The sequence below is a fragment of the Amycolatopsis thermalba genome, from assembly GCF_023376025.1.
Classification (GTDB): domain Bacteria; phylum Actinomycetota; class Actinomycetes; order Mycobacteriales; family Pseudonocardiaceae; genus Amycolatopsis_E; species Amycolatopsis_E thermalba.
Genome location: NZ_CP091196.1, coordinates 4,928,643 through 5,376,504 on the forward strand (window position 1 = coordinate 4,928,643; position 447,862 = coordinate 5,376,504).

Genomic DNA, 447,862 nt, shown 5'->3' on the forward strand with positions numbered 1-447,862 from the left:
TCAGCGCGGGTGGGAGCGGGAGCCGCTCGTGGCCGGGCGGCAACCGGGTCAGCCAGGCGAAAACCTGTTCGCCCTCCCGGATCGGCAGGCGTGGGTAGTCGTTGCGGCGCAAGGAAGTCCGGAAGGACGCGAGCGGTGGTGTGCCCGCTTCCGCGAGTGCGGGCGTGATCTCCTGCCGGAAGACGTCCGGAAACTCCGCCGGATCGTCCGGGTAGGCCACGACGATCTCGAACAGCCCGGATGCCGCCGCCACGGGCGCCGCACCTCCGACACCGGAACCCGCCACCACGCCAGGCGGCCCCGCACCTCCCCCACCAGAACCCACCACCACGCCACGCGGCCCCGCATCTCCCGCGCCAGAACCCACCACCACCCCAGGCGGCCCCGCACCTCCCCCACCGGAACCCACCACCCTGGGCGGCCCCGCACCTCCCGCACCGAAACCCGCCACGCCAGGCGGCCCCGCACCCGCCGCATCCAGGCTTCCCGTCACCGGCTCCAGCAGCAGCACGTCGCCCGAATCCACCATCGTCGCGTTGGCGGTGTGCCGGTGTGTCCGCCAGGCGGGATGCCGCTCGTAGAACGCCGCCAGTGCCTCGGCTCTCCGGGCGGCGTCCGGGAAGCCCCGGATCCACACGAAGCGGTCCGGGTCGTCCAGGTCGCGGAACTGGCCGTACACCCGCATCCCCGCCTCGGCCTGCGACTCCACGAAATGCCGGTCGAACAACGCCACCAGCTCCTCGCGCCGCCCCGGGTGCAGCGTGTACTGCCGGAGCTCGAACAGCTCGCACATCTCGGTCATCGGGTCCCCCCTCGTCGTGGTCCATCAACGCGCCCGAGGCTAGCGGCCACCACCGACAATTCCGGAGCCACCGGTTGCCGCGATCCGGTTTACTTCACCTGTCCGAAAAACTCCGACATCCCGCCGACATCGTCGGCTGCCATCCTGACCCGGCACGATCAAGGAGGCAGCGGTTGAGCACCACCCCAGCACAGGCGAAACAGTCCCCCGCCGAGCGGGTCCTCGGCTTCGTCGAACGGGTCGGCAACCGCCTGCCGGACCCGTTCTTCCTGTTCGTGTACCTGTTCGCGGCACTCGCGGTGATCACCACCGCGGTCGCCGCCTGCCACGTCACCGTCACGGTGCCCGGCACGACGCAACCGGTGGCCGTCAAGGGCCTGTTCACCGGCGAGGGTGTGCGGTTCCTGCTGAGCAAGCTGGTCGACAACTTCGTCACCTTCCCGCCGCTGGGCAACGTCCTGGTGATGCTGCTGGCCGTCGGCCTGGCCGAACGCGCCGGGCTGCTCGAGGCGGCCGTGCGCGCGGTCTTCTCGCGCGCCCCGCGCTGGCTGCTGCCGTTCGCGGTGTCGCTGGTGTCGTTCCAGGCGCACGTCATGGCCGACGCGGGCATCATCGTCATCCCGCCGCTGGCCGCGCTGGTGTTCCGCGCCGCCGGGCGGCACCCGGTGGCCGGCGCGGTGGGCAGTTTCGCCTGCGTCACCGGCGGTTACGGCGCCGGCACGCTGCTCGGCAGCTACGACGCCCTGCTGTCGGGGCTCACGCAGAAGGCGGTGACCGTCGTCCCGGTCGCGGTGCAGCCGCAGGTCACCATGGCGATGAACTGGTTCTTCACCGCGGCGGCCGGGCTGCTCCTGCCGTTCCTCGGCGCGTGGCTGACCGCGCGCGTGCTGGAGCCGCGGCTGGGCCCCTACACCCCGCCCGAAGGCGCCGCGGCGGACGAGAGCGCGGCGCTGACCCCGGTGCAGCGCAAGGGTTTGCGCCGCGCCGCGATCGTGCTCGTGGCCTACGTGGTGGTAGTCGCCGGGGCGTGGCTGCTGCCGGGCAGCCCGCTGCGCGGCGACAACGGCTCGCTGATCAGCTCACCGCTGCTGACCGGGCTGGTGCTGGTGCTGTTCCTGGCGTTCGTGCTCGCCGGGATCACCTACGGCGTCACGACCGGCACCATCACCGGACCGGGCGACGTGCCGTCCATGATGGCCGAGGCCGTCAAGGACATGGCCGGCTACATCGTGCTGATCCTGGCGATCTCGCAGTTCATCGCCGTGTTCACGTGGAGCAACCTGGGCACGCTGCTGGCCGTGCGCGGCGCCGAGTTCCTGCAGTCGGTGCACCTGACCGGGTTCGCCGGCATCCTCGCGTTCGTCGTGCTGGTGTCGGTGCTGAACCTGTTCATCACGTCCGGCTCGGCGCTGTGGTCGCTGGTGGCGCCGGTGTTCGTGCCCGCGTTCATGCTGCTGGGCTACGACCCCGGGTTCGTGCAGGCCGCCTACCGCATCGGTGACTCGGCCACGCAGATCATCACCCCGCTCAGCCCCTACCTGTTCGTGCTGCTGACCGTGCTGCGCCGCTACGAACCGGACGTCCGCCTGGGCACGCTGATCGCCCGCATGTCGATCTTCGTGATCCCGTTCTGGGTGGTGTGGGTGGGGTTGCTCGCCGTGTTCTACTTCGGGGACATCCCGTTCGGCCCGGGGGTGCACGTGCACCTGCCGCGATGAGAGGAGCCCGATGGATCTGGTCGCCCTGCGCCGGGACGTGCACGCGCACCCCGAGCCCGCCTTCTGCGAGGTGCGGACGGCGGCGACGGTGCTGGCGCACCTGCGGGAACTCCCGGTCGAGGTGCGCACCGGCGTCGCGGCCATGCGGCGCGAGGGCGTGCCCGCCTACCCGGACGAGGCCACGCTGCGGCGCTTCGCGGACCGGGCCGTCGAGACCGGCGCGGACGCCGGGGACGTGCGGCGGTTCGCCACCGAGGGCACGGCGATCATCGCCGACCTCGCCGGCCGCCGGCCCGGTCCGGCGTGGGCGTTGCGGTTCGACATGGACGCGCTGCCGGTGACCGAGGCCGACGACCCGGCGCACGCGCCCGCGGCGAACGGGTTCCGCTCCCGCTACGAGGGGTTCATGCACGCGTGCGGGCACGACGGGCACGTGGCCATCGGGCTGGCGCTGGCGCGGCGCCTGGCCGACCGCGACTTCCCCGGGACCGTGCGGTTCCTGTTCCAGCCCGCCGAGGAGGGCGGCCGGGGTGCCCGCGCGATGCTCGCCGCGGACGCCGTCGCCGGGGTCGACCGGTTCCTGGCCGTGCACCTGGGCCTGGACCTGCCGGCGACGGCCGTCGCGGCGGGGATCACCGGCATCTTCGCCACGACCAAGATGCGCGCCCGCTTCACCGGGGTGGCTTCGCACGCGGCGGCGGCGCCCGAGGACGGCCGCAACGCGCTGCTCGCGGCCGCGACGGCCGTGCTCGGCATCCACGGCCTGCCGCGGTTCTCCGCGGCCGACACGCGGGTCAACGTCGGCACCCTGCACGCCGGGGGCAACGTCAACATCGTGCCCGCGGTGGCCGAGCTGACCTGCGAGGCGCGGTCGAAGGACGGGGCGGTGAACGCCGACCTCACCGAGCGGGTCAAGCAGGTGCTGTGCGGGGCCGCGCAGGCACAGGGCGTGGCGGTGGAGATCGAGGAGACCGGCGGTTCGACGTCGCTCACCTGCGACGACGAGCTGTTGGACGCGGTGCTCGCGGCCGCCGACGCGTGCGGTCACGGTGAGCGGGCGGTGCGGCTGCACGAGATGGGCGGCAGCGACGACGCCAGCCTCTTCGCCGAAGCCGTGCAGCGCGCGGGCGGCCTGGCCACGTACACGGTCGTCGGGGGCGGCAACCCGGCGCCGCACCACAACCCGTACTTCGACGTGGACGAGGCGGCGCTGCCCGTCGCGGTCGACGTGCTGGAGGCACTGGTGCGCCAGGCCACACGTACGGATGACAATACGTAGCCGACTCGGTGGTTCGGCGGATGTGTGCTCGTCTTCCCCGCGGGCACCCTTTGTGGTATGACCGCGCAAGAACTGCAGGCCCTGGCCGACACGGCCGCCGGGCTCATCCTGTTCCACAACGGCCTGTGGGGCGCGCCCACCTGCTACATGTGGGCCGGCCCCGACGGCGCCGCGGCCGGGCGCGTCCCGCCCTGGGAGTGCGAGGCGCTCGACCGGCTCAGCTGGCGCAAGCTGATCTCCGCCGCGCCCGGCCCGGGAACCGAGGACGTGCCCGTCGTGCCCACCGAGGCCGGGCTCGCCGAGCTCCGGGCGCAGCGGGCGCACGCAGCCTGAGGATCGCCGCCACCGCACCAGCGCGGTGAACTCCGGCGAACGCCTAGACCTCCAGCTCCGCGTGCACCTCCCGCAGCAGGGCCGCCGCCGCGGGGGACAGTGGTCGCGCCGCCGAGTGGATCACCGAGACCGACCAGCGCAGCGGTTCGGCCAGCGGCACCTCGACCACGCCCGTCATCTCCCCCGCCGCGCCCGCGGGCAGGAAACCCACCCCGAGCCCCTGGCAGATGAGTGCCCGCGCGGTGACGTAGTCCGGCACCTCCAGCGGCACCTGCCGGCTCAGTCCCGCCCCGGCGAAGGCGCGGTCCACCAGCGTCCGGTTCCCCCATCCGGCCGGGAAGTCCACGAAGGACTCCTCCGCCAGCTCGGCGAGCGTCACCGCGCTCCGGCGCGCCATCGGGTGGTCCGGCGCGGCCAGCAGGCTCAGGTCCTCTTCCGCGACGATCTCGTGCGCCAGCCCCGCCGGTGCCCGCCCCGGCAGGGACGCCAGCGCCAGGTCCATCCGCCCGTCCAGCACCGCCCGCACGTGTCCCGCCGAGCCGGAGGGCGAGTACTGCAACCGCACGGCGGCGCGCGGGTGCCGCCGCGAGAACCGCCCCAGCAGCCGCGGCACGTTCACCCGCCCGGTCGACAGGAGCGTGCCCATGGTGACCACGCCGCGCACCTCACCGCTCGCGCCCGCCGCGGCCTGCGCCGCCGCGCGCGCCGCGGCCAGTGCGGTGCGCGCCTCGGGCAGCATGGCCGCGCCGGCGGCGGTCAGGGCGACCCGGCGGCTGTCCCGGTCGAACAGCTCGGCGCCGACCTCCCGCTCCAGCGCGCGGATCGCCGTCGACACCGCCGACTGCACGACCCGGAGCCGCTGGGACGCGCGCGTGAAGCTCAGCTCCTCGGCGACCGCGACGAAGTACGACAGCTGGCGCAGTTCCACACCGGCTATCTAACACCGCGATAGCTGCGAGCGAAAACATTCGTTGGACGAGATGGCCGATCGGGCGCACCCTGGGCTCGTGATCACTGAGACCACCGCCCCGCGCACCGCGTCCCGCCGTCACGGCGCGGGCTTCTGGCTCGTCGCCTACACCTTCGCGGTGACCATGGGCTTTTCCGCGGCCCCGGCGCCGCTGTACGTGCTGTACCAGGCCAAGGACGGGTTCGGCCCGTTCACGGTCACCCTCGTCTTCGCCGCCTACGCGCTCGGTGTGATCGCCAGCCTGTTCGTGGCCGGCCACGTGTCCGACTGGGTGGGCCGCCGCCGCGTGCTAATGCCCGCGGTGCTGGTGAACGTGCTCGCCGGGGTCGTGTTCCTGGCCTGGTCGTCGGTGCCCGCGCTGCTCGCGGCGCGGTTCCTGTCCGGTATCAGCATCGGCATGCTCACCGCGACCGCCACCGCGCACCTGACCGAGCTGCACCTGGCCGCCCGGCCGGGCGCGGCGCGGACCCGGGCCGACGTCGTCGCGACGGCGGCCAACCTCGGCGGCATCGGGCTGGGCCCGCTCGTGACCGGGCTGCTGGCCGAGTACGCAGGCGACCCGCTGCACGTGCCCTACCTGGTGTTCCAGGCGCTGATGCTGCTCGGCGCGCTCGCGGTGACGCTGACGCCGGAAACCGTGACCGCCACGCGCGTGCGCTACCGCCCGCAGCGGGTTTCGGTGCCGCCGCACGCCCGCTCGCGCTACCTCGCCGCGGGGGCGGCCGCGCTCGCCGAGTTCGCCGTGTTCGGCCTGTTCACCTCGCTCGCGCCGGGGTTCCTGGCGAACACCCTGCACCAGCACTCGCACGCGCTGGCCGGGGTGAGCGTGTTCGCCGTGTTCGGGGCCGCCGCGGTCGCGCAGATCGTGCTGGCGCGCACGGGGTTGCGGCGGTTGCTCGCCACCGGGCTCGGGCTGCTGACCGTGGGGCTCGTGCTGGTGACGGTCGCGGTGTGGCTGCCCAGCCTCGCGCTGTTCCTGCTCGGCGCGGTGCTCGCCGGTGCCGGGGCGGGCGCCGGGTTCAAGGGCAGCATCGGGATCGTGCTCGGCCTGGCCCCGGCGGAAAGCCGGGGTGAGGCGCTGGCCGGGCTGTTCCTCGCCGCCTACACCGGGCTCGCGGTGCCGGTGCTCGCGCTCGGGGTGGCCACGCAGGCGGTGGACATCCGGGTCGCGCTGCTCGGGTTCACCGTGGCGCTGCTGGCGATCCTGGCGGCGGTGGTGCGGCGGCTGTTCCGGGCGAGCTGAGCGCCTGCACGTCCGCGTAGGCCGGGACGGGCGGGATCTCGCCGCCGGTGGCGACCGCGCCGGCCGTGCGGGCCACGGCCTCCAGCGCCGCCCGGAACAGCAGCGATCCGCAACTGATCCGCCGCACGCCGAGTTCGCCGAGCCGGTCCAGTGGCGGACCGGACGGCGAGAACAGGACGTTCACCGGGACGTCGGCCGCCGCGACCACCGCGGCGATCGACGTCTCGTCCGGCAGTCCCGGCACGAACACCCCGTCGGCCCCGGCCTCCTGGTAGGCGCGGACGCGGGCGACGGGGTCCTCCCCGGTCGCGAGCCAGTGCGTGTCGGTGCGGGCGTTGACGAACAGGCCGGGCGCGGCGGCCTTGAGCGCGGCGATCAGCTCCTGCTGGTGGGCGGGGTCGGCGAGGCGCCCGTTGTCGCGGCCGTCCTCGATGTTCACCCCGGCCACGCCCAGCGCGGCCAGTTCCGCGCCGAGGGCGGCGACCTCGGCGGGGTCGTCGGCGAAGCCGCCTTCGATGTCGACGGTGAGGTAGCAGGGCAGGCGGGTCAGGCGCCGGGCGAGCGCGACGGTCTCGTCGCGGGTCGCGCCGGTCCCGTCGGGCAGGCCGGCCGCGGCGGCGACACCCAGGCTGGTGGTGCCGATCGCCGGGAAGCCCTCCGCCACCAGGACCGCGGCGGAGGCGTGGTCCCAGGCGTTGGGCAGCAGCAGGGGTTTGCCGGTGTGGTGCAGCTCGGCGAAGCTCATGCCGGCACGCTAGCGCCCGGAATCGTCGGTGCCGGCCGATACGATCGCGTCCGTGAGCAACCCGCACCTGGAACCGGCCCCGGTCTTCACGGGCGCGCCCCTGGCCCGGGCCCGGCGCGCCGCGCTCGTCGTGCACGGGCGGGGTCAGACGCCGGACTACATGCTCGCGATCCTCGACCGGGTCGCGGTGCCGGAGGTCGCGTACGTGCTGCCGCGGGCGGCGGGGCAGACCTGGTACCCGGCCGGGTTCATGCAGCCGCTCGCGGTGAACCAGCCGTGGGCGGACTACGCGCTGGAGGCGATGGCGGCGCACCTGGCGCGCATCGCGGAGGCCGGGATCGCGGCGGAGGAGGTGGTCCTGATCGGGTTCTCGCAGGGGGCGTGCCTGGTGTCGGAACTGCTGGTCCGCTCACCGCGGCGGTATGCCGGGGCCGCCCTGCTGACCGGCGGTTACCTGGGGCCGGACGAGCGCGCGCCGTCGGGCTCGCTGGCCGGCACGCCGGTTTTCGCCGGCACGAGCCGCTACGACGAGTGGGTGCCGCTGGAGCGAGCGGAGGCGACGGCGAGGCTGCTGGAGCGGATGGACGCGGCGGTGACGCTGCGCGTGTACGAGGACCGGGAGCACCTGGTGAACGACGACGAGGTGGGGGAGGTGCGGAAGCTGCTGACTGCCTGACGGGGTGCGCGGACCGGCTGAGGAGGCGGGCACGGGCGAGCCTGCCGGGCTCCCCGGGAGCGCGAGCTTCAGAACCGCCGGGTACAACCCGCAGGCAGCCCAGTTGCGTCCCGCAAGCGCGAGGCGCCGTGCCCGCTCGGCCGCGCGCTTGCCCGGCACGGATCACCGCGCGATCGGCTCCCGGGGGAAGACCCTGGCCCCGCCGGGGGAGCCGCACGCCCGGCCGATTCCGCGCGCCGCCGCTTGGACCAGTGGGGCCAGCGTCGCCGGGTGGGCGCCGCTCGCGTGGACCACCAGGGAGACTGCCGCGATCACCGTGCCCTCGCCGTCCCGCACGGGGGCCGCCACCGAGACCGCGTCGGTCGTCACCTGGCCGTCGCTCACCGCGTAGCCGGTCCGGCGCACCGCCGCGAGCATCTCCCGCAGCCGGGCCGGGTTCGTCACCGTCTTCTCCGTGTACGCCTGCAACGGCGAGCCCAGCACCTCCTCCTGCACCTCCACCGGCGCGTGCGCCAGCAACGCCAGCCCGACACCCGTGGCGTGCAGGGCGAACCGGCCGCCCACCCGCGTCCACACCGGAACCGCCTTGCGGCCCGCGATCCGTTCCACGAACACCAGCTCCAGGCCCTCGCGCACGGCGAGCTGCACGTTCTCGTGCGTGACCTCGTACAGGTCCTCCAGGAACGGCATCGCCGCCTCGCGCAGCCCGAGCCCGCGCGGCGCCAGCGAAGCGACCTCCCACAACCGCAACCCGACCCGGTACCGGCCGTCGGCCCCGCGCTCCAGCGCGCCCCACGCCACCAGCTCCGCCACCCGCCGGTGCGCGGTCGCCAGCGACAGCCCGGCCCGCCGCGCCAGCTCCGACAGCGTCAGCTCCGGGCAGGCCGGCGTGAACGCGCCCAGCAGCGCCAGAACCTTGCCGGTGACACTCCGGACTTCGCCGTCCATCCGATCATCCTGCCCCGCCGCGGTCTACAGATCCAGCACCAGCCGCGGCCCGCACGAACGCGACACGCAGATCATCATCGTGTCGTTCGCCGCCCGCTCCGCGTCGGTCAGCAGCGAGTCCCGGTGGTCCGGCACCCCGTCCAGCACCGGTGTCTCGCACGTACCGCACGTGCCCTCCTGGCACGACGACAGCACGCTCACCCCGGCCTCCTCGACCGCCTGGAGGATCGACTTGCCCGCGGGCACGGTCACCGTCCGGCCGGAGGCCGCCAGCTCCACCTCGAACGCCGTCCGCTCCCCCACGTCCGCGCCCGCCTTCGGGGAGAACCGTTCGACGTGCAGCGAACCCGGCGGCCACGCCGCACAGCGCTGCTCGACCGCCGCCAGCAACGGCTCCGGCCCGCAGCAGTACACCGCCACCCCCGGACGCGGCTCGCCGAGCAGCGCGTCCAGGTCGAGCAGCCCGGTCTCGTCCTGCGGCCGGATCTCGACCCGGTCGCCGTAACGCTCGACCAGCTCCGCGCGGAACGCCATCGACGCCCGCGACCGCCCGCCGTACACCAGCCGCCAGTCCGCGCCGGCGGCGTCGGCCCGCGCGATCATCGGCACGATCGGCGTGATCCCGATCCCGCCGGCGACGAACAGGTACCGCGGCGCGTCGACGAGCCGGAAGTGGTTGCGCGGACCACGGATCCGGACGGTGTCCCCAGTGGACAGACGATCGTGCACGTGGGCCGAACCACCGCGCCCGTCCGGCTCGCGCAGCACCGCGACCTGCAGCGCCGAGGAGTCCGCCGGGTCGCCGCACAGCGAGTACTGGCGCACCAGCCCCTCGCCGAGCACGAGGTCCAGGTGCGCCCCCGGCTCCCACTTCGGCAGCGGCTCGCCGGCGGGGTGCCGCAGGGTCAGCCGCACCACTCCGTCGGCGAGTTCTTCCTTGCGCTCCAGAAGAACGTCGAGTTCCACTTCGGTCAGCACCGCCGTCATCGCGCGCTCCCCGCTCCGGCGAGCACCGGGTCACCGGTGGGCGCCGGGTCGTCGTGGCCGCCGGGATGGGCCAGCAGCCACTCCCACAGCTCGACCGGATCCTCCGACTCGTGCTCGGCGCCGCAGTAGCAGACCCCGACGAGCAGATCGGTGCCGAGCTTCCAGTGGATGCGGTACACGGTGTCGCCGTGCAGCATCGCGGTCCGTTCCGTCATCGCGTGGCGGCCTTCTGCTGTTCCCCGGCCATCTTCTTCAGGATGCGCCGCGCGGCGAGCCCGCCGGTGTCGATGTTCACCGACAGCTCCTGGTACCCCTCGGGCTCGGACTGGATCACCTTCTCCAGGATGTCGAGCGCGACGACGTCCTGGAGCACGACCGTGCGGTTGTTCTCCGCGAGGAAGTCCGAGACCTCCTGGTCATCGAGCGCGAAGTCCCGTGCCACGGCCCAGAAGTCGTGCGTCGAGTGCTCGGTCTCCGGCGTGATCGCGTAGACGACCTCGACGTGGAACCCGTCCGGGTCGGTGCCGTCGGCGTTGGGCAGCACGCCGACCGGCGCGATGCGGCTGTGCAGCAGGTACAGGCACGGCGGGTGGTATTCGATGTCCTGCCAGCGGGTGATGCGGCCGTCGATGCCGGTGGACTCGGCGTAGAACGGCGGGCAGGCCGCGTCGTCCATGTGGCGGCTGACGTAGATGATCCGGCGGTCCTCGTCGACCTCGGTGGTGATCGGGGTGTTCGCGACCTCCGGCGTGCCGATGTAGCCGCCGTGCAGGTAGGTCTCGTGGGACAGGTCCATCAGGTTGTCCACGAGCAGGTCGTAGCGCGCGGCCAGCGGCTCCATGCCGCACACGGTGGTGTAGGCGGGGTCGGCGAGCCACGGCGCGCGCGGGATCAGGGCGGTGTCGGCGCGGGCGGGGTCGCCGATCCACACCCACACGAAGGAATCCTGCTCGGCGACCGGGTAGGACGGCACGCGCGCGGTGCGCGGGATGCGCGCCTGACCGGGGACGAACACGCAGGTGCCGGACGGTTCGTAGGTGAAGCCGTGGTAGCCGCAGACGATCCGGTCGCCGTCCAGGCGGCTTTCGGACAGCGGGTAGCGGCGGTGCACGCAGCGGTCGGCGAGGGCGACGACGTCGCCGGACTCGGTGCGGTAGAAGACGATGGGCTCGCCCAGGATCGTCCTGGCCAGCAGTTCCCGCCCGACCTCGCTCCCGTAGGCGGCGACGTACCACTGGTCGCGCACGAACGCAGTCATCTGCAGCTCCTCTGGTGTAGATGCGACGACCACACTGTGGCCGGGGCACGGCGCCGGGACCAGCCGTGTTTTCAGCAGGTGAAAGATCACCGGCGCGACTCACTCCTTGCGCTTCGATTATCGAAGCGCCACACTGGTTCGGAAATCGAAGCAGTCCCGGAGGAGGCCCCATGACCCGGATCGCGCCGCTGACCCCGCCCTATCCGCCCGGCATCGAGGACGCCCTGCGCCGCTGGATGGCGCCGCAGGTGTCGCACGATCCGCTGGTGCTCTTCCGCGTGCTGCACCGGCACCCGGAGCTCGCGTCGCGGATGCGGGTGCTCGGCGCCGGCCTGCTCGCCCACGGGGAGCTGCCCGCCGCCGACCGGGAGCTGGTCATCGCGCGGGCGTGCGCGCGCTCGGGATGCGAGTACGAGTGGGGCGTGCACGCGGTGGTGTTCCCCGAGCTCACGGCGGATGAGCTGGCCGCGACGGTGCACGGCGGCGCCGACGCGCCGGTCTGGTCCCGGCGACAGCGGGCACTCGTGGGGGCGGTGGACGAGCTGCACGACACCGCGACGGTTTCGCCCGGCCGGTGGACCGGGCTGGCCGCGCACCTGACCGACACCCAGCTGCTGGAGTTCCTGGTGCTGGCCGGCTGGTACCGGACGATCAGCGGGCTCGCCAACGCCCTCGCCCTGCCACCCGAACCGTGGGCGGCGCGCTTCGGGGAAGATGGTGATCATGCTGGATGAAGAGAGCTTCCTGTTCTTCACCGACCGCGCGCTCGACGGGATGGCGGCGATCCTCACCGCCCTGGGCGACGATCTGGCGAACACGCGGCCGGACCTGCCGGGCGCGAACACGCCCTACGCGATCGTGAACCACTGCGTCGGGGTGATCGCGGCCTGGGCCGGCCAGGTGGTGGCGGGCCGCACCGTGGACCGCGACCGCGAGGCCGAGTTCACGGCCTCCGGCCCGGTCGCCCCGCTCCTCGACCGGCTCGCCCGGGCGCGCGAGCAGCTGCGCGCGGACGCCGCGGCCGCCGACTTCGACGCCCCGCCGCGCGGCGAGGTCCCGGACAAGTACGCGGGCACCCCGGTCGGGCGGCGGCAGGGCACCGCCCTCGTGCACGTCTACGAGGAGCTGGCCCAGCACCACGGACAGCTCGAACTGACCCGCGACATCCTGCTCGCTGCCAGGTCCTAGGAGTCAGGTCCGGAGCAGCCGCCGGAGGATCTTGCCCGTCGGGGACTTGGGGATCCGCTCGACGAACTCGACCTCGCGCACCTTCTTGTACGGCGCGACCCGCCCGGCCACGAACGCCATCAGCTCGTCACCGCCGACGGGCTCCGCGGTGACCACGAACGCCTTCGGTGCCTCGCCGCCCTCGGGGTGCGGCACGCCGACCACCGCGGCGTCCAGCACGGCCGGGTGGGTCAGCAGCACCGCTTCCAGCTCGGCGGGCGCGACCTGGTAGCCCTTGTACTTGATCAGCTCCTTGAGCCGGTCCACGATCCAGAACACGCCGTCTTCGTCGACGCGCACCAGGTCACCGGTGTGCAGCCAGCCGCCGGTGATCGTCGCCGCCGTGGCGTCCGGGTCGTCCAGGTAGCCGTCCATCACCTGCGGGCCGCGGATCAGCAGCTCGCCGGTCTCGCCCGGGGCGACGTCGTCATCCGTCCCCGGCACCACGATCCGCGCCTGCGTGTTCGGCGACAGCCGCCCCACGCTGCCCGGCGGCGTCCGCTCGAAATCCTCGTCGAACACCTGGTGCGTGCCGGGACTGGCCTCGGTCATGCCGTAGCCCTGCCGGATCAGGCAGCCCAGCCGCCGCTGCGCGCGCTCGGTCACCGCCACGTCCAGCGGCGCCGCCCCGCACAGCGCGAACCGCAGGCTGGACAGGTCGTGGTCCTCGACGTGCGGCGCGGTCGCCAGCGCCAGCACCATCGGCGGCGCGAAGTAGGCGCGCGTGACCCGGTGCCGCGCCAGCGTCCGCAGGTACTCGTCCAGCTCGAACCGCGGCAGCGTCACCACCTTCGCCCCGCCGAGCAGGCCCGAGTTGAGGATGATCGTGAAGCCGTAGATGTGGAAGAACGGCAGCACCGCGGCCTGCACGTCGTCCGGCCCGATCCGCCACCCGGCGCGCGTCTGCGCCAGGTTCGCGACCAGGTTGCGGTGCGTCAGCCGCACCCCCTTGGGGATCCCGGTGGTGCCGCTGGAGAACGGCAGCACCGCGACCGTCGTGGCCGGGTCCAGGCCGAGCCGCGGCGCGGGCCCGTCGGTGAACAGCGACGTGAACGACCGGGCACGCGGGCGCTCGCCCAGCACGAACACCTCGCCGGCCACCTCGAGTGCCTTGTCCGCCACCGGTTCCGCCGCGATCACCACCCGCGCCCCGGACAGCCGCAGCTGCTTGGCGATCTCCCCGGGGGTCAGCGCCGGGTTGACCGGGGTGACCGCCGCCCCGGCCGCGATCGCCGCGTGCAGGGCGACCACGAACGACGGCTGGTTGTGGCTCATCAGCGCGACGACGTCACCGGGCCCGACGCCGTGCGCGGCGAGGCCCGCCGCCCCGGCCGTCACCGCCGCACGCAATCCGGCGTACGTCAGGGTTTCGCCGGTGCGGCCGTCGACGAGCGCGGTCGCGTCGCCGAAGCGGGCCGCGCCGCCGATCACGTACTCGGTGAGCGTGACGTCCGGGATCTCGACGTCCGGGAGCGGGCTGCGGTGGATCATCTCCGGCTCCTAACCCAGGCCGAGCACGCGGACGGCGTTGTCCTTGAGGATCTTCGGGCGCACGTGGTCCTTGATGTCCAGGCGCGCGAAGTCGGCCATCCACCGGTCCGGCGTGATGAGCGGGTAGTCCGAGCCGAACAGCACCTTGTCCTGCAGCAGGCTGTTGGCGTAGCGGACCAGCTGCGGCGGGAAGTACTTGGGCGACCAGCCGGACAGGTCGATGTGGACGTTCGGTTTGTGCGTGGCCACCGCGAGCGCCTCGTCCTGCCACGGGAACGACGGGTGGGCCATGATGATCGTCAGGTCCGGGAAGTCGATCGCCACGTCGTCGAGCAGCATCGGGTTGGACAGGCCCAGGCGCACTCCCCCGCCGCCGCGCATGTTCGCGCCGATGCCGGTCTGCCCGGTGTGGAACAGCGCGGGCAGGCCGTGCTCCTGCGCGATCTCCAGCAGCGGGTAGGCGCTGCGGTCGTTGGGCGCGAAGTTCTGCAGGCTCGGGTGGAACTTCAGGCCGCGCACCCGGTGATCGGCGATCAGCCGCTCCAGCTGCCGCGCGCCGGCCCGGCCCTTGGCGGGATCGATGCTGGCGAACGGGATGAGCACGTCCGGGTGCCTGGCCGCCGCCTCGGCGATCTCCTCGTTGGACAGCGCGGGGTGCCCGGTGAACGCCTCGATGTCGACGGTGAACAGCACCGCGCCGATGCGGCGTTCGCGGTAGTAGGCGGCGATCTCGTCGATGGTCGGCCGCCGGGCGCCGGCGCCGAAGTAGGCCGAGGACGCCTCGACGAAGTCGTCGGGCAGGGACAGGTGCCCGTGGTCGTCGGTCTCGACGTGGACGTGCACGTCGATCGCCTCGAGCTGACTGAGATCCATGGTTATCAGGTCTACTGATACTCGTGCGGCGCTGTCAACGCCGCTTCTGCTCGCCGGAAGTGTCCGCTTGGATGCACATTCTCCGGAAATGCGCCAGATTCCTGCGAGCCGGATCACGCGCGAGCCGCATCACCCGCACGGCGAAACCAGTTAGCATAGGTCAACTAATTTTCGCTGGTGGGAGTGATGGAAGTGCACCCTGCGCTCGGTCCCCGCTACAAGTGGATCGCGCTGTCCAACACCACGCTGGGCATGCTGATGGCCACGATCAACTCCTCGATCGTGCTCATCGCGCTGCCGGACATCTTCCGCGGCATCGGCATCAACCCGCTGGAGCCGTCGAACACCAGCTACCTGCTGTGGATGATGATGGGCTTCCTCGTCGTCACCGCGGTGCTGGTGGTCGGGTTCGGGCGGCTGGGCGACATGTACGGCCGCGTCCGGATGTACAACCTGGGGTTCGCCGTCTTCGCCGTGTCGTCCGTCTTCCTGGCGATCACCTGGACGACCGGGGACGCGGCGGCGATCTGGATGATCGCCTGGCGCATCGTCCAGGGCATCGGCGGCGCGTTCCTGATGGCGAACTCCAGCGCGATCCTCACCGACGCCTTCCCCCAGCGCCAGCGCGGCCTGGCGCTGGGCATCAACGGCGTCGCCGCGATCGCGGGTTCCTTCCTCGGCCTGGTGATCGGCGGCCTGCTCGGCCCGGTCGAGTGGCGGCTGGTCTTCCTCGTGTCCGTCCCGTTCGGCGTGTTCGGCACGATCTGGGCCTACCTCAAGCTCAAGGACACCAGCGAGCGCCACCGCGCGAAGATGGACTGGTGGGGCAACCTGACCTTCGCGGCCGGCCTCATCGCCGTGCTGGTCGGTATCACCTACGGTATCCAGCCCTACGGCGGCCACACGATGGGCTGGACGAGCCCGTTCGTGTTGTCCTGCCTCATCGGCGGCGCCGCCGTGCTCGTCGTCTTCTGCGTGATCGAGACCAAGGTCGCGAACCCGCTGTTCAACCTCGGGCTGTTCACGATCCGCGCGTTCACCTTCGGCAACCTGGCGAACCTGCTCGCCTCGCTCGGCCGCGGCGGCCTGCAGTTCGTGCTGATCATCTGGCTGCAGGGCATCTGGCTGCCGCAGCACGGTTACAGCTTCGAGCAGACCCCGCTGTGGGCCGGCATCTACATGCTGCCGCTGACCATCGGATTCCTGGTCTCCGCACCGGTTTCCGGCGTCATCTCCGACCGGATCGGCGGCCGGTTCCTGTCCACCGGCGGCATGCTGATCACCGCGGTCAGCTTCGTCCTGCTGGAAGTCCTGCCCGTCGATTTCGGCTACTGGGCCTTCGCCGCCATCCTGCTCCTCAACGGACTCGGCATGGGCCTGTTCACCTCGCCCAACCGGGCCGAGGTGATGAACAGCCTGCCGAACAACGCCCGCGGCGCCGGCGCGGGCATGACCGCGACCTTCCAGAACTCGGCGATGGTGCTGTCCATCGGCTTCTTCTTCAGCCTGATGATCGCCGGACTGGCCGACCACCTGCCGACCGCGATGGCGCAGGGCCTGACCGCTCACGGCGTGCCGGCCGCGGACGCGAACCAGATCGCGTCGCTGCCGCCGGTCGGGGTGCTGTTCGCCGCGTTCCTCGGCTACAACCCGATCGAACAGCTCCTCGGCGGCGTGCTGCACACCCTGCCGCCGGACCAGGCCGCCTACCTGACCGGGCGCAGCTTCTTCCCGCAGCTGATCTCCGGCCCGTTCGCCGACGGTCTCACCGCCGCGTTCTGGTTCGCGATCATCGCCTCGGTGATCGCCGCGCTCGCGTCCTGGTTCACCGGGCCCTCGCGCCGGGCCGCGCCCGGGCAGCCGCACGAGACCGCGGGCTCCGAACTGGCCGCCGCCGCGGGCGAGATCGTCGACGTGAGCGAGCACGACGCCGTGACCGCGGGCCCGGGACGGATCGCCGGTCGGCTCCGCACGGCCGGGGGCACCGCGCTCGCCGGCGGGGTGGTGACCGTGACCGGCGCCGACGGCAGGCAGGCCGCCCGCACCCGGGCCGGCGCGGACGGCGGCTACGCGGTGCCCGGCCTGCGCCCGGGCACCTACACGCTCATCGTCACCGCACCCGGTTTCCAGCCGGAGGCCGCCGCGGTCACGCTCAACGGCTCGGGCGCGGTGCGGGACTTCGTGGTGTCCGGCGGCGGGACCGTGACCGGCATCGTGCGCCGCTCCCCCGGCGGCTCCGGCGCCGGGGACACCGCGGTGGTCGCCACGGACGGCGACGGCCAGGTGCTCGCGCGGACCCGCACCCGCGCCGACGGCACCTTCCAGCTCGCCGGCCTGCCCGCCGGGGAGATCACGGTGACCGCCCACCTGGACGGCCACCGCCCGGCCGCCGCCACCGTCGCGGTGTCCGGCACCGAACCCGCCGTGGCGGACCTGCTGGTCCAGGCCGCCGGCACGCTGCGCGGCACGGTCACCGGGCCGGACGAGCGCCCGGTGCCCGGCGCCCGCGTCACCGTCAGCACCGCCGCCGGGGAACTCGCCGCGACCGCGGTGACCGACGAGCACGGCGACTACCTGGTGGCCGGCCTGGCGCCCGGCGACTACACCGTGGTGACCAGCCTGTTCGAACCCGTGGTGCGGCAGGTCGACCTGGGCGGCGGCGAAACCGCGACCGTCGACGCCGACCTGCGCGCCGGCCGTCCCGAGCAGGCGCGCTCATGACCGAGGTGACCGGGCGGGTGCGCGACGTGGCGGGGATCCCGGTGCCGGGTGCCGTGGTCACGCTCGTCGACTCCAGCGGGCAGCAGATCGCGCGCGGCACCACCGGCGGCGACGGCGGCTACCGGCTGCCCGCGCCCGGCCGGGGCGTCCACGTCCTGATCGCGTCGGCGCCGGCGTACCGGCCGGAGGCGGCCACCGTGACCGTCGGCGGCACCGCGGCCGGTCCGGACCTCGTGCTGGAGAGCGCGACCGGACTCGGCGGCGTGGTGCGCTCGGCCACCACCGGCGTGCCGGTCGCGGACGCGACGGTGACGCTGGCCGACGCGCGCGGCGAGGTCGTCGGCTCCTACCTGTCCGGGCAGGGTGGCGAATACTCCTTCGGCGCGCTGCCCGCCGGGGCGTACACGCTCGCCGTGAACGCCCCGGGGTACCGGCCGGTGGCGGTCGCGGTGCCCATGACCGACGCGTCCGTGCGGCAGGACGTCGAACTGGCCGAGGCGGCGGTGATCCGCGGCTCGGTCACCGTGGGCGACCTGCCGCGCCCGTGGCCGCGGATCACGGTGAGCCTGCTCGACGAAGCGGGCAACGTCACGCGGAGCACGTACGCGGGCGAGGACGGGCGCTACGCCTTCCACGACCTCGAACCCGGGACCTACACCGTCGTCGCTACCAGTTACGCGCCGGTCCGGCAGGCGACGCACGTGGGCGGCGGGCCCGCGCGGCTGGACGTCCGGCTCACCTGAGCGTTTCCGTGCCGCGCAAGGCAAAACACCATCCGTTGATCACCCGGGCACGGTGCGTCAAGATCGCGGAGAGTGGTGGACACGGCCGGGGTCGCAATGGTTGCATAGCGTGCACCGGCGCGGGTTCGGCCACACGCGGGGAAAGGTGTCCCCGCGACGGTTGGGGCCCCGGCACGTGACGAACCCAGGCAGTTAGGACGACATGGCGACGCGGGCTCGAGAACTGCTCAACCGCTCACGCGCGCTGCTGGACCGCTCGAAGGAAGCGGCCTCGCAGCTCTTCGGTCCGCCACCCGCGCAACCGCCGCCGCCGGTGATCGTGCGGTCCCCGGCCCGGGCGGAGGGCGAACGGGTCAACGAGGAAGCACTGGCCGCGCTCTGCGCGAACGTCGCGCTGCGCGACCTCAACCTGGTCGACTCCCTGCTCTCGCAGCTGGAGGAGATGGAGGCCAAGGAGGAGGACACCGACCGGCTCGGCGAGCTGTACCGGCTCGACCACCTGGCCACCCGGCTGCGCCGCAACGCCGAGAACCTGCGCGTGCTGGCCGGCCGTGACGCCAGCGACACCGCGGCCGAGACCACCTCGCTGGTCGACGTGGTGCGCGGCGCGATGTCGTCGATCGACCAGTACGCCCGGGTCACCCTCGGCCGGATCGTGTCGCTGGGCGTGGTCGGGTTCGCGAGCGAGGACCTCAGCCGGCTGCTCGCCGAGCTGCTGGACAACGCGACGAAGTCCTCGCCGCCCAACACCCCGGTGCGGGTCAGCGCGCACCTGACCGAGCAGGGCAGCGTGCTGCTGCGCATCGAGGACGAGGGCATCGGCCTGCCGCCGGACCGGCTGCGGGAGCTCAACGACCGCCTCTCCGGCGAGCCGGTGCTGGACGACTCCGCGGTGCGGCACATGGGCCTGGCGGTGGTGCGGCGGCTGTCCGCCCGCCACGACCTGCGCACCCGGCTCGACCGCCGCGTCCCGCACGGCACCACGGCCACGGTGCTGCTGCCCGCCGGACTCGTCGCCGACCTGCCCGAGGCCAGCTGGTCGGGCACCCAGATGGTGGTGTTCCCGCAGGCCGCGCGTGGCGCCGCGGCGGCGGAAGCGCCGGCCCGCCCGCGCTCCGGGCTGCCGAAGCGGGAACCGGCGCCGCCGAAGCCCGCGCCCGCGCGCCGTCCCCAGCCCGGCTCGATGGTCGGCGGCACCACCGCCAGCGGCCTGCCCCGCCGGGTCTCGCACAGCCTCAAGAACCCCCAGGGCCAGGCACCCGCGGCGGCCGAACCCGCCCCCGCCGAGGACCAGGCGGCCGGGCACGAGAAACTGCTCGCCGACCTCGGCGCCTTCACCGACGGCGAGCGCGAGGCGCGGGAGAAGCAGGGCACCGACGAATCCGGGGAGCAGCAGCAGTGACCGCCGACACCGGCCAGGACTTCACCTGGCTGATCAACGACTTCGTCCGCAAGGTCCACGGCGTGTCGCACGCGTTGATCATGTCCTCGGACGGCTTCCCGCTCACCGCCTCCGACGACATGTCGACCGAGGAGCGCGAGCAGCTCGCCGCGATCTCCAGCGGCCTGCTCAGCCTGGCGCGCAACAGCGCGGCGCTGTTCGACAAGGGCACCTGCGAGCAGATCATCATCCGGCTCACCCACGGGTACTTCCTGTTCATGGGCATCGACGCCCACGCCGGACTGGCCGTGCTGACCACCTCCGACTGCGACATGAAGGTCGTCGCGTACGAGATGACGCAGTTCGTCTCCAGCGCCGGCCACGCGCTGACCCCCGAGACGCGCGCGGACCTGCGCCGCGTGCTCACCGGCCGCCGGCCCCAGGCCTGAGCGCTCCCGACAGGATGTGATTCGCGATGTCCCAGGACACCGGGCCGGACGAGCGGGCGGTCAAGCCGCGCAGCAAGCGGATCCGCCCGTACACGCTGACCGGCGGCCGCACCCGGGCCCGCCACCAGCTGCTGGTCGAGACGCTGATCTCGGTGCCGCAGTACGACCCGGCGCTGGCGGAGAAGCTCATGCCGGAGTCGCGGGCCCTCTACGAGCGAGCCCGCTCCCAGGTCTCGATCGCCGAGCTGTCCTCGCTGCTGACCATCCCGCTGGGGGTGGTGCGGGTGCTGGTCAGCGACCTGGCCGCGCAGGGGGCGGTGTTCATCCACCCGACCGCCCACGCCTACTCCCACGACCGGAACATGCTCGAGAGGATCCTCAATGGACTCAAGCAGCTCCCCGTCTGATCCGGGCGCGCTGACGATCTCGGCGAAGATCGTCGTCGCGGGCGGGTTCGGCGTGGGCAAGACGACGCTGGTCGGGTCCGTGTCCGAGGTGCCCCCGCTGAACACCGAGGCGTGGATGACCGAGGCGAGCGAGGGCGTGGACGACCTGCCGCCGGACGGCGGCAAGACCACCACCACGGTCGCGATGGACTTCGGCCGGATCTCGCTGTACGACGACCTGATGCTGTACCTGTTCGGCACGCCGGGACAGGCCCGGTTCTGGTTCCTGTGGGACGACCTCTCGCGTGGCGCGCTCGGCGCCATCGTGCTGGTCGACACCCGGCGGCTGGACCAGTCGTTCGCCGCGATCAACTACTTCGAGAACGACTCGGACCTGCCGTTCATCGTCGCCATCAACCGGTTCGACGGGCAGCTCGCGCACGACGTGGGCGAGGTCCGGGAAGCGCTGGCGCTGAGCCCGGACGTCCCGCTGGTCACCTGCGACGCGCGGGACAAGGCGTCGGTGCTGGAAACCCTGCAGGAACTGGTGTCCTACACGCTGTCACTGGCCGAAGTCTCGGAGGGGGGCCGGATCCGCGCCCATGCGTAAGATCCTGATCGTCGGTTCTGGGCAGTCGGGCCTGCAGCTCGCGCTGAGCCTGCAGGAGCACGGCTACGACGTCACCGTGATGTCGGCGCGCACGCCGGACGAGATCCGCGGCGGCTGGGTCACCTCGACCCAGTGCATGTTCGCCGACGCGCTCGCGATCGAGCGCAAGCACGGGCTGAACCTGTGGGACGACGTTGCGCCCCGCGTTGCGGGACAAGGGTTTTCCATGGCCGGCCCGGACGGGCAGCGGGCGCTGAACTGGATCGCGTCGTGGGACGGCGGCCCGGCGCAGTCGATCGACCAGCGGGTCAAGATGTCGGCGTGGCTGGAGCTGTTCGAGGAGCGCGGCGGCAACGTCGTCATCCACGGCGTCACCACGGCCGACCTCAACGGCCTGGCCCACCTCTACGATCTGGTGATCGTCGCGGCCGGCAAGGGCGAGCTGGTGCAGCTGTTCGACCGCGACCCGTCGCGATCGCCCTACACCAAGCCGCAGCGGAGGCTGTCGGTGTCCTATGTGCACGGTCAGCGGTCGCGGCCGGAACGCCCGGGCACCACCGACGTGTGGATGAACATCATCCCCGGCGTCGGCGAGCTGATCAACATCCCGGGCTACACGCTGTCCGGGCCGTGCGACATCTTCTACGTGTCCGGTGTCCCGGGCGGGCCGTTCGACGCGTTCGCCGACCGGCCGCCTGCCCAGGAGCAGCTGCGGCGGCACCTGGAGCTGTTCCGGCAGTACATCCCGTGGGAGTACGAGCGGGCCAAGGACGCGGAGCTGACCGACGGCAAGGCCGTGCTGGTCGGCGGGTACGCGCCGGTGGTGCGGCACCCGGTGGGCGAGCTGCCCTCCGGCGCGTTCGTGCTCGGCATGGCCGACGTGGTGGTGGCCAACGACCCGATCACCGGCCAGGGCGCGAACAACGCGGCCAAGTGCGCCGAGTCGTACCTGGGCAGCATCCTGGAGAACGAGGACCGGCCGTTCGACCGGGACTGGATGCAGCGGGCGTTCGACCGGTACTGGGAGCACGCCCAGTGGGTCACCACGTTCACCAACGCGATGCTGCAGCCGCCACCGCCGCACGTGCAGCAGATCCTCGGCACGGCGCAGACGAACCCGGCGGTGGCGAAGCGGTTCGTGAACGGCTTCAACAACCCGGCCGACTTCCAGCACTGGCTGCTGGACCCGGCCAAGACCGAGGAGTACCTGGCTTCGGTGTGAGCCCGGGCGGCGCGCGGTGCGGCCGCCCGGCCCGGTTCTCAGTGACCGACGTCGATGACGACGCGGGTCGGTGCGGTCAGCGTGAACACCCGCACCCAGGACTGGTTCCGGGTACCCAGGCCGATCGACACGTACCCCTCGTAGTCCCCGGTCACGGCCACGGCCATGACGTTGCGGAGGTTGCGGGTGCGGAACTTGTCCGGCCCGGGGTAGGTGCGGTTGCCGTTGTCGTCGTGCGCGCGGGCCGGGGTGGTGGTGACGGCGAGGAAGTGCTCGCCGGTGAGCCACACGATCTCCCCGGAACCGTCGGCACGCAGCTCGTCGGTCCACCGGTGGGTGACCTGGGGCGGCGGGCCGGTCATGTCCAGCACGATCCGGTCGAAACCGGTGTTGAGGCCGGTGCGGATGCTCGTCATGGTGGCGACACCCGGTTGGGCGCCGGCCGGCGCCGCGGCGACGACGGCGCCCGAAATCGCGAACAGAGTGGCGGCGCAGGCTGCGAGCAGGCGCCGTGGGGTGAGGGTCATCGGTGACCTCCTGCCGGGAGAGAGAGGGAATCCCAGCGCTGGTCCTCTCCAGACGCGCCGGCGGGCCGGAGGTTGCGTCGCTTTCGTCCCGTTCGTCAGCGGGTCCAGCGGACCTGCGACCACGGGATCTCCCGCGTTCCCCGGTGCAGGACCTTCGCCAGCCACGCCAGCAGCACCGGGCCGCGCTGGCTGGTCCGCTCGTACCCGAGCAACCGGCCCCGCCGCCGGGGCGTCACCAGCACCGCCACCGTCCGCTCCCGGCCGAGCGGGTCGAGCCGGGTGATCAGGTCGGTCACCTTCCCCAGCGGACGGCCCCGGACGTCGTAGACCCGCCGCCCCAGCAGCCGACTCGCCCGCACCACCTCATCCGCCATGACCGGACCCCGGGATCCGCGCGATCAGCTTGTCCCGCAACCACTTCTCCAGCGGCGGCACCTCCAGCACCTCGGCCCGCAGCGACAGGGTCACGTCGCTGCTGACCTGTTTGACGTGGTCGTAGGTGATCCGCAGCGGCTCGGCCCGCCCGCCCCCGAGCCGGGCGGCCAGCGTGCACAGCACCTTCCCGAGGAGGCCGCCGATCCGCTCCCCCAGCACGTGCTGCCCGACCAGCAGCGCGGTGATCCGGTAGGTGCCGTCGGGGTTGCGGGCCAGCTCGACGTCGTCGACCTTGCCGACGGGGTGGCCGTCGACGTCGACGATCTGGCGGTCCAGCAGGTGGAACTCGACGCGCAGCGGGTCCGGCCGTCCGAGGATCACGACTGCCCCATCCCGGTGATGATCATGAGCGGGATCGCGGCGGCCGCGGCGATCACGATGATGATCAGGAAGGTCACGCCGAGGAAGTTCTGCACCCGCCCGTTGGCGTGGTCGCCGAGGTAGTCCCGGTCGTTGGCGACGACCAGGATCGGCAGGTAGGTCAGCGGCAGCACCACCGCGCTGAACAGCAGCGACAACTCGGTGATCTGCACCGGGTCGATCGTGGTCAGCAGCGCGGCGGTGCCCAGCAGGACGCTGATCAGCATCACGGTGTGGAAGCGGGCCGCCTCACGCGGTTTCACCAGCTTGCCCCACTGCCAGCCGAAGTACTGCGCGATCGAGTACCCGGTGGACAGCCCGGTCTCCAGCGCGGCGCCGAAGGTGGCCGCGAAGAACCCGATCATCACCACGACCAGGCCCAGCTTGCCCAGCGCCAGCGCGACCGGCAGCGCGGTCTGGCTGAGCTGGTCGACCTGGACGCCGGCGGGGAAGAACACCGTCGCGGCGCAACCCATGATCGCCAGGCCGAGCAGCCCGCCGAGCGGGAAGCCGACGAAGGTGTTGCTGCGCTCGGTGGACAGGTCCTTCGTCGTCCACTTCTCCTCCACGCCACCGGAGGAGAAGAAGAACACCTCGTAGGGGGTGAGCGCCGAGGCGAACAGCGACACCGCGAGATAGCCCCAGGTGCCCCAGTTCTCCCCTGCGGCGGGCCGGCGTGGGTGAGCTGCTGGGCGAAGGTGCCCCACGGCGGGTCGAGCGCGATCAACGCGACCACGAACACCACCAGCGCCAGCCCGAGCACACCGAAGACCTGTTCCATCACCGAGAACTTCACGCGCCACAGCACGATCCACACGGCGAACGCGGCCAGCGGCACCCACAGCACGTGCGGCAGGCCGCTGGCGAGCTGGATGGTGAGCGCGATGCCGCCGATCTCCGCGGTCAGGGTCAGCAGCGTGACCAGGTAGGACCCGGCGAGGTTGGTCATCGCGGCGCGCGGGCCGAGGCGCTCGCGGACCAGGTCGAACACCGCGCGGCCGCTGACCGCGGCGACCCGGCCGGCCATCTCGGCGAACACGCAGATGCCGAGGACGCCGACGACCACGATCCACGCCTGCCGCATGCCGAAGCGGGCGCCGGACTGGGCGTTGGCGACCAGGTCGCCGATGTCGACGAACCCGCCGATGGCGGTGAGGACGCCCAGGGTGACGGCGATGACCTTCTTCATCCGTGGCTCTCCACGAACGCGGTCAGCTCGTCGCTGACGCGCACCAGCTCGGCGTCGGCGTCGGCGATCCGTCCGGTGTCGCCCGCCTCCAGCGCTTCCTGGGCCTCGGTGGCGCGGGCGACGGCGTCCTGCAGGCGCGGGTGCAGCTCGTCGTAGAGCCGCTGGGTCTCGGGGCTGGTGGGCGGCTGGCTGTCGAGCTCGTCGAGCGCCTTGGTGGCGGTGGCGAGCGTGTCGTCCACGGCGGCGGTGGCGAACGTGGGGAACAGGCGGCCTTCGGTGTGGGCCACGATGATCTGGTGCAGGGTGCCGACGGCGGAGAGGCCCTCCTGCGCGCGGACCACCGCGCTGTCCGCAAAGCTCGCTGCTGAGCCGGAACAGGCGGTGAGCGTGACCGCGAGCGCGAGGCCCGCGAAGACCGTCCTCCGCATCAGGCCGGCGTACCCCAAGGTCAACTGGGCAAACGGGAGGGCCTCTCAGGTGTTTCACGGTCCGGCCGCAGGCGAATCTCAGGGATGAGGGGTTCACTGGACGGCGGAGGAGGGGCAGTCATGACCTACTACCCACCGCACTACGACCCCTGGGCGCCGCCACCACCGCCGCGCCGGAAGCGGGGGCTGGGCACGCTGCTGAGCGTGCTGGGCCTGGTGGTGCTGCTCGCGCTGGGTTTCGTGGCGTGGGACCTGGGCCGCGGGTCCCTGTCGCCGGGCAGCACCTCGTCGCCGCTGGAGCGCGGCCTGCGCGGGGAGCAGACCAGCAGCTCCACCCTGGACGTGGCCGGGGTCGCGGAGAAGGTCGAGCCCGGGCTGGTCGACGTCTACGCCACGCTGGGCTACTCCGGGCAGCAGGCGGCAGGCACCGGGATGGTGCTCACCGGGGACGGCCAGGTCCTGACGAACAACCACGTGGTCGCGGGCGCCACCAGCATCAAGGTGACCGACGTGGACACCGGACGCACCTACCGCGCCGAGGTCATGGGGTACAGCCGGTCACGGGACGTGGCGCTGCTGCGGCTGCGGAACGCCTCCGGGCTGGGCACCGTCACCACGGGCGACTCCTCGGCGGTGTCCGTGGGTGATCCGGTGGTCGGGCTCGGCAACGCGGGCGGCGACGGCGGCGAACCGAGCGTCTCACCCGGGAAGGTGACCGCGCTGAACCAGTCGATCACCGCGACGGACGAGTCGACGGGCAGCAGCGAGCAGCTGACCGGCCTCATCCAGGTGGACGCGAACATCCAGTCGGGCGATTCCGGCGGCGCGCTGGCCGATGCCGACGGCAAGGTGATCGGGATGAACACGGCGGCCTCGACCGGTTACCAGTTCGGGCAGAGCGGGCGCACCGCCGGGGTGAGCGGGTTCGCCATCCCGATCGACGACGCGCTGACGCTGGCCCGGCAGATCGCGGCCGGGCAGGGTTCCGACACCATCCACATCGGACCGTCGGCGTTCCTCGGGGTGTCGGTGAGCGACGCGGGCGGCTCGGGTGCGCTGGTGCGGCAGGTGGTCTCCGGCGGCCCGGCGGACAACGTGGGCCTGCGGGCCGGGGACGTCATCACCGGCCTGGACGGCCGCGCGGTGGGCTCGGCGACCGAGCTGACCGCGGTGATGGACACGCTGCACCCGGGCGACCACGTCACGGTCACCTGGCTGGACCAGGCCGGGCAGCAGCACGGCGCGACCGCCGCGCTGGTCGAGGGGCCGGTGGGTTAAGCACCGGGGCGGCGGGTAGCTGGTCGGGTATGACGCACACAGCTCCCCTTCCCGCAGAGCAGGCCGGACGGCCGCGGACCGCGATCGTGACCGGGTCCGACTCCGGCATCGGGCGCGCGATCGCCGTCGCGCTCGGTGGTGGCGGCGTGGACGTCGGCATCACCTGGCACCGTGACGAGGACGGCGCGAACGCGACCGCCGAGCAGGTGCGCGAGGCCGGGGCCCGCGCCGAGGTGCGGCGGCTCGACCTGGCCGACCTGCCCACCGCGGCCGCCGCGATCGACGAGCTGGCCGACGTGCTCGGCGGTGTCGACGTGCTGGTCAACTGCGCCGGCACGGGCACCGGTCAGCGGGTCATGGACATGGACTTCGACACCTGGCGGCACGTGCTCAGCGTCGACCTGGACGGCGCGTTCCTGTGCGCGCAGCGGGCGGCGCGGCGGATGATCGACGCCGGCACCGGCGGGCGGATCGTCAACATCACCAGCGTGCACGAGCACGCCCCGAAGGTCGGCGCGGCGCCCTACTGCGCGGCGAAGGCCGGGATGGGCATGCTGACCAAGGTGCTGGCGCTGGAGCTGGCCGAGCACGGGATCACGGTGAACTCGGTGGCGCCGGGCGAGATCTCCACGCCGATGACCGGCCAGACCGACGTGAACCCGCACGACCAGGAGCGCCCCGGGGTGCCGCTGGGGCGGACCGGGCACGCGGAGGAGGTCGCCGCCGTGGTGGCGTTCCTGACCACCCCCGCGGCCGGCTACGTGACCGGCTCGTCGTACGTGGTGGACGGCGGGATGCTGCTGATGGGCCCGCAGGGCGCCTCCGGCCTCGGCGACAACAGCTGGCGCAAGATCTGACGCCCGCGAGTCCCACACTCAGGCCGGCGAGTCCCGCATTCAGGCCCGCGAGTCCCGCATTCAGGCCCGCGAGTCCCGCATTCAGGCCCGCGAGTCCCGCATTCAGGCCCGCGAGTTCCGCATTCGGTGGCCCCGCCCGGGCCGCCGCGTTCAGGGCCCCGGCCACGAACGTGGATCTCGCGCGCACGAACGTGGGACTCGCGCGCGGGAGCGTGGGACTCGCGCGTCAGGTCAGTTCGGTCAGCAGCGCTTCGATGCGGCGTGCCAGCCACAGGTCCGGCTCGGTCACCCGTCCGGGGAAACCCGTGGTGACCGTGAACGTCAGCTCGCCGCGGCGGCGCTCGAACTGGGCGTGGTCGGCCAGCTCCGCGGCGTCCCGCTGCACGCGGCCGATCAGCGTGCCGTGCGCCTGCTCCGGCAGCCGCACGGTGCGCGACAGGCGGCCGGCGTTGCCGCGCCAGTTCGCGAGCCCGCCCAGGGCACGGGCGATTTCGGTGTCCGACAGCGCCTGCGGCATGGCCTGCTCCTTCCGATGCGCTTCCCGGGCGGGTACCCGGGGCCCCGCCCGCAAACCGCAAGATTGGAGAAGACGCGGCGCCCCGCCGCTCCCTACGGTCTAACCACACACGTGGGAAGGAGCGGCGATGAGCGGGGTTCGCGTGCTGGTCGGCACACGCAAGGGTGCGTTCGTCCTGACATCCGACGAACGGCGCGCCGACTGGGAGGTCAGCGGACCGCACTTCCCGGGCTGGGAGATCTACCACGTCAAGGGCTCCCCCGCCGACCCGGACCGGATCTTCGCCGCGCAGTCCACCAGCTGGTTCGGCCAGCTGATCCAGCGCTCCGACGACGGCGGGAAGACGTGGCGGCCGGTGGGCAACGAGTTCGCCTACGAGGGCGTCCCGGGCACCCACCAGTGGTACGACGGCACCCCGCACCCGTGGGAGTTCGCGCGCGTGTGGCACCTCGAACCGTCGCTGACCGATCCGGACCTGATCTACGCCGGGGTCGAGGACGCGGCGCTGTTCCGCTCGAACGACGCGGGCGCGACCTGGCAGGAGCTGCCGGGCCTGCGCGGGCACGGCTCCGGCCCGAACTGGCAGCCGGGCGCGGGCGGGCTGTGCCTGCACACGATCATCCAGGACCCGCGTGACGCCAACCGCCTGGTCATCGCCATCTCCGCGGCCGGGGCGTTCCGCACCGAGGACGGCGGCAAGACCTGGCAGGCGATCAACCACGGCCTGCAGTCGGGCCAGATCCCCGATCCGGACGCCGAGGTCGGGCACTGCGTGCACCACATCGCGCGCCACCCGCAGCGCCCGGACGTGCTGTTCATGCAGAAGCACTGGGACGTGATGCGCAGCGACGACGGCGGCGACAACTGGTACGAGATCAGCGGGGACCTGCCGACGGACTTCGGGTTCGTCATCGACGTGCACGCCCACGAGCCGGACACGGTGTACGTGGTGCCGATCAAGAGCGACGAGCACCACTTCCCGCCGGACGGGCGGCTGCGCGTGTACCGCAGCCGCGGCGGCGGCAACGAGTGGGAGCCGCTGACCGCGGGGCTGCCGCAGGAGAACTGCTACGTGAACGTGCTGCGCGACGCGATGGCCGTGGATTCGCTGGAGTCGTGCGGGATCTACTTCGGCACGACCGGCGGCCAGGTCTACGCGTCGGCCGACTCCGGGGACACCTGGGCGCCGATCGTGCGTGACCTGCCCGCGGTCCTCTCGGTGGAGGTCCAGACGCTGCCATGATCCGCGTTCACCTGCCCGCGCACCTGCGCACGATCGCCCACATCGACGGCGAGGTCGAGCTCGACCTGGACGGCACCGTCACCCAGCGCGCGGTGCTGGACGCGCTCGAGGAGCGGTACCCGATGCTGCGCGGCACGATCCGCGAGCACGGCACCGGCAAGCGGCGGGCGTTCGTCCGGTTCTTCGCCTGCGAGCAGGACCTGTCGCACGAGGAGCCGGACGCCCCGCTGCCCGCACCGGTGGTCGCGGGAACCGAACCGTTCCTGGTGATGGGCGCGATGGCCGGGGGTTGATTTCTAGGTGGCTGGGGCACACACCCGGCCACCGGGGCCCTCGCCGCGCGGGCGGAGCCTCCTCCGGAGGAGGCAACGCGCGCCGCCACGGGCCACCGCCACCGGCCGCAGGCCGAACCTCCCTCCTGAGGTCGCGACACCCGGCCTCCGCCTGCCATCGCCGTCGAGTGCCGCGGCCGCTCGCCCTCGCTCCCGAGGCGAACGCGCCCCGGAATCAGCGCCGCATCCTCCCCAGCAAACCGCCCGGATCTCCTTCCTGAGGAGGAGACGCCCGGCGCCGGGGGTCGATTACTGTCGTCGTGTGGTACTGGCGTGGGTGGGGCGGGCGGTGGGTGACCGGTTCGGGCCCGCGCGCCTGGTGCCGCTGGTGGTCGGCCCGGGGTATCTGCTGCTGGTGCAGGGGCCCGAGCCGACGGCCGCGGACTGGGCGGTCGTGTTCGCCGCGGCGGGGGTGTTCCTCGCGGGCGGGGTGTGGCCGCTGGCGGTCACCGTCGCGGAGGCGCTGCTCATCCTGGCCGCGCACCAGTGGGCGGACGCGACCCCGGTCGCGGTGAAGGTGCTGGCCGGCGTGGCGCTGTTCGAGCTGGCCATCCGCCGCCCGATGCGCACCGCCCTGCTCGGCGCGGGCGCGGTCACCGCCGTGTACTTCGTGCTCGGCACCTACGACCACGTGCTCACCGGCGTGCTCGCCGTCGGCTACCGCGTGCTCACCGTCGTCGGCGGGCCGCTGCTGCTCGGCGCCTACCTGCGGGCCGGGGTGCGCGCGGTGGCGCAGGCGAGCGCGCGGGCCACCGAGGCCGAAGCGCGCCGCGAACTGGCCGCGCGCGGCGCCCGGCTGACCGAGCGCACCGAGATCGCTCGCGAACTGCACGACCTGGTCGCCCACCACGTCGCGTCGATGGCGCTGCGGGTGGGGGTGGCGCGGGCCGTGGTGCCGGACCTGGACCCGCGGGTCGGCGAGGTGCTCGACGACGTGCACGCCTCGGCCACCCGGACGCTGTCCGACCTGCGGGAGCTGGTGTCCGCGCTGCGCGATCCGGCGAGCGTGCGCGACCACGGGGTGCTCATCGAGACGGCGTCGCTGCCGGCCGCGGTCGAGTCGGTGATCGAGCGCAGCAGGCGGGCCGGGCTGGCGATCGACTGCCGCGTCGACCCGGGCATCGCGGCGCTGGACTCGCTGCGCGGCCTGGCGGTGCTGCGGCTGGTGCAGGAGAGCCTGACGAACGTGGCCAAGCACGCCGGGCCGGGCGCGCGGGCGTGCGTGCGGGTGGACTCGGGCGGCGGGCAGGTGCTGGTCGAGGTCACCGACACCGGCGGCACGCGGGACGGCGGTGGTGAGCCCGGCTTCGGCCTGGTCGGCCTGCGGGAGCGCGTCGACCTGGTCGGCGGTTCCCTGGAGGCCGGCCCGCACGGCGACGGCTGGCGGGTGCGGGCGTCGATCCCGGCGGAGACGTCCGCCCAGGCATCCCCGGAGGGCCCGTGATCCGCACCCTGCTCGTCGACGACCAGCAGCTCGTCCGCGCCGGTCTGCGCATGCTGTGCGAGTCCACTCCCGACATCGAGGTCGTCGGGGAGGCGCCGCACGGCGGTGAGGCGGTGCGGCTGGCCGGCCGGGTGAAGCCCGACGTGGTGCTGATGGACCTGCGGATGCCGGGCGTGGACGGGATCGCCGCGACGAAGACGATCCTCGGCGAGCGGCCGGCGACGCGGATCGTGGTGCTGACGACCTTCGACGACGACGAGCACCTGTACCCGGCGCTGGCGGCGGGCGCGTGCGGGTTCCTCGCGAAGGACGCCACGCCCGCCGAGCTGCTCGACGGGATCCGCCGGGCGGCGGCGGGCGGCAGCCCGTTCAGCGACGACGTCCTGCGGCGGCTGGTCGGGCAGGCGGTGCGGTCCCGGGCGCCGCGCCCGGAACTGCCGCTGACCCCGCGCGAACGGGAAGTCCTGGGGCTGGTCGGGATGGGACTGTCCAATGCGGACATCGCGGCGCGGATGCACGTCGGGGTCACGACGGTCAAGACGCACGTCGCGAACCTGATGGACAAGACCGGCAGCCCGAGCCGCGTGCACCTGGCGATCCTGGCGGTGCGCCACGACCTGACACCGGACACCGGGAAACGATGACCCCAGCCGACGGGGCACGCCGGAGCCCGGCCACAAAAAACGCCCCAGCCGGAAGACGCCACTGGCCGGGGTGCCCAACAGCCGCAACCCCGGCACCGGGAAACGGTGACCCCCGGCCGGAGCTGGGGGTCACCGTCAGGGAGAGAGGCGGCCGGCGTCAGTCGTCGTAGCCCTCGTCCTCGTCCTCTTCATCGTCCCAGTCGTGGCCGTGGTGGTCGTGCCCCGCGACCGCGTGGGTCTCACTCGCGTGCGCACCATTCGGGCCCGCCCAGAAGCAGCCATCGGCGTACCAGGCGTGGTGGCCGTTGGTGCCGGCGACGGTGTACTCGCCGCCCGCGCCGTCCGGGCCGGCCGACAGACTGGAGTCGTGGTAGGCGGCGTAGCCGTGGTGGCCGTGGCCCCAGCCGTCGTGGTCGTAGCCGTCATCGTGGCCCGCGACCGCGCCGGTGTTGCTGATCGCGGCGCCGTGCGCCCCGGCGGACGCGCTGGACTCACCGTAGGCCCCGTAGCTGTCAGCCGACGCGATGCCCGCGGCACCGAACGACAGCGGGATGGCCAGCAGGCTGGCGATCGCGAAGCGACGAACGTTCATTGTTCTGAATTCCCTTCGTATCAACGGATTCCGGACCGGAACCTGACCGGCTCCGCGGACCGGGTGCCCGGGACCGCCGGGGCAAATCCGGCAGGTAGATGTGACGCAGGACACGTTGCGATCACGGCGTGTCGGCGCGACAGCCGAACTCCCGCTGGTCGGCCCCGCGAAACCGATCCGTCACGGCGGGCGCGGTGAAATTCGTTGTGGCGCAGGGCATCCATCGTTGGTGCGTCACTCACGGGTGTGGACTGGACCAGGTTCCGGAGGTTGACAACACCTCCCCGGCCGCCGATGCTCATCGCAGTAACTGTTACTTCGGGTAATGGCTTCAGGGAGGAGGCGGCGTGGTCCGGCGAGTGGTGTCCCGGGACGGCACCCGGATCGCGGTCGCGGAGGCCGGCGATCCGGCGGCGCCGACAGTGGTGTGCGTGCACGGCTACCCCGACGACCGTTCCGTGTGGGACGGCGTGGTGGCCCGGCTCGAACCGCGGTTCCACGTGGTCACCTACGACGTCCGGGGCGCGGGCGAGTCGGATCGCCCGTCGCGGCGCGCGGCCTACGCGCTCGACCGGCTGGCCGAGGACCTGGCCGCCGTGCTCGACGAGGTCAGCCCGGACCGCCCGGCGCACCTCGTCGCGCACGACTGGGGGTCGATCCAAAGCTGGCACGCGGTGACCGGGGAGCGGCTGCGCGGGCGGATCGCGTCGTTCACCTCGATCTCCGGGCCCTCGCTGGACCACGTCGGGCACTGGGTCCGCGCCCGGTTGCGGCGGCCGTCGGGGTGGGGGCCCGCGCTGCGGCAGCTGGTGCACTCGGCCTACATCGTGTTCTTCCGGATCCCGCTGGTTCCCGAGCTGAGCTGGCGGTCCGGGGTGGGCCGCTGGGTGTTGCGGCGGCTTTCGGGCAGTGCGGCGGGCCGTCCGGCGGTGGCGGACGCCGTGCACGGGCTGGAGCTGTACCGGGCCAACGTCGGCGTCCGGTTGTCGCGCCCGCGGCCGCGGCCCGCCGAGGTGCCGGTGCAGGTGCTCGCGCCGCTGGGTGATCCGTACGTGACGCCCGCGCTGCAGACCGACGTGGCGCGGTGGGCGCCGCGGCTGTGGGTGCGGCGGTTGCCCGGCGGGCACTGGATCCCGCGGGAGCGGCCGGACGTGATCGCGCGGTGCGCGGCCGAGCTGGTCGAGTTCGCCGAGGGCGCGCCGGAGAGCCGGTCGCTGCGGCGGGCGCGGTCCGCCGGATTCGAGGGGTATTCGGTGCTGGTCACCGGGGCGAGCCGCTTCGCCGGGGCCGTCTCGGCGGCGTTCGCGGCCGCCGGGGCGGAGGTGCGCCGCGACGGGGCCGAGGTGCCCGACGTGGTCGTCGACAGCCAGGGGTCCGCCGCCGAGTACGCGCGGCGGATGGCTGAGCGGGGCGAGGGCGGCTGCCTGGTGCTGCACGACCCCGCCGAGGCCGCCCGCCTGCGGAAGAAGTTCCCGGGGCTGGGAGTGGTCCTGGCCGGGGACGGCTCACCCGAGCGGGCCGCCCAGCGGGTCCTCCGCGCGGTGGCGCGGAACCGCCACGCGGGAGTCTGACGGGCGCCCGGGCCGGAACCCGGGCGCCCCCGAACAAGGCCGCCGGGGCGGAGGTGCGCCGCGACGGGGCCGAGGTGCCCGACGTGGCCGTCGACAGCCAGGGGTCCGCCGCCGAGTACGCCCGGCGGATGGCTGACCGGGGCGAGGGCGGCTGCCTGGTGCTGCACGACCCCGCCGAGGCCGCCCGCCTGCGGAAGAAGTTCCCGGGGCTGGGAGTGGTCCTGGCCGGGGACGGCTCCCCGGACCGGGCCGCCCGGCGGGTCCTCCGCGCGGTGGCGCGGAACCGCCACGCGGGAGTCTGACGGGCGCCCGGGCCGGAACCCGGGCGCCCCTCGCGCCGGCCCCAACGGCCAGTAGTCCGGGGCACATCAGGGCCTGGCGAGCGGGCCGCTGCCCCGCGAGGCAGCGGCCCGTCGCCGTCAGCTCCGCGCCAGTCCGCGCTCCACGGCGGCGATGATCTGCGGCCGCAGCTCCTCCGGGCGGATGATGGCGTCCACCGAGCCCACCCGCTGCGCCCGCTGGATCGAGTGCACCCCGTCGAACTCGGCGGCCACCTCGCCCAGCTTCTCGGCCCGCACCGACGCCCGGACGTCCGCCAGCTGGGTCACCAGCGCGGCCCGCGAGGCGCTGTCCGCCGCCGCGATCCGCGCCTCCAGCTCCGTCACCCGCGGGTCGTTCGCCGTGCGGGCGTTGACCTCCTGCGCGAACACCACCGCCGCCGCGGGGGCGCCGCCCAGCACCGAGGCGTACGAACCGTCCACGGCCAGCACCGTCATGTTCGGGTTCAGCGTCTTCGAGAACACCACGAACGCCCCACCGTGGTAGCGGGAGATCACGCAGAACACGATCGGCCCGCGGAAGTTCACGATCGCCCGCCCGATCTCCGCGCCGTACTCCAGCTGGAGCTTGCGCATCGACTCCGGGGAACCGTCGAAACCGGACAGGTTCGCCAGCACCACCAGCGGCCGGTTCCCGCTCGCCGCGTTGATCGCGCGCGCCGCCTTCTTCGACGAGCGCGGGAACAACGTGCCGGCGGTGTAGGTGTCCGGTCCGTCGGTGGGCGGGAACCCGCGCCGCGGCACCGACCGCGACTCGATGCCCAGCAGGCACACCGGATAGCCGCCGAGGTGCACGTCCTGCACCACCGCGGTCTCCGCGTCCGCCATGCCGGCCCAGCGTTCCAGGATCGCGTGGTCCTGGTCGGCCAGGGCGCGCATCACGGTGCGGATGTCGAACGGCTTCTTGCGGTCCGGGTTGGTCTCCCGCGAGAAGATCTGGCCCACCGTGGTGAAGTCGGACCCGACGATCGCGTGCGGGTAGTCGGAGATGTCCCGGTCCACCGGGTCGGTGGTGACCGCCCGGCGCGGGCCGGTCTCCCCCGGCAGCACGTACGTGTGGTCGTAGTGGGACATCAGCACGCCGTGCGCGGCGCCGAGGTTCGGCGCCCAGTACTGCGCCTGCCCGTTCGGGCCCATCACCCGGTCGTAGCCGCCGATGCCGAAGTTGTCCTCGGCCGACACGCCCCCGGAGAAGTCCAGCGACTGCTTGCCGGTGAGCACCATCGCCGAGTCCGGCGTCATCACCAGGACACCCTTGGTGTGCATGAGCATCGTGGCCTCGGCGTTCCAGTACGGCTGGGCGCCCACGTTGATGCCGGCCACCACGATGTTGATCTCGCCACCGTCCTGGGTGAACTGGACGATCCGGCGCAGGGCCGCGGCGATCCAGTCCATGTTCTCGGTGCCGGAGTCCATCGCGATCCGCGCCCCGGCCGACAGCGCGTACCACTCGACCGGAACGCCCAGCCGGTCCGCCAGGTCCAGCGCCGCGATGACCCGCGCGCACTCCGGTTCGGACAGCGCGCCGAGCGCCTTCGTCGGGTCGCCGAGCAGCACCACGCGGGTCACGCCCTCCGGGTACCGCTCGGTCGGCGTGGTCGCCACCCCGGCCACGATCCCGGCCTTGTTGAGCCCCTTCTCGCGCTCGACCGGCACCAGCGCGCCGGAGTCGTCGAGGTCGTACTCGGTGAACGAGCCGCCCTCGCCGGCCAGCATGCCGGTCAGCTCGTACGGGTAGACCGTGCCGCGGCGCCGCGCCCGCAGCACCTTCTGGCCGTAGTCGTCCAGCGGCTGGATCAGCTCGGTCGGCGGATCGGTGATGGTCAGCCGCACCCCGGTGGCGACGTCGTAGGTCACCCGCACCGCGATCGGCCGCAGCTCACCGGTCTCCTTGTCCCGCTGGCGGCCGAGGAACAGCACCTCCTCGACACCGGCGCCCGCGGTCGACGGCACCACCCGCTGCGCGACCGTGTTCAGGTCGTCGGCCGTGAGGTCGCTCGGCGGCCACACGTAGAGGAAGATCCGGTTGGTGTCGAGCCGCTTCTTGGCCGGGCGCTGGGCCTGCACCTTGCGGATCGCGTCCAGGCACGCGCCGAGCGCGCCCTCGACGGCGGGCAGGGCGAGGATGCGGCCCTCGTCGTCGCGCAGCGGGGTCAGGTCGCGGACCTGCGCCATCGCGACGAGCCGCTCGTCGGACGGGTTCTTCGGCGCGACGCAGCGCAGCAGGTAGACGTCCTCGTCGGCCGACGGCAGCCGGGTGAGGTCGAAGTTCTGCAGGCGCCGCAGCTGCAGCCGCTGCCCGATCAGCGGGTGCAGGCCGCGGATCAGCCGCTCCTCGGTCAGGCCCGCCGACGACGGCCGGAACGTGAAGTGGTGGTGCATCGCCGAGCCGCTGCGCCCGGCGACCGTGGTGGTGATGCGGCGCAGGTCGGCCGGCAGCGCGACCCGGGACAGCACCTCGCGCAGCTCGGCGGCCATGAGGTCGGCCTCGGCCGGCTGGCCGGTCCAGGTCAGGTAGACGTCGGCGACCAACGCGCCCGGCTCGGCCTTCGCCGCGACCTCGGCGACCGTGCGCACCGCGTCGGCCAGGCCGGTGAAGTCGGCGACGGTGGCGATGAGCCGCTGCCGCTGGCCGTCCAGGTCGTACCCGGCGGTGACGAACGCGTGCCCGCCCGCGGTGCCGGTCTCCACGCCCTCCAGGCCGTGCTCGCGGTAGTAGCGGCGGCTCAGCACCTCCAGCAGCGGGCCCGGGTCCAGGCCGGGCCGCCCGATGCGCTGGCCGAGCAGCCGCACCAGCGGTTCGGGGCTGGCGACCATCTCGGCGATGCGCTGCTCGCGGTCGGGCGCCTCCGGGTTGGCGTCCAGGTAGCCGAGGTGCCGGCGCACCTTCGTGTAGACCTCGGCGCGGGTGCGGCGCAGCAGCGGCTGGGCGAACCAGCGGAACACCACGCTGCGGGCGAGGTCGCCGACCACCGGGAACCGCAGCTGCGTGGCGCGGATCAGGTGCTCCAGCGCCTGGCCGACGGTCTGCCGCGAGCCGTTGTCCGGCGGGGCCTCGGTGAGCCACTGCTGCAGCAGCGCGGTGATCACCGCGACGTCGGAGGCGGCGCGCTGCTGGGCGAGGAAGATGCGGAAGACCGCTTCCTCCAGCTCGGGCGTGCGGTCCAGCCCCTCGACCCCGTAGTGGCTCAGCACGCGGGTCAGCCGGCCCTGGAAGGTCTCCGACAGCCCGGCGCGCTCGGCGTCCAGGCTCTGCAGGTAGGTGTGGAAGTGCTCGCGCGGGCTGTGCACCCGCGTCTCGGCCTTGGTCTCCTCGCCGTCGGGCTTGTTGCGGGACAGCTCGGACAGGTCGGCGAAGATCTCCAGCAGCCCGGCCTCGGCGGCCAGGCCCCGGTACCGCAGCTCGGACCGCGCGGCGAGGTACCCGGCCAGGGTGCGGCCGCCGTCGCGCGGGTCGACGTCGAACCCGAGCAGCATGCTGCGCAGGTCGTTCATCCCGCGCTCGGCGCGCTGCATCGCGGTCAGACCGTCCGGCTCGGACGGCAGGTCCAGGTCCACCCCGGCGGTTTCCGGCGCGGCGTCGGCGTCCTCGGCCAGCGGTTCCAGGCGCAGCAGGGCGGCGCCGGTCTCGACCTGGCTGCCGACGGAGACCATCGACTCCTTGAGCAGCGCCTTGAACGGCGCGCGCAGGACGGTCTCCATCTTCATGGACTCCAGCACCAGCACCGGGGCGCCGGCCTCGACCTCGTCGCCGACGGCGAGCGGCGTGGCGACCACCAGGGCCGGGGCGGGCGAGCGGACCACGCCGCCCTCGTCGCGGCTGATCCGGTGCGTCACGCCGTCGACCTCGACCAGGTGGATCGGCCCGTGCGTGCCGGTCACCAGCCGGAAGCGGCGGCCGTTGACGTGGATCTGGCCGGTGTGCTCGTCGTACCGCTCCAGCTCGGCGTCGACGGTCTCCACGTCGTCGCCGGTGACGAACCCGATGCGGTAGCGGCCGGGACCGGTCTCGGCGACGGTCAGCCGGTAGGTCGCGCCACGCAGCTTGAGGTCGATCGGGCGGCCCACCTCGTGCTGCACCTGCGGGCGCCCGCCGTGCGCGGTGGACAGCAGGCGCTGCAGCTCCACCTGCTTCTCGTCCTGGTAGGCCTCGATCGCGGCGGCGGCCAGCGCGATGCCGGAGTGGGCGTGCGAGACCAGGCGGCCCTGGGCGCGGACCCGGTCGATCCAGCCGGTGTCGGCGCTGGCGTCGATCACCTCGGGCTGGTCGAGCAGGTCGAGGACGAAGCTCTTGTTGGTGGTGCCGCCCTCGATGAGCACGGTGGTCTCGCGCATCGCGCGGCGCAGCCGGGACAGCGCCTCATCGCGGTCGCGGCCGTAGGCGATGATCTTGGCGATCATCGAGTCGAAGTCGGCGGGGATGGTGTCGCCCTCGCTGACGCCGGTGTCGACCCGGATGCCGGGGCCGGCCGGGAGGTCGAGCAGCGCGATGCGGCCCGGGGCGGGCGCGAAGTCGCGGTCGGGGTCCTCGGCGTTGAGCCGGGCCTCGATGGCGTGGCCCAGCTCGGCGGGCGGGGTGCCCTCGAGCTTGCCGCCGGAGGCGACGTGCAGCTGGGCCTTGACCAGGTCCATGCCGGTGGTGGCCTCGGTGATGGGGTGCTCGACCTGCAGGCGGGTGTTGACCTCGAGGAAGGCGAACAGCTTCTCCACCGGGTGGTACAGGAACTCGACGGTGGCGGCGCCGCGGTAGCCGACCGCGACGGCCAGCCGCTCGGCGGAGGCCTTCAGCTCGGCCACCTGGTCCGGCGCGAGCAGCGGCGAGGAGGACTCCTCGATGATCTTCTGGTTGCGGCGCTGCACGGAGCAGTCGCGCACGCCCAGCGCCCACGCGGTGCCCTGGCCGTCGGCGATGACCTGGACCTCGACGTGCCGGGCGCCGGTGACCAGGCGCTCCAGGAACACCACGCCGCTGCCGAAGGCGCGCGCGGCCTCCTGGCTGGTGCGCTCGTAGGCATCGCGCAGCTCGTCGGCGTTGTTGATCACCCGGATGCCGCGGCCGCCGCCGCCCGCGGTGGCCTTGAGCATCAGCGGGTAGCCGATCCGCTCGGCCGAGCGCAGGGCGGCGTCCAGGTCCTCGACCGGGCCGCGGCTCCACGGCGCGACCGGTACGCCGACCTCTTCGGCGATCAGCTTGGCGCCGATCTTGTCCCCCAGTTTGCGCATGGCGTCCGGGTTCGGGCCGATGAAGGTGACGCCGATCTTCTCGCAGAGTTCGGCGAAGGCCGGGTCCTCGGCGACGAAGCCCCAGCCGACCCACGCGGCGTCGGCCTTCGTCTCGATCAGGGCGCGTTCGAGGACGGCGAGGTCGAGGTAGGGGCGGTTGGCCGCGGGCCCCAGGTTGTAGGCGATGTCGGCTTCCCGCACGAACGTGGCGTTGCGGTCCGCGTCGGTGTAGAGGGCCACCGTCTCGATGCGTGGCCCGCCCTCCGCGTTGAGCTCACCGACGGCGTGGATGAGCCGCATCGCGGCTTCTCCCCGGTTGACGATCGCGACACGACTGAACACCGAATCGAGCCTCACAGGTTGTGGTGGTTGGACGGCGCGGCCTCCCCTGGCCGCTGGTCCAGCATCGCGCGTACCCATCGGTAGTGTGATCGTCGCACCCGCACCGTGCCGTGGGCGGATTTTTGTCGGAACCCTCCAAAGCAGCGCGCTGACCCGGGACAATGCCGGCGGCTCGCGCGCACGCGGGACCGCGCGGATCGTGAGAGCCTGATCACTCGCCCTTGTAGAGGACGGCCAACAGCCGGTGGGGCCGTCAGCGACGGACCGGGAAGCGCATCGCCGACGGGACACCCCGCACCCGGCGGGGCGCCCCCGGCACCGCGTCACGGGCCGGTGGATCCAGGCCGCCGACGGGGCACCCCGCCCGGCGAGGTGCCCCGGCACCGGCTCACGGCCGGTAGAGCCAGTCCGTCCAGCGGTAGCCGTCCAGACGGCGTTCACTCACGTACTCGTTGCGCAACAGCCGCACAAAGCCATCACACGCAAGCCACCAACGGGACACCCCGCACCCGGCGGGGCGTCCCGGCACCGGCTCACGGCTGGTAGAGCCAGTCGGTCCAGCGGTAGTCGTCCAGGCGGCGTTCGCTCAGGTACTGGTTGCGCAGCAGCCGGGCGAGGCCGTCGCAGTGCCACAGCTCGCCCCACACCCGGGCGCTCGACTGCACCCGCGCCGTCCGCGCCGTGCGGGCCTGTTCGTAGGCCGCGAGCGCGGACGGCCAGTCCAGCGCCGCCGCGGCCTGCTGCTTCGCGACCTCCCCGGCGAGGCTGTGCGCGTCCTCCAGGGCCTGGCACGCCCCCTGCGCGAGGTACTGCAACATCGGGTGCGCCGCGTCGCCGGTCAGGGCCAGCCGCCCGTCGACCCAGCGGTCCACCGGCAGCCGGTCGTACATCGGCCACCGCCGGTCCCGCCACAGCCACGCCAGGCCACGCCGCACCGCGTCGCACGTGCCCTCGAACGCCGTGTCCAGCTCCTCCGGGCCGCCCCACTCCGCCTCGCCGCGCGCGTACGCGGGCGAGGCGAACACCGCGACCGTGTTGAGCAGTTCCCCGCCCCGCAGCGGGTACTGCACGAGGTGACACCGTGGTCCGAAGTGGACGACCACGTCGGTGAGCACGTCGGAGTCCAGCCCGGTCACCTCGGCCACCGGGCGGGTGCCGCGGTAGGCGACGTAACCCGAGCACACCGGCTGGTCGCCGGACAGCCGCGGCCGCAGCGACGACCACAACCCGTCGGCCGCCAGCGCCGCGCCCGCCGCGAACTCCCGCTCCCCCGCCCGCACGCGCACGCCCTCGGACAGCACCTCGACGTCGTCCACCTTGTGGTCGGCCAGCAGCTCGACCCCGGCGCGGGCGCACGCGTCGTGCAGGATCGTCAGCAGGTCGCTGCGGTGGATCACCACGTACGGCGCGCCGTAGCGCTCGACGAACCCCGGACCGAGGTCCATCGAGGTCAGCTCGGCGCCGTCGAGCGCGTCCTTGAGCACGAGCCGCCGCGGCAGCACCCCGCGCGCGACGACCTCGTCGAGCAGGCCCCACTCGCGCAGGATCCGGGTGGCGTTGGGCGCCAGCTGCAGCCCGGCGCCCACCTCGGCGAACGCGGGCGCGCGCTCCAGCACGCGGACGCGCTGCCCGGCCGCGGCGAGGGCGAGGGCGTTGGCCAGCCCGCCGATCCCGCCGCCCACCACCACGACATCGGTGTCGGTCATGTCCTCTCCTCCTACAACCACGGGCCGAGTTCGGGGGCCTGGCCGGTGCGTCCGGTGAGCCAGCGCGCGAGCGCGGGCCCGTGCCCCTGCGCGATCCGGCGCTTGAGCGCGTCGCCGATCAGGGCCTCGACCAGGTCCGCGGGCAGATCGCCGAACCCCACGCCGCGGTCGAGATCGGCCGCGTGCACGGCGACCTCGCGGGTGCGCATCCAGACGATCTCGGTGGCCGGCACGGTCCGGCCCTGCGCGGTGACCACCTGGCTGGCCCACGCCGCATCCGGGAGTCCGTCCAGGTCCGCGGCCAGCGCGTCCGCCGATTCCCGCACCAGGCGGCGCAGTTCGGCCACGGGCAGCCGCGCGCCCGTCTCGATCTCGGCGTTGCGCTGCTCGGTGCTCGCGTACATGCGTGATTCGACCCCGGTGCGGGCCCAGCTGACCAGGCGCCGCAGCGCTTCGGCGTTGTAGTGCAGGTGCGCGACGAGGTGGCGGCGGGTCCAGCCGGGCAGCAGCGTCGGCGCGTCGAACTCCGCGTCGGACAGCTCGCCGATCACCCCGAGGACCAGCCGGGTGCCCTCGTCCATCCAGTCACGCGTGCTCATCACGCGCCACGTTCTCCAGCCGGCCCAGGCCGCTGATCTCGGTGACCAGCCGGGCGCCGCCGGACAGGTAGCGCGGCGGCTTGCGGGCGTGGCCCACTCCGCCGGGCGTGCCGGTGGCGATCACGTCGCCGGGCCGCAGCGTCAGGATCGTGGACGCGTACCGGACCAGGTCGACCGGGCCGAACACCAGGTCGCCGGTGTTCGCCTTCTGCACCTGCTCGCCGTCGACCGAGCAGCTCAGGTCCAGGGCGGGTGTGGTGCCGCCGGGCAGCTCGTCCGGGGTCACCAGGTACGGGCCGAACGGGGTGGTTCCCTCGAACGTCTTGCCCTGCAACCACATCGGCGACCGGTACTGCCAGTCGCGGGTGGTGACGTCGTTGAGGACGCTGAACCCGGCGATCGCGGCGGCCGCCTCGGTCTCGCTCGCGCGGCGCACGGTCGCGCCGATGACCAGCGCCAGCTCGGCCTCCCAGTCCACGGCGTCCGATTCGGGCGGCAGCGCGATCGGGTCGGCCGGGCCGACGAGCGCCTCCGGGTACTTGGCGAACAGCGTCGGGTACCGCGGCAGCTCGCGGCCCATCTCCAGGATGTGGTTGCGGTAGTTCAGGCCGACGCACAGGATCTTGCCCGGCCGCGGCACGACCGGGGCGAGGCCGGCACCCGCCAGCGGCCGCTCCGGCGTGACCGCTCCGGCCTGGGCGCGCCAGTCCTCCTGGGCGAGGAAGGCGCCGACATCCGGCGCGCCGAGTTCGGCGTACCGCTCGCCCTCGACGCGGATCGCGCGGGTGCCCTCGGCGGTGCGCAGGGTCGCGAGTTTCACTGCTGTCCTCCCACCCGCACGCGGTCGGCGTGCAGTCGCTCGAAGATCGGGGTGTCGCTGAACCGGAACAGGTCCAGCTGCGTGTCGGCGGCCAGGGTCACCTCGGCCCAGGACGGCACGACGAACAGGTCACCGTGGTCGACGGTCCACTCCTGATCGGCGACGCGGACCGTGCCGGAGCCGTCGAACACCTGCCACACGGCGGAGCCGACCTCCTGCCGCGGCGCGGTTTCCGCGCCGGGACGCAGCCGGTGGAACTCGGCGCGGATGGTCGGCATGACGTCGCCGCCGGTGGTCGGGTTGGTGAAGCGGATCGCGGCGTGACCCGGCTCGACCACGCCCGGGTAGCCCTCGTCCTCCAGGGCGAGCTGGTCGGTCAGCGCGGCGTCGGTGTGCTCCCACCGGTAGGCGGCGATCGGCGAGTGCACCGCGGGCGCGGTCTGCGACACCGGGCGCAGGCCGGGGTGGGCCCACAGCCGCTCGGCGCGGGAGCGCTCCGGGGTGTCGGTGCTGGACACCCGCTCCGGGCCGAACTCGAAGAACGCCGAGCCGGTGTAGTGCACGAACGGGATGTCCAGGCCGTCGATCCAGGCCATCGGCTCGCTGGAGGTGTTGTGGTGGCCGTGGAAGTGCCAGCCGGGGGTGAGCAGGAAGTCGCCGCGGCGCATGGCGACCGGGTCGCCGTCGACGACCGTCCACACGCCTTCGCCCTCGACGACGAACCGGAACGCGTTCTGCGTGTGCCGGTGCTCGGGCGCGTTCTCGCCCGGGCCGAGGTACTGGATCGCCGCCCACAGGGTCGGCGTCGCGTACGGCGCGCCGCCGAGCCCCGGGTTGGCGAGCGCGATGGCGCGCCGCTCGCCGCCGCGGCCGACCGGCACCAGCTCGCCGGCCTTTTCCGCGAGCGGCAGCAGGGTCTTCCAGCGCCAGGCGTGCGGGCGCATCGCCGGGGACGGGCTCATCGGCATCAGGTCGCCGATCTCGGTCCACAGTGGAACGAGGAGTTCCTCGGCGAACCCCCGGTACAGCTCGTCGAGTTCGGGGGACGGCTCGGGCTGGTTGCTGGTCATCGGGTGACCACTCCTTCCTTACGGATGACGGGACGGGGGCAGGCCCAGACGAAGCCGCTGGCGACGGCCGCGCCGATGGCGAACACGAGGAAGTTGGCGGTGACGCCGAACCCGGCGGCCAGCAGCCAGCCGCCGGCCTGCGGGGCGAGCACGGCGCCGATGCGGCCGATGCCCAGCGCCGAGCCGAGCGCGGAGCCGCGCAGCGGGGCCGGGTAGTGGTCGGCGACCGCGGCGATGATCAGGCACTGCGTGCCGTGGGTGCCGACGCCGGCCAGGACCAGCGCGAGGTAGGCGCCCGCCTGCGACGGGCGCAGCACCAGCACGAGCAGGCCGGCGGCGGCGACGGCCGCGGCGAGCACGGCGGCCCGGCGCGGGCCGAGGCGGGCGCCGGCCCACGCGGTGACCAGCGAGCCGCCGACGGCGCCGAGGTTGAGCGCGAGCAGGAACGTCAGCGCGGAGCCGAGGTCGAACCCGCTCTGCCGCATCAGCTGCGGCAGCCAGGTGCCCAGCCCGTACCAGGCGAACAGCGTCGCCAGCGTGGCGAGGGCGAACAGCACGGTGGCGCGGGTGCAGGGCGGCTTCAGCAGGGCGCGGAAACCCCGGTGCGGCACGGTTTCCGTCTCCGGTACGAGGGAGTACTTGCGTTCCAGTGCCTCGGCTTGCGCGATGCGGCCCTTGGCGCGCAGCCAGGCCGGGGATTCGGGCAGCAGCCACGCGCACAGCGGCAGCACGAGGACGAGCGCGAGCAGGGCGATCGCGAACATCGCCGGCCAGCCGTAGCGGGGCAGGACCGCGATGCCGATCAGCGCGGCGAGGCTGCCGCCGATCGGGACACCGGACATCATCAGCGTGGCGACCAGCGAGCGGCTGCGGGCGGGGACGAACTCGCTGCCCAGGGCGTTGGCCGAGGGCACGAGGCCGCCCAGGCCGAGCCCGGCGAGCAGGCGGAAGGCGCCGAAGACGACCGGGTCCGGGGCGATCGCGCAGAGCGCGGTGAACACCGAGAACCAGGCGGTGCAGGCCAGGATGGTCCGGCGGCGGCCGAGCGCGTCGGCCAGGCGGCCGGCGAGCAGGGCGCCGAGCAGCATGCCGAGGAAGGCGAGGCTGCCGAGCAGGCCGGCGGTGCTGCTGGTCAGGTTCCAGCCGGGTTCGGTGAGCAGCTGCGGCAGGACCGTGCCGTAGACGATGAGGTCGTATCCGTCGAACACGACGACCACCCAGCACAGGGCGGTCACCAGGGGCGCGACGTTGCGCGGTGGGGCGGGCATGCGAGGAACGTAAGCGAGGTTCTGTCAGCAGGGATCTACAATTCTGCTGTGAAGAACAAACCGCCGTACGCGATCGACTCGGTCGACCACGCGCTGCACCTCGCGACGATGCTGCAGGAGGGGCCGCTGGGGGTGTCGGAGGCGGCGGCGCGGCTGGGGGTGTCGCGGTCGACGGCGCACCGGCTGCTGGCGATGCTGGTGTACCGGGATTTCGCCGAGCAGGGGCCGGACCGCCGCTACCGGGCGGGGCCGGTGCTGCGGCCGGCCGATCCGGTCGGCGCGCCGGTGGCGTTGCTGCGCGAGGTGGCGATGCCCCACCTGCGGGCGCTGGTGGCGCGGGTGCGGGAGACGGTGAACCTGCAGGTGCTGGCCGGGACGGAGGCGCGGTTCCTGGCTTCGGTGGAGTGCGACCAGATCCTGCGCGTGGGCGACCGGGCCGGGCGGGTGCTGCCCGCGCACCTCGCGTCGGGCGGCAAGGCGCTGCTGGCCGCGCTGCCGGCGGCCGAGCTGACGCGCCGGTACGCCGGGACGGACGTGAACCTGACCCGGCTGCGGCGCGAGCTGGGCCTGATCCGGCGGCGCGGCTTCGCGATCAACGACCAGCTCACCGAGACCGGGCTGACGGCCGTCGGGGTGGCGATCCCGTGGCCCGGCGCCGACGAGCCCGCGGCGGCGGTCTCGGTGGCGCTCCCGTCGGCCCGCTTCGACCACGACGTGCTGCCCACCTGGGTGGGCGCCCTGTCCGCCACCGCGACGGCGATCGCCCGCGACCTGGGAGACGGCTGATCGGGGTGGCGGCCCCGCGCGGACGGGCGCGGGACCACCCGCGGGTCAGCCGATCTGCAGGTCGACGCAGGCGTAGAAGGCGTTGGCGGTGTCGGCGACGTTCCAGACCGCGAGCAGCTTCTGCCATCCGGTGAAGCCGGTGAGGTCGACCGGGTGGGAGACGGTCGCCGGCGGCTGGGCACCGTGGTCGTCGACGAAGCCGACGCGCCGGTCGCCGATGTAGTACTCCCACGTGCTGGTGCGGTGCTGGGCGGTCAGCCTCCAGGTGAAGGTCACGGTGCCGACGACCGGGGTGGCGCGCCAGCCCTTGCCGTCGTCGTCCAGCTCGGCGAAGCGGGTGTTGCCCCCGCTGCAGCTGCGCAGGCCCTTGGGACCCTCCACGCTCTGCGGTTCGTACTTGATGTCGCCGCAGGGCACGATCCCCTGGGCGCACTGGGCCTGCCTGCTGGGCGGCGAGTTCACGTAGCCGTGGGCGCTGGCGGTGCCCGGGAGGGCCACGAGGGCGAGGGGAGCGAGAGCCGCCCCGGCGGCGATGGTCGCGATGCGTCGTCTCATGGTCATGTCGGCTCCTTGGGGCGAACCTGGACTTCTTTGATCTAGACCATGTGGTATGGACCATAACGTGAAGTTCGTTCGCGGTCAACGGGCGGGCGGGACGAGCACGGCGTGCAGCAGCCGCGGCGAGGCCGCGAACCCGTGCCGCCGGTAGGCCGCCACCGCCCGGGACGACGAATGCACCGTCACCCGCTCCAGCCCCAGCTCGGCGGCCAGCTCGAGGAGCGCTTGGATGAGCTGCCCGCGGTCCGGCACGGACCACGTCAGGAACAACCAGACCACGCCCAGCAGGATCACGCCGGCGAGGAGGAGTTTCAGCCGGGCGCGTAGCCCGCGTGCCTATCCGTGGGCACTGCCCGTGGGCGATCCGGTAGCCGGCACCGGGCACGGCGGCGATGATCCACGGTTCGCCGAGCTACTTGCGGGTGATCGGGACGTAACGCCCGTCCCGGCACACCTCCCGCACGGCCTCCGCGATCCGTCCTACGGGTAGTAGCGCGTCAGGGATTCCGCCACGCAGGCCGGTTTCTCGGACCCCTCGATCTCGAACGTGAACTTCCGCGTCACCTGCACCCCGCCGCGGCCGACCTCCTCCACCGCGGCGATCTCGGCGTGCAGGCGCACCCGGCTGCCCACTGGGACGGGCGCCGGGAAGCGGACCTTGTTCACGCCGTAGTTCAGCGCCATCCCGACGCCGGTGACCTGCAGCAGCTCGGCGACCATCGGGATGCCCCAGCTCAGCGTCATGTACCCGTGGGCGATCGTGCGGCCGAACGGGCCCCGCGCGGCGCGCTCGGGGTCGGTGTGGATCCACTGGTGGTCCCCGGACACCTCGGCGTAGGCGTCGATCAGCTCCTGCGTCACCTCCCGCCACGCGGAGTACCCTAGGTCGCGCCCCTGCAAGGCCAGGATCTCCGGGATCCCGTTCGCCACCACCGGCATCGCAGCCACTCCCCTCAGGCCGCGACGGCCTGCGCGCCCGACGCCTCGCCGGCGCGCTCGTCGTAGTTGGGCTTGCGCAGCAACGCGAGCATGCAGCCCAGCGTCAGCAGCACCTGGAACACCGCGTACACGATCACGGCGACGATCGAGCCGGTCTGGCTCAGCAGGAACTGGCCCACGATCGGCGTGGTGCCGCCGAGCAGCGTGCCGCACAGCTGGTAGCACAGGGAAATTCCGGTGTAGCGCACGTTCGCCGGGAAGCGGCTGGCGAGCATCCCGGCCAGCGCCGCGTAGTACAGGCAGTGCGGGACGGTCGCGATCACCGTGCCGACCATCGCCAGCGCGTAGTTCTCCGTGCTGATGAACAGGAACATCAGCGGCATCAGCAGGATCTCCGGCACCAGCATCACGATCACCGCGCGGGACCAGCTGCGCATCTTCGTCGCGATCAGCGCGCCCCACGGCTGCACCAGGATCTGGGTGATGTTGGCGACCAGGATGATCGTCAGGAAGGAGCTCTTGTCGAAGCTGAGGTCCGAGGTGGCCCAGGACAGCGCGAACGTCGACTTGAAGTACGTGGCGGACAGCCCGATGGTGCACGCCCCGATGCCGAGGACGATCAGCAGCGGCTGGGTCCGCAGCACCTCGGTGAACGGCAGCTTGGCGACCGCCTTCTTCTCGATGAGGTTCGCCATCGCGGGCGATTCGGCCACCCGCAGCCGGATGAACAGGCCGACGATCACCAGCAGCGCGGAGAACAGGAACGGCACCCGCCAGCCCCACGAGGTGAACGCGTCGTCCGGCAGCTGGCTGATCGCCAGGAAGCTGACCGTGCTCAGGGTGTTGCCGACGGGCGAGCCCTGCTGGGCGAACGCGCCGTAGAGGATCGACTTGCCCTTGGGCGCGTGCTCGGAGGCGATGAGGACGGAGCCGCCCCACTCCCCGCCGAGGCCGATGCCCTGCACCATGCGGATCACGATGAGCAGAATCGGCGCGGCGACGCCGATCTGGGCGTAGGAGGGCAGGACGCCGATCAGCGTGGTCGAGATGCCCATCATGAGCAGCGTGATGACCAGCGTCTTCTTGCGGCCGAGCCGGTCACCGTAGTGGCCGAAGATGATCCCGCCCAGCGGCCGGGCGAGGAAACCCACCCAGAACGTGGCGAACGCGACGAGCGTGCCCAGCGCGCCGTCCAGCTCGGGGAAGAAGACCTTGTCGAAGACCAGCGCCGACGCGGTGCCGTAGATGTAGAAGTCGAACCATTCGATGGTCGAGCCGATGAACGACCCGATGCCCGCTCGCCTGGCCGCCGTGGCCGTGCTCATGCGTGTTTTTCTCTCTCCCTTGAGATCCCGTGTTGCTGGACACCGTGCCAAACAGGACCTAGAAGAGTCCAATACCGAATGAGCACCTCGGCAAGACGGTGATCGTCTCAATCGCGGACGGGCGTCGGCAGGGCTTGTTCCGCGATGGCCAGCACCGTCCGCAACGCCGCCGAGGGGTTGTCCGGCCGCCAGGCCAGCGCGGCCTGCAACCGCACCGGCTCGCCGGCCAGCCGCCGGTACGCCAGCCCCGTCTGCTGGATGTGCTGGCAGGACGACAGTGTCAGGGTCACCCCGACCCCGGCGGCCACCAGAGCCAGGATCGTGTACGAGTCCGGCGCCTCCTGCACCACCCGCGGGTTGAACCCGGCGGACACGCACACCCGCACCGTCGCGTCCCGCACGCTCGACCCCGCGTTGGCCGGGAAACTCACGAACGGCTCCTCCGCCAGCGCCTCCACCGGCACCTCGTCCAGGCGGGCCAGCGGATGATCCGACGGCAGCGCGCAGATCATCTCCTCCTCGTCGATCACCCGCGCCGCCACGCCGGGCTGGGTGATCGGCAACCGCACGAACCCCAGGTCCAGCGAACCGTCCGCGACCCGCGCCAGCGCGACGTTGGCGTAGGTCTGCCCGCGCATCACCAGCTCCAGCCCGGGGTGCGCGGCCCGCACCGCCCGGGTCAGCAGCGGCAGGCTCTCGTGGCTCGACGCCCCCGCGAACCCCACCGTCACGCGCCCGTACTCGCCCCGCCCGGCCGCCCGCGCCGCCTTCGTCGCGATGTCCAGGTCCTCCATCACCCGCCGCACCGGGCCCAGGAACGACTCGCCCGCGCTGGTCAGCCGCACCGACCGGGTGTTGCGTTCGAACAGCTGGACCCCGAGCTCCTTCTCCAGCTGCCGGATCTGCTGGGACAGCGGCGGCTGCGCCATCTGCAACCGCTTGGCGGCGCGCCCGAAGTGCAGCTCCTCCGCCACCGCCAGGAACGACGTCAGATAACGCAACTCCATTATTACCGTCTCCGTCTTGATCTGACCCGAATTCGGTATTGGACTCTAATCAATGTTCCTGGCACGGTGAAGACCGCCCCAACCCACGAGCCTTCGAGGAGCGCGACGATGCCCCGCCCGGGTCCGGACAAGACGATGAGCCTGCGCGACGCGGTCGCGGCCTTCGTGCACGACGGGGACACCGTCTCGCTGGAAGGGTTCACGCACCTCATCCCCACCGCGGCCGGGCACGAGATCATCCGGCAGGGCCGCCGCGACCTCACGGTGGTCCGGATGACCGCGGACATCGTCGTCGACCAGATGCTCGCCGGCGGCTGCGTGCGCAAGCTGGTGTCGTCGTTCGTCGGCAACTCCTCGGCCGGGTCGCTGGGCGAGCTGCGCCGCCGCGTCGAGCACGCCGACCCCGAACCGCTGGAGTTCGAGGAGTACAGCCACTACGGCATGATCTGCCGCTACCTCGCCGGGGCGCAGCGCCTGCCGTTCTACCCGCTGCGCTCCTACGCCGGCTCCGACCTGCCGCGGGTCAACCCGGACATCCGCAAGGTCGCCTCGCCCTACGGCGACGAGCAGATCTACGTCGTCCCGCCGGTCAACCCGGACGTCACGATCATCCACGCCCAGCGCGCCGACCGGGCCGGCAACACCCAGATCTGGGGCCTGACCGGCATCCAGGCCGAGGCGGTGTACGCCGCGGAGAAGGCGATCGTGGTGGTCGAGGAGATCGTCGCCGACGAGGTGATCCGCAGCGACCCCAACCGCACGGTCGTGCCCGCGCACGCCGTGGACGCGGTGGTCGAGGTCCCGCGCGGCGCGCACCCGTCGTTCGCGCAGGGCTACTACGACCGCGACAACGCCTTCTACCGCGCGTGGTCGGGCATCAGCAGGGACAAGGAAAAGCTGGCCGCGTGGATGGCGGAGTGGGTGCACGGCACCGCCGACCACGCCGAGTACGTCGCCAAGCTGGGCGCGGAGTCCTGGGCGGGCCTCGCCGTCGGCGAAGCCTGGAGCGAACCGGTGAACTACGGACGGAGGCTGCAGAAGTGACCACGTCGAGCGAAGTCCTGTCCGTCGTCGCCTCCCGCGAGCTGGCGGGCAAGCGCACGGTGTTCGCCGGGATCGGCCTGCCCACGCTGGCCGCGTCGCTGGCGCACCTGACCGTGGCACCCGATCTGGAGATCGTCTACGAATCCGGCGTGTGCGGGGCGCACCCCTCGCACCTGCCCGAGACGATCGCCGACGCGGTGCTGATCACCGGCGCCGAGGCCGTGCTGTCGATGCCCGCGTTGTTCGGGTACGTGCTGCAGGGCGGGCACATCGACGTCGGGTTCCTCGGCGCCGCGCAGATCGACCGCTGGGGCAACCTGAACTCGTCGGTGATCGGCGACTGGCACTCCCCGAAGGTGCGGCTGCCCGGCCCCGGGGGCGCGATGGAGGTCATGGCGAACTCCCGCGAGGTGTTCGTGGTGATGCGCCGCCACGACCCGCGGTCCTTTGTGGACGAGCTGGACTTCTGCACCTCCCCCGGCCCGGACCGCGCGCTCGCCGACGGCGTGCGGCCGTCCGGGCTCGGCGTCACGAAGGTGATCACCGAGCTGGGCATCCTCGCGCGCGGCGGCCCCGGCGAGGAGCTGGAACTGGTCGCGCTGCACCCCGGCGCCACCGTCGAGCAGGCGCGCGAAGCCACCGGCTGGCCGCTGAAGGTCGCCGGCGACGTGACGGTGATCGCACCGCCGAGCGAGGCCGAACTACGGTTGCTGCGCGAGGATGTCGACCCGGAGCGGGTGTATCTGCGATGAAGGAGAGAACCGTGCGCATCAGGATCGTCGGGACCGGGGTGATGGGCCGCGGGATCGCCCAGTGGGCGGCGACCGCCGGGCACACCGTGGAGCTGGCCGACGCCCGGCCGGAATCGGTCGGCGAGGCCGTGGAGTTCGTCCGCGGCATGCTCGACCGGGCCGTGCGGAAGGGCCGCAGCACCGCCGAGGAGGCCGCCGCGATCGGCGCACGGCTGGTGCCACTGGACTCCCCCGCCCAGCCGGGCGAGCCGGACCTGGTGATCGAGGCGATCCGGGAGGACCTGGACACCAAGGCCGCGTTGTTCACCGACCTGGAGAAGGCGCTGCCCGCCACGACGGTGTTCGCCACCAACACCTCGTCGCTGCCGGTCACGCAGATCGCCGCCCGGCTGTCCGATCCGTCCCGCCTGGTCGGCCTGCACTTCTTCAACCCGGCGCCGCTGATGAAGATCGTCGAGGTGATCCCCGGCGCCCGCACCCGGCCCGATGTCGTGGACAGCGTCTCCGCGCTCGTCCGCGAGACCGGGCACAGCGCGGTGGTCGTGTCGGACACGCCGGGCTTCCTGATCAACCACGCCGGGCGCGGCCTGGTCACCGAGGCGCTCGCGCTGCTGGAGCGCCAGGTCGCCGGACCGGCCGAGCTGGACCGCATCGCGCGGGACGTGCTGGGCCTGAAGATGGGCCCGTTCGAGCTGATGGACCTCACCGGGCTGGACGTCACCGCGACGGTGATCGAGTCGATCTGGGCCGGGTTCCGCTTCTCCGACCGGCTGCGCGCGTCGTTCCTCACGCCGAACCGCGTCGCGGCGGGCCTGCACGGCCGCAAGACGAAGCAGGGCTGGTTCGACTACACCGAGGGGGCGGAAAAGCCCGCGGAGAAGCCGATCACCGGCGATGCCGACCGTCCGGTGTGGACGGACGACGACGAGCTGCGCGCCGCCCTGACCGAGGCCGGGGCGAAGGTCACCGGCACGCTCACCGGCGACGCGGTCGCGCTCGTCACGACGTGGGGCACCACGGTCGCGACCGCGATCGCCGCGCAGGGCCTGCCGCCGGAGCGGACGTTCGGCGTCGACCCGCTGTCGATCCGGACCGGCCGCCGGGTGCTGGCGATCACCCCGGCCGCCGACCCGGCCGCGGCCCGCGACGCGCGCGCGGTGCTGGCTCGTGGCGAGAAGGCGGTCTCGGTGGTGCGGGACGTCGAGGGCGGGGTCGCGCAGCGGCTGGTGTCCTCGATCGTGTCGGTCGCCGCCTCGATCGCCGAACAGGGCATCGCCGCGCCGGACGACATCGACCTGGGCGTGCGGCTCGGGCTCGGCTACCCGCGCGGGCCGCTGGCCTGGGGCGACGTGGTGGGCCCGTCGCGGCTGCTCACGCTGCAGCGCGCGCTGCACGAGGCCACCGGCGACCCGCGTTACCGGCCGACGCGGTGGCTGACCGAGCGCGCCCAGCTCGGCCTGCCGCTGACCGCCGCCGGCACCGCGCCCGAAGACGTCTGAGAAGGAGAAGAGCCATGCTGGCACGGGATTTCGGGCTCACCGAGACCCAGCGCGACTTCCGCCGGATGGCGGCGGAGTTCGTCGACGCCGAGATCGCGCCCAACGCGCGCGAGTGGGACCGCACCGAGCACGTCGACCAGTCCGTGGTGCGGCGGCTCGGGGAACTGGGGTTCCTCGGGCTGACGCTGGACGAGCGCTACGGCGGGGTGGACGCCGACATGCTGTCCTACGTGCTGGTCACCGAGGAGCTGGGCCGCGGCGATTCGGCGGTGCGCGGGATCGTGTCGGTGTCGCTCGGCCTGGTGTCGAAGACGATCGCCGCGCACGGCACCGAGGAGCAGAAGCAGGAGTGGCTGCCGCGGCTGATCAGCGGTGAGGCGCTCGGCTGCTTCGGCCTCACCGAACCGGGCACCGGCTCCGACGCCGGGTCACTGAGCACCCGCGCCGAGCGCGACGGCGGCGACTGGGTGATCAACGGCAGCAAGATGTTCATCACCAACGGCACCTGGGCCAAGGTCGCGCTCACGTTCGCCCGCACCAGCGAGACCGGCATCACCGCGTTCCTGGTGCCCACCGGCTCCCCCGGGTTCACCGCCAGGGAGATCAAGGGCAAGCTCGGCCTGCGTGGCCAGGCGACCGCCGAGCTGACCTACGACAACGTGCGCGTGCCCGATTCGGCGCGGCTCGGGGAGGTCGGCAAGGGCCTGGGCATCGCGCTCGGCACGCTGTCCCGCGGCCGGATCTCGGTGGCCGCGGGCGCGGTCGGCGTGGCGCAGGCCGCCCTGGACGCGGCCACCCGCTACGCCACCGAGCGGGACCAGTTCGGCAAGCCGATCGCCTCGTTCCAGCTGGTGCAGGAGCTGCTCGCGGACGCCGCGGTGGACGTGCAGGCCTCCCGCCTGCTCACCCACCAGGTCGCGCGCATGGCCGACGCCGGGATGAAGCCGAAGGAGTACGCCACGGACGCCTCGGCCGCGAAGTACCACGCGAGCGAGACCGCGGTGCGCGTGACGAACAACTGCCTGCAGGTGTTCGGCGGCTACGGGTTCATCGACGAGTACCCGGTCGGCAAGTACGTGCGCGACGCCCGCGTGCTCACCCTCTACGAGGGCACCAGCCAGGTGCAGAAGCTGATCATCGGCCGGGACCTGACCGGCGTCAACGCGATGACGTGATGCCCAGCCGGGCCAGTTGCTGGTCGAAGGGGACGAACTCGTCCTCACCGGTGGGCGCGGCGGCGGGCCGCCCGCCCATCGCCGTGGCCAGCTCACCGGCGGCGCGCTCGATGCGGGCGGTGAGGTCGCCGTCCGGGCCGTCGGAGCTGCCCCAGTCCTCGGCGGCGGCGAAGACGGCGGTCGGCATCACGTCGGCGCGCAGGTAGGCGAACAGCGGCCGCAGGGCGAACTCCAGCGCGAGCGAGTGCCGGGCGGTGCCGGCGGTCGCGGCGATCAGGACCGGCTTGCCCCGCAGCGAACCGGCCTCGATGACGTCGAAGAACGACTTGAACAGGCCGCTGTAGGAGGCGTTGAAGATCGGCGTGACGACGATCAGGCCGTCGGCGCGGGTCACCGTCTCGATCGCGCCGGCCAGTTTGGGGCTGGGGAAGCCGGTGACCAGGTTGTTCGCGATGTCGCCGGCGAGGTCGCGCAGCTCCACGACCTCGACGCCGGCGCCGGTCTCGCGGGCCGCGGCCTGGGCCAGGCGGTCGCCCAGCAGCCGCGTCGAGGAGGGACTGCTCAGACCGGCCGAGACGACCACGAGTGTGCGGGACATGGACTCACCCTGCTCAGGTAGTTGTGCGTTCAACTAGCTGGCACAACGGCCCGGGCAGGGCGGGTATTCCGCGAGTCCCGCGTTCACACACGCGAGTCCCACGCTCACGCACGCGAGTCCTGCGTTCATGCGCGCGAGTCCCACGCTCACGCACGCGAGTCCTGCGTTGGCGTGACCTACTGCCGGTAGGACTCGACCTCGCCGACCGGGCGGGCCTGCGCCTTGTCGGGGTCCTCGCCGAACTCGCGCGCGGCCCGGCGCTGCCGGAGCAGGTCCCAGCACTGGTCCAGCTGCTCCTCGACCCGGCGCATCCGGGCCCGGTCCTCCTCGCTCAGGCCCCCGCCGACCGACCGCGACCGCAGCTCGTGCTCCTCGGCGATCAGCTTGTCGATGTTGGCGATGATGTCCTGGTCGGCCATGGTTCCCTCCTCGTTCCGGTCACCGCTTCAGACCGTACCCGCGATCACCCGTAGCTGCGCCCCTTCCAGGTCGCGCCGAGCCCGCGCCAGTGCCGCACCGCCGAGCCGACGGTCATCAGCAGGTACAGCGTCGCGGTGACGGGCAGCAGGGGCGCAGCGAGCCACGGCTGCCGGTAGTAGCGCAGCATCGGGACGAAGGTCGCCGTCATGAGCACCCACGCGGCGAGGGCCAGCACGCGGACAGCGCCGGTGGCCGCGAAGGTCAGCACCGGGGGCGCGAGGAAGACCACGGCCAGGCCCAGCACGGTGCCGGCGAGGAGCAGCGGGGAGTGCCGCAGCTGGGCGTAGGCGCTGCGCGCGATCATGTCCCACAGCGAGCGCAGCGTGGGGTAGGGACGGACGCTGCGCACGTCCCCGGCCAGTCCGAGCCAGATGCGGCCTCCGGCGCGCTTGATGGCGCGGCCGAGGGCGACGTCGTCGATCAGCGCGTCCCGGATCGCGGCCAGGCCCCCGGCCCGCTCGAGCGCGGTGCGCCGCACGAGGCAGCAGCCCCCGGCGGCCGCGGCGGTGCGGCCGGGGCCGTTGACCCACCGGAACGGGTAGAGCATCGCGAAGAAGTACACGAAAGCGGGAACGATCAGCCGTTCCCAGCGGGTGCGGGTGCGCAGGCGGGCCATCTGGGACACCAGATCGCGGCCGTCGGCGGAGGCGACCAGCGCGGCGACCGAGTACGGGCCGTGGGCGATGTCGGCGTCGGTGAACAGCAGGAAGTCGGGCTCGCCGGCCTGGGCGACGCCGTGCGCGAGCGCCCACAGCTTGCCGGTCCAGCCGGGCGGGCGTTCACCCGGTGCGGTGACGGTGAGCCGCTCACCGCCCAGGGCGCGGGCGACGTCCGCGGTGCCGTCGCCGCTGCCGTCGTCGACGAGGATCATCCGGAGTGGTCCCGGGTAGCGCTGGGCGAGCAGTGCCGGAAGTGTTTCCGGCAGGATCGCGGCCTCGTCGCGCGCGGGTACCACGACCGCCACCGACGGCCACGCGGCGGGCTCCCGGCGGGGCGGTAACCGCTGGTCAGTGCGCCAGAAGCCGGTCGCGGCCAGCCACAGCCAGGCCAGCAGCGCGACCGCCGCGACGATGATCATGAACGGCAGTTTCCCACGCGGTGACCGTGACGGACCGGATCCGATGGGGTAGAGTCGGTCTTGTCGGGAGATTCTCGCAGGCTGGCACAGGGCCGGTTTCGTTCCCTTCGGTTGGCCCATCGTGGTTGATCCTCCACGAGAGAAGTTCCTTCTTGACCTCTTCGGCTCCCGTTGTCCCGGACCGGAAGACCAAGCCCCTGCTGTCGGAACAAGCGTCGATGACCGAGATGGTGGTCATCCGGGCGTTCCTGATCATCCCCTTCGCCGCGCTGATCGCCGCCGTTCCCCTGCTCTGGGGCTGGGGACTGAGCTGGCTCGATCTCGCCGTCGCCGCCGCGTTCTACACGGTGTCCACTTTGGGCATCACCATCGGCTACCACCGCTACTTCACCCACGGCGCGTTCCGCGCGAACCGTCCACTTCGGATCGCGCTGGCGATCGCGGGGAGCATGGCGGCGCAGGGACCGGTGATCGGGTGGGTGGCCGACCACCGTCGTCACCACGCGTTCTCCGACCGCGCGGGCGATCCGCACTCGCCGTGGCTGTTCGGCACCTCGCCGGCCGCGCTGGCCAAGGGTTTCTGGCACGCCCACATGGGCTGGCTGTTCGGCCGCGACCGGACCAATGTGGACCGGTTCGCCCCGGATCTCGCCGCCGACCCGGACATCCGCGCGGTGGACCGGCTGTTCCCGCTGTGGGTCTCGTTGTCGGTGCTGCTGCCGGCGCTGATCGGCGGGCTGGCGACGATGTCCTGGTGGGGCGCGCTCACCGGGTTCCTGTGGGCCGGGCTGGCGCGGGTGGCGTTCCAGCACCACGTGACCTGGTCGGTGAACTCGATCTGCCACATGATCGGTGACCGCCCGTTCGCCAGCCGGGACCGCTCGGCCAACTTCTGGCCGCTGGCGATCCTGTCCATGGGCGAGTCGTGGCACAACTCCCACCACGCCGATCCGACTTGCGCCCGCCACGGCGTGCGACGCGGGCAGATCGACGTGTCCGCCCGGGTGATCTGGGCGTTCGAACGTCTCGGCTGGGCCTGGCAGGTGCGCTGGCCCACCGAGCAGCGGCTGGCGAGGCTGGCCGTGAAATCCGCACCACCGAAGGGATCGTCATGACCTGGGCTCGCCACGCTTCCCCGCCGCGACCCGAAAGCGGCCCGATCGCCGAGGCACGCGCCCGGATGGCCCAGGACGAGGCGATCGCCAACCACCGTGCGGCGCGCACGGTCGCCGACCACGCGCTGGACGTCCACGACTGCCGCGAGCTGCTCGCCATGCTCGGGCTGACCACGAAGGGCGCGGCTTCCGCGCTCTGATTGTTAGAGAAAATATCAAGGAGAAACGCATGACACAGGGCACCGTCAAATGGTTCAACGCCGAAAAGGGCTTCGGCTTCATCGCGCAGGAGAGCGGACCGGACGTCTTCGTCCACTACTCGGAGATCGACGGCAACGGCTTCCGCAGCCTTGAAGAGAACCAGCAGGTGACCTTCGAGATCACGCAGGGCGCCAAGGGCCCCCAGGCGAGCCGCGTCAGCATCGTCTGACACGCACGACTGCTCAACGGGCCGGTTCCCCATCCGGGGGACCGGCCCGTTGCCGTTGCAGCACACCGCTCGCCGGGCAAGTGCCGATCGCCACGGCCCCCGGCATTTCCGTCCGGCTCGAACCGGCCGGACGCAAAATCGCCGTCGCGATCACGCCGCCGTCAGGTCCGGCAACCCCGCCGGGGTGCCCGCGTCGATCCACCTCGCCAGGCGGTCGCGCGTGAACAGCTCGTCCAGCACCATGAACGCGGCGCCCACCACGCCCGCCTGGTCGCCCAGCGACGAGCGCGCGATGCGCAGGTCCCGCGTCGCCAGGGGCAGGGACCTGCCGTAGATCACCTCGCGGATCGTGGCGAGCAGGTGGTCGCCCGCGCCGGCCACGCCGCCGCCGATCAGCAGCAGCGACGGGTTGAAGAAGCTCACCAGCATCGCCAGCTGGTCGCCGATCAGCCGCCCGGCGCGCTGGATCAGTTCGAGCGCCGCCCGGTCGCCGTTCTGCGCCGCCCACGCCACGTCCTCCGCGGTGACCACACCGTTCCCGGCGAGCCGCTCGGCCAGGATCGGGCTGGTGCCGTCCTTCGCCGCCGTCTCGCCGTCCCGGGCCAGTGCCGCGCCGCCGGCAAGCGCTTCCAGGCAGCCGATGTTGCCGCACCGGCACACGACCGTCGTGTCGGTGCGGGCCGCCGTGTGCCCGACGTCGCCGGCGCACCCCTGGCTGCCGCGGTGCAGGTGACCGCCGGAGATGAGCCCGGCGCCGATCCCGGTGCCGATCTTGACGTAGAGGTAGTCCCGCACCCCGGCCGCCGCGCCCGCCCGGAACTCGCCGAGCGTCATCGCGTTGACCTCGTTGTCCACCCACACCGGCGCGCTGTGCCGCCGGGCGAAGTGGTCGCGCACCGGGTAGCCGTCCCAGCCCGGCATGATCGGCGGGGCGCTGGGCCGCCCGGTGGCGAACTCGACCGGGCCCGGCAGCCCGATGCCCACCCCCCACACCTCGGCGCCCGGCCGGGCGGCCAGCAGGTCGTCGAAGAGCGCGCCGACCTGGGCGAGCACGGGTTCCGGCCCGCGGGCGACGTCGGAGGCCTCGGTGCGCTGGGCGAGCAGGGTCCCGGCGAGGTCCGTGAGCCCGGCGCTGATGCTGGTGGCGCCCAGCTCGGCGGTGAGGATCACCCCGGCGCCGGAGCGGAACCGCAGCTCCCGCGGCGCGCGTCCGCCGCTGGAGGGCCCCAGCTCGCCGTCCTCCAGCAGCCCGGCGCGCATCAGGTGACCGACGCGCTGGCTGATGACGGTCCGCCCCAGCCCCGACCGCCTGCCCAGCTCCGGCCGGGTCCGCGCGGCGCCGGAGCGCACCAGATCGAGCACCAGGACCAGATCGTCGAGCTGGTCGGACGGGATGGTTGCGGTCACGCGCGTTCCCTTCGCTCGCACTAACCCGGAAATTCGTACCAGGCCCGGGGTCAGCCGGGCGTGACCTCCACCCAGTCGCGGCGCGTGGCGGAGCTCAGGACCGCCTCGGTGATCGCCGTGGCGCGGGCGCCGTCGGCCAGCGTCGGCAGGCCCTCGGGCTTCTCGCCGCGGATCGTGGCGTAGGTGTCGGCGATGAAGCCGGTGAAGGAGTCCAGGTAGCCCTGCGGGTGGCCGGCCGGGACGAGGTTGCGGGACGTCGCGTCGGGGCCGAGGGCGGGGTCGCCGCGGTGCAGGACCCGCGTCTCGTCGCGCCGGCCCATCCACAGGATCTCCGGCTCCTGCTGGTCGAACGCGTACTCGACCTCGGGGGTGTCGATCCGCAGCTGCAGCTGGTTGCGCCGCCCCGGCGAGATCTGGCTGATCACCGCCGACCCGAACACGCCCTGCTCGGTCTCGAACTGCAGCAGCGCCGCGTCCTCGGTGTCCACCTCGGCGCCCGCCCGCACCGGCACGACCCGCGGCAGCACCGCGTGCACCCGCGCGATCCGCTGTCCGGTGACGAACTCCGCCAGATCGCACCAGTGCACCCCGATGTCGCCGAACGCGCGCGACGGCCCGCCCAGCTCGGACCGCACCCGCCAGTTCGTGTCGCTGTCGCGGGAGAGCCAGTCCTGCAGGTAGACGCCGTGGATCAGCCGGATCCGCTCGCCGCGCACCCGCTCCCGCACCTCGCGCACCACCGGGTAGAAGCGGTAGGCGAACGGCACGGCGACCACGCGGTCGGTGTCGCGCCACCGCCGGACGAGGCCGGCGACCTCGGCGCCGCTCATGCCGACGGGCTTTTCCAGGACGACGTGCTTGCCCGCGTCCAGCGCGATGCGGGTCAGCGGCGCGTGCAGGGCGTTCGGGGTGCAGATGTGCACGACGTCGATGCCGGGGGCGGCGGCCAGCTCCTCCGCGCTGTCCACGGCCGACCGGGCGCCCAGCTCGGCCGCTGCCGCGCGGGAGCGGGCGGGCGTGGACGCGGCCACCGCGGCCAGGTCCTGGCCCAGCGTGCGCACCGCACGGGCGTGTACGGCTCCGATGAACCCGGCGCCGATGATCCCGGCCCGCAACGGCTCGCTCACTTCTCCCCCTGTCAGCAGGTCTTCTGCACTACTGAAATCATCTAATGCATACCATGAACATAAGTCAAGTCGCAAAAAGGGGCGTCGTCCTCGACCAGCCTGGGGGTCACTGGGAGAACGACGCCTCCACCATCATAGCCGCTTCGGGGCGGGGTGTGCAGGCTGAACGGATCTCGACACGAAAAAGGCCGGCGAGCCCCCAGGCCCCGCCGGCCGCGCATCCGCTGTAGCGGATGACCTGGGCCAGAATAGGTGCAGGACACCTCGGTTTGTCAACGGCCTGCGGCTGATTGACAATGACTGCCGTCCGCCGAAGCGGACGACCACCTTCGAGCACGAGGAACCGCATGGACCAGGGCGGGCAGGAGGGCGGCTCGCTCGCCGCCAAGATCACGCACCTGATCACCACCCTCTACCCCGAGGGCAGGCCCGGATACGCGAAGCTGGCGGCGCAGATCCGCGAGCGCACGGGGGCGACCCTGTCGAGCACGTACCTGTGGGAACTGGCCAGCGGCCGCAAGCGCAACCTGACGCAGGAGACGCTGGGCACGCTCGCCGCGTTCTTCGGCGTGCCGCCCGACTACTTCCTCGACGACGCGGTGACCTCCCGCGTGGACGCCCAGCTCGAGCTGGCGCAGGCGCTGCGCAACCACAAGGTCCGGTCGATCGCGCTGCGCGCGGACGGGCTGTCCGACGATACCCTGGACGCGCTGCTGGCCATGGTCACCGAGGCCCGCAAGATCGAGCGGCTCGGGCCGCCGGCCGAGCAGCCGGACGACGAGCCGGGCGCGTAGACCGGGGCAGGTGCCGCGCCCGCTCGCAGACCCGCCCGAGCGGAGGTGACGGCAGCGATGGTGACGCGACGCGACCTGCGGCGGTGCCAGGCCCTGGTGGCCGGCCTGCCGCTGCCCCGGCCGTTCTCGGTGCCGGCGCTGGTCGACGCCCTCGCCGCGCGGCGCGGCCGCCCGATCCACGTGCGCACGCTCCCGCCGGGGTCCGGCGCCGCCGCGTGCGGGGCGTGGATCCGGCTGGCGTCGGCGGACGTGATCTACGTCGAGGAGCAGACGAGCCGGGTGCACCGCGACCACATCGTGCTGCACGAGATCGGCCACCTGCTGTGCGACCACACCGGCGACGGCACGGGGCATCCGCTGTCGCGGGTGCTGCCGGACCTGTCGCCGGAGCTGATCGAGCGCCTGCTGACCCGCACCGGGTACACCACGGAGGAGGAGCAGGAGGCCGAGCTGGTCGCCAGCCTCATCCGGACCGCCGCGCAGGCCCGCGCGACCTGGACGACGACCGGGGCGCTCGGCGAGTTCGAAACCGCGCTCGGCCTGCGGGGAACGTGGGAGTGAGCGGCCAGCTGCGCCGGGGTGCGCGGTGAGCCCCGCGGCGCTGGAGAGCGGCGGCACGCACCTCCTGGCCGCCGGGACGCTCGTGCTGTGGGTGACGCTGGTGATCCGCGCGCCCGCCGCCCGGCGGGCACCCCCGCGGCGGCGCATGCTGATCGCGATCGCGAGCCTCGCCACCTCGATCACCCTCGTCCTCGAACCGGTCGCCGGCCTGGTCGACCGCGCCTTCGGGCCGGGCGGCGGCTGCGGCATCGTGGTGAGCGTCTGGGGCGTCGTCGGCTCCGCGCTCATCCTCGACTTCGTCCTGGCCGCCACCGCCAGCCGCCGCCCCCTGCTGGTCTACGGCGGTGCCGCCCTGGTCAGCGCCGCGCTGCTGCTGATCAACTCGGGCGCTCCCGCGCCGGCCTGCCTCACCTCCGCCGACGTCCCGTGGTTCGGCCTGTTCTGGTCGCTGCTGTGCCTCGCGCACGTGCTGGGCACCGGTCCCGCGGCGATCCTGTGCGCCCGCTACGGGCGGCGGGCCACCACCCGTCCGCTCCGGGCCGGCCTGTACGTGCTCGCCACCGGGTTCGCCTCCTCGACCGTCTTCTGGGGCCTGGTGGTGCCCGCCTACCTGGTCACCCGGTCGCCGTGGCTGGGGCGGCGGCCCCGCTCAACGTCGCGATCACGGCGTGGGTCATGGCGCTGGGCACGGCACTGCCGCAGCTGCTGCGGCTGCACCGGGCCGCGGGCGACCGCCGGACGCTGCGCCACCTGGAACCGTTGTGGCGCCGCCTGGTGACGGCGGTGCCACAGGTCCACCTGCCGGAGAGCGGCCGGTGGGCCAGCGACCTGCGGCTGTACCGCCGGGTGATCGAGATCCGTGACGCGGTCCTGGTCCTGCGCGACTACGTGGACCCGGGCACGATCGAGGCGGCCCGGGCCCACGCGGGCAGCGAAGCCCTCGCCACGGCCTGCTGGCTTCCCCTGGCGGAGGCGGCGAAGGAGCGCGGCGAACCCCCGCGCGCGGCGCCCCCGCCGGGCGCGGACTGCTCGGGCGAGGAGTGGGCCGACGAGGTCGGATTCGCCCTCACGCTCGCCGAGCACCGGGATTCCGCGCTGGTGCGCTCCTTCCAGCCCGCCAGCGGCTCCATTCCGGACGGTCAGCGGTAGTAGCCGTCCACCGGCACGCGCGCCTCGTCGAACAGGAACGGGCCCTCCTGCGGCACCGGCCGCACCACGACCGGCGCGGTCGGCTCCCTCAGGCTCTCCAGCTGCTCCCCCGACAGGGCGAAGACCACCCGCCCGAGACCGGACCGCGCCAGCGCGCCCGTGCACATCCCGCACGGCTGGCAGCTGGTGTACATCGTGGTGCCCGCCGCCGTCTCCGGGTCCAGCTCACGCGCCGCCCAGCGGGCCAGTTTCTGCTCGGGGTGCGCGGAGATGTCCCGGTCGGTGATCGTGGTGTTGCGGTCCTCGGCCAGGATCCGGCCGTCGGGGCCGACCAGCAGCGAGCCGAAGGGCGGGTTGCCCGCGGCCCGGGCTTCGGCGGCCAGCTCGATCGCGCGCCGCAGGTACTTCTCGTCGGACATCAATCCTCCATTTGGGCGCGGACCGTCGCCAGCGCCTGCCAGGCGGCCTGGGGCCGCAACGTTTCCGCCGGGTCGCCCCCGAACGGGTCGAGCACCACGGTTTCGGCGCCCAGTGCGCGCAGTTCCGCGAGGTCGGCGACGATCTGCTCGATCGTGCCCTCGCCTGCGAGCCGCTCGCCGGTGACCGGTTCCCGGGTCAGGCGCAACGCGATCCGCGGCGCCAGGGCGGGCACCGGCCGTCCGGCGTCGTCGGCGATCGCCTTGAGCCGTCCCAGCGCCTCGCGGAACCAGCCGAGGCCGAACCGCAGCGGGTGCCACGGCTCGCCCAGCCGCACGGCCCGGCGCAGGGCGGCCGCGCTGTTCCCGCCGATCCACAACGGGATCCGCCCCGCCCGGTAGCCCGGATCGGCCCACGCCTCGCGCAGCACGTCCAGGTACTCGTCGGTCAGCGCGCCGCGCCGTTCGAACGGCACCCCCAGCGCCTCGAACTCCTGACGCGCCCAGCCGACCCCGACGCCGAGCACCAGCCGGCCGCCGCTGAGGGCGTTCAGGTTGGCGGCCATGCGCGCGGTCAGCAGCGGGTGGCGGTACGGCAGCACGAGGATCGTCGTGCCGAGCCGGATCCGCTCGGTCACCCCCGCCAGCCAGGACAACGTCGTGAACGGCTCGTAGAACGGCGCCGGGTACTGGCCGGCCACGTCCGGCGTGATCGCCACGTGGTCGGACATCATCAGCAGGTCGAAACCAAGTCCCTCCACGGTCCGGCCCCAGTCGCGGAGCACGCCGGGATCCGTGCCGGGGCCGAAGTTCGGGATGTTCACACCGATTTTCACGACGTCCAGGTTAGGCAGAGATCACCGGGCGGCACAGGGATTCCTTGCGGACTTGTGCCCCGTCCGCCGTGGATCTGCCGGTATTTTCGGGTCATGACCGAGACTCTCGACGCGACCGACTGGGCGATCCTCACCGAACTGCAGGCGGACGGGCGGGTGCCGCTGACCGAGCTGGCCCGCCGCGTCAGCCTGAGCGCGTCCGCGACGACCGAACGGGTCAAGCGGCTGGAGGCGGCGGGGGTGATCACCGGGTACCGGGCGGAGGTCGATCTCGGCAAGGTCGGCTACCCGGTGCTCGCCGTGGTGCGGCTGAAGTACCCGGGCAGCAGGCACGAGCCGCTGCACCGGCTGCTCGGCGAGCGCCACGAGATCCTGGAGTGCCTGCGCACCACCGGCGACGACTGCTACACGCTGAAGGTCGCGGCCGCCTCGATGGACCACCTGGAGGAGGTCGCGGACCAGCTGGCGCAATTCGGCAGCACGACGACGAACGTGGTGTACCGGCGGACGCTCCCGGCACGCGGCCCGTCCGGACCACCGCGCCGCGGCTAGGACGGTGAAGCCACTTGGGGAACCCACGCGGCCTGCGCCGCCGCGGCTAGACCAGCGGCCGGCCCGTGCGCAGGCGGCGTCGCAGGTCCCACAGGTAGGCGTTGAACGGGAACTCACGCACCGGGCGCGGGGAGAGCCGCACCGCGAGGCCGATCGCCTTGAGCAGCCGGTCGAACCGGCGCTCGTCGCGCGGCGTCCAGCCGAGCTTCATCTGCTCCCGGAACACGCCGGGCAGGAAGCCGGTGGTGACGAACCGGTTGACCGGCCCCAGCGCGCGGCTGACGAACCCGGGCAGGAACTTCAGGTCGGCGACCCCCATCAGGTACTCGCGCACCGTGTCGTCGATCGAGATCTCCGCCAGCGCCCCGGTCCAGTACTCCTCGAACGCCTGCCGGTCGGCCGGCCACATGTCCTCCGTGACCTGCAGCGTGGTGCCGAGCACGGACGAATGCCGGTAGATCTCCTCGGCCCGCTCCGGGGCGAGCGGCCCGACGAACGCCTCGTAGACGTCCTCGAACCCGCGGTACAGGCAGGCCGCGACCCACAGCTGCAGCTTCGGATCGAAGGCGTTGTAGGACACCGGGCTGGACCCGGTGGAGCGGACCTGCGCGTGCGCGACGTTGACGGCCTTCCGGTACGCCGCGCGCTCCTCGTCGGTGCCCAGCGCCACGACAGCCAGGTAGGTCACCGTCGTCCGGCTCCGCTTGACCGGGTGCTTGAACAGGTTCCCGCTGTCCACCCGGCTTTCGTACACGCCGTAGCCCACGGACGGGTGCGCGAGCTGCATGATCACGTTCGCGCTGCCGGCCAGGAGACCGGCCCCGATCACCGCGTCGCCGAGGCGGGTGGGGGCGGCTGTGGCGGTCATCGCCGGTCTCCGATCTGCTCACGTCCGTTCGCAGATATTCCAGCGCGGCCCCACCACACCTGTCAAGATGGGGGCATGGAGACGTCAGCGCTGCGCACCTACGGCGGCGTCGCCGGCGAGGACCGGCAGGCCGAGCGCCGCGCCCAGCTCATCGAGGCCGGCCTGGAACTGCTCGGCGCGCGCGATGGCGACCGCAACCTGACCGTGCGCGGCGTGTGCCGGCAGGCCGGGCTGGCCGCGCGCTACTTCTACGAGAACTTCGCCGACCGGGACGCGCTGGCCGTCGCGGTGTACGACTCGGTGGTCGAGGGCATCGCGGCGACGACCCTGGAGGCCGTCGAGTCCGCACCCGGCGACGCCCGCGCGAAGACGCACGCCGGGCTGAGCCGCCTGGTCCGCGCGATCGCCGAAGACCCGCGCAAGGGCTTCCTGCTCTTCTCCCCCACCCTCGACAACACCGTCCTGGCACAGCGGCGCGCCGCGTCCGCGCGGTGGTTCGCCGGGCTGCTCGGCCTGCAGGCCCGCGAGTTCTACGGCATGCCCTCCACCCCGCGGCTGGACCTGCTCGCCGAGATGCTGGTCGGCGGGCTCTCCCAGGCGCTGACGTCGTGGCTGGACGGCTCGCTCGAACTGTCCGAAGAGGACCTGGTGGAGCACTGCACGGAGGTCTTCCTCGCCGTGTCGAAGATCGCCTGACGACCGTTACCTAACGATCGCTAATGAGCTATGGTCGGGGGAACCACGGGAGGTGCCGCCGATGACCGCTGTCCGGATCGCGAACTTCTCCGGCTATCTGGGGGATCGCTACACGGCGATCGACGAGGCGATGAGCGGCGATCCGGTGGACGTGCTGATCGGCGACTACCTCGCCGAGGTCACGCTGGCCGCACTGGCCACCGGCTACCGGCGGGACCCCGAACGCGGCTACGTCGAGTACTTCGTCGGCCAGATCCGCCCGCACCTGGCCGCGATCGCGCAGCGAGGCGTGAAGGTCGTGACCAACGCGGGCGGCTTCCACCCCGCCGCGCTCGCGGAGAAGCTGCGCAAGGTCGCCGCCGACGAGGGCGTCCCGCTGCGGATCGCGCACGTCGAGGGCGACAACGTGCTGTCCCGGCTGGGCGAGTACGCCGAGGCCGGGCACCGGCTGGAGAACCTGGACACCGGCGCGCCGCTGGCGTCCTGGGGGCACGAGCCGCTGGCCGCGAACGCCTACCTGGGCGGCTGGGGCATCGCGGCCGCGCTCGCCGAGGGCGCCGACATCGTGGTGTGCGGCCGGGTCGCCGACGCGTCACTGGTCACCGGACCGGCCGCGTGGTGGCACGGCTGGGCCACCGACGACTGGAACGCGCTCGCGGGGGCGGTCACCGCGGGCCACGTCATCGAATGCGGTCCGCAGGCCGTGGGCGGCAACTTCGCCGGCTTCACGCGCATCCCGGACATGCTGGTGCCGGGCTTCCCGATCGCCGAGGTCGCCGCGGACGGCAGCAGCGTGATCACCAAGCACACCGGGCACGGCGGCGCGGTCACCGTCGACACCGTGACCGCGCAACTGGTCTACGAGATCCAGGGCCCGCGCTACCTCAACCCGGACGTCACGGTGCACCTGGACACCGTGCGGCTGGCCGCGGCGGGACCGGATCGGGTCGAGGTCACCGGCGCGACCGGGTCCCCTCCCCCGCCGACCACGAAGGTCGCGGTGTTCGCCGCGATCGGTCACACGCTGGTCAACACCGTCTACGTCACCGCGCCGGACGTGGACGCGAAGGTCGCCCTGCTGCGCGCGCAGATCACCCGCGAGGTGCCCGAGGGTGTCGAGCTGGACATCACCAGACTGGGCACCGCGGCCACCGACCCCGAGACGCAGTGGGACGCCACCGTCGCGGTGCGCGTGATGGCCGTGGCCGCGACCCCGGAGCCGCTGGCGAAGCTGAACCTGGCCGGCCGGCTGGGATCGCTGTACCTGCAGAGCATCCCGGGCTTCTACCACGACGGCGGCGCCGGGCTGACCTCGCGCAGCAAACCGCGCATCGACTACTGGCCGGCGCTGCTGCCGATGTCGGAGGTGCCGCACCGGGTCGTCCTCGACGACGGCCGCACGCTGCCGATCGCCCCGCCGCCCACCGCGCCGGTCCAGCCGCAGCCGGTGCACCCCGAACCGGCCGGGCAGCCGCTGCCGGAGCGGGCGCGCAAGGCGCCGCTGGGCACCGTCGCCTACGCCCGCAGCGGTGACAAGGGAGGCAACAGCAACGTCGGGGTCTGGGTGCCGGACGAGCGGGCCTGGCCGTGGCTGCGGCAGGCACTGTCCACAGCGGAGCTTCGCAAGCTGTTGCCCGAGACCGGGGATCTCGACATCGTCCGGCACGAGTTCCCGCACCTGCGGGCCGTCCACTTCGTCCTGCGCGGCCTGCTGGGCACCGGAGGGTCCGCTAACCTGCGCACCGATCAGGTCGGCAAGGCCGTCGGCGAGTACCTGCGCGCCAAGCACGTCCTGATCCCCGAGGAGCTGCTCGACCATGTCGCTGACTGAGCGCATCACCGCGGCCGTGGCGAACCCCGCGACGAGCGACGAGTTCGACCCGCACGCCGAGCTGGCCGAGGTGCTGGCCGGGATCGGGATGAGCCCGGCCGACACCGGCGGCGCGATCACGTTCCGCGGTGCGGACCCGGTGGTGCCGAGCACGCTGCGGCTGGGCGGGTCGGCGGCGATCGCGCTGGCCGCGAAGTCCGCCGCGATCGCGAAGCTGTGGCGGCTGCGCGGCGGTGACGGGCAGGACATCGGCGTCGACCTGCGCGTGGCGCCGCACCGGCTGTGCCCGTTCTACGACCGGAAGTGGGAGCTGCTCAACGGGTATCCGGCGAGCACCCCGGCGAACCCGTCACAGGCGCTGGGGTTCCGCTTCTACCGCACGGCGGACGACGAGTGGGTGATGCCGCTCAACCCGTACCCGAAGATCAAGCTGGCGGCGCAGAAGCTGCTCGGCGTGCCCGACGACACCGAGGCGGTCGCCGCGGCGATCGCGAAGTGGCGGGGCCGGGACCTGGAGAACGCGGCGGTCACGGCGGGCGCGGTGCTGCCGATGCTGCGCACGCCCGCGGAGCTGATGGCCGAACCGCACTACCGCCAGGTGCTGGCGGACCTGCCGCTGGTGGAGATCACGAAGATCGGCGACAGCGCGCCGGAACCCCTTGGCGCGGCGGAGGATCCGCTGTCCGGGGTGCGGGCGCTGGGGATGGGGCACGTCATCGCCGGCGCGGGGGTGGGCCGGGCGCTGGCGTTGCACGGGGCGGACGTGCTGAACGTGTGGCGGCCCGGCGAACTGGAGCACGACGTCACCTACATCACGGCGAACGTGGGGGTGCGGTCGGCGACGATCAGCCCGTACGAGTCCGCGGGGGCCGGGCTGCTGCGGTCGTTGCTGCGGGACGCCGATGTCTTCTACGCCAACCGGCGACCGGGGTATCTGGACAAGATCGGGTTCTCGGCGGAGGAGGCCGCGGCGGTGCGGCCCGGAATCATCCACGCGACGGCGTCGCTGAACGGGCAGCAGGGCCGTGGGCGGACCGGGTGGGGTTCGACCAGAGCGCGGGCAGCCTGGTCGGGATGATGCACCTGGAGGGCGACGGGGTGCGGCCGGCGCTGCCGCCGATCCTGGTGGTCAACGACTACATCGTGTCGTGGCTGATGGCGGCGGGGATCGTGGAGGCGCTGGCGCGGCGGGCCCGGGACGGCGGGAGCTACCGGGTGCACGTGTCGCTGACGCGGGCGGCGCTGTGGATCCTGGGGCTGGGCGTGTTCGACAAGACGTACGCGACGGAGGTCGCGGGCCGTGGTGAGGAGCACGAGTACCTGGACCCGGAGACCTTCACCGCCGACACGCCCCTGGGGCGCTACCAGGGGGTCACGGACCAGGTGCGCATGTCGGCGACGCCGGGCCGCTACCGGACGGTGCTCGTGCCGCGGGGCTCGTCACGGCCGGAGTGGCTCTGAAGAGGCGGTTGCCGGAGCACCACTCGCCGGGAGGCACAGCCGGCACCCGGCGCACCCGCACCCGCGACGGCAGAACTCGCGCCCACGAACGCGGAACTCGCACCCACGAACGTGGAACTCGCGCCGACGAACGTGGGACTCGCGCCCAGGCCGAACCGGCGCGAGTCCCACACTCGGGCACGCGAGTCCTGCGCTCAGGCGCGTGAGTTCCGCGCCCGGGTGCGTGAGTTCCGCGCCCGGGCGCGAGGCCCGCTCAGAGGCCGTACGTCTTGCCGATGATGTCCCGCTGCACCTCGCTCGTGCCGCCGTACACGGTGCTCACCACGGTGGCCCGTAGGTGGCGCTCCATGTCGTACTCGGTCGCGTAGCCGTAGCCGCCCATCATCTGCATTCCCTCGAGCGCGATCTGCTTCGCGGTCTCGGTCACCTTCAGCTTCGCCATCGAGGCCTCCCGCGGCAGCTGCCGGTCCGGGTGCTCGTCCGCCATCGCCGCCACCCGGTACACCAGCAGCTCGCAGCACGCCAGCTCGGTCGCCAGGTCGGCGATCCGGTGCCGCAGCGCCTGGAACGTCCCGATCGGACGGCCGAACTGGGTGCGCTGCCGCACGTACTCCAGGGTGTCGTCGAGGATCCGCTTCGCCCGGCCGAGCATCGTCGCGGCGAGGATGAGCCGTTCGGCGTTCAGGCCCGCCGTCAGCTGGTGCCACGCCCGGTCGGCCTCGCCCACCACGGACTCGGCGGGCACCAGGCAGTCGGTGAAGTACAGGTCGTTGACCTCCCGCCCGCCCATCGTGTCGATGCCCTTGATCCGCAACCCCTCGGCGCCGGTGGGCACGCAGAACATGGTCAGCCCGTCGTGGCGCTTCCCGGACGTGCGGGCGACGAGCAGGATGTGGTCGGCGAGGTGCGCGTTGGAGCACCACGTCTTCTGGCCGTTGATCAAGTACCCGTCGTCGACCCGCTCGGCCTTGCAGGTCAGGGCGGCCACGTCGGAACCGGCGCCCGGCTCGGACATGGAGATCGCCTCGACCGCACCCGCGGCGACCCCGCCGATCACCTCGGTGCGCTGCTTCTCGGTGCCGAACTTCAGGTACGGGCCGGCCGCGATGATCGATGTCGTGTACCCGCCCACCGGCGCGAGACCGTAGGCACTGCGCTCGGCGAACACCGCGATCTCGGTCATCCCGCCGCCGGCGCCGCCGTACTCCTCGGGCAGGCCGGCCCCGAGCCAGCCCAGCTCGGCCATCCTCCGGTAGAGGCCGCCGTGGTGATTCTCCGTCCCGTTGCCGGTGAGCGCGTCGCGCTGCTCACGGGTGCCGCATTCGCGGCGGCAGAACTCGTCGATCGCCGCGGCGAACGCGCGCAGGTCGGGGTTGAGGTCGAGCATCGGAACCACCCATCTTCTTGTATCTGACCTCATACCAAATATATGATCGCGCCATCAGACTCAAGCCCGAGGAGACGACGATGACGTCGGTGCAGGAGACGCTGCGCTCGCTCGACCCGGCGACCGGGGAGGTCGTCGGTGAGTACCCGGTCGCGACCGCCGAGGACGTCCGCGCCGCGGTCGACCGCGCGCGGGAGGCCGCCCGGTGGTGGTCGGGCCTGGGCTGGTCCGGCCGGCGCTCGTGGCTGCGGCGCTGGAAGCGGGCGCTGGCCCAGGGCGCCGGCGAGCTGGCCGGGCTGATGAGCGCCGAGACCGGCAAGCCCCTCGACGACGCGCTCCTGGAGATCATGCTCGCGGTCGAGCACCTGGATTGGGCGGCCGGCCACGCCGAGCGCGTGCTCGGCCCGCGCCGGGTCCCCGCCGGCCTGCTCGCCGCACACCAGGCGGCCACGCTGGAGTACCAGCCGATGGGCGTGGTCGGCGTGATCGGCCCGTGGAACTACCCGGTCTACACCCCGATGGGTTCGATCTCCTACGCGCTGGCCGCGGGCAACGCCGTCGTGTTCAAGCCGAGCGAGTACACGCCGGGCACTGGGCGGTGGCTCGCCGACCGATGGGCCGAGCTGAGGCCTGAAGAGCCGCCGTTTCAGGTCGTCATCGGGGACGGCGCGACCGGCGCGAGCCTGTGCGCGTCCGGTGTGGACAAGGTCGCGTTCACCGGTTCCGGCGCCACCGCGCGGAATGTGCTCGCGTCGTGCGCGGAGTCGCTCACGCCGGTGGTGGCGGAGTGCGGCGGCAAGGACGCGCTGATCGTCGCGGCGGACGCGGACCTCGACGCCGCCGCGCAGGCGGCCGTGTTCGGCGCGTTCGGCAACGCGGGACAGACCTGCGCCGGGGTGGAACGGGCCTATGTGGACGAATCGGTGTTCGGCGAGTTCGTCCGGCGGGTCGAGGAGCTGGCGGGCCGCGTCCAGCCGGGCTCGTCGTACGGGCCGATCACCATGCCCGGGCAGCTGGACGTCATCGGCAGGCACATCGGCGACGCGCTGGACCGCGGCGGGAAGGCGGTCGTCGGCGGCCGGGAGTCGGTGCGGGCGCCGTTCGTGGCGCCGGTCGTGGTCACCGGCGTGCCGGAGGACAGCGCGGCGGTCACCGAGGAGACCTTCGGCCCGACGCTGGTGGTCAACCGCGCCCGCGACCTGGACCACGCCGTGGACCTGGCCAACGAGAGCCGGTACGGGCTGGCGGCGTCGATCTTCAGCCGGGACCGCCGGACGGCGGAGACGGCGGCCCGGCGGTTGCGCTGCGGTGGCGTGTCGATCAACTCGGTGCTGGGGTTCGCCGCGGTGCCGTCACTGCCCTTCGGCGGCGTGGGCGAATCCGGTTTCGGCCGCATCCACGGCGCGGACGGCCTGCGGGAGTTCGCCCGGGCGAAGTCCGTGACGCGGCAACGGTTCCGGCCGCTGCTGGACCTGATGTCGTTCGACCGCAAGCCGGCGCACGTGGCTCTGGCCCGCACCCTGCTGCGCCTGCGCCACGGCCGCTAGTGTCCTGAGTCGTTAATTCGAGTTCAGCTGTAGGGTGCGGCATGCCGAATCCGAAGCTGCCTGAGTTGGCCTTGTCCGTTGATGAGGCACAGACGTTGCGGAACTGGGTGCAGCGGCGGAAGACGGCTCAGGCGTTGGCGTTGCGGTCGCGGATCGTGCTGCGGTGCGCCGAGGGCGGCTCGAACAGCGAGATCGCCGCGGAGTTGGGCGTCGGGCGCGCGATGGTCGCGAAATGGCGTTCCCGGTTCGTGGCCCAACGACTGGACGGCCTGGTCGACGAGCCACGTCCGGGGCGCCCGCGCACGATCACCGACGAGCAGGTCGAGGCGGTGATCACCAAGACGCTGGAGTCCACGCCGGCGAATGCGACGCACTGGTCGACCCGGTCGATGGCTGCGGAGTCCGGGTTGACCCAGACCGCGGTGACCCGGATCTGGAATGCGTTCGGTCTGCAGCCGCATCGCCGTGAGGCGTGGAAGTTGTCCAAGGATCCGTTGTTCGTGGACAAGGTCAAGGACGTGGTCGGGCTTTACCTCGCGCCGCCGGAGCGGGCGGTGGTGCTGTGCGTGGACGAGAAGTCCCAGATCCAGGCGCTCAACCGCACCGCCCCGATCCTGCCGATGATGCCGGGAACGCCGCAGCGTGCCACGCACGACTACACCCGCCACGGCACCTCCAGTCTGTATGCCGCACTGGACATCGCCACCGGCAAGGTCATCGGCCGGCTGCACGCGCGGCATCGTGCGATCGAGTTCAAGAAGTTCTTGATCGCCATCGACAACGAAGTACCCGCGGACCTGGCAGTGCATCTGGTTATGGACAACGTCTCGACCCACAAGACCCCGGTGATCAAACGCTGGCTGGCAGCTCACCCGCGGTTCACCGTGCACTTCACTCCGACCTCGAGTTCCTGGCTCAACCTCGTCGAACGCTGGTTTTCCGAGCTGACGACCAAAAAACTCCAACACGGCAGCCACACCAGCGTCCACGCGCTCAATCGCGACATCCGCGCATGGATCGAGACCTGGAACAACGAACCACGGCCCTACGTCTGGACCAAGACCGCCGACCAGATCCTTGACTCCATCGCACGCTACTGCACGCGAATTAGGGACTCAGGACACTAGTCCTGCGACCACATCCCGATCTCCTCCAGGTGCGCGATGAGCCGGGCGCCGCTGTCCAGGACGTGCTTGCGGGTCTCGGCCATCGCGGCTTCGACGTCGCCCCGGTGCAGCGCCCGCAGGAGCTTCTTGTGCGAGCGGACGGCTCCGAAGCGCCACTCGGCATCCGTGGAGTAGAAGTGCTGCGGCAGGTACACCGAGACGTTGCGCAGCAGCCAGGACAGCTTGCGCGACTGGGCGACGAGGTTGATCGCGCGGTGGAACTCGTACTCCAGCCGCTCCAGCTCCGCGGCGTCGGCGGCCTCGGCGGCGCGGAGGAGGTCGTCGTTGATCGCCGTGAACCGCTGCACGTCCTCGGCCGTGAGCCGGAGCGTGGCGCGGCCGACCAGCGTGCACGCGAGATCGGACTGGACCGCGAACATGTCCTCGACGTCCTGTCGCGACAGTGGCTGCACCACGTACCCGCGGCGCGGTTCGAGCTCGACCATGTCCTCCCCGCGCAGCGCGGCCAGCGCCTCGCGCACCGGGGTCACGCTCACCCCGAGGTCCGCCGCGATCTGGTCCAGCCGCAGGAACTCCCCCGCGCGGACCTCACCCGACGTGATCATGTTGCGCAGGTGCGCGGCCACCTCGTCGGCCAGCTGGGGCCGGCGGGTGAGACCGGATCGCGGCATCTTGCCCTCCTTCTGTCAGATATAGGATATTGGATAACGAGGAGGCTGGCGATGACCGGATACTGGCTGCGCCGGATCGAGCGGTGCGACCCCGAGCGGGACCACCAGGAGATCTACCGCATCTCCATCGGCTTCGAGTTCCCGTGGGACTACCAGCGGGCCCTGGAGTTCGCGCTGTTCCGCACGTACTGCGTCCCGAGCATCTCACACCTGCTCGCGGCGACGGGCGAGTTCGAGAAACGGCCGCAGAAGCGCTATGACGACACGGCCGTGCTGATGGCGGAGCTGGCGGAGCACGGGTACGACTCGCCGCGCGGGCGGGAGGCGCTGAGCACGGTGAACCGGATGCACGGCCGGTACCGCATCAGCAACGACGACATGCTGTACGTGCTGTCGACGTTCGTCTACGACCCGATCGACTGGATCGACTCGTTCGGCTGGCGGCCGCTGCACGAGAACGAGCGCCAGGCGGCGTACTTCTACTTCCGGGAGGTCGGCAGGCGGATGGGGATCAAGGACATCCCCGGCGACTTCGACGCGTTCCGCAAGTTCAAGGACGCCTACGAGGAGGCGAACTTCGTATATTCGCCGGACAATCACCGGATCGGGCGGTACACGCTGGACCTGTTCTGCGTGTGGTTTCCGAAGCCCCTGCGCCCGGCGGTGGCGATGGGCGCCAAGAGCCTGCTCGACGACCGGATGCTCGCGGCGTTCGGGTTCCGCCCGAGCCCGGCGTGGGTGGGCCGCGCGGCGCGGGCGGGACTCCGCGCGCGGGCCGCGGTGGTGCGGCTGCTGCCGCCGCGCCGGAAGTCGAAGCTGCTGAACTCGAAGGTCCGCAGCTACCCCGGCTACCCGAAGGGGTACTCACCGTCGGACCTCGGAGCACCCGAACCACCGGCGGACATCGACCCAGCCCTGCTGCGGCGCCGTGCGCGCTGAGATTCGGTAGCCGCGCGCAGGCGGCCTGGCCGGTCACATGTGACCTGTATGCCGGAAGCGGCTCGCGGGACTGGGAGCCGCTTCCGGCATATATCAGGTACGAGTGGGCAGGCGTCCTCGACCTCGGGACGAGGTCGGGCAGTTCCGGGAGGCGCTTCCCGGATTCCTGAGTGACTCAACTCCACCAGCGGCCCTGCGAACCAGCGGCCACCCCACCGCATCCTCGGCCACCGCGCTCAGTCCCGGTACAGCGCCTCGATCTCGTGGGCGAACCGGTCGTGCAGTACGCGGCGCTTCAGCTTCAGCGTGGGCGTCAGCTCGCCCGACTCCGGGGACCACGCCTCGGGCAGGATGGAGTGCTTCTTGATCTGCTCGGCGCGCGCCAGTTGGCCGTTCACCGCCGCGACGAGCTTCGACATCTCCTCTCGCACCGTCGGGTGGCCGGCCAGGTAGGCGAGGCTCCCGCTGATCCCGCGCGCCTTCGCCCAGGCCGGGGCCGCCTCCTCGTCCAGGGCGATCAGCGCCGTCAGGTACGGCCGCCCCTCCCCGACCGCGACCGCGTGCCCCACCAGCGGGTGCGCCTTCAGCAGCCCCTCGATCTTGGTCGGCGCCACGTTCTTGCCGCTGGAGGTGATGATCAGCTCCTTCTTGCGGTCGGTGATCGTCAGGTAGCCGTCCTCGTCGAGGTTGCCGATGTCCCCCGTCGCGAGCCAGCCGTCCGCGTCGGTCACCTTCTCGACCGTGCCGTCGGCCCGCAGGTACCCGGAGAACACGATCGGGCCGCGCACGAAGATCTCGCCGTCCCCGGCGATCCGCAGCCCGACCCCGGGCAGCGGCCGCCCGACCGTCCCCGGCTTCGCCGCGCCCGGGATGTTCGCCGTGGCACATCCGGTGGTCTCGCTCATCCCCCACACCTCGTGCACGTCGATCCCCGCGCTCGCCAGGAACTCCCGCACCGGCGCGGGCAGCGGCGCCGAACCGCTGCCCGGCCACTGCAGCCCGTCGAGACCGAGCTGCGTCAGGATCGCGCCGCGCTGGTCCTCCGGCGTCGCCGCGAAAGCCGCCTGCAGCGCGGCCGCCAGCTTCTCCCACACCCGCGGCACTCCGAAGAACGACGGCGGCCGCACCCGGGCGAGCGTGGTCACCGCCTGCGCCGGCTCCGGGCAGATGTGCACGTGCGACGCCTTGTACAGCGCGCGATAGATCGCCAGTTCCCGCTCGGCGATGTGCGCGAGCGGCAGGTAGGCGATCGTCGGCGCGTGGTCGGCCATAGGCACCAGCCGGTCCAGCGCGACGGCCTCATATATGACGTTGTAGTGCGTCAGGACGACGCCCTTCGGATCGCCGGTGGTGCCCGAGGTGTACATCATGCCGACCGGCTCGTGCGGCTCGATCGCGTCGGTGAACCCCTCGAAGGCGGCCGGGTCCGCCCGGTGCGCCGCCGTGCCGCGCCGCAGCACGTCCGCCCAGTGCACGAACCGGCTGTCCCCAGGCAGCTCGACGTCCTCCAGCACCACGACGTGCCGCAGCGCCGGTAGATCACCGAGGACGGGGCGCCACCGATCCAGCTCGGCGGCACCCTCCAGGACGACGACCGTCGCGGCGGAATGCCGTGCCACATATCTGATCTGCTCGGTGCTCAACGTGTGGTAGGCGGTGCACGGCAGCGCTCGCAGGTGGGCGGCGGCGAGGTCGGTGACCCAGTGCTCGGGGCGGCTGGACATCATGATCAGCAGGCGCTCGCCCGGCGCGAGACCCAGCCGCGCCAGGCCGTGCGCAAACCCGGCAACCTGGTTCCGCAGGTTCGACCAGGTGACGGTGTCCGCGCCGGTGGTCAGCGCGGGCTCGCCGGCGAACCGTTCGGCATTCCGCCGCAGCAGCCCGGGGACGGTCAGCTTGGCGGCCTCCGCCGCACACTCCTGCGCAAGGTCCATGCTCGCTCCTCGTTGATTCGCATAACCGGCGTTACGTATCATGCGTTACGTAACAGTGGTTATGGAAGAGGGTGCGGGACGATGGCACGGCGAATTCGCGATCCGCAGTCGCGCGACCAGCTTGTCGACGCGGCGTGGCGGCTGGTCGCCGCCCACGGCCCCAACGACACCACCCTGCGCGCGGTGGCCGCCGAAGCCGGCGTGACGACCGGTTCGGTGACCCACTACTTCGCCGACAAGGCCGAGCTGATGGGCGCGGTGCTGCGGCACAACGCGGCGGTCGCCTCGGCGCGGGTGCTCGCCGCGATCGGCTCCAAGCGCGGGCTGGCCGCCGCCGAGGCCGCGACGCTCGCGCTGCTGCCGCTGGACGAGGTCCGGTTCCGCTGCTGGCAGATCTGGCTCGCGTTCTGGTCGCACGATCCCGGGCAGGTGCGGGAAGGCGGGTTCGGCGAGGGCTACCGCGACTGGGCCGAACGGGTGGAAGCGCACCTGGCCGAGGCCGTCGAGGACGGGGAGTTACCGCGCGGACTGGATCTGCGGTACGAGGTGCACGTGCTGGGGACGCTCGTCGCCGGGACCGGGCTGCTGGCGGGGTCCGATGAAATTGGGCGGGCTCGGTTGCGGAAGCGCGCGAAGCGGGTTTTTGGGGAGCATTTCGCTGGGTTGGCTGCTCGGGTTGGGGTGGACGTGTAGGCGCTACGCGCGTGTTTGCGCTGCGCGCGGCTGGAAGCGCCGGCTTCGCTTCGCTACGCCCGGATCTGCCCCTCCCGGACCCGATCTTTCAGTGTTCGGTTGCCGAGAAGCGGCGTCAAGGCTGGAAAGAGTACCTTGACCCCGCTGCTCGGCAACCGATGTGGGCTGGGGATCGGGTGCGGGAGGGGGAGTGGTTCGGGGGGTTGTTGCTTTGCGTTGCCGGGTGGCGGTTTGCCGGTGCGGCGGGCGGCTTGACGAGGTGCGGCGTTGTGTTGCCGGGCGGTGATTTGCCGGTGCGGCGGGCAGCTCGGCGAGGCGCGGCGTTGTGTTGCCGGGCAATGATCGCCAGCCAGCGATTCCCCACACGGCCTGGCCGGGCTCGCGGCATCGCAGGCAGCGGGACTGTGGCGGAGTGGTGCGGCCGCACCCCATGTGGCCGCACCACCCCGGGCTATTCGGTGGCGGCTTCGAAGAACCAGGCGACCGTCAGCGCGCCGGGATCCGTCACGCCGCGCGCGTGTTCCCCGACGTAGCTGGCCCGGCCGCGCTTCGCCAGCAGTTGCTCCGTCGAGCGGGCTCCCGCGTCCGCCGCGGCGGCCGCTTCCTTCAGCGCGGTTTCCACGTCGGCGTTGCGCTCCGCCGCCGCCGCCAGCGCCTGCGCCGCCGGCACCATCGCGTCCACCATCGTCTTGTGGCCCACCTCGGCTCCGCCCAGGCGGCGCACCGTCGCCTCCGCCTCGCCGGCCGCGGCCGCCAGGCTCCGCGGCGTCACCTCGTCGCCCAGGCCCTTGGCGAACTCCCGGAACCACATGCCGAACAAGGGACCGCTGGTGCCACCGGTGTTGAGGAACGCGTCCGACACCGCGGTGAACACCGCACCGGGCGTTCGCGGGTCGTCGGCGGCCAGGTTCGCCCGCACCTTCCCCAGGGCCGACCGGAGGTTGGTGCCGTAGTCGCCGTCACCGGCGCGGCGGTCCAGCTCCGTCAGCTCGGCGCCGCGCTCGTCGATGACGGCAGCGAACCGCTCGATCCACGCACGAGTGTCCACAATGGTCTCCTTCACCAGGTCAGGGCCGCGGTGCGGACGGGCGCGTCCCACAGGGCCAGCAGTTCGTCGTCGGCGCGCAGCAGCGTGATCGAGCAGCCCCGCATGTCCAGCGCGGTCACGTACGACCCGACCAGCGCACGGCCGATCCGCACACCCAAGCCGTCCAGGAACCCACCCAGCTCGCGGTGCACCACCGACAACTCCAGACCGTGCGTCGCGCCCAGGCCGTTGACGATCGCGATCACCTCGTCGCCCCGGTCCAGGCCCAGCGCGGCCACCAGCGGCTTGGTCAGATCGGCCACCAGTTCCCGCACCGGCGCGTACGGGCGCCGCCCCACACCGTGCTCGCCGTGGATGCCGACCCCGAACTCGATCTCGCCGTCCGGCAGGTCGAACGACGGCCGGTCCTGACCCGGCTGCGTGCACGCCGCCAGCGCCAGCGCCATCGTGCGCGCCGACGACACGATCCGCTCCCCCAGCGCGGCCAGCTCGTCCAGCGACGCGCCGTTCTCCGCCGCCGCGCCGCAGATCTTCTCCACCGCCACGACCGCCGCCGTGCCGCGACGGCCGGGCGCGCCGTCCTCCTGGCCGTCGGTGGCGAGGTCGTCGTCGACGAGGACGGTCCGCGTCTCGATGCCGTCGTCGGCGGCCAGCTCGGCGGCGATGCGGAAGTTCAGCACGTCACCGGTGTAGTTCTTGACGATCAGCAGCACCCCGCGGCCCCGGTCCGCGGCGGCGATGGCCGCGCGGATCTGGAACGCCGTCGGGCTGGCGAACACCGCGCCCGGCACGGCGGCGTCCAGCATGCCGGCGCCGACGAAACCGGTGTGCAGCGGCTCGTGCCCGGAGCCGCCGCCGGAGACCAGCGCGACCTTGTCCGCTTGCCGCGCGCGGACCACGTACGCCGGGTCCTCGTGGTAGCGGACCAGGTCCGGATGCGCCCGCTGGAGCCCCTCCAGCGCCTCCCGCACGAAATCGTCCGGATCGTTCACGAGCTGGCGAACCGCCATGCCACCCCTCCGTCATCGTCGACCATCATTCGACATTGTCGAATCGCGTACGAAGATAGAACGGCGGGCGGCTGTTGTAAAGTGCTGGCGGGCAGGAGGGTGCACCGATGATCCAGTCCGTCGACCGGGCGGTCCGCGTGCTCGCCGTGCTGCAGGCGGAACGGCGGCTGAGCCTGTCCGAGATCGCGGCCCGGCTGGGGCTGGCGCCGTCCACGGTGCACGGCATCATCAAAACGTTGCAGGCCCACGGCCTGGTGCTGCAGGACCGCGGCTCGGCCCGCTACCGGCTCGGGCCCGCCGTGCTCAAGCTCGGCAACGTCTACCTGGACACCCTCGAACTGCGGTCCCGCTCGCTGACCTGGGCGGCCGAGCTGGCGCGCACGACCGGGTTCGCGGTGCGGACCGGGGTGCTGCTGCCGGGCGAGGTGATGATCGTGCACCACGAGCCGCGCCCGGACGGCTCCCGCCAGATGCCGGAGGTCGGGATCGTCATCCCGGCGCACGCGAGCGCGCTCGGCAAGGCGATGCTGGCCTGGTCCCCGGACCTCGCGCCGGAACCGCTGCGCAGCATGACCCGGGACACCGTCACCGACCCGGCGGAGCTGGCCGCGCACCTGGCCCAGGTGCGCGGCGAGGCGCTGGCGACCGAGGTGGAGGAGGCGGTGATCGGCGAGTGCTGCGTGGCCGCGCCGATCTTCGACGCCGCCCACGACATCGCCGGGGCGATCGGCGTGGTGGTGCCGATGACCGACTGGCCGGCCGGCCCCGCGGTGCCGAGCGCGGTGCGGGAGGCGGCGCGGGCGATCTCCCGCGAGCTGGGCGCGCCGTCCTGGCCGCCGGCGCAGGCATGATCACGCGCCGGCCGGGTACCCGGCCGGCATGACGACCTCACCGTTCGAACCCGACCCGTACCTGGGCGAAGAGCGCATCGCCGCCGCGGACCCCGGTCCCGGAGCGCCGGAACCGGCACCGGGCTTCGGCCCCCGCGGCGGCAACGCGGAGGACGAGCACCGCGGCGAAACGGCGGACCAGGAGCGCGAAGACTCCTGATCCGCCGCCCCGGAGCATCAGTACGGGCAGGTCGACCGGTACTCCTCGATCGCCAGACCGCTCGGGTTCGGGCAGAGGAACTGGTCGTAGCGGGTGTCGTTGTCGATGAACCGCTTGAACCACGAGATCATGTATTTGGCCATCGTGGTGTTGGACGTGTTCGGGAAGAAGTGCGACGCGTTGTTCAGCTCCATGTACGCCTTGTCCAGGCTGCTGGGCAGCGACGTGTAGAACGGCTCGGAGTGCGAGGAGACCGGCGCGACCGAGTCCGACTCGCCGCCGATGATGAACGTCGGCACCTGCACGCTGGAGAAGTTCTTCCGCAGGTTCCACGGCGCGAGCGGCACGGCCGCCTGCAGCGCGGGCCGTTCGTCGGCGGCCTCCAGGGTGCCGCCACCGCCCATCGAGTGCCCGGCGACGCCGAGGCGGCTGCTGTCGATGCGGCCGCGCACCGAGCTGCGCTGCGTCAGGTAGTCCAGCGCCGCGAGCAGCTGGTCACCCCGGCTGGACGGCTGGTCGTAGCGGGTGATCGTGTCGATGGTGAACACGACGAACCCCTGCGAGGCCAGGCGCGGCCCGATCCAGGCGATGCTGGACTGGTCGGCGGTGTAGCCGGGCGAGATCGCGACCGCGCCGAAGGTGCCCTGACTGGTGTCGGCCGGGTAGTAGATGGTGCCGCCGCCGAAGCCGCTGACGGCCAGCGACGAAACCGTGGTCTGCGAGACGGCGAACGGGCCGCGGCTGGCCTCGATGCTCGACTCGGTCGGGTCGGGGCCGCGCTCGTACGGGTTGTCGGCGGCCTGGGCTGTGGCCGTCGCAGCGGCGGTGCCCGCGACCAGGGCCAGCGCCGTGACCAGCCGGGAGAGGTGTCTTGGTGAACGTCGCACTGTTCGAACTCCCTTTCCGTGAGAGGGGAACCAGGCGAGCGTGGCAAAAGCCCGCAACCACGCGCATCGGTGAAATCGCCAGTCACCGGTAGCGGGCGGCCAGCTCGACGCGGGACCGGATGCCCAGCCGCGCGAAGATGTTGCGCAGGTGGTGGTCGACCGTGCGGTGGCTGATGACCAGCTGGGCCGCGATCTCCCGGTTCGTCGCGCCCTCGGCGACCAGCCGCGCGATCTGCATCTGCTGCGGCGTCAGCCCGCCCGGCTTGGCGCACCCGGGCACCGACTCCCCCGCCGCCCGCAGCTCGGCCGTGGTGCGCTCGGCCCAGCGCGCCGCGTCGTAGCGCTGGAAGATCTTCAGCGCGTCCCGCAGCAGCTCGCGCGCGGCGCGGGCCTTGCGGTTGCGGCGCAGCCGGTGCGCGTAGAACAGCTCGGTCTTGGCCAGCTCCAGCGCGGTCTGGCTGGCGCGGTGCAGCTCGATCGCGGTCTCGAAGTGCTCGTCGGCGTCCGGCTCGCCGAGCAGCGCGCGGCAGCGGTGCGACAGCGCCATCCGCACGTCGCAGCCGGTGCTGCGGGCCCAGTCCTCGTACGGGGCCAGGGCCTTGGCGGCCTTGACGTGCTGCCCGCAGCGTGCCGCGGCCTCGACGAAGTGCGGGGTCGCCATCGCCCGGATGCCCGGGTGCACCCGCCCGGTGCCGGCCGCCATCAGCCGGAACCGGTCCAGCGCGTCCTCCGGCCGGTCCTCGGCGAGGTCGACGCACGCCGACGCCCACGTGCTCAGCGCGCCGGGCCGGCCGAGGCCGCGGGTGGCGACCTCGTGCGCGGCCGCGTCCAGCCTGGCCTGCGCGGTGTCCCGGTCGCCGCGCAGGGACGCCTCCAGGGCGAGGATCGTCAGGTGGTCGACCGCCGAGTTCGGCTGGCCGATGGTGCGGGCCATGCGCAGCCCCTCCAGCGCGCTGGACAGCGCCGCCGAGTGCCGGTCGAGCAGCAGCTCGGACACCGCCACGTACACCAGGGCCCACGGGACGACGGCCGTCGTGCCGCGGCTGCCGGCCGCGGTCACCGCGCCGACGGCCAGTTCGTGGGCGCGGGCGGCGTCGCCGAGCGTGTAGGCGGCCTGGCTCGCCCAGATCTTCGCCACCGGCTCGTCGAGCACCCCGCCGAGCCCGACGACCCGGCGCAGGGGCGCGGCCGCGCGGTCGTGCCGCCCGCGGAAGGCGTCGCTCATGCCGGCGAAGTGGTCCAGGATCAGCCGGGTGCGCGGGGAGTCGTCGGGGCGGCGCAGCTGCTGCGCCCGGTCGGCGATCGCGTAGTACCGCACGTAATCCCCCGCCACGCAGCTCGCCTCGCCGGCGAGCATCAGCGCGGTGAGCGCGTGGTCGCGCTGGGACCCGGCGAGCTGGTTCGCCGCGACGAGCAGCGTCTGGCTGGCGACCGCCGGCATGCCCTCGCGCATTTCCAGGCTGCCCTGCAGCAGGTCGGCGACGCCGCGCAGGGACGTGTCCCGCGCCAGCGGGCGGGCCTGCCGCAGCAGCGCCCGCGCCCGCCGGGGCCGCCCGGCCAGCCAGAACTCCGACGCCGACTCCAGCAGCTCACCGGCCAGCTTCGGATCCGCGCTCCCGGCGAGCGCGGCCCGGTGCCAGGTGCAGCGCAGCCGGTGCCGCCGCGGGTCCAGGACGGACAGCAGCAGGGTGTGCGTGGCGCGCCGGTCGGCCAGCGGCGCATCCTCGCGGACCAGCGCCTGCAGCAGCGGGCTGGTGGCGAGGACGTGGTCGCCGTCCAGCCGCACGAACCCGGCTTCGCGGGCCTCCTCCAGCGCGCGCAAGTCCACTCCGGACCGTTCGGTGGCGCGCACCAGGGTGTCCACGTCGAGCCAGTCGTCGAGCGCGGCCATCAGGGCGATCTCCCGGGCGCCGGGGCCGAGCGCGGCGAGCCGGTCCCGCACCGCGCGGCGCAGTCGGCTCTGCGGCGGGATCCGCGACGCGGCGGCCAGCTCGGTGAGGGCGAGCGGGTTGCCGGAGGCCAGGTCGAGCAGGTCGGGGGCGGGTTCGGCGACGCCGTGGTCGGCGAGCACCTGGGCGCTGGCCTCCGCACCCAGCGGTTCGAGCCACAGCCCGGGCATCCCGTCGAGCGGCGACCCGGCCGCGAACAGCACGAGCACCCCGCTGCCGGACAGCCGCCGGGCCGCGAACGCCAGCGCGTCGCGCGATCCGGGGTCGAGCAGGTCGGCGTCGTCGACCAGGCACAACAGCGGCGCCGCGGCGGCCAGTGCCGCGTGGACGGCGCGGCCGAGCGCGAGCGGGTCCGCGGGGAGATCGGCCGGTTCCGGCAGCAGCTGGAGCAGGCCGCTGTGGCGGAGGTGCCGTTCGGCGGCCACGCCCCGGGCCGAGCGGATGGCGAACCCGTCGGCTTCGGCCCGCGCCGCCGCGAGCAGCGCGGTCCGGCCCGACCCCGGCTCACCGAGCACGACGAGACCGCCGCCGCGGCCGTCCCGGGCGTCGGCGAGCGCGCGGCGCAGGACGGTCAGCTCACGATCGCGACCACGCAGGACCACCTGGTCATCGGAGCCCATGCGGTCATCGTGCCCAGCCGCCCCGGGCGCCGGGAAGAGACGATGGTGGGAAACTCACCGGGCCGCCGGTTCTTGCGCCGGTGACACGCACGCGCGTGACAAATTCCTCCGGCTTGCGACCCACCGGGGCGAAGCGCAACAGCCGCGGGCGGCAACACCCGGGTGCGCCCGGCTCATCGATCCTTCCTCAGCAGGCTCCGGTCGCGAAAGCTGCACGCGACCGCGGCCGGGTCCACTACGGCTCGCGGTGCACCGACCGGTCCCAGTCGACAGCGCCGGCCCCGGGCCACATCCCGGCACGTCCGCGCCCCGCTCGCGCGCCTTCCGCACCGCGCGGACCGCTGGACGGGGACGCGGAAGACTCCGCGTCCCCTACGGCTTGCGACCCACCGCGCCGGCGATGCACCGCGCGGCCAGGCTCAACGGCGCCAGCCGCGGGCCGTCCGGCCACCACTCGTCGCAGACGGACAGGCCCGGCTCGGACAGCGCGTTCGGCTTGATCAGTTCCAGGCCGTCCAGCATCGCGAGGATCTCCGCGCGCGTGCGGAACCGGCCGGCGCCCATCGGGCCGTTGACGAGGATGTTCTCGATCCGCTTCGCCACCTCGGTCAGCTCCGGCACCTCGGGGTCGAAGAAGTGCGAGAACACGACGTAGGAGCCCGAGGGCAGCGCGTCGATGTAGGCGCGCATGATGGCGGCCGCGCCGTCGCCCTCGTAGTGGTGCATCGTGCCGACGTGCAGCAGCACGAGCGGCTCGCTGAAGTCGAGGTGCCGCCGGACCACCTCGTCGCCGAGGACCTCGGACGGCTGGAAGATGTCCGCCTCCGTCATGTGCACGAAGTCGTTCTCCACGAGCAGCGCGCGGCCGTGCGCGAGGACCACCGGGTCGTTGTCGACGTAGACGACCGTCGTCTCCGGGTTGGCGCGCTGCACGATCTGGTGCGTGTTCTCCGCCGTCGGCAGACCGGAACCGCAGTCGAGGTACTGGGTCAGCTCGGTCTGGCCGGCCAGGAAACGGCAGGCGCGGTTGAGGAAGCCGCGGTTGCCGCGGGCGATGTCGACCGCCTCGGGGACCGCCTCGTTGATCTTGCGCATCACCGCGCGGTCGACCTCGTAGTGGTCCTTGCCGCCGAGGAAACCGTCGTAGACGCGGGCGATGCTGGGCCGGGTCGGGTCGACGCCGACGGGCACCTGGCTGGGCGAAGAAGCCATCACAACACCTTCTCGCGAGCGGGTGGGTGAGCACACAGTAGTGGTCCGCGTCCGCTAGGTGGAAGCGCCCTCACGCCGGCGACGTGGACGGGGCCAGCGCCTCGGACACGCTCGCGTACACCGGCAGCACCCGGTCCAGACCGGCGAGCTTCAGCGGCTGCAGCACGGTCCCGCTCGCCGCGACCACCCGCAGCGGCGTGTGGTTGCGGGTGCACCGATCGTCGGAGTTGACCAGCAGCGTCAGCCCGCACCAGCCGAAGAACCCGACCTCCTGCAGGTCGAGCACGACGGGCGCGGGCGGGGACGCGACGGTCACCGCGGTGTTGAGCTCGTCCTGGAGGTGCGCCAGCGAGCTGAAGTCCACCTCACCGGCGACGTGCACGACGACGGCCGCGCCGCGGGTCTCCCGGCGGATGGTGAGCAGACCGTCGGCGGAGGTGCTTCCGGACATGCCGTCGCCCTCCCCTCCGCACGAGGCCCGGTGCGGTTGTCCTACCACGCGACCTGGGGACTGTCCACCGATCTTCGGATCGCGCGGGTGCCGCTGCTGCCGGCGGTGCTCGCCCTCTTGCGGGACGCGGCGACCGGACTCAGGCTGAGGTCGGAAGATCACCTGAGGGAACTGGAGCGGATGCCGTGACCGAGGTCCGGGCGTTGCACGAGTGGGTGCGGGCACACCGCGCGGCGATGGTCGGCGACCTGGGCCGGTACGTCGGCCTGGAGACGCCGAGCACCGACCGGCCGCTGCTGGAGGGCGGCCTGTCCTGGCTGGACGGGTGGCTGCGGGCGCGGCTGGGCGAGCCGGCGTCGGTGCGGGTGACCGGGGGCGGCCAGTTCGGCGACGTCCGGGTGTACGACTACGCCGGGTCCGGTGTGGAGCCGGTGCTGGTGCTGTGCCACTACGACACGGTGTGGCCGCCGGGGACGCTGGCCGGGTGGCCGTTCACTGTGGACGGTGACCGGGCGACCGGTCCGGGGGTGTTCGACATGAAGGCCGGGCTGGTGCAGGTGGTGTGGGCGCTGCGGGCACTGGAGGCGGCGGGGTTGCCGCGGCCGCCGGTGCGGCTGGTGCTCAACGGCGACGAGGAGATCGGCAGCCCGGTGTCACGGCCGGTGATCGAGGCGGCGGCGGCCGGGGCGCAGGCGGCGCTGGTGTTCGAGGCGGCGGCCGACGGCGCGCTGAAGACGGCACGCAAGGGCGTGGGCATATATCGGATATCCGCCACGGGCGTGGAGGCGCACGCCGGGCTCGACCCGGGCAAGGGCGCGAGCGCGGTGGACGAGATCGCCCGGGTGGTGCTGGCGTTGCACGGTCTGACCGGCCTGGCGGCCGGGACGACGGTGAACGTCGGTGTGATCGGGGGCGGTTCGCGCGGGAACGTGATCGCGGGCGCGGCCTGGGGCGAGGTCGACGTGCGGGTGTCGAGCGCGGCGGAGGCGGCGCGGATCGAGGCCGCGCTGGCGGGGCTGACGGCGGCGGACCCACGCGCGACGGTGACCGTGGAGGGTGGCTGGAACCGGCCGGTGATGGAGCGGTCGGCCGGGATCGCGGCGTTGTTCGCGCGGGCGCGGGACCTGGCCGCGGAGATGGGGGTGACGCTGCGGGAGTGCGCGGTGGGCGGCGCCAGCGACGGCAATTTCGTGGCCGCCCTGGGCGTCCCGGTGCTCGACGGTTTCGGCGCCATCGGCGACGGGGCCCACGCGCGCCACGAGCACATCAGCGTGACCGGCATGCTGGAGCGAAGCGCCCTCGCCGCGGCGGTGCTCACGTCCCTGGCCTGAACCGCTCCGGCGGTTCGGTCACCGGGGCTCGCCGCCGTCCAGGAATGCCCGGCCTCGCGGGGAGAGGCGGTAGCCCACCTCCAGGCTCTCCGTCAGCCCCAGCTCCTTGAGGCGCCGGACGCGGCGCTTGAACACGTCCCGCGCCAGGCCGACCCGCGCTGCCAGGTCGACCGCCCGTACGGCCTCGTTCGCGGCGATCAGCCTCAGGAACGCGCCCGTCCACGGTACGTCCGCCACCCGGTCCATCCGCCACAGCGCGGCGCCGATCGCGGCCCGGTCGTCGTCGGTCAGATCGGCCGCCGCGCGGAGGGCCACGCGCGGGTCCGGGCCCGCCACGCGCAGCCCGATCCGGAACAGCCGCCCCGAGCCGCGGTCGGGCAGCTCCGCCGCGGACGGGTAGCCGGCGGCCCGGGCGTCCTCGTCGGTCACCGTGGTGACCTCGTCCACCGAGGTCACCTCGACCACCCCGGCCGCGGTGCGCATCCGCGAGCCGGGCCGCACGCGGGGCGCGTCCCACCTGCGGAAGGCCACCGTGACGCGGCCCTCCGCGAGTCCCTCGATCGCCGCGCGGTCGAAGAGCATGCCCCAGTCTCGCACGCAAGACCGCTTGCGCCGATGCCCGAAGATCACCCACATGAGCAACGAAATCCGCGCCCGGTACGACGACGACACGATCGTCGTGTACCAGGCCTACTCGCCGGAGATCGCCGATGGGCAGGTGCGGGTTCCTGTCCGGATGCCACTGCATTCGCACCGGGCTGGTGGCCGGTTGCGCCATCCAGATCGGTGTGGCGGGTGAGGCCGCGAGCCGCTACGTCGACGACAACCGAACGCCCTTACCCGGTGGACGCAGTACTCGCCTCCCGCATCGGCGTCGGCTAGCGGCCGCATCGGCATCGGTCTCTCTCAGGACCACCGTGCGCCCCCGGCGACGCGATCGCCGCCCGCCGAACCGGCCGGTCAGCGGGCCAGCACCCGCGCCACCGCCGACTCCAGCACCGCGTCCGCCTCCGGCACGGGCATCGGTGTGCGCCAGGCGACGAAACCGTCCGGGCGGACCAGCAGCGCCCCGCCGCCCGCGATGCCGACAGCCGAAAGCCACGCCGGGTCCGGCACCACCGCGGCACCCAGCGAAACTCCCAGGCGCGCGGCGGCCTTGTCCGTCGCCTCCGCCCAGTCCGGGGTGCCCGCGAACACCGTGAACCGGGAGCGCACCAGGTCCACACTGGACACCCCGGGCGACACCCACCGGTGCGGCAGGCGTGATCCCGGCGCGCCGTCCAGCGCCGCCGCCACATCCTCTGTGGACGGTGGCTCGGGCACCGCGTCGATCACCGCGGCCGAGTCGTAGCGGTAGCCCATCGTCACCATCGGCGCGTTCCACGCCCCTGCCGCCGCCCGCTCCGCCGCCGCGGCCGGATCCCAGTGCAGCCGCGGGTTCTCCCACCGCAGCACCGCCTGCCGGGTCACCAGCTCCGCCACCGCGTGCCGCTCGTCGTCGTAGGTGTCCAGCAGCCGGTCGCCGGCCTGTCCGGACAGCACCATCGCCAGTTTCCACGCCAGGTTGTGCGCGTCGGCCACGCCCGTGTTCAGCCCGAACGCCCCCAGCGGCGAGACGGCCCGCGCCGCGTCCCCCACCAGGAACGCCCGCCCGGCGCGGAACGCCTCCGCCATCCGCAGCGTCGGCCGCCACCACTTCGCCGCGATCACCGTCACCGGCACCTCCGCGCCCAGCGCGGTGCGGATCAGCTCCTCCGGCGTCCCGGGCGCGCCCGAGTGCAGCACCCACCGCCGCTCGCCGACGCTGAGCAGCATCCCCCGCACGTCCGGGTGCCGGATCTCCACCATCGTCGGCATCGTGCCGAAGAACCCGGTCAAATCGGCCTCGAACAGGATGTTCAGCACCGGCTCCCCCACCTCGCCGGGCCCCGTCGTGCCGATGCCCAGCGCCGGGCGCACGGCCGTGTTCACCCCGTCCGCGCCCACCAGGTACCGCGTCCGCAGGATCCGCCCGTCCGACAGCGTCACCGACACCCCGTCCGCGTCCTGCTCGACCCCGGTGACGGCCACACCGAACTCCACCGTCGCACCCCGCTCCCGCGCGGCGGGCAGCAGCGCGGCATCGAGCCGGTCCTGCGGGTAGTGCCCGCGGGGCGTCTCCGGCGAGACCTCCGACAGCGCCGGCAACGGGTGCCGCGGCGCGTCCGCCGGGTCGATCTCCGCCACCGTGCGCGCGTCCGCCTTCCACATCGCGGTCGACCGGACCGCGACGGCCTCGAGCGCCGGCCCCAGCCCGGCCTCGCGGAAGAACTCCAGCGTGCGCGGGCTGAGGCCGAGTGCCCGCGGGTGCTCCGACAGCCCCGCCCGCCGCTCCACCACGTGCGCACGCACCCCGTGGTGCCCCAGGAACACCGCGGCAGCCAGCCCGACCGAGCCGCCACCGGCGATCACCACATCCGACACGAGCCTTCTCCTCTCTTCCGGGAACAGCGTTCCCGATATGGGCACACTGTACCCGAGAAGTACGCTGTGCCCATGCCGCGCGCGAAGAACCCGCCGACGATGGTCTGGATGCGCGACCGGACCGCGAAGACGCGCCCGGTCGTCACCGAGGAGAAGATCGTCCGGACGGCCATCGCGATCGCCGACGCCGAAGGGCTGGACGCGCTGTCCATGCGGCGCCTCGCCGCGGAAATGGACTCCGGCACCACCTCGCTCTACCGGCACGTGGCGAGCAAGGACGAGCTGTTCGAGCTGATGGTCGACACGATCATCGGCGAGCAACCGCTCCCGGAACCCACCGACGACTGGCGCGCGGAGCTGGCCCAGCTCGCCCGCCGCCAGCGCGCCCTGCTGCTGCTGCACCCCTGGCTCGCCCAGCAGATCACCCGCCACCCGGCGCTCGGGCCGCACGTGATCGCGCACGCCGACCACCAGCTCGGCATCGTCTCCCGCGTGACCGGCGACCCGACGCTCGCGACGATGGTGGTGGACACGATCAACACCCACGTGCTGGGCGCGGTGTCCGCCGAGCTGGCCGAACTGGAGGCCCAGCGCCGCACCGGCATGACCGAGAACGAGTGGCGCGACTGGGTGGGCGCCTACGTCCGGCAGGTCATCGAGTCCGGCCGGTACCCGCACTTCACCCGGCGGGTGCTGGAGGCCGACGACACCGACCCCGCCACCCGCTTCGAGTTCGGGCTGGAATGCCTGCTCACCGGCATCGAGGCCGCCCTGCGCCGGTGAACGCTGCGCCGGTGAACGCGGGCGGCCGAGTCAGGCCGCGGCGAGCGCCTCCTCGACGCTGTCGTACACGTCGAGCACCTTGTCCAGCGCGGTGAGCGCGAAGATCCGGCCCAGCGAGCCCGGTGCGACGATCCGCAGCTCGACACCCGCGGTGAGCGCGGAGGCGATGGCCGCCAGCCCGGACGAACCGAGGAAGGCGACCCCGCTCAGGTCGACGACGACCACTCGCGGGCGGCGCGCGACGAGCCGCCGGAAGGCCGTCTCCAGCCGGTCCGCGGTGGCCAGGTCGAGTTCGCCCTCGACCGTCAGCACGGCGACGTCGCCGCCCGGCCACCGGGCCGAAACCCGCAGCGGTGTGGGCGTGGTGAGTCCGGCCGGTTCCTCCGGAACGCGCGGAACCCGAGACATGACGCGCTCGCCTACCCTTCGGCGACAGCCCTGCCCTTCGGCAACGCATGGTGCGGCTGCGCTCTGAACCGCGTCCAACCCAGCGTAGTCGACCCGCCGACGCCCGCACCACCGAACCCGGAGGCGACGACTTCTGTCCCGGGCGGCGCGGCGGAGTACTCTCCGGACCGATGAGACGGTCCGGAATCGTGGTGGACGCGCGCGGCCTCGGCTGCCACGACCACCTGTGCTGGGGCTACGAGGACCCGGCCGAGTTCCGGTCCCGGGTGCGCGAGTTCCTGGCCGAGGGCCTGGCCCTGGGGTACCGGGTCGGCTACGCCGGGACCGGGCCGGTGTCGCGCCTGGCCGAGGACCTCGACGGCATCGTCGACGGCGACGAGGCGCGGCGCCGCGGTGATCTGCGGGTGGTGTCGCTCGACGACCTCGGCGAGCTCGGCGACCCGCACGTGCGGCTGCGGCTCTACGCCCAGGCCACCGAGGCGGCGGTGGCCGACGGCTACCGCGGCCTGCGGGTGGCGGCCGATGTCACCGGGCTCCTGCGGCCACCCACCCGGCTGAATTCGCTGGCGCGGTTCGAGCACCTCACCGACGGATACTCCGCGCTGCACCCGTTCTCCGCGTTGTGCGGCTACGACCGCAGACAGCTGGACCGCCACACCCTGGCGCTGCTGTCCGCCCTGCACCCCAGCGCCAACGAGAACCGCGCGGGGTTCCGGCTGCACGCCTCGGCGCGCGGCGGCTGCTGCGCGAGCCTGGGCGGCGAACTCGACCTCGCGTCGGCCGAGGTGTTCCCCCGCGCGCTGCGGCACGCCGACCCCCGTCCCGTCCGCGGGCGGCTCGTGCTCGACGCCACGACCCTGGACTTCATCGACCACCGCAACCTGCTGACGCTGGCCGAACACGGCAGGCGGCACGCGGCCGAGGTCGTCCTGCGCGCCCCCCGCCCCGGGCCGGCGACCGTCGTGGCGGTCCTCGATCTCGCGGACCTCCGCGTGGAGGCGCCACGATGACCACCGGTTTCGTGCACGAGGCCCTCTTCTACGACTCCCCGGACGAGTACGTGGCCGGGCTGGTGCCGTTCCTGACCGAGGGCTTGGCGGCCGGACATCCGGTGGCGGCCGCCGTGCCGGAACCGAACCTGTCGCTGCTGCGCGACGCGCTCGGCGAGGACGCGAGCCGCGTGCACCTGCTCGACATGGGTGTGGCGGGCCGCAACCCGGGCCGGATCATCCCGCACGTGCTGCGGGACTTCGCCGACCGCCACCCCGACGCCGCCCGCGTGCGCATCATCGGCGAGCCCATCTGGGCGTGGCGCTCCGCGGTCGAGTACCCGGCGTGCGCCCAGCACGAGGCGTTGATCAACCCGGCGTTCGAGGGCCGGGACGTCACGATCGTGTGCCCGTACGACACGAACGCGCTCGACCCGGTCGCGATCGCGGACGCGCGCGTGACCCATCCGCTGGTGACCGAACGTGGCGTGCAGCGCGACAGCGACACCTACGCGTGGGAAGACCTCGTCGCCCGGTACAACGATGAGCTGAAACCGGCCGCGGACGCGGTGACGTTCCGCGTCGAGGTGCCGGACGAGCTGTCCACCGCGCGACGGACCTTCGCGGCGCACGCGCGGGAGCAGGGGCTGGACGAGGACCGCACCGAGGACCTCAAGCTGATCCTCACCGAACTGGCGACCAACAGCCTGCTGCACGCGGGCACTCCGTGCGAGCTGAGCCTGTGGCGCGAGGGCGGCGAACTGGTCTGCTCGGCCACCGACGGCGGGCGGCTGGCCGACCTGCTCGCCGGGCGGCGTCCGCCCCGGCGCGGCCAGCTGTCCGGGCGGGGCCTGCTGCTCGTCAACGACCTGGCCGATCTGGTCCGCACCCACCGCGCGCCGGACGGCACCACGATCCAGGTGCGGCTGCGGCTGGGCGAAAAGCCCTTGTGACAGAAGCAGGCCGGATGTCCACTTCGGAGCCGGTCCGGCTGCCGTGACGATCATCGAGCCGGTATGTTCGGCCGGGTCATGACGAAACCCGATCAACCGTTCCTCCTCGACACGCTGCGCGCCGAGATCCACGGGATCGGGGTCCTCGCCGCGCCGGCCGATCCGGACCTGCCCGTGCCCGCGTGTCCCGGGTGGACGGCCGGCACGCTGATCCGCCACCTGGGCGGCGTCGCGCACCGCGTCACCGATTGGGTGGACAGCCAGATCCTGCCGCTGGAGTGGGAACGCGAACCGCCGGCCGGGCAGGACGCGCTCGGCTGGTTCCGCGCCGCGGCCGACGGGCTGTTCCGCAGCCTCGCCAGCCGGCCGCCGAGCTTCCCGTGCCAGACCTGGTTCCCCGCCGACCGCACCTACGGGTTCTGGCGCCGCCGGATGGCGCACGAGTTCACCGTGCACCGGGTCGACCTGGAGCAGGCGCTCGGCCTGCCGCCGGTGGTCGATCCGGAGCTGGCCGCCGACGGGGTGGACGAGGTGCTGACCGTGTGGCTGGCGGAGGGCAACCGGCCCGCCCCCGAGGAGACGGTGTCCGTGGCCGCCGCGGGCGAGGTGTTCGAGGTGCGGTGCGCCGGTCGCGTGTGGACGGTGCGGATGCCGTCCGGGACCGGTGTTCCGGACGTGCGGCCGGACGCCGCGGACACCGCCGACGGGCGGGTGACCGGGGCGCCGGAGGACGTGTACCTGTGGCTGTGGGGGCGCGGGCCCGCCGATCCGCTCTCGGTGACCGGGGAGGTGGCCGGGTTGCGCGCGGCGCTGGCGGCCGTCACCCGGTACGCCGGCGAGTAGCGTGGTGAGATTGGGCACGACTCCCGCACCACCGCCCGCCGAGGGCCCAGAATGGGCAGGTTGCGCACCAACCTAGGGAGGGGCCGATGCAGGAGCCGTTGTTCGGCTCGGTTGACGAGGTCGTCGAGCGCCTGGCCGGGGCGGGCTACCTGGCCTCCACCGCCGTGGCCACCACCGTCTTCCTCGCCGACCGCCTCGGCAAGCCGCTGCTGGTCGAGGGCCCGGCCGGGGTGGGCAAGACCGAGCTGGCCCGCGCACTGGCGCAGGCCACGGGCAGCGAGCTGGTGCGGCTGCAGTGCTACGAGGGCATCGACGAGGCCCGCGCGCTGTACGAGTGGAACCACGCCAAGCAGCTGCTGCGCATCACCGCCGGCCGCGACGAGGGCTGGGAACAGGCCCGCGACGAGGTGTTCAGCGAGGAGTTCCTGCTCCCCCGCCCGCTGCTCAAGGCGATCCGCAACCCGGACCCGACGGTGCTGCTGATCGACGAGACGGACAAGGCCGACGTGGAGATGGAGGGCCTGCTGCTGGAGGTCCTCGGCGACTTCCAGGTGACCGTGCCGGAGCTGGGCACGATCACCGCGCGGCGCCGCCCGTTCGTGCTGCTCACCTCGAACGCGACGCGTGAGCTGTCGGAGGCGCTCAAGCGGCGCTGCCTGTTCCTGCACCTGGACTTCCCGTCGCCGGAGCTGGAACGCGACATCGTCACCCTCAAGGTCCCGGGCCTGGACGCGCGCCTGGCCGACTCGGTGGTGCGCGTGGTCGCCGCGCTGCGCACGATGGAGCTGCGCAAGGCGCCCTCGATCGCCGAGACCGTGGACTGGGCCCGCACGCTGCTCGCGCTGGGCGCCGACACGCTCGACGAGCAGGTGGTCGAGACCAGCCTCGGCGTCATCCTCAAGTACCAGAGCGACCACCGGAAGGCCGCGGCCGAGCTGCGGCTCGACTCGCTGCTGTCATGACCTCCCCGGCGCTGCCGCGACGGCTGGTCGAGTTCGTCGGCTCGCTGCGCGAGCACGGCATCCCGGTCGGCCCCGGCGAGACGGTCGACGCGGCCGCGGCCGTGGACGTGCTCGGGCTGACCGACCGCGAGCAGCTGCGGGCCGCGCTGGCCGCGACCGTGCTGCGCCGCTCCGGCCAGCGGGCCACCTTCGACGCGCTGTTCGACCTGTACTTCCCGGTCGCGGTCGGCGCCGCCGAGACGGCCGGGGACGCGCCACCGGACGCCGCCGACCTGCGGGAGGCCCTGGTCGCCGCGCTCGCCGAGGGCGACGAGGACCGCCTGCGGGCGCTGGCCGCGGCCGCGGTCGAGGCGTTCGGCCGCTACGGCTCGTTCGGCGAGGGCGGTTCCGGGGGCGGCGGGGCGACCGGGATGCGCGGGTGGTCGGCCTACCAGGCGCTGGACCGGGTCCGGCCGGACGCGCTGCTCAACCGGGTGCTCGCCGCGATCCGCACCGACGGCAGCGCGTTCGGCGACGCCGTGGCCCGCAGTGAGGCGCAGTCCCGCATCGCCACCTACCGGGAAGCCGTGCAGGCCGAAGCCCGCCGCCGCACCGCCGAGCTGCGCGGACGCGACCGGATCGCCCAGTACGCGGTGCCGCCGCAGACCGACCTGGTCAGCTTCACCAACGCCACCCGCGCCCAGCTGGCCGAGCTGCGCCGCACGATCCAGCCGCTGTCCCGCAAGCTCGCCACCCGGCTGGCGACCCGCCGTCGGCGCGCCCGGCGCGGGCAGATCGACCTGCGGCGCACGCTGCGCCGGTCGCTGGCCACCGGCGGGGTGCCGATGCGCCCGGCGATGCGCGACCGCCCTCCCGGACGGCCCGAACTGGTGCTGCTGTGCGACATGTCCGGCTCGGTGGCCGGGTTCGCGCAGTTCACGCTGCTGCTGGTGCAGGCGCTGTCCGACCAGTTCAGCAAGATCCGCACGTTCGCGTTCGTCGAGCTGACCGACGAGATCACCGGCCTGGTCACCGCGGGCGCGGCCGATCCGGAGGGGCTCGCGCGGCGCATCCTGACGCAGGCGAAGCTCACCCGCTGGGGCATGAGCAGCGACTACGGCGGGTCGCTGGCGAGCTTCGCCGACGGGTGGCCGGACGCGGTCGGCCCGCGCACGTCGGTGCTCATCCTCGGCGACGGCCGCACCAACGGCGGCGACCCCAACCTGGACGCGGTGCGCCGGATCGCCGACCGCGCCAAGCACGTCCACTGGCTCAACCCGGAAGCGCGATCCGCCTGGGGCACGGGCGATTCCGCCGCGCTGCAGTACGCCCGCGTGGTGCCGATGCACGAGTGCCGCAACCTGCGTCAGCTCACCCAGCTGGTGACCGAACTGCTGCCCGGGTGAGGGTAACGAAGACGTCTCGCGGGGAGTGATTTTCCCGCTGCGGCGTGTAAGTGGTCGAGACCAGGGCACCCCCTGGTCATGGCGGGCAGCAAGGTCGGCAGGCGGGCGTTCCTCACCGCGGCTCTGGCGGGCGCGGCGAGCGCGGCCTGCAGCAGTGGTGGAAATTTCTTTTCCGTGCCAACGCTTTCCGGGCCGCACAACCGGCTGGACGCCCCGGCCGCCGGGTTGCGCGGGTTCCCGGCGCAGGTCGCCACGCACAGCGTGGTCGACGACCACCTGCTGGTCGGCTACTGCGGCGCGCCGGGCAGCCCGGCGCTGGGCCGGATGACCGGTGACCTGCAGGCGGCTTCGGCGCAGCTGCGCGAGCTGATCGCCACGTACCCGAAGGACCGGCCGGTGGTCCCGGTGGTCGAGCTGATCGCCACCACGGTGAACCCGACACCCGGGCCGGACGGCATGTTCCGCAGCCGGGCGAACGACAGCACGATCCGGCGGTACCTGGACGCGGCGCGGGCGCTGGGCGGTCAGCTGCTGCTCGACATCCAGCCCGGCCGCGCGGACTTCCTGCCCGAGGTGAAGGCGTTCGAGCACTGGCTGGTCGAGCCGGACGTCGGTGTCGCGCTGGACCCGGAGTGGGCCGTGGAACCCGGTGTCGTGCCCGGTGAGGAGTTCGGCGTCACCACGGGCGAAGAGCTGGACGGGGTGGCCGCCTACCTCGCCTCGCTGGTGGCACGGCACCGGCTGCCGGAGAAGATCATGGTGTACCACCAGGTGGCGGTGTCGGTCGTGCGCGACATCGCCGGGCTGAAGCGGCACCACGGCGTCGCCGTGATCAACGTGGTGGACGGCATCGGCAGCCCCGAGGCGAAGAAGGCGACCTGGGACCTGGTGATGAAACGCCGCCCGCCGCACGTCAACACCGGGTTCAAGCTCTTCTACCAGGAGGACACCCGCAACGGGCAGGCGCTGATGACACCCGAGCAGGTGCTCGCGCTCAACCCGAAGCCGGTGTACGTGGTGTACGAATAGGGCCCCCGAGCGCGGGGCAGTTGGGAGTCCGCACTCGGGGGCCACTCGCCTGCCACAACGCTCCGAGGGGGAGTTCGAGCGCCGGGCAAGACGGCGGTGCCGGAGGTGTCGCGCCCACCCTCCGCGCGGGCCTTACCAGTGAATCGAGGCGAAAGCAGGGCGTGTTACTGGCGGGTCTTCAGCAATTTCCGGGGATCCACGAGATGTCGTCGAGTTCGGCGTGGCAGAGGGCCTGCCGGGTTTCCTGTGAGCTGGCTCGCATGCCCCACGACGCTAGCGATTGTTGAACGATCCGTCAACCCGGTTGCTCGATTGTTCAACGATCCCCTATTCTGTGGCGCACCACACCGTTCTCGGAAAGGTGCCAGCGATGACCGCGTCCACCCTCAGCCACCGCGACGTCGAGTTCCTGAAAGCGGTTGCCGACGGCCGCGTGGAACTGACCGCGAGCAGCGAGCCGCACGTGTACGTCGACGGTCTGTCCTGCTGCGACCAGTTCGGCGCGCGGCTGCTGATCCACGCCGGCCTGGTCCGCCGGGTCCCCGGCACGGGTGCCCGCATCCCCGCGAAGCTCACCGACGCCGGCCGCGACGCGATCCGCTAGCGGTTCGTCCTGAGTGGACGGCTGCGGTAGAGGACCGCGACGAACGCGGGCACGCCGATGATCGACGTGACCACGCCGACCGGCACCTCCCGCGGATCGAGCACCGTGCGGGCCAGCGTGTCCACCCACACCAGGAACACCGCCCCGGCCACGGCGGTCACCGGCAGCAGGCGGCCGTGGCCCGGGCCGACCAGCGCGCGTGCGGCGTGCGGCAGGACCAGCCCGACGAACCCGACCGCCCCGCAGGCGCTCACCAGCGCGGCGGTCAGCAACGCGGTGACGCACAGCAGCACGATCCGGGTCCGGGCCAGCGAAACGCCCAGCGCCGCGGCGAGGTCCTGGCCGTAGGCGAGCACGTCGAGCGTGCGGGCGTGACCGAAACACACGACCAGCGCGACGGCCAGCACACCGGCGCACACGCCGGCCTCGGACCAGGACGCGCTGCTGAACGACCCGAGCAGCCAGAACAGCACGCCCCGCGTGGTCTCCGCGTCCCCGGCCGTCAGCACGACGAACGAGGTCAGCGCGGAGAACAGCTGCATCGCGGCGACCCCGGACAGCACCACGCGTTCGGTCGTGCCACCCAGCGTCTGGCTGAGCAGCAGCACGAGCCCGAACGACAGCACCGCGCCGGCGAACGCGCCCGCGGACAGCGACACCACGCCCCCGCCGACGCCGAGCACCACCACCAGCACCGCGCCGGTCGACGCGCCCGAGGACACCCCGAGCACGAACGGGTCGGCCAGCGGGTTGCGCAGCAGCGACTGCATGACCGCGCCGCACACCGCCAGGCCCGCGCCGCACACGGCGGCGAGCAGGGCACGCGGGATCCGCAGGTGCCAGACGATGCCGTCGCGGACCGGGGTCAGCACCGGGTCGCCGAGACCGAGGTGGGCCAGCACGGTGGCGTAGACGTCGCCGACGCCGATCCCGGCCGGGCCGATCGTCACCGCGACGGCCAGCGACACCACGAGCAGCGCGAGTCCACCGGCGCACAGCGGCGCGGCGCGGGCGGTGCGCCTCACCCGGCCAGCCCGAACCCGCGCAGCGCCGCGGCGACCTGCTCGGTGCCGTCGACGGTGCGCAGCGTCGGGTTCATCGCCTGCCCGGACAGCAGCACGTAGCGTTTGTTCCGCACCGCGGCCAGGTCTCTCGTCACCGGGTGCGATTCCAGGAACGCGATCTTGGCCGCGGCGGACTCGGCGGTCTGCGAACGGCGGGTCAGGTCGCCGAGCACGATCACGTCCGGGTTCCGTTCGGCCACGGTCTCCCAGTTGATCTGGGGCCACTCGTCGCGGGTGTCGTCGAAGACGTTGTGCGCGCGCACGGTGGTCGCGATGATGCCGGGCGCGCCGCAGCAGCCGGCGAGGTAGGGGGCTTCGGAGTTGGCGAACCAGAACATCAGCCGCGCCTTCGACGCGTCGGTGCCCGCCGCGGCGCGCATCCGGTCCCGCAGGCTGCCGATCAGCTGTTCGCCGCGGTCCTCGACGCCGAAGATCCGCGCGAGGTCCCGGATCTCGGTGTAGACCGCGTCCATGGTCAGCGTCTCGGTGCGGGCGCCGTCGCCGCCGCCGCTGGTGTCCTTGGCGCACTCGGTGGGCGACACATAGGCGGGCACGCCGAGCTGCTCGAACTGCTCACGGGTGGCGACCCCGCCCTTGGCGAGGGTGGCGCCGAACGAGGCGGCGACGAAGTCCGGTTCGGCGGCCAGCACGCTTTCGAACGACGGGTAGTTCTCGGCCAGCCGGGGCACTTTCGCGTTGGCGGCGGCCAGGTGCGGCAGGACGGGGTCGGTCCAGGTCGCGGTGCCGGCCATGCGGTCGGCGAGGCCGAGGGACAGCATGATTTCCGCCGCGCCCTGGTTGAGCGCGACGGCCCGCTGCGGTGGTTGCGACACGCGGACCTGGTGCCCGCAGTTGTCGATCACCACGGCGGCGGTGGCCCCGGAGGTGGCGCTCGCGCACCCGGTCAGCACGAGCACGGCGGCGAGCAGCGGAACGGTGATCGATCGGCGCACAGCGGCCCCTTGCGTCGAGGGCTCATGCGCGGAGCCCGGTCCGGCGGTCTCCCCTGGCGGGGTGCCAGCAGGTCTTCGGACTCGGGGTCGTCCGGGCGGAACGCCTTCCCGGACCGCGTGGTCCAGTGGCCGTTGTCCCGCCCGTCGCCGCTCACCGCTGCGCGTCAGTTCCGGATTCGCACCGGATTCCCTGGCCCTTGGCGGGCACGACTGGCGCGCCCACGCTACCAGGCCTGCCAGGCCAGGGTCACGGCCAGGCCGATGCCCGCGAGGGCGATCGCGACGCGCAGCGGGGCCGGCGGCAGCCGCCGCACCACCGCCGGGCCCACGAAGGAACCGGCGATCAGGCCGACGCACAGGGCCGCCGCCGCGGGCCAGAGCACCGGGCCGGTGAACGCGAACACCAGGGCGGCCACCAGGTTCGCCGCGCCGGTCACGATGTTCTTCGCCGCGTTCGTGCGCGCCAGCGGCTGGGTCCACGCCGCGGACAGCAGGGCCAGCATGATCACGCCGGCCGCGGCGCCGAAGTACCCGCCGTAGATCGCGACCAGGAACGCGCCCGTCGCGGTGCCCGCGGTGAGCCCGCCGTCGCCGCGGCCGGCGCGCTCGGCCAGCCGCGGGGAGAACAGCAGCAGCACCGACGCGCCGCCGATGAGGAACGGGACGATGTAGGCGAACGTGCCCTCGGGCGTGAGCAGCAGCAGGGCGCTGCCCGCCGCGCCGCCGACCGCGGTGATCGCGCACAGCCGCAGCAACCGCGTCCGCTGGCCCCGCAGCTCGGGCCGGGAACCGGCCGCGGACCCGACCGTGTTGCCCATCAGCGCCACGGTGTTGGTCACGTTCGCGGCGACCGGCGGCATCCCGATCGCCAGCAGCGCCGGGTACGACACCAGCGACGCGAGCCCGGCGATCGACCCGGTCAGGCCCGCGCCGACCCCGGCCACCACGAGGAAAACCAGCTGCCACGGGCCGAGGGTGAGGATCGGGTCAGCGGGCACGTCGGGTCAATTTACCGCAGCGGCAACCGGTTTCCCGCCGCGCGAGACGAATCCCACTCCTCCACTGTGGATCCGGCGGACTACGGCTTGCGGGCGGTGACGAGCCAGGTGGCCGCGCCCAGCATCACCCCGTCGGGGGTCTGGTGCGGCTGGAGTGCTTCGGTGAGCGCGGCGACCGCCCGCTCGACGGTTTCCGCCGGATAGCGCTCGAAGATCGCCTTCACCATCGCGCCGCGGCTCAGGAAGCCGGCCGCCTCACGCGCGTCGGCGCCGATCCGGACGGGTTCCCGGACGGCGTCCACCGCGATGCCGGTCAGTCCCGCGCCGTTCAGCAGTTCGCGCAGGTAATCCGGCTGGGCGAAGGAGAACGGGCCGGGGCCGGGCGGGGCGGCGTCGCTGGTGTCGACGTACGGGGCGATGGCGTCCAGCGTCAGCGCCCGGTGCTCGTTCTCCCGCAGGTCCTGCCAGCACAGGAACGCCAGCCGGCCGCCGGGCCGCAGCATGCGGGTGACGTTGGTGAAGGCGGCGAGCGGGTTGTCGAAGAACATCACGCCGAACCGGCTGAGCGCGAGGTCGAAGGTGCCCGCGCCGAAGTCGTGGACCTGCACGTCGGCCTGCTCGAACCGCACCCCGTCGAGACCGGCGGCGCGCTCCCGGGCCACGGCGAGCATCGGGCCGGACAGGTCCGCGCCCAGCACCGTCGCGCCCTGCTCGGCGGCCAGCAGCGTGGTGGTGCCGCAGCCGCAGCCGATGTCGAGGACCCGCTCCCCCGGCTCGATGCGGGCCGCGCCGAGCAGGTGCGGCGTGAGCCGGGCCAGCATGGCGTCGTAGTGCTCGGCGTGGTCGGCCCAGTAGCGGCCGATGTCGCCGTTCCAGTCGCGTGCCTCGTCTTCGTTGGCCATGCGGTCACGTTAGCCGCGTCGCCGCGCCGGTGGCGTAACCTGCGGCCATGTCCCACTCGCGCCCCGCCGCGCCGGAGGAGCTGCGGCCGCTCGAGGTGTTCGGCAACTCGGCGCGGTTCCTCTACGACGAGGACCACTTCCGCGCGCCCGAGCCGGCCGCGAGCTGGCTGGCCGAGCACGAACTGGGCTCGTTCCCCCTGGACACGCGCGGGCTGGAGCGGCTGGTGCGCTTCCGCGAGACGCTGCGCGACCACCTGGACGGGGTGGACGTGTCGGCCGCGCTGAACGAGTTCGCGGCGTCGGCGGTGGCCGGTCCCCGCTGGCCGGGCCCCGCGCTGGCCGCGGCGGGCGAGGGTGTGGACGGCCTGATCGCGCGGCTGCTGGAGGTGCTGTTCCGCGCCGAGGTGACGGGCCAGGCGCGGCGGCTGAAGCCGTGCCGGGCGCCGGAGTGCCGCTGGCTGTTCTACGACCGCTCCCCGGCCGGGAACAGCGTGTGGTGCAGCATGGACCTCTGCGGGGCGCGGCACAAGATGCGGGCGTACCGCTCGCGCCGCTGAGCAGTGCCCCAGCCGGGTGGCCTCAGCCCAGCCGCAGGCGCTCCCCCAGCCTCGTGATGTAGCCGGCCACCTCGTCGGCGTCCCGGTCCGGCAGGCCGAACAGCACCTCGGTCACCCCGAGCGACCTCCAGTGCGCCAGCAGCTCCTCGTCCGGGCGTCCGGCGAGCGCGATCACCCTCGGCTGCCCCTCCCGGCCGGCGTCCTGCCAGATCTTGCGCAGCAGGCGCACCTTGTCGTCCAGGTGGTGGTCCCGCGGCGTGGTCAGCCAGCCGTCGGCGGAGCGCGCGATCCACGCGAACGTCCGCTCCGTGCCGCCCGCCCCGATCACCACCGGCACGTCCCCCACCGGCTTCGGCCACGCCCACGACGGGCCGAACCGCACGTGCGCACCCTCGTACGACGCCTCCTCGGCGGTCCACAGCGCCCGCATCGCCTCCAGGTACTCGCGCAGCACCGTCCGCCGCTGCCCGGCCGGGACGCCGTGGTCGGTCAGCTCGTCGGCGTTCCACCCGAACCCCGCCCCGAGCACGACCCGGCCGCCGGACAGGTGGTCGAGCGAGGCGATCGTCTTGGCCAGGGTGATCGGGTCGTGCTCGGCGGGCAGCGCGACCGCCGTCGACAGGGTGATCCGCCGCGTCACCGAGGCCGCCGTGGCCAGGGCGACCCACGGGTCGAGCGTGCGCAGGTACCGGTCGTCGGGCAGCTCGGCGGTGCCGGTGCCCGGATGCGCCGCCTCCCGGCGGACCGGGATGTGCGTGTGCTCCGGCACCGCGAACGAGTCGAACCCGGCGTCCTCCGCCACCCGCGCCGCGTCGGCGGGCGCGATCCCGCGGTCACTGGTGAACAGCACGACCCCACACCGCACGGCGGCCTCCCGTCTCCGACGACTAGAACGTGTTCTAGTAAATCACGCCGGCGGAAGCCGGTGCACGGCCCGAGGCGTGACCGTCACGCGGTGCGCAGCGAGCGGGCCCACTCGGCGAGGTCGGTGACCGTCCACTCCGGACTCGGGTGGGCCGGGAGCGGGCGGCGGCCGTCGCGGGTGACGAAGGCCGTGCGCAGCCCGGCGGCCTGGGCGCCGGCGATGTCCCAGTCGTGCGCGGCGACCATGACCGGCGGCTCGCCGTCGTGCTCGACCAGCGCGTAGGCGGCCGGTGACGGCTTGAGCGCGCCGGCCGCTTCGGCCGAGTAGAGCGCATCGAAGCCCAGGTCCGCCAGCTGCGCCTCGATCACCGCCTGCGGCGAGTTGCCGAGCGCCACCAGCCGGTGCCCCTGGTCGCGCAGCTCGTCCAGGGCCGGGACGACGTCCGGGTGCGGCGGCAGCGACCGCAGGGTCTCGGCGAGCTTCGGCACGTCCACCTCGGGCGTGATCGTGCGCGCACAGGCTCCGGCCAGCTGCGCGAAGTCCTGGTACCGGTCGCTCGCGGTGACCACCAGCGCGGTGTGGATGAGCAGGTCGAACCACCGTGTGCGGGCCTCGGTGCCACCGAGGACGTCGTCCAGCGGCGCGAGGTCGAGCAGCGTTTCGTTGATGTCGAAGACCAGCAGCATCCCGGCAAGGTACTATCACCTTCGTACCTAGGACAAGGGGACGCGATGGACCTCGATCTCGGCACCGTGCTGTCGGCCCTGGCCGATCGGCACCGGCGCGGGGTGGTCGTCGACCTGCTGGACCGGCCGGACGGCGAGCACGCGTGCGCCTCGTTCGAGCTGCCGGTCGCCAAATCGACCCGTACCCACCACTGGCGGGTGCTGCGGCAGGCCGGGCTGATCCACCAGCGCGACGCCGGCAACGGCAGCTTCGTGCGGCTGCGCCGGAACGAGATCAGCGCGCGCTTCCCGGGCCTGCTGGACTCGATCCGGCACGCCCACCACGACGAAAGGCGATCCGAGTGACCTTCTCCACCGCCGACCTGGTCGACGAGCACGGCGACGAGCTCCGGGTGTGCGACACGCAGTTCCGCCAGTTCGGCGGGCGGCGGGTGTTCTCCGGGCGGGTCCGGACCGTGTCGTGCCACCAGGACAACGGCCTGGTCAAGCAGCTGCTCGCCACGCCGGGCGAGGACGCGGTGCTGGTGGTCGACGGCCGCGGTTCGCTGCACACCGCGCTGACCGGTGATCTGATCGCGGGGTCGGCGGTGGAGAACGGCTGGGCCGGGCTGGTGATCAACGGAGCGGTGCGGGACAGCGCGGTGCTGGCCGGGCTGCCGATCGGGATCAAGGCGCTGGGGACGAACCCGCGCAAGAGCAGCAAGGCGGGCCACGGCGCGGTGGACGTCCCGGTCGGCTTCGGCGGGGTGACGTTCCACCCGGGAGACCTGCTCTACTCCGATGATGACGGCATCGTCCTGCTGACGAGCTAGCCGCGGCCCGCGGGCGGGTGGGCTGCGCAGCGGATGACCGCAGCGCGGACCGACCGCGACGCGGCGCCCCGCGAAGCGGGGGTTGGCCACGCAGCGGCAACCCGCGAAGCGGCGGTTGGCCGCCCAGCGGCAACCCGCGAAGCGGCGGTTGGCCGCGCAGCGGCAACCCGCGAAGCGGCGGTTGGCCGCGCAGCGGCAACCCGCGAAGCGGCGGTTGGCCGCGCAGCGGCAACCCGCGAAGCGGCGGTTGGCCGCGCAGCGGCAACCCGCGAAGCGGCGGTTGGCCGCGCAGCGGCAACCCGCGAAGCGGCGGTTGGCCGCGCAGCGGCAACCCGCGAAGCGGCGGTTGGCCGCGCAGCGGCAACCCGCGAAGCGGCGGTTGGCCGCGCAGCGGCAACCCGCGAAGCGGCGGTTGGCCGCGCAGCGGCAACCCGCGAAGCGGCGGTTGGCCGCGCAGCGGCAACCCGCGAAGCGGCGGTTGGCCGCGCAGCGGCAACCCGCGAAGCGGCGGTTGGCCGCGCAGCGGTTGGCCGCGCAGCGGCAACCCGCGAAGCGGGGTGGGTTGCGAAGCGGACGGCCGCAGCGAGCCGACTGCGGCACAGCGCCCCGCAGGGCGGGCGAACCGTCGCCCACGGGGCGGGCGGGCCTACCCCAGCTCACCGGCCGCGCAGCCTGCACCACCGCCACGGCGGCGGCACGGCGGTTCGACGGCGCAGCGACGAACCGCCACCCACCGGGCGAGCCGCCTGCGGCACAGCCGCCCGTGAAGCGGGCGAACCGCCACCGGGCGGCCCGCCCCCGGGGGCGGGCCGGCAGCACCGGCCCGCCCGGGCTCAGCGTCCCGCGGCGACCAGCGCCCGCTCGGTCAGCACGCGCGCCAGGTGCTGCCGGTACTCGGCCGTCGCGTGGGGCTCGTCGGCTGGGGAGGTGCCCTCCGCGGCCAGCGCGGCCGCCTCGGCGGCCGACGCGCCACCCGCCAAGGCCGCCTCGGTCGCCGTGGCGCGCAACGGCGTGCCGCCCATGTTGATCAGCGACACCGCGCCCCCGGCGACCACCACCCCGACGATCGCCCAGTCGATCGAGCGCCGCGTGAACTTCTCGAACGCCCAGCCGGCGCCGTCCTGCACCGGGATCCGCACCTCGGTCAGCAGCTCCTCCGGCGCGAGCGGCGTCTCGAACGGCCCCTGGAAGAACTCGGCCGCGGGAATCCGCCGCTCACCGTCCGGGCCGCGCGCCACCATCACCCCGTCCACGGCCAGGATCGCCGCGGGCAGGTCGGCCGCCGGGTCGGCGTGCACCAGCGAACCGCCGATCGTGCCGCGGTGGCGGACCTGCTGGTCCCCCACCTCGCCCGCGACGTGCGCGAGCAGCGGCGCGTGCTCGGCCAGCACCGGGTCGTGGTGCAGGTCGTGGTAGCGCGTCATGGCCCCGACCGCGATCTCGCCGCCCTCGGCGCGCACGTACCGCAGCTCGTCCAGCGGGCCGATGTCGATGACGACCTCCGGCGCGGCGAAGCGCAGTTTCATCAGCGGCAGCAGGGACTGCCCGCCGGCCAGCAGCTTGGCGTCGTCCCCGTGCTCGGCGACCGCGGCCAGCGCTTCGTCCACAGAGGACACCCGCCGGTAGGTGAACTGCACCGGGATCACCGCTGGACCTCCTGCCCGGACGCGTTCATCACGGCGTTGACGATGTTGTGGTAACCCGTGCAGCGGCACAGGTTCCCCTCCAGGCCCTCGCGCACCTCCTGGCGCGTGGGCTTCGGGTTGTGCTCCAGCAGCGACACCGACGCCATGATCATCCCCGGGGTGCAGAACCCGCACTGCAGGCCGTGCTCCTCGCGGAACGCGCGCTGCACCGGGTGCAGGTCGCCGCCCTCGCCGCCCAGACCCTCCAGCGTGGTGACCGAGTGCCCGTCGGCCTGCGCGGCCAGCACCGTGCACGACTTCACGGACTCGCCGTCGAGCAGGACCGTGCAGGCGCCGCAGGACGTGGTGTCGCACCCGATGTTCGTCGCCGTCAGCCCGGCCTGCTCCCGCACGAAGTGGACCAGCAGGGTGCGGTCCTCGACCTCCTCGGAGACCGTCGTGCCGTTGATCTCGATCGAGACCTTCACTTCAGTTCGCCTTCCTCGCGTCGGTGAGAGCCTGCCAGACCCGCAGCGGGGTGGTGGGCATGTCGAGATGACGCACGCCCAGGTGGGACAGCGCGTCGACGACCGCGTTGTGCACCGCGGGCGTCGCGCCGATCGTCGCCGCCTCGCCGATTCCCTTGACCCCCAGCAGGTTCCGGGTCGTCGGGGTCTCGGAGTCGACCAGCTCGAAGTCGGGCAGCTCGGTCGCGGTGATGAACGAGTAGTCGGCCAGGGTGGCGGTGGTCGGGTTGCCGTCGGCGTCGTAGTTCATGACCTCCAGCAGCGCCTGGGCGGCGCCCTGGCCGAGCCCGCCGTGCCGCTGGCCCTGGAAGGCGAGCGGGTTGACGATCGGGCCGGCGTCGTCGCACGCGATGATCCGCCTCAGCTCGACCTTCCCGGTGAGCGTGTCCACCTCGACGACCGCGAGGTGCGCGCCGAACGGGAACGTCGGCTGGCCGTCGCCGAACCACACGTCGGCGGTCAGGTCGGCCTGCTCGGCGACCTGCGCCCAGGTGACCGAACCGCTCGCGGGCGCGCCGCGCACCTGGAAGGCGCCGTCGGCGAGTTCGATGTCGTCGGGGCTGGCCTCCAGCCGGTCGGCGGCGAGCGCGCGGGCCTGCTCGATGACCTGGTCGGCGGCCTGGCGCAGCGCGGAACCGCCCAGCTGCAGCGATCGCGACCCGAAGGTGCCGATCGCCCTGGGCACCTCGTCGGTGTCGCCGTGCCGGATGCTGATCTTCTCGATCGACACGCCGAGCTGGTCGGACAGCAGCATCGCCAGCGTGGTGTCCAGGCCCTGGCCGTGCGGGGAGGCGCCGGTCCACGCGGTGACCGTGCCGTCCGGGTTGATGTGCACCTTGCCCGCCTCGCCGGCCCGGTCGTTGCCGGTCACCTCGACGTAGGCGGACAGGCCGAGGCCGAGCACCACCGGGTCGCCGGCCTCGCGGCGGCGGGCCTGCTCGGCGCGCAGCTGCTCGTACCCGCCGGCCTCCAGCACCTGGTCCAGGACCTTCGCGTACTCGCCGGTGTCGTAGTTCGCGCCGGTCGGCGACTGGTACGGGAACTCGTCCGGGCGGATGAAGTTCACCCGGCGCACCTGCGCCGGGTCCATGCCGATCTCCGCGGCGAACAGGTCCATCGCGCGCTCGATGGCGGCCGCCGCCTCGGGCCGCCCGGCGCCCCGGTACGCGGCGATCGGCGTGGTGTTGGTGACGACGGCTTTGCTGCTCGTCTCCACCTTCGGGAAGTGGTAGACGCCGGTGGCCATCAGCTCGGCCAGCGTCGGCAGGAACATCGTGCGCGGGTAGGCGCCGGCGTCCTGCACCACCTCCAGCCGGAACGCGAGCACGGTGCCGTCGCGGCGGCCGCCGATGGTCACGGTGTTCTGCTGCGCGCGGCCGTGCGTCATCGCGACCAGGTTCTCGCTGCGGGTCTCCACCCAGCGGATCGGCCTGCCGGACCGCTTGGACGCCCAGCCCAGCACCACCGACTCCGGATCGGTGCCGATCTTCGCGCCGAAGCCGCCGCCGACGTCCGGGGTGATGACGCGGACGTCGGCGGACTCGACCCCGAGCCCCTTCGCCACCACGGACCGGGAGATCTGCGCGTTCTGGGTGGACAGCCACAGCGTCAGCCGGCCGTCCTCGCCCCACGCGCAGGCCGCGCCGCGCACCTCCAGCGGCGCCGGGGCGACGCGCTGGTTGAGGATCGTCTCCGTGACCACGACCTCGCAGTCGTCGAACGCCTTGTCGTCGAACTCGCCGCCGGTGGTCTGCAGCAGGTTCGTGCCCTGGTCCGGAAACAGCACGGTCTCGTCGCTCAGCGCGCTGTCGATGCTCGCCACCACGTCGAGCGGGTCGTAGTCGACGTCCACCAGTTCGGCGGCGTCGGCGAGCTGGTAGCGCTCCTCGGTCAGCACGAGCGCGACGGGCTCCCCGACGTAGCGGACCACGCCGTCGGCGAGCCACGGTTCCACGACCGGCCCGGCCTTGTGCGGGGCGAGATCGAGGTCCGCGGCCGTGTAGACCGCGACGACCCCGGGCGCCTCCAGCGCGGCCGAGGTGTCGATCGAGGTGATGCGCGCGTGCGCGATCGGGCTGCGCACGAACACCGCGTGCACCGCGCCCGTCAGCGCCTCCACCCGCAGATCCTCGACGTAGGTCCCGCCCTGCGTGATCAGCTGCTGGTCCTCGATCCGGACCACCCTGGTGCCGACGATGCTCAAACTGGCCTCCCACTACGGATACGTCGCGATCATGCCCGCTGACGCGGCGGAAGTCACCCTCGGGTTCGCCCGGCGGAAGAAGTCGCTGGCAGGATCTTGGCGAACCTCTGCGGTTCTGCCACTCGTGCCGGCGGGCCTACCGGAGCACGCTCCAGGCATGCGGATGCTGAGCCGAATCCTCACCGGGCTCCGTGAGTTCGCCGCCACGCAGGCCGAGCTCGCCGAGCGCCGCAACCTGCTCGACCGGCCGTGGGAAGAGGAGTTCCTGCACTGGACCGCCGGCGGCGAGCTGCACGGAAAAGTCGTGCCACCGCGCGGACGCCACAGCACGACGCGGTCCGGCTGGTGCCCCGGGCACCAGCGCGCTAACGCAGATCCGCCAGGGATTCCGCGCGGAACTCGACGGGGGTGCGGCCCGTCGCGCGCTTGAAGACCTGGCCGAAGTGGGACGCGCCGCGGAACCCCCAGCGCGCGGCGATCGCGGCGACCGGCACCGTGGCCAGCCGCGGGTCGGCCAGGTCGCGCCGGCAGCCCTCGACGCGCCGGGCGCGGATCCACGACGAGACCGTGGAACCGGTTCCCGCGAACAGGTTGTGCAGGTGCCGGGGCGAGATGTAGTGCGCGGCGGCGACCGCGGCCGGGCCCAGGTCCGGATCCCCCAGGTGCTCCTCGATCCACTCGCGCACGTGCGCCAGCAACACCTCGCGACGGCCGGGCAGCGTGCGCGTGCCGTGCAGCATCACCGTCACCAGGTCCATCACCGTGCGCACCGCGCGGGGGCCGTGCGGGCCCAGTGATGCCACGTTCCGGTTGAGGCTGAGCAGCATGCCCCACACGGTGGACGGCAGCCCGGGTTCACACTCGAAGGCGGTCGCGGTGATCCCGGGCGGCGGCGCGGGCAGGTACCGCTTGGGGAACCGGATGCACGTGGAGCGGTAGTCGTCGCTGGAGACGATCGTCGCCGGTCGCGCCGAGTCGTAGAGGGCGAAGTGGCCCGGTTCCAGGACCGTGACGCGCCCGTCCTGCGCCAGCCACAGCTTCCCGGACAGCTGCAGGGTCATCACGTAGAAGTCCGGCTCGTCCGGGGAGATCGTGGCCGCGTCGCGGTAGGCGGCGTGCCGTCCGCTCTCCATGTCGACGAAGTTGACGTCGGCGAGCGGGCGGTTGCTGACGATCCCGGCGAACGCGCGCGGCCGCTCGCAGTCGAAGCGGAACCGCAGCACGCTGCGCTGCACGGCGTGCGTCCACGAGCCGAACTCGACCTTCGGCCCGGAGGCCGCGGGCGCCACGGCCACCACGTCCGCGAGTGACGTCATCGTCATCCCCACCGGTTGTGCGCGCATTCGACAGCGGCGTGCGCTCATCGCTCACGACGGGCGCCGTCCGCCGAATCTACCGTGCGGAGACCACCGCGGAAAACCTCAGTGTGGAGGCGTTTTCATGGCGTTCGTCGAAGGTTCCCACCACGTCACGCTGTCCGTCGCGGGCGCGCAGGAGGACGTGGACTTCCACGTCAAGGTGCTGGGCATGCGCCTGATCAAGCGCACGGTCCTGTTCGACGGCTCGCTGCCGATCTACCACCTGTACTACGCCAACGCGGCCGGTGATCCCTCCAGCGTCGTCACCACGTTCCCCTGGGCGCAGGCCGGTTTCCGCGGCAAACGCGGCACGAACCAGGCGCGCGAGGTGCTGCTGTCGGTGCCGCACGACTCGCTGGACTACTGGCACCGGCGCCTGACCGAGCACGACGTCGAGGTGAGCGACGTCGAGGTGTTCGGGCAGCGGCGGCTGGCGTTCCGGCACCCGTCGGGCATCGAGTACTTCTTCGTGGGCAACACCGGCGACGACCGGGTCGGGCACGCGGGGTACGGCGTGCCGCCGGAGTGCGCGATCCACGGCATCCACGGCGTCGGCGTCCACGTCGCGACGCCGGACCGCATGGTGGAGTTCGCCCAGGAGTCGTTCTTCGCCCAGGGCCGTCTCGCCGAGGAGGGCGACCGGGCCGCGCTGCGGATCGGCGACGCCAAGCACGGCAACCACCTCGAGCTGGTCGTGAACCGCACCGACGAGCAGGGCACCTGGGGCTACGGCGCGGGCACCTACCACCACTTCGCCTGGAACGTGGGCAACCTGCGCAACCAGGACGAGGTCAAGTTCGACATCGAGGGCCGCGGCTACACCGACATCTCCGAGCTGAAGGACCGCAAGTACTTCAAGAGCGTCTACGTCCGCACCCCGGGCGGCGCGTTGTTCGAGCTGGCGGTGACGCATCCGGAAGGCGGCTGGACGTGCGACGAGTCGCCGCGGGAACTCGGCACGCGCTTCCAGCTGCCGGAGCAGTTCGAGCACCGCCGCGAGGAGATCTTGGCCCGGCTCGAACCGATCGAGATCTGAGATGGCGGCACCACACGTGACGGGTGGCCACGAGGTCACCGTGCGGCGGGGGCAGTTCTGGGTTCCGGGCGAACGGGTGAACACGAGCGGCGGGACCGTGCAGCGGGCGCCGATGTTCGTGCAGTGGGAGGCGCCGCCGGAGGTGTCCCGGCCGTTCCCGCTGGTGCTGGTGCACGGCGGCGGCGGTCAGGGCACCGACTGGACCGGCACCCCGGACGGGCGGCCGGGCTGGGCGACGCGGTTCGTCGAGGCCGGGTTCGCGGTGTACGTGGTGGACCGGTGCGGGCACGGGCGTTCGCCGTACCACCCGGACGTCGTGGCGCCGATGGGCGCGCCGTTCCCGTACGAGGCGGCGCGGGCGTTGTTCCTGCCCGCGGACCGGCGCGGCGAGCAGGTCCAGTGGACCTACGGCGAGGCGGAGGTCGACCAGCTGCTGTGCCCGATGGGCCCGCTGCCGGCGGATCTCGCGGAGTCGCAGCGGATGGACGCCGACCGGCTGGGCCGGTTGCTGGACGTCACCGGCCCCGCGGTGCTGGTGACCCACTCCGCGGGCGGCCCGGTGGGGTGGCTCGCGGCGGACGCGCGGCCGGATCTGGTGGTGGCGATCGTGGCGGTCGAACCGGCCGGGCCGGCGTTCGCCTCGATTCCCGGGATGGGGTCGCTGGACTGGGGGCTGACCGCGGCGCCGATCACCTACGCGCCGCCGGTCACCGCGGCGGCCGAGGTGCGCGCCGGGATGCGGATCCCGGCGCTGGACGGTAAACCGGTCGTGGTCGTGACCGGCGGCGCGTCGGCGTTCGCGGATTTCGCGCCACAGGTGGTGGATTTCCTGCGCGGCGCGGGCGCCGATGCGGTGCGGCTGCACCTGCCCGACCACGGCGTCAAGGGCAACGGGCACGGGCTGATCTTCGAAGCCAACTCGGACGAGACGGTGCGGCCGGTCATCGACTGGATCCGCGGACTGGAGGGGACGGACGCATGAGCCTGCACGTCAGCGACGAGTTCGACGGGTTGATGGCGCGCCTGGACGAGGCCGCGCCGGTGCTCGCCGCGAACGCCGAGAAGGGCGAGGAACTGGGGCGGCTCACCGACGAGGTCGCGCAGGTGCTGCACGAGACGGGCGCGCTGAAGATCGGGATCCCGCGGGACCTGGGCGGGTACGAGTTCTCGCCGCGGCAGGTCATCGGGACGATCGCGAAGATCGCCTACTCGGACGCGTCGGCCGGGTGGTCGTTCATGGCGTTGCAGATGGTCACCGGCACCACGGCCGCCTACCTCGGCGAGGAGGCCGCGGCGGAGTTGTTCCCGGACGTGCGCGGCAACCGGTACGCGCTGATGGCGGGGCAGGGCACGCGGCTGGGCAAGGCGGTGCGGGCCGACGGCGGGTACGTGATCAACGGGCGGTGGAGCTTCGCGTCCGGGATCTCGATGGCCACGCACATCCACACGGCGGCGCTGTGCGAGGAGACCGGGCAGGCGCTGATCTTCACGTTCCCCAAGGAGCAGGCCACGCTCGCCGGCAACTGGGACGTGATGGGGCTGAAGGCGACCAGCAGCATCGACTACGTGTGCGAGGACGTGTTCGTGCCCTCGACGCACGTGTACGAGATCACCACGATGGCACCCCGCCACGGCGGCGCGATCTACCGGATGGGGCTGGCGAACATGGCCGGCGTGTGCCACACGGGGTGGGCGCTCGGGGTGGGGCGCCGGATGCTCGACGAGATGCGGGCGCTCGCCGTGCGGAAGTCCGGGACGCCGGGCGCGTCGGTGGACACCGGGCAGTTCCACGCGGAGTACGCGCAGGCGGAGGCGGCGGTGCGCGCGGCGCGGGCGTGGGCGATGGAGGTGTGGGAGGCCAACGAGGCGACCCTGGACGGTGGCTCGCTGCTGACCACGGAGCAGGAGACGCTGACCCGGCTGATGCTGAACCACACGACGTGGTCGGTGCACGCGGCGGGCCAGACGGTCTACAAGTGGGCGGCCACGGCGGCACTCCGGCGGGGCGACCTGCAGCGGTTCTTCCGGGACCTCCACGCGGGGACGCAGCACATCACGTCGGGGCCGGTGGTGCTGCAGAACTGCGGCCGCCTGCTGGCCGGCCTGGCGCCGGAGGCGCACTGGGAGTTCCTGGAGCTGACGGACTGACGGCGGCGAGCACGCCGCGCCGGTCGGCGCGACGTGACGAACGGCAAGACGGCGCCCCGGCCGCCGAGCGCGCTGCGCGCGCCCGCGCGCCGCAGGGCGGGCACGCGACGGACGGTGGGATGGCCGCTCCCCGCGGCGTGTCGGTCACGCCCGCCACCGCCAGCCCCTCCGGCAGCGGCGCTGGCCGGCGGCGCGTCAGCCACGCGGCGGATTTTCGCCGGGTCGGGGCAGCGCATCCGCCGCTCTGGCGGCGCATTCGCTGCCCCCGGCAGCGCGTCAGCCACTCCGCGAGTACCACGCCCCAGCAGCGCATCGCCACCCCAGCGGCGCATTCGCCACCCCAGCGGCGCGTTCGCCACCCCAGCGGCGCGTTCGCCACCCCAGCGGCGCGTTCGCCACCCCAGCAGCGCATTCGCCACCCCAGCGGCGCATTCGCCACCCCAGCGGCGCGTTCGCCACCCCAGCGGCGCATTCGCCACCCCAGCGGCGCATTCGCCACCCCAGCGGCGCGTTCGCCACCCCAGCAGCGCATTCGCCACCCCAGCAGCGCATTCGCCACCCCAGCAGCGCATTCGCCACCCCAGCGGCGCGTTCGCCACCCCAGCGGCGCGTTCGCCACCCCGGCGGCGCGTTCGCCGCCCTGGTGGCGAATGTTCCGCCCCAGCCGCGCGTCAGCCACTCCGCCGCAGTACTCGCCACGCCGGGCGGCGCGCTCGCCCCTTCCAGCGGCGTCTCCGCCACCCCCGCGATCGTGCCGGCCACCGCGCGGCGTGTCAGCCCCCAGCCGCTACGGGCAGAGCCGGAAGTGCGTCGTCAGGCGATGCTGGTCGTCGGTCACGTGGAAGGCCAGCGCGGGCGGCCGGTCGTAGTCGAGCGGTCCGCCCTCGGCCCAGCCCGCCTCCCCGCCCGTCTCCCACGGCAGCGTCAGCGAAGACACCACCCCGGGCGCCACCACCAGCGGCCGCCCGGCGAAGGTCGTCACCGCGGGCGTGTGCGCGTGCCCGCAGAACAGCCCCACCACGTCCGGGTGCCGCGCGACCACCTCCGCCAGCCGCGCCGCCTCGTGCTGCCGGATCTCGTCCAGCAGCGGGTGGTGCAGCACCGCCGGGGGATGGTGGAACGCCACGAACGCCGGCCGCCCCGCCGCCTCCGTCAGCACCTCGTCCAGCCACGCGATCGTCTCCTCGCCCATCAGGCCCGATCCGCGGCCCGGGACGCTCGTGTCGCACAGCGCGAACACCGCCCCGGCCGCCTCCCCGGCCTGGTTGACCGGCGCGTCCGACGGCGCCTCGCCGAGCAGCACCGACCGGTAGGCGGCCCGGTCGTCGTGGTTGCCGGGGCAGTGGAACACCGGGTACGGCAGGCTCTCCAGCAGCTCCGCGACCTCGGCGTACTCGGCCGGGTCGCCGTGGTCGGCGAGGTCGCCGGTCACCAGCACCGCGTCCACCGGCACCCGCAGGTCCCGCAGGTGCCGCACCACCCGCGCGGCGCGATCGGCGTTCCGCGGGCCGCCGTCGAGGTGCAGGTCGGACAGGTGCGCGAGGACGGTCATGGCACGACCGTAACGACCTGCGAGAATTTTTCCGACCGGAGTCAACAACCGGGCGGTCCCGTCGCGTTGAAGGTCCGTCATCCGACGAAAGGACCACCGGTGCGGGACCGCTTCGACGATTTCGTGGCACAGCGCCTCGACCGCCTCCTCCGCTACGCCACGGCCCTGACCTGCGATCCCCACCTCGCGCAGGACGTCGTGCAGGAGACCCTGCTGCGCGTCCAGCACCGCTGGTCCCGCATCGCCGGGCTACGGGCGCCCGAGAGCTACGTGCGCAAGATGATCACCAACGAGTACCTGTCGTGGCGGCGGCTGAAGGCCTCCCGCAACGTCACCGCCGCGCACAGCACGCTCGACGCCCTCGGCACGCCCACCGCCGACCCCGCCGAGCACTTCGCCGAACGGGACGCCATGCGCGCCCGCATCGCCGCGCTGCCCCGCAAGCAGCGCGCCGCGATCGTGCTCCGCTTCTACGAGGACTGCACCGACGCCGAGATCGCCGAGGCCCTCGGCTGCTCGGCAGGCACCGTCCGCAGCCACATCTCCCGCGCCCTGAGCACGCTGCGCGCCGCCGAAGGCGGCCGGCGCCGGGGCCTGCCCGTGACGGAGGCGCTGTCATGACCCCCGACCCCACCGAACAGCTGATCCGCGCGGCGCTGCACGCCGAGGCCGCCCGCCGTCCGGACCCGCGCGCCGTGCTCGCCGGGCTGGCGCACGCCGAGCCGCGTCGCAACCGGACGCCGATGCTCGTCGTGGCCGCCGCGGCGGTCGTCGCGGTGGCGGTCGCCGCGATCCTAGTGCCGCGGATGCTGCAACGCGCCGAACCCGTCGTCGGCACACCGCCGGCCGCCGACCAGAACGTCCTGCTGGCCGGCCTGGACGATTACGGCATCGCCGATTCGGTCGTGCTCGGCCAGTTCCGGCGGGACGGCACGGCCGCGCTCGCCTCGATCCCCCGCGACTCGCTCGTCGACATCCCCGGTTTCGGCCGGGGCAAGCTGAGCAGCGCCTACACCCGCGGCAAGGACGCCGCCGAGCGGCAGGGCCGGAACGGGGCCGCCGCGGCCGAAGCGGGGGCGCGCACGCTCGTCGAGGCCGTGCAGCAGCTCACCGGCACCCGCATCGACCACTACGCCCTGGTCGGCATGCCCGGATTCGGTCAGCTCGCCTCCGCGCTGCAGGGCGTTCCCGTGTGCCTGCGCGCGGCCACCCACGACCCGCGAACCGGCGTGTCGTTCCCCGCCGGCGAGCAGGTCTTGGACTACTCGAGGGCACTGGACTTCCTCCGGCAGCGGGCCGGGCTGCCCAACGGCGACCTCGACCGCGTGGTCCGGCTCCAGGCCTACCTGCGCTCGGCCGCGGAGCGGATGATGACCCCGGGCGTCCTGGGCAATGCCGAGTTCGTGGCCACGCTGATCGAGACGGCGCACCGCTACACGCTGATCGACCCCGGCTGGGACCTGTTCGGCTTCGCCGCGCTGCTGCGGGACATCAACCCGGCCAACCTGCGGATGGGGACCGTGCCGATCGCCGGTACGGACCTCGGCTCGCCGGAGGCGGGCGCGGCGATCGATCTCGCGCCGGACGAGGTTCGCACGTTCGTGGCGAACCTGCCGGGCTCGGGCACGTCGGCGCCGGATTCCTGCGTGAACTGAGCACGGGAAATCGTGCGCGAACCGTGTCACGGTCGTCCGCGCGGGGTTAGGCTGGCACCCGCCGACGGGAAGGGGACGGCCGATGACCGGGCGGCGAGCCGACGACGAGGACGCGGGGCCGGGCGGTCCCGCGTCCTTCGGCCTGTCGGACACCGTCCGGGTGGCCGCGGTGCTGCGCACCGAAGCCGGGGACGCACCGGATTTCACCGCCGCCGCGCGGGCGGTGGTCCGGCGGTTGCGGGACGGGTTCACCGCCGCGGCCGAGCTGTACACAGTGGACGAAGACGGTCCGCCGGTTCTCGTCGCGGCGGCCGGGGACGCGCGGACCGGCGGCGAGCTGGCCGCGGCGATCGCGGCGCGCCCCGCCGGTGAGCGCTTCCCGGTGATCCCGCTGCCCGGCGCGCTGGCGTTCGGCGGGCCGCTGTCGCCGGGGCGGGCGTTCTGGATCGTGCTCGCGGCCTCGGCCGGGCTGCCGGCGGCAATGGCCCGCTCGATCGCGGTGAGCGTCCGCGCCGGGCTGCTGACGCACGGTCCGGCGGCGGACCGCGCGGACGCGTTGCGGGACTACGCCGAGCTGCTGGAAGACACCGCGCGGGTGCGGGGCGCGGCGCTGGAGGACGCGGCCGACCGGGCCGGGGCCGAGGCCGCGCTCGGGGAAACGCTGCGGGCGATCGGGCAGCGGCTGACCGCGCAGCTCGACATCGACACGCTCGTGCAGGACGCGACCGACGCCGCCACGCGCGGGACCGGCGCGGGGTTCGGGGCGTTCTTCTACAACCTGATCGACCAGTTCGGCGAGTCCTACACGCTCTACACGCTGTCCGGCATCCCGAAGGAGACCTTCGACGGCTTCCCCATGCCACGCAACACCGGCGTGTTCGCGCCGACGTTCAACGGCACCGGGATCGTCCGCAGCGACGACATCACCCGGGACCCGCGGTACGGGCACAACGCGCCGCACCACGGGATGCCGGAGGGGCACCTGCCGGTGCGCAGCTACCTGGCGGTCCCGGTGATCACACCGACGACGCGCGAGGTGCTCGGCGGGTTCTTCTTCGGCCACCCCGAGCCGGGGCGGTTCACCGAGCGGCACGAGCAGGTGGCCGCGGGGATCGCCGGGTACACGGCGATCGCGCTGGACAACGCGCGGATGTTCGCGCGGCACCGGTCGATGGCGACCGAGCTGGCGCACAGCATGCTGCCCGCGGTGCCGGACATCCCGGGCCTGCGGATCGTGTCGCGGTACCTGCCCGCGGCGGCCGGGGCCGAGGTCGGCGGGGACTGGTTCGACGTGATCCGGCTGCCCGGCGGCCGGACCGCGTTCGTGATCGGGGACGTCGTGGGGCGCGGGGTGCCGGCGGCGGCGGTGATGGGTCAGATGCGGACCGCGATCCGGTCCTACGCGCTGCTGGACCTGCCGCCGTCCGACGTGCTGCACAACGTGTCGCAGCTGGCGCGGACCACGCCCGGCGCGACGTTCGTCACCTGCCTGTACGCGGTGCACGATCCGATCGACGACACCCTGACCTACGCCAACGCCGGGCACCTGCCCGCGGTGCTGATCGGCGCCGACGGCGCGATGCGGCAGGTCGCGGAGGCGCTGGGCATGCCGCTGGGGGTCGGCGAGCAGTACCCGCAGGAGCAGGCGCCGTTCCCGCCCGGGATGCGGCTCGTGCTGTACACGGACGGGCTGGTGGAGAGCCGGACGCGGGAGCTGGGCGCGGGCATCGACGCGCTGCTGGCGGAGCTGGAGGCGCTGCCCGCCGAGGGTGATCTGGGCGCCGCGTGCGACGAGCTGATCGAGCGGCTGACCGGCGGACGGCACGACGACGACGTCGCCCTGCTGTACGTGGATCACCGGGGCGCGCACCGGCGGGTCGCGTCGATGACGCTGACCAGTGACGTCTCGCTGGGGTCGGTGCGGGAGTTCGTCGCCGGGCGGATGGCCGAGTGGGGGCTGGCGGAGGTGGCCGAGAGCGCGGTGAAAGTGTCGTCCGAGCTGGTGACGAACGCCACGCGGCACGCGTCGGCGCCGTTGACGCTGCGGCTGTTCCACGACGGTTCGCGGCTGACGGTGGACGTCGCGGACCGGGCCGGGGCGTTGCCGCACATCCTCGCGACCGGCGGGATCGAGCACCAGGGGCTGCGGGTGGTCGACGCGGCCGCGGCGCGGTGGGGCACGCGCACCACGCCCGACGGCAAGGTGGTGTGGGCGGAGCTGACGACCGGGTGACCCGGATCCGGCCGACACGTGTGTAATCCGTGCACGGTGGGTAATCCCGGCGGGACGAAGAACACGCCGAGGGGACTTCGATGCACGCCGGAGATCATCGCCTGCACCGACTGGTGCCGGCGCGGTCGCGCAACGCGACGACTCTGAGACAGGCCCTCACCCAGTGGGCGAACGACGTGGACCTGCCCGAAGACACCACGGACGCGATGGCGCTGGCCGCGTACGAGGCGATGATCAACGTGGTGACCCACGCGTACCCCGCCCAGGCCGACGGCCCGCTGGAGCTGTCGGCGGAGCTGCGCGGGAGCGAGGTGGACGTGACCGTGGCCGACCGGGGGCGGTGGCAGCCGCCCGCGGCGGACCCGGGGCCGCTGCACGGCCGGGGGCTGCCGCTGATCCGGGCGCTGTCCGAGCGGGCGGAGATCGCGCCGGGCCCCCAGGGCACGACGGTGCGGATGCGCTGGCCCGTCCCCGCGGCGGCGCGCCGCTACCGCCGGGAAGCCGCAGCAGCACGCTAGCCACCAGCCCGCGCTTTGCGCGGGCAGCCACCGAGCCTGGCCGATCCCCCGCGCTGGCTGACCCAGCGGGAACTGCACCGGTCCCGGGGCACCGTTCGTGAACGCTCGCCGGTACCCGCGGCGGCGCGCCGCTACCACCGGGGAGCCGTGCGGGAGCACGCCAGCCACCAGCCCGCGCTTTGCGCGGGCAGCCACCGAGCCTGGCCGATCCCCCGCGCTGGCTGACCCGGCGGAAATCGCATCGGCCCCGGGGCACCGTTCATGAACGCGCTCCGGTACCCGCGGCGGCAGGCCGCTACCACCGGGGAGCCGTGCGGGAGCACGCCAGCCACCAGCCCGCGCTTTGCGCGGGCAGCCACCGAGCCTGGCCGATCCCCCGCGCTGGCTGACCCGGCGGGAACTGCACCGGTCCCGGGGCACCGTTGGTGAACGCTCGCCGGTACCCGCGGCGGCGCGCCGCTACCACCGGGAAGCCGCGCAGGAGCACGCCAGCCACCAGCCGGCGGTCGCCAGCCGTCGGCCGCGCGGCGCAGCCGCCGAGCCCCCATACTGACCGCCCCAGAGGAGACCGCACCGGCCCCGGCGGGGGACGACCGTTCGGGAACGCTGCCCGGTGTCGGCTGCGGGAACCGTGTGGACACGGCCCCCTCCCACAGGGCACGGCCGCGGCCCAGCGGTACGACAGCCCGCAGCGCCAGCGCACGCCCCGGCACTCGTCGGCGGCCTCGCGGCCGTCGGCCTCAGGTCATCGTCCCGGGGCCCGGATGCCGCTTAGCTTGGCGAGCCGGCGAAGCCACGAGCCGGCGAAGCGGCATCCTCGGGCAAGCGCGGCGTAGCCGTCACTCCGAGGCTTGCTCCGTGATCGGCAGATACACCCGGAACCGCGTGTTGCCCGGTTCGGACTCGACCCTCAGGTCGCCTCGGTGGCGGTCCACCACGATGCGCCACGAGATGTCCAGTCCGAGGCCCGTGCCCTCCCCCACGGGCTTCGTCGTGAAGAACGGCTCGAAGATCCGCTGCTTGGTCTCCGCCGAGATGCCCGGGCCGGTGTCGCCGATCTCGACCACCACCCGGTCGCCGTCGCGGGCGGTGCGCAGCGTCAGCGTTCCCGTTCCCTCCATGGCGCTCACCGCGTTGTCGATGATGTTCGTCCACACCTGGTTCAGCTCGCCCGCGTACGCCGGCACCGTCGGCAGGTCCCGGTCGTACTCCTTGACGACCTGCACCCCGGTGCCGATCTTGCCCGCGAGCATCACCAGCGTCGAATCCAGACCGTCGTGCACGTCGATCCACTGGTGCGGCGCCCGGTCCATCTGCGAGTACTGCTTGGCCGCGCCGACCAGCGCCGAGATGCGGGTGGTCGAGTCCTCGATCTCCCCCATCAGCATCTCGGTCTCCAGCGCGTACGCCAGCCACCGCAGGGCGCCGTCCAGCAGGGCGTCGCCGACGGACTCCAGCACGTGGTCGAGGCTTTCGGCGGTCAGCCCGGCCGCGACGAAGATCGGGGCCAGGTCCCAGCCCTGCTCGATGTCGCGCTCCTCGAGCCAGTCGCCGATCTCGTCCTCGCGGTCGGCCTGCTGCATCGCGGTCAGCGGGGGCGCGTCGGCCACCTGCTTGACCAGCCGCTCCTGCACGTCCAGCAACAGCTCCAGCAGATCGGGCTCGATGTCCCGCTTCGCCAGTATCGCCAGCTTGTGCCGCATGCCGGCGACCCGCTCCCGCAGCGCCGCGGTAGCGCGCACCGCCGCGGCCGCCGGGTTGTTCAGCTCGTGGGTCAGCCCCGCCGACATCTCGCCCAGCGCGAGCAGCCGCCGCCGCTGCCCGATCAGCGCGTCGGTGTTGCGCCAGCCCAGGTACGAACCCTCCAGCAGGTGGGTCGCCATCGGGAACCAGCTGCGGAACTGGTCGGCGAACTCCTTCGCGGGCAGCGTCAGGAACGTCAGATCGGTGACCGCGTACACCGAGGCGCCGTAGCGCTGCTGGTGTTGCCCGTAGAAGAACTGCGTCGCCCCGCAGTAGGCGCCGCGCTGGTCCGAGCGGACGGTCTCCACCTCGCTGCCGCCCACCAGCCGCGTCATCCGCAGCGCGCCGGACAGCAGCACGTAGAAGCACGTCGCCGGATCACCCTCGTTGATGATCGCGGTGTCCGCCGGATAGTGCTCCAGCTTGGCGTGGTCCAGGATCCAGTCGAGCTGGGCGTCGGACAGATCGGTGAACAGGAACAGCTCGCGCAGGAACTCGCGGGTCAGCTGCGGCTCGGTCATCGTGCCTCCAGGTAGCGGTGCACGAGCGAGACGGCCATCGCGCCCTCGCCCACGGCCGAGGCGACGCGCTTGACCGACTGCGAGCGGACGTCCCCGGCCACGAACACACCCGGAATGGACGACTCCAGGTGGTACGGGTCCCGGTCGAGGGTCCACCCCGGCGGGCGTCTGCCCTCCACCACCAGATCGGCGCCCGTGCAGACGAAACCGTGCTCGTCACGCAGCACGTCGTCGCCGAGCCACTCGGTGCGCGGCGCGGCGCCGATGAACACGAACAGGTGCCCGGTGGGCACGGTCTCGGTGATGCCCTGCTCCTCGTCGCACAGGGTCAGCGCTTCGAGGTGGTCACTGCCGTGCGCGCGCAGCACGGTGGTGCGGGTGCGGACGTGGATGTTGCCGATCGCCTCGATCTGCTCGATGAGGTAGTGCGACATCGACGCCCGCAGCGACGGCCCCCGCACCAGGATCGAGACTTCCTTGGCGTAGCGGGAGAAGAACACCGCGGCCTGCCCGGCGGAGTTCGCGCCGCCGACGATGTAGACGTGCTCGCCCTCGCAGTCCGGCGCCTCGGTGGCGGCCGAGCCGTAGAACACGCCGCGCCCGGTCAGCTCGGCGACGCCCTCGGCTTCCAGCGCCCGGTAAGAGACTCCGGTGGCGAGGACGACGGCGTGCGCGGCGATCTCGCTGCCGTCCCCGAACCGGACCACGCGCGCCGAACCGCGTGCCTCCAGACCGGTCACGTCCCGCGCGGTCAGCACCTCCGCGCCGAACTTCTGGGCCTGGCGGCGGGCCCGGTCGGTCAGCTGCGCCCCGGACACGCCGTCCGGGAAGCCGAGGTAGTTCTCGATCCGGGAACTCTGCCCGGCCTGCCCGCCGGTCGCTCGGCGCTCCACCAGGACCGTGCGCAGCCCTTCGGAAGCGCCGTAGACGGCCGCGCCGAGCCCCGCGGGACCGCCGCCGATCACGATCAGGTCGTAGAACTCCGCGGCCGGCCGGGTGGACAGCCCGACGGCGTCGGCGATCTGCTCGCCGTCCGGTTTGCGCAGCACGGTGCCGTCCGGGGTGATCAGCACCGGGATGTCCGCCGCCGCGCACTCGGCGGCTTCGAGCAGGCGGCACGCCTCCGGCTCGTCGACCGAGTACCACCGGTAGGGCACCGAGTTGCGGGCGAGGAAGTCCCGCACCTTGTAGGACGGCGCGGACCAGCGGTGCCCGATCACCTTGGTCTCCTCGACCGGACGGTCACCGGCCGCGCGCCACGCGTCGACGAGCGCGTCGACCACCGGGTACAGCTTCTCCTCCGGCGGGTCCCACGGTTTGAGGAGGTAGTGGTCGACGTCGACGACGTTGATCGCCTGGATCGCCGCGTCGGTGTCGGCGTAGGCGGTCAGCAGCGCGCGCCGCGCGTACGGGAACAGGTCCATCGCCTGCTCCAGGAAGGTGATGCCGTCCATCTGCGGCATGCGGTAGTCGGCGAGGATGGCGGCGACGGCGTCCCCGCGCAGCTTGATCTCGCGCAGCGCTTCGAGCGCGTCCGCCCCGGAGGCGGCGCGCACGACGCGGTAGTCCTGGCCGTAACGACGGCGGAGGTCACGGGCGACCGACCGGGACACGGCCGGGTCGTCGTCGACGGTCATGAGGATGGGCAGGCTCACGACGCAAACCCTACGGCCTGACACGGTCCCACGGTCAGATCCTGCCCGCACGAGATGACCACATACTGGACGTATCTTGCCGCCTCCGGTCACTCGCGGTGATCATCGAAGCCCGTCCGCGATCGTCCCGGGAGGTCCGCGAAATGCCCGTCGAGCTGCCCGAACGCGTCGACCGCCTGCGCCCGGCCGAGGTTCCGGCCGACGGCATCCTCGAGGGTCCGCGGCTCCTCTCGCGCCTGCACGAGAATGACCGGTCGCACGCCTACGAGATGTTCACCTTGTGCCCGCTGGGCCCCCTGATCGGCGCCGAGATCACCGGCGTGGACCTCCGCCGGCCGCTCACCGCGGAGCTGCGGGAGGAGCTGAACCGGGCGCTGCTGGAGTGGAAGGTGCTGTTCTTCCGCGACCAGGACATCACCGCGGCGCAGCAGCGGGCGTTCGCGCGCAACTGGGGCCCGCTGGAAACCAACCCGTTCCTGCCGTCCGGGGACTCCGACGAGGTCACCCGGTTCGCCCGCGGCGCCGGCATGCCCGGCTTCGAAAACATCTGGCACACCGACGTCACCTGGCGCCCCGAGCCCGCGCTCGGGTCGGTGCTGCGCCTGGTCGAGGTGCCCCCGCTCGGCGGTGACACGCTGTGGGCCGACATGGCCGCGGCCTACGACAACCTGCCCGCCGACGTGCGCGAGCGGATCGACGGGCTGCGCGCGGTGCACGACTTCGTGCCCGGTTTCGCCCGCTTCGCCGACCACGACCTGCTGGCCCGCTGGCAGGACCGCTTCCCGCCGGTCGAGCACCCGGTGGTGCGCACGCACCCGGAGACCGGGCGGAAGACGCTGTTCGTCAACCAGGCCTTCACCACGCACATCACCGGCCTGGACCGCGACGAGAGCGACCGCCTGCTGCGGCTGTTGTTCGCGCAGGCGCACGTGCCGGAGTACCAGGTGCGGTTCTCCTGGCGGCCGAACTCGGTGGCGTTCTGGGACAACCGCGCCACCCAGCACTACGCGGTCAACGACTACCACCCGCACGCCCGGGTCGCCGAACGCGTCGCGATCGCCGGTGATCGCCCGTTCTGACCGGTTAGCCTGGGGCCATGGCGGACCCGAAGAGCACGGTGACCTCGTTCCTGACGGCCCTGGAACGCGACGACGTCGAAGGCGCGCTGTCCCTCGCCGACCCGGACGTGGTGTACCAGAACGTCCCGCTGCCGCCGGCGCGCGGCATCGCGGCCGTGGAGAAGCAGCTGCGGATGCTCAGCCGCTACCGCATCGGGTTCGAGGCGCGGGTGCACCACATCGCCGCCGACGGCCCGATCGTGCTGACCGAGCGGACCGACGTCCTGCGCGCCGGGAGCTGGGACACGCGGTTCTGGGTGTGCGGCACGTTCGAGGTGCGCGACGGCCGGATCGTGCTGTGGCGGGACTACTTCGACTGGGCCACCGTGCTCGCCTCGAGCGTGCGCGGCGCCGGGCGGGCCGTCGTCACCGGCGCGTCGACGCTGCTCGCCCGCGCGCGCCTGCGGGACTGACGCCGGTACCACCGCAGGCAGATCACCAGCGCGAGCGCGATCCCGACCGCGTCGCCGCCGTAGTACATCAGCTGCGCCCCGGCCCGGAACTCGTCCCCGGCCGCGTACAGCGTCTTCGCCAGGACGCCGTGCGCCGCGCCGGCCAGCACCAGCGTCGCGCCGCGCAGCGCCAGGCCGTGGCGGTGCCGCACCGGCTCCACCTGGCAGATCGCGGTCGTGAACAGCAGCCCGGCGGCGAACACGTGCGCCAGCGCCCACGGCTGGTGCGCCTGGGCGATCAGCGGCGTCCGGTACAGCAGCCACAGCCCGCCCACGTCGAGCACCGCGGCGACCGGCGGGAACACCAGCACCGCCACCGGCCACGACCGCAGCACCCGCACCAGCGCGCGGCGGCCGCGGCATACCCGCAGCGCCAGCGTGACCGGGCGGCCGAGCACCAGCAGCAGCGGACCGGCCATGCCGACCACGAGGTGCTGGGCCATGTGGGCGGTGAACGTCCGCGCCGGGGTCGACAGCGCCACGACCACCGCCAGCGCCCCGGCGGTGAACGACACCGTGCGCCACCGGGGCCAGCGCCGCGCCGCGCTCAGGTAGCCGGCCAGGGCCACCAGGACCAGGAGCGAGACCGGCCAGGTCCCACCGGGTTCAGGCAGAGTGCCGACGTGGTCAGGCACGTGCCCGCTCCCGCACCAGCAGCACCACGCCCGTGACCAGCAGCAGCACCGCGATCGCGTTCCACGCCCAGTCGTAGGGCACCAGGTTCACGTGGTAGCGGATCTGGTGCAGGGTCAGCAGCTTGTGCTGGATCGTGCCGTCGTAGAGCTGGAACGCGCCCGCGCCGGTGAGGATCCCGCCCAGCAGCGCCCGGCCGGACAGCGCCGCGCGCCGCCGCAGGTCGGCCACCAGCACCAGGCCGAGAACGGTGGCGAACCAGCCGAACGCGTGGAACAGCCCGTCGGACACCAGCCCGGCGTCCGAAGTGGACTTGTCGTAGAAGTGGTGCCAGTGCAGCAGCTGGTGGAAGACCGTCTCGTCGGCGAACGCCGCGATCCCGATCCCGATCGCGGCACCCGCCCAGGCCGATCGCGCCCGTGCCACCATCCCCGTGCACCTCCGGGCAGCGGCCTACCCGGTGGCGCCCGGGTTATGCGTTCAGTGCCGCGTCGAGTTCGGCGAGCAACCGGGCCTTGGGCCGCGCGCCCACCCACTGCGCCACCGGCGCGCCGTCGCGGAACAGGACCAGCGTCGGCATCGACATGATCCGGAGGTCACGCGCGAAGCGCTGATTCTCGTCGCAGTCGATCTTGCGGATGGCCAGGGTGCCCGCGCGCTCGGCGGCGATCTCGGCGAGCACCGGCGCGATCATGTGGCACGGCGGGCACCACTGCGCCCAGAAGTCGACCAGCACGGGACCGTCGTGGCGCAGCACCTCCGCCTCGAAGGTCTCGTCGGTCACGGCGAGCACGGCGCCGGAGAGGTCGGTGGTGGCGGTCATCGGGACTCCTCGAACGAAGTGGTGACCCGGCACGGGCCGGGTTCTCGGTCCAGCGCTTCGGTGAGCTTGGCGCGCAGGTCGTCGCGCACGGCCTGCAACCGGTCCAGGCAGGCCTCGACCTCGGCGAGCTTGCGCTCGTAGACCTCGATCGAGTCGGCGCACGAGTCCCCGGTCTCGTGGCCGGCCCGGAGGCAGTCCACGAACGGCCGGGTGTCGTCGAGGCTGAACCCGACCGCCTGCAGCGTCTGGATCTCCTTGACGAGCCGGAAGTCCTCCTCGCCGTACTCGCGGTAGCCGTTGGCCGCCCGGCGCGCGGCCAGCAGCCCCTGGGACTCGTAGAACCGCAGGGCGCGGGTGGTGGTCCCGGCCCGCTGCGCCAGCTCCCCGATTCGCATGAGATCGAGCGTAAAGGTTGCCGCTGACGTCAAGGCAAGGATTCGCGCGCGACCCGCTCCAGCCGCTCCCGGTAGTCCGCCCACCAGCGGGGGCCGGCGTCGGGCAGGTTGCCGGTGTCGCGGCGCATGCCGGCGGCGCCGTCGACCAGCTCCCGGACGATGTCGGCGTGGCCGGCGTGGCGCTGGGTCTCGGCGATCATGTGCACCAGGACCCGGTGCAGGGTGACCGGCTCCCGTCCCGGGATGTGGCCGACCGCGTCCAGCGCCAGCGCGCCGATGGTGGCGTCGGCGTGCGCCCAGGCCTGGCGGTAGAGGGCGACGATCTCCGCGCTGGACTCGTCCGCGCGCGCCCACATGTCGGCGTTGGGTTCGGCGTCGGACAGCCAGGGCAGCTCGCGGCCGAACGGGCGTCCGAAGGAGGCCCCGAAGTACCCGAGCTCGCAGCCGACGAGGTGCTTGACCAGGCCGAGCAGGTTGGTGCCGGTCGGGGTCATCGGGCGGCGCATGTCGTATTCGGACAGGCCCTCGAGCTTCCAGAGCATCACTTCGCGCGCCGCCTGGAGGTACCGGTGCAGATCGTCCTTCGGATCGTTCTCGGTCATGCGGACAGCGTCCCACCGCGGACCGGAAAATGTCGGGGGTGGGTGCGAACATGTGTTCGTGACGAACGAGGGCCCGATCCTGCACGCCGACCTGGACGCGTTCTACGCGTCGGTCGAGCAGCGTGACGATCCGTCGTTGCGCGGGCGGCCGGTGATCGTCGGTGGCGGGGTGGTGCTGGCGGCGAGCTACGAGGCCAAGGCGCGCGGGGTGCGCACGGCGATGGGGTGCGCCCAGGCGCTGCGGCTGTGCCCGTCGGCGGTGGTGGTGCCGCCGCGGATGGCGGCCTACAGCGCGGCGAGCAAGGCGGTGTTCGCCGTGTTCGAGCAGATCACGCCGCTGGTGGAGGGGCTCTCGATCGACGAGGCGTTCCTCGACGTCGGCGGGCTGGCCAGGATCGCCGGCCCGCCCAGTGAGATTGCGGCCGGCCTGCGGCGCGCGGTGGCCGAGCAGGTCGGGCTGCCCATCACGGTCGGGGTGGCGCGCACGAAGTTCCTCGCGAAGGTCGCCAGCGGGGTGGCGAAACCGGACGGGCTGCTCGTCGTGCCGCACGATCGTGAGCTGGAGTTCCTGCACCCGCTGCCGGTGGAGCGGTTGTGGGGTGTGGGGCGGGTGACGGCCGGGAAGCTGCACGCGCGGGGCATCCGGACGGTGGGGCAGGTCGCCGAGCGGGGCGAGGCGGAGCTGGTGGCGCTGCTCGGCCGGGCCGGTGGGCGGCACCTGTTCGCGCTGGCGCACAACCGGGACCCGCGCCCGGTCGTGGCCGGGAGACGGCGGCGGTCGATCGGGGCGCAGCGGGCGCTGGGGCGGCGGGCGCGTTCGCCGGACGAGCTGGACGAGATCCTCGCCGCGCTGACCGACCGGCTGGCGCGGCGGTTGCGGGCCGCGCACCGCGTGTGCCGGACGGTGGTGCTGCGGATGCGCTTCGCCGACTACAGCCGCGCGACGCGGTCGCAGACGGTGCCGCGTCCGACGGCGCACACCGAGGACATCCTCGCCACCGCGCGGGGCCTGCTGGCCGCGGCGATGCCCCTGATCCGGGAGCGGGGGATCACGCTGATCGGCCTCGCGCTGTCCAACTTGGACAACGACACGCCGGTGCAACTGGAGCTGCCCTTCGACGAACACCCACCGGACGCCCTGGACGCCGCCCTGGACCGGGTCCGCGACCGCTACGGGGCGAAAGCGGTGACGCGAGCGATGCTCCTCGGCCGCGACGACGGCCCGACGGTGCCCCTGCTACCCGATTGAGCCGCGGGCGGTCGCCGCGCCGGCGTTGCCGGGTGCAGGGCAAGCGGGCGAATGGCGGTTCGAGGGGTGACGGTGAGTTTCCGGCGGCACGTGCCCAGCCGGGGTTCGCGGGAGCGCGAATGCGACCGCCGGGGGCACTGCTCTGCGCCGGAGGCGCCGGCCAGCGTGAGGCTCGTGGACCCGGTGCGACCGAGACATCTCACGAGTCCTCCGGGCCGGAAGGAACGGCACCACCACCGGGCGATGGTGGCGGTCAGGGCGCTACCTGCGCTCGGTGGCCGGGTGGGGCTGAGGGTGGGTTGCCCGCTCTTTCCGATCCGGCGCAGTGGGGCGGCCGCTGGACCCGTGGGGATTTGTCGACCAGCGTGCAAGCGTCAGCAACCAGCGGCTCGTCCTGGTCCTGCGCGTCGATTTCAACTCACAGTTGACGTCTTCAACACGCAGTTGTAGCGTCCCTGCTCATCGTTCGATCGGGTGAGGAGATGCCATGTCTGCGAGGTCACGGGTGACGCGCTGGGGCGCGCTGGTCGTCGGCTGCCTGATGGTCACGGCGGCCTGCGGCGGCGGGTCCGACGGCGCCGGAGGTGGCGGCACCGCCACCGGCTCGGACGTTCCGGACACCGCGGCCATCCTGCAGGGCGTCACGAAAGACCCGCAGCTCGCGGCGGCCCTCCCGGCTCCCGTCGCGCAGGCCGGCAAGCTCAACATCGGCTCGAACATGCAGTCCGCGCCGAACAACTTCTACTCCGCCGACGGCAAGACGCCAGTCGGGTTCGAGGTCGACATCGCCAAGGCCGTCGCCGCCAAGCTGGGCCTCACCGCCCAGCACACTGATATGCCGTTCGGCTCGCTGATCACCAGCCTGCAGTCCGGCCGCCTCGACCTGACGATGGCCGGCATGAACGACACGAAGGCCCGCCAGCAGCAGATCGACTTCGTGGACTACTTCACCTCCGGTATCACGATCATGGTCCGCAAGGGCAACCCGGACGGCATCACCGGCCCGGACTCGCTGTGCGGCAAGACCGTCGCGGTCGTGCAGGGCACCAGCCACCAGACCTTCGCCGCCGAGCAGAGCGCCAGGTGCGTCCAGGCCGGGAAGCCGGAGGTCACCACGACGGCCACCGACAGCGACTCGCAGAACCAGAACCAGCTGCGCACCGGCCGCGTCGCCGCCATCCTCAACGACCTGCCGACCGCCGCCTACGTCAGCCGGAACGCGGGCGGCGGCGAGTTCTTCGAGGTCGTGCCCGGCGAGCCGATCAACGGCGGCCCGTACGGCATCGGCGTCAACAAGACCAACCCGCAGCTGCGCGACGCCGTCGCGCAAGCCCTCACCGCGCTCGTCGACGACGGCACCTACGGCAAGATCCTCGACGCCTGGGGCGTGCGGCAGGGCGCGATCACGAAGGTGACGGTCAATGCCGGAAGCTGACCTGACCACCCGGCTGCCGCAGGCCGAACTGCCCATCGTGCGCCTGCGGCACTGGGGCCGCTGGGTGTCGGCGGTGGTCATCCTCGCCCTGCTGGCCGGGCTCGGCGTGGTGCTGGCGCAGGCGAAGATCCAGTACGACACGGTGCCGGAGTTCCTGTGGTACCACGTGATGGCCGTCGGCCTGCTCAACACCGTCCTGCTGGCGGTGATCGCGCAGGCCGCGGCGATCGTGATCGGCGTCGTGATCGCGCTGATGCGCCGCTCGGCCAACCCGGTGGCCCGCGTCGTCGCCGCCGTCTACATCTGGCTGTTCCGCGGCCTGCCGGTGCTGCTGCAGATCCTGATCTGGTTCAACCTGGCGCTGGTGTTCGAGTTCGTCTCGATCCCGCTGCCGTTCACCGGCGGCTACCTGGTCCACGAACCGACCAACGTCATCGTCAGCGCGTTCGTCGCCGCGCTGCTCGGCCTCGCCCTCAACGAGAGCGCCTACATGGCCGAGATCGTGCGGGCGGGCCTGAACAGCGTGGACCGCGGGCAGACCGAGGCGGCGAAGTCGATCGGCATGACCCCGGCCATGACGCTGCGCCGGATCGTGCTGCCGCAGGCGATGCGGGTCATCATCCCGCCGACCGGCAACGACTTCATCAACATGCTCAAGGGCACGTCGATGGCGTCGGTGATCGGCGTGACCGAGCTGATCCACGCGGCCAACAACATCTCGTCGCACAACCTGCTGGTCATGGAGACCCTGCTGGCCGCCGCGGTCTGGTACATGGTCGTGGTCACGGTCGCCAGCGTCGGCCAGCACTACCTGGAGCGCGCGTTCGCCGCCGAGGCGCACACCGCCCGGCCGTGGTCGCGCGTCGGCCGCGCCCTGACGACCCTGCGGAGGGCCTGACATGACCGAGCCGTTACTGCGTGCGGTCAACGTGCGCAAGCACTTCGCCGGCACCGAGGTGCTGCGCGGCATCGACCTGTCAGTCCACAAGGGACAGGTGGTGTGCCTGCTCGGCCCGTCCGGCGCGGGCAAGAGCACGTTCCTGCGGTGCGTCAACCACCTGGAAACGATCGACGGCGGCCAGGTGTGGGTCGACGGCGAGCCGATCGGCTTCCGGCTGCACAAGGGGAAGCTGCACGAGCTGCGCGAGCGCGAGGTCGCCCGTCAGCGGCGGGACATCGGCATGGTGTTCCAGCGGTTCAACCTGTTCGCCCACCGCACGGTGCTGCAGAACGTCACCGAGGGACCGGTCCGGGTGCGGGGCCTGTCCGCGGCCGAGGCCCGCCGCACCGCGCTGGAGCTGCTGGACCGGGTCGGCCTCGCGCACCGCGCCGAAGCCTACCCCGACCAGCTCTCCGGCGGCCAGCAGCAGCGCGTGGCGATCGCGCGGGCGCTGGCGATGAAACCGAAGCTGATGCTGTTCGACGAGCCGACCTCGGCGCTGGACCCGGAGCTGGTCGGCGAGGTCCTGGAGGTGATGACCTCGCTCGCGTCCGAAGGGATGACAATGGTGGTCGTGACACACGAGATGGGGTTCGCGCGGGAGGTGGCCGACGAGGTCGTCTTCATGGCCGACGGCGCGGTCGTGGAGACCGGGCCGCCCGCGCAGGTCCTCGGCGCGCCGGAGCACGAGCGCACCCGGCAGTTCCTGGCGCGCATCCTCTGATGGCCAGGATCTCGCCCAGCTACCTGCTCCAGTTCGACGAGCCCGCCGGCTACCTGGACTTCGCCCGCTACGGCCCGCCGTCGCACGCCGTCGTGGACACCACCGCACGGCTGCTGAACTCCTCCGCCAAGGCCGGCCCGTCCACAGTGGACGACCTGATGCGGCAGGAGGTCCGCGCGAAGGCGGCGGTGGCGCGGCTGTGCGGCACCGACACCGACCACGTCGTCCTGCTGCCCAACACCAGCCAGGGCCTGTTCCAGGCCGCGTTCCACGCCCCGCCCGGCGAGGTGCTGGTGTCGGCCGCCGAGTTCCCGGCCAACACCTACCCGTGGGCGCGCGCCGCGGAAGCCGGCCGGATCACGCTGCGCCGGATGCGGCCGCCGCGGGGGTACGTCACGCCGGAGGTGGTGGCGCGGGAGCTGACCGGGGACACCACGCTGGTGTCGGTCAGCGCCGTGGACTTCCGCACCGGCTACCGCGCCGACCTCGCCGCCCTGCGGGACACCGTCGGCGACCGGCTGCTCGTGGTCGACGGCATCCAGGGCTTCGGCGTCGTCGACGCGCCGTGGGAGGCGGCCGACGTGCTGGTCGTCGGCGGCCAGAAGTGGCTGCGCGCGGGCTGGGGCACCGGGTTCGCGGTGCTGTCGGACCGGGCGCTGGAGCGCATGCGGCCGCTGTTGTCGGGCTGGACCGGCGCGCACGACGCGGGCCTGTTCGACGACGAGATCCACCCGCCGGCGGAGTTCGCGGCGTCGTGGTCGGTCAGCAACCTAAGCCCGGTCACCTCGGGTGCGTTCGCGGCCGCGCTGGAACTGGTCGAGGAAGCCGGGGTCGCGGCCATCGAGTCGCGCATCGCCGAGCGGGTCGGCGAACTGGAGGAGATGCTGCGTACGGTGGGCGCGGAGATCGTGTCCGCGACCGGCCGGCGTGCCGGGATCCTCGCGTTCAGCCTGCCCGGGCACCCGGCGGAGCGGGTCGGGGCGGTGCTGGCCGCCGAGGGTATCGCCGCCACCGTGCGCACCGACCACGTGCGGCTGTCCCCGCACGCGTCCACGCCGGCGTCGGCGGTGGAGGCCGTCCGCACCGCGCTGGAGCACCTGTCCCGCCCGATGCCGGCCAGCCAGGTGCCAGCCGCGTCCGCCACCGACTCGGTGCTGTCCGCGCTGGTCCCGGCGGTGAGCGGGCTGGCCGCGATGCTCGGGCCCGGCAACGAGGTCGTGCTGCACGACCTGTCCAAGCTGCCGGATTCGATCGTCGCCATCGCGGGCGGCATCACCGGCCGCGAGCCCGGCGGGCCGATGACGGACCTGCTGCTCGGGCTGGTGCGCCGCGGCACGACGCACGACCTGACGAACTACGAGACCCACGGCCCGGACGGCAGGCCGATCCGCTCGTCGACCATCTTCCTGCGGGACGCCGACGGGGTGGCGATCGGCTGCCTGTGCGTGAACAGCGAGGTGACGCAGGGGCCGGCGAGCGAGGTGCGGGCGGAGAGCTTCCCGCCCGACGTGGACAGCCTGCAGCGGTTTCTGGTGGACCGGGCGGTCGCGCAGACGGGGATCCCGGTCGGGCTGATGAAGAAGAAGCACAAGGCCGCGGTGGTGCGCGAGCTGGACGAGGCCGGGTTCTTCCTCATCAAGGACGCGGTGGACTTCCTCGCCGGTGAGCTGGAGGTCACCCGGTACACGATCTACAACTACCTCAACGAGATCCGGGCATAATCCGGGGCCGCGCGGGGTAAGCCGGTTTCGAACACATCGGCGAACGGAGGTGTGGGGTGACCGGACCGCAGAACCCGGAGAAGGACCCGCGGGACTGGACCACGGGCGAGGAGGAGATGACCGGCCCGCAGCGCTCGTACCTGCAGACACTGGCCCGCGAGGCCGGTGAGGAGCTGCCGGAGAACCTCACCAAGGCCGAGGCGTCGCAGCTCATCGACCGGTTGCAGGAGAAGACCGGCCGCGGCACGGACATCTGAGCGCGGCACTCGCGCGCGGGAACGCGGGACTCGCGGGCGCAAGCGTGGGACTCGCGGGCGGGAGCGTGGGACTCGCGCGCCGGAACGTGGGACTCGCGGGCGGGAGCGCGGCACTCGCGCGCCGGAACGTGGGACTCGCGGGCGGGAGCGCGGCACTCGCGCGCGGGAACGCGGGACTCGCGGGCCCGAGCGTGGGACTCGCGGGCCCGAGCGTGGGACTCGCGCACCGGAACGTGGGACTCGCGGGCGGGAGCGTGGGACTCGCGGGTAGGGGGTGTGGGGCGTTCGGGCACGTGGGTGCCGTGGGCGCGGCAAGGTTCACCGGGCGGGCGGGGGCCGTTCCGCCGGGCGACATCGGGACGTCAGACGTGATCACCAGGCTGGGCGCGACTTTTCCCAGGAGGCGGTATGTCCGACAGTTCCCCATCCCCCGGTCTCGCTCGCCGGACGCTGCTGCAGGCGGCCGTCGGCACGCCCGTCGCGGCCGCGGCCGTGCTCGGCGCCCAGCCCGCTCAGGCCGAAGCCGGCGGCCAGGCCGACGCCGACAGCCCGCGGTTCACGCTCGCGGTCGTGCCCGACACGCAGTACCTGTTCGACGAAGGCGGCTCCGACCCGGAGCCGGTCCGCGCGACCTTCCGCCACGTCGTCCAGCGGCGCCGGGAGGACGGCATCGTCTTCCTGGCGCACCTGGGCGACGTGACCGAGCACGGTACGGCCACCGAGATGCGCCAGGCCGACGACGTCTTCCGCGCGATCGACGGCCGGATGCCCTACAGCGTCCTCGGCGGCAACCACGACGTCTCCGGCGACGACCAGCGCGGCGACACGCCCTACCTGCAGACCTTCGGCCCGCGCCGCTTCGCCCGCTCCGGCACCTACCAGGGCAGCTCCCCCGACGGGTACAACAGCGCCCACGCCTTCCGCGCCGCCGGGCGGCAGTGGCTGCTGCTCGCCCTGGACTGGCGGGTCTCCGACGCCGGGATCGCCTGGACGAAGAGCGTCCTGGACGCGCACCGGGGGCTGCCGACGATCCTCACCACCCACGACCTCGTCTACCCCACCGACGACGGCGGCGCGCAGCTGTCCGACCACGGGCAGCGGCTGTGGGACCAGGTCATCCGCCGCTACGACCAGATCTTCCTCGCCATGGGCGGCCACTACTGGCCCACCGGCCGCACCACGCTGACCAACGACCACGGCCACCCCGTGCACCTGCACATCACCAACTACCAGGACCGCTACTACGGCGGCGCGGGCATGCTGCGGTACTACGCGTTCGACCTGGCCCGCGGCGTGATCGACGTCAGTACCTTCTCCCCCTGGCTGCGGGCGCGGCGGAACCCGACCGCCCTGGAGGCCGAGACCCACGAGCTGACCGGCGACACCGACCGGTTCACCGTCGAACTCGACTTCGACACCCGGTTCCCGCCCGCGCCGCTGCCGGCCCGGCCCGCCGCGCAGGTCGTCATCCCCGGCACGGTCGCGTACTGGCGGTTCGACGGCGAGGGGCTCACCGGCGCCGACGGCCGCCCGGTCGCGGCGGGCGCGGTCGCGCGGGACCTGTCCGGCAACGGCAACGACCTCACGATCACCCGCCTGCACGACGGGCCCGCCGACGTGCTCACCTTCTCCGCCGACCACCACCGCGCCGCGCCCGGCCACGGGAGCCTGCGCTTCGACGGCGGCCAGAACCCGGACCGGGGCGCGGTGCTGCGGACCAGCGCGACCGCGCCGCTGACCCGCGCCCGCTTCGAGAACGGCTACACCATCGAGACGTTCCTCAAGCTGCCCGACCCGTTCACCGGCGACCACGCGTTCATGGGGATCCTGAGCTGGGAGGGCCGCAGCGGGGACGCGGGCAAGACCAGCGGGTGGTCGCCCGACGAGCCGACGTGCAGCCTCAACCTGTCCGGCGAACGCTTCCTGCAGTTCGTGGTGTACCCGGTGGACCGGGACGCCGACCCGACCTCGTGGAGCCACGCGCTGCCGGTGGGCCGGTGGACGCACGTCGCGGTGGTCAACGACGGCCGCCGCACGGTGGTGTACGTGGACGGTTCGCGCATCGCCCGCAACGCCGCCGAGGACTCGCGGGGCATCACCACGCTGGGCAAGCCGTTCGCGCTCGGCGGGACGCAGTTCGCGGAGAAGTACGGCCAGGGGTACTACGGCTGGCTGGGCGACACGCGCATCGTGGCGCGGGCGCTGCGGCCGGAGCAGTTCCTGACCCGCTGACCGGCGGCCGGGACCCGGCGCGGGTCCCGGCCGCTCAGGTGACCTTCGCCAGCAGCCGCAGTGGCAGGTGCCGCATCGCGAAGCTCAGCGGGGTCCACGGCCAGGCCGGTGTGTAGGCGTGCGGGCGTTCCCGCTCGATGGCCCGCACCATCGAGCGCACGCCGGGCTCGGTGTCCACCAGCAGCGGCGTCTTGCGGACCCGGGCGTTCATCTCGGAGCGGATGTAGCCCGGGAAGATCGTCGTCACCCGGATGTCCGTGCCGAGCACGTCGGCGCGGATGCCCTCGGCGAGCGCGGCCACGCCCGCCTTGGTCGCCGCGTAGGTGGTCAGGTTCCGCGGCATCCCGCGCATCGCGCTCATCGACGAGATCACCACCAGGTGCCCGGCGCCCTGCTCGCGGAAGATCTCCATCGCGGCTTCGCACTGGGCGAGCGCGGCGACGAAGTTCACCTCCGCCGTCTGCTTGTTCGCGGCGAAGTACCCGGTGCCCAGCGGCTGCCCCTTGCCCAGTCCCGCGTTGACCACGATCCGGTCCAGCCCGCCCAGTTCGTCGCGCAGCTCGCGGAACACCCGGAACACCGCCTCGTGGTCGGTGACGTCCAGGGCGCGAACCGCTACTGTGACACCGGGATGCGCCGGCGTCACTTCCGAACGCAGCGCTTCGAGCCGCGGAAGCCGCCGCGCGCACAGGGCCAGATCCCGGTCCAGGGCCCCGAACTGCCGCGCCATCTCCTCGCCGAGCCCGGCGCTGGCGCCGATGATCAGAATCCGCTTTCGCACGCGGGACAACCTATCCGGTGCCGGACTTCGTCGCAGCGTGACAAATATCGGGCCGGACAGACCGAATGACGTTCGGCTCCTTCCGCGACCGGTCGCCGGCCGTAACATGAACGACTGCCCGACGTCACGAGAGGGGGTCGTTCGTCCTGGTAGAGAACCGGAACGCGGCGCTGCTCGCCTCCGGCCCACGCTGGGTCGCGGTCGAACTGCGCCCGCACGCCGGGCGGCTCGCGGCGGCGATCATGCGGGAGGTCCAGCGGTCGGTGCCGGCCTATTCGCGCCCGCTGACCGGGACGTTCGGCCGGGTCTTCACCGAGGGCGTCGAGCAGGCGGTGCGGCACGTCATCGAAAGCATCGGCAACCCCGCGATCAAGCACCACGACTGGATCGAGCTGTTCCGCGAGCGCGGCAGGCGGGAGTTCGCCGACGGCCGCAGCCTCGACGCGCTGCAGGCCGCGGCCCGCATCGGCGCGCGCGTGGCGTGGCAGTACGTCGCGCCGGTGCTGCGCAAAGCGGGCGCGTCGCCGCAGGTGCTGGCCCACGCGGCGGAAATCATCTTCGCCTATGTGGAGGATCTGTCGGCCACCGCGCTCGACGGGTTCCACGAGGCGCAGTCCAGTTCCGGCGGCACCATCGAGCGGCGACGGCGGCAGCTGCTCGAGCTGATCCTGTCCGGCCGCCCCGCCGGGCCGGAAACACTTGCGAACATGTCCCGGGGCGCGGGCTGGGCCCTGCCGGACAAGGCCGCGATCGTCGCGCTGGAACGCGCCGAGGGCACCGCCGATTTCCCCGTGGAGCTGCTGGACGACGAGGTCCTGGTAGACCTGGAGAGCACACGGCCGTGCCTGCTGACCACCCGCCCCAAACGGCACCTGTTCCCGCTGACCGGGCGCTGGAACGGCTGGCGCGCCGCGGTTTCGCCGACCGTCGCGCTCGCCGACGCGCCGGCTGCGCACCGCACCGCCCGGCGCGCGCTCGCGCTGCTGCCCGCGAGCGCCGGTGACGAGCCGATCACCTGGTGCGTGGACCAGCTGTCCGCGTTGTGGTTGCTGGGTGAGGACTTCCTCGCCGCCGAGGTGGCGCGGCAGGCGTTGCGGCCGCTGGACGCCCTCGGCGGCAAGCAGCGCGAGCGGCTCGGCGACACCCTGCTCGCGTGGCTGGAAACCCGTGGCGGGGCGCCGGAAATCGCCAAGCGCCTGCAGGTGCACCCGCAGACCGTGCGGGCGCGGCTGCACCAGCTGCGGGAGCTGTTCGGCGACCGGCTGGACGACAGCGAGGACCGGTTCAGCATGCACCTGGCGTTGCGCGCGCAGCGCCTCGCCGCGCGGGGTGACCGGCCGTGAGCGCGCGGATTTGTCACGTGGGTGAGGGAAAACGAGGCGCCGGCACTCATCCGCGTGCGGTGCGCTGGGCCGATCGCTTCGCGCGGTTGCTCCGCGCACGCAAGAGATCCTTGCCAAGCACCGGACGTGGTGCGATGTTGGTCCTCCCGACGAAGAGGTAGTCATGACCACCGATGCCGGTTACCGGCACGGGAACACCGTGCGGCAGAACGTCTCCCGGAGACCGCCCCGCGCGCCGGGACTCCCCCCGCGGCAGCGCCAGAACGAGCCGGAGTTCACCGCGGGCATCGGACGCGCCAGCAGGCTGTGGGCCTCGCTGCCGCGTGAGCTGGCGAAGGCGTTCCGGCCGCACGCCGACGCGATGACGGCCGAGATCCTGCGCGAGATCCAGCTCGCCGTGCCGGAGTACGCGCGGCCGCTGGAGGGTCCCTTCGGCCGGACCATCGTGCGCAGCATCCAGCAGGCGGTCCGGCACTGCATGGACAACCTCGGCAACCCCGCCGCGCCGCAGGAGGCGTGGATGGGCGTGTTCCGGCACCTGGGCAAGGTCGAATTCAGCGAGGGCCGCACGCTGGACCAGCTGCAGACCGCCTACCGCGTCGGCGGCCGGGTGGCGTGGCGGTACGTGGCGTCGGTGAGCCAGTCGCTGGGCCTGTCGACGGACTTCCTGTGCGTCGGGGCGGAGGCGATCTTCGCCTACGTCGACGAGATCTCCGCCTTGTCGCTGCAGGGGTACGCGGCCGCGCGGAAACGGGCCGCCGGCACGCGGGCGCGGCAGCGGCGCCAGCTGCTGGAACTGATCCTGGCCGACCCGCCCGCGTCCCCGAAGGCGATCGCCCGCCTGGCCGCGACCGCCGGGTGGCGGCTGCCGGACCGGGTCGTCGCGGTCGCCCTGGAACCGCGCGCCGATCAGCACCACCGCGAGCCGCCGTCGCTGGACAGCGAGGTGCTGATGGATCTGGAGGGGCCGCAGCCGTGCCTGCTGGCCGACCCGGACCTGGTCACGGCGGGCTCGCTGGAACCGGCGCTGGCCGGGTGGCGCGCGGTGATCGGGCCCGAGGTGAAGCTGGGCGACGCGGCGATGTCGCTGCGCTGGGCGCGGCGCACGGTGGATCTGGCCCGGCGCGGGGTGATCGAGGCGCCGCCGCTGGCGCGCGCGACCGATCACCTGGCGACGTTGTGGCTGCTGTCGGACGAGTTCCTCGTCAAGGAGCTGATCCGGCGCTGTCTCGCGCCGCTGAACGGGCTGACCGACAAGCAACGGACCCGGCTGGGGCAGACGTTGCTGGCCTGGCTGCAGTCCAGCGGGACGGCGCCGGACATGGCGGACCGGCTGGGCGTGCACCCGCAGACCGTGCGGTACCGGATGCGGCAGCTGGAGGAGCTGTTCGGGGAGCGGTTGAACGATCCGGAGAGCCGGTCGGATCTGGAGATCGCGCTGCGGGCGGCTCGGTTGTTGGGGGTTTCGTAGGTGTGTAGGCGCTACGCGCGTATCTGCGCTGCGCGCGGCTGAAAGCGCCGGCTTCGCTTCGCTACGCCCCGGTTGGTGCCCTCCCGAACCCGATCTTTCAGTGTTCGGTTGCCGAGAAGTCGCGTCAAGGCGGGAAAGCGTGCCTTGACCCGACTGCTCGGCAACCGATGTGGGCTGGGGATCGGGTGCGGGAGGCGGAGTGGTTCGGGGGGTTGTTGCTTAGCGTTGCCGGGTGGCGGTTGTGTTGTTTTGTTATGCGCCGTCCAGGGCTTGGCAGGTTGGGGCCTTCTCGAATGCCTTGGCGAGTTCGGGGTTGTTCGTGAGGTCCTTGGTGGGGCCTTCCGTGGCGGTGCCGAGGTGGGCGAAGGCGTCGCCGGCGCCGCGGACCGCCTGCTCGAAACTCGCCTGGTCGGTGATCGGCGCCGACTCCAGGGCGGCGCGGGCGGCGTCCACCGAGGACTTCGTCGCGTTCAGGGTGTCCATCGCCCGGTCCACCGTGGCCTGGCCGTCCGTCACCGGGGGCGGGCCCTCCCTGGTGATGCCGTGGCCCAGGTCGGTCAGGGCCTGCGACAGCGACGCCAGGTAGGTGACCAGGCCCTCCCGCGCCTTGCCGGCGTCCGAGGCGTCCACTCCGGGCAGCTGCGACAGCTTCGCCCCGCCGTCGCGGACGGCCGCGCACACGTGCTCCGACCAGGTGATCGCGGCGGCGTTCTCCTCCGGCACGGCCCGCTCCGGCCCGCACCCGGCCAGCACCGCCATCCCGGCCAGCGCGCCGGCGATCAACACAGCTCTCACGGCAACCCTCTCCTCAGCGTCGGCACCCGGCCGCCGTGTTCAGCGGCGCGGGTGTGGTGTCCAGGCCGTTGCGGTACCGGGTGCCCTCGTACCCGGCGGTGCACGGCAGCGGATCGAAGAACGTCGTCGCCAGGCCGAACCCCGCCGAATCACCCGTGATGACCGTGCTCCCGGCCTCGATCGCCGCGGGCGCGGCCACCAGCAGCTCCTCCACTCCGTCGCGGTGGGCGAGCAGCACCTGCGACGTGGTCAGCAGGTTCGCCAGCAACGTGGTCAGGTTCGGGCCGGTTTCGCGCAGCAGGCCGCTGATCTGCTCCGCGGCCGGGGGCGCCGACGACAGGATCGCCGACAGGTCCGCGTCCGAGTTCCGCAGCGTCTCGGCGATGCGCTTGGCGTCCGCGCCGAACGCCGTGATCGCGGCGGAGTTCTCGATCTGCGTGGTCAGCACGGTGTCCGCGTCGGTGATCAGCTGGATGGTCTGAGGCAGGTGGTCCGACGCCGATCGGGTGAACGCGGCCGTCGCGTCGAGCAGGGCCTGCAGGCTCGGGCCGGTGCCGAGCGTCGCCTCGTACAGTTCGTCGACCACCGAGCGCAGGTCGTCCCGCGGCACCGACGCCACCAGGCGGTCCAGGTTCAGCACCAGCTGCTCGTTCGGCAGCGGCAGCCGGGTGCGCGGCCGCGCGATCGCCGAGCCGTCGGCCAGCACCGGGCCGCCCGAGCTGCGGGGCCGCAGGTCGACGTACTGCTCCCCCACCGCCGACCGGTTGGTCACCACCGCCTCGACGTCCGCGGGCACCGGCGGGGTGCCGTCGTCGATGCGCAGGTCGGCCTCCAGCCCGGTGTCGGTGAGCCGCAGCTCCCCGACCCGGCCGATCGGCACGCCGTTGTAGGTGACCTCGGCATTGGTGAAGATGCCGCCGGAGTCGGCCAGTTCCACGCGCACCACGTACCCGCCGCCGCCGAAGAGCCGGTCCAGCCCGGCGTAGCGGGCGCCGACGTAGGTGATCCCGGCCAGCGCGATCAAGGCGAACACGATGACCTGCACACGCACCTTGCGGGTCAGCATCTAGGAACCCCCACCCAGCGGCAGCGGCACGGACTGCGCACCCGAGGTCTGGGCGTCGAAGTCCAGGTACAGGTTGAGGTAGTCGCCCTTGATGGCGTCCAGCGCGGCATCCGGGAACGGGAAGGTCAGCAGCATCTCCATCGCCTCCGGCAGCTGCTGCCCGGCCACGGTGAGCTGGCGCAGCGTCGGTTCCAGCGCCCGCAGGTCGGCGATCAGGTCGTCCTTGCCGCGGTTGACGGTATCGACGGCGACGCCGGAGAGGTGGTCGAGCGAGGTCAGCATGGTGACCAGCTGCTCACGCTGCCGCGCCAGCACGTCGATGCCGGGCCCGAGGTCGTCCAGCACCCCGGTGATCTGGTCCCGGCGCGCGGACAGCGACGCGGACAGCGCCTCGATGCCGGTCAGCGCGCGGGTGATCTCGGCGCGGTGCTGGTCCAGCCCGCCGACGAAGGTGTTCACCTCGGTCAGCAGGTCGCGGATCTCCGCCTCGTTCCCACCCAGTGCGGCGTTCAGCTCGCGGCTGATCTGCTGCAGCTGGCCCACGCCGCCGCCGTTGAGCAGCATCGACAACGCGCCGAGCACCTCCTCGACCTGCGGGTTGCGGTTGGTCCGCTCGACCGGGATGCGGGCGCCGTCGGCGAGGCTGCCCTGCGGTTCACCGGCCGCGGGCGGCCCCAGCTCGACGAACTTCTCCCCCAGCAGGCTGCTCTGCCGCAACCACGCCTCCGCGTTCGCCGGCAGCCGCACCGTGCCGTTGACCAGCAGCGTGACCTGCGCGGTGCGGCCGTCGGCGGACAACTCGATCCGCTCGACCCGGCCGACCGGCACGTCACCGACCTGCACCGCGGACTGCGGCACGAGGTCGAGCACGTCGCGGAACCCGACGGTGACCCGGTACGGGTGGTCGCCGAGGTCCGCGCCGCCGGGCAACGGCGTGTCGTAGAGCCCGCCGAACGAGCAGCCGGCCAGCAGCGCCAGCACGGACAGCAACGCCAGGGACATCCGCTTCATCGGCTGCCTCCCAGCGGCAGGACCGGGCCCATGCTGAACTCGTTGAGGTCGGCGCGGCTGTAGATCGTCGAGTTGGCCGGGTCGTAGGCGGCGAGCAGCCGGTTCAGCGCCTCCGGCGCCGCGGTCAGCGCCTCGGACAGCGCGGCGCGCTGGTTCGCCAGCACCTGCGTGGTCCCCATCAGCTTGTCCACATTGGACTTCACGCGGCCGCGGTTGTCCCGCACGAACTGCTGGATCTGACCGAGCGCCGAGGCCAGTTCGTCCAGCGACGCGCCGAAGACGTCCCGTTCGGAGGCCAGGAACGCCGACACCTGCGCCAGCAGATCGGCCAGCCGGCCCACCTGGTCGTCGTTGTCCGCCAGCATCGTGGTGAACCGCTGCAGGTTGTCGACGGTGGCGAACAGGTCGTCGCGCGACCCGCTCAGCGTCGTGGCCGCCTGGCCGAGCTGCCGGATCATCTCGCCGAGCTGGGCGCCGTTGCCCGTGAGGTCCTCCGCCGCGCTGCTCAGCAGCTCCGACAGCGCGCCGCCACTGTTGGCGCCCTGCGGTCCCAGCGCGGTCGTCAGCCGGTCCAGGCTCGCGAACAGCTGGTCCAGCTCGACCGGCACCGCGGTGCGCGCCACCGGGATGACCGTCCCGTCGGCGATCTCCGGCCCGCCGCGGTAGACCGGCGCGAGCTGCACGTACCGGTCGCTGACCAGGCTCGGCGTCACGACCAGCGCGGCGGCGTCGGCGGGCACCCGGATGCCGCGGTCGACGGTGAAGACCACCTTGACCTGCTGCCCCTGTGGTTCGACGGTGTCCACGGTACCCACCGGGACGCCGAGGATCCGCACCTCCGAACCGGGGTAGATCCCGACGGCCGCGGTGAAGTACGCGGTGAGGTGCTTGCCGCGCGCGCTGTCCCGCACGACGATCACGATCGCGGTGGCCAGCGTCGCGAGGATCACGACGAGCACGCCCCAGCGCAGCCACCTGCCCAGACGGGACATCGCCATCAGCCGCCCCCTCCCGGTTTCGGTGGCATGCACGGGCTGCCGTCCGCGGGGACGATGAGCCCGCACAGGTAGGTGTCGATCCAGGCGCCGTTGCCGAGCGCGTCGCCCAGCAGCCGGTAGAACGGGCCGGACAGGCTCAGGCTGCGATCCAGCGTGGCCTGGTTGCGCTGCAGCACGTCGGTGACCCGGTCGAGCTGTTCCAGCGCGGGGCCGAGCTGCGCGGTGTTCTCGTCGATCAGGCCGCGCACCTGCTGGGACAGGTCCCGGGTGCCGCGCAGCAGCTGGTCGATCGCGGCCCGGCGCTGGTCGAACTCGGTCAGCAGCACGTTCCCGTCGGTGATCAGGCGGGCGAGCCGGTCGGTGCGTTCGGCGACCGTGCCGCTGAGTTGCGCGGTGCCGTCCAGCAGCTGCTTGAGCTGGGTGTCGCGCGAGGAAATGGTCTGCGACAACGCGGCCAGACCGTCCAAAGCGGACCGGACGTCCTGCGGGGTGGCGGCGTCGAAGGTCTGCGCGAGCGTGCGGAAGCTCGCCGCGAGCTGGCCGGTGTCGAGTTCACCGGTGGTGCGGGCCAGGTCGGCGAAGGCGTCGTTGACGTCGTACGGGATGACCGTGCGGCTGCGCGGGATGGGCTGGTCCGGGTCCTGGTCGCGCTCGCCGCGCGGGTCGAGCGCGAGGTTCTTGGCGCCCAGCAACGTCTTGATGCGCACCGAGACGGTGCTCTCGTCGCCGACCCACGTGTCGTCGACGCGGAAGGTGACCTTGACGTGGTCGCCGTCCAGCGAGACGCCGGTGACCTCGCCGACCTTCGCGCCCGCGACCCGCACCTCGTCGCCGCTCTTGAGCCCGGCGGCCTCGGTGAACTCCGCGGTGTAGGTGGTGCCGCCCAGCGCGGGCAGCCGGTCCCAGAACAGGGTGAGCGCGCCGAGCACGAGCATCAGGGCCAGCCCGGCGAGCCCGAGCCGGAAGGAGTTGCGCGACCGGAACGACTTCATCGACGGCACCTCGCCTCGGTCACCGGCACGCCGACCGGGCCGCCGCCGGGCGCGGGGGTGGCGTCGGAGCGCACCGAGCACAGGTAGAAGTTCAGCCACGAGCCGTAGGAGGCGATGCGGCCGATCGCCTCGTACTTGACGGGCAGGTTGTTCAGGAACCGCTCGAACTCGGGGGTGTTGTCGCCCAGGGTGCGCGCCAGTTTCTCCAGCGCGTCGATGTCGTTGCGGAGTGGTTCCCGCGCGTCCCGGACGAGCCCGGCGGTGGCGGTGGTGAGCTCGCCGATGCCGTCGATGGCGCCGCCGATCGCGCCGGAGTTCGCGGCGAGACCGGACACCAGCTGCTGGGTCGCGTCGAGCAGCTGCGCGAGCTGCCCGTCACGCGCGTTGACGCGGTCGAGCACCTGGTTGAGGTTCGTGATCACCTGGCCGATCACCTGGTCCTGGCCGGCGAGCGAGGACGTCAGCGACGCGGTGTGCCGCAACAGGTCCGCGACCGTGCCGCCCTCGCCCTGCAGCACCTGCACGATCTCGCCCGCGAGCTGGTTGACGTCCTGCGGGGACAGCGCCTGGAACAGCGGCTTGAACCCGTTGAACACCGCGGTCAGGTCCAGCGCGGGCCGGGTGCGGTCGAGCGGGATCAGTCCGCCCGGCTCCAGGCGCCCGGTACCGGTGCCCTGGTCGAGCGTGATGTACCGCTGGCCGATCAGGTTGCGGTACTTCACCGCCGCGGTGACCGTCGCGCTGAGCGTGCGGTCGCGGTCCACCGAGAACGACACCTCGGCGATGCGGCGGTCCACGATCTCGATGCCGGTGACCTGCCCGATGCGCACCCCGGCCATGCGCACGTCGTCGCCGGGGTTGAGCGAGGTGACGTCGCTGAACCAGGCGCGGTAAGTGACCGTGCCGCCGTCGCCGCGGTTGGCGATCGTGATCGCCAGGAGCCCGGTCGCCAGCACCGTGACGACCGCGAAGATCAGGCCCTTGACCAGCGGTCGGATCATTTCAGCGTCACCTCCGCGCCACGCAGCAGCGGGTTCATCAGCAGCCCGCTCCAGCCGGGGATCTCGGACGGCCGCTCCCCCAGCACCGGGGCGAGCAGCTCGGACAGGAACCGCTGCGCGGCCGGGGTGTCCGCCCCGGGCGCGGCCGACCCGGCCGCCGGGCACCGCGGTCCGTCCGCCGCGGGCGGCGGGGCGCCGCCCTGCCTCGGCGGCCGCACCGTCAGGTCCACGTGCAGGCCGGGTTCGGCCGTGCCCACCCCCAGGGCCCGCTCGACGACCGGTTTCAACCGGGCGGCCGCGTCGGCCACGCACGGGATCTCCGGGCTGTACTCGGCGAGCAGGTCGAGCACCGGCCTGCTGTCCGCGGACAGGTCGACCAGCGTGTCGTCGTTGGCGTCCAGGAAGCCCCGCGCGTCGGAGGCGGCGGCGGTGACCGTGCCGAACAGCGCGGCGAGGTCCTGCTGCTGCCGGGTCAGGGTGGCCGCGGTGGCGCGCAGATCGGCCATCGCGTCCACCAGGTCCGGCGCGGCGGTGGTGTAGGTCCGCACGGTGTCGGCGAGCTTGGTGATCGCGGTGCGCAGCGCCGGCACCTCCGGGTTGAGCCGGCCCAGGTAGTCGCCGAGCGCCACCAGCGTCGTGCCCAGCTCGGGGCCGCGGCCTTCCAGCGCCTGCGACACCGCGCCGAGCGTGCTCGCGAGCTTCTGCGGCTGCACGGCCTGCAGCACCGGCAGCAGATCACGCAGCGCCTGCTCCACCTCGACCGCCTGGGTGCTGCGGTCCTCCTGGATCACCGCACCGGCGGACAGCGCGCGCGGCGCGGGCTCCGGCGGGATCACCAGGGTGACGTAACGCTGACCGAACAACGTCTTCGGCAGCAGCCGGGCGGACACGTTGGACGGGATGCCGGAGATGCGGTCCGGGTCCATGGCCAGCTCGACGTCGACCCAGCCGGGCCGGACCTCGATCGAGCGCACCGATCCGACGAGGACCCCGCGCACCTTGACGTCGGCGTTCTCCTTCAGCTGGGTGCCGGCCCGCTCGGCCCGCAGCACCACCGGGACGGCGGAGCTGAAGGTCTTGCGGTAGACGGCGACCGCGAACCAGCCCATCGCGCCGAGCAGCGCGAGGAACACCAGCCCGAGCGCGCCGAACACCAGGCGTCTGCGTCGCTCGCTCATCCGGCCACCCGCACGGTCGTGGTGGCGCCCCAGATCGCCAGGCTGAGGAAGAAGTCGAGCACGCTGACCACGACGATCGAGGTGCGCACCGAGCGGCCCACCGCCACCCCCACCCCGGCCGGGCCGCCACCCGCGCGGTAGCCGTAGAAGCAGTGCGTGAGGATGATCGCGACGCTGAACACCATCACCTTGAGAAACGACCAGAGCACGTCCTCGGGCGGCAGGAACAGGCTGAAGTAGTGGTCGTAGGTGCCGCCGGACTGGCCGTAGACGGTGACGGTGATCGTGCGGGCCGCGAGGTAGGAGGTCAGCAGGCCGATCACGTACAGCGGGATGATCGCGACGAACCCGGCGACGATCCGGGTGGTCACCAGGTAGGGCATGCTGCGCACGGCCATCACCTCGAGCGCGTCGATCTCCTCGGCGATCCGCATCGCGCCGAGCTGGGCGGTGAACCCGGAGCCGACGGTGGACGACAGCGCGAGCGCGGCGACCAGCGGGGCGATCTCGCGGGTGTTGAAGTAGGCCGAGAGGAACCCGGCGAAGGCCGACGTGCCCAGCTGGTCGAGCGCGGAGAAGCCCTGCAGGCCGACGACCGTGCCGGTGAACACGCACATGCCGACCATCACGCCGATCGTGCCGCCGATGACGGCGAGCGCGCCGCTGCCGAACGCGACCTCGGCGAGCAGGCGGATCACCTCGCGGCCGTAGCGGGTGAGCGTGCGGGGCGTCCAGGCCAGGGCGCGCAGGTAGAAGGCGAGCTGATCGCCCAGGCGCACCAGGCCGTTCATCGGGCGCTCCGGGTTGAGCAACCGGTGGGTCACTGCCTCAGGCTCCCTTCGCCGGCACGACGCGCAGGTAGATCACGCTGATCACGAAGTTCACGAAGAACAGCAGCAGGAACGTGATGACGACGGACTGGTTGACCACGTCCCCCACGCCCTTGGCGCCGCCCTTGGGGTGGAGGCCGCGGTAGGAGGCGACGAGCCCGGCGAGGAACCCGAAGATCACCGCCTTGATCTCGCCCACCCACAGGTCGGGCAGCTGCGCCAGGGCGGAGAAGCTGGCGAGGAACGCGCCCGGGGTGCCGTCCTGCAGCAGGACGTTGAACACGTAGCCGCCGGTGACGCCGACGAAGCTGACCATGCCGTTGAGCAGCACGGCGACGGCCATGGCGGCGAGCACCCGCGGCACGACGAGCCGCTGGATCGGGGAGACGCCGAGGACCTCCATGGCGTCGATCTCCTCGCGGATGGTGCGTGAGCCGAGTTCGGCGCAGATCGCGCTGCCGCCCGCCCCGGCGACGACGAGGGTGGTGACGATCGGGCTGGCCTGCTGGATGACGGCGAGGACGCTGGCGGCGCCGTTGAACGACTCGGCGCCCAGCTGGCTGGTGAGGCCGCCGAGCTGGAGGGTGATGACGGCACCGAACGGGATGCTGACGAGCGCCGCGGGCAGGATCGACACGCTCGCGACGAACCAGAACTGCTGCACGAACTCCCGCACCTGGAAGGGCCGCTTGAACATGGCGACGACGATGTCCAGGGCGAGGCCGAAGAGCTTGCCGAACTCGCCGACGGCGTTCCGGGCGGCGGCGACGGGGGCGGTCACGTCAGCCCACCCCCTGCGCGGTCAGCGTCGTGGTCATCTTGTTGCCCGGGCCCGAAATCAGGCCGGTCAGCAGCGGGTCCAGGTCCTCGCTCACGCCGCAGCCGGAGAACGCGGGAATGTCGAAAGTGGACTCGATCGTCGACTTGCTGCCGGGCAGCAGCGAGGTCTGTCCCTTCATCGGGATCACCAGCGGCGAAACCGTCCGGCAGTTCGCGCCCACCGCGATCGGCACGCCGTCCTGCCGCACGTCGCTCACCACCAGGTTCACCCGCACCGTCAGGTCGATCGTGGGGGTGAACAGGCCACCGCTGATGTCCGCCGTGCCCGTCGCCTTGCCCTCCTGCGGCAGCTCCACGTCGCTGGTGACCGGCATGAACCGGAACGCCACGAAGTAGCCGGCCGACTTCGGCAGGTTCAGCTCGCCCTCGACGCGGATCGTGTCCGGCAGGTCGCCGGGGAACAGGCCGGCGTCGAACGTGCCCTGTTCCAGCACCAGGTCCGAACCCATCTTCGCGATGCGTGAGACGCCGTCGACGAGGAACTTCGCCGTCAGCAGCGGCGTGTCCGCCGTGACGCCGGGCACCGGTGGCGCGGCGGGCGCGGTCACCGCCACGCGTGCCAGCTCCCCGTTCGCCGCCGGGTCGGCGGTGCACGCCAGGTCGGCGGTCAGCGTCTCACCGCGCGCGACCAGCTTGGGAACCAGCGAAGTGAGGGAGACCGTCACCGGACCCGCACCGGCCGCGATCGGCGGAACGCGGCCGGGCAGCGTGATCCGCAGCTCGCCGTCGGCGGGGAGCGGGATCTCCGATGTGGACAGTCCGGTGACGGTCAGTTCCTGGGTGCCCGCCTGCTGGGTGACGCTCAGCTGCACCGCGGCGGACGCGTCCACCGACGTGGCGCCCGAATCGCGCAACGCGTCGACCGCCCCGGCCGGCACGACGAGGGTCACGGACGCCGCCGACACGGGCACGTTCGCGCCCTGCACAACGGTTTCGCCGAACGTGGCGCTGAAGGAGACCGGCACGTCCACCGGTCCCCCGGCCTGGCACGTGCTCGTGCCGCCGCGGGTGGCCGCGGTGGCGACGGCCGTCGTCGCGGGCGCCAGCGCGGCGGCCACGAGAGCCAGTCCCAGCGCGGCGACAGCGGCGCGACGTGACCGGGTTTGCGTCATCGAACCCTCCGGTAGCGGACCGCGAGGACGTTACCGACGAGTCAACGAGCGCCACAACGCTTCGCGTTCGTTCTCCGGCGGCACCGGTTTTTCTTGTCACGGAACGACGAAATACCGGTTCCGCGGGTGTCACCCGCCAGCGTCCTCCAGCAGCAGGCGCTTGAGCACCTTGCCGGTCGGCGTGCGCGGCAGCTCGTCGACGAACACCACCTCGCGCGGGATCGCGAACCGCGCGACCCGGCGGCGCAGGTACGCGCGCACCACGTCCTCGTCGAGCCGGGCCCCCGGCCGCACCGTCACGAACGCGACCAGCCGCTGCCCGAACTCGTCGTCGGGCACGCCGAGCACGGCCGCGTCGGCGACGCCGGGCAGCTCGGTCAGCGCCTCCTCCACCGGCCGCGGGAACACGTTCTCCCCGCCGGAGACGATCATGTCGTCGTCCCGGCCGGCGACGAACAACCGGCCGTCGGCGTCGAGGTAGCCGCGGTCGCCGGTGTCCATCAGCTCGCGGCGGACCGTGCGGCTGGTGCCGTCCGTGTAGCCGTCGAAGAGCAGGTCGTTGCCGACGAAGATGGCGCCGACCGTGCCCGGCGGCACCGGTTCGCCCGCCGGGCCGAGCACCGCCAGCCGCGTGCCCAGTGGCGGATATCCGGCGGTGGCGGGGGCGGCGCGCAGGTCGGCCGGGGTGGCGACGGAGGCCGCCGACACCTCGCTCGAGCCGTAGAAGTTGTAGAGCACGTCACCGAAGGCGTCCTGGAACGCCGTGACGAGCGAAGCGGGCAGGGCCGACCCGCTGCTCGCCACGATCCGCAGGCCGCTGGTGTCGTACCGCGCCCGCACGTCCGCCGGCAGCGCCATGATGCGCTGCAGCATCACCGGAACCGCGAACATCGCGGTGCACCGGTGGTCCTGGATCGCCCGCAGGCACGCCTCCGGGTCGAACCGGCGCTGCATCACCAGTGTCGCCCGCAGCGGCATGCCGACCTGCAGCGCGGACAGGCCCCAGGTGTGGAACAGCGGGGCGGCCATCAGGATGCGTTCCCCCGCCCGCAACGGAATCCGCGACAGCAGCGCCACCGCGGCGCCCAGGCCCTTCGGCGTCGGCCGCCGCGCGCCCTTGGGCGTGCCGGTGGTGCCCGAGGTGAGGACGACGATCGGCGCGGGCCGTTCGGGCGGGGTGAACTCGGCGTCCGGGGTGTCGGCGATGACCTCGGCCAGCGTCGGCTGCCCCGCCGGGCCCGCGTCGGCGCCGGTGAGCACGACCGCGGTGAGCGGCAGCCCGGCCACCAGCGGCGCGAACTCGCCGTCGGCCACCAGCACGCGCACGTCGTGCCGCGCCACCGCGTCGGCCACCTGCGGCCGGGCCAGGCCGGTGTTGAGCAGCACGGTGCCCGCGCCCAGCCGTCCGCACGCGAGCAGTGTCTTCACCATCGCGCTGTGGTTGCGCGCCATGATCGCCAGGGTGCCGTCCGGTCCGACGCCGACGGCCCGCAGTGCGGCGGCGAGCCGGTTCGCCTCGGCGCTCAGCCCGGCGAACGTGGTGGGGGCGCCGTCGTCGTCGATCACCGCGATGCCGCGGGGCGAGCGGGCCGCGGCCGCGGTGTACCCACCGGCCAGGGTGGCGCCCCACTGGACCAGCGCGCGCAGCTGCCGCACGAGGCGGTCCGGCCGGGCGGGCGCCAGGATGCCCGCCGCGATCAGGGTGTTGGCGATCTGCCGGGTCGACGGGGCGCGGCCGGGCGGCCACGGTTCCGCGATCTCCCGGAGGTGGCGCTCGATCCGATCGAGACCGTCCCGCGCCCACGACCGCACCTCGGCGGCGGTGGGGGCGCGGCCCGGGCCCGGCACGCCCGGCCGGAAGTAGATGATCTTGAGCCGGGTGCCCGGGGAGGCGTCGGACAGGCGCACCGACAGGCAGCCACCGGTGTCCGGCACCGTCTCCAGCACCAGCTGTTCCTCGCGGCGGCTCAGCAGCACCCGCATCTCGTGCTCGACCGGACGTCCGCTGAGCGTCAGCCGGATCCGGTAGCGTGCGTGGCGTCCCCGGCCGCCCGTCCGCTCGACCGCACCGACGCCCCGGAAGAAGCGGGGGTACAGTTCCGGCGACCCGAGCAGCGGCCACAGCGCGGCGCGCGGCTGGCCGGAGAACAGGTCGAACGTCACGCACTCGGGCATTCGCGGAACCTAGAACCGGCCCCCCTGCCGGTCAAGGCGGCCGCGCGTTGTCGGCACACGCGCGCGAGCCGGGAAACCGGTTTTTGTCACCGCGGTGAGTGCTCGCGCAGGCCGCCGGTGAACATTGTCCGCGTCGTACGGGTCCGATCGGCGCGGCCGTATCAGCCGGTGACAAGTTCCTTGGCCCCCAAGGACAATCCGCGCGGACGTATTGCCAATGCGGACGCCGCGAAACTACTTTACCCATCGGTAGCAACCAATTCCGATGACCTCGCGGCGGTTTTCCTTGCTGTCGCGTGGTTTTTCGTATCACTGCCGATACCCCGGAGGATAGGTGTGCGAACGAGAACCAGAATGAGAAGGATGGTCGCGGCGGCCGCGTCCGCGACCGTCGCGACCGGCGCGGCGCTGACGGCCGTGCTGGCCGGCTCCGGGACCAGTGCGGCCGAACCGGTCTCGCTGACCCTGCAGTACAGCTGCCCGTTCCCGCTGATCGGTACCCAGACGCTGCAGATCGTGATCAGCGCGGACATCCCCACGACCGTGAACGTCGGCGAACCCACGCCGGCCTTCCAGGTCAAGGCGGTGGCGACCGTGCCGCCGACCGCGACGCAGGGCCTGACGCTGGTCGGGGCGGCCACGGTCGAGGGCACCGCCAAGGCGAGCTCGACGGTCACCGCGCCGGAGGCCACCATCCCGGTGACCGTGCCGGCGACGATCCCGGTGACCCCGGTGCCTGCGTCGGGTTCGTTCGACACGGTGGCCACCGGTGACGCGCCGTCCCTGACCTTCACCCAGGCCGGGCAGGCGACGATCACCGTCGGCGACATCCTGCTGACCCTGCACCCGAAGCGCGCCGACGGCACCGACACCGGCCTGGGCGTCTTCGACTCGCAGTGCACGCAGGTGGCGGGCCAGAACAACGTGCTGGCCGACATCACGATCAACGGCGGCACGACGACCACCGAACCGACGACGACGGAACCGACCACCACGGAGCCGACCACCACCGAGCCGACGACCACCGAACCCACGACGACCGAACCGACCACCACCGAGCCCACCACCACCGAGCCGACGACCACCACGAGCAACCCGCCGACCGGGATCGACTACGGCTACGCCCTGGCAGGCGACTCGGTGATCAAGAAGCTCGGGGCCACGGTGCCGCTGTCCGGCGGCATCGACGCGAACCTCGACCTGGCGACCGGGAACTTCACGGCCGACCTGTCGCTGGAACCGACGCAGCTGAAGGCCACGCTGTTCCGCTTCATCCCGATCACCGCGAAGGTGGCCTTCGCGCAGGAGGGCAAGACGACCGGGACGCTGTCCGGCGGTGTGCTGAACTCCACCAGCCACACCACCATCAAGCTGCCCAGCGTCAAGGTCTTCGGCTTCCCGATCAGCAAGTCGCCGAAGTGCCAGACCGCGGAGCCGTCGGAGATCAACCTGACCTCCGGCCCCGGGTTCGACCCGCTGGCCGGCGGTGACCTCAGCGGCACCTACGACATCGCGCCGCTGCAGAACTGCGGTCCGCTGACCGGGCTGATCAGCCCGCTGGCGGCCGGCCCCGGCAACACCATCGACGTGACCCTGTCCCCGAAGGAGTCCTGATCCCTGACGGAACGGGCCCGTTCCCTCCCGACCGGGGGAACGGGCCCGTTTTCGCCGTGTTCAGAACACCGGCAGGTGCGGCACGCAGGGCGGCTCCGGCGCCGCCGGGTCCAGCCCCTGCTTCACGTACCCGATGGCGCGCGGCGAGTAGCTCATCGACAGGTGGTCGGACAGGTCGATCTCGCACCCGTCCTGCAGCGTCACGTTCCGGACGGCCTCCCCGGTGAGGAAGGTCGACTCGTACGGGGTGGTGACCTCGTCGTAGCGGGTGGCGATCACCAGGTACCGCACGCCGGGCACGGTGTCGCCGCCCGCGTTCAGGTCGGTGAGGAACTCCGAGCCCCGCACCTGCTGCCCGGCGGCCTTGCCCAGCAGCACGTCGGTGTAGGGCAGCAGGCCCAGTTCCCCGGCCAGCGTGGCGATCCCGCTCAGCGTGGTGCCGTGGTGCGTCGCGCCGAGCGTGACCAGCGTGTGCACCTTGGCCGCGCCACCGTGACGCAGGTATTCGCGGGGCATCAGGCCGCCCTGCGAGTGGCCGACGACGTCCACCTCGGACGTGCCGGTCGCGGCGAGCACCCGGTCGACGAACGCGGCCAGCTCCTGCGCCGAACGGCGGATGTCGCCGGTGCCCTTGAACGCCGGGTTGAGGCCGAACACGCTGGTCGGGTCCTCGCCGTAGTTGAGGGCGAAAACGCAGTAGCCGTCCCGCTTCAGCGACGGTGACAGGCGGGCGAAGTTGTCGTAGCGGTTCTCCCACGTGCCGTGCACCAGGACGACCGCGCGCGGGTGGTCCGCACCCGGGCGGCAGGTCCAGTCGTTCGCGCCGGGCGGGGTGGCGTTCGGGTCGACGAACTGGGAATAGGCGAACGCGGCGGGGAAATCGGGGGCTTCGGGCGCGGTGGCCGCCTGCGCCGGGGGCGCCGCCAGCACCGCGCCGGTCACCGTGGTCAGTGCCGCGAGGATTGCGGACAGGGCACGTCTTCTCCGGTTGCTCATCGTCGAACCTCCGTTTTCGGGGACCGGTCCGGCGATGCTAGATCCGCTCCGGGCCGCCGGAGGGCGGCCCGGTTTTTCTTGTCACGCGGGTGATCGTGGCGGGACGGCGTTTGCGCATCCGGCTCAGCGCAGCAGCGGCAGGACCTCCGCGCCGAGGCGGGTCACGTTCGCCAGCACCCGCTCGCGGTCCCCGGCGCCCTCGACGAGCAGGATGGTGTGCCGGATACCCGTCCGCTCCGCCGCCGCGGCGAGCCGGCCGGCGCACTCGCGCGGGCTGCCGACCGGGTGCAGCCGGCACAGCAGGTCGGTGTACTCCGCGGCGTCGCGCGGGCGGTACGGGCGGCCGTCCATCGGCACGTATCCCGCCAGCCCGTCGCGCAGCCAGCCCGGCATCGCCGCGCGCAGCTCCCGCACCGCGCTCGCCCGGGAGTCCGACACGTGCGCCAGCACCGCGGACACGTGCGGCGCGGACGGGTCCTGCCCGGCCTCGGCCGCCGCCTTCGCGTAGCAGGCCACCATCGCGGCCTTCTCCTCGTCACCGATGTGCATGCCCAGCAGCATCGGCAACCCGCGCGCGGCGGCCAGCTCCACGGTCGCCCGGGACGTGCACGCGACCGTCACCGGCGGCAGCGACACCGGCCGCGGCACCACCGGCACCTCGCGGAAGGCGAAGAACTCCCCCGACGCGGCCACCCGCCCGGAAAGCGCTTGCACGAGCACGTCGAGTCCCTCGGCGAACCCGCGCTCGTACCGGCCGAGCCCGGTGCCGAACACCTCGAGATCCACCCACGGCCCGCCGCGCCCCACGCCGAGCCGGAACCGCCCGCCGGACATCCGGTCCAGCATCGCGGCCTGCTCGGCCAGCGCGACCGGGTGCGCCGTGGACAGCACGCTCACCGCCGTGCCCACGGTGATCCGGCGCGTCCGGCCCAGCGCGTGCGCGGCGAACGCGACCGCCGACGGGCAGACCCCGTAGGACATGAAGTGGTGCTCGGCAACCCACGCGTCGTCGAACCCGGCCGCCTCGGCGCACTCGACCACGTCCAGCGAGCGCGCCAGCGCCTCCCCGTCGTCCTGTCCCGGAAACCGCCCGGCGAGGACGAAAACCCCGAACCGCATGGCGGCGAACCTAGCGGTCCCGCCAGAACGCGCAGTGGTGCGCCGCGGCGAAGTCCCCGATCGTGCGAGCGCCGCCCGGCACGAGCGCGCGCACCTGCTCGTGCGCCGGGTCGTAGCGCGGCCAGTCCGGGCCGGGCGCGCCGGTGCGCACGAAGGACGCCCAGTCCCCGACCATTTCCGCGGACAGCCGCCGCTGCCCGTCGTCCAACGACTCGCCGTCGCCGAACAGGTAGGACAGCTCCAGGCTGTGCGCGGCGCCGAGCGGGAACGGCGCGCGCGACAGGGAGTCCGGCACCGGGGCGCGGGCATCACCGAACTCGTAGGCGTACACCGGGCCGGTCCGCGACAGCGAGCCGGCCATGTCCCGGAGCGGGCAGGCGAACGCGACGTCGGTGAGCGCCGCCGCGAGCGCGCGCGGAGCCGACCCGGCGTAGGCCCGGAGCGGGTACTCGGCGGCCACGGCCGCGGCGTCCGGGCCGAACACCCGCGCCAGCGCCGCCGGGTAGTCCGCGGCGGTGACCGTCTTCCCGGTCGCCGCGTGCTGCTGGGCCAGGAACAGGGTGAACTCGTCCCGCGTCACGCCGACGAGCACCGGCACCCGGGCGGCGGCGCCGGCGCGCATCGCGTCGACGGAGTTGGCGGGCAGCACGGCCCCGCCGGTCACCGGGCCCACGACGGCGACCCCGGCGAGGTCGAAGTACCGCGGCACGGTCTGCAGGCGGGACGGCGGCAGGGCCCGCAGGCAGGCGGCGGCCGTGGCCGGCTCGGCGCAGCCGAGCCCGGCCGCGTACTCGGTGCTCGCCTTCTCCGCGACCGGCGCGCTCGCCTGCGCCTGACACGGTCCGCTTTGGACGATCGCGGCGCGGAACAGCCCGGCCGAGGCCGGGGAGACCAGGTGGTCGCACACCGACATCGCCCCGGCGGACTCGCCGGCGAGCGTGACCCGCGCCGGGTCCCCGCCGAACGCGGCGATGTTGTCCCGCACCCACCGCAGCGCGGCCTGCTGGTCGAGCAGCCCGAAGTTGCCCGCGCCGCCGTCGTGCGCGAGCGCCGGGTGCGCGAGCCAGCCGAGCGCGCCGAGCCGGTAGTTGATGGTCACCACGACCAGCCCGCGCGCGGCCAGGTCCCGCGCGTCGTAGGAGTCGCCGTGGCCGCCGAGGAACGACCCGCCGTGGATCCAGACCAGCACCGGGAGCCCCTCGGCCGCCGCGGGCGTGGTCACGTTGAGGAACAGGCAGTCCTCGCTGCCGGCGTCCCCGGGCTGGGGGCACCGCGCGCCCGGCGCGGTCGCGTCCCGCACACCGCTCCACACCGGAGCGGGCGCGGGCGGCCGCCAGCGGGCCGCGGTGGCGTACGGGATGCCTTCGAACACCCGGTGGCCGTCGGTCACCGTGCCGCGGATCTTCCCGGCGGGCGGCGACACGACGTCCGGTGGCGCGGCCGGCGCGGGCGCCGCGCACGCCACCAGGACGACGACGAGGAGCAGGAGCAGGCGCGTCACGGTCGGGCGGTCACCGGTCTCGTCGTCACCGGCGCAGCCTAGCCGGTGCCGGTGCCCGCCTCCGGGGGCTGGCCCCAGGGTCGATTCGGGGGTTTCCACCGATGCGCGCCGCGCCGCGCGGGGGCATGGTGGAGACATGACGACGACAACGACGACACTGACCAGGTCCCGGCACGACCGCGTGATCGCCGGGGTGTGCGCCGGCCTGGCCCACCGCCTCGGCTGGAAGCCGCGCACGATGCGCCTGCTGTTCGTGCTGTCCTGCCTGCTGCCGGGACCGCAGTTCCTGCTCTACCTGGCGCTGTGGGTGTTCATCCCGAAGGAGAAACGCTGACCGAAATCACCCGATCGGGTTTGATTTTCGCGAAGCGGGTTACTCCTTCGCATGGCCAGAACGGGTATCTACCGTGGACGCGGCACCGCCGCCAGGGTGGTCACCGGGATCGGGGCGTTGTTCGCGCTCGTCGAGGCGATCTACATCGTCCTGGTCCTGGCCGGCGCCAACACGGCGAACGCCTTCTACCGGTTCATCGATTCGATCGCCCAGCCGCTCGCGTTGTTCTTCCCGGGGCTCTTCCCGATCGCGAACACGCAGCTCAACGTGCTGGTCAACTACGGTCTGGCGGCGGTCTTCTGGCTCGTCGTCACCGGCCTCATCGCGCGCCTGCTCCGCTGACGGCGCGTCGTCCTCGCCGGGCTCCTCCGGTGGCGGAGCCTGGCGGCGGGCGACGACGATCAGCACCACGATGATCGCGATCGGGCCGGCGATGATGAGCGTCTCGTCCCACCCGCCCTGGTGGGCCAGGATCATCCGCTCCCGCATTCACGCTCCCGAGACCAGGGCGATGCCCACCGCCGTGTAGAGGACCATCACGGCGAGCATCGGGTACTGCCCCACCTTCGCATAGCCGCCCCGCAGCACGCCGAGCGCGCGGTCGTGCGCCGCGGTCACCGCCAGGACGTGCCCGGCCACGATCCCGGCGATCTGCACGAACGCGATCGCCGCGGCGGAGACCACGGTGTAGTCCACCGCGCCGCCGAACCCGCGCTGCCCCTCGAACACCGCGAACGAGAAGTAGTGCGCGACGGTGTAGCCGGCCATGATCGGCACCAGCGACGGCGCGAACGCGTCGTAGGCGCCGGTGACCGCGCGCCGCAGGTACGGCCGGGTCAGGTGGATGGCGCTCGCGTAAGCCAGCGCGGTGAGCGCGATCGCCGCCGCCAGACCGGCCGTGCCCAGCAGGACCCGGTCGCCGTCGCGGGTCGCCTCGCTCCAGAACGGCAGCCGGGTCAGCCCGTCGAACGCCGTCGAGCCGAGCACGACGAGCACGAACGGGGTCAGGCCGCGCTCGCGCTCCAGGGTGCGCAGGCCGTCGAGCGGGTTGCGCAGCACCAGCCGGCCGTCCGCCCGGCGCCCCCACGGGGACAGCGCGGCGATCAGCGCCGAGTAGACCTCGAACCCGTCGCCGCGGTCGAACCAGCGCGGCCCGAACACCGCGCCCGCCACGACGTGCACGACGGCGTAGGCGGTGACGAACACCGCGATCGCGCGCGGCGAGTCCGAATGCGGGTATACCAGTTCCAGCCACAGGAAGGCGACCAGGCCCGCGATCGCCGGGAAGAACCCCCACCGCGGCACCGGACGACGGCCGGGGAACAACGCGGTGAGTGTCCGCAGTGGATTGACCAGCCGCCAGACCGGCCCGCACAGCACCGAAAGCGGCACGAGCCCGACCCAGAACCACACGTAGAACCAGGCAGCGGCCGGGTTGTCCGCCGAGTCGTCCGGGCCGGTCCACGCGAACACCAGGAACAGCGCGAAGAGCGCCAGCCCGGCTAAGCGCAGCGCGATCCGCGTCGCACGGGCGTCGGCGATCCGTTCGAGCGCCCTGGCCCAGGCGAGCCCGGCCTCGGCGCCGCGCAGTTTCGGCTGCTTCCACAGTGCGGTGAGCGCGAAGAACGACACCAGCACCGCGGCCGCGCCGGCGTAGAGCGCGAGCCACAGCGGGACCGGCAGGTCGGACCGCCCGCCGAGACCGTGGGCGAGGATCACGCGCTCACCCGGAGTTCGGTCAGCGCGGCCCCGCTGTGGTGCAGCTCGACCTCGAACACGCCGGGGATGTCCGCGGTGAAGGTGACCGCGGCCGGCTGCCCGGCCACCACGTCGGCCGTGCGGTCGTAGCCGTGGACGTGCAGCTCGTCCGGCGCGTCGGTGGTCACCTCGATGGTCACCGTCCGGCCGGCCGCGACCTCGACGCGGTCCGGCCCGGACGTGCGCTTGCCGCCGGTCACGACGAACTTCGCCACCTCCGGCCCGGCACCGGCCTGCTGCGGCGCCGTGCTCCCGCACCCGGTCACCACCAGCATCGTTGCCAGCGCCGCCACGACGAACCTGCGCATTCCCCGTCCTTCCTCCGCCCGGCTTGCCCGTTGCGTCCGGGAACCCGTAAAGTGTGTGACCAACGGTAACAGTTACTTCGGGTAGCACGCATGCCCGGCTTCATCGAGGAAGGTCCACCGTGCTCGTCGCCCAGGAGTCCAGCCCACCCGCGGGCGGGGCCGCGCTCGGCCAGATCGTCATCGCGGGCCTGATGTTCTTCGTGATCTTCCTGCCGCTCGCCGTGTTCGTCATCCGGGAGCGCGCGGGCCGCACGACGGTCGTCGGCAGGCTCGCCGACTGGTCGGCCGGGCTGAGCGGGCTGCCCCGGTGGGCGGCGCTGCCGATGTTCGTCGCGTTCGTGTCCGGCATGGCCGCGCTGATCGGCGTCTACTGGGACGTGCCGATCCACATGGAACTCGGCCGCGACGAGGGGCCGCTGGCCAACCCGTCGCACTACCCGATCTACTTCGGACTGATGGGCATCTTCGCCAGCGGCGTGCTCAGCGCCGCGCTGGCGAAGGGGAAGCTGCCGGTGCGCACGTTCCCGATCGGGCCGCACTGGCGCGCGCCGATGGGCAGCATCCAGATGATGGCGACCGGCCTGGTCGGCATCGCCGGGTTCCCGCTGGACGACGTGTGGCACCGGCTGTTCGGCCAGGACGTCACCGAGTGGGGCCCGACGCACGTGCTGATGATCGGCGGCGGTGTCGGGGTGGTGATCGGGCTGCAGCTGCTGCTGGTCGAGGCGCGGCAGGTCGGCGCGCGCGGGCCGGTGGTGCGGCTGCTCGGGCCGCTGCTCGCGGGTGCGTGGCTGATGGGCGCGTCGGCGTTCCTGATGGAGTTCGACCTCGGGGTGCCTCAGTTCCCGATGCTCGCCCAGGTGGTGCTGGTGGGGCTGATCGGCAGCTGGACCCTGGTCTACGGGCGGCTCGCGGGCGGTCCCGGCGGCGCGCTGCTGGTGGTGGCCGTGGTGCTGGTCACGCGGGCGGTGTTCGCGGTGCTGCCGCTGGTCAACGACCTGCACGTGGCGCTGCTGCTGCCGTACGCGGCCGAGGCCGTGGTGATCGAGCTGGTGGCGATCCTGCTGCGCGGGCGGCGCGGGTACGCGTTCGCCGTGGTGGCCGGGCTGGCCGCCGGGGTGCTCGGGATGTCCGGCGAGTGGGCGTTCTCGCAGTGGCTGATGCCCGACCCGTGGCCGCTGTCCCACCTCGACACGTTCGTGCTGTGGGGGGCGGCCGCGTCGGTGGCCGGGGCGCTGATCGGGGTGTGGCAGTACCAGCGGGTCGAGGCGGTGGCGGCGCGGCGGGCATCGGACCCGGCGCCGTCGGGCGCGCCCGCGGTGCGCTTCCGGACGCGGCACCTGGGCGGGCTCGTGGGGGCGCTCGGGGCGGTGGCGCTGTGCGCGGCGGTCATCCCGCCGGCCGATCCGCCCGCCGACCTGGTGGCGGACATCCAGCTCACGGACACCGGCCAGAGCCTGCCGATCTCGAACCCGCACGGTGGCGGGCAGCCGCGGTGGGTGACCGCGACGGTGACGATCAACCGGGCGGACCTGGTGTCGGATCCGGTGTGGCTCAACGGTTTCTCGTGGCAGGGCGGGGATTTCTACAGCGCGCCGCTGGAGCGGACGGCGGAGGGCACGTACCGGACGACACAGCCGCTGCCGGTGTTCGGGCAGTGGAAGACCAGCATCCGCGTGCACTACGGGAACCGGGTGATGGCGATCGCGCCGATCTACGCGCCCGCCGACCCGGCCGCGAACGCCGGCGAGATCACCGCGACGTCCGGGCCGCGCCCTTTCATGTCGGAGATCAAGTTCCTGCAGCGCGAACGCAAGACCGACACGCCGCTCGTGCTGTGGACCGTGGCGTACGTCCTGGTGGGCCTCGTGTTCGGCGGCATGTGGGTGCTGTTCGCCTGGCTGTACACCTCCGCCGCGGGCGGCGCGCCGTCCCCGTCGCGGCGGGTGAGGGTCAGCAGCAGGTGACGCCGCGGCCGGCCGGTGCCTTCCGGGGGCGCACCGGCCGGCCCGTCACCCCACCTCTGCCAGCCTTCGCGTCAGGAAGCGGCGCTCCGCGTCCGTCGTGACCAGCCGCAACGCCTCGCGGTACTCCGCCGCCGCCTCCGTGTGGCGTCCCAGGCGGCGCAGGAACTCGGCTCGCGTGGCGGGCAGCAGGTGGTAGCCCGGCAGATCCACACCGGACAGGATCCGCAGCCCCTCGGCGGGCCCGGCGGCCATCCCCACGGCCACCGCGCGGTTCAGCTCCACCACCGGCGACCGGGTCATCTCGGCCAGCCTGCCGTACAGCGCGGCGATCTGCGGCCAGTCCGTGTCCGCGGCCCGCGCCGCCGTCCCGTGGCATGCGGCGATCGCCGCCTGCACCTGGTACGGCCCCGGCGCCCCGCGCCGCAGCGCGCCGTCCAGCAGCGCCACGCCCTCGTCGATCTCGGCGCGGTCCCACCGGCCGCGGTCCTGGTCCGCCAGCAGCACGAGGTCACCGTGCTCGTCCACCCGCGCGTCCCGGCGCGCGTCCTGCAGCAGCATCAGCGCCAGCAGCCCGGTGGCCTCCGGCTCGTCCGGCATCAGCTCGTGCAGCACGCGCGCCAGCCGGATCGCCTCCGCCGACAACTCGCGGCGCAGCAGGTCCGCGCCGGCCGTGGCCGCATAGCCCTCGTTGAACAACAGGTACAGCACCGCCAGCACGGCCGGGGTCCGCTCCGGCAGCAGGTGCGCCGGCGGCACCCGGTACGGGATGCCGGCGTGCCGGATCTTCTGCTTCGCGCGCACCAGCCGTTTCTTCAACGCGGGCTCGGCGATCAGCAGGGCCCGCGCGATCTCGGCCGGGGTCAGCCCGGCCAGCGTGCGCAACGTCAGCGCCACCTGCGCGTCGAGCGACAACGCCGGGTGGCAGCAGGTGAACATCAGGCGCAAGCGGTCGTCGGGCACGCCGCTGTCGTCGGATTCGGGTTCGGGAACAGGCATCGCCGCGACCTCCCGCAGCTTGGCCGCCCCGACCGCGTCCCGGCGCAGCCGGTCGAGCGCGCGGTTGCGGGCGGCGGTGGTGAGCCAGGCCCCGGGCCGGCGCGGCACGCCGTCCCGGGACCACGACCCGACGGCCTGGGCGAACGCGTCCTGGGCGCACTCCTCGGCGAGGTCCCAGTCGCCGGTGAGCCGGATCAGGGTCGCGACCACCTGGCCCCACTCGTCCCGGAAGGCCCGGACGAGCGCGGTGTGGACGTCGGTCACGGCTGCCAGATCGGCCGGACCTCGATCGACCCGTAGGTCGCGGCCGGGTGCTTCGACGCGATCTCGATCGCCTCGTCCAGGTCGGCGCACTCGATCAGGCAGAACCCGCCGACCTGCTCGCGGGTCTCGGCGAACGGGCCGTCGGACAGCAGCACCTCGTCCGACCGCACCCGCACGGTGGTCGCCTCGTGCGGGGGCCGCAGCCCGGCCCCGCCGCGCAGGACGCCCCGCCCGGCCATCTCCTCGCCCCAGTCGCCACAGCCGTCCTCGGCGTGCTCGGCGGCCTCCGGGCCACCGCAGATCAACAGCATGTACTGCATCGCGTCCTCCTCGCCGGTCCGTGTTCTCACCACACCGACGAACGGGATCCGCGGTCAGGGACGCGCGGCGGCGAGGAATTCCCGGATCAGCCCATGATCCTTCGTGCCGCGCGTGGATTCCACTCCGCTGGACACGTCAACGCCCCACGGGCGCACCGTCTCGATCGCCTCCGCCACGTTGTCCGGGCGCAGCCCGCCCGCCAGCAGCCACCGCCCGGTCTGGCCGCGCAGCTCCGACCAGCCCCACTGCTCCCCCGACCCGGCCCGCGGCGAGTCGAGGATCAGCATCTCCTCGCCGAACGCCCCGACCGCCACCCGCTCGCCCGCCGTCGACGTGGCCCGCACCAGCGGCACCCCCAGGTCGGCGAGCGCGGCGAAGTCCTCCGCCGCGTAGCCGGCGCCGTGCAGCTGGACCGCGCCCAGGCCGGTCTTGACCGCGACGTCCCGGACCTCGGCGACGGGCATCCCGAGGAACACCCCCACGCTGAGGACCTCCGGGGGCACGGCGGCCACCAGGCGCGTGGCCTCGTCCACGCTGACCTGCCGGGGACTGGGGGCCAGGACGAACCCGACCGCGTCGGCCCCGGCCGTCACCGCGCAGTCCACGTCGGCCTCGGTGCGCAGGCCGCAGATCTTCACGAACACCCCACCAGGGTAGGCGCCGCGGCTGTCTAGACTGCGGCGATGTCCTTGATCGGTGCGCCGTTGCGGAGGCTGGCCAGGCGATACGTGGTGTCGCGCCGGACCCACGACGACCTCCTGGCCCGGTGCGCCGCCGCGGAAGCCGAACGCGACCGGCTCGCCGCCACCTACCGGACCTGGGTGCCGCCGGGCCACTTCTACTCGCCGCACCCGGACCCCGCGCAGGTCCGCGCCCGCGCCGCGACGCTGTTCGACACCGGATCCGATCCCGCCGGCCTCGACCTGCGCGAGGACGACCAGCTCGCCCTGCTGCCCGTGCTCACGGAGCTGCTGAAGGACCACCCGTTCCCCGAGGACCGGTCGCCGGAGTACCGGTACTTCTTCGGCAATCCCGAGTACTCCTGGTCCGACGCGCTGGTCCTGCACGCGATGCTGCGGCACCTGCGCCCGCGGCGGCTGGTGGAGATCGGGTCCGGCTACTCGTCGGCGATGACGCTGGACACCGTCGAGCACTGGCTGGACGGCGCGGTCGAGCTGACCTTCGTCGAGCCCTACCCGGACCTGGTGCGTTCGCTGCTGCGCCCCGGACGAACAGCGCGTGACGATCCGTGAGCAGCCGGTGCAGGACGTCCCGATGGAGACGTTCCTCGCCCTGGAGGCCGGTGACGTGCTGTTCATCGACTCCACCCACGTGGTCAAGGCGGGCTCCGATGTCAACCACCTCTTCTTCGAGGTGCTGCCCCGCCTCGCCGACGGGGTGTGGATCCACGTGCACGACGTGTTCTTCCCCTTCGAGTACCCGCTCGACTGGGTGACCGAGGGCCGCGCCTGGCAGGAGGTCTACCTGCTGCGCGCGTTCCTGGCCTGCAACTCGCGCTTCGAGGTGCGCTGGTTCCAGCAGTACCTGTGGGCCCGCCGTCGGGAGCTGCTCACGGCGGGGATCCCGGACATGGCACGCAACCCGGGCGGGAACATCTGGCTGCGCACGACGCCCGGTTACGCCGCCGCGGCCCCGGGTACCCGCCGGCCATGACCGACGGCCGCGCAGATCCGCTCGCCCGCCTCGACCACGTGGCGGCCGCGCTGGAGGATCTGCGCGGACAGGCGGCGAGCCAGCCGCTGGAGGACATCGCGAAGGGCATCGCCGAAAGCGCCGTGGCGACCCTGCCCGACGCCGACGCCGCGACGATCACCGCCATCGCCGAGGACGGTCACCTGTACACGCTGGCGGCCACCGACGAGGTGGTCATCGGCATCGACGAGTGCCAGTACCGGACCCGCCGCGGCCCGTGCGTCGAGGCCGCAACCCAGCGACGCCCGGTGCGCGCCATCGTCGGCGAGCACGAGGTGGAGTGGCCGGAGTTCACCGCGGCGGCGAAGGCGGCCGGCATCAACACCTACCTGTCCGTGCCGGTGCTGCTGCCCGGCGAGCCCGGCGGCGAGGACGAGGTGGTGGGCGGGCTCGACATGTACAGCTTCACCGCCCGCGCCTTCGACGACTACGACGAGCAGGTGATGCGCCTGTTCACCACCGCCGCGTGCGAGGCGTTCACCAACGCCCGCCGCTGGGCGGCCACGCAGCGCAAGATCGCCCAGCTGGAGACGGCCCTGACCTCGCGCGCCGAGATCGACCAGGCCAAGGGCGTGCTGATGGCGATCCACGGGTGCAGCGCGGACGAGGCGTTCACCCGGCTGGTCGAGGAATCGCAGCGGACGAACACCAAGCTCGCCCTGGTGGCCCGCAAGCTGCTGGAATCGCTACAGCGCTGAGGCGTGCCACGGGTGACTTCCCGTGGCACGCCTCGCCCGATCAGCCGATCGGCAGCTTGCCGGTCACCGGGCGCAGCGGGTTGCCGCCGGTGACCGGGGACAGCGCGCTCTGCTTGCCCGTGACGGCGCTGAGCACGCTGGGGGTGCCGGCCTTGCCCATCAGGCCGTTGACCGTCATGCCGACGGCCTTGAGCTGCGGCGTGGAGACTCCGGCGGAGGCGGCGCCCGCCCCGGTCAGAACCGCCGAGGCGGCCGCGAGACCGACGACACCAGCACGAAGTGTGCGCGACACTGAGTTTCCCCTTCATCGGAAAATGGTTCTTCGAACGAGACGAGAAAACTAGCGATCCGGCGCACGCGGCGCACGGCTGCTGACACTCGACCGAGTGGTTCTGGAGTGAATTACAGTCGATGGTGGCGGCCCGGCTTGCGGAATCGCCGCGCGGTAGCGCGGCAGCACCTTCATCGGCCAGAGAAGCATGCCCGGAACTCGCGAAGGCCCACCCGGCCGCGGACCGAGGCTTCCCGCCGTGCGCGACCGCCCTGCGATACCGCGGGAATCGCGGCAGCCCCGCCTTCACCGGCCCGAGAACCGTCCCCCCAACTCGCCCACCCGAGCGTCGACCGAGCCCGCCCGCCTCGTGCGACCGCCACGGGATACCACGGAATCGCGGCAGCCCCGCCTTCGCCAGCCCGAGAACCGTCCCCGCAACTCGCCCACCCCAGCGTCGACCGAGCCCGCCCGCTGGGCGGAACCGCCAAGCGATGCCCATGGAAAAATTGCGGCACCCGCCTTCATCAACCGGAGAGGCGTCCCGCAACTCGCGAGCCGCCCATCCGGCCCTCCACCGTGGCGGCGCGGCTCGCGGGATCGCCGCCCGGTTCCGCGGATATTGCAGCACCGCAGCCTTCACCAAACCGGACAAACCTCCCCGCGACTTGCGAGCCGCTGCCCGGGGCGCCGACCGCAGCTGCTCGGCTCGCGCCCGCGCGGTACCGCGGAAATCGCGGGCCGCCTTCCCTGGCCGAGAAGTCTCCGCGGACTCGTGAGCTGTCCTTCGCGCGTGGAATACGCTTGCTCGGTGCCGTGGCGCGCGGAACGGGTCAGCGGCCGTAGTCGTGGCGTTCCGCGATCTCGCCGTCCTTGCGGCGGACGACGTGCGTGGCGCCGCGCTTGCGGGCCAGTTCGCGGCCCTCGGCCTGGGCCTCGGCCTTGGTGTCGCCGGTGCTGGAGGCCCGGCTGTTGCCCACCACCTGGTTCTTCCACCGGCCGTCCGCGTAGAAGGTCTCGACGTCGCCGTCCGCGAGATCCGCCTCGCCGTCCGGCCCGTGCGCCGAGCCGTTACCGGCGTAGGTCGCGTAGAGCTGTGGGTCGGGTTTGGGGGCGCTGCCGGGGCCGCCGAGGGGTTTGGGGTCCATGAGGTAGTCGATGCGGTCCTCTCCGGTGGACCAGGAGCCTTTGTTGCCGTCGGGGCCGTCGGAGAGGTGCCAGATGGTGTTGTTGTGGGTCTGGTCTTCTTCGTCGAGCAGGGCGTTGGGGGCGATGTCGCTTTCCAGGCCGTCGGCTTGGAGTTCTTCGATGGCGCGCAGCCACTGCTTCTGGTGCACGGTGTCGCGGGCCAGGTTGAACTTCAGCATCTCCTTCACGCCCGGGTCGTCGGTCATGTTGTACAGCCGCGCGGTCTGCAACCGGCCCTGCGCCTCCGCGGCGGCGTTGGCCCGGAAGTCGGCCAGCAGGTTGCCGGAGGCCACGATGTACTTGCCGTTCCACGGCGTGCCGTTGGAATCCGCCGGCATGGCGCCCCCGCCGGCGACGATGGCCTGCTGCGGGTCCATCCCGCCCAGCACCGCGGCCATCACCGGATCCTTGGCGGCTTCGGCGGTGGCGGTGGCGGGGGCGCCTTCCAGCAGCCGGGCGACCATGGTGGCCAGCATCTCCACGTGACCGATCTCCTCGGTCGCGGTGTCCATGATCAGATCCTTGTACTTGCCCTCGATGCGGCAGTTCCAGCCCTGGAACAGGTACTGCATCGTCACCGTCATCTCACCGTAGGCACCACCGATCAGCTCCTGCAGCTTCCGCGCGTAGTACGGGTCCGGACGCTCCGGCTTCGCCTCGAACTGCAGGGCCTTGGTGTGACGGAACACGGGGTCCTCCCTCGCCGGTGATGATGTTGGCGAGGGAGGCTTTCCCGCTCCGGCCGCGTTTAACCGTCAGCCCAGCAGCTCCGGGCGCTGCCAGTCCTTGCCCAGCACGTGCTGGGCGAGGAACGCGAACACCGTGGCGTACCAGAGCTTCGCGTGGTGCGGGGTCAGGATCCAGTGGTTCTCGTCGGGGAAGTACAGGAACTTGTGCGGTGTCGAGCCGTCCTCGGCGGCCGAGCGGGACGCCAGGTCCCACCACAGCCGCAGCCCCTCGCCGATCGGGACGCGGTAGTCCTTGTCGCCGTGGATGACGAGCATCGGCGTGCTGATCTCGTCGGCGAAGCGGTGCGGGGAGTTCGCCTCCGCCATCTCGGGGGTCAGCTCGCGCTGCCAGTAGAAGGTCGCGTCGGTCGTCGGCCCGAACTGGTCGAGCGCCCACAGCGAGGCGTGCGTGACGATCGCCCGGAACCGGTCGGTGTGCCCGGCGACCCAGTTGGCCATGTAGCCGCCGAACGATCCGCCCATCGCGGCCGTGCGGGTTTCGTCGACGGCCGGGTGCCGCTCGGCGGCGTCGGTGGTGGCCATCAGGTCGGTGAACGGCGCCGCGCCCCACGCGCCCCAGCCGCGTTTGATGAACTCGTAGCCGTAGCCGGTGGAGATCGCCGGGTCGGGCAGCAGGACGGCGTAGCCCTGGGCGACGGCGAGCCACGGGTTCCACCGCCACTGCCAGGCGTTCCACGATCCGAGCGGGCCGCCGTGGATCCACAGCAGCAGCGGCGCGGGCGAGTCCGGGCCGGCGTCCCGCGGCAGCGCGAGCCACGCCCGCAGCGGCGTGCCGTCCTCGGCGGTGGCGGTGACCTCGTCGAGCCGGCCGGGAACGTCGGCGTCCAGGCCGAGCGCCTCGGCCGGGCCGGGCAGCGGTTCGATCGCACCGCCGTCGAGGGCGACGCGCACCGGCGCCGGCGGGTGGTCGACGGCGGAGCGCAGCGCGTAGACCCACCGGCCGTCCGGCGAGATCCGCGGATCGGTGTAGGCGCCGTCGTCGGCGGTCAGCCGCGTGACGTCACCGCTGGTGGCGTCGACCCGCCACAGCGGCGAACGGCCCTGGTCGTCCGCCGCGACGACCAGCGCCGAGCCGTCGGGCAGCCACCGCGGCGAGTGCGGCCAGCGGTCCCACTCGCGGGTCAGCGGCCGGATCTCCCCGCCGGTGAGCGGGACGAGGGCGAGCCAGTAGTCGCCCGGGGCGTGCGGGGTCGACCGGCGGTACACGGCGATCGCGACCTGGGTGCCGTCCGGCGAGATCCGGGGCGACTCGTACTCGTGGTCGGCGTCGTCGGCCAGGACGCGCCGCTCGCCGGTGGCCACGTCGATGGCGACGACGGTGGTGCGCTGCGACCCGCGCCCCTCGGGCACCACCCAGGTGGTGACGACGGTGCGGCCGTCGGGCGCGACGTCCCAGGACGCTTCGTCGCCCAGCGCGCGCCCGGCGTGCCCGGTGAGATCCCGCAGCTCGAGGCGGTCCTCCCCCGCCGGCACCCCGTCGGCGACGACCAGCCGGGTGCCGTCGGGGCCCAGGTCGTGGTCCCAGTACCGGATGGGGTACTCCTCGTGCAGGATCGCCGAGACCCCGGCGTCCTTGCGCGCCTTGCGGACCTCGGCGTCATGGTCGGCGCTCGTGGCCGAGGGCATCATCGGCGCCCCGGCCAGCACGGTGCCGGCCTCGGCGGCCACGGTGACGCCGTGGATGCCGCCGGCGGGCGCGGCGACGACCCGGGCGTCCCCGCCGGACGCGGGCTGCAGCCACAACGCGCTCTTCGGGCCGTCCTCGCCCTCGGCCGCGGCGTCCGGCCGGGCCGAGACGAACAGCAGGTCACCGGAGGGGGTGAAGGCGGCGCCGGACTCGCCCTCGGCGCTGCGGGTCAGCCGCCGCGCCGGGCGCTCGCCCGCGGGATCCACCTCCCACAGCGCCGTGGTGTAGCGGTTCTTCTTCAGGTCGGGCGTCGCCACGCCGACGACGAGTCGGCGGCCGTCCGGGGAGAGCACCAGACCCGACAGCCGCGGCAGGCGGACGTAGGCGTCGAGGTCGGCGAAGGCATCGTCGGTCACTTCGCCTTCTTACCACCAAGCACCGACGGTTTTGCGGGTTTTCGATCAGCTGCCGAGCGCGCGGGCCAGCAGGGTCCGGCGGTTGCGCACGGCGGTCTTGGTGAAGATCGACTTCAGGTGGTCCTGGACGGTGTGCTCGGACAGGAACATCCGCCGCGCGAGGTCCCGCGTGTCGCTGCCGTGGGCGAGGTGCCCGAGGAGTTCCCGCTCCCGGGTGCTGAGCCCGGACGCCCGGCCGAACAACGCGACCCGCTCGGCGGGGGCGGACTCCTCGATGGTGACGGCGATGTCCCGGACGATCCCCGCCGCGCGCAGGGTCACCCACCGCCCGTCCGCGAGGTGCACGCGGGCCGCCGGGCGGTGGCCGTCGACGCCGGCCTCGTTGGCGAGCAGTTGCGCGGCCACGTTGTAGGCGCCGGCCGGGACCGGCGCGCGCCCGTCGTCCGGCGGGACGAGCACGCGCAGGTACTCGGCGGTGTCCGGGGTGTGGCCGAGGACGTCCAGTTCCGGGGAGAGCAGCAGCACGACCGGACCCGGCCGCGGCGAGTGGCCGTCCCGCGCGACGAAGGTCTCCGCCTGGGCCCGGCGCAGTTCGGTGGTGACCGGTTCGAGGATCCGGGTGAGCGTCGCGGTTTCCGGGCCGGTGAAGGGGCGGGACCGCCACAGGTCGAGGAAGGCCCAGACGCCGAACCGGTCGGCGAACACGGCGGACGCGACATCGGCGACGCCGTAGCCGTCCAGCATCTCGCGCCACAGCAGGCTCCGGGCGGGGTTGCCGCCGGTGGCCGCGCGAAGGGTCGTCACGGTGCCGGGGCGCAGCGTGGTCCAGCGGTTGGTCGGGGTGAGGTACTTGAGCCGGATCAGGCGGGGCAGCTCCGGCAGGCACGGAACGTCGGCGAGCGGGGCGGTGCCGACGGCGGTCTCCGGGTCGGTGAGCGGCCAGGCGTAGGCGTCGAAGCCGACCTTGCGCCGGATCTCGCCGAGCACGCGCAGCCGCACCGCCCTCGCGTCCACATGGTCGAGTCTAGAACCCCAGGAACCTGGGATGGGCCCGGCGAGGCGGAATTCCTACCGTCGGCAGCGAGGAGAAGGAGGAGTCATGGCCACCTTGCACATCGAACACTCGATTGTGGATTTCCCGCTGTGGCGGGCGGCGTTCGGCCGGTTCGCCGAGGCGCGCCGCCGGGCGGGCGTGCGGGCGCACCACGTGTCCCGCCCCGCCGGCGATCCGCACTACGTGGTGGTGGACCTGGAGTTCGGATCGGTGCCCGAGGCGGAGGCGTTCCGGACCTTCCTGGCACACGAGGTCTGGTCGACGCGCGAGAAGTCACCCGCGCTGGCCGGCAGCCCGCGAACGCTGATCCTGGAACCGGCGGATGAGGATCACTGATCAAAGAGGACGTCGTCACCCTGCAACTGCGGCGGCTGATAGGCGACGCCGTCGAGGGTCGCACCGCTGAAGCGGATGTCGCCGGTGAAGACGGCCAGGTCGAACGTGGTGTAGCTGCTGAAGGCGACCCGGCTGAACCACGCGTCACCAGCGAAGGTGGCCCGGTCGAAATAGGCGTCGCGGCTGAACTCCACTCCGGGCAGCCACGCGTCCGTGAAGCTCGCCCGCCGGAAGCTGGCGTTCCCGGTGAACGTGGCACCGCTGAAAACCACATTTCCGGACAAGGTCGCGTCGTCGAAACGGGCCTCCCCCAGGAACGTCGTGTCGCGAAACGCCGTCGCTCCGACGAAGGTGGCTTCGTCGAAGCGCGCATCACCGGCGAACTCGGCCCGGTCGAAGCGTGCGTTGCCGTTGAAGGTCGCCTCCACGAACCAGGCGTCCCCGCTGAAGGTGGCGTCGCCGAAATGCGTGTCACCGACGAAGCTCACCCCGAGCATCAACGTCCGGCCGGCGAATTCGGCACCCACGAACCGGCCGTTGTTGATCTGACAGCCGCGGAGGGTGAAATCGATCAGCAGGGCACCACTGAGATCGAGATCGATGTCCGGCCAGAACCGGTGGCCGGCACCGCTGAGCGGGTCCAAGTGGTCGGTCAGGATCCGCTGCGCGGTGAGGCGTACTTCTCGTTCCTGCAGCTGTACCCAGTACCTCTCGCGGGCGGCTGACTCGGCCGGCTCCGGCAGCGCGTAGGGCATGCGCAGATAGGCCGTGATGACGTCCACGATTCTCTGCCGCTGGGCCGGGTTGTCCTGAGCCAGCCTGTCGAGCGCGTGGAGGCCGGCGAGACGAACCGGCGCCTTCTCGGATCCGAGCTGCTCGACCGCCTTGAGGTAGAGGTCGGTGATCCGCCGTTCGGCCGCGTCGTGCCGCGCATCCTCGTTCGCTTGCTCGCGAAGCGCGAGATCGTGGCGCTTGGTCGCGAGGTCGTGCTCCGCGGTCTGTTGTTTGCGTGCCGCGAGCAGCAGTGCCACAGCGCCACCCGCACCCAGAACGATGGTCCCGACGGTACGAATGCCGTCGAGACGCGCCTTGTCCGCGTCGGTGCCGTGCCCGTAGAGCCGGAGCAGGAGCCAGCAAGCGACTGCTGCTGACACCACCAATATCGCCGCACACAAAGCGATGGTCCGGTTGGACAGGACCTTGTCACCGACGCGTTCCCGGCGAGCTGACGGCGGCGGGTTCATACCTCCAGAATGGCAGCGCGTCCGAACCAGCGGAGGCAAAACCAACTGACAGGAGCAGCGACATCACTCAGCGCAACGACGTGGCGCGCCGTTCGAGGGAACCGGCCCGGCGGACCCGCCCGCCCGGCTTGTAGACCGACAACAGCACCGCCGCCAGCAGGCACGCCGGTGACACGATCGGCGGGAACACCAGGTCCGGCGGCACCCCGGGAATCCCCGCGAGCAGCGATTGGCCGTACACCGCGGCCTCGCCGACCGCCGGGCGCAGCAGGATCAGCCCCAGCACCGTCAGCACCACGTTGAGCACCAGCTTGATCGCCACCCACCAGTACCGGACCACCCCGTACCGGCTGCCCAGCCCCAGCATCACCCCGCTGCCCAGGCACACCAGCCCGGCCACCAGCACCGGCCACACCGCGAACAGCCGCAGCGCCTGGTAGCACACCGCGGCCAGCGACGGATCGTCCGTCAGCATCGCGGTGAACACGAGCACCGCCAGCACCACGTCGATCCCGATCCACGCGCCGGCGGACACGATGTGCACCGCCAGCCACGCCTTCCGTCCCCGGGCTTTGAGTCTCATGCCGCCCACTGTCGCGAACCGCGCGGTCCGGGACATCCGGCGCGGAGCGCGAACTTCGCCTACGCCGCCACGCGTACGCGCCGCGGCTTCACGCGCGTCAGGCCCACCCCGGCCAGCACCACCACCATCCCGGCCACGACCCGCACCGTCACCGGCTCGCCCAGCACCACCGCCCCGAGCGCGACCGACACGACCGGCAGCAGGTACCCGACGACCGCCGCGCCGGTCGGGCCCTCGTCCTCGATGAGCCGGTAGTTGAGGTAGAAGGTGAACCCGGTGCCGAACACGCCGAGCAGCACGACCGCGAGCACGGCGAGGCCGTCGAACCCGGGACGGCCGCCGTCCACCGGCAGCGCCAGCGCCGCCAGCCCGGACGCGGCTCCCAGCTGCGCCGCCGACGTCGCGATCGGCGCGCCGGTGCCGGCCAGTTTCCGCGCCATGTAGGCGAACGCGATCGCGTAGCTCGCCGCGGCCGCCACCAGCGCCAGCGCGCCCCAGCCGAACAACCCGGACCGCTCCCAGGGCGCGAAGATCAGCAGCACCCCGGCGAACCCGAGCAGCAGCCCGCCGAGCCGCGCCGGATGCGTCCCGCGTTCGGTGCCCAGCACCAGCCCGATGAGCAGTGACCACAGTGGAGTGGTCGCGTTGAGCACACCCGCGATGCCGGAGTCGACCGTCTGCTCACCGATGCTGAACAACGCGAACGGCACCGCGTTGCAGAAGAACGCGGCCACGGCCAGCCGCCCCCACATCGCCCGCCCGCGCGGCATCCGCTGCCCGGCGATCCGCGCCAGGACGAACAGCACCGCGGCGCCCAGGACGCTGCGCAGCACCGCGATCTCGATCGGCGTGAACCCGCGCAACGCGAGCTTGATCCACAGGAACGCCGAACCCCACAGCAGGGCGAGCACACCCATCCGCACCCACGTCTTGATCACACCACCAGCGTGCGACCGAGGAAGCGGAAGAACAAGTGAAAGATTTTGACGTTTCGTTTAGCTCAGCTTACGGCCGAACAGCAGCTTCCACGGCATCAGCGCGGACTCCAGCTGCACCGCGAGGCTCATCTTCGACACGCCGTCGGCGCGCTCCTCGAACCGGATCGGGATCTCCGCGATGCGCAGCCCCTGCTTCACGGTGCGGTAGTTCATCTCGACCTGGAACGCGTACCCGTTGCTGCGGATCGTGGCGATGTCGATGCGCCGCAACGTCTCCGCGCGCCACGCCTTGAACCCGGCGGTCGCGTCCTTGACCCGCAGCCGCAGGATGGCGTTGACGTAGAAGTTCGCCCACGCCGACAGCGCCTTGCGGTGCCAGCCCCACTCCCCGGCGAGCGAACCGCCTGCCACGTAACGGGATCCGAGCACGACGGCGGCGTCCGACGTGGCCAGCTTCTCGATCATCCGTGGGACCGCCTCGACCGGGTGGGACAGGTCGGCGTCCATCTGGATGACGATGTCCGCGCCCTCCTCCAGCGCCCGGGTGATGCCGGCGACGTAGGCGCGGCCGAGACCGTCCTTTTCGGTCCGGTGCAGCACGCCGATGCGGTCCGGGTCCTCGGCCGCCAGCTTGTCGGCCACGTCGCCGGTGCCGTCCGGCGAGTTGTCGTCCACCACGAGCACGTGCAGGCCGGGCAGCCCGAGGCCGGTGAGCTGGCCGACGAGGTTGGGCAGGTTGTCCCGCTCGTTGTAGGTCGGGACGACGACCGTGACCTTCGGGGAGCTCTCTCCCATGATCAAATCCTTCGTGCGCGGGTGGAGGTTCGGCACCGAACGGTATCGCACCCGGTTTCGCACCTCTTCCGGGTAACGCCGACGCCGTTTTCCGAGGTCGTCAGCGGGTACGACGAACCAGGAGCGTCCTCGCGCGTCTGAACTGGCGGGAGGTCCGGCGAGGGAGGGGGAGCATGCGCAGCGGTCGTGGGGCGCTCCTGGCCCTGTTCCTCGCCGTCGTGGTGGTCGGCGGGATCGTCACGTGGATCGTGCTGGCGGGGCGGCCGGCGCCCCGGCCGGGGTGCACGGCGACCGCGGCGGACGGCTCGTCCGTGGACCTGACCGTCGAGCAGGCACGCAACGCGGCCACGATCGCCGCCGTCGGGAAGCGCCTGGACCTGCCCGACCACGCCGTGACGGTGGCCCTGGCCACGGCGATCCAGGAGTCGCGGCTGCGGAACCTGCCCGGGGGCGACCGCGACTCGGCGGGGCTGTTCCAGCAGCGGCCGAGCCAGGGGTGGGGCAGCTACGCGGAGGTGACCGACCCGGTCTACGCGGCGACGGCGTTCTACGAGCGGCTGCGGGAGGTGCCGGACTGGGCGGACCTGCCGCTGACCCGGGCGGCGCAGCTGGTGCAACGGTCGGCGCTGCCGGAGGCCTACGCGCAGTGGGAGACGGAAGCCGCGACGATGGCGGCGGCGCTGACCGGGGCCCGGCCGGCCGCGCTGACCTGCGCGAACATCTCACCGGGCGCGCCGGAGGCGGACATCGTGCCGGTCGCCAGGGCCGAGCTGGGCACCGCGGTGCTCAGCGGCCCGCACCCGGCGGCCGAGGGGTGGGCCTTCGCGAGCTGGCTGGTCGCGAACGCGACGCGGTTCGGTCTGGACGGCGTCACCTTCGACGGCGTGACCTGGACGGCGGACTCGGGCGCCTGGACGGCCACCGGTCCCCGGGACGGCGTGCTCAGCCTGCACCGCGTCCCGTGACCACGATCGCCCGAGGGCCGACGACGCCGCCTACCTGGTCGGCGACCGGCCGAGGTCGTCCTGGAGTCCTCGCCGGCTGGCGGGAGGTTCAGGCGCGCTGGGCGAGCACCCCGAACATCGTCACCGAGAGGTGGAAGTCCCCGCGCGCGGCGCCGTCGGCGACCTCGGCGAGCAGCCGCTCCCCCTGCTCGCGGGTGACCGCGCCGTTGCCGACGGCGTGCTGGACCATCATCGGCAGCAGCGTGTCCCGCACCGATTCGTGGTCGGAGATCAGGGCCTGCGAGCCGCGGTCGAGGATCGTCAGGCCGGCCGCGGTCAGCCAGCCCGCGAGCTTGCGGCCCGCGGCCGGTTCGGCGGTCTGCGAGAGCATCCCGGCCAGCACGCCCCGCGCGGTTTCCGGGTCGCCGGGGTGCAGGATCCCGGTCGCCCAGTCGGTGTCGATCAGCACCACGCGACCGCCCGGCCGCAGGACGCGGACGATCTCGGTGACGGCGGCCGCGGGCTCGGTCAGGTGCTGGAAGACGCGTTCGCACAGGACGGCGTCGAAACTCGCGCCGGCGAAGGGCAGGGAGCAGACATCGCCGGGCACGAACCGCGCGGAGGATCCGGCCGCCCGCTCCCGGGCCAGCGCGAGCATGGCCTCGTTGGGGTCGAGGCCGATCGCCTCGCCGCCGGGCCCGGCCGCGGCCGCGAGCACCTGCACCTCGGACCCGGTGCCGCAGCCGATCTCCAGTGCCCGCTCCCCCGGCCGGACGGCCAGCGCTTCGTGCGCCCAGGCCCGCAACCGCCGCACGCCCGGGGTCGCGGCCTGCACGTCGAGGACCTCGGCCTGGCGCGCGACCACGGCCGGGTCGATCCGGTCGGCCCGGAAGGAGATGTCGGTGTCCGCCACGAGCGCGAATGCTAGTCCGGCGCGGAGGTCGTCACGACCAGATTCCGCAGTTCGTAGCTGTCGATCTCGGCTTTCCTGGTGACCCGCGGCGGGGTCGCCATGCGCAGGCCGGGCAGGGCGAACAGGCGGCTGAGGAAGACGTCGGTCTCCAGGATCGCGATGTGCGCGCCCGGGCACTTGTGCGCGCCGTCGCCGAAGGACAGGCCGGGCGGCTCGCACGGCTCGAGGTTGGCCGCGTCGATCCGCAGCTCGACCAGCTCACCGGCGGGGATCGTGTCGCCGTCGAGCCGGAGCGGCTCGGTGGTACGCCGTTTCAGCCCGCCGATGACGGGTTCGGTGCGCAGGATCTCGTGCAGCAGGGCGATCCGCTCGTCCTCGCCCGCGGCTCGGTAGCGCGTGCGCAGGTCGTCGTCGGTGAACAGGTGCCAGGCCGCGACGGAGACGAATTCGCGGGTGGTGACCATGCCGGCGGCGGCGAAGGTCAGGCACTCGCCGAGGATCTCGCCCGCCGTGCAGCCCTCGTCCAGCAGGTGCGAGATGAGGTCGTCCCGGCGGTCCCGGCGCCGGGCGCGGACGGCGGGGCGGACGTCGGCGAGGTAGACGGCCAGCCAGTTGCGCATCTGCCGGAAGAACCAGTGGATCCCGGTCAGGCTGGTGAACCCGGGGCGGCCGAACTTCTCCGGGAAGAAGCGGTCCAGCCGCCGCTGGATGCCCGGCCTGCTCTCGGTGAGGCCGATGACCTCGGCGGCGACGCCGATCGCGAGGCCGAAGGCCAGGTCCGGCAGGTCGGCCCGCCCGGTGCGGGTGAGCCGCGCCAGTTGCTCGCCGGCGACGCGGACCATGATGTCGCGGTAGTGCTCGCTGACGCGCCGGGGCGTGAAGAACCGGGCGGTCTGGCGGCGGTGCTCGCGGTGTTCCGGGCCGTCGCGGTAGAGGACCGGGCGGCGGAACCGGGCCGGCAGCTTCTCGACGGTTTCGATGCCGAGCCCGGCCTGCACTGTGCCGCCGCTGCGCAGCACCGTGCGGGCCTGCTCGTAGCCCGTCACCCGCCAGGTCCCGTCCGGGCCGCGCCGCACGGGGCAGCCGTCCCCGGCCGGGCCGCGGTCGATCTTCCGCCCGCCCACGGGATCCAGCCAACACGACCGGACGGGCGGCCGACAGGGCCGCCCGGCGCAGTCAGTGGTGGTACTGGTGGACGACCGCGTGCCCCTTGCCGCGCCCGATCATCCACTTGTTCACCGGCCAGGTCAGCACGAACGCCACGGCCAGCGCGAACGCCAGCGCGCCCCAGAACAGCCAGCTGGCCAGGCCGGCGTCCATCGCGCCCGGCACGGCGACCATGATGCCGTTGTCCACGATCTCCATCACCGTGATGGAGATCGTGTCGGCGGCCAGCGCGACCTTCAGCGCCGCGCGGAAGGGCACACCCGCCTTCAGCACCCCGCGCATGGTGAGCGCGTAGCCGAACACGAACGCCAGCGCGACGGCCAGGGCGATCGTGGCGACGCCGTGCAGCCCGAGCGCGGTGCCGATGACCATGCCGAGCACCTCGCCGATGGCGCAGCCGGTGAGGCAGTGCAGGGTGGCCTGCGCGGCGGCGGCCCAGGTGGTGGGCGGCCGGTGCCCGGTGTGCGCCCCGTGCCCGGCGTGGGCGGCGTGCTCGTGCGTCGAGTGGTCCATCTCGTGCTCCTCCGTTTAATACCCCTAGGGGGTATGACTGGAGTGAAGATAGCCCTCTTGTCCGGATTGCGCAATCACCTTCGCGCGGCACGCACCGACTGGGCGATCACGGCGATCACGGCCAGCCCGGCGACGGCGAACCCGTAGACGATCGCGGTGGACCGCAACCCGGCCGATGTCGCCGCGAAGCCGGCGATCACCGCGGGAACGCTGAACGCGAGGTAGGCGATGACGTAGACCACGGCGAAGAGTTCCCCGCGTTCGCCGGGGGCGGCCAGCCGGGCCAGCGTGCCGAAGCTGGCCAGCGCCGACGCCCCGAACCCGACCCCGGACACGAGCGTCCCGGCCACCGCGAGCGTGACCGTGTCCGTCAGCACGCCGGCCAGGCTGGCGCCCAGCCCGGCCGCCAGCAGCACGGCGCCGGCCTGCAGCACCATGCCGACCGGTGCGGTGCGCAGCGCCAGCGAGGTCAGGGCGCCCGTGCCGCACAGCAGGGTCACGACGAGCCCGCCGACGAGGTGGTTGGTGAGCCCGAACAGCCCGGCCGCCACCGACGGCCCGAGCGAGAGGTAGAGGCCGCCGAGGGCCCAGCTGGAGAGCAGGATCGGGAGCAGCGCGAACAGGTCCGGCCGCAGGCGCGCCGGGACGCCGAGCCGCGGGGTGAGCGAGGCCAGCGCGCCCGGACGGCGGGCCGAGGTCTCCGGCAGGCCGGCGGTCAGCAGCAGCGCGACGACCATTCCGGCGAGCAGGAGCGCGTAGACCAGGTGGGTCGGGGCGGGCGCGAACTGGACGAGGGCGCCGCAGCCCAGTGCGCCGAGGGCGAGCCCGCTGGTTGGGGCGACGCTGCTGATCACGCCCGCGCGGCCGGGGGCGTGCGGCGGGTTCAGGTCGACGAGTGTCGCGCCGAGCACGGACATCGCGGCGCCGGTCGCGACACCCTGCACGACGCGTGCCGCGAACAGCGCGGAGACGTCACCGGCGACCAGGAACAGCACGAGCGAGACGGCTTCGCCCACGATGGCCGCGGCCAGCACCGGCCGCCGTCCGATGTGGTCCGACAGGGCGCCGACGACCAGCAGGGAGACGATCAGCCCCAGGACGTACACCGCGAAGACCGCGGTGAGCGTCATCGACGAGAAGCCCCATTCCTGCTGGTAGACGACGTAGAGCGGGGACGGGACACTGGAGGCCGCCATGAACAGCACGAAGATGACCGCGACCGCCGTGAACGCCACCGGGTGGGACAACCGGGCTCTCGGGCGGACCGCCACGGGGGCGACGGCGGGACAACTCGACATCAGCACTCCTCGGAAAAGCAAAGATCGATGCGTTAGGACGACCATAGCGCAAACGCAACGATCGATGCGATAATTTCTTCATGCCAGCCACCATCAGCACGACGCGCCCCGGCGGCCGGTCCGCGCGGGTGCGTGCCGCCGTGCACCGCGCCGTCGTGGAGTTCCTGGCCGAGAACCCGGCGGAGGCGCTGACCCTGCCACTGATCGCGAGCCGCGCGGGTGTCCACCCGACCACCCTGTACCGGCGGTGGGGGTCGGTCGCGGAGCTGATGGCGGACGTCGCGAGCAGCCGCTTCAGCGGCGACATCGTGGTGCCCGACACCGGTTCGCTGCGCGAGGACCTGCGGCGATGGGCGGCGGACGTGGCGACCGACCTGGCCGACCCGGACGTCCTGGCGCTCATGCGGGCCACGATCGGCTCCGGCCCCGGAGGTGGCTGCGCGTGCACGGCGGACCGGCACGCCCAGCTGACGGCGATCCTCGACCGGGAGCGTTCGCGCGGCGGGACGGCGCCGGAGACGCTGCACGCCGCGGACGTCCTGCTCGGCCCGCTGTACTACCGGGCGATCTTCGTCGGCCAGCCTGCCGATCCCGGCTGGACGGCGGAGCTGGTGGACACGCTGCTCAAGTAATCCGCTTGCGCGTCGTTACTCGCGCGAGTAACTTTTTACTCATGCAGGTAATCAGTGACGTGCAGCCGGACCTGGGCCTGAGCCCGGCTGAGGAGGCGCGCCGGTCGCAGATCATTGCGGCGACGCTCGCGACGATGGCGGAGCTGGGGTATCGCCGGACGTCGTTCGCGCGCATCAAGGAGCGCGCCGGGTTGAGCAGCACGCGGCTGATCGGCTACCACTTCGGCACGAAGGCGGGGCTGATCCAGGCGGTGGTGACGACGGCGCTGAGCATCCGGGACCGGTATCTGGAGGAGCGGGCCGGCGACACGACCGATCGGGCCACGATGCTGCGCGCGGTGATCGAAACGGAGGTCACGTTCGTCCGCGACCACCCCGAGTGCGTCCGCGTGCTGCGCGAGGTGGCCGCGAACGCCGACGACCCGGACGGCTGGCCGGTCGCGGGCCCCATGTTGAGCGGTTTCCGAACCGCCCGCATCGAGCGGCTGCTGACGCAGGGCCAGAGGGAAGGCGCCTTCGGCGAGTTCTCCCCGGAGGTCGCGGCCCGCACGATCGCGCAGAGCATCGACGGAGCGATCCAGGCCTACACCGAGAACCCGTCCCTGGACCTCGAAGCCTACGGACGCCAGCTCGCGGACTTCTTCGAGCAGGCCGTGGCAGCGAAGGGCTGAGCCTGTTCTCTCCCGGTCCCCCGCTTCGCCAAGCGGGGGACCGGGACCGCCCCGGCGACCACCAGCGAGCACCCCCGCGGGTCGGCGACCGCTCACCGGCAGGCCATTCCCCACTGACGCCCAGCCCGACCAAACCCCGGCCGAGAAGCGCGACCCCCGAGGAGCACCGCACCACAGCCACCGGCCCGGCCTCCGTCATGGCGACGACGCGACCACACCGCTCCCCGCGCAAACCGGCGCGCCGGCCCACGCCCTCGAAGCGACGCTCGCTGACCCACCGACCCCGGCCCGCTCCACCACCGACCACACGGCCTATTACCGGCCGCCTAGCGCATCCGCCTTCCACCAGGACTCAGCCGCATCCGGCGCACTACGCGCTCGCCTGCCGCATCCAGCCCACCATCGAGTGACCATCCGCATCCGGCCCACTACCGAGTCACCACCCGCGCCCGGCCTACCACAGAGTCACTACTCGCGTCCGGCGCGCCACCGGGTTCGCCATCGGGTCACCCCTCGCATCCGGCCCGCCACCGAGCTACCAGCCGTGCCCAGCCCGCCACCGAGTCACCGCCCGCGCCCGGCCCGCCACCGAGTCACCGCCCGCGTCCAGCCCGCCACCGAGTCACCGCCCGCATCCGGCCCGCCACCGAGTCACCGCCCGCACCGCCCGCATCCGGCCCGCCACCGAGTCACCGCCCGCGCCCGGCCCGCCGCCGGCGCGGAAACCTCGGCGCAGTCAGGGCCGCAACCCGGACAGCGCCGTCTCCACCACCCGGTCCGCGAACTCCTCCGTGAGCGGCCCGCGCTGCATCCAGCGCACCGTCACCGGCCCCCAGATCACGTCCACCGCCATGTCCAGGTCCACATCGGACAGCTGTCCCACTTCCACCGCCTTCCGCAGCCGCTCCTTCTTCAGCTCCCGCACAGGCTCGTCGAGCCGTTCCGCGTACATCCGCGCCAGCTCTGGGTCGTGCATGATCTCCGAACTCAGCGCACGCATCGGCAGGTCGTAACGCGCGTCGCGCAACTCCTTGACCGTCGCGCGCAACACGGCCTTCAGGTCCGCCTCCAGATCCCCGGTATCGGGCAGTCCGCCACCGTCCCCTTCGGACAGCATCAGGAACGCGTCCAGAAGCACCGCCCCCTTCGACGGCCACCAGCGGTAGATCGTCTGCTTCCCGACCCCGGCCCGCGCGGCAATCCCCTCGATGCTGAGCTTCGCGTATCCCACCTCCCCCGCCAACTCGAACGCCGCGGTCAAAATCGCGCGACGCGAGTTCTCGTTCCGACGACTCGAATCCGGCACGTCCCGACTCTACCACAAGATGAGACGAGACGGTCCGTCTTGACAGCCTCGAAACGAGACGCTACGGTTCGTCTCACAACGAGAGGAGCACACCATGACCACCGACCCCACGTCCCGCGTCTGGTTCATCACCGGAGCGAGCCGAGGCCTCGGCCGCGCGTTCACCGAAGCCGCCCTCGCCCGTGGCGACCGGGTCGTCGCGGCCGCCCGCACCATCACCACCGAAGAGACCAGCCAGTTGCTGCCCATCCAGCTCGACGTCACCCGGCGCGAGGACGTGTTCAAGGCCGTCGAGCAGGCCGTGGAGCACTTCGGCCGCCTCGACGTGGTGGTCAACAACGCGGGCACGCTGTCGATGGGCATGGTCGAGGAGTTCACCGAGGAGCAGGCCCGCGCCGCGATGGAGACGAACTTCTTCGGCGCCCTGTGGGTGAGCCAGGCCGTCCTGCCGGTGCTGCGGCGGCAGCGGTCCGGCCGCATCCTGCAGATCTCCAGCATCGCCGCGCTCGGCGGGTTCCCGATGACCGGCCTCTACAGCGCGAGCAAGTTCGCCCTGGAGGGCATGAGCGAGGCACTGGCCCGGGAAGCGGCCCCGTTCGGCGTCCAGGTGAGCATCGTCCAGCCGGGTGGTTACTGGACCGACCTCTACACCGCCCCCGCCAGGGCGAGCCCGATCGACGACTACGGGCCCCTGAGACAGCAGCTCGAACGACTGTGGTCCGAAGAGTCGGTCGACAGCGACCCGGCGCTGGCCGCCGAGGCAGTGCTGAAACTCGCCGACAGCGAGGACCCGCCGTTGCGCCTGCTGCTCGGCAGCATGGTCTACGACCTGGCGCACGACCTCACGCGTCAGCGCCTGGACGGCTGGTCGGACTGGGAGGAGGTGAGCCGCGCGGCCGAGCAGGCGATCCCGATGCCGGTCAAACGAGGAACGTGAACAGGGGGCTGTCGGGCGAGACGCGTTCGATGCGGTGCGGGCCGGCCATCATCCGCTTCATCATCGGTTCGAGGTTCTCCGGCGACCCGAGTTCGATGCCGACCAGCGCCGGGCCGGTCTCGCGGTTGTTGCGCTTGACGTACTCGAAGAGCGTGATGTCGTCGTCGGGTCCGAGCACGTCGTCGAGGAACCTGCGCAGCGCGCCGGGTTCCTGCGGGAACTCGACGAGGAAGTAGTGCTTGCGTCCCTCGAAGATCAGCGCCCGCTCGACGATCTCGGCGTAGCGGCTGACGTCGTTGTTGCCGCCGGAGACGATGCACAGCACCGTCGACCCCGGCTCCAGTCCGAGGTCCAGCCCGAGCGCGGCCGGGGAGAGCGCGCCCGCGGGCTCGGCGATGATGCCGTCGGACTGGTAGAGGTCGAGCATCTCGACGCAGATCTTGCCCTCGGGCACGGCGATCATGTCGGGACGGCGGTCGGCGGCGAGGGCGTAGGTGTGCTCACCGACGAGCCGCACCGCGGCGCCGTCGACGAACGGGTCGATGGCCTCCATGGCGACCGGGCCACCGTGCTCGAGGGCGAGCGCCATGCTGGCCGCGCCCTGCGGTTCGGCGCCGATGACGCGCACCTCGGGCTGGGTCTCGCGCAGCCAGGCGAGCGTTCCGGCGAGCAGGCCACCGCCGCCGACCGGCACGACGACGACGTCGGGCGCCTTGCCCAGCTGCTCGATGGCCTCCTTGACCACGGTGCCCTGCCCGGCGATCGTGCGCGGGTCGTCGAAGGCGGGGATCATCGTCGTGCCCGTGCTCGCGGCGTAGGCCTGCGCGGCGGCGGCCGCGTCGTCGTAGGTGTCGCCGTGCACCACGATCTGGACGTGCTCACCACCCAGGCGGGCGACGCGGTCCCGCTTCTGCCGGGGCGTGGTGCGCGGCAGGTAGACGCGGGCGAGGACGCCGAGCGCGGCTGAGGCGAACGCCACACCCTGGCCGTGGTTGCCGGCGCTCGCGCACACGACGCCCCGGGCACGTTCCTCGGGGGAGAGCTGGCTCACCAGGTTGTAGGCGCCACGCCCCTTGTAGGACCGGACGGCGGACAGGTCCTCGCGCTTGAGCCAGACGTCCACGCCGTGCTGCAGCGAAAGCCGTTCGTTGCGGTGCAGTGGCGTCGGCTGGATGACGCCGGCGAACCGGGCGGCCGCCATCGCCACGTCGGCTGCCCGCACCGCGTCGGGCCCGTTACCCACGACTTGGTTCCTCCTGTCGGCGTAGACGTCATTCGTACCAAAGTCGTGCCGGGCGCCCGCACCCGGAGCGGCCGGTGCCAGATAATGCGAGCCGTGGGTGCGGAGCGGGCCAGGGGGCAGTTGGTGGAGGAGTACGGCCCGGCGTGGTCGCCGGGACCGTTCGAACGGGGCACCGACGGTCCCCACATCGTTCTCGCGGGCGTCGACGGCTCCCCCACCGCGCTGCGGGCAGGTGCCTACGCGGCCGGGCTCGCCCGGCGACAGCGGTCGCGGCTGGTGCTGGTCTACGTGCTGGCGCCGCCGGCGTGGACGGGCATGGCGACCGGCTACCTCGCGGCCGCCCAGGAGCAGGCCTACGAGGCGACGATCGACGAGATGCGCAGGCCGATCCGCGACCTGGCCGACGAGGCGAACATGCCGATCACGTTCATCGTCCGCCGGGGCGACGCCTTCACCGAGCTGCGGCGCGCGGCCGTCGAGCTGCATGCCGACCTCGTGGTGGTGGGCGCGTCGGAGAGCCGGGGCCACCGCATCGTCGGATCGGTGGCGAACCGCCTCGTGCGGTCCGGTCTCTGGCCGGTGACGGTCGTGCCCTGACCGGTGCCGGCCGCGCAACCTCGCCGGTGCCCGCTCGGCCGAGCTCACCACCGGCGGGCCTGCTCCGGCAGGCCCGATTTCTCAGTGAGAGGCAGGGCATCGAGGGTGGCTGTGGATCGGGTTGTGCGGGCGCGGCGCCAGATCGCGGGACAAGGCCCGTGGCGATTCAGGACGATCGGGGCGCAAGTCCACCGCCGCCGAGGGCAGCCAGCCCCCGGCGCCGGGCACCGCCGCTCAATCCGGCGCAACCGGAGCAGCGCGAGCCCGAGCAGGAGCAGCGCGAGCCCGAGCAGCTCAGCGTCGCCAGCTCCAGCCGGCCGCCGAGACCGCGCGGCCTCTGTCATGCAGCCAGCCGCAACCAGACCCAGCCGAGCAAGCCCGTACGGGGTAACCGATGCCAGTGCCAGGCATTGCCTCTCCCCCAGCGCAATGACACCCACGCACACCCCAACGGGTCCGGCGGGACCACCTCCAGTCGGCCGCCGCTGCCGCACAGCCCGCAACCAGCACCCACGCCCTGCCCGGCAAGCCCCTGCGGGGCAGTCAATGCCGGTGCCGCCCATCGCCCCCCACCGCAACCACACCAACGCGCACCCCGCAGGCCACGCACCACCGCCTTCAGCCGGGCACCGCTACCGCGCGGCCCGGGTCAAGCCGCCGATCCCGCGACCCGGGGTCAAGCCGCCGATCCCGCGCGGCCCGGGGTCACGCCGCCGATGGCGCGCGGCCCGAGTCACGCGCGGGCGATTCGGTCCAGTGCTTGCTCGAACAGACTGACCGTGGCCGCGTGGAGGCGGTCGCCGGTGGAGCGGGGTGCCTTGCCCGCGCAGGCCCGCGCGTGGGTGCCCTCCAGCACGATGCCCAGTTTGAAGCACGCCAGCACCGCGTACCAGGCGATCGCGGACGTGTCGCGCCCCGAGTGGTCGGCGTAGCGGGCCACGATCTCCTCTTCGGTGGCGAGGTCGCCGGCCGTGGCGAGGCCGGTCCAGCCGAGCATCGGGCGGGTGCCCGGCCAGGTGGCCAGCAACCAGCCGAGGTCGAGGAGCGGGTCGCCGATCGTGCTCATCTCCCAGTCGACGATCGCCGCCACCGCGGCGTCCTCGCGGGAGAACAGCACGTTCGCCAGGTGGTAGTCGCCGTGCAGGATGCCTGGTGTCCACTGCCGCGGCACGTGGGACGCGAGCCACTCCGCCACCGCCGGCACGCCCGGGATGTCCGGTCCCGGGTAGCCCTCGTGGCCGGCGTAGGAGTCCAGCTCCGCGAGCCACCTCGGCACCTGGCGCTCGAGGAACCCGTGCGGCCGCCCGAAATCCGCGAGCCCCACCTCCTCGTGGCCGACCGACCCGAGCGCCGCCAGCGCGTCGGCCATCGCCAGGCCCATCTCGTGCCGCAACGCGGGCCGGGTCGCGTGCGGCTCCGGCAGTTCGAGGGTCGCGTTGAAACCGTCGACCGGCTCCATGAGGTAGAAGACCGCGCCCGGCAGGACCGTCTCGTCCGGGCAGGCCGCGATCAGCTCCGGATGCGGCACCGCGGTGCCCGACAACGCGGCGAGCACCCGCATCTCGCGGCGCAGCACGTCGTTGCTGCGCGCCCGCCGGTGGCGTGGCCCGCTGCGCAGCACGTAGGCCCGGCCGCCGCAGCGGAAGGAGAACATCAGGTTCTGCGTGCCGCCGGCGATGGGCGCCAGATCCTCGACGGGGCCGCCCGGCAACCCCTGACGGTCCATCCATGCGCCGAGGGCCCGCAGCTCCCCCGGCGACAGGACGTCGGTCTCCGGCATCGGGCCCCTCCTTCGCTTCGGGATGCAACATGGCAGACGGACTGGGGACAGCGGAAGCCCAGCGCGCCGACCAGCGCGCCACGGGATGCCACCGGTGCCCGCCACCGCACGCCGCCCGCGCTCGCCACCGCACGCCGCCCGCGCTCGCCACCGCACGCCGCCCGCGCTCGACACCGCACGCCGCCCGCGCTCGACACCGCACGCCGCCCGCGCTCGCCACCGCACGCCGCCCGCGCTCGACACCGCACGCCGCCCGCGCTCGCCACCGCACGCCGCCCGCGCTCGCCACCGCACGCCGCCCGCGCTCGCCACCGCACGCCGCCCGCGCTCGCCATGGCATGCAGCTGGTGCTTCCAGCGTTGAGGGGCTCCGGTTGCTCGGAGCGGGCACCACACGTCCGGCGGCAACCGCGCCGCCGGTGGACAGCAGCCTGAGAGCGGGGTGGGTGGGCGGTCGCCGAATTCGACAGTCCCGGCCTGTCGCCCTTCCGACGCCCGCGGACGGCAAACGTTAGGCCCGCCAACGTTGAACCGGCAAATGATTCGGCGTCCAAACGTTTCGGTTACACTCCGGCCATGGACACGACCGCCTCCGGACGGCTGCGCGCCCTGCCCAGCTGGCTGCTCACCCAGACTGCCCACCACGCGCACCGGCTCGTCACCGAGGGCCTGTCCGAGGCCGGCGCCCGCGGCTACCACTACCGCCTGCTGGCCGCCCTGGAGGAGTCCGGCCCGGCGAGCCAGGCCACGCTCGGCCGGCGCAGCGCCATCCACCTCTCCGACCTGGTGGCGACCATCAACGAACTGGCCGACCGCGGCCTGGTGAGCCGCGAGCCGGACCCGGCCGACCGGCGCCGCAACGTCATCACGATCACCGCGGACGGCCGCCGCCACCTCAAGCGCCTCGACAAGCAGATCGCCCGCATCCAGGACGACCTCCTCGCCCCGCTGAGCGACCAGGAGCGGGAACAGCTGACCGGCCTGCTGTCCAGACTGCTGCGCCACCACACGCCGGACGCCTGAGCACTGCGGCCACGGCAACAGGCGTTGGTGATGAAGCTGGGTGTGTTCGTGGTGCTACAACCGACGGGCTGAGCACTGCGACCACGGTCACACGACGCCCGGTTTCGGCAAGGCCCGGCTGGGTAGTCTCACCCGACCGTTGAGCAGCCAGCGGAGGGAGCCCGCGTGACCGACTTCTGGATCGACAACGCCCTGCAACGGGTACTGAGCCACCCCACCGACGTGCGCACCCTGCGGGAATCGGCCGCCGCCTTCCTCGACGGCTGCACGGTCGAGTCGGTCACGGACGCGCTGCTCGTCATCGACACCCTGGCCAGCGCCGCCTACGACCAGGGCCGCCTGCCCGCCACACTCCGCCTCGTGCGCGAGGGCACCCAGTCCGACTGGCTGCGGATCTCGCTGGCCGCGCCCGGCATCGAGCTGCCCTCCGCGGACAGCGGCTTCGGCACCGGCCTGCACGTCCTCACGACCTGCGCGGCCCTGTGGGGGCGCAGCGGCGAGGGGGACCATGCCGCTCTCTGGGCGCATCTGCCGCTCGTGGCTGCCGTACCGGCCGCACTTCACGTAGCGTTTACACATGGAGTCGCCCCTGATCACCGACCGGCTGCTCATCCGTGACTGGACGGTCGACGACGCCGAAGCCGCACTCGCGATCTACGGCTCGGAAGAGGTCACGCACTGGCTGACCCCGGCGATGGACCGGGTCGGCGATGTCGCCGCGATGCGCGCGGTGCTGCACGCCTGGCGTGAGGCCCAGCCCAACCTGCCGCCGCCCCGCGGCCGGTGGGCGATGGAGCGCCGGGAGGGCGGGCAGGTCATCGGCGGCCTGGGCATCCGCCTGCTGCCGCCCTACGACGAGGACCTCGAACTCAGCTGGCAGCTGCATCCCGAGGCCTGGGGCCAGGGCTACGCCACCGAGGGCAGCCAGGCCCTGATCAGGTGGGCGTTCACGCAGGACACCGACGAGCTGTTCGCCGTCGCGCGACCGAACAACATTCGGGCGATCGCCACCGCGAAGCGGCTCGGCATGCAGTGGGTCGGCGAGACCACCAAGTACTACGACCTGCGCCTGCAGGTCTACCGCATCCGGCCGGGCGACCTGGACGACGCGCCGGGGACTTGACCACCACACCGGCCGCGCGGTTCACTGACTGACGGGTCGACGTCGCCGCAAAACCGAACGGGATTCTGCCGGGTTCGGCAACCGACCCGGACGAGTACCGGGCGTCCAGGGCAATTCGGGCGCCGCGGAGGAGAACGACGTTCGGAAGGTGGGCAGGCCATGAGCTTCAACCTGGCGATCATGCTGCGGGAGTCGGCGACGGCCACGCCGGGCAAGGACTTCCTGCGGTTCCCGTCGGGTGCGATGACCTACGCCGAGGTCGACGAACGCTCCGGCCGGGTCGCCGTCGCCCTGCGGGAGCAGGGCCTGCGCCCCGGCGACAAGGTCGCCGTGCAGCTCGCCAACGTGCCCGAGTTCGTGATCGCCTACTTCGGGATCCTCAAGGCGGGCCTGACGATGGTGCCGCTCAACCCGTTGCTCAAGGCCGCCGAGATCGCCTACCACCTGGACGACTCCGACTCCCGGATGATCATCGCCCACGCCGCGGGCGCCGCCGAGGTGTCCACGGCGCTCAAGGAGGTGGCCGAGGTCCGCGCGGTGGTCGTCGGCGACCTCGACGCGGGTGCCTGGCCGGAGGGGACGCTGTCGTTCGCGACGCTGCTGGACCCCGCGGACGACGGCGACATCTTCCCCGGCGCGGCCGACGACACCGCGGTGCTGCTCTACACCAGCGGCACCACCGGCCGCCCCAAGGGCGCCGAGCTGTCCCACTTCCAGCTCTACATGACCTGCACGCTGGGCAGCGAGCGCTTCGGCGCCGAACCCGAGGACGTCGCGCTGGCGGTGCTGCCGTTCTTCCACGTCTACGGGCTGTCCAGCATCCTCAACGCCTCCGCGCGGCACGGCCGGACCATCTCCGTCGTGCCGCGCTTCGAGGTGCCCGCGGTGCTGGAGGCGATCCAGCGCGACCGGGTCACGATCATGGCCGGCGTCCCGACGATGTACCACGCGCTGGCGTACGCCGACACCACCGGCTACGACACCAGCAGCCTGCGGATCGGCAGCTCCGGCGGCGCCGCGATCCCGGAGGAGGTGCTGCGCCGCTTCGAGGAGAAGTACGGCATCCCGGTGCTGGAGGGCTACGGGCTGTCCGAGTCGGCGTCGACCACGACGGTCAACCCGGGCGCGGACAACCGGAAGATCCTCTCGATCGGCAAGCCGATCTGGGGCGTGCAGCTGCGCATCGTCGACGAGGCGGACCGACCACTGCCGGCCGGGCAGGTGGGCGAGATCGTGCTGCGCGGCCACAACATCACCAAGGGGTACTACAAGCGGCCGCAGGAGACCGCGGAGGCGTTCCGCGGGGGCTGGTTCCACACCGGCGACCTCGGCTACGTCGACGCCGACGGGTTCGTGTTCATCGTGGACCGCAAGAAGGACCTGATCATCCGCGGCGGGTTCAACGTCTACCCGCGCGAGGTGGAGGAGCTGCTGTACCGGCACCCGGCGATCGGTGAGGCGGCGGTGATCGGCGAGCCGGACGAGCGGCTCGGCGAGGAGGTCGTCGCGGTGGTCTCGCTCAAGCCGGGCGCGACCGCGGAGCCGGACGAGATCGTGGCGTGGGCCAGGGAACGCATCGCGGCGTACAAGTACCCGCGGCGCGTGCGGATCGTCGACGAGCTGCCGAAGGGCGCCACGGGCAAGATCGCGAAGCTGGAGCTGCGGGCGCGTCTGCGAGGATGACGTCATGCGGTACGACGTCAACACCTCGATCCTGTTCACCGAGCTGGCGCCGGAGCGACGCCCGGCCGCGGCGGCGGAGGCCGGGTTCGCGGGTGTGGAGTCGTGGTGGCCGTTCGCCGGTGTGCCCGGTGACCGCGAGGTCGAGCGGTTCGTGACGTCGATCGCCGACGCCGGGGTGGAACTGGTGTCGCTCAACGTGCCGCACGGCGACCTGGCGGCGGGCGAACGGGGGCTGGCCGCGTTCGCCGCGCGGACGGCCGAGTTCCGGGACGGCGTGGACATCGCGGCCGCGATCGGGCGGCGGCTCGGGTGCCGGTTGTTCAACGTGCTGCCGGGCAACCGGACCGGCGGTTCGCGCGAGGTGCTGCTGGACAACCTCGCCTACGCCGCCGAGCGGTTGCCGGGCACGGTGCTGCTGGAACCGCTGTCCGGCGCGCCGGACTACCCGCTGCTGCGCGCCGCCGACGCGCTGGCGCTGGCGGACGAGGCCGGCGCGGACAACATCGCGCTGCTGGCGGACGTCTACCACCTCGGCAGCAACGGCGACGACCTGGACGCGCTGCTCACACCGCCGCTGCTGGCGCGGACCGGGCACGTGCAGGTGGCCGACGCACCGGGCAGGCACGAGCCGGGCACCGGGACGCTCGGCGTGACGGCGTGGCTGGAGCGCCTGGCCGCGACCGGCTACGCGGGCTGGGTGGGGCTGGAGTACCTGCCGACCGGGTCCACTGTGGACAGCTTCGGCTGGCTCGCTGGTTAGGACACCTCGAACCGCGGCACGACCAGCAACTGCCCCGGCCACCCGCGGTCTTCGTCCGGCACGCCCCGTCAGTCCCCGGCCTTCCGGGCGGCCGCGTCGTCGGCCACGACCACGCGTCGCATCAGGTCGACGAGCGTCCGGCGTTCCGCTGTGGACAGCACGCCGAGCGACTCCTCCTGTGAGGCGTGCGCCACCTCCTGCAGGCGCCGCACCAGCCTCCGCCCCGAATCGGTCAGCGCGGCGCGCTGGCGGCGGCGGTCCTCCGGATCGCGTTCGCGCCGGACGAAACCGCGTCGCTCCAGCACGTCCAGGTACCCGACCAGGTGGCTGCGGTTGAGCCCGAGCCGGTCGGCCAGCGCGTGCTGCGCCAGCGGCCCGAAATCCGACAACCCCGTCAGCACGGCGAAGTGCGGCAGCCGCAGGTCGTGCTCGGCCAGTGCCGCGACCAGCCCGCGATGCCCGATCCGCGCCACGTGGCCGGCCAGGTACGAGGGCAGGGCGAGCAGGGTCGGCGGGCGCGTCTCGCGGTCGTCCATGACGGCGATCCTACCCCCTGGACGTAATAATGTCGTCGTGTAATCATTACGTCATGACACGAACTTCCGCTCCGTTCGCCGCGCTGCTGATCGCGGTGCTGTCCTTCTCGTTGCTGCAGACCATGCCGGTGCCCGCGCTGCCGGCCCTGCAGGCCGAGTTCGGCACGTCGACCACCACCGTGTCCTGGGTGCTCAGCGCGTTCCTGCTCACCGCGTCGGTGGCCACCGGGCTGCTCGGCCGCCTCGGCGACATGTTCGGCAAGCGCCGCGTGCTGCTGGCGTGCCTCGCGGTGTCCGCGGCGGGCACGCTGCTCGCCGCGGTGGCCCCGTCCATCGGCGTGCTGATCGCCGCCCGCGCGATCCAGGGAGCCGGGGCCGCGACGTTCCCGCTCGCGTTCGGCATCGTGCGCGACGAGTTCCCGCGTGAGCGGGTCCCGGTCGCGATCGGCTGGATCAGCTCGACCTTCGGCATCGGGTTCGGCGCCGGGCTCGTCATCCCCGGGGTGATCGTCGACGCGCTGGGCTGGGAGTGGATCTTCTGGCTGATGCTCGCGGTGATCGTCGCCGGCATCGCCGCGGTGACCGCGTTCGTGCGCGAGTCGCCGGTGCGCTCGCCGGGCCGGGTGGACTGGGCGGGCGCCCTGCTGCTCACCGGTGGCCTGGTCGCGCTGCTGCTGGCGATCAGCGAGGGCCGCGTGTGGGGCTGGGGCTCGGCGGCGATCGTCGGGCTGTTCGCGGCCGCCGCGGTCCTGCTGGCCGTGTTCGCGCTGGTGGAGAAGCGCCTGGCGCGGCCGCTGATCGACATCGGGCTGCTCGGCCGTCCCGCGGTGCTGACCTCCAACATCACCGCGCTGATCATCGGGTTCGGCATGTACGGCGCGTTCACGCTGGTGCCGCTGCTGGTCGAGACGCCGTCGCAGGCCGGGTACGGCTTCGGCGCGTCGGTCACCGAGGCCGGGCTGTTCATCATCCCGATGGCGGTGACCATGCTGTTCGCCAGCCCGCTCGCCGGGCGCATCGGCGCGAAGGCCGGGTTCAAGCTGCCGCTGGTGCTGGCGTGCGTGGTCGGCGCGGCCGGGTTCGTGGTGTTCGCCGTCGCGCACGGCACGCAGTGGCCGATCTACCTGGGCAACGGGATCCTCGGCATCGGCGTCGGGTTCGCCTTCGCGTCGCTGGCCAACCTCGTCGTGGGCGCGGTCGACCCGCGTCAGACCGGGGAGGCCACCGGCGTCAACACGATCATGCGCACCATCGGCGGCACCTTCGGCGCGCAGATCGCGTCGACCATCGTCACCGGCGAGGTCATCCCCGGCACGCGGTTCCCGGTGGAATCCGGCTACACCACGGCGTTCGTGCTGTCCGCGATCGCGATGGGCGTGGCGGCGCTGGTCGCGCTCGCCGGCCCGGGACGGCTCGTGCCCGCCGCCCGCCCCGCGGTGGCGAGCCGATGACGGACTACGGCCACGACCTGCTCTTCGGCGCCGTCCTGGTACCGGTGACGGCGCGGCCGGGCGAGGCGCTGGAACTCGCGCGGGTCGCGGACCGCGCCGGACTGGACCTGGTGAGCGTGCCGGACCACCCGTACCGGCCGGAGTTCGCCGAGGCGTGGACGACGCTGTCGGTGATCGCCGCGCGGACCGAGCGGGTGCGGGTGTTCCCGAACGTCGCCAACCTGCCGCTGCGTCCCCCCGCGATGCTGGCCCGCGCCGTGGCGAGCCTGGACGCGCTCAGCGGCGGCCGGGCCGGCCTGGCGCTGGGCGCCGGGGCGTACTGGGACGCGATCGCGGCCGAAGGCGGGCCGTGGCACCCGCCCGCGGAAGCGGTTTCCGCCCTCGGCGAGGCGATCGCGGTGATCCGTGCACTGTGGACACCCGGCGGGCCGGTCCACCTGCCGGGCGAGCACTACGCGCTCGACGGCGCCGAACCCGGTCCCCCGCCGCGCGATCCGGGCATCTGGGTGGGCGCGCTCGGGCCGCGGATGCTGCGTCTGACCGGCACGCTGGCCGACGGGTGGCTGCCGAGCATGACCCGGATCCCGCCGGAGGATCTGCCGTCGGCCGGCGCGATCATCGACGCCGCCGCGGCGGACGCGGGCCGGGACCCCGCCGCGATCCGCCGTCTCTACAACCTGTCCCCGCCGGCGCTCGGTTCCCCTCGCGACTGGCCGCGACGACTCGCCGACCTGGCGCTCACCCACGGCGTCAGCGGGTTCCTGCTCCCGGCCGGCACGGCGGACCTGCTGCGGCTCTTCGCCACCGAGATCGCCCCGGCGGTCCGGGAACTCGTCGCCGCGGCCCGGGGCGGGCCGGGCACCGAGCGGGAAGCGGCCGCCGGGCGGCGGCTCGTCGAGGCACACGACCACCTGCGCGCGGAACTCGGCCGGTTGCGCGACCTGGTCGCCGAGGTCGCCGCCGGCACCCTCGACGCCGGCGCCGCGCGGTCCCACCTGCGCACCCTCGCGCTGCGTCAGAACAACTGGACGCTCGGCGCGTACTGCGCGTCCTTCTGCCGCGTGGTCAGCGTCCACCACCACCGCGAGGACGCTGACATCTTCCCCGCCCTGCGGCGGTTCGAGCCCGGGCTCGCCCCCGTGCTGGACCGCCTCGAGGACGAGCACCGCGCCATCCAGGCCCTCGTCGAACGGGTCGACGCGGCGCTGGTCGCGTTCGCCGGCGGCGCCGGGGACATCACCGGCCTGCGGGAGGCGCTCGACTCGCTCACCGACGCGCTCCTGTCCCACCTGTCGGACGAGGAACGTGAGCTGACCGGGCCGCTCGGCCGGATGTGGGGTGGCGCCGGGTAGCGACGCGACGACGACTTCCGCGCGAACGGGTGACGACATCCGCGCTGCGTATCTCCCTCGCGGGGAGGAAAGCGCTTTCGGGGCCCGGCACCTCGCCGCCACCGGGGACAACGGGGTTTGCGCACAGTAACCGGGGGGTCGCGGCTCAGGGGTGAACGCCGTACGACATGATTTCAGTCCGACCAGAGCATCTATCGAGTGATCGGTGACTGTGACGCAGAGTGAGAATGACCCCGAGCCGCCGGGAAGGCGCTCGCCGGCAGCCCTGGCTTGACAGGGGTGGTTGCATACGACTCTGTCGTGACGTCGCCGTCTTCGTCCCGGTCCCCAGGATTTCGTGGAGCGTCGTGAAAAACACAGATGACAAGTCAGGCGAAGGCCACCACAAGTCGATTCGCAAACGCCTGACCGGAACCGTCCTGATCCCCAGTATCGCGCTGCTGGTGATGTGGATCGCGGGTTCCGGCTACTTCCTGGTGGACGCGATCTACGTGCGCACGGTGGCCTCCTCCGTGCAGGACGTGTCGATCCCCGCCGTCACCGCGCTCGGCGCCGTCCAGCAGGAACGCCAGCTGTCCCTGGTCTACCTGGAACGCCCCCAGGTCGGCCTGCGCGACCTGCAGGCGCAGCAGCAGTCCATCGACAAGTCGCTGACCAGCCTCCGGTCCGCGCTGGCCGAGGTGAAGAGCCTCGTGCCGGACGAGATCGGGCAGCGGATGAACCAGATGGAGTCCAGCCTCGACCAGCTCCCGGTCATCCGCGCGGAGATCAACCTGCGCACGATCTCCAAGGAGCAGGTCAACGACTTCTACAACCGCCTGCTGGACACCGCGACCGACCTGTTCGACTCGCAGGCCCGCCTGGTGCCCGACGCCGAGTCGACCCAGGGCGGTATGACGTCGGTGGACATCTTCCGCGCCTCCGACCAGATGTCGCGCGCCGCGTCGCTGGCCTCCAGCGCGTTCGCCGCCGGGCAGTTCGCCCCCGCCGACCACCTGCAGTTCGCCCAGCTCGTCGGCAGCTACCGCGCGCAGCTGACGAAGATCGCGAGCTACATGGCCCCCGAGGCCGGCCAGCGCTACCGCGAGCTGACCTCGAGCGACCAGTGGCAGCGCCTCACCGCCGCCGAGAACTCGATCATCACGCACGGACCGGGCCCGTTCCGCGAGAACGTCGGCGGCCTGACCCTGCGGGAGAACGACTGGCGCGACCTCACCACGCAGGTGTCGGGCCAGCTGATCGCCCTGACCGTCGAGCAGTCGGAGCTGGCCTCCGGCGCCGCGCTCGACAAGGGCAACGTCAACCTGTGGACCGTGATCATCGGCAGCATCGCCGCCCTGCTCGCGGCGGTCGCGTCGATCTGGGTCGCCATCCGGGTGTCCCGCACCCTGGTCGACCGGACCCTGATGACGCGCCTCGAGCGCCTGCGCAACGACTCGCTGGAGCTGGCCCGCACCCGCCTGCCGAGCATCGTGAACCGGCTCAAGGAGGGCGAGCCGGTCGACGTCAGCGCCGAGCTGCCCCGGCTGGACCACGGCAAGGACGAGATCGGGCAGGTGGCCGAGGCGTTCAACATCGCCCAGCTGACCGCCGTCCAGGCCGCGGCCAGCGAGGCCAAGGCCCGCAGCGGTGTCAACAACGTGTTCCTCGGCATCGCCCACCGCAACCAGGGCCTGGTGCACCGCCAGCTGCAGATCCTGGACCGGATGGAAAGCCGCGAGGAGAACCCGGAGCAGCTCAAGGGCCTGTTCCAGCTCGACCACCTGGCCACCCGCGCCCGGCGCACCACCGAGAACCTGATCATCCTCGGCGGCAAGCAGCCGGGCCGCCGCTGGCGCAAGCCGGTGTGGCTGATGGACGTGCTGCGCGCCGCGGTGTCGGAGACCGAGCACTACTCGCGGGTCGAGGTGGAGAACGTCCCGCAGGTCGCGATCATCGGCTCCGCGGTCGCCGACACCATCCACCTGGTCGCCGAGCTGGTCGACAACGCCACCACGTTCTCCCCGCCCGGATCGCAGGTCCACATGACCTCGACCCTGGTCGCGCGCGGCGTCGTGGTGGACGTGGCCGACCAGGGCCTGGGCATGAAGGACGACGTCCGGGAATGGGCCAACCGGATGATGTCGGAGCCGCCCGAGTTCGACGCGATGGCCCTGAAAGCCGACTCCAGCCTGGGCCTCTTCGTGGTCGCCCGGCTGGCGGCCCGGCTCGGCCTCAAGGTCATGTTCGATTCCTCGCGCTACGGTGGCACCCGCGCCACGATCCTGATCCCGTCGGCCCTGCTCGCCAACACCGACCAGGTCGCCGAGAACGCCGATCCGGAGTTCCGCGGCGCCCCGGCGACCGCCGGGCCCGACTCGTACGAGCAGGAGGAGACCGGCGTGCCGGCCGGAGCGAACGGTATGGGACGACACGAGAACAACGGCGCCCCCGAGCCCGCTCGGCGGGTCCCGGTGGAGCTCCCCGCGGGACGGCACGCCGAGCCGGAACCGGAGCGGGCGAGCGAGACCACCGGTGTGCGGACGATCTCGGTGTTCGAGCCGGACCCCGCACCGTCGCCGACGCCCTCGCCGCGCCCCAAGCGGTCCCGGGCCCCGCTGCCGCAGCGCGAACCGCAGCAGAACCTCGTCGCCCAGCTCCGTGACGACCCGGACGCGGACGCCACCGATTACCACGAGTTCTCCGGTCGGACCCGCAACACGCTCTCGGCGTTCCACAAGGGGACCCGCCGCGGGCGCGACGCAGACGCACCGGAAGACCCCCGGGCCACCATTGACTGAGAGGGAAGTCGAACCTCATCGATGAACGAGAACGAGAACTCCAAGGTCGACCTGAACTGGCTGCTCGACGACATGGTCGACCGCGTCGTCGGGGCGCAGCACGCCGTGGTCCTCTCGGCCGACGGGCTGCTCATGGGCAAGTCCGCGAACCTGTCCAAGGACGACTCCGACCAGCTGTCGGCGATCGCGTCCAGCCTGCAGAGCCTCGCCAAGGGCGCCAGCAAGCACTTCCAGCGCGGCCCGGTGCTGCAGACCCTCATCGAGATGGCCGAGGGCTACCTGTTCGTGTGCGCGGCCGGTCAGGGCGCGTGCCTGGCGATCCTCGCCGAGGAGACGGTCGACGTCGAGATGATCGCCTACGAGATGAGCCGCCTCGTCAAGCGCGTCGGTGACTACATGACGTCGGCTCCCCGGGATGCCGCGAGGTTCGTAGCGGAGCACAACTGATGGCGGACGATCAGTGGTACGACGAAGCGGCCGGGCCGCTGATCCGGCCGTACGCCATCACCCGGGGCCGGATCCCGTCCGTCGACATCAAGCTCGACGTGGCGACTCAGGTGATGGCCATCCGGGGCAACCACGACCCGATCGGGTTGACCCCGGAACACCTGACGATCCTCGAGTTGTGCCAGCGGCCGTTGTCCGTCGCTGAAATTGCCGTGTACGTCAAGGTCCCCCTCGCCGTGGTCAAGGTGTTGTGCAGCGATCTGATCGAACGGGGCGCCGTGATCGTCCGTTCGCCGTCGCAGCCGGCCAAGGCCCCCGATCGCGAACTACTCCAGGCGGTGCTCGATGGCCTCAACAAGCTCTGAAGAAGGCGGCGTCATCCCGACGCCGGTCAAGATCGTCATCGCGGGCGGTTTCGGCGCCGGCAAGACCACCATGGTCGCGTCGGTGAGCGAGATCGTCCCGCTGTCCACCGAGGAGGTGATGACGGAGGCCAGCACGGGCGTCGACGACCTGACCGGTGTCGAACGCAAGACCACGACCACGGTCGCGCTGGACTTCGGCCGCATCACCATCTCCCCGCAGACGGTGCTGTACCTGTTCGGCACGCCCGGGCAGGACCGGTTCTGGTTCATGTGGGACGAGCTCGCGCTGGGCGCCATCGGCACCGTGGTGCTGGTCGACACGCGTCGGCTGGACTCCAGCTTCGCGGCGATCGACTTCTTCGAACGGCGCAAGATCCCGTTCATCGTCGCGGTCAACTGCTTCGAGGACGCGGACGACTACGAAGAGGACGAGATCCGCAAGGCGCTCGCCATCGCCCCCGGCGTGCCGGTGATGTTCTTCGACGCGCGTTCACGGGAGTCGAGCAAGCTGGCGCTGATCCGGCTGGTGCGGTACGCGATGAGCCGGCTGCCCGCGGAGTCGGAGCTGGCGCGGACCTGAGGTTCTCCGGCCCGGGACTGGGAAAGGCCACCCCGTTCTTCGTGACGGGGTGGCCTTCGCGCATGGTGTGTCAGACGTACCGGGGCACCTGTCGTAGCTTCAGGTTGAAGTGCCGCAGCAGCTGGGGCGCGTGGGTGACCCGGTACTCCGGTACCCGTTCGGGGTTCTTCGCGATCGTCGCCAGCACGTCGGCCACGTACTCCAGGTGCGCGAGCGTGTAGGTCCGCCGCGGGATGGCCAGGCGGACCAGCTCGAACGGCGCCGGGGTGATCAGGTTGTGCTCGTCGTCGAAAGTGCCCAGGTACAGCGAACCCAGCTCGGCGCAGCGGATGCCGCCCGCCAGGTACAGCTCGCACGCCAGCGCGTGCCCGGGGAAACCGTGCGGGGGCATGTGCTGCAGCAACCGCCCGGCGTTGAGGTACAGGCCGTGCACCCCGGCCGGCTGCACGATGTCCACCCCGGCCTCGTTGATCAGCCGGGCGAAGTGCGCGGTCTCCTCGGCGCGGTTGCGCAGGTAGTTCGGGTCCACGACCTCCCGCAGGCCCTGCGCGACCCGCTCCAGATCGTGCCCGCCCAGGCCACCGTACGTCCGGAAACCCTCGGTCGCGATGAGGATCGCCTCGCACTGCTTGGCCAGCTCCGCGTCCCGCACGCCGATCGCCGCGCCCATCGGGGCGATCGCGTCCTTCTTCAGGCTGGCGACGAAACCGTCGGCGAGGGCGAACGTCTCCTGCGCGACCTCCTTCGGGGTCTTGCCCGCGTAACCCTCCTCGCGCTGGGTGATCAGCCACGAGTTCTCCGCGAACCGCGCCGCGTCCAGGAAGAACGGCACCCCGAACCGGTCGCACAGCGCGCGCACGGCCTTCAGGTTCGCCATCGACACCGGCTGCCCGCCGCCACCGTTGTTGGTGATCGTGATGAGCACCTGGCCCACGCGGGAACCGTCCGGCCCGGACAGGGTTTCCTCGAGCGCGCCGAGGTCGATGTTGCCCTTGAACGGATCCCGGCTGTCCAGGTCCGCCGCCTCCGGGCACGGCAGGTCCCGCGCCTGCGCCCCGGCCAGCTCCACGTTCGCGCGCGTGGTGTCGAAGTGCGTGTTGGACAGCGAGATCTGCCCCGGCTTCAGCGCGGTGGAGAACAGGATCCGCTCCGCCGCCCGGCCCTGGTGGACCGGGAACAGGTGCGGGAACGAGGTCAGGTCCGCCAGCGCGGACCGGAACCGGAACCACGAGTCCGAACCGGCGTAGGACCGGTCGGCCGCCGCAGCACCGGCTTCCTGCGCGGCCGACACCGCGCCGGTGCCGGAGTCGGTCAGCAGGTCGATCGTGACCATGTTCGCCGGCAGGTCGAACATGTTGTAACCGGCGCGGGAAAGCGCCTCCTCCCGCTCCTGCCGGGTCGTGATCGGGATCTCCTTGACAACCTGGACCCGGTACGGCGGGAACGACTTCATGCTGACTTCTTCCTCCCGGTTCACAACGAAGCCGCGGCGCCGACCCGCGTGCGGGGTGCGGCCACGGCGTAGGCCTCCGACGAAAGATATACCGTCGTTCCGGTGCCGAACCGGCCGAGACGCAGGGAGACGTGCGCGATCAGGCCCACCCCCGCCGCCATCGGGCGGTCGGTGACCGCGGCGATCGCCCGGTCCAGCTCCGCGGCGGGCAGCCCGGCCCGCGCGAAGTGGGCCAGCACCCGCTCCCGCGCGGCCGCGTCGTCCGGGACGTAGTCGCGGATCGGGAGGTAGAGGCTGTAGTTGCCGGGACGGCCCGCATCGGCCTCCACGAAGGAGTAGCTGGAGATCAGCGGCCGCCCGGCGTACGGCCCGGTGCCGCCGCCCGCGGCGGTCAGGAACTCCCGCACCAGCAACGGGTTCACGCCCGCGACGGCCCCGGCCGCCCGCTCCACCGTGCCCGATTCCGCCGAATCGTGCGAAATGTACAGCTTGACCCGGGACAGCGGGCCGTCGTCGAGGTCGAGCGCGAAGAACGAGAACCGATCGGCGGCACCACGCAGCAGCGCGTGTTCGGTGACGGTTTCGTAGGCGTCGCTCAACCCCAGGCGCCGCAGTCCTTCCGCGACGAGCCCGGGGGCGGCGTGCTCGCCGCGCACCTGCGGGTTGAAGTAGACCTTGAGCGCCGGGGCGCGGCCGGGGCGCAGGATCACCGAGAACCAGAGGGCGAACTTCCCCTGCGGCCGTTCGGTGAGGAACAGGTCCTCGACCGCCTGGAACCGGTCGAGCCGGAGATCGAACCGCTGCGCCATGTGGGTGAGAAAGCGCTTCGCGGCATGAATGTTCGCCGCGTGGCCCGGGTTTTGCGGGATCGTTTCACCGAGGATCCGCACGGCACGGTCGCCGCTCTCGTCGAACGCGACCGAAAACTCCACGGGGGTCGCGTCGTCCGCGACGTCGGAAGGCCACAGCGGGGGCTCGGTCAGCGGGCGCGCGCCCGCGGCCCCGAGGAGTTCCCGCAGGACGTCGACGGGATCACCGTCGTCGGCCGGAAAGCCTGCCACCCTGCAGAGTTCTCCGAGCTGTCTACTGGCATGGTCGAATAGGGTCACAGGGGCGACGTTCACACTCACTCCGACGGTCTGGCGAGCAGCTGCTCGACTAGGCGGGGGACAGACCGTCGACCAACATAACGTCATCTTTCCAGCGAGACGTACCGCTGGAGGAGTGATCTTGGCCGCACGGTCAGTCACTGCCGGACGCTGTCCTCCTGGTTCGCTGCCGCGGCACGGTTTTCGCTGTCCACGCACCGGGAAGCACTGTCGCGGCAAGCGGTTGACGTCGGCGCTAGCTGCGAAAACGCTTTCCGGTGCGATCTGCGCCACTTTTTACCATGCCGTCCACAAAGGACACGGCGGAGCAGCGTTCCTGCCGCCGTTCGGCCGGGGGCCAGAAACATCCGGCCGTCTAGAACAGCGTTCACCTGATCAGCGGAGTGTCACGGCCGGGCCGTACCCTGCCGCGCCGGGGCGCGCGAGGGCGCGATCACCCGAACCGGCGGCGGACCTCGGCCTTGCGGATCTTGCCGGAACCGGTCGTGGGCAGCGCGTCGGTGAACTCGACCGATTTGGGCACTTTGTACCCGGCCAGGCGGGTGCGCAGCCAGGCCAGCAGCTCGTCCGCTTCGATCCTGCTCCCGGGCGCGGGCACGACGACCGCCTTGCCCACCTCGCCCCAGCGCGGGTCCGGCACCCCGATCACCGCGCACGCCTCCACCCCGGGGAAACCGTACAGCTCGTTCTCCACCTCAGCCGGGTAGATGTTCTCCCCGCCCGAGATGATCATGTCCTTGAGCCGGTCGACCACGTGGAAGTAGCCGTCATCGTCCACTGTGGCCACGTCGCCGGAGTGGAACCACCCGTCGCGGAGCACCTCCGCCGTCGCCTCCGGCCGGCCCCAGTAGCCCTTCATCACGTTCGGCCCGCTGACCACGATCTCGCCCTTCTCCCCCGGCGGCACCGGCTCCCCGGACGGGCCGGCCAGCCGCACGTCGGTGAAGAACGACGGCACCCCGGCGGAGCCGATCTTCTCCTCGGCGTGTTCGCGATCCAGGACCAGTGCGCCCGGGGCGGCCTCGGTCATCCCGTAGCCCTGCACGAAGGCCAGCCCGCGGTCGAGGTACCGGCGGATCAGATCGGACGGCACCGGCGCGCCGCCGCACAGCAGGGTCCGCACACTGGACAGGTCGGTCGCGTCCCACCGCGGGTGCGCGGCCATCGCCTGGTACATCGTGGGCACGCCGAACATCAGCGTGACCCGGTCCTGTTCCACTGTGGACAGCACTGCGCCGGGGTCGAACGACGAGTGCAGGATGACCGTGCCGCCCTTGAGCAGGGCGGGCAGGCACACCATGCCCAGGGCGGCGGCGTGGAACAGGGGTGCGGCGACCAGGGCCCGCTCGTCGCTCGCGAGGTCGGTCTCCACCAGGACGTTGACGCTGTTCCAGGTGAGGTTGCCGTGGGTGAGCATCGCGGCCTTGGGCCGTCCCGTGCTGCCCGAGGTGTACATCAGCAGGCACACGTCGTCCAGGCCGACGGGCAGGTCGAGCGGCTCGTCACCGGTCGCGTCCAGCTCGCCGGCGGGCACGCGCAGCAGCCGGTCCCCCGCCAGCGCCGCGACCGTCTCCGCGTACTCCGGGGTGTGGATCAGGACCGCGGCCCCGGAGTCGGCCAGCGCGTGGTCCAGTTCCCCGGTGGTCAGCCTGAAGTTCAGCGGCACGAACACCGCGCCGGCCTGCCCGCACGCGAACAGGGTCTCCAGGTAGGCCGGGTGGTTGGGCCCGAGGTAGGCCACCCGGTCGCCCGGGCCGACCCCGGCGGCCCGCAGGCCCCGGGCCAGCCGGGCGACGCGGCGGGACAGCTCACCGTAGGTCAGCTCCGTCCCGCCGTGCCGGACGGCGATCGCGTGCGGGCTCATCCTGGCGCGGCGCACCGGCCACGAGCCCAGACCCTGGTTGCGCACTACTTCTCCGGGTCGAAGGCGCTCAGGCCGGGGCGGTAGGACTTCTGGTCGAGGAACTGGGTCAGCCCCTTGGCGCGGGCGCCGGCCTTGTCCGCGAACTGCGACTGGTCGAGCTTGGCGTAGAGGTAGTCCTCGGCCTGCTCCCACGGCATCTCCTGGGCGATCTTGTACCCGGTCTTGGCCGCGTGCAGGACCACCTGGTTCATCGACGCCAGCTTCAGCGCGACCTCGCGCGTGCGCTCCCGCAGCCGGCCGGCGGGCAGCGCCTCGTTGACCAGCCGCATCTGCGCGGCGCGACGGCCGTCGAACGGCTCGCCGGTCATGATGTGGTACAGCGCGTCGCGCTGCGGCACGGTCGCGGCGAGGGCCCGGGAGACCACGCCGCCCGGCGGGATGCCCCAGTTGACCTCGGACAGCCCGAACTGGGCGTCCTCGTCGGCGAAGGCCAGGTCACACGCCACCAGCGGGGTGAACGCGCCGCCGAAGCACCAGCCGTTGACCATCGCGATCGTCGGCTTGCTCCAGTTCGCCAGCCGCTTCCACTGCCACTCGGCGCTGGCCCGGCGGACCCGGATCTGCACCGCGGTGCTGCCGGTCGCGTCGACCTCGCGGAAGTACTCCTTGAGGTCCATGCCCGCGGAGAACGACTCACCGGCGCCGGTGAGGACCAGGACCCGGCAGCGGTCGTCGCCCTCCAGGTGGTCCAGCACCCGGACCATCTCGTCGTTCAGCGCGGGGTTCATGGCGTTGCGCTTGTCCGGCCGGTTGAGCGTGACCCAGGCGATGCCCTCGTCGAACTCCACCAGAACCGTGTCGCCCCATGGCTCCGTCCGGACCCGCCCGTTGCCGGCCGCTGTGCTCATCAAGGCTCCTCTATATCAGTAGTTCTGATATAGGAATAGCAAGGGCGGGCCGACGGCGTCAAGGTCAGACCGATCGCAAGGCCTCCGTCGGCGCCATCCGGGCGGCGCGGATCGCCGGGAGCAGGCCGGCCAGCGCGCCGATCAGGACGGCGGCGACCAGCCCGCCCGCCCAGGCGAGCGGCGGGATCACCGTGGCCCAGCCCTTGACGTGTGCGTAGACGAACGTCGCGGCCGAGCCGATCGCCACCCCGGCGGCTCCGCCGAGCGCGGCGAGCAGCACCGCCTCGGACAGGAACTGCAGGCGGATGTGCCCCCGGGTGGCACCGAGCGCGCGCCGCAGCCCGATCTCGGAGCGCCGTTCCAGCACCGAAATGACCATCGTGTTGGCCACCCCGATCCCGCCGACCAGCAACGCCACCGCGCCGAGCCCGAGGAACAGGCCGTTGAGCGCCGACTGCGCCGCCGCCCGTGCCTCCAGCGCGGCCGAGGGCTGGCTGACCGAGACCTCGTCGGCGTGCTCGGGGTTCGCGGTGGCCGCGAGCACGGCCTGCACGTCGGCGACCCGGTCGGTCTGCGCCCGGACGTAGACGGTCGTCGGGTGCCCGTCGAAGTCCAGGTAACGCTGGGCGGCCGGGTACCCCACCAGCACCATCGAGTCGACCTCCGGCGCCAGTGCGGCGGGCGCGAGGATGCCGGCGACGTAGAACCACTGCCCGCCCACCTGGATGCGCAGCCCGTCGTACAACTCCGAGATGCCGAGCCGGCGCGCGGCGTCCGCGCCGAGCACCGCGACCGGCTGCTCGGCGGTGGCCGCGTTGAGGTAGGCGCCCTTCGCGACCGGCGCGCGCAGCACCTCGGGCAGTCCCAGGCTGGCGGCCCCGACGCTGATCGCGTTCGTGTTGAAGCGCGGGATGTGGGGCGATCGGTACACCTCGGTGTCGACGCTGCCGGTGCTCTCCGTCATCTCCACCGGGCCGATGCGCGCGATCATCCCCGGCGCCTCGTAGGGCAGTTCGGCGTCGCCGCCGCTGATCGTCTGGCCAGGAGTGACGGTGAGCAGGTTGGTGCCCAGCGCGTCGATCTCGGCCAGCAGACCGGCCTGCGATGACGCCGAGAGGCCGAGCACCGCGACCATCGCGGCCACCCCGATCGCGATGCCGAGCGCGGACAGCGCGGCCCGCATGCGCCGGGTGCGCAGGCCACCGGACGCGGTGCGCGCGAGGTCGGCCGGCAACAGGCGGCCGGGGACGGTGGTGCTCATGCCGCCCGGCCTTCCGCCGTCGTGTCGGCGACGATCCGGCCGTCCAGCACCTCGATGCGCCGGGGCAGCCGCGCCGCCAGCTCCCGGTCGTGCGTGATCATCACGATCGTCGTGCCCTGCCGGTTGAGGTCGGTCAGCAGCTCGAAGATCGCACTGCCCGAGACGCTGTCGAGGTTCCCGGTCGGCTCGTCGGCGAGCACGATCGCCGGATCGCCCGCCAGCGCCCGCGCGATCGCCACCCGCTGTCTCTCCCCGCCGGACAGCTCGGGCGGGCGGTGCCCCATCCGGTGGCCGAGCCCGACCCGCGCGAGCGCCTCCGCCGCAGCCTCCCGCCGGACCCGCTGCCGGACACCGGAGTACAGCATCCCGACGGCGACGTTCTCCAGTGCGGTCTCCTGGGGCGTCAGGAAGAACTGCTGGAACACGAACCCGATGCGGCTCGCGCGCAGCGCCGCGAGGTCGCGGTCGGACATGCTCGCCACGTCCTCGCCGACGACGCGCACGGTGCCCGACGTCGGCCGGTCGAGGGTGCCCATCACTTGCAGCAGCGTCGACTTCCCCGAGCCCGAGGGGCCGACGATCGCCACCAGCTCCCCCGGCTCGACGGTGAACGTGGCACCGTCCAGCGCGACCACCGGCGACACACCCGGGTAGACCTTGGTGACCTCGTCGAGGTCCAGAACCGGTGCGCTCATGCCGGCACCACCACGTTCTGCCCCTCCGCCAGGCCGTCGCCGCGCACCTCGACGCGCCCTGCGCTGTCGTCGAACAGGCCGGTTTCGACCGGGACCAGCCGGCGCGCGCCGGAGACGTCGACGACCTCGACCGCGTACCCACCGCCGGCGAGCGCGAGCAGGGCGTTGACCGGAACGGTGAGGACGTCCTGGACGGTCTCGGACACGATGGACACCTGCACCGGCGCCTGGTCGAGCTGACCGGTGGCGGCCGGATCCGACGGTGTGATGTGAACGTCCACCGTGGTGCTGTCGTCGTCCTTGGTGGCCACCTTGCCGACCCAGGCGACCACGCCGTCGGTGCGGGTGCCGTTGGGCAATGTGATGGTCACCGGGTCGCCCGCCTTGACCTCGGACTGCTTGTTCGCGTTCAGCGCGACCGTGACCTCGCGCTGGGTCGAGGACGCGGTCAGCAGGACCCCACCGGGCGCCGCGGCAGCGCCCAGCGCGGCATTGACCTGGGTCACCCGGATCTCGGCGGCGGGCAGGAACACGATCTGGCCGAGCGTGAGCTGCCCGGTTTCCTCGATCCCGGCGTGCTCCTGCAGTTCCCGCACCGCGTAGTAGGTCTGGCGGCCGAAGTAGTCCGACTCCGGGTCCAGCTCGCCGGTCGTGGCGTACCCGAGCGCCACCAGCGCGGCGTTGAGCTGCTGGACGTCGGCGCCCTCCATGCCCCAGTACAGGTTGCGGTAGGCCGGGTAACCGCCCTGCAGCAACAGGACCGCCACGCCCTCCACCCAGTACAGCGCGTCGCCCTGCTTGACGATGTCGCCGACCGCGGGCAGCCGGGTGACCTTGCCGTTGGCGTTGTTGATCGCCGGGTAGCTGCCGGCGTAGCCGAGCGTGCCGTTCTGCTGGCTGCGCGCCGACAGCGTGCCCTTGGTCACCTGGCCGAGCCCGGTGGCCGATCCGTTGTCGATCGACGTTTCGGTGGCCGGCGCCCCGAACGGGTCGGCGACGACGAAACCCGTGCCCGCCGCGGCGAGGATCGCCACGACGGCGACCACCCGCCCGGCCCGGCGTCGCGCGGTCACGAGCGGGGCCTGTTCTTCTGCGGCATGTTCTGCGGCACGTACTGCTGGCACGCCTTTTCGGTCGCCTCGAACTGCGGCGACTCCGGGTCGACCGGGCCGCCCTGCAGCAGCGCCGGGAAGCCGCCGTCGGCATCGGGGTCCGGGAACGCCGGAACCCCGTTCTCCCGCATGCACTGCGCGTACTTCAGCTTGTCCTCGGCCGGCCACTGGTCCCCATCGCCGACTTGCCCTTGTCACCGGGCATGAGCTGCTTGCACTTCGAGTCCGCGTCCTTGAACTGCTGGGACTGCGGGTCGATCCCGCTGCCTTCGTCGAACGTCATGCCGCCGTCGGCTTGTGGGTCGGGGAAGTTCGGGACTCCGTTGGCGCGCATGCACTGCGCGTAGGCGACCGGGTCGGCACTGGCGGCCGCGGCCTGCGTCGTGGACGACGACGAACCGCCCACGCTCGCGACCGAGTTGCCCGGGTCGTCGCTGCCGCACGCGGCGGTCGTGGCGAGGGCGCCCAGCAGGAGCGCCGTCGCGAGGATCCGTTTCATGGTTGTCCTCCGTTTCGGGATGTGCGGCAAGTTCTACGGAGAGCCCGGTTTCGGGGTGGTTTCACCGGTTCCGATACGCCGGCGAAACCGCCGCGGGGGCATCCTGATGTCGTGCGGGTACTGGTGGTGGAGGACGACGAGGAGATGGCGCGGACGGTCGCGACCGGGCTGCGCCGGGCCCGGATGGCGGTCGACGTGGCGTTCGACGGGCCGGGCGGTCTGGACCGGGCGCTGGGCAACGACTACGACGTGATCGTGCTGGACCGCGACCTGCCGGGCCTGCACGGCGACGACGTGTGCGCGGAGCTGGTGGCGGCCGGGTGCCGCAGCCGCGTGCTGATGCTGACGGCGGCGGCGAGCACCGAGGACCTGGTCGAGGGACTGGGCCTCGGCGCCGACGACTACCTGGCCAAGCCGTTCGACTTCCCGGCGCTGGTGGCGCGGATCGGGGCGCTCGCGCGCCGCGCCCACCCGGCGGTGCCGCCGGCGCTGCGGCACGGCGACCTGGTGGTCGACACCGCCCGGCGCACCGCGAGCCGAGGCGGGCGGGCGCTGGAGCTGGCACCGAAGGAGTTCGGAGTGCTGGAACTGCTGCTCGCTGCGCAGGGCCGGGCCGTGCCGGCGGAGGAACTGCTGGAGAGGGTGTGGGACGAGGCCGCGGATCCGTTCACGCACGCGGTGAAGATCACGATCAGCCGGCTGCGCGCGAAACTGGGCGACCCGCCGGTGATCGAGACAGTGGCCAAGCGCGGCTACCGGGTGGCTCCGTGCTGAGGCGCCTCGCGCGGCGGTGGCTGCCCCGGCGGACCGTGCGGCTGCGGCTGACCCTGCTCTACGGCGGGGTGTTCCTGGTCTCGGGCGCGGCCCTGCTGGTGGTCACCTACCTGCTCGTCGCCCACGCGGTCCGCGGCCCGTTCCAGGCGTTCCAGCCGGCGCCCGGGAACGCCCCGGCTCCCGCCGGCGCCGGCCTGCTGACCGGCGCCGCCGAGATGCTGCCGCGGCAGATGCAGGAGGCCGTCGAGAAGCAGCAGGACGCCATGCTGCACCAGCTGCTCGTCCAGTCCGGCATCGCGCTCGGACTGATGGCGGCGGCGTCGGTCGCGCTCGGCTGGCTCGTGGCCGGGCGGATTCTGCGGCGCCTGCGGACGATCACCACCACCGCGCGGGACATCTCCGCCACCAACCTGCACCGCAGGCTGGCGTTGGACGGGCCGGTCGACGAGCTGAAGGAGCTCGGGGACACGATCGACAACCTGCTCGCCCGCCTGGAGGGGTCCTTCGAGGCGCAGCGGCGGTTCGTCGCCAACGCCTCGCACGAACTGCTCACCCCACTGGCCCGTCAGCGCGCGCTGGGGCAGGTCGCGCTGTCGGATCCGGACGCTCCGGCGGCCGAGCTGCGCCGGGCGCACGAACGGATCCTGGCCGCGGGCGAGCAGCAGGAGCGGCTCATCGACGCGCTGCTCACGCTCGCGCGCGGGCAGACCGGGATCGCTGTCCGGCGGCCGTTCGACCTCGGTGAGCTGGCTCGCGAGGTGACCGACGCCCGGCCCGACGCCGGCGTGACGATCCGGACGTCGGCCGGTCCCGCCGTCGCGTCCGGGCACCGCCCGCTGGCCGAACGGCTCGTGTCGAACCTGGTGGGCAACGCGGTGCGGCACAACGTGCCCGGCGGCTGGGTGGAGGTGCTCACGCGGACCTTCGACGGGCGCGCGGTGCTCGTCGTGTCGAACACCGGGCCGGAGGTTCCCGCGGACGCGATCGGCGACATCTTCCAGCCCTTCCACCGGCTCGGCGCCACCCGCACGGGCGAAGGGCTGGGTCTGGGTCTGTCGATCGTGGAGGCGGTGGCGCGGGCCCACGACGCGACGGTGACCGCGGTGCCGCGACCGGGCGGCGGCCTCACGGTGACGGTCGCCTTCCCGGCGGCCGCGGCTGGTGCGGACAATCGGGGGCATGAGGTGTCCCTGCGGGTTGGGTGAGACGTACGAGAACTGCTGCGCGCCGCTGCATCGCGGCGAGTCGGCGGCGCCGACCGCCGAGCGGCTGATGCGCTCGCGGTTCAGCGCGTTCGCCGTCGGCGAGGTGGACTACCTGCTCGCCAGCTGGCACCCGGACACCCGCCCGACTGCGATCCGGCTCGACCCGGCCCAGCGGTGGACGCGGCTGGAGGTTCTCGCGACCACCGGCGGCAGCCCGTTCCACACGCACGGCACCGTCGAGTTCCGCGCCCACTACCGGGACGCCGCCGGTCCGGGCTCGCAGCACGAGGACAGCGAGTTCACCCGCGTGGACGGCCGCTGGGTGTACACCGGGCCGCGGCGGGTAGCCCGCGGGACATGACCGAGTTCGAACGCGAACGCGCCATGCCGGCCCCGGCGGAGCGGGTGTTCACCGTGGCCGCCGACGTGAACCGGCTCGACGAGTGGCTGCCCGGCGTGATCACCGTCCACCCGGCCGAGCCGGAGGGCCTGGATGTGGACGTGCACGACCCGGCCGGCGAGTACGAGGCGCCCGGGGTGCTGGGCGCGCGCCGCGAGCAGCTGCGGCTGGAGTGGGGCCGCCGCGGCAGCCCGGACTACAGCGGGTGGCTGCAGGTGTCTTCGGCCGAGGGCGGGTCCAGCTACGCCACCCTGCACCTGTCCTTCCACGGCGACCAGCCGGCCAACCACGGCGGCCGCGCGGCGGAAGACGTCGAGCGGCGACTGGACGAGTCGCTGGACAAGCTGGCGAACCTGGTGTCGACGGGGTGAACGTCGTGGCCGCCGGCGATCACCCCGCGCTCGTGAGGTGCCGGGTATAGGTCGTTATACGGCCGGCGCGCGGGGATCCCGCGCGGCCGCGATCGCCTCCCGGACCATGTCCGGTGCCACTTCCGCGGCGCGCTCCCGGAAACCGCTCGCGTACAGGCCGTCGATGATCAGCCAGATCCGGTCCGCCAGCCCCTCCGGGTCGGGCACGCCGGTCGCCCCCGCCAGGCGTCCGACCAGCTCGCACGTCTGGGCCAGGTACTCGCGCGCCATCCGCTCCGGCAGCTCGTCCCCGGCCGGGAACTCGGTCAGCAGGTTGCGGAACGGGCACCCGCGGAAGTCCGGCCGCCGCAGCCGTCCGGCGATCTCCGCCACCAGCGCCACCAGCCGCTCACCCGGGTCGTCGCCCGCTTCGCGCAGCGCTTGCGCCTCGGCGCGGTCCCGTCGCTCGCGGAACCGGCCGAGGTAGGCCGCGACCAGGTCGGTCTTGCTCGGGAAGTGCGCGTAGAGCAGGTTCTTCCCGCAGCCGACCTCGCCGATGATCCGGCTCATCCCGACGGCGCGGACCCCTTCGGTGTAGAAGAGCGCGCCCGCGACGTCGAGGATCCGCTCCCGCGTTCCCGGTGCTGCCGTGCGTGCCATGTGTCGAGGATAACGGACCGATCGGTCCGCGCGCCGTTGACAGCCGTGTGATCAGCGGCGCATGCTCGGACCGATCGGTCCGGGACCGATCGGTCCGCCAGAAGGGAGCACGCCAATGAGGGACGCCGTCATCGTCGAGGCCGTCCGCACCCCCGTCGCGAAGGGCAAGCCGACCGGCGCCTACGCCGCGGTGCACCCCGTCGAGCTGCACGCGCACGTCCTGCGCAGCGCCGTGGAACGCGTGCCGGGCCTCGACCCGGCCGAGATCGACGACGTCATCGGCGGCGCCGTCGGCCAGGTCGGCGAGCAGAGCGGCAACACCACCCGGTTCGCGGCGCTGGCCGCGGGCTTCCCCGAGTCGGTCGCCGGCGTCACCGTCGACCGGCAGTGCGGCAGCAGCCAGCAGGCGATCAGTTTCGCCGCCCAGGGGATCGTCGCCGGCGCCTACGACATCGTCCTCGCCTCCGGCGTCGAGTCGATGAGCCACCTGCCGATCGGCAGCTCGGCCAACGTCGACGGCGTCCGCGCCGACGTGTGGGGCCCGTCGGTCGACCGCCGCTACCCCGGCGGGCTCATCCCGCAGGGGGTCAGCGCCGAGCTGATCGCCCGCAAGTGGAACCTGTCCGGCACCCAGCTCGACGAGTTCGCCGTCACCAGCCACCAGCGGGCGGCCGCCGCGTGGCGCGACGGGCACTTCGCCGGCCAGGTCGCGCCGCTGAAGGTGACCGCCGCCGACGGCACGGTCACCCAGCTCGACGCCGACGAGACGATCCGGCCCGGCACCACCCTCGAGGTGCTGGCCGGGCTGCGTCCCGCGTTCGCGCACGACCACTGGACCGGGCGGTTCGGCGAGATCGACTGGAAGGTGACCGCGGGCAACTCCAGCCCGGTCAACGACGGCGCGGCCGCGCTCGTGCTCACCACCAGCGAGATCGCGCGGCAGCGCGGCTGGCGGCCGCGGGCGCGGATCCACACCGCGACGGTCACCGGCGACGATCCGGTCTACATGCTGACCGGGATCATCCCGGCCACCGCCAAGGTTCTCGCCCGCGCCGGACTGTCCATTTCAGACATCGACGCGTTCGAGGTGAACGAGGCGTTCTCCTCGGTCGTGCTCGCCTGGCTCGCCGAGACCGGCGCCGACCCGGCGAAGGTCAACGTCGACGGCGGCGCGATCGCCATCGGTCACCCGCTGGGCGCGAGCGGCGCGCGGCTGGCCACCACCCTGCTCGGCGTGCTGGAGCGCACCGGGGGCCGGTTCGGGCTGCAGACCATGTGCGAGGCGGGCGGCACGGCCAACGCCACCATCATCGAAAGGCTCTGACATGGACATCGCCGGTTCCATCGCGCTCGTGACGGGCGCCAACCGCGGTCTCGGCCGCGTGCTCGCCACCGCACTGCTCGACCGCGGCGCGAAAACCGTCTACGCCGCGGCCCGCGATCCGCGATCCGCCGAGCATCACCGATCCGCGCCTGACACCGGTCCACCTCGACGTCACCGATCCGGCGTCGGTCGCCGCGGCGGCGGAGCTGGCTTCCGACGCCACGCTGGTGGTCAACAACGCGGGCATCGGCAGCAACGGTTCGCTGCTCACCGCGCCGGACCTGGACGCGGCCCGGGCGGTGCTGGAGACCAACTTCTTCGGCCCGGTCCACGTGTCCCGCGCGTTCGCACCGGTCCTCGGCCGCAACGGCGGGGGCGCGCTGGTCAACGTGCTGTCGGTGCTGTCCTGGCTCGCGCCCCCGATCACCGCCGACTACAGCGCGGCGAAGGCGGCCGCATGGTCGTTCACCAACTCGGCCCGGTGGGAGCTGCGCGGCCAGGGCACGCTGGTGGTCGGGGTGCATGTGGGGTACATGGACACGGACATGGCCGCGCACGTGAACGGCCCGAAGGTGGCGCCGGAAGACCTCGCACGGCAGATCCTGGACGCGGTGGAGAGCGGGCAGGAGGAGGTGCTGGGCGACGAGCTGAGCCGCGGCGTGAAGGCAGGGCTCGCCGGACCGGTCGCCGCGTTCGAGCGGTAACCTGCCCCGCATGGGGGGATTCCGGTTCGTGCTGCCCGTTCTGTTGTGCGTCGCGGCCTGTTCGGCGCCAGCGCCACAGCCTCCGCCGCCGCCCGCGGATTGCGCCCACTACGACGCGGGCCTGGTCGACGCGGCGCTGGGGCACCGCGGGTTCGTGCTCACGCTGACCAACTGCGGGACCGCCGCCCGCGCGGTGTCCGGCTACCCGGACGTCCAGGTGCTCGGCCCGGAGGGCCGGGTGCTGGACGTCCGGGTGGAGCGGGGCACGTCCTACATGGCGATCGACCCCGGGTCGGGGACTTTCGCGCTGGCGCCGGGGAAGTCCCTGGTCTCGGTGGTGTCCTGGGCGAACACGGTGACCGACGGTGAGGTGCTGACCGGCTCGGCGCTCGGTGTCGCCTCCAGGCCCGGGGAGGCGCCGCAGCGCCTCCCGGTGGAAACCGACCTCGGCACGACGGGTGAGATCACGGTGACCGCCTGGGCCGAGGAGCTGGCGCGCTGACCCGGACCACGGCGGCCACCCTCCGGCGGGGGATACATGGCGTGCAGCACCCACGTGCTCGCCGGCCAGCCCTGCGCGTCGAAGCCCGTCGCGCGCTCCATCTCGGGCCGGCCGGCGAGCCAATCCAGCTCGCGCTCCGGGTCCGGCGCCGGCCGCATCGGTGTCTCCCGCCCGGCGCAACGGAATTCCGCTAGACCCGCACCTCCTCGCGGGCCACCGTCCACGCGCGGGCCTGCTCGCTGATCGTCACGCCCAGGCCGGGGCGTCCGGACAGGTGCATCCGGCCGTCCGCGATTTCCAGATGCTCGTCGAACAGCGGGTCCAGCCATTCGAAGTGCTCGACCCACGGCTCGCGCGGGTAGGCGGCCGCCAGGTGGATGTGGATCTCCATCGCGAAGTGCGGCGCCAGCCCCAGGTGCGCGTGGTCGGCCAGGGCCATCACCTTCAGGAACTGCGTGATGCCCCCGACCCGCGGCGCGTCCGGCTGCACGACGTCCGCGCCACGAGCCCGGATCAGCTCGGCGTGCTCCCCCGCGCTCGCGAGCATCTCGCCCGTCGCGATCGGGGTGTCGAACGCCGCCGACAGCCGCGCGTGCCCCTCGAAGTCGTAGGCGTCCAGCGGCTCCTCGATCCACACCAGGTCCAGCGGCTCCAGCGCACGGCACATCCGGCGCGCCGCCGCGCGGTCCCACTGCTGGTTCGCGTCGACCATCAGCGGGACGTCGCCGATCTTGTCCCGCACCGCCGTCACCCGGGCCAGGTCGGTCTCGTGCGAGGGGTGGCCCACCTTGATCTTGATGCCGCCGATGCCCCGCTCGACGGCCGCGGCCGCGCGGTCGACCACCTCCTCGATCGGCGAGTGCAGGAACCCGCCGGAGGTGTTGTAGCAGCGCACCGAATCCCGGTGCGCGCCGAGCAGTTTCGCCAGCGGCAGCCCGGCCCGCTTGGCTTTCAGGTCCCACAACGCCACGTCGAACGCCGCGATCGCCTGCACGGGCAAGCCGCTGCGCCCGACGGACGCGCCCGCCCACACCAGTTTGTCCCAGATCTTGGCGATGTCGCTGGGATCCTCGCCGAGCAGCACCGGTGCGATCTCGCGGGCGTGCGCGAACTGGCCCGGCCCGCCGGCCCGCTTCGAGTAGCTGAACCCGACGCCCTCCAGCCCGGCCTCGGTGGTGATCTCGGCGAACAGCATCGCCACCTCGGTCATCGGTTTCTGCCGTCCGGTGAGGACTTTCGCGTCGCTGATCGGGGTCGCCAGCGGCAGCGTCACCGACGAGATCCGTACCCGGGTGATGCGGTCGAGGGTGGCGTTCATGCGGTCTGCTCCCTGGTGTCGAACTCGATGCGGCGGATCTTGCCCATCACGGCGAGCCCGGCGAGGGCCAGCACGCCGTGCGCGGCGACGAACCACAGCGCGGTGTCGAACGAACCCGTGGCCTGCACGGTGTAGCCGATGACGATGGGCGTGACGATCCCGGCCGCGTTGCCGAACGCGTTCATCGTCGAGCTGACGAAACTCATCGCCTGCGGCGGCGCGATGTCGGTGGTGATCGCCCAGCCCAGCGAGCCGACGCCCTTGCCGAAGAACGCCAGCGTCATGATCGCCACGATCAGCGCGCTGCTGTCGGTCAGGCTGCACAACGCGATGCTGGTCGCCAGCACCATGCCGATCACCGACGGGATCTTGCGCGCCGCCGTCAGCGACTTCCCCCGGCGCAGCAACGCGTCCGAGGCGAACCCGCCGGCCAGCCCGCCGGCGAACCCGCACAGCGCGGGCAGCGCGGCCACGAACCCGACCTCCAGCAACGACAACCCGCGCCCCTTGACCAGGTAGACCGGGAACCACGTGATGAAGAAGTAGGTCAGCGCGTTGACCGCGTACTGCGACAGGTACACACCCCACAGCGGGCGGGTGGAGAAGATCCGCGCGATCGTGCGGCGGTCCAGCGGGGCGCGCTGCTCGGCGCGGGTGCGCGCGTCGTCCAGGTCGACCAGGGCGCCACCGGTGGTCATGGTCTCCAGCTCGGCCCCGGTGACGCGGCGGTGCCGGCGCGGCGAGTCCATCCACCGCGACCACAGCAGCGCCAGCGCGAGCCCGAGCACGCCGAGCATGACGAACACCCAGCGCCAGCCGAACTGGTGCGTGATCCACCCCATCACCGGCGCGAACAGCGCGGTCGCGAAGTACTGCGCGGAGTTGAACACCGCGGTGGCGCGGCCGCGTTCGGCGGTGGGGAACCAGGTGGCCGCCACCCGCGCGTTGGCCGGGAACGCCGGTGACTCGAACACGCCGAGCAGCAGCCGGAGCGCGAACACGATCGTCACGGCCACCAGTACCGGCGTGGTGATCAGCCCGACCAGGCTGATCGCGGCGGTGACCACGGTCCACAGCGCGAGGCTCAGCGCGTAGATGCGGCGCGCGCCGAAGCGGTCCAGCAGCATCCCGCCGGGCAGCTGCCCGGCCACGTAGGCCCAGCTGAACGCGGAGAAGATGTAGCCGAGCTGGACGGTGCTGAAGCCGAGGTCGGCCTGCAGGCTGCTGCCGGTGATCGACAGGCTGCTGCGGTCGGCGTAGTTGATCGCGGTGATGACGAAGATCAGGGCGAGAACGAGGTACCGGGTGGGGATGCGGCGGCGGCCGGTCGCGGGGCGCGCCACGGCCTGCGCCGTCTCGGTGTCCGGCATCGGTGTCCTCCTGCGTTGGAGTGTGTCAGGAGGTTAGGGCGGTGCGTTGATTCCCGTCCAAGACTGTTTGAACATCGGGTGATACCCGCACGGCATCGCTCAGGTCAGCTCGGCCGTGAGCGGTTCCAGCGCGGTGAGCACAGTGGACAGTGCCGGGTTCGCCGACTCGCGCGCCCACAGCAGGTGCAGTTCGACCGGCCGGTCCGGCAGCCCGCCGAGCTCGGCCCAGGCCACGCCGTCGATCCGCATCCGCGTCGCCGACTCGGGCACGAACGCCACGCCCCGCCCGGCGGCGACCAGCCAGATCATCGTCTGGATCTGGCTCACCGCGTGGACCACGTTGCGGTGCGCGATCGGCACCAGCCCGACCACGAGGTCGTAGAAGTAGCGCGCCTTGACCGCCGAGTGCATGATCAGCGGCTCGTTCGCCAGGTCGTCCGGGGCGACCGGCCCGGCGCCCGCGAGCCGGTGCCCCGCCGGCACGCACAGCACGAGCCGTTCCCGGTGCACCGGGCGGGAGGCGAAGGTCTCGGTGTCGAACGGCGGGCGCGCCAGTCCGAGATCGATCTCGCCGTTGGCCAGCGCGGCGACCTGTTCGCCGGTGACCATTTCGGACAGTTCCACGCGCAGGTCCGGCAGCCGGCCGCCGATCGTGTTGAGCACGCGGCCGAGCACCCCGAAGGCCGAGGCGCCAGTGAACCCGATGCGGATCGAGCCGGCCTCGCCAGCCGCGATGCGCCGCGCGAGGTCGGGGGCACGCCCGGCGAGCGCGAGCAACCGCCGGGCGTCGACCAGGAACGCCTCCCCGGCCGCGGTGAGCCGCACGCCGCGGCTGTCGCGGTCCAGCAGCTGTGCGCCGACCGACCGCTCCAGTTTCTGGATCTGCCTGCTCAGCGGCGGCTGCGTCATGGAAAGGCGCTCGGCGGCGCGGCCGAAATGACGTTCCTCGGCGACGGCGACGAAGCCCTCGAGCTGGCCGAACGAGAACTCCATGCCGGAAAGGTATCATCGGATGCAACAACGGTGTTGGACTGGTATCGCCGGTGGCACCTACCGTCAGGAAACCGAACATCCCCAGTCCATCGAGAGGTCACCGATGTCCTCCCTCCCCACCGCCGGGCCGCTCGACGCCGCGGTCGGCAAGGTCTTCCGCCGCGTCGTCCCGCTGTTCGTCGTGATGCTGATCTGCAACCAGCTCAACCGCTCCAACATCGGGTACGCCCAGGAGCACCTGGAAGCCGACGTCGGCATCGGCGCGGCCGCCTACGGCCTGGGCGCCGGCCTGTTCTTCATCGCCTACGCGATCTTCGAACTGCCCAGCAACATGCTGATGGAGCGCTACGGGCCGAAGATCTGGCTGACCCGGATCATGGTCAGCTGGGGCCTGGTGTCCGCCGCGATGACGTTCGTGCAGGGGCCCACGTCGTTCTACGTGCTGCGGTTCCTGCTCGGCGCCGCCGAGGCCGGGTTCTTCCCGGCGATCATCTACTTCTTCTCCCGCTGGCTGCCCAGCTCGCACCGCGGCCGGGCGACCGCGCTGTTCGTCGCGGGCTCGTCGATCGCCGCCGCGGTGTCCGGCCCGCTGTCCGGGCCGCTGCTGTCGCTGCACGGCTTCCTCGGCGCGGCCGGCTGGCAGTGGCTGTTCGGGCTGGAGGGGCTGCTGTCGGTGGTGGTCGGCCTGATCGCCTACACACGGCTGGACAGCCGGATCACCGACGCGAAGTGGCTGAGCCGACCGGAGCAGGACGCGCTGGCGGCGGCCATCGAGCAGGAGGACGAGGCCCGCCGGTCCACCGCGGCGAGCGGCTCGGTGTCGCGCTGGCGCCTGCTGGTGCAGCCGCAGATCCTGGTCTTCTGCGTGATCTACTTCGCGATCCAGCTGTCCATCTACGCGAACACGTTCTGGCTGCCGAACATCATCCGCCGCATCGAGGGCACGAACGACATCACCGTCGGCCTGCTGTCGTCGCTGCCGTGGATCTGCGCGGTCGTCGCGATGTACTTCACCGGGCGCGCGTCGGACAAGCTGGGCCGCAGCAAGCCGCTGCTGATCGGCGCGCTCGTCGTCGCCGCGGCCGGCACCTACCTCGCGGCGATCGTCTCGCCGGTGCTCGCGCTGGTGTTCCTGTGCGTCGCGGCGATGGGCTTCAAGAGCGCCAGCCCGCTGTTCTGGACGATCCCGCAGGGCAGCGTGCATCCGCTGGCCCTGGCCTCGGCGGTGGCGATCATCAACTCGCTGGGCAACCTCGGCGGGTTCGTCGCGCCCTACGGCTTCGGCCTGATCAAGGAGGCGACCGGTGAGGTGACCTGGGGCCTGTACGCCCTGGCCGCCGCGTGCCTGGTCGCCGCCGTCCTCGTGCTGTTCCTGCGCCGCGACCGGGTCGTGGCGCCCCCGGTAACCCTCCGAGAGACCGTTGGAGAGAAGTCATGACGTTCACCCCGACCGAGCTCGCCCGGCGGCTGGGCTCCGGCCTGCTGTCGTTCCCGGTCACGCACTTCGACCGCGAGCTGAACTTCGACGAGCCCGCCTACCGCGACAACATCGCCCGGCTGGGCAAGTACGAGGTGGCCGGGTTGTTCGCCGCGGGCGGGACCGGGGAGTTCTTCTCGCTCACCCCGTCCGAAGTGGACCGCGTGGTGCGCGCCGCGGTGGAGAGCGCCCCGGAGGGCACGCCGATCGTCGCCCCCGCGGGGCAGAGCACGGCGGCCGCGATCGAGTTCGCCCGCGCGGCCGAGCGGGCGGGCGCGGACGGCGTCCTGCTGTTCCCGCCCTACCTCACCGAGGCGCCCCAGGACGGCCTGGCCGAGCACGTGCGCGCGGTGTGCGCGGCCACCTCGCTCGGCGTGATCGTCTACAGCCGCGCCAACGCCAAGTACAGCGCCGAGACCGTGGACGCGCTGGCCGCCGACTGCCCGAACCTCGTCGGGTACAAGGACGGCGTCGGCGACGTCGAGGCCATCACGAAGATCCACGCCCGGCTCGGCGACCGCCTCACCTACATCGGCGGGCTGCCCACGGCCGAGACGTTCGCGCTGCCCTACCTCGAACTGGGTGTCACCACCTACTCGTCGGCGATCTTCAACTTCGTGCCGGAGTTCGCGCTGGCCTTCTACGCCGCGGTGCGGGCGGAGCGGCGGGACGAGGTGCGGCGCATGCTGAAGGAGTTCGTGCTGCCGTACGTGGAAATCCGCAACCGGAAGGCCGGGTACGCGGTGAGCATCGTGAAGGCCGGCATGACCGCGACCGGCCATCCCGCCGGGCCGGTCCGCCCGCCGCTGAGCGACCTGACGCCGGACGAGCTGGCGGCGCTGACCACGCTGATCGAGGGGGTGGCCTGATGCTGACCGGGGAGATGTTCGTCGGAGCGGCGCGGGTGCGCGGCTCCGGCAAGGAGGTCCGCTCGCGCGACCCGCGCACCGGCGTGGAACTGGCGCCCGGCTACCGCTACGGCGGGGCGGCCGAGGTGGCGCGGGCCGCTGCCCTGGCGGAGGAGGCGTTCGACGTCTACCGCGCCACGGACTCGGCAACGCGGGCGGCGTTCCTGGAGCGGATCGCGGACGAGATCAGCGCGCTGGCCGGGCCGATCGTCGAGCGGGCGGTGCTGGAGACGGGGCTGCCGGAGGCGCGGCTGACCGGTGAGGCCAGCCGCACGACCGGGCAGCTGCGGCTGTTCGCCGCGACGCTGCGCGAGGGCAGCTGGCACGGGGCACGCATCGACCCGGCACAACCGGACCGCACTCCCCTGCCGCGCGCGGACATCCGGCAACGGCGGGTGCCGCTGGGGCCGGTCGCGGTGTTCGGCGCGAGCAACTTCCCGCTGGCGTTCTCCGTCGCGGGCGGGGACACCGCGTCCGCGCTGGCCGCGGGCTGCCCGGTCGTGGTGAAGGCGCACGACGCGCACCTGGGCACGTCCGAGCTGGTCGCGTCCGCGGTGCGGGCCGCGGTGGTGGCGTGCGGGTTGCCCGAGGGCGTGTTCACGCAGCTCGTCGGGGACGGGCCGGAGCTGGGCACGCAGCTGGTGACCGATCCGCGGATCCAGGCGGTGGGGTTCACCGGGTCGCGTCGCGCGGGGCTGGCGCTGGTCGCCGCGGCGGCCTCCCGGCCCCAGCCGATCCCGGTGTACGCGGAGATGAGCAGCGTGAACCCGGTGGTGCTGCTGCCGGGTGCGCTGGCCGCGCGCGGTGCGGAGCTGGGCACGGCGTTCGTCGGCTCGCTGACGCTGGGTGCTGGCCAGTTCTGCACGAACCCGGGCCTGGTGCTGGCCGTCGAGGGGCCCGGGCTGGACGAGTTCGTGTCCGCGGCGGCGGAGGCGGTGCGCGGCGACGCGGGCGGGACGATGCTGACGCTGGGCATCGCCGGCGCGTATGCGAGCGGCCGGGACCGGCTGGCCGGGCGGCCGGGGGTGACCGAGCTGGCGCGGGGCGAAGCCGGGTCGTCGGTGGCCTGTGGTGGCGCGGCGCTGCTGAGCGTCGACGGGTCGCGGTTCACGGCTGACCCCGAGCTGCAGGAGGAGGTGTTCGGCGCGACCTCGCTGGTGGTGCGCTGCGCCGACCAGGCCGAGCTGCTCGCCGTGGTGCGTGCGCTGGAGGGACAGCTGACGGCGACCGTGCACGCCGACGAGAGCGACGAGCCGCTGGCCGCCGCGCTGCTGCCGGTGCTGGAGCGCAAGGCGGGGCGGATCCTGTTCAACGGCTGGCCCACCGGGGTCGAGGTCGGGCACGCGATGGTGCACGGCGGCCCGTTCCCGGCCACTTCCGACTCCCGCACGACGTCGGTCGGCTCGCTCGCGATCGAGCGGTTCCTGCGGCCGGTGGCCTACCAGGACGTGCCGGCCGCGCTGCTGCCCCCGGTGCTGCGCGACGGCAACCCGGAAGGCGTGTGGCGCAGGATCGACGGCGAGCTCTCCCGCGACTAGAAAGGCGTTCGACATGACCGTTCCCGTGGTGACCGAGATGCGGGTGGTGCCCGTCGCGGGTCAGGACAGCATGCTGCTCAACCTCAGCGGTGCGCACGCGCCGTTCTTCACCCGGAACCTGGTGGTGCTCACCGATTCCGAGGGCCGCACCGGGGTGGGCGAGGTGCCCGGCGGCGAGCCGATCCGGTCCACTTTGGAGGATTCCCGCTCGCTGGTGGTGGGGCGGCCGGTGAGCCGGCACCACGCGGTGCTGGCCGAGGTGCGGCGCCGGTTCGCCGACCGGGACGCGGGTGGCCGCGGCGCGCAGACGTTCGACCTGCGGGTGACGATCCACGCGGTGACCGCGCTGGAGGCCGCGCTGCTCGACCTGCTCGGGCAGCACCTCGAGGTGCCGGTGGCGGAGCTGCTCGGCGAGGGGCGGCAGCGCGACCGGGTGCCGGTGCTGGGGTACCTGTTCTACGTGGGTGACCGGCGGCGCACCGACCTGCCGTACCGCGGTGGCTCGGGTGACGGGTGGTTCCGGGTGCGCGACGAGGAGGCGCTGACGCCGGAGGCCGTGGTGCGGCTGGCGGAGGCGGCGCAGGCGCGGTACGGGTTCCAGGACTTCAAGCTGAAGGGCGGGGTGCTGCCGGCCGAGGAGGAGGCCGCGGCGGTGCGGGCGCTGGCCGCGCGGTTCCCGTCGGCGCGGATCACGCTGGACCCGAACGGCGGGTGGCTGCTGGACGAGGCGATCCGGGTGGGCCGGTCGTTGCGGGACGTGTTGTCGTACGCGGAGGATCCGTGTGGCGCGGAGGGCGGGTACTCGGGCCGGGAGACGATGGCCGAGTTCCGGCGGGCGACCGGCCTGCGCACGGCGACGAACATGATCGCGACCGACTGGCGGCAGCTCGGGCACGCGGTGCGGATGGACGCGGTGGACATCCCGCTGGCGGACCCGCACTTCTGGACGATGGCGGGCTCGGTGCGGGTCGCGCAGCTGTGCGACGCGTGGGGGCTGACGTGGGGTTCGCACTCGAACAACCACTTCGACGTGTCGCTGGCGATGTTCACGCACGTCGCGGCGGCCGCCCCGGGCGACATCACGGCGATCGACACGCACTGGATCTGGCAGGACGGCCAGCGCCTGACGGTCGAGCCGCTGCGGATCGAGGACGGGGAGATCGAGGTGCCGCGGCGGCCGGGCCTCGGGGTGGAGCTGGACTGGGACCAGGTGGCGCAGGCGCACGAGCTGTACCAGCGCGAAGGACTGGGCACCCGCGACGACGCGGCGGCGATGCAGTACCTGATCAAGGACTGGACCTTCGACCCGAAGCGCCCGTGCCTGGACCGGTGAGGCGGGCGGGGTTCGGCGGGGGCTGGCGAGGGGCTTCGCCGAGGCGCTCCGCGCGGGCGAGCTGCGGCGGGCGAGCTTGACCGCGGCGATTCCCGGGCCGCGAGGGCTTCTCCGGGCCGGTCCGCGCCACCAGCCCGGAGAAGCCCCTCCGCGGCGGGGGCGGCAGCCCCCTCGGCTGCCGTCACCGCACCGGCCCTCGCGCCCCGTCACCCAGTGGCCTGCCAGGCTCGCGGCCGGTCAGAAGCCCTCCACGAAACGGCGCGGCGGCAGTCCCCGCACGCCCACTTCCGCTCGGTACAGCAGGCCGCCCTCGCCGTCCTGCCGGGCGCTCGTCACGTACAGTTCGTCCAGGTCCGGCCCGCCGAAGGCGCAGCTCGTCGGGCACGCCGCGGGCACGTCGACCGTCGTGAGGCGGTCGCCGGACACCGGGTCCAGCCGCCACACCTGCCCGGCTCCCCAGATCGCCACCCACACGCCTCCCGCCTCGTCCACGGTCAGCCCGTCCGGCAGCCCCACCCGGGGCGACACGCGCCGCAGCACCCGCCGTCCCGACACCTCGCCCGTCGCCGGGCGGTAGCGCCACGCCGCGATCTCCCCGGCCGCCGTGTCGACGTGGTAGAGCACCTGCCCGTCGGATGACCAGTCCAGGCCGTTCGACATCCCCAGCCCCCGCACCGCCACCGCGACACTGCGCCCGGCGACGCAGAACAGCGCCCCGATCCGGCGGCCGTCGTGCGTGGCCGAGCCGGCCCAGCACCGCCCGCGCGGGTCGATCGCGGCGTCGTTCATGCGCGCGCCCGCCTCGAGCGGCAGCTCGAGGATCGGCGACGTCCGTCCCGAGCGCGGGTCGAGCCACGCCAGGCCGCGTTCGGTGACCGCCAGCAGGTCGTCGCCAGGGCCGAGTTCGACCGCGCTGACCCGGGTGTCCAGCCCGACCGTGATCCCCGACCCGGACGGCGTCACGTTGTGCAGCCGCCGGCCGGGGATGTCGACCCAGTACAGGACCCCCGCGGGGTCCCACAGCGGCGACTCGCCGAGTTCGCTGCCTGCGGTGCCCACGCATTCCGCCTGGCACAGCGCCGGGCCGCGCTCGGAACCGATCATGAGACCTCGACTTCGCTGGGTTTCACTAGCCGAAGAGCATATCTCAATACACGGATTGCGCTAGCCCCGGAAGCCGGGCCACCGGCTCTGCGGACGGCGGCCTCGGCGAAGACGGCCTTGACCGCCGTCGTACTCGTAGGCGGCGAGGAGCGGTTCGATGGGCGGCGGGATGCGGGCGGCGTCGCGCACCAGCCCCGAGTCCCGCGGGGGCCTCAGCCGTGGTGCACCGCCTCCACGTTGTGGCCGTCGGGGTCGCGCAGGAACACCGCGTAGTAGCCCGGGTGGTACTCCGGCCACTCGCGCGGCTCGTGCAGCACCTCGACACCCGCCTCGACCGCCGCGGCGTGCACGGCGTCCACCGCGTCCCGGCCGGGCGCGCGGAAGGCCACGTGCAGCTCGCGTGTCTCGCCGCCGCGGGCGAACTCAGCCAGAACTCGGGCTGCCCCTCCGGCCGGCTCCGCCTGGCGCACAATGGGGAGACCGACGAGAGGGGACACCGTGCCCGACGAAACCACGCCCGAGGGCGACTACACCGAATCCGGCGTGCCGAGCTTCGACTTCGTGCGCGACCGCATCGAGAACCGCCACGCCACGGCCCTCGGGTCGACGGAGCTGGCCGGGGAGACCCCGGAGGCGGCGGCGTTCGAGGAGAAGCTGGCCGACCGGGACCGCGCCGCGCGGGACAAGCTGGCGGAGATCCGCCGCGAGATGCGCGGCGAGTGAGTCAGGGCTTCTGCCACACCGAGACGTGCTTGCGGCTCTCCCCGGTGAACGGCTCGCGCGTCCAGTCCGCCCACCGCTCCCGCAGCCGCATCCCGGCCAGCTCGGCCATCAGGTCCAGCTCGGCGGGCCACACGTAGCGGAACGGGATCGACCGGAACGCGCCACGACCACCGGTGACGTCGACGTAGTTCGAGCTCATCGCCTGCGTGGCCACGTCGTACACGTCGTAGGCCCAGCTCGTCGCGCCGACGCGGAACGGCACGACGGTCTGGCCGGGCGGGAGCTGCCGCAGCGCGGGAACCCCGACCTCGACGACGAAGCAGCCGCCGGGTTCGAGGTGCGCAGCGGCGTTGCGGAAGCACGCGACCTGCTCCGCCTGGGTGGTCAGGTTCATGATCGTGTTGAACACCAGGTAGGCGACCGCGAACGTCCCCGGCGCGGTCGTCGTCGCGAAGTCGCCGATGGTCACGCCGATCGCGTCGCCGCCGGGTTTGGCGCGCAGCCGGGCCACCATGGCGCGGGACAGGTCGATGCCGTGCACCGGCACGCCGCGGGCCGCCAGCGGCAACGCGATCCGGCCGGTGCCGATGCCCAGTTCGAGGGCCGCGCCGTCGCCGGCCAGCCCAGCCAGGAAGGCAACGGTCGAGTCCACCACGGCGGGGTCGAACTCGGCCGCCTCCGACTCGTCGTAGGTCGCGGCGACCTCCTCGCCGAAGTAGTCCATGGCCGGACGGTAGCGCGCGGCACCGCGATGAGGCTCGGCATTTTCACAGCCGGACCGGGCCGTCAGCGCACCGTCATCCGCACGCCCTCGGCCAGCCGGTAGGGGCGCGTGTCCACCAGGGCGCCCAGCAGCCGCCGGAGGCGGGAGATCTCCGCGCGCACCGTGACGACGTGCTCGGCGTCCCCGTACAGCGCGCGGCTCAGCGCCTCCGCCGACAGGCCCGCGGGGCCGGCGCGGTGCAGCAGCACCAGGATTTCCGCGTGGCGGCGCGTCACCTTGCGCCGCCAGCCCGCGTCGCCGCCCTGCAGGGTCAGCAGCGGCGTGTGCGTCAGGTCCAGATCGAGCGTCACCCGGCGGTCGGGGCCGGCCGGGCGGATCAGCCAGCCCTCGGCCAGCCGCTCGGGCAGGCACGCGCCGAGCCCGGGCACCGCGATCGGCTCCCCCGCCGACGGCGCGGCGATGCGGTCGCCCACCGACACGCCCGCGCCGGCGGCGACCCAGCCGTGGTCGTCGACCAGCAGCGCGGGGCCGGTGGCCAGCAGCGGTTCGCCCACCTGGCGCAACCGGTCGAGCCGCCGCTGGTGCCAGCGCCAGATCTGCGCCTCGGCGAGCCGCCGCCCGGTGTCCACCAGCGCACCGATGGCGGGGTGCAGGGTGAGCGCGGGGCCGCTGACGTCGATCACGCCGAGCAGGTCCCCGGTGCGCGGGTCGTGCACCGGGGAGGCGGTGCAGTACCACGGGTGCTGGTTCTGCTCGAAGTGCTCGCCCGCGAGCAGCTCGACCGGGGCGGCCTCGGCCAGCGCGGTGCCGATCGCGTTGGTCCCGACGCGTTCCTCGGTCCACTCCGCGCCCTCGAAGAAGCCGAGGTCGTCGGCGCGGCGGCGCACGCCCGGGGTGCCCTCGCGCCACAGGATGACGCCGTCGGCGTCGGTGACGACCAGCAGCACGTGCGGCATCGCGCCGAGCACCTGCTTGAGGTCGCCGACCGCGTCGCGCAGGGGCGAGTTCTCCCGCCGCCGGGCCAGCTCGTCCTCGCTCAGCCAGTCGCGCGCGTTGAGGCCGTCGGCCTTCAGCCCGAGCCCGATCACCCGCTCCCAGGACCGGGACACGATGTCGCGCGGGCGCAGCGGCGGGCGGCCGCCGGCGATGACGGCGTCGTGCATGCGGATCAGGTCGCGGGCGTAGGCGGGCAGGCTGCGGCCGGGCGGGACTGCGCCGGGCACGCTCACGCTCCACCTCCGCACCACTGCGTCGACGATCGAGCATAGGTGCCGCTCACGCCCGCGCCAAGACGTGCAATTCGCTGCAACCGTTGCCGGTCACCCCTCCGGGCGGCTGTGATCGGTGTTACATCCCCAACGGCGAGGAGGAGTGGCGATGACACAGACGATCGACCGGGAGGCGCCGGCGCGGTCGCCCCAGGCGCGCGTGGACGCCTGGCTGGCGCGGTTCGAGGCCGCGCTCGCGGCCCGCGACGTCGAAGCGGCGGCCGGTCTGTTCGCGGTCGACAGCTTCTGGCGCGACCTGGTGGCGTTCACCTGGAACATCAAGACCGTCGAAGGCCGCGAAGGCGTCGCCGACCTGCTGTCCGCCTGCCTGGACGACACCGATCCGTCGGGTTTCCGCACCACCGAGACCCCCACCGAGGCCGACGGCGTCACCGAGGCGTGGCTGGAGTTCGAGACCGCCACCGGCCGGGGCAAGGGTCACCTGCGGCTCACCGACGAGGGGGCCTGGACGTTCCTGACGAGCCTGCGCGAGCTGAAGGGCTTCGAGGAGCCGCAGCGCGAACGCCGGCCGAAGGGCGTGCGGCACGGCGTCGTCCGGGGCCGCCGGTCGTGGGCCGAGGAGCGTGAGCTGGAGAAGGCCGAACTCGGCTACGAGCGCCAGCCCTACGTCGTGGTGATCGGCGGCGGGCAGGGCGGCATCGCGCTCGGCGCGCGGCTGCGGCAGCTCGGGGTGCCGGCGCTGGTGCTGGACCGGCACGAGCGGCCCGGCGACCAGTGGCGCAAGCGGTACCAGAGCCTGTGCCTGCACGACCCGGTCTGGTACGACCACCTGCCCTACCTGCCGTTCCCGGAGAACTGGCCGGTGTTCGCGCCGAAGGACAAGATCGCGGACTGGCTGGAGATGTACACCCGGGTGATGGACGTGCCGTACTGGACGCGGTCGGAGGTGAAGTCGGCCTCCTACGACGAGGACACTGCACAGTGGACGGTCACCGTCGACCGGGCGGGTGAAACCGTGGTGCTGACGCCGAAACAGCTCGTGTTCGCCACCGGTATGTCGGGCAAGCCGAACATCCCGTCGTTCCCCGGGATGGATGTCTTCGAAGGCGAGCAGCACCACTCTTCGCAACACCCGGGGCCGGACGCCTACGCGGGCAAGAAGGCCGTGGTGATCGGGTCGAACAACTCGGCGCACGACATCTGCGCGGCGCTGTGGGAGCACGGCGCGGACGTGACGATGGTGCAGCGGTCCTCGACGCACGTGGTGAAGTCGGACTCGCTGATGGAGATCGGCCTCGGCGACCTGTACTCCGAGCGCGCGGTGGCGAACGGGATCACCACCGACAAGGCCGACATGGTGTTCGCGTCGCTGCCCTACCGGATCATGCACCAGTTCCAGATCCCGGTGTACGAGCAGATCAAGCAGCGCGACGCGGACTTCTACGAGCGCCTGGAGAAGGCCGGTTTCCTGCACGACTGGGGCGACGACGGGTCCGGCCTGTTCATGAAGTACCTGCGGCGCGGGTCCGGCTACTACATCGACGTCGGCGCGTCCGAGCTGGTCGCCGGCGGTGACATCAAGCTGGTGCGCGGGCAGGTCGACCACCTGGCGCGGGACGCCGTGGTGCTGTCCGACGGGACGGAGCTGAAGGCCGACCTGGTGGTGTACGCGACCGGGTACGGGTCGATGAACGGGTGGGTCGCCGACATCGCCGGGCAGGAGATGGCCGACCGGGTCGGCAAGTGCTGGGGCCTGGGCTCGGGGACGACGAAGGACCCGGGGCCGTGGGAGGGCGAGCAGCGGAACATGTGGAAGCCCACGCAGCAACCCGGGTTGTGGTTCCACGGCGGGAACCTGCACCAGTCGCGGCACTACTCGCTGTACCTGGCGCTGCAGCTGAAGGCGAGGTACGAGGGGATTCCGACACCGGTGTACGGGCTGCAGGAGGTGCACCACCTGTCGTGAGGCTTCCGGGTCCCGGCTGTCGACGGGGCGGCCGGGACCCGGGTTCCAGCTGAGGCGAACCGCCGCGGTGCCGGGGCGGGGCGGCTTCCGGGTCCCGGTCGCCCGGGGGGCGCGGCCGGGACCCGGGTTCCACCTACGCGAACGCGTTCACCCCGGTCAGCTCCGCCGACAGCGTCCACAGCCGGTCCGCCTGCTGCGGGTCCACCGCGTAGTCGCGGACGCCCAGGAACATCGCCGGGCGGCCCGGGCCCGACGGGAGCGGGTCACCGGAGGCGGGCTCGGCGATGTCGCAGTCCTCGCAGTACACGCCGCCCATTCCGGCCAGCCCCGGCGACGTCGCGGCCCACACCTGCGTCGCCGCGCCCTGTTCCGGGGTCTTGAACCAGTCGGCGATCGGCTCGCCGTTCTCGTCGACCCAGCCGTTCGCGATCTGCTCCTCCAGCGGGATGTGCCGCTGCAACGGCGTCAGGATGCTGCCCGGGTGCACCGAGAACGCCCGCACCGCGGACGGCTCCCCCAGCTTGTCCAGCTGCACCGCGAACAACGCGTTCGCCGTCTTGGCCTGCCCGTACGCCTGCCACTTGTCGTAGCCCCGCTCGAACCAGAGGTCGTCCCAGCGGATGGCGGAGAAGTGGTGGCCGCGCGAGGAAACGGACACGACCCGGGCGCCCGGCGCGATCGCCGGCCAGAGGCGGTTCACCAGCGCGAAGTGGCCCAGGTGGTTGGTCGCGAACTGGGCCTCCCAGCCGGGCCCGACCCGCGTCTCCGGGCAGGCCATGATCGCGGCGCTGCCGATCACGATGTCGATGCGACGCCCGGACGCCAGGAACCGCTCGGCGAAGGCCCGCACGCTCGCCAGGTCGCCCAGGTCCAGCTCGTCCACCTCGGCCAGGTCGCGCAGCGCCGCCTTGGCCGCGTCCGGCCGCCGGGCCGGGACGACGACGTGCGCGCCGGCCGCGGCCAGTGCCCGGGTGGTCTCCAGGCCGAGGCCGGAGTAGCCACCGGTGACGATCGCGAGCTTGCCGGACAGGTCGATGCCGCGCAGGACCTCGGCGGCGGTGGTCGACGCGCCGAAACCGGATCCGATCTTGTGCTGTGCCGTGGTCATGGCGCCGAAGCTAGGTGCTGGACCGCGCTCCAGGTCAAACCTTCTTCGGGGACTTGACTGAATCTACAGCGCGAGCTACATATATTGGTGTCAGCGGTGTGGACGCAGGACCTCCCCCGGGAGTGATTCGCGATGCCGGACGTGCTGGAGCAGCTCGGGTTCGCCGACCTGGTGTGCGACGACCCGGACTGGCTGCGGGACGAGTTCGCCGCGATCATCGACGCCAACTTCGGCGAAGCGGAGCGTCCACGACCACGGCCGCCGGCGATCCCACTCCCCGAGCCCGCCGGGCGGCCACGCGGCCCCGAGCGGGTGTCCCAGCCGTGGCGGCGTCAGCGCTCGCCTCCGCGCTCGTGAACGAACCCGTGGCCCACGACGAAAGGAGGACAGGCGCGAACGATCGTTTCCCGAAACATCCGCGATCTCTTCCTGAGCCCCGCCGCGTCCGCCGCGGCGGGGCAGTCACGTGCTCAGCCGAGGACGAGCGGCACCAGCAGCACGGCGACGTAGTAGGCCATGAACTGCACGCCGGAGGTCATGCCGAGCATGCGGTTCGCCAGGCCGCCGACCGCGCCGACGGTCAGGCTCACCGCGAGCGCGAGCGGCCCGCCCTCGTACCAGGCCACCACCGCGATCAGCGCCACGAACGCGCCGATCAGCGCCTCGTGGCTGATCCGCCGCGCGACCCAGCCGCTGGCGGCCCGCGCGTAGCGCATCGCGAACGGGTACACGACCAGCCCGGCGATCGCCACCCCGATCAGGCTGAACACCAGGAACTGCCAGGAGCTGAGCAGGGTGTGCAGGTTGTGCACGCCCCCGTCCGCGCCCTTGACCGTGTAGACCGGCGGCGCGTTGAACAGCGCCGCCGCGGGACCGGCGGCGACCGGGCTCAGCGGCAACCCGAACGCGACGAGCGGGATGAGCGTCTCGGCCAGGTAGGTCGACTCCGTGGTGCCGTTCTTGACCGCCATCAACGTGGTGAGCCTGCGGTAGGGGTGCTTGATCCGGGACCCGGTGATCTCCCCCGCGAGCACGGTCGCGGCGACCGGGCTGAGCATGAACGTCGTGGAGGTGACCCCGGCCGCGGCAGCGGTCGCGGCCGCCTGCCTGCCGTCGAGGATCCGCAGCGGGTTGGGGATCCAGCGCCGTCCCGTGCCGCTGTCCGGGGCGAGCCAGAACGGGCGCGGCCCGGTGCGTTCCAGGGTGCGCCGCCCGCTGCGGGAGGATGCGATGAGCAGATCCACCACGAGCGGCCCGATCGCGATGCCGAGGAAGAAGCTGATCGACAGGCTCTTGTCCAGCTGGTCGGTGGCGACCGTGTTGAGCCCGGTCACCAGCAGCGCGAACGGCACGATCGCGGCGATGCTGGCCCAGCGGCCCGGCGAGAAGTAGCCGACGAAGATCGCGGCGGCGCCGAACACGAACGGCGCCACCGTCTTGATCGGTCCGGCCAGCGGGGCGAGCAGGGACGCGACCCCGACCGCGACCGGGACCGCGAGGAACGCGGCGACCAGCCCGCCGGCCAGTGCCTTGCGCAGCGCGATGTGCGGGGCGCCGAGGCGGCGCAGCGCGGTCGCGTCGTCGAGCAGCGGCACCGCGGTGGTGTCCCCCGGGATGCCCAGCAGCGTGGTGGGGATCGCGTGGGTCATGTGCTTGCTGACGGCTCCGGCGATGAAGAACGTCAGCACCCCGGCCGGCGGCACGCCCAGCAGCACGACGAGCAGCGTGACCGGGGCGAGGGTGGAGGTCTCGTCGGTGCCGGAGACCAGGCCGATCGCCGCGAACACGACCGCGCCGAGCAGGCCCATGCCCAGGGCCCACAGCAGGTCCGGGGTCATGCCCGCACCTCCGGCGCGGTTTCGCGGACCAGGCCCAGCTCGGCCATCTCGGCCCGCACGCGCGGCGGCAGCTCGGCGAACGTCTCGGCGGTGCCGCCCAGGCGCTCCAGTTCCGCCAGCGCGGCCTCCCGGTCCGCGGCCTGTTCGGCGCCGAACGTCCGCTTCGGACGGAACAGGCGGGCGCAGACGGCGGCGGCGAGCACGCACGCGGCCAGCCCGGCCAGCAGCGCGTAGCCACCGGCCAGCGAAGGCGTGTCGACCACGGCCCCGAACAACGCTTTCGCGCCGAGGAAGGCCGGCAGGCCGGCGGCCACGCAGATCACGATGGACGCGGCCAGGTGCCGCAGGTCGACGGCGTCGTTCCAGACGACGACGTAGGGCGGCTCTTCGTTGAGTGCCATGGCTTTTCTCCGTAGGGGTCAGGCGCCGGTGAGCGCGCGCAGGGCGCGGGAGGGGCTGGGCCGTCCCAGGTGCCCGGCCAGCCACACGCTGGTTTCGGCGAGTTTGGTCAGGTCGACACCGGTGTGGATGCCGAGCCCGTCGAGCTGCCACAGCAGGTCCTCGGTGGCGAGATTGCCGGTGGCGCTCTGGGCGAACGGGCAGCCGCCCAGCCCGCCCGCCGAGGCGTCCACGGTGGTGACGCCGCGCTGCAGGGCGGCGAGGGTGTTCGCCAGGGCTTGGCCGTAGGTGTCGTGGAAGTGCACCGCGATCCGTCCGATCGGGACGCCCGCGGCGACGAGCCCGTCGAGCAGCGCGACGACGCGGCCGGGGGTGGCGACGCCGATCGTGTCGCCGAGGCTCAGTTCGGTGCAGCCCAGGGCGAACAGCCGGGTGGCGACCGCGATCACCCGGGGCAGCGGGACCTCGCCCTCCTCCGGGTCGCCTCAGCACATCGACAGGTAGCCGCGCACGCCGAGCCCCGCCTCCCGGGCGCGGGCGACCACCGGCGCGAACATCTCCAGCGACTCGCCGACGGACCGGCCGAGGTTGGCCCTGGCGAAGCTCTCGGTGGCCGAGGCGAACACGGCGATGTCGGTGACGCCGAGGTCCAGTGCCCGCGCCAGGCCGCGCTGGTTGGGCACCAGCACCGGGTAGCGCACGCCGGGACACCGGTCGAGGCGGCGCAGGACCTCCTCGGCGTCGGCCAGCTGCGGCACCCGGTCCGGGTGGACCAGGCTCGTCGTCTCGATCACGGTGTGCCCGGCGTCGGCCAGCCGTTCCACCAGCTCGGCCTTCACCGCGGACGGCACGAGCACGGATTCGTTCTGCAGCCCGTCGCGCGGGCCCACCTCCCAGATCGTCACCGCGGACGGCAGACCGGGCAGCTGATCGACGGTCATGATCAGCTCTTCGCCCGCAGCTCGGCGAGGACCTTCCCGGCGTGGTCGGCGCGGACCTTCCGGTCGGCGACCAGCCGCGCGACCACCGCCGGGACCTCCGCGGCGGTCGCGCCCACGGTGGTGGCGATGTTGCGGGCGTGCAGCGACATGTGCCCGCGCTGGATGCCCTCGGTGGCCAGTGCCCGCACCGCGGCGAAGTTCTGCGCGAGCCCGACCGCGGTGACGATCTCCGCCAGTTCGGTCGCGGTCCGCACGCCGAGCAGGGCGACCGCGGCCTGCGCCACCGGGTGCACGCGCGTGGCGCCGCCGACCAGCCCGACCGGCATCGGCAGTTCCAACGTGCCGGCCACGTTGCCGTCGGCGTCCTTTTCGAAGCGGGACAACGACGTGTACCGCCCCGACTCGGAGACGGCGTGCGAGTGGGCGCCGGCCTCGACCGCGCGGGTGTCGTTGCCGGTGGCGAGCACGACCGCGCTGATGCCGTTCATGATGCCCTTGTTGTGCGTCGCCGCGCGGTAGGGATCGGCCTCGGCGAGCGCGGCGGCGTGCACGATGTCGTCCACCACCGCGGGCCCGCCGAGCGATTCGGCGTCGAACACCGCGCGGGCCCGGGACAGGCGCAGATCGGCCTTGTTGGTCAGGATCCGCAGCAGCACCCGGCCACCGGCGATCTCCCCGGCGCGCGCGGCGACCGCTTCGGCCATCGTGTTCACCGCGTTGGCGCCCATCGCGTCGCGCACGTCGACCTGCAGATGCGCGACCACGTAGGTGCCGGCGCGGGAAGGCACCAGCCGCACCGCGATGTCCCGCACGCCACCACCGAACTCGACGAGCTTCTCGTCCTGCGCGTTGGCCAGGCCGATCAGCTCGTCGCGGGCCTCCAGCAGCCGGACGCGGCCCGCCTCCGGATCGCGCACGCCGACGATCTGCACCTGCGCCTGCATGATCGGCGCCGTCGAGGACGTGTGGAACCCGCCGCGGACGCGGGCGATCTTGGCGGCGTTGCTCGCGGCGGCGACCACCGAGGCCTCCTCGGTGGCCATCGGGACCAGCACCTCCCGGCCGTTGACCACGAAGTTGGTGGCCACCCCCAGCGGTACGCCGAGGATGCCGACGACGTTTTCGATCATGTGGTCGGCCGCGACGGCGTCGAGCCCGTGCCCGTGCCCGGGGTCGAACGCCGCGAGCGACGCCGGGTCGAGCCCGGCCGCCTCGGCGGCGGCCTTGCGCCGGGCCTCGACGGGCAGATCCCGGAGTCCCTGGATACGACTGGTGCGCGCCATAGCGCCCCTTCCACTTCCGTGTGGCTGCGTGACGACCCAGGACGCTAGCTCCGCACCCGGGCAGCGGGAATGGACCGAACGTCCACTCCGTACGGCCCGGCTATGGACGTTCGGCAAGGCGGGCGAGCCGGACGGCGACGGTGAGCCGGAACAGCCGGTCGGGCTCCTGCCAGCCCTCCCCCAGCAGCTCGGCGGCGCGGTCCAGCCGCTGCAGCACGGTGTTCTTGTGCACGTGCAGCGCGCGGGCGGTGGCGACCGGGCTCATCCGGTGGTCCAGGTAGGCGGCGAGCGTGGGCAGCAGGGTGCCGGAGTGCTCGGCGTCCCAGTCCAGGACCGGCCCGAGGACCCGGCGCACGAACGCCGACACCCGGGCCTCGCCCGGGCCGAACAGCGCCGTGTAGGGCAGGTACTCGTCGGTGGTGACCGCCGCGCCGGCCACGCCCAGCGCGGGCAGGATGCGCACGCACGCCGTGGCCTGCTCCACGGGTTCCCGCAGGTCGTCCCCGGCGGCGGCGCCCACGGCCAGCACCGGGGCGGCCAGTGATCGCGCGACGGCGGTGTGCACGGTCCGCGCCGCGGCGGCCGGGTCCTCCACCGGGGTCAGGACGACGATGTGGTCCGCGTGCTCGCCGACCAGGTCGCCGGTCCGGCGCAGGGCGCGGGCCGCCTGGTGGCGCAGGTCGGCGGGGACGGCGACGACCACGACCGAGCGCGGGCCGTCCAGCCGGATCCCGCGCGCGCGGGCGCGGGCGGCGGCACCGGCACGCCGGTCCGCGTCGGCGGAGAGCAGGTCGGCGAGCAGATCCCCGCGCACCCGCTGCTCGGCCTCGATCAGGGCGTCCTGCTTGAGGCGCAACAGCGCGGTGATCTGCGCGGCGCGCTCCGCGGTGCGGAACTCCACGGGCCCGAACTCGACGGTTCCCTGCTCCAGCAGCAGCGCGCCGAGCAGCGTCGGCCCCGCCACGACGGCGACCGCGAAGGCACCTTCGCCCGCCGGCACGCACCGCCCGCTGCGCCGGCTCCGCTCGACGGCCTCCCGCACGCCGCCGTCGAGGTGATCGGTGTCCAGCAACGCGACGCGGCAGCGCAGGGCCCGGCCGAGCGCGCCGGCGACCTCGGTGGCGTCGCCGCCCTGGAGGACGAGCGTGGTGAGGTCGCTGTGCACCTCGCTCGCGCGTTCCATCGCCTCCACGTGCCGGGCCAGCTCGCCGTAGGCGCGGCGGGTTTCGTCGGCGGCGGTGTTCGCGCGGGCCAGCAGCCGGGCGGTCTGCAGCACGACGGCCGCGTGGTCGGCGAACGCCGACAGCAGCGAGATCTCCTCCGGGGAGAACGCGTGCTCGACGCGGTTGGCGGCGAACAGCACCCCGATGACCTCGTCCCCGGCCAGCAGCGGCACGCCGAGCAGCGAGACGAGCCCCTCCGCGGCGACGGTCTCGTCGATCCGGTCGTCGTGCGGCGCCTGGGTCATCGCGTCGTACCGGGCGGTCCAGCACGGGCGGCGGCTCTCGACCACCTGGCTCGCCAGGCCCATCCCGGGCGGCACGCGCAGCCCCGGGAACGACGGCGCGACCGTGCCCAGCGTCGTGCGCACCCGCAGCTCCCGGCTGCCGACGTCGAACTCCGACAGGTAGGTGACGTCCGTGCCGACGAGGTCGTGCGCCCGCTCCACCAGCCGGGCCAGCAGCTCGTCGACGTCCCGCAGCTCGGCCAGCTCCCGCGCGGAGGAGAACAGGGCGGCGAGCTCCTGCCCACGGCGCCGGAGGCGGTCCGAGGTGGCCCGCAGGCGCCGGATGCCGGAGGTGATCCGCTCGGCGTCGGCGGTGCCGAGACCGGCCAGCAGCGGAGCGACGTCGGTGTGCTGCTCGGCGGCCTCGAGCAGGCCGACGACGGCGGCGACGGGCAGGGTCATGCATCACCTCGTGGACCGGACGACCACCCCGAGCCGGGCCGGGGTGGTCTCACGGTACCGGCGAGGTCAGGGCGTGGTGTGCCAGCGGTGCTCCGGGAGGAACTTCACGTCGTAGCGCTGCGGCACCGTGCCGAACTTGTGCGGCTCCGGCACGGCGGGCACCTTCGGCAGCCCCAGCTCCTCGGCCGGGACGCCGAGGTTTTCGAAGAACCGCTCGAACGTCCCGCCCGGACCGGCGGCCACGCCGACGACCATGCTGTGGTGCCGTTCCATCCGGTAGGCGTGCGGGCAGTTCTTCGGCACGAACCCGAAGTCGCCGGGGGTGAGGAGCTTTTCCTGCTGGTTGCCCGCGGTGTCCTCGACGAACAGCCGCACCGCGCCGGCCGTCACGTAGAACACCTCGTAGGTGTCGGGGTGCAGGTGGGCCGGGATGAGGTCGCCCTTCGGGCCCTCGCAGGTGAAGAAGTTGAACGTGCCCTCGGTCTGCTCGCCACCCGCGTAGATGGTGAACAGGTCGCCGAAGAGGTGGGCGCGGTCGCCCTCGCCCTTTTCGATGAAGTACGGCTTGCCCGGCTCGGCGGGGATGCGCGACGCGCGGCGGTAGGGGGTGGCGAACTCTGCCGTCATGATGTCTCCCGGTCGGTGTTTCTGTCAGGCAGCCTGACAGATATCCTGTTGTCGTGCAAGCAGAACCCACACTCGCTCAGTCGCTCGGCGAGGCTCGGCGGTGGTTCGACGAGGCGCTGATCGCCGGCCTGGCACGGGCGGGCGCGGCGCCGGTGTCGGGCACCCAGGTCGCGCTGTTCGCGGTGCTCGACCCCGGCGGGACGACGGTGTCCGAGCTGGCCCGGCGCATGGGCGTGACCCGGCAGACGGCGCACCAGGCCGTCGGTGCGCTGACCCGGCTCGGTCTGCTCGAACAGGTGCCGGATCCCTCTTCCGGGCGGCAGCGGCTGGTGCGGCGCACCGCGGAGGGCGAGCGGACGCACCGGACCGCGCTCGGCATCCTGCGCCGGGCGGAGACCGCGCTGGCGCGCCGGATCGGGCGCGAGCCGGTGCGGGCCCTGCGCGCGGCGCTGCACGCCGACTGGGGCCGCCCGCCCTCCTGACGGGGTCACTTCGCCAGCTCCTCCAGCGGCCGCTGCTTGGTCTCGATGCCGAAGCGGAGCATGACCAGCAGCCCGATCAGCAGCACGGCGGCGGTCAGCGCGAAGCTCCACACCACCCCGGCCGCGGCGCCGAGCAGCAGCCCGATGGTGATGGGCGCGATCACCGACGCGAGGTTGCGCATCGTGCTGCCGACCATCGTCGCCCAGGCGCGCATCCGCGTCGGGTACAGCTCGGCGGTGTAGAGGTAGGCCAGCGGCGCGTTGATGTTCACGCCGAACAGCACCAGCGCCCCGCACACGAACAGCGCCACCCAGCCGGTCGCGCCGAGCAGCACGCCGCCGATGCTGCCTGCCAGGGCCAGCCCGTACCCGGCGGCGAACCAGAACCGGCGGCCCAGCTTGTCCAAAGAGGACGCGCTGACGTAGAGGGCGACGAGGTTGCCGACCACGATCCCGCCGGTGAGCAGGGACGCGACGGCCGGGGTGAGGTGGCCGACCCGGACCAGCAGCGTCGGCATCCAGGAGGTGAACCCGCCCAGCGGCAGGAACGTGGTGAACCAGATGCACCAGAGGGCGAGCGTGCGGCCGCGGTAGTCGCGGGAGAGCAGCTCGCCGAACCGGGTGGGCGGTTCGGGGCGCAGGTCGGCGGGTTTGTGCGGTTCTTCGAGGATGCGGCCGCCGCGGCGGGCGCTGGCCTCCATCGCCTCGACGATCTCGGTGGCGGCTTCGAGGTCGCCGCGGTGGATGAGGTGGCGCGGCGACTCGGGCAGGCGGAAGTGGGCCCACACCGCGGTGAGCACCGGGACGCCGGAGATCACGAACAGCCAGCGCCAGGCGTCCTCGGGCGGGAACACGGACAGGAACAGCGCGCCGACGAGCGTGGCGCCGAGGATGCCCCACACGAACAGGCTTTCGTAGACGAGCACGATCCGGCCGCGGGCGCGGGCGCGGACGAACTCGTTGAAGATCGTCGCGGCGACGGGCACCTCGGCGCCCAGGCCGATGCCCTGGATGAGGCGGAAGGCCATGAGGCTTTCGACGTTCCAGGCGATCGCCGAGGCCAGCGCGAGGAGGCCGAACAACGCGGAGGCGGCGACGAAGGCGGCCTTGCGGCCGTAGCGTTCGCTGATGACGCCGAAGAGGATGGCGCCGGCGATCTGCCCGACGTAGCCGACGGCGATGAGCGTCCCGGCGACCGACAGCGGCGCGCCGAGCGTGGTGAGGACCGCGGTGAGCGCGACGGACAGGATGAGCGCGTCGAAGGAGTCGAAGAACGTCCCGACGCCCAGTATCGAGGCCACCCGCAGGTGGTAGCGGGTCAGCGGAATCCGCTCGACGCGGGCGAGAAGGGCCGCGGCGGCGGTGGCGCGCGCGGCGGTGGGTTCGATGCTCAAGGTGCCTCCACACTGAGACGGGGAGCGGGAGCGGACAGGAGGGGACGGATGGGGCGGGAATCCGGGGCGGTGGACGAGCATCGAACCGCCGCACGCGGCCGGGCCCGGGCCGCGCACCGGGTGCCGCGCGCGGCAGTTGCGCCCGCGCGGTGAGACGACCGGGACCGCACGCCCGCGCACGGAACGCACACCTCACTCACGCCGACAAGGACGGCAACGCGCGCGACGCTGGGTGAGCCCCGTCTGGCCGCCGTCGCGGCCGGCGGGCGTCCGGATTGAGCACGCACCGCCGCACGCAGCCGGGCCCGGGCCGCGCACCGGGTGGCGCGCGCGGCAGTAGCGCCCGCGCGGTGAGACGACCGGGACCGCACGCCCGCGCAACGGAACGCACATCTGATCCGTGCACACCCGCGCGAGGAGGGTCACCGTCCCGGTGGCGCGCGCGGCGGTGGGTTCGATGCTCAAGGTGCCTCCACACTGAGACGGGGAGCGGGGAAAGGTCAGGACGCGACCACGGCGGCGTGCGCGCCGCGGGCGATGTCCAGGATCTCGGCGGCCGCGGTGCTGTCATCGCCGCGCCAGGCGATGTGCTGGTCCGGGCGGATCAGCAGCAGCGGGGCGCCGTAGGAGTCCTTGCCGGGCAGGCCGGGCAGGTCCAGCACCGTCAACGGCACACCTCGGGCCCGCGCCGCCTCCACAAAGGACTCCATCGGCACGGTTTCCAGGCGCAGCAGGGTGAAACCCGGCCCGAGGTGGTCGAACAGCGACGAACCGTCCGGCAGCCACCGGTGTGGCAGGCGCGTTCCGGGACGCGCCGAGCCGTGGTAGGTCAGCGGCTCGTGCGGGGGCACCGGCGAGCCGTCGTCCACCACGATCGGGGAACCGGCGTAGTGGTAGCCGAGCACCAGGCCGAGGCTGTGGAACTCGCCGCGCTTGGCCGACAGCGCCTCGGCCACCACCGCCCGGCGCGCCACGCCCGCCGGGGTCGCGGCGTCGATGTCGGGGTGCGCGAACGCCCGCGCCAGGTGGTTCTCCTGCGCCGCCGCGTCCGCGATCGTCTGCCGCGCCACCGGGCGCCGCTCCGGTTCGTAGCTGTCCAGCAACGCCGGGCCGGCCCAGCCGCGCAGCACCGCGACCAGTTTCCACGCCAGGTTCACCGCGTCCCCGACACACGTGTTGTACCCGTGCCCGCCCCACGGCGGGTTCAGGTGCGCCGCGTCGCCGACGAGGAACGTGCGCTCCCCCCGATACCGATCCACCAGCAGCATCCGCGCCACCCACGGGTCGGTGGCCTGCACCTCGACGTCGACGTCCGCCCCGATCAGCCGCCGCACCAGGGCGGCCGGGTCGACGTCGCCGTCCCGCACGTCCACGCCCTGCGCGATCGCCCACCACGTGCCTTCGGTGTCCATCCGCCCGGCGATCCCGCCGAACTCGGCCCCGAGCACCCAGTAGTGGACCGCCCGCGCGCACACCGTCTCGTCGGTCAGGGCGGGCGCGCGGAAGGTGATGTTCAGGTTGGGCAGCTCACCGCTGCCGCCGGAGTACCGCGCCCCGATCACGTCCCGCGTGATCCCGCCGGCCCCGTCGCAGCCGATCAGGTACTCCGCGGTGACCTCGCGGACCGCGCCGTCCGGCCCGGCGATCGTGGCCCGCACCCCGGCGGCACCGTCCTCGGCGGACACCATCCGCCAGCCGAAGAGCGTCCGCACCGACGGCAGTTCCGCGACCGCCTCGCGCAGCACCTCCTCGACGATCGGCTGCGGGATCTGCTGCCCGCCTTCGGCGAACTCGTCCCGCCGCTCCGCGTGCATCGCGAACGCGTGGGGGAACCGGGTGATCTCGTGGCCGGTGAGGCTGGTGCAGAACACGACGTCCTGCGCGTGCGACACCGGCAGCGGCGCGGCCGCGCGGACCCGGTCGGCCAGGCCCCAGCGGCGCAGCAGCTCCATCGTGCGGGCACTGGTGGTCTTGGCGCGCGGCCGGTCCCCGGTGACGGTCGCGCGGGGCTCGACCAGCAGGCACGGGATGTCCGCGCGGCCCAGCTCGATCGCGACGGCGAGCCCGCTCGGGCCACCACCCGCGATGAGAACCGGAAAGTGCTCAGGCAACATGTCCCCCAAAGCAGTGAGTACGGGCGAATTCGAGTGAGAGGTCGAAGGCGGTGGCGGCCAGTCCGGGGTTGCCGAGCCACATGTGGCCGGCGCCGTCGAACAGCCGCAGGTCCACGTCGGCGCCGGCCGCGGTGAGCGCCTCGGCCAGCCGCCGCGACTGGGCGCACGGCACGAACCGGTCGGATTTCCCGTGCAGCAGCAGGAACGGTGGCGCTCCACTGTGGACGTAGGTGACCGGGCTGGCCTCGGCGGGGGCGACGTCGCGGAGCAGCAGGGCCTCACGGGTCTCGGTGGATCCCGGCGCGGGCTCGGCGACCAGGCCGGCCTCGGCCAGGTCGGTGTCCAGCGCGGTGAGATCGGCGGGACCGTACCAGTCCACGACCGCGACCACGCCCTGCACCCGCAACCCGGCCAGCGCGGCCAGGTGCCCACCCGCGGACTCGCCCCACACGACGATCCGGCCGGTGTCCAGGCCCAGTTCGGTGGCGTGGTCGCGCAGCCAGGCGAAGGCCGCGGACACGTCGTCGAGCTGGGCGGGGAACGGCGCCTCGCCGGTGAGCCGGTAGTCGACGCTCGCGACGGCGAACCCGGCGGCGGCGAGCCGCTCGAACGGGCTGGGCGAGGTGTCCGCGAACATCGGGCCGAAGGACTCCCGGCTGCCGACGCGCCAGCCGCCGCCGTGCACGAACACCACCAGCGGTGCGAGCCCGGGCGCGTCCCCGCGGTGGAGGTCCAGCAGCAGCGGCCGGAACCCCGGGACCGCGGCGTACTCGAAGGTGCGGCGGGTCATGATCACCTCGTTCGGATCGGCGGTGGTCCGGTGCGCCCCAGTATCGGGCGGGCGATCACGGCGGGACAGCGAGCGTTCCATTGGTTGGGTCTGTCAGACTCGATGGATGGACGGCGAAACCCCGGTCGCGCGACGTGGCAAACGACCGAAGAGCGGCGCGCCGGTGGTGGACCGGGCGCTGTCGCTGCTGGCCGCGTTCGACGAGGAGCACCGGGCGCTGGGCCTGGCGGACCTGAGCCGCCGGGCGGGCGTGCCGCGCAGCACCGCGGTGCGGCTGGCGGCCCGGTTGCGGGAATGGGGCGCGCTGGAACGGGACGAGCGCGGCCGGTACGTGATCGGCCTGCGGCTGTTCGAGATCGCGTCGCTCGCGCCGCGCAGCCACGGGCTGCGGGAGGTCGCGCTGCCCTACCTGGAGGACCTGCACGAGGTGACGCGGCAGCACGTGCTGCTCGCGGTGCGGGACGGCGCCGAGGCGCTGCTGGTGGAGCGGCTGTCGACGCGCGGGGCGGTGGAGATCGCCTACCGGGTCGGCGGGCGGCTTCCCCTGCACGACACCGGCGTCGGGATCGTGCTGCTGTCGGGCGCGCCGCCGGAGCTGCTGGAGGAGCGGTTCGCGGAGCTGTCCCCCGCGGAAGGCGCCAAGCTGCGCCGCCGCCTGGCCGACACGCGGCGCCTGGGCGTGGCGATCTTCGATCGCCGCAAGCCGGCGCCGGTGTCGTCGGTGGCCGCGCCGATCCACGACCACACGGGCACGCTCGTGGCGGCGGTGTCGGTGGTGGTACCGGCCGGAGCGGCGCGGCCGCAGGCCTACGAGCAGGTCGTGCGCGCGACGGCGCTGGCGATCTCGCGGGGCATGGGCCTGCGGCGGCCCTGAACGGCGGCGATGAACTCTCCCGCCAGCCAGGCGGGATCCCCCGCGCCGAAGACGTGGAAGTCCGGCCGGATCAGCACCGCCGGGGCGTCCAGTTCGGACAACCACCGGGTGTAGGTACCGTCCACATCGGTCACTTCGTCCAGCGCGACCACGGAAATCCCCAGCTCCGCCAAGCCGCCCGGCGAGCACGGTTCCCGGGTGATCAGCGCACCCGGGCCACCGAACACGTCGTCGAACAGCCCGGTCACCCCGCCGGCCGACACCCGGCCCTGCAGCGCCAGGATCCCGCCGGACTCGCCGGTGTGCAGGCCCGGCCCCAGGCCCGGGCGCGGTGGCGCCGGGGGTTTGCCGCCGGCCGCCCGGGACGCGATCATCCGGCGGTCCCGTTCCGCGGCCTCCGCCGGATCGGCGATGCAGATGACCTTCCCCAGCTCCACCGAGAACCGCACGAACGCCCGAGCGTGGTGCAGCCGCTCGCTGCCGTAGGTGTCCAGCAGCTCCGCCCCTGCCAGGCCGCGCAGCACCAGGTCCAGCTTCCACCCGAGGTTCATCACGTCCCGCACCCCCGCGCCGAGCCCCTGCCCGGCGAACGGCGGCATCAGGTGCGCCGCGTCCCCCGCCAGCAGCACCCGGCCGGCCCGCCACCGCTGAGCCCAGCCGGCCTGGAAGGTGTAGGCCGAGTGCCGCTCCAGCTCGGCGTTCCCGGGTGTGATCCCGTGCGGCGCCAGCAGTTCCCACGCCTTCTCCGCGCGATTCAGGTCCTGTTTGGACTCGTGCGGCAGCCGCATGAACTCCCACCGCCGCCGCCCGGGTCCGCCCGGCACCATGGTCGAGGGCCGCCGCACGTCGCAGGACTGCGTGGCGATGTGCGGGAACTCCAGCCCCGGCCGGGGTTTGACGTCGACGACCAGCCAGTCGTGGAAGTACCCCTCGTCATGCCAGCCGATCCCGGCCCACCCGCGGACGCGGCTGTTCGCCCCGTCCGCGCCGACCACCCAGGACGCCGAGACCGCGAGGCGCTCGCCGCCCCGGCACGCCTCGACCGCCCCGGTGGCCGCGTCCACGGCGGTCGCCTCCCAGCCGCGCAGCACCCGCACCGCAGGCAGGCCGCGGATGATCGAGTCCAGCCGGGCCTCCAGCGCGGGCTGGCTGAAGAAGTACGTGTTGTACCAGCCGGATTCGCCGCGCCCGCTCCAGTCGACCTCGACCAGCGTCTCGCCGTCGCCGTTGCGCCACACGTACAGGTCGTCGTAGGGCTCGGTGATGTCCGGGATCGCCGACGGCGGCAACCCGACCGACTGCAGGATCCGCGCGAAGTCCGAGCAGTGCGTCACCGCGCGGGGCAGCGGGTAGTCGGCCTCGTTGCGGTCGAGGACGACCACCCGGTGCCCGCGACGGCCCAGCTGGATCGCCAGCAGCTTGCCCACCGGCCCGTAGCCGATGACTGCGACGTCGAAGTCCACGTCGACCTCCCGGTCTCTCCTAGCCTGACCGGGCGAAGATAGGTGCGGGACCGGGTCAGGCGGCCCCTCCGCGTCCCGGTTCCCGGGACAGCAGCCGCTGCTTGCCGTCCACGATCGTGTTGCGCAGCACGCCCAGCCGGTCGACCTCGACCTCGACCACGTCACCCGGCTGGAGCAGCCACCGCGGCGTGCGCGCGTACCCGACGCCCGACGGCGTGCCGGTGGCGAGCAGGTCGCCGGGCCGGACCGTGAAGGTCCGCGAGATGTGCGCCAGCGTCTCGCCGACCGGGTACACCATCTGGGTGGTGTTGCCGTCCTGCACGGTTTCGCCGTTGACCCGCGTGCGCACCCGCAGCCCGTCCCGCAGGTCCCCGACCTCCGCGGCCGGGACCATCGGGCCGAGCGGGCCGGAGGAGTCGGCGTTCTTGCCGAGGATCCACTGCGAGGTCAGCTTCTGCGCTCGCCGCGCGGTGACGTCGTTGAACGCCGAGTACCCGGCCACGGCGGCGAGCGCCTCCTCTGGCGTGGCGTCGACCAGCGTCCGGCCGACCCACGCGACGATCTCCCCCTCCCAGTCCAGCCCGTCCTCGTCGGCCGGGACCGGGATCTCCGCGCCGTCCACGGTCAGCGACTGGGTCCAGCGCGCGAACAGCGTCGGGTACTCGGGCAGCTCGGCGTCGCGGTAGGAGCCCTCGGCGACGTGCGCGAGGTAGTTCAGCCCGATGCAGATCACCCGCGCCCCGGGCAGCACGGGCGGCACCAGCCGCACGTCCGTCAGCGTCTGGCCCGACCGCGGCCGGGCCAGGAAGCCCTCCGGGTCCGACCAGAACTCCTCCAGCCCGGCGATCACGGTCACCGACCCGTCCTCCGCCAGGCTTCCGACCTCGGTGCCGGCGCCGCGCGCCACTCCCACGATCCGCATCGTTGCTCCTTCGCTCCAGAAAACTTCCTAAAGGTTAGAACCTTTATGGTTGAATAGCACCATGACGAACCTGACCGGACTCGGGCGCACCCGCGCCGAGCAGCTCGCCGCCCTGCTCGAGGAGCGGATCCGGGGGCTCGCGCCGGGCGACCCGGTGGGCACGATCGACGAGATCCGCCGGGAGTCGGGGCTGGCCAGGGCCACCGTCAGCGAGGCCATCCGGCTCCTGCGCGACCGCGGCGTGCTGGCGATCCGGCCGGGCCGCGGCGGCGGGCTGTTCGTCGCCGACCAGGGCCCGGTGGTGCGGATGCGGCACACGCTGCTCGGCGTCCGCGAGGACCCCTCGTCCGTCGCCGACGCCGTCGAGCTGCGCAACCACCTCGAAGAGCTGATCGACGTCGGCGCCGCGCGCTGCCGCACGGCCGAAGACATCCCCCGCCTGCGCGCCCGCCTCGACGCGATGGCCGCCGCGCCGTCGTGGGCGGAGTTCGTCCGCGCGAACTGGGCGCTGCACGAGGAGATCGCCGCGCTGTGCCCCAACGCCATGGCCCGCGCGGTCTACCTGGGCACGCTCGGGCACCTGTCCACCACCGCACCGCACCTGCGCGACACCGACGCCGAGGCGTACCGGGCGCGGCGGCTGCGGGTCCACGTCGACCTGGTCGACGCCATCGCTTCGGGCGACGAAGCGGCCGTCCGCGCCGCCGTCGCCCGGCACAACACCACCGACTGAGGAGGCACCGTGGCCCCGGCCGAATTCCGCCGATACCTGTTCCCGCCGGACTCCCCGCGCATCACCGGCATCAAGGGGATGGACGCCTACACCTACCGGGAGGCCGCGAAGGAGGACCCGTTCACCGGCGGCCTGATCCGCGGCTGGGAACCGTTGCAGCTGCAGGAGTTCCGCGGCGTCACCGAGGACGGCACGCTCCGCCCGGAGGTCCACCCGTTCGAGCCCGCCCGGCCTGGTGAGGAGGCCCCGGTGGAGGCGATGGTCGCCGCCGCCCGCGCGCTGGAGGCGGCGCTGGACGAGGAGAGCCGCGGCAAGCTGCGGTACGCCGTGGACGCGGTCGAGTGGCAGACCTGGGCCAACCCGGAGTTCATGCAGTTCGACACCGGGATCCGGCTGGAGTTCCAGCCGCCCGAGGTGCGGCGCGCGGCCCTGGAGCTGGTGCGGGCCTCGCTGAGCCCGGAGGGTTTCCGGCTGGTGCACGACATGATGCGCATCAACGGGTTCCTCGGCGAGGTCGTCGGGCTGGCGAGCATCCTCAACGAGTTCAGCTACAACGTCGCGCTCTACGGCGAGCCGGACCCGGTGGAGCCGTGGGGCTGGCAGCTGTTCGGGCACCACTGCGCGGTCAACTGCCTGGTGGTGGCGGGGCGCATGGTGGTCAGCCCGGTGTTCCTCGGCGCCGAGCCGAACGAGATCGACGAGGGCCCGCACGCCGGCACCACCGCCTACACCGACCGGATCCGGCTCGGCACCGACCTGATGGCCGCGCTGCCGGAGAACCAGCGGCGCGCCGCGGTGGTGTACGAGCGGATGGTGGACCCGGCGATGCCGCCCGGGCGGGTGCACCCCGGCGACGAGCGGCACCTCGCGGGCGCGTTCCAGGACAACCGGGTGATCCCGGTCGAGGGTGTGCGGGTCGCGGAGATGCCGGCCGCGGCGCGGGAGCTCGTGCTGGCGATCGTCGAGTCGTTCGTGTCGCTGCTGCCCGAGGGGCCGCGGGCGGCGCGGATGCGGGAGGTGCGGTCGTTCCTGGACGAGACGTGGTTCTCCTGGATCGGCGGGCACGAGCCCGGGGACGTGTTCTACTACCGGGTGCAGTCGCCGGTGGTGATCGCCGAGCTGGACCACCACTGCGGGGTCTTCCTCGACTACGACACGCCGAAGCCGTTCCACATCCACACCGTGCTGCGGACGCCGCACGGCAACGACTACGGGCGCGCGTACGTGCGGGCCTGGCGGGACCGGCAGGCGTGAGCGCGACCGCCCGGCACCACATCGCCAACCTGCTGCACACCTACGTCGAGATCGCCGATCGCAAGGACGTCGACGCGGTCGTGGACCTGCTGGGCGCGGCGCGGGTGGTGTTCCCCGCGGCGCGCAGCGCGGATCCCGGCGGGGCGCGGGAGCTGTTCGGTCGCTTGTGGACGGACCCGGCGCCGCATCGGCACGACGTGAGCAACCTGATCGTGGAACCCGCCGGTGACGGGTTGTGGTCGGCGCGGGCCCACTACACCCGGTGGGTGCTGCGGCCGGATCCCGAACTGCACACGCTGGGCGAGTACGCGCTGCTCGTCGCCGAGGACGGGTGGCGGGTGCGGTCACTGACCGTGACCCGGACCTGGACCCGGTGAGATGGCCGACCTCGCCCGCGTCACGCTCGTCCTGGACACCCTCGCCGAGAGCCGGTGCGGCCTGACCGTCACCGAGCTGGCGGTGCGCACCGGGCTGCCCCGCTCCACCGTGCACCGCGTGCTGCAGAGCCTGGAGCGCGAGCTGTACGTGGTGCGTTCCCGCGAGCCGGACCGGCCCGGGTACGTGCTCGGGCCGGCGCTGCTGAAGTTCGGGATGAACAGCCACCTGCGGCTGCTGGCCGCCACCCGGCCCGACCTGGTGGCGCTCGCGCGGGAGGTGCAGGAGCGGGTCGAGCTGGCCGTCTTCAGCGGGCGGGAGGTCGTGGTGGTGGACCAGATCGCCGCCCCGGCCCGGTTGCGCGGGGTGACGCAGGTCGGCAAGAGCTTTTCGCTGCACGCCAGCTGCATCGGCAAGGTGCTGCTGGCGCAGCTGCCGGACGCGCGGGTGGCGGAGCTGCTGCCGGAGCGCCTGGACCGGTTCACCCCGGCGACGGTGACGTCACGGACCGCGTTGCTGGCGGAGCTGGCGCGGGTGCGGCGAGCCGGGGTCGCGGTGGACCGGGAGGAGCACGACCGCGGGATCTCCGCGGTGGCGACGGCGCGGCTCGGCGCGGGCGGCACGTGGCAGGCGGTCGCCGTGGTGATGCCGAGCCAGGCCTTCGCGACCAAGTTCGAAGCAGCGGTCCACGGCCTGCGGCGCGTCAACCCGGCGATCGACGTGGCGGCCGTGCTCGGCAGGTGAGCCTTGTGGCCGGTGGCACGCAGAGCGGCGGCCGCGGAACGGGGCGGCCGCTTCCCGCCGATGGCGCACACACCGCGCGGACCGAGCGGCGCACAGGCCACGCCAGCGCGACCGCCTCCCGCCGGTGGCGCACCGGCCCCAGCGTGAACCGGCGCGGGGTGGCCGGCCCCGCGCCGCCAGGTGCCGCGACCACCTCCCACTCGGTGAGCATGTCCGACGTGGTCGAGCCGAAACCACCGGCCCTGCCGTTGGCGATGACCAGGAAGCCGTGCGAGGTCCACTCGGTCAGCATGTTCTCGAACCAGGTGCCATCCGCGCGGCACGCACCGTTGCCCCACGCCACGTTCGGGAGCTTGACGCCGGCGGGCTGCGCATGGGCTTTTCCCTCACTGGAGACACGGGAGGAAAAGTGCGACCGGTCGCGGACAGAACCGGTGACACCACCGATACCGGAGCTGTCCCGGGAACCGGGACGAACCCGTTCTGCCGCGGCCCCCGCCACCGCACCCTGAGACGGCCATCACTCCCGCCCGGAGGACACCAATGAAGCTGGCCAACTCGCCCCGCACCGGGGCGTCCGCGGCACACCGGCGACTCGTCGTCGCCGTCTGCATGATCGTCACCGTCATCGAGGGCTACAACCTCATCGTCTACGGCTCGGTCGTGCCGTTGCTGCTCGCCGACCCCGCCCTCGGCATCACCGACGGCCAGACCGGCCTCATCGGCGGCGTCGTCTACCTCGGCGCGGTGCTCGGCGCCCTCCTGGCCCCCGCACTGGCCGAACGCACCAGCGCCAAGACCACCCTGGCCACCGGCATCGTGGTCTTCGGCCTCGGCTCGCTGGCCTTCGCGCTCGCCACCGGCGGCACGATGCTCGCGTTCGCCCGGCTGCTCAACGGCCTCGGCGTCGGCGCCGCGCTGACCACCGCGATGACCATCGCCCGCGACCAGGCCCCCGCCCGGCGCGCGTCGCTGGTCGTGACCATCACGATGGCCGGCATCCCGCTCGGCGGGGTGGTCGCCGCGCTGCTCGCGATCCCGGTGCTGCCCGCGTTCGGCTGGCGGACGCTGTTCTTCGTCGGCGCCGGGCTGAGCGTGCTGATCTTCGCCGTCCTCGCGCCGCTGCGGGTCCCGGCCGACCCCGCGCGGGCCGCGGCCGACCAGTCGTGGACCGGGCGGCGCAAGCTCGCCGCCCTGGTCGCGGGGCGGGGCAAGTGGATCCTGCTCGCCGTCGCGGGCGCCGTCATCGCGAACATGGTCGCCTGGCAGGGGCTCAACGTGTGGGCCGCGCAGGCGATGATCGACCTCGGGTTCTCGCTGAGCAGCGCGCTGCTGTTCACCTTCGCGCTGACCGGCGCCGCGGTGCTCGGGTCGTTCGTCACCGCGTGGGCCGCCGACCGCCACGGCAGCGCGCGGATCGCCGTGGCCACCGGCACCTGCACGATCGCGGGCCTGGCCGGGATGCTCGTCCTGCCCACCGGCCCGGTGACCGCCGCGGTGTGCATCGCCGCGATGGGCGTCGGCGGCCACTCGACGATGAACCTCGTGCACACCACGACGTCGTCGGTGTTCCCGGCGCCCGCCCGCGCCGCCGCGCTGGGCTGGTCCAACGGGACGTCGTTCATCGGCGCGTTCTTCGGGCCGACGCTGGGCGGCATGGCGATCGGGGCGGGTGGCGCGCACGCCGTGTTCGGCACGTTCGCCGTCGCCGCCGGGGTGTGCCTGGTCGCGGTGACCGCGCTGGCCGGCCTGGCCCGCGCTCAGACCGAGGTCGTGCTCACCGCGCCGGCGATCCGGGCCAGGTGAGCGCGCACGCCACCCACGAGGTCGAGGTCCCCGTCGGCGAGGACCCACTGCAGCTGCAGCCCGTCGCTGACGGCGACGCACTCCCTGGCCAGCTCCCGGCAGTCGGTGCCGGGCGCCAGCTCCCCCCGCTCCGCGCAGCGGGTGAACAGGGCGGCGATCGCGTCGACGGTCTCCGCGTAGCGCGCGGCGAACACCGCGTGCGCCGGGCTGGAGGCGTCCGCCGCCTCGGCCGAGCACAGCACGAACAGCTCGATCAGGCCCGGCTGCGCGAGGTGCCGTTCGGTCGAGGCGACCATCTCCGCCAGGACGTCGGCCAGGGTCGCGTCGGCGTCCAGCTCCGTCCACCAGCGCGCGGTGGTGGCGATCCGGTGCTCGGCCACGGCGTGCAGCAGGTGCTTCTTCGTCGGGAAGTGGTAGAGCAGGCCGCCCTCGGTGAGGCCGACGTCGGCGGCGATGCGCGCCAGCGGGACCCGGTGGTAGCCGCGTTCGGCGAAGCGCTCGGCGGCCGCGGCCACGATCCGCGCGCGGCGCTCCCGGCCCGCCGCGTAGCTCCCGGTCCTGCGTCGTCCCACGGCGGTCACTCTAGCCCGGCCCGCCAAAAACCTTGTTGACTCAGTTTTTGTCGGCTACGGTTCCGGCCATGAACCAGCCCGCGGAGCTGCGGCTCGAACACCTCCCGCCCGGCCAGCCCTGCGGGGTGCCGCGGCCCCGGCTGTCCTGGTGGCTGCCGGAGAACGCGGCGGTCCAGCACGCCTACGCCGTCCGGATCGTCCACGACGGACGCGTGAGCTGGGAGTCCGGACGGCGGGCGGACGGCCGTTCCGTGCTGGTCGACGCGGGTGTCCCGGCCGGGGTGCCTGGCAGCGAGTGGCAGGTGCGGGTGTGGACGGACCTGGGCGAGTCCGGCTGGTCGGCGCCCGCGCCCTGGACCGTGACCGCGCCGGACTTCGGCACCGCGCAGTGGATCGAGCCGGCCGAAGACGCGGTGCCACCACCCGGCCGGCGACCTGTATACAACTTGCATACCGAGTGCACGCTGGGCGCTGCGGTGGTGCAGGCGACGGCCTGGGCCACCGCACACGGTGTATACGAGCTGTTCATCAACGGTGTCCGGGTCGGTGACCAGGAGCTGACGCCCGGCTTCACGGCCTACCGGTCACGGTTGCAGGCGCAGCGCTACGACGTCGCCGGGCACCTGCGCGAGGGCGTCAACACGGTCGACATCCTGCTGTCGGATGGCTGGTTCCGCGGGCGGCACGGGTTCGAGCGGACCGCCGACGGGTTCGGCACGCGCGTCGCGGCGCTGCTCGCTCTCGGCGCCACCCTGGCCGACGGCACCGGCGCGACCGTGGTGACCGGCGATGGCTGGCGGTCCCGCCCGTCGGGCATGACGGCGGACCTGATGGACGGCCAGACGCGCGGGCCCGCGACCGCGGAGTGGGCGGCGGCCCGTCCGGTGCGTGGCGGCCTCTACGACGACCGGTCGCGGCTGGAGCTGTCCGTGGCGCCCCCGGTGCGGCGGGCCGCCGAACTGGCGCCGGTGAGCGTCCGCCGGGCCGGCGGGAGCCAGGTGATCGACTTCGGGCGCAACCTCAACGGGTGGGTCCGGCTGACCGCGCCACCCGGGCGGATCACGCTCACCCACGGCGAGTTCCTCGGCCCGGACGGGCGGGTGGACACCGGGCACCTGCGGGCGTTCGACTTCGCGACCCGGCAGCCGCTGCCCGCCGGCCAGGTCGACGTCGTCGAGGGCGGCGGGGTGTTCGAACCGCGCCACACCACCCACGGCTTCCGCTACGTGCAGATCGACGGCCGGGCCGAGGACGTGACGGCCGTCGTCGTGCACACCGACCTGCGGCGCACCGGGTGGTTCCGGTGCGGTGACGAGGACCTGAACGCGTTGCACGAGGCGGCGACGCGAAGTTTCCTCGCGAACGCCTGCGATCTGCCGACCGACTGCCCGCAGCGCGAGCGGTCCGGGTTCACCGGGGACTGGCAGGTCTACGCCGGGGCCGCGGCGTTCACCCACGACGTCGCGGGGTTCAGCGACAAGTGGCTGCGCGACCTGGCGGCCGACCAGCTGCCGGACGGGCGGGTCACCACGATCGCCCCGAAGCCCTCCGGCGGGACCGCGATGGACGGCTCCGCGGGCTGGGGCGACGCGTCGGTGATCGTGCCGTGGGAGATGTGGCGCGCCTACGGCGACCTGGAGCTGCTGCGCCGCCAGTTCGGCTCGATGCGCCGGTGGGTCGGTTTCGCCGCGCGGACCGCCCGCGAGAACCGGCACCCGGACCGGCGGGGCGCGCCCGCGCCGCACGAGGAGTACCTGTGGGACACCGGGTTCCACTTCGGGGAGTGGCTGGAGCCGGGCGAGACCCCGGCGCCCGATCCGGGTGAGGACCACGGGATCGTGGCCACCGCCTACCTCGCCCGATCGGCGGATCTGCTGAGCCGGATCGCCACCCTGCTGGGTGAGGACGCGGACGGCTACCGCCGGATCGCCGCCGGGGCGCGGGAGGCGTGGCAGCGCGAATACCTCGCCGCCGACGGGTCGATCGCGGTGCCGACGCAGGCGAACCACGTGCGGGCGCTGGCGTTCGGCCTGGTGCCGTCGTCGCTGCGCGCGGCGGTGGCGGCCCGGCTGGTGTCGCTGGTCGAGCGGGCCGGTTATCGCGTGGGCACGGGGTTTCTGAGCACGGGGCTGCTGTTGCCGGTGCTGGCCGATGCCGGGTACGTGGACGAGGCGTACCGGGTGCTGCTCGCGCGGGGCGTGCCGTCGTGGCTCGGGATGCTCGACCGCGGGGCGACGACGATCTGGGAGTACTGGGACGGCGTGGACGCGGGGCGGGCGCGGGGTTCGCTCAACCACTACGGGAAGGGCGCGGTGATCTCGTTCCTGCACACGCACGTCGCCGGGATCCGGTTGCCGGACGACCCCGGCGCGGCGGAGGCGGGGTACCGGCGTTTCGTCGTGCAGCCGTGTCCGGGCGGTGGGTTGCGGTGGGCCGAGGCCGAACACCACAGCCCCTATGGCGTGATTCGCAGCGCGTGGCGGGTGGGGGGTGGACGGATGTGGTTGTCGGTGACCGTGCCGCCGGGGACGCGGGCCCGGATTCGCTTGCCGGACAAGGAAATCGGCGATGCCGGGCCGGGCGCGCACGAATGGCGGGTGGAGTTGCCCCGGTGATTGCGCGGCAAACACGCCGCGCGCGCCGACGCCCGGCGGGGTAACCGGACCACTGCCGGATTCCGGATCCTTATGCATGATGGGCGGATGGCACCACCCAGCGACCGTTCACCGGCCGGACCCGCGCACGCGATGACGGTGTCGGCCGAGCACCGGGGACGAGACGTCGTACTGACCGCGACGGGCGAACTCGACATCGCGACGCTGCCCAAGCTGCGCCGCCTGATCCGGCTCGCGCTGGTCGACCGGCCGCGGTTGCTGGTGCTCGATCTGTCCGAGCTGAGGTTCATCAGTTCGAGCGGGCTGGGGCTGCTGGCCGGCACGCACCGGGAGGCCGCGCCGGCGGAGTTGCGGGTGGTGGCGGGGGACGCCGTGCGGCGGGTCATGGCGTTCACGGATCTGCTGGATTTCCTGAACGTGTACCCGTCGATGGCGGAGGCGCTCAAGGACACGGGTTGAGGCGCGCCCCAGCGGCTGGCGATGCACCAGCGGCAGGGGCGCCCCGCCGGGCGGCGCCGCTAGGGCGCGCTCGCGCCCTAGCGGCGGCTCGGATGCCACTGGCACGAGGGCGACGGGGGCGGCCGTTCGGGCAGCGCAGCGCATCCGCGGCACGGCGCCTCCGCAGCGGCACAGCGGCGGGCCTAGGCCCGGCCCGGCCATTCGGCGGGAAGTCCCGCACCGCGAGGCGCCCCGTAGTCCGGGCCAGGGCCTCAGCGCACCCCGACCACCTCGGCACACCGCGCAGCAGGCACCCCACCCGCGCGCGACGGCCGGGACCGGCCGTCGAGCAGCGCCGCGCACTTGCGGCACGGCGCCTCCGCAGCGGCACAGCGGCGGGCCTAGGCCCGGCCCGGCCATTCGGCGGGAAGTCCCGCACCGCGAGGCGCCCCGTAGTCCGGGCCAGCGCCTCAGCGCACCCCGGCTACCTCCGGCACCACCAGCAACCCCACCGCGCAGCAGGAACCGCCCGCCGCGCGCACGGCCAGGGTTGGCCGTTCGGGCAAGCGCCGCGCATCCGCGCCTCTCCGCAGCGGCCCAACGGGCCGAGGCCCGGCCATTCGGCGGGGCGCCCCGCAGCGCGAGGCGCCCGCATCCTGGCAAGCGCCTCAGCGCACGCCGGGTTGTTCGGCACCATCGCGCAGCAGGCTCCCCGCCGGGCGCAACGGCCGGGGCCGCCCGGGCCAGCCCGTCAGCGCACCCCGACCACCTCCGGTACCGCCTCGGGCTGAGCCTCCGACGTTGCCGGCGCCGCCTCCGCCTCGAAACGGCTGAACTCGAACCGCACGTCGCTGCGGTCGGGGCCGCAGGGGGTGGCCGTGATGACGCCCGCGGTGTCCACCGCGGCCAGCTGGGCCAGCAGCCGCGCCAGGCGGTCGGGCGCGCCGGCCACCTCCTGGTCCGTCTGCACCAGCGTGCGGTGCAGGTTCGTCAGCCCCCAGCCGTCGGCGCTCCCGCTGCCCGTCGCCACGGGCAGGGCCACCGTCAGCAGCCACCGCCCGGGCTTGCCCGTCATGGAGGGGGTGCGGTGGTTGGAGATCCCGATGATCTGATCGGCCCGGACCAGCCCGTCGCCCAGCGTGCGGATCCAGACGTTTTCCAGCGCCATCCCTCAAACCTCCTGTTCGGTCTCCGTCCCATCGGTCCTCTCGCCCAGCCGGCGCCGCAGTTCCGCGTTCTCGGCACGCGTGGCGGCCAGCTGGTCCTCCAGCCGGACGATCCGCTCCGCCGCCGCGAGGGTCATCCCGTCGTCGAACAGCTCGCGGACCCGCGCGGCCAGCCGCAGCTGGCGGCGCGAGTAGCGGCGGTGGCCGCCCGACGAGCGGTGGGCCTGGACGACCTCGGCGGCGTCGAGGCTGCGCAGGAACGCCGGCTGCACGTCCAGCGCGTCCGCCGCCTGCCCCATCGTCCAGGCGGGGTAGTCCTCGTCATCCAGCTTGTCTACAGCCACTTGACGAGTCTATCTGCTTCAGTTGCTTGACTCAATCTACAGTCATCACTATAGATATTCGCGGGAGGTGAGGGCAGGTGTTCCCGAACCCGGGTCTGGACCCGCAGAGCAGGACGGCGCGGGGCCTGCGCCGGTACATCGAACTGATCGAGGACATGCTCGGCCTGAGCGGGCAGGGCTCCTGCGTGCAACTGGAGGCACCGCTGGGCGCCTACATCGCGATCGACGGGCACGTCCCCGCGTTCCCCGAGCGCGACGTGGCCCTGCTGTGGGACGAGCGTTACGGCTGGGCCGTGGCGGTGGAGGCCCGCTGCGGCGAGGACCTGCTGGTGCTCGGCTACCTGGGCGGCCAGGTCGTGCCCGCGCCCCGGGTGGTGGCCGCCTTCGTGCGGCGCGCGCTGGGCGGGGAGTGCGCCGGCAGCCCGGAACCGGAGGTCCTGGAGGCGCCCGGCCTGCACGAGGAGCTGGCCGCCTACGCCCCAGCCCCCGAGCTGCTGGCCGCGAGCTAGCGCCCACCCCTTGGGAACGGCACGCCCTCCCGGGAAGTCCTGCCAGAATCGTGATCACGGACCCCGGGAGGACGTGTGTCACGACCGCTGCGGAAACTGGGTTTCCTCACCATCGGCCTGTTCGACGAAGCCGACCCGCGCGCGGGCCACGAAAGCACGCTCGGCATCATCGAGCTGGGTGAGCAGCTCGGTTTCGACAGCGCGTGGGTGCGGCACCGGCACCTGCAGTACGGCATCTCCTCGCCGGTCGCGGTCCTCGCCGCCGCCTCGCAGCGCACGCGCCGCATCGAGCTGGGCACCGCGGTGATCCCGCTGGGCTGGGAGAACCCGCTCCGCCTCGCCGAGGACCTCGCCACCGTCGACGTCCTCTCCGGCGGCCGCCTCAACCCGGGCCTGTCCGCCGGCCCGCCGACGCACTGGGAGCACGTCAAGGACGCCCTCTACCCAGGCACCGCCGACGCCGAGGACTTCAGCCACCAGCGCGTCCGCCGCCTGCTCGACGCGATCCGCGGCGAGCCGGTCACCACGTTCCGCGGCACCGAGGGCTTCGAGGTGTACTCCGACCGCGTCCAGCCGCACTCCCCCGGGCTGGGCCGCCGCCTCTGGTACGGCGGCGGCAGCCTCGGCTCGGCGCGCTGGGCGGGTGAGAACGGGATGAACTTCCTGACCAGCAGCGTGGTCAAGGCCGAGGAGGCGGCGGACTTCGCCGAGATCCAGCTCGCCCTCATCCGCGCGTTCCGCGCCCACCACCCCGACGGCGACCGGGCGCGGGTGTCGCAGGGCCTGGTGGTCATCCCGACCGACTCGGCCACCGCAGAGCAGCGCGCGAAGTACGCCGAGTACGCGGCGAACCGCATGCCCCGCACCACCACGCCGCAGGGCCCGGCGCGGTTGATGTTCGCACCCGACCTGGTCGGCACGTCCGCCGAGATCGCCGAGCGGCTGCACGCGCACGCCGCCTACCGGGAGGTCGACGAGGTCGCCTTCGCGCTGCCGTTCACCTTCGAGCACGCCGACTACGTGCAGATCCTGACCGACATCGCGACCAAACTCGGCCCCGAGCTGGGCTGGTCGCCCGCTACGGGGTGAGCTCGCGTTCGGCCGGTTCGGCTACCGGCTGGACATGGCGCGGGAGCGGGCCGGTGCCACCGACGTGATCGACTACGCCGAAACGCCGGTGCTGGACGCGCTGGACGAGATCACCGCGGGCGCGGGCCGGACGCCTGCATCGACTCGGTCGGGATGGAGTCGGCGGGCGCGGGGCGGAACTCGACGCGGCCGGAGTTGCGCACCCGCGTCGCCCACCGACCGCCATTCGAGGTGCTCACCGGCCTCCTCGCTGGTGATCTCGCGTCCCACTCGACATCCGCCCAGTGGCCGCACGGGCTCCAGGTGGCTCAGGACGCGCGGCAGGGTCTCCAGCTCGCGCCAGGCCGCGTACACCTCGGCGACCGGCCGGTTCACGTGATGCGCCCCGCGGCCTCGACCGGGGCGCGGTTGCCGTTGCGGCTGGTGATCACGGCGGCGACGGCCACCGCGGCCACCGCGGCGGTCGCCACGGTGGCGCGGCGAGCTGCACGGTCCCGAGGCTGATGCTGAAGACGCCGAGGCCGTCGGCCAGTCTCCGGGAGAGCTGTCGTGTCATCTCGGGTTCCCTTCCGCGCGAGTCGAGCGTGATACCCGCTGCCGGACAGCGGAAACCGGCGCACCCGTTGACCGCCGTTTCACTCCTTCGGCAGCGGGAACCCGGCCGCGTGGAGGAGCGATGGTGACGAGGTGCCGGATCGGGTTCGTCGGCGCGGGTGGGGTGGCCGCCCGCCACGCGCGCATGCTCGCCGGGTTCGGCGACGTCGAGCTGGTCGCCGTCACCGACCTCGATCCGGACCGGGCGCGGGCGTTCGGCCCGCGGGCCGTTCCCGGGGTGCCGGAGCTGATCGACTCCGGCATCGACGCCGCCTACGTGTGCGTGCCGCCGATGGCGCACGGCCCGGCCGAGGAAGCCCTCGCCGAGGCGGGGATCCCGATGTTCGTGGAGAAGCCGATCGCGCTGGACACCGGCGTCGCGGACCGGGTCGCCGCCGCGCTGGACCGGGCCGGCGTCCTCGCTTCGGTCGGGCACCACTGGCGCTACTCGGCGGCGGTGGAGCGCGCGCGGGAGGTGCTGGACGGTCGCCCGGTGCGGCTCGCGATCGGCGCGTGGCTGGACCGGGTGCCGCCGGTGCCGTGGTGGGTGCGGCGGGACAGCTCCGGCGGGCAGGTGATCGAGCAGGCGATCCACGTGCTGGACCTGGCGCGTCTGCTGGCCGGCGAGGTCACCGAGGTGCACGCGGTCGCCGACGGGGCGCCGCCGAGCGCGCCGGACGCCGACGTGGACGGCGCCACCGTCGCGACGCTGCGATTCGCCGACGGCGGGGTCGGGACGCTCGTGGCGACCTGCCTGCTCGGGTGGAAGCACCGCGCCGGGCTGGAGGTGTTCGCCGACGGGCTGGCCCTGTCGGTCGCCGAGGACGTCCTGGAGGTCCGCGACGGCGACGGCGCGCAGGTGCAGCGGGTCGATCCGGACGACGCCAAACGCGCGGCGGACCGGGACTTCGTCGACGCGGTGCTGGGCCGCACCGCGGGGGTCCGGACCTCCTACGCGGAGGCGGTGCGCACCCACCGGCTGGCCCACGCGATCGCGCGCTCGGCCACCCGCGGGATTCCGGTGCGGCTCGATGGGTGAGGACCGGGTGCTCGTGGTGACCGGGCCGGGCCGGGTGAGCCTGGTCCGCGAACCCGCGCCGGACGGCGACGTCGAGGTCCGCACCCTCTACAGTGGACTGTCCGCGGGCACGGACCTGAGCTTCGTCAAGGGCACGCACCCGAGCCTGCACGCGGGCTGGGACGCCGAGCTGGGCCTGTTCGACGCGCGCGGGCCGGAGCGGGGCTACCCGGTGCGCCGGTGGGGGTACATGCAGGTCGCGCGGGTGACCGCGAGCCGCGATCCGGCGTTCGCCGAGGGCGAGCTGCTGGCCATGACCTACGGGCACCGCGACGGCTACCGCGCCGACCCGCGGTCGGAGCGGATGGTGCGGCTGCCTGCCGACCTGGACCCGCTGCTCGGCATCTACGTCGCGCACATGGGCCCGATCTGCGCGAACGGGCTGCTGCACGCGGCTGCCGACCTGCACGGCACGGACGTGCGGTCGCTGGCGGACGGGGTGCGCGAGCGGCGCGTGGTGGTGACCGGGGCGGGGGTGGTCGGGCTGCTGACCGCGTTGTTCGCGCGGCGGCACGGGGCCGAGGAGGTCGTCGTGGTGGAGCCGACTCCGCAGCGGCGCGCCGTCGTGGAGCGGTTCGGGATCGAGGCGCTCGATCCGGGGGCGGTGGATCCGGCGGTGCTGCTGAAGACGCGGTGGCGGCACGGGCCGGGCGACCGCGGCGCGGACGTGGTGTTCCAGTGCCGGGGGCAGCCGTCCAGCCTGGCGATGGCGCTGCGCGCGGCCCGACCGCAGGGGACGGTGATCGACCTGGCGTTCTACCAGGACGGCGCGGACGCGGTGCGGCTCGGCGAGGAGTTCCACCACAACGGGCTGGCGATCCGGTGCGCGCAGATCGGCCGCGTGCCGCGGGGGCTGGCGCACACGTGGGACCGCGAGCGCCTGTCGGCGCGGACGATCGACCTGCTGCGCGCCGAGGGGCCCGGGATCCTGGCGCACGTGGTGACCGACGTGGTGCCGGTGGAGGAAGCGCCCGAGCTGCTGATGGCCCTCGCGCGGCGGCGCAGGCACGTGCTGCAGGCGGTGTTCACGTTCGGCTAGTCAGGCGAACGAGTCCTGCCCGGTGCACACCTTCTCGTACAGGGACACGTAGTCGTCGGCCATGCGGGACGGGGAGAAGCGCTCCGCGGCCACCCGGCGGCACGTCCGCGGGTCCAGCCGTCGCGCGTTGCGCCAGGCGGTCACGAGTCCGTCCTCGTCGCCGGGGGCCACCAGCAGCCCGGTCCCGCCGTCGTCCACCAGTTCGGGCAGGCAGCCGCGCCGGTAGCCGGCCACCGGGGTGCCCAGCGCCAGCGACTCGACCACCGCGGTCCCGCCCGGCTCGTCCCACTGCAGCGGGCACAGGCTCACCAGCGCGCCGGCGAGCAGCGCGTCCCGCTTCGCCGGGCCCACCGAGCCGACCCACCGCACGCACCGCCCGTCCACCCACGGCCGCACCCGCTCCTGCCAGTACTGCACGTCGGGGTTGCGCAGCGCGTCGGGGTCGTCCCGCAGCGCCCGCGCCAGCGCCGCCGGCCGGTCGTAGGGGCCCACCGGCCCGGCGAGCACCAGCTCCTGCCCCGCCGCGTGGGCCAGCCGCGCCGCGACGTCCTGGCCCTTGCCGGGCGTGATCCGGCCGAGCACGATCGCGTACCGGCCCTTGTCCACGCCGGCCCGCCGGCCGGCGAGCGGTGTCGCGAGGTGCACGTGCCCGAGGCTCGCCGCGCGCAGCGCCGCCGGAGCCCGGTACAGCTGGTCGGCCGACACGCCGTTGACCCGCACGCGGCCGCGGCCGTCGAAGTTCTCGTACAGCGCCGGGTGCTTGCCCAGGTCCCAGTGCAGGGTGTGCAGCGCGGGCGGCGCGGCGGAGCCGAGCGCGGCCAGCACCACCGGCCCGACCGCCTCGACGTGGTCGTGCACCAGGTCCACGTCCTCGCGCCGGGCCAGTTCCCGCACCACGTGGTCCATGTGCGCCATCACGCAGCCCATGACGCGGTTGTAGGGCAGTTGCAGCAACGGGAACTGCGGCACCGGATGGCGGAACACCACCTCGTCGGCCGCGATCGTGCTCGTCCCGACCGTGGCCAGCACGACCTGGACGCCACGATCCCGCAACGCCGGGACCAAAGTGGCCACGACGTTTTCGATCCCGCCGTATCCGGCCGGCGGAACGGACAGCCAGGGTCCGGCGTTCAGCAAGACGCGCACGGATGTGCTTGTTCCCCGGTTTTCCCCCGTTACACAACGGAAATCGATTCACGACCCCGGCTCGCACCCGGCGCAGGATTTTCCGGCGCCGCTGATACCGTCCGTCCTCTCTGGACCGTGGTCGCTGAGGTGCTCGGCTCATCCGGGTGCGACCGCGGGAGCGTCGAGCCGGATTTCCCGGTCCGCGCGGGACACCACGGCCGCGTCGTGACTGGCGATCAGCACCGCCGCGCCCCGGACGGCGGCCGCCCGCAGCAGGTCGAGCACCAGCCGGGCACGGCGGTGGTCCTGGTGGGAGGTGGGTTCGTCGGCGATCACCAGTGACGGCGCGGCGACCAGTGCCCTGGCCACCGCCGCCCGCTGCTGCTCGCCGCGCGACACCTCGCCCGGGCGTCGCGCGGCGAGGTGTCCCAGCTCCAGCGCCTCCAGCAGCTCCGCGCCGCCGGGGCCACCGCGGGCGAGCGCCAGGTTGTCGGCCAGGGTCAGCTCCTCGAACAGGCTGATGGACTGCGGCACGAAACCCAGGTCCCGCCAGGACATCCGGTCCACCGGCACCTCCGGCAGCGGCGGGCGCGGCACGATCTCGCCGCCGTCCGGGGTCTCCCACCCGCCGGCGATCATCAGCAGTGTGCTCTTGCCCGATCCGGACGGCCCGGTCAGCACGACCAGCTCCCCCGCCACCAGGTCGAGGTCGACCGGCCGCAGCGCCGGTGTCCCGCCGTAGCTCTTGCGCACCCCGCGCAGACTCAGCATCAGCCCTCCCCCATCCGGCCGTCCACCAGCTCCACCACCCGGTCCGCCACCCGGCTCACCTCCGGATCGTGCGTGGCGAGCAGGATCGCCTGCCCGCGGTCGGCCAGCCGCCGCAGCGCCTCGGCCACCCGGCCGGCGGAGTCGCGGTCCAGCTGCGCGGCCGGCTCGTCGGCGATCACCACCGCCGGTTCCCCGGTCGCGGCGAACGCCAGCGCGACCCGCTGCTGCTCACCGCCGGACAACCGCCGCGGCACGTGCCCGGTGCGGTGGCCCAGCCCCAGCACCTCGACCAGCTCGGCGCCGGTGTCCCGGCCGCGCAGCCGCGCCGCCAGCGCGAGGTGCTCGGCGACGGTGAGGTAGTCGAGCAGGTTGTCCGCAGGGTCCTGGAACACGTACCCCACCCGCGTGCGGCGCACCGCCCGCCGCGCGCGGGCGGACAGCGCGGTGACCTCGGTCCCGGCTATCCACACGCGACCGTCCTCCGGCCGCTCCAGGCACGCCAGGATCTTCAGCAGCGTCGACTTGCCCGAGCCGGACGGCCCGACCACCGCCGTGATCGCCCCGCGCGGCACCGTCAGCGCCACCCCGGACAGGGCGTGCACGGTCTCGCCCCGCGTGGGGTAGTCGTAGGCCACACCCTCGCACCACAGCGCCGGGTCATCGCGAGTCACGCAGCACCTCCGCCGGACAGGCGCGGGAGACCGCGCGTTGTGCCGCGCCCGCCGCGAGCGCGGTGGTGACGGCCGCCGCGGCCGCCAGCCCGGCGACCAGGCCCCACGGCGGGCTCAGCAGCGTGCCGGGCAGGGTCGCGGGGTTGACGTCGTAGGCGCGCGCGGTGAGACCGACCGCCACCGCGGCGAGCACCAGCCCCGTGACGAACCCGGCCAGCAACAGCCCGCCCACCTCGAAGCACAACGCCCGCCAGTGGTCGGCCGGGGTCACCGACATCCGGCGCAGCAGCACGTACGCGCTGCGCCGCGCCCGGGCCTTCGCCGTCAGGTAGAGCAGCAACCCGACCACGATGATCGCCCCGCACAACAGCGACACCGCCGCGAGGAACCCGAACGTGTAGGTGATCGGCGAGTACACCCCGGCCGCGGTCACGGTCGACGCCTCGGCGTAGGTGCGCACCGGCAGCCCGGACACCTGCGGCCGGATCTCGTCCGGATCGCCGCGCACCCACAACTGCGGCCGGGTCACCAGGCCGAGCCCGTCCAGGACGTCCTGCCGCACGAGGAGCAGCGGGTTGCCGGACTTCTTGCCCGGCAGCTGCGGCACCGCCACCACCGTCAGCGGCACACCCCGCCCGCCGATGTCCACAGTGGACGTGCCATCGGCGCGGTTCAGCCCGGCCAGCGCCGCGATCGGCTCCCCGCGCGCCAGACGCCCGAGCAGGTCGTCCAGCGACGGCCCGGGCAGCGCGGGATCCCAGAACGCGGCGCGGCCGAACGTCGCCGGGTCCACGCCGAGCACCTCGACCGTGCTGCCGCCGACGCGGGCGTTGCCGTAGGCGGACACCAGACTCGCCCGGTCCGCCAGTCCGGGCGGCACCGGCACGCGGGACTCCAGCGAGAACACCACGTCCGTGCCGACGATCAGCTGCCCCTCGGCGTGCAGGGTGCGGTCCACCGAGCCGGTCACCGACGCGCCGTACACCGCCAGTGCGACCGGCACCGCCGTCGCCCCGGCCAGCACCGCCGCCGCGACCGGGCCGGCCAGCACCCGCCGGGTGGCCAGGAACCAGCCGGGGCGCCCCGGGCCGCCGCAGGCCCGGGCGCGGGCCAGCCCCCAGCAACGCGCGCGCCGCGGCCACCGCCAGTGCGATCACCAGCAGGATCGGCGCCACCACCAGCCGGGGCGGCACGCGCGCCACCGTGCCGACCGCCCCGCTCGCCCCGGTCTGGACGTCGTCGCCGAGCACGAACCAGCTCACCACGGCCGCGGCGAGCGGCACGAGTTCCCACGGCACCCACCGCGCGCGGCGCGCCCGCACCGGCGGCACGTCGAACAGGCGCGCCGTCCGCCGCCACGCGACCAGCGCGACCGCGCCGAGGGTCACCAGGAACGCGCCGGTGGCCGCCCAGACCGAGCCCCGGAGGGCGGCCGGTGTGAACGCATCGCCCGGCCCCACCGAGCCGACCAGGGCTCGCGCCGCGAACCAGCCGCCGGCCATCCCGGCGGCGACGACGAGCGCGACCTCCAGCACGGCCTTCCCGGCGAGCGCGGCCGGGCCGACGCCACGCGCGGACAACACGGTCAGCTCCGCCCGGCGCCGGTCCACCCAGAACCCGCCCGCGGCCCCGGCCACGACGAGCCCGGCGAGCGCGGCGGCCGCGGCGAGGGGCACGACGGTGCCGGTGAGCGCGTCGACCACGAGGGTCGCCCGGTCGGTCATGCCGGGCAGGGCCGAGGTGAACTGGACGCCGTCGGGGTAGTGGTCGCCGGCCTGGTTGGTGTCGTCGCGCAGGCGGGCCAGGTCGTCCAGGACGGGCACGGCGTTCGCGGTGGTCAGTCCGGTCGCGTCGAGCGGCAGCTCGATCACCGTCGCGGCGCGCAGGCCACTGCCGTCGGCCGCGGCGAGGAACTCCTCCCGCGGCACGAGCGCGAGCGGGTAGACCGGGGCTTCCGACAGCGGCCGGCCCCGGTAGAGGTCGGTGAGGCTGCACCAGTACGGCTGGTCGGGAGCAGACCGCAGGTCCCGGTAGACCGCCGCGACGGGCATCGTCACGGTGCGGCCGGCGAGCGTGACGGGGACGCGGTCGCCGACGCGGATGCCCCTGTCCGCCGCGAAGCCGTCGGGCAGCCACACGCCGGGACCGCGGCCGCCGCCGAGGACCTGCACGTGCCCGTCGAACCCGGTGCGGGCGACCAGGTTCACGGTGCCGCCGCCCAGCGCCGCCTGCTGCACCAGCGTGGTCACCGGGGCGGACAGCCGCGGCACCTGGGCGCCTCCGCTGGTCAGCGCCCGCTCACGCGCGTCGAGCAGCACCGCGCCGGCCGGTGCGGGGTCGTCGAACCGCAGCCCCGCGCTCACGTGTGCGCCGGTGTAGGCCGGGCAGGCGTCGGCGACCTGGCTCTGCAGACTGGCATTGCCCGCGGCGGACAGGAACAGCGCGGCGGCGGCCGCGGGGAGCGCGACGAGGAACGCGGCCGCGGCCACGGCCACCGCGATGGCGGGCCGGCGCAGCAACATCCACGGCGCGCGCGCCCAGGGTGACGGAAACCCCCAGTGGTTCTCCGGCGAAGTCTGACACGATCGGCGGTTCGGGGAGCCGCTTTTCGTCGCGCCGGTGCGGTTCCCGGCGCACCCGGACTGCGCGGCCCCGGCGGAGTCCGCTGGGCGGCGGCAGTCTCCACCTGGGCGAGGCCGAACGGGCGATCCTCACCGCCGCACGGCGGCGGCTTTCGCGGTCGGCTGCGGGTTTACTTATTGTCAACAATCTCCGCATTGACAATCCTACGAGCGCGCACCTAGCTTGATCGCGATCACGTCGCCCGGTCGGGTGACTCGAGCTCCCGAGGAAGGCACTTCGATGCGCCCTACCGGAATCTCCCGCCGAAACCTGCTGCGTGGCGCGGGCGCCACCGTCGTGGCGGCGCCGCTCACCGGCTTCCTCGCCGGCTGCAGCTTCACGCAGCCCGGCACCGGGCAGCCGAACTCCACATTGGACCAGGTCCGGAGCCAGGGGTACGCGCGCGTCGCGATCGCCAACGAACCGCCCTACACCAAGGTGAACGCCGACGGCTCGGTCACCGGCGTCGAGCCCGACGTCGTGTCGGCCGTGCTGAAGCGGATGGGAATCGGCAGCATCCAGGGCGTCGTGACGCCGTACGAGTCGATGATCCCGGGCCTCAACGCCAACCGCTGGGACATCATCGCGGCCGGGTTGTTCATGAAACAGTCGCGCTGCGCGGAGATCCTCTACTCCGAGCCGGACATCGTCTCCACCGAATCGTTCGCGGTGCCCGCGGGCAACCCGCGCAAGCTCGCCGGGATCGCCGACGTCAAGGCCGACCCGGCCGTGCGCGTCGCCGTGCTGCCCGGCGGGTTCGAGGACGGCGTGCTCAAGACCGAAAAGGTGCCGGCGGGCCAGATCGTCAGCGTCCCCGACGGCCGCAGCGGCGTGGAGGCGGTCCTGGCCGGCCGCGCCGACGCGTTCTTCCTGCCCACGCTGTCGCTGAACTCGCTGAAGACCGCAGGCATCGAGATCACCGCCGCGATCAAGGACGTCCAGCAGACCGGCGCCGGCGCGGGTTTCCGCAAGAACGACACCGCTTTCCAGCAGGCCTACGACGAGCAGCTCGCCGCGTTCAAGCAAACCCCGGAATACGCCGGCACGCTGGCCAAGTGGGGCTTCTCCGCGGACGACGTCCGCGGGGTCACCCGCGACCAGCTCTGCGCGGTGAGCGGCTGAGCGCGATGTCCGCCATCGCTCCCTACCTCCCCCTGCTGCTCGACGGCCTGCTCATCACGCTGGCGCTGACCGTCTGCGGCATGGCGCTCGCGCTCGTCGTCGCGTTCACGGCCGGGCTGGCCCGGCTGTCGCCGCGACGGCTGCTGCGCTGGCCCGCCGGGATCTTCGTCGAGGTGTTCCGCGGCACGTCCATGCTGGTCCAGTTGTTCTGGCTGTTCTTCGCGCTGCCGTTCTTCGGCATCCAGCTCACCCCGTTCGCGGCCGGTGTGCTCGCGCTGGGCCTCAACGAGGGCGCCTACGCCGCGGAGATCGTGCGCGGGTCGATCAACTCGCTGCCGCGCGGGCAGCACGAAGCGGCCGCCGCGCTGAGCATGAGCCCGTCGCTGAAGATGCGGCGCGTCCTGCTGCCGCAAGCGATCCCGGTGATGCTGCCGTCGTTCGGCAACGTGTTGATCGACCTGCTCAAGAACACCTCGCTGGTGTCGCTGGTGACGGTGGCGGACCTGACGTTCCGCGCGCAGATGGTCCGCACCAGCACCGGCGCGACGACCGCGGTGTTCGGCACGATCCTGGTGATGTACTTCGTGGTGTCCTACCTGCTGTCCCTGGGCCGCGGATGGCTGGAGAAGCGGGTGGCGCCGGACCGGATCGCGCCGGACCGCACGACCCTGGTGCGCAAGGCCGCCGGCGGGGTGGTGCAGTGATGGTCTGGGACTGGAACTTCGCCTTCGGCATCCTGCCCGAGCTGTTGCGCGGGCTGTGGGTGACGGTGCAGGTGACGCTCGCCGGGATCGTGATCGCGCTCGTCGTCGGCCTGGTGGTGGCGGTCCTGCGGCACCTGCGGATTCCCGTGCTGCGCCAGATCCTGTGGTTCTACGTGGAGTTCGTGCGCGGCACTCCGCTGCTGGTGCAGGCGTACTTCGCGTTCTACGTGCTGCCGCTGTACGGGATCACGTTCTCCGCGATGGTCACCGGGATCATCGTCATCGGCCTCAACTACAGCGCCTACACCGCCGAGGTCTACCGGGCCGGCATCGAAAGCGTCCCGAGCGGACAGTGGGAGGCGGCGACCGCGCTGAGCCTGCCGTGGCGGCGCCGGTGGCAGGCCGTGGTCCTGCCGCAGGCGGTGCGGGCCGTGGTGCCCGCGCTGGGCAACTACCTGATGCAGATGTTCAAGGACTCGGCGATCCTGTCCGCCATCACGGTGCTGGAACTGCTCGGGCACGCGACCGCGATCGGCTCCGGCAGCTACCGCTACCTCGAGCCGTACACGCTGGTGGGGCTGCTGTTCCTGCTCGTGAGCTACCCCGCCGCCAAGCTGATCCGACGATTGGAGCTCCGCCTTGCCCAGCCCCGCTGACCCGATGATCGCCTTCCGTGGCGTGCGCAAGTCCTTCGGCAGCCACGAGGTCCTGACCGGACTCGACCTGGAGGTGGGGGCCGGGGAGAAGGTGTCGATCATCGGGCCCAGCGGGTCGGGCAAGACGACGATCCTGCGCCTGCTGATGACACTGGAGCAACCCGACGCCGGGCGCATCGAGGTCGACGGCGAAACCCTGTGGGACGCGGGCGGTTTCGACACCGGCCGGATGAAGCTGGTGCGCCGCCGGATCGGGATGGTGTTCCAGCACTTCAACCTGTTCCCGCACATGACCGTGCTGCGCAACGTGACGGAAGCGCCGGTCCACGTGCTCGGGCAGGGACGCGAGGAGGCCGACGCGCACGCCCGGGAGCTGCTCGGGATGGTCGGGCTGGAGCAGCACGTGGACAAGAAACCGGGGCAGCTGTCGGGTGGGCAGCAGCAGCGGGTCGCGATCGCGCGGGCGCTGGCGATGCGGCCCCGGGTGATGCTGTTCGACGAGGTGACCTCGGCGCTGGACCCCGAGCTGGTCGGCGAGGTGCTGGGGGTGATCCGCGAGCTGGCGCACTCGCAGTCGATGACGATGCTGCTGGTGACCCACGAGATGCGCTTCGCGGAGGACATCTCCGACCGGGTGCTGATGTTCGACTCGGGGGCGGTCGTGGAAGCCGGCCCACCGTCGGTCATCTTCCACGAGCCGCGGGAGGAACGCACGAAGCGGTTCCTCAGCGCCGTGCTGGACCGCCGCTGACCCGAGCGCGGACCGGCCGCCCGCCGGTCCGCGCTCAGCACCGCCGCCGATCTCAGCCGCCCGGGGAGTTCACGAGCGCTCGCACAACCCCGCGTGCACCGGGCACTCCGCACACACCGACCGGTCACACAACCGGCACAACTCCGCCAGCACCTGCTCACTGCGCGCCTCCGGGCCCAGCACCGCCTCCGCCACCGCGGCCAGCTGCGCCCGCTGCTCCCCCGACAACCGCCCCACCAGGCGGTCCAGCGCCGCCCGCCGGGCGGCCAGCGCGGACGCCGCCCGGCGTTCGCCCTCGGCCGTCAGCCTCAGCGGGCGGCGGCGGCCCTCGCTGTCGCGCGTGATCCAGCCCTGCTCGGTCAGCCGCCGCACCAGGTGGGCCGTCCCGGGCTGGGAGATGCGCAGCACCCCGGCGAGCCAGTCCGCCGTCCGCCCCGGCTGGTCCTTGATCGCGATCAGCGCCTCCCCCAGCGCGCCACCGGCGCCGACGGCCTCGGTGACCGCGTCCCGGACCGCGCCGGCCACCAGCAACGACATCGCGCCGAGCAGGTTTGCGCTCCGCGCTTCCGGCTCATTCATAAGTTATGAATATACGGGCTCTGGTCCTGATCGGCTGCCTGAACCTCGCCCAGCTGCCCATCGCGATGCGGCCGCTGCTCGTCACGCTCACCGGGGTCGAGGCCACCGGCAGTTTCGCCGCCGCGGGGCTGGCCGGAGCGGCGGCCGCCGTCGGCACCGCGATCGCCGCTCCCCTGTGGGCCCGCACGCTGCCGTCCTCGGGCGACCGCCGGGTCCTCGTGCTGTCCGGCACGGTGTTCACCGCCGCCCAGCTGGCGCTCGCGGCCGCGCACGGGCCGGCCCTGTTCACCGGCCTCGCGGCGGCCTCGGGACTGGTCACCCCGCCGGTGTCAGCGAGCGTGCGCGCCATGCTCCCCCGCCTCGCGAAATCGCATCTGACCAGGGCCTACGCGGTCAACTCGGTCGCGCTGGAGACGGTCTACATCGGTGGCCCGCTGTGGGTGAGCGGCTGGGCGGCGCTGGCCGGACCGGCGGCGGCGCTGGTCGCCACGACGCTGACCGGCGCCGCGGGCCTGGCCGTCGGTGTCGCGCTGGTGCCCGCCTTCCCGCGGTCGCGGCCGCGGCGGGGCCGTCTGCTGAACGATCCCGCGGTGCACACGCTCGGCGCGGCCTACCTCGCCTACTGGGTCTGCATGGGCGCGATGTGGGTGCTGGTGCCGGCGTTCGCCGAGCACGCGGGCGCGGCCGGGCAGTCGGGGCTGCTCGTCGCGGTGTGGTCGGCGGGCAGCCTGGCCGGCGGACTCGCGCTGGCGGTGCGCCCGCCCCGGGCCGCCCAGCGCACCAGCTACACCCTGCTGCTCGGCGCGCTCGCGCTGACGTCGCTGCCGCTGGCACTACCCGGCACGATCGCGGCGATGGCCGTGGTGATCGCCGTGTTCGGGCTGGCGCTGGCGCCGTGGCTCGCGGTGCACGACCAGCTGGTCGCCGCCACCGCCGACGATCGCAGCGGTGAGCTGTACGGCTGGCTGACCACGCTGGGCCAGGTCGGCAGCGCCGCGGGCTCGGCGATGGCCGGCCCGGTCGGCGACCGCTACGGCGGCGGGCCGGCGTTCCTGCTGGTCAGCGCGGCCCTGGTGATCGCGGCCGGGATCGCGGTGACCCGGCGGCGCACCCTGCCGGGGGCCTGACCGTCAGGCCTTGCGCGCCACCCCGGCCCACACCACGGAGTCGTTGGGCGAGTCGAACTCGATCTCCGGGGCGTTGGCGCCGTTCTCCTCCGGGTGCCACAGCGGCGTCCAGGTCGCGCCGGGCTCCACCATCTCCAGGTCGCCGAACAGCGCCTCGATCTCACCGCGCGGGCGCCAGATCACCGGCGTCGCCGTGGCGTCGTACATCTTGCCGAACTCGGCCATCTCCCGGGCCCGGCTCTCCGGCACGCCGTCGGCCGTGCCGTGCGAGAGCACCAGGTACGAACCGGGGGCGAGCAGTTCCCGGTAGCGCGCCACCGCGGCCGGGCCGATGTCCGTGCCGTCCGGGCCGGGCTGGGTGACGTGCAGGACCGCGATCAGCAACAGCGCGACCGGCTGCGCGAAGTCGATGACGCCGGAGTCGGCGACCTTGTTCCACAGCAGGTCCGGGTCGCGCAGGTCGGCCTGGATCACCGCGTGCCGGTCGAGGTCGCCCTCCTTCTCCAGCAGCATCTGCGAGTGCGCGACCGCCACCGGCTCGTTGTCGATGTAGACCACGCGAGTGGTGGTGTCCAGCTCGTCGGCGACCTGGTGCGTGCTGCCCATCGTGGGCACGCCCGAGCCGACGTCGATGAACTGCCGCACGCCCTGCTTGACCAGGTACCGCACGGCCCGGTGCAGGAACAGCCGGTTGGACTTCGCGGCCGGGCGCACGAACGGGAAGCGCTCCAGCGCCTTTTCCGCGAACACGCGGTCGACCGCGTAGTTGGCCTTGCCGCCGAGGTAGTAGTCGTACACCCGGGCCACGTTCGGGTGGTCCAGGTCGACGCCTTCCATCGGGAACTGCTCGAACCGGGACTTCGCCATCACAGCCTGCTTTCCCCAGGGAGATCAACACCGATGACCCGAATACTAGCGGTCGCCGGGGACGCCCGGCGGTCAGCTGCCGAGGAAGGAGTCCAGCTCGGCGAGGAATTCCGGCCACGCCGGTTCTTGCTCGGTGAGGACGTGGTTGCGGCTGTCCAGGAAACACAGCCTGCTGTCCGGGATGAGCGCGGCCAGTTCCTGCGCCTGCGCCTTCGGCACGCGCAGATCGCCGCGGGAGTGCAGGATCAGCGTCGGGCAGCGCACGGACGGCGCGATGGCGGAGACGTCGATGTGGGCGAAGACGTTCAGGAAACGCACCACGTTGTCGTTGGAGGTGGTGGCGCGCTGCAGGTCGTTGAAGGCGTCCCACAGCTCGCGGGTGGCGTCCGGCAGGAACTGGCCGGCGAACACCTGGCGGAAGGTCGGATCGTCGTGGCGCCAGCCGATCCGGCCCAGGACGAGGTCGAGTTCGGCCTCCTCCTTCTCCTCCGGGGTGGTGGCGCGCGCGAACCGGCCGCGGCTGTAGGCGCCGGCGAGCACGAGCCGGGACACGCGCTCGGGGTGCCGCACGGCGTAGGCGATCGCGACCGCGCCGCCCTGCGAGATGCCGAGCAGCGGGAACCGCTCCAGCCCCAGCCCGTCGACCACCAGCTCCAGGTCGTCGACCCAGTCGTCGAACCGGAACTCGCCGATGTCCCAGTCGGACAGGCCGCAGCCGCGCTCGTCGTAGCGCACCAGGGTGTGCCGCCGGGCCAGGCCGTCCAGCCAGTGCGCCCAGATCGGGCTCGCCCACTCCAGGTCCAGGTGGGTCAGCCAGTTCGCCGCCTTGACCAGCGGCGGCCCGCACCCGGACAGCGCGTACGCGACGCGCACGCCGTCGGGTGAGCGGCAGTAGCGGATCTGCTGCGGGGCGCGGACGCGGAGCGGGGCGGCGCCGTTCTCGCGGACGTCGGCGACGAAGCGGTACCCGACGCCGTGCACGGTCGCCACGATCCGCTGCCGTTCCCCGCTGTCCCCGATCGCGCGGCGCAGCGCCTTGACGCGGCTGGTGAGCGCGGACTCGCTGACGTGCCGGTAGCCCCACACCGAGTCGAGCAGCTCGGTCTTGCCGACGACGCGGTCGCGGTGCCGGATCAGGTGCGTCAGCAGGGCGAACACCTGCGGCTCGACGTGGACCGGCTCGCCGCGGCGGCGCAGCTCGAACCGCTGCGGGTCGACCACGCAGTCCTCGAACTCGTACATCAGGGCCACCTCGCCACCGAATCTCCACATCATCCCCACGATTCCGCCAAGCCACCAGACCCCCTCGCGGGTCACCCTGAACCGGACACATCCGGCAGGGAGGACACCATGACCACCACCGAGACCCCGTACCTGCTCGGCAGCGAGCCCGACGAGCTGCGCCGCCTGGAGGAGCAGGCCGCCGCGCTGGCGCCCGCGACGCGCGCGATCCTGGGGCTGGCCGGCATCGAGCCCGGCATGCGGGTGCTGGACCTGGGCACCGGCGCCGGCGACGTCGCCTTCGAGCTGTCCCGGATGGTCGGGCCGTCCGGGTCCGTCGTCGGGATCGACCAGTCGGTGAAGGCACTGCGCTGGGCGGCGAGCCGGTGCGAGGCGCAGGGGCTGCGCAACGTCTCGTTCGTGCACGACGACGTGCGCGAGATGCGGCTGACCGGGCAGGTGGACGCGGTGGTCGGGCGGCTGGTGCTGCTCTACACCCCGGATCCGGCGGCGGTGCTGCGCAAGTTCGCCGGGTACGTGCGGCCCGGCGGGGTGGTGGTGTCGATGGAGTACGAGATGAGCGTCGCCGGGCTGTTGCCGGCCACGCCGCTGAGCGAGCGGATCACCCACTGGATCACCGAGGCGTTCCGGCGGTCCGGGCTGGACCCGTACCTGGGCGCGCGGCTGGACTCGGTGTTCGCCGACGCCGGCCTGGCGGGGGCGACGGTGCTGGGGCTGCAGGCCTACCGCGCGCCGGGCGACCCGACCGGCGGCCGGATGGCGGAGGGCGTCATCCGGACGCTGCTGCCCGTGCTGACGCGCACCGGCCTGGCGACGGCGGAGGAGGTCGGCATCGAGACGCTGGGGCAGCGGTTCTTCGAGGAGCAGGTGCGCAACGGGGCGATCTTCCGCCCGCCGACGCTCGTCGGCGCGTGGTCGCGGATCAGCGGGAGCTGACCGCACCGGGTGCCGGGTGCTGGGGGCAGCACCCGGCACCGCCCAGCGCTCGCCGCGCACCAGGGCTCGCGGCGTACTAGCGTTCGCGGCGTACTAGCGTTCACGGCGTACTAGCGTTCACGGCGCACGGGGCCGGCGCGGATGTCCGGCTCCCACCGCCGGGCCGGGCGGCGGACGGCCCGGGGCTCCGGGCGCGGGGGCTCCGCGGGGCGCGGACTGTCCCGCAGCTCCCGGTAAGCCGCCAGCACCTCGGCCAGCCGCCCGGGATCCGGCTCGGGCGCGTCGGGGTGCAGCGCGCGCACCAGGCGCCGGTACGCGGCGGTGATCTCGGCCGGCGTCGCCTCCCGGGGGACGCCCAGCACGGCGTACGGGTCCATCGTCATCACCCCGCTCTGACAACGTCGCCCGACGGCGATCGGGTTCCGATGTCGAAACGCGGGCGGCGGCGTCGACGTTCCGGGTGACAATGGCAGCGCACCCGAGGAGGACGACATGGCGGCACTGGACAAGGAATTCGACGCGACCCTGGTGAAGAGCCCGGCCGAGGGCGGCTGGACCTACGTCGTGATGCCCGGCTCCGCCGAGTACTTCGGCACCCGCGGCCTGGTGAAGATCCGCGGCACCATCGACGGCCACCCGTTCCGCAGCTCGTTCATGGCCCTCGGCGACGGCACGCACAAGCTGCCCGTCAAGGCCGACGTGCGCCGCGCGATCGGCAAGGACGCCGGCGACACGGTGCACATCCGCCTCACCGAACGCCTCGGCTGACCCGCCGCACGTCCGGCCGCACCCGGTCGGTTCGGCCAGGCAGGCGAACGGAACTGCCGGCGCGGGGACTGGAGCCGCCGGCCGCCGCGCTGGGCGAGCGGGTGCGGTTCGGGGCGGAGGTGACCGGGGTGACGCGCCGCGGGTGGGACCCGGTGGTCGACCACGGGCGCGACAGAGCCCGGCCTGTCTGTCCGAGCTGCGCCTGGACTTCGACCCGGCGCTGCGGGCGCCGAGCGCGCCGCTGGTCGGCCCGAACGTGCATTCGTGCGGCACGGCCTGCCCTGACGGGGGTGATCGTCATCGGCGGCGGCCAGGCGGAATCGGCCGCCGCCGACATCCCGAGCCCGCCGGCGCCGGCCCGCTCGCGCTCGGGGCGGGCGGGTCCCGGCCGCGTCTCCCGCCTACCTCGACGCCCATCGAATTAGATGTGTGTTTAGATAGAGCCATGTCGAATCAGGACGAGTGCTGCTCGCCGCTGGTGCGGGAGCCGCTGTCGGCGCCGCAGGCCGTGGAGCTGGCCCGGGTGTTCAAGGCGGTCGGCGACCCGGTGCGGCTGCGACTGTTGTCGCTGATCGCCTCCCACGACGGTGGCGAGGCGTGCGTGTGCGACCTGACCGGCGCGTTCGAGCTGACCGGGCCGACGATCTCGCACCACCTCAAGGTGCTGCGCGAGTCCGGCCTGATCACCGGCGAGCGCCGCGGCACCTGGATCTACTACCGCGTCCAGCCGGAGACGCTGGCCCGCCTGTCCGCCGTCCTCACCCCCGCCGGGGCGATCGCATGACCACCACCGCCGTCGCCGCCCGTCTGTCCACTCTGGACCGCTTCCTGCCGGTGTGGATCGCCGCCGCGATGGTGCTCGGCCTGCTGGCCGGGCGCTGGGTGCCCGGCCTGGAGAGCGGCCTGAACGCGGTCGCCGTCGACGGGATCTCGCTGCCGATCGCCCTCGGCCTGCTGGTGATGATGTACCCGGTTCTGGCGAAGGTCCGCTACGACCGGCTGGACTCGGTCACCCGCGACCGGCGGCTGCTGCTGCCGTCGCTGCTGCTGAACTGGGTTCTCGGGCCCGCGCTGATGTTCGCGCTGGCCTGGCTGATGCTGCCGGACCTGCCCGAGTACCGCACCGGCCTGATCATCGTCGGCCTCGCGCGGTGCATCGCCATGGTGATCATCTGGAACGACCTGGCGTGCGGCGACCGGGAGGCGGCGGCGGTGCTGGTCGCGCTCAACTCGGTGTTCCAGGTGGTCATGTTCGGCGTGCTGGGCTGGTTCTACCTGTCCGTGCTGCCCGCCTGGCTGGGCCTGGAGGCCACGAGCCTCGCGGTGTCCGGCTGGGAGATCGCGAAGAGCGTGCTGATCTTCCTCGGCATCCCGCTGGTGGCCGGGTACGCCTCCCGCCGGATCGGTGAGCGGGTCCGCGGGCGGGACTGGTACGAGACGCGGTTCCTGCCGCGCGTCGGCCCGGTCGCGCTGTACGGGCTGTTGTTCACGATCGTGGTCCTGTTCGCCTTGCAGGGCAACCAGATCACGAGCAGGCCGTGGGACGTGGCGCGGATCGCGCTGCCGCTGCTGGTCTACTTCGGACTGATGTGGGCCGGGTCGTACGCGCTGGGCCGGGCGGCCGGGCTGTCCTACGCGCGCACCACGACGCTGGCGTTCACCGCCGCGGGCAACAACTTCGAGCTCGCGATCGCGGTCGCCATCGCCACCTTCGGCGCCACCAGCGGGCAGGCGCTCGCCGGGGTCGTCGGACCGCTCATCGAGGTGCCCGTCCTGGTCGGGCTCGTGTACGTGTCCCTGGCGCTGCGCCGCCGGTTCGAGAAGGAGCCATCGTGACCCCCGAAGTGCTGTTCGTCTGCGTGCACAACGCCGGCCGCTCCCAGATGGCCGCGGCCCTGCTGGACCACCACGCCCAGGGCCGGGTCCTGGTCCGCTCCGCCGGTTCCGCGCCCGCGGACTCGGTGAACCCGGCCGTCGTGGAGGTGATGGCGGAGCTGGGCCTGGACCTGTCGAAGGAGTTCCCGAAGCCGCTGACGACGGATGCGGTGCGGGCGGCGGACGTGGTGATCACCATGGGCTGCGGCGACGCGTGCCCGGTGTTCCCCGGCAAGCGGTACCTGGACTGGCAGCTGGACGACCCGGCGGGCCTGGCCGCCGAGCAGATCCGCCCCATCCGCGACGAGATCGACCGCCGCGTGCGCGAGCTGCTGGCCGAGCTCGTCTGAGGCACTGGCGAGAATCCGTCGGAACGTGGCACTCCAGCCACTACTGACCGGGGGCGGGGGCGCCTAGTTTCGGGTTCGTGATGATCGTTGTCGCGCTGCTCATCGGCGCCGCTTACGTCCTGGTCAACTCCTTCGTCCCGGAGGCGCACCGCCGCCGGTTCAACGCGCTCATGGTCGGCGGCGCCGGTGCCGCCTACCTCAGCGGGGGCGGGCTCGGGATCTGGGAGTTCGTGTTCACCGCGGCCGCCACCTACGTGGCCTATCGCGGGCTGGAGTCGTGGACCTTCATCGGCATCGGCTGGCTGATGCACACCGCGTGGGACGTGGTGCACCACCTGCGCGGCGAGCCGATCGTCCCGTTCGCCGAGCACTCGTCCTACGGGTGCGCGATCTGTGATCCGGTGATCGCGATCTGGTGTTTCACCGGTGGCCGCTCGGTGCTGGACCTCGTCCGGAAGCGGCTGGTGAAGGCCTGACGCGGAACTTGGTGTCCGTGCGGCGCGTCTGGACGAGCGCCATGAGGGCGAACAGGAACATCCAGCCGAGGTAGGGGTCGTCCGGCAGGCTCGTGTGGCGCGGCAAGGCGCGCAACGCCAGTTCGGTGAGCACGATGACGAACGTGATCACGCACCCCAGGGTGAGGCAGGTGATCGACGCCGGGCTGCGGGCGAGCAGCAACCCGGCGCCGGCGAGCGAGAAGGCCATGCCCGCGCCGTACAGGAGCCCCAGCAGCACCACGGCCGCCGTGTTGTCCACCACCGGGACGAGCGCGACCGCGGCGGCGAACCGCAGCAGGCACAGAAACCCCGTGAGAAACCCGAACACCACGGCGAAGACGGTCGACACGCGGCTGGTGCCGTACGGTTTCGTTCGCACCACTACCTCCCCTTGGCCGGAAGCCCGAAGGTAGGCGGCGGAGTGGCGCGACGGGTGGCGGCTGGCCGGAACCGGCCACGAGCAGCGGCACGGCGGGTGGCCGCCGGCCCAGCCGGGCACCAGCAGCACGGCGGCCAACCACCGACCGAAATGAATCACCAGCGGCGACCCGGCACGCAGCCAACCACCGACCGAAACGAATCACCAGCAGCAACCCGCCCCCGGGCAACCACCGAACCGAAACCAGTCAGGATCGGCGCGCCAGGCGTGCCACCAGGCCAGGCTTGCGGCGTGGCGTCCGCAACCGTCCGGCGATGGCGTCCTCGAGCAGGCGGCCCACCGTCTCTTCCGCGCACGCCCTGTTGGCCCCGATCCCACCCGACGGCCCGCGCTTGATCCAGCCGACCACGTACGTCCCCGGCCGCACGCGTCCGCCGTCGTTCGGGATCGTGCCGCTGTCCTCGTCGAACGGGAGCCCGGGCAGCGGCGTGCCGCGGTAGCCGACCGCGCGCACCACGCCGCCCGCCGGGATCTCCACCTCGCCGGTCACCCGGATTCCCCGCACGCGGTCCGCACCCACGATCTCCCGCGGCGCGGAGTGGAACCGCAGCACGATGCGTCGCTTGCCGGGCTGCGGCGGCGCCGACCAGTCGATGGTCTCCTGCTTGCAGTCCCGCAGCAGCGCGGCCCGCGGCTCGGTGTCGATCGCCTCGGTGATGCGTGGGTCGTGCGCGTCGACCACCAGGTCGATGTCCTCGTGCTGGGTGAGCGCCAGCAGTTCGGGCGTGGTGTACGCGGCCGCCTCCGGGCCACGGCGGCCCAGCAGCACGACCTCGCGCACGCGGCTGGACTTCAGCCGCTCCAGCGCGGCCGGCGCGATCGACGTGCCCTCCAGCGAACGCGGATCGGTGGTCAGGATCCGCGCCACGTCCAGCGCGACGTTGCCCGTCCCGACCACGACGAGCCGTTCCGCGGACAGGTCGATCGCGTCCGCGGGCACGTCCGGGTGGCCGTTGTACCAGGCCACCACGGTCGTCGCCGCGACGCTGCCGGTCAGGTCCTCGCCCGCGATCCCCAGCCGCCGCGCCGAGGACGCGCCGACCGCGTAGATCACCGCGTCGTAGCGCCGCGCCAGCTCGTCCACCGTGACGTCCCGGCCGACCTCGACACCCAGCCGCATCCGCAGCCGCGGGTGGTGGTGGTACCGCGCGAAGGTCTCGCCGATCTTCTTGGTGGACGGGTGATCGGGCGCGACCCCGTACCGCACCAGCCCGCCCGCGACCGGCAGCCGGTCGATCAGCGTGACCCGGGAACCGGTGTGCAGCAACAGGTCCTCGACCGCGTACATGCCGGCCGGCCCGGTGCCGACCACCGCGACCTCCAGCGCCGGGAAGTCGCTCGGGATGGCGCGGTGGAACACCGGCGGGCCCCACGCGTGGAAGTTCGGCGCGGGATCGGCCGCCGCCGGCTCCCGGCCGGCGTAGAAGTCCGCGTTGATCCCGGCGTAGGGCCGCATCGCGGCGGTCAGGGCGTCCACCGGGAAGATCGCGTCGACCGGGCAGGCGTCGGCGCACGCGCCGCAGTCGATGCAGCTGCGCGGGTCGATGTAGAGCATCTCGGTGGTCCCGAAGTCCGGCTCGTCCGGCGTCGGGTGGATGCAGTTGACCGGGCACACCGCCACGCACGACGCGTCGTTGCAGCAGGTCTGGGTGATCGCGAAGGCCATGGCTAGAGGAGGTTCGCGCGCTTGTAGAAGACCGCCGCGGCCTTGGTCAGCAGGCCGGCGGAGTCCAGGAACTCCATCAGGCCGGCGCAGCTGGACCGCAGCATCGACTTGTGGTGCTCGTTGGCCTTCGCCTCGCGCAGCGCGCGCTGGGTGTCCAGCCCGGCGTTGGCGTACACCTTGGGGTTCCACATGCTGCTGACGATGAAGTACGCGGCGATCGACACGACCAGCGCGTTGTACTGGCGGCGCAGCGGGCCCGCGCCCTTGAGCCGCTCGCGCGTCTCCTCGCGGGCGAACTTCATGTGCCGCGACTCCTCGACCACGTGGATGTTGTTGATGGTGCGCACGAACGGCACCACGCGCTCGTCGCGCATCCAGTCGCGCTGCATGACGTCGAGGACCTCTTCGGCGACCAGGATCGCCGCGTAGGCCGCCTCGCCCCTGGCGGTGGTCTTGAAGAACCGGCCCAGCTCGACGGCCAGGCGGCGCGGGCGGTAGGCCGGGGCGCGCAGCTTCGCGGCGCCGCGGGCGAACATGATCGAGTGGCGGCACTCGTCGGCGATCTCGGTGAGCGCCCACTGGAACGCCGGGTCGGTCGGGTCCTTGGCGTAGAAGTCGCGCAGCACCATCTGCTGCAGGATCATCTCGAACCAGATGCCGGTGCTGGCGACGGACGCGGCCTCCTGCCGGGTCAGCTCGCGCTGCTGCTCCGGGGTCATCTCGTTCCAGTACGCGGTCCCGTACAGGGTGCACCACTCCGGGCTCGCGCCGTGGTAGCTCGTGTCCAGCGGGGTGTCCCAGTCGACCTCCTTGACGGGGTCGTAGGACAACGTCTCGGACGAGTCGAGCAACCGCTGCGCGACCGACTGGCGGTCAGGCTGCGCGGTGTCCGCCTGCTCGTGCGCACCGACGCTGGTCATGGCACCCTCCCTGACACGACTGCCTGTTACCTCGGTTTACTGTTACCCAAGGTAACACACATTGGTGGTGGCGCAAGCCGGAGCCGCCGCAGGCCCGCGGCGGCTCGGTGACCGCCGCGGCGGCGGCCAGGGCGGTGGCCTGCGCTGTCGCGGCCCCCGGCCGCGGTGATGGCCGGAGCGGCTACCAGCGCCGCAGGATCGGCCCGATGCCGTCGCCGGGGTCGTCGAGGTCGTCGGCGGGGTGGGGAGCGACGCCGCGGGCTGGCGGCGGTTCGGTGACCGCCGCGGCGGCCAGGGCGGTGGCCTGCGCTGTCGGGGCCCCGGCGGCGGTGATGGCCGGAGCGGCTACCAGCGCCGCAGGATCGGCCCGATGCCGTCGCCGGGGTCGTCGCGGTCGTCGGCGGGAGGGGCGGTCCGGCGGGCCGGCTCGGTGACCTCCGCGGCGGCCAGGGCGGCGATCTGCGCTTCCGTGGTCTCCCCGGCCGCGGTGATGGCCGCCTGCTGCTGGTCGGCGGGCAGGGCGTGCCAGTCGTCCACGGCCTGGTGCAGGGAGGCGACCGTCCGCTCGTCGAGGTAGGCGGAGTACAGCAGGTCCTGCGGCTGCGCGCGGCCGGCCACCACGTCGCGGGCGAAGTCGGCGATGTCCCCCTCGCCCCGGGCGAGCAGTGTCATCCAGTTCCGCAGCGCGGCGCGGCCCTGCTCGGTGCGCCACGGCGAGAGGTGGCCGTTCATCGCACCCCCGGGTGACGGTACGGCTCACCGGGCCACGCCTGCGCGGCGATCTCGCCGTTGCCCGCCACCATCTCGGCGATCGACTGGACGGTGTGGGCCAGGGCGTTGAGCGCGTCGACGGCGGTGCCCAGGGCCGTCGCGTCGGTCATGATCCCCGCGATCGCCTGCCGGATGGACTCGCCGTCGGCGAGGCCGATGATTCCCATCAGGACGGCCTTGGCGCGGCTGCCGATTTTCAGCACGGCGCCGAGGCCGGAGTCGAGCAACGCTTCCAGCGCGATGTCGAGCGCGAGCATGGCGTCGTAGGCCGCGCGGGCGAAGTTCTTGATCTTCCAGCTCGCCTCGGTGCAGAACCGGGCGTGCGCGGCGCAGGCGTAGGAGTAGTCGGTCAGCCAGGCGCGGGCGGCTTCCCCGGCGTGCCCGGTCCACAGTTCCTGGATGCCGTAGCGGCCGCGGTCGATGTTCTGCTTGATCTTGCCGAACGCGAGGCCGGTGTCCTCGAACACCATGCCCTGCCGCAGCAGCGCGTCCCAGTCGCCGGCGACCAGTTTCTGCACGACGGTCAGCAGGTCGACGCCGATCAGCTTGGCCAGCAGTCCCCGCACGGAGCCGCTGACCGAGGCCGCGCCGAAGATCTTGTCCGAGATCTTCTGCAGCTCGATGTTCCAGCCGCCGTAGGCGTCCTCGGACGGGTTGCCCGGCCCGGTGTACTCCAGTTCCGGATGGCGGGGGTCGCGGGAGGCGTCGTCGAAGTCGGTGAAGGTGGCCGCGGTCTCGGGCGCGGCGACGTCGTCGGCGTCGATCCGCTCGGACAGCGCGTCCGGGTAGGTGCGGTCGAGGGCCGCGGCCGCCCGGCGGTCGGTCGAGGCGTACATCTTGGCCGCCGCGACCAGGGTGGCGTCGTAGGCGTGGGCCAGGGCGGCCGCGCGGCCGGCGTTGGCGACCCCGAGCGCCTGCCACCGGTCCAGCGGGGCGGCCAGTTTCCCGAGCAGCCCCTCGCCCAGTTCGTTCGGACCGCCGGTCGCCGCGGCGGCGTACAGCTGAGCGGCGTGCCCGGCGCGCCCGGCCAGCCGGGCGAGCTTGGTGATGGCCGCCGGATCGGCCCTGAACTCGTCGATGATGACCGCCTCCCCCGCCGCGCCGTCGAAGCAGACGCAGCATAACCCGGCTCGCCCGCGACCGACGGTGACCGAGCGGCCCGATTTGCCGGAACGGGTATTTCGGCCTTATCGCCGGGTGCCTCGCGCGGCCTACCGTGTCCGGCACGAGCGGAAGAAGGGCGGATGCCATGGAGATCAACCGGATCGGGCGCGAGGTGAGCGTCCTGAGCGACCAGGCCGAGGTGCCCGGCATCGGCTTCCTCCCGGTCAACGCGTTCGTCCTGCACGGCGCCGAACCGGTCGTCGTCGACACCGGGCTGAGCCTGCCCGGCCGCGGCTTCCTGGACGCCCTGGGGACGGTGATCGACCCCGCGGACGTGCGGTGGATCTGGCTGACCCACCCGGACCGCGATCACACCGGCGCGCTGTTCGACCTGCTCGAGCTGGCGCCGCGGGCCCGCTTGGTCACCACCTACCTGGCGATGGGCATCATGTCGACCGAGCGGCCGCTGCCGGTCGACCGGGTGTTCCTGCTCAACCCCGGCCAGTCGCTGGACGCGGGCGGCCGCCGCCTGACCGGATTCCGGCCGCCGCTGTTCGACAGCCCGGCGACGGTCGGTTTCTTCGACCACAGCAACGGGGTGTGCGTCAGCTCGGACTGCTTCGGCGCCCCGATGCCCACCCCGGAACTCGCCACCTGCGACGACGTGGCGAACGCCCCCGCGGAGGCGCTGCACGCCGGCCAGCTGCTGTGGGCCACAGTGGACAGCCCGTGGGTGCACAACGTCGACCGGGACCGGTACCTGGCGACGATGGCGCCGCTGCGGGAGTTCGACCCGGCGGTCATCCTGAGCACCCACCTGCCCCCGGCGCCGGGGCGCGCGGCGGAGTTCCTCGACCGGGCCGCCACGGCTCCGGATGCCGACCCGTTCGTCGGCCCGGACCAAGCCGCGCTGGAGGAACTGCTGGCGACCTTCGAACCGGCGCCGCCCGTGGTCACCTAACCGAAGAGCAGCGCGCTGCCGTGCGCGCGTTTGAAGTACAGGTGCGCGTCGTGTTCCCAGGTGATCGCTATTCCGCCGTGCAGCTGGATCATCTCGGCGGCGGCGTGCTGGAACGCCTCCGAGCACACCAGGCGCGCCGTCGCCGCGTCCGCCTCCAGGTCGTCGCCGGTCAGGGCGCCGTACAACGCCGACCGGGCGGCTTCCACGTGCACGTGCACGTCGGCCATGCGGTGCTTGAGCGCCTGGAAACCCCCGATCGGACGGCCGAACTGGCGCCGCTGCTTGGTGTACTCGACGGTCAGCTCCAGCGCCCTGGCCGCGGCCCCGACCTGCTCGGCCGCCAGCGCCACGACCGCGAGCGCACGCAGCCGCCCGAGGTCGAATCCGCCGGTGTCCAGCCGTCGCGCCGGGGCGGCCTCAAGCGAGACGACCGCCAGCCGCCGGGTCGGGTCGAGGGTGGTCACGGGCTCGCGGCGGGCGTCCGCCGGGGTGACCTCGAACAGGCCCGGGCCCTCCGGCGTGCGCGCCACCACGAGCAGGACGTCCGCGAGGTCGCCGTCGAGCACGTAGTGCGCCCGGCCGTCGACCCGCCCGTCCGCGAAGACGCACGCCGGGGACCACCGTCCGTCCTCACCGGACCAGGCCAGCGCGGCCACGCTGCTCCCCGCGGCGATGCCGGGCAGCAACCGCCGGCACGCCTCGTCGTCGCCGGTCAGCAGCAGCGCCTGCCCGCACAGCACCGCCGAGCCGAGCATCGGGGCCGGGGTCAGCGTGCGCCCCAGCTCCTCCAGCACCACGCACGCCTCGGCGAGCGTCGCGCCGGCACCGTCGTACTCCTCGGGGATCGCCAGGGCCGCGACGCCGATCTGCTCGCACAACGTCGACCACAGCTTGTCGTCGTACCCCAGCGGGGACGCCATCGCGGCGCGCACCGCCGCCGGCCCTGACCGCCGCGCCAGCAACGTCCGCACGGACTCCCGCAGCGCCCGCGCCTCCTCCGTCCACATCGGATCGACCCGGCTCATGGCGTCAGCACCCGCTCGCGGTGGAACCCGCCGTCGCCCCACGCGCCGATCAGGGCACGCACCTTGGTCAGCCGCAGCCCGAGGTCGTGTTCGGCGGTGTAGCCGATGGCGCCGTGGACCTGCAACGCGGTGCGGGCGGCCAGGTAGGCGGCGTCCCCGGCCTTGACCTTCGCGGCCGAGACGTCCCGCGGGCTCAGGGTCACCGCGGCGCCGTGCACCAGGGGCCGGGCCAGTTCGAGGTGGGTGGCGACGTCGGCCAGCAGGTGCTTGACCGCCTGGTACTCGCCGATCAGCCGCCCGTACTGGCTGCGTTGCTTCGCGTAGGCGACCGCGGCGTCCAGCAGCCACTGCCCGGCGCCGAGCAGCTGCGCGGCCACCGCGAGAACGCCCAGGTCGAAGGCCCGGCCGTCGGTCGCCGGCGCGGAGGTGCCGAGCCGGAACAACCGCCGGACCGGATCCACCGACTGCACGAATTCCCCGTGCCCGGCCGGTGCGGCGGTGCCCGCGCCGAGATCCACCACCAGGCCGGCGATGTCGGCGTCGAGTGCCAGCGGCACGTGTGGCGGGGCGAGCACCGTGGCGAAGACCTCCCCCGCCGCCAGGGCGGGCCACCACGACCCGGCCGCCTCGACGGCGGGCGCGACCGCGGCCGTCTCGACGAGCGGGCCGGGCACGGCGTGGTAGCCCAGGGCCTCGAAGGCCACCACCAGGTCCACCGGTGAAGCGCCGAGCCCGCCGTGGCCTTCGTCGATCAGCAGCGCCGGCACGCCCAGTTCGGCCAGGCCACGCAGCACCTTGAACCCGGGTTCGTGCCGTCCCTGCGCCCACGCCCGGGCCGCGCCCACCGGGTCGGCGCCGGTGAGGAAGTCGTGCAGACTCGCGGCGAAGTCCTGCTGCTCCGCCGACAACGCGAACCTCATCGGCGGGCCTCCCTGGGCAGTTTCAGCAGCCGTTCGGCGATGGTGTTGCGCTGGATCTGGTCGGTGCCGCCGTAGATCGGGCCGGCGAGGGAGAACAGGTAGCCGTCCACCCACGCGGGGTCGGTCTCACCGTACGGGCCGAGGAGGTCCAGCGCAGTCTCGTGCAGGGCGACGTCCAGGTGCGACCAGAACAGCTTGTTCACACTGGACTCCGGCCCCAGCTCCCCGCCCTCGGCCAGCCGGGACACGGTGCCGAACGTGTAGAGCTGGTAGGCCCGCGCCCCGATCCAGGCGTCGGCCACCCGGTCCCGCGCCGCGGCCGGTTCCCCCTCCGCACGCCACAAATCCACGAGCCGGCCGGCGGCGGCGAGGAACCGGCCGGGGCTGCGCAACGACAGGCCGCGTTCGTTGTTGGCGGTGGTCATCGCGACCCGCCAGCCCTGCCCCGGCTCGCCGATCACGTCCTCATCCGGCACGAACACCCGGTCCAGGAAGATTTCGGCGAACCCCGGCTCCAGGTCCAGCTGCGGGATGGGCCGCACCGTCACGCCCTCGGCGCGCAGGTCGAACATGAAGTACGTCAGCCCGCGATGCCGCTGCTCCGCCGGATCGGTCCGGAACAGCCCGAACGCGCGATCGGCGAACGCGGCCCGGGAGCTCCAGGTTTTCTGCCCGGACAGCAACCAGCCGCCGTCGGTGCGCACCGCGCTGCTGCGCAACGCCGCGATGTCCGACCCGGCCTCGGGCTCGGACCACGCCTGCGCCCACACCTGCTCACCCCGCGCCATCGCGGGCAGGATCCGGTCCCGCTGCTCGGCCGTCCCGTGCGCGAACAGCGTCGGCCCGAGCATGAAGATCCCGTTCTGGCTGACGCGTCCGGGTGCGCCCGCGGCGTAGTACTCCTCCTCGAACAACACCCACTGCAACAGCGACGCGTCCCGGCCGCCATACTCGCGCGGCCACGACACGACCGACAACCGCGCGTCGGCCAGCTGAGCCTCCCACTCGCGGTGCGCCGCGAAGCCTTCCGCGGTATCCATGGACGGGAGCGTGGGCACGTGCTCGGCCAGCCACTCCCGCACCTCGTCGCGGAACGCCGCCGACTCGGGATCGATGTCCAGGTCCACTCACGCCCCCTTGTTCGCGTCCCGCATCGAGCGCGCGTCCTGCCCGCCCAGCGAATCCGTCGAAGTCTCCGCGTTGTGCGCGTGGGCGAAGTGGTGCAGCCCGAACACCGAGTCCATTCCGGACCGCAGCCCCATCAGGTCCTCGGCCTGGTTGACCGCCTTCTTCGCCAGCGCCAGACCGAACTGCGGCATCTCCGCGATCTTGTCCGCCAGCTCCAGAGTGCGCTGCGCCAGCTCCGTCCGCGGCACGACCCGGTTGACCATTCCCCATTCCCTCGCCTGCTGCACGCTGAACCGCTCCCCGGTGAACAGCACCTCCTTCGCCGCCCGCGGCCCCAGCACCCACGGGTGCGCGAAGTACTCCACCCCCGGAATGCCCATGCGCACCACGGGATCGGCGAAGAACGCGTCGTCGGAGGCCACGATCAGGTCGCAGATCCAGGCCAGCATCAGCCCGCCCGCGATGCACGCCCCCTGCACCGAAGCGATCATCGGTTTCGGGATCTCCCGCCAGCGGCGGCACATCCCCAGGTACACCTCGGACTCCCGGGCGAACCGCTGATCCCCGCCCTCCCTTGTGGTGTGGTCCCACCACATCACCGCGCGCCGCTCGAACGACTGGTCCACGTCCCGGCCGGGCGTGCCGATGTCGTGGCCCGCGGAGAAGTGCTTGCCCTCCCCGGCCAGCACGATCACCTTCACCTCGGCGTCGTTCACCGCCCGGGTGAACGCGTCGTCCAGCGCGTAGGTCACCGCCGAGTTCTGCGCGTTGCGGTACTCGGGGCGGTTCATCGTCACCAGCGCCACCGCGCCCCGGCGCTCGTAGCGGACCACCGGTTCACTCATGCCTGCTCCTCACCTCAGCTGCCGCTTCAGCACCTTGCCGGAAGCGTTGCGGGGCAGCTCGCCGACGAACTCGACGAGCCGCGGGACCTTGTAGTTGGCCAGCCGCTCCCGGCAGAACCCGATCACCTGCTCGGCGGTCAGCCCGTCGCCGACGACGAACGCCTTGCCGACCTCGCCCAGACGCTCGTCCGGCACCCCGACCACGGCGACGTCGCGCACGCCGGCCAGCTCGGTGAGGGCGTGCTCGACCTCGGCCGGGTAGACGTTGAACCCGCCGCAGATGTACATGTCCTTGAGCCGGCCGGTGATGGTCAGGTTGCCGCCGTCGTCGAGCACGCCGACGTCGCCGGTGCGTAGCCAGCCCTGTTCGTCGATCGCCTGCGCGGTCGCCTCGGGGTCGTCCAGGTAGCCGAGCATGACGTTGGGCCCGCGGACGACGACCTCCGCGCCGCGGATCGCCACCTCGAACCCGGCGGTCGCGCGCCCGGACGTGCTCGCGACCAGCTCGGCGTCGTCGCCGGGCCGGCACATGGTCACCACCACCGCCTCGGTGAGCCCGTAGGCGGTCAGCACGGTCTCGAACCCCAGCTCGGCGCGCATCCGCCGGACCAGCGACGCGGGCACGGTCGCCGCGCCGGTGACGGCGAGCCGCAGCGACGAGGTGTCACCGCGGTCGGGCTCCTGGAGCAGTGACTGGAAGATCGTCGGCGCGCCGGGCAGCACGGAGATCCGCTCGCGTTCGATCACCCCGAGCGTGGTCCGCACGTCGAAGACCGCCTGGGGCACGATCGTGGCCCCGGTCAGCAGGCACACCACGATCCCGGCCTTGTAGCCGAAACTGTGGAAGAACGGGTTGATCACCAGGTACCGGTCGTCGGCGGTGACGCGGCCGCACTCCGCCCACGCGGCGGCCACGTCGACCACCTGCCGGTGCGCGGACAGCACGCCCTTCGAGCGGCCGGTGGTGCCGGAGGTGAACAGGATGTCGCTGACGTCGTCCGGCCGGACGGCGTCCGCGCGGACTTCGGCGTCGGCTACGGGCACCTGCTCGGCGAGCGCGAGGAACTCGTCCCAGCCGAGGGTGCCTTCGACCGGGCGGTGCGGTTGTTCGAGCGGGACGCGGACGACGGTGCCGAGGTCCGGCAGGGCGGCGCCGGTCGCCCGGATCGCGGCGTGCCGGTCGGCGCCGAGGAAGTCGGCCGCGACGACCAGCGCCTTGGCCCGGCTGCGGGCCAGCAGGTCCACGGTCTCGGCGGCGGTGAACCGGGTGTTGACCGGCACCAGCACCGCGCCCGCGTACAGCGCGCCCAGCGCCGACAGCACCCAGTGGCGGGTGTTCGGGAGGTTGATCGCGACCCGGTCACCGGGTCCGATCCCGCGGGCCAGGAACGCCCGGGCCACGGTCTGAACACGTTCCAGAAGCTGCCCGAAATCCAGCCGCACGCCGCCGTCGACCAGCGCCTCGGACGTGCCGAACTTCGCGGCGGCATCGCGGACGACGGCCGGGATCGTGGTCTGTCCCACCGCACCCTCCCCTGGACCGAGAAACTAGAACGTGTTCTCATTACCCTAGGTGGCCCGGAGGCCTGGCAGCAAGGAGGCGTGCGTTGGAGCTGACGCGGTTCCGCCGTGAGGTCGCGGACTGGCTGGCGGACAACCTGACCGGTGAGTTCGCGCGGCTGCGTGGGCTGGGCGGGCCGGGGCGCGAGCACGAGGCGTTCGAGCTGCGGCTGGCGTGGGAGCGGCACCTGGCGGCGGCGGGGTGGACGTGCGTGGGCTGGCCGGCCGAATTCGGCGGGCGCGGGTTGTCGCTGGAGGAGCAGGTGGCCTTCCACGAGGAGTACGCGGCCTCGGGGGCGCCGGCGCGGGTCAACCACATCGGGGAGCAGTTGCTGGGGCCGACGTTGATCGCGTTCGGCACGCCGGAGCAGCAGAGCCGGTTCCTGCCGAAGATCGTGGCGGTCGAGGAACTGTGGTGCCAGGGCTACTCCGAGCCCGGTGCCGGGTCGGATCTGGCGGCGGTGTCCACCTCGGCGGAGCTGCGGGACGGCCAGTGGGTGATCAACGGCCAGAAGATCTGGACGTCGCTGGCGCACGTCGCGGACTGGTGTTTCGTGCTGGCGCGCACCGAGCGGGGGTCTCAGCGGCATCGCGGCCTGTCCTACCTGCTGGTGCCGCTGGAACAGGACGGGGTGACGGTCCGCCCGATCCAGCAGCTGACCGGCACCTCGGAGTTCAACGAGGTCTTTTTCGACGACGCCCGCACCCCCGCGTCGATGGTGGTCGGCGAGCCGGGCGAGGGGTGGCGGATCGCGATGGCCACCCTCGGGTTCGAGCGCGGGGTGTCCACGCTGGGGCAGCAGATCGGGTTCCGCCGCGAACTCGACGGAATCGAGGCGGCGGCCAAACGCCTGGGCACCTGGGACGATCCGCTGCTGCGCGCCGATCTGGAGCGCGCGCGGATGGGCCTGCGGGTATTGCGGGCGCACGCGCTGCGGACGCTGGGTCAGGCCGCGGGGCCGGAGGTCGCGGTCGGCAAGCTGATGTGGGCGCAGTGGCATCGCCGCCTGGGCGAGCTGGCGGTGCGGGCGCGGGGCGCGCGGTCGCTGGTGGCCGAGGGCGAGCTGGACGAGTGGCAGCGGCTGTTCCTGTTCACCCGGGCCGACACGATCTACGGCGGCTCGGACGAGATCGAACGCAACATCATCGCCGAGCGGGTGCTCGGCCTGCCCAAGGAGGCCCGTTGATCCCCCACTACCCGCCCGGGCACGACCTGCTCGCCGGCAAAGTCGTGGTCGTGACCGCCGCCGCCGGCACCGGCATCGGCTCCGCGGTGGCGAAACGCTGCCTGGAAGAGGGCGCGAGCGTGGTGATCAGCGACTGGCACGAACGCCGCCTCGCGGAGAAGGCCACCGAGCTCGCGGAGCTGGGCAAGGTGCACGCGATCGCCTGCGACGTCACCGACGAGGAGCAGGTGCAGGCGCTGATCGCGGGTGCGGTGGGGCAGTTCGGCCGGATCGACGTGATGATCAACAACGCCGGGCTCGGTGGCACGAAGTCGGTGCTGGAGATGACCGATGAGGAATGGTCCCGGGTTCTCGACATCACGCTGACCGGCACGTTCCGCTGCACCCGGGCGGTGTTGCGGCAGTTCGTGGAGCAGGGCGGTGGTGGGGCGATCGTCAACAACGCCTCCGTGATCGGCTGGCGCGCCCAGGCCGGGCAGGCGCACTACGCCGCCGCGAAGGCCGGGGTGATGGCGTTGACCCGGTGTTCCGCCCTGGATGCCGCCGAACACGGGGTGCGGATCAACGCCGTCGCACCGAGCCTCGCGATGCACCCCTTCCTCGCCAAGGTCACCAGCGACGAGCTGCTGCACGAGCTGGAGCAACGAGAGGCGTTCGGCCGCGCCGCGCAGCCGTGGGAAGTCGCCAACGTGATGGTGTTCCTCGCCAGCGACTACGCCTCCTACCTGACCGGCGAGGTCGTGTCCGTGTCCAGCCAGCACCCCTAGGGAGCCGTTGTGCCTGAAGCATTTCTCCTCGACGCCGTGCGCACCCCCGTCGGACGGCGTGGTGGCGCGCTGTCCGGATGGCACTCCGCCGACCTGGGCGCGCACGTCATCCGCGCCGTGGTCGAGCGGACCGGGGTGGACCCGGACCTGGTCGACGACGTGATCCTCGGCTGCACCGACACCCTCGGCCCGCAGTCCGGCAACATCGCGCGCACCGCGTGGCTGGCCGCCGGGTTCCCCGACCACGTGCCGGGGGTGACCGTGGACCGGCAGTGCGGGTCCAGCCAGCAGGCCGTGCACTTCGCCGCGCAGGCCGTGCTGTCCGGCACCCAGGACCTGGTGGTGGCCGGCGGGGTGCAGAACATGAGCCGCATCCCGATCAGCGCCGCGATGCTCGCCGGGCGGGAGTACGGCTTCGACGACCCGTTCTCCGGCTCGAAGGGCTGGCAGGAGCGCTACGGCAGTGTCGAGGTGTCGCAGTTCCGCAGCGCCGACATGATCGCCGAGCACTGGGACATCACGCGCGAAGCGATGGAGGCCTACGCGCTGCGCAGCCACCAGCGCGCCCTCGACGCCATCGACTCCGGACGGTTCGCCGCGGAAATCGTGCCCGTGGACGGCTTCGAGGTTGACGAGGGCCCGCGCCGCGACACCAGCCTGGAACGCATGCGGGGCTTGAAGCCGCTCAGCGACGGGTCGCGCCTGACCGCCGCGGTGGCGAGCCAGATCTCCGACGGCGCCAGCGCGGCCGTCCTCGCCTCGGAGAAGTTCGTGCGGGAGCACGGGCTCACGCCGCGGGCGCGCATCCACCACATCTCGGTGCGGGCGGCGGATCCGGTGTGGATGCTCACCGGCCCCATCCCCGCGACCGCGCACGCCCTGCGCAAGACGGGACTGACGGTGGACGACATCGACCTGTTCGAGGTCAACGAGGCCTTCGCCAGCGTGGTGCTGGCCTGGCTCGACGAGACCGGGGCGGATCCCGCGCGGGTGAACGTCAACGGCGGCGGGATCGCGCTGGGCCACCCGATCGGCGCCACCGGCACGAAGTTGCTCGCCACGCTGCTGCACGAGCTGGAACGGCGCGGTGGGCGCTACGGGTTGCAGACCATGTGCGAGGGCGGCGGCACCGCGAACGTGACGATCATCGAATGGCTCTGATCAGGCGGTGCCCAGGCGGTGGAGGATCTCCTCCGCCTGGGTGACCGTGACCTGCACGATCTCGGCCACCGTCGGCAGGTCGTCGATCATCCCGACCACCTGGCCGGACGCCAGCACACCCGCGTCGGTGCGGCCGTCGACCAGGCCGGCGCGCAGCAGCATCGGCGTGTTGGCCGCCATCAGGATCTGGCTCCACGTCATCTCGTTGCCGTGCTTCATCGCCAGCCCCTCGCGCACCATCGCGGGCAGCGACAGCCCGGTGATCCGCCGGAACCGCAACGCATTGCGGAGGGCTTGGATGGTGCCCCGGACCCGCCCGGTGTCTTCCAGCTTGTCGACCAGCTCAGTGCGCAACACGCGGTGCGGCAGCCCGTCGACGCGTTCGGTCACCACCGTCCCGGCCAGGCCCTGCGCGAGGTAGACGCGCTTGACCTCCTCGGGCACGGTGCTTTCCTTGCTGAGCAGGAACCGCGTGCCCATCGCCACCCCCGCGGCCCCGTAGGCGAGTGCGGCGGCCAGTCCGCGGCCGTCGAAGAACCCGCCCGCCGCGACCACGGGAATGTCCACGGCGTCGAGCACCGAGGGCAGCAGGAGGGTGGTGGCCACTCCCCCGGTGTGGCCGCCGCCCTCGCCGCCCTGCACGATCACCGCGTCCGCGCCCCAGGCGGCGACCTTCTCGGCGTGCCGCGCGGCTCCGACCGACGGGATCACCACGACGCCGTGGTCGCGGAGTTTGGCGATCATTTCCTTGCGCGGCGCCAGCGCGAAGGAGGCGACTTTCACGCCCTCGCGGATGAGCAGGTCGACCCGCTCGGGAGCATCAGCGGCGTCGGCGCGGAGGTTCACGCCGAAGGGCTGGCCGGTGCGGTGTTTGACGTCTGCGATCGCGGATTCGAGTTCGGGGTAGGTCATGGTGGCCGAGGCCAGGATGCCCAGCCCGCCGGCTTCGGCGGTCGCCGAGACCAGGCGGGGTCCGGCGACCCAGCCCATGCCGGTCTGCACCACCGGATGCCGCACCCCGACGAGCCGGGTCAGGGCGGTGTCCAGGGTCATGACGGCACTTCCTTGTCCCGCAAGCCCTTCGGATCGAGCACCTCGCGGATGAGCCGGAGCTCCTCCTCGGTGGGTTCGCGGCTGGTAGCCGCGCTGGAGAGATCGATCTCGAAGGAGGTGGCAGCGGTGATCTCCTCGGGCGTGACACCGGGGTGCAGCGAGACGGCGCGCATCGAGCGATCCGGGGTGGCGAAATCGAACACGCCCAGGTTGGTCACCACGCGGTGCACGTCGTGGTACTTCAGTCCGGCTTTGGCGGCGTTGTCGTAGCCCACGCCCGACACGATGTCCACGCTCTCGACGAACACCCGGGGGCTGTGCCGCGGGACCCAGTAGCTGGTGCGGTGGTTGGCCGTGTTGCCCGGCGCGCCCCGCACGCCGAGGAGCTGCTTCGCCGGGCGGGTGTGGTCGCCGATGGCGGAGATGTTCTGGTTGCCGAACTTGTCGATCTGGTTGGCGCCCATCACCACGTGACGCCGCCCGTGCGGGACGATGGTGTCCAGCATCTTGCGGAACGGCTGCCAGCCTTCCACGTTCCCGTCGGCGTCGATCAGGTAGGCCTCGCCGTCGGAGAGCAGCAGGTCGGGTTCGAAGGTCAGGCGGGCGAGTTTCGCGCCCAGCGAAGGGATGTAGCCCATGGGGCTGGCCACGATTTCGCCGTCGCCACGGAAGAGTTCGGCCACCGCCACCACGGCGATCTCGGCCCGGGTCGCGCTCATGCCGCCGCCTCGAATCGATCCACTTCGGACAGGTACTGCCGTTCGTCGCCGGACAGGAACCGGTCGACGAACCCCGGCCAGGCGTCCAGGTCCTTGGCGCAGGCCACGTAGTGCTTCTGGAACCGTTCATCCCGGCCGTAGTCGGGCACCGCGGTGGTGAAGTGCGCGCCCCGCGGGGCTTCCACCACACCGTCCACCGAGCCGCGGTTCAGCAACAGCGACTGCACCGGCCCAGCCAGCTCCGCGGTGTCCACCACCTTTTCCACCGAGACGAAGCGTTTCTTCGCCGCCAGGCAGAACAGATCGTCGAAGTAGGGGTCCGGGCCGAGGTACTGGGCGTTGCCGCGGGCGTCGGCGCGGTTGAGGTGCACCAGCGCCACATCCAGGTCCTGCGCGGGCACCGCCACCAGCTCTTCGCCGTCGGCGTAGGGCGACCGCACCGTGCGCAACTCCGGGTTCACCCGCATCACGTCGGAGCCCAGCCCGGCCCGCAGTGGCAGGAACGGCAATCGTTGCGCGGCTGCGGACAGGGCGGCGGCGAACATGCCCTCGTCGTATTCGGTCACCTCGATCGCCCCGGTCTCGCGGGCACGGCCGAACCACGGGTCGAACGGGATCGAGTCCAGCGTGACGAACCCGAACACCACCCGCCTGACTTTCCCGGCCGCACACAACAGGCCCACATCCGGGCCGCCGTAGGACACCACGGTCAGGTCCTTCACGGGAGTGCGCAGCAGAGCACGGACCAGGGCCATCGGCTTGCGGCGCGAGCCCCAGCCGCCGATGCCGATGGTCATGCCGTCGCGAACCTCCGCCGCGACCTCGTCGGCGGTCATGCGCTTATCGGCCATTCAGGAACTCCTCACGGGCCTCGTCCGACGCACCGAGCAGGTTCAGCTCGAAGGTGAACCCCTGCTCGAACCGGTAGCTGCGGTGCACGTGCTGGGTGTCGATGCCGTTCAACGCCTCCTTCGCCGCCCGGATCACCCGGGGGTCCTTGGCCGCGATGTCCCGCGCCACCGCCAGCGCCGCCTCGTCCAGCTGCTCGCGCGGCACCACCTGGTACACCGAGCCGTGCCGGTGCAGCTCGGCCGCGGTGATCGTGCGCGCCGTGAAGTAGAGGGTGCGCATCAGGTGCTGCGGCACCAGCCGGGCCAGGTGGGTCGCCGCGCCCAGAGCGCCCCGCTCCACCTCCGGTACCCCGAACGTGGCGTCCTCCGAGGCGATCACCACGTCCGCGTTGCCGACCAGGCCGATCCCGCCGCCCAGGCAGAACCCGTGCACCGCCGCCACCACCGGCACCGCGCAGTCGTACACCGCACCGAACGCCGCGTAGCAGCCCTTGTTCGCCCCCACGAGTGCTTCGTAGCCCGCGGTGCGCTGGATCTCCTTGATGTCGACCCCGGCGTTGAACCCCCGGCCCTCCGCGCGCAGCACCACCGTGTGCACGTCCGGATCCTCTCCGGCGCCCCGCACGGCGGCGGCCAGGTCGAACCAGCCCTGCACCGGCAGCGCGTTCACGGGCGGGAAATCCACGGTGACGATCTCGACGTGACCGTCCCGTTTGGTCAGAACCGGCATCAGCTCGCTCCGTACACGGGTTCGGGCGCGGGCGCCTCGGCGATCAGTTTCTCCACCACCGGCCCGAGTTCCCCCGGTTCCCAGCGGCTGCCCTTGTCCACCGACGGGCCGTGCCGCCACGCCTGCGCCAGCGACACCTTGCCACCCTCGACCTCGAACACCCGGCCCGTCACCGCGCCGGACTCCGCACTACCGAGCCACACCACCAGCGGCGAGATGTTCTCCGGCGCCATCGCATCGAACCCCTCATCGGGGCGGGCCATCGTCTCCGCGAACACCTCCTCGGTCATGCGGGTGCGTGCCGAGGGGGCGATCGCATTCACCGTCACGCCGTACCGCTGGAGCTCCGCCGCCGCGACCACCGTGAGCCCGGCGATCCCCGCCTTCGCGGCCGAATAGTTGGACTGCCCCACACTGCCCAGCAGGCCCGCGCCGGAACTGGTGTTGACCACCCGCGCGCTCGGCATCCGCCCGGCCTTCGCCTCCGCGCGCCAGTACTCCGCCGCATGCCGCAGCGGGGCGAAGTGGCCCTTGAGGTGGACTCGGATCACCGCGTCCCACTCGTCCTCGCCGAGGTTGACCAGCATCCGGTCCCGCACGAACCCCGCGTTGTTGACCAGCACGTCCAGCCGGCCGAACCGCTCCACCGCGGTGCCGATCAACGCCCGCGCCCCGGCCCAGTCGGCGACGTCGTCGGTGTTCGCCACGGCCTGGCCGCCCAGCGCCTCGATTTCGGCCACCACCCGGGCGGCCGGACCGTCCCCGGTCGCGGAACCATCGAGGGCCACGCCGACGTCGTTGACCACCACCCGCGCGCCCTCGGCCGCGAACGCCAGCGCGTGCGCCCGCCCGATGCCGCGCCCGGCGCCGGTCACCACGACCACGCGGTCCTGGCACAACCCCGTCATGAACCCTCCCTGTTGACATCCGCGGCCGCCTGGAACGCGGGCGCCTCACCACCGCCGTGCACCTGCAACGTCGCCCCCGACACGTAGGAAGCCAGCGGGGAAGCCAGAAACGCCGCGCACTGCCCGATCTCCTCCGGCTCGGCCAGCCGTCCCAGCGGCACCGTCTTCCCGACCGCCGCCACGTCGCTGCCGTAGTGCAGGTGTGACTGCTCGGTGCGCACCATCCCGACGTCGAGCGCGTTGACCCGCACCTTCGGCGCCCACTCCACCGCCAGGCTCGCCGTCAGGTTGTCCAGCCCCGCCTTCGCCGCGCCGTACGCGGCCGTTCCCGGCGAGGGGCGGGTCGCGGACACGCTGGAGATCATCACGATCGACCCGCCACCGTCCTGGCGCTGCATGACCGCGTTCGCCTGCTGCGCCACCAGCAGCGGGGCCAGCAGGTTCAGCTGCACGATCTTGTCGTGGAACCGCGGCGACGCCTCGGCAGCGGAGGCGAACGGACTTCCACCCGCGTTGTTCACCACCACGTCCAGGCGACCGTGCTCGGCCACGATCCGGGCGATCAGCGCCTCGACCTGCTCCGGCTCCCGCACATCGCAGGCGACGAACTGCCCCACCGGCGCCTCCGGCTCGCGCCTGGCGCAAGTCACCACCCGTGCGCCCTGCGCCGTGAAGACCTGGCTGATGCCCCGGCCCACGCCACGCACGCCCCCGGTCACCAGAACCACGGCGCCGGCCAAACCCAGATCGGTCTCCACGGACCCAAAACTAGAACATGTTCTCATCATGGACAAGCTTGGTGAGCCGAGACTGGGTCACACGGCGTGAGAACCGGTTTCGATCCGGGTGCGGATCGCCCAGCGGGCGGCCGGGATCGTGCCCAGCCCGGCGGCGAGGAACACCGCGGCGAGCACGAACCAGCCGGGCCGGCCCCAGGTGCCGACCAGCAGCGTCATCAGCGCGGGGCTGAGCATCTGCGCGGCCGCCTGGGCGGTGGCGGCGAGGCCCTGGTAGCGGCCGGTCGCGCCGGGCGGGGTGAGGTCGAGCGTGAGCGCCCACTTCGCGGCGATGAACCACAGCTCGCCGGCCAGGTGGGCGGCCGTGGCGAGCAGCACCAGCCCGGCAGCCAGGGCACCGCCACCCCCGCCGGTCGCCGCGGACAGCAGGCAGGCCAGCGCCAGCGCGCCGCCCGACCACGCCGCCCGCGCGGCGCCGTGCCGGGCACCGGTGCAGCCGCGGCTCGCCACGACCTGCAGGAGCGCCACGCCGAGCGAGTTGACGATCACGACCACGCCGGCGAGCCCGGCAGGCAGGTGCGTGTTCCGGACCAGCCACAGCGGGAGCGCGGTCGAGACCAGGCCCCAGCACAGGGACAGCAGGCCGGTCGTGGAGACCACCGCGAGGAACGCGGGATCGGCGAACAGGGTGCGCGGCTTGCTCGCGCGTGCGACCGGCCGCACCGCGGGCACCCGGGTGAGCAGGGCGGCGTAGATCAGCGAGGTGACCGCGTCGACGGTGATCAGGACGTGGAACGCGGCCGGGCTGCCCAGCGTCAGGCAGGCGGCCCCGGCCGCGGCGCCGACGGTGTAGCCGAGGTGGCTGGCGACGCGCTGCCGGGCCAGGTGCGCCACCCGGGTCGCCTCGTCGGCCAGCTGCGCGACGTAGGCGGTGCGGACACCGGCGGTGGCGCGTTCGGCCGTGGTGTTGACCACCGCGACGGCCAGGAACACCGCGACGTGCTGGGCGAACACGAACGCGGCCATCGACACGCCCTCGATCGCGATCAGGGCGATCAGCAGCTCCCGCGGCCCGATCCGGTCCGCGAGCGCGCCGACCGGAGTCGCCGCGAGCAGGCCCGCGCCGCCGGCGAGCATCAGCCCGAGGCCGACGACCGGGGCGGGCAGCCCGGCGACGGTCGTGAAGTAGACCGCCCACGTCGTGTACCAGGCGCCGCCGCCCGCGGTGGTGACCAGCACGCCGAGGGCCAGCACCCGGAACGGGCCGGGCGGCGGGATCTGCTCCTGCCAGTAGCGTCGTAGCATCACATAGACCTATCACGTATCCGTGAAACGTGAAAGTCGATGGTAGGCTGTGGGGGTGACCTCCCTCGGATGGACGAGCGCGGAACAGCCGGTGGTGGCGACGGTGACCGGGCTGGCGCGCGAGCTGGCGGACCCGATCCGGCTGACCGTGCTGCAGCTGCTCGCGCACGAGGGGCCGCACGGCATGACCCAGCTGGCGGACATCCTCGGCGTGACGCCGGCGCGGCTGGGCAACCACCTGGCGAAGCTGCGCCAGGCCGGGCTGGTGGTCACCTCGCAGAGCGGGCGGCACGTCACGTACCGCCTGAAGGACCCGTCGATCACCGCGGTGCTGGACGCGCTGGCCGACTACGCGGGCGGTGCGCTCCCCGTGCCCGGCCCGGCGGCGCCGCCGGAGCGGCTGTGCTACGACCACGCGGCGGGGCGGCTCGGGGTGGCCGTGCTGGACCACCTGCTGGCCGCGGACGCGCTGCGCCGCCGGGCCGACACCGACGAGCTGGAGCTGGGCCCGCGGGCGGCGCAGGTGCTGGACCGCCTGGGGATCGACGCGGCCGAGCTGGCCGGAAGCCGCCGCAAGACGGCGACGAGCTGCCTGGACCGGACGCTGCGCCGGCCGCACCTGGGCGGCGCGCTGGGGCAGGCGATCCTGGCGCGGCTCCGCGCGGAGAAGCTGGTGGAGATCGACCAGGACGGCCGGACGCTCACCCTCCGCCCCGGCGCCCCCGAGCGGCTGGCCGGGCTGCTCCCGGGCCTGACCTTGGAGCGGTGAGGCCGCCGGTCCACACGGACAGGTCCGCCTCCCGGCTCCCGCGGGGCGGCACCGGAATACTGGACCCAGACCCGGGGTTGACCGGGTGCGAGCCGGACTACTCGGTGAGAGGTGATGCGAGATGCGGACGTTCGTGCTGGCCGGCGGGTGCTTCTGGTGCCTGGACGCGGTCTACCGGACGCTGCGCGGGGTGCAGGACGTGGTGTCCGGCTACACCGGTGGCGAGACGGCACAGCCGACGTACGAGCAGGTGTGCACCGGGCGCACCGGGCACGCGGAGGCGGTCGCGGTGACGTTCGACGAGACGGTCATCCCGGCCGAGGCCATCCTCGACGTCTTCTTCACCCTGCACGACCCGCGGCAGCTCAACCGCCAGGGCGCCGACGTCGGCACGCAGTACCGCTCGGCGATGTTCCCCGCCGACGACCAGCAGCGCGCCGAGTTCGAGGCCGCGATCAAGCGCGCCGGCGACTGGTGGGACGGCGAGATCGTCACGACGCTGGAGCCGCTGGGCGAGTTCCACCGGGCCGAGGAGTACCACCAGGACTTCTTCGCGAAGAACCCCGGCCAGGGCTACTGCCTCGCGGTCGCGCTGCCGAAGGTGAACAAGGTGCGCCAGTCCTTCGCGCAGTACGTGATCTGACCTCAGCGCTCGACGAACGCGGCGAGCTTGGCCAGCGCCATCCGGGTCCCGGTCTCGTTGTCCGCGGGGGCGACCGAGGCCGGGATCCCGTCGTGCCGGATCACGACCTCGGTGCCGCCGTCGGCGTCGGCCAAGGTGGTCGTCATCGTCATCGCGCCCCGGGACGCCGGGTCGGGGCTCTCGAACTCGATGACCTCGACCACGCGCCGCCCGGGTTCGAGCGCGGCGAAGTGGCCGGTGTAGGTGTCGGTGCGGGCGCCGGACTTGCCTTGGCGGCCGGGGTCGTCGTAGATCAGCGAGACCCGGAACCGCCCGCCTTCCCGCGGCTCGAACTCGTGCACCCGAGCGGTCATCCCGTCCGGGACCCGCCAGGTGGCGATCGCCGCGGCGTCGACCAGGGCACGGTAGACCTCGGCGCGCGGTGCACGCACGAAGCCGGAAACGCTCGTCGATGTCACGGCAACACCTTGGCGCGACGGCCCGCTGGTGTCCAGCCGCTGCCCGCGTTCGCCCCGGTGCGCGACCCGCTGCCGCGGAGGGCACCGCACCTAGCGGCCGGCGAAGGCGGCCTTGCGCCGCTCGAGGAACGACCGGTTGCCTTCCTTCCGTCGGCCGTGGCGAACAGGCGCGTGACTGGTCGATGGCGGCGGCGACTTCCTGGACGAGACCGAGGCGGTGGGTCTCGGCGGCGTCGAACTCGTCGCCGGTGAGCATCCAGCGCATGGCGTTGCCCCAGCCAGTTTCGCGGGAAAACGCAGGGTTGCGCCGCCGAACGGGTAGATGCCGCGGCGGACCTCGAGCTGGGATAAGCGGGCGTCGCGGCTCGCGACCCGGATGCCGGCGGCAAGGAGCAGCTCGATGCCGAGCGTGAGCACCCACCCCTGCGCAGCGACCGCCGGGGTGGTCGAGTTCCCGTCCAGGCGCCACGGATCGCGGCCGCCGTCCGGGGAGAGCCCGGTGCCCGCCTGGATCGCCCGGCCAACGTCGGCCAGGTCCAGCCCGGCGGTGAAGTGCTCGCCGCGCGCGAACAGCACACCACAGCGCAGGCCATCGTCCGACTCGAGCAGGGCGTAGGCACGGGAGGGGTCATGCAGCATCGCGAGGTCGAACGCGCCGTGGCCGGCGACCACAGCCACCGGCGCCAGGCCGCGCACCTTGTCGAGGGCCCGCAGCCACGCGTCGATGCCGCCGCCGAGCCCGCCGTCGGCGGGGTACTGGTGCACAGTTTCGTGGGCGACGTCGCCGGCCGTGACCAGCCCGAGGTCGGGCACGTGCAGCACGGTGGAGTCGCTGTGACCGGCCTCGACCGGGATGAGCGGATGTCCTTCCAGCACCAGAGCTTCGGAGGGCGCGGCTGGGCGATCACCCGGTAATCGGGTATCTGGCCGACCACAGCTGCGGCTCTCCCGTGGGGAGCGTGCCGGTGGTGGGAATGGGCTCGGACACGAAAAGTGGATCGACCTGCTCGCGGATCCTTGACGCGCGCGTAGGTGTTGACCCGCGGTGCGGGCGGGCGGACGATGGCCTCTCCCGAGTCTGTGAAGGAGCGGGACATGACTTTCGTTCAGGTCATCGAGTACAAGACCACGCAGCCGGAACGCATGAGCGACATGCTGGACCGCTGGCTGGCCGAGACGCAGGGCAAGCGGACGGCCACCCACGCGGTCCTGATGAGCGACCGGGAACACCCGGGCACCTACATGGAGTTCGTCGAGTTCCCGTCCTATGAGGACGCCATGCGCAACTCGTCGCTGCCGGAGACCGACCGGTTCGCGAAGGAGATGATGCAGCTGTGTGAGGGCGAACCGGTGTTCCACAACCTGGACGTGGTACGGGACGAACGCCTCTGACCGACCGGTGCGCGAACCGTCCTACGCGGACCGCCAACGCCAGCCCGCCCGGCGCAGCGTCTCCGCGCGGGCCAGCACGCTCTCCATCCGCGCCGCGGCCTCGGCCTCGTCCCAGTAGCGGTCGGCGGCCGTCGTCTGGGCGTCGTGCTTGCGGTAGAGCACGCTGGGCTCCGCGATGAACTCCCCCGGCGCCACCGCCTCGGCCGCCAGCAGCAGCCCGACGGTCTCCGCACCGGTCAGCGCCGGCCACCCGCCCAGGGCGCGGACCAGGTCCGTGTGCGCGGCGAACGTGTTGGCCTGCACGGACAACCGGTCGCCGGCCTGTTCGGCGTAGAACCGGCCGGGCGCCACCGGTCCGGCGGGCGGGTCGTAGGGGCCGGGCCGCGTCGAACCGTCCGGCAGCAGGTCGACACACGCCGACGTGCACCACGCCACCCGGCCCAGCGCCTCGATGTCGCGGGCCAGGGCGCCGGGCAGCAGGACGTCGTCGGCGTCCAGGGTGCGCACCACCGAGCCGGTCGCGCGCGCGAGCGCCATCGTCCGGGCCACCGCCGCACGACCGGGCAACCCGGACCCGGGCAGCACCCGGTCGTCGGGCGGCAGGGCGTCGAGCACGCCGCTGTCGCCGTCCTCCTGCAGGCACCACTCCCACTCCCAGCCGGACGGGAGCACCTGGTCCCGCAGCGAGGCGTAGGCCTGCCGCAGGAAGTGGTGCCCCCCGCGGTGGACGGCCGTGATCACGCTGACCTTCGGCAACGAATCCCCCAGATCGAGACGATGTCCGCCCATCAAACCAGGTCCCGGCCGGCGCGTCGGCTACCCGGCCGTCCCGCTCGGGGTCAACGCACGTCAGGGCGCCCCCCGGTCGTCGGCGCGCCCCTCGCGGGAACCGGCAACTTCTCCGGCGACATCCCGACGCTGACGCTGCGCACCGACGACATCATCTGCGACGCCGAGGCGGCGTCCGGCCCGCCCGGCTACCTGTGGCAGCCGCGACGGCCCCTGGCCCCGGCGAACGCCAGAACCTCACGGTGCATGCGAGAAATACCCGTCAGCTTCGGCCGATCACACATGGTCGGCCAGGAAGTCGGTCATCTCTTGGACCACGGCCGAGACGGAGGAGCGGCACGCCTCCGTCGTGAGAAAGGCGTGCGACAAGCCGTCCGCAACGGTGAACTGGTGCTCTATCGAAGCATCCTTCAGGCGGGCCGCCAGAAGTTCCGATTGCGGCCGGTACACGGAATCGTCGGAACCGACGACGAGGTAGGTCGGCGGCAGGACGTGCGCCGAACGAATCGGGCTGACCCGGGGATCTCGCAGCCTCTCGGTGGTCACGTCGACATAGGAGGCCAGACGGGTGGCGGCGCGATCATCCGCGGCACTCCCGATCAGGTATTCGAGGTCGAACACACCGTATGCGAACGCCGCGGCGGATATTCTCAGGTCACTCCGAGCCGACGCGAGTTGCGCGGCAACGGCGGCACCAAGATTGGCACCCGCCGAATCGCCGGCGATGACGAGGCGTCGAGGGTCTGCGTGGTAACTCGATGCGACCTGCGCGACCCAGTGCACAGCGTACGTACAGTCCTCGAAAGCCGCCGGAAAGGGATACTGTGGACACAGCCGGTAGTCCACTCCAGCGACCAGGAATCCCGCTTGCGCGAAACGAAGGGTGACGTTCCGGTAGTCCCGCGAGCAACCACTGCTGAACCCACCACCGTGGAGGTACAACAGGACGGGGTGCGGTCCGCGCCCGGCGGGCTCGATGACCTCACCGGTGACTTTGACGCCGTCGACCTCGCGGATCAGCGTATTCTCCCGTATTGCGTCGAGGCCGGGGATTGATTCAGCAGTGGTGACAGCCTGCGGAGCGGGAGCGAGCATGGCGACCTCCGGGCGAGACACGTCATCCTACGGGCCGTTTCATCTGCTGGACCAGCGGCCTCAACCAGTAGAATTTAGACGTGCACATGCGTCGTCGCAACCCGCGCTCCAGCGGGCGCCGCGCAGTCGGAGCTCAGTGTCACAGGTCCATCACAGCGGCGGTCGGCGGCCAGGGCTCCCGTCCCTCGCCACTCGTCGGCTCACTTCGGTTCGATCAGATGATCGAGCAGCTCGGACACCCCGCACTGAGGCGACGTGGCGACCAGTTCGAGTGCGCGCGAGAAACTGACGCCGAGTCGAACCGCGAGGTCGGTACCGACGAGCTGGGAGTTGTAGCGGATCCCCGGCGACAGCGACCCGTCCGGGTTCATGTTCACGTTGAAGTTGAGCCCACTGGTCGCCGCGAACCGTCTTCCGTCACCAGTGAGCGACCACGCGCTCAGCGGAAACGGACGAACCCGGAAAGTAGGATCATCCGCCGGAGGCGGCATCGCCTGCCGCCCGTCTTGGTGCGCCTTCATGACGTTGACGGTCACGTCGAAGATGGTGGCCTGGTCCGCTCCCAGGGAACGCTCGACCAAGCCGAGCGGGACCTGAAGGTGCGAAGCTCTGGCCACTTCGCGGCGAGCGAGCCCCACCGCCTCGCCCACTGTCGCTCCGGCCCGCAACTCGCAAGGCAGGGTCACGTAGTTGAACACCGGCCCGACAAGGGGCAGCAGTTCGGGCCGCGCTCGGTTCGCCGAGACGAATCCGATCAGGATCGCGCCGCCGAGATACGGGTAAAGGGTCGCCGACACCGCGGTAAGAACCGACGAGGCGAGAATCCAATCGCTGCCACTGAACGCCCGATAGAGCTGAGAAACCGCGTCCGGCCGGACCGCGGGAGCCGGCTGTGGCACCATCTCGAAGCCGTCGTCGGCCCAGTTCGGCAAGCGTTGCTGCTTGACGCCGCAGGACCGAAGCGCCTCGAAGTACCGTTCGTCGAAGTCGTCCGCCGAAAGGGCGCGTTCCCAGCTGGCGTAGTCGCCGAACTGAATCTCCATGGGCGGCAGCGTTGCGTCGCAGGCCGCGGTCAGGCTTCTGCAGATCCGTTCGAAGTCCCGCGCCACGATGGCGGTGGACCACGCGTCGGCCAGCACGTGGTGCAGGGTCAGCACCACGACATGCCGTCGCTCCGCGAGCTTCACGACACCCGCCCTCCACGGCGAGCCGGCCGACAGGGAAAACCCGGCCTGCCAGTGTGGCGCGGCGAGGTGCAGCAGCTCGTCCCACGGCGAACCGGATCGCGACAGGTCTGCAGACCAGAAGGTGACGTCAGCAGCGTTGCGCACCACCTGGCACACCTGATCGTCGCGAGCGGCGAAAGATGTTCGCAGTATCTCGTGCCGATCGGCGAGAAGATGAAGTGTGCGTACGAGCACATCCGGATCGGCACAACCGGTCACCTCGATGATCAGGGGAAGGTTGTGGCTGGACTGGATGGACCGGTGCGCCCGGTACCAGGACTCCTGCAGGTACGACGCCGGACAACGGATTTCCGGATCGTCGGTCATCGAAACCCCCGGGTCGGAGTTCGTGTGCGTCGAGAGATTCGCCGTCACTGCGAGCAGGCGAGCTCGTCGAGGCAAGTCAGAAGCCTTCGTCCGGCCGCGCGTGCGACGTCATCCGGGATCGCCGCTGTGTTCACGATCAGCGATACGCCGAGTCCCCCGCCGGCGGGGAAGTCGAACTGGAAGTTCAACGCGCCCATCAGGCCCGCTCCGTTGGGGAGCCGGATTCGTCGGCCGTCCATTCTGAGAGTCAGCTCGTCGAACAGGACCGATACCTCGCCGACGTTGCCCGATGGATGACGTTGGTAGTCCCTGCAGTTGACGGTCACGTCGACAAGGTGGTGGTTGACGTCCGTCAGCCTTTCGTTGCTCAGTGAATGGATGGCACTGAGCGTGATCTGCCGGTCATAAGCTTCCGATACTTCACGGTCGAAGCGGCCGATGAGTTCGCTCCATGTCAGGTCCGGCGCGGTCGCCAGTCTCAGGGGCAGCGTGTCCTCGATTTCCCCGACAGTTCGGCGCAGCTCCGGCAGGTGCCTGTTCGCGGTCACGAAGCCGACGCGCAGGGAGTCGCGCGCGAGTTCGGTCACCGACCTGACGGTGGCAGCACCCAGCAGACGCGGTAGCGTCGTGCCCCGGTTCCGCGCCTGTCCGCCCAGCTTTCCCGCGACCCGGCTGTCGATGTCGGCTACCGAGAAGACCTGGAACATCCCGCCGGTGACACGGTGGCTGTCGTCGAGCCGCAGGCCGTCCTGATCCAACGCGAGCCGGCGGTACCAGCGTTCGACATCGCGTGCGACCGTGGTCTCCCTCTCCCACACGGCGTAGTCCGCCGGCTGGATTTCGACCGGTGCGAGACGGGCCGGGCGGTTCTCGGCACGCGATCGGTAAAGCTCGGTGAGGTCGTGAATCAGCAACCCGCGCGACCACCCGTCGCACACCGCGTGATGCAACGCGATCACGACGTATTCGCGTGCCTTCGTGTCGTGGTACAGCGCGATCCGGACGAGGGGGCCACCATCGAGGCGGAAAGGTTCGAGAACTGCCCGCGACAGCGTTTCGTCTCGCTCGCCCTCGATCGGGTGCTCGACGAAATCCAGTCGCGGCGTGCGCGATTCGTCGACTACCTGGACCACCGCGCGTTCCTGCCGGCGAAAACTGGTCCGCAGGGCCTCGTGCCGATGACCAAGACATCGGACAGCGTCGTCGAGCGCCGCCCTGTTGAGCACCTCCCGCGCTTCGAGCACGATCCCGTTGTTGAAATCGGACCACCCGCCGTTGGTCGTCCGGAAGTACCACTCCTGCCGGAACGTGGCGGGGAAGCAGAATCCGGGAGATGCCTCTGTGCGCATGGTTCAGGACTCGCTCGCGGGTTCGTTCCCGAGCGCCGGCGAGGTCGGCCCGGCATCCCGGACTCGCCGCCGCACCGGTCTGATCCGGCCGGCGCCGGCGTTCTCGATCAACGGCGCTTTCTCGACCATGGCCGTGAAATCGTGGACGTTCGCCGCATCGAACACGTCTCGTTGCGTGATGCGCCGGTGCAGGTCGGTGCGGATCCGGCTGACCAGTTCGATGGCCGCCAGAGAGCCGCCGCCGAGATCGGTGAAGCCGGCGCGGTCGTCGGCGACCTGGTCTCCGAGGGCCACCTGCCAGAGCGCGCGCACCCGTCCGGCGAGGTCTGCCTGCTCCGTTGCAGCGCCGGCAGCCACCGATGCGGCGAGGCTGTCCCTCAACTTCGCTTTGACGATCTTGCCCATGGGGTTTCGCGGGAACTCCTCGACCACCACGATGTGGCGCGGCGTCTTGGGGTGGCCGAGCCTGTCTCGCACGTGTTCGCGCAGGGCGCTGAGCGATACGTCACCACTCGTGCGGACAGCGGCGGCGACGAGCTCGCCGAGCAGGGGATGGGGAATCCCGACGACAGCAACCTCGGAGATCCCGTCGAACTCGATGATCACCTTCTCCAGCTCGATCGTGGAGATGTTCATCCCGCCGGAAATGATCAGGTCGGCGCTGCGGTCCACGAGGTACAGGTAGCCGTCCTCGTCGACGTGCCCGATGTCACCGGTACGCACCCACCCGTCTCGCTTGAAGACATCCGTGGCACCTGCCGGAGGATCGAGGTATCTCCGCTGAGGTGCCCCTGGGGACCGGAGTTCGATGAACCCGTCGACCCCGGCAGGCTGCTCGGCCCCGTCGGCGTCGGTGATCCGCACCTGGCCGGTCGTCCGGCTGCGGCCGACGGAGTCGGGATGGCTGACGTCGTACCTGGTCCTGATCCGGGCAGGCCAGGACTCGGTGGTCGTGTACATGTTGGCTATCTCGGCACCGTGGAACACGTCCTGCAACTGACGCAATGTCGCCGGAGCGATGGGGGCGCTCATCGTGCGCACTGCTCGCACCGAGGAGAAGTCGAACTCGTGGGTCCGCGAGTAGTCGATCAGTGACAGGGCCAGTGTCGGAACTATTACGACATCGGTCGCTCCGTACTCCGCGATCGCGGACAGGAACGTTTCGTCGTCGAATTCCGGCATCGCGACGACCCGGTGCGGCCTCGCATCCAACGGTTGCAGCAGGAGCCCCTGCCCGGCGAGAGCCCCCGGCGGCAGGGCGTGGATCACTGTTTTGCACTCGCTGGTGTTCGCTGTTTCCGCATGCGTGAAAAGCAAGTTCTCGTGCGTGGCGACGATGCCCTTCGGAGCGCCGGTCGTGCCCGAGCTGAAGATTATTTCGGCGTCGTCGGCGGGGCCGACTTCGATCGCCGGCCCATCGCTCATCGTGGCCGGCGGCACACCACCGAAGCTCAGAATCCGCTCCGCCTCGATCCCGTCGGCGCGCTCGGTGACGACCGCGGCCGCATTCGACGATTTCACAACCGCGTTGAGGTGCCGTCGGCCGAGCTTTTCGATCACCGGGACAGCGACGGCGCCCGCTTTTTGAACAGCTACGTACGCTGTCGCGTATCCGATCCAGTCGGACGGACTGCAGGGCAGGACGACTCGGTCACCGCGCCTGATGCCGTGACTCACGAGGTGTTGTGCCGCCGAGCGGGATCTCTGATCCCATTCGGCGAACGTCAACGATCCCTGACCGGGGACCAGGAGGGCGATCTCGTCCGGACGATCTGCCGCGCGTGCTGCCAGCCGGGCCGGCACGGTCTTCGGTCCAGGCGCGAATTGTTCCGTGTGGCGGTACATTGTTTTCCTGTTCCAGGAAGATGTGTCCCAACAGGGCTGGGTCACCAAGCTAGCGAGGCCGGGTGGGCCTCGGTCATCCGTACCGCGCACGGTCTTGTCCGCTACGCGCATTCAGGCAGTTCAGTCACGTACTCCGGGCCCCGCGAGGGCGTCCGGCCACCTGTGGCAGAACCGCCACGGCAACTACGACTTCAACTTCGGCGTCTACTCCGACGACGCGAGCGGACAGTGGCTCAACGGGGTGTACCTCCTCTGACCGCGGCCGCTCCGGGGCCCGGCGTGCACATCGCCCACGCTGGGGCCAGGAGTGTTCCCTCCTGTCCGGGGGTTGTGAGCGCTGCGGTGGCCTCGCGGCTTTCCCGGGCCAACGCCGCGGGTGTGGTTCCGGCCAAGGCCGCGATGTCGCGGTGCAGGTGGGACTGGTCGGTGTAGCCGCTCTCGGCCGCGACCCGGGCCGGGTCCTGGCCCTCGGCGAGGCGGTGGGCGGCGTGGTCGAAGCGGACCAGTTTCGCGGCGCGTTTCGGTGGCAGGCCGATCTGCGCGTGGAACCGGGACCACAAGCGTTTGCGGCTCCACCCGAGCTCGGCCGCCAGCCGGTCGACCCGGACCTGACCGCGGCCGGCCACCATCCGCCGCCACGCCCAGGCGACCTCCGGCTCGACCGGCGCCCCGGCCTCGTGCCGGCGCGCCAGCCAGCCGCCGATCACCGCGAAGCGGTCCTGCCACGCCGCGGTGGCGCTGAGCCGCTCACCGAGCCGGGCCGCGTCCCGGCCCCACAGGTCGTCCAGGGCGACGATCCCGCCCGCCAGATCCGCCGGGTCGAAGCCCAGGACGGCGCGGGCGGCCAACGGGGACAGCCGGACGTGCACGCACTCGATGTTCGCGCCCCGCACCCACACCGCGCCGCCGAAACCGAGACCGACGGCCAGGCTCCCTCGGCGCCGGACGCCCGTCGCGTCGTCCACGATGACCGGTTCGGCGCCGAAGTCCACGCTTAGGGTCACCACCGCGTGCGGCACCAGCCGGTGCTCGGCGCCACTCGCGCCGCGCCGGAAACCGGCGATGGTGACACCGGCGACGACGCCGGGCCGCGCCGGGCGCGTGACCTCCCACACCGCCGCATCGTCACCTCGCCCCACGTGCCCATCCTAGGGCGTGTCTGGCAATGCCTTTGTCCAGGTGATGGTGTCGTGGATGAGGATGGCGGCGCGGTAGAGGGTGGCGAGTTCGTCGTAGCGGGTGGCGGTGCCGCGCCATTGTTTGAGCTGGTCGAAGCTGCGTTCGATGACGTTGCGGCCGCGGTAGTCCTGGGCGTCGAAGACGGGCACCGCGTCCGCCGCGGGACCCGCGGCGGACGCGGTGCCCGATCTGGTCGGCGGGTTCCGGTATGACGGCGCGGATTCCGCGGCGGCGCAGGTGGTTGCCGATGGCGCGGGAGGGGTAGGCCTTGTCGCCGCGCACTCGGTCGGGCCGGGTGCGGGGGCGGCCGATGGCATGGTCAGGCGGCTCGATCCCGGGTGTCGTGTAGTTCGATCCAGCCCCCTGCGTGGCGGGTGATATCGGTGGCGTGCTAATGAGCACCGGCGATCGTGGAACCCACCGAGACCGCCCAGCCGATCAGCCCGGCCGCCTCCGCCGCGGCCAGCAGCCGGGCCAGCACCACATCCCACCTGCCCTCGCGGGCCAGGCGGCGGTGCCAGGTCCAGATCGTCTGCCAAGGCCCAAACACCACCGGCACATCCCGCCACGCAACCCCCCGATACCGGAAGATGACCCCCTCCACCATCGCCCGCGCACCCGAAAACGGCCAACCAGGCCTACCCGTCCGCACCGGCAACAAGCCCTCGATCAACTCCCACTGCCCATCCGACAGCAACTCACACCGCGACACAACCAGCACCATCCCAGCCACAACCTTGCCAGACACGCCCTAGGCGAGCCGGGGAGGGGAACATTCGTCCAAGCCACCGGGGCGCGCAGGCGGCGAGGGTGTGCCCATGACCCGTCACGACCATCCCGCGCCCGACCATCTGTCCGTGCGCCAGGACGGCCCACCCGGCCGGCCCGCGCTCCTGCTCGTCCACGGCTCGGGCGCATCGAGCCGGTCGTGGGCGCCGCTGGTTCCACTGCTGACCGCGTCCCACCGCGTCATCCGGGTGGACCTGCCCGGCCACGGCCGTTCAGCCCCCTCGCCCGATCCCGGCTACGAGATCCCGGAGCAGGGCCGCCGGGTCGGTGAGGCACTGGACCGGCTCGGCGTGGAGCACGCCGTCGTCGCCGGCCATTCCGCCGGCGGCGCGGTCGCCACCGCCCTCGCCGAGCTGCGGCCCGGCCTGGTGACCGCGCTCGCGCTCGTCAACACCGGCCCGCGGACGAGCGATCTCATCGCGGCGGAACCCGCCATCAGCGCGGAACAGTGGGCGCACCTGACCGACGACCGGATCCGGCAGGCCCTGAGTCCCGCCTTCCACGCGGGTTTCGAGATCCCGCAACAGCTCGTGGACGACGCGCGCGCGGTCAACCACGACGCGTTGCGCCGGACGATGCGCGCCTCCCTCGCCTACCTGGAGCAGCAGCCGCTGCCGGACCGGCTGGCCGCGCTCGGCAAGCCGCTCCTGGTGCTCTTCGGCGCGGAAGACCGGCGGTGGCGGCCGTCGTCCGCGGCGCGGTACCGCGCCGTTCCCGGTGCCACCGTCGAGATGCTGCCGGGGCTCGGGCACTCACCCATCCTCGAAGACCCGCCGCGGACCGCCGCGGCCCTGCTGGCCTTCACCGCCCGGATCAGCCGAACCGACGCCCGCTCGTCGCCCGCCAGCGGTAAGGAGGCTCGATGACCACCGCCCCGGTGGAGGCCGCACCGGCCGGTCTCGGGCGGCTGCTGCGGCCGCACCTCCCCGCCTTCGCCGCCGTGGTGGTGCTGCAGGTCGCCGGCGCGCTGGCGGGCCTCGCGCCGCTGCTGGCGGTCGCCGAACTCGGCCGTGCCCTGCTCGCGCCGGGGCCCGCCGACAGCGGTCGCGTGTGGACGGTCGTCCTCGCGGGCGCGGGCGGCCTGCTCGTCCGGCTGCTGTGCACCGCCGCCTCCTCGGGGATCGCGCACGTGCTGGATGGCCGGGTGCAGCTGTCCTTCCGCCGTCACCTCGCCGCGCGGCTCGGCCGGGCGCCGATCGCCTGGTTCGCCCGCCGCCGCACCGGTGAGCTGGCCAAGGTGGTCGGCGACGACGTCAGCGCCGTGCACCCGTTCCTCGCCCACACCCCGGGCGAGCTCGTCTCCGCGTTCGTCGTGCCGCTGGTGTCGCTGGTCTACCTGGTCTCGATCGACTGGCGGCTCACGCTGATCACCCTGATCCCGGTGGTGCTGGCGGTGGCGATGGTCCCGCTCATGACGACCACCACCCGGCAGCGTGAACAGCGGGAGTTCGACGCCGCCATGGGCCGCATCGCGAGTTCCGTCGTCGAGTTCGTGCGCGGCATCGCGGTGGTCAAGGCGTTCGGCGGGTCCGAGCGCGCCCACCGCACGTTCCGCACCGCCACCGACGACTTCGTCGCCACCTTCCTCCGCTGGGTGCGTGGCATGTCGGGGATCGCCGCGGCGATGCAGCTCGCCCTGTCGCCGCCGTTCGTGCTGGTGGTCGTGCTCGTCGGCGGCGCGGCCCTGATCACCTCGGGCAGCCTGGCCCCGGCCGACCTGCTGCCCTTCCTGCTGCTCGGGCTGGGCCTGACCGCCCCGGTCGCCGCGCTGGGCCACGGGTTCGACGACCTGCAGGCCGCCGGGCGCGCGGTCGGCCGGATCCGGGAGGTCCTCGCGGTGCCGCCGCTGCCGGAACCCACACACCCCGTCGCACCGCGGGGACACCGGGTGGAACTGCGTGACGTCCGGTTCTCCCACGTCGAGGGCCACGAGGTGCTGCACGGCATCGATCTGGTGCTCGAACCGGGCACGGTCACCGCGCTGGTCGGCCCGTCGGGCAGCGGCAAGTCCACTGTGGTCCGGTTGCTGCCGCGGTTCGCCGACCCGGACTCCGGCTCGGTCACGCTCGGCGGCGTGGACCTGCGCGAGATCGGCAGCGACCGGCTCCACCGGATGGTGTCGTTCGTCTTCCAGGAGACGTCCCTGCTGCGGGCCTCCGTCGCGGACAACATCGCGCTCGCGGTGCCGCGGGCCGATCGTGCGGATGTCGTCCGCGCCGCGCGGCTGGCGAACATCCACGACCGGATCCTGGAACTCCCGCGCGGCTACGACACGGTTCTCGGCGAGGAAGCCGGGCTGTCCGGCGGCGAAGCACAGCGCATCGCGATCGCCCGTGCGCTGCTCGCCGGCGCGCCCGTCCTGGTGCTCGACGAGGCCACCGCCTTCGCCGATCCGCGGACCGAACACGCGGTGCGCCGCGCGCTGGCGACGCTGAAGGGCGACCGCACGATCCTGGTGATCGCCCACCGGCTGGAGACGATCGCCGGCGCCGACACCGTGGTGATGCTGGAGAACGGGTCGATCACCGAGCACGGCAAGCCCGCCGAACTGCTGGCGCACAACGGGAAGTTCGCCGCGTTCTGGCGGGCCCGGGGAGAGGAACCACGATGATCGCCACGCTGTTGCGCGTGCTGGGCCGCGACTACGCCCGCCCGGTGCGGCGCACCGTCGCCCTGATGACCGTCACCGCGATCGCCGAGGGCTTGTCCTACGCCCTGCTGGTGCCGGTGCTGCGGGCGCTCTTCGGCGGCACACCCGGGGAGGTCTGGCCGTGGCTGGCCGGGTTCGGCGCCGCGGTGGCGGTCTACGCGGTGCTGCGCTACGCCGGCGACCTCGCCGGTTTCCGGGTCGGGAGCACGCTGCTGCGCGGCATGTACCACCGGCTCGGCGACCACCTGGCCCGGTTGCCGCTCGGCTGGTACGGCGCCGGGCGGGTCGGCGAGGTGTCCGTGCTGGCCAGTCGCGGCGTGCTGCAGGCGATGAGCGTGATCGCGCACCTGCTGGCCCCGTTCGTCTCGGCCTGCGTGACTCCCCTGACGGTCGTCGCCGTGATGCTCGCGTTCGACTGGTGGCTGGGGCTGGCCGCGCTGGCCGCCGCGCCGCTGGTGGTGGCGATCCAGGTCTGGTCGGGACGCGCGATGGCCGCCGCGGACGCGGAACGCCACGAACGCGACCAGCAGGCCACCGCGCGGGTGATCGAGTTCCTGCAGGCGCAGCCGGTGCTGCGGGCGGGCGGCCGGACCGCCGAACGGTTCCGCTTGCTGGACGACTCGCTGCGGGACGTGCAGCGCGCGTCGCGCCGGTCCACGCTGTCGGCGCTGCCCGCCGCGGTGGGCCTGACGCTGGTGGTGCAGGCGATGTTCACCGGAGTGCTGGTCCTGGGCGCCGCCCTCGCGCTCGGCGCGCGCATCGGCGCGGCGGAGGTCCTGTCGATCCTCGTGCTGGCGGCGCGGTGCGCGGATCCGCTGCTGTCGCTGGCCGAAACCGGGGGCAAGCTGCGCGCCGCACGCGCCGAACTGGCCCGGCTCGACGCGGTGCTGCGCACCGAGCCGCTGCCGGAACCGGCCGACCCGGTCGTGCCGGAGCGCCACGACCTGGAGTTCGACGCGGTCACCTTCCGGCACGGCGACCGGACGGTGGTCGACGGTGTGTCACTGTCCGTTCGGGAGGGGCAGCGGCTCGCGGTGGTCGGCCCCTCGGGCGCGGGGAAGAGCACGTTGCTGCAGCTGATCGCGCGGTTCCACGACGTGGACGCGGGCGCGGTGCGCGTCGGCGGCGTGGACGTGCGGGCGATGGCGGCCGCGGAGCTGATGTCCCGGATCGCGATCGTGTTCCAGGACGTGTACCTGTTCGACGGCACGATCGAGGAGAACGTGCGCCTGGGCCGTCCGGACGCGACCGCGGCGGAGGTCCGCGCGGCGGCGACGGCGGCCCGGCTGGACGAGGTGGTCGAGCGCCTGCCCGGGGGCTGGTCGGCGACCGTCGGGGAAGGTGGTGCCCTGCTGTCCGGCGGCGAGCGCCAGCGGGTGTCGATCGCCCGCGCGTTGTTGAAGGACGCCCCGGTCGTGCTGCTGGACGAGGTGACCTCCGCGCTGGACCCGGTGAACGAAACCGCGGTGCAGGACGGCATCGAGCGGCTGATGGCCGGCCGCACGGTGGTGATGGTGGCGCACCGGCTGCGCACGGTCCGGCGCGCCGACCGCATCGTCGTCCTGGAGCACGGCCGGATCACCGAAGACGGCACCCACGAGGAGCTCCTCCGGCGCGGCGGCCGCTACGCGGGGTTCTGGGACCTGTCCCTGGAGCCGGCGCACGACTGAGGTGGGCGCCCGCCGGGGCGGGCGCCCCTCCCTCAGTCCACCTTCTCCACCGGTGCGCGGCCGTTCCCGGCCGGGCCCGCCTCGTTCGCCGGGGCGACCTGCAGGCAGAAGTCGCCGTCGTAGTGGCGGTTGCCGGTCAGCACGGCCTGCTCCACGATCTCCGCGCTCTTCTCCTCCCGCCGGATCATCGGGTCGCTGCGCAGGTCCTTCGCGAGCGCCACGCACAGCACCACCATCACCAGCGCGAACGGCGCCGCCGCGATGATCGTCAGGTTCTGCAGCCCGGTCAGCGCCTCGTCACCGCCGCCGCCGACCAGCAGCATCACCGCCGCCACGCCGCCGGTCGCCACGCCCCAGAACACCACCAGCCAGCGCTTCGGTTCGATCGCGCCGCGTTGCGACAGCGATCCCATCACCAGCGACGCGGCGTCCGCGCCGGACACGAAGAAGATCGCCACCAGCACCATCACCACGACACTCGCCACGGCGGCCAGCGGCAACTGGTCCAGCACCCCGAACATCTGCGACTGCGCGCTGCCCGCGCTCGCCAGATCGGTGCCGCCGCGCTGCAGCGTGATCGCGGTACCGCCCATGATGCTGAACCACGCCAGGCTCACCACGGACGGAACGAGGATCACGCCGACCACGAACTGCTTGATCGTGCGGCCGCGGCTGATCCGCGCGATGAACATGCCCACGAACGGCGTCCACGAGATCCACCACGCCCAGTAGAAGATCGTCCACGAGGACAGCCAGCTCTCCATGTTCTCGCCGCCGGACGCGCCCGACCGCGAGATCATCTCGCCCATCTCGCGGAAGTAGTCGCCGATCGTCGAGGGCACCAGGTTGAGGATGAAGATCGTCGGCCCGACCACGAAGACGAACACGGCGAGCACGGCCGCCAGCACCATGTTGATGTTGGACAGCCACTGGATGCCCTTCGCGACCCCGGACACGGCGGAGGCCACGAACGCCACCGTCAGCACCGCGATCACGCCGATGAGCAGGCCGGTGCCCGGGTTGTCCGACAGCCAGCCGCGCTGCACCAGCCCGCTGCCGATCTGCAGCGCGCCCAGCCCGAGCGACGCGGCCGACCCGAACAGCGTCGCGAAGATCGCCAGGATGTCGATGAGCCTGCCCAGCGGGCCCTCGCTCACCCGCTCCCCGAACAACGGCGCGAACGCCGAACTGATCAGCTGCTTGCGGCCGCGCCGGAAGGTGCCGTAGGCGATGGCCAGCCCGACGACCGCGTACATCGACCACGGGTGGATGGCCCAGTGGAACAGCGAGGTGGCCATCGCGGTCTCCACGGCGGCGTCGGTGCTGCCCTCGACCGTGCCCGGCGGCGGTTCCACGAAGTGCGACAGCGGTTCGGCGACCCCGTAGAACATCAGCCCGATGCCCATGCCGGCGCTGAACATCATCGCGATCCACGAGATCGTGCGGAACTCCGGCCGCTCGCCGTCGTGGCCGAGCGGGATCTTGCCGTACCGGCTGAACGCCAGCCAGATCGCGAACAGGACGAACCCGGTCGCGGCGAGCAGGAACGCCCAGCCGGTGTTGCGGATCAGCCAGTCCAGCACGCCGGCCGAGACGCTGGAGAGGCTGTCGGTGGCGAACACCCCCCAGGCCAGGAATCCCGCCGCGACCACCGCCGCGACGACGAACACCACGCGATCCATCCCGCCGCGAGCCCTGGGTTCCGGCCGGGTCGCTGCTTGCTCACCGGGCACGACGCTCACCGCCTCTTGCTCGAGTTGGTTGTCCGGTTGCCCCCCTGCGCTCTGCGAGATGGTCACCGCGTCACCGCCCGCCGGCCAGTGTCCGCTCGACCCACTGGTGGAATTCGCCGATGTGGTGTTCGGACGGCACCAGGACCCCGCCCTGGGCGTAGGCCCGCGAGGACATCGCCGGCTGGCAACGCTCGCAGGCGTCGAAGTCCTGCTGGTTCACGCGGTGGAACAGCTCGACCGAGTGTGACACGTCGCGGCCGGATTCCACCACTTCCCGGGCGTAGAGCCAGTCGCATTCCACGATCGTGCGGTCGGCGGCCATCGGGAACATCCGGTGGATGATCACGTGGTCGGGCACGAGGTTGACGAACACCTGCGGCCGGATCGTGATCGCGTAGTACCGGCGGTCCTGGTGCTCGTCCACCCCGCCGAGCCGGTCGAACCCGGCGCTGCCGTCCACGGTGAACCCGCTGACCTCCTCGCCGAACTCGGCGCCGTGGCCGACGTAGTACTGCGCGGCGTACCCGTCGGCGAACTCCGGCAGCACCTCGGTCAGCTCGGGGTGGATCGTCGCGCAGTGGTAGCACTCCATGAAGTTCTCGATGATGAGCTTCCAGTTGGCCTTGACGTCGTAGGTGATGCGCCGCCCCAGGGCCAGGTCCTCGATGCCGTAGTTGCCGATCGCGTCGAGCTGCCCGAGCCGGCCGGCCACGTCCGCCTGCACCGTCTCCTCGAACGAGGGTGGCTCCGGCGCCAGGCACAGCCACGCGTAGCCGAGCCACTCCCGCAGGTGCACCGGCTTGAGGCCGTACTCGGTGCGGTCGATGTCCGGCATCGAGGTCAGGTTCGGCGCCGCGACGAGCTTGCCGTCCAGGCCGTAGGTCCACGCGTGGTAGGGGCACTGGAAGTTCCGCTTGACCGTGCCGGACTCCTCCACGCACAGGCGCGCGCCGCGGTGGCGGCAGATGTTGAGGAAGGCCCGCAGGGCGCCGTCCCGCGACCGGGTCACCAGCACGCTCTCGCGGCCGACCTGGACGGTGCGGAAGTCGCCGGGTTTCGGCAGGTCGGCGCTGCGGACAGCGCAGAACCACATCTGCTCGAAGATCTTCTCCTGCTCCAGCGCGAAGATCGTCTCGTCGGTGTAGGTGATCCCGGCGAGCGTGGGGATCAGGCTCGACGGGAGCCCGGGCTGGTCGGTGGCCGGCGCGGTGGTGGTGTTCTCGGTCAACGAACGCTCCGTGGTGGTGTGAGTGACCGGGGACTAGTTGTTGCTTCTTGCGCAACACCTGCGCGATATGCAACTGCGATGCGGACCACAGTGCGGCTTGCCCGCCGGTTCTGTCAAGACCTGAACCGGCGATGGCGAGGAGTTTGCGAACCCGAAACACGAACCGGGAAATGCCTGCCGGACAAGGAACTCACGAGTAACAACGGGTTCCCCGGAATCGGCTCTTGACCCCGCCGGACACCGGCCGTAGCGTGGCCGCCAGTTGATATATCAGTCGGCGAACAGAGGTATGAGACAGGGAGGCAGCATGTCGGTGGCCATCGGCCGCGCTGGCGCACTCAGCCCCCAGCGCGTGCTCGGGCGTTCCCTGCCGGAGACCGACCCGGAGGTGCACGCGGCGATCGGGCGCGAGCTCGCCCGGCAGCGGGACACCCTGGAGATGATCGCGAGCGAGAACTTCGCGCCGCTGGCGGTGATGCAGGCGCAGGGGTCGGTGCTGACCAACAAGTACGCCGAGGGCTACGCCGGCCGCCGCTACTACGGCGGCTGCGAGCACGTCGACGAGATCGAGACGCTGGCGATCGACCGGCTCAAGGCGCTCTTCGGCGCCGAGTACGCCAACGTGCAGCCGCACTCCGGCGCGCAGGCCAACGCCGCCGCGATGGCCGCGCTGCTGGAACCCGGGGACACGATCCTCGGCCTGGACCTCGCGCACGGCGGGCATCTGACGCACGGGATGAAGCTCAACTTCTCCGGCCGCCTCTACGACGTGGCCGCCTACCACGTGCGCGCCGGGGACCACCGCGTCGACCTGGACGAGGTCGAGCGGCTGGCCCGGGAGCGCAGGCCGAAGCTGATCGTGGCCGGCTGGTCGGCCTACCCGCGGCACCTGGACTTCGCCGCGTTCCGCCGGATCGCCGACGAGGTCGGCGCGTACCTGATGGTCGACATGGCGCACTTCGCCGGCCTGGTCGCGGCGGGCCTGCACCCCTCCCCCGTGCCGCACGCGCACGTCGTCACCTCGACCACGCACAAGACCCTCGGCGGCCCGCGCGGCGGCGTGATCCTGGCCGAGCGGGCACTGGCGAAGAAGCTCAACAGCAGCGTGTTCCCCGGCCAGCAGGGCGGGCCGCTGGAGCACGTGATCGCCGGGAAGGCGGTGGCGTTCAAACTGGCCGCCGAGCCGGAGTTCCGGGAGCGCCAGGAACGCACCCTGCGCGGCGCGAAGATCCTCGCCGAGCGCTTGCTGCGCGAGGACACGATCGGGGTGCTGACCGGCGGCACCGACGTGCACCTGGTGCTGGCCGACCTGCGGGAGTCCGAACTGGACGGCAAGCAGGCCGAGGACCGGCTGCACGAGGTCGGCATCACGGTCAACCGCAACGCGGTCCCGTTCGACCCGCGTCCGCCGATGATCAGTTCCGGCCTGCGGTTCGGCACGCCCGCGCTGGCCGCCCGCGGGTTCGGCGACGACGACTTCGCCGAGGTCGCCGACATCGCCGCGCTGGCCCTGCGGCCGGACGCCTCCGCCGCCGACCTGGACAAGCTCTCCGCCCGCGTCGCCGACCTCACCGCCCGCCACCCCCTCTACCCGGAGCTGACGGCATGACCCCCACCCAGCCGCCGGGCGCGCACCTGCCCGACCACCCGGACTTCCTGTGGCGCAACCCGGAACCGAAGCGCAGCTACGACGTCGTGATCGTGGGCGGCGGCGGGCACGGCCTGGCCACCGCGCACTACCTCGCGCGCAACCACGGCATCACCAACGTCGCGGTCCTGGAGCGCGGCTGGCTGGCCGGCGGGAACATGGCCCGCAACACCACGCTGATCCGCTCCAACTACCTGTGGGACGAATCGGCGGCGATCTACGAGCACGCCCTGAAGCTGTGGGAGGGCCTCGAAGACGACCTGGGCTACCCGATCCTGTTCTCCCAGCGCGGCGTGCTCAACCTCGCGCACACCGAACAGGACGTCCGCGACAGCGTGCGGCGGGTGGAGGCCAACAAGCTCAACGGCATCGACGCCGAATGGCTCTCCCCCGACGAGGTCGCCAAGGTCTGCCCGATCGTCAACGTCTCCGGCGACATCCGGTACCCGGTGCTGGGCGCGACCTACCAGCCGCGCGCGGGCATCGCCAAGCACGACTACGTCGCCTGGGGGTTCGCCCGGCGGGCCGACGAAGCCGGGATCGACCTGATCCAGGACTGCGAGGTCACCGGGTTCACCGTGGACGGTGACCGGGTCACCGGTGTGCGGACCAGCCGCGGCGACATCGCCTGCGGCACCGTCGCCCTGTGCGCGGCCGGGCACACCTCGGTGCTGCTGGACGAGCTGGGCGTGCGCGCGCCGCTCCAGTCGCACCCGCTGCAGGCGCTGGTGTCGGAGCTGCTGGAGCCGGTGCACCCGACGATCGTGATGTCCAACGCCGTGCACGTCTACGTGTCCCAGGCGCACAAGGGCGAGCTGGTGATGGGCGCCGGTGTCGACTCCTACAACGGGTACGGCCAGCGCGGCGCGTTCCACATCATCGAGCGGCAGATGGCCGCCGCGGTGGAGCTGTTCCCCGTGTTCGCCCGTGCGCACCTGCTGCGCAGCTGGGCCGGGATCGTCGACGTCACCCCGGACGCCTCGCCGATCATCGGCCGCACGCCCTACGACAACGTCTACCTCAACTGCGGCTGGGGCACCGGCGGCTTCAAGGCCACCCCGGGGCTCGGCTGGTGCCTGGCCGACACGATCGCCAACGGCGAACCGCACCCGTACGTGGCGCCGTTCGGCCTGGACCGCTTCGTCACCGGCGCGCTCGTCGACGAGCACGGCGCCGCCGCCGTCGCCCACTAGGAGCCACGCATGCAACTCATCACCTGCCCGTGGTGCGGGCCGCGCGAGGAAGTGGAGTTCCACTACGGCGGCCAGGCCCACGTCGCCTACCCGGACGACCCCGCCGCGTTGTCCGACGAGGAGTGGGCGCACTTCGTCTTCTTCCGGGACAACCCCAAGGGCCCGTTCGCCGAGCGCTGGAGCCACGCCACCGGCTGCCGTCGCTGGTTCAACGCGGTCCGCGACACCCGGACCTATCAGTTCCTGGCCGTGTACCCGATGGGCCAGTCCGCACCGGAGGTGGCGTCATGAGCCGCATCAAGGGCTACGGCCGGATCGACCGCACCCGCACCGTCGGGTTCACCTTCGACGGCGTCACCTACACCGGGCACCCGGGCGACACGCTGGCGTCGGCGCTGCTCGCGCACGGCGTGCACGCGGTCGGCACGAGCGTGAAGTTCGGCCGCCCGCGCGGGATCGGCGCGGCGTGGGTCGAGGACCCGACCGGGCTGGTGCAGATCGAGGAGCCGTTCCCGGAGCCGATGCTGCTCGCCACGACCGTGGAGCTGACCGACGGGCTCGTCGCGCGCGGGCTCGCCGGGCAGGGCCGGCTCGCCGAGGTGGCCGACACCGCCCGCTACGACCGCAAGCACACGCACTGCGACACGCTCGTCGTGGGCGCGGGCCCGGCCGGATTGCTGGCCGCACGCGCCGCCGCGCGGCGCGGGGAACGGGTCGTGCTCGTCGACGACCGGGCCGACGCGGGCGGGTCCCTGACCGGCACCGAGGTGATCGACGGGCGGCCCTCGCGGGAGTTCGTCGCCGACGTCGTGGCCGAGCTGGCCGCCACGCCGGAGGTGCTGCACCTGCAGCGCACCACGGCGTTCGGGCACTACGACGACGGGTTCGTGCTGGCGCTGGAACGGCGCACCGACCACCTCGGCACCGCCGCGCCGCGCAATGTCTCGCGTCAGCGCGTGCACCGGATCCGCGCCCGGCACATCGTCGTCGCCACCGGCGCGCACGAACGGCCGGTGGTGTTCGCCGACAACGACCGGCCGGGCATCATGCTCGCCTCCGCGGCGCGCGACTACCTGCACCGCTACGGGGTGCTCGCCGGACGCGAGGTCGTCGTGTTCACCACCGGCGACTCCGCCTACGCGGCCGCGCTCGACCTGGAGCACGCCGGGGCGCGGGTCGTCGTCCTGGACGCCCGCCCGAGCGCGCCGGAGTACTGGGCCGCGCTGTGCCGGGAGCGGTCGATCGCCGTCCGTCCGGCCAGCGCCGTCGTGGGCGCCACCGGCGACGGCCGGATCACCGGCGTGGACACGGTCACCGCGGGCAAGCCCGAGTCGCTGCCGTGCGACCTGCTGCTGACCTCCGGCGGCTGGAACCCGGCCGCGCACCTGTTCAGCCACGTCCGCGGCGCGCTGCGCTACGACCCGGCGCTGGGCGCCTTCCGCCCGGCCGAGCCGGTTCCCGGGGTGTCGGTGATCGGCGCCGCCAACGGCACGTTCGACCTCGCCGGGTGCCTGCGCGACGGTGCCGGGGACGACGCGCCCGCCACCCCCGCGGAGCCGGAAGCCACGCCGCCGCTGGTGCTGTGGCGCACCGAAGGCGACCCGGCCCGCCAGTTCGTGGACATCCAGCGCGACGCCACGGTCGCCGACATCGAGCGGGCGGTGGGCGCCGGGCTGTGGTCGGTCGAGCACGTCAAGCGCTACACCACCATCGGCACCGCCCACGACCAGGGCAAGACGTCCGGGGTGATCGCCTCCGGCATCGTCGCCGAGCTGCTCGGGAAACCGGTCGAGGACACCGGCACCACGACGTTCCGCCCGCCCTACACCCCGGTGGCGTTCGCCGCGCTGGCCGGGCGCGAGCGCGGCAAGCTGTTCGACCCCGAGCGGATCACCTCGCTGCACAGCTGGCACGTCGCCGCCGGGGCGGTGTTCGAGGACGTCGGGCAGTGGAAACGGGCCCGCTACTACCCGGCGCCACACGAGAACATGGACACCGCCGTGCTGCGCGAGTGCGCCGCGGTCCGCGGCGGGGTCGGCATCCTGGACGGCTCCACGCTGGGCAAGATCGACGTGCAGGGCCCGGACGCCGCCGTGCTGCTCGACCGGCTCTACACCAACATGATGAGCACCCTCAAGGTCGGGCGCGTGCGCTACGGCGTCATGTGCGGCAACGACGGCATGGTGTTCGACGACGGCACGGTGCTGCGGCTGGCCGAGGACCGGTTCCTGGTCGTCACCACCACCGGCGGCGCGGCCCGCGTGCTGGACTGGATGGAGGAGTGGCTGCAGACCGAGTGGCCGGACCTGCGCGTGCACCTGACCTCGGTGACCGAGCAGTGGTCGGTGTTCCCGGTGGTCGGGCCGCGCTCGCGGGACGTGATCGCCGCGACCTTCCCGCACCTGGACGTGTCCAACGACGCGTTCCCGTTCATGTCCTGGCAGGACACCGAACTCGACGGCGTGCCGGTGCGCATCGCGCGCATCTCGTTCTCCGGTGAGCTGGCCTTCGAGGTCAACGTGAACTCCTGGTACGCCAGGGCGATGTGGCTGCGCCTGCTCTCGGCCGGCGCGCGCTGGCACATCACCCCGTACGGCACCGAGACCATGCACGTGCTGCGGGCGGAGAAGGGCTACCCGATCGTCGGGCAGGACACCGACGGCACGGTCAGCCCGCACGACCTCGGCCTGGGCTGGGCGGTGTCGAAGAAGAAGCGGGACTTCGTCGGCAAGCGGTCGTTCACCCGGGCGGAGAACACCAACCCGCTGCGCAAGCAGCTCGTGTCGCTGCTGCCCGCCGACGCCCGCACCAAGCTGCCGGAGGGCTCGCAGGTCGTGGAGTTCCGCCCGGACGGCACCCTGCCCCCGCCGCCGGTGCCGATGCTCGGCCACGTCACCTCCAGCTACCACAGCGCCGAGCTGGGCCGCCCGTTCGCGCTGGCCCTGGTCAAGGGCGGGCAGGCCCGCATCGGCGAAACCGTGCACGTCCCGGTCGACGGCACCCTGGTGCCGGCCGAGATCGGCGGGATCGTGCTGGTCGACCCGGAAGGAGCACGCCGCGATGGCTGAGCCCCGTCTCTACCCCACGCATCCGCTGCAGCAGTGGATTCCCGCGCTGGCGGCCGCCTCGCGCAACGCGACCGGCCTGAACCTGGAGGCCGAGCCGCCGGTGGCCGCGGTCGATCTGCGGGTGACGCCACCGGCCGACGTGCTCGGCACCCCGCTGCCCACCGAGCCGAACACCTGGGTCTACGCCGCCGACGGGCAGATCGTCTGGCTCGGCCCGGACGAGTGGCTCGTCACCAGCACCGCCGCGGACGGGCACGAGCTGGAGGCGCGGCTGGGCGCCGCGGTCCGGCCGCGCGGCGGGGCCGCCGTCGACGTGTCCGCGCAGCGCACCGGAATCCGGATCAGCGGACGGCACGCGCGGGATGTCCTGGCCACCGGCTGCTCGCTGGACCTGCACCCGCTGGCGTTCCCGTCCGGGCGGGCCGCGCAGACCACGCTCGGCCAGGCCCCGGTGCTGCTGCTCGCGCTGGGCACCGGCGACGACTTCCGGGTGTTCGTGCGGCCCTCGTTCGCCGGATACCTCGCCGACTGGCTCCTCGACGCGGCGCTGGAGTTCCAGCCCGCCGGGACCACCTCGTAGACCACAGACAGGAGACCACGATGAGCACCACACCCCGGGTTGTCATCATCGGCGCCGGCATCGTCGGCGCGAACCTGGCCGACGAGCTGACCGAACGCGGGTGGACCCGGATCACGGTCCTGGACCAGGGTCCGCTCCCGCTCACCGGCGGCTCGACCTCGCACGCGCCCGGCCTGGTGTACCAGACGAACCCGTCGAAGACGATGACCGAGTTCGCCACCTACACGGTGAACAAGCTGAAGAGCCTCGCCGTGGACGGCGCCTGGTGCTTCAACCAGGTCGGCGGCCTGGAGGTCGCCACCACCCCGGAACGCCTGGCCGACCTGCACCGCAAGCAGGGCTGGGCCACGTCGTGGGGCGTGCCCGGTGAGGTCGTCGGCCCCGAGGAGTGCGTGCGGCTGCACCCGCTGCTCGACCCCGAGCAGATCCTCGGCGGGTTCCACACCCCGACCGACGGGCTCGCGAAGGCCGCCCGCGCCGTGGTGGCCCTGCGCCGGCGGGCGGAATCCCGCGGCGCCGAATTCCACGGCAGCGTCCGGGTCACCGGCATCGCGCACAGCGGCGGCCGCGTCACCGGGGTGCGGACCACCGCCGGTGACTTCCCGGCCGACATCGTGGTGTCCTGCGCCGGGTTCTGGGGCCAGGCGATCGGCGAGATGGTCGGCATGCGGGTGCCGCTGCTGCCACTGGCGCACCAGTACGTGCGCACCGGCCAGGTGGCGGACCTGGTGGGCCGCAACGACGAGCTGACCGAGGCCGGGCTGCCGATCCTGCGCCACCAGGACCGCGACCTGTACTACCGGGAGCACGTGGACTGCCTGGGCATCGGCTCCTACGCGCACCGCCCGATGCCGGTGCGCCTGTCCGACCTGCCCGAGGTCTCCGACGACGACCTGACCGAGGCGGCGATGCCGTCCATGCTGCCGTTCACCGAGGAGGACTTCGCGCCCTCCTGGGAGCACAGCCGTCAGCTGCTGCCGTCGCTGCGGTCGGCCAAGATCGAGACCGGGTTCAACGGGATCTTCTCCTTCACCCCGGACGGCGGCCCGCTGATCGGCGAGTCGCCCGACGTCGCCGGGTTCTGGATCGCCGAGGCGGTGTGGGTGACGCACTCCTCCGGCGTGGCGCGCTCGGTCGCGCAGCTGCTGGTCGACGGCCGCAGCGAGATCTCCCTGCACGGCTGCGACGTGCACCGGTTCGACGAGATCGAGACCACCGACGCCTACGTGGACGAGACCGCGCAGCGCAACTTCGTGGAGATCTACGACGTGCTGCACCCGCTGCAGCCGAAGCTGTCGCCGCGCGACCTGCGGGTCAGCCCGTTCCACGCGCGGCAGAAGGAGCTGGGCGCGTTCTTCCTGGAGGCGCACGGCTGGGAACGCCCGCACTGGTACGAGGCCAACGCGCACCTGGTCAAGGACCTGCCGCCGGAGTGGCAGCCGCCGTCGCGGGACGCGTGGTCGGCGATGTTCCACTCCCCGATCGCCGCGGCCGAGGCGTGGAAGACCCGCACCGCGGTCGCCCTCTACGACATGACGCCGCTCAAGCGCCTGGAGGTGTCCGGCCCGGGGGCGCTGGCGTTCCTGGACCGGCTCACCACCGGCAAGATGGACAAGTCGGTCGGCTCGGTGACCTACACACTCGCCCTGGACGACGCCGGCGGCATCCGCAGCGACCTCACGGTGGCGCGGCTGGGCGAGGACCGCTTCCAGGTCGGCGCCAACGGCAACCTGGACCTGGCCTACTTCCGGTCCGAGGCCGGTGGTGACGTGCAGGTCCGCGACATCACCGGCGGCACCTGCTGCATCGGCGTGTGGGGACCGCTGGCGCGCGACCTCGTGCAGCCACTGAGCCGGGACGACTTCTCGCACGAGGCGCTGAAGTACTTCCGCTGCACGCCCGCGCACATCGCCGGGATCCCGGTCACCGCGATGCGACTGTCCTATGTGGGCGAACTCGGCTGGGAGATCTACACCAGCGCCGAGTACGGGCAGCGGCTGTGGGACGTGCTGTTCGAGGCCGGCCGCCCGCTCGGGGTGGTCGCCGCGGGCCGCGCCGCGTTCAACAGCCTGCGGCTGGAGAAGGGCTACCGGTCGTGGGGCGCGGACATGACCACCGAGCACAACCCGTACGAAGCCGGGCTCGGGTTCGCGGTGCGCAAGCAGAAGGGCGACTTCGTCGGCCGGGACGCGATCGCCGGGGTCACCGACGAGACCGTGACGCGCCGGCTGTCGTGCCTGACCGTCGACGACGGCCGCAGCGTGGTGCTCGGTTCCGAGCCGGTGTTCGTCGACGGCGAGCCCGCCGGGTACGTCACCTCCGCGGCGTTCGCCCACACCCTCGGTGTGCCGATCGCCTACGCGTGGCTGCCCGCCACCGCCACCCCCGGCACGCCGGTCGAGATCGGCTACTTCGGCCGCCGGGTGCGCGCCACCGTGGCCGCCGAACCACTCGTCGACCCCGAGATGCTGCGCATCCGGCGCTGAGGAAGGACCCCATGCGCACCCTCACCCTCGAAGCCTTCCTCGACGCGCTCGCCGCCCGGGTGCCCGCCCCGGGCGGGGGCGCCACCGCCGCGCTGCACGCCGCCCAGGGCGCCGCGCTGGTCGCGATGGTGGCCCGCTACAGCGACGGCGAGAAGTACCGGCAGGACGCCGAGGCGATCACGCAGATCCGGGACAACGCCGACGATCTGCGCACCCTCGCCCTGGCACTGGCGGAGAAGGACGCCGCCGCCTTCCAGGCCGTCACCCGCGCCTACGCGCTGCCGAAAACCACCGAGGGCGAGAAGCTGGCCCGGTCGCGGGCGATCGGCGCGGCCCTGGTGGAGGCCGGGCGGGTCCCGGCGCGGGTCATCGCGGTCGCCAAGCAGATCGTCAACCTCACCGAACGCCTCCAGCCGATCGGCAACCGCAACGTGATCAGCGACGTCGCCGCCGCGGCCGACGCGGCGAAGGCGGCGCTGTCCACGGCGCGGGTGAACGTCGAGATCAACCTGGCCGGCATCGCCGAGGGCCCGGCGCGTGACGAGCTGGGCGCGGCGATCGCCACGGTGGACCAGGCGATGGCGCGCGCGGACGACGTGACCGCCGCCGTGCGGAAGCAGATCACGCGATGACGGCCGTCCTCAGTGGAACCGAGCTGGGCCGGCTGATCCGCGCCGGCGTCTCGGCCGACGCCGCGGCCCTGTCCGAGCGGGGCGTCCACCCCCGCCTGGCCGTGGTGGTCGCCACCGACGACGAGTCCAGCGCCTGGTACGTGCGCTCGATCGCGAAGACCGCGGCCCGCAGCGGTGTGCAGTGCGATGTGGTGGACCTCGGCGCGGGCGCCACCCCCGCCGGGATCACCGCCGAGCTGGAGCGGCTGAGCGCCGATCCGGCGGTGCACGGGATCATCCTGCAGACGCCGCTGCCCGGCGGCGCCCGGCTGGAGGAGCTGGCCACCGCCATCGACCCGGCCAAGGACGTGGACGGGGCGAACCCGGTGTCGCTGGGCCGTCTCACGGCGGGCCTGCCCGCGCACCCGCCGGCCACGGCCGCGGCGGTGCTGGCGCTGCTCGACCACTACGAGGTGCCCCTGGCCGGGCGCCGCGCCGTGGTGGTCGGGCGCTCCACCGTGGTCGGCAAGCCCGCGGCGCAGCTCCTGCTGGCCCGGGACGCGACCGTGACGATCTGCCACCGCCACACCGCGGACCTCGCCGCCTGCACGCGCGAGGCGGACGTCCTCGTGGTGGCCGTGGGCCGGGCCGGGCTGATCACCGCCGAGCACGCCGCCCCGCACGCGGTGGTCGTCGACGTGGGCACCAACCCGACTCCGGACGGTGGTCTCGCCGGTGACGCCGACGCTGGATCGCTGTCCGGCCGGGTCGCCGCGCTGACGCCGGTGCCGGGCGGGGTCGGCCCGGTCACCACCGCGCTGCTGTTGCGGCACACCATCACCGCCGCGTCCCGTTAGGACAGTCATGACCAGGACCGGGAACTCCGCCGCCGTCCGCACACCGGTGCCGGAGCTGCTGGCGCGGCCGCGCACGCTGGTGTGCGGCATCGTGAACGTGACGCCCGATTCGTTCTCCGACGGCGGCGCCTTCCACGACTCCGGGGCCGCGGTCGCGCACGGCGAACGGCTCGTGGCCGAGGGCGCCGACCTGCTGGACGTGGGCGGCGAGTCCACCCGGCCCGGCGCCCATCCGCCCGCGCTGGAGGAGGAACTGGACCGGGTCGTGCCGGTGATCGCCCGGCTGGCCCGCGTGGTGGACGTGCCGATCTCGGTCGACACGTCCCGGCCCGAGGTCATGCGGGCCGCGGTGGACGCCGGGGCCGCGATGATCAACGACGTGCGGGCGCTGCGCCACCCCGGGGCTCTGCCGGCCGCGGCTGAGCTCGGGGTGCCGGTGTGCCTGACCCACATGCTCCGGCCACCGCACCTGATGCAGCGCGACCCGCGCTACACCGACGTGGTCGCCGAGGTACGGGACTTCCTGCGGGCCCGTATCGAGGCCTGCCTGGCGGCCGGCATCCCGGCCGGGCACCTGATCGCCGACCCGGGGTTCGGGTTCGGCAAGACGCTGGAGCACAACCTCGCCCTGCTCGGCGCGCTGCCGGAGTTCCGCGCGCTCGGGGTACCGGTCATGGCCGGCCTGTCCCGCAAGGCGATGCTCGGCCGGCTCACCGGCCGTCCGGTCGGGCAGCGCACGGTGGCGTCGGTGACCGCCGCCGTGCTGGCCGCCGAGCGCGGCGCGAAGATCGTGCGGGTGCACGACGTCGCCGCCACGCGCGACGGCCTCGCCATCCTGGCGGCGCTGCGATGAACCGGTCAGATGATCGCGCGGATCGCCTTCTCGAAGCCGGTCACGTGGGTGAGGGCCAGGTCGGCGGCGGTGTCGCCGTCGCCGTCGGCGATCGCCCGCAGCAGCGCCGCGTGCTCGCCCACGTGCCGGTCGAAGTGCGGCATCCGGTCGAGGAACAGGCAGAAGATGCGGGTCGCCAGGTTGTCGTAGCGGACCAGCGTGTCCTCCAGGTGCGGGTTGCCCGCGGCGCGGTAGATCGCGCGGTGCACCCGCAGGTCGCAGCGCATCAGCCCGGTGCGGTCGAGCGCCCGCACGTCCAGGTCCGCGACCTCGTCGGCGAGCTCGGCCAGCCCGGACTTCACCGCCGCCGCGGCGGTCTCGGCGGCACGCCGGGCGGCGAGCGGTTCGAGCTGGACGCGGATCTCCGAGATGTAGGCCAGGTCGGTGATGTCGACCCCGGTGGCGAACGTGCCGCGCCGCGGGTAGGAGATCACCAGCCGGTCCACCTCCAGCCGTTTGAGCGCCTCCCGCACCGGCGTGCGGCCGAGTCCGAGCGACGCGGACAGCGCGGTGTCGTCGATCGGCGCCATCGGCGGGATGTCCAGCATGATCAGCCGGTCCTGGATCGCCGTGTAGGCGCGCTCGGCCAGCGAGACCGGCGGGCCCTCGAGTTCCTGCGGTTGAGCGGTCACGAACCCCATCCTAACGCCTGAAAACCACGACTCGTCACTCTGGTATATCAACCCTACATCAGGAGGGACCATGACGGTCTCCGTCTTCGACCTCTTCAAGGTCGGCATCGGTCCGTCCAGTTCGCACACGGTGGGCCCGATGCGGGCCGCGTACCTGTTCGCCTCCCGCCTGGCCGACACCGGCCTCCTGGCGCGCACGGCGCGGCTGCGCTGCGAGCTGTTCGGCTCGCTGGGCGCTACCGGGCACGGGCACGGCAGCGTCAAGGCGGTCGTGCTGGGCCTGTCCGGGGAGCAGCCGCACCTGGTCGACCCCGTCGCCGCCGAGCCCGCGGTGACCGCGGCGCGGGCGGACGGCGCGATCGCCCTGCTCGGCAAGCACCGGATCGCGTTCGCCGTCGACGAGGACATCGTGCTGCACCGCCGGAAGCGGCTGGACTTCCACAGCAACGGCATGGTGTTCACCGCCTTCGGCGAGGACGGCGAGATCCTCGACGCCCGCGAGTACTACTCCGTCGGCGGCGGGTTCGTGCTCGACGAGGACGAGACCGGCCGCCGGGCGCTGGTGCCGGATCCCACCCCGGTGCGCTACCCGTTCACCACCGCCGACGGGCTGCTCGCCCTCACCCGCGAAACGGGCCTGCGCATCAGCGATCTCATGCTGGCCAACGAGCTGTCCTGGCGCGGTGAGGCGGAAATCCGGGCCGGGCTGCTGCGGATCTGGTCGGTGATGCGCGAATGCGTGCACCGCGGCACGCACACCGGCGGCGTGCTGCCCGGCGGGCTGAAGGTGCGCCGGCGCGCCAACGACCTGCGGGAGCGGCTGGAACGCGACTCCGGTGAGCCGGACGCGCTGCACGCCATGGAGTGGGTCACCCTGTTCGCGCTGGCCGTCAACGAGGAGAACGCCGCGGGCGGGCGGGTGGTCACCGCGCCGACCAACGGCGCGGCCGGGATCGTGCCCGCGGTGCTGCACTACGCGGAGAAGTTCCTGTCCGGCTTCGACGACGACGCGGCCGTGCGGTTCCTGCTCACCGCCGGGGCGATCGGGTCGCTGTTCAAGGAGAACGCCTCGATCTCCGGCGCCGAGGTCGGGTGCCAGGGCGAGGTCGGCTCGGCGTGCTCGATGGCCGCGGCCGGGCTGGCGGAGATCATCGGTGCCACCCCGGAACAGGTGGAGAACGCGGCCGAAATCGGCATCGAGCACAACCTCGGCCTCACCTGCGATCCGGTCGGCGGGCTCGTGCAGATCCCGTGCATCGAGCGCAACGCCATCGCCTCGGTGAAGGCGATCACCGCCGCGCGGATGGCGGTGCGCGGCGACGGCCGCCACCACGTGTCGCTGGACAAGGCCATCAAGACGATGCGCGAGACCGGCGCCGACATGAAGGACAAGTACAAGGAGACCGCCCGCGGCGGGCTGGCTCTCAACATCGTGGAATGCTGAGGAGACAACGATGACCCGTTCGTTCACGCTCACCCTGGACTGCCCGAACCGGACCGGGATCGTCCACGCCGTCAGCGCCTACCTCGTCGAGCACGGCGGCAACATCGAGGAGTACCAGCAGTTCGACGACCCGGTGCGCAAGCGGTTGTTCCTGCGCACCAAGGTGACCACCGACCACGAGGTGGACCTCGGCGAGCTGTCCCGCGGGTTCGAGCCGGTCGCCGCGGACTTCGCCATGTCGTACGCGTTCCACCCGGACCGCAACGCGCGCATCCTGGTCATGGTGTCCAAGCAGGGGCACTGCCTCAACGACCTCATCTTCCGCTGGCGCGCGGGCAGCCTGGGCGCGGACATCGTCGCGGTGGTGTCCAATCACGACGATCTGCGGCCGATGGCGGAGGCGGCCGGATTGCCGTTCCTGCACATCCCGGTGACCCCGGAAACCAAGCCCCAGGCCGAGGCGCGGCTGCTGGAGGTGGTGGAGGAGTACGAGGCGGAGCTGGTGGTGCTGGCCCGGTACATGCAGGTGCTGTCCGACCAGCTGTGCAAGGCGCTGCACGGCCGCGCGATCAACATCCACCACTCGTTCCTGCCCGGGTTCAAGGGCGCCAAGCCCTACCACCAGGCCTACGACCGGGGCGTGAAGCTGGTCGGGGCGACCGCGCACTACGTGACGCCCGACCTGGACGAGGGCCCGATCATCGAGCAGGAGGTCATCCGCATCGACCACACCTACGACCCGCGCGCGCTGCAAACGGTGGGCCGCGACGCGGAGGCGCTGGCGCTGTCCCGGGCAGTCCGCTGGCACTGCGAACGGCGCGTACTGCTGAACGGCAACAGCACGGTGGTGTTCCCCTGAGCCGGGGCCCGCGGACCGGCCGCTCCGTGCACTGTGGACGACCCGTACTGCTCAACGGCAACAGCACGGTGGTGTTCCCCTGACCCGCGGCGCGTGTCCCGACGTCAGCGGGGGCCGAGGTAGCCGACGCGGAAGCTGATCTCCTCCGCGCCCGCGACGATCTTCTCCGCGACGTCCGCATAGGACGACGGTTCCATCCGGTACGCCGGGCCGGAGACCGACAGCGCCGCGATCACGTCCCCGTTCGCGGCGCGGATCGGGGCGGCCACCGCGTTGAGGCCGACCTCCAGCTCCTCCACCGTGCACGCCCAGCCGCGCTCGCGGACCTGCGCCAGCTCCTCGGTGAGCTTGGCCCGGTCGGTGCGCGTGTTCGGGGTGAACGGGGTCAGCTCGGCCAGGGCGGCCTCCCGGACGTCGTCGGCGGCCCAGGCCAGCAGGACCTTGCCGCTGGAGGTGGCGTGCAGCGGCGTGCGCTGGCCGATCCAGTTCCGCGCGGTCACCGCCGCCGAGCCGTAGACCTGCATGATGTTGGTCGCCTGGCCCTGGTCCACCACGGCGACGTTCACGGTCTCGTCGAGTTCCGCGGCGAGCCGCTCGCACACCGCCCGGCTCTCCCGGGACAGGTCCAGCCGTGCCGTGGTGGCGCCGGCCAGGCGGACGATGCCGAACCCGAGGCGGTACTTGCCGCGCTCGCTGACCTGTTCCACCAGCTGCCACGCCTCGAGCGCGCCGACGAGGCGGAACGCGGTCGACTTGTGCACATCCAGTTCCTGCGCGATCTCGGTGACCCCCGCCTCCCCGCGTCTGGCCAGGATGTCCAGGATGGCGATCGCCCGGTCCACCGACTGGACCTGGCTCGCGGACCCGTTCGTCGAGCGCTCGTTGTTCCGCATACCGCAACTCTACTCACATGACACAATTTCCCACTTCCAGGCCTTGACCGCTCCCGGTTCGCTGCCGCACTCTGTTGCGGATAGCACGTGTAGTTGTGCATTACACAACGGAGCCGCCTCATGATTCCCGTCTGCGCTCTCCAGGACCTCCCCGTCGGCGAAGCCGTCCGCATCGACGGCGAGGTGCCGATCGCGGTGTTCAACGTCGACGGCACGCTGTACGCGATCGACGACACCTGCACCCACCAGGACGCCTCGCTGGCCGACGGCTGGCTGGAGGGCTGCGCGGTGGAGTGCCCCCTGCACGCCTCCTGTTTCGACCTGCGCACGGGCATCCCGAGCGGGCCGCCGGCGAAGAAGCCGGTGCGCACGCACGAGGTCGTCGTGGTCGACGGGCAGGTCTACGTCAACGTCAAGGCGCCCGAGCGGATGGGGGTCTGATGCGCACGATCGCCATCGCGGGCGCGTCGCTGGCCGGCCTGTCCACGGCGCGGGCCCTGCGCGAACGCGGCTTCGACGGGCGCCTGGTCGTCGTCGGCGACGAGCCGCACCGGCCCTACGACCGGCCGCCGCTGTCGAAGGAGTTCCTCGCCGGCGCGATGTCGGCGGCCGACCTGGCGCTGGAGAGCGACGACGAGGACCTGGACGCGGACTGGCGCCTGGGACGGCGCGCGGTCGCCCTCATCCCGGCGCTGCGCACCGTCGAGCTCGATTCGGGCGAGCGGATCGTCTGCGACGGCGCGGTGCTGGCGACCGGCGCGCGGGCCCGCCGCCTGCCCGGCCCGGCGCCGGCGGGCGTGCACACGTTGCGCACCCTGGACGACGCGGTCGCGTTGCGCGCCGCCCTGGTTCCGGGCGCGCGGCTGGTCGTGATCGGCGCCGGGTTCATCGGGGCCGAGGTCGCCTCCACCGCCCGCGGGCTCGGGCTGGCGGTCACCGTGGTCGAGCAGCAGGCGGTGCCGCTCGCGGGCCCGCTCGGCGTCGAACTGGGCTCGGTCTGCGCGGCACTGCACGGCGACCACGGCGTCGAGCTGATCACCGGCGTCGGTGTCGCGGCGCTGGCCGGGGCCGGCCGGGTGAGTTCGGTCCACCTGACCGACGGCCGCGAGCTGCCTGCGGACGTCGTCGTGGTGGGCGTCGGCGCGGTGCCCAACACCGAGTGGCTGGCCGGTTCCGGGCTGGACGCGACCCGGGGCGTGCGCACCGACGCCCGGTGCGCGACCGGCATCCCGTCGGTGGTGGCGGCCGGTGACTGCGCGGTGGCGCACAACCCGTTCGCCGGGGCGGAGATCCGGCTCGAACACTGGACGAACGCGCTCGAGCAACCGGCCACCGCCGCGGCGACGCTGCTCGGCCACGAGTCCGTGCCGAGCACCCGCGCGCCCTACTTCTGGTCCGACCAGTACGGCACGCGCCTGCAGTTCGCGGGGCACCGCCGGGAGGGCGACCGGATGGAGATCGTCGACGGCGACCCGGCCGCCCGGCGGTTCACCGCGGTGTACCGCCGCGGCGATCGCGCGGTGGCCGTGTTCGCGATGAACCAGCCGAAGGTCTTCGGCCGCCGGCGCCGCGAGCTGAGCACCGCGCCGGAACCGGTGGCCCAGCCGTAGCCGCACCGGTCCTGGCCGCCCCCGCGGCGGCCAGGACTCACGGCCCGTGGACCGCCCGGCGGAAGATCGCTTCGACGTCCGAAGAGGACGGTGCGTCGTCGGTGATGGCCAGCTGCATCAGCAGCCCGCAGAACAACCCCGCCAGCACGCGTCCGGTCAGCGCGTCCGTCCGCGAGCCGAACAGCTCGATCAGCGCGTCGTCCCACGCCGCGCTCAGCGGCCGCAGCCGGGGCCGGTGCATCGCCGCCACGTACAGGTCGTACTCGACCACCGTGTGCGGCCCCTCGTCACGCACGTACCGCATCACCAGCTCCGCCAGCGCGGCCGCGAAGTCCGCATCCGCCGGCACGGTCCGCTCCCACTCCCGCAGGCGCCGGACGTTGTCCTCGGCCGCCTGCTTCAGCGCCACCTCCAGCAGGTCGTCCAGGGTGCGGAAGTGGTACGTCGTCGACCCCAGCGGCACCCCCGCGGCCGCGGCGACCGCCCGGTGGGTCAGCCCGTCGATCCCCCGCTCGGCGACCACGTCGATGGCCGCCCGCGCGATCTTCGCGCGACGCTCGGGATCGTTGGGACGCTGCCGGCGCGAACCGGCCACCTGTGACACCACCGCACACCCCCACCCGCGAAGACTCCCGGTTAACACGATCGTAGCCGACGAGTATGGACATCCGTACGCACTCTCATGTACAAATGTACGCACTGAAAGTGCCGCGCATCACATCACCAGCGCCGGCTTGCCCGCTACCACATCGGAAAGGGCTCATGAAGGACCTGTACATCGACGGAAACTGGACCGAGGGGCGCGACGGGTCCCGCACCGACGTCCTCAACCCCTACGACGCCTCCGTCATCCAGTCGGTCGCCCTCGCCGGGCCCGCCGACGTCGACCTGGCCGTCACCGCCGCGCGCCGGGCGTTCCGCCCCGGCTCACCGTGGCGCCGCACCACCGCGGGCGAGCGCGCCGAGCTGCTCCGCCGCATCGCGGACCTGCTGGTCCGCGACCGCGAGGAGCTCGCCCGCACGGAAAGCCTGGACACCGGCAAGACCCTCGCCGAGGGCCGCGTCGACGTCGACGACGTGGTCGCGGTGTTCCGCTACTACGCCGCGGCGATCGCCCAGGAGGCCGGCCGCGTGGTGGACACCGGCGACCCGGGCGCGATCAGCCGGATCGTGCACGAGCCGGTGGGGGTGTGCGCGCTGATCGCCCCGTGGAACTACCCGCTGCTGCAGATCTCCTGGAAGATCGCCCCGGCACTGGCGGCGGGCAACACGATGGTGCTCAAGCCGAGCGAGCTGACCCCGCTGACCACCATCCGGCTCGTCGCGCTCGCCGAGGAGGCCGGTGTGCCGCCGGGCGTGGTGAACCTGCTGCTCGGGCCGGGCGCGGTCGGCGCCGCGATGGTCGAGCACCCCGGGGTCGACCTGGTGTCGTTCACCGGCGGGCTCGCGACCGGCGAGAAGATCATGGCCGCCGCGGCGCGCGGGGTCCGCCGGGTGGCGCTGGAGCTGGGCGGCAAGAACCCCAACGTGGTCTTCGACGACGCCGACTTCGACACCGCCGTGGACCAGGCCCTCAACGCCGCGTTCGTCCACTCCGGACAGGTCTGCTCGGCGGGGGCCCGGCTGATCGTGCAGAACGGGATCCACGACCGGTTCGTCGACGAGCTGGCCGCGCGCGCCGACCGCATCCGGCTGGGCAACGGGCTCGACCCCGCCACCGAGACCGGTCCGCTCATCTCCGCGCAGCACCGCGCGAAGGTGGAGGGCTACATCGCCGGGGCGCTCGCCGCCGGGGCCACCCTGCGCGCGGGCGGCACGCGGCCGGAGGATCCCGCGCTGCGCAACGGTTTCTTCCTCCGCCCGACCGTGTTCAGCGACTGCACCCGGGACATGGCCGTGGTGCGCGAGGAAGTCTTCGGCCCGGTCGTGACCGTCGAGAGGTTCGCGACCGAGGAGGAGGCCGTCGAGCTGGCCAACGACACCGACTACGGCCTGGCCGGCGCGGTGTGGACGTCCGACGCCGGGCGCGCCCAGCGCGTGGCCGGGGCGCTGCGCCACGGCACGGTCTGGATCAACGACTACCACCCGTACCTGCCGCAGGCGGAGTGGGGCGGCTTCGGCAAGTCCGGCATCGGCCGGGAACTCGGCCCGTCCGGCCTGCACGAGTACCGCGAGACCAAGCACATCTACCACAACATCGATCCCCGGCCGCAGCACTGGTTCAAGGGCTGACCGGGATTCCCTCTCCACGCCGCAGTACTGAAGAGGAGGCGCGCGTGAGCACCAGCAACGACCACGGACTGTCCGAGTTCGGGTATCGGCAGTCACTCGACCGCAGCATCGGCAAGTTCGCCAGTTTCGCCGCCGGCGTCAGCTACATCTCCATCCTCACCGGCACGTTCCAGCTGTTCTACTTCGGGTTCGGCACCGGCGGGCCGGCCTACTGGTGGTCCTGGCCGATGGTCTTCGTCGGGCAGATCGCGGTGGCCCTGTGCTTCGCCGAGCTCGCCGCCCGCTACCCCGTCGCCGGTTCGGTCTACAACTGGTCCAAGAGACTCGCCGGGCGCACCACGTCGTGGCTCGCCGGGTGGATGATGTTCACCGCCTCCGTGGTCACCCTGGCGAGCGTGGTGCTGGCCTACCAGGTGACGCTGCCGCAGCTGTGGCCCGGCTTCCAGCTGGTGGGCGACGGCAGCGGCGCCCACGACTTCGCGATCTCCGCGGTCATCTGGGGCGCCGTGCTGATCCTGTTCACCACCCTGGTCAACGCCTTCGGCGTCAAGCTGATGGCGCGCATCAACAGCATCGGCGTGTTCATCGAGCTGATCGCGGCGGTCCTGCTGGTCGTGATCCTCGCGGTGAACGTGGTGCGCGGGCCGGGTGTCTTCGTCGACACGCACGGGCTCGGCGAGGGGCACACCGGTGGCTACGCCGGCGTGTTCCTGGTCGCCGCGATCGCCTCCGCCTACGTCATGTACGGCTTCGACACGGCGAGCTCGCTGGGCGAGGAGACGGTCAACCCGCGGCGCACCGCGCCCGCCGCGATCCTGCGGGCGGTCATCGCGTCGTTCGTGATCGGCGGGCTGATCCTGCTGTTCGCCATCATGGCCGCGCCGGATCTGTCCGACCCGCGGCTGGGCACGTCGGCGGGCGGGCTGCAGCTGATCGTGCTGCAGGTGCTCGGCGGGCCGCTGGGCAAGGTGTTCCTGGGCTGCATCGTCGTCGCCATCACGGTGTGCGCGCTGGCCGTGCACACGGCAGGGATCCGGCTGATGTTCGCGATGGCCCGGGACAACGCCCTGCCGTTCGGGGTGCGGCTGGCGCGGATCAACGCCAAGACCGGCACGCCGGTGATCCCGGCGATCCTGATCGGAGCCGTCGCGGTGCTGATCCTGGTGGTCAACATCGGCACCCCGGAGATCTTCACCGCGGTCACCAGCGTCGCCGTGGTCATGATCTACTTCGCCTACCTCCTGGTCACCGTGCCGATGCTGGTCAAGCGGCTGCGCGGCGGGTGGCCGGGCCGCGACGCCGGCGGTCACTTCTCGCTCGGGCGGCTGGGCCTGCCGATCAACATCGTGGCGGTGCTGTGGGGCGCCGGGATGGCCGTGAACCTCGCGTGGCCGCGCGAGCAGATCTACGGCAGCGGCCCGCTCCGCTGGATGGCCCTGATGTTCATCGGGCTCGTCGCCGCGATCGGCCTGGCGTGGTTCCGGCTGCGGGGCCGCCACCGCCTGGGCACGCTCCCCGAACACCAGGCCGACCGCGACAACCGGCTCGTCGACGAGCTTTCCTGAGGAGGACGAACGTGAGCACGGAGAACTACGACTTCATCATCGTCGGCGGCGGCTCGGCCGGGTGCGTGCTGGCCAACCGGCTGTCGGCCGATCCGAAGGTGAAGGTGCTGGTGCTGGAGGCGGGCCGGTCGGACGCGAAGTGGGACGTGTTCGTGCACATGCCCGCCGCGCTGACCTTCCCGATCGGCAGCCGCTTCTACGACTGGGGCTACCGCAGCGAGCCGGAGCCGTTCATGAACCGGCGGCGCATCTACCACGCGCGCGGCAAGATCCTCGGCGGGTCGAGCAGCATCAACGGCATGATCTTCCAGCGGGGCAACCCGATGGACTACGAGCGCTGGGCGGCCGATCCCGGCATGGCCGAGTGGGACTACGCGCACTGCCTGCCCTACTTCCAGCGCATGGAGAACTGCCTGGCCGATCCGCCGGACGGGCCGTGGCGCGGGCACGACGGCCCGCTGGAGCTGGAGCGCGGCCCGGCGTCGAACCCGTTGTTCCAGGCGTTCTTCGACGCCGCCGAGCAGGCCGGGTACCCGCGCACGGACGACGTGAACGGCTACCGGCAGGAGGGGTTCGGGCCGTTCGACCGGAACGTGCGCCGCGGCCGCCGGCTGTCGGCCGCGCGCGCCTACCTGCACCCGGTGCGGCACCGGAAGAACCTGACCGTGCAGACCCGCGCGTTCGTGTCGCAGATCCTGTTCCGCGGCACCCGCGCCGTCGGGGTCGAGTACTCGACCGGGCGGGGCGCGCCGCGTGAGGTGTACGGCAAGGAGGTCGTGCTGTGCGGCGGGGCGATCAACACGCCGCAGCTGCTGCAGCTGTCCGGCGTGGGCAACGCGGCCGAGCTGGGCCGGCTCGGCATCGACGTGGTGCGCGATCTGCCCGGTGTCGGGGAGAACCTGCAGGACCACCTCGAGGTGTACATCCAGTACGCGTGCAAGGAGCCGGTGTCGATGCAGCCGCACCTGGCGACGTGGCGGCGTCCGCTGATCGGGGCGCAGTGGCTGTTCCTGCGGTCCGGTCCGGGCGCCACGAACCACTTCGAGGGCGGCGGGTTCGTGCGCAGCAACGACACCGTGGCCTATCCGAACCTGATGTTCCACTTCCTGCCGATCGCGATCCGCTACGACGGGTCGGTGCCGGCGGGCGGGCACGGCTACCAGGTCCACGTGGGACCGATGTACGCCGACACGCGCGGCAGCGTGAAGATCACCTCGACCGACCCGCGGCGGCACCCGGCGCTGCGGTTCAACTACCTGTCCACCGAGAACGACCGGCGGGAGTGGGTGGAGGCCGTGCGGGTGGCCCGGAAGATCCTCAACCAGCCCGCGCTGGACCGCTTCAACGGCGGCGAGATCTCCCCCGGCCCGGCCGTGGAGACCGACGAGCAGATCCTGGACTGGGTGGCCAAGGACGCGGAGACGGCGCTGCACCCGTCCTGCACGGCGAAGATGGGTGTGGACGAGATGTCCGTCGTGGACCCCGGTTCGATGCGGGTGCACGGCGTCGAGGGCCTGCGGGTCGTGGACGCGTCGGTGATGCCCTACATCACCAACGGCAACATCTACGCGCCGGTGATCATGACCGCGGAGAAGGCGGCGGACCTGATCCTCGGCAACACCCCGCTGGCGCCGATCAAGGAGCCGTTCTACCGGCACAACGCCGGCTGAGGGACGCGGGGCGCCTGAGCGGGGCGAGGACCGCTCAGGCGCCCGCCTGCACCGACAGGTGCGGCGCCAGCGCACGCAGAAACTCCGGCGCGTCGAACGCCGCACCCGCCGACACCACCCCCACGGCCCGCGTCCGCCCGGTCAGGACCCGCTCCACCGCCTCCACCGCCAGCGGCGCACTGATCGCATAGATGTCCCGCCCCGCGGCGGGCACGCGACGGTCCTCGCCCGCTCAGGCGCCCGCCTGCACCGACAGGTGCGGCGCCAGCGCACGCAGAAACTCCGGCGCGTCGAACGCCGCACCCGCCGACACCACCCCCACGGCCCGCGTCCGCCCGGTCAGGACCCGCTCCACCGCCTCCACCGCCAGCGGCGCACTGATCGCATAGATGTCCCGCCCCGCGGCGGAGATCCGGCGTTCCGCGTCACCGGAGCGGACGACCACGTCGACGACGAACGTCTGCGCGGACCGGCCTCGCTCGTCGACGGGGGCCGGTGCCGCCGCGTCGGGCGCGGCCAGGTCCGCGGCCGCCGTCGTCGTCATGTACGTGCGCACCTCCGGGACCGCCAGGTGGCTCGGCACCGTGACGATGTCGGCCATGCTGAACTCCGCGATGACGTCCTGCCGCCCGAGTGGCGCCGGGAACTCCCACGCCAGCGTCGGCAGGGCGTCGTCGTGGTACCGCAGCCGTCCGCCGCTGTAGCGGACCCGGCGGTCGGCCCGCCGCTCGCGCGACACCGCGCCCGCGGCGAGCGTTCCGGCGGTCGGGTGCCAGCTGCTCAGGCCGTAGGCGATGCGCACCTCGTCGGCCGCCGTCCAGTCCCCCATCGCGGCGGTGACCAGCAGGTCGCCGAGACCGCCGAAGAACGCCATCGCCGGGACCACCACGGTGTCCCCGGCACGCTCGGCGAACTGCGCGAACGTGTCCGCGTTCGCCTCGATCTCGGCCGCCACGTCCACGTACGGGATGCCCGCGCGCAACGCCGCCTCGATCAGCGGGGCGGCGGTCGTCGCGAACGGGCCGGCGCAGTTGATCACCGCCGCCGCACCGGCCAGGGCGCGGTCGAGCGCCACCGGGTCGTCCACCGATGCCGGCCGCGCCTCCAGCCCCGGTTCCGCCATCGCCAGCAGCTTCTCCCGGTCGCGGCCCAGCAGCAGCGGGACGTACCCGCGCTCACGCAGCTCCGCGACCACGAACCGCCCGGTGTGCCCGTACGCGCCGTACACCGCAACTCGTCCCATGCCCGCTCCACCCGCTCGAAGTGATCCGTTGCGGAAATCCTGTCCGACCGTCCGGCGACTGCCCAGTGTCCGGAACGACACGACCCATACACTTTCCGACATGAGATCTGTCGCGGTCGCCGCCACCGACGGGATGCTGCACTTCGAGCTGGCGCTGGCCTGCGAGGTCTTCGGCTCGGCGCCCGCCGCGGTGCGGGTGCCCTGGTACGACCTCAGCGTGTGCGGCACGCACCCGGTGCGGGCGGGCCGGTTCCTGGTCGAGCCGGACGACGGGTTCGACCGGCTGGCGCGCGCGGGCACCGTGGTCGTGCCCGCGCTGGCCGACGTCGACGAGGACCCGCCGGCCGGCCTGGTCGAGGCGGTGCGCGCCGCCCACGCGGCCGGCGCGCGAGTGGTGTCCCTGTGCACCGGCGCGTTCGTGCTCGCCGCCGCCGGCCTGCTGGACGGGTTGCGCGCGACCACCCACTGGGCCCACACCGGCGAGCTGGCCGCGCGCTACCCGCGGGTGACGGTCGACCCGGACGTGCTCTACGTCGACAACGGCCGCGTGCTGACGTCCGCGGGCAAGGCCGCGGCGATGGACCTGTGCCTGCACCTGGTCCGCCTCGACCACGGCTCGGCGATCGCCAACGTGGTGGCCCGCCGCCTGGTCGTGCCGCCGCACCGCGACGGCGGCCAGGCCCAGTTCGTCAGCACCCCGGTGCCCGAGCCGGACGGCCATCCCCTGGCCGAGCTGCTGCCGTGGGTGATGAGCCGGCTGGACCAGCCGTTGACGGTCGAGGACCTGGCCCGCCGCGCGAACCTCAGCTCACGCCACCTGGCCCGCCAGTTCCACGCGGTCACCGGCACCACCCCGCTGCGATGGCTGCTGGCGCAACGGATCCGCCGCGCACAGGAGCTGCTGGAGACCACGGACGACAGCATCGACACCATCGCCGCGGCGGCGGGCATGGGCACCGCGACCACACTGCGGCGCCACTTCCAGCGCACGATCGGCGTGCCGCCGGACACCTACCGCCGCACGTTCCGCGCGTGACCGCGCCCGGTGCTGGACGCGCTGGCCGGCCACGTCGAGGTCCTCCGGCGTCATCCGCCGGCGCTACGAAGGCACGCCGGGAGACGGGGCACCGGCGCGTGCCTGACTGAGCTCGGGGCCCTCCGGGACCGGCGCGTAACCCCGGCGCACCGGGTAGCGCTTCATCAGGACGTAGAACGCCACCGCCGACACGACCAGCCCGACGAGCCAGGAGATGTCCGCCCCGCCCAGGACCTCGACCAGCGGTCCGGTGTAGAGGGCCGTGCTCATGAACGGGACCTCGACGGCGACGCCCACGGCGTAGGCGGTGATGGCGCGCCAGTCGGTCCCCTGGTACCGGCCGGCCGGGTTGAAGATGTCGGCGACGTCGTACCGCTCCTTGCGCACGAAGTAGAAGTCGACGAGGTTGATCGAGGTCCACGGGACGAGGACCACCGCCAGCAGCACGATGAAGTTCTCGAGGTTGTCGAGGAAGTCGCCGCGGCCGAGGATGGCGATCAGCACACCGGTCGCCGAGAGCAGCGAGACCGTGAGGACCCGGCCGCGCTTGGAGATCGTGCGGGCGTGGCGCAGCGCCCCGGTGATCGTGACCAGCGACATGAACGCGCCGTACAGGTCGACCGCGAGAATCGGCAGGCTGCTCAGCACCATGATCGCGAGGAACAGCCACGGCGCGAACCCCGCCTGCTCGGCGACGAAGCGGACCGAGCCACCGCCGAAGGCCTCCGGGGCCGCGGCGGCCAGGAGTGCGCCGAAGACGAACATCCACACCGAGGAGACGACCGAGCCGGCGTAGGTCCACCAGAACGTCGCCTTGGCCGAGGTGCGGGCGGGCAGGTAGCGGCTGTAGTCGGCGACGTACGGGGCGTAGGTCAGCTGCCAGGTCGCCGACAGCGTGACCGCGAGCAGGAACACGCCCCAGCTGAACTCGCCGGTGGCGAAGGCGCCGCCGACGTCGTTGCGGAAGAAGAACCCGATGGTCAGGACGGCGAACGCGATCGCCGTCACCCAGGAGACCGCGTTGACCCACACCTGCATCAACCGGTAGCCGAAGATCGCGATCACCGTCGCGGCGACGGTCGTCAGGACGATGCTGACGTCGACGTCCCAGCCCAGCAACTCGGCGAGGGCGTTGCCGGCGAGCACCGCGCCGCTGGCGATGTAGCCGAGGTACATGAGCACGACGAGCACGAGCGGGAGCACCGCGCCGCGGTACCCGAACTGCGCGCGGCTCTGGATCATCTGCGGGATGCCGAGCACCGGTCCCTGCGCGGAGTGCGCGGCCATGAAGACCGCGCCGATGCCGTGACCGGCCACCGCCGCGACGATCGCCCACGCGAGCGGCAGTCCCAGCGCCACCGCGACCGCGCCGGTGGCGATGGTGAGCATGTTCGCGTTGACGGTGAACCAGATCGGGAAGAGGCCGCGCGCCTTCCCGTACCGTTCGGAATGGGGGACGAAATCGATCGAATGCTTCTCGACCTGGAGGGTCTCGTTGGGCGCCATTTCCAGCCTTCCCTGGCGAATTCGGGCACCGTTGCCCGGAAATCCGGCCGTCACACAGCCTGCCGTTGGGGAAACGCTAGATCGCACCCTGGCTTCTGTAAAATCGTATTAATCGACACTCTGCATCTGCCGTTCAGATTCAAGCCTGCATCGGCGTTTCCGATGCACACCGCCGGAAACCTCCGCTTTCCCGGCCTCCCGCTGGTGGCGATAGTAGACGCAGCTCCGACGAAAGGTGTCCACGTGATGAACCATGGCGACTGGGTGCGTGCGGCGGCGCGGCTGCGGCCGCGGACCGCGGCCTTCGTCGACGGCGACTGGGTCGAGGCGAAGTCCGGCAAGACCTTCACCGACACCAACCCCGCGACCGGACAGGTCGTCGCCGAGGTCGTCGCGTGTGAGGCCGACGAGATCGACCTCGCGGTCTCCGCGGCGCGGCGGGCGTTCGAGGACGGCCGGTGGTCGCGGCTGGCGGTCGCCGAGCGGAAGCGGCGGCTGCTCGCCCTCGCCGGGCTGATCCGGGACAACGCGGACGAGCTGGCGCTGTGCGACACGGCCGACGTCGGCAGGCCGATCGCCGACACGTCCGGCATGGACGTGCCCGCCACCGCGGACTGCTTCGCCTGGTACGCCGAGGCCATCGACAAGCTCTACGACGAGGTCGCGCCCACTCCCCCGGGCAACTTCGCGGTCATCCGCCGCGTGCCGCTGGGCGTCGTCGGCGCCGTCGTGCCGTGGAACTTCCCGCTCGACATCGCCGGCTGGAAGCTCGCGCCGGCGCTGGCCGCGGGCAACAGCGTGGTGCTCAAGCCCGCCGAGCAGTCCCCGCTGTCCGCGCTGCGCCTGGCCGAGCTGGCCGTCGAAGCGGGCATTCCGGACGGCGTGCTCAACGTCGTGCCCGGTCTCGGCGAGACCGCCGGGCAGGCGCTGGGCAGGCACCCGGACGTCGACGTGCTCGCGTTCACCGGCTCGACCCCGGTGGGCGGGCTCTTCCTGCGCTACGCCGGGGAGTCCAACCTCAAGCAGGTCTGGCTGGAATGCGGCGGCAAGAGCCCGGTGGTCGTGTTCGACGACGCCGATCTCGACGCGGCGGCCGGCCTGGTCGCGTTCGGGTTCTGCGCCAACTCCGGCCAGGTCTGCTCGGCCACCACCCGCCTGCTGGTCCAGCGGTCGATCGCCGCGGACTTCCTCGACCGGCTCGTGGCCGAGGTGCGGAAGTGGGTGCCCGGCGACCCGCTGGACCCGGCCACGAAGCTCGGGCCGATGGTGGACGAAGCCGCCGCGATCCGCGTCCAGCGCGCCGTCACCGAGAGCACCGGAACCGTCCACATCGGAGGATCCCGGCGCGGCGCCTTCCTGGATCCGGCCGTCGTCTCCGGGCTGCGCCCGGAGGACCCGCTCGTGGCCGAGGAGCTCTTCGGCCCCGTGCTGGCGGCGCTGACGTTCGACTCCGAGGCCGAGGCGATCCGTCTCGCCAACGACACCCCCTTCGGGCTCGCCGCTTCGGTGTGGACCCGCGACCTCGCCCGGGCCCACCGGGTGTCCGGGGAGATCCACGCCGGCACCGTGTCGGTCAACACCGTCGACGCGCTGAGCACGGCCACTCCGTTCGGCGGGTTCAAGCAGTCCGGCTTCGGCCGGGACCTGTCGGTGCACTCCTTCGACAAGTACACCGGGCTCAAGACCGTCTGGACCGCCTACGCCTGACCGCCGCCGGTGAGCTCGCAGCCGGTCTCGGTCTCCAGGTAACGCAACACCAGCGCCCGCGCCCGGGGCACCGACACGCTCGAATTCCGGCCCACGACGTGCAACCCGTAGGCGTCCTCCAGGGCGACCGCGTTGGCGGCGACGTCGGCGACCGGCCCCCGCAGCCGGAACACGCCGGCGTCGCGGCCGTGCGCGAGCGCGGCGGAGTACAGCGACACCTCGCGGTCCCACAGCGCCGTCATCAGCGCGGCGTGGGTCCGGCTGCGCGAGGCGTGGACGTGCGTCTCGTACAGCACCCGGCACACCGGGTCGTTCTCGTCGGCGGGCAGCCCGGCCTCGACGATCCGCACGAGACGGCCCCGCGGATCGGTCTCGCTGTCCGCCGCCTCCGCGCGTCCCCAGTAGAACCGGTCGACCGCGTCCTGGTGCACCTCGAGCAGCAGCTCGTCGAGGTCGCGGTAGTAGTAGCTGACCAGCCCGGCCGACAGACCGGCCTCCTCGGCCACGTCCCGCACGCGCAGCCCGGTCAGGCCCCGGCGCAGGATGGCTCGGCCTGCCGCGGCCACGATCTCGTCGCGGCGCTTCGCCTGGTCCTTAGGTCGTGCCACGATCTGAATTCTTGATGGTCTGCATCAAAAAACTCACGCCGCCTCTCGCCGAAGTTCCTGGGCGCAAGTCTTGCACATCTGGCTGCCTTGCGGTCATTCTTTGCGCTACGTCGCAAAGAATACGGAGACGCGCATGAACCACCCCCTCGCCCGCCTGACCCGCGATGAGGTCGCCCGCAACCGCGAGCTGCTCCACGACGCCGGGATCGCCACCGCCGACACCCGCTTCGCCCTGGTGTCGCTGCACGAGCCCGCGAAGGCGGAGGTGCTGGCGTGGGCCCCCGGCCAGGCGCTGGACCGGCGGGTCCGGTCGCTGCTGCTCGACCGCCGCACCGGGGAGGTACGCGAGGTGCTGGTCTCGGTGACCGAGGGCCGCGTGCTGGCCGACCGGGTCGTCGACGTGGTCGCCGAGGGGCAGCCACCGATCCTGCACGAGGAGTTCGACCTGGTCGAGGAGATCCTCTGGAAGGACGAGGCCTGGAACGCGGCCATGCGGCGGCGCGGCATCACCGAACCGCGCTCGGTCCGGGTGTCCGCCCTGAGCGCCGGCTGCTTCGGCATCCCCGGGGAGGAGGGCCTGCGCCTGGTGCGCTGCCTGGCGTTCCTGCAGCTGAACGAGGACGACAACATCTGGGCGCACCCGATCGACGGGGTCGTGGCCTACGTCGACCTGATCGGCCGCCGCGTGCACGACCTCATCGACGAGGGCCCGGTGGAGATCCCGGTGACCGCCTACGACTACCACCTGGACGACCCGGCCCGGCCGTCGCGGACCACGCAGAAGCCGATCGAGATCACCCAGCCCGAAGGGCCCAGCTTCACCGTCGACGGCGACGTCGTGACGTGGGAGAAGTGGCAGTTCCGCGTCGGCTTCAACGCCGTCGAGGGCCTGACCCTGCACCAGATCGGCTTCGCCGACGGCGACCGGGTGCGGCCGATCGTCTACCGGGCCTCGGTCGCGGAGATGGTCGTGCCCTACGGCGACCCCGGCCCGGTGCGGTTCTGGCAGAACTACTTCGACGCCGGCGAGTACTCGCTGGGCAAGGAGGCCAACTCGCTGACGCTGGGCTGCGACTGCCTGGGCGAGATCCACTACCTCGACGCCACGCTGCACGACGACGACGGCCACCCGCGCACGATCCGCAACGCGATCTGCATGCACGAGGAGGACGCCGGCGTGCTGTGGAAGCACACCGACGGCTACAACGGCAGCGTCTCCACCCGCCGCCAGCGCCGGATGGTCGTGTCGTTCTTCGTGACCGTCGGCAACTACGACTACGGCTTCTACTGGTACTTCTACCTCGACGGCACGATCGAGCTGGAGTGCAAGGCCACCGGCATCGTGTTCGCCTCCGCCTACCCCGGTGACGGGCCGGACGGCGCCGAGTACCCGTGGGCGAGCGAGATCGCGCCCGGCGTGGGGGCGCCCTACCACCAGCACCTGTTCTCCGCCCGGCTGGACATGATGGTCGACGGCCTGACCAACGCCGTCGACGAAATCGACGTCCAGCGCGTCCCGATGGGACCGTCCAACCCGTACGGCAACGGGTTCACCCGCAGGATCACGCGCCTGGCCAAGGAGTCCGAGGCCGCGCGGCTGGCCGACGGCAACCGGGGCCGCGTGTGGCGGATCAGCAACACCGAACGGCGCAACGCGCTCGGCCGGCCCGTCGCCTACACGCTGCACCCGGAGGGCCTGCCGACGTTGCTGGCCGACGATCAGTCGTCCATCGCGCGCCGGGCGGCGTTCACCCGCAAGCACCTGTGGGTCACCGCCTACGACGAGAACGAGCGGTTCCCGTCGGGCGAGTACGTGAACCAGAACGACGGCCGGACCGGGATCGACACCTGGGTCCGCGCCGACCGCGACCTCGACGGCGCCGACGTGGTGGTGTGGCACACCTTCGGGCTCACCCACTACCCGCGCACCGAGGACTGGCCCATCATGCCGGTGGACCACACCGGGTTCGTGCTCAAGCCGACCGGCTTCTTCGACACCAACCCGGCGCTCGACACACCCGCCCCGCAGCCGCGCCACGCCTCCTGCTGCCACCCGGCCCAGCAGTGACGGGGGCCACCGTGAGCACCAGCCATCCCGACCTGGTCATCGTCAACGCCGAGGTGTTCTCGGCCGCACCGGGCGCCACCTCGGTGGCGATCAGCGGCGGGCGCATCCAGGCGGTCGGCCGGGCACCCCTGGACGAGCTGGCCGGTCCGCGCACCGAGGTCGTCGACGCCCGCGGCGCGACGCTGCTGCCCGGGTTCACCGACGCCCACGTCCACCCGCTGGCCGCCGGCGTCCAGTTGCTGACGTGCGACCTGTCCCGGCTGCCGCACTCACCCGAGCGGTACCGGGCGGCGATCCGGGCCTACGCCGAGGACCATCCCGGGCTCGAGTGGATCAGCGGCAACGGCTGGTTCGGCGACACCTTCCCGGGCGGGCTGCCGCACCGCGACTTCCTCGACGAGATCCTGCCGGACCGGCCCGCCGTCTTCGTCAGCCACGACGGGCACGGCGTGTGGGCCAACAGCCGGGCCCTCGAACGCGCCGGGATCGGCGAGCAGACCCCCGACCCGCCCAACGGCCGGATCAACCGGGATCCGGACGGGCGCCCCACCGGGGTGCTCGTCGAACGCGCGGGCGATCTCATCACCTCGCTGCTGCCGCCGATCACCGCGGAGTTCGCCGAAGCCGCGCTGCTGGCCGCTCAGCGGCACCTGCACTCGATGGGTGTCACCGGGTGGCAGGACGCGTGCGTCGGTTCGCTGTGGGGGCTGCCGGACCCGCTGCCGACCTACCTGAAGCTCGCGGGCGAGGGCCGGCTGACCGCACGGGTCGCCGGCGCGCTGTGGTGGTCGGCGGAGGACGGTCTCGGCCAGCTGGATTCGCTGGAAGAACGGCGGGCGGCAGGCACCGTCGGCCGGTTCCGCGCCACGACGGTGAAGATCATGCAGGACGGTGTGTGCGAGAACTGCACGGGCGCGATGCTCGAACCGTACGCCGGCAACTTCCACCACGGCACGGAGTCGGGGCTGTCGTTCATCGATCCGGAGCAGCTGAAGCGGATCTGCGTGGAGCTGGACCGGCGCCGGTTCCAGATCCACATGCACGCGGTCGGCGACCGGGCCGTCCGGGAATGCCTCGACGCGCTGGAAGCCGCCCGCGCCGCCGGCCCCGGGCACGACAACCGGCACCAGATCGCGCACGTGGACGTGGTCTCCCCCGACGACGTGCCGCGGTTCGCCGAGCTCGGGGTCATCGCCAACATCCAGGCGCTGTGGGCGCGGCGGGACCGGGAGATCGTCGAGCGCAAGCTGCCACTGCTCGGCCCGCACCGGGAGCCGCACCACTTCCCGTTCGGAGCGCTGCACCGGGCCGGGGCGCGGCTGGCGATGGGCAGCGACTGGCCGGTCACCGACCCGAACCCGCTGTGGGCGATCTACACGGCCGCCACCCGGCTCGGCCCGCCGGAGGACCCGCACGCGGTCGGCGAGGGTGTGCTGTCCGAGCCGCTGGAACCGGTGCAGGCCATCGACCTGCGGGTGGCGCTGGCGGCGTACACGGCGGGCTCGGCCTACGCCAACCACGCGGACGGCGAGACGGGAGTGATCGCGCCGGGCATGCTCGCCGACCTCGCCCTGCTGGACCGGCCGATCCTGTCCGGTGAGCAGGTCAGCGCCGCGAAGACGGTGCTCACGCTCGTGGGGGGCGAGGAGGTGCATCGCGATATCTGAGCCCTCCTTCACCCTCGTGCAGCTGCGGTACTTCGAGGCGGCGGCCCGGCACCTGAGCATGACCGCCGCCTCACGCGAGCTGATGGTGTCGCAGTCGGCGGTCTCCACCGCGGTCGCCCAGCTCGAACGGGAGCTGGGGGTGCAGCTGCTGCTGCGCCACCACGCTCGTGGGCTGAGCCTGACCACGGCGGGGCAGGCGTTCCACCGGCGGGTCCTCGACTTCCTGGCCCACGGCGCCGAACTCGTCGAGGCGGCGCGACAGGCGGGTACGGAGCTGGTGGGCACGCTGACGGTCGGCTGCTTCGCCACGCTCGCGCCGTTCCGCCTGCCGGGCCTGCTGGCCGAGTTCGAACACCGGCACCCGCGGGTGGTGGTGTCCGTGCGGGAAGGCGAGCACTCCGCGATCAAGGCCGCGCTGCGGGGCGGGGAGTACGAGGTCGCGCTGCTGTACGGCTACGACCTCGACGACGACATCGATCACGTCGTGGTGGACACCGCGCCGCCGTACGCCCTCGTGGGCCCCGACCACCCACTGGCCGGGAGCGGCACGGTGTCGCTGGCGCAGCTCGCCGGAGAGCCCATGGTGCTGCTCGACCTGCCCAACAGCCGGGAGTACCTCCAGTCGATCCTGCGCGAGGCGGGGGTGGAACCGCGCATCCGGCACCGCAGCGCCGGTTACGAAACCGTGCGGGCCCTGGTGGCGCACGGTCAGGGCTTCGCGCTGCTCAACCAGCGCCCCCCAGCGGAGACCACGTACGCCGGAGCACGCGCGGTCCCCTTGGAACTGAGCGACGACGTCCAGCCGCTGGACATCGTGGTGGCGTGGATGCGGGGCGCCCGCACGACCCGCAGGGCGCAGGAGTTCATCACACTCTGCCGGCAGATGTACGCGCGATGCCGCCCGGCGGTCACCGAGGACCCGACGGCTCACGGATTTCCCGGCTGCGCCGACGAGTTCCCCGCGGTTGCGGGCGGTTGATCCGGGCCCTGGTCCGGACGCCGGCTGGTCTTCGTCTACTTCGGAGCCTGGCTTTCGGTCAGCCGGTCGATGCCGAGGGTGGCGACGAGGTCTTCGTGGAGTTGGAACCAGACCCGGTGGCAGGAGTCCACATCGGTCTTGCCGATCCAGTTGTGCTGCCCGCTTCTGGCCTTGCGCAGCGCCGATCGGTAGGCCCTGTCACTGTGGCCGTTGGGAGCGAACCGGTCCGTCCCGGCCGGTTTGATCTGCCAGTCCGTTACGGCCCGCAGCAGGCGCGCGTTGAGCGGCAGGAACTCGCGGTAGACAGCCGCTACCACGTCTTCCGACCACCCGTCGATGTCGGCGAACGCGCCATGCTGCACCCAGCCCGCGCGCTCAGACTCGCGCAGCACCCGCAGTGCCTCGTCATGGTTCGTTCCGGCACGCTCGGCTACTGCCCGGCTGTTCGCGAACCCCAGGAGGCGTACCGCGTGCAGGACGGGCAGTTCCAGCAACGACTGATCGGTCATGGCGATTTGTCCTGTCTGGCGCTGAGCCGGTTCACGTATTGCTGGCACGCCTGCGGGGAGCGGAAACCCATGGCCTCCGCGATCTGCGCCCACGTCAGCCCCTGGTTTCGCGCGGTGAAGAGCAGACCGATCTCCACACCCTCGACCTCGGCCCGAGCCGCCGGGAGCAGTGCCAGCGCGGCCAGGAGCTCATCGGGGGTCAGGTCGGCTGAGCGCCAGAGCGCGTACTGCGTCAGATCGACCGCCGTCGGCGGGACCGGCGCGGGTCGCCACGGGCGCGGTTCGAGTTCGTCCGCGCCCAGTTCGAGCAGGACGTCTTGGGCGTCGCGCTCACGCTGAGCCTGCGCATGCTCGGCGCTGACGCGTCGTTCGAGATCGCGCTTCCGTTCCACGACAACCATCCTGCTACTATCAACATATTGTTGTCAACGTTTCGTTGATAGGCGTGTTGATGCCGGCGGCGCTCACTGACGCGACCCGCGCGAACTCGGGAGGCAAGGCCGCAACGCTCGGTGTGCTGCTGCGCGAGGGGTTGCCGGTGCCGGATGGGTTCGTGGTGCCCTGCGGCCGGCAGCAGCCCGGTTCCGCGGTCGGGCGCTCGCTACGCGACGCGATCGCCCGGGAGCTTGCGCGGCTGGGTGACCCGGTGGTGGCGGTGCGTTCTTCCGCGACGGACGAGGACACCGCCGGTGCTTCGGCGGCGGGCCAGTACGAGAGCGTCATCGGCGCTCGGGGTGTCGACGACGTGTGTGAGGCGATAGCGGCCTGCTGGGAGTCGGTCCGCGCCACGCGGGTGGGCGAGTACTGGAGCCGGACAGCCGGCCGCACCGCACACCTCGTTCCCGGCATGGCGGTGCTCGTGCAGCGCGTGATCGAGGCGGAGGTGTCCGGCGTCTTGTTCACACCCCAACAGCCGGGAGCACCGACTCGGATCGACGCATCGTGGGGTCTGGGCCTGGCCGTCGTGGGCGGCACCGTCACCCCCGACACCTACGAGGTCGCGCCCGACGGAACCATCGGCTGCTGGGTCGGAAGCAAACGGACTCGAACGGACCTCGACCACGAGCACAGCGGCGTCGTCACCAGCACGGTCGCACCGGACAAGCAGGCCGCGCGAGCACTGGATGACGCCACGGCAGCGACGCTGACGGATTTGGGCGCGCGCGTAGCGGGGATTCTCGGAACCCCGCAAGACATCGAATGGGCGGTCGCCGAAGGTGCGGTGTGGATTCTGCAGGCACGCCCCATCACCGCGCCCTTGCCCCCGAGCCGCGTGCCCGGCGCGATCGGATCACTGAGCGGAACGCCCGGCTCCCACGGAGCGGTCACCGCGGCGGCGCGGATCGTGCGCGGTCCCTCGGACTTCCCGCGCGTGCGCCCCGGTGAAATCGTCGTCTACCCCTACACCGATCCCGCTTGGACGCCGCTGTTCACCATCGCCGCCGGTGTCGTCACCGAGACCGGCGGCGCGCTGTCGCACGCCGCGATCGTCGCCCGGGAGTACGGCATCCCCGCCGTCCTCGGTGTCGCGGATGCCACCACCCGCATCGGCAACGGTGACCGGATCGCGCTCGACGGGACAGCCGGAACCATCACCGTCCGCTGACCCGGCCCACCCGCGGAAAGGACACGCTCGTGGCAACCAGATACCTCTACATCGCCCGCCACGGTGACGCCGACGCCTTCGGAAATCTCACCGACACCGGGCGACGGCAAGTCCGCCTGCTCGGCCGGCGCCTGGCGCACTTACCCATTGACGCCGTGTGGCATTCCCCGCTGCCCCGCGCTGCCGACAGTGCACGGGAACTGAACATCTTCCTCAGCGGCAGTGCCCCTGTCGGTGAGGCGGCCGAACTGATCGACCACGTGCCCTACGTGCCGGCGCCGGAGGAAACCCCACCGTCCTGGGTGCCGTTCTTCGACGGCTACGACGCCGACGAGGCCGCGGCGGGCCACAAGATCGCCCAAAGCCTCACCGCGAGGTTCGCCACCGCCCCCGACCAGGACGACGACGTTCACGAAGTGCTGATCACCCACGCCTACCCGATCGCGTGGCTCGTCCGCCACGCCTTGGCCGCCCCAGCGGTGCGGTGGCTGGGACTCAGCAGCGCCAACGCGGCGCTGACGGTCATCGAGAACCGGCCCAAGCTACCGCCGAGCGTCGTCATGTTCAACGAGATGAGCCACCTACCCCCCGACCTCCGATGGACGGGTTCCCCAAGACACCGCGCCCCTGAACGGCAAAGACAATCACGGCGACGCCGGCGGTGGCACGCCCTGGGCAGTTCTCGCATAGAAAGACGCAGCGGCCCGTCTACCTGGATAACGGGCCGCTGCCCCTGAGAAAATAGAGAATTTCCCAGTACAGCATGGGGCAGTTGCGGCACAGTCGCGCTGGTCTGGGTCGGCGTGGAACACCGCGCGCGCTGGTTTCGCTCCCGCTCCCCCATTGGTGAACTCGGCCGGCGACCGCACCGGTTCGCGCGGCCGCTGGGTCACCGGACCTGGCCGGTCCGGTATTGCCCCACGATGGCATCCCACTCCCGTTCGGCGTCGCGTCCCTCCGCAGACCCGAGGTCCTGATCGATGAGAGTCAGCACTTCTCTGGCACGCGCAAGGGGAATACCAACCTCCTGAGTAAGCACCCTGAGGAGATTGAAGGGCGTAGCCGCGAACGGCGCCGATCTCATGTACGAGATCAGTTCGGCAAGCGAACCGCCGGCTACGACCATCCGCCCGGCCTCAGTGAATGCCTCGTCCACGCCACTGTTATCCGGTGAAGATGACTTCGACATCAGTGTAGCTCCCCCACGGTCCTGCCTCCTTGACGTCCTGAGCCTCACTCCAAATTGCTCCCGCCTGCTGATCTTGCAATCGACGAGGCGCACGCTTCCCATCCACCCTATTGCAGCGCCACTACATTCCAGCTGAACGTGAACTGACCTCCAGCACCTGGCGATCCACCTCGCCGACCCCTCACACTGCCAGTGTGGTGCGCTAGACCGCTTGACCTGCGGCTTTGGAGGATTCCCTGGTTGGCTGGGGCACTTTGGGGCAGTGCGGTTCCGTTCAATTCCGTTTAATGCCGCTCTAAGGGATGTCTCGTAACCCGGTGCCGGGCTAGCTGCTCCGGTAGTTGATCATGATGCTGTGGTGCGGGTGATCACAGCATCGCGGCCGGAGTGGATTGGCCCGTTCACCGGGCTGGAGCCGGCCCAGTTCCGCACGCTCGTGCGGCTGGTCGCCAAGCGAGGCGGGGACGAAATCGCGGACGGCCGAGCAGGCCGACAGTGGGCGTTGCCGCTGGCCGACCGCGTTCTGCTGGTGGCGACCTACTGGCGGACGAACCTGACGATGCGCCAGATCGGGCCGCTGTTCGGCGTGTCGCATTCCGCGGCTCATCGGATGATCGACACGGTCGGACCGCTGCCGGCGCTGGCCCCGGTCCGCAAACGCCGGATCGATGCGGTCGCGATCGTGGACGGCACCCTCGCCCCGACCCGCGATCACCGGCTGGCCACGCCGTCGAAGAACTACCGGTACTCCACCAACGTGCAGGTCGCGATCGACCCCGAGACCCGGCTGGTGATCGCCACCGGCGACCCGCAACCAGGCAGCCGCAACGACTGCACTGCCTACCGCGACTCCGGCATCGCCGAGCAACTCGCCGACCGGCCGATCATCGCCGATGGCGGCTACCAAGGAAACCCCGAGGTCGTCATGCCCTACCGCAAACCCCGCGACGGCAGCAACCTCCCGGACTGGAAGGAACATCTCAACACCGTCCACCGCAAGGTCCGCGCCCGCGTCGAACATGTCCTTTCCCGGACAAAGAACTTCACAATCCTGCGAGACTACCGCCGCGCCGCAAGCACGCTCGCCGACACCGTCTCCGGAATCGCGAACCTCCACAACATCATCCTCACAGCCTGACCCAACCACTAGCCCCACCAACCACAACACCAGCTACGAGACAGCCCTTAGGCAAACGCAAGCTCCGCGAATTGACCGCAGAAGATGTCGACAAATGGTTGGCCGAACTAGCCTGTTCTGTCAGCACGCGCACACTACGGCTGCTGCACTCGATTCTTAGTCGAGCTGTCAAGCACGCACAGGCACGGGACAAGGTGAAGCGTAATGTCGTCGCGCTCTGCGAAATTCCTACTGGACAGGATGGAAGGCCATCAAAGTCCCTCACGCTCGAACAGGCGGAAGCCGTCTTGGCTGCCTCGGAAAACTCACCGCTGCACGCGTACATCGTGTTGTCCTTGTTGATCGGTGCCCGAACGGAGGAGCTGCGCGCGCTGACTTGGGATCACGTAGACCTGGCTGGTGACGTCACCGCCGATCCCCCGGTGCTGCCTTCCATCAGTGTCTGGCGGTCTGTCCGGGCTGGCGGCGATACGAAAACGCGGAAGTCGAGGCGCACCCTCGCGATGCCGAAGCGTTGTGTGATTGCGCTCCGACTGCATCGAATGCGGCAACGAGCCGTGAAGGTGGCGAGCGGGCAGAGGTGGCAGGAACACGGGCTGGTGTTCGCCTCGCAGGTCGGTACGGAGCTGGATGCGCACAACGTCCGACGCCAGTTCCGGAAGGTCGTCGCGGCCGCCGGGCTCATCGCGGAGGAGTGGACACCTCGCGAGATGCGGCACAGCTTCGTCTCGCTGCTGTCCGACGCCAAGGTGCCTCTGGAAGACATTTCGCGCCTGTGCGGCCATAGTGGCACCGCTGTCACCGAGCAGGTCTACCGCCACCAGATCCGGCCGGTGATGGTCGAAGCCGCCACCGCGATGGACCAGATCTTCAGCCTTAGTCACCCACTTAGTCACTCGGCGCGCTGAGATCGCTGAACGAAAAGGACCCCTGACCTGGCTTTTAAAGCAGGTCAGGGGTCTTCTCTGGCCGTCGGGCTGACAGGATTTGAACCTGCGACCCCTTGACCCCCAGAGTAGTGGAGGCAACGCGCTTACCTGCGAAAACGGAGAATCCCCTGCACAAGCTGGGGCAGTTGCGGCACATTCGGGGCAGCTCAGCGAACAACACGAACATCGGCGGCTCCACTTTCGCTCCTTGCTCCACCAGTCGGCTGGGTGTTCGGTCAGTCCGCGCTACCTGCGAACGCAGCCTGGCGTTGACCTCTTCGGTGTGAACTATGTACGCGATACCGCGCCGACCTGGGAAAACATGCCTTCCGCAGGTTAGCGCGGGTCCGTTCGGAGCCGTCGGGCGCAGTTCAGCACCATTCAAAGCCTCCGTCTGCTCCCCGTTTGCTCCCCACGCCGCTCCCCCGTTACCTTCTTCGCGGCTCTTGTCCAAGGGCCATGGTCGCCAGGCCGGGCATGACTGATGCCCCCGGACGTCCTTGTCGATCTTCACGACCGAGGCGATCGAGGCGGTGGTGTACTCGCTGAAGGTGGAGATGCCGCACTGTTGGCCGACCGGGTCGCCGTCGAGGTGCATCCGGAACCTGGCCGGGTCGTCGGCTCGGGCGCCGGTGCGCAGCGAGGCACCGAGGTCGCAGAGATTGGACAGGCCGCTGGCGCAGAACTCGCACCGGCCGCAGGCAGGCAGGAATCAGAAGACGACGTGATCCCCGACCTCGAAGGCGGGAGTGTCCGGGCCGACCGCGGTGATCACGCCGGCGCCCTCGTGGCCGCCGGCGCAGGGGTAGATGCCGACCGGAATGTCCCCGGTAACGGCGTGGTCGGGTTGAGCGCGGCTGAGGGCTCCTGGAACACCATGCCGATCCGGGCGCCACGCACCTCCCGCAGCGCGCGTGGCCCGAGCCCGAGCAGTTCCCGGTTCCCGAGCACCCGTCCCGCTTCCTCCTGTCGTGACCGTCTCGGAGGCGGCCGGGCTCTCGTCCGGCCGCCGAACCCGTCAGGCTGTCCGGTGCGCCGCCCGGCGCCGCCTGTACTCGACGAGCCCGAAGATCACCAGAAGCCCGGCCATCGTGCCGTACGTCACCCAGCGCATGACTGCTGACGGCCCGGGTGGCGGGTTGAGGACATCGTTGATGTAGAGCCACACGATGACCAGTGCGGCGAGGGCCGCGGCCACGATGACGCGCCACTGCACACGCCTGTCCCGCAGCGTCCGGACGATCGCGCCGATCGAGAGGAGGAGGTAGGCGGGAAGCCACGAGTAGACCAGTGCGGTGGCGAGCGCCGTGTAGCCGCTGGTGACATCGCCGGCCACCACTACCGCCGACTCCACCACCACGAACCCGACCGCGGTCAGGACGATCATCGCGAGAGCCGGGCTGCGGTAGCGGCGGTGGACGACCGCCAGCCGGGATGGCAGCAGCTTGTCGGCGGCCAGGGTGGCGACGAAACGGGAGCCGAAGTTCACGAACCCGACCAGGCCGGCGAACATCGACACGGCCAGGAGGAGGTCCGCGGCGGTTCCGACCGCGGGAGGCAGCCCGGCGTGCAGAGCGAGCGCGGCGGGCGGTGAGAGCCCGGCTTCGATCTGCGCCGACGCGGCGGCGAGCCCGGGCAGCTGCACGATCGTGGCGAGCAGGTACGCGATCCCGAGCACGACCGGCAACGACATGACGGCGAGGGGAACGTTCCGCTTCGGATCCCGGGTCTCGGCAGCCAGCGCCGCGAGGCTCTCGAACCCCACGAGAAACGTCACGCCGGCAGCGAAGCCCTGGAACGTCCCGTTGACCGAAAGTTCGTCCAGATCAAACTGGTGCGGCAGCTCGAGACCGGTGTGGGCACCACTGAGCACGGTGATGAGCAGTGGCAGCGGAAGTGACACGGCCGCCGCGATGACCACGGTGCGCACCGACGCGTCCAGGCCGCGGATGGCGATGAGTGCCGCCGCGCCCAGGGCGACGAGGTAGATGACCGCCTGGAAGGCGGCGCCGGTCGCGGCGTCCACTCCGATCTCGGTGAGAAAGCTGCCGAGGAACACCCCGACGACGCCGACGATGATCGCGACCTGCAGCACGAACCCCAACAGCAGCGCCGCGGCGACGACGATGCGGGCCCAGCGACCCTGGAACGCGTTGCCCATGTACGAGTAGATCGAACCCGTCGCCACGTACCGCCGCGCGAAAAAGCTGACCGTCAGTCCGATGCACACTGTCGCGGCCATCCCGAGAAGCTGTGAGGGCCAGCTCTGCATCCCGCTGTAGGAGAACATCAACATGGGAACGAGGGAAATCCCGACCGCGGGAGAACCGGCCGCGATCGCGAACAGAACGATCTGGGTGCGGCTGAGGTGACCCGCTTCCAGGTGCACCACCCCGCCGGAATCCACTGCTTCGCGTTGGTTCCGCACTTCTGGGTCAGGCATGGTGGGCCTCCCTATCGGCGGTCTGACAACACGACCTGCCGCACAGCGCGTGCCGCGCGGAGGCCGGTTTCGATGGCGCCGTCGATGTAGCCGACCCAGCCGGTCGCGATGTCCGCGGTGGCGAACGCGATGCGGCCCTCCAGCTCCATGAACCTCGTGTGTGGTTCGTAGCCGCTCAGCTGTCCCAAGCCGTAGTACATCCACGCGCCCCGGGAAAACTCGTCGTCCATCCCGTACACGCCAGGGACGACGTCGACGACCTCCACGTGCGGCAGCAGCTCCCGCAACGCCGCCGCGACCTCGGCGGGATCGCCCGGGTCCGTCATGCCACCCGTGGCGATCGCCACGACGGTCTGCTCGTCGGCCGACTGGCGCGAATCGGTCCAGACCGCGTCGAGGGGACGTCCTGGCCTGTTCAGGACGTTGATGTTCCGCGGCTCCCCCTTGATGCGAATGAGAATCTTCGCGGCCCCGGTGGCTCCTTGCATGCCCTCCCGCGCCGCCTGGATCCGTTCCGGGGACAGGGCCGGGGAGAAATCGATGTGGGGCCACACCCCGGTCGGCGTCGCGATCACGACGGCAGCGGACGAATACGTCCGGCCCCCCGCGGTCGACACCCGCACGCCCTGGCCGGTCGACTCCACTGTGGTCACTGCTTCGCCGAGGCGGACCTCGGCGCCACCGTCGGCCAGCATTGCGTTGAGGAGACTCGCCGTCCCCCGCGCGAGCTTGAAGCCCAGGATGGCTTCGTACACCGAATCGGCGTCCCCGCCGGACACCGACCACCATCGCATCCAGGTCAGGATGCTGCTTTCCTCCGCCGAGCGCATGGTCTCGTAGGTCAGCGCCTGGGTGACGAGCGCGTCGTCCTCCTCCGACAGGTCGAACCTGTCCATCCACTCGCGAACCGTGGTCCGGTCCAACTTTTCGACGTCCGCTCGTCGTAGCAGGGGCTGGAACGGCTGCGGGAAATAACGCCGGGACTCTTGGAAGAGCTTGTCCAGCAGCGCCGATTCACGCTTGTCGTATTCCGCGGCGTCGACCCAGGCCATGCCCGAGGAGGACGGAGCGAAACACTGGTCGGGCGCCACAGCGCCCGGAACGAGATCGTCGGCCAGACCGTAGCGCGTGATTTCCGCCCACACGTGGGGCTGACGCCAATGCACGTACGTGCCGCCGATGTCGACGAGCTGACCGTCGGACATCTGCGATGTCCACGTTCGTCCGCCTACGTGGTCCCGGCCTTCGAGTACCAGTGTGCGCAATCCTCGGACGGCGCACTCGCGAGCCGCCGTGGCGCCGGCAAAACCAGCGCCGACCACAATGACATCATAGTTTTTTGGCATGATCACTCCTTTGTGAGTCACGCGGTTGGTGGGAAGGAAAAGATCCGGTCTAGCGGGCCCGGTGCGCGGTCTTGGCGCCGGGTCGGTCAGCCATGAGTTCGATGGACTTCACGGCCAGGTCCATCGAGGCCCGCATACGCTTGCGGTCATGGTCGGCGAACCAGGCGAGGACAAGCCCGTCGACGATGGCGAAGACGAGGCGGACCAGTGGCTCGACGAGGTCGTCGTCCTCGCCGGGCAGCATGCAGGAACGGAGTATGCCGGCAGACTTCCGCTCCCCGGACCGGTAGGCGGTCCTGGCGATTTTCGACCACTTGCCGCCCTGGTGCAGCATCCATTGGTACAGGTCCAGCTGGGCGCGCGCGTAGGAGGGATTGGCCGTGTACCACTCGCATGCGGTGACGAGGAACGCCGCGGCCGCCTTACCCATCCCCGCATGCCGGCCCGTCGACTGCACCGCGTCCAGGATCAAGGCGTCGACATGCTGGAAAACGGCCACGAGAAGGTCCTGTTTCGTGGCGAAGCAGTAGTGGATGCTCGCCAGCGGGGCGTTCGCGGCGGCCGCGATGCGCCGCGTGGTGGCGCCACCGACGCCATGCTCGCCGATGACCTGGACGGCAGCCTCGATGAACCGCTGTCGACGGTCATCCGCCGCCATCCGGACCATGCGCTCCCCCTGCCCGCTGACTTGGTCGGCCGACCCAGACGGTAGCACGGGCTTAGCTTCCGTCAGCTCCTGGAATGAACCGCCGGATGTTGCGCGCTGCCTTGAGTCCGGTCTCGATCGCACCGTCGATGTAACCGACCAGCACGGTCGCGATGTCGGCCGTGGCGAACGCGATGCGGCCTTCCAGTTCGATGAACTTCCGCGACGGTTCGAAGCGGGTCATCACGCCGGGGCGCAGGTACATCCACGCGCCTCGCGAGTGCGGATCGCCCGCGTCGTAGACGCCAGCCGCCACTTCGAGAACCTCGACGTGCGGAAGGAGTTCCCTGATGCCGTCCGCGATCTCGGCCTTGTCGTTCGGATCCTTCATGAGCCTGCCCGCGACGGCCACGACCGTCTGCTCGTCGGGTGCGTCACGCCGCTCCGTCCACATCGTGTTGATGCGGTACGCGTCGCCGCTGGCCACCTCGATGCTGTGCGGCTCACCCTTGATCCGGGCCAGCACTTTGGCCGCGCGCGGGCCCTGAATCCCTTCGCGCACCGCCTCGAACCGCTCCGGCGCGATCGCGGGCGAGAAGTCGATGTCCAGCCAGGAACCCGTCGGCGTCGCGACGACCACCGCGGCACCCTGGTAGGTGTGCCCGTCGGTCGTCGACACCTCGACACCGGCATCGCCAGAGACGACCCGGGTGACGGTCTGCCCGAGCCGGACCTCGGAGCCGCCGTCGGCGAGCATCCGTTCTTGCAGGCTGCCGATCCCGTTCCGCAGCCGGTATCCGAGCAGCATCTCGTACGCCGAGTCGTAATCGCCGCCGGACTGGGCCCACCACCAGACCCAGGTGAGGATCCCGGCCTCGTCCGCGGGCCGGAGCGCCTCGTAGGTCAGCAAACCGGTCGCCAGCGCGTCGTCCTCCGGCGACAACTGGAATTGGTCGAGCCAGTCGCGAATGGTCAGCTGGTCCAGTTTCTCCACCTTCTCCCGTGCCGCCAGCGGATCCGGGAGGAACGGGAAGTAGTCACGCGCATCGGCGAAGATCCGGTTCATGAGCTCGGCCTCGCGCTTGCGGTGGGTGGCCGCGTCCACCCATTTCAGCCCGTCCCCGGACGGCGCCAGTACCTTTTCCGGGGTCTCGGACGCGGCGATGAGGTCGCCGGTCAGGCCGTATCGGGTCAGCTCGGCCCAGATGTGGGGCTGGCGCCAGTGCACGTACGTACCGCCGATGTCGATCGGCTGACCGTTGGAGAACCGGGAGGTCCAGGTCCTGCCCCCGATCCGGTCACGGCCTTCGAGCACCAGCGTGCGGAAGCCTCGTGTCGCGCACTCCCGTGCCGCGGCGGCGCCGGCGAAACCCGCGCCGATGACGATGACGTCGTAACGTTGCGACATTACTTCTCCTTTTTCCTGCGGCCGGCAGATTTCGGCTTGTTGCTGAAAAGGATTGTCAGGCGAGGTGCGATGAGAAAGGCTGATGATCAGCCGACTTGGTCGCTTGACCAGAATGCGTCCGGTCCTCGTCCGTGTCAACAGGAACCGGCGGGTCGGGCACCGTGCACAGATCGCGTCCGCCGGGTTCGTCCGCCGCGCCGAAGTTCCGGCCACCGTCATCCTGTTAGCGTCGCGAGATCTGGAACTGGCGGGAGGAGACACGATGCGGCCAGCCCCCTTCGATTACTCCGATCCTGAGACGGTGTCCGAGGTCTGCGAAGTCCTGCACCGACTTGGCGGCGAGGCCGCCGTGCTCGCCGGTGGGCAGAGCTTGCTCGCCCAGCTCAACAGCCGAACTCGCAGGCCCGCCGTGCTGGTCGACCTACGCCGAGTCGCGCAGCTGCGCGAGGTGACCGTCGAGCGCGGCACCCTCGTGATCGGCGCGGGTGTCACCCAGCGGGCGCTGGAGCACCACTCGGCGACACCGGCCGTGCTGCGCGAAGCGCTCGCCCGCGTCGGGCACATCCCCACGCGCAACCGCGGCACCGTCGGCGGAAGTCTCGCGTTCGGCGATCCCCAGGGCGAGTTGCCCACGGCGGTGCTGGCGCTCGACGGCCGCGTCCGCGTGACCTCCGTGCGGGGTGAGCGTGTCCTCGCCGCGACGGGGCTGTGGACGGGCCCGTTCAGCACCGCGCTAGCCCCCGACGAGCTGATCACCGCCATCGAGGTGCCGCTGCCCGAGGATTCCCGGTGGGCGTTCGAGCAGCGCGACTTCCGCCGGCACGGCAAGACCACCGCGGTCGCCGGATTCCGCGCCGGGCGGCTCGTGCTGTCCCTGGGCGGTGTCGGCACGCGCCCGTTCCTCGTCGACGACGAGCTGCTCGCGGATCGCTCCCCCGACGCCGTCGGCGCCGCCGTGCGCGAACTCGTCGTGCCGATCGGCCCCGACCCCTACGTGTCCATCGACCACCGCAGGCACCTCGCCGCTTCCGCCACCGCGGCCGCGCTGCGCCGCGTCCTGACCACCGCACCTCGGGAGGATTCATGACCACGACGGCACGGCCGATGCCCGGACGCCGGACGCGGCGCGCGATCACGGTGCGCGTCAACGGCGAGGAGGTGACCGGCGCCGTCGAGCCACGCACCCACCTCGCCGACTTCCTGCGCGAGAAGGCGCAACTCACCGGCACCCACACCAGCTGTCACCAGGGCCCGTGTGGAGCGTGCACGGTGCTGGTCGACGGGCTGTCCGCCCGGTCGTGCCTCACACTGGCCGTGCAGGCCGACGGGGCCGAGGTCACGACGGTCGAGGGCATCGCCGAGCGCGGCGCGCTTTCGGTGCTCCAGCAGGCCTTCATCGAGCACTTCGGCTTCCAATGTGGATACTGCACGCCCGGCATGATCGTTCTCGGCACCGAAATCCTCGCCGAGGCCGCCGCCGGCGCGGTGTTCACCCGCGAGGATCTGCGCGCCCGCCTGTCGGCCAACCTGTGCCGCTGCACCGGGTATGTCGGCATCGTCAACGCCCTCGAAGCGGCGCTCGCCGCCCAGGCACGGGGAGAGTCCGCATGAACGCCACCGACCAGCGCGTCACCGGCAGCCGTGTCCCCAACCGCAACGGCGAGCGGTTCGTGCGCGGCGCCGGCCGCTACACCGGCGACATCCACCTCCCGCGCGAGGCGACGATGGTGTTGCTGCGCAGTCCGCACGCCCGCGCCAAGATCCTCGACATCGACACCTCCGCGGCCGCCGCGCTCGACGGCGTCCACGCCGTCGCGACCGGTGCCGAGCTGTTCGACCGCATCGGCCCCCACGGCTACCTGTGGGACCTGCCCGGCCAGAAGGTCGGTTCCGGGCGTCCACTGGCACACGGCGAGGTGCGGCATGTCGGCGAGCCACTGGTGGCCGTCGTCGCGTGCGACCAGTACGTGGCCGAGGACGCCCTCGACCTGATCCGGGTGGAGTACGAACCGCTGCCGCCGGTGAACACCCCGGCGGAGTCCCTGGCGGAGGGCGCACCGCTGCTCCACGCCGACTGGGGAGACAACGTCCAGGTCGTCGCGAGCTGGCCGGTCGCGATCCCCGGCCTGCCCACACCCCCGGACCCGGCGCAGGCGCTGGCGGAGGCACATCTGACCGTGCGCGAGACGTGGACCTCCTCGCGCATCACGGCGGCGTCGATGGAAGCCCGCGCGGTGGTCTGTGACTACGCGCCCGGACCGGCGCTGACGTTGTACACCTCCACCCAGGCCCCGCACATCATCCGCGAGGAGGTCGCCCGGATGCTCGGGGTCGCCGAGCACCGCATCCGCGTCATCGCCCCGCATGTGGGCGGCGCGTTCGGCATGAAGGGAGTCTTCTACCCGGAGGAGGCCCTCGTGCCGTACTTCGCGATGCTGCTGCGCCGCCCGGTTCGCTGGATCGAACAGCGCGACGAGAGCTTCGTCGCGGACACCCCCTCGCGCGCGCAGGAAATGGACTTGGCGGTCGGCTTCGATACCGACGGGCGCATCGTCGGGCTGCGCGCCCGGTACTCCATCGACCTGGGCAGCGCGCCGTCGGCCTGTGGCGCCGGGACCGGATGGGCCACCGGTGCCCTGCTTCCCGGGCCGTACGCGGTGCCCGCCGTCGACATCGTCGCCACCGCGGTGGTGACCGACAAGACACCGCTGGGTGCCTTCCGCGGTTTCGGTCAGCCCGAGGCCAATTTCCCGCTGGAGCGCACGCTCGACATCGCCGCGCGGCGGCTCGGGCTCGACCCGGCCGAGATCCGCCGACGCAATCTGGTCCCGGCGGCGAAAATGCCGTTCGCCACGGCCACGGGCAGCATGCTCGACAGCGGCGACTACGCCGAGCTGCTCGAGCTTCTGCTCGAACGTCCCGCCTACCGGGCCGCGCTGGCCGAGCGGGACGCCGGCCGCGCCGAGGGCCGCGTCCTGGGCCTGGGACTGGCCGTGTACAACGAGAACACCAACTTCGGCCCCTCCGGAATCCTGCCGCTGATCGGTGTCTCGACCGGTGGCTGGGACACCGCGACGGTGCGGATCGAGCCCGACGGCACGGTCCGCGTGGTCAGCAGCCAGACCCCGATGGGCCAGGGCGTCGAAACCGCCTACGCCCAGGTCGCCGCGGACGCGTTCGGGGTGCCGCTCGACGCGGTCACCGTCGCGTTCGGCGACACCGATTCCAGCCACTTCACCGGGTACGCCAGTGGCGCGAGCCGTGCCGCGGGTGTCGGCGGCTCCTCGGTGCTGATGGCCGCGGGCAAGGTCCGCGACAAGATGCGGGCGATCGCCGCGCACCTGCTGGAAGCCTCGGCCGACGATGTCGAGCTGACGGCGGGCGGGTTCGTCGTCGCCGGCAGCGGGATGGACCCGTTGCCGATCGCGGGCGTGGCCAAGGCCGCCTATCAGGGCGGCAACCTGCCCGAGGGCATGGAGCCCGGGCTGATCGCGGAAGCCGGGTACGACCCGCCGGGGATGGCCTTCTCCTACGGCGCGGTGGCCGCGCTCGTGGAGCTCGATCCCGAGACCGGGAAGGTCGCGGTGCGCCGGCTGATCTTCGGGCACGACTGCGGCACCCAGCTCAACCCCGCGATCGTCGAGCACCAGGTGATCGGTGGTGCGGTGCAGGGCATCGGGATGGCCCTGTCCGAGGTGCTTCCCTACGACGAGCACGGGCGCCCGTTCGCCAGGTCGTTCGCCGACTACCTGCTGCCGCTGGCCACCGACGTGCCGGAGATCGATCTGTTCCACACCGAGCACCCGACGCCGTTCACCCTCAACGGCGCCAAGGGCGTCGGCGAGAGCGGTGTGATCGCGGCACCCTCGGCGATCGTCAACGCGATCCAGGACGCCCTGCCCGAGGGCGCCGCCCCCATCACCTCGATCCCCGTGCTGCCCGAGCGGGTGCTCGACGGGCTGCGCACCGGCGTCAGCCGAGGGTGACGACGGTTTTGCCGACGAGGCTGCGGTCGCGCAGGGCGTTGATCGCGTCGGAGGCGCTGCGCAGCGGGACGAGCGCGGCAAGGGATTAGTCGAAAGCCTTGGCACCGGCCGAATCGAGCACGAGATCCGCCCTGGCCCGCGGTCACCTCAGCCAGCTCGGCAAACCCACCGCCGTCTACGACCAGCGTCGCCACCCGGCACGGCCACCTCCCTCGCCCCGACACCTGGTAGCGCGTTGTCCTTCCCGACCTCGGCGCGGAGTTCGACTACGGCGCCACCTACGTGCTCGAGGACTACCGCGCCTACATGTACGCCCCGCTGCACATCGAGACCGACTACGTCGGCATGCCCGTGATCGCGAAGACCGAGATCATCTCCCAGACGGACTCCTTCACCGGCAGCGGTGGCTTGGAGACTGAGGGGCGCGGGTGCGGCGCCGGCTTCTGACGGTGCCGGGCGCCACGGGGTGCGGAACGCGTCGCGGATGTCGCCAAGGTGAGTCGGCAGGTCCTCACGCAGGTTCCCGGTATCCAGCGGCCGGCGGCGGGGCGAACTCGTCACGCCGGTCGATGAACGCCGTGGCCACCAAACCCGCCTTGTCACCCCACCGCCGGTAGATCGTCGTCTTGTTCACCCCGGCCCGCTCGGCCACCGACTCGATCCGCAGCGCCGCGTACCCGACCTCGCTCAGCTCGGCGATCGTCGCATCCAGCACGGCCTGGCCCACGCGCGCCGTCCGGCCTCCTGGCCGCGACGTCCTGCTGTCCGCCCGCAGGTGCTCGACCGAGCCGGTGCCCGGTTCGCCGGTGTCCTTCCCCACCGCCCCAAGATAACGGGCCCGCTCTCACCAGCCTCCGCGCAGGACCAGGAGGCGGACCTGCAACTCAAGCGTGAACCGCTGGACCGCGTCGTCGAGGTCGATGGCGCAGAGCTTTTCGATCCGCTGGAGCCGGTAGCGGAAGGTGTTCCGGTGCACCCGCAGGGCCGCGGCGGCGCGGGTGGCGTCGCAGCCGGCGTCGAACCAGCTCAGCAGGGTGTCCAGGTACTCGGCGCCGCGCGGCGAGTCGTCGTGGCGCAGCACGTCGAGCGCGCCGTGCAACAGCTGCGGATGGTCGGTGGCCAGGCCGGCCAGCTCGGCGATCAGGACGTGCGGGCGCAGGTCGGCCAGGTCGCCGGTCACCGGCTCCGCTCGCGCGGCCAGCACGTCCACCGCTCGCCGCAGCAGTCCGCATTCGGCACGGACGTCCTGGCTCGTCTCGAGCGGCCGGCTGAGGCAGGCGACCAGGGGGCCGCCGGCAGCCCTGGCTGCGCGTTGCCGCAGGCGCTCGGCGAACGCGGCCGGGCCGGGCGCGGCGGGGAACAGCACGTAGGCCACCGCGCCCAGTACCGCCGTGGACGCGTCCGGATTCAGCATCCGCGCGCAGCGGCCCAGCACCCGTTCGACGTCCGGGGTCACTCCGCCCGTCTTCGCGTGCGCCCCGAGGCTCATCAGGCACCATCGCCGTGTGCCCGGCCGGTCGAGCCGGTCCGCCAGTGCCTCCAACGATCCGGTCCCGGTCAGCAGCCCGCGCAGCAGCTCCGCCCGCACCGCGTCTTCGTCGTCGCGTCCGGCCGGTTCGTCGATGAACCACGCGGCGGCCGCCGCCGCGACGTCACCGAGCACCCGCGGCGCGGAATCGGGGGTGTCGGCGCCGGGCGCCAGCACCGCATATCCGCCCACCACGTGCCCGACCGGGATCGGCGCGACGAGCCGCGGACCCGCGCCCGGCACGTCGATCCAGGCGGCGGTCCGCATCGGCGCGAACTGGTCGCGCAGGGCAACGGGGACCCGCCGGGCGAGGATCGTCTTGGTGGTGAGGTCGTCGACCGTCCCGGGGCAGGCGAAGGCGAGCACCCGCAGACCCGCGTCGGTGAGCACGACCGCGCCGTCCAACGCGAGTGCCGCGCTTTCGGCGAGCTCGTAGAGCCCGCTCGCGGTGGGGGCGCCGCTTCGCGCACCGAATCGGGCGCCGGACACCAGCGCCCGCACCAGCGTGCCGATCTCCTCCCAGCCGACCTGCTCCCCCACCGCGAGCACCGGCACCCCGGCCCGCGCCGCGACCGCCGTGACGTCGAAGTCCCGCGGCAGGCAGCCCTCGCGCACCACGAGCGCGGCGGCATCCGCGCGAGCGGCCGTCTCCAGCGCCTCGGTGAGCTCGGCGGCGGCCGGGCGCGGCGCGGGCACCAGCACCAGCTGATGCCGGCCCGGTGGCCGCGCCGGGTCCCAGATCGTCGCGCCGGACAACGGCTTGTCGATCCCCGTCGCCGGGGCCAGCACCGTGAACCAGCCACGCCGGGCTCCGACGAGTCGCGGCAGCCGGACCGCCGGCAGTGGAAGGACCCCTGTCGATTCGCCTGGCCGGTTGTCGACGACCGTCATCGGACCACTCCTTCCGCCACGTCACACCGCGTGGGAGCAAGGTTAGGCAGCGATCGGCCCGCCGTCAGTGGGCACACAGCCCGGTGAAAGCCGTTCAACAGTGCGCTGAGCCACGACCACGGTTCTCCAGACGTGTCAGGCCAAGGTGCGAAGCCGTGGCAGGAGATCCTTCCTGGCCAGTTCGAGGAACCGGGCCTGGTCGTGGCCGGGCGCGTGCAGCACCAGATCCGTGAAACCCGCCGCCACGTACGGGCGTATTCGGTCCACGACCTCGTCCGGATCGGCCGAGACGATCCAGCGGGAGGCCACCTGCGTCATCGGCAGTGCGTCGGCGACCCGTTCCATGTCGACCGGATCGGAGATGCCGTGCTTCTGCTCGGCGGTCAGCGACAGCGGCGCCCAGAACCGGGTGTTCTCGATCGCGGCTTTCTCGTCGGTGTCGTAGGACACCTTGATCTCGATGGACCGCACCACGTCCGCGGGGTCCCGGCCGGCCTGCGCGGCACCGGCGTCGACAGCGGGCTGCAACTTCTCCGTGTAGAGGTCCATCCCCTTGCCGCTGGTGCAGATGAATCCGTCCGCCGCCCGGCCGACGTACTTGGCGACCACCGGCCCGCCCGCCGCCACGTGGATCGGGACCGGCTGCGGTGGCCGGTCGTAGACCGTCGCGTTCTCGGTGCGGTAGTACCGGCCGTCGAAGGTGACCCGCTCCTCCGTCCACAAGCGACGGATCAGGTCGATCGCCTCGCGCAGGCGGGCGAAGCGTTCCCGGAACTCGGGCCAGTCGAGCCGGGCCACCGAGACCTCGTTGAGCGCCTCACCGGTGCCGAGACCGAGAACGACCCGCCCCGGGTAGAGCGCGCCGAGGGTGGCGAACGCCTGGGCCACCACGGCCGGGTGGTAACGGAAGGTCGCGGTCAGCACGCTGGTGCCCAGCCGGACCCGTCCGGTCCGCTCGCCCACCGCGGCGAGCCAGGCCATCGAGAACGGCGCGTGCCCGTCGCGGTGCCGCCATGGCTGGTAGTGGTCGCTGACGAGCACCGAGTCGAACTCCTGCTGTTCGGCCAGCACGGCCAGCTCGACGAGTTCGCGTGGTCCGAACTGTTCCGCCGACGCCTTGTAGCCGACGGTGATGCCGGCGTGTTCGAAGTTCATGTCCGGCAGTCAACAGCTCCGCAGCGGCCAGGTCATCGTGCTCCGTGGCCGAACCCGGACCCGTCGCCCTTGTGCGGCCCGTCGGGCGGGTCGTCCCACTCGACGTCCACCGCGCGCGCCGCCAGGTGCACTGCCAGCCGGTCGTCGGGATCGCCGAGGTCGGCCTGCAGCAACTCGGTGACCCGTTCCATGCGCTGCATGACGGTGTTGCGGTGCACGCCGAGGAGCACGCCGGCCGCCTTCGCCGAGGACTGGCAGTCGAGGTAGCAGCGCAGCGTGCGGACCAGCTCGCCCGACGGGTCGGCCTCCGCCAGCGGCGCCAGCAGGTCGGCCGCGGCACCGCGCAGCGGAGCCGAGCCGTACCAGCCCGCCAGCAGCCTGCGCGTGCTGACGGCGTCGAAGTGCTCGACGGCCGCCGGGCGGTGGGTGGTGCGGGCGAGCAGGGTCGCCTGGCGCGCCTGGTCGACGGACCGGCCGATCCCCGCCGTGCCCGCGTGCGGTGCGCCCATGCCCGCGCACAGGCGCAGCCCGGGATGCTCCGCCTCGAGCGCGGCGAGTGTCCTGGTGAGCCGCTCGGTCAACGGTCCGGGGTCCGCCTCGGTGGCCTCCGCCTCAGTGGTCGACCAGAACACCCAGCCCTCGGCCCGTTCCACGACAGCCGCGGGCACACCGTGCTCGGCCAGCTGTTCCTCCAGTTCGGCGCCCAGCGCGGACGCCCGCAAGGCCGGGGGCGCGTCCGAGACCTGCACGTGCACCGCGGTGTGCCAGCCGGCCAGCCGCCAGCCCAGCGCCGTGGCCCGCTCGACCGTGCGACGTCCCGGATCGTCGGGTTGCTCGAGGATTTCGTTCAGCAGCAACGATCGCCGGCGGTGTTCGCGTTCGGCCCGGACGGCCTCGCTCGCCACGTGCACCGCGAAGGACAGCGCCGCGATCGCGACCGCGCGCCGGACCGGTTCGAGCAGTACCCCGGTCGCGAAGCGCGGCCGGCGGACCACGATCCAGTACGCCGCCGGCCCGGCCGGGTCGACCTGCACCGGCTGCGCCAGCAGGCCGTCGCCGTCGGTCTCGAACGTCACCGCGACCGGATGCGGATCCCCGAGCTCCTGCGCGGTCGCGCGGGTGCCGAGCAGCGCGTGCACCGCGGGGTCTCCCGCCACGAACCGCGCTTCGGCGTCGACCAGGGCGACCGGCTCGCCGAGCGTCGCCGCCAGCAAGGAGGTGAGCGCGTTCGCGTTGGCCGGTGGGCGCTGGAAGTGACGGGCCGCGTCACCGAGCACCCGCAGTCCCGCCATCTCGGGCGCACGGACGTAGGGGTCGAACGCGGCGACGACCCCGGCGGGGGCGATGTCCTCGACACCGACGAGCGGCAACGCCAGCCGGTCCGCCAGCCGCCGGGTGGCGAAGGGAACCTGCCGTGACGTGCGTGCCGCGATGATCCCGGACAGGCCCGCGCTGCCGGCCAGCCGGATCGCGAGATCGACCGCCAGATCGTCGAGGGCGAGCTGCTCACGGCCGAACACCACGACACTGCCCGGCGCGAGCTCGGACACCTCGTGCACAGCCGAACCGGCCACGACCATCCGGACGGGCCGCCCGAGGCCCGCCGCACCGCCGAGCACCTCGTGGTGGTTGAGCAGGTCCAGGTCCAGCAGCTGGCCCAGGGTGACCGCCGGGGAGCCCGTCACGGCGCCACCGTCGCTTCGGCCGGCTCCAGCAGCGGCCCCACGGCGGTGACCCGCAGCCGCGCGGCGGGCACCGGAACATAGGTCATCAGCGCCTCCTGCACCGGGCTCTCCCGCAGCGTGCGCGGATCGGCGCCGGCCCGCACCGCGGCGTCCGAGGCGAGCCGCCGGGCCCGGTCCACCGAGTCCTGCCGCCCACCCGCGCCCTGCCAGAAGATCCGGTCGACCGAGCCCATCGCCTCGGCCGTCGCCGCACCGACCGCCGCCGCCAGATCGCCGTCCGGTGGCCGGAGCACCGGGAGGCCCGGCGGATCCGGCAGGTCGTCCGCCCGGTCGCCGACGATCACGACCGGCATCCCGTCCACCCCGTACCGTGCGCGGGCGAGCGCCGCGAGCAGCCGGGCGGTGAACTCTTCCGCGCGACGGGACACCATCGTCAGTCGTGGCGTCCGCAGGCCCGTCCGGATACCCGCGATGTGCCGCGGCAGCCCCGAATCGGGCAACAGCCCCGCGTGCGTGGTGCCGACGACCGCACGGTCGGCGGTGACCTCCACGACTGCGGCCGAGCGGACCCCCGCGAGCCGCGCCGCACCGTGGATCAGACCCCCGTGCCCGGCCCCGATCCAGGCCGTGGCATGGCGTGGCGCGTCGAGCGCGGGCAGCACCGTGCCGTCGCCACGCAGGACGTGAAGCTCCGCGTCCGGGCAGTGCACCCGGACCGCCGCCCCCAGCTCGTCGAGACGAGCACGGGCGACACCGGCGAACGCCGCGTCCAGCACCGCGGTGTGTTCCCGCTCCAGCAACCCGAGCGCCTCGGTCTCGGCACCGCGCAGCACCGGCACGTCCGCCCCGAGCTCATCGGCGATCACGTCCGCGGCACGCTGCTCGTGCTCGGGATTCTCCAGCGCGTGGATTCCCGCGACCGCGACCGCGCCGACGTCGCCGGCACACCGGCGCGCGAACCCGGCCACCGCGAGAAGATCCAGCGGCGCCGAGATCCGGCCGTCGTACTCGTGCCCGCCGCGCACCATCGTCACCGGCCCGGCGAACGCCCGCCGCTGCGGGGCGGGCCATCCGGCCAGCGGGGGCAGCGCGGTCGCCGCGGGAGCACCGATGCGCACCACCCCCACCCGCACCCCACCGGCGACCTCCGCCGGCGTCAGGTCCGGCAGGATCACCACGACCCGGTCGATCGCCGCCGGGTCTTTCCCGCCGGCGACCACCGCGCCCAGCAATCGCGCGGCCGGGTCCCGTCGTGGTCTCCCCCGGTGGGTCGCGACGATCCGGCCCTGCCGGTCGAGGGCGACCGCGCGCGCCCGGACCGCGTCCACCCCCACCCGCAGCCGGCTCGCGCTGGGCGGCGCCGTCATCGCACGGCCGCGACAGGACGGGCGCCGTCGAACCGGACGGGATCCACGGCGTAGCCGAAGGCGCGCGGTCCCACCATCGCGTGCCCGCCGGGCGTGTGCCACCGGTGGTCCGCGGGCCCGGTGATCACGTGCACGACCTGTCCGAGCGCGAGGTCGACGGTCTGCATCAGCGCGCCGGTGCCCGCGTCGGCCACGCTGATCAGATCCGGCACGGTCGCCAGCACGATGCCCTCCCCGCTCACGATCAGGTTCTCGTTCTGGAAGTCGATCCGCACGAAACCGTCCGCGGTCTGCAGGGACACGACGCCGCGCGGCCAGCCGTCGGTGGAATGCTGCACGAGTTCGGCGACCGTTCCCGTGCACAGCAGCCGGCCGCCGCACGCGCGCAGGTAGGGCTCGTACCCGCCGGCCACGGCCGGGGACACCGCGCGCAGCGCCGCGCCGATCCGGGCGCACTCGGTCACCGAACCGTCGACCCCGAGGCGGGCGCAGTCGCCCGCGTTCACCCGGTACGCGCTGACGAGCGCGACGAGGCCGAGGCTGGGCATGACCGCACGGACGAGCCTGCCGAGCACGGTGGGGTCGCCCTGGCTGAACTCCGCCACGACCCCGGCGCCGCCGACCACGGTGATCGGCGCGGCGGGATGCCCGTGCAGGCCCAGCAGCGTCATGTCGATCGACGGCAGCGTGCGCCGCATCAGGTCGCTGTCCAGGCACGGCAGGCCGAGCTCGGCGGCGACGGCCAGCGCCACGGCCAGGTTGATCGCGCCGAGCTGGATCGGCAGCACCGCCGCGCACGCCCGCGCGGCCCGCGCTTCCACCGCCGCGCGCAGCGTCTCCGCCTCGAGAGTGCTGTGCGCCTTCTCGGCGAGGGCGTAGGGCGTGCCGGCGGACACGACCGGCAGCACGAGCGCGTCCGGATCGAGCATCCCCGGCCTGACCAGCGGGATCGGCCCGTGCCTGCGGACGGCGGCGGCCAGCAGCTGCTGCCCCAGGTACGGGTCGCCGCCACCACCGCTGCCGAAGTGCACCGCCCCGCGCACGATGTCGTCGACCGCGGCTTCGGCGACGTGATCCATCGGTGGAGTCTAGCCCCGGAAAGTCGCGTACAACCTGGCGAAGGTACGCGCGGCCGCGACCAGCTCGGCGACCGGCACGTACTCGTCGGCGGTGTGCGCGACCCGCGCCGAGCCAGGTCCGTACACGACGGCCGGGATGCCGAGCCGGTTGCGGAGGAACCGCGCATCGGTGCCGAGTTTCAGGCCGCGGACCGGCGCGTGCCCGGCCGCCCCCCGGAACTCCGCGACGAACGGGTGCTCAACGTCGAGTTCGGAGCCTTCGGCGAACGCGAGCACGGTCGTGTCGTAGTCGAACGCACCCACGGCGTCGATCAACCGGGTGATCTGGGCCAGTGCCCCGGCGCGGGTCTGGCCCGGCAGCACCCGGCGATCGACCCGCAGCCGGCACTCGGCGGCCACGATGTTGGCCGCGGTGCCACCGGCGATCGTGCCGACGTTGCAGGTGGGTGAGCCCAGCAGCGGATGAACGTGACCACCGAAGTCGGCCAGGTGCAGAGCGGAGACGATCCGCGCGGCGTCGGCGACCGCGGAACGCCCGACGCCGGGATCGCTGCCGTGCGCGGCGCGCCCGCGTACGGTGATCTCGGCCATCAGCACGCCCCGCTCGGCCACCCCCACCGCCAGCTCGCTGGGCTCGGGAACGACCGCCGCGTCAGCCTTCACCAGCCCGGAACCCACCAGCGCCTCGGTGCCCAGCCTGCCGCCGGTCTCCTCGTCCGCCACGAAATGGAAGGCGATCGTGGCCGGTGGCACGACACCGGCGTCCCGGCACGCACGCAATCCCTCGAGGGCCGCGGCGATCCCGCCCTTCATGTCGCATGCGCCACGGCCGTAGAGCAGGCCGTCCCGCACCTGCCCGCCGAACGGCGGCACCGCCCAGTCCGCCTCGACCACGGGAACGACGTCGATGTGCCCGTTGACGAGCAGCGTGGGACCGGCTCCGGAACCCACGTGACCCAGTACCGACGGCCGTCCCGGCACCGGTTCGAAGACCTCGATCGCGGCGCCGAGGTCGCGCAGCGCCGCCACCAGGGGTTCGACCACCGGCTGCTCGCCGCCCGGCGGGTTCCTGGTGTCGTGCCGGATCAGCTCCGCCGCCAACGCGGTCACCCGTCCGGTGTGGACGGCGGCCGCGGCCGCTTCGGCGGTCACGCCGATTCCCGGGCACGTGAGGTGATCGCGGCGAGCGCGTCGGCGTCGAGAAAGCCCAGTGGCGCCAGGCCTTCGGCGAAGCGCAGCAACGCGGGCCGGAACGCGACGACGTCGGCGAACAGGTCGGCGGCCTCGTGCTGCCTGCCGGCGCGGGCGAGCAGCAGCGCGCGCCAGAAATCGGCTTCCCGGTTGTCCGGCCCGATGACCTCCGCCGCGGAGGCGAGCGCGCGCAGGTGTGCCTCCAGCCGCTGAGGTTCGACGCCCTCGAACGGCCCGAGTGTCAGCCCGCGCGCGAACATGACGTCACCGACGGCACCGAACGCGCGCGACCGGGGCAGCAGCCGGGACAGCTCGGCGAGCGGGTCGGGATGGTCGTCGACCCGCAGATCCACGATCTTCTCGGCCCACGGTGCCGGGCCGCGCCGGCCCGACACCACCAGCAGGGCGGCGGACTGCGCACCGCGCACGTCTCCCCCGGCCGCCTCCCCCGCCCGGAGCCCGGCCAGGATCCGGTCGGCGAGGTCACCGTCGGCGGATTCGAACGCGGCCAGCGCGGCACGGCACACGGACGGATCACCCAGCATGTTCCCCTGCACCGTCACCCCGTCCCCCAGCGCCGCGGCGGCGTGTGGCGCGCACGAGCGCCCGGTGTGCGCGGCCACCGCACCCGTGGCATCGACGACACCCAGCTGCCGGTAGCCGGACTCGGGATCACCGGCCACCAGCTTGTCCACAGTGGATCGTGCGGATTCGCCCGCACGCAACAGGTCCAGGCCATGCGGACCGTGGCCGACGTCGACGAACGCCTGGGTCGCGACCGCGCCGACGCCGGCCTCCGCCCAGGGCAGCAACGCACCGACGCCGAAGAAATGGGTCTGGGCGCCCACCCCGAGCTGACCCGTGGCAGGGTCACGGGCGACGATCGAGTACGTCACGCGGCCGCTCCCTCGGCCTTGGCGAGGTGGTCCCGCAGGATGTCCGCCACCCGTGCCGGCTCCTCGAGCATCGGCAGGTGCCCCACCCCCGGCAGTGTCATCGCGGTGCCGCCGGTGGCCTCGGCCAGTTCCCGTGACATCGCGACCGGGCAGGTCGGATCCTCGGTGCCCGCCACCGCGAGCACCGGGACACCGGCCGCGGCGACCTTGCCGACCAGGTGCCGGATGTCGGCCCCGAAGGCCCCGCGCAGGATCCGCGCGATCACCGCTTCGGGCCGCGTGCCGACCGCTTCCGCCATCAGATCACCGATCGCGGCGGAGGACCGGTAGGCCGGGCCCACGATCTGCGGCACCAGATCGGCGAAATAGCCGGCGGTTCCCTTGGCCTCGAGTTCGGTCACCATCTCCTCGATGGCCTCGGCCGGCACCCGGGTGCCCAGTGTCGAGCCGAACGCCGTGACGCTGAGGACCCGTTCCGGGCGCAACGCGGCCAGCGCCACCGAGATCGTGCCCCCGAGCGACCCGCCAGCGAGGTGCACCCGGTCCAGTCCGAGACCGTCGAGCACGGCCAGGACGTCGACGACGTAGCCCTCCTCGACGGTGAACGGGCCCACTTGGCCGGAGCGCCCGTGCCCGCGCAGGTCCGGCGCCACGACCGGCCGGCCGAGCCGCTGCGCCACATCGGTCCAGACCACTGCGGCGGAGTTGATGGGGTGAAGGAGCACGAGCGGGGTGCCGGGCCGGTCGCCGGTCGTGCGCAACACCGACAGGCGACCGGTTTCCCCGGCGACGCTCACACGGTCCAGCGTCACCGTCACTCCGTTCCGTACTTGGGCATCTGCTGGTCCATCACGCTGCAGTGCATGTGCCAGATCTTCCACACCGGTTGGCCGTCGCCGTCGTCGCGCCGGTAGAACTCGGTGGTGCGAAACGGGGTGGGCACCGAGTCCGACTGCCCCGGCAGCAGCAGGTCGGCCACGCCCTCGGCCGTGAGCAGCGCGACGTCACCGAAAACCTGGACGTCCGGCCCGACGGTGTCCTTGATCGCGGTGATGTCCAGACCGATCTTCGCCGCGTTGACCCACAACCGGTGCTTGTCCCGCGCCCCGTGATAGGTGTGGCCGTTCAGGTTGAACTGGTGGTATTTGTCGCCCGACGGGAAGTAGTCCAGCATCCTGTCGGCGGCGAGGCCCACGTTCGTCTCGTACCAGCCCTTGTGCGCGTCGAGGATCTGCTCGCGGTCGCTGCTCATGATCTCTGCCCTTTCAGTACGTGAATTCGCCGGTCAGTTCACCGACGGCGGTGAGCGTCTCGTCCGCCCCGTCCGCGACCACGGTCGCGACGGTGACGGTGTCCGCGCCGGCGTCGAGGAACTCACCGATGCGCTTGCGTGCGGCGTTCTGGTCGCCCACGAGGCCGAAGATGTCGATCCACTCGTCCGGCATCTGCGCGGCGACGGTCTCGGGCCCGCCGCGCGCGAGCATGGCCGAGAGGTGCTCGTTGGCGCCGACCGCGCCGAACAGCGGTCCCGGGCCCGAGGCGGCGAGGTAGAACGCCAGGACGGCTTTGAGCGCCTCCCGCGCGGCGGCGACCTCGCCCGGGTCCCGCGTGACGTTGGCGGCGGCCAGCACGCTGATCGTGATCCGCTCGTCGCGACCGGCGGCCTTCGCGGCGGCGTCGAGTTTCTTCCGCGCCGCCCGCACGTATTCGACCGGGGCGAGCGCGCTGACCAGGAGCCCGTCCGCCAGTTGCCCGGTCAGTTCGAGTCCCTTGTCGCCGAGCACGCCCGTGAACAGCGGGACCGGCTGGGGCACCGGATGGGTGAGCGTGACCTGCCGGAAGGTGGCGAACTTCCCGTCGTGGTCGACGGTCTGCCCGGCCAGCAGCGCGCGGACCCCGGTCAGGGTTTCGCGCAGCGCGCTCATCGGCGACTTCTGGGTCAGCCCCATCTGCGCGGTCCAGGCCGGCACGCCGTGCCCGATGCCGGGGATCAGCCGGCCGGGGTAGGCGCGGGCGAGGGTGGCGATTTCCATGGCCAGCAGCGCCGGATGGCGGACCACCGAGGAGACGACGCCGATGCCGACCGGAACCCGGGAGGTGGCCCCGAGGGCGAGTGCCGCCCCCGCCACGCCACCGAGGAAGAAGTAGTCCTCGGGAAGCCACAGTTCGCCGTAGCCGGCGGCTTCCGCGGCAGCGGAGCGCTGACCGATCTGTTCCGGCGGGGTGGTACTGCCGAGCAGCACACCCAGCCGGCTGCGCGCGGGTTGAGTCATGAGGCAGGCTCCTGTGGTGCGGACCGGTGGTGAACGTTGTCCGCGAACACTACGAACTGAGACGCCGGGAGCGCTTCGGCCACGTCGACGAACCCGGGCCCGAGTGGCTGTGCGCGGTGCACCACGTACGTCCACTGCGGTCACCCGCTCCGGCGCTTCACTCTTCCAGATAGTGCAGGGCCAGGCATTCGACGCTGATATCCATGTACGGGTTCAGGGGCATGCCGGACAGCAGCCGGTGCAGTCGGTGGCGTCCTGTGCTTGCCACACCCCCACATTCGCCGAGGTTCCCGGGACGCGCCAGATGCGAAGGATGTGTCCCTTGCGCTGGTAGTCGGTCGCGTGGGCGCGCTCCCGCTCGAGCAGGCCCGACCAGTCTTTCTCGTCGAGCCCATCGGGTCGGGTGACTGTGATCCGGACCAAGAACTCCATCGGTTGTCTCCTTGCTCGGGCGGATTCCTGTCGATGTGTTCGCCCCGGCGCCAGATTGTGGCGGTCATGGTCCGAACCTCAGGGTGGTTCCCACGGAGGGCTGCAGGTAGCGGTCGGCCAGGTCGGTGGAGAAGCTGGCGTGGGTGGCGACACCGCTGCAATGCATGGGCACGGAGCTCCTCGCCGAACAGACCGCGACAGCGATCCACACCGCGCGGCTCCGGGGACGACGGGACTGGGCCGAGCAACAGCACCGCACACTCATGCTGCCGCCAAGAGGTGGCGCCGGGCAGTCACGAGTCAACCCAGCGCGACGTGCCCGACCCTTGCTCAGCAGAGCGGCTTGAACCTGACTCCGCCGCCGCGCGACAGCGGACGCGCGGCGGCGGAGGGTCACTGGGACTGGAAGAAGTCGATCGGTTACGTGGTCATCTGTGGATGCCCGTACTCGGGTGTGGGCAGCACTTCGAACACGTTCGGGCACAGGAAGTGCCGCACGGCTGGGTAATCTGCTGCCGCCAGCACGGAAGAACCGACCTCGAAGCGGCGCCCCTCTGTGAGGCACGGAGGGCGCGTGCAACACCGATGAGGAACTCGCACACGAGGCCCCGCTGGGGAAGCAGTCGCGCCGGGTCATCAATCTGCTGATCACCTCGACGCAGCTGAGCACCCAGGCGACCACGGCGGTGATCGCCGAGCGGGCCGGGGTCAACGCCTCCACGGTGGTGCGCACCGCGCACGCGCTGGGTTTCGACGGCTGGCCCGCCCTCCGCTCGGGGATCCGCACCCGTTACCTGGCCACCCTGTCGGCCCACCAGGTGCTCGCCGAGCACAACGGGTCGGTGTCGGACCCGGTCACCGGCGCCATCCAGCAGGATCTGCGCAATCTCGAAGCGCTGGCGCACGGCCTCGATGTCGCGGACGTGCATCGTGCGGCGCACCTGCTGCTGGAGTCGCGCCGCGTCGTGGTCACCGGGTCGGGCACCTTCGCCGCGCCGGGCCTGCAACTCACGCACACCTGCACCACGCTGGGGCTGGATTTCATCCTGGAGCGCCACGGCGGGACGCAGCTGGCCAACCGGGTGGCCACGTTGACGACGGACGACTGCTTCGTGATCTTCAGCTTCTGGCGGTTGCCCCGGGAGTTGCTGGCCGCGGCCCGGATCGCCCGGGACAACGGCGCGCGCGTCATCGTGGTGACCGACCGGCGGAGTTCGCAGCTGGTGCCGCTCGCCGACGTCACGATGGTGATCCCGAGCGAGGGCGTCGCCGCGCTGCCCTCCATCACCCCCGCGATCGTCGTGGTGCACGCCCTCACCGCAAAGATGGGCTGGATCGGCGGCCAGGAGGTACGGGGACCGCATCAGCCGCACCGAAGCCATCTGGGGACGGATGGACATCTTCGACGCCCACGGCTGATCACCCGCACGCCCCGGTGAGCAGCTTCGCCGCCAGCTCGACGAGTTCCTTCTTCTCTGCGCTAGTCAGCCGGGTCGGCGAGCCGTTCTCGTCGGTGTCGGCTTGGGCCATCCAATTCCGCAGGCAGGACTCGCTGATACCCAGATCCTTCGCCAGCGCAGCGACCGACTTGTCGCCCAGACGGGCCAGCTCGCCGCGCCGCGCAGCCGTGACGTGCCCGGACTCGAGGAACTCGGGCAGCGCCTGGGGCAGCGGCTGCCCGCGCACCAGCGCGCCGCCCTCGTGCACGGCGACTACCGGCTGGGCAACGTCGTCGTCGGCGGGGACGGCACGATCACCGCCGTCCTGGACTGGGAGATGCCACCCTCGGCGACCCGCTGACCGGCCTGGCCTCCCTGCTCGTGTGGTGGGGCGGCATCAGCGGCCTCGACAGCCCGGTCGCCGCTGTGCCCGGCAACGTCCCCGGGTTCCGGCCCGGCAGCACGCTCGCCGAGCACTACGCGCGGGCCACCGGCCACGACCTGTCCGGCGTCCTCCTGTGCGCGGTGCACCACGCACTCCATCGTGGACAGGACCGTCCCCTGCCGTGACGGCCGGGCGGGCTCGGCTCAGCCGCTGGGCGTGCGGAGTTCCTTGCTCAGCGCCGGGATCCGGGCGTCGACGAGCCGGTCGACGAAGCCGTCCGCCCCGCCGGGAAGGGTATCCGCCCCCTCGATCAACGTCACCCAGGCCGCGTTCTGGCTGGCCCCGGCCAGCGAGAGCGCCTCGAACTCGGTGTCGACCGTCTCGTCGATCAACCCGCGTCCCTTGAGTTCGCGCAGGTAGGAGGCGATGAGCCGCCACATGTGGGCAGGACCTGAGCCGGCCGCCCGGTGCGCGTCGGCGTAGTAGGTGAACAGCTCACGGTCGCCCATCACGGACCCGACGATCGGGGTACTCGTGCGGTAGAACGAGTAGAGCGCCTGTACCACATCGACCAGTCCGGAGCGCAGGTCGGCGCGCTTCGCCCGATCGAGCGCGTCGTAGACGGTGTTGGCCTCGGGCAGTCCGGCCGACAGGACCGCCGCCAGCAGCCCGCCCTTCGACCCGAAGTGCTTGAAGATCAGCCCCTCGCTGCAGCCGGCCACCTCGGCGATGCGCCGCGTGCGCAGCGTCGCGACCCCCTCCTGCCTGATCAACATGCTCGTCGCTTCGAGGATCTGCTCCCGCAGGGACATCGAGTCTCCCTCTCTCGTCTGCCGACCGGCCCGCCGTTGACACGACCGTCGCACGCATGCATCATAAACCACCAATGAGGTGAGCACTCACTCACCGCTCGGTGCGTGCCGAGACCTCAACGACGAGAGGGCGGTTCCAGTGGACCTGATGCGACCTCGGAGAACCTCCGCCGTGCCGGACCCGCCACGACGCAGGGACGGCGACCTCATCCTGTCGGGCCGGGGGGACTACCTCGATGACGTCCGCGTCCCGGGCTTGACCTACGCCGCGTTCGCCCGCAGCCCCCACCCGCACGCGCGGGTCCGTGGCTTCCGGACGGCGGCCGCGGAGGCCTGTCCGGGTGTTCTGCGCGTGCTGACCGGAAAGGAAGCAGCCGAGCTCATCGGCCCGATCCCCCATTTCGTCAGCCCTGCCAACATCGGCGGCAAGAGCGCCGAATTCGAATGCCTGGCGTCGGAGGAGGTGCACTACGTCGGCCAGCCGGTGGCGGCCGTGGTCGCCACCGACCCTGGCGACGCCGAAGCGGCGGCCGAGCTGATCGAAGTGGACTACGACGTGCTTCCGGCCGCGCTCCACGCGCGGCAGGCACTCACACCCGGTTCCGCCCGCGTGTTCTCGCAGTGGGAGGACAATCTCGTCGTCCGGGTCGCGTTCACCGAGGGTGACGTGGCAGGAGCATTCGAGTCCGCTCCCCACGTCCTGCGGGACCGGGTGAAGATCCAGCGCTATGGCACATCCCCGCTGGAACCACGCGGCTACATCGCACAGTGGAATCCGGACGGACGCCTCGTCATCCGCGCCGCCACGCAGATGCCCCATCCGTTGCGCTCCGCCCTGGCGGCCATGTTCGACCTGCCCGAAACCGCGGTCCGGGTCATCGCGCCGCGCCTCGGCGGCGCGTTCGGCCACAAGTTCCACGGCTTTCCGGAAGAGGGCGTCGTCTGCCTGCTGAGCAGGTTGGTGCGGGCACCCGTGAAATGGCTGGAAAGACGCGAGGACGCGATGCTGGTCGGCGCCCGCGAGATGGAACACGACCTGAGCATCGCCTTTGACGGCGACGGCGTGATTCTGGGCCTTCGTGACTCCATCGTCTGCGACGTCGGGGCGCTCGGAACCAGCGCGGGGTGGGGAATGGCGTTCGTGGCCGCGATGACGTTCCCCGGCCCGTACCGGGTGCCGGCCTACGAGGTCGAGAGCCTCGTCGTCGTCACGAACAAGGCCCCGTGGAACGGCGCCCGCGGCTACGGGAAGGAGTCGGCGTGCCTGGCGCTCGAACGAGCGGTCGACCTGGTGGCCGCCGAACTGTCGCTCGATCCGGCCGAGGTCCGCAGGCGGAACTTCATCCCCAGTACCGCTTTTCCTTACTGGACGGCGTCGAAACGGCTGGATTCCGGGGACTACGAAACGGTCCTCGACAAGGCGCTCACCCTCAGCGACTACCCGGAGCTCGTCGAAGGACGCCGGCAGGCGCGCGCCGCGGGCCGGCTCGCCGGCGTCGGGATAGCCTTCGAACTGACCCCGGAAGGCGGTGACTTTCCCGGCGGACTCGCCCGCGGGTTCGACACCTCGACCGTGCGGATGGATCCCAGCGGATCCGTGACGGTGCTGACCGGCGTCACGAGCCCGGGAACCGGGAACGAGACGGCCATCGCGCAGCTTGTGGCCGCGGAACTCGGCGTGTCCTTCGACCGGGTCCGCGTCGTGCAGGGCGACACCGACACCACGCCGTACGGATTCGGGAACGGGAGCAGCCGCCCACTGAACCTCGGTGGCGGCGCGGCGGTGCTCGCCGCCCGCGAGATCCGCGAGAAACTGGTCGCCGCCGCGGCGGTGGCCCTGGAATGCGATCCGGCAAGCATTTCCCTGGACCAGGACACCGCGGTCAGCGACAGCGGCGCGAAGATGCCGATCAGCGATCTGGCCCGCTTCGTCTACACGACTTCGATCGCGCACCCCGGAGTGCCGTACCAGCATCTCGAAGCGACCCGCAGCTACGCCCCCGAGCAGAATCTGCTGCACCAGCCGGATTCCGCCGGCCGCACCTCGTCCTATCCCACGTTCTCGAACTCGGCCCACGTCTGCGCGGTCGAGGTGGACGAGTACACCGGGCAGGTCACGCTCGCCTCGTACGCGGCGGTCGATGACTGCGGCGTCATCGTGAACCCGGTCCTCGTGCGCGGGCAGTTGCTCGGCGCGATCGCGATGGGCATCGGCGGCGCGCTGTGGGAAGAAGCCCGCTACGACGACCGGGGCCATCCGGTGGCCACGTCGTTCAAGAACTATCTCGTGCCGCGCAGTGTCGACCTTCCCCCGATTCGCCTTGGCCATCACACCACGCCGTCGCCGTTCACGCTACTGGGCACGAAAGGCGCTGGCGAGGGAGGTGTCGCGGGCGCGGTCGCCGCCGTGTGCAATGCCGTGAACGACGCGATCGCGCCCCTGGGCGCCCGCGTCAGCGAGATGCCGCTCAGCGGGCCGAACGTGTTGCGTGCCATCCGGGAGGCGACCCGATGATCCGCGATCGGCTTCGGTACCACGCGCCGCCCGATGTGGACATCGCGTGCCGCATCCTGGCCGACAGTTCCTCCGCCACCGTCATCGGCGGTGGCACGATCGCCGTGCCGCGGCTCGGTCGCGGCGAAGTGCGGGCGGACGACGTCGTCCATCTGCACCGCGCCGGGTTGACCGGGGTACGGCTGACCGGGGACGAACTCAGTATCGGCTCGATGGTGACCTACACCGAACTCCTTGCCACGCCGGGCATCGATCAGCTCATCCCACTGTTGTGCACGGTCGCGCGGGGGATCACCGGTGGCGACCAGATCCGCAACCAGGGCACGCTCGGCGGGTCGCTCTGCCACGCCAACCCCGCCTCGGACGTGCCGACGGCACTCGCCGCCCTTCAGGCACGCCTGATCCTCCGTAGCGTCCACGGCGAACGCGAGGTGCGTGCCGAGGAGTTCCTGCGTGGCGGTTTCCAGACCACCATCCGCCCGGGAGAAATCCTGACCCACATCCTCGTGCGCCCCGTCGAAAAGTCCGGCTACTGCAAATTCAAGCTCAGTGAAAGCAGCTGGCCAATCGTCACCGCGGCGGCGACCGTGAGCGGCGGGCGCTGTCATGTCGTTCTCGGCGGAGTGGAGCCGGCGCCGGTCCGGATCGACCTCTCCTCCGTCGTCACAACGGAATCCGCCATCAGAGAGCTCGTCGCCGCCACCGTCCGGCCGCTCTGGTCCGACGCACTGGCGCCCGCCGAATACCGGCACCTGATCAGCGGCGAGATCGCTGCCCGGGCCGTGGCACAGCTTGGAGGAATGTGAATGTCGAAGCCGAACGCCGAGGACGTTCCCGGCCGTGAGATCACGGTGACGGTGAACGGGGTCCAGCGCAGCGCCTGGTGCGCCGACCGGACGCTGCTGGTCCACTTCGTCCGAGAACAGCTGGCCTTGCCCGGAACGCATGTGGGGTGCCTGAACGGGGACTGCGGAGCATGCACCGTGCTCGTCGACGGCGCACTCGTCAAGTCCTGTCTGCAATTAGCGGCCGCCGCCGACGGCGCGGAGATCACCACGGTCGAAGGACTCGGCGAGCCCGGGAATCTGCATCCGGTCCAGGAGGCGTTCTGGGCGGAAGACGGGTTCCAGTGCGGATTCTGCCTGCCGGGCCACCTGCTCGTCACGCTGAAACTCGCCGAGCAGAAGGAAGACCCGTCAGAGGAGGAGATCCGGTCCGCGCTCGCCGGAAATCTCTGTCGCTGTACCGGATATCAGTCGATCGTCGCCGCCGTGCGGCGCGCGGTCCGGCAACCAGAAGGGGCCTAGCTTGCGCTCGCGGCAACAGATCAGCCAGATAACCGAGGCACGGCTGCGGGAACTGGCGGAGAATGTCTTCGCCTACATCCAGCCGGACGGCGGCTGGTTCGTCAACAATTGCGGCGTGATCGTCGACCCGAATTCCGGCGACTGCCTGGTCGTCGATTCGGCCTCGACGGAGGACCGCACCAGAAACCTGATCAGGACGATTCGGGAAAGCACCGGCCATACCGCCTCGGTTCTGGTCAACACGCATCATCACGGCGATCACACCCACGGGAATTACCTGTTCGACAACGCCGTGCACATCGCGCACAGGCTGTGCCGGGAAGAGCTGCGGCATTTCGCACTCCCCGCTCCTGGTTCGTTCTCCGACACCGTGGACTGGGGCGATATCCACGCCTGCCTGCCCACCGTGACCTTCGAGGAATCGCTGACCGTCCACATCGGCGAGCTGGCCTGCCACCTCGAACACGTGGGCACCGCCGCGCACACGACCAACGATGTGGTGGTCTGGCTGCCGGAGCGGTCCGTCCTCTTCGCCGGAGATCTGTTGTTCAACGGCGGAACACCGTTCGTGGTCCACGGTTCCATCGAGGGATCCCTGGCGGCGCTGCGCGCCCTGCGACGGTACGAGGCCGTGACCATCGTGCCCGGGCACGGCCCGGTGGCGGACGCGAGCCTGATCGACTTCGTGGAGTCCTACCTGCTCTTCGTGCAGGACCTCGCCGCCGACTGCTTCGCGCGCGGCCTGGCACCACTGGAGGCCGCCCGCCAGGCGGAACTCGGCGAATTCGAACGACTGCTGGATTCCGAACGCCTGGTGGGAAATCTCTACCGGGCCTACGCCGAAATCGAAGGACGGCCGCGAGGCTGCCGCCTCGACGACGGCCGGATTCTGGCCGACATGGTCGCCTTCAACGGCGGCCGGCCGCTCACCTGCTGGGCGTGACGATACAAATTTCGAACAAGGAGAACGGTTATGCGGTGGGTCAGCTACGTTTCACCAACCGACAAGAAGGAACGCATTGGCGCGGTGGTCGGCCAGCGCATTCACGGGCTGGCCGAACCCCCAACGCTGCGCGACCTCATCGCTCAGGGTCAGGAGGCCACGCACGCCGCCGCTGAGCGCGCGATCGACAGCCCGGCGGAGGTGCTGGACCTCGCGACGACCGAACTGCTCGCCCCCATTCCCGTTCCGCCGTCCGTCCGGGACTTCATGTCGTTCGAGGACCATGTCGCGACCTCGGCGCTGGCGGTCGGCGACCGGGTGGACGAGGGCTGGTACGACAATCCGGTCTTCTATTTCACGAATCCCGCGGCTACGACCGGCCCGGTGGCGGACATCGCCGTCGCACCCGGTTCGGACGAGCTCGACTACGAGCTCGAAGTCGCCGCCGTCATCGGACTCGCCGGCAGTGACATCTCCGTCGAGGACGCCGGGAAACACATCGCCGGCTACACGTTGCTGTGCGACTGGAGTGCCCGTGACCTGCAACTGCGGGAAATGCGGCAGTCCCTCGGCCCGGCGAAGGGCAAGGACTTCGCCACCTCCCTCGGACCAGTACTCGTGACACCCGACGAGATCGCCCACCTGCGCACCGGAGACGGCTACGCGATCACCATGACCGCCGAGGTCAACGGCAAGCCGTACAGCTCGGGGTCCTGGGCCGGCATTCACTGGTCGTTCGAGCAGATGGTGGCCTACGGGTCACGGGGCACACGGCTCGTCCCCGGTGACGTCATCGGCAGCGGGACGGTCGGCACCGGCTGCATCTTCGAACTCGCCCGCGTGCACGGACCGGACCGCTTCCCCTACCTGCGCCCCGGCGACGAAGTGGTGCTCCGCGCCGATCACCTCGGCGAGATCAGCGCCCGGATCGTCCCGGGGGCCGAGCCGCTGCCGCTGACCCCGGCGGCGCACGCGAAGGGGTAGCCACGTGCCGGCCTACGCCGGCGCCGGTCGTCCTGTCAGCGGCAGGCCGGTCGCGGCGTAGGCCTGGTCGATCAGGCTCTCCAGATCGTCTTCGCCGGTCACCCACCGGGCGAACGCGGTGCGGAACAGCGCGAGCGCGACCTCGACCTGCGCGATCGCGGTGAGTTCGCCGACTCCCCGGTCGATCAGCACGCGCGCGAGGGCCTCGGCCCAGGACTGCCCCTTGAGCAGCTCACGCTCGGCGAGTTCACGGTGCGCCCTGATCAACGCCGCCCGCTGGGCGAGCCGCTCCCGCCGCGGGGTCATATCGGCGGCGAGGGCGGACAACGCGTCCCGCAGCGCCTGGCCGAGCGGCTCGGGCGGATTCGGCAGCGCATCGACCAGCAGGCGCACCAGCCGATCGCCGTCACCGAAAAGCACCTCTCGCTTGTCGCCGAAGTGGCGATAGAACGTCCGCTCGGTCACCCCCGCGCGTTCGGCGATCGCGACGGCCGTGGTCTCGGCATAGCCGTCGCGTGCGAACAGCTCCAACGCGGCCTGCTGGAGCCGCTCCCGGGACCGTTCCCGCCGATTGACCATTGTGCCCTCCTACGTGGGCAAGACGACAGATACTGACACCCCCAGGATGGCAGATACTGACATTCCCGTGGTAGCGTCGTCAATGTCAGAAACTGACATCCGGAGGATGACGATGCTGGTCCGCACCGACACGATCACCGCACTGCGGTCGTCCTACCACGCTGGAGACGTCACGGCGGGCGAGGTCATCGCACGCCACCTCGGCCGGATCGAGACGTTCGACACGACGGTCAACAGCATCGTCACGATCAACCCGCGCGCGGCCGAAGACGCGGCACGGCTCGACGACCACCTCGAGCGGACCGGGGAACTCCACGGTCCGCTGCACGGGATCCCGGTCGTGATCAAGGACAACATCGACCTCGCGGGCCTCCCGACCGCCTTCGGTTCGGTGGCCTTCGCGGAGCACATCGCCACCAGCGACGCCGTCCTGGTCACTCGGCTCAAAGAGGCCGGAGCGGTGGTGCTCGGCAAGACCACCATGCCGGACTTCGCGGTGTCCTGGCACGGGCATTCCTCGCGCTCCGGCATCACGCGCAATCCCTACGACACCGCACGGGACCCGGGTGGTTCCAGCAGCGGCAGCGCCGCCGCGGTCGCGGCCGAATTCGCGGTGGCCGGAATCGGCACCGACACCGGCGGCTCGATCCGGGTCCCGGCCGCGTTGTGCGGGCTGGTGGGCCTGCGCCCCAGCGTCGGGCTCGTCAGCCGCGCCGGTACCGCCGCGCTCGTCGGTGACCAGGACTCTCCCGGCCCCATGGCCCGCTGCGTCGCCGACGTCGCGGCGTTGCTGGACGTACTCGCCGGCTGGGATCACCGGGATCCGTACACCGCGCTGCCCTCGGTGACCCGCCGGACGGGGACCTTCAGCGAGCGCATCGCCGCCGGAGCGTCGCGGGGGGCCCGCATCGGCGTCGTCCGTGCGCTGTGCGCGAGCGGCCCCGAGGACGATCCCGAGGTGGCGGGCGTGGTCGACGAGGCACTCGGCGCACTGCGCTCCCGCGGCGCGGTCCTCATCGAAGTCGAGCTGCCGAACCTCACCACGATGCTCCGCGACACCTTGATGTATTTCCTGCAGTCACGCCGGGACGTCAACCAGTACCTGGCCGACGCCGGTGCCCACACGCAGGACATCGCCGAGGTCGTCGCCCGGGGCGAGTTCTTCCCGCACCTCGCGCTGTTGCCGCCGCTCGCCGCCGGCCCCCGGGACCCCTGTTCCGCCCCGGCGTACGCACGCGCGCTGGAACGCCGGACTCACCTGCGCAACACCGTGGCGGGCCTGTTCGCCGAGCACGGCTTGGCCGCCCTGGCGTATCCCACGGTGCGGATCACGGCTCCGCTCTGGGCCGACGTCGAGGCCGGCACCTTCGAGGACGGCCCCGCCCACGGCCGGGACCGGGCACCGGGAACCTTCCCGACCAACACCTTGATCGCCGCGCAGTGCGCGTTTCCCGCGCTGACGCTGCCCGTCGGGCAGACCGGCCGCGGGCTGCCCGTCGGTCTCGAACTGCTCGGCCTCCCCCACCACGACGGAGATCTCCTCGCTCTGGCCAGCGACCTGGAGCTCGCGTGCCCTCCGCGCCCTGTCCCGACCGGCTACCAGCAGGTGGTGAACCCATGATCGACCCCGACGTTCCGATTATCGACGTGCACGCCCATTTCTCGCCCCCGGCCAGTGCCGAAGTTCGGCGGGCCCGGTGGGAAATGACCCGCCGGGAGCACTTCCTGGCCGAGGCGCCGTACGAGTGGAGCCTGACCGAAACGCTGGCCGTCATGGACGAGACCCGCACCGCGATGCAGTTGCTCAGCAACATTCCCGCCGACCTCGGCCAGCTGCGTGCCTCCAACGACTACGGCGCCGAGATCGTGGCCGCGCACCCGTCGCGGTTCGGGTTGCTGGCCGCGCTGCCCACCGACGATCCGGACGCGGCCATCGCCGAGATCCACCGGGTCGGTGACGTCGACGGGTGGGCCGTGCACGCCGAGTACAACGGGATGTCCCTCCAGGACCCCGTCCTCGACCCGTTGTGGGCGGAACTCAACCGGCGCCACGCGGTCGTGTTCGTGCATCCCAACGCCTACGTCCCCGCGGTCGCGGCGATGCCGAGGCCGCTGTTCGAGGTGGCCTTCGACACCGGCAGGACGGTCGTGGCCATGGTCTACACCGGCGTGTTCCAGCGATTCCCGGACATCACCTTCGTGTTCGCGCACGCCGGCGGCACCTTCCCCGTCCTCGCCGGCCGGCTGAGTCTGCTCGGCGCGGAATCGTGGGTGCCCAATCCCCTCGGGCTCAGCCGCGAGGCCATCGCCGCGATACTGCGCCGGCTCTGGGTGGACACCGCGGCCTCCGCCAGCACCCAGCAACTGGCCGCCGCCGTCGAGACGGTCGGCGAGGACCACATCGTCTACGGCTCGGACTGGGGCGTTCCCTGCACCGGGCGCGCATCGCTGACCCGCAACCTCTGCGCGCTCCGGGACAACCACGCCCTGTCCGAGGCCGCCCGCGCCGCGATCCGCGACCGTGCCGGCGTCCTGTTCCCCGACGCGGCGCGGCGCGCTGCTCAGTGGAACGCGGCGTGACGGTTTCAGCCAGCGGTGACCGGGATCCGCTGGTTCCATTCTGATCAGATCGAGACAGTGAGGAGTCTTCCCCATGACAGATTCGACTCAACGTCCTTCGCGTGCTCTCGTGCTGGGCGGGGGTGGGGTGACCGGCATCGCGTGGGAGGTCGGCGTGCTGGCGGGGCTGGCCGCCGGGGGTGTCGACTGGAGCAAGGCCACTTCGGTGATCGGCACCTCGGCGGGGTCGTTCGTGGGCACCGCGGTCGCCAGCGGCTACGACCTGGAGCGGCTCTTCGCCGCCCAGCTCGTCCCGGACGCCAACGAGGTGGACGTCAAGGCGTCCGAGGCCACGATGCAAGCCTGGTGGGCGGCACTCGAGGAGGGCGGCGACGATCCGCGCAAGGTCGGCGCGGCGATGGGGCGGATCTCCCAGGCCGACCCCGAGCCCGTACCCCCGGCCGTCCGCCGCCGGGTCGTGACGTCGCGGCTGGTCACCACCGACTGGCCCGCCGTCCTGAAGGTCACCGCCATCGACGCCGACACCGGCGAGCTGCACCTGTTCGACCGGCACTCGGGCGTGGACCTGGCCGACGCCGTCGCCGCCAGCGGCGCGGTTCCCGGGGTGTGGCCGCTCGAACGCTTCCAAGGCCGTTCCTGGGTGGACGGCGGCATGGTCTCCACCACCAACGCGCGCCAGGCCGCCGGGCACGACACGATCGTCATCCTGGCGCCGATGCCCGCCGGCTACGGACAAATTCCCGGCGCAGCCGCGGATGCCGAAGCGCTCGCCGAAAATGCCGACGTCCACCTCATCACACCCGACGAACACAGCGTCCAGGCCATCGGCCCCAACCCCTACGATCCCCAACGCCGCCCCGCCGCCGCACACGCCGGCCGAGCACAAGGCGAAGCTGTTGCGGACAACGTTTCGATGCTGTGGTGAGTCCCGGCGGGTAACGGCGGACAGTGCCCACGTCGGGCTCCTGGTCTGAATCGCCGGGCTGCGCTCCGCGCCGACTGTCCGGGGATTATGGTGCCTCGCGGTCAGGCGCCGGAGTGCCCGGCGAAGTCCTGTGAGCAGGAACAGGTCAACGAGGTCGTGGTCGCCCCTGGCGGTCGCGAATTCCGAGCCGCGCGAGGCCACCATGCGGGAGTGCCGTGACGACGATGGTGTCGAAGGGAACGGCGCCGGCCTGCCTCGCGACCCCCTGGCCGTGCTGTCCTGGCCGGCCCGCACCCAGCTGATCGGCGAACCCCTGCCCGCCGTTGCCGCAAACACATGGCGACCTACGAGATCCAACGCGAATCGTGCCGGTCGCCGAGTTACCGTGCACCGCGACAGGCAAGGTGCGCACGGCTGCCTTGCGTGATTCGGCGGGCGCGGCGGCGGCGTACCACGTACCGGGATCGGATGCCTGGACAGCTGTCCCGCACGGCGCTGGTGCGGTGCACCAACCTGGTCCGCCGCGATCTCACGATCCGTCCGCCCGCGCTGAGCCACTGGATCGACCGCGGTAGCCCGCTCGGCCAGGGCTGGCCGGCGTGCGGCAGCGGTTCTCGGCCGATCTCGCCTGATGGTCGGGTGTCAGCGAGGAGCGTCCGGGCGGCGTTCCTTGAGCGTGGACAGCAGCTTCTGCACGCTCCACATGCTGCGTTCGACGTGGGCGCGCATGGCGCGTTCGGCGTCGGCGGGTTCGCGCGCCGCCACGGCCGCCAGGATCTCGTGGTGCTCGGCGATGGTGGCGTCGTGGAAGGCGCCGCTCTCCGGCAGCAGTGCCAGCGCGGGGTGGCAGCACTGGCGTGACTCCTCGATGCCGCGTACGAGGAACGGGTTACCGCTGATGTGGGCCAAGGCGAGGTGGAACACCGCGTCGCTGCGCATGAACGACGCGTCGTCCGGCGCGCTCTGCAGCTCGTCGTGTGCGGCCTGGAGCGTCGCGAGCTCCACAGCCGTGCGCCGCTCGCTCGCCAGCCTTGCCACGACCGGCTCCACCAGGCACCGGTACTCCATTGCCAGCCGGATCTCGTCGCGGTTGCGGACCGCCTCGGCGATCACGTCCTGGAAGCGCGACTCGTCCTCGCTCGCGCCGCGGACGAACGCGCCGCCGTTGCGGCCACGACGCTGTTCGATCAGCCCCTCGGAGCGCAGCTGACGAAAGGCCAGCTGCACCGGTGTGCGGCCGACACCGAGCATCTCGGCGAACTCGCGCTCCGAGGGCAGCGCCGACCCCGGGGGCAGCAGCCCGAGCCGGATCTCCCGGCGCACGAGATCGGCCACGTACCGGTTGACGTCGACCTCCGGGGGCGGCAAGGCGACCGCGCGACCGGACAACCGGCTGACGTTCAACCCCACCGGTTCAGGCACCAGTCCCACTCTCTCGCCCAGGGACACCGCTCACCCGGTCATGTTAGCAAGCGCCCGTTTCCAGGCCCGCGCCTCAGGAATACCGTTCCCGCTCCCACTCGGTGACCGTGTTCTGCCACGCGTGCAGCTCCCACTCGCGGGTGCGCAGGTAGTGGTCGCAGAACCCGGCGCCGAGCACCTTGTCCACCCCGGCGTCACGACGGCGGAACTCGACGATGGCGCTTTCCAGGCTGGCCGGCAACGGCTCGTCGTACCGGTCCAGTGCACGGCGGTCCGGAATGGACCGCTCGGTCAGTCCGAAGTGGATGGAGGCGGCGATGGCCGCCAGTGTCAGGTAGGGGTTGCAGTCCGCGCCAGGCCGGCGCAGCTCGAACCGGCTCGAGCTGGAACCGCGGAGCAGGGCACGCACCGCGAACGACCGGTCGTCGGTGCCGCAGGAGGCGCGCACCGGCGCGAAATAGCCGGGCACGAGGCGTTTGTAGGAGTTGATGGTGGGGTTGTAGATCAGGCTCAGGGCGGGCAGGTTCGCCAGGACTCCCCAGGCGACCCGGCGGTAGGTTTCGTCGTCCGGGTCCGCCGCGGCCGAGCGCAGCACGTTGGCACCGGTGTCGTCCCACAGCGAGAAGTGGACGTGCGCGCTCGACCCTTCCTGCTGGGCGAACGGTTTGGCCAGGAAGCTCGCCCGCAGCCCGTGCCGCCGCGCGGCCTCAGCCGCGGCTAGCCGGAGCAGCGCCGCGGTGTCGGCGGCGGCCAGGCCGTCCTGCGGGTCGACGTTGACCTCGATGAGGCCGGGTGCTCCTTCAGCGTGCACCACCGACAGGCCCAGCCGGAGCGCGTCGGCGTAGCTGCGGAGTGTGCCGACGAACTCGGCGACCTCGGACAGCGTCAGCGGACTGTAGCTGAGCCCGGAACTGGCAGGTTCCCACCCGCCTTCCCGGAACAACCGGAACTCGAACTCGAACGCCGCCCGCACGGCGATGCCCTGGCCGGCCAGGGCGTCCAGCGCGCGCCGCAGCACCTGGCGCGGGCTGACCTCGCAGGGCAGGCCGCCGGTTTCATGGAGATCGCCCAGCAGCAGCGCGGCATCCGGGAACCACGGCACCGGCCGCAGGGTGGCCGGGTCGGGTCGCAACAGCAGATCCTTCGCTCCGCCGTTGAGCCCCATCGTCGGCAGCGTCGTGATCGGCTCGTCCCGGGGGTCCACGGCGAGCAGCAGGTCGGTGGTCGGCAGCCCCGCGGTGCGCGCCTGCTCGTCCACGACCCGCGGCTCGACCATCTTGCCGCGCAGGCCACCGTGAAGGTCGGGGAAGAGCAGCAGGAGCGAGCGCACGTCGGCGGGTCGATCGCCCACGGGGGTGGTGGCTGTCGCAGACAAGGTTCTCCCTCGACTTCCCTAATGGACTTCGTCAAGCACCTTTTTCTAGCAGAGCGCGACCAGCGGCCGCAAGAACTGCTTGACTTCAGTTGTGGCACCCGGCTACAAAAGGAGTATCAAACGCTCCAATTAGCCGAACACGAGGAGTGAGCCCATGACCGCAGCGTACGACCGCGACCCGCTGGAGACCGCCGCGCTGGAGCACCTGTGGCTGCACAGCAACGACCTCGAGTGGGACGAACTCACGCGCGGCGGCCTCCGCGTGTTCGTCGAAGGACACGGCGCGACCCTGACCGACGTGCGCGGCAACTCCTACCTGGACGGGCTTTCCGGCCTGTTCGTCGTCGCGGCCGGCCACGGACGCACCGAGATCGCCGACGCGATGGCCGCACAGGCCAGGAAGATCGCCTACACCGCCGCCTCCAACGCGGCCAACCCGGCCGCGATCGCCCTGGCCGAGAAGATCAGTTCGCTGACACCGGGCGATCTGGACCGCGTGTTCTTCTGCTCCGGCGGCTCCGAGGCCGTCGAGAGCGCGATGAAGATCGCCAAGCAGGTCCAGGCGATGCGGGGCTTCGGCAAGCGGTACAAGATCATCGCGCGCCGCGGGTCCTATCACGGCACCACGTTCGGCGCGGCCAGCCTGACCGGCAGCGCCAACGAGGGCTACTTCGGCCCGTTCATGGCGGGCGTGAGCAAGGTCCCCTCGCCCAACCACTACCGCAACGACTTCGGGCTGGAGGGCGAAGCCGGCGACATCATGTGCGCGCGGTTCGTCGAACAGGAGATCCTCACGCAGGGCCCCGAGCACGTGGCCGCCGTCATCGGCGAGCCGATCTCGGTCGCCAACGGCACCCACCTGCCCGGTCCCGTCTACTGGCAGATGCTGCGCGAGATCTGCGACCGCTACGGCGTGCTGCTCATCATGGACGAGGTCATCACCGGCTGGGGCCGCACGGGCACCTGGTTCGCCGCCGAGCACTACGGCGTCGTCCCCGACCTCATGACCATGGCCAAGGGACTGTCCAGCGGCTACGCGCCGATCGCCGCCGTCGCGGCGCGCTCCTCGTTGTTCGACGACTTCCGGCCCCACGGCCGCGCGCTCAACCACCTGATCACCTTCGGCGGTCACGCGGTCGCGGCGGCGGCCGCGCTCAAGAACATCGAGATCCTCGAACGGGAACGCCTCGTCGAGCGCTCGGCGGAGATGGGCACCTACCTGTTCGAGCTGGCCCAGCAGCTGCGCGAGCACCCGACCGTCGGCGACGTCCGCGGCGGGCAGGGCCTGCTGTGCGCGATCGACTTCGTCAAGGACAAGGGCACCAAGCAGGCGTGGGGCACCTCGCACCCGTTCATCAAGTTCCTGGCGCTGCGCACGCAGGAAGAGGGCCTGGTGACTCGGGTGTGGGACGTGCTCCACCTGGCCCCGCCGTTCGTCCTGACCCGTGCGGAGGCCGAGCGAGCGATCGAGATCGTCGACCGCTGCCTCACCGAGGCGGAACACAAGTTCGCCGACGAGATCGCCTGAGCCGCCATGACCACACCCGTCATCGGAGTCTGTGCCGCGTTCGAACCCGCCCGCTGGGGGTTCTGGGACCAGCAGGCCGCGATCCTCCCCGCCACCTACTTGGAGAAGGTGCGTACCGCCGGCGGGCTGCCGATCGGCCTCGTGCCCGATCCCCGCGCCACCGCGCGGCCCGAGCTGGTGCTCGACCGCGTCGACGGCCTGCTGCTGATCGGCGGTGTCGACCTGGAGCCGGACACCTACGGCGCGGCCAGGACCGAGCGCACTGAGGCGACCGCGCCGGAACGCGACGCGTTCGAGCTGTCCCTGGCCCGTGCCGCGCTCGCCCGGGATCTCCCGGTGCTGGGGATCTGCCGCGGCATGCAGATTCTCAATGTGGCTGCGGGCGGCACGCTGCACCAGCACCTGACCGACGCCGGGTTCGCCGAGCACCGGCGCAGCCCCGGACGGCTGGACAGCGCGACCTTCCACGAGGTCGACGTGGTGCCCTGCTCGCTCGCCGAGTCGCTGTCGGGCAGCGGCGTCCAGGTCGTGAACTCCCACCACCACCAAGGGGTGGACGCGCTGGGCGAGGGCGCGGTGGTGACGGCGTGGTCCATTCCGGACCGGCTGCCCGAGGCCATCGAGTTCCCGTCCTGCCAGTACGCCCTGGGTGTCCAATGGCACCCGGAGGTCGACCACCTTCAGCACGCGCTCACCGCCTTCGTCGCGGTCGCGGCGCGACCGGCCAGGGAGGACCAGCCAGCGTGACCACCATCGACGTGATCGAGCCCGCCACCGAGCGCGTGCTCGACACCCTCGAAACCACCGATGTCGCCGAACTGGACGCCATCGTCGCGCGTGCCGCGAAGGCGCAGAAGCTGTGGGCCGCGAAGTCCCCGCAGTACCGCGGGCAGGTTCTGCTCGCGGTCGCGGCGGCGATCGAGTCGAACTCCGAACACCTGGCACGACTGGAATCCCGCAACGTCGGGATGCCGATCACCGAGGCTCGGGGCGCGGTCGCGGGCGCGGCCGCGACCTTCCGCTACTACGCCGCGGCGCCGGAACGCCTGCTGGGACACACCATTCCAGTCGAGGGCGGCGTGGACATGACGTTCCGGGAACCGATCGGGGTCGTCGGCCTGATCACCCCGTGGAACTACCCGCTCACCATCGCGTCCTGGAAGGTGGCGCCGGGCTTGGCCGCGGGCAACGCGATCGTGCTCAAACCCGCGGAGCTGACCCCGCTCACCGCACGCGAGCTCGCCTCGCTCGCGACCGCGGCGGGTCTTCCGGAGGGTCTGCTGACTGTGCTGGTCGGCCCGGGCCGGACGATCGGCCGCGCGACGGTCGAGCACCCGGGCATCGGCAAGATCGCCTTCACCGGGTCCACCGAGGTCGGCAAGGACATCGCCCAGCGCGCCGCAGGCACCCTCAAGCGCGTCACGCTGGAGCTGGGCGGCAAATCGGCCGCGCTGGTGTTCGCCGACGCCGATCTCGACGCCGCGGCGAGCGGCCTGACCGGCGCCGTCTTCGGCAACTCCGGGCAGGACTGCTGCGCGCGGTCCCGCGTGTTCGTCGAGCGGCCCGCGCTGGAGACGTTCATGGAGAAGCTGGAGAAGGTGGTCGGCGGGATCGTGGTCGGCGATCCGCTGAATGAGAGCACCCAAATGGGGCCGCTGGTCTCGGCGGGCCAGGCGGCACGGGTGCGGGCCTATGTGGACGGTGCGCCGGTGCTCTTCCGCGGTGTCGCACCAGGGGGCCCGGGTTACTGGGTTCCGCCCACGGTGCTGTACCCGATCGACGACCGGCACCCGGCGGCGCGGGAGGAGATCTTCGGCCCGGTCGTGTCGGTGTTCGCCTTCGACAGCGAGCAGGAGGCGCTGGCCCGCGCCAACGACACGGTGTACGGGCTGGCCGGGTCGATCTGGACGTCCGACGCGGCACGGTCCCTGCGGGTGGCGCGTGCCGTCGACGCAGGCGCCCTCGCGGTCAACTCCTACACGTCGGTGCGCATCACCACGCCCTTCGGCGGGTTCAAGCAGTCCGGTCTCGGCCGCGAACTGGGCCCGGACGCGCTCGACGCCTACACCGAGGTGAAGAACGTCTTCTTCAGCACGGCGGGCTGACACCGGCGTGGCCCGCGAAGAACCGGGTGAGCATGAAGTGGGCCTGGGCGAGGACGGCGGGATCGCCGTCCTCGTCGCCGGTGAAGGCGAACTGCACGAGCCGTTCCAGCGCGTGCAGGGCCACGCTGCAGTGGGCCTGGGTCAGCCCCGCGAAGGCCGGCGCGTGCTGGCGGAACTGGTCCAGCACGCGGGCGGCCCAGTCCTCGATGCACAGCTCGTCGAGGGTGCGGACGCGTTCGGTGAGGTTCTGCCGCACCCACAGTTCGCGGACCAGCGGGATGCGGTGTTCCTGCGTGTAGTAGTCGATCAGGACGTCGATGATCTCGGTCCACGCCTGGCCCGGCCGGTCCTTCAGCGCCCGCGCGAGCCCTTCGGTCGAGACCTGCATCTGACGGTGGCACAGCTCTTCGAGCACCCGTTCCGGAGACTCGAAGAACGCGTAGAACGATCCCCGGCTGACGCCCGCCTTCTCCAGCAGCAGCGTCGGTGACCCCACGACCGCTTCGTAGCCGAGGGTTTCGACCAGCTCCGTCGCGGTGTCCAGCACGTGCTCGACCATGGCCCTGGACCGCTCCTGGACCGGCAGTTTGCGCAGTCCGCCCGCGATCGGGGCACGCGGATCGGATCTGCTCTCGTACCCGGTCCGTCTCATCGGTACTCCCCCGTTCCGCCTGTTACGACCACGTTACACGACTCTAGTCGCGTTACCAACCTGGACTGCGGTCACGTCTCCAGTATTCTTCGGCACAGGAAAACGGCGGCGCCAGACAACGCACAACGCTCGGCTGGGGTGTCCCAACCGAGCGTTGTGCGTGCGGGTCGTTGATTCGGCGGCGGTTGCCGTCGAGGTGTCCGCCGCTCCGAACGGCCGCTGGTGTTTGTCGTTGCCGCGAGGCTCCGTCCCCCGGTCGCCGACCGGGGGACGGAGCCTCGCGGCGGGTCAGACCGCGGCCAGCGGCAGCACCGTCTGCGCATTGCGGACCAGGATCTGCTCGAGCGCGTCGTCGTCGGCGCCCTTGCGCTTGAGCCACGGGACGATCACGCGGTGGATGTAGCCGTAGCCGTTCCCGCCGAACTTCTGCCTGCTCGTCTTGAAGCAGATGTCGTGCGACAGCAGCAGCCGGTCGGCGAGGCCGGCCTTGATGAGACCGAGGATGGTCTCCACGCGCAGCTCGTCGGACGGGTAGACGAAATCCACCTCCGGCTCGTACCCGCTGGGGTAGCCGAACAGGTCGAGCTCGACGTAGCAGCCCAGCTCCCCGACCACGTCGAGGAACCGCGGATCCCGCGAGAACCCGTCGCAGTGCCCCATGATCACCCGGCTCATGTCGGCCCCGAGACCGGCGATGCGGCGGCCGATCTCGAGCAGCGTGTCGGCCCCGGGCACGTAGTACGGGTTGTGGATGGACAGTGCGGCGCCGGTCTGCCGGTGCGCCCGCACGCTCGCGGCCAGCGCCCGCTCCTCCAGCGGGTCGATCGGCCAGGACAGGCCGACCTCACCGACGATGCCGGCCCGCACGTCGGTGCCCTCCATGCCGACCGTGATGTCCTCGACGATCTCGGCGACCATCGCATCCTCGGTCATGGACCTGCGCTCGTCGGGCCAGCTCGCCGCGACGTAGTAGGTCGACCCTGCCACGATGTGCACGCCGGTCACCTCGGAGACGTACCGCAGGCCGGCGGCGTTGCGTCCCATGCCGATCGGGGACAGGTTGACCAGCGTGCCGACCCCGAGATCGGGCAGGACCGAGAGCTCGTCGATCGCGTCCTTCTCGTCGCCCATGTGCAGGTTCCCGCGGTTGGTGCACGGGTTCTCGCGCCAGTGCCACAGGTTTTCCAGGGTGGGGCTGGAGTCGGGGTCCCGCGAGGCGCGCGGGTCCTCACCCGGGTCCCAGTACATGTCCACGGCACCGAAGACGTGCTCGTGCGGCAAGGTGGCGCCCATCTCGGCGGGGTCGATGTCCCCGCGGACAGTGCGTAACGTGCCCGGCATCTGTCACTCCCTTGTGGTCAGAACGCGGTGTAGACCTTGAACACGGTTTCGTGGATGTCCCACGTGCCCGTCCAGCCGAGCGGGAAGACGGCGCTGTCGCCGGCCTTGATCTCGTAGGACTCGCCGCCGTCCTCGGTGACGGTCATGCGGCCCTCGAGCATGGTGATGGATTCGTTGGTCTCGAAGACCCAGCGGGACGGCCCGGGCGCGCACTCCCAGAGGCCGACTTCGAGCACCCCCTCACCGGTCCACAACTTCTTGCCCGCGGTCCGCATCGGCTCGCCGGTCGCCTCGGGCAGGGGACCCCAGTCCTCCAGCTCGACCGAGCGCGCGTCGGTGAGGACCACCGTGGGCACGGAGGAGGTGTGTGTCATCGCTGCTGGTTCCTTTCGTTGGGTGAAACGGTCAGCTGTGCAGGCGCAGGGGAAGCGTGAAGTAGTGGCGCGAGGCGTCGGTGTTGCGGATGTCGGGTTCGGCGGTCAGCTCGACGCGTGAGAACCGGGCCGCGATCCGCTCGAACACCACGCGGATCTCGGCCTCGGCGAGCAGCCGTCCCTGGCATCCGTGGCTGCCGAAGCTGAAGGTCAGGTTCCGGGTCTGCTCCGGCGGCCGGGTGAAGTCGAACTCGTCCGGGTTGTCGAACACCGCCGGGTCGTGGTTGGCGGCGCCGAGCATCAGGCGCAGGCTGCGGCCGGCGGGCACGTGGACGCCGTGGATGACGAGGTCCTCGGTCGTCGCCCGGGTCACGACCGGCTCGGGCGCGTCGAAGCGGGCCAGTTCGGCGACGAACGCCTCGTGCTTGTCCGGGTTTTCCCGGAACGCGTCGAAGAGGTCCGGCCGCCGCGTGAACAGGTGCAGACCCGAACAGATGAGGTAGGTGGCGTCCATGTGGCCGACGACGTAGAAGAACAGGGTCGTCGCCAGCAGCTCCGCGGCGGTCATCTCGCCCCGGTCCTGCGCGGCCACCAGGGAGCCCAGCAGGCCCTCCCCCGGGTTCTTGCGCTTGGCCTCGATCAGCGCGGCGGTCCGGCCGCGCAGCTCGTCCAGGGCCTCCTCGGCCCGTTCGAAGTCCTGCTGTGAGGGACGGGCGCTGAGGATGGGCATCGCCTGCCGCATCTTGCGCCGTACCTCGTCGTGGTCGTCGGCGGGGATGTTCAGGATGTGGCAGACCGTGCGGTGCGTGACCTCCACCGCGAGGTCGGAGCCGTCGACGAGCCCGTCCTGGCCGAGGCCGTCGAGGAGGCGGTCGGTGATGGCGGCGGTCGTCTCGGCCCACTCGCGGACCCGCTTGGGGGTGAACCACTTGCTCGTCAGGCGCCGCAGCCGGGTGTGGCCGGGTTCGTCGTGCCCCAGGGCCATGTCCAGCAGAACGCGCCAGGCGCCGGCCTTCTCCCATTCCGGCGCGATGCGGACCGAGGGCAGCCGGCCGTAGTGCATCAGGTCCTCGTACCGGGTGAGCACGAAGCTGCCGTCGTGGTCGTCCCGCATGATCGGCGCCTCGGCCAGCGCGCGGGCGTAGTAGGGGTAGGGGTCGATCCGGAACTGCGGGTCGGTCCACGGCAGGTAGCGGGTGACCTCCGGGCACTGCCCCGGCACGGTGACCGCGGTCGTATGGGTTGACATGGGCATTGTCCTTTCCGGTAGGTGTGGGATCAGCTCGCGGCCTGGCCGAGACCGGCGTAGGTCCGTGGCCGCGCCGACTTGAAGTAGAGCGCGAGCCCCACGCCGGCGATCGCGGAGACGGCGAGCACGGTGAGCAGCACCAGGTTCTGTCCCGGCGCGCCACCGACCACCAGGTCGAAGTGCAGGACGGCGAGCACCACGGTCGCGCCGAGTGCCAGGGCCGCGATGCCCGGTGCGATGTAGCACTTGAACGAGTTCTCCCCGGTGGACCTGCCCGTCCGCGCGAACCACACGATGACCGAGACGCTGACCACCGCCATCAGGGCCAGCAGGCCGACGGTGGCCAGCCCGAACAGCTGGGCGTCGAGCCCCACCCCGGACGTGTTGGTCAAACCGAGGGGAATCAGGACCACGGCGACGATCACGGCGGTGACCGTGGACGCGCGGGCCGGTGAGTGGTGGCGGGGGTGCACCTTGGCGACGTAGGCGGGCAGCGCCCGGTCACGGCCGAGGTTGAACAGGTAGCGGGCGACGACGTTGTGGACCGAGATCGCCGCGGCGAGCTCGGAGGTGATGATGAACAGGAACGTCAGCTGCGTGAAGAACGGCGCCACGAACTGCCCGATGGCGGCGGGGAACATCGACTTGGGATCGTTGGTCGCCGCGTCCACCGCACCCGAACCGTAGGCGGTCGTGAGCAGGTAACACGACAGGATGTAGAGCACACCCACGAACAGCACGGCACCGTAGGTGGCGCGGGGAATCGTCCGGTCCGGGGTGCGCACCTCGTCGCGGAAGACCGCGGTGGCTTCGAAGCCCAGGAACACCATGACCGCGAAGAGCATCGTCACGCCGACGTCGCCGTGCGACAGCGCGGCCGGCGAGAACGGGGTGGCCGAGAAGCCGTCCGGGCCACCGCCGTGCAGCACAACGGCCACGTTGAAGATCATGGCGATCGTGACTTCGAGGACCATGGCGACGCTGAGGACCTTCGCCGACACCTCGATGTGGAAGTAACACAGGACGCCGACCACGGCCCAGGCCAGTGCGCCCCACAGCCACCACGGCGTCGTGGGCCCGCCGATGCTCTCGATGAGTTCCGTGGCGGTGAGGCCGAGGAACACGAAGCACCCGCCGAGCATCAGCAGGTAGGACACGACCGCGAGGAAGGCCGCGCCAAGTCCGCTGATCTTGCCCAGGCCGGCGCTGACGAACGCGTAGAACGAACCCGGCTTCGGGATGCGCCTGGTCATCGTCACATAGCCGACCGCGAACAGCAGCAGCAGGATCGTGGTCGCGACGAACGCGAACGTGGCGCCTTCCCCGCCGAAGGTGACGGTGAACGGAATGAACCCGGCGACCACGGCGATGGGGGCCGAAAAGGCCAGGACGGTCAGCATCAGCGAGCCGACCCCCATGCGGCCCGAGAGCTTGTCCGGAACGGCGCCGGTGCCGAGGTCCGTGGTCGACGGCGGATTGACGACGGGCGTGCTGTCACTCATTTCGGGTTGCCTCTCTCGGACGAGTCGGGGGTTCGGCGGTGCCGTTCCGGTCAGGCCGGCGCGGCGACGGCGAGGACGACGCCGGCCCAGGCGACCGCGATGTCGGATGGGTTCAGCCCGCTGTCCGCGTCGTGGTAGCCGGTCTCCCCGATCTGGGTCGCACCCAGGCCGGTGAAGGTGGACCGCAGCGTGGCGACGCCGAGGTTGTACGTGTCGTAGGTGCTGTCGCCGAGGCCGAACGCGGCGAACCGGACACCGGACAGGTCGGGTTTGCTATCCACGAGCGCCTCGTGGAAGGGCGCGGCGGTGGCGGGCAGGTCGCCCTCACCGTAGGTCGACACCACGAGGATGACCATGTCCTCCCCGGCGAGCTCGTCGACCGGGTAGTCCTCCATGTTCACCACCCGGGTCGCGGTTCCCTTCTCCTCGAGCGCGGCGGCGACGTCTTCGGCGACCAGCTCGGCGTTGCCGGATTCGGTGCCGAAGAGGACGGTCAGCTTGTTCACGCAAGGTCCTTCCTGTGGTTGGGGTCAGCGGGCGCCGGTGGCGATGGCCAGCATCTGGTCGAGGTCGGTGATCTTGCGCCGGCACCGGTCCGGCCGCGCCGAACGGTGTTCGGCCGCCTCGATGCGCTGCCAGTCACCGAACCCGATCGCCCGGTGAGCGAGCAGGTCCGCGACACCGGCGAACCCGGGCCTGCTCGCAGTGATCCGCCCGGCCTCGAAGTCGTCCACGATGGACCGGACGAGGCTCTGGGCGTGCTTGCGGTTCTCGGCGATCGTCCCCTGCGCACCGCGGCTGAGCCACCCCGCGCGGTAGACGTGGTCGCCCGCCCAGTCCGGACCGGGGCAGCCGTCGTCGTGCGCGGCGCCTTGGGTGAACCCGATGGCGGTGACGACGGCGTCGGCGGCGAACTCGACCGGCGTGCCGTCGTCACGGCGGCACGCGGTCAGCACGGTCCGGCCGTCCCGGGTGGTCACCGATCTGGGCTGCAGTCCGAAGTGGAAGGTCACGCGGGTGCGTCCCGGCTCGTCCCGCGCCGGGGCGGCGGAACTCCGCAGCAGGTCGGCGACCGGGCCGCTGTCCTTCTCGTCCAGCCCGGAAGCGACTATGTTCACACCGTTCAACGCGATGAGCTCGCGCAGCATCGCGGCGTCGCACTTCGCCTGGGACGCCCCGGATCGGGCGATGACGTCGAGCGTTGCCGGCCGCTCCGGGCGCAGCTGCGTGAGCATTTCGTCGTCGATGTCCGATCCGGTGAACGCCGCGGTGTCCTTGGACAGCAGCCTGAGCACGTCGAGAGCGACGTTGCCCATGCCGACGACGAGCACCCGCGAACCCAGCGGCGTGCACCGCCCGGTCCCGTCGCGGGACAAGCCGTGATGGGGAAACCCGTTGAGCGCGCGCAGCAGCGCACCCGCTCCGACGACCCGTGCCCCCGGGTCGCGCGGCACGTCGAGTTCCCGGTCGCCGGACAGGCCGGTCGCCAGCACAACAATGTCGAAACTGGTCGCCAACCGGGAGAAATCGATGTCCCGGCCCACCGTCACATTGCCCGCGAACCGGATGCCGCCGCGGGTGAACAGCCGGTCGAACTGCCGCACGACCCCTTTGGTGCCCTGGTGGTCGGCGGCCACGCCGTAGCGGATGAGCCCGTAGGGCGCGGGCAGCGACTCGAAGACCGTGATCTCCGAGTCCGGCCACGTCTTGGACAGGAACTGGGCCACGTAGCAGCCGGACGGGCCGCTGCCCACCACGGCGATCGTGGGGCTCCCTGCGCTCGGGGGGACGTGTTGCGAAGTGTGCGTTCCGACCATGCCATCACCTTGGTAGCGCTATGACTGCGGGAACTGACTGGAATCGAGATTTGAGACGCGACCTCAGTCGCATTCATGGGAGGTTAATACACGACTCGCGTCGTGTCCACCGGTCGATTCCATCGAGTTCACGCGTACACTCTCAAGCCACCTCGGGTGTCCAAGTTAAGGAGCGATGGTGTCACGGTCGACTTCTCGGACGGCCCCTGCCGCGTGGCACGAGCGGCTCGACGGTGGCCTGCGCAAGCAGCCGGTGCAGGAACGCTCCCGGGCGATGGTGGAACATGTCCTGACCACGGCGGCGGAGCTGGTCGAGAACGTCGGCTACGAAGCGGTGGTCGGTTCACCGACCCTGCTGCTGGAGAAGTCCGGCGTCAGCCGGGGCTCCTTCTACGCCTTCTTCGAAACACCCGAGAGCGTCCTGGACGAACTGTGTTACCGGCAGATGCGGGACGCGACCGCGAGCTTCCAGCAGGCCCTGGACGACCGGCGCGGGAAGCGGTGGACCGAGATCGTCGACGTGGTGATCGACTACTACACGCAGGAGCACCGCACCCCGTTGATCCGGGAGCTGTGGGTGCGCCAGAACCTCACCGACCGCGTCCGCATCCTCGACGAGGCGTGCATCGAGGACTGGGCCGGCCGAATCCTGGGGCAGTTCCAGCGCCACGCTCCCCTGTTCGGCGAGCTGACCCAGCTGCACTGCAGCGTCGCCCTGCACGCACTGGAACGCCTCGTCCAGTTCGCCTTCACCGACGACGAGGACGGCGACGCAGTCATCCTCGACCAGGCCCACTTCATGCTCACCCGGTTCTTCGCCGGCCACTCGGGCCGATGACGGTCTAGCGCCCGCAGCCTCGGTCGCCTACCATTCCCGACACACGACTCCAGTCGCGTCACAAAACCGGACCACGGTCACGTCTGCAGCAGCGTCGCTGCCGGATGTCCGGTACCAGGGCTGCCGCACCTGTCACCGACTTCTTCCTCCTCCCCGCTCGAGAGGATTCTCGATGAGCAACGAAGTGGATGCCGCGGACTCGACGGTCCTGCGACCCGCACCCCAAACCCCCGCCCCGTCCGGTTCCGCCCGCAGACTCAAGGGACGGATGGGCGTGATCGAGCTGGTGTTCACGGTCCTGGCGTGGTCGGCGCCCGTCATGGTGGTGTCGGCGAGCACGCCGTTCATCATCAGCTTCGGCGGGACCGGTGCCCCGCTGGCCTACGTGATCGCCATGGCCGTCCTGCTGATCTTCTCCGTCGGCTACACCACCATGACACGCTACGTCGACAACCCCGGCGCGTTCTACGCCTACATCACCGCCGGACTGGGCAGAGCGCCCGGACTCGGCGCGAGTTTTCTCGCGATCGTCGGCTACCTGTTCATGGCCGTGGCGACCTACATGTTCATCGGCGTCTCCCTCAACACCCTCCTGGAGACGATCGGGGCGCCCACCCTGCCCTGGTTCGTCTACACCTTCGCGGTCCTGGCGGTCACCGGCGTGCTCGGCTACTTCCGCATCGACCTCTCCGCCAAGGTGCTCTCGGTCGTCATGGTGTGCGAGATCGTCATCGTCGGCATCTTCGACGGCGCGGTCGTAGGCCGCGGCGGCGGCCCCGAGGGCGTTCCGGTCACGTCCTTCACCTGGAGTGCCCTTATGTCCGGGTCCGTGGGTGTCGCGGTATTGTTCTCCGCCCTGAGTTTCGGCGGGTTCGAGGCGACGGCCGTCTTCCGGGAGGAGACGAAGGACCCGCACCGCACGGTCCCCCGCGCCACCTACCTGGCCGTCGGCGCGATCGGCGTCTTCTACATCGCCGCGACCTGGTTGCTCATCGCGGCCTATGGTCCCTCGCAGGCGACCGCGGCCGCGGCCGCGGATCCGACCGGCATGTTCTCCGCCGCCGTGGAGACCTTCGTGGGCGTGTGGGCCAGGGATGTGGTGACGGTGCTGGTCGTGACGTCGGCGTTCGCGGCGCTGTTGTCTGTGCAGAACATCGTTTCCCGGTACTGCTACTCGCTGGCCGTCGACCGCGTGCTGCCCGCCCGGTTGGCCAAGGTCCACCCGCGCCACGGCTCGCCGAACGTGAGCTCGGTGACCGTGAGCGTGGTCCTGTTCGCGGCGCTGCTGGCGTTCTCCGGCATCGGCTCGCCCGAGTTGTGGTACGCCCAGCTCGCCGGAACCGGCGGATTCGCCATCATGGTGCTGATGACCCTGACGAGCCTGGCCGTCATCGTGTTCTTCCGGCGGCGCCGCGACATCCGGGATTCGACGCGGTGGCACACGTTCATCGCGCCGCTGCTCAGCGCAGCAGGCATGGGGATGGTGCTGTACCTGGCGATCACGAACTTCACCACCATGACGGGCGGGTCGACCACGCAGGCCGTCGTCGAGCAGGTGGTCGTCTGGGGCGTGCTCGCCGCCGGCGCGGTGCTCGCCTTGGTCTACCGGACGAAGCGCCCGGGCGTGTACGCCCGCATCGGGCGCCAGAAAGCGTAAGGAGTATCGATGGAGTTCACCCACGTCCCGCCGGGCCCGCCGAGCGACAAGGCCCAGCAGTTCATGGTCCGGATGCGCGACGGCGTCCGGCTGGCAACCGACGTGTACCTGCCGGAGGGGGAGGGCCCCTTCCCGGTCGTGCTGACCCGCCTGCCCTACGACAAGAACGGCGACATCATCCGCGTCGACGTCTTCGCCGAGGCGCTCGTCGAGCGGGGGTACGTGCTCGTCGCGCAGGACACCCGCGGCAAGTTCCGCTCCGAGGGCGAGACGGTGCCCTGGGTCAACGAAGCCTGCGACGGCTACGACACGATCGACTGGATCGTGAACCAGCCGTGGTCCAACGGCCGCGTCGGGATGACCGGACTGTCCTATGTGGGCTTCACGCAGTGGGCCGCGCTGGCCACCAACCACCCAGCTCTGCGTGCCATCGCGCCCCGGAGCACGAACACGAACCTCGGGGCCGCGCAGCTGACGCCGGGCGAACCCGAGTGGGGGTTCTACTTCAAGTACGTGATGGACTTCTACGTCGTCAACGACCTCCTCGCGCACGAAGAGGACTACGACTGGTCGCGGCGGCCCCTGGTGAACGCGTTCGAGGACGCGGTGGAGCAGATGGGAGTCCGGCCGCCGGCGATGGACATGCACCTGTCGGTTACACCGCCGCTGCGCCGCTTCCCCGAGGGACATCCCCTCAACGCGAAGCCCGTTCCCGTGCTGCTCTCGCTCGGGTGGTTCGACCCGTACTGCCGGGCCGAGGCCATGCGCGACTACCACGCGATGACGGCGAACCCCGCGTGGCGGCCGCTGGTCCACCTGCGGCTCGGGCCGACCGACCACGACGACACGCGTCTGGACGACCGGCCGGCCGCCGTGGAGCACCAGGGCAGCATCGACATCCCCCTGCTCACCCCGGAGCAGATCAGGGCGTGGTTCGACGGCGAGCTGCGGTTCTTCGACCGCTACCTCAAGGCGGACGACGATGTCGAGCCGCTGCCGCCGGTGGAGTACCAGCTGGCGCACAGTGACGAGGTGCGGCACGTCGGCGCGTGGCCGCCGCCGGAGGTCACCCGTCGGGTTCTGCACCTGTCTGCCGGACCGGACGACACCAACGGGCACCTGGTGTCGCGGCGGGACGCGGCCGCGACCGCGGTGTCGTGGGTGCACGACCCGGACAAGCTGGTGCCGACCGCGACGAACCTGTGGTCCCTGCTGGTCGCCGAATGGCCCGATTACCGGGCGACGGCCGACCGCGACGACGTGCTGGCCTTCCGCGGCGAACCCCAGACCGAGCCGCTGGAGCTGGCCGGCCCGGTCACCTTCCACGGCACGGTCACCACCACGGGCCCGGAGATGGACCTGTTCGCGTTCCTGCTCGACCTCGAACCGGACGGCAGCGCGCGGTTCATCTGCCGCGGACAGCAGCGGCTGACCGCCACCGAACCGACGGAGGTGGCGATGCCGGCGGGCGAGGCCGGATACGTGGTGCGGCCGGGCCACTCGCTCCTGCTGATGCTGTGCAGCAGCGACTACCCCGACTTCATCCCCCTGACCGGCACGCGGGAACGCTGGTGGTTCGCCACGTCGATGCGCCCCACGACGCAAACACTGGAAATCGGCGGCCGGGCCGGCGCGCGGCTTGAACTGACCGTGCTCTGATCGCGCGCCGGGCTCTTCCGGCACCCCAGGCGATAGCAGGCGAAGTCCGCGCGGACGGCAGGCCCTTCGCGGCGAGCCACGACGTCAGGACCGGACCGCGCCTGGGAACCCGGCGCGCGAGCTCCGGAACGCACGCGTATCACCCGGGCTGTCGGGAACGGAGGGGACGCAGGCCGGTGCGGATTTCGCTGACCAGCACCTCGGGCTGTTCCAAGGCCGCGAAGTGCCCGCCCTTGTCGGCCTCGCCGTAGTGGATCAGATTGCGGTAGGTGTCTTCGATCCAGCTTCGCGGCAGGCGCGGGATGTCCTTCGGGAAGACGGTCACCGCGACCGGAACGCTCAGCTTCGGGCCGGCGAACGTGGCCGATCTGTTCTCCCAGTAGATGCGGCCGGACGACGCCGCGCTGTTGGTGAACCAGTAGAGGGATATCGCGTCGAGCATGTCGTCGACGCCGAGGACGTCCTCGGCCAGCCCGTGATTGTCGGTCTTGGACTGGAACTTCTCGTAGATCCAGGCTGCCTGACCGGCGGGAGAGTCCGCCAGGGCGAATCCGACAGTCTCCGGCTTCGTGCCCTGCAGGTGGTTCGACCCACCGAGATCGCCGGTGTAGAGGGCGAGGGTCTCCACCGCGTGGCGCTGTTCGGGCGACAAGGTGCCGGGTATCTGCGCGGGAAAGGCGTACTGGGTGTTCAGGTGAATTCCGAGCAGCCCCTCGGGTTGCATGGCCCCGAGGGCGGTGGTCACGACGGCACCCCAGTCGCCGCCTTGCGCGGCCCACCTCGGGTAGCCCAGACGCTTCATCAGCTCCACCCACGCGCTGGCGATGCGCGACACAGTCCACCCGGTCTCCGCGGGCTTCTGGGAGAACCCGAACCCGGGAAGTGACGGGACGACGACGTCAAACGAATCGGCGGCGTCTCCTCCGAACGGAACCGGATCGGTCAGCGGGCCGATCAGCTTCAGGAACTCCACGATCGAGCCCGGCCATCCGTGCGTGAGAATCACCGGCATCGCGCCAGGATTGCCGGACCTGACGTGGATGAAGTGGATGTCCAGCCCATCGATCTCGGTCAGGAACTGGGGGAAGCGGTTGAGCTCGGATTCGAAGCGCCGCCAGTCGTAGCCGTGCTCCCAGTAGTCGATCAGTGATCGGGCGTTCGCCAGGCGAACGCCTTGCGACCAGTCGTCCACCGTTTCCGGATCCGGCCACCGGGTTCTGGCCAGTCGCCGCTTCAGGTCGTCGATCTCCGAATCCGGGATCGAAACGGTGAACGGGCGGACGAGGGCCGAGGTCGGCGTTGGTGCGGTCATGGCCGTCTTCTCTCTTCCCGAGCCTCGCGGCACGGCGCAACCACTCGTTGCACACTGGTGTGCAACCTACTTTAATGCACAGCAGTGTGCAACACTCGCGCCGTGCCCACCGAGTCCTCGCGTGCGCGGTCGATGAACGAGACCCGCGATCGCATCCTCGACGTCGCCCTCGAGGTGCTGGGCGACAACCCCGACGCCGGAATGGGCGACATCGCCTCCGCCGCCGGCGTCGTCCGCCGCACCGTCTACGGCCACTTCCCCTCGCGCCTCGACCTGATCCGGACACTCACCGAACGGGCCGTGAGCGAGATGACCGCCGTACTCACCGAGGTCGACGGCGCCAACACGGAAGCGGACGCGACGTGGGCCGATTTCGTCGCCCGCATCTGGCCGGTGGCCCACCGGTACCGGGTGCTGCTCGCGCTGCGCCGCGGCGAGTACGGCGAGGCGATCCACGGCCTGCTCGGACCACTCGACGAGCTCCTCGCCGACCTCGTGAAACGGGGCCAGGACAGCGACCTGTTCGCACAGCACCTGCCGGCAGGCACGCTGAGCCAGCTCGCCTACGGCATCGTGTTCGCCATCGCCGACAGCGACCTGTCGAACGCAACCAACGGCGCCCGGGCAGCGACTATCACGAGCCTGCTGATGCTGGGAGTTCCCGAAACCCGCGCAAACGCTCTCGTGGGCGACCAGCGCTGACCCGATCGCGATCCCGGCATCGAACTCACAGCCACCCGGGTGCGACGAGGATCGACCAGCTCAACAGGGGGCCTACGACCGCCATCGCTCCCGAGAAGCGGAGCAGACCGCGGTAGATCCTGCGCCGTTCCGGCTCGGGGGCGTTGGCCATCGCGATCGCGCCGCCGGTCGAGAACGGGGACACGTCCACCAGGGACGAGGAGATCGCCAGTGCGGCGACGAACCCGATCGCCCCGATCTCGCCCGTCGCGATCAGCGGCACCGTCAGCGGGATGACCGCGCCGAGGATGCCCGTCGTCGACGCGAACGCCGAGACCACCGCGCCGATGAGGCAGATCAGCAGCGCCGCGAGCAGCGGTGAGTCGACCCCGGCGACCGACGTGCCGAGCCAGTCGATCGTCCCGTTGCGCTGCAGCACCCCGATGTAGGTCAGGATGCCCGCCATCAGCAGGATGATGTCCCAGCTGACCTCCTTCACCGCACTGCGGCTCGTCGCGGGGAACGCCAGCGCCAGCACCGCCGCCACGGTCAGGGCCAGGAACCCGATGTCGAGGCCGAAGACGAGCGCCCCGACGGTCAGCACGACGAACCCGAGCAGGGTCAGGCCCTGCTGCGGGCTCAACGACGTCGACGGCGGTGCGGTGGCGGCTCCGGGGCTGTCGGCGACCACCACAGCCGGAGCCTGACGCCGCGCCAGGAGCACATAGGTGGCCACGGCGACGGCGGTGCCGATGCCGAACGTGCACGCGAACAGCAACAGCGGATTGCTCGCCAGTCCGTTCTTCTCCTGCACGCCGTGCACGATGACGCCGAGCAGGCCGGTGGGCGCGAACGAGCCCGCGGTCGACCCGAGCCCGATCAGGATGCTCACGAGCAACGGCCGGAGGCCGTGGGCGGTGGCGAAGCTCATCGCGATCGGCATGAGGATCGCGCCCACCGCGGGCGGCAGCGCGCCGATCCCACAGATCGCGGTCGACAACAGGAAGAAGACCCACGGGATCGCGGACGTGCGGCCGCCGGCGAGCCGGAAGGTCGCTTCGACCAGCCACTGGACGGTGCCGTTGTTCTTGGCGATGGCGAACAGGTAGGTGACACCGACGAGCACGACGAACAGCTCGGCCGGGAACGAGGCGAGCACGTCGTCCGGTGATTCACCGCCGATGAGGCTGCCCACGAAGAACGCGGCGACGAGCCCGAGCACGCCCATGTTGACCGGGCGGACGGTGGCGAGAGCGAGGACGGCGGCGAGCACGCCGATGGACAGAAGTGCGGTGGGCATGGGATCTCCCGAGCGAAGCAGCGGTGGTTGGCTGGGATGAGCGGGTGTTACCGGGCGGGCGCGCGGCGCCGGTGATGAGGCGACGCGGTCCCGTGAAACAGCGGTGGTCGGCGGGCATGGACGGGTGTTGCCGGGCGGGCGCGTCACGCGGGTGATGAGACAGCGCGGTCCGCGAAGCGGCGGTGGTCAGCGGAAACCGAAACGGGCTTACCGGGTGGGCGGCGGGTAGTACGCCGCCCCCGCCATGAGCCGGCGGGCCGTGCGGCTGAAGCCGAGCAGGTCGAAGGCCACGTGTGGCGGCTCCGGGACCGTCCGGGCGGCCACCCGGGCGGGCGTGATGCCGGACGGGTGGCCGATGAGGACGGTGTCCCGCTGCCGCCGGGTGGCGACGGTCTCGACGACCGAGCCGCGGACCCGGGAGGCCGCGGCGAGGCACACCGACGCGGTGCCCGCGATGCTCTCGTGCAGGCGGTTCATGAAGATCAGCCGGACCCGCAGGTCCATGTCCGGAGCGTCGGCGGTCGTGCCGCTCAGGGTGCGGTAGCCGCCGGGTGGGGCGACGAGCCCCACCATGGGCAGACCGGGTGACTCGTCGTCCACGCGGCGCCACTCCGTGCACAGGCCGAAGAGCGCCGCCGCTTTGCCGCGGATCTCCCGCACGACGTCGAGCAGGGTCTCGGAGAAGTCGACTTCGCTGCCGTCGAGGCCGACGTCCGCGGCGGGCACCCAGACGCACGGATTCCCGGCGTCGCAGGTCGTGGCCCGGACGACGGAACCGTTCTCCAGCACGATCTCGTCGACCGGGTTCCCGGTGGGCAGCAGCGCACCGGTCTTGGACCCCACGGTGCCCGACCAGTCCATGACGATCTCCGCGCCCGTGCCGGGTACGCCCGGCACGGCGAAGTCGCCGAGAACAGCGGCCCTGCCCGCGCGGACGGGCACGTGCGCGGTCATCACGGCACCGGTGTTGGTGTTGTGGATCCGGACCGGCGTGACCCCGTCGACCGCGTCGACGAGGCCTTCGTCGATCGCGAACGGGCCGACCCCGGCCGAGATGTTCCCGCAGTTGCCCGCGTAGCCGACGCCGGCGCGGTCGATCTCGACCTGGCCGAAGGTGTAGTCGACGTCGGCGTCGTCCCGGGTGGACGGTGCGATGATCGCGAGTTTCGACGTGATCGGCCGGGACCCGCCCAGGCCGTCGATCTGCAGCGGGTCCGGGGATCCCATGAGGCGGACGAGCAGCGCATCGCGCTCGGTGCCGGGAGCAGGCAGGTCCGCCTCGTGGAAGTAGAGTCCCTTGCTCGTGCCGCCGCGCATCAGGACGCAGCGGACGGTCAGCTGGTCCGTCATGCCGCTCCCCCGCCCGCCAATGTCCGCACGAGTGCGCGCATCGACGACTCCGCCGACAGGCCGAGCACACCGTCCGCGATGTCGTCGGCGTCGTCGAAGACCCGGCCCGCCAGTGACGCGAACTTCTCGCGCAGCGCGGCGTCGCCGATCCAGTTCTCCGGTTCGCCGAGCGGGACCGGGACCGCGCGGGACGCCGTCCGGCCTCCCGAGTGGACGGTCAGGGTGCCGCCACCCATCGGCACGCTGTCGTCGGCCGACACCGTGATCCGGTCGATTATCGCGACCACGGCGGGATCGGCGAGGCGCTGGTAGCTGTCCCAGTCCACGTGCCCGTCCAGCCACGCGCACGCGACCTGGAAGTACACGCTGAACTGGGCGTCCACGACGCTGCCCGGCCGGCGTTTCGCCGGGCTGTCCTCGCCGACGATCGGCATGGCCGCCGACGGGATCCCGACGTGCAGTTCCGCGCCGGGGTCGGGGTCGCGCAGTGCGAGCGCGGCGTCGATGGCGCCGTGGGTGAGCCGGCACGACGGGTACGGTTTGACGGCGGTGTCGAGCAGCAGCCACTTCGTGCCGAGACCATCGGTGAGCGCGCCGGGGTCGGCTTCCCCGGTGTATCCGGTCAGCAGGCCGTACCGCCCGTCGAGCGCGTCGGCGGCGCCGCGGACGCCGGCCTCCGCCAGGGTCGCGCACGTCAACGCGTCGTGGGCGAGGAAACCGGGGTGCAGGCGCTTGTTCCACGCCCCGTTGGCCAGGTACTGCATGCTGCCCGCCGCCTTGCTCAGGGCGAGACCGAAGGCCGACGCCGTGGTGGCGGCGTCGAATCCGCGCAGCCGGGACACCGCCGCGACCGCGCCGAAGATGCCGGACACGGCGGTGATGTGGAAGCCGCGCTCGTAGCTGCGCGAGGTCAGCGCCGCGCCGATCCGGCAGCACACCTCGTACCCGACGGCGACCGCGTCGAGGAACGTGCGGCCGTCCACGTCGAGGCGTTCGGCTTCCGCGGTGGCGGCGGGGAAGATCGCGACCCCGGGATGCCCGGTCTGCGTCCGGTTCGTGTCGTCCATGTCCAGGGAGTGGGCGTGGACGCCGTTGAGGAACGCCGCAGAGGCCGGGCTGTGCCGGCGGGCCACGCCGATCACGGTGGCGTCGCCGCCGTGCGGATCGAGCCGGTCGACGGCGGCGCGCACGGCGGGGCTGCTGTCGGCGTGCACGGCCGCGAACGCGGCGACACCGATGTGGTCGAGGAACAGGCCACGCAGGCGCGGCGCGAGCGAGGAGTCCACCTCGGACTCGACGGCGAAGCGGGCGAGTGCGTCGGTCGCGGCGAGGGTGGCGGGGCTGGTGGTCACGGTGATCAGATCTCCCGCTTGAGGATCTTGCCGGTCGCGGTCATCGGCAGGGTGTCGCGGAACTCGACGCGGCGCGGGTACTTGTAGGCCGCCAGCCGTTCCTTGGCCCACGCCACGATGTCGTCCTCGGTGACGTCGTCGTGGTCCTTGGCCCTGACGACGACCGCCTTGATCTCCTCGCCGTGGGCGTCGTCGGGGACGCCGATCACCGCGACCAGCGAGACCGCCGGGTGGGTCATCAGCAGTTCCTCGATCTCACGCGGGTACACGTTGAACCCGCCGCGGATGATCATGTCCTTGGCCCGGTCGACGATGTAGTAGAAGCCGTCGGCGTCCTTGCGGGCCAGGTCGCCGGTGCGGAACCAGCCGTCGCGGATCGCTTCCGCGGTCGCCTCGGGCCGGCCGTGGTAGCCCTTCATGACGTTGTGGCCCCTGATCGCGATCTCGCCGACCTCGCCGGAGGCGTCGGACCAGTCGTCGGCGATCAGCTTCATCTCGACACCCGGGATGGGCACGCCGATCGAGCCGACCCGCGGTTGCTCGCCGTACACCGAGAACGACGCCACCGGGGAGGTCTCCGACAGGCCGTAACCCTCGAGGATCGTCACGCCGAAGCGGGCCCGGAAGTCCCGGTGCACCTCGCCCGGCAGCGCCGAGCCGCCGGCCACCGCCACCCGCAGGTTCGCCGCCAGCGCCGCCACGTCCACCCCGTCGTCGAGCGCGCCCAGCAAGCCCCAGTACATCGTCGGGACGCCGGCGAAGAAGGTCACGGTCTCCTGGAGCATCAGGGTGAGCGCGGCCCGCGCGTCGAACCGCGGCAGCATGACCATCGTGCCGCCGAAGGCGATCGCGCCGTTTTGGGTCACGGTCTGCCCGAACGAGTGGAACAACGGCAGCACGCACAGGTAGGTGTCCGGGTTCGCCGGGTCGGCGCCGAACACCTCCCGGCCGGCGAGGGCGTTGTCGCGCATGTTGCGGTGGCGCAGTTCCGCGCCCTTCGGGTGGCCGGTGGTGCCCGAGGTGTAGAGGATCACCGCCGTGTCCTCGTCATCGACGTCGACCGTCGCGAACTCGGCGGGCTCGTCGGCCCACGGCAGCCGGCCCGCGGCGGGGACGACGAACAACGACCGGCACCCGGCGGTCTGCTCGACGGCTTCTGCCGCCCACTCGCCGATGGGGAGGTCGGCGGTGCCCTCGAACGCGAAGTGGGCGACAGCGCCGGAATCGGCGAGGTGGTAGGCGATCTCGCGTGGTTTGAGCAGCACGTTCAGCGGTACGACCGTGGCGCCCGCCTTGAGGATGCCGAAGTAGACGACGGTGAAGGTCGGCAGGTTGGGACACGACAACGCGACCGCGTCACCGGGGCGCACTCCGTGGCGTACCAGGAGGTTGGCGACCTGGTTCGCGGCGCCGGCGAGCTGGGGGTAGGACAGGCGGGCGTCGCCGCACACGATGGCCGTGCGATCGGGGTGCTCCCCGGCGGTCGTGTCGAGCAGGGCGGCCAGGTTCGTCATGGGAAGTCCTCTCAGAGCGTCACGGGCAGCGCGGGAACCTCGGCCGCGAGTTCGCCGACCAGCACGGACACATCGGGCACGGAGTCGAGGTCGAGCACCAGGTGCTCGATGCGCTCCCACCGGGTGGCCAGGTCGATCGACTCGGCGAGACGCCGCGCCTTCGCCACCACGTCGGCGTCCGGCAGCGGGCGCGTGGGGCCACCGAGCGGACCGTCCACTTCGATCTCGACGGTGTCGCCACCGCGCCGCGTGACCCGCATCCGGGTGCGGAACCGGTCTTCGGCGCGGTCGAAGTCCGGGCAGTGGTGGACCTCGACGCGGCGCAGCAGCGACCACACGTCGTCGGCGGCGATGCGGTCGCAGGTGAACTGCTCGGCCAGGACCTGGCCGTCGAGCAGCGCCACCGACACGGCGTAGCCGATGTTCATCTGCGCGCCGATCGTCTCCAGCAGGGGTTCGGGTTTCCACCAGCCGTGGTGGTAGGCGGCGTGCGACACCTCCACCGAGATCGACTCGACGTCCTCGGCCGTGATCCCGCGCGAGCGGGCCTGAAGCGCGCAGTCGATCGAGGCGTGCGTGGCGGCCATCGCGGCGTAGGCCTTCACCCCGGTGTCCAGCAGGACCCACTCCTGGCCCAGCCCGGCGGTGATCAGCTCGGGGCGCGGGTCGTGCCCCTCGCCGAAGGTGGCCAGGAATCCGCCGTACTCGCGCTCGTACACGCGCTTGATCCCGGTGTAGCCGGCCTCGGCGAGCGCCGCGGCGTACAGGCCGTTACGCGAGGCGAAACCGTGGTGCATGCGCTTGGACATGGCCTCGTACTGCGCGGCCATCAGCCCGGACGACTGGGTCGCGGCCAAGCCGAGCGCGTCTTCCACCCGTGCCGGGTCGAGCCGCCGCAGCCACGCCGACGTCGCGGCGCTCGCGTGGGTGCCGAACACCGAGCCGGAGTGCCAGCCGCGGGAGAGCATTTCGGCGCCGTGCAGCGCCAGCCCGACCCGCGGGCCGACCTCGTAGCCGGCGATCAGCGCGGTGAGCAGCTCCCGCCCGGACACCGGACGGCCCAGCGTCGCGACGGTGCTGACCGCGCTCGGCACGATCAGCGAGTTGCTGTGCAGCGGCGCGCGCACGTGGTAGTCGTCCAGCTCGAAGCCCTGGATGAAGGTGCCGTTGAGCAGGCACGCCGCGGGCGCCGACGTGGTGCGGCTCCACCCCAGCAGCGGGACGTCCCCGGCGCCTTCGAGCGCGAGCACGGCGTCCACGGCCCGCTCCGACCACGGCAGGCGGGCGCCGACCAGCGCGCACACCAGCCCGTCGAGCAGGAGGTGCCGCGCCCGTTCGCGCACCGTGTCCGGGATGTCGTCGTGGCGCAGCTGGGCGATCCAGGTCGCCAGTTTGCCGGTCACGCCGTCGGGGTCGGTCGGGCTCACGCGGTCACCTCGTAACGGTTGCGGATGCGGGATTCCAGCTGTTGCAGGGCCAGTGTCGGCAGGAGCGCGAGGACACCGGTGAGGACGACCTGGCCGATGATGTTCTCCACCCGCGCGAGCGAGAGGTTGCGCAGCAGTTCGTAGCCCAGGCCGGAGGATCCGGAGAACATCTCGGCGAGCAGCAGGCCGATCAGGGTGAGCCCGAAGCACAGCCGCATCCCCGACGCGAGCGAGGGCAGGACGCTGGGCACCACGATCCGCCGCAGCAGTGACCACCGCGACAGGCCGAGCGCGGCCGACATCTTCAGGTGCAGGCGGCTCACCCCCGCGGTCGCCTCCACCATGATCAGGAACATCGGGAGCACGCCCGAGACGAACGCGAACGCTCCCCGGCTCAGGTCCCCGATTCCCAGCAGGAGCAGGAAAACCGGGTACAGCACGATCTTCGGGACGCTGTTGAACGCGTACACCACCGGCAGGACCGCCCGCGACCAGAACGCGCTGAGCCCGAGCACCATCCCGGCGACCGCGCCGGCGGCGACCGCGGCGGCGTAGGACAGCAGCAGCACGCGGGCGGTGTCGCCGACGCTGCCGAGGAACCGCGGATCGCCCAGGTCCGAGCCCAGGCTCCGCAGTGCTTGCCCCGGTCCGGGGTAGACGGCGCTGTCCGCCAGCGCGGCCGTCACGGTCCACACCACCACCAGAACGGCGGCGAGGACCAGCGGCGGGACCCAGGCGGGGCTTCGACGGGTGCTCATCGCCGCCTCCAGTCGAACGCGCTCAGCGCGGCGCCGAGCGAGAGGTTGGCCAGCAGCGCGAAAACGCTGACGAAGACGATGCCGGCGTACATGTCGACGGTGTCGAAGTTGTTGTAGGCGCGGTTGACCACCTGCCCGAGCCCGGTGGTGGCCAGGATGAACTCCGTCGCCAGCACGGCGATGATCGCGTACGCCAGGCCCAGTTTGAGCCCGGCGAGGATGTCCGGCAGCGCCGAGGGCAGCAGGACCTTGCGCAGCTGCTGCGACCGGGTCATCTCCAGGGACCGGGCGAGCTTGGTGACGATCGGCGGTGTCGACTCGAACCCGACCAGCGCGTGCGAGATGACGATGACGACGCTGAACAACGTGGCCAGCAGGACGATGGGCACCACGCCGGTCCCGAACATCACCACCATCACCGGGTAGAGCGCGAACACCGGCAGCGCGTAGAAGACGTTGACGTAGGGCTTGACGGCCCGGTGCACCCAGCGGGAGCGGGCCATGGCGTAGGCCACGGCCACGCCGGCGACCGCCGAGGCGGCGAAGCTCGCGCAGATCAGCAGGACACTGCGCAGCAACGCGTCGACCACGAAGTCGCGCTCGCCCAGCAGCTCGACCGACCGGGCGACCATCTCGCTCACCGGGATCAGGTCCAGCCGCGACACGGCACCCGACCGCGCGTACAGCTCCAGCGCGGCCACGAGCCCGATGACGAGGACGAACGTCCACAGGCCCGACGGCAACCCGGCGACGCGGCGCGGCGTGGGCCGCACGTAGGACGGGACGACCGAGCGCGCCCTCATCGTTCGCTCCGCATCGCCACTTCGGCCTCGTTGCGGATCTGCGCCCAGATGCGCTCCTGCGCCGCGGTCGCGGACGGCTCGGACAGCGCCGCGTGCACCCGCGGCCGGGGCAGGTCGACGACGACCTCGTCGAGGAAGGTGCCCGGGCGGCGGCCCATCACCAGCACCCGGTCCGACAGCAGCACCGCTTCCTGGATGCTGTGGGTGATGAACAGGACGCCGCACCCGATGGTCTCCACGACGCGGAGCAGCTCCTCGGCCATCAGCATGCGGGTCTGCTCGTCGAGCGCGCCGAACGGCTCGTCGGCGAGGATCAGGTCCGGGTCCATCGACATCGCGCGCGCCATGGCGACGCGTTGCCGCATCCCGCCGGACAGCTGCGCCGGGTAGTGGTTCTCGAAGCCGCCCAGTCCGACGACCTCGACGAGTTCCCGGGCGCGTTCCCGCCGAACCTTCCGTCCGACGCCGCGCACTTCGAGCGCGAAGGCGACGTTGTCGACGACCGTGCGCCACGGCAGCGTCGCGGACTCCTGGAACACGATCGCCGTGCGGCGGCGCGGACCGGTGAGCGGGACGCCGTCCACCTCGACGGAGCCGCGCGCCGGGTCCTGCAGCGCGCCGATGATCTCGAGCAGGGTCGATTTGCCGCACCCGCTGGGCCCGACGATCGAGACGAACTCGCCGCGCCCGATGGTCAGGTCGACCGGCCCGAGCGCGTGCACCGGGCCGAAGTGCTGCTCCACACCTTCGACGCGCACGATCGGCGTGGTCGCCGTGGACGCGGTGCCGCGCTGCTCCTGCGTCTGTGTGTTCACTGCGCTGCCCCGCATTCGGCCGGGAGCGTGGTGGGCACGTTCGCGGGCAGGTAGGCCTTCTGGAACAGGTCGCAGAACGGGAGGTCGGTGCGGTTCATGGCGAGGCGCTGGGCCTCGACGGCCTGCTGGATCGCCTCGGCGTCGAACCCGGCGCCCCAGTTGTCGTACTGGACCGCCTTGGTGACGATCGTGGTCGCCGCGGCGACGTCGATGTCGATGTAGTCGGCGTAGAGCTGCGCGGCCTTCTGCGGGTTGGCGCGGATGAACTCGACCGACTCCTGGTAGCCCGCCACCACGGCCTTGACCGTGTCGGGGTTGCGCTCGGCGAACTCGGGCGTCGTGGTGATCACGCTCTGCTGGAACTTCTTCAGGTAGTCCGCGCTGGACACGACCACGCGGAACTTGCCGGTCTTGGCCACGACCGACGGCGGCACGACCGCGACGTCGACCGTGCCGGCCTCCAGCAGCGCGACGCCCTCACCGACCCCACCGGAGGAGGTCCGTTCGATCTCCTGGGTCGCCCCCGCGACCTTGGGGAGGATGTAGGACAGGGCCTGCGTGACCGACTGCGGGTTGGTGTAGGCCCACTTGTGCACGTCGTTGATGGTCCGGACACCGGTGTTGCTGTCGAGGGTGTAGAAGTCGAGGCCGTAGACGCTCTGCGTCGCGCCGGCCACGACGGTCAGCGGGGTGCCGGCCTCGCTGGACTCCAGCACCGAGGTGAACCCGACGTCGGCCATGGGCAGGTCACCGCTGAGCATGTTGCGCACGGTCGTCCCGCCGCCCTTGCCCGGCACGATCTCGCCGATGGTCACCCCGCGCTTGGCGAAGAACCCCTGGTCCTTGCCGACCAGCCAGGGGATCGAGTACGGCTCCGAGGCGTTGCTGACCGCGATGTCGAACGAGGTCACCCCCGCCGCGCCACCACCGCTTCCGCACGCGCTCAGCACCAGTGCGGCCGCGGCCGCGCCGGCGATCAGAGCTGTCCTGCGCTTCATGGTTTTCCTCCTGTGGTCGCGTCTTTGCGATCCAGGAAGCCTCCGGCTTCCAGGCGGTTGATCAGCCCGCCACCTTCGATGAGCTCGACGACGAAGGCGGGCAGGGGTTCGATGGGGTGCTCGGTCCCGCGCGTCTCGTTGCGCAGCAGGCCGGCCACGGCGTCGATCGCGAGGACGTCTCCCTCGTCGATCAGCGTGCGCGCGTCCGGCACGGTGAGCGCCGGGAGCCCGTAGTTGAGGGCGTTGCGGTGGAACAGGGAGTTGTACTGCTCGGCCACCAGGCAGGAGATTCCCAAGTGGACGAACAGCTCGGCGCACGCGCGGCTCGATCCGAGGCCGAAGTTGCGCCCCGCGACCACGATGTCACCCGCCTCGACGAGCTTGGGCCAGCCGGGCCGGGTGGCGTCGAACATGTGCTGCGCCGCTTCTTCGACGGGCAGCTTCATCGCGAACCCCGGGTACATGTCGTCGGTGTTGATCTCGTCGCCGAAGACCCAGGCCCGTCCCCGGACACGCAGCGGTGAGGTCACGCCGCCACCTCCGCCACCTGGTCCGATCCGGCGATGTAGCCGGTCAGCGCCGACGCCGCGACCGTCGCGGGCGAGGCCATGTAGACCCGCGCCTCGGTGCTGCCCATGCGGCCGCGGAAGTTGCGCGTGCTGGAGGTGACGCACACCTCGCCGGGCGCCAGCACGCCCATGTGGTAGCCGAAGCACGCGCCGCAGGTGGAGTTGGTGACCACCGCGCCGGCCTCGACGAGCGTGGCGACGTAGCCGCGTTTGACCGCCTCCAGGTACACCTGCTGCGAGGCCGGGGTGACGATGAGCCGCACACCGGGCGCGACCTTGCGGCCTTCGACGACGCGCGCCGCGACCGCGAGGTCGGCGAGCTGGCCGTTGGCGCAGGACCCGATGAACGCCTGGTCGATGCGGGTCCGGTCGAGACCGGACAACGGCACCGCGTTGTTGATGACGGTGCCCGGCAGCGCGACCATCGGCTCGACGGTGCCGAGGTCGAGGGTGCGCACGACGGCGTAACCGGCGTCCGGGTCGGGGTCGCTGCGGGTGTAGGCCGCGCCGGGAGCCACCTCGGCCAGGAACTCCCCGGTGACGGCGTCGCACGGGAACAGCGTGAAGTCGGCGCCGATCTCCGCGCCCTGGGTCGCGATGGTCCGGCGATCGGACATCGGCACCGACGCCAGGCCGGGGCCGCCGAACTCGAGCGCGTGGTCGGTGGCGTCGCCGTAGCGGCCGGAGATCGTCAGGAAGATGTCCTTGCCGTTGATGTGCGCCGGTTTGGTACCGGTGAGCTCGTACCGGATCGTCGGCGGCACGCGGTACCAGGTCTGGCCGGTGCACAGCATCTGCAGGATCTCCAGCGGCCCGAGTCCGCGCGCGGCCGAGTTCAGCGCGCCGCCGGCGCAGGTGTGGGAGTCGGTGCAGCACACGACGGTGCCCGGCAGCACCAGGCCCTGCTCGGCGATGACCTGGTGGACGATGCCGTGACGGCCGACGTCGTAGAACCGGTCGATGCCGTGCTTGGCGACGAACGCGCGGGCCTTCGCGCCGTGGTCGGCGTCGCGCGGGGTGGGTGCCGGGACGGCGTGGTCGAGGACGACGGCGACCTTGTCCGGGTCGTGGAGGGCGCGGACGTCGGCGAGGCGGTCGTGGGCGAACTGCACGTCGATCACGACGGTCATGTCGACGTCGCAGGTGACGATCTGTCCCGGTTGGACGGTGTCGAGACCCGCGGCGCGGGCCAGGATCCGCTCGATGATGGTGTCAGGCACGGGCAGGCTCTTTCGGTGCGCGCCGGACGGCCCACTCGGTCAGGCCGACGGCCTCGAACAGGGCGCGGGGCCCGGCGACCTGGCCGGCGGGCAGGCCGCCACCGGCGATGTCGGACAGGGCTTGGGTCATGGCGGTGAACGCGGCGCCGACGGTGGCGCCGGGCAGGATGGCGCCGGCGTAGCCGAACCCCTCGAGCTGCTCGCGCGACACCTCGGGCGACTTGCCGCCGGGCACGACGTTGAAGATGACCGGCGCGCCGACCGCGGACGGGATGGCCGCCACCTGGTCGAGGGTCTGCGGCGCCTCGACGAAGAGCACGTCGGCGCCGGCCGCGGCGTAGGCCTTGGCCCGGGCGATCGCGGCGTCGAACCCCTCGACGGCGATCGCGTCGGTGCGCGCGACGATCAGGGTTCCCCGGCGCCGGGCGGCCAGCGCGGCCCGGATCTTGAGGACGAACTCCCCGGCCGGGATGAGTGCCTTGTCGTCGAGGTGGCCGCACCGCTTGGGGAACACCTGGTCCTCGAGCTGCACGGCGGCCGCGCCGGCGTCCTCGTAGGTGCGCACGGTGCGGAAGGTGTTGGTCTCGTCGCCGAACCCGGTGTCGGCGTCGGCGATGACCGGGACGTCCAGCTGCCGGTGGGTGACCGCGATCGCGCGGGCGATCTCGGTGACGGTGGTCAGCCCGATGTCGGGCAGTCCTTCGGCGGCGGACACGGCCGCGCCGGAGACGTAGGCGGCCTCGACACCGGCGCGAGCGGCGACCGCGGCCGACAGCCCGTCGTAGACGCCCGGTGCGACGAGCAGCCGCTCCCGGCTGAGGAGTCCGGACAGGACGGCGGCGTCAGACATCGGCCCGCTCCTCGGCAGGGACGTGCCCCATGCGCGCGGCGATGGCCCGGGCGGTGGCGGCGACGACCGGGCCGACCCGCTCGGCCTCGTCGCGGTCGAGCCGGAACGAGGGACCGCCGATCGCCAGTGCCGCCTCGGGCCTGCCGTCGAACCCCGGCACCGGCGCGGCGACGGAGTTGAGGCCGACCTCGCGCTCGCTCTCGGTGAAGGCCCAGCCGCGCTCGCGCACCTGCGCGAGCTGGCGGTCGAGCTCGTCGCGCGTGACGACGGTCGAATCGGTGTAGCGCTCGAGGCCGGCGGCGAGCGCGGTGGCGAGCGCGCTCTCGTCGAAGGCCATGAAGCACTTGCCCGCCGCGCCGGCGTGCAGCGGCAGCACCTGGCCGACGTAGCCCCGGTAGATCACCGAGTGGCGGGAGGCCGCCGACTCGACGAGCACGCGGGTGGCGTCCTGGCGCACGTAGACGCCGGCGCTCTCCCCCGTGACGTCCCGTAGCTGCTCGACGAACGGCCGCGCGACCCCGAGCAGGCTCGACCCTGAGCGCGCCGGGGCGCTCCAGACCAGCACCCGCAGCCCGACGCGGTAGGAGTCCCCCTCCCGGACCAGGAGCCCCTCCTGCAGCAGGGTGGACACGATCCGCGCGACGGTGGTCGCGGGCAACCCCGTCCGAGCGCGCAGGTCCGCCACGCTCAGACGGGGTTCGGCCTCGGTGAAGCAATCCAGAACGTCGCACGCGCGCCCCAGCACGCGCACCCCGGGCTCAGCCATCCATCCTCCAACACACCGTTCTGCGGTTTCAGAAACCGTATAGCGGTTTTGGACGATAGGCGGGTGAACTGGGTCACGTCAAGCGTCAGGCCGCGGGCGGCAGCAGATCCGCGCCCGCGGCGAGCAGCTTCTCGACCTCGGCCTGGCCGTCTTCGGTGAGCGGGACCAGCGGCGGGCGCACGAAGCCGGACCCGATGAGGCCCCGCTGCTGGAGCGCCCATTTCAACGGCGCCGGGTTGGTCTCGACGAACAGCAGGTCGGCCAGCGGGTGCAGGCGGTAGTGCAGGTCGCGGGCCGTCGCGAGATCGCCGGTCTCCCACGCTTCGTACATCCGCGCCACTGCGGCCGGCGCGAGGTTGGCGACCGCGCTGATGAACCCGACACCACCGAGCGCCAGCAGCGGCAGGCACAGCAGTTCGATGCCCGACCAGACCAGCAGGTCCGGCCCGCAGGCGTGCAACACGCGGGAGAAGTGGGAGAAGTCCCTGGTCGTCTCCTTGATCCCGACGAGGTTGTCGAAGTCGCGGTACAGCCGGGCGACCGTGCCGGGCGCGATGTCCACCGCGGCGCGGGAGGGCACGTTGTAGATCACCAGCGGCAGGTCGGGAAACTCCCGCGCGACCGTCGCGTACCAGTCGTAGAGCCCCTGCTGCGTGGGTTGCGCGTAGTAGGGCGTGATGACGAGCGCGGCGTCGGCGCCGGCGTCACGGGCGATCGCGGTCAGTTCGAGGGTTTCGTCGAGCTTGGCGCTGCCGGTTCCGGGCAGGAACGGCACCCGGTCGTCGACGGCGGCCGCGACCGTGCGGATCGCCTCGGCCCGCTCGGCGAGCGTCTGCGCGCCGGGTTCCCCGGTCGAGCCGCCGAAGGAAATCGCGTGCGATCCGTTGGTCAGCTGGAACTCGACCAGACCACGCAGGCTGTCGTGGTCGACACCGCAGTCGGGGTGGAACGGGGTGACCAGCGGGGCGATCGAGCCACGCAGGCGGGCGGGGTCGGTGCGGAACTTCACTGTGCTCCTCCTTCACTGTGGGGTAAGGCGGTCAGCCACTCCTGGTAGCGGCCGCGCCAGGCGTCGCCGAGCGGGTAGAGACCCTCGATCGCCGCACCCGCGGCGACCTGCTCGGCGATGAACCGCTCCTGGCGTTCCTGTTCGATGGCGGCGGTGAGCACCTCACGCACCAGCGACGGCGGGATGACCAGCACCCCGTCGTCGTCGCCGGTGATCCAGTCGCCGGGCAGCACCGCCGCGCCACCGCAGGCGACCGGCACGTCGACATCCCACGGAACGTGCCGCCGCCCGAGCACGGCGGGATGCGCCCCGCGGTGGAAGACCGGGATGCCGAGTTCGGCGACGACGGCCGCGTCCCGCAGTCCCCCGTCGGTGACGACGGCCGCCGTCCCGAGGACCTCGGCGCGCAGGGCGAGGATGTCGCCGATCGTGCCGCTGCCGCGCTCACCCCGCGCTTCCATCACGAGGACCTCGCCGGGGCCCAGGGATTCCACGGCCCGTTTCTGGGCGTTGAACCCGCCGCCGCGTTCGGCGAACAGGTCCTCGCGGTGGGGCAGGTAGCGCAGGGTGCGGGCGCGCCCGGCGAAGCGCGACCCCGGCCGGGCCGGTCGTACGCCCTCGATGGTGACGTCGTTGAACCCGCGCTGCCGCAGCTGTGCCGACAGCGTCGCCACCGCCACCGTGGTCAGTCCAGCAGTTGGACTCGGTGCGGTGGCTCGGTGTGCAGCCTGGCTGGTAGCGGCCGCTGTAGCTCCACGCCGCTGAGTCGCTGGAGGCCAGCGTGTCGGCGTAGCGGGCCAGGCCGGTGGCTTTGACGCCGAAGCCGTGCAGTCGCAGGCCCCGCGTGTGCAGCGAGCGCATGATGCGCTCGACGTGGGCGCTGTGCTGGCGCCGGCACACACTGCCGACGCCGACCAACGGCAGCCTCGACAACGCGACGCCGTGCCGCTCGTAGAGGTCGGCGCACCAGTGGTAGTCGGCGGCGGAGTCGCCCTGCAAGACCGGGACGAACGGCAGGTCCGGGGCGATGTCGCGGAGCTGGAGATAGTTGCGCACGGTGCGGCGCTGGTGCGTGCGCAGGCTGGCGCCGGTGCGGGCCCGGACGTGCGCCTCGACCATCCAGTCCTGGGGCGCCGCCCAGGCCAAGTGACCGATCTCCTCCGCGTAGCGGCGCACCGCGGCGGCGTAGGTGCGGGCGTCGGTGCGCCACCGGCCGTGCAGCGACAGTTCGGTGAAGCCGCCGGAGTCCAGTGCCCCCTCCCCTATCGCATGCGGCAGGGTGCGCCGGGGTGCCAGCCGCCGGTGCGAGACCAGCGGCGGGATCCCCAGGTCGCGTGCCAGCCACATATGCTGATGGGTGCCCAGATAGAACTTCACGGCAGCACCCCGCCTCGTCGTCGCGCCGTCAGCGCGGCCGCCGCCGCGAGGGCCATGACAGTGGCAACTGCCTTGCCCGCAAGGTGCCCGGGCAGCAACGCAAGCGACCCGAACGCCCACGGCACGAACACCGCGCTGTCGAGCACCAGCCCACCGAGATTGGACACCGCGATCGCCGCCGACCGGCTGCGGCGCCGGAACCGGGTGTAGAGCCACCAGTCGACGAGTTCCGCGACCAGGAACGCCGTGGTACTGGCCAGCACCAGCCGGGGCGGCGCCACCATCAGCGACGCCGCCATGCCTCCGCCGATCGCGGCCGCCACGGCCGCCGAACCGAGCGTGTCCTGCACGATGTCGCGGGCCGTGAGCAGGACGCCGGCCAGGACCACACCGGCCGGGATCACGAGCGATCCCAGGACGACCGCGACGTGGCTACTGCCCCAGTTCGCCGCGGCGATCCCCGCCAGAAAGGTCCCCATCGCGGCCCAGCCCGCGGCGCGCCCGACTGCCCGCGGCGTTGGCCCGTTGCCAGTCCCCTGGGACGACGAGCACGGGTGCGCAGCGGGCGCCGCGGTCTCAGGTCCCGGCATGACCTGTCTCCGGTGCCGTGATGTCGGAGGGGGCGAGGTGCTTGCGGAGCACGATCACGTCTTCGTGCGCGATGAGGTGCAGCGGCAGTCCCTGCTCGCGTTGTTTGCGGATGAAGTCGCGCTGGAAGAAGCTGCCCCGGGCGACGAGGCCGTCCTCAACCACGCGCGCCAGCAGCGCCACGCACCGCTCGACCGGCACCAGACCCGCCGCGACGCCGCAGGCGATGATCTGCGCGGGCAGGTCGATCAGTTCGGAGTGCTCCCGCCACGGGCGGACCGTGAGCGCGACGTGCCCGCCGGGACGCAGCACAGCCGCACAGCCGGTGAGGATGCGAGTGAACCCGGCCAGCAGGCGGTGGTGGCCGACGTTGGCGAGGTTGCCGCGGTCGAGCGCGTTGCCGTAGCGGTGGTGGTACTTGTGCACCTTGCCGTCGCCATTGGGGTCGCCGGCCGTGACGACCTGCCCGTGCGTGGACGGCCCGTACGGCGGCGAGGTCACCACGAGCGCGACCTGCCCGTGGTGCCGGGCCGGCAGGAGGTGCGGCAGCTGCCGGGCGTCGCCGTGCACGACCTCGGCGTCGTGGTCGTGGCCGCGTGCGCGCGCCAGGTCGAGGTTGGCGCGGGCGACGGCGACCCAGTGCGGCTCGTACTCCACGCCGACCGCGCGCCGTCCGGCGTCGAGTGCCTCCACGAGGGTCGTTCCGGCCCCGGCCATGGGGTCGAACACCAGGTCGCCGGGGCGTGTGTAGTGGCGGATCGCGTGGGCCGCGACGGCGGGCAGCATCTTCGCCGGGTGTGCGGTCGTGTCGGGCACGTAGCGGCCCTTGCGTTGCGCGGCCGGGGAGGTCTGCGCGGTCACCCACACCGACAGCGGCAGCTCGCCCGGGTCGGTCTCGGCGGCGTGGTCGGTGGCGGTGTCGATGGCGTCGATGAGCGCGCGCGGGATCGGCACGGTCGGCTCATCGGGGTGCGCTGCGGAGGTGTTCATGCGCGGTCTCCTGCGGGCTCGCTGGGCTGGGCAAAGACGAGGACGTCGCCGTGTGCGCGCAGGTGCGGCGCAGGCAGACCGCGGGCGGTCGCGCGGTGGCGCGCGACCTCGTACTCGGCGGCGGCGGGTGTCGGTGCGGCGCGGAGCTGCCCGTCGCGCACCGGGGTGTGCAGCGTGACGATGTGCTGCAGGTAGAGCAGGTCGGCGTTCTGCGCGGCGGCGATGACGGCGCCGGTGGGGTCGGACAGGTACCCCTGGTTCCAGTCGCTGTGGGTGTAGACGGCGAGGACGCCACCGAAGCGCAACCGGGCGGCGGCCATCAGAGCCAGCCGGTCCAGCGACACCACCGCGGCGGCATCTGCGGGTAGTGAGACGAGGATCAGCTCGACCCGCTCCCCCGGCGCCACCGCGGTCGGGTTGGAGGCGTTCGGCGCGGCCGCGGTATGCGTTGCGCCGCCGGTGACGAGGTCGGCCCAGAACGGCCGGGACTGCCCGTCGGTGCTGTTCGGTTCCAAGCCGGCGAGCGCACCCACTTCGCGGTCGAGCGCGCGCACTGCTTCCATCGCGGCCTCGTCCGCGTCTGGGCCGAGCAGGACACGGGCACGGGGTGCGCTGAACGAGGTCGTCAGCGCTTCCACGATCGGCACCGGCCACGGTTGGTGGCTGTCGATCGGGTCGGGGCCGCACGTCCACACGGTGGCCGGGATCGGCGATGCGGTGGTGCGTCTTGTCGTGGTGCGTGTACCCGGGTGCGAGGTGGCGTGCGGTCGGGGTGCGCGGGCTCCGGGGTAGGGCGGGCGGTCGCCTCCGCGCCGGGTGCGCGGTGGACGGGTCGAGTCACCGCGGCGGCCAGGGCGGCCGTCCGGGGACTGCGATCGCTGGGTCATACGAGGGCCTTCCGGGATCGAGAACGCCGGGCCACGCGGCTGAGCCTGTGGCGCTGTCATCCCCTAACTCCGCACCGAAAATCCATTCGGGACACCGGCCATTTCCGCGGCAGCCGAGCATCCAGAAGGCGCAGGTCCAGGGCCGGAAATGACGACGCTGAGGCGCCTTTGAGGCGCTTTTGTCACGCCCGTGAAGCGGGCGTGCGGCGGTTGTGAGGCTCCCCGGATGACTCCATGGCGATCCGCCAGTTTCCCCCGCCTTCTGGGAGGTGGTCATGGATCTGTCTCTGTTCGAGAACGAGCCGAAGAACCCGGTCTTCTTCGTGCGGCGCAAGCCGGTCGCGGCCGAGAACGCGAACGTGTTCGACCTAGCGTGGCGCAGCTTCGAGTGGCTGGTGACCGGACCCGACCCGGTCGCCGTCGACGGCCGCGACATCGACGGCCTGCCGGGGCGGCTGCTGCCGTTGGACGAGCTGGGTACCGCGCTCCTCGCGCGCAGTTGTGCGCAGACCACGCGCGATGCGACGTGGCGGTATCTGGTGACACGTTCCCGCGCGGAGGGCGGCACCTGGACGGTGGCGTGCACGGGTCTGGCGTTGCCGGTGCTGTTGCCGGTCGCGCGCAGCTTGACGCGCGAGTTCGCCGGTGACCGGGACGACGTGTACTCGGCGATCCTGACCGGCTTCCTCGACGGTCTGCGCGAGGTAGATCTGGACCGGCCGGCGATCCTCGTGCGACTGCGGTGGACGGCCTACCGGGCCGGCTCGCGGACGGTGCGGGAGGCGTTGGACAGCCCCCGGCCGCGCGAGGATCTCGGCTTCCGTTCCGCACCGCCGGTACGGGCGGGAAGTCACCCGGATCTCGTCCTGGCCGCGGCGGTCGAGGCGGGCGCGATCAGCGCCGAGGAGGCGAGCCTCGTCTCCGCGACGCGTCTCGGGGAGCTGTCGCTGGCCGAAGCGGCGCAGGCCCGAGGGCAGACCTACGAAGCCGCCAAACGTGCCCGCCTGCGCGCCGAGGCGCGGCTGCTCACCCACCTCGCCGCCGACGACAACGAAAGCCGTGCGCACCGAGCCCGTCGGCGAGGAGCGCACCGTCGGGTGTCCCGGACGGACTCGAAATCCGGAGTTAGCCGGCGCGGGACTCACGCGCCCGCCGATCGTGCTCACCCTCCACGCCGGACCGCCACCCGGTCGGACGTGCCGACGACTCGGAAGGTCCGATGATGCGTCTGCGCCAGCTTCGCCCCCCACGCACCCGACGCCGTCGCGCACTTGTGGCGGGGTGGCTCGTCGGCGCCGTGCTGCTGTTGACCGCGTCGGCCGCGCAGGCGGAGGCGGTGCACGTCGTCGCGCTCGCACAGACCGTCGACGAGGTGCTCAACAACATCCGCAACTGGATCATGGGGATCCTTGCGGGGGTCGCGATCGTGTTCCTCACGATCGGTGGTCTGCGCTACCTGATGGCCTCCGGTGATCCCGGTGAGGTGGAGAAGGCCAAGGGCGCGTTCAAGGCCGCCGGCATCGGCTTCGGGCTGGCCGCGCTGGCCCCGCTGGTGGTCGAGATCCTCAAGGGCATCGTGGGCGGGGTGTGAGCCATGACCACCCCAACAACCCGGCCACCGGAACCGCTTGGGCGCGGTTGGGGTCGGCTGCTGCCGCGGCGTGCGGGGCGCGCGCTCGCGGTGCTGGTGCCACTGCTGGCGGCGGTGGCCGGACTCGCGTTCGCCGCGGCCGCCGCGCCCAGCCCGCCACCGAGTGCCTCCGTGACCGCGATGGTTCCGGCGCAACCGCCGCCGCTGCCCCTGCCACCCTCCGACCCGTCGTGCACACCGGGCTCAATCGACCCCGCGTGCCGGCTGCCGACCGGCACTCCGCCGCCGCCGTCGGGAGTGCCGAGTTCGCCGTTGGTGCCGGGCCCGTCCGTGCCGCCGGTGTCGTGCTTTCCCGGCGCGTTGATGCCCGAGTGCACCGGCACGCCCGCACCCACCACTCCTCCGTCGTGTGAGGGGCCGAACTGCATTCCCCAGCCGACCCCGCTCGAACCCAGCGGCCCGGGCCAGACTCCGGTGCCCGGGCAGGACGGGGAGGGCGAGGACGAGTGCGGCATCACTGATCCGGTCGCCTGTGTCACCGAAGCGATCGACGCCTTCTTCCGCACGGTGGTGACCGACGCGCTCAACCCGCTGCTCGAGCTTCTCGGGAAGACGTTGCTGACCACACCGGAGCCGTCCTCGCTGCCAAGTGTGGGGCAGTTGTGGACGGAGTCGTGGCGGATTCTGCTCGCCGTCTACGTCATCATCGTGGTCGTCGCGGGGATCGTCGTGATGGGCTACGAGACCCTGCAGACCCGATACACCATCAAGGAGATCGCACCCCGGGTCGCGATCGGGTTCCTCGCCGGAACCCTGTCACTGTTCATCGCGACCAAGGCGATCCAGATCGCCAACGCGCTCGCCCAGGCCGTCATGGGCGAGGGCGTGAACCCGCAGACCGCGGGCAAGGCGTTGACCGACATAGTGCTCGGCGCGCTCAACGGCGGCGGGCTGTGGCTGATCTTCATCGGGCTCGCGCTCGCGGTGATGGTCGTGGTCCTGCTGCTCACCTTCATCGTGCGGGTGATGCTGACGGTGCTGCTGATCGCGGCTGCCCCGATCGCGCTGATGTGGCACGCGCTGCCGCACACCGAGGACATCGCGCAGGCGTGGTGGAAGGCCTTCGGCGGGGTGCTGGCCATCCAGGTCGGGCAGTCGCTGGCAATGGTCGTGGCGTTGCGGGTGTTCTTCGCCCCGGGCGGGTTCACGGTGTTCGGGCCGACGCTGTCGGGGTTGGTGAACCTGCTGCTGTGCCTGGCGCTGATGTGGGTGCTGATCAAGATCCCGTTCTGGTGCCTGGCCCCGCTGCGCACGGGGCGCCGCTCGCTGCTCGGCTCGCTCGCCCGCGGCGTCATCGCCTACAAGACGATGGGCCTGCTCGGCGGCGCCGGCACCGCCCTCGGCCGGAAGGGAAGCAAGCGGCCGAGTGGTGGTGGGGGCGCTGCGGCGGATCCTCCGGCGACCCGGTCGGGCCAGTTCATGCTGCCGCTGCGGCTGCGTCGCACCCGCTCCCCCGCGCCACGCTCGCCCCGGCTGAGCGAGGTGCCGACCACCGCGGGCGGTGGGGAGCGCAGGCCGGGTCGCGGGCAGCTGTCGCTGTTCACCGCGAGCGGGTCCGGTGACGAGCGGACGGTGTCGCCCAATCCGCGGGCGCTGCCCCCGGACGTACTGCCGCATGCGCTGCCGCCCGATCAGCTCGGGTTGCCGATCACCACGCGGTACGACCCGGACCGGGTCGGGCGCCGCACGCTCGCCGATAACCCCACTCACCCTCGTTCGCCGGTGCCGCAGCCCGGGCTGCTGACACCGGATGGGCGGATCAACCGCCGCGCGCGGCCGCCCGCGCGGCTGCCCCGTGCGCTGGTCGCGCCCAGCGCGGGGATGCTCCCGATCCACCTGCGCCCCGCATCACCGCGACCCGCTCGCCGCACCCTCGCCGACGAACCCGCGACACAGCCGCCGCGGCAGACCGGGCCCGGCCTGCTCACCCCGTCCGGGCAGATCAACCCGGCCGCCCGCGCCCCGCGCCGCCCTCAGCGCGACGCCTACACCGGCAACCGGCCACTCGCCTCGGGCCAGTACCCGCTCCCCCTCGCCGTGCGCCGCCAACCCAAACCCACCCCGCCGCCGAGCGACAGCCCGCCCCCGGCGCGGAAGCCGCGGCCGGGCACGCAGCTGCCGCTGCCGTTGGACCTGCCCCGCCGCCGGGGCCCCAGGAAGAGGAAGTGAGGTGTGTTCGCCGTGACCAGTCCTGTGCGTGTTCCGGCCGACGTCGACCGTCCGGACCGGGTGCTGGGTCCGCTGACCGCCCGGCAACTGGCGATCCTCGCCGGCGCCGGAGCGCTGCTGTATGGCCTCTACTCGCTGACCCGGGCGGTGGTGCCGCTGGCGGTGTTCCTCCTCGTGGCGGTTCCGGCCGGGATCGCGGTCACCGTGCTGGCGCTCGGGCAGCGTGACGGGCTCCCGCTGGACAAGCTCGCCCTCGCCGCGATCCGCCAGCACCTCGCCCCGCGGCACCGGGTTGCCGCCCCCGAGGGCGTGTGCCCGGCACCCGCCTGGCTCACCGCGCAGCAGGCGAAGGGGCGCGTGGAGGCGGTGTCTCCGGCGCCGCTCGAGCTCCCAGCAAGCGGGGTCGCCGACAGCGGCGCGCAGGCCGGGATCGTCGACCTCGGCAGCGACGGGCTCGCAATCATCGCGGTGTGCTCGACCGTCAACTTCAGCCTGCGCACCCCCGCCGAGCAGGAAGCGCTCGTCTCCTCCTTCGCCCGCTACCTGCACAGCCTGACCGCGCCGGTGCAGATCCTCGTCCGCGCCGAACGACTCGACCTCGCACCCCAGATCGCGCAACTGCGCGCCCGCGCGGGCGGGCTCCCCCACCCGGCGCTGGAGACGGCCGCGCGGGATCACGCCGACTACCTCGCCCAGCTGACCGCGCAGACCGAGCTGCTGCGCCGCCAGGTGCTGCTCGTGCTGCGCGAACCCCTGCACACTCACCCCGCGCCCGCATCAAACGCGCTGCCCTGGCGCCGCCGTCGCGCCACGGAGCAGGCGGTGGATGTGGGTGTGCGGCTGGCGGCCGAGCAACGGCTGGTGCGCCGCCTCGGCGAGGCGAGCGAGCTGCTGTCGGCGGCCGGGATCGTCGTCGCCCCGCTCGACGCCGCGGCGGCGACCGGGGTGCTGGCGTCGGCCTGCAACCCCGACACCTTCCTCCCGCCCTCGGCCGCGCTCGCCGCTGCCGACGAGGTCGTCACCGCCAGCACCACCTTCACCGACCTCTACGCCCCCGATGAAGCCGCGGTGCGGCCGCGACGCGAGGGACAGGCCGGGCCGTGGCTGTCCGACGACGAGGACTGGGACTACGACGACGACATCGAAAGCAGGTAACACCATGGCGCGCACCAGGCATCAGTTCCGGTCTGGGTCGGCGGGGGCGTTCACCCCGGACTCGTTGTCGGTGGCCGCCCGGCATCTGGAGGTCGGCAACGAGTTCGTCGCCAGCTTCGGCGTCACCGGCTATCCCCAGGAGGTCTATCCCGGGTGGCTCGCGCCGCTGCTGACCTACCCCGCCCGGCTGGACGTGTCCGTGCACATCCAGCCGGTCGACCCGGCCACCGCCGCCAGCGGTCTGCGCAAGCAACGCGCCCGGCTGGAATCCTCCCGCCGGCACAACGCCCGGCACGACCGGCTCGACGACCCGGACCTCGACGCCGCCGCCGAGGACGCCGCCAACCTGTCCCGCCGCATCGCCCGCGGCGACGGAAAACTGTTCCGCTTCGGCCTGTACCTGACGGTGCACGCCCCGGACGAGCACACCCTCGCCGAGGAAGTGTCGGCGCTGCGGTCGCTGTGCGCGTCGCTGCTGCTGGACGCCAAACCCGCGACCTACCGCGCTTTGCAGGGCTGGGTCTCCACCCTGCCACTCGGCCTGGACCCACTCGGGCTGAAGAGGACGTTCGACACCGCCGCAGTGTCGGCGGCCTACCCGTTCACCTCGCCGGACCTGCCGCCCACGGACCCGACCACGTCGGCGCCGTCCGGGGTGCTCTACGGCTACAACGTCGGCAGCTCCGGGCTGGTGCACTGGGACCGCTTCGCCTGCGACAACTACAACTCCGTCGTGCTCGGCCGCTCCGGCGCCGGCAAGTCCTACTTCGTCAAGCTCGAAACCCTGCGCAGCCTCTACCGCAACCTCAGCGACGACGGCGGCGGGTGGGTCTCCGACGGGGTGCAGGCGTTCGTCGTCGATCCCGAGGACGAGTACGCCCGCCTGGCCGCCCAGGTCGGCGGCACCTACGTGCACCTCGGGGCCGGTGGGGTGCGGCTCAACCCGTTCGACCTGCCCGTGCACACCGACGCCCGCGGACGGCGCACCGCCCCGCAGGACGCTCTCAACCGGCGCAGCCTCTTCCTGCACACCGTACTCGCCGTCCTGTTCGGCACGCCGGTCACCGCCGCCGAGCGGGCGGTGCTCGACCGCGCGATCACCGCCACCTACGCCCGCGCCGGGATCACCGGCGATGCCGCCCGCACCTGGACCCGCCCCGCTCCCCTGCTGCGCGACCTCCGGGACACCCTCGCCGCCTCCGGGGATCGCGGGGACGCGGTGGCCGGTGATCTGGCGGCCCGGTTGCACCCGTTCGTCGACGGCGCGTTCAGCGACCTGTTCGCCGGGCCCACCACCGCCACCCCGGACGGTCACCTCGTGGTGTTCTCCCTGCGCGACCTTCCCGACGAGCTGCGCGCGATCGGGACCCTGCTCGTGCTCGACGCGGTCTGGCGCCGGGTGTCCAACCCCGCGCATCGGCGGCCCCGGCTGGTCGTGGTCGACGAGGCGTGGCTGCTCATGCAACAACCCGAGGGCGCGCGTTTCCTGTTCCGCATGGCCAAGGCCGCCCGCAAACACTGGGCCGGGCTCACCGTCGCCACCCAGGACACCGCCGACGTGCTCGGCACCGATCTCGGCAAGGCCATCGTGTCCAACGCCGCCACCCAGGTCCTGCTGCGCCAAGCGCCGCAGGCCATCGACGAGATCGCCGACACCTTCGGCCTCTCCGCCGGCGAACGCCAGTTCCTGCTCTCCGCCGACCGCGGCCAGGGCCTGCTGTCCTCCGGCACGCAGCGGGTGGCGTTCCAGTCGCTGGCCTCGCCCACCGAGAACCTCCTCGTCACCACCGACCCCGCCGAACTCGCCCGCCTCGCCGACGACGACCCCGACGCCACCGACCACGGCCTCGCCGACACCTACATCGGCCTCGGCCCCGCCGACGACGGACTCGACGACACCGATCCCGCCTGACCCTGCGCCAGGTGTCCAGAAAGGAGGCCCGCCATGCCGGCGCCAGCGGTGCACAGCTGGGTGGGCGATTACCTGCGTGACCCCGGCGGCGCCACCGCCGATCTCCTGGCGGTCCTGCTGGACTGGGCGCTGATGTGGGGCCCGATCGTCCTTCCCACGCTGCTCGTGGCGGTGGCGGGGGCCCTCGTGGCACGGCGCTGGTGGCTGCGGCGCCGGCACGCCGCGCTGGAGGTCGACGCCCGCCGGATCACGGTGCTCGCCCCGCCCACCGTGGATCCCGCCGGCGGGGCCGCCGTCTGGTCCAACCTCGTCGGCCTCCTGCGCCCCGCCTGGCGGCGGTGGTGGGCCGGCCAGCCCCACCTCGCGCTGGAGTACGTGTTCGGCGAGCACGGCGTCACCGTGCAGTTCTGGGTCCCCGCCGTCATCCCGCCCAACCTGGTCGAACGGGCCGTCGAAGCCGCCTGGCCCGGCTCCCACACCCGCACCAGCCCCGCCACCGCCCCCTTCCCCACCCCAGCGGCCGGGCGGCGGATCGTGGTGGGCGGGCAGCTGCGCCTCGCCCGCCCCGAATCGCTGCCGCTCCGCACCGACTTCGACGCCGACCCCATCCGCGGCCTGCTCGGCGCCCCGGTGGGGCTGGGCCGTGGCGAGCACGCCTGCGTACAGATCCTCGCCCGCCCGGTCACGGGCCGCCGTGTCGCCCGGGCCCGCCGCGCGGCCCGCCGGGTCCACCACAGCTCCCCCACCCGCCTCGGCGGCCGGATCCTCGACGCAATCACCCCCGGCGCGAACGCCACCCGGCGTGGCCGGACCCCGGATGCGCGGCGGATCAGCCAGGACCCGCAGCTGTCGCTGGAGTACTCCGCCCAGAACAAGGCCATCGTGGGCAAGCAGCGCGGCTCCCAGTACGAGACCCTCGTGCGCTACGCCGTCGCTACCGACCTCCCCGCCGACGCCCCGGATAAGCTGGTGCGCCAGGCCCGCGATGCTGCCCGCGGCCGGGCCCACGCGCTGGCCGCCGCGTTCGCCGCCTACACCGAACACAACCACTACACCCGCACCCGACTACGCCACCCCGCCCACGCCCTCGCCACCCGGCGGCTCGACCGCGGCGATCTGCTGTCGGTGCCCGAGCTCGCGGCGATCGCGCACCTGCCCACCGACGCCGAGATCCCCGGTGTCGAACGCGCCGGCGCCAAAGCCGTCGCCCCACCACCCGGCATCGCCACCCCCGGCCCGCAAGTCAAACCACTCGGCCGCGCCGACACCGGCCACGCCCGCCCGGTCGGGCTGCGGGTCGCCGACGCCCGCCACCACCTGCACGTCCTCGGCGCCACCGGCTCCGGCAAATCAACCCTGCTCGGCACCCTCGTCCTCGACGACACCACCCACCACCGGGGAGTCGTGGTCATCGACCCCAAGGGCGACCTCGTCACCGACATCCTCAACCGCCTGCCCCGCACCGCGGCGGACCGGGTGGTGCTCTTCGACGCCGACTCCCGCCACCGCCCACCCATCCTCAACCCCCTGGAGGGCGGCGAAACCGACCGCGAAGTCGACAACCTCGTCTCCGTTTTTCGCCGCGTGTACTCGGCGTTCTGGGGCCCGCGCACCGACGACCTGATGCGCGCCGCCTGCCTCACCCTGCGGGCCCAGGACGGCGTGCCCACCCTGGCCGACCTGCCCAAACTGCTCGCCAGCGAGGCATTCCGGGCCCGCATCACCACCGGCCTGACCGACCCCGTGCTGACCGGGTTCTGGCAGTGGTACGACGACCTCACCGACAGCTCCCGCAGCCAGGTGATTTCGCCGCTGATGAACAAACTGCGCGCGTTCCTGCTGCGCCCCTTCGTCAAAGAAGCGATCGCCGGAGGCCGCTCCACCGTGGACATGGGGCAGGTGCTCGACGAGGGCGGCATCTGCCTGGTCCGCATCCCCAAAGGCTCGCTGGGTGAGGAAACCACCCGCCTCGTCGGGTCGCTGGTGGTGGCCCGCACCTGGCAGGCCACCACCGCCCGCGCCCGCGTCCCGCAACGCCTGCGCCCCGACGCCAGCCTCGTGGTCGACGAGTGCCACAACTTCCTCAACCTTCCCTACCCACTGGAAGACATGCTGGCCGAAGCGCGGGGATTCCGGGTGGCGATGACCCTCGCCCACCAGCACCTCGGCCAGCTGCCCCGCGAACTCAAAGAAGGCATCTCCACCAACGCCCGCAGCAAAATCTTCTTCTCCGCCAGCCCCGAAGACGCCCGCGAACTCGCACGCCACACCACACCCCGGCTCTCCGACCACGACCTGTCCCACCTCGGCGCCTACCACGCCGCCGCCCGCCTGGTCGTCCACGGCGAAGAAACCGAACCCTTCACCCTCACCACCACACCCCTACCCGACCCGATCCCCGGACAGGCCCGCGAAATCCGCGCCGCACTGCGCGCCCAACGCCGCTCACACAACACCGGCGCACGCACACCCATCACCACGCGGACCCGGCCTGCCGCACGACCGGTGGCGCCGACCCGGCCGCGCAAGACCGACCCGCGCCGCACCCGCCCCTAACTCGGCACTTGTCCACACCCTGTTGATGACTCTGAGGGAACGCCTGTGATCACCATGACCACGCGTCAGCACACGCTGCGCGGACACCTGCCCGGGCACCGCAGCCCCCGCGCCGCCGGCTCGGTCGAGCACCAGGCCATGCTCGCCGCCCGGCTCACCGCCCGCGACCGGTGGATCCTGGCCCTGCTGCACGAACACCGGGTCCTGACCAGCAGCCAGATCCAGGACGCCGCGTTCCCCTCCGGCCGCTCCGCCCGGCAACGGCTGCGCGATCTCTACCTATGGCGGGCCGTGTCGCGGTTCCAGCCGTTCCGGCAACACGGCTCCGCCCCCATGCACTACGTCCTCGGGCCCGCCGGCGCCGCCGTCCTCGCCGCCGAGCACGGCCTGGAGGTCAAAGAACTCGGCTACCGCCACGACCGCGCCATGGGCATCGCCCACAACCAGCGCCTCGCCCACACAATCGGCGTCAACGACTTCTTCACCGCCCTGATCGCTCGCACCCGCGCCACCCGGGACGAGGCGCTGGTGGCGTGGTGGTCCGAAACACGCTGCGCCCGCCACTTCGGCGACCTCGTGATTCCCGACGGCTACGGTCGCTGGCGCACCACCGCCCGGGAGATCGAGTGGTTCCTCGAGTTCGACACCGGCACCGAATCCCTCACCAAGGTCGGCCGCAAACTCATCGGCTACGCGCGACTGGCCGACGCCACTGGCATCGCCACCCCCGTGCTCATCTGGCTGCCCACCACCCGCCGCGAAGCCGGCGCCCGCACCGCGCTTGCCCGCGTGCACGCCGACCTCGACAACCGTCACGCCGTCCCGGTCGCCACCGCCGCAGCCGACCAACTGAACCCGCGCACGGCGCAGCCGAGCCCCGCCGAGGCCGTGTGGCTGCCGCTGACCACCGCACGCGCCGACCGCGCCGGACCCCGCTACACCCTCGCCGAGCTGCCCGACGCCTGGCCCGGCCTCCCGCCACCGGCCGACCCCACCACCCCCGACGACGACGCCGACACCGCGGCCGCCACGCCCTACCGACTGCCACCGCCCAGCCCGATCCCGCCGCGCGCGACGCCGAACCGGCTCGCCCGCTAAGCCGACGCCAGCATCGACGGAAGGGAGCCGTGCCGGAACCATGGGAAGCAGACTCGCGGCCGGTGTCGCCGCCCTCGTCCTGGCCATCCCGCTGCTCCTCGCCGCCGGGATCGCCGGCGTCGTCAGCGCCCTCACCGGCAGCAGCGCCGCGGGCTCGCTGATCTGCACCCCGGACGGCACACCCACCGGGACGGTGCCCGGCTTCACGGCCGAGCAGATGGGCAACGCGGCCATCGTCGTGGCCGTCGGCAAACAGATGCGGGTGCCTGAGCAGGGCTGGGTCGTCGCGATCGCCGCCGCCATCCAGGAATCCGGGCTGCGCAACCTCGACTACGGCGACCGCGACAGCCTCGGCCTGTTCCAGCAACGCCCCTCGATGGGCTGGGGCACCCCTGCCCAGATCACCACACCGACCTACGCCGCGACCCAGTTCTACGAACACCTGCTCGCCACCCCGAACTGGCAAGCCATGAGCATCAACGCCGCCGCCCAAGCCGTCCAGCGCTCCGGCACCCCACACGCCTATGGACCACACGAAACCGACGCCCGCCGCATCGTCGCCGCCGTCGCCGGCATCCGCTGCGAACCGTCACCCGCCCTCGACGGCACCGGAGACTGCAACAACATCCAAGCCCCAACGCCAGCGGCACTGACCGCCATCAACTACGCCTGCGGCCAACGCGGACTGCCCTACATCTGGGGCGGTGACGGACCCGGCAGTGGCGATCGTGGATTCGACTGCTCGGGGTTGACCAAAGCCTCCTACGACGCCGCCGGAATCACCCTCCCCCGCACCGCCCACGCCCAATTCCACACCGGAACCCGCGTTCCCGCCGGATCCCCGCTACTCCCCGGCGACCTCGTCTTCTATGGCACCCCAGCCAACATCTCCCACGTCGCGCTCTACCTCGGCAACGGCAAGATGATCAACGCCCCAACCTTCGGCAGCCACGTCCAGATCGACACCTACCGCCACCCGAACGACAACTACGTCGGCGCCACACGGCCGTCATCAGACAACTAGGGAACGCAATCACGTTGCGTTGCGATCAGTCGTACTTGGTGGCGCGTTCCCGTAGCACGCTGAGAATGTCAGCCTGACAGCGCGTCTGGATGCGGTGCCGAGTGCCCTCTCGCATCTCCTTGATGAGCTTCGCAACGTTCGTAGCTTTCTCGAACTCGCCCCCTGCTGCAAAGAAGGCGCGCAGCCAGGTTTCAACATCGAGCGGATAGCCAGCGTCGGTGAACGCGCGCAGCAGCTGCACGACGGCACCCTTGCCGTTACCACTCGATAGCCCGTTGTACTGCTCACCAACCCAGCACTTCGCGGCCTCGAGTTGCACGGCATCCGGAGCCTCAAGCACGGACCCGGTGTGAAGATTCAGGGCGCCGACGCCATCGAGCCAGGCACGGACCATGTCTCGCGGTGACCACACGATGGCGAACATCTTCACGACAGAGTCCGCCGGGACGATTTCGCGAAGTAGATCGCAATCCCGCTCCTCATGGGGATGCATGACGACCAGCGGAGCCGTGAGCTGTTCGTCGCTGCGTCGGAGCCCGCTGAGGTCTGACAGGTCGATGACGTGCCGCTCGTCGGCACTAGGGGCAACGTAGGTCATGAATTGCGCGTCACCGCGGTGGTCCAGCTCGATCTTCTTCCGATCGGCCGTCGCGAAGACGTATGGTGGCCTCCCAGGCCACTCTCGAATCAGGGCACTCTGCTCTCCCATGGTGGTGCCGTACTGAGCCCAATCTTCACGAACCATGTACGCGAGTTCGGCCATGGGCCAAGTCTGCCGCAAATCTCGAACTTGAGGTTCGTGACCCGCCCGGCGGCGTCCTCATCAACTACAGTCGACCTCCCGTCCCGCCCGGTGGTTCAGCTCTGCCTCGGCCTCTCGGCGCGACAGCGCCCGGCCTCAGGCCAGACATCGATTGCCCTTGTCCAGTGATCGCACCAACGCGCTTTTACGACACCGGTCTTTTTGGACAATCGCTTGACATGGAGGCGGTGACGAAGCGTCCATAGTCGTGTAGCCCGAACCACCGGATGCGCACCGGCGGGCTACCGTCCCGGCCGGGGCATTCCCACCCAATTCCATCCCAGCGCACACCTGGAGTTCGTCATGTCCCGTAAGAACCCGCTTACCTCCGACACCGCGGAGCGCCACCTCCACGTCGCCGCCCACGGCCCCGATCAACAGCCCGCTGCAACAACCACTGACGGCAAAGTCCGCGCCGCATTGGCCGACAATCCCAGTCTCACCACGGCCGAGCTGGCGCTCGTGGCCGGGATCGGCCGTTCGACCGCCGGGAAGATCTTGGCCCGCTGGGACCGCGACGGTGTCGTGATTCGCACCCCTGGCGTCGGTCCGCGCGACCCCGACAAGTGGTCCCTCGCACCCTCGGACATCGCCATCGCGCCGGACGTCGAGCAGCCCGTCACCCCGGAAACGGCGCCCAGCACCGACTCGGAAACGGACAGTACCGACGATGCCGGGGACCCTGCTGAGGCCGCCGACGCGCCCCACGACGCGGCGACCCCAGCAGCGAACGACAGCACACCCGGCGACGATGCTCCCGCAGCGTTGCCCGAACCGCCGTCGGCCTGTCCTGCAGACAGTACGCACCCGGCCGAGCCGTTGGCGGAAGTCTCAACTACGGACGCGGAAACCGCCGACACCGCACCGACTGCCGAGAAGAGGTTGCCCAAGGGCGGACTACGTGCCCTGGTCGCGGAGTACCTCACCGAGCATGCGGGCCAGAGTTTTGGGCCCGCCAAGATCGGCAAGGACCTCGGCCGCTCTGGTGGTGCGGTCAACAACGCCCTGGAGAAGCTCACCGCCGACGGTTATGCGATCAAGACCTGCGAAGCGCCCAAGCGGTTCGCGATCAATCCGACCAAGACCGACGTCCCGCAGGAGGCCCGGGACACGGCGTAGGCCGAGCCCCATCCGGAACGCCGTGTGTGGTCGTCGCAGGTTGCTTAGGGCAGCCAGAGCGCGACTAGCATGGTCGGATGGAACCAGCCTGGGTGGCTGCGATCGCGGCCGGAATCAGCTCAGTCGTTGCATCTGTCAGCGCGGGCGCTGCCGTATGGTCGGCGCGTAACGGCAAACGAACTCTGGCACGGGCCGATGCCGACAGCCGTGCCCGCACCAGACCAATGGTTGCTGCCGAGTTGCGAGACGAGCCATATGCGCCCGCAACACAGCTGCTAGTGATCAAGAACTACGGGCCAACGATCGCGCGTAACGTCACAGTCACCTTCGACCCACCGCTCGGCGACCCTCCTCCGGAGCAAGAACACGAGAGCGTCGCTCCGTTCCTCAAGCGGCGCTACGCCAAACCGATTCCCGCCCTCGTTCCAGGTATGGAGCTGGACAACATCTACTACGACGGCACCACTGACGGGCGGGACAACCGGAACCCTTTTCCCGATCAGGTGACTGTAACGATCGAGCTGGACGCACCCGATGGTGAACGCTACGTCGACCGGTTCGAGCTGGACGTGAGCGTCATCCGAAACCGGACATTCGTCACTTCATCCACACATCCTGAGCAGAGGATGAAGCAGGCGGTCACGGCGCTGAAGAGGATCAACGAGTCGTTGTCTCGCATCGCTCGCGCGTTGCCCGCTGATCGCTATGCGGGTGCGCCACAGGAGTGGAGGGCGGAACTGGAGCGTCGCCTACTCGGTAAGCCGACAGAAGGCCCTCCGGCAGTCGACGAAGATCACGACGGTGCCACGAAGAGCTGACGCGGAGATACTGGCTGATCCCCGCGCCACGGTCCGATCCCGCTGAGGGCGTTGTCGGCACTGGTCGGCCTCCTGGCAGTAGCCGTGGAGCGCCGCACTATTTGGCCGCCATCCGCCCTGCTGGGCGATGGTTTCGCGCCGTGCGCCGAGTACCCGGTGAGCCGCAGCTCGAGCCCGGCCTGCGCGCCCAGTCGCGTGATGACGTCGCCGACCGCCTGGCTCGACATGCCGCCCCAGGACGCTGCCGCGGGCCGACGATCGCACCGGCCAGTCACCGGTCGATGGTGCTCGGTGCCCGGCCGAGCTTCTCGAGGTACACCTCGCACCCGAGGAGCGCGCCGAGACTGGCCGAGGTCTCGGGGATCCCAGCCCGGGGCGCGCACTCCTGCCACACCCTCCAGTCGGCCTCGTAGACGCACTTGGTGTTGGCCGGCCGCTTCGGCCTTTTCCATGTGCTCAGCCGCCAGCCGGCCCGCCTCGACGAAGCGTTCGGCAGCGGTCGCCCGCTCGCCAGAGGCGGTGGGTCGAGCGTGGCTACAGCCTGTTCCTGGCTCACGATGAGCTCACTTATCGTGAGCCACGATTCAGGCTGCCATAGCGCGAATGTGACCTCTCAGCTCCCGCAGATTCCGGAGCACAACTGCCCCTGGCGTCGTCCTCGCCTCGCCAGTCGTGAGGTGGTGCGCTAGGTCCTTCTCGATCACCACGGCGTCTGCGTAACCCGCAGCGCATGCGAGATACATGATGTCGTTCAGGTCGTTCCGTTTCCATAGGCGCTGCGGATTCCGGAGACGCTGGTACGTGATCTCCATGATTCGACCTACGAACGGCAAACCGGCGAACAGTTCAATCGTGCGCTCCGGCTGGAGCCAAGCCGAGAACTGCTGACGCGTCAGGCCCGCAAGGTGTGCCTCCGCCGAGATCTCCTGCATCAGATCGGCGGCCGTTCGTACCGCAGCAACGAGACGGATGTCCCTATCAGCAGGATGATCCCTCATGTACTCCGCAAGTTCCTGATACGACGCCGCCCATCCGCCGATGACCGCGTCGGCATGGTCTTGTTCGGCCGTGGTCATCGTCTCGGTCAAGAGAGTGGCTGCCCACGCATCGCGCCAGGAGCGAATCTCAACTTGACGCCGGGCCCATCCAGGCAGGTCAGAATCCTCCGCGTTGTAGGGCACGTACTCCTCCGCGAGGAAGGGAGTGCCCGGCTTCTGGCTGAAGACGTCATCGGCGCGGACAGCGTCGCTACTGGCTCCGCGAAGAGACCATGAGAGCTCGGCCCGGCGCACGTCGATCGGATGGCGCATATGCCACCCGTCGTACGCATCGAGCATGGCCTCCGCCAGCATCCTGCGTCGATTCGCTGCCCCCGCATGCGCGGTCTCCACCAGGTGCGCACTCGACAACGGCAGTCTGACATAGCCCTGGCGCACATACCGCCACAGCGCGTCCGCCGCGGCAAGCTCATCTTTGTTCAAGATCTTCTCGGGGGTGAACACCGAACGCGCCATCGTAACCCAGTGACATTGATCGAGATACACCGTCAACGGAGTCACGACCGACCAACCCTTCTGCAACCCGCAAACGTCCGATGTGGAACTGCTCGTCTCCGGAATCGTGATCGACGAGCACTGCGTTACGAGGCGCGCACGATAGCGGGGAAGGACGGCCAGACAGCCTGGAATGTCTCAAGTAAGTCAGAGCGTCGCTCCTCCTTACAAAACGTCGACCAAAACGCCTGGTTCGCCTTGCTCCACACGCCCGCAGTCAGGTCGAAGGTGGTGGGCAGCGGCAACGCCTGCTTGGACCGGTACACGCTGTACCAGCCCCGCCCCAGCCACCGTCAAGCAGCAGCTCTTTCCCGGTGCCGCTTTCGGTCGACGAAGGTTCAACGAGGTCCGCTGGTGCGGCAGCAAAGCCACAGCGTGGTCTCTCCCCACTCCCCGGTGCTGCTCGCGCTAGCTGGCGCCACAATCTACGAGATCGCCGAGAACACTCTCGTCGAGTTCGACGACGCGGTGCCGGTGCGGTTGACGCGCGGCTTTCTCGCCGCGCGCAGCGGTGCCTGCAACACCTCGTCGCTGGCGACTGAGCGTCCCCGGCCGATCAGTGAGCGCGGGCGAGCAGCTGTTCGAGGTTGTGGCGTGTGCTCGGACTGGTCTTCGGGAAAGCGGTCAAATAGGTCAGCATCTCCGGCGTGGCGCGTGGCGGAGCGTCGCCTGCCAAGACCGCGAGCGCGGCCTGGTGGCGGCGTCCCAGATCGGTGGCGAGCGGCGCGGCGATCGGGAACCATACGTCGTGGATCTCGTAGCGGCCATGGGCGTCGGGGAGGATGACGCGCGGCTCGGGTTCGGCTGCGAATCCCCACGGGTTGTCGTAGATGTGCAGGGCGTCGCCTTGCCAGTCGTAGTGGACCTGCGCGCCGCCGTAGATCGATTCCACGTGGATGCCGATCCACTGCGCCACGGATCGGCGGCACCGGAGGCCCGTCTCCCACCAGCAGCCCTCACTCTGCGGTTCGGGCCCGATCTCCGGAGATGTGATGACGGCGGGCGGGAGTTCACTGGCGGGGATTCCGGGGAACACGGCCTGATACGGCGAGGCGACCAGAACCTCGCCGGGCCGAAATGCGGGCAGCACAGTGCGCTCCTCCTTAGCTCGTGCGGGGCGCCTTCTGAACGAGGTGGAAGGTCCACTCGTCGCCGTCGATGCTGTAGTTGCCGTCGTGGTCGGGGTCGATGCGCCAGGGCAGGTAGTTGTCCAGGACGCGCAGGTGCTGGTGCACGTGGACGAGCGTGTGGCCGTCGAGGTAGACCTGCGGGTAGTCGTCGGGGGCGAGGTCGTGGTGAGTGGTGCAGAACGCGGCCACGGCTTCGGCGATCTCGGGCCGGAACACGGGGATCCAGGGCTGCTGCCGGGGGCGGGTGTCGATCCTCGCGGGGAACGCGCTCGCCGCCGCGTTGGCGGGGTTGCAGGTGACGAGGATTTCGCCGGGGCGTGGGGCGTGGCGAGTGGGATCACCCAGCACGGCCAGGTCGTGCTCGATTCGGGCGGCGGTGCGGGTCGGGGTGGACAGGAACCAGCGGCCGATGTCGGCCAGCGGGTAGCGGCCGCCCTCATCGGGTGGGATCTCGTGGCGTTGATGGGCGGCGTCACCGGTGAAGACGACGAGCAGGTCGTTTTCGAAGCGGGCCAGCGGATACCAGTCCGGGTCCGTCGGGTACACGAGGTTGAGCCACTCGCACAGTGCCTGCGCGACCTCGCGGCGCAGCCGGGGCCGCACCCACAGACCGTGGTGACGGCGAGGTTCGATGAGGGCGGGGAAGCTGAGCTGGTGGGGCCGGATGCGCGCGGCGGGCACGTGTTCGATCCAGTGCTCGCCGGCGGCGAGGTCGATGTCCGCGGACGAGCCGGCGGTGAGGGTGTTCATCGGGTGTCTCCTTCGGTGGTGATGGGGTCGGGCGAATCCAGCGGTAGGCCACCGGATCCCAGGTGGCGGTGGTGATCAGGCGGGTGAGGTCGGGCAGACCGGGGCCGAGCATCCAGCCGAACTCGGCGCATTCGGCTTCACCGGGCCACCGCCCGGTCCACACGTCCTGGAGGCAGCGGCAGGCCCCGTGACCGAGGCGCTGCAGTCCGGTGGCCAGACAGCGGGCCACGTCGCAGCCCTCGCGATGAGCTTGTCCGATTTCGGCGTGGCAGTCCGGGCAGCGCTCCTCGATCGGCGTCTCATCGGGGTGGGTCACGCCAAACTCCTGTGGTGTCGTGGTGGTTTCGCAGGAATTCGGCCCGCCGGCTGGCCTGCGAGATGAGGTAGGTCAGGTGGTGGTCAGCACCGCACGGGTGTGCCGGTCGGCCAGTACGGGGTGGGTGCGGTGGCGTTCGTCGTCGGCGAGGAGCACGCGTACGGCGAAGCGGGGCGGGTCGCCGTTGGGGTCGGTCCATCCGTAGAGGGCGGGCAGCATGGCAAGCGCCTGTACGACGGCGTCGGCGGCGAGGTCGCCGTCGAGTAAGCCAAAAACCTCGATCTCAAGCTCTACCGTGGTCTCGTGGGCGGTGATGGCGTACCGCAGGTGCGGTGGGAGTTGCGCGCGGAGCTCGACGAGCTGAGCGGATGCCGGTCCCGGCGACCACGGCAGGGTGAGGTCGGACAGGATGCTCAATCCCAGCTGGGACAGGTCGTGGCGGTGGGTCTCGCCCAGGAGCGGTCCGTAGCGGCGCCTCGTGGTGTCGGCGGCATAGATGCCGGTGTAGCCGCATGTGTCGCGACCGTGCGGAAACACCACCGGGGTGTCGCCCGGTCCGGGCGGGACGTACTCGCCCGCGCGCATCGACCAGCGCTGGCCTTGCCGGGCTGTCCACACGGTGTCCGTGTCGAAGGCATGGGTGTAGTCGGTGCCGTGGCTGGTGGGCCAGGGCCACGGCCACGGTCGGCCTCGGTGGGTGACCTCCCCGGCCTGGCCGACCTCGGCGGCGTGCAGGAAGGAGTTCACGAGGTCGGCGAACTCGTCCGCCGAGCGGGCCCGCCAGATCTGTTCGACACTCTGGCAGGCGCAGGCGCCGAGGTGGATCGATCCGATTCGCTCGGCGTCGGGTCCGCGCCCGAGGTAGAAGTCGTGGGTGGTCGAGCGGCTCATCACACACCTCCGGCGGTGTAGGAGGTCCGGTTGCGCGGCGGTTCGTAAGGGTTCGAGCGGGTCGTGGCCGGGTCGGGTGCCAGGTTCGGCGCGGGCCGGGCATCACATTCGGTGTCCTGGTCGCGCTCGGTGGCGCGGTCGAGGAGGTAGGCCGCCACGACGACTGGGGTCCAAGGTCCCGGCAGCATCACGGCCAGCACCGTCCACAGGAGCCGTTTCTTGTCTCGCATGGGTCTCCTTCCGTAGTGGTGTCAGGGTTGGTGCCACAGCACGCGGGCGTAGTCGGTGGATGGATCTCCGGGTGAGCGGAACACCGGGAGCGTGACCGCTGGCGGTGCGGCAGGGTCGCGTGCCCAGGCGGCGAGGTCGGGCGGGCCGCACCGCAGAGGCGGGCGCGGGTAGTCGGGGCCGAGGCGGTGCCAGCGGTCGCCGCCGCCCGCTGTCATGTGCACTCCGCCGCCAGGGCCGCCGAGGAAGGTGATGATCCAGTCGTTGCAGTGGCTGGTGTCCCAGTCCCACGGCCAACCGTGGCGGGGCGGGTGGCCCACCCCCAGGCGCTTGATGGGCCACATCATCAGCAGGTCCCGCACCGCCTCGCGGTAGCGCGGCAGGGCGAGCGCGGTCAGGACGGCGCGGCCGTGGTCGTCCTTGAGCAGGTTGTCGGGATGGCAGGCGAACTGCAGGGACCCGATCCACTCCGCCCTCGGGCCCGCCCCGAGGTAGAAGTCCGTGCGTGTCACCATCACTGCTCCCCCGTGCTGTGCCCGGTTTCCGCGGGTGGTGTCGGTGGCGGGACGAGCACGGGTCCGCCGAGGGCGAGGGTCAGGCGGCAGCCTGCGGACTCGCGGGCGTGGACGTCCCAGAAGCCCCGGTACAGGGCCTGGGTGCCGGGCGGGTTCCCGGTGTCGGGAAGTGTGGCGTGGCAGACGATCCAGCTGTCGCGGGCGAGTGCCTCCTGCACGAGCTGGTCGCGGTAGCCGGGCGGGAGGAACATCAGATTGCCGGGCCGGAAGATGCAGGTCGCGCACTTGGCGGTCAGCAGGCGCGGCAGGCCGCTGGCGTGGTCGCGGACGTCGCCGCACCGGGACGGTATGTCGCGCGCGTCGCGGATCATCGCTGCGTGCTCCGTGGTGCGTCCGCCAGTTCGGCGCGAAGGTCGGCCAGGGGGCGGTCGTCGCGGGCGCGGCGCCACAGGTACCAGCCGTTGACCGTGGTCGGTGTGGCGAGCCGGGTCGCCAGTGCGGACACGGCGGTCGGGAACAGCGGGGCGGAATCGGTGCCGTGCAGCAGCGCGCCGCCGTGGCCCACGGTCGCGGTGTGCCCGTTCCACACCACCTCCTCGCCGGGCGCGATCAGTCCGGCGTCGATCAGCTGGTCAAGCCCGTCCGGGTACGGTGGCATGCCGACGGACGAGGTGAACAGCCGCTGTCCGATCGCGCGCTCGGCCTCGTCGGCGAGGGCGCGCATCCAGGCCATGATCGTGGCGGCGCGGTAGTGCGGCCAGTGCCCGCTCATCGCGGGCAGGGTCTGCACGCTGTGCCAGCCGTACGCGGTCGCGATGAGGACCTCGACGTCGGCCTTGTCAGGGTCGTTGTTGGCGGGCGGGTGCAGCCGCACCACGACGTCGCCCTGGTGCAGGTCGGCGGAGGGCTGGGCGGGCAGCCACACCCCGGCCATCAGGTCGGTGGGCCGGGTGGACCAGGGCCGGCCGAGCCGGACGGTGGTGATCACGAGTGCCCACGCGTCGGCGGGGTTGCGCAGCGGCACCGAGTCCGGCGGTGCGGGCACGAGGGCGACGGCGTCGGCTGGCACGGTCGGGTCGCTCGGGTGCGGGTCGGTGGTCATGGCTGGCGTTTCCTTACCGTTGCGGTCGTGGGGGTCCGGTCCGGCGGCGTCGGTTGGTTGGCCCCGCCGCCGGGCGGGCTGGTTCAGCGGGTGGCGCGCAGGGCGGCGGTGGCGGCCTGCCCGATGGCGCGGGCGGTGGTGGCGGGGTCAGTCAGGGTGTGCACGGTGGCGCCGCGCATGGGTTCGTTGAAGGGCGCGTCGGGCGCCAGCCACAGCACCGCGCATCCGCTGGCACGCAACCGGTCGAGCATCTTCTGACCCGGTTCCTTGGTGGTCGCCTCGAAACACCCGTCGGAGACGATCACGAGCAACCGGGCGGCGTCGGGACGGGTGAGGCCGAGCGCGCCGTCGAGCGCGCTGATCGCGGTGTCGACGTGGTGCTCACCGTCGTTGGTGTCGAATTCGGTCACGCGCGGCGGGGTGCTGCCGGGGCGCGTGATGGGGCGCACGTGGTAGCCGAAGATGACGGTGGCGGTGGTGGCGGGCACGGAGGTGTGGCGGGCGGCCTCGGCGAGGATCCACGCCGCGGAGGCCACGGGGCGGGCGAAGGCGCTCATGGACCCGGACACATCGCAGGCGATCCCGATCCGCAGCGGTGGGGCGGGCACGGTCGCACGTGTGGTGCGGGTGAACGGCTCGGCAGTGGGGATCGCGCCCGCCGCGCGTTGCGCGTCGGCGGTCATGGCGCCGCGCATGCGCAACCGTCCCGGGGGCAGCGCGGAGCGGATCTTGGTGGGGGTGCGGTCGCGGGCTCCGGCGGTGGTCAGCGCGCGGGCGAGGTGCCGCGCAGCGGCGCGTTCAGGCGCGGAGGGCGGACGGCTGCCCCGGATGGTGGTGCCGGAGGTCGGGGGTGCGCCGGGGCCGTCGAACACCGCGCGCGCGTTGCGCTGGGCCTGTTGGTCGGCGGCGTCCTCCCGGGCG

At 72.3% G+C, this 447,862-nt stretch carries 438 protein-coding genes, 9 pseudogenes and 1 riboswitch (2 of these 448 only partly in view); of the genes and pseudogenes, 206 read left to right on the forward strand and 241 right to left on the reverse strand.

Features of this window, described 5'->3' with window-relative positions:
* Positions 1-802 carry the 5' portion of a putative quinol monooxygenase gene (locus L1857_RS23880; RefSeq protein WP_094007994.1) on the reverse strand. The gene continues 68 nt to the left of window position 1, outside the view, so only the first 802 of its 870 coding nucleotides appear in the window; the start codon lies at positions 800-802; its stop codon lies off the left edge, out of view.
* 173 nt (positions 803-975) lie between these two features.
* On the opposite strand from L1857_RS23880, the gene L1857_RS23885 reads away from it, so the two are divergent.
* The 3 genes from L1857_RS23885 to L1857_RS23895 are packed head-to-tail and all read left to right on the forward strand — an operon-like array spanning position 976 to position 4,132.
* Positions 976-2,520: an AbgT family transporter gene (locus L1857_RS23885; RefSeq protein WP_116111061.1), complete on the forward strand. Its 1,545-nt coding sequence runs from the start codon at positions 976-978 to the stop codon at positions 2,518-2,520.
* Positions 2,521-2,530: 10 nt separating this feature from the next.
* A complete protein-coding gene (locus L1857_RS23890; RefSeq protein ID WP_249466363.1) occupies positions 2,531-3,799 on the forward strand; it encodes an amidohydrolase in 1,269 nt (422 codons plus the stop codon).
* Between the two features lie 57 nt (positions 3,800-3,856).
* The gene (locus L1857_RS23895) at positions 3,857-4,132 is read left to right on the forward strand and encodes a hypothetical protein (protein ID WP_094007991.1); all 276 of its coding nucleotides are present in this window, start codon (positions 3,857-3,859) and stop codon (positions 4,130-4,132) included.
* 43 nt (positions 4,133-4,175) lie between these two features.
* Here L1857_RS23895 and L1857_RS23900 read toward each other — a convergent pair whose 3' ends face one another.
* Positions 4,176-5,060 (reverse strand): LysR family transcriptional regulator, encoded by an 885-nt coding sequence (locus tag L1857_RS23900; RefSeq protein WP_233157459.1) that lies wholly within the window; start codon positions 5,058-5,060, stop codon positions 4,176-4,178.
* Positions 5,061-5,139: 79 nt separating this feature from the next.
* On the opposite strand from L1857_RS23900, the gene L1857_RS23905 reads away from it, so the two are divergent.
* Entirely contained in the window at positions 5,140-6,345 is a 1,206-nt protein-coding gene (locus L1857_RS23905; protein ID WP_094007989.1) for an MFS transporter, read from the forward strand.
* Here L1857_RS23905 and L1857_RS23910 read toward each other — a convergent pair.
* Positions 6,284-7,090 (reverse strand): isocitrate lyase/PEP mutase family protein, encoded by an 807-nt coding sequence (locus L1857_RS23910; RefSeq protein ID WP_094007988.1) that lies wholly within the window; start codon positions 7,088-7,090, stop codon positions 6,284-6,286. The two genes, L1857_RS23905 and L1857_RS23910, sit on opposite strands and share 62 nt — an antisense overlap.
* A 52-nt stretch (positions 7,091-7,142) precedes the next feature.
* On the opposite strand from L1857_RS23910, the gene L1857_RS23915 reads away from it, so the two are divergent.
* Entirely contained in the window at positions 7,143-7,766 is a 624-nt protein-coding gene (locus L1857_RS23915; protein WP_094008012.1) for an alpha/beta hydrolase, read from the forward strand.
* A gap of 162 nt (positions 7,767-7,928) precedes the next feature.
* Here the strand turns inward: L1857_RS23915 and L1857_RS23920 are convergent, their stop codons facing one another.
* From L1857_RS23920 to L1857_RS23935, 4 genes are read right to left on the reverse strand one after another with little or no spacing between them, the layout of a single operon-like run.
* Complete coding sequence (locus L1857_RS23920; protein WP_094007987.1) at positions 7,929-8,714, reverse strand: IclR family transcriptional regulator; 786 nt, start codon at positions 8,712-8,714, stop codon at positions 7,929-7,931.
* A gap of 24 nt (positions 8,715-8,738) precedes the next feature.
* The gene (locus L1857_RS23925; protein WP_116111058.1) at positions 8,739-9,701 is read right to left on the reverse strand and encodes a PDR/VanB family oxidoreductase; all 963 of its coding nucleotides are present in this window, start codon (positions 9,699-9,701) and stop codon (positions 8,739-8,741) included.
* Positions 9,698-9,916, reverse strand: coding sequence for a hypothetical protein (locus tag L1857_RS23930; RefSeq protein WP_094007985.1), 219 nt, complete (start codon positions 9,914-9,916; stop codon positions 9,698-9,700). Before L1857_RS23930 ends, L1857_RS23925 begins: the two co-directional genes overlap by 4 nt.
* Complete coding sequence (locus L1857_RS23935; protein ID WP_094007984.1) at positions 9,913-10,959, reverse strand: aromatic ring-hydroxylating dioxygenase subunit alpha; 1,047 nt, start codon at positions 10,957-10,959, stop codon at positions 9,913-9,915. The genes L1857_RS23930 and L1857_RS23935 overlap by 4 nt, the downstream gene beginning before the upstream one ends.
* 170 nt (positions 10,960-11,129) lie before the next feature.
* Between L1857_RS23935 and L1857_RS23940 the strand changes: the two genes are divergently transcribed.
* Together L1857_RS23940 and L1857_RS23945 are read left to right on the forward strand one after the other, a co-directional pair.
* Positions 11,130-11,693: a carboxymuconolactone decarboxylase family protein gene (locus tag L1857_RS23940; protein ID WP_116111057.1), complete on the forward strand. Its 564-nt coding sequence runs from the start codon at positions 11,130-11,132 to the stop codon at positions 11,691-11,693.
* Positions 11,683-12,147, forward strand: a complete 465-nt coding sequence (locus L1857_RS23945; protein ID WP_116111079.1) for a mycothiol transferase — start codon at positions 11,683-11,685, stop codon at positions 12,145-12,147. The genes L1857_RS23940 and L1857_RS23945 overlap by 11 nt, the downstream gene beginning before the upstream one ends.
* 3 nt (positions 12,148-12,150) lie before the next feature.
* On the opposite strand, the gene L1857_RS23950 is transcribed toward L1857_RS23945, so the two are convergent.
* Both L1857_RS23950 and L1857_RS23955 read right to left on the reverse strand, forming a co-directional pair.
* On the reverse strand, positions 12,151-13,677 hold the full coding sequence (locus L1857_RS23950; protein ID WP_249466365.1) for an AMP-binding protein: 1,527 nt from the start codon (positions 13,675-13,677) through the stop codon (positions 12,151-12,153).
* A gap of 9 nt (positions 13,678-13,686) precedes the next feature.
* A complete protein-coding gene (locus L1857_RS23955) occupies positions 13,687-14,550 on the reverse strand; it encodes an amidohydrolase family protein (protein ID WP_116111055.1) in 864 nt (287 codons plus the stop codon).
* Between the two features lie 186 nt (positions 14,551-14,736).
* Here L1857_RS23955 and L1857_RS23960 point away from each other — a divergent pair, with 186 nt between their 5' ends.
* The 7 genes from L1857_RS23960 (at position 14,737) to L1857_RS23990 (ending at position 22,062) form a co-directional block, all read left to right on the forward strand.
* Positions 14,737-17,271, forward strand: a complete 2,535-nt coding sequence (locus tag L1857_RS23960) for an MFS transporter (RefSeq protein ID WP_116111054.1) — start codon at positions 14,737-14,739, stop codon at positions 17,269-17,271.
* Positions 17,268-18,014, forward strand: a complete 747-nt coding sequence (locus L1857_RS23965; protein WP_094007980.1) for an MSCRAMM family protein — start codon at positions 17,268-17,270, stop codon at positions 18,012-18,014. Before L1857_RS23960 ends, L1857_RS23965 begins: the two co-directional genes overlap by 4 nt.
* A gap of 202 nt (positions 18,015-18,216) precedes the next feature.
* The gene (locus tag L1857_RS23970) at positions 18,217-19,416 is read left to right on the forward strand and encodes a sensor histidine kinase (protein WP_116111052.1); all 1,200 of its coding nucleotides are present in this window, start codon (positions 18,217-18,219) and stop codon (positions 19,414-19,416) included.
* Complete coding sequence (locus L1857_RS23975) at positions 19,413-19,844, forward strand: roadblock/LC7 domain-containing protein (protein WP_116111051.1); 432 nt, start codon at positions 19,413-19,415, stop codon at positions 19,842-19,844. The genes L1857_RS23970 and L1857_RS23975 overlap by 4 nt, the downstream gene beginning before the upstream one ends.
* A gap of 26 nt (positions 19,845-19,870) precedes the next feature.
* Positions 19,871-20,251, forward strand: coding sequence for a DUF742 domain-containing protein (locus tag L1857_RS23980; protein ID WP_020422162.1), 381 nt, complete (start codon positions 19,871-19,873; stop codon positions 20,249-20,251).
* Positions 20,226-20,840, forward strand: coding sequence for a GTP-binding protein (locus tag L1857_RS23985; protein ID WP_094007977.1), 615 nt, complete (start codon positions 20,226-20,228; stop codon positions 20,838-20,840). Before L1857_RS23980 ends, L1857_RS23985 begins: the two co-directional genes overlap by 26 nt.
* Positions 20,833-22,062 carry a styrene monooxygenase/indole monooxygenase family protein gene (locus L1857_RS23990; RefSeq protein WP_116111050.1) on the forward strand — a complete coding sequence of 410 codons (1,230 nt, stop codon included), beginning with the start codon at positions 20,833-20,835 and terminating at the stop codon, positions 22,060-22,062. Before L1857_RS23985 ends, L1857_RS23990 begins: the two co-directional genes overlap by 8 nt.
* Before the next feature lie 38 nt (positions 22,063-22,100).
* Here the strand turns inward: L1857_RS23990 and L1857_RS23995 are convergent, their stop codons facing one another.
* The 6 genes and pseudogenes from L1857_RS23995 to L1857_RS24015 form a co-directional block, all read right to left on the reverse strand.
* Positions 22,101-22,589, reverse strand: a complete 489-nt coding sequence (locus L1857_RS23995) for an AMIN-like domain-containing (lipo)protein (RefSeq protein WP_094007975.1) — start codon at positions 22,587-22,589, stop codon at positions 22,101-22,103.
* Positions 22,590-22,684: 95 nt separating this feature from the next.
* Positions 22,685-22,963 (reverse strand): PRC-barrel domain-containing protein, encoded by a 279-nt coding sequence (locus L1857_RS24000; RefSeq protein ID WP_116111049.1) that lies wholly within the window; start codon positions 22,961-22,963, stop codon positions 22,685-22,687.
* Positions 22,953-23,345 carry a PRC-barrel domain-containing protein gene (locus tag L1857_RS24005; RefSeq protein WP_116111048.1) on the reverse strand — a complete coding sequence of 131 codons (393 nt, stop codon included), beginning with the start codon at positions 23,343-23,345 and terminating at the stop codon, positions 22,953-22,955. The genes L1857_RS24000 and L1857_RS24005 overlap by 11 nt, the downstream gene beginning before the upstream one ends.
* A complete protein-coding gene (locus L1857_RS35435; protein WP_346731878.1) occupies positions 23,342-24,226 on the reverse strand; it encodes a divalent metal cation transporter in 885 nt (294 codons plus the stop codon). Before L1857_RS35435 ends, L1857_RS24005 begins: the two co-directional genes overlap by 4 nt.
* A pseudogene (locus tag L1857_RS35440) lies at positions 24,130-24,573 on the reverse strand (divalent metal cation transporter); the annotation flags it as partial. The gene L1857_RS35435 and the pseudogene L1857_RS35440, both read right to left, overlap by 97 nt.
* Complete coding sequence (locus tag L1857_RS24015) at positions 24,570-25,001, reverse strand: hypothetical protein (protein ID WP_240323223.1); 432 nt, start codon at positions 24,999-25,001, stop codon at positions 24,570-24,572. The gene L1857_RS24015 and the pseudogene L1857_RS35440, both read right to left, overlap by 4 nt.
* Positions 25,002-25,121: 120 nt before the next feature.
* Here L1857_RS24015 and L1857_RS24020 point away from each other — a divergent pair, with 120 nt between their 5' ends.
* On the forward strand, positions 25,122-26,279 hold the full coding sequence (locus L1857_RS24020; protein ID WP_240323222.1) for a S1C family serine protease: 1,158 nt from the start codon (positions 25,122-25,124) through the stop codon (positions 26,277-26,279).
* A 29-nt stretch (positions 26,280-26,308) separates the two neighbouring features.
* The gene (locus tag L1857_RS24025) at positions 26,309-27,136 is read left to right on the forward strand and encodes an SDR family oxidoreductase (protein ID WP_116111045.1); all 828 of its coding nucleotides are present in this window, start codon (positions 26,309-26,311) and stop codon (positions 27,134-27,136) included.
* Positions 27,137-27,362: 226 nt separating this feature from the next.
* Here the strand turns inward: L1857_RS24025 and L1857_RS24030 are convergent, their stop codons facing one another.
* Positions 27,363-27,653, reverse strand: coding sequence for a 4a-hydroxytetrahydrobiopterin dehydratase (locus tag L1857_RS24030; RefSeq protein WP_094007968.1), 291 nt, complete (start codon positions 27,651-27,653; stop codon positions 27,363-27,365).
* A 127-nt stretch (positions 27,654-27,780) separates the two neighbouring features.
* On the opposite strand from L1857_RS24030, the gene L1857_RS24035 reads away from it, so the two are divergent.
* The 4 genes from L1857_RS24035 (at position 27,781) to L1857_RS24050 (ending at position 31,316) form a co-directional block, all read left to right on the forward strand.
* Entirely contained in the window at positions 27,781-28,896 is a 1,116-nt protein-coding gene (locus L1857_RS24035; protein ID WP_094007967.1) for a WD40/YVTN/BNR-like repeat-containing protein, read from the forward strand.
* Positions 28,893-29,189: a MoaD/ThiS family protein gene (locus L1857_RS24040; protein ID WP_094007966.1), complete on the forward strand. Its 297-nt coding sequence runs from the start codon at positions 28,893-28,895 to the stop codon at positions 29,187-29,189. The genes L1857_RS24035 and L1857_RS24040 overlap by 4 nt, the downstream gene beginning before the upstream one ends.
* 301 nt (positions 29,190-29,490) lie before the next feature.
* Complete coding sequence (locus tag L1857_RS24045) at positions 29,491-30,672, forward strand: sensor histidine kinase (RefSeq protein ID WP_205413277.1); 1,182 nt, start codon at positions 29,491-29,493, stop codon at positions 30,670-30,672.
* On the forward strand, positions 30,669-31,316 hold the full coding sequence (locus tag L1857_RS24050) for a response regulator transcription factor (protein WP_094007965.1): 648 nt from the start codon (positions 30,669-30,671) through the stop codon (positions 31,314-31,316). Before L1857_RS24045 ends, L1857_RS24050 begins: the two co-directional genes overlap by 4 nt.
* Positions 31,317-31,473: 157 nt before the next feature.
* Here the strand turns inward: L1857_RS24050 and L1857_RS24055 are convergent, their stop codons facing one another.
* Positions 31,474-31,908, reverse strand: coding sequence for a hypothetical protein (locus L1857_RS24055; RefSeq protein WP_094007964.1), 435 nt, complete (start codon positions 31,906-31,908; stop codon positions 31,474-31,476).
* A 347-nt stretch (positions 31,909-32,255) separates the two neighbouring features.
* On the opposite strand from L1857_RS24055, the gene L1857_RS24060 reads away from it, so the two are divergent.
* Together L1857_RS24060 and L1857_RS24065 are read left to right on the forward strand one after the other, a co-directional pair.
* Complete coding sequence (locus L1857_RS24060; RefSeq protein ID WP_240323220.1) at positions 32,256-33,479, forward strand: alpha/beta fold hydrolase; 1,224 nt, start codon at positions 32,256-32,258, stop codon at positions 33,477-33,479.
* Positions 33,480-33,562: 83 nt separating this feature from the next.
* The gene (locus tag L1857_RS24065) at positions 33,563-33,781 is read left to right on the forward strand and encodes a hypothetical protein (RefSeq protein WP_205413276.1); all 219 of its coding nucleotides are present in this window, start codon (positions 33,563-33,565) and stop codon (positions 33,779-33,781) included.
* A gap of 117 nt (positions 33,782-33,898) precedes the next feature.
* On the opposite strand, the gene L1857_RS24070 is transcribed toward L1857_RS24065, so the two are convergent.
* The 6 genes from L1857_RS24070 to L1857_RS24095 all read right to left on the reverse strand — a co-directional run bounded on the left by L1857_RS24070 (position 33,899) and on the right by L1857_RS24095 (position 44,845).
* Positions 33,899-39,382 (reverse strand): ATP-binding protein, encoded by a 5,484-nt coding sequence (locus L1857_RS24070; protein ID WP_249466368.1) that lies wholly within the window; start codon positions 39,380-39,382, stop codon positions 33,899-33,901.
* Positions 39,383-39,915: 533 nt separating this feature from the next.
* The gene (locus L1857_RS24075; protein WP_116111043.1) at positions 39,916-41,088 is read right to left on the reverse strand and encodes an FAD-dependent monooxygenase; all 1,173 of its coding nucleotides are present in this window, start codon (positions 41,086-41,088) and stop codon (positions 39,916-39,918) included.
* 11 nt (positions 41,089-41,099) lie between these two features.
* Positions 41,100-41,687: a maleylpyruvate isomerase family mycothiol-dependent enzyme gene (locus L1857_RS24080; protein ID WP_240323219.1), complete on the reverse strand. Its 588-nt coding sequence runs from the start codon at positions 41,685-41,687 to the stop codon at positions 41,100-41,102.
* A complete protein-coding gene (locus L1857_RS24085) occupies positions 41,674-42,507 on the reverse strand; it encodes a fumarylacetoacetate hydrolase family protein (RefSeq protein WP_094007961.1) in 834 nt (277 codons plus the stop codon). Before L1857_RS24085 ends, L1857_RS24080 begins: the two co-directional genes overlap by 14 nt.
* Complete coding sequence (locus L1857_RS24090) at positions 42,504-43,577, reverse strand: cupin domain-containing protein (protein ID WP_094007960.1); 1,074 nt, start codon at positions 43,575-43,577, stop codon at positions 42,504-42,506. Before L1857_RS24090 ends, L1857_RS24085 begins: the two co-directional genes overlap by 4 nt.
* A complete protein-coding gene (locus tag L1857_RS24095; protein WP_094007959.1) occupies positions 43,574-44,845 on the reverse strand; it encodes an MFS transporter in 1,272 nt (423 codons plus the stop codon). The genes L1857_RS24090 and L1857_RS24095 overlap by 4 nt, the downstream gene beginning before the upstream one ends.
* 48 nt (positions 44,846-44,893) lie before the next feature.
* Between L1857_RS24095 and L1857_RS24100 the strand changes: the two genes are divergently transcribed.
* On the forward strand, positions 44,894-45,631 hold the full coding sequence (locus tag L1857_RS24100) for an IclR family transcriptional regulator (protein WP_094007958.1): 738 nt from the start codon (positions 44,894-44,896) through the stop codon (positions 45,629-45,631).
* Between the two features lie 45 nt (positions 45,632-45,676).
* On the opposite strand, the gene L1857_RS24105 is transcribed toward L1857_RS24100, so the two are convergent.
* The 5 genes from L1857_RS24105 to L1857_RS24125 form a co-directional block, all read right to left on the reverse strand.
* Positions 45,677-46,192, reverse strand: coding sequence for a lytic polysaccharide monooxygenase auxiliary activity family 9 protein (locus tag L1857_RS24105; protein WP_116111040.1), 516 nt, complete (start codon positions 46,190-46,192; stop codon positions 45,677-45,679).
* 78 nt (positions 46,193-46,270) lie between these two features.
* Complete coding sequence (locus tag L1857_RS24110; protein ID WP_240323218.1) at positions 46,271-46,483, reverse strand: GNAT family N-acetyltransferase; 213 nt, start codon at positions 46,481-46,483, stop codon at positions 46,271-46,273.
* A 186-nt stretch (positions 46,484-46,669) separates the two neighbouring features.
* Positions 46,670-47,128 (reverse strand): MaoC family dehydratase, encoded by a 459-nt coding sequence (locus L1857_RS24115; protein ID WP_094007956.1) that lies wholly within the window; start codon positions 47,126-47,128, stop codon positions 46,670-46,672.
* Positions 47,129-47,142: 14 nt separating this feature from the next.
* Complete coding sequence (locus L1857_RS24120; protein WP_116111038.1) at positions 47,143-48,453, reverse strand: MFS transporter; 1,311 nt, start codon at positions 48,451-48,453, stop codon at positions 47,143-47,145.
* Positions 48,454-48,560: 107 nt separating this feature from the next.
* Complete coding sequence (locus L1857_RS24125) at positions 48,561-49,460, reverse strand: LysR family transcriptional regulator (RefSeq protein ID WP_094007954.1); 900 nt, start codon at positions 49,458-49,460, stop codon at positions 48,561-48,563.
* A gap of 108 nt (positions 49,461-49,568) precedes the next feature.
* On the opposite strand from L1857_RS24125, the gene L1857_RS24130 reads away from it, so the two are divergent.
* From L1857_RS24130 to L1857_RS24145, 4 genes are read left to right on the forward strand one after another with little or no spacing between them, the layout of a single operon-like run.
* On the forward strand, positions 49,569-50,504 hold the full coding sequence (locus L1857_RS24130) for a CoA transferase subunit A (protein ID WP_094007953.1): 936 nt from the start codon (positions 49,569-49,571) through the stop codon (positions 50,502-50,504).
* Positions 50,501-51,256: a CoA-transferase subunit beta gene (locus L1857_RS24135; protein WP_094007952.1), complete on the forward strand. Its 756-nt coding sequence runs from the start codon at positions 50,501-50,503 to the stop codon at positions 51,254-51,256. The genes L1857_RS24130 and L1857_RS24135 overlap by 4 nt, the downstream gene beginning before the upstream one ends.
* Positions 51,253-52,755, forward strand: coding sequence for a 3-hydroxyacyl-CoA dehydrogenase (locus L1857_RS24140; protein ID WP_116111036.1), 1,503 nt, complete (start codon positions 51,253-51,255; stop codon positions 52,753-52,755). Before L1857_RS24135 ends, L1857_RS24140 begins: the two co-directional genes overlap by 4 nt.
* A 14-nt stretch (positions 52,756-52,769) precedes the next feature.
* Positions 52,770-53,930 carry an acyl-CoA dehydrogenase family protein gene (locus L1857_RS24145; protein ID WP_249466371.1) on the forward strand — a complete coding sequence of 387 codons (1,161 nt, stop codon included), beginning with the start codon at positions 52,770-52,772 and terminating at the stop codon, positions 53,928-53,930.
* Here the strand turns inward: L1857_RS24145 and L1857_RS24150 are convergent.
* The 3 genes from L1857_RS24150 to L1857_RS24160 all read right to left on the reverse strand — a co-directional run bounded on the left by L1857_RS24150 (position 53,914) and on the right by L1857_RS24160 (position 56,086).
* Positions 53,914-54,528 carry an FMN reductase gene (locus L1857_RS24150; protein ID WP_094007949.1) on the reverse strand — a complete coding sequence of 205 codons (615 nt, stop codon included), beginning with the start codon at positions 54,526-54,528 and terminating at the stop codon, positions 53,914-53,916. The genes L1857_RS24145 and L1857_RS24150 overlap by 17 nt on opposite strands.
* Positions 54,529-54,704: 176 nt before the next feature.
* Positions 54,705-54,947 carry a DUF2630 family protein gene (locus L1857_RS24155; RefSeq protein WP_094007948.1) on the reverse strand — a complete coding sequence of 81 codons (243 nt, stop codon included), beginning with the start codon at positions 54,945-54,947 and terminating at the stop codon, positions 54,705-54,707.
* Between the two features lie 44 nt (positions 54,948-54,991).
* Positions 54,992-56,086, reverse strand: coding sequence for a glycosyltransferase (locus L1857_RS24160; RefSeq protein WP_116111033.1), 1,095 nt, complete (start codon positions 56,084-56,086; stop codon positions 54,992-54,994).
* 218 nt (positions 56,087-56,304) lie between these two features.
* Between L1857_RS24160 and L1857_RS24165 the strand changes: the two genes are divergently transcribed.
* From L1857_RS24165 to L1857_RS24175, 3 genes are read left to right on the forward strand one after another with little or no spacing between them, the layout of a single operon-like run.
* Positions 56,305-57,201 (forward strand): acyl-CoA desaturase, encoded by an 897-nt coding sequence (locus L1857_RS24165; RefSeq protein WP_162830566.1) that lies wholly within the window; start codon positions 56,305-56,307, stop codon positions 57,199-57,201.
* Entirely contained in the window at positions 57,198-57,401 is a 204-nt protein-coding gene (locus L1857_RS24170) for a hypothetical protein (protein ID WP_094007945.1), read from the forward strand. Before L1857_RS24165 ends, L1857_RS24170 begins: the two co-directional genes overlap by 4 nt.
* Before the next feature lie 29 nt (positions 57,402-57,430).
* The gene (locus L1857_RS24175) at positions 57,431-57,631 is read left to right on the forward strand and encodes a cold-shock protein (protein WP_094007944.1); all 201 of its coding nucleotides are present in this window, start codon (positions 57,431-57,433) and stop codon (positions 57,629-57,631) included.
* Between the two features lie 150 nt (positions 57,632-57,781).
* On the opposite strand, the gene L1857_RS24180 is transcribed toward L1857_RS24175, so the two are convergent.
* Together L1857_RS24180 and L1857_RS24185 are read right to left on the reverse strand one after the other, a co-directional pair.
* A complete protein-coding gene (locus tag L1857_RS24180; RefSeq protein ID WP_116111032.1) occupies positions 57,782-59,038 on the reverse strand; it encodes an ROK family protein in 1,257 nt (418 codons plus the stop codon).
* A 50-nt stretch (positions 59,039-59,088) separates the two neighbouring features.
* A complete protein-coding gene (locus L1857_RS24185; RefSeq protein WP_094007942.1) occupies positions 59,089-60,165 on the reverse strand; it encodes a Gfo/Idh/MocA family protein in 1,077 nt (358 codons plus the stop codon).
* 347 nt (positions 60,166-60,512) lie between these two features.
* Here L1857_RS24185 and L1857_RS24190 point away from each other — a divergent pair, with 347 nt between their 5' ends.
* The 4 genes from L1857_RS24190 to L1857_RS24205 are packed head-to-tail and all read left to right on the forward strand — an operon-like array spanning position 60,513 to position 62,669.
* The gene (locus L1857_RS24190; protein ID WP_094007941.1) at positions 60,513-60,959 is read left to right on the forward strand and encodes a hypothetical protein; all 447 of its coding nucleotides are present in this window, start codon (positions 60,513-60,515) and stop codon (positions 60,957-60,959) included.
* A gap of 57 nt (positions 60,960-61,016) precedes the next feature.
* Positions 61,017-61,520 (forward strand): hypothetical protein, encoded by a 504-nt coding sequence (locus tag L1857_RS24195; RefSeq protein ID WP_116111029.1) that lies wholly within the window; start codon positions 61,017-61,019, stop codon positions 61,518-61,520.
* Positions 61,521-61,545: 25 nt separating this feature from the next.
* Complete coding sequence (locus L1857_RS24200; RefSeq protein WP_249466372.1) at positions 61,546-62,298, forward strand: hypothetical protein; 753 nt, start codon at positions 61,546-61,548, stop codon at positions 62,296-62,298.
* Positions 62,196-62,669, forward strand: a complete 474-nt coding sequence (locus L1857_RS24205; RefSeq protein WP_346731879.1) for an MAB_1171c family putative transporter — start codon at positions 62,196-62,198, stop codon at positions 62,667-62,669. The genes L1857_RS24200 and L1857_RS24205 overlap by 103 nt, the downstream gene beginning before the upstream one ends.
* Here L1857_RS24205 and L1857_RS24210 read toward each other — a convergent pair.
* Positions 62,660-63,088: a nucleoside deaminase gene (locus L1857_RS24210; RefSeq protein WP_116111027.1), complete on the reverse strand. Its 429-nt coding sequence runs from the start codon at positions 63,086-63,088 to the stop codon at positions 62,660-62,662. The two genes, L1857_RS24205 and L1857_RS24210, sit on opposite strands and share 10 nt — an antisense overlap.
* Positions 63,088-63,921, reverse strand: coding sequence for an LLM class flavin-dependent oxidoreductase (locus L1857_RS24215; protein ID WP_116111026.1), 834 nt, complete (start codon positions 63,919-63,921; stop codon positions 63,088-63,090). The genes L1857_RS24210 and L1857_RS24215 overlap by 1 nt, the downstream gene beginning before the upstream one ends.
* 93 nt (positions 63,922-64,014) lie before the next feature.
* On the opposite strand from L1857_RS24215, the gene L1857_RS24220 reads away from it, so the two are divergent.
* Complete coding sequence (locus tag L1857_RS24220; protein WP_094007936.1) at positions 64,015-64,473, forward strand: Lrp/AsnC family transcriptional regulator; 459 nt, start codon at positions 64,015-64,017, stop codon at positions 64,471-64,473.
* 46 nt (positions 64,474-64,519) lie between these two features.
* Here L1857_RS24220 and L1857_RS24225 read toward each other — a convergent pair whose 3' ends face one another.
* Complete coding sequence (locus tag L1857_RS24225; protein ID WP_116111024.1) at positions 64,520-65,341, reverse strand: oxygenase MpaB family protein; 822 nt, start codon at positions 65,339-65,341, stop codon at positions 64,520-64,522.
* Positions 65,342-65,416: 75 nt separating this feature from the next.
* Here L1857_RS24225 and L1857_RS24230 point away from each other — a divergent pair, with 75 nt between their 5' ends.
* The 3 genes and pseudogenes from L1857_RS24230 (at position 65,417) to L1857_RS24240 (ending at position 69,329) form a co-directional block, all read left to right on the forward strand.
* Positions 65,417-66,037: a TetR/AcrR family transcriptional regulator gene (locus L1857_RS24230; protein ID WP_094007934.1), complete on the forward strand. Its 621-nt coding sequence runs from the start codon at positions 65,417-65,419 to the stop codon at positions 66,035-66,037.
* A 61-nt stretch (positions 66,038-66,098) separates the two neighbouring features.
* Positions 66,099-67,868 carry an acyclic terpene utilization AtuA family protein gene (locus L1857_RS24235; protein ID WP_249466377.1) on the forward strand — a complete coding sequence of 590 codons (1,770 nt, stop codon included), beginning with the start codon at positions 66,099-66,101 and terminating at the stop codon, positions 67,866-67,868.
* Positions 67,855-69,329 (forward strand): annotated as a pseudogene (locus L1857_RS24240) (CoA transferase). The gene L1857_RS24235 and the pseudogene L1857_RS24240 overlap by 14 nt, the downstream one beginning before the upstream one ends.
* A 253-nt stretch (positions 69,330-69,582) precedes the next feature.
* Here the strand turns inward: L1857_RS24240 and L1857_RS24245 are convergent.
* Entirely contained in the window at positions 69,583-70,716 is a 1,134-nt protein-coding gene (locus L1857_RS24245; protein ID WP_094007931.1) for an acyl-CoA dehydrogenase family protein, read from the reverse strand.
* Between the two features lie 80 nt (positions 70,717-70,796).
* Here L1857_RS24245 and L1857_RS24250 point away from each other — a divergent pair, with 80 nt between their 5' ends.
* Together L1857_RS24250 and L1857_RS24255 are read left to right on the forward strand one after the other, a co-directional pair.
* Positions 70,797-72,263 (forward strand): aldehyde dehydrogenase family protein, encoded by a 1,467-nt coding sequence (locus L1857_RS24250; RefSeq protein WP_116115511.1) that lies wholly within the window; start codon positions 70,797-70,799, stop codon positions 72,261-72,263.
* Between the two features lie 41 nt (positions 72,264-72,304).
* Complete coding sequence (locus tag L1857_RS24255; protein ID WP_249466381.1) at positions 72,305-73,390, forward strand: IS630 family transposase; 1,086 nt, start codon at positions 72,305-72,307, stop codon at positions 73,388-73,390.
* Here the strand turns inward: L1857_RS24255 and L1857_RS24260 are convergent.
* Positions 73,387-74,061 (reverse strand): GntR family transcriptional regulator, encoded by a 675-nt coding sequence (locus tag L1857_RS24260; protein WP_116115492.1) that lies wholly within the window; start codon positions 74,059-74,061, stop codon positions 73,387-73,389. The genes L1857_RS24255 and L1857_RS24260 overlap by 4 nt on opposite strands.
* A gap of 51 nt (positions 74,062-74,112) precedes the next feature.
* Between L1857_RS24260 and L1857_RS24265 the strand changes: the two genes are divergently transcribed.
* The gene (locus tag L1857_RS24265) at positions 74,113-75,000 is read left to right on the forward strand and encodes an oxygenase MpaB family protein (protein ID WP_249466384.1); all 888 of its coding nucleotides are present in this window, start codon (positions 74,113-74,115) and stop codon (positions 74,998-75,000) included.
* A gap of 236 nt (positions 75,001-75,236) precedes the next feature.
* Here the strand turns inward: L1857_RS24265 and L1857_RS24270 are convergent, their stop codons facing one another.
* Entirely contained in the window at positions 75,237-76,934 is a 1,698-nt protein-coding gene (locus L1857_RS24270; protein ID WP_249466385.1) for an AMP-dependent synthetase/ligase, read from the reverse strand.
* 81 nt (positions 76,935-77,015) lie between these two features.
* Here L1857_RS24270 and L1857_RS24275 point away from each other — a divergent pair, with 81 nt between their 5' ends.
* On the forward strand, positions 77,016-77,627 hold the full coding sequence (locus L1857_RS24275; protein WP_116115498.1) for a TetR/AcrR family transcriptional regulator: 612 nt from the start codon (positions 77,016-77,018) through the stop codon (positions 77,625-77,627).
* Between the two features lie 451 nt (positions 77,628-78,078).
* Here L1857_RS24275 and dhaL read toward each other — a convergent pair whose 3' ends face one another.
* Both dhaL and L1857_RS24285 read right to left on the reverse strand, forming a co-directional pair.
* Complete coding sequence (gene dhaL, locus L1857_RS24280; protein WP_094008501.1) at positions 78,079-78,675, reverse strand: dihydroxyacetone kinase subunit DhaL; 597 nt, start codon at positions 78,673-78,675, stop codon at positions 78,079-78,081.
* 11 nt (positions 78,676-78,686) lie between these two features.
* On the reverse strand, positions 78,687-79,685 hold the full coding sequence (locus L1857_RS24285) for a dihydroxyacetone kinase subunit DhaK (RefSeq protein ID WP_116111969.1): 999 nt from the start codon (positions 79,683-79,685) through the stop codon (positions 78,687-78,689).
* Between the two features lie 107 nt (positions 79,686-79,792).
* On the opposite strand from L1857_RS24285, the gene L1857_RS24290 reads away from it, so the two are divergent.
* Positions 79,793-80,536, forward strand: coding sequence for an IclR family transcriptional regulator (locus L1857_RS24290; protein ID WP_094008492.1), 744 nt, complete (start codon positions 79,793-79,795; stop codon positions 80,534-80,536).
* A 28-nt stretch (positions 80,537-80,564) separates the two neighbouring features.
* Positions 80,565-80,735 carry a hypothetical protein gene (locus L1857_RS24295; protein ID WP_167481535.1) on the forward strand — a complete coding sequence of 57 codons (171 nt, stop codon included), beginning with the start codon at positions 80,565-80,567 and terminating at the stop codon, positions 80,733-80,735.
* 17 nt (positions 80,736-80,752) lie between these two features.
* Here the strand turns inward: L1857_RS24295 and bdeA are convergent, their stop codons facing one another.
* From bdeA to L1857_RS24315, 4 genes are all read right to left on the reverse strand, one after another.
* The gene (bdeA, locus tag L1857_RS24300) at positions 80,753-81,622 is read right to left on the reverse strand and encodes a bis(hydroxyethyl) terephthalate hydrolase (RefSeq protein ID WP_116111971.1); all 870 of its coding nucleotides are present in this window, start codon (positions 81,620-81,622) and stop codon (positions 80,753-80,755) included.
* A gap of 82 nt (positions 81,623-81,704) precedes the next feature.
* Complete coding sequence (locus tag L1857_RS24305) at positions 81,705-84,191, reverse strand: helix-turn-helix domain-containing protein (RefSeq protein ID WP_249466388.1); 2,487 nt, start codon at positions 84,189-84,191, stop codon at positions 81,705-81,707.
* A gap of 372 nt (positions 84,192-84,563) precedes the next feature.
* Positions 84,564-85,403: an SAM-dependent methyltransferase gene (locus L1857_RS24310; RefSeq protein WP_116111975.1), complete on the reverse strand. Its 840-nt coding sequence runs from the start codon at positions 85,401-85,403 to the stop codon at positions 84,564-84,566.
* A 70-nt stretch (positions 85,404-85,473) separates the two neighbouring features.
* Positions 85,474-85,854 carry an STAS domain-containing protein gene (locus tag L1857_RS24315; protein ID WP_116111977.1) on the reverse strand — a complete coding sequence of 127 codons (381 nt, stop codon included), beginning with the start codon at positions 85,852-85,854 and terminating at the stop codon, positions 85,474-85,476.
* 185 nt (positions 85,855-86,039) lie between these two features.
* Here L1857_RS24315 and L1857_RS24320 point away from each other — a divergent pair, with 185 nt between their 5' ends.
* Positions 86,040-87,185: a M20 family metallopeptidase gene (locus L1857_RS24320; RefSeq protein WP_249466391.1), complete on the forward strand. Its 1,146-nt coding sequence runs from the start codon at positions 86,040-86,042 to the stop codon at positions 87,183-87,185.
* An 18-nt stretch (positions 87,186-87,203) separates the two neighbouring features.
* Here L1857_RS24320 and L1857_RS24325 read toward each other — a convergent pair whose 3' ends face one another.
* Entirely contained in the window at positions 87,204-87,782 is a 579-nt protein-coding gene (locus L1857_RS24325) for a hypothetical protein (RefSeq protein WP_346731880.1), read from the reverse strand.
* Positions 87,783-87,819: 37 nt separating this feature from the next.
* Between L1857_RS24325 and L1857_RS24330 the strand changes: the two genes are divergently transcribed.
* Positions 87,820-87,984: a DUF4291 family protein gene (locus L1857_RS24330; RefSeq protein WP_240323306.1), complete on the forward strand. Its 165-nt coding sequence runs from the start codon at positions 87,820-87,822 to the stop codon at positions 87,982-87,984.
* 161 nt (positions 87,985-88,145) lie between these two features.
* Here the strand turns inward: L1857_RS24330 and L1857_RS24335 are convergent, their stop codons facing one another.
* Complete coding sequence (locus L1857_RS24335) at positions 88,146-89,648, reverse strand: FAD-dependent monooxygenase (protein WP_116111981.1); 1,503 nt, start codon at positions 89,646-89,648, stop codon at positions 88,146-88,148.
* Positions 89,649-89,720: 72 nt separating this feature from the next.
* Here L1857_RS24335 and L1857_RS24340 point away from each other — a divergent pair, with 72 nt between their 5' ends.
* Complete coding sequence (locus L1857_RS24340) at positions 89,721-90,431, forward strand: TetR/AcrR family transcriptional regulator (protein WP_116111983.1); 711 nt, start codon at positions 89,721-89,723, stop codon at positions 90,429-90,431.
* Between the two features lie 30 nt (positions 90,432-90,461).
* Here L1857_RS24340 and L1857_RS24345 read toward each other — a convergent pair whose 3' ends face one another.
* Positions 90,462-90,839, reverse strand: coding sequence for an STAS domain-containing protein (locus L1857_RS24345; protein ID WP_116111986.1), 378 nt, complete (start codon positions 90,837-90,839; stop codon positions 90,462-90,464).
* A gap of 170 nt (positions 90,840-91,009) precedes the next feature.
* On the opposite strand from L1857_RS24345, the gene L1857_RS24350 reads away from it, so the two are divergent.
* The 7 genes from L1857_RS24350 (at position 91,010) to L1857_RS24380 (ending at position 97,604) form a co-directional block, all read left to right on the forward strand.
* Positions 91,010-91,849, forward strand: coding sequence for an MEDS domain-containing protein (locus tag L1857_RS24350; protein WP_240323307.1), 840 nt, complete (start codon positions 91,010-91,012; stop codon positions 91,847-91,849).
* A complete protein-coding gene (locus L1857_RS24355) occupies positions 91,846-92,781 on the forward strand; it encodes a sensor histidine kinase (RefSeq protein WP_116111990.1) in 936 nt (311 codons plus the stop codon). The genes L1857_RS24350 and L1857_RS24355 overlap by 4 nt, the downstream gene beginning before the upstream one ends.
* Before the next feature lie 78 nt (positions 92,782-92,859).
* Positions 92,860-93,624: a maleylpyruvate isomerase family mycothiol-dependent enzyme gene (locus tag L1857_RS24360; protein WP_116112063.1), complete on the forward strand. Its 765-nt coding sequence runs from the start codon at positions 92,860-92,862 to the stop codon at positions 93,622-93,624.
* A gap of 86 nt (positions 93,625-93,710) precedes the next feature.
* Entirely contained in the window at positions 93,711-94,586 is an 876-nt protein-coding gene (locus L1857_RS24365) for an AAA family ATPase (RefSeq protein WP_094008481.1), read from the forward strand.
* The gene (locus L1857_RS24370) at positions 94,583-95,971 is read left to right on the forward strand and encodes a vWA domain-containing protein (RefSeq protein WP_249466393.1); all 1,389 of its coding nucleotides are present in this window, start codon (positions 94,583-94,585) and stop codon (positions 95,969-95,971) included. Before L1857_RS24365 ends, L1857_RS24370 begins: the two co-directional genes overlap by 4 nt.
* A 174-nt stretch (positions 95,972-96,145) precedes the next feature.
* On the forward strand, positions 96,146-97,000 hold the full coding sequence (locus L1857_RS24375) for a hypothetical protein (RefSeq protein ID WP_240323308.1): 855 nt from the start codon (positions 96,146-96,148) through the stop codon (positions 96,998-97,000).
* Positions 97,001-97,370: 370 nt separating this feature from the next.
* Positions 97,371-97,604, forward strand: a complete 234-nt coding sequence (locus L1857_RS24380; RefSeq protein ID WP_027935461.1) for a hypothetical protein — start codon at positions 97,371-97,373, stop codon at positions 97,602-97,604.
* Here L1857_RS24380 and L1857_RS24385 read toward each other — a convergent pair.
* The 4 genes from L1857_RS24385 to L1857_RS24400 all read right to left on the reverse strand — a co-directional run bounded on the left by L1857_RS24385 (position 97,601) and on the right by L1857_RS24400 (position 101,521).
* The gene (locus tag L1857_RS24385; RefSeq protein WP_116111997.1) at positions 97,601-98,629 is read right to left on the reverse strand and encodes a FecCD family ABC transporter permease; all 1,029 of its coding nucleotides are present in this window, start codon (positions 98,627-98,629) and stop codon (positions 97,601-97,603) included. The genes L1857_RS24380 and L1857_RS24385 overlap by 4 nt on opposite strands.
* A complete protein-coding gene (locus L1857_RS24390) occupies positions 98,626-99,621 on the reverse strand; it encodes an ABC transporter substrate-binding protein (protein WP_249466397.1) in 996 nt (331 codons plus the stop codon). The genes L1857_RS24385 and L1857_RS24390 overlap by 4 nt, the downstream gene beginning before the upstream one ends.
* Before the next feature lie 49 nt (positions 99,622-99,670).
* Positions 99,671-99,851: riboswitch (cobalamin riboswitch) on the reverse strand.
* Positions 99,846-100,619, reverse strand: coding sequence for a sulfite exporter TauE/SafE family protein (locus L1857_RS24395; RefSeq protein ID WP_094008476.1), 774 nt, complete (start codon positions 100,617-100,619; stop codon positions 99,846-99,848). It overlaps the preceding riboswitch by 6 nt.
* An 80-nt stretch (positions 100,620-100,699) precedes the next feature.
* Entirely contained in the window at positions 100,700-101,521 is an 822-nt protein-coding gene (locus L1857_RS24400; protein WP_249466401.1) for a class I SAM-dependent methyltransferase, read from the reverse strand.
* Between the two features lie 47 nt (positions 101,522-101,568).
* Here L1857_RS24400 and L1857_RS24405 point away from each other — a divergent pair, with 47 nt between their 5' ends.
* The gene (locus L1857_RS24405) at positions 101,569-102,078 is read left to right on the forward strand and encodes a CGNR zinc finger domain-containing protein (RefSeq protein ID WP_116112005.1); all 510 of its coding nucleotides are present in this window, start codon (positions 101,569-101,571) and stop codon (positions 102,076-102,078) included.
* 22 nt (positions 102,079-102,100) lie between these two features.
* Here L1857_RS24405 and L1857_RS24410 read toward each other — a convergent pair whose 3' ends face one another.
* Both L1857_RS24410 and L1857_RS24415 read right to left on the reverse strand, forming a co-directional pair.
* The gene (locus tag L1857_RS24410) at positions 102,101-102,943 is read right to left on the reverse strand and encodes an LLM class F420-dependent oxidoreductase (RefSeq protein WP_116112007.1); all 843 of its coding nucleotides are present in this window, start codon (positions 102,941-102,943) and stop codon (positions 102,101-102,103) included.
* 83 nt (positions 102,944-103,026) lie between these two features.
* Positions 103,027-103,629: an HAD family hydrolase gene (locus L1857_RS24415; protein ID WP_094008473.1), complete on the reverse strand. Its 603-nt coding sequence runs from the start codon at positions 103,627-103,629 to the stop codon at positions 103,027-103,029.
* Positions 103,630-103,674: 45 nt separating this feature from the next.
* Between L1857_RS24415 and L1857_RS24420 the strand changes: the two genes are divergently transcribed.
* Together L1857_RS24420 and rraA are read left to right on the forward strand one after the other, a co-directional pair.
* Complete coding sequence (locus tag L1857_RS24420) at positions 103,675-103,974, forward strand: ArsR/SmtB family transcription factor (protein ID WP_116112013.1); 300 nt, start codon at positions 103,675-103,677, stop codon at positions 103,972-103,974.
* Complete coding sequence (rraA, locus tag L1857_RS24425; protein ID WP_094008471.1) at positions 103,971-104,441, forward strand: ribonuclease E activity regulator RraA; 471 nt, start codon at positions 103,971-103,973, stop codon at positions 104,439-104,441. Before L1857_RS24420 ends, rraA begins: the two co-directional genes overlap by 4 nt.
* 833 nt (positions 104,442-105,274) lie before the next feature.
* Here rraA and L1857_RS24430 read toward each other — a convergent pair.
* The 4 genes from L1857_RS24430 to L1857_RS24445 all read right to left on the reverse strand — a co-directional run bounded on the left by L1857_RS24430 (position 105,275) and on the right by L1857_RS24445 (position 110,118).
* Entirely contained in the window at positions 105,275-106,087 is an 813-nt protein-coding gene (locus L1857_RS24430) for an FAD binding domain-containing protein (RefSeq protein ID WP_116112015.1), read from the reverse strand.
* Entirely contained in the window at positions 106,084-106,554 is a 471-nt protein-coding gene (locus L1857_RS24435; protein ID WP_094008465.1) for a (2Fe-2S)-binding protein, read from the reverse strand. The genes L1857_RS24430 and L1857_RS24435 overlap by 4 nt, the downstream gene beginning before the upstream one ends.
* Before the next feature lies 1 nt (position 106,555).
* Positions 106,556-108,796, reverse strand: a complete 2,241-nt coding sequence (locus tag L1857_RS24440) for a xanthine dehydrogenase family protein molybdopterin-binding subunit (protein ID WP_116112017.1) — start codon at positions 108,794-108,796, stop codon at positions 106,556-106,558.
* Between the two features lie 365 nt (positions 108,797-109,161).
* Complete coding sequence (locus L1857_RS24445; protein WP_116112019.1) at positions 109,162-110,118, reverse strand: AraC-like ligand-binding domain-containing protein; 957 nt, start codon at positions 110,116-110,118, stop codon at positions 109,162-109,164.
* A 118-nt stretch (positions 110,119-110,236) separates the two neighbouring features.
* Between L1857_RS24445 and L1857_RS24450 the strand changes: the two genes are divergently transcribed.
* The 3 genes from L1857_RS24450 to L1857_RS24460 are packed head-to-tail and all read left to right on the forward strand — an operon-like array spanning position 110,237 to position 113,338.
* On the forward strand, positions 110,237-111,190 hold the full coding sequence (locus tag L1857_RS24450) for a VOC family protein (RefSeq protein ID WP_116112022.1): 954 nt from the start codon (positions 110,237-110,239) through the stop codon (positions 111,188-111,190).
* Between the two features lies 1 nt (position 111,191).
* Complete coding sequence (locus L1857_RS24455; protein ID WP_240323310.1) at positions 111,192-112,172, forward strand: alpha/beta fold hydrolase; 981 nt, start codon at positions 111,192-111,194, stop codon at positions 112,170-112,172.
* Positions 112,169-113,338, forward strand: a complete 1,170-nt coding sequence (locus L1857_RS24460) for an acyl-CoA dehydrogenase family protein (RefSeq protein ID WP_116112025.1) — start codon at positions 112,169-112,171, stop codon at positions 113,336-113,338. Before L1857_RS24455 ends, L1857_RS24460 begins: the two co-directional genes overlap by 4 nt.
* A gap of 787 nt (positions 113,339-114,125) precedes the next feature.
* Here the strand turns inward: L1857_RS24460 and L1857_RS24465 are convergent.
* Positions 114,126-114,890, reverse strand: coding sequence for a metallophosphoesterase (locus L1857_RS24465; protein WP_116112027.1), 765 nt, complete (start codon positions 114,888-114,890; stop codon positions 114,126-114,128).
* Positions 114,891-114,989: 99 nt separating this feature from the next.
* On the opposite strand from L1857_RS24465, the gene L1857_RS24470 reads away from it, so the two are divergent.
* From L1857_RS24470 to L1857_RS24485, 4 genes are all read left to right on the forward strand, one after another.
* The gene (locus tag L1857_RS24470; protein WP_094008459.1) at positions 114,990-115,511 is read left to right on the forward strand and encodes a SigE family RNA polymerase sigma factor; all 522 of its coding nucleotides are present in this window, start codon (positions 114,990-114,992) and stop codon (positions 115,509-115,511) included.
* Positions 115,508-116,545: an LCP family protein gene (locus tag L1857_RS24475; RefSeq protein WP_116112033.1), complete on the forward strand. Its 1,038-nt coding sequence runs from the start codon at positions 115,508-115,510 to the stop codon at positions 116,543-116,545. The genes L1857_RS24470 and L1857_RS24475 overlap by 4 nt, the downstream gene beginning before the upstream one ends.
* Before the next feature lie 82 nt (positions 116,546-116,627).
* Positions 116,628-118,778, forward strand: coding sequence for an ATP-binding SpoIIE family protein phosphatase (locus L1857_RS24480; protein ID WP_249466403.1), 2,151 nt, complete (start codon positions 116,628-116,630; stop codon positions 118,776-118,778).
* An 80-nt stretch (positions 118,779-118,858) separates the two neighbouring features.
* On the forward strand, positions 118,859-119,296 hold the full coding sequence (locus L1857_RS24485) for an ATP-binding protein (RefSeq protein ID WP_116112038.1): 438 nt from the start codon (positions 118,859-118,861) through the stop codon (positions 119,294-119,296).
* 839 nt (positions 119,297-120,135) lie between these two features.
* Here L1857_RS24485 and L1857_RS24490 read toward each other — a convergent pair.
* Together L1857_RS24490 and L1857_RS24495 are read right to left on the reverse strand one after the other, a co-directional pair.
* Positions 120,136-121,560, reverse strand: coding sequence for an ATP-binding protein (locus tag L1857_RS24490; protein WP_116112040.1), 1,425 nt, complete (start codon positions 121,558-121,560; stop codon positions 120,136-120,138).
* Positions 121,557-123,215: an NAD(P)/FAD-dependent oxidoreductase gene (locus tag L1857_RS24495; RefSeq protein ID WP_116112043.1), complete on the reverse strand. Its 1,659-nt coding sequence runs from the start codon at positions 123,213-123,215 to the stop codon at positions 121,557-121,559. Before L1857_RS24495 ends, L1857_RS24490 begins: the two co-directional genes overlap by 4 nt.
* A 143-nt stretch (positions 123,216-123,358) precedes the next feature.
* Here L1857_RS24495 and L1857_RS24500 point away from each other — a divergent pair, with 143 nt between their 5' ends.
* Entirely contained in the window at positions 123,359-124,294 is a 936-nt protein-coding gene (locus L1857_RS24500) for a TauD/TfdA dioxygenase family protein (protein WP_116112045.1), read from the forward strand.
* A 17-nt stretch (positions 124,295-124,311) separates the two neighbouring features.
* Positions 124,312-124,746, forward strand: a complete 435-nt coding sequence (locus L1857_RS24505; RefSeq protein ID WP_094008452.1) for a limonene-1,2-epoxide hydrolase family protein — start codon at positions 124,312-124,314, stop codon at positions 124,744-124,746.
* Here the strand turns inward: L1857_RS24505 and L1857_RS24510 are convergent.
* The 5 genes from L1857_RS24510 to L1857_RS24530 are packed head-to-tail and all read right to left on the reverse strand — an operon-like array spanning position 124,641 to position 127,238.
* Positions 124,641-125,420, reverse strand: a complete 780-nt coding sequence (locus L1857_RS24510; RefSeq protein ID WP_198958369.1) for a cytochrome c oxidase assembly protein — start codon at positions 125,418-125,420, stop codon at positions 124,641-124,643. The genes L1857_RS24505 and L1857_RS24510 overlap by 106 nt on opposite strands.
* Positions 125,413-125,847: a DUF2243 domain-containing protein gene (locus L1857_RS24515; RefSeq protein ID WP_094008451.1), complete on the reverse strand. Its 435-nt coding sequence runs from the start codon at positions 125,845-125,847 to the stop codon at positions 125,413-125,415. Before L1857_RS24515 ends, L1857_RS24510 begins: the two co-directional genes overlap by 8 nt.
* Before the next feature lie 43 nt (positions 125,848-125,890).
* On the reverse strand, positions 125,891-126,241 hold the full coding sequence (gene trxA / locus L1857_RS24520; protein WP_094008450.1) for a thioredoxin: 351 nt from the start codon (positions 126,239-126,241) through the stop codon (positions 125,891-125,893).
* The gene (locus tag L1857_RS24525) at positions 126,238-126,636 is read right to left on the reverse strand and encodes a MerR family transcriptional regulator (RefSeq protein WP_094008449.1); all 399 of its coding nucleotides are present in this window, start codon (positions 126,634-126,636) and stop codon (positions 126,238-126,240) included. The genes trxA and L1857_RS24525 overlap by 4 nt, the downstream gene beginning before the upstream one ends.
* A gap of 29 nt (positions 126,637-126,665) precedes the next feature.
* Entirely contained in the window at positions 126,666-127,238 is a 573-nt protein-coding gene (locus L1857_RS24530; protein WP_116112048.1) for a DinB family protein, read from the reverse strand.
* Between the two features lie 52 nt (positions 127,239-127,290).
* Here L1857_RS24530 and dinB point away from each other — a divergent pair, with 52 nt between their 5' ends.
* The 7 genes from dinB (at position 127,291) to L1857_RS24565 (ending at position 135,796) form a co-directional block, all read left to right on the forward strand.
* A complete protein-coding gene (gene dinB / locus L1857_RS24535) occupies positions 127,291-128,487 on the forward strand; it encodes a DNA polymerase IV (protein ID WP_249466405.1) in 1,197 nt (398 codons plus the stop codon).
* A 487-nt stretch (positions 128,488-128,974) separates the two neighbouring features.
* Complete coding sequence (locus L1857_RS24540) at positions 128,975-129,922, forward strand: ABC transporter substrate-binding protein (RefSeq protein ID WP_167481592.1); 948 nt, start codon at positions 128,975-128,977, stop codon at positions 129,920-129,922.
* Positions 129,909-130,820, forward strand: coding sequence for an amino acid ABC transporter permease (locus tag L1857_RS24545; protein WP_116112054.1), 912 nt, complete (start codon positions 129,909-129,911; stop codon positions 130,818-130,820). The genes L1857_RS24540 and L1857_RS24545 overlap by 14 nt, the downstream gene beginning before the upstream one ends.
* A gap of 1 nt (position 130,821) precedes the next feature.
* Positions 130,822-131,586, forward strand: coding sequence for an amino acid ABC transporter ATP-binding protein (locus L1857_RS24550; RefSeq protein ID WP_116112056.1), 765 nt, complete (start codon positions 130,822-130,824; stop codon positions 131,584-131,586).
* Positions 131,586-133,307, forward strand: a complete 1,722-nt coding sequence (locus tag L1857_RS24555) for an aminotransferase class V-fold PLP-dependent enzyme (protein WP_116112058.1) — start codon at positions 131,586-131,588, stop codon at positions 133,305-133,307. Before L1857_RS24550 ends, L1857_RS24555 begins: the two co-directional genes overlap by 1 nt.
* Before the next feature lie 56 nt (positions 133,308-133,363).
* Positions 133,364-133,564, forward strand: coding sequence for a DUF3072 domain-containing protein (locus tag L1857_RS24560; protein ID WP_094008443.1), 201 nt, complete (start codon positions 133,364-133,366; stop codon positions 133,562-133,564).
* A gap of 408 nt (positions 133,565-133,972) precedes the next feature.
* Positions 133,973-135,796, forward strand: a complete 1,824-nt coding sequence (locus L1857_RS24565) for a LamG-like jellyroll fold domain-containing protein (protein WP_116113833.1) — start codon at positions 133,973-133,975, stop codon at positions 135,794-135,796.
* Between the two features lie 34 nt (positions 135,797-135,830).
* On the opposite strand, the gene L1857_RS24570 is transcribed toward L1857_RS24565, so the two are convergent.
* Positions 135,831-136,577 (reverse strand): SDR family oxidoreductase, encoded by a 747-nt coding sequence (locus tag L1857_RS24570; protein ID WP_240323386.1) that lies wholly within the window; start codon positions 136,575-136,577, stop codon positions 135,831-135,833.
* A gap of 242 nt (positions 136,578-136,819) precedes the next feature.
* On the opposite strand from L1857_RS24570, the gene L1857_RS24575 reads away from it, so the two are divergent.
* Positions 136,820-137,920: a PucR family transcriptional regulator gene (locus L1857_RS24575; RefSeq protein ID WP_233157498.1), complete on the forward strand. Its 1,101-nt coding sequence runs from the start codon at positions 136,820-136,822 to the stop codon at positions 137,918-137,920.
* A 163-nt stretch (positions 137,921-138,083) separates the two neighbouring features.
* Positions 138,084-139,391 (forward strand): PucR family transcriptional regulator, encoded by a 1,308-nt coding sequence (locus L1857_RS24580; RefSeq protein WP_116113826.1) that lies wholly within the window; start codon positions 138,084-138,086, stop codon positions 139,389-139,391.
* A gap of 252 nt (positions 139,392-139,643) precedes the next feature.
* Here L1857_RS24580 and L1857_RS24585 read toward each other — a convergent pair whose 3' ends face one another.
* The 11 genes from L1857_RS24585 to L1857_RS24635 form a co-directional block, all read right to left on the reverse strand.
* Positions 139,644-140,186 carry a hypothetical protein gene (locus tag L1857_RS24585; RefSeq protein ID WP_162831216.1) on the reverse strand — a complete coding sequence of 181 codons (543 nt, stop codon included), beginning with the start codon at positions 140,184-140,186 and terminating at the stop codon, positions 139,644-139,646.
* 13 nt (positions 140,187-140,199) lie between these two features.
* Positions 140,200-141,252: an MCE family protein gene (locus L1857_RS24590; RefSeq protein WP_249466408.1), complete on the reverse strand. Its 1,053-nt coding sequence runs from the start codon at positions 141,250-141,252 to the stop codon at positions 140,200-140,202.
* Entirely contained in the window at positions 141,253-142,263 is a 1,011-nt protein-coding gene (locus L1857_RS24595; RefSeq protein WP_094008436.1) for an MCE family protein, read from the reverse strand.
* A complete protein-coding gene (locus tag L1857_RS24600; protein WP_094008435.1) occupies positions 142,260-143,261 on the reverse strand; it encodes an MCE family protein in 1,002 nt (333 codons plus the stop codon). The genes L1857_RS24595 and L1857_RS24600 overlap by 4 nt, the downstream gene beginning before the upstream one ends.
* Positions 143,261-144,253, reverse strand: a complete 993-nt coding sequence (locus L1857_RS24605; RefSeq protein WP_205413381.1) for an MCE family protein — start codon at positions 144,251-144,253, stop codon at positions 143,261-143,263. The genes L1857_RS24600 and L1857_RS24605 overlap by 1 nt, the downstream gene beginning before the upstream one ends.
* On the reverse strand, positions 144,250-145,254 hold the full coding sequence (locus L1857_RS24610; RefSeq protein ID WP_094008433.1) for an MCE family protein: 1,005 nt from the start codon (positions 145,252-145,254) through the stop codon (positions 144,250-144,252). Before L1857_RS24610 ends, L1857_RS24605 begins: the two co-directional genes overlap by 4 nt.
* The gene (locus L1857_RS24615) at positions 145,251-146,432 is read right to left on the reverse strand and encodes an MCE family protein (protein WP_116113813.1); all 1,182 of its coding nucleotides are present in this window, start codon (positions 146,430-146,432) and stop codon (positions 145,251-145,253) included. Before L1857_RS24615 ends, L1857_RS24610 begins: the two co-directional genes overlap by 4 nt.
* Positions 146,429-147,223 carry an MlaE family ABC transporter permease gene (locus L1857_RS24620; protein WP_094008468.1) on the reverse strand — a complete coding sequence of 265 codons (795 nt, stop codon included), beginning with the start codon at positions 147,221-147,223 and terminating at the stop codon, positions 146,429-146,431. Before L1857_RS24620 ends, L1857_RS24615 begins: the two co-directional genes overlap by 4 nt.
* A gap of 37 nt (positions 147,224-147,260) precedes the next feature.
* Entirely contained in the window at positions 147,261-147,959 is a 699-nt protein-coding gene (locus L1857_RS24625) for an MlaE family ABC transporter permease (protein WP_341867324.1), read from the reverse strand.
* An 85-nt stretch (positions 147,960-148,044) separates the two neighbouring features.
* Entirely contained in the window at positions 148,045-149,214 is a 1,170-nt protein-coding gene (locus tag L1857_RS24630) for a DUF6801 domain-containing protein (RefSeq protein WP_249466411.1), read from the reverse strand.
* A 129-nt stretch (positions 149,215-149,343) separates the two neighbouring features.
* Positions 149,344-151,389: an AMP-binding protein gene (locus L1857_RS24635; RefSeq protein WP_116113808.1), complete on the reverse strand. Its 2,046-nt coding sequence runs from the start codon at positions 151,387-151,389 to the stop codon at positions 149,344-149,346.
* Positions 151,390-151,743: 354 nt separating this feature from the next.
* Here L1857_RS24635 and L1857_RS24640 point away from each other — a divergent pair, with 354 nt between their 5' ends.
* On the forward strand, positions 151,744-153,003 hold the full coding sequence (locus tag L1857_RS24640) for a DUF6801 domain-containing protein (RefSeq protein WP_094008428.1): 1,260 nt from the start codon (positions 151,744-151,746) through the stop codon (positions 153,001-153,003).
* 60 nt (positions 153,004-153,063) lie between these two features.
* On the opposite strand, the gene L1857_RS24645 is transcribed toward L1857_RS24640, so the two are convergent.
* The 3 genes from L1857_RS24645 to L1857_RS24655 form a co-directional block, all read right to left on the reverse strand.
* Positions 153,064-153,999 (reverse strand): esterase/lipase family protein, encoded by a 936-nt coding sequence (locus L1857_RS24645; protein WP_094008427.1) that lies wholly within the window; start codon positions 153,997-153,999, stop codon positions 153,064-153,066.
* Positions 154,000-154,122: 123 nt separating this feature from the next.
* On the reverse strand, positions 154,123-155,118 hold the full coding sequence (locus L1857_RS24650) for an LLM class flavin-dependent oxidoreductase (protein ID WP_094008426.1): 996 nt from the start codon (positions 155,116-155,118) through the stop codon (positions 154,123-154,125).
* 10 nt (positions 155,119-155,128) lie between these two features.
* Entirely contained in the window at positions 155,129-156,619 is a 1,491-nt protein-coding gene (locus L1857_RS24655) for a carboxylesterase/lipase family protein (protein WP_249466414.1), read from the reverse strand.
* Positions 156,620-156,755: 136 nt separating this feature from the next.
* Here L1857_RS24655 and L1857_RS24660 point away from each other — a divergent pair, with 136 nt between their 5' ends.
* Both L1857_RS24660 and L1857_RS24665 read left to right on the forward strand, forming a co-directional pair.
* Entirely contained in the window at positions 156,756-156,953 is a 198-nt protein-coding gene (locus L1857_RS24660; RefSeq protein ID WP_094008424.1) for a PspC domain-containing protein, read from the forward strand.
* Between the two features lie 51 nt (positions 156,954-157,004).
* The gene (locus L1857_RS24665) at positions 157,005-157,295 is read left to right on the forward strand and encodes a hypothetical protein (protein ID WP_198958368.1); all 291 of its coding nucleotides are present in this window, start codon (positions 157,005-157,007) and stop codon (positions 157,293-157,295) included.
* 147 nt (positions 157,296-157,442) lie between these two features.
* Here L1857_RS24665 and L1857_RS24670 read toward each other — a convergent pair whose 3' ends face one another.
* Positions 157,443-158,672 carry a hypothetical protein gene (locus L1857_RS24670; RefSeq protein WP_094008422.1) on the reverse strand — a complete coding sequence of 410 codons (1,230 nt, stop codon included), beginning with the start codon at positions 158,670-158,672 and terminating at the stop codon, positions 157,443-157,445.
* Positions 158,669-159,019: a cupredoxin domain-containing protein gene (locus L1857_RS24675; protein WP_094008421.1), complete on the reverse strand. Its 351-nt coding sequence runs from the start codon at positions 159,017-159,019 to the stop codon at positions 158,669-158,671. Before L1857_RS24675 ends, L1857_RS24670 begins: the two co-directional genes overlap by 4 nt.
* 119 nt (positions 159,020-159,138) lie before the next feature.
* Between L1857_RS24675 and L1857_RS24680 the strand changes: the two genes are divergently transcribed.
* Positions 159,139-160,986: a hypothetical protein gene (locus tag L1857_RS24680; RefSeq protein WP_116113800.1), complete on the forward strand. Its 1,848-nt coding sequence runs from the start codon at positions 159,139-159,141 to the stop codon at positions 160,984-160,986.
* Between the two features lie 45 nt (positions 160,987-161,031).
* Here L1857_RS24680 and L1857_RS24685 read toward each other — a convergent pair whose 3' ends face one another.
* Genes L1857_RS24685 through L1857_RS24695 form a run of 3 tightly spaced genes read right to left on the reverse strand, consistent with a single transcriptional unit; the run spans position 161,032 to position 163,211 of the window.
* Positions 161,032-162,246, reverse strand: a complete 1,215-nt coding sequence (locus L1857_RS24685; RefSeq protein ID WP_094008419.1) for an RNA polymerase sigma factor — start codon at positions 162,244-162,246, stop codon at positions 161,032-161,034.
* Positions 162,243-162,566 (reverse strand): YciI family protein, encoded by a 324-nt coding sequence (locus L1857_RS24690; protein WP_094008418.1) that lies wholly within the window; start codon positions 162,564-162,566, stop codon positions 162,243-162,245. Before L1857_RS24690 ends, L1857_RS24685 begins: the two co-directional genes overlap by 4 nt.
* Before the next feature lie 54 nt (positions 162,567-162,620).
* A complete protein-coding gene (locus L1857_RS24695; RefSeq protein WP_249466417.1) occupies positions 162,621-163,211 on the reverse strand; it encodes a phosphoribosylanthranilate isomerase in 591 nt (196 codons plus the stop codon).
* Between the two features lie 39 nt (positions 163,212-163,250).
* Between L1857_RS24695 and L1857_RS24700 the strand changes: the two genes are divergently transcribed.
* Genes L1857_RS24700 through L1857_RS24710 form a run of 3 tightly spaced genes read left to right on the forward strand, consistent with a single transcriptional unit; the run spans position 163,251 to position 164,978 of the window.
* Complete coding sequence (locus L1857_RS24700; RefSeq protein ID WP_205413380.1) at positions 163,251-163,820, forward strand: hypothetical protein; 570 nt, start codon at positions 163,251-163,253, stop codon at positions 163,818-163,820.
* A complete protein-coding gene (locus L1857_RS24705) occupies positions 163,807-164,241 on the forward strand; it encodes a class I SAM-dependent methyltransferase (protein WP_205413379.1) in 435 nt (144 codons plus the stop codon). The genes L1857_RS24700 and L1857_RS24705 overlap by 14 nt, the downstream gene beginning before the upstream one ends.
* Positions 164,238-164,978, forward strand: a complete 741-nt coding sequence (locus L1857_RS24710; RefSeq protein WP_116113795.1) for an ANTAR domain-containing response regulator — start codon at positions 164,238-164,240, stop codon at positions 164,976-164,978. The genes L1857_RS24705 and L1857_RS24710 overlap by 4 nt, the downstream gene beginning before the upstream one ends.
* Positions 164,979-165,018: 40 nt before the next feature.
* Here L1857_RS24710 and L1857_RS24715 read toward each other — a convergent pair whose 3' ends face one another.
* The 5 genes and pseudogenes from L1857_RS24715 to L1857_RS24735 form a co-directional block, all read right to left on the reverse strand.
* The gene (locus L1857_RS24715; RefSeq protein WP_094008413.1) at positions 165,019-165,270 is read right to left on the reverse strand and encodes a hypothetical protein; all 252 of its coding nucleotides are present in this window, start codon (positions 165,268-165,270) and stop codon (positions 165,019-165,021) included.
* A gap of 812 nt (positions 165,271-166,082) precedes the next feature.
* Positions 166,083-166,247 (reverse strand): annotated as a pseudogene (locus L1857_RS24720) (DUF2188 domain-containing protein); the annotation flags it as partial.
* Positions 166,248-166,304: 57 nt separating this feature from the next.
* Positions 166,305-167,126, reverse strand: a pseudogene (locus tag L1857_RS24725) (manganese catalase); the annotation flags it as partial.
* A 66-nt stretch (positions 167,127-167,192) separates the two neighbouring features.
* Positions 167,193-169,229: a S9 family peptidase gene (locus L1857_RS24730; RefSeq protein WP_249466420.1), complete on the reverse strand. Its 2,037-nt coding sequence runs from the start codon at positions 169,227-169,229 to the stop codon at positions 167,193-167,195.
* Between the two features lie 45 nt (positions 169,230-169,274).
* Complete coding sequence (locus L1857_RS24735) at positions 169,275-170,243, reverse strand: helix-turn-helix transcriptional regulator (protein ID WP_249466423.1); 969 nt, start codon at positions 170,241-170,243, stop codon at positions 169,275-169,277.
* 85 nt (positions 170,244-170,328) lie between these two features.
* On the opposite strand from L1857_RS24735, the gene L1857_RS24740 reads away from it, so the two are divergent.
* Positions 170,329-170,619 carry a hypothetical protein gene (locus tag L1857_RS24740; protein WP_094008580.1) on the forward strand — a complete coding sequence of 97 codons (291 nt, stop codon included), beginning with the start codon at positions 170,329-170,331 and terminating at the stop codon, positions 170,617-170,619.
* On the opposite strand, the gene L1857_RS24745 is transcribed toward L1857_RS24740, so the two are convergent.
* From L1857_RS24745 to L1857_RS24760, 4 genes are all read right to left on the reverse strand, one after another.
* Entirely contained in the window at positions 170,613-171,863 is a 1,251-nt protein-coding gene (locus L1857_RS24745) for a pentapeptide repeat-containing protein (protein ID WP_116112073.1), read from the reverse strand. The two genes, L1857_RS24740 and L1857_RS24745, sit on opposite strands and share 7 nt — an antisense overlap.
* A gap of 67 nt (positions 171,864-171,930) precedes the next feature.
* Positions 171,931-172,446 carry a hypothetical protein gene (locus L1857_RS24750; RefSeq protein WP_116112163.1) on the reverse strand — a complete coding sequence of 172 codons (516 nt, stop codon included), beginning with the start codon at positions 172,444-172,446 and terminating at the stop codon, positions 171,931-171,933.
* A 59-nt stretch (positions 172,447-172,505) separates the two neighbouring features.
* On the reverse strand, positions 172,506-173,363 hold the full coding sequence (locus tag L1857_RS24755) for a DMT family transporter (RefSeq protein WP_116112161.1): 858 nt from the start codon (positions 173,361-173,363) through the stop codon (positions 172,506-172,508).
* A 78-nt stretch (positions 173,364-173,441) separates the two neighbouring features.
* Positions 173,442-174,179 (reverse strand): polyprenol monophosphomannose synthase, encoded by a 738-nt coding sequence (locus L1857_RS24760; RefSeq protein WP_116112075.1) that lies wholly within the window; start codon positions 174,177-174,179, stop codon positions 173,442-173,444.
* Between the two features lie 173 nt (positions 174,180-174,352).
* Here L1857_RS24760 and L1857_RS24765 point away from each other — a divergent pair, with 173 nt between their 5' ends.
* Positions 174,353-175,144 (forward strand): hypothetical protein, encoded by a 792-nt coding sequence (locus L1857_RS24765; RefSeq protein WP_249466425.1) that lies wholly within the window; start codon positions 174,353-174,355, stop codon positions 175,142-175,144.
* A gap of 88 nt (positions 175,145-175,232) precedes the next feature.
* On the opposite strand, the gene L1857_RS24770 is transcribed toward L1857_RS24765, so the two are convergent.
* From L1857_RS24770 to L1857_RS24785, 4 genes are all read right to left on the reverse strand, one after another.
* A complete protein-coding gene (locus L1857_RS24770; protein ID WP_249466429.1) occupies positions 175,233-176,036 on the reverse strand; it encodes a methyltransferase domain-containing protein in 804 nt (267 codons plus the stop codon).
* An 11-nt stretch (positions 176,037-176,047) separates the two neighbouring features.
* Entirely contained in the window at positions 176,048-177,160 is a 1,113-nt protein-coding gene (locus L1857_RS24775) for a cytochrome P450 (RefSeq protein WP_116112082.1), read from the reverse strand.
* A 52-nt stretch (positions 177,161-177,212) separates the two neighbouring features.
* On the reverse strand, positions 177,213-177,716 hold the full coding sequence (locus L1857_RS24780) for a DUF4396 domain-containing protein (RefSeq protein ID WP_094008574.1): 504 nt from the start codon (positions 177,714-177,716) through the stop codon (positions 177,213-177,215).
* Between the two features lie 74 nt (positions 177,717-177,790).
* The gene (locus tag L1857_RS24785; RefSeq protein ID WP_094008573.1) at positions 177,791-179,014 is read right to left on the reverse strand and encodes an MFS transporter; all 1,224 of its coding nucleotides are present in this window, start codon (positions 179,012-179,014) and stop codon (positions 177,791-177,793) included.
* Between the two features lie 80 nt (positions 179,015-179,094).
* Between L1857_RS24785 and L1857_RS24790 the strand changes: the two genes are divergently transcribed.
* Positions 179,095-179,646 (forward strand): TetR/AcrR family transcriptional regulator, encoded by a 552-nt coding sequence (locus L1857_RS24790; RefSeq protein WP_094008572.1) that lies wholly within the window; start codon positions 179,095-179,097, stop codon positions 179,644-179,646.
* Positions 179,647-179,687: 41 nt separating this feature from the next.
* A complete protein-coding gene (locus tag L1857_RS24795) occupies positions 179,688-180,317 on the forward strand; it encodes a TetR/AcrR family transcriptional regulator (RefSeq protein WP_116112087.1) in 630 nt (209 codons plus the stop codon).
* 736 nt (positions 180,318-181,053) lie between these two features.
* Here L1857_RS24795 and L1857_RS24800 read toward each other — a convergent pair.
* Positions 181,054-181,578: a TetR/AcrR family transcriptional regulator gene (locus L1857_RS24800; RefSeq protein WP_094008570.1), complete on the reverse strand. Its 525-nt coding sequence runs from the start codon at positions 181,576-181,578 to the stop codon at positions 181,054-181,056.
* A 139-nt stretch (positions 181,579-181,717) separates the two neighbouring features.
* Between L1857_RS24800 and L1857_RS24805 the strand changes: the two genes are divergently transcribed.
* Positions 181,718-182,560 carry an SDR family oxidoreductase gene (locus L1857_RS24805; RefSeq protein ID WP_116112089.1) on the forward strand — a complete coding sequence of 281 codons (843 nt, stop codon included), beginning with the start codon at positions 181,718-181,720 and terminating at the stop codon, positions 182,558-182,560.
* On the opposite strand, the gene ilvA is transcribed toward L1857_RS24805, so the two are convergent.
* On the reverse strand, positions 182,544-183,761 hold the full coding sequence (gene ilvA, locus L1857_RS24810) for a threonine ammonia-lyase IlvA (protein ID WP_233157513.1): 1,218 nt from the start codon (positions 183,759-183,761) through the stop codon (positions 182,544-182,546). The two genes, L1857_RS24805 and ilvA, sit on opposite strands and share 17 nt — an antisense overlap.
* Positions 183,762-183,926: 165 nt before the next feature.
* Between ilvA and L1857_RS24815 the strand changes: the two genes are divergently transcribed.
* Complete coding sequence (locus tag L1857_RS24815) at positions 183,927-184,400, forward strand: universal stress protein (protein WP_116112165.1); 474 nt, start codon at positions 183,927-183,929, stop codon at positions 184,398-184,400.
* Positions 184,401-185,133: 733 nt separating this feature from the next.
* Here L1857_RS24815 and L1857_RS24820 read toward each other — a convergent pair.
* A complete protein-coding gene (locus L1857_RS24820) occupies positions 185,134-186,180 on the reverse strand; it encodes a phosphotransferase family protein (protein ID WP_116112091.1) in 1,047 nt (348 codons plus the stop codon).
* Positions 186,181-186,755: 575 nt separating this feature from the next.
* Here L1857_RS24820 and L1857_RS24825 point away from each other — a divergent pair.
* From L1857_RS24825 to L1857_RS24845, 5 genes are all read left to right on the forward strand, one after another.
* Positions 186,756-187,202 (forward strand): MarR family winged helix-turn-helix transcriptional regulator, encoded by a 447-nt coding sequence (locus L1857_RS24825; protein ID WP_094008566.1) that lies wholly within the window; start codon positions 186,756-186,758, stop codon positions 187,200-187,202.
* A gap of 165 nt (positions 187,203-187,367) precedes the next feature.
* A complete protein-coding gene (locus tag L1857_RS24830; protein WP_094008565.1) occupies positions 187,368-187,820 on the forward strand; it encodes a hypothetical protein in 453 nt (150 codons plus the stop codon).
* Positions 187,780-188,325 (forward strand): GNAT family N-acetyltransferase, encoded by a 546-nt coding sequence (locus L1857_RS24835; protein ID WP_116112093.1) that lies wholly within the window; start codon positions 187,780-187,782, stop codon positions 188,323-188,325. Before L1857_RS24830 ends, L1857_RS24835 begins: the two co-directional genes overlap by 41 nt.
* Positions 188,326-188,484: 159 nt before the next feature.
* Complete coding sequence (locus L1857_RS24840; protein ID WP_116112096.1) at positions 188,485-190,008, forward strand: long-chain-fatty-acid--CoA ligase; 1,524 nt, start codon at positions 188,485-188,487, stop codon at positions 190,006-190,008.
* Positions 190,009-190,012: 4 nt separating this feature from the next.
* Positions 190,013-190,768, forward strand: coding sequence for a hydroxypyruvate isomerase family protein (locus L1857_RS24845; protein ID WP_116112099.1), 756 nt, complete (start codon positions 190,013-190,015; stop codon positions 190,766-190,768).
* 68 nt (positions 190,769-190,836) lie between these two features.
* Here the strand turns inward: L1857_RS24845 and L1857_RS24850 are convergent, their stop codons facing one another.
* Positions 190,837-191,304, reverse strand: a complete 468-nt coding sequence (locus L1857_RS24850; protein WP_094008561.1) for a MarR family winged helix-turn-helix transcriptional regulator — start codon at positions 191,302-191,304, stop codon at positions 190,837-190,839.
* Positions 191,305-191,357: 53 nt separating this feature from the next.
* Here L1857_RS24850 and L1857_RS24855 point away from each other — a divergent pair, with 53 nt between their 5' ends.
* The 6 genes from L1857_RS24855 (at position 191,358) to L1857_RS24880 (ending at position 198,279) form a co-directional block, all read left to right on the forward strand.
* The gene (locus L1857_RS24855; protein ID WP_094008560.1) at positions 191,358-192,755 is read left to right on the forward strand and encodes an MFS transporter; all 1,398 of its coding nucleotides are present in this window, start codon (positions 191,358-191,360) and stop codon (positions 192,753-192,755) included.
* Positions 192,752-194,107: an LLM class flavin-dependent oxidoreductase gene (locus L1857_RS24860; protein ID WP_249466430.1), complete on the forward strand. Its 1,356-nt coding sequence runs from the start codon at positions 192,752-192,754 to the stop codon at positions 194,105-194,107. The genes L1857_RS24855 and L1857_RS24860 overlap by 4 nt, the downstream gene beginning before the upstream one ends.
* 347 nt (positions 194,108-194,454) lie before the next feature.
* Entirely contained in the window at positions 194,455-196,887 is a 2,433-nt protein-coding gene (locus L1857_RS24865; protein WP_094008559.1) for a nitrate- and nitrite sensing domain-containing protein, read from the forward strand.
* Positions 196,888-196,908: 21 nt separating this feature from the next.
* Positions 196,909-197,334 (forward strand): roadblock/LC7 domain-containing protein, encoded by a 426-nt coding sequence (locus L1857_RS24870; RefSeq protein ID WP_094008558.1) that lies wholly within the window; start codon positions 196,909-196,911, stop codon positions 197,332-197,334.
* A complete protein-coding gene (locus L1857_RS24875) occupies positions 197,334-197,699 on the forward strand; it encodes a DUF742 domain-containing protein (protein WP_017983332.1) in 366 nt (121 codons plus the stop codon). Before L1857_RS24870 ends, L1857_RS24875 begins: the two co-directional genes overlap by 1 nt.
* Positions 197,680-198,279: a GTP-binding protein gene (locus L1857_RS24880; RefSeq protein ID WP_094008557.1), complete on the forward strand. Its 600-nt coding sequence runs from the start codon at positions 197,680-197,682 to the stop codon at positions 198,277-198,279. The genes L1857_RS24875 and L1857_RS24880 overlap by 20 nt, the downstream gene beginning before the upstream one ends.
* 70 nt (positions 198,280-198,349) lie before the next feature.
* Here L1857_RS24880 and L1857_RS24885 read toward each other — a convergent pair whose 3' ends face one another.
* From L1857_RS24885 to L1857_RS24925, 9 genes are all read right to left on the reverse strand, one after another.
* Positions 198,350-199,732 carry a tryptophanase gene (locus L1857_RS24885; protein ID WP_116112110.1) on the reverse strand — a complete coding sequence of 461 codons (1,383 nt, stop codon included), beginning with the start codon at positions 199,730-199,732 and terminating at the stop codon, positions 198,350-198,352.
* A 20-nt stretch (positions 199,733-199,752) separates the two neighbouring features.
* Positions 199,753-200,793, reverse strand: coding sequence for a tryptophan dimethylallyltransferase family protein (locus tag L1857_RS24890; protein WP_249466432.1), 1,041 nt, complete (start codon positions 200,791-200,793; stop codon positions 199,753-199,755).
* Positions 200,794-201,274: 481 nt separating this feature from the next.
* Positions 201,275-202,750 (reverse strand): acyl-CoA synthetase, encoded by a 1,476-nt coding sequence (locus L1857_RS24895; RefSeq protein WP_116112115.1) that lies wholly within the window; start codon positions 202,748-202,750, stop codon positions 201,275-201,277.
* Positions 202,750-203,613 carry a p-hydroxycinnamoyl CoA hydratase/lyase gene (locus L1857_RS24900; protein ID WP_116112117.1) on the reverse strand — a complete coding sequence of 288 codons (864 nt, stop codon included), beginning with the start codon at positions 203,611-203,613 and terminating at the stop codon, positions 202,750-202,752. Before L1857_RS24900 ends, L1857_RS24895 begins: the two co-directional genes overlap by 1 nt.
* A gap of 64 nt (positions 203,614-203,677) precedes the next feature.
* Positions 203,678-204,874, reverse strand: coding sequence for an ABC transporter permease (locus L1857_RS24905; RefSeq protein ID WP_094008552.1), 1,197 nt, complete (start codon positions 204,872-204,874; stop codon positions 203,678-203,680).
* On the reverse strand, positions 204,871-205,569 hold the full coding sequence (locus L1857_RS24910; protein ID WP_094008551.1) for an ABC transporter ATP-binding protein: 699 nt from the start codon (positions 205,567-205,569) through the stop codon (positions 204,871-204,873). The genes L1857_RS24905 and L1857_RS24910 overlap by 4 nt, the downstream gene beginning before the upstream one ends.
* Positions 205,566-206,642 (reverse strand): peptidoglycan-binding domain-containing protein, encoded by a 1,077-nt coding sequence (locus L1857_RS24915; RefSeq protein ID WP_249466434.1) that lies wholly within the window; start codon positions 206,640-206,642, stop codon positions 205,566-205,568. The genes L1857_RS24910 and L1857_RS24915 overlap by 4 nt, the downstream gene beginning before the upstream one ends.
* Positions 206,639-206,812: a hypothetical protein gene (locus tag L1857_RS24920; protein WP_249466437.1), complete on the reverse strand. Its 174-nt coding sequence runs from the start codon at positions 206,810-206,812 to the stop codon at positions 206,639-206,641. Before L1857_RS24920 ends, L1857_RS24915 begins: the two co-directional genes overlap by 4 nt.
* 14 nt (positions 206,813-206,826) lie before the next feature.
* Positions 206,827-207,180 carry a hypothetical protein gene (locus L1857_RS24925; RefSeq protein WP_249466439.1) on the reverse strand — a complete coding sequence of 118 codons (354 nt, stop codon included), beginning with the start codon at positions 207,178-207,180 and terminating at the stop codon, positions 206,827-206,829.
* Positions 207,181-207,291: 111 nt separating this feature from the next.
* Between L1857_RS24925 and L1857_RS24930 the strand changes: the two genes are divergently transcribed.
* The 4 genes from L1857_RS24930 to L1857_RS24945 are packed head-to-tail and all read left to right on the forward strand — an operon-like array spanning position 207,292 to position 209,930.
* Complete coding sequence (locus L1857_RS24930; RefSeq protein ID WP_094008548.1) at positions 207,292-207,954, forward strand: response regulator transcription factor; 663 nt, start codon at positions 207,292-207,294, stop codon at positions 207,952-207,954.
* Entirely contained in the window at positions 207,948-209,159 is a 1,212-nt protein-coding gene (locus tag L1857_RS24935) for a sensor histidine kinase (RefSeq protein WP_205413334.1), read from the forward strand. The genes L1857_RS24930 and L1857_RS24935 overlap by 7 nt, the downstream gene beginning before the upstream one ends.
* Positions 209,134-209,520: a YchJ family protein gene (locus tag L1857_RS24940; RefSeq protein ID WP_116112130.1), complete on the forward strand. Its 387-nt coding sequence runs from the start codon at positions 209,134-209,136 to the stop codon at positions 209,518-209,520. Before L1857_RS24935 ends, L1857_RS24940 begins: the two co-directional genes overlap by 26 nt.
* Entirely contained in the window at positions 209,517-209,930 is a 414-nt protein-coding gene (locus L1857_RS24945) for an SRPBCC family protein (protein WP_116112132.1), read from the forward strand. The genes L1857_RS24940 and L1857_RS24945 overlap by 4 nt, the downstream gene beginning before the upstream one ends.
* 54 nt (positions 209,931-209,984) lie before the next feature.
* Here the strand turns inward: L1857_RS24945 and L1857_RS24950 are convergent, their stop codons facing one another.
* Entirely contained in the window at positions 209,985-210,569 is a 585-nt protein-coding gene (locus L1857_RS24950) for a TetR/AcrR family transcriptional regulator (RefSeq protein WP_116112135.1), read from the reverse strand.
* Positions 210,570-210,684: 115 nt separating this feature from the next.
* Between L1857_RS24950 and L1857_RS24955 the strand changes: the two genes are divergently transcribed.
* The 3 genes and pseudogenes from L1857_RS24955 (at position 210,685) to L1857_RS24965 (ending at position 213,099) form a co-directional block, all read left to right on the forward strand.
* Positions 210,685-211,893, forward strand: coding sequence for a thiolase family protein (locus tag L1857_RS24955; RefSeq protein ID WP_116112138.1), 1,209 nt, complete (start codon positions 210,685-210,687; stop codon positions 211,891-211,893).
* 1 nt (position 211,894) lies between these two features.
* Positions 211,895-212,597, forward strand: a pseudogene (locus L1857_RS24960) (SDR family oxidoreductase).
* 10 nt (positions 212,598-212,607) lie between these two features.
* Positions 212,608-213,099 (forward strand): DUF4232 domain-containing protein, encoded by a 492-nt coding sequence (locus L1857_RS24965; RefSeq protein WP_094008543.1) that lies wholly within the window; start codon positions 212,608-212,610, stop codon positions 213,097-213,099.
* A gap of 190 nt (positions 213,100-213,289) precedes the next feature.
* On the opposite strand, the gene L1857_RS24970 is transcribed toward L1857_RS24965, so the two are convergent.
* From L1857_RS24970 to L1857_RS24980, 3 genes are all read right to left on the reverse strand, one after another.
* Entirely contained in the window at positions 213,290-214,417 is a 1,128-nt protein-coding gene (locus tag L1857_RS24970) for an L-talarate/galactarate dehydratase (protein WP_116112140.1), read from the reverse strand.
* Positions 214,414-215,787: an MFS transporter gene (locus L1857_RS24975; protein WP_094008541.1), complete on the reverse strand. Its 1,374-nt coding sequence runs from the start codon at positions 215,785-215,787 to the stop codon at positions 214,414-214,416. The genes L1857_RS24970 and L1857_RS24975 overlap by 4 nt, the downstream gene beginning before the upstream one ends.
* Before the next feature lie 99 nt (positions 215,788-215,886).
* Positions 215,887-216,780, reverse strand: coding sequence for a LysR family transcriptional regulator (locus tag L1857_RS24980; RefSeq protein WP_094008540.1), 894 nt, complete (start codon positions 216,778-216,780; stop codon positions 215,887-215,889).
* A gap of 103 nt (positions 216,781-216,883) precedes the next feature.
* On the opposite strand from L1857_RS24980, the gene L1857_RS24985 reads away from it, so the two are divergent.
* From L1857_RS24985 to gudD, 4 genes are read left to right on the forward strand one after another with little or no spacing between them, the layout of a single operon-like run.
* Positions 216,884-218,218, forward strand: coding sequence for an MFS transporter (locus tag L1857_RS24985; RefSeq protein WP_116112145.1), 1,335 nt, complete (start codon positions 216,884-216,886; stop codon positions 218,216-218,218).
* Complete coding sequence (kdgD, locus tag L1857_RS24990; protein WP_094008538.1) at positions 218,215-219,126, forward strand: 5-dehydro-4-deoxyglucarate dehydratase; 912 nt, start codon at positions 218,215-218,217, stop codon at positions 219,124-219,126. Before L1857_RS24985 ends, kdgD begins: the two co-directional genes overlap by 4 nt.
* The gene (locus L1857_RS24995) at positions 219,126-220,703 is read left to right on the forward strand and encodes an aldehyde dehydrogenase (NADP(+)) (RefSeq protein WP_249466442.1); all 1,578 of its coding nucleotides are present in this window, start codon (positions 219,126-219,128) and stop codon (positions 220,701-220,703) included. The genes kdgD and L1857_RS24995 overlap by 1 nt, the downstream gene beginning before the upstream one ends.
* 13 nt (positions 220,704-220,716) lie before the next feature.
* Complete coding sequence (gene gudD, locus L1857_RS25000; RefSeq protein WP_249466445.1) at positions 220,717-222,036, forward strand: glucarate dehydratase; 1,320 nt, start codon at positions 220,717-220,719, stop codon at positions 222,034-222,036.
* A gap of 237 nt (positions 222,037-222,273) precedes the next feature.
* Here the strand turns inward: gudD and L1857_RS25005 are convergent, their stop codons facing one another.
* Entirely contained in the window at positions 222,274-223,140 is an 867-nt protein-coding gene (locus tag L1857_RS25005; protein ID WP_116110390.1) for an SMP-30/gluconolactonase/LRE family protein, read from the reverse strand.
* A gap of 212 nt (positions 223,141-223,352) precedes the next feature.
* Entirely contained in the window at positions 223,353-223,655 is a 303-nt protein-coding gene (locus L1857_RS25010; RefSeq protein ID WP_205413218.1) for a VOC family protein, read from the reverse strand.
* Between L1857_RS25010 and L1857_RS25015 the strand changes: the two genes are divergently transcribed.
* Complete coding sequence (locus L1857_RS25015) at positions 223,639-223,863, forward strand: hypothetical protein (protein WP_094008534.1); 225 nt, start codon at positions 223,639-223,641, stop codon at positions 223,861-223,863. The genes L1857_RS25010 and L1857_RS25015 overlap by 17 nt on opposite strands.
* Position 223,864: 1 nt before the next feature.
* On the opposite strand, the gene L1857_RS25020 is transcribed toward L1857_RS25015, so the two are convergent.
* Together L1857_RS25020 and L1857_RS25025 are read right to left on the reverse strand one after the other, a co-directional pair.
* Positions 223,865-224,587 carry a class I SAM-dependent DNA methyltransferase gene (locus L1857_RS25020; RefSeq protein ID WP_116110389.1) on the reverse strand — a complete coding sequence of 241 codons (723 nt, stop codon included), beginning with the start codon at positions 224,585-224,587 and terminating at the stop codon, positions 223,865-223,867.
* Between the two features lie 62 nt (positions 224,588-224,649).
* Entirely contained in the window at positions 224,650-225,816 is a 1,167-nt protein-coding gene (locus tag L1857_RS25025) for a helix-turn-helix domain-containing protein (RefSeq protein ID WP_094008532.1), read from the reverse strand.
* Between the two features lie 148 nt (positions 225,817-225,964).
* Between L1857_RS25025 and L1857_RS25030 the strand changes: the two genes are divergently transcribed.
* Complete coding sequence (locus L1857_RS25030; protein WP_249466448.1) at positions 225,965-227,782, forward strand: NAD(P)/FAD-dependent oxidoreductase; 1,818 nt, start codon at positions 225,965-225,967, stop codon at positions 227,780-227,782.
* Positions 227,783-227,915: 133 nt separating this feature from the next.
* Here L1857_RS25030 and L1857_RS25035 read toward each other — a convergent pair whose 3' ends face one another.
* A complete protein-coding gene (locus L1857_RS25035; RefSeq protein ID WP_094008530.1) occupies positions 227,916-228,890 on the reverse strand; it encodes an SDR family NAD(P)-dependent oxidoreductase in 975 nt (324 codons plus the stop codon).
* Positions 228,891-229,022: 132 nt separating this feature from the next.
* On the opposite strand from L1857_RS25035, the gene L1857_RS25040 reads away from it, so the two are divergent.
* Positions 229,023-229,247, forward strand: coding sequence for a hypothetical protein (locus L1857_RS25040; RefSeq protein WP_094008529.1), 225 nt, complete (start codon positions 229,023-229,025; stop codon positions 229,245-229,247).
* A gap of 113 nt (positions 229,248-229,360) precedes the next feature.
* Here the strand turns inward: L1857_RS25040 and L1857_RS25045 are convergent, their stop codons facing one another.
* The 6 genes and pseudogenes from L1857_RS25045 to L1857_RS25070 form a co-directional block, all read right to left on the reverse strand.
* Entirely contained in the window at positions 229,361-230,728 is a 1,368-nt protein-coding gene (locus L1857_RS25045; protein ID WP_116110386.1) for a tripartite tricarboxylate transporter permease, read from the reverse strand.
* Positions 230,725-231,129, reverse strand: coding sequence for a hypothetical protein (locus tag L1857_RS25050; RefSeq protein ID WP_094008527.1), 405 nt, complete (start codon positions 231,127-231,129; stop codon positions 230,725-230,727). Before L1857_RS25050 ends, L1857_RS25045 begins: the two co-directional genes overlap by 4 nt.
* Positions 231,130-231,147: 18 nt before the next feature.
* Positions 231,148-232,068 (reverse strand): annotated as a pseudogene (locus L1857_RS25055) (hydroxymethylglutaryl-CoA lyase).
* 2 nt (positions 232,069-232,070) lie between these two features.
* Positions 232,071-233,468: a hydroxymethylglutaryl-CoA reductase, degradative gene (locus tag L1857_RS25060; RefSeq protein ID WP_283258024.1), complete on the reverse strand. Its 1,398-nt coding sequence runs from the start codon at positions 233,466-233,468 to the stop codon at positions 232,071-232,073.
* On the reverse strand, positions 233,452-235,260 hold the full coding sequence (locus L1857_RS25065) for a helix-turn-helix domain-containing protein (protein WP_249466453.1): 1,809 nt from the start codon (positions 235,258-235,260) through the stop codon (positions 233,452-233,454). Before L1857_RS25065 ends, L1857_RS25060 begins: the two co-directional genes overlap by 17 nt.
* A 66-nt stretch (positions 235,261-235,326) precedes the next feature.
* The gene (locus tag L1857_RS25070) at positions 235,327-235,887 is read right to left on the reverse strand and encodes a quercetin 2,3-dioxygenase (RefSeq protein ID WP_094008523.1); all 561 of its coding nucleotides are present in this window, start codon (positions 235,885-235,887) and stop codon (positions 235,327-235,329) included.
* A 53-nt stretch (positions 235,888-235,940) separates the two neighbouring features.
* Between L1857_RS25070 and L1857_RS25075 the strand changes: the two genes are divergently transcribed.
* Positions 235,941-236,369 carry a MarR family winged helix-turn-helix transcriptional regulator gene (locus tag L1857_RS25075; protein ID WP_094008522.1) on the forward strand — a complete coding sequence of 143 codons (429 nt, stop codon included), beginning with the start codon at positions 235,941-235,943 and terminating at the stop codon, positions 236,367-236,369.
* 5 nt (positions 236,370-236,374) lie between these two features.
* Here L1857_RS25075 and L1857_RS25080 read toward each other — a convergent pair whose 3' ends face one another.
* The 3 genes from L1857_RS25080 to L1857_RS25090 all read right to left on the reverse strand — a co-directional run bounded on the left by L1857_RS25080 (position 236,375) and on the right by L1857_RS25090 (position 240,667).
* Positions 236,375-237,763, reverse strand: coding sequence for an MFS transporter (locus tag L1857_RS25080; RefSeq protein ID WP_162831022.1), 1,389 nt, complete (start codon positions 237,761-237,763; stop codon positions 236,375-236,377).
* A gap of 500 nt (positions 237,764-238,263) precedes the next feature.
* Complete coding sequence (locus L1857_RS25085) at positions 238,264-239,877, reverse strand: FAD-dependent monooxygenase (protein ID WP_094008514.1); 1,614 nt, start codon at positions 239,875-239,877, stop codon at positions 238,264-238,266.
* Positions 239,867-240,667 carry an alpha/beta hydrolase gene (locus L1857_RS25090; RefSeq protein ID WP_116110399.1) on the reverse strand — a complete coding sequence of 267 codons (801 nt, stop codon included), beginning with the start codon at positions 240,665-240,667 and terminating at the stop codon, positions 239,867-239,869. Before L1857_RS25090 ends, L1857_RS25085 begins: the two co-directional genes overlap by 11 nt.
* Positions 240,668-240,773: 106 nt before the next feature.
* On the opposite strand from L1857_RS25090, the gene L1857_RS25095 reads away from it, so the two are divergent.
* On the forward strand, positions 240,774-241,541 hold the full coding sequence (locus L1857_RS25095) for an IclR family transcriptional regulator (protein ID WP_094008513.1): 768 nt from the start codon (positions 240,774-240,776) through the stop codon (positions 241,539-241,541).
* Here the strand turns inward: L1857_RS25095 and mhpA are convergent.
* Both mhpA and L1857_RS25105 read right to left on the reverse strand, forming a co-directional pair.
* The gene (mhpA, locus tag L1857_RS25100) at positions 241,475-243,004 is read right to left on the reverse strand and encodes a bifunctional 3-(3-hydroxy-phenyl)propionate/3-hydroxycinnamic acid hydroxylase MhpA (RefSeq protein ID WP_249466455.1); all 1,530 of its coding nucleotides are present in this window, start codon (positions 243,002-243,004) and stop codon (positions 241,475-241,477) included. The genes L1857_RS25095 and mhpA overlap by 67 nt on opposite strands.
* Before the next feature lie 55 nt (positions 243,005-243,059).
* On the reverse strand, positions 243,060-243,926 hold the full coding sequence (locus tag L1857_RS25105) for a fumarylacetoacetate hydrolase family protein (protein WP_116110379.1): 867 nt from the start codon (positions 243,924-243,926) through the stop codon (positions 243,060-243,062).
* Positions 243,927-243,987: 61 nt separating this feature from the next.
* Here L1857_RS25105 and L1857_RS25110 point away from each other — a divergent pair, with 61 nt between their 5' ends.
* The 5 genes from L1857_RS25110 (at position 243,988) to L1857_RS25130 (ending at position 248,838) form a co-directional block, all read left to right on the forward strand.
* Positions 243,988-244,659 carry a FadR/GntR family transcriptional regulator gene (locus L1857_RS25110; protein ID WP_116110378.1) on the forward strand — a complete coding sequence of 224 codons (672 nt, stop codon included), beginning with the start codon at positions 243,988-243,990 and terminating at the stop codon, positions 244,657-244,659.
* A 9-nt stretch (positions 244,660-244,668) separates the two neighbouring features.
* The gene (locus L1857_RS25115) at positions 244,669-245,913 is read left to right on the forward strand and encodes a DUF3500 domain-containing protein (RefSeq protein ID WP_205413217.1); all 1,245 of its coding nucleotides are present in this window, start codon (positions 244,669-244,671) and stop codon (positions 245,911-245,913) included.
* Positions 245,910-246,290 (forward strand): nuclear transport factor 2 family protein, encoded by a 381-nt coding sequence (locus tag L1857_RS25120; protein WP_205413216.1) that lies wholly within the window; start codon positions 245,910-245,912, stop codon positions 246,288-246,290. Before L1857_RS25115 ends, L1857_RS25120 begins: the two co-directional genes overlap by 4 nt.
* Position 246,291: 1 nt before the next feature.
* Positions 246,292-247,032 carry an IclR family transcriptional regulator gene (locus tag L1857_RS25125; RefSeq protein WP_094008509.1) on the forward strand — a complete coding sequence of 247 codons (741 nt, stop codon included), beginning with the start codon at positions 246,292-246,294 and terminating at the stop codon, positions 247,030-247,032.
* A gap of 543 nt (positions 247,033-247,575) precedes the next feature.
* On the forward strand, positions 247,576-248,838 hold the full coding sequence (locus L1857_RS25130) for an MFS transporter (protein ID WP_198958373.1): 1,263 nt from the start codon (positions 247,576-247,578) through the stop codon (positions 248,836-248,838).
* Here L1857_RS25130 and L1857_RS25135 read toward each other — a convergent pair.
* The gene (locus L1857_RS25135) at positions 248,793-249,410 is read right to left on the reverse strand and encodes a TetR/AcrR family transcriptional regulator (RefSeq protein ID WP_094008516.1); all 618 of its coding nucleotides are present in this window, start codon (positions 249,408-249,410) and stop codon (positions 248,793-248,795) included. The genes L1857_RS25130 and L1857_RS25135 overlap by 46 nt on opposite strands.
* Before the next feature lie 68 nt (positions 249,411-249,478).
* Here L1857_RS25135 and L1857_RS25140 point away from each other — a divergent pair, with 68 nt between their 5' ends.
* Both L1857_RS25140 and L1857_RS25145 read left to right on the forward strand, forming a co-directional pair.
* On the forward strand, positions 249,479-252,025 hold the full coding sequence (locus tag L1857_RS25140; RefSeq protein ID WP_116110376.1) for a family 78 glycoside hydrolase catalytic domain: 2,547 nt from the start codon (positions 249,479-249,481) through the stop codon (positions 252,023-252,025).
* Between the two features lie 87 nt (positions 252,026-252,112).
* Positions 252,113-252,484, forward strand: coding sequence for an STAS domain-containing protein (locus L1857_RS25145; protein ID WP_205413214.1), 372 nt, complete (start codon positions 252,113-252,115; stop codon positions 252,482-252,484).
* A 730-nt stretch (positions 252,485-253,214) separates the two neighbouring features.
* Here L1857_RS25145 and L1857_RS25150 read toward each other — a convergent pair.
* Complete coding sequence (locus L1857_RS25150; protein ID WP_240323144.1) at positions 253,215-253,631, reverse strand: hypothetical protein; 417 nt, start codon at positions 253,629-253,631, stop codon at positions 253,215-253,217.
* A gap of 3 nt (positions 253,632-253,634) precedes the next feature.
* Positions 253,635-253,928, reverse strand: a complete 294-nt coding sequence (locus tag L1857_RS25155) for a helix-turn-helix domain-containing protein (RefSeq protein ID WP_094008505.1) — start codon at positions 253,926-253,928, stop codon at positions 253,635-253,637.
* A gap of 122 nt (positions 253,929-254,050) precedes the next feature.
* Between L1857_RS25155 and L1857_RS25160 the strand changes: the two genes are divergently transcribed.
* Together L1857_RS25160 and L1857_RS25165 are read left to right on the forward strand one after the other, a co-directional pair.
* On the forward strand, positions 254,051-254,482 hold the full coding sequence (locus tag L1857_RS25160; protein ID WP_094008504.1) for a DUF6292 family protein: 432 nt from the start codon (positions 254,051-254,053) through the stop codon (positions 254,480-254,482).
* A 75-nt stretch (positions 254,483-254,557) separates the two neighbouring features.
* Entirely contained in the window at positions 254,558-255,571 is a 1,014-nt protein-coding gene (locus tag L1857_RS25165) for an LLM class flavin-dependent oxidoreductase (RefSeq protein WP_094008503.1), read from the forward strand.
* A gap of 110 nt (positions 255,572-255,681) precedes the next feature.
* Here the strand turns inward: L1857_RS25165 and L1857_RS35445 are convergent, their stop codons facing one another.
* Entirely contained in the window at positions 255,682-255,810 is a 129-nt protein-coding gene (locus tag L1857_RS35445; RefSeq protein ID WP_275895893.1) for a hypothetical protein, read from the reverse strand.
* Positions 255,811-256,247: 437 nt separating this feature from the next.
* On the opposite strand from L1857_RS35445, the gene L1857_RS25170 reads away from it, so the two are divergent.
* A complete protein-coding gene (locus L1857_RS25170) occupies positions 256,248-257,204 on the forward strand; it encodes a Gfo/Idh/MocA family protein (RefSeq protein WP_249466458.1) in 957 nt (318 codons plus the stop codon).
* Positions 257,197-258,282, forward strand: coding sequence for a zinc-dependent alcohol dehydrogenase (locus L1857_RS25175; protein WP_116110374.1), 1,086 nt, complete (start codon positions 257,197-257,199; stop codon positions 258,280-258,282). The genes L1857_RS25170 and L1857_RS25175 overlap by 8 nt, the downstream gene beginning before the upstream one ends.
* Here the strand turns inward: L1857_RS25175 and L1857_RS25180 are convergent, their stop codons facing one another.
* From L1857_RS25180 to L1857_RS25195, 4 genes are all read right to left on the reverse strand, one after another.
* Positions 258,283-259,428 (reverse strand): glycosyltransferase, encoded by a 1,146-nt coding sequence (locus L1857_RS25180; RefSeq protein ID WP_167481591.1) that lies wholly within the window; start codon positions 259,426-259,428, stop codon positions 258,283-258,285.
* 138 nt (positions 259,429-259,566) lie between these two features.
* Positions 259,567-260,181, reverse strand: coding sequence for an ATP-binding cassette domain-containing protein (locus tag L1857_RS25185; protein WP_094008137.1), 615 nt, complete (start codon positions 260,179-260,181; stop codon positions 259,567-259,569).
* Positions 260,181-260,852, reverse strand: a complete 672-nt coding sequence (locus tag L1857_RS25190) for an ABC transporter ATP-binding protein (protein ID WP_116110373.1) — start codon at positions 260,850-260,852, stop codon at positions 260,181-260,183. The genes L1857_RS25185 and L1857_RS25190 overlap by 1 nt, the downstream gene beginning before the upstream one ends.
* Complete coding sequence (locus L1857_RS25195; RefSeq protein WP_116102200.1) at positions 260,839-261,903, reverse strand: hypothetical protein; 1,065 nt, start codon at positions 261,901-261,903, stop codon at positions 260,839-260,841. Before L1857_RS25195 ends, L1857_RS25190 begins: the two co-directional genes overlap by 14 nt.
* Positions 261,904-262,055: 152 nt before the next feature.
* Between L1857_RS25195 and L1857_RS25200 the strand changes: the two genes are divergently transcribed.
* The 6 genes from L1857_RS25200 (at position 262,056) to ehuA (ending at position 266,707) form a co-directional block, all read left to right on the forward strand.
* Positions 262,056-262,616 (forward strand): hypothetical protein, encoded by a 561-nt coding sequence (locus L1857_RS25200; protein WP_162831612.1) that lies wholly within the window; start codon positions 262,056-262,058, stop codon positions 262,614-262,616.
* On the forward strand, positions 262,616-263,398 hold the full coding sequence (locus tag L1857_RS25205; protein WP_116102206.1) for a hypothetical protein: 783 nt from the start codon (positions 262,616-262,618) through the stop codon (positions 263,396-263,398). Before L1857_RS25200 ends, L1857_RS25205 begins: the two co-directional genes overlap by 1 nt.
* A 316-nt stretch (positions 263,399-263,714) precedes the next feature.
* The gene (gene ehuB, locus L1857_RS25210) at positions 263,715-264,596 is read left to right on the forward strand and encodes an ectoine/hydroxyectoine ABC transporter substrate-binding protein EhuB (protein WP_116110370.1); all 882 of its coding nucleotides are present in this window, start codon (positions 263,715-263,717) and stop codon (positions 264,594-264,596) included.
* Positions 264,597-264,601: 5 nt separating this feature from the next.
* Positions 264,602-265,300, forward strand: a complete 699-nt coding sequence (gene ehuC / locus L1857_RS25215) for an ectoine/hydroxyectoine ABC transporter permease subunit EhuC (RefSeq protein ID WP_094008140.1) — start codon at positions 264,602-264,604, stop codon at positions 265,298-265,300.
* The gene (gene ehuD, locus L1857_RS25220; RefSeq protein ID WP_094008141.1) at positions 265,300-265,956 is read left to right on the forward strand and encodes an ectoine/hydroxyectoine ABC transporter permease subunit EhuD; all 657 of its coding nucleotides are present in this window, start codon (positions 265,300-265,302) and stop codon (positions 265,954-265,956) included. Before ehuC ends, ehuD begins: the two co-directional genes overlap by 1 nt.
* A gap of 4 nt (positions 265,957-265,960) precedes the next feature.
* Positions 265,961-266,707 (forward strand): ectoine/hydroxyectoine ABC transporter ATP-binding protein EhuA, encoded by a 747-nt coding sequence (gene ehuA / locus L1857_RS25225; protein ID WP_094008142.1) that lies wholly within the window; start codon positions 265,961-265,963, stop codon positions 266,705-266,707.
* 69 nt (positions 266,708-266,776) lie between these two features.
* Here ehuA and L1857_RS25230 read toward each other — a convergent pair whose 3' ends face one another.
* On the reverse strand, positions 266,777-267,286 hold the full coding sequence (locus tag L1857_RS25230; RefSeq protein ID WP_249466461.1) for a MarR family winged helix-turn-helix transcriptional regulator: 510 nt from the start codon (positions 267,284-267,286) through the stop codon (positions 266,777-266,779).
* Between the two features lie 5 nt (positions 267,287-267,291).
* On the opposite strand from L1857_RS25230, the gene L1857_RS25235 reads away from it, so the two are divergent.
* Positions 267,292-268,413 carry an MFS transporter gene (locus tag L1857_RS25235; protein ID WP_094008144.1) on the forward strand — a complete coding sequence of 374 codons (1,122 nt, stop codon included), beginning with the start codon at positions 267,292-267,294 and terminating at the stop codon, positions 268,411-268,413.
* 3 nt (positions 268,414-268,416) lie between these two features.
* Here the strand turns inward: L1857_RS25235 and L1857_RS25240 are convergent, their stop codons facing one another.
* Positions 268,417-269,280, reverse strand: a complete 864-nt coding sequence (locus L1857_RS25240) for an SAM-dependent methyltransferase (RefSeq protein WP_094008145.1) — start codon at positions 269,278-269,280, stop codon at positions 268,417-268,419.
* Between the two features lie 72 nt (positions 269,281-269,352).
* On the reverse strand, positions 269,353-270,522 hold the full coding sequence (locus L1857_RS25245) for an alpha/beta hydrolase (protein WP_240323143.1): 1,170 nt from the start codon (positions 270,520-270,522) through the stop codon (positions 269,353-269,355).
* A gap of 108 nt (positions 270,523-270,630) precedes the next feature.
* On the opposite strand from L1857_RS25245, the gene L1857_RS25250 reads away from it, so the two are divergent.
* Positions 270,631-271,458 carry a class I SAM-dependent methyltransferase gene (locus tag L1857_RS25250; RefSeq protein WP_094008146.1) on the forward strand — a complete coding sequence of 276 codons (828 nt, stop codon included), beginning with the start codon at positions 270,631-270,633 and terminating at the stop codon, positions 271,456-271,458.
* A gap of 110 nt (positions 271,459-271,568) precedes the next feature.
* On the opposite strand, the gene L1857_RS35450 is transcribed toward L1857_RS25250, so the two are convergent.
* Positions 271,569-271,835: a J domain-containing protein gene (locus tag L1857_RS35450; RefSeq protein WP_275895892.1), complete on the reverse strand. Its 267-nt coding sequence runs from the start codon at positions 271,833-271,835 to the stop codon at positions 271,569-271,571.
* A gap of 115 nt (positions 271,836-271,950) precedes the next feature.
* Between L1857_RS35450 and L1857_RS25260 the strand changes: the two genes are divergently transcribed.
* The 5 genes from L1857_RS25260 to L1857_RS25280 all read left to right on the forward strand — a co-directional run bounded on the left by L1857_RS25260 (position 271,951) and on the right by L1857_RS25280 (position 274,927).
* Positions 271,951-272,226 (forward strand): DUF1905 domain-containing protein, encoded by a 276-nt coding sequence (locus L1857_RS25260; RefSeq protein WP_094008148.1) that lies wholly within the window; start codon positions 271,951-271,953, stop codon positions 272,224-272,226.
* 445 nt (positions 272,227-272,671) lie between these two features.
* Positions 272,672-273,010, forward strand: coding sequence for an ArsR/SmtB family transcription factor (locus tag L1857_RS25265; RefSeq protein WP_094008150.1), 339 nt, complete (start codon positions 272,672-272,674; stop codon positions 273,008-273,010).
* Positions 273,007-274,062, forward strand: coding sequence for an ACR3 family arsenite efflux transporter (gene arsB, locus L1857_RS25270; protein WP_249466464.1), 1,056 nt, complete (start codon positions 273,007-273,009; stop codon positions 274,060-274,062). The genes L1857_RS25265 and arsB overlap by 4 nt, the downstream gene beginning before the upstream one ends.
* Positions 274,056-274,451: an arsenate reductase ArsC gene (locus L1857_RS25275; RefSeq protein WP_094008224.1), complete on the forward strand. Its 396-nt coding sequence runs from the start codon at positions 274,056-274,058 to the stop codon at positions 274,449-274,451. Before arsB ends, L1857_RS25275 begins: the two co-directional genes overlap by 7 nt.
* Before the next feature lie 80 nt (positions 274,452-274,531).
* A complete protein-coding gene (locus L1857_RS25280) occupies positions 274,532-274,927 on the forward strand; it encodes a DUF6010 family protein (RefSeq protein WP_094008152.1) in 396 nt (131 codons plus the stop codon).
* On the opposite strand, the gene L1857_RS25285 is transcribed toward L1857_RS25280, so the two are convergent.
* The 5 genes from L1857_RS25285 to L1857_RS25305 form a co-directional block, all read right to left on the reverse strand.
* Positions 274,872-275,327: a hypothetical protein gene (locus tag L1857_RS25285; RefSeq protein ID WP_162831020.1), complete on the reverse strand. Its 456-nt coding sequence runs from the start codon at positions 275,325-275,327 to the stop codon at positions 274,872-274,874. The genes L1857_RS25280 and L1857_RS25285 overlap by 56 nt on opposite strands.
* A 247-nt stretch (positions 275,328-275,574) precedes the next feature.
* Positions 275,575-277,053 carry an FAD-dependent oxidoreductase gene (locus L1857_RS25290; RefSeq protein WP_249466468.1) on the reverse strand — a complete coding sequence of 493 codons (1,479 nt, stop codon included), beginning with the start codon at positions 277,051-277,053 and terminating at the stop codon, positions 275,575-275,577.
* Between the two features lie 2 nt (positions 277,054-277,055).
* Positions 277,056-277,973, reverse strand: a complete 918-nt coding sequence (locus tag L1857_RS25295; RefSeq protein ID WP_116110363.1) for an AurF N-oxygenase family protein — start codon at positions 277,971-277,973, stop codon at positions 277,056-277,058.
* 345 nt (positions 277,974-278,318) lie between these two features.
* Complete coding sequence (locus L1857_RS25300) at positions 278,319-278,705, reverse strand: hypothetical protein (protein WP_116110362.1); 387 nt, start codon at positions 278,703-278,705, stop codon at positions 278,319-278,321.
* Positions 278,702-279,580 (reverse strand): hypothetical protein, encoded by an 879-nt coding sequence (locus L1857_RS25305; RefSeq protein WP_116110361.1) that lies wholly within the window; start codon positions 279,578-279,580, stop codon positions 278,702-278,704. The genes L1857_RS25300 and L1857_RS25305 overlap by 4 nt, the downstream gene beginning before the upstream one ends.
* Positions 279,581-279,993: 413 nt before the next feature.
* Here L1857_RS25305 and L1857_RS25310 point away from each other — a divergent pair, with 413 nt between their 5' ends.
* Entirely contained in the window at positions 279,994-280,809 is an 816-nt protein-coding gene (locus tag L1857_RS25310) for an MBL fold metallo-hydrolase (RefSeq protein ID WP_094008159.1), read from the forward strand.
* On the opposite strand, the gene L1857_RS25315 is transcribed toward L1857_RS25310, so the two are convergent.
* Genes L1857_RS25315 through L1857_RS25335 form a run of 5 tightly spaced genes read right to left on the reverse strand, consistent with a single transcriptional unit; the run spans position 280,806 to position 286,251 of the window.
* Positions 280,806-281,834 (reverse strand): acyl-CoA dehydrogenase family protein, encoded by a 1,029-nt coding sequence (locus tag L1857_RS25315; RefSeq protein ID WP_240323142.1) that lies wholly within the window; start codon positions 281,832-281,834, stop codon positions 280,806-280,808. The two genes, L1857_RS25310 and L1857_RS25315, sit on opposite strands and share 4 nt — an antisense overlap.
* A complete protein-coding gene (locus L1857_RS25320) occupies positions 281,831-282,754 on the reverse strand; it encodes an acyl-CoA dehydrogenase family protein (protein WP_249466471.1) in 924 nt (307 codons plus the stop codon). Before L1857_RS25320 ends, L1857_RS25315 begins: the two co-directional genes overlap by 4 nt.
* Positions 282,751-283,881, reverse strand: a complete 1,131-nt coding sequence (locus tag L1857_RS25325; protein ID WP_094008161.1) for an acyl-CoA dehydrogenase family protein — start codon at positions 283,879-283,881, stop codon at positions 282,751-282,753. The genes L1857_RS25320 and L1857_RS25325 overlap by 4 nt, the downstream gene beginning before the upstream one ends.
* A complete protein-coding gene (locus L1857_RS25330; RefSeq protein WP_094008162.1) occupies positions 283,882-284,727 on the reverse strand; it encodes an enoyl-CoA hydratase in 846 nt (281 codons plus the stop codon).
* Between the two features lie 9 nt (positions 284,728-284,736).
* The gene (locus L1857_RS25335) at positions 284,737-286,251 is read right to left on the reverse strand and encodes a FadD3 family acyl-CoA ligase (RefSeq protein WP_116110358.1); all 1,515 of its coding nucleotides are present in this window, start codon (positions 286,249-286,251) and stop codon (positions 284,737-284,739) included.
* Positions 286,252-286,334: 83 nt separating this feature from the next.
* Here L1857_RS25335 and L1857_RS25340 point away from each other — a divergent pair, with 83 nt between their 5' ends.
* The 3 genes from L1857_RS25340 to L1857_RS25350 are packed head-to-tail and all read left to right on the forward strand — an operon-like array spanning position 286,335 to position 289,402.
* Entirely contained in the window at positions 286,335-287,474 is a 1,140-nt protein-coding gene (locus L1857_RS25340) for an acyl-CoA dehydrogenase family protein (protein WP_249466475.1), read from the forward strand.
* On the forward strand, positions 287,471-288,241 hold the full coding sequence (locus L1857_RS25345) for an SDR family oxidoreductase (protein ID WP_094008165.1): 771 nt from the start codon (positions 287,471-287,473) through the stop codon (positions 288,239-288,241). Before L1857_RS25340 ends, L1857_RS25345 begins: the two co-directional genes overlap by 4 nt.
* 9 nt (positions 288,242-288,250) lie before the next feature.
* Positions 288,251-289,402 carry an acetyl-CoA C-acetyltransferase gene (locus tag L1857_RS25350; protein WP_249466478.1) on the forward strand — a complete coding sequence of 384 codons (1,152 nt, stop codon included), beginning with the start codon at positions 288,251-288,253 and terminating at the stop codon, positions 289,400-289,402.
* Here L1857_RS25350 and L1857_RS25355 read toward each other — a convergent pair whose 3' ends face one another.
* The 7 genes from L1857_RS25355 to L1857_RS25385 are packed head-to-tail and all read right to left on the reverse strand — an operon-like array spanning position 289,403 to position 295,705.
* Entirely contained in the window at positions 289,403-290,449 is a 1,047-nt protein-coding gene (locus tag L1857_RS25355; protein ID WP_116110392.1) for an NAD(P)H-dependent flavin oxidoreductase, read from the reverse strand.
* A gap of 2 nt (positions 290,450-290,451) precedes the next feature.
* Entirely contained in the window at positions 290,452-291,174 is a 723-nt protein-coding gene (locus L1857_RS25360) for a CoA-transferase subunit beta (protein WP_116110355.1), read from the reverse strand.
* Positions 291,171-292,025 carry a CoA transferase subunit A gene (locus L1857_RS25365; protein ID WP_116110354.1) on the reverse strand — a complete coding sequence of 285 codons (855 nt, stop codon included), beginning with the start codon at positions 292,023-292,025 and terminating at the stop codon, positions 291,171-291,173. Before L1857_RS25365 ends, L1857_RS25360 begins: the two co-directional genes overlap by 4 nt.
* A complete protein-coding gene (locus L1857_RS25370) occupies positions 292,015-292,755 on the reverse strand; it encodes an enoyl-CoA hydratase family protein (protein ID WP_094008169.1) in 741 nt (246 codons plus the stop codon). Before L1857_RS25370 ends, L1857_RS25365 begins: the two co-directional genes overlap by 11 nt.
* On the reverse strand, positions 292,755-293,663 hold the full coding sequence (locus L1857_RS25375; RefSeq protein WP_094008170.1) for an SDR family oxidoreductase: 909 nt from the start codon (positions 293,661-293,663) through the stop codon (positions 292,755-292,757). The genes L1857_RS25370 and L1857_RS25375 overlap by 1 nt, the downstream gene beginning before the upstream one ends.
* Positions 293,660-294,421, reverse strand: coding sequence for an SDR family oxidoreductase (locus L1857_RS25380; protein WP_094008171.1), 762 nt, complete (start codon positions 294,419-294,421; stop codon positions 293,660-293,662). The genes L1857_RS25375 and L1857_RS25380 overlap by 4 nt, the downstream gene beginning before the upstream one ends.
* Before the next feature lie 57 nt (positions 294,422-294,478).
* Positions 294,479-295,705 carry an MFS transporter gene (locus tag L1857_RS25385; protein ID WP_249466481.1) on the reverse strand — a complete coding sequence of 409 codons (1,227 nt, stop codon included), beginning with the start codon at positions 295,703-295,705 and terminating at the stop codon, positions 294,479-294,481.
* 55 nt (positions 295,706-295,760) lie between these two features.
* Between L1857_RS25385 and L1857_RS25390 the strand changes: the two genes are divergently transcribed.
* Entirely contained in the window at positions 295,761-296,474 is a 714-nt protein-coding gene (locus tag L1857_RS25390; protein ID WP_158224474.1) for an ArsR/SmtB family transcription factor, read from the forward strand.
* Positions 296,475-296,595: 121 nt separating this feature from the next.
* Positions 296,596-297,117 carry a peptide-methionine (S)-S-oxide reductase MsrA gene (gene msrA, locus L1857_RS25395; RefSeq protein ID WP_116110351.1) on the forward strand — a complete coding sequence of 174 codons (522 nt, stop codon included), beginning with the start codon at positions 296,596-296,598 and terminating at the stop codon, positions 297,115-297,117.
* 2 nt (positions 297,118-297,119) lie between these two features.
* Here msrA and L1857_RS25400 read toward each other — a convergent pair whose 3' ends face one another.
* The gene (locus L1857_RS25400) at positions 297,120-297,575 is read right to left on the reverse strand and encodes an SRPBCC domain-containing protein (RefSeq protein ID WP_116110350.1); all 456 of its coding nucleotides are present in this window, start codon (positions 297,573-297,575) and stop codon (positions 297,120-297,122) included.
* A 90-nt stretch (positions 297,576-297,665) separates the two neighbouring features.
* Positions 297,666-298,451: an enoyl-CoA hydratase-related protein gene (locus tag L1857_RS25405; protein ID WP_205413212.1), complete on the reverse strand. Its 786-nt coding sequence runs from the start codon at positions 298,449-298,451 to the stop codon at positions 297,666-297,668.
* Positions 298,452-298,670: 219 nt separating this feature from the next.
* Here L1857_RS25405 and L1857_RS25410 point away from each other — a divergent pair, with 219 nt between their 5' ends.
* Positions 298,671-298,967 carry a hypothetical protein gene (locus tag L1857_RS25410; protein ID WP_094008176.1) on the forward strand — a complete coding sequence of 99 codons (297 nt, stop codon included), beginning with the start codon at positions 298,671-298,673 and terminating at the stop codon, positions 298,965-298,967.
* Positions 298,968-298,988: 21 nt separating this feature from the next.
* Here the strand turns inward: L1857_RS25410 and L1857_RS25415 are convergent, their stop codons facing one another.
* From L1857_RS25415 to L1857_RS25450, 8 genes are all read right to left on the reverse strand, one after another.
* On the reverse strand, positions 298,989-299,756 hold the full coding sequence (locus tag L1857_RS25415) for a glycosyltransferase family protein (RefSeq protein ID WP_205413211.1): 768 nt from the start codon (positions 299,754-299,756) through the stop codon (positions 298,989-298,991).
* A gap of 276 nt (positions 299,757-300,032) precedes the next feature.
* Positions 300,033-300,872, reverse strand: a complete 840-nt coding sequence (locus L1857_RS25420) for an alpha/beta hydrolase (protein ID WP_116110347.1) — start codon at positions 300,870-300,872, stop codon at positions 300,033-300,035.
* Between the two features lie 179 nt (positions 300,873-301,051).
* Positions 301,052-302,404: a condensation domain-containing protein gene (locus L1857_RS25425; protein ID WP_143266241.1), complete on the reverse strand. Its 1,353-nt coding sequence runs from the start codon at positions 302,402-302,404 to the stop codon at positions 301,052-301,054.
* Between the two features lie 44 nt (positions 302,405-302,448).
* Entirely contained in the window at positions 302,449-303,753 is a 1,305-nt protein-coding gene (locus tag L1857_RS25430) for a condensation domain-containing protein (protein WP_116110346.1), read from the reverse strand.
* A 3-nt stretch (positions 303,754-303,756) separates the two neighbouring features.
* Positions 303,757-305,709 (reverse strand): AMP-binding protein, encoded by a 1,953-nt coding sequence (locus tag L1857_RS25435; protein WP_116110345.1) that lies wholly within the window; start codon positions 305,707-305,709, stop codon positions 303,757-303,759.
* A 122-nt stretch (positions 305,710-305,831) separates the two neighbouring features.
* Positions 305,832-306,737 carry a helix-turn-helix domain-containing protein gene (locus L1857_RS25440; protein WP_198958356.1) on the reverse strand — a complete coding sequence of 302 codons (906 nt, stop codon included), beginning with the start codon at positions 306,735-306,737 and terminating at the stop codon, positions 305,832-305,834.
* Positions 306,738-306,746: 9 nt separating this feature from the next.
* On the reverse strand, positions 306,747-306,926 hold the full coding sequence (locus L1857_RS25445; RefSeq protein WP_240323141.1) for a transposase: 180 nt from the start codon (positions 306,924-306,926) through the stop codon (positions 306,747-306,749).
* Positions 306,927-307,168: 242 nt separating this feature from the next.
* A complete protein-coding gene (locus L1857_RS25450; RefSeq protein WP_240323140.1) occupies positions 307,169-307,501 on the reverse strand; it encodes a transposase in 333 nt (110 codons plus the stop codon).
* A 94-nt stretch (positions 307,502-307,595) separates the two neighbouring features.
* On the opposite strand from L1857_RS25450, the gene L1857_RS25455 reads away from it, so the two are divergent.
* Genes L1857_RS25455 through L1857_RS25465 form a run of 3 tightly spaced genes read left to right on the forward strand, consistent with a single transcriptional unit; the run spans position 307,596 to position 311,886 of the window.
* Positions 307,596-308,432 carry an alpha/beta fold hydrolase gene (locus L1857_RS25455; protein WP_116110343.1) on the forward strand — a complete coding sequence of 279 codons (837 nt, stop codon included), beginning with the start codon at positions 307,596-307,598 and terminating at the stop codon, positions 308,430-308,432.
* Positions 308,429-310,177, forward strand: a complete 1,749-nt coding sequence (locus L1857_RS25460; RefSeq protein ID WP_116110342.1) for an ABC transporter ATP-binding protein — start codon at positions 308,429-308,431, stop codon at positions 310,175-310,177. Before L1857_RS25455 ends, L1857_RS25460 begins: the two co-directional genes overlap by 4 nt.
* Complete coding sequence (locus L1857_RS25465; RefSeq protein WP_116110341.1) at positions 310,174-311,886, forward strand: ABC transporter ATP-binding protein; 1,713 nt, start codon at positions 310,174-310,176, stop codon at positions 311,884-311,886. The genes L1857_RS25460 and L1857_RS25465 overlap by 4 nt, the downstream gene beginning before the upstream one ends.
* Positions 311,887-311,918: 32 nt before the next feature.
* Here the strand turns inward: L1857_RS25465 and L1857_RS25470 are convergent, their stop codons facing one another.
* Positions 311,919-313,568: a BCCT family transporter gene (locus L1857_RS25470; protein WP_094008186.1), complete on the reverse strand. Its 1,650-nt coding sequence runs from the start codon at positions 313,566-313,568 to the stop codon at positions 311,919-311,921.
* A gap of 121 nt (positions 313,569-313,689) precedes the next feature.
* Positions 313,690-314,847, reverse strand: coding sequence for an aromatic ring-hydroxylating oxygenase subunit alpha (locus L1857_RS25475; protein WP_116110339.1), 1,158 nt, complete (start codon positions 314,845-314,847; stop codon positions 313,690-313,692).
* Between the two features lie 307 nt (positions 314,848-315,154).
* Between L1857_RS25475 and glyA the strand changes: the two genes are divergently transcribed.
* Genes glyA through folP form a run of 9 tightly spaced genes read left to right on the forward strand, consistent with a single transcriptional unit; the run spans position 315,155 to position 326,143 of the window.
* Entirely contained in the window at positions 315,155-316,456 is a 1,302-nt protein-coding gene (gene glyA, locus L1857_RS25480; RefSeq protein ID WP_094008188.1) for a serine hydroxymethyltransferase, read from the forward strand.
* Positions 316,453-317,688 carry a sarcosine oxidase subunit beta family protein gene (locus L1857_RS25485; RefSeq protein ID WP_116110338.1) on the forward strand — a complete coding sequence of 412 codons (1,236 nt, stop codon included), beginning with the start codon at positions 316,453-316,455 and terminating at the stop codon, positions 317,686-317,688. Before glyA ends, L1857_RS25485 begins: the two co-directional genes overlap by 4 nt.
* A gap of 9 nt (positions 317,689-317,697) precedes the next feature.
* On the forward strand, positions 317,698-317,979 hold the full coding sequence (locus tag L1857_RS25490) for a sarcosine oxidase subunit delta (RefSeq protein WP_116110337.1): 282 nt from the start codon (positions 317,698-317,700) through the stop codon (positions 317,977-317,979).
* Positions 317,976-320,756: a 2Fe-2S iron-sulfur cluster-binding protein gene (locus L1857_RS25495; RefSeq protein WP_249466484.1), complete on the forward strand. Its 2,781-nt coding sequence runs from the start codon at positions 317,976-317,978 to the stop codon at positions 320,754-320,756. Before L1857_RS25490 ends, L1857_RS25495 begins: the two co-directional genes overlap by 4 nt.
* Positions 320,749-321,336: a sarcosine oxidase subunit gamma gene (locus tag L1857_RS25500; protein ID WP_094008192.1), complete on the forward strand. Its 588-nt coding sequence runs from the start codon at positions 320,749-320,751 to the stop codon at positions 321,334-321,336. The genes L1857_RS25495 and L1857_RS25500 overlap by 8 nt, the downstream gene beginning before the upstream one ends.
* Positions 321,337-321,356: 20 nt before the next feature.
* Positions 321,357-323,822: a GcvT family protein gene (locus tag L1857_RS25505; RefSeq protein ID WP_116110335.1), complete on the forward strand. Its 2,466-nt coding sequence runs from the start codon at positions 321,357-321,359 to the stop codon at positions 323,820-323,822.
* 11 nt (positions 323,823-323,833) lie between these two features.
* The gene (locus tag L1857_RS25510; protein WP_116110334.1) at positions 323,834-324,454 is read left to right on the forward strand and encodes a cyclodeaminase/cyclohydrolase family protein; all 621 of its coding nucleotides are present in this window, start codon (positions 323,834-323,836) and stop codon (positions 324,452-324,454) included.
* Positions 324,451-325,290 carry a bifunctional 5,10-methylenetetrahydrofolate dehydrogenase/5,10-methenyltetrahydrofolate cyclohydrolase gene (locus tag L1857_RS25515; protein ID WP_094008195.1) on the forward strand — a complete coding sequence of 280 codons (840 nt, stop codon included), beginning with the start codon at positions 324,451-324,453 and terminating at the stop codon, positions 325,288-325,290. The genes L1857_RS25510 and L1857_RS25515 overlap by 4 nt, the downstream gene beginning before the upstream one ends.
* A 7-nt stretch (positions 325,291-325,297) precedes the next feature.
* Complete coding sequence (folP, locus tag L1857_RS25520) at positions 325,298-326,143, forward strand: dihydropteroate synthase (RefSeq protein WP_116110332.1); 846 nt, start codon at positions 325,298-325,300, stop codon at positions 326,141-326,143.
* Between the two features lie 5 nt (positions 326,144-326,148).
* Here folP and L1857_RS25525 read toward each other — a convergent pair whose 3' ends face one another.
* Positions 326,149-326,823, reverse strand: coding sequence for a GntR family transcriptional regulator (locus tag L1857_RS25525; protein WP_094008197.1), 675 nt, complete (start codon positions 326,821-326,823; stop codon positions 326,149-326,151).
* Positions 326,824-326,884: 61 nt separating this feature from the next.
* On the opposite strand from L1857_RS25525, the gene L1857_RS25530 reads away from it, so the two are divergent.
* Both L1857_RS25530 and purU read left to right on the forward strand, forming a co-directional pair.
* Positions 326,885-328,258 (forward strand): L-serine ammonia-lyase, encoded by a 1,374-nt coding sequence (locus L1857_RS25530; RefSeq protein ID WP_249466486.1) that lies wholly within the window; start codon positions 326,885-326,887, stop codon positions 328,256-328,258.
* Positions 328,259-328,268: 10 nt separating this feature from the next.
* Positions 328,269-329,117 (forward strand): formyltetrahydrofolate deformylase, encoded by an 849-nt coding sequence (purU, locus tag L1857_RS25535; RefSeq protein WP_094008199.1) that lies wholly within the window; start codon positions 328,269-328,271, stop codon positions 329,115-329,117.
* 104 nt (positions 329,118-329,221) lie between these two features.
* Here purU and L1857_RS25540 read toward each other — a convergent pair whose 3' ends face one another.
* Entirely contained in the window at positions 329,222-330,010 is a 789-nt protein-coding gene (locus tag L1857_RS25540; protein ID WP_094008200.1) for an IclR family transcriptional regulator, read from the reverse strand.
* 120 nt (positions 330,011-330,130) lie between these two features.
* Here L1857_RS25540 and L1857_RS25545 point away from each other — a divergent pair, with 120 nt between their 5' ends.
* Together L1857_RS25545 and L1857_RS25550 are read left to right on the forward strand one after the other, a co-directional pair.
* A complete protein-coding gene (locus L1857_RS25545; protein ID WP_094008201.1) occupies positions 330,131-330,451 on the forward strand; it encodes a bifunctional 3-phenylpropionate/cinnamic acid dioxygenase ferredoxin subunit in 321 nt (106 codons plus the stop codon).
* Positions 330,451-331,620: an NAD(P)/FAD-dependent oxidoreductase gene (locus L1857_RS25550; RefSeq protein WP_249466488.1), complete on the forward strand. Its 1,170-nt coding sequence runs from the start codon at positions 330,451-330,453 to the stop codon at positions 331,618-331,620. Before L1857_RS25545 ends, L1857_RS25550 begins: the two co-directional genes overlap by 1 nt.
* Positions 331,621-331,657: 37 nt before the next feature.
* On the opposite strand, the gene L1857_RS25555 is transcribed toward L1857_RS25550, so the two are convergent.
* Complete coding sequence (locus tag L1857_RS25555; RefSeq protein WP_429727787.1) at positions 331,658-332,215, reverse strand: TetR/AcrR family transcriptional regulator; 558 nt, start codon at positions 332,213-332,215, stop codon at positions 331,658-331,660.
* 167 nt (positions 332,216-332,382) lie between these two features.
* Here L1857_RS25555 and L1857_RS25560 point away from each other — a divergent pair, with 167 nt between their 5' ends.
* Genes L1857_RS25560 through betA form a run of 3 tightly spaced genes read left to right on the forward strand, consistent with a single transcriptional unit; the run spans position 332,383 to position 337,087 of the window.
* Complete coding sequence (locus L1857_RS25560) at positions 332,383-333,852, forward strand: aldehyde dehydrogenase family protein (protein WP_094008204.1); 1,470 nt, start codon at positions 332,383-332,385, stop codon at positions 333,850-333,852.
* A gap of 44 nt (positions 333,853-333,896) precedes the next feature.
* Positions 333,897-335,417, forward strand: a complete 1,521-nt coding sequence (locus L1857_RS25565; protein ID WP_094008205.1) for an APC family permease — start codon at positions 333,897-333,899, stop codon at positions 335,415-335,417.
* Positions 335,418-335,428: 11 nt separating this feature from the next.
* Positions 335,429-337,087, forward strand: a complete 1,659-nt coding sequence (gene betA, locus L1857_RS25570; RefSeq protein ID WP_094008206.1) for a choline dehydrogenase — start codon at positions 335,429-335,431, stop codon at positions 337,085-337,087.
* A 34-nt stretch (positions 337,088-337,121) separates the two neighbouring features.
* On the opposite strand, the gene L1857_RS25575 is transcribed toward betA, so the two are convergent.
* Together L1857_RS25575 and L1857_RS25580 are read right to left on the reverse strand one after the other, a co-directional pair.
* Positions 337,122-337,301, reverse strand: coding sequence for a hypothetical protein (locus tag L1857_RS25575; RefSeq protein WP_205413209.1), 180 nt, complete (start codon positions 337,299-337,301; stop codon positions 337,122-337,124).
* Between the two features lie 18 nt (positions 337,302-337,319).
* Entirely contained in the window at positions 337,320-338,330 is a 1,011-nt protein-coding gene (locus L1857_RS25580; RefSeq protein ID WP_116110328.1) for a saccharopine dehydrogenase family protein, read from the reverse strand.
* A 100-nt stretch (positions 338,331-338,430) separates the two neighbouring features.
* Here L1857_RS25580 and L1857_RS25585 point away from each other — a divergent pair, with 100 nt between their 5' ends.
* On the forward strand, positions 338,431-339,366 hold the full coding sequence (locus L1857_RS25585; protein WP_249466492.1) for a helix-turn-helix domain-containing protein: 936 nt from the start codon (positions 338,431-338,433) through the stop codon (positions 339,364-339,366).
* A 63-nt stretch (positions 339,367-339,429) separates the two neighbouring features.
* On the opposite strand, the gene L1857_RS25590 is transcribed toward L1857_RS25585, so the two are convergent.
* Positions 339,430-340,872, reverse strand: a complete 1,443-nt coding sequence (locus L1857_RS25590; RefSeq protein ID WP_094008209.1) for a purine-cytosine permease family protein — start codon at positions 340,870-340,872, stop codon at positions 339,430-339,432.
* A gap of 246 nt (positions 340,873-341,118) precedes the next feature.
* On the opposite strand from L1857_RS25590, the gene L1857_RS25595 reads away from it, so the two are divergent.
* Positions 341,119-342,579, forward strand: coding sequence for an aldehyde dehydrogenase (locus tag L1857_RS25595; RefSeq protein ID WP_116110326.1), 1,461 nt, complete (start codon positions 341,119-341,121; stop codon positions 342,577-342,579).
* Here the strand turns inward: L1857_RS25595 and L1857_RS25600 are convergent.
* A complete protein-coding gene (locus L1857_RS25600) occupies positions 342,570-343,187 on the reverse strand; it encodes a TetR/AcrR family transcriptional regulator (RefSeq protein WP_094008211.1) in 618 nt (205 codons plus the stop codon). The genes L1857_RS25595 and L1857_RS25600 overlap by 10 nt on opposite strands.
* 100 nt (positions 343,188-343,287) lie before the next feature.
* On the opposite strand from L1857_RS25600, the gene L1857_RS25605 reads away from it, so the two are divergent.
* The 3 genes from L1857_RS25605 to L1857_RS25615 are packed head-to-tail and all read left to right on the forward strand — an operon-like array spanning position 343,288 to position 347,901.
* A complete protein-coding gene (locus L1857_RS25605; protein WP_255407956.1) occupies positions 343,288-345,255 on the forward strand; it encodes a primary-amine oxidase in 1,968 nt (655 codons plus the stop codon).
* 11 nt (positions 345,256-345,266) lie between these two features.
* Entirely contained in the window at positions 345,267-346,922 is a 1,656-nt protein-coding gene (locus L1857_RS25610) for an amidohydrolase (protein ID WP_094008213.1), read from the forward strand.
* Between the two features lie 16 nt (positions 346,923-346,938).
* On the forward strand, positions 346,939-347,901 hold the full coding sequence (locus L1857_RS25615; protein ID WP_240323138.1) for a LysR substrate-binding domain-containing protein: 963 nt from the start codon (positions 346,939-346,941) through the stop codon (positions 347,899-347,901).
* Positions 347,902-347,936: 35 nt separating this feature from the next.
* On the opposite strand, the gene L1857_RS25620 is transcribed toward L1857_RS25615, so the two are convergent.
* Together L1857_RS25620 and L1857_RS25625 are read right to left on the reverse strand one after the other, a co-directional pair.
* Complete coding sequence (locus tag L1857_RS25620; RefSeq protein ID WP_116110324.1) at positions 347,937-348,410, reverse strand: transcriptional regulator; 474 nt, start codon at positions 348,408-348,410, stop codon at positions 347,937-347,939.
* Positions 348,407-348,811 (reverse strand): SANT/Myb-like DNA-binding domain-containing protein, encoded by a 405-nt coding sequence (locus L1857_RS25625; RefSeq protein ID WP_116110323.1) that lies wholly within the window; start codon positions 348,809-348,811, stop codon positions 348,407-348,409. The genes L1857_RS25620 and L1857_RS25625 overlap by 4 nt, the downstream gene beginning before the upstream one ends.
* Positions 348,812-348,861: 50 nt before the next feature.
* Here L1857_RS25625 and L1857_RS25630 point away from each other — a divergent pair, with 50 nt between their 5' ends.
* Positions 348,862-350,016, forward strand: coding sequence for a PEP/pyruvate-binding domain-containing protein (locus L1857_RS25630; RefSeq protein WP_116110322.1), 1,155 nt, complete (start codon positions 348,862-348,864; stop codon positions 350,014-350,016).
* 29 nt (positions 350,017-350,045) lie between these two features.
* Positions 350,046-350,753, forward strand: coding sequence for a histidine phosphatase family protein (locus tag L1857_RS25635; protein WP_116110321.1), 708 nt, complete (start codon positions 350,046-350,048; stop codon positions 350,751-350,753).
* Between the two features lie 152 nt (positions 350,754-350,905).
* On the opposite strand, the gene L1857_RS25640 is transcribed toward L1857_RS25635, so the two are convergent.
* Positions 350,906-351,172 carry a hypothetical protein gene (locus L1857_RS25640; protein WP_116110320.1) on the reverse strand — a complete coding sequence of 89 codons (267 nt, stop codon included), beginning with the start codon at positions 351,170-351,172 and terminating at the stop codon, positions 350,906-350,908.
* Between the two features lie 391 nt (positions 351,173-351,563).
* On the opposite strand from L1857_RS25640, the gene L1857_RS25645 reads away from it, so the two are divergent.
* Together L1857_RS25645 and L1857_RS25650 are read left to right on the forward strand one after the other, a co-directional pair.
* On the forward strand, positions 351,564-352,343 hold the full coding sequence (locus L1857_RS25645) for a transposase family protein (RefSeq protein WP_249467477.1): 780 nt from the start codon (positions 351,564-351,566) through the stop codon (positions 352,341-352,343).
* Between the two features lie 71 nt (positions 352,344-352,414).
* Positions 352,415-353,251, forward strand: coding sequence for a site-specific integrase (locus L1857_RS25650; RefSeq protein ID WP_116111153.1), 837 nt, complete (start codon positions 352,415-352,417; stop codon positions 353,249-353,251).
* Positions 353,252-353,984: 733 nt separating this feature from the next.
* Here L1857_RS25650 and L1857_RS25655 read toward each other — a convergent pair.
* From L1857_RS25655 to L1857_RS25675, 5 genes and pseudogenes are all read right to left on the reverse strand, one after another.
* Positions 353,985-354,101: pseudogene (locus L1857_RS25655) on the reverse strand (alcohol dehydrogenase catalytic domain-containing protein); the annotation flags it as partial.
* A gap of 189 nt (positions 354,102-354,290) precedes the next feature.
* Positions 354,291-355,715 carry an APC family permease gene (locus tag L1857_RS25660; RefSeq protein WP_249466495.1) on the reverse strand — a complete coding sequence of 475 codons (1,425 nt, stop codon included), beginning with the start codon at positions 355,713-355,715 and terminating at the stop codon, positions 354,291-354,293.
* Between the two features lie 11 nt (positions 355,716-355,726).
* Positions 355,727-357,061, reverse strand: coding sequence for a flavin monoamine oxidase family protein (locus L1857_RS25665; RefSeq protein ID WP_116111155.1), 1,335 nt, complete (start codon positions 357,059-357,061; stop codon positions 355,727-355,729).
* A 49-nt stretch (positions 357,062-357,110) separates the two neighbouring features.
* Positions 357,111-357,728, reverse strand: a complete 618-nt coding sequence (locus L1857_RS25670; protein WP_162831090.1) for a TetR family transcriptional regulator — start codon at positions 357,726-357,728, stop codon at positions 357,111-357,113.
* Between the two features lie 52 nt (positions 357,729-357,780).
* The gene (locus tag L1857_RS25675) at positions 357,781-359,334 is read right to left on the reverse strand and encodes a flavin monoamine oxidase family protein (RefSeq protein WP_116111157.1); all 1,554 of its coding nucleotides are present in this window, start codon (positions 359,332-359,334) and stop codon (positions 357,781-357,783) included.
* Positions 359,335-359,377: 43 nt separating this feature from the next.
* On the opposite strand from L1857_RS25675, the gene L1857_RS25680 reads away from it, so the two are divergent.
* From L1857_RS25680 to L1857_RS25695, 4 genes are all read left to right on the forward strand, one after another.
* Complete coding sequence (locus L1857_RS25680; protein ID WP_275895908.1) at positions 359,378-360,202, forward strand: FAD binding domain-containing protein; 825 nt, start codon at positions 359,378-359,380, stop codon at positions 360,200-360,202.
* Positions 360,199-360,726: a (2Fe-2S)-binding protein gene (locus L1857_RS25685; RefSeq protein WP_240323230.1), complete on the forward strand. Its 528-nt coding sequence runs from the start codon at positions 360,199-360,201 to the stop codon at positions 360,724-360,726. Before L1857_RS25680 ends, L1857_RS25685 begins: the two co-directional genes overlap by 4 nt.
* Positions 360,723-363,101, forward strand: coding sequence for a xanthine dehydrogenase family protein molybdopterin-binding subunit (locus L1857_RS25690; protein WP_116111159.1), 2,379 nt, complete (start codon positions 360,723-360,725; stop codon positions 363,099-363,101). The genes L1857_RS25685 and L1857_RS25690 overlap by 4 nt, the downstream gene beginning before the upstream one ends.
* 282 nt (positions 363,102-363,383) lie before the next feature.
* Positions 363,384-363,548: a hypothetical protein gene (locus L1857_RS25695; RefSeq protein ID WP_162831092.1), complete on the forward strand. Its 165-nt coding sequence runs from the start codon at positions 363,384-363,386 to the stop codon at positions 363,546-363,548.
* Positions 363,549-363,612: 64 nt separating this feature from the next.
* On the opposite strand, the gene L1857_RS25700 is transcribed toward L1857_RS25695, so the two are convergent.
* The 12 genes and pseudogenes from L1857_RS25700 to L1857_RS25755 all read right to left on the reverse strand — a co-directional run bounded on the left by L1857_RS25700 (position 363,613) and on the right by L1857_RS25755 (position 375,598).
* Positions 363,613-363,921: a TetR/AcrR family transcriptional regulator gene (locus L1857_RS25700; RefSeq protein ID WP_240323231.1), complete on the reverse strand. Its 309-nt coding sequence runs from the start codon at positions 363,919-363,921 to the stop codon at positions 363,613-363,615.
* A 24-nt stretch (positions 363,922-363,945) separates the two neighbouring features.
* Positions 363,946-365,520, reverse strand: coding sequence for a helix-turn-helix domain-containing protein (locus tag L1857_RS25705; protein WP_249466498.1), 1,575 nt, complete (start codon positions 365,518-365,520; stop codon positions 363,946-363,948).
* A 135-nt stretch (positions 365,521-365,655) separates the two neighbouring features.
* Complete coding sequence (fgd, locus tag L1857_RS25710) at positions 365,656-366,675, reverse strand: glucose-6-phosphate dehydrogenase (coenzyme-F420) (RefSeq protein WP_116111161.1); 1,020 nt, start codon at positions 366,673-366,675, stop codon at positions 365,656-365,658.
* 32 nt (positions 366,676-366,707) lie between these two features.
* The gene (locus L1857_RS25715; RefSeq protein WP_249466501.1) at positions 366,708-368,360 is read right to left on the reverse strand and encodes a helix-turn-helix domain-containing protein; all 1,653 of its coding nucleotides are present in this window, start codon (positions 368,358-368,360) and stop codon (positions 366,708-366,710) included.
* Positions 368,357-369,727, reverse strand: a complete 1,371-nt coding sequence (locus tag L1857_RS25720) for a hydantoinase/oxoprolinase N-terminal domain-containing protein (RefSeq protein WP_116111162.1) — start codon at positions 369,725-369,727, stop codon at positions 368,357-368,359. Before L1857_RS25720 ends, L1857_RS25715 begins: the two co-directional genes overlap by 4 nt.
* Positions 369,724-370,806 (reverse strand): S-methyl thiohydantoin desulfurase family protein, encoded by a 1,083-nt coding sequence (locus L1857_RS25725; RefSeq protein ID WP_249466503.1) that lies wholly within the window; start codon positions 370,804-370,806, stop codon positions 369,724-369,726. Before L1857_RS25725 ends, L1857_RS25720 begins: the two co-directional genes overlap by 4 nt.
* Before the next feature lie 9 nt (positions 370,807-370,815).
* Positions 370,816-371,958, reverse strand: coding sequence for a M20 family metallopeptidase (locus tag L1857_RS25730; RefSeq protein ID WP_116111164.1), 1,143 nt, complete (start codon positions 371,956-371,958; stop codon positions 370,816-370,818).
* Positions 371,955-372,893 (reverse strand): DUF1028 domain-containing protein, encoded by a 939-nt coding sequence (locus L1857_RS25735; RefSeq protein WP_116111165.1) that lies wholly within the window; start codon positions 372,891-372,893, stop codon positions 371,955-371,957. Before L1857_RS25735 ends, L1857_RS25730 begins: the two co-directional genes overlap by 4 nt.
* Positions 372,890-373,705, reverse strand: coding sequence for an alpha/beta fold hydrolase (locus L1857_RS25740; protein ID WP_240323233.1), 816 nt, complete (start codon positions 373,703-373,705; stop codon positions 372,890-372,892). Before L1857_RS25740 ends, L1857_RS25735 begins: the two co-directional genes overlap by 4 nt.
* A gap of 2 nt (positions 373,706-373,707) precedes the next feature.
* Positions 373,708-374,145: a nuclear transport factor 2 family protein gene (locus L1857_RS25745; protein WP_116111167.1), complete on the reverse strand. Its 438-nt coding sequence runs from the start codon at positions 374,143-374,145 to the stop codon at positions 373,708-373,710.
* A gap of 13 nt (positions 374,146-374,158) precedes the next feature.
* Entirely contained in the window at positions 374,159-375,166 is a 1,008-nt protein-coding gene (locus L1857_RS25750; protein WP_116111168.1) for an LLM class flavin-dependent oxidoreductase, read from the reverse strand.
* Positions 375,167-375,323: 157 nt separating this feature from the next.
* A pseudogene (locus L1857_RS25755) lies at positions 375,324-375,598 on the reverse strand (muconolactone Delta-isomerase).
* 611 nt (positions 375,599-376,209) lie between these two features.
* On the opposite strand from L1857_RS25755, the gene L1857_RS25760 reads away from it, so the two are divergent.
* The 3 genes from L1857_RS25760 to L1857_RS25770 all read left to right on the forward strand — a co-directional run bounded on the left by L1857_RS25760 (position 376,210) and on the right by L1857_RS25770 (position 377,607).
* Complete coding sequence (locus L1857_RS25760) at positions 376,210-377,037, forward strand: MurR/RpiR family transcriptional regulator (RefSeq protein WP_275895909.1); 828 nt, start codon at positions 376,210-376,212, stop codon at positions 377,035-377,037.
* Positions 377,038-377,119: 82 nt separating this feature from the next.
* The gene (locus L1857_RS25765) at positions 377,120-377,398 is read left to right on the forward strand and encodes a phosphotransferase (protein ID WP_240323234.1); all 279 of its coding nucleotides are present in this window, start codon (positions 377,120-377,122) and stop codon (positions 377,396-377,398) included.
* Positions 377,399-377,418: 20 nt separating this feature from the next.
* Positions 377,419-377,607 carry a hypothetical protein gene (locus L1857_RS25770; protein WP_240323235.1) on the forward strand — a complete coding sequence of 63 codons (189 nt, stop codon included), beginning with the start codon at positions 377,419-377,421 and terminating at the stop codon, positions 377,605-377,607.
* 18 nt (positions 377,608-377,625) lie between these two features.
* Here the strand turns inward: L1857_RS25770 and L1857_RS25775 are convergent, their stop codons facing one another.
* Positions 377,626-378,234 (reverse strand): TetR/AcrR family transcriptional regulator, encoded by a 609-nt coding sequence (locus L1857_RS25775; RefSeq protein WP_116111171.1) that lies wholly within the window; start codon positions 378,232-378,234, stop codon positions 377,626-377,628.
* A 172-nt stretch (positions 378,235-378,406) separates the two neighbouring features.
* Between L1857_RS25775 and L1857_RS25780 the strand changes: the two genes are divergently transcribed.
* From L1857_RS25780 to L1857_RS25800, 5 genes are read left to right on the forward strand one after another with little or no spacing between them, the layout of a single operon-like run.
* Positions 378,407-380,749 (forward strand): xanthine dehydrogenase family protein molybdopterin-binding subunit, encoded by a 2,343-nt coding sequence (locus L1857_RS25780; protein WP_162831094.1) that lies wholly within the window; start codon positions 378,407-378,409, stop codon positions 380,747-380,749.
* On the forward strand, positions 380,746-381,555 hold the full coding sequence (locus L1857_RS25785; RefSeq protein ID WP_116111173.1) for an FAD binding domain-containing protein: 810 nt from the start codon (positions 380,746-380,748) through the stop codon (positions 381,553-381,555). Before L1857_RS25780 ends, L1857_RS25785 begins: the two co-directional genes overlap by 4 nt.
* Positions 381,556-382,056, forward strand: a complete 501-nt coding sequence (locus tag L1857_RS25790; protein WP_116111174.1) for a (2Fe-2S)-binding protein — start codon at positions 381,556-381,558, stop codon at positions 382,054-382,056.
* Between the two features lies 1 nt (position 382,057).
* Entirely contained in the window at positions 382,058-382,999 is a 942-nt protein-coding gene (locus tag L1857_RS25795; protein ID WP_240323236.1) for an MBL fold metallo-hydrolase, read from the forward strand.
* A 30-nt stretch (positions 383,000-383,029) separates the two neighbouring features.
* Positions 383,030-383,983: a fumarylacetoacetate hydrolase family protein gene (locus L1857_RS25800; RefSeq protein WP_116111175.1), complete on the forward strand. Its 954-nt coding sequence runs from the start codon at positions 383,030-383,032 to the stop codon at positions 383,981-383,983.
* Between the two features lie 12 nt (positions 383,984-383,995).
* On the opposite strand, the gene L1857_RS25805 is transcribed toward L1857_RS25800, so the two are convergent.
* On the reverse strand, positions 383,996-384,514 hold the full coding sequence (locus tag L1857_RS25805; protein ID WP_162831100.1) for a TetR/AcrR family transcriptional regulator: 519 nt from the start codon (positions 384,512-384,514) through the stop codon (positions 383,996-383,998).
* A gap of 154 nt (positions 384,515-384,668) precedes the next feature.
* Between L1857_RS25805 and L1857_RS25810 the strand changes: the two genes are divergently transcribed.
* The 3 genes from L1857_RS25810 to L1857_RS25820 all read left to right on the forward strand — a co-directional run bounded on the left by L1857_RS25810 (position 384,669) and on the right by L1857_RS25820 (position 388,067).
* Positions 384,669-386,183 (forward strand): amidase, encoded by a 1,515-nt coding sequence (locus L1857_RS25810; RefSeq protein ID WP_162831095.1) that lies wholly within the window; start codon positions 384,669-384,671, stop codon positions 386,181-386,183.
* A complete protein-coding gene (locus tag L1857_RS25815; RefSeq protein WP_116111178.1) occupies positions 386,180-387,142 on the forward strand; it encodes an amidohydrolase family protein in 963 nt (320 codons plus the stop codon). Before L1857_RS25810 ends, L1857_RS25815 begins: the two co-directional genes overlap by 4 nt.
* A 73-nt stretch (positions 387,143-387,215) precedes the next feature.
* The gene (locus tag L1857_RS25820; RefSeq protein WP_116111179.1) at positions 387,216-388,067 is read left to right on the forward strand and encodes a patatin-like phospholipase family protein; all 852 of its coding nucleotides are present in this window, start codon (positions 387,216-387,218) and stop codon (positions 388,065-388,067) included.
* 642 nt (positions 388,068-388,709) lie between these two features.
* On the opposite strand, the gene L1857_RS25825 is transcribed toward L1857_RS25820, so the two are convergent.
* A complete protein-coding gene (locus L1857_RS25825) occupies positions 388,710-389,489 on the reverse strand; it encodes a FadR/GntR family transcriptional regulator (RefSeq protein ID WP_162831096.1) in 780 nt (259 codons plus the stop codon).
* A 73-nt stretch (positions 389,490-389,562) separates the two neighbouring features.
* Positions 389,563-390,840: a glutamine synthetase family protein gene (locus L1857_RS25830; protein ID WP_205413282.1), complete on the reverse strand. Its 1,278-nt coding sequence runs from the start codon at positions 390,838-390,840 to the stop codon at positions 389,563-389,565.
* A gap of 178 nt (positions 390,841-391,018) precedes the next feature.
* On the opposite strand from L1857_RS25830, the gene L1857_RS25835 reads away from it, so the two are divergent.
* Genes L1857_RS25835 through L1857_RS25845 form a run of 3 tightly spaced genes read left to right on the forward strand, consistent with a single transcriptional unit; the run spans position 391,019 to position 394,497 of the window.
* A complete protein-coding gene (locus L1857_RS25835; RefSeq protein WP_116111181.1) occupies positions 391,019-392,392 on the forward strand; it encodes an aminotransferase family protein in 1,374 nt (457 codons plus the stop codon).
* A gap of 6 nt (positions 392,393-392,398) precedes the next feature.
* Complete coding sequence (locus tag L1857_RS25840; RefSeq protein WP_116111182.1) at positions 392,399-393,139, forward strand: gamma-glutamyl-gamma-aminobutyrate hydrolase family protein; 741 nt, start codon at positions 392,399-392,401, stop codon at positions 393,137-393,139.
* A complete protein-coding gene (locus L1857_RS25845; protein ID WP_249466507.1) occupies positions 393,136-394,497 on the forward strand; it encodes an aldehyde dehydrogenase family protein in 1,362 nt (453 codons plus the stop codon). The genes L1857_RS25840 and L1857_RS25845 overlap by 4 nt, the downstream gene beginning before the upstream one ends.
* Here the strand turns inward: L1857_RS25845 and L1857_RS25850 are convergent.
* The 7 genes from L1857_RS25850 to L1857_RS25880 all read right to left on the reverse strand — a co-directional run bounded on the left by L1857_RS25850 (position 394,481) and on the right by L1857_RS25880 (position 401,432).
* Positions 394,481-395,149, reverse strand: coding sequence for a TetR/AcrR family transcriptional regulator (locus L1857_RS25850; RefSeq protein ID WP_116111184.1), 669 nt, complete (start codon positions 395,147-395,149; stop codon positions 394,481-394,483). The two genes, L1857_RS25845 and L1857_RS25850, sit on opposite strands and share 17 nt — an antisense overlap.
* Before the next feature lie 288 nt (positions 395,150-395,437).
* Complete coding sequence (locus tag L1857_RS25855; protein ID WP_249466509.1) at positions 395,438-396,490, reverse strand: phosphotriesterase family protein; 1,053 nt, start codon at positions 396,488-396,490, stop codon at positions 395,438-395,440.
* A 17-nt stretch (positions 396,491-396,507) separates the two neighbouring features.
* Complete coding sequence (locus L1857_RS25860) at positions 396,508-396,864, reverse strand: cupin domain-containing protein (RefSeq protein WP_116111186.1); 357 nt, start codon at positions 396,862-396,864, stop codon at positions 396,508-396,510.
* A 31-nt stretch (positions 396,865-396,895) separates the two neighbouring features.
* A complete protein-coding gene (locus L1857_RS25865) occupies positions 396,896-398,113 on the reverse strand; it encodes a cytochrome P450 (protein WP_116111187.1) in 1,218 nt (405 codons plus the stop codon).
* A gap of 29 nt (positions 398,114-398,142) precedes the next feature.
* Positions 398,143-399,615 (reverse strand): APC family permease, encoded by a 1,473-nt coding sequence (locus L1857_RS25870; RefSeq protein WP_205413283.1) that lies wholly within the window; start codon positions 399,613-399,615, stop codon positions 398,143-398,145.
* A gap of 50 nt (positions 399,616-399,665) precedes the next feature.
* Complete coding sequence (locus tag L1857_RS25875; RefSeq protein WP_116111188.1) at positions 399,666-400,121, reverse strand: flavodoxin domain-containing protein; 456 nt, start codon at positions 400,119-400,121, stop codon at positions 399,666-399,668.
* Between the two features lie 24 nt (positions 400,122-400,145).
* Positions 400,146-401,432, reverse strand: coding sequence for an NAD(P)-binding protein (locus L1857_RS25880; RefSeq protein WP_249466512.1), 1,287 nt, complete (start codon positions 401,430-401,432; stop codon positions 400,146-400,148).
* A 175-nt stretch (positions 401,433-401,607) separates the two neighbouring features.
* On the opposite strand from L1857_RS25880, the gene L1857_RS25885 reads away from it, so the two are divergent.
* The 3 genes from L1857_RS25885 (at position 401,608) to L1857_RS25895 (ending at position 405,586) form a co-directional block, all read left to right on the forward strand.
* Positions 401,608-402,270 (forward strand): TetR/AcrR family transcriptional regulator, encoded by a 663-nt coding sequence (locus L1857_RS25885; protein WP_116111190.1) that lies wholly within the window; start codon positions 401,608-401,610, stop codon positions 402,268-402,270.
* A 172-nt stretch (positions 402,271-402,442) separates the two neighbouring features.
* Positions 402,443-403,927, forward strand: coding sequence for an APC family permease (locus L1857_RS25890; protein ID WP_116111191.1), 1,485 nt, complete (start codon positions 402,443-402,445; stop codon positions 403,925-403,927).
* Between the two features lie 9 nt (positions 403,928-403,936).
* Complete coding sequence (locus tag L1857_RS25895) at positions 403,937-405,586, forward strand: CocE/NonD family hydrolase (RefSeq protein ID WP_116111192.1); 1,650 nt, start codon at positions 403,937-403,939, stop codon at positions 405,584-405,586.
* 139 nt (positions 405,587-405,725) lie between these two features.
* Here the strand turns inward: L1857_RS25895 and L1857_RS25900 are convergent, their stop codons facing one another.
* The gene (locus L1857_RS25900) at positions 405,726-406,898 is read right to left on the reverse strand and encodes an epoxide hydrolase family protein (protein ID WP_116111193.1); all 1,173 of its coding nucleotides are present in this window, start codon (positions 406,896-406,898) and stop codon (positions 405,726-405,728) included.
* A 132-nt stretch (positions 406,899-407,030) separates the two neighbouring features.
* Here L1857_RS25900 and L1857_RS25905 point away from each other — a divergent pair, with 132 nt between their 5' ends.
* Positions 407,031-407,600 (forward strand): TetR/AcrR family transcriptional regulator, encoded by a 570-nt coding sequence (locus L1857_RS25905; RefSeq protein ID WP_205413285.1) that lies wholly within the window; start codon positions 407,031-407,033, stop codon positions 407,598-407,600.
* A gap of 25 nt (positions 407,601-407,625) precedes the next feature.
* On the opposite strand, the gene L1857_RS25910 is transcribed toward L1857_RS25905, so the two are convergent.
* The 19 genes and pseudogenes from L1857_RS25910 to L1857_RS25995 form a co-directional block, all read right to left on the reverse strand.
* Positions 407,626-408,879, reverse strand: coding sequence for an SLC13 family permease (locus L1857_RS25910; protein WP_249466515.1), 1,254 nt, complete (start codon positions 408,877-408,879; stop codon positions 407,626-407,628).
* A gap of 207 nt (positions 408,880-409,086) precedes the next feature.
* Entirely contained in the window at positions 409,087-410,229 is a 1,143-nt protein-coding gene (locus L1857_RS25915; protein WP_116111195.1) for a 2-methylaconitate cis-trans isomerase PrpF family protein, read from the reverse strand.
* Positions 410,226-411,581: an MmgE/PrpD family protein gene (locus L1857_RS25920; protein WP_162831097.1), complete on the reverse strand. Its 1,356-nt coding sequence runs from the start codon at positions 411,579-411,581 to the stop codon at positions 410,226-410,228. The genes L1857_RS25915 and L1857_RS25920 overlap by 4 nt, the downstream gene beginning before the upstream one ends.
* 5 nt (positions 411,582-411,586) lie before the next feature.
* Positions 411,587-413,095, reverse strand: coding sequence for a long-chain-fatty-acid--CoA ligase (locus tag L1857_RS25925; RefSeq protein WP_116111197.1), 1,509 nt, complete (start codon positions 413,093-413,095; stop codon positions 411,587-411,589).
* Positions 413,096-413,106: 11 nt separating this feature from the next.
* The gene (locus L1857_RS25930; RefSeq protein ID WP_116111198.1) at positions 413,107-414,522 is read right to left on the reverse strand and encodes an MmgE/PrpD family protein; all 1,416 of its coding nucleotides are present in this window, start codon (positions 414,520-414,522) and stop codon (positions 413,107-413,109) included.
* Positions 414,519-415,280 carry an ABC transporter permease gene (locus tag L1857_RS25935; RefSeq protein WP_116111199.1) on the reverse strand — a complete coding sequence of 254 codons (762 nt, stop codon included), beginning with the start codon at positions 415,278-415,280 and terminating at the stop codon, positions 414,519-414,521. Before L1857_RS25935 ends, L1857_RS25930 begins: the two co-directional genes overlap by 4 nt.
* Positions 415,277-416,083, reverse strand: a complete 807-nt coding sequence (locus L1857_RS25940) for an ABC transporter permease (RefSeq protein WP_116111200.1) — start codon at positions 416,081-416,083, stop codon at positions 415,277-415,279. Before L1857_RS25940 ends, L1857_RS25935 begins: the two co-directional genes overlap by 4 nt.
* Complete coding sequence (locus L1857_RS25945) at positions 416,080-416,898, reverse strand: ABC transporter ATP-binding protein (protein WP_116111220.1); 819 nt, start codon at positions 416,896-416,898, stop codon at positions 416,080-416,082. Before L1857_RS25945 ends, L1857_RS25940 begins: the two co-directional genes overlap by 4 nt.
* Complete coding sequence (locus L1857_RS25950) at positions 416,895-417,896, reverse strand: ABC transporter substrate-binding protein (protein WP_116111201.1); 1,002 nt, start codon at positions 417,894-417,896, stop codon at positions 416,895-416,897. The genes L1857_RS25945 and L1857_RS25950 overlap by 4 nt, the downstream gene beginning before the upstream one ends.
* A complete protein-coding gene (locus L1857_RS25955; RefSeq protein WP_116111202.1) occupies positions 417,893-418,426 on the reverse strand; it encodes a LeuD/DmdB family oxidoreductase small subunit in 534 nt (177 codons plus the stop codon). Before L1857_RS25955 ends, L1857_RS25950 begins: the two co-directional genes overlap by 4 nt.
* On the reverse strand, positions 418,423-419,685 hold the full coding sequence (locus tag L1857_RS25960; protein WP_116111203.1) for a 3-isopropylmalate dehydratase large subunit: 1,263 nt from the start codon (positions 419,683-419,685) through the stop codon (positions 418,423-418,425). Before L1857_RS25960 ends, L1857_RS25955 begins: the two co-directional genes overlap by 4 nt.
* Positions 419,678-420,535 carry an isocitrate lyase/PEP mutase family protein gene (locus tag L1857_RS25965; RefSeq protein ID WP_249466518.1) on the reverse strand — a complete coding sequence of 286 codons (858 nt, stop codon included), beginning with the start codon at positions 420,533-420,535 and terminating at the stop codon, positions 419,678-419,680. Before L1857_RS25965 ends, L1857_RS25960 begins: the two co-directional genes overlap by 8 nt.
* Complete coding sequence (locus tag L1857_RS25970) at positions 420,528-421,301, reverse strand: IclR family transcriptional regulator (RefSeq protein WP_249466520.1); 774 nt, start codon at positions 421,299-421,301, stop codon at positions 420,528-420,530. The genes L1857_RS25965 and L1857_RS25970 overlap by 8 nt, the downstream gene beginning before the upstream one ends.
* 85 nt (positions 421,302-421,386) lie before the next feature.
* Entirely contained in the window at positions 421,387-422,310 is a 924-nt protein-coding gene (dapA, locus tag L1857_RS25975; RefSeq protein ID WP_249466523.1) for a 4-hydroxy-tetrahydrodipicolinate synthase, read from the reverse strand.
* The gene (locus tag L1857_RS25980; RefSeq protein WP_346009487.1) at positions 422,307-422,990 is read right to left on the reverse strand and encodes an RraA family protein; all 684 of its coding nucleotides are present in this window, start codon (positions 422,988-422,990) and stop codon (positions 422,307-422,309) included. Before L1857_RS25980 ends, dapA begins: the two co-directional genes overlap by 4 nt.
* A gap of 73 nt (positions 422,991-423,063) precedes the next feature.
* A pseudogene (locus L1857_RS35795) lies at positions 423,064-423,657 on the reverse strand (deazapurine DNA modification protein DpdA family protein); the annotation flags it as partial.
* Positions 423,658-423,683: 26 nt separating this feature from the next.
* The gene (locus tag L1857_RS25985; protein ID WP_162831099.1) at positions 423,684-424,166 is read right to left on the reverse strand and encodes a VUT family protein; all 483 of its coding nucleotides are present in this window, start codon (positions 424,164-424,166) and stop codon (positions 423,684-423,686) included.
* Between the two features lie 97 nt (positions 424,167-424,263).
* On the reverse strand, positions 424,264-425,265 hold the full coding sequence (locus L1857_RS25990) for a TRM11 family SAM-dependent methyltransferase (RefSeq protein WP_249466526.1): 1,002 nt from the start codon (positions 425,263-425,265) through the stop codon (positions 424,264-424,266).
* The gene (locus L1857_RS25995) at positions 425,262-425,912 is read right to left on the reverse strand and encodes a hypothetical protein (RefSeq protein ID WP_240323237.1); all 651 of its coding nucleotides are present in this window, start codon (positions 425,910-425,912) and stop codon (positions 425,262-425,264) included. The genes L1857_RS25990 and L1857_RS25995 overlap by 4 nt, the downstream gene beginning before the upstream one ends.
* Before the next feature lie 515 nt (positions 425,913-426,427).
* On the opposite strand from L1857_RS25995, the gene L1857_RS26000 reads away from it, so the two are divergent.
* The 8 genes from L1857_RS26000 (at position 426,428) to L1857_RS26035 (ending at position 437,717) form a co-directional block, all read left to right on the forward strand.
* Positions 426,428-427,375, forward strand: a complete 948-nt coding sequence (locus L1857_RS26000) for a sigma-70 family RNA polymerase sigma factor (protein WP_116111209.1) — start codon at positions 426,428-426,430, stop codon at positions 427,373-427,375.
* On the forward strand, positions 427,375-427,743 hold the full coding sequence (locus L1857_RS26005) for an Mbov_0395 family pilin-like conjugal transfer protein (protein ID WP_116111210.1): 369 nt from the start codon (positions 427,375-427,377) through the stop codon (positions 427,741-427,743). The genes L1857_RS26000 and L1857_RS26005 overlap by 1 nt, the downstream gene beginning before the upstream one ends.
* Positions 427,744-428,217: 474 nt before the next feature.
* A complete protein-coding gene (locus tag L1857_RS26010) occupies positions 428,218-429,972 on the forward strand; it encodes a TrbL/VirB6 family protein (protein WP_240323238.1) in 1,755 nt (584 codons plus the stop codon).
* A 12-nt stretch (positions 429,973-429,984) separates the two neighbouring features.
* Positions 429,985-431,127, forward strand: a complete 1,143-nt coding sequence (locus L1857_RS26015) for a PrgI family protein (protein ID WP_249466529.1) — start codon at positions 429,985-429,987, stop codon at positions 431,125-431,127.
* A gap of 4 nt (positions 431,128-431,131) precedes the next feature.
* Positions 431,132-433,039, forward strand: coding sequence for a VirB4 family type IV secretion system protein (locus tag L1857_RS26020; RefSeq protein WP_249466532.1), 1,908 nt, complete (start codon positions 431,132-431,134; stop codon positions 433,037-433,039).
* Between the two features lie 33 nt (positions 433,040-433,072).
* On the forward strand, positions 433,073-435,595 hold the full coding sequence (locus L1857_RS26025; RefSeq protein ID WP_249466536.1) for a DUF8128 domain-containing protein: 2,523 nt from the start codon (positions 433,073-433,075) through the stop codon (positions 435,593-435,595).
* Between the two features lie 45 nt (positions 435,596-435,640).
* Entirely contained in the window at positions 435,641-436,693 is a 1,053-nt protein-coding gene (locus tag L1857_RS26030; RefSeq protein ID WP_249466539.1) for a replication-relaxation family protein, read from the forward strand.
* A 40-nt stretch (positions 436,694-436,733) separates the two neighbouring features.
* Positions 436,734-437,717, forward strand: coding sequence for a C40 family peptidase (locus L1857_RS26035; protein WP_116111143.1), 984 nt, complete (start codon positions 436,734-436,736; stop codon positions 437,715-437,717).
* Positions 437,718-437,742: 25 nt separating this feature from the next.
* Here the strand turns inward: L1857_RS26035 and L1857_RS26040 are convergent, their stop codons facing one another.
* Positions 437,743-438,480, reverse strand: coding sequence for a hypothetical protein (locus tag L1857_RS26040; RefSeq protein ID WP_116111142.1), 738 nt, complete (start codon positions 438,478-438,480; stop codon positions 437,743-437,745).
* 342 nt (positions 438,481-438,822) lie between these two features.
* On the opposite strand from L1857_RS26040, the gene L1857_RS26045 reads away from it, so the two are divergent.
* Positions 438,823-439,638, forward strand: coding sequence for a hypothetical protein (locus L1857_RS26045; RefSeq protein ID WP_116111141.1), 816 nt, complete (start codon positions 438,823-438,825; stop codon positions 439,636-439,638).
* Positions 439,639-439,715: 77 nt separating this feature from the next.
* Positions 439,716-440,456: a COG1361 family protein gene (locus tag L1857_RS26050; protein ID WP_162831087.1), complete on the forward strand. Its 741-nt coding sequence runs from the start codon at positions 439,716-439,718 to the stop codon at positions 440,454-440,456.
* 584 nt (positions 440,457-441,040) lie between these two features.
* On the opposite strand, the gene L1857_RS26055 is transcribed toward L1857_RS26050, so the two are convergent.
* The 9 genes from L1857_RS26055 to L1857_RS26095 all read right to left on the reverse strand — a co-directional run.
* Positions 441,041-442,015, reverse strand: a complete 975-nt coding sequence (locus L1857_RS26055; protein WP_162831086.1) for a hypothetical protein — start codon at positions 442,013-442,015, stop codon at positions 441,041-441,043.
* Positions 442,016-442,565: 550 nt separating this feature from the next.
* A complete protein-coding gene (locus L1857_RS26060) occupies positions 442,566-443,099 on the reverse strand; it encodes a hypothetical protein (protein WP_116111137.1) in 534 nt (177 codons plus the stop codon).
* A gap of 13 nt (positions 443,100-443,112) precedes the next feature.
* On the reverse strand, positions 443,113-443,889 hold the full coding sequence (locus L1857_RS26065) for a hypothetical protein (protein WP_162831085.1): 777 nt from the start codon (positions 443,887-443,889) through the stop codon (positions 443,113-443,115).
* A 388-nt stretch (positions 443,890-444,277) separates the two neighbouring features.
* A complete protein-coding gene (locus tag L1857_RS26070) occupies positions 444,278-445,096 on the reverse strand; it encodes a hypothetical protein (protein WP_116111135.1) in 819 nt (272 codons plus the stop codon).
* A complete protein-coding gene (locus L1857_RS26075) occupies positions 445,096-445,326 on the reverse strand; it encodes a hypothetical protein (protein ID WP_116111134.1) in 231 nt (76 codons plus the stop codon). Before L1857_RS26075 ends, L1857_RS26070 begins: the two co-directional genes overlap by 1 nt.
* A gap of 21 nt (positions 445,327-445,347) precedes the next feature.
* Positions 445,348-445,839 carry a hypothetical protein gene (locus tag L1857_RS26080; protein ID WP_116111133.1) on the reverse strand — a complete coding sequence of 164 codons (492 nt, stop codon included), beginning with the start codon at positions 445,837-445,839 and terminating at the stop codon, positions 445,348-445,350.
* Positions 445,839-446,210, reverse strand: a complete 372-nt coding sequence (locus tag L1857_RS26085) for a hypothetical protein (RefSeq protein WP_116111132.1) — start codon at positions 446,208-446,210, stop codon at positions 445,839-445,841. The genes L1857_RS26080 and L1857_RS26085 overlap by 1 nt, the downstream gene beginning before the upstream one ends.
* Entirely contained in the window at positions 446,207-446,941 is a 735-nt protein-coding gene (locus L1857_RS26090) for a restriction system modified-DNA reader domain-containing protein (protein ID WP_116111131.1), read from the reverse strand. Before L1857_RS26090 ends, L1857_RS26085 begins: the two co-directional genes overlap by 4 nt.
* Before the next feature lie 83 nt (positions 446,942-447,024).
* Positions 447,025-447,862, reverse strand: the 3' end of a protein-coding gene (locus L1857_RS26095) for a VWA domain-containing protein (protein ID WP_249466543.1). It continues 917 nt past the right edge of the window; the window shows 838 of its 1,755 coding nt (coding positions 918-1,755); its start codon lies off the right edge, out of view; the stop codon is at positions 447,025-447,027.

Coding starts and splice junctions, on each gene's coding strand:
- L1857_RS24900 (WP_116112117.1), bottom strand. CDS start 203,613: ATGAGCACAGCGGCCGGCAACGGGCGGGTCCGGACGGAGCCATGGGGC.
- L1857_RS25620 (WP_116110324.1), bottom strand. CDS start 348,410: ATGACCGATCAGTCGTTGCTGGAACTGCCCGTCCTGCACGCGGTACGC.
- L1857_RS24480 (WP_249466403.1), top strand. CDS start 116,628: ATGACCGGGCGGCGAGCCGACGACGAGGACGCGGGGCCGGGCGGTCCC.
- L1857_RS25905 (WP_205413285.1), top strand. CDS start 407,031: ATGAACGAGACCCGCGATCGCATCCTCGACGTCGCCCTCGAGGTGCTG.
- L1857_RS24290 (WP_094008492.1), top strand. CDS start 79,793: ATGATCCAGTCCGTCGACCGGGCGGTCCGCGTGCTCGCCGTGCTGCAG.
- L1857_RS24490 (WP_116112040.1), bottom strand. CDS start 121,560: ATGACCGAGCCGCAGCTGACCCGCGAGTTCCTGCGCGAGCTGTTCCTG.
- folP (WP_116110332.1), top strand. CDS start 325,298: ATGACCAGGACCGGGAACTCCGCCGCCGTCCGCACACCGGTGCCGGAG.
- L1857_RS23890 (WP_249466363.1), top strand. CDS start 2,531: ATGGATCTGGTCGCCCTGCGCCGGGACGTGCACGCGCACCCCGAGCCC.
- L1857_RS23935 (WP_094007984.1), bottom strand. CDS start 10,959: ATGACTGCGTTCGTGCGCGACCAGTGGTACGTCGCCGCCTACGGGAGC.
- L1857_RS25290 (WP_249466468.1), bottom strand. CDS start 277,053: ATGGCCTTCGCGATCACCCAGACCTGCTGCAACGACGCGTCGTGCGTG.
- L1857_RS24825 (WP_094008566.1), top strand. CDS start 186,756: ATGGACACGACCGCCTCCGGACGGCTGCGCGCCCTGCCCAGCTGGCTG.
- L1857_RS25910 (WP_249466515.1), bottom strand. CDS start 408,879: ATGCCCACCGCACTTCTGTCCATCGGCGTGCTCGCCGCCGTCCTCGCT.
- L1857_RS24140 (WP_116111036.1), top strand. CDS start 51,253: ATGAAGGAGAGAACCGTGCGCATCAGGATCGTCGGGACCGGGGTGATG.
- arsB (WP_249466464.1), top strand. CDS start 273,007: ATGACCACCACCGCCGTCGCCGCCCGTCTGTCCACTCTGGACCGCTTC.
- L1857_RS25660 (WP_249466495.1), bottom strand. CDS start 355,715: ATGCCTGACCCAGAAGTGCGGAACCAACGCGAAGCAGTGGATTCCGGC.
- L1857_RS25300 (WP_116110362.1), bottom strand. CDS start 278,705: ATGAACGGCCACCTCTCGCCGTGGCGCACCGAGCAGGGCCGCGCCGCG.
- L1857_RS25790 (WP_116111174.1), top strand. CDS start 381,556: ATGTCGAAGCCGAACGCCGAGGACGTTCCCGGCCGTGAGATCACGGTG.
- L1857_RS24650 (WP_094008426.1), bottom strand. CDS start 155,118: ATGCGGTTCGGGGTTTTCGTCCTCGCCGGGCGGTTTCCGGGACAGGAC.
- L1857_RS25885 (WP_116111190.1), top strand. CDS start 401,608: ATGGTGTCACGGTCGACTTCTCGGACGGCCCCTGCCGCGTGGCACGAG.
- L1857_RS25150 (WP_240323144.1), bottom strand. CDS start 253,631: ATGGCGCTGGAAAACGTCTGGATCCGCACGCTGGGCGACGGGCTGGTC.
- L1857_RS23960 (WP_116111054.1), top strand. CDS start 14,737: ATGGAAGTGCACCCTGCGCTCGGTCCCCGCTACAAGTGGATCGCGCTG.
- L1857_RS24310 (WP_116111975.1), bottom strand. CDS start 85,403: ATGGCTTCTTCGCCCAGCCAGGTGCCCGTCGGCGTCGACCCGACCCGG.
- L1857_RS26045 (WP_116111141.1), top strand. CDS start 438,823: ATGTCCCGTAAGAACCCGCTTACCTCCGACACCGCGGAGCGCCACCTC.
- L1857_RS25895 (WP_116111192.1), top strand. CDS start 403,937: ATGGAGTTCACCCACGTCCCGCCGGGCCCGCCGAGCGACAAGGCCCAG.
- L1857_RS25125 (WP_094008509.1), top strand. CDS start 246,292: ATGGCCGACCTCGCCCGCGTCACGCTCGTCCTGGACACCCTCGCCGAG.
- L1857_RS25175 (WP_116110374.1), top strand. CDS start 257,197: ATGGGTGAGGACCGGGTGCTCGTGGTGACCGGGCCGGGCCGGGTGAGC.
- gudD (WP_249466445.1), top strand. CDS start 220,717: ATGACCGTTCCCGTGGTGACCGAGATGCGGGTGGTGCCCGTCGCGGGT.
- glyA (WP_094008188.1), top strand. CDS start 315,155: ATGTCGGTGGCCATCGGCCGCGCTGGCGCACTCAGCCCCCAGCGCGTG.
- trxA (WP_094008450.1), bottom strand. CDS start 126,241: ATGACCGCCACCACCGACCTCTCCGGCGCCGTGCTCGCCGTGACCGAC.
- L1857_RS24615 (WP_116113813.1), bottom strand. CDS start 146,432: ATGAGCGAGCGACGCAGACGCCTGGTGTTCGGCGCGCTCGGGCTGGTG.
- L1857_RS24620 (WP_094008468.1), bottom strand. CDS start 147,223: ATGAACGGCCTGGTGCGCCTGGGCGATCAGCTCGCCTTCTACCTGCGC.
- L1857_RS24020 (WP_240323222.1), top strand. CDS start 25,122: ATGACCTACTACCCACCGCACTACGACCCCTGGGCGCCGCCACCACCG.
- purU (WP_094008199.1), top strand. CDS start 328,269: ATGACCCGTTCGTTCACGCTCACCCTGGACTGCCCGAACCGGACCGGG.
- L1857_RS25035 (WP_094008530.1), bottom strand. CDS start 228,890: ATGACCACGGCACAGCACAAGATCGGATCCGGTTTCGGCGCGTCGACC.
- L1857_RS24305 (WP_249466388.1), bottom strand. CDS start 84,191: ATGGGCTCCGATGACCAGGTGGTCCTGCGTGGTCGCGATCGTGAGCTG.
- L1857_RS25360 (WP_116110355.1), bottom strand. CDS start 291,174: ATGAGCGCGACCCGGGCCGAGATCGCCGTGGTGGCGGTGGCCGAACTC.
- L1857_RS24285 (WP_116111969.1), bottom strand. CDS start 79,685: ATGGCGGTTCGCCAGCTCGTGAACGATCCGGACGATTTCGTGCGGGAG.
- L1857_RS23955 (WP_116111055.1), bottom strand. CDS start 14,550: ATGGATCTCAGTCAGCTCGAGGCGATCGACGTGCACGTCCACGTCGAG.
- L1857_RS25915 (WP_116111195.1), bottom strand. CDS start 410,229: ATGACGGACCAGCTGACCGTCCGCTGCGTCCTGATGCGCGGCGGCACG.
- L1857_RS25050 (WP_094008527.1), bottom strand. CDS start 231,129: ATGGCACTCAACGAAGAGCCGCCCTACGTCGTCGTCTGGAACGACGCC.
- L1857_RS24675 (WP_094008421.1), bottom strand. CDS start 159,019: ATGCGCAGGTTCGTCGTGGCGGCGCTGGCAACGATGCTGGTGGTGACC.
- L1857_RS24795 (WP_116112087.1), top strand. CDS start 179,688: ATGCAGGTAATCAGTGACGTGCAGCCGGACCTGGGCCTGAGCCCGGCT.
- L1857_RS25890 (WP_116111191.1), top strand. CDS start 402,443: ATGAGCAACGAAGTGGATGCCGCGGACTCGACGGTCCTGCGACCCGCA.
- L1857_RS24160 (WP_116111033.1), bottom strand. CDS start 56,086: ATGATCATCGTCGCGGCGGTCGCGCTGCTGGCCTGGCTGTGGCTGGCC.
- L1857_RS24645 (WP_094008427.1), bottom strand. CDS start 153,999: ATGAGCAACCGGAGAAGACGTGCCCTGTCCGCAATCCTCGCGGCACTG.
- L1857_RS24555 (WP_116112058.1), top strand. CDS start 131,586: ATGGCCAGGATCTCGCCCAGCTACCTGCTCCAGTTCGACGAGCCCGCC.
- L1857_RS24700 (WP_205413380.1), top strand. CDS start 163,251: ATGTCCTTGATCGGTGCGCCGTTGCGGAGGCTGGCCAGGCGATACGTG.
- L1857_RS25540 (WP_094008200.1), bottom strand. CDS start 330,010: ATGCGGAACAACGAGCGCTCGACGAACGGGTCCGCGAGCCAGGTCCAG.
- L1857_RS23990 (WP_116111050.1), top strand. CDS start 20,833: ATGCGTAAGATCCTGATCGTCGGTTCTGGGCAGTCGGGCCTGCAGCTC.
- L1857_RS25465 (WP_116110341.1), top strand. CDS start 310,174: ATGATCGCCACGCTGTTGCGCGTGCTGGGCCGCGACTACGCCCGCCCG.
- L1857_RS26035 (WP_116111143.1), top strand. CDS start 436,734: ATGGGAAGCAGACTCGCGGCCGGTGTCGCCGCCCTCGTCCTGGCCATC.
- L1857_RS25495 (WP_249466484.1), top strand. CDS start 317,976: ATGAGCCGCATCAAGGGCTACGGCCGGATCGACCGCACCCGCACCGTC.
- L1857_RS24230 (WP_094007934.1), top strand. CDS start 65,417: ATGGAGACGTCAGCGCTGCGCACCTACGGCGGCGTCGCCGGCGAGGAC.
- L1857_RS25020 (WP_116110389.1), bottom strand. CDS start 224,587: ATGGACTACTTCGGCGAGGAGGTCGCCGCGACCTACGACGAGTCGGAG.
- L1857_RS25245 (WP_240323143.1), bottom strand. CDS start 270,522: ATGTACGAGTTCGAGGACTGCGTGGTCGACCCGCAGCGGTTCGAGCTG.
- L1857_RS24525 (WP_094008449.1), bottom strand. CDS start 126,636: ATGCGAATCGGGGAGCTGGCGCAGCGGGCCGGGACCACCACCCGCGCC.
- L1857_RS24120 (WP_116111038.1), bottom strand. CDS start 48,453: ATGAGCACGGCCACGGCGGCCAGGCGAGCGGGCATCGGGTCGTTCATC.
- L1857_RS24350 (WP_240323307.1), top strand. CDS start 91,010: ATGAGACGGTCCGGAATCGTGGTGGACGCGCGCGGCCTCGGCTGCCAC.
- L1857_RS24530 (WP_116112048.1), bottom strand. CDS start 127,238: ATGACCGAGAACGATCCGAAGGACGATCTGCACCGGTACCTCCAGGCG.
- L1857_RS24105 (WP_116111040.1), bottom strand. CDS start 46,192: ATGACCATGAGACGACGCATCGCGACCATCGCCGCCGGGGCGGCTCTC.
- L1857_RS25560 (WP_094008204.1), top strand. CDS start 332,383: ATGAAGGACCTGTACATCGACGGAAACTGGACCGAGGGGCGCGACGGG.
- L1857_RS24170 (WP_094007945.1), top strand. CDS start 57,198: ATGACCTGGGCTCGCCACGCTTCCCCGCCGCGACCCGAAAGCGGCCCG.
- L1857_RS24875 (WP_017983332.1), top strand. CDS start 197,334: ATGGCGGACGATCAGTGGTACGACGAAGCGGCCGGGCCGCTGATCCGG.
- L1857_RS25815 (WP_116111178.1), top strand. CDS start 386,180: ATGATCGACCCCGACGTTCCGATTATCGACGTGCACGCCCATTTCTCG.
- msrA (WP_116110351.1), top strand. CDS start 296,596: ATGCGGACGTTCGTGCTGGCCGGCGGGTGCTTCTGGTGCCTGGACGCG.
- L1857_RS26050 (WP_162831087.1), top strand. CDS start 439,716: ATGGAACCAGCCTGGGTGGCTGCGATCGCGGCCGGAATCAGCTCAGTC.
- L1857_RS26005 (WP_116111210.1), top strand. CDS start 427,375: ATGCGTCTGCGCCAGCTTCGCCCCCCACGCACCCGACGCCGTCGCGCA.
- L1857_RS24150 (WP_094007949.1), bottom strand. CDS start 54,528: ATGTCCCGCACACTCGTGGTCGTCTCGGCCGGTCTGAGCAGTCCCTCC.
- L1857_RS24905 (WP_094008552.1), bottom strand. CDS start 204,874: ATGAGCACCACCGTCCCCGGCCGCCTGTTGCCGGCCGACCTCGCGCGC.
- L1857_RS24260 (WP_116115492.1), bottom strand. CDS start 74,061: ATGCCGCGATCCGGTCTCACCCGCCGGCCCCAGCTGGCCGACGAGGTG.
- L1857_RS24155 (WP_094007948.1), bottom strand. CDS start 54,947: ATGGCCGACCAGGACATCATCGCCAACATCGACAAGCTGATCGCCGAG.
- L1857_RS24565 (WP_116113833.1), top strand. CDS start 133,973: ATGTCCGACAGTTCCCCATCCCCCGGTCTCGCTCGCCGGACGCTGCTG.
- L1857_RS25005 (WP_116110390.1), bottom strand. CDS start 223,140: ATGATCGGTTCCGAGCGCGGCCCGGCGCTGTGCCAGGCGGAATGCGTG.
- L1857_RS25320 (WP_249466471.1), bottom strand. CDS start 282,754: ATGAGGTTCGCGTTGTCGGCGGAGCAGCAGGACTTCGCCGCGAGTCTG.
- L1857_RS24090 (WP_094007960.1), bottom strand. CDS start 43,577: ATGACCAGCAACCAGCCCGAGCCGTCCCCCGAACTCGACGAGCTGTAC.
- L1857_RS24450 (WP_116112022.1), top strand. CDS start 110,237: ATGGCGTTCGTCGAAGGTTCCCACCACGTCACGCTGTCCGTCGCGGGC.
- L1857_RS24380 (WP_027935461.1), top strand. CDS start 97,371: ATGACCGCGTCCACCCTCAGCCACCGCGACGTCGAGTTCCTGAAAGCG.
- L1857_RS25280 (WP_094008152.1), top strand. CDS start 274,532: ATGATCGTTGTCGCGCTGCTCATCGGCGCCGCTTACGTCCTGGTCAAC.
- L1857_RS23895 (WP_094007991.1), top strand. CDS start 3,857: ATGACCGCGCAAGAACTGCAGGCCCTGGCCGACACGGCCGCCGGGCTC.
- L1857_RS24125 (WP_094007954.1), bottom strand. CDS start 49,460: ATGGAGTTGCGTTATCTGACGTCGTTCCTGGCGGTGGCGGAGGAGCTG.
- L1857_RS25030 (WP_249466448.1), top strand. CDS start 225,965: ATGACACAGACGATCGACCGGGAGGCGCCGGCGCGGTCGCCCCAGGCG.
- L1857_RS24225 (WP_116111024.1), bottom strand. CDS start 65,341: ATGACCGCCACAGCCGCCCCCACCCGCCTCGGCGACGCGGTGATCGGG.
- L1857_RS24400 (WP_249466401.1), bottom strand. CDS start 101,521: ATGGCCAACGAAGACGAGGCACGCGACTGGAACGGCGACATCGGCCGC.
- L1857_RS25430 (WP_116110346.1), bottom strand. CDS start 303,753: ATGCGCACAGAGGCATCTCCCGGATTCTGCTTCCCCGCCACGTTCCGG.
- L1857_RS24975 (WP_094008541.1), bottom strand. CDS start 215,787: ATGCCGGACACCGAGACGGCGCAGGCCGTGGCGCGCCCCGCGACCGGC.
- L1857_RS24455 (WP_240323310.1), top strand. CDS start 111,192: ATGGCGGCACCACACGTGACGGGTGGCCACGAGGTCACCGTGCGGCGG.
- ilvA (WP_233157513.1), bottom strand. CDS start 183,761: ATGGCGGCCGCCCGGTTCGCCGGCGTCATCCAGCCGACGCCACTGCAC.
- L1857_RS25505 (WP_116110335.1), top strand. CDS start 321,357: ATGAGCACCACACCCCGGGTTGTCATCATCGGCGCCGGCATCGTCGGC.
- L1857_RS24195 (WP_116111029.1), top strand. CDS start 61,017: ATGGTGACGCGACGCGACCTGCGGCGGTGCCAGGCCCTGGTGGCCGGC.
- L1857_RS24205 (WP_346731879.1), top strand. CDS start 62,196: ATGGCGCTGGGCACGGCACTGCCGCAGCTGCTGCGGCTGCACCGGGCC.
- L1857_RS24130 (WP_094007953.1), top strand. CDS start 49,569: ATGCCCCGCCCGGGTCCGGACAAGACGATGAGCCTGCGCGACGCGGTC.
- L1857_RS25690 (WP_116111159.1), top strand. CDS start 360,723: ATGAACGCCACCGACCAGCGCGTCACCGGCAGCCGTGTCCCCAACCGC.
- L1857_RS24095 (WP_094007959.1), bottom strand. CDS start 44,845: ATGCCCGCCCCACCGCGCAACGTCGCGCCCCTGGTGACCGCCCTGTGC.
- ehuD (WP_094008141.1), top strand. CDS start 265,300: ATGGTCTGGGACTGGAACTTCGCCTTCGGCATCCTGCCCGAGCTGTTG.
- L1857_RS24745 (WP_116112073.1), bottom strand. CDS start 171,863: ATGAACCCGCCGCCGTCAGCTCGCCGGGAACGCGTCGGTGACAAGGTC.
- L1857_RS24115 (WP_094007956.1), bottom strand. CDS start 47,128: ATGCCGGTGGTGGCGAACGGGATCCCGGAGATCCTGGCCTTGCAGGGG.
- L1857_RS25435 (WP_116110345.1), bottom strand. CDS start 305,709: ATGCGCGTAGCGGACAAGACCGTGCGCGGTACGGATGACCGAGGCCCA.
- L1857_RS24760 (WP_116112075.1), bottom strand. CDS start 174,179: ATGGGAGAGAGCTCCCCGAAGGTCACGGTCGTCGTCCCGACCTACAAC.
- L1857_RS25315 (WP_240323142.1), bottom strand. CDS start 281,834: ATGAGCCGGGTCGATCCGATGTGGACGGAGGAGGCGCGGGCGCTGCGG.
- L1857_RS24690 (WP_094008418.1), bottom strand. CDS start 162,566: ATGCAGTACATGCTGTTGATCTGCGGTGGCCCGGAGGCCGCCGAGCAC.
- L1857_RS25990 (WP_249466526.1), bottom strand. CDS start 425,265: ATGAACACCTCCGCAGCGCACCCCGATGAGCCGACCGTGCCGATCCCG.
- L1857_RS24940 (WP_116112130.1), top strand. CDS start 209,134: ATGAGGTGTCCCTGCGGGTTGGGTGAGACGTACGAGAACTGCTGCGCG.
- L1857_RS24600 (WP_094008435.1), bottom strand. CDS start 143,261: ATGGCGATGTCCCGTCTGGGCAGGTGGCTGCGCTGGGGCGTGCTCGTC.
- L1857_RS24910 (WP_094008551.1), bottom strand. CDS start 205,569: ATGAGCGCACCGGTTCTGGACCTCGACGAGGTCACCAAGGTCTACCCG.
- L1857_RS24965 (WP_094008543.1), top strand. CDS start 212,608: ATGGGGGGATTCCGGTTCGTGCTGCCCGTTCTGTTGTGCGTCGCGGCC.
- L1857_RS24665 (WP_198958368.1), top strand. CDS start 157,005: ATGGCCAGAACGGGTATCTACCGTGGACGCGGCACCGCCGCCAGGGTG.
- L1857_RS24995 (WP_249466442.1), top strand. CDS start 219,126: ATGCTGACCGGGGAGATGTTCGTCGGAGCGGCGCGGGTGCGCGGCTCC.
- L1857_RS25065 (WP_249466453.1), bottom strand. CDS start 235,260: ATGACCCTGCCCGTCGCCGCCGTCGTCGGCCTGCTCGAGGCCGCCGAG.
- L1857_RS24175 (WP_094007944.1), top strand. CDS start 57,431: ATGACACAGGGCACCGTCAAATGGTTCAACGCCGAAAAGGGCTTCGGC.
- L1857_RS24075 (WP_116111043.1), bottom strand. CDS start 41,088: ATGACCGACACCGATGTCGTGGTGGTGGGCGGCGGGATCGGCGGGCTG.
- L1857_RS25940 (WP_116111200.1), bottom strand. CDS start 416,083: ATGAGGGCGCGCTCGGTCGTCCCGTCCTACGTGCGGCCCACGCCGCGC.
- L1857_RS25820 (WP_116111179.1), top strand. CDS start 387,216: ATGACAGATTCGACTCAACGTCCTTCGCGTGCTCTCGTGCTGGGCGGG.
- L1857_RS25140 (WP_116110376.1), top strand. CDS start 249,479: ATGAACCAGCCCGCGGAGCTGCGGCTCGAACACCTCCCGCCCGGCCAG.
- ehuC (WP_094008140.1), top strand. CDS start 264,602: ATGTCCGCCATCGCTCCCTACCTCCCCCTGCTGCTCGACGGCCTGCTC.
- L1857_RS24340 (WP_116111983.1), top strand. CDS start 89,721: ATGCCGCGCGCGAAGAACCCGCCGACGATGGTCTGGATGCGCGACCGG.
- L1857_RS25330 (WP_094008162.1), bottom strand. CDS start 284,727: ATGAGTGAACCGGTGGTCCGCTACGAGCGCCGGGGCGCGGTGGCGCTG.
- L1857_RS24580 (WP_116113826.1), top strand. CDS start 138,084: ATGACCACCGATGCCGGTTACCGGCACGGGAACACCGTGCGGCAGAAC.
- L1857_RS24355 (WP_116111990.1), top strand. CDS start 91,846: ATGACCACCGGTTTCGTGCACGAGGCCCTCTTCTACGACTCCCCGGAC.
- L1857_RS24860 (WP_249466430.1), top strand. CDS start 192,752: ATGACGGACTACGGCCACGACCTGCTCTTCGGCGCCGTCCTGGTACCG.
- L1857_RS24945 (WP_116112132.1), top strand. CDS start 209,517: ATGACCGAGTTCGAACGCGAACGCGCCATGCCGGCCCCGGCGGAGCGG.
- L1857_RS25240 (WP_094008145.1), bottom strand. CDS start 269,280: ATGGCGAAGTCCCGGTTCGAGCAGTTCCCGATGGAAGGCGTCGACCTG.
- L1857_RS24145 (WP_249466371.1), top strand. CDS start 52,770: ATGCTGGCACGGGATTTCGGGCTCACCGAGACCCAGCGCGACTTCCGC.
- L1857_RS24035 (WP_094007967.1), top strand. CDS start 27,781: ATGAGCGGGGTTCGCGTGCTGGTCGGCACACGCAAGGGTGCGTTCGTC.
- L1857_RS26020 (WP_249466532.1), top strand. CDS start 431,132: ATGGCGCGCACCAGGCATCAGTTCCGGTCTGGGTCGGCGGGGGCGTTC.
- L1857_RS25170 (WP_249466458.1), top strand. CDS start 256,248: ATGGTGACGAGGTGCCGGATCGGGTTCGTCGGCGCGGGTGGGGTGGCC.
- L1857_RS25855 (WP_249466509.1), bottom strand. CDS start 396,490: ATGCCGGGCACGTTACGCACTGTCCGCGGGGACATCGACCCCGCCGAG.
- L1857_RS24080 (WP_240323219.1), bottom strand. CDS start 41,687: ATGAGCACGCGTGACTGGATGGACGAGGGCACCCGGCTGGTCCTCGGG.
- L1857_RS24765 (WP_249466425.1), top strand. CDS start 174,353: ATGCGCAGCGGTCGTGGGGCGCTCCTGGCCCTGTTCCTCGCCGTCGTG.
- L1857_RS24245 (WP_094007931.1), bottom strand. CDS start 70,716: ATGCTCGACCTCAACCCCGACCTGCGCGCGTTCGCCGCGGCGATCGAC.
- L1857_RS24840 (WP_116112096.1), top strand. CDS start 188,485: ATGAGCTTCAACCTGGCGATCATGCTGCGGGAGTCGGCGACGGCCACG.
- L1857_RS25295 (WP_116110363.1), bottom strand. CDS start 277,973: ATGACCAGCGTCGGTGCGCACGAGCAGGCGGACACCGCGCAGCCTGAC.
- L1857_RS24265 (WP_249466384.1), top strand. CDS start 74,113: ATGACCGGATACTGGCTGCGCCGGATCGAGCGGTGCGACCCCGAGCGG.
- L1857_RS24740 (WP_094008580.1), top strand. CDS start 170,329: ATGGCCACCTTGCACATCGAACACTCGATTGTGGATTTCCCGCTGTGG.
- L1857_RS25800 (WP_116111175.1), top strand. CDS start 383,030: ATGCGGTGGGTCAGCTACGTTTCACCAACCGACAAGAAGGAACGCATT.
- L1857_RS25685 (WP_240323230.1), top strand. CDS start 360,199: ATGACCACGACGGCACGGCCGATGCCCGGACGCCGGACGCGGCGCGCG.
- L1857_RS24780 (WP_094008574.1), bottom strand. CDS start 177,716: ATGGACCACTCGACGCACGAGCACGCCGCCCACGCCGGGCACGGGGCG.
- L1857_RS25865 (WP_116111187.1), bottom strand. CDS start 398,113: ATGTCAACCCATACGACCGCGGTCACCGTGCCGGGGCAGTGCCCGGAG.
- L1857_RS24805 (WP_116112089.1), top strand. CDS start 181,718: ATGACCACCGACCCCACGTCCCGCGTCTGGTTCATCACCGGAGCGAGC.
- L1857_RS25485 (WP_116110338.1), top strand. CDS start 316,453: ATGACCCCCACCCAGCCGCCGGGCGCGCACCTGCCCGACCACCCGGAC.
- L1857_RS25375 (WP_094008170.1), bottom strand. CDS start 293,663: ATGACGGGGTTGTGCCAGGACCGCGTGGTCGTGGTGACCGGCGCCGGG.
- L1857_RS24055 (WP_094007964.1), bottom strand. CDS start 31,908: ATGAACGTTCGTCGCTTCGCGATCGCCAGCCTGCTGGCCATCCCGCTG.
- L1857_RS25810 (WP_162831095.1), top strand. CDS start 384,669: ATGACGATGCTGGTCCGCACCGACACGATCACCGCACTGCGGTCGTCC.
- L1857_RS25550 (WP_249466488.1), top strand. CDS start 330,451: ATGCGCACGATCGCCATCGCGGGCGCGTCGCTGGCCGGCCTGTCCACG.
- L1857_RS24365 (WP_094008481.1), top strand. CDS start 93,711: ATGCAGGAGCCGTTGTTCGGCTCGGTTGACGAGGTCGTCGAGCGCCTG.
- L1857_RS25590 (WP_094008209.1), bottom strand. CDS start 340,872: ATGGCGCCCAACGAGACCCTCCAGGTCGAGAAGCATTCGATCGATTTC.
- L1857_RS25630 (WP_116110322.1), top strand. CDS start 348,862: ATGCCGGCGGCGCTCACTGACGCGACCCGCGCGAACTCGGGAGGCAAG.
- L1857_RS24465 (WP_116112027.1), bottom strand. CDS start 114,890: ATGACCGTCCTCGCGCACCTGTCCGACCTGCACCTCGACGGCGGCCCG.
- L1857_RS24190 (WP_094007941.1), top strand. CDS start 60,513: ATGGACCAGGGCGGGCAGGAGGGCGGCTCGCTCGCCGCCAAGATCACG.
- L1857_RS23965 (WP_094007980.1), top strand. CDS start 17,268: ATGACCGAGGTGACCGGGCGGGTGCGCGACGTGGCGGGGATCCCGGTG.
- L1857_RS24360 (WP_116112063.1), top strand. CDS start 92,860: ATGACGAAACCCGATCAACCGTTCCTCCTCGACACGCTGCGCGCCGAG.
- L1857_RS24605 (WP_205413381.1), bottom strand. CDS start 144,253: ATGAAGTCGTTCCGGTCGCGCAACTCCTTCCGGCTCGGGCTCGCCGGG.
- L1857_RS24920 (WP_249466437.1), bottom strand. CDS start 206,812: ATGCGGGAGAACGGGGTTCCGGCGTTCCCGGACCCCGATGCCGACGGC.
- L1857_RS25745 (WP_116111167.1), bottom strand. CDS start 374,145: ATGAGCAGCGACCGCGAGCAGATCCTCGACGCGCACAAGGGCTGGTAC.
- L1857_RS24485 (WP_116112038.1), top strand. CDS start 118,859: ATGCACGCCGGAGATCATCGCCTGCACCGACTGGTGCCGGCGCGGTCG.
- L1857_RS25935 (WP_116111199.1), bottom strand. CDS start 415,280: ATGAGCACCCGTCGAAGCCCCGCCTGGGTCCCGCCGCTGGTCCTCGCC.
- L1857_RS25105 (WP_116110379.1), bottom strand. CDS start 243,926: ATGCGGATCGTGGGAGTGGCGCGCGGCGCCGGCACCGAGGTCGGAAGC.
- L1857_RS25720 (WP_116111162.1), bottom strand. CDS start 369,727: ATGACGGCGCCGCCCAGCGCGAGCCGGCTGCGGGTGGGGGTGGACGCG.
- L1857_RS24790 (WP_094008572.1), top strand. CDS start 179,095: ATGCCAGCCACCATCAGCACGACGCGCCCCGGCGGCCGGTCCGCGCGG.
- L1857_RS25785 (WP_116111173.1), top strand. CDS start 380,746: ATGATCCGCGATCGGCTTCGGTACCACGCGCCGCCCGATGTGGACATC.
- L1857_RS24885 (WP_116112110.1), bottom strand. CDS start 199,732: ATGAAGTCGTTCCCGCCGTACCGGGTCCAGGTTGTCAAGGAGATCCCG.
- L1857_RS25365 (WP_116110354.1), bottom strand. CDS start 292,025: ATGGCCGATAAGCGCATGACCGCCGACGAGGTCGCGGCGGAGGTTCGC.
- L1857_RS25705 (WP_249466498.1), bottom strand. CDS start 365,520: ATGACGGTCGTCGACAACCGGCCAGGCGAATCGACAGGGGTCCTTCCA.
- L1857_RS25265 (WP_094008150.1), top strand. CDS start 272,672: ATGTCGAATCAGGACGAGTGCTGCTCGCCGCTGGTGCGGGAGCCGCTG.
- L1857_RS25385 (WP_249466481.1), bottom strand. CDS start 295,705: ATGCTACGACGCTACTGGCAGGAGCAGATCCCGCCGCCCGGCCCGTTC.
- L1857_RS26090 (WP_116111131.1), bottom strand. CDS start 446,941: ATGACCACCGACCCGCACCCGAGCGACCCGACCGTGCCAGCCGACGCC.
- L1857_RS24505 (WP_094008452.1), top strand. CDS start 124,312: ATGGCGGACCCGAAGAGCACGGTGACCTCGTTCCTGACGGCCCTGGAA.
- L1857_RS25985 (WP_162831099.1), bottom strand. CDS start 424,166: ATGGGGACCTTTCTGGCGGGGATCGCCGCGGCGAACTGGGGCAGTAGC.
- L1857_RS25580 (WP_116110328.1), bottom strand. CDS start 338,330: ATGGGACGAGTTGCGGTGTACGGCGCGTACGGGCACACCGGGCGGTTC.
- L1857_RS24835 (WP_116112093.1), top strand. CDS start 187,780: ATGGAGTCGCCCCTGATCACCGACCGGCTGCTCATCCGTGACTGGACG.
- L1857_RS24515 (WP_094008451.1), bottom strand. CDS start 125,847: ATGGTGGCACGGGCGCGATCGGCCTGGGCGGGTGCCGCGATCGGGATC.
- L1857_RS24210 (WP_116111027.1), bottom strand. CDS start 63,088: ATGTCCGACGAGAAGTACCTGCGGCGCGCGATCGAGCTGGCCGCCGAA.
- L1857_RS24220 (WP_094007936.1), top strand. CDS start 64,015: ATGACCGAGACTCTCGACGCGACCGACTGGGCGATCCTCACCGAACTG.
- L1857_RS24235 (WP_249466377.1), top strand. CDS start 66,099: ATGACCGCTGTCCGGATCGCGAACTTCTCCGGCTATCTGGGGGATCGC.
- L1857_RS26080 (WP_116111133.1), bottom strand. CDS start 445,839: ATGGTGACACGCACGGACTTCTACCTCGGGGCGGGCCCGAGGGCGGAG.
- L1857_RS25880 (WP_249466512.1), bottom strand. CDS start 401,432: ATGGTCGGAACGCACACTTCGCAACACGTCCCCCCGAGCGCAGGGAGC.
- L1857_RS24460 (WP_116112025.1), top strand. CDS start 112,169: ATGAGCCTGCACGTCAGCGACGAGTTCGACGGGTTGATGGCGCGCCTG.
- L1857_RS24855 (WP_094008560.1), top strand. CDS start 191,358: ATGACACGAACTTCCGCTCCGTTCGCCGCGCTGCTGATCGCGGTGCTG.
- L1857_RS23970 (WP_116111052.1), top strand. CDS start 18,217: ATGGCGACGCGGGCTCGAGAACTGCTCAACCGCTCACGCGCGCTGCTG.
- L1857_RS24295 (WP_167481535.1), top strand. CDS start 80,565: ATGACGACCTCACCGTTCGAACCCGACCCGTACCTGGGCGAAGAGCGC.
- L1857_RS24550 (WP_116112056.1), top strand. CDS start 130,822: ATGACCGAGCCGTTACTGCGTGCGGTCAACGTGCGCAAGCACTTCGCC.
- L1857_RS23950 (WP_249466365.1), bottom strand. CDS start 13,677: ATGATCCACCGCAGCCCGCTCCCGGACGTCGAGATCCCGGACGTCACG.
- L1857_RS26040 (WP_116111142.1), bottom strand. CDS start 438,480: ATGGCCGAACTCGCGTACATGGTTCGTGAAGATTGGGCTCAGTACGGC.
- L1857_RS25665 (WP_116111155.1), bottom strand. CDS start 357,061: ATGCCAAAAAACTATGATGTCATTGTGGTCGGCGCTGGTTTTGCCGGC.
- L1857_RS25085 (WP_094008514.1), bottom strand. CDS start 239,877: ATGTTGCCTGAGCACTTTCCGGTTCTCATCGCGGGTGGTGGCCCGAGC.
- L1857_RS24590 (WP_249466408.1), bottom strand. CDS start 141,252: ATGCTGACCCGCAAGGTGCGTGTGCAGGTCATCGTGTTCGCCTTGATC.
- L1857_RS23920 (WP_094007987.1), bottom strand. CDS start 8,714: ATGGACGGCGAAGTCCGGAGTGTCACCGGCAAGGTTCTGGCGCTGCTG.
- L1857_RS24710 (WP_116113795.1), top strand. CDS start 164,238: ATGACCGACGGCCGCGCAGATCCGCTCGCCCGCCTCGACCACGTGGCG.
- L1857_RS24000 (WP_116111049.1), bottom strand. CDS start 22,963: ATGGCGGATGAGGTGGTGCGGGCGAGTCGGCTGCTGGGGCGGCGGGTC.
- L1857_RS25870 (WP_205413283.1), bottom strand. CDS start 399,615: ATGAGTGACAGCACGCCCGTCGTCAATCCGCCGTCGACCACGGACCTC.
- L1857_RS25595 (WP_116110326.1), top strand. CDS start 341,119: ATGAACCATGGCGACTGGGTGCGTGCGGCGGCGCGGCTGCGGCCGCGG.
- L1857_RS25110 (WP_116110378.1), top strand. CDS start 243,988: ATGACGAACCTGACCGGACTCGGGCGCACCCGCGCCGAGCAGCTCGCC.
- L1857_RS25835 (WP_116111181.1), top strand. CDS start 391,019: ATGACCGCAGCGTACGACCGCGACCCGCTGGAGACCGCCGCGCTGGAG.
- L1857_RS24955 (WP_116112138.1), top strand. CDS start 210,685: ATGAGGGACGCCGTCATCGTCGAGGCCGTCCGCACCCCCGTCGCGAAG.
- L1857_RS24415 (WP_094008473.1), bottom strand. CDS start 103,629: ATGCTGCTGGTCTTCGACATCAACGAAACGCTGCTCGACCTCGCGCCG.
- L1857_RS24370 (WP_249466393.1), top strand. CDS start 94,583: ATGACCTCCCCGGCGCTGCCGCGACGGCTGGTCGAGTTCGTCGGCTCG.
- L1857_RS25725 (WP_249466503.1), bottom strand. CDS start 370,806: ATGGATCACGTCGCCGAAGCCGCGGTCGACGACATCGTGCGCGGGGCG.
- L1857_RS24250 (WP_116115511.1), top strand. CDS start 70,797: ATGACGTCGGTGCAGGAGACGCTGCGCTCGCTCGACCCGGCGACCGGG.
- L1857_RS24030 (WP_094007968.1), bottom strand. CDS start 27,653: ATGCCGCAGGCGCTGTCGGACACCGAAATCGCCCGTGCCCTGGGCGGG.
- L1857_RS24610 (WP_094008433.1), bottom strand. CDS start 145,254: ATGATCCGACCGCTGGTCAAGGGCCTGATCTTCGCGGTCGTCACGGTG.
- L1857_RS24330 (WP_240323306.1), top strand. CDS start 87,820: ATGAGCAACGAAATCCGCGCCCGGTACGACGACGACACGATCGTCGTG.
- L1857_RS25130 (WP_198958373.1), top strand. CDS start 247,576: ATGAAGCTGGCCAACTCGCCCCGCACCGGGGCGTCCGCGGCACACCGG.
- L1857_RS24635 (WP_116113808.1), bottom strand. CDS start 151,389: ATGCCCGAGTGCGTGACGTTCGACCTGTTCTCCGGCCAGCCGCGCGCC.
- L1857_RS24925 (WP_249466439.1), bottom strand. CDS start 207,180: ATGAAACGGATCCTCGCGACGGCGCTCCTGCTGGGCGCCCTCGCCACG.
- L1857_RS25900 (WP_116111193.1), bottom strand. CDS start 406,898: ATGACCGCACCAACGCCGACCTCGGCCCTCGTCCGCCCGTTCACCGTT.
- L1857_RS23985 (WP_094007977.1), top strand. CDS start 20,226: ATGGACTCAAGCAGCTCCCCGTCTGATCCGGGCGCGCTGACGATCTCG.
- L1857_RS25410 (WP_094008176.1), top strand. CDS start 298,671: ATGACTTTCGTTCAGGTCATCGAGTACAAGACCACGCAGCCGGAACGC.
- L1857_RS24870 (WP_094008558.1), top strand. CDS start 196,909: ATGAACGAGAACGAGAACTCCAAGGTCGACCTGAACTGGCTGCTCGAC.
- L1857_RS25460 (WP_116110342.1), top strand. CDS start 308,429: ATGACCACCGCCCCGGTGGAGGCCGCACCGGCCGGTCTCGGGCGGCTG.
- L1857_RS24625 (WP_341867324.1), bottom strand. CDS start 147,959: ATGTTCAAGCGGCCCTTCCAGGTGCGGGAGTTCGTGCAGCAGTTCTGG.
- L1857_RS23945 (WP_116111079.1), top strand. CDS start 11,683: ATGCTGGATGAAGAGAGCTTCCTGTTCTTCACCGACCGCGCGCTCGAC.
- L1857_RS25970 (WP_249466520.1), bottom strand. CDS start 421,301: ATGGCTGAGCCCGGGGTGCGCGTGCTGGGGCGCGCGTGCGACGTTCTG.
- L1857_RS25250 (WP_094008146.1), top strand. CDS start 270,631: ATGACCACCACCGAGACCCCGTACCTGCTCGGCAGCGAGCCCGACGAG.
- L1857_RS25585 (WP_249466492.1), top strand. CDS start 338,431: ATGAGATCTGTCGCGGTCGCCGCCACCGACGGGATGCTGCACTTCGAG.
- L1857_RS24640 (WP_094008428.1), top strand. CDS start 151,744: ATGAGAAGGATGGTCGCGGCGGCCGCGTCCGCGACCGTCGCGACCGGC.
- L1857_RS25145 (WP_205413214.1), top strand. CDS start 252,113: ATGGCACCACCCAGCGACCGTTCACCGGCCGGACCCGCGCACGCGATG.
- L1857_RS25090 (WP_116110399.1), bottom strand. CDS start 240,667: ATGACCCGCCGCACCTTCGAGTACGCCGCGGTCCCGGGGTTCCGGCCG.
- L1857_RS24040 (WP_094007966.1), top strand. CDS start 28,893: ATGATCCGCGTTCACCTGCCCGCGCACCTGCGCACGATCGCCCACATC.
- L1857_RS24985 (WP_116112145.1), top strand. CDS start 216,884: ATGTCCTCCCTCCCCACCGCCGGGCCGCTCGACGCCGCGGTCGGCAAG.
- L1857_RS24345 (WP_116111986.1), bottom strand. CDS start 90,839: ATGTCTCGGGTTCCGCGCGTTCCGGAGGAACCGGCCGGACTCACCACG.
- L1857_RS25670 (WP_162831090.1), bottom strand. CDS start 357,728: ATGGTCCGGATGGCGGCGGATGACCGTCGACAGCGGTTCATCGAGGCT.
- L1857_RS24980 (WP_094008540.1), bottom strand. CDS start 216,780: ATGGAGTTCTCGTTCGGCCAGCTCGAGGGCTTCGTCGCCGTCGCCGAG.
- L1857_RS25230 (WP_249466461.1), bottom strand. CDS start 267,286: ATGAATGAGCCGGAAGCGCGGAGCGCAAACCTGCTCGGCGCGATGTCG.
- ehuA (WP_094008142.1), top strand. CDS start 265,961: ATGATCGCCTTCCGTGGCGTGCGCAAGTCCTTCGGCAGCCACGAGGTC.
- L1857_RS25840 (WP_116111182.1), top strand. CDS start 392,399: ATGACCACACCCGTCATCGGAGTCTGTGCCGCGTTCGAACCCGCCCGC.
- L1857_RS35450 (WP_275895892.1), bottom strand. CDS start 271,835: ATGGACCCGTACGCCGTGCTGGGCGTCCCCCGGGAGGCGACGCCGGCC.
- L1857_RS26085 (WP_116111132.1), bottom strand. CDS start 446,210: ATGATCCGCGACGCGCGCGACATACCGTCCCGGTGCGGCGACGTCCGC.
- L1857_RS25680 (WP_275895908.1), top strand. CDS start 359,378: ATGCGGCCAGCCCCCTTCGATTACTCCGATCCTGAGACGGTGTCCGAG.
- L1857_RS24845 (WP_116112099.1), top strand. CDS start 190,013: ATGCGGTACGACGTCAACACCTCGATCCTGTTCACCGAGCTGGCGCCG.
- L1857_RS25625 (WP_116110323.1), bottom strand. CDS start 348,811: ATGGTTGTCGTGGAACGGAAGCGCGATCTCGAACGACGCGTCAGCGCC.
- L1857_RS24820 (WP_116112091.1), bottom strand. CDS start 186,180: ATGCCGGAGACCGACGTCCTGTCGCCGGGGGAGCTGCGGGCCCTCGGC.
- fgd (WP_116111161.1), bottom strand. CDS start 366,675: ATGAACTTCGAACACGCCGGCATCACCGTCGGCTACAAGGCGTCGGCG.
- L1857_RS24755 (WP_116112161.1), bottom strand. CDS start 173,363: ATGGGTGTGCTCGCCCTGCTGTGGGGTTCGGCGTTCCTGTGGATCAAG.
- L1857_RS24500 (WP_116112045.1), top strand. CDS start 123,359: ATGCCCGTCGAGCTGCCCGAACGCGTCGACCGCCTGCGCCCGGCCGAG.
- ehuB (WP_116110370.1), top strand. CDS start 263,715: ATGCGCCCTACCGGAATCTCCCGCCGAAACCTGCTGCGTGGCGCGGGC.
- L1857_RS25850 (WP_116111184.1), bottom strand. CDS start 395,149: ATGAGACGGACCGGGTACGAGAGCAGATCCGATCCGCGTGCCCCGATC.
- L1857_RS25415 (WP_205413211.1), bottom strand. CDS start 299,756: ATGGGCGGACATCGTCTCGATCTGGGGGATTCGTTGCCGAAGGTCAGC.
- L1857_RS24850 (WP_094008561.1), bottom strand. CDS start 191,304: ATGGACGACCGCGAGACGCGCCCGCCGACCCTGCTCGCCCTGCCCTCG.
- L1857_RS25070 (WP_094008523.1), bottom strand. CDS start 235,887: ATGACGGCAGAGTTCGCCACCCCCTACCGCCGCGCGTCGCGCATCCCC.
- kdgD (WP_094008538.1), top strand. CDS start 218,215: ATGACGTTCACCCCGACCGAGCTCGCCCGGCGGCTGGGCTCCGGCCTG.
- L1857_RS25490 (WP_116110337.1), top strand. CDS start 317,698: ATGCAACTCATCACCTGCCCGTGGTGCGGGCCGCGCGAGGAAGTGGAG.
- L1857_RS24595 (WP_094008436.1), bottom strand. CDS start 142,263: ATGAAGCGGATGTCCCTGGCGTTGCTGTCCGTGCTGGCGCTGCTGGCC.
- L1857_RS26070 (WP_116111135.1), bottom strand. CDS start 445,096: ATGAGCCGCTCGACCACCCACGACTTCTACCTCGGGCGCGGACCCGAC.
- L1857_RS25305 (WP_116110361.1), bottom strand. CDS start 279,580: ATGTACGCCTCGACCGACCGCCGGGCGGCCGCGGCCCTCGACCGCACC.
- L1857_RS24165 (WP_162830566.1), top strand. CDS start 56,305: ATGACCGAGATGGTGGTCATCCGGGCGTTCCTGATCATCCCCTTCGCC.
- L1857_RS25425 (WP_143266241.1), bottom strand. CDS start 302,404: ATGACCGACGATCCGGAAATCCGTTGTCCGGCGTCGTACCTGCAGGAG.
- L1857_RS24315 (WP_116111977.1), bottom strand. CDS start 85,854: ATGTCCGGAAGCACCTCCGCCGACGGTCTGCTCACCATCCGCCGGGAG.
- L1857_RS26025 (WP_249466536.1), top strand. CDS start 433,073: ATGCCGGCGCCAGCGGTGCACAGCTGGGTGGGCGATTACCTGCGTGAC.
- L1857_RS25530 (WP_249466486.1), top strand. CDS start 326,885: ATGACGGTCTCCGTCTTCGACCTCTTCAAGGTCGGCATCGGTCCGTCC.
- L1857_RS24785 (WP_094008573.1), bottom strand. CDS start 179,014: ATGTCGAGTTGTCCCGCCGTCGCCCCCGTGGCGGTCCGCCCGAGAGCC.
- L1857_RS23910 (WP_094007988.1), bottom strand. CDS start 7,090: ATGAGCTTCGCCGAGCTGCACCACACCGGCAAACCCCTGCTGCTGCCC.
- L1857_RS24660 (WP_094008424.1), top strand. CDS start 156,756: ATGACGACGACAACGACGACACTGACCAGGTCCCGGCACGACCGCGTG.
- L1857_RS25515 (WP_094008195.1), top strand. CDS start 324,451: ATGACGGCCGTCCTCAGTGGAACCGAGCTGGGCCGGCTGATCCGCGCC.
- L1857_RS24405 (WP_116112005.1), top strand. CDS start 101,569: ATGTCCCACTCGCGCCCCGCCGCGCCGGAGGAGCTGCGGCCGCTCGAG.
- L1857_RS25525 (WP_094008197.1), bottom strand. CDS start 326,823: ATGGGGTTCGTGACCGCTCAACCGCAGGAACTCGAGGGCCCGCCGGTC.
- L1857_RS25455 (WP_116110343.1), top strand. CDS start 307,596: ATGACCCGTCACGACCATCCCGCGCCCGACCATCTGTCCGTGCGCCAG.
- L1857_RS23930 (WP_094007985.1), bottom strand. CDS start 9,916: ATGACGGAACGGACCGCGATGCTGCACGGCGACACCGTGTACCGCATC.
- L1857_RS24545 (WP_116112054.1), top strand. CDS start 129,909: ATGCCGGAAGCTGACCTGACCACCCGGCTGCCGCAGGCCGAACTGCCC.
- L1857_RS25260 (WP_094008148.1), top strand. CDS start 271,951: ATGGCGGCACTGGACAAGGAATTCGACGCGACCCTGGTGAAGAGCCCG.
- L1857_RS25470 (WP_094008186.1), bottom strand. CDS start 313,568: ATGGATCGCGTGGTGTTCGTCGTCGCGGCGGTGGTCGCGGCGGGATTC.
- L1857_RS25510 (WP_116110334.1), top strand. CDS start 323,834: ATGCGCACCCTCACCCTCGAAGCCTTCCTCGACGCGCTCGCCGCCCGG.
- L1857_RS24950 (WP_116112135.1), bottom strand. CDS start 210,569: ATGGCACGCACGGCAGCACCGGGAACGCGGGAGCGGATCCTCGACGTC.
- L1857_RS26000 (WP_116111209.1), top strand. CDS start 426,428: ATGGATCTGTCTCTGTTCGAGAACGAGCCGAAGAACCCGGTCTTCTTC.
- L1857_RS24270 (WP_249466385.1), bottom strand. CDS start 76,934: ATGGACCTTGCGCAGGAGTGTGCGGCGGAGGCCGCCAAGCTGACCGTC.
- L1857_RS24880 (WP_094008557.1), top strand. CDS start 197,680: ATGGCCTCAACAAGCTCTGAAGAAGGCGGCGTCATCCCGACGCCGGTC.
- L1857_RS25750 (WP_116111168.1), bottom strand. CDS start 375,166: ATGACTCAACCCGCGCGCAGCCGGCTGGGTGTGCTGCTCGGCAGTACC.
- L1857_RS23980 (WP_020422162.1), top strand. CDS start 19,871: ATGTCCCAGGACACCGGGCCGGACGAGCGGGCGGTCAAGCCGCGCAGC.
- L1857_RS25370 (WP_094008169.1), bottom strand. CDS start 292,755: ATGCCGGTTCTGACCAAACGGGACGGTCACGTCGAGATCGTCACCGTG.
- L1857_RS25950 (WP_116111201.1), bottom strand. CDS start 417,896: ATGAAGCGCAGGACAGCTCTGATCGCCGGCGCGGCCGCGGCCGCACTG.
- L1857_RS24275 (WP_116115498.1), top strand. CDS start 77,016: ATGGCACGGCGAATTCGCGATCCGCAGTCGCGCGACCAGCTTGTCGAC.
- L1857_RS25545 (WP_094008201.1), top strand. CDS start 330,131: ATGATTCCCGTCTGCGCTCTCCAGGACCTCCCCGTCGGCGAAGCCGTC.
- L1857_RS25155 (WP_094008505.1), bottom strand. CDS start 253,928: ATGGGGCAGGCGGCGGACGCGCTGGACGTGCAGCCGGCGTTCCTGCGC.
- L1857_RS25310 (WP_094008159.1), top strand. CDS start 279,994: ATGGAGATCAACCGGATCGGGCGCGAGGTGAGCGTCCTGAGCGACCAG.
- L1857_RS24630 (WP_249466411.1), bottom strand. CDS start 149,214: ATGACGCAAACCCGGTCACGTCGCGCCGCTGTCGCCGCGCTGGGACTG.
- L1857_RS24575 (WP_233157498.1), top strand. CDS start 136,820: ATGCGGGAGGTCCAGCGGTCGGTGCCGGCCTATTCGCGCCCGCTGACC.
- L1857_RS25925 (WP_116111197.1), bottom strand. CDS start 413,095: ATGACGAACCTGGCCGCCCTGCTCGACACGACCGCCGGGGAGCACCCC.
- L1857_RS25675 (WP_116111157.1), bottom strand. CDS start 359,334: ATGACGGTGGCCGGAACTTCGGCGCGGCGGACGAACCCGGCGGACGCG.
- L1857_RS26075 (WP_116111134.1), bottom strand. CDS start 445,326: ATGCGAGACAAGAAACGGCTCCTGTGGACGGTGCTGGCCGTGATGCTG.
- L1857_RS24015 (WP_240323223.1), bottom strand. CDS start 25,001: ATGCGGAGGACGGTCTTCGCGGGCCTCGCGCTCGCGGTCACGCTCACC.
- L1857_RS24445 (WP_116112019.1), bottom strand. CDS start 110,118: ATGACGATGACGTCACTCGCGGACGTGGTGGCCGTGGCGCCCGCGGCC.
- L1857_RS25450 (WP_240323140.1), bottom strand. CDS start 307,501: ATGGTGCTGGTTGTGTCGCGGTGTGAGTTGCTGTCGGATGGGCAGTGG.
- L1857_RS25500 (WP_094008192.1), top strand. CDS start 320,749: ATGGCTGAGCCCCGTCTCTACCCCACGCATCCGCTGCAGCAGTGGATT.
- L1857_RS24255 (WP_249466381.1), top strand. CDS start 72,305: ATGCCGAATCCGAAGCTGCCTGAGTTGGCCTTGTCCGTTGATGAGGCA.
- L1857_RS24420 (WP_116112013.1), top strand. CDS start 103,675: ATGGACCTCGATCTCGGCACCGTGCTGTCGGCCCTGGCCGATCGGCAC.
- L1857_RS25045 (WP_116110386.1), bottom strand. CDS start 230,728: ATGACCCCGGACCTGCTGTGGGCCCTGGGCATGGGCCTGCTCGGCGCG.
- L1857_RS25965 (WP_249466518.1), bottom strand. CDS start 420,535: ATGTCTGACGCCGCCGTCCTGTCCGGACTCCTCAGCCGGGAGCGGCTG.
- L1857_RS24025 (WP_116111045.1), top strand. CDS start 26,309: ATGACGCACACAGCTCCCCTTCCCGCAGAGCAGGCCGGACGGCCGCGG.
- L1857_RS23995 (WP_094007975.1), bottom strand. CDS start 22,589: ATGACCCTCACCCCACGGCGCCTGCTCGCAGCCTGCGCCGCCACTCTG.
- L1857_RS25095 (WP_094008513.1), top strand. CDS start 240,774: ATGGACGGCGAAACCCCGGTCGCGCGACGTGGCAAACGACCGAAGAGC.
- L1857_RS24475 (WP_116112033.1), top strand. CDS start 115,508: ATGACCCCCGACCCCACCGAACAGCTGATCCGCGCGGCGCTGCACGCC.
- L1857_RS23940 (WP_116111057.1), top strand. CDS start 11,130: ATGACCCGGATCGCGCCGCTGACCCCGCCCTATCCGCCCGGCATCGAG.
- L1857_RS24970 (WP_116112140.1), bottom strand. CDS start 214,417: ATGAACGCCACCCTCGACCGCATCACCCGGGTACGGATCTCGTCGGTG.
- L1857_RS26065 (WP_162831085.1), bottom strand. CDS start 443,889: ATGAACACCCTCACCGCCGGCTCGTCCGCGGACATCGACCTCGCCGCC.
- L1857_RS25860 (WP_116111186.1), bottom strand. CDS start 396,864: ATGACACACACCTCCTCCGTGCCCACGGTGGTCCTCACCGACGCGCGC.
- L1857_RS24540 (WP_167481592.1), top strand. CDS start 128,975: ATGTCTGCGAGGTCACGGGTGACGCGCTGGGGCGCGCTGGTCGTCGGC.
- L1857_RS25235 (WP_094008144.1), top strand. CDS start 267,292: ATGAATATACGGGCTCTGGTCCTGATCGGCTGCCTGAACCTCGCCCAG.
- L1857_RS25775 (WP_116111171.1), bottom strand. CDS start 378,234: ATGTCCCTGCGGGAGCAGATCCTCGAAGCGACGAGCATGTTGATCAGG.
- L1857_RS23925 (WP_116111058.1), bottom strand. CDS start 9,701: ATGACGGCGGTGCTGACCGAAGTGGAACTCGACGTTCTTCTGGAGCGC.
- L1857_RS25185 (WP_094008137.1), bottom strand. CDS start 260,181: ATGCTGAGTCTGCGCGGGGTGCGCAAGAGCTACGGCGGGACACCGGCG.
- L1857_RS25040 (WP_094008529.1), top strand. CDS start 229,023: ATGCCGGACGTGCTGGAGCAGCTCGGGTTCGCCGACCTGGTGTGCGAC.
- L1857_RS24750 (WP_116112163.1), bottom strand. CDS start 172,446: ATGAGACTCAAAGCCCGGGGACGGAAGGCGTGGCTGGCGGTGCACATC.